433 protein-coding genes, 14 tRNA genes, 1 other RNA gene, 1 pseudogene and 2 riboswitches (2 of these 451 only partly in view) are annotated in these 449,266 nt (G+C 66.8%); of the genes and pseudogenes, 239 read left to right on the forward strand and 210 right to left on the reverse strand.

Going from position 1 to position 449,266, the window contains the following annotated elements:
• Positions 1-1,381 carry the 3' end of an FkbM family methyltransferase gene (locus tag WJ12_RS04035; protein WP_034187277.1) on the forward strand. 3,554 nt of this gene lie to the left of the window's left edge, so only the last 1,381 of its 4,935 coding nucleotides appear in the window; the start codon falls outside the window, past its left edge; it ends in the stop codon at positions 1,379-1,381.
• Positions 1,382-1,513: 132 nt separating this feature from the next.
• On the opposite strand, the gene WJ12_RS04040 is transcribed toward WJ12_RS04035, so the two are convergent.
• Positions 1,514-2,623: a sulfotransferase family protein gene (locus WJ12_RS04040; RefSeq protein WP_156444758.1), complete on the reverse strand. Its 1,110-nt coding sequence runs from the start codon at positions 2,621-2,623 to the stop codon at positions 1,514-1,516.
• A gap of 800 nt (positions 2,624-3,423) precedes the next feature.
• Between WJ12_RS04040 and WJ12_RS04045 the strand changes: the two genes are divergently transcribed.
• The 4 genes from WJ12_RS04045 to WJ12_RS04060 are packed head-to-tail and all read left to right on the forward strand — an operon-like array spanning position 3,424 to position 8,150.
• Positions 3,424-4,269: a glycosyltransferase gene (locus WJ12_RS04045; protein ID WP_059557217.1), complete on the forward strand. Its 846-nt coding sequence runs from the start codon at positions 3,424-3,426 to the stop codon at positions 4,267-4,269.
• Positions 4,266-5,231, forward strand: a complete 966-nt coding sequence (locus WJ12_RS04050) for a UDP-glucose 4-epimerase family protein (protein ID WP_059557215.1) — start codon at positions 4,266-4,268, stop codon at positions 5,229-5,231. Before WJ12_RS04045 ends, WJ12_RS04050 begins: the two co-directional genes overlap by 4 nt.
• Before the next feature lie 6 nt (positions 5,232-5,237).
• A complete protein-coding gene (locus WJ12_RS04055) occupies positions 5,238-6,254 on the forward strand; it encodes an MraY family glycosyltransferase (protein ID WP_059557214.1) in 1,017 nt (338 codons plus the stop codon).
• 12 nt (positions 6,255-6,266) lie between these two features.
• Positions 6,267-8,150, forward strand: a complete 1,884-nt coding sequence (locus WJ12_RS04060) for a polysaccharide biosynthesis protein (RefSeq protein WP_034187281.1) — start codon at positions 6,267-6,269, stop codon at positions 8,148-8,150.
• A gap of 95 nt (positions 8,151-8,245) precedes the next feature.
• On the opposite strand, the gene WJ12_RS04065 is transcribed toward WJ12_RS04060, so the two are convergent.
• From WJ12_RS04065 to WJ12_RS04085, 5 genes are read right to left on the reverse strand one after another with little or no spacing between them, the layout of a single operon-like run.
• Positions 8,246-9,352 (reverse strand): MraY family glycosyltransferase, encoded by a 1,107-nt coding sequence (locus tag WJ12_RS04065; RefSeq protein WP_034187282.1) that lies wholly within the window; start codon positions 9,350-9,352, stop codon positions 8,246-8,248.
• A gap of 27 nt (positions 9,353-9,379) precedes the next feature.
• A complete protein-coding gene (gene galE / locus WJ12_RS04070) occupies positions 9,380-10,402 on the reverse strand; it encodes a UDP-glucose 4-epimerase GalE (protein WP_034187283.1) in 1,023 nt (340 codons plus the stop codon).
• A gap of 15 nt (positions 10,403-10,417) precedes the next feature.
• The gene (locus tag WJ12_RS04075) at positions 10,418-11,554 is read right to left on the reverse strand and encodes a glycosyltransferase family 4 protein (RefSeq protein ID WP_059557211.1); all 1,137 of its coding nucleotides are present in this window, start codon (positions 11,552-11,554) and stop codon (positions 10,418-10,420) included.
• Between the two features lie 42 nt (positions 11,555-11,596).
• On the reverse strand, positions 11,597-12,421 hold the full coding sequence (locus WJ12_RS04080) for a glycosyltransferase (RefSeq protein ID WP_059557209.1): 825 nt from the start codon (positions 12,419-12,421) through the stop codon (positions 11,597-11,599).
• The gene (locus WJ12_RS04085; RefSeq protein ID WP_059557207.1) at positions 12,418-13,674 is read right to left on the reverse strand and encodes a lipopolysaccharide biosynthesis protein; all 1,257 of its coding nucleotides are present in this window, start codon (positions 13,672-13,674) and stop codon (positions 12,418-12,420) included. Before WJ12_RS04085 ends, WJ12_RS04080 begins: the two co-directional genes overlap by 4 nt.
• 255 nt (positions 13,675-13,929) lie before the next feature.
• Between WJ12_RS04085 and WJ12_RS04090 the strand changes: the two genes are divergently transcribed.
• From WJ12_RS04090 to waaA, 4 genes are all read left to right on the forward strand, one after another.
• Complete coding sequence (locus tag WJ12_RS04090) at positions 13,930-15,324, forward strand: phosphomannomutase/phosphoglucomutase (protein WP_049030306.1); 1,395 nt, start codon at positions 13,930-13,932, stop codon at positions 15,322-15,324.
• A 174-nt stretch (positions 15,325-15,498) separates the two neighbouring features.
• On the forward strand, positions 15,499-16,494 hold the full coding sequence (gene waaC, locus WJ12_RS04095) for a lipopolysaccharide heptosyltransferase I (protein ID WP_059557205.1): 996 nt from the start codon (positions 15,499-15,501) through the stop codon (positions 16,492-16,494).
• Between the two features lie 24 nt (positions 16,495-16,518).
• Entirely contained in the window at positions 16,519-17,403 is an 885-nt protein-coding gene (locus tag WJ12_RS04100; protein ID WP_069245546.1) for a Kdo hydroxylase family protein, read from the forward strand.
• A gap of 37 nt (positions 17,404-17,440) precedes the next feature.
• Entirely contained in the window at positions 17,441-18,799 is a 1,359-nt protein-coding gene (waaA, locus tag WJ12_RS04105) for a lipid IV(A) 3-deoxy-D-manno-octulosonic acid transferase (RefSeq protein ID WP_059557201.1), read from the forward strand.
• Positions 18,800-18,880: 81 nt separating this feature from the next.
• Here the strand turns inward: waaA and ureG are convergent, their stop codons facing one another.
• From ureG to hemN, 16 genes are all read right to left on the reverse strand, one after another.
• The gene (ureG, locus tag WJ12_RS04110; protein ID WP_059557199.1) at positions 18,881-19,528 is read right to left on the reverse strand and encodes an urease accessory protein UreG; all 648 of its coding nucleotides are present in this window, start codon (positions 19,526-19,528) and stop codon (positions 18,881-18,883) included.
• A gap of 16 nt (positions 19,529-19,544) precedes the next feature.
• Complete coding sequence (locus tag WJ12_RS04115; RefSeq protein WP_059557197.1) at positions 19,545-20,225, reverse strand: urease accessory protein UreF; 681 nt, start codon at positions 20,223-20,225, stop codon at positions 19,545-19,547.
• A complete protein-coding gene (ureE, locus tag WJ12_RS04120) occupies positions 20,212-20,811 on the reverse strand; it encodes an urease accessory protein UreE (RefSeq protein ID WP_069245547.1) in 600 nt (199 codons plus the stop codon). Before ureE ends, WJ12_RS04115 begins: the two co-directional genes overlap by 14 nt.
• A gap of 18 nt (positions 20,812-20,829) precedes the next feature.
• Positions 20,830-22,536 carry an urease subunit alpha gene (ureC, locus tag WJ12_RS04125; RefSeq protein ID WP_034187294.1) on the reverse strand — a complete coding sequence of 569 codons (1,707 nt, stop codon included), beginning with the start codon at positions 22,534-22,536 and terminating at the stop codon, positions 20,830-20,832.
• Positions 22,537-22,565: 29 nt separating this feature from the next.
• On the reverse strand, positions 22,566-22,871 hold the full coding sequence (locus tag WJ12_RS04130) for an urease subunit beta (protein WP_034187295.1): 306 nt from the start codon (positions 22,869-22,871) through the stop codon (positions 22,566-22,568).
• An 8-nt stretch (positions 22,872-22,879) separates the two neighbouring features.
• Positions 22,880-23,182, reverse strand: coding sequence for an urease subunit gamma (gene ureA / locus WJ12_RS04135; RefSeq protein WP_006406310.1), 303 nt, complete (start codon positions 23,180-23,182; stop codon positions 22,880-22,882).
• 236 nt (positions 23,183-23,418) lie between these two features.
• Complete coding sequence (locus tag WJ12_RS04140; protein ID WP_059557195.1) at positions 23,419-24,294, reverse strand: urease accessory protein UreD; 876 nt, start codon at positions 24,292-24,294, stop codon at positions 23,419-23,421.
• A gap of 155 nt (positions 24,295-24,449) precedes the next feature.
• Positions 24,450-25,142 carry an urea ABC transporter ATP-binding subunit UrtE gene (urtE, locus tag WJ12_RS04145; protein ID WP_059557193.1) on the reverse strand — a complete coding sequence of 231 codons (693 nt, stop codon included), beginning with the start codon at positions 25,140-25,142 and terminating at the stop codon, positions 24,450-24,452.
• 4 nt (positions 25,143-25,146) lie between these two features.
• Positions 25,147-26,001, reverse strand: coding sequence for an urea ABC transporter ATP-binding protein UrtD (gene urtD, locus WJ12_RS04150; RefSeq protein WP_059557191.1), 855 nt, complete (start codon positions 25,999-26,001; stop codon positions 25,147-25,149).
• Positions 25,998-27,185: an urea ABC transporter permease subunit UrtC gene (gene urtC, locus WJ12_RS04155; RefSeq protein ID WP_034187299.1), complete on the reverse strand. Its 1,188-nt coding sequence runs from the start codon at positions 27,183-27,185 to the stop codon at positions 25,998-26,000. The genes urtD and urtC overlap by 4 nt, the downstream gene beginning before the upstream one ends.
• Before the next feature lies 1 nt (position 27,186).
• The gene (gene urtB / locus WJ12_RS04160; RefSeq protein WP_034187300.1) at positions 27,187-28,806 is read right to left on the reverse strand and encodes an urea ABC transporter permease subunit UrtB; all 1,620 of its coding nucleotides are present in this window, start codon (positions 28,804-28,806) and stop codon (positions 27,187-27,189) included.
• Positions 28,807-28,919: 113 nt separating this feature from the next.
• Positions 28,920-30,227: an urea ABC transporter substrate-binding protein gene (gene urtA, locus WJ12_RS04165; RefSeq protein WP_049033581.1), complete on the reverse strand. Its 1,308-nt coding sequence runs from the start codon at positions 30,225-30,227 to the stop codon at positions 28,920-28,922.
• 367 nt (positions 30,228-30,594) lie between these two features.
• Positions 30,595-30,918: a rhodanese-like domain-containing protein gene (locus WJ12_RS04170; RefSeq protein ID WP_034187302.1), complete on the reverse strand. Its 324-nt coding sequence runs from the start codon at positions 30,916-30,918 to the stop codon at positions 30,595-30,597.
• A gap of 14 nt (positions 30,919-30,932) precedes the next feature.
• Entirely contained in the window at positions 30,933-31,589 is a 657-nt protein-coding gene (locus WJ12_RS04175; protein ID WP_034187303.1) for a protein-L-isoaspartate O-methyltransferase family protein, read from the reverse strand.
• Between the two features lie 104 nt (positions 31,590-31,693).
• Positions 31,694-31,951, reverse strand: a complete 258-nt coding sequence (locus tag WJ12_RS04180; RefSeq protein ID WP_059557189.1) for a hypothetical protein — start codon at positions 31,949-31,951, stop codon at positions 31,694-31,696.
• 72 nt (positions 31,952-32,023) lie between these two features.
• Complete coding sequence (gene hemN / locus WJ12_RS04185; RefSeq protein WP_059557188.1) at positions 32,024-33,415, reverse strand: oxygen-independent coproporphyrinogen III oxidase; 1,392 nt, start codon at positions 33,413-33,415, stop codon at positions 32,024-32,026.
• A 176-nt stretch (positions 33,416-33,591) separates the two neighbouring features.
• Between hemN and WJ12_RS04190 the strand changes: the two genes are divergently transcribed.
• The 3 genes from WJ12_RS04190 to WJ12_RS04200 all read left to right on the forward strand — a co-directional run bounded on the left by WJ12_RS04190 (position 33,592) and on the right by WJ12_RS04200 (position 35,400).
• Entirely contained in the window at positions 33,592-33,912 is a 321-nt protein-coding gene (locus WJ12_RS04190) for a zinc/iron-chelating domain-containing protein (RefSeq protein WP_059557361.1), read from the forward strand.
• The gene (locus tag WJ12_RS04195; protein ID WP_034187305.1) at positions 33,909-34,490 is read left to right on the forward strand and encodes a DUF1439 domain-containing protein; all 582 of its coding nucleotides are present in this window, start codon (positions 33,909-33,911) and stop codon (positions 34,488-34,490) included. Before WJ12_RS04190 ends, WJ12_RS04195 begins: the two co-directional genes overlap by 4 nt.
• A gap of 79 nt (positions 34,491-34,569) precedes the next feature.
• Positions 34,570-35,400: an undecaprenyl-diphosphate phosphatase gene (locus WJ12_RS04200; RefSeq protein WP_059557185.1), complete on the forward strand. Its 831-nt coding sequence runs from the start codon at positions 34,570-34,572 to the stop codon at positions 35,398-35,400.
• 89 nt (positions 35,401-35,489) lie between these two features.
• Here WJ12_RS04200 and trmB read toward each other — a convergent pair whose 3' ends face one another.
• Both trmB and WJ12_RS04210 read right to left on the reverse strand, forming a co-directional pair.
• Positions 35,490-36,257, reverse strand: a complete 768-nt coding sequence (gene trmB / locus WJ12_RS04205; RefSeq protein ID WP_059557183.1) for a tRNA (guanosine(46)-N7)-methyltransferase TrmB — start codon at positions 36,255-36,257, stop codon at positions 35,490-35,492.
• A gap of 134 nt (positions 36,258-36,391) precedes the next feature.
• A tRNA-Gly gene (locus WJ12_RS04210) sits at positions 36,392-36,466 on the reverse strand.
• 296 nt (positions 36,467-36,762) lie between these two features.
• Between WJ12_RS04210 and WJ12_RS04215 the strand changes: the two genes are divergently transcribed.
• Both WJ12_RS04215 and WJ12_RS04220 read left to right on the forward strand, forming a co-directional pair.
• The gene (locus WJ12_RS04215; RefSeq protein WP_034187308.1) at positions 36,763-37,107 is read left to right on the forward strand and encodes a cupin domain-containing protein; all 345 of its coding nucleotides are present in this window, start codon (positions 36,763-36,765) and stop codon (positions 37,105-37,107) included.
• Positions 37,108-37,448: 341 nt separating this feature from the next.
• Positions 37,449-38,615: a mandelate racemase/muconate lactonizing enzyme family protein gene (locus tag WJ12_RS04220; RefSeq protein ID WP_059557181.1), complete on the forward strand. Its 1,167-nt coding sequence runs from the start codon at positions 37,449-37,451 to the stop codon at positions 38,613-38,615.
• 3 nt (positions 38,616-38,618) lie between these two features.
• Here WJ12_RS04220 and WJ12_RS04225 read toward each other — a convergent pair whose 3' ends face one another.
• The 3 genes from WJ12_RS04225 to WJ12_RS04235 form a co-directional block, all read right to left on the reverse strand.
• On the reverse strand, positions 38,619-39,245 hold the full coding sequence (locus WJ12_RS04225) for a LysE/ArgO family amino acid transporter (RefSeq protein ID WP_034187310.1): 627 nt from the start codon (positions 39,243-39,245) through the stop codon (positions 38,619-38,621).
• 108 nt (positions 39,246-39,353) lie between these two features.
• The gene (locus tag WJ12_RS04230) at positions 39,354-39,695 is read right to left on the reverse strand and encodes a DMT family transporter (RefSeq protein WP_059557179.1); all 342 of its coding nucleotides are present in this window, start codon (positions 39,693-39,695) and stop codon (positions 39,354-39,356) included.
• Between the two features lie 122 nt (positions 39,696-39,817).
• Complete coding sequence (locus WJ12_RS04235) at positions 39,818-40,756, reverse strand: LysR substrate-binding domain-containing protein (RefSeq protein ID WP_034187311.1); 939 nt, start codon at positions 40,754-40,756, stop codon at positions 39,818-39,820.
• A gap of 170 nt (positions 40,757-40,926) precedes the next feature.
• Here WJ12_RS04235 and WJ12_RS04240 point away from each other — a divergent pair, with 170 nt between their 5' ends.
• From WJ12_RS04240 to scpB, 3 genes are all read left to right on the forward strand, one after another.
• The gene (locus tag WJ12_RS04240; RefSeq protein ID WP_059557177.1) at positions 40,927-42,249 is read left to right on the forward strand and encodes an MFS transporter; all 1,323 of its coding nucleotides are present in this window, start codon (positions 40,927-40,929) and stop codon (positions 42,247-42,249) included.
• A gap of 61 nt (positions 42,250-42,310) precedes the next feature.
• Positions 42,311-43,534 carry a CaiB/BaiF CoA transferase family protein gene (locus tag WJ12_RS04245; RefSeq protein ID WP_059557175.1) on the forward strand — a complete coding sequence of 408 codons (1,224 nt, stop codon included), beginning with the start codon at positions 42,311-42,313 and terminating at the stop codon, positions 43,532-43,534.
• A complete protein-coding gene (gene scpB, locus WJ12_RS04250; RefSeq protein ID WP_059557173.1) occupies positions 43,531-44,340 on the forward strand; it encodes a methylmalonyl-CoA decarboxylase in 810 nt (269 codons plus the stop codon). Before WJ12_RS04245 ends, scpB begins: the two co-directional genes overlap by 4 nt.
• 28 nt (positions 44,341-44,368) lie before the next feature.
• Here the strand turns inward: scpB and WJ12_RS04255 are convergent, their stop codons facing one another.
• From WJ12_RS04255 to WJ12_RS04265, 3 genes are all read right to left on the reverse strand, one after another.
• Positions 44,369-44,911 (reverse strand): chromate transporter, encoded by a 543-nt coding sequence (locus tag WJ12_RS04255; protein WP_059557171.1) that lies wholly within the window; start codon positions 44,909-44,911, stop codon positions 44,369-44,371.
• Positions 44,908-45,519 (reverse strand): chromate transporter, encoded by a 612-nt coding sequence (locus WJ12_RS04260; RefSeq protein ID WP_034187316.1) that lies wholly within the window; start codon positions 45,517-45,519, stop codon positions 44,908-44,910. The genes WJ12_RS04255 and WJ12_RS04260 overlap by 4 nt, the downstream gene beginning before the upstream one ends.
• Before the next feature lie 112 nt (positions 45,520-45,631).
• Complete coding sequence (locus tag WJ12_RS04265) at positions 45,632-46,387, reverse strand: DeoR/GlpR family DNA-binding transcription regulator (protein ID WP_034187317.1); 756 nt, start codon at positions 46,385-46,387, stop codon at positions 45,632-45,634.
• 81 nt (positions 46,388-46,468) lie between these two features.
• Between WJ12_RS04265 and WJ12_RS04270 the strand changes: the two genes are divergently transcribed.
• The 3 genes from WJ12_RS04270 to WJ12_RS04280 all read left to right on the forward strand — a co-directional run bounded on the left by WJ12_RS04270 (position 46,469) and on the right by WJ12_RS04280 (position 48,489).
• The gene (locus tag WJ12_RS04270) at positions 46,469-47,068 is read left to right on the forward strand and encodes an NUDIX domain-containing protein (RefSeq protein ID WP_034187318.1); all 600 of its coding nucleotides are present in this window, start codon (positions 46,469-46,471) and stop codon (positions 47,066-47,068) included.
• Positions 47,065-47,445: a TIR domain-containing protein gene (locus tag WJ12_RS04275; RefSeq protein WP_059557169.1), complete on the forward strand. Its 381-nt coding sequence runs from the start codon at positions 47,065-47,067 to the stop codon at positions 47,443-47,445. The genes WJ12_RS04270 and WJ12_RS04275 overlap by 4 nt, the downstream gene beginning before the upstream one ends.
• Positions 47,446-47,628: 183 nt before the next feature.
• Positions 47,629-48,489 carry an SIR2 family NAD-dependent protein deacylase gene (locus WJ12_RS04280; RefSeq protein WP_059557167.1) on the forward strand — a complete coding sequence of 287 codons (861 nt, stop codon included), beginning with the start codon at positions 47,629-47,631 and terminating at the stop codon, positions 48,487-48,489.
• 37 nt (positions 48,490-48,526) lie between these two features.
• Here WJ12_RS04280 and WJ12_RS04285 read toward each other — a convergent pair whose 3' ends face one another.
• Entirely contained in the window at positions 48,527-49,738 is a 1,212-nt protein-coding gene (locus tag WJ12_RS04285; protein ID WP_059557165.1) for a S53 family peptidase, read from the reverse strand.
• Between the two features lie 409 nt (positions 49,739-50,147).
• On the opposite strand from WJ12_RS04285, the gene crcB reads away from it, so the two are divergent.
• Positions 50,148-50,534, forward strand: coding sequence for a fluoride efflux transporter CrcB (crcB, locus tag WJ12_RS04290; RefSeq protein ID WP_069245548.1), 387 nt, complete (start codon positions 50,148-50,150; stop codon positions 50,532-50,534).
• Positions 50,535-50,557: 23 nt separating this feature from the next.
• Positions 50,558-50,908 carry a DUF190 domain-containing protein gene (locus tag WJ12_RS04295; RefSeq protein ID WP_034187323.1) on the forward strand — a complete coding sequence of 117 codons (351 nt, stop codon included), beginning with the start codon at positions 50,558-50,560 and terminating at the stop codon, positions 50,906-50,908.
• A gap of 12 nt (positions 50,909-50,920) precedes the next feature.
• Here the strand turns inward: WJ12_RS04295 and WJ12_RS04300 are convergent, their stop codons facing one another.
• The gene (locus WJ12_RS04300) at positions 50,921-51,484 is read right to left on the reverse strand and encodes a YggT family protein (RefSeq protein ID WP_006488584.1); all 564 of its coding nucleotides are present in this window, start codon (positions 51,482-51,484) and stop codon (positions 50,921-50,923) included.
• A gap of 75 nt (positions 51,485-51,559) precedes the next feature.
• Positions 51,560-52,489, reverse strand: coding sequence for a Rossmann-like and DUF2520 domain-containing protein (locus tag WJ12_RS04305; RefSeq protein WP_034187324.1), 930 nt, complete (start codon positions 52,487-52,489; stop codon positions 51,560-51,562).
• 515 nt (positions 52,490-53,004) lie between these two features.
• Here WJ12_RS04305 and WJ12_RS04310 point away from each other — a divergent pair.
• Positions 53,005-53,301 carry a hypothetical protein gene (locus WJ12_RS04310; protein WP_006488565.1) on the forward strand — a complete coding sequence of 99 codons (297 nt, stop codon included), beginning with the start codon at positions 53,005-53,007 and terminating at the stop codon, positions 53,299-53,301.
• Between the two features lie 117 nt (positions 53,302-53,418).
• On the opposite strand, the gene WJ12_RS04315 is transcribed toward WJ12_RS04310, so the two are convergent.
• Both WJ12_RS04315 and WJ12_RS04320 read right to left on the reverse strand, forming a co-directional pair.
• Positions 53,419-54,087, reverse strand: a complete 669-nt coding sequence (locus WJ12_RS04315; RefSeq protein WP_059557164.1) for a LysE family translocator — start codon at positions 54,085-54,087, stop codon at positions 53,419-53,421.
• A 58-nt stretch (positions 54,088-54,145) separates the two neighbouring features.
• Positions 54,146-55,702 carry a UbiD family decarboxylase gene (locus WJ12_RS04320; RefSeq protein WP_034187326.1) on the reverse strand — a complete coding sequence of 519 codons (1,557 nt, stop codon included), beginning with the start codon at positions 55,700-55,702 and terminating at the stop codon, positions 54,146-54,148.
• A gap of 597 nt (positions 55,703-56,299) precedes the next feature.
• On the opposite strand from WJ12_RS04320, the gene WJ12_RS04325 reads away from it, so the two are divergent.
• The gene (locus WJ12_RS04325; RefSeq protein ID WP_034187327.1) at positions 56,300-57,424 is read left to right on the forward strand and encodes a lytic transglycosylase domain-containing protein; all 1,125 of its coding nucleotides are present in this window, start codon (positions 56,300-56,302) and stop codon (positions 57,422-57,424) included.
• A gap of 107 nt (positions 57,425-57,531) precedes the next feature.
• Here WJ12_RS04325 and WJ12_RS04330 read toward each other — a convergent pair whose 3' ends face one another.
• The 5 genes from WJ12_RS04330 to WJ12_RS04350 all read right to left on the reverse strand — a co-directional run bounded on the left by WJ12_RS04330 (position 57,532) and on the right by WJ12_RS04350 (position 61,655).
• On the reverse strand, positions 57,532-58,728 hold the full coding sequence (locus tag WJ12_RS04330; protein WP_059557162.1) for a pyridoxal phosphate-dependent aminotransferase: 1,197 nt from the start codon (positions 58,726-58,728) through the stop codon (positions 57,532-57,534).
• Positions 58,729-58,798: 70 nt separating this feature from the next.
• Positions 58,799-59,236 carry a transcription antitermination factor NusB gene (gene nusB / locus WJ12_RS04335; RefSeq protein WP_034187329.1) on the reverse strand — a complete coding sequence of 146 codons (438 nt, stop codon included), beginning with the start codon at positions 59,234-59,236 and terminating at the stop codon, positions 58,799-58,801.
• Positions 59,233-59,748 carry a 6,7-dimethyl-8-ribityllumazine synthase gene (ribH, locus tag WJ12_RS04340; protein WP_006476661.1) on the reverse strand — a complete coding sequence of 172 codons (516 nt, stop codon included), beginning with the start codon at positions 59,746-59,748 and terminating at the stop codon, positions 59,233-59,235. Before ribH ends, nusB begins: the two co-directional genes overlap by 4 nt.
• A gap of 53 nt (positions 59,749-59,801) precedes the next feature.
• Positions 59,802-60,944: a bifunctional 3,4-dihydroxy-2-butanone-4-phosphate synthase/GTP cyclohydrolase II gene (gene ribBA / locus WJ12_RS04345; protein ID WP_059557160.1), complete on the reverse strand. Its 1,143-nt coding sequence runs from the start codon at positions 60,942-60,944 to the stop codon at positions 59,802-59,804.
• A 192-nt stretch (positions 60,945-61,136) separates the two neighbouring features.
• Positions 61,137-61,655 (reverse strand): DUF1993 domain-containing protein, encoded by a 519-nt coding sequence (locus WJ12_RS04350; RefSeq protein WP_034187331.1) that lies wholly within the window; start codon positions 61,653-61,655, stop codon positions 61,137-61,139.
• A 272-nt stretch (positions 61,656-61,927) separates the two neighbouring features.
• On the opposite strand from WJ12_RS04350, the gene WJ12_RS04355 reads away from it, so the two are divergent.
• Together WJ12_RS04355 and WJ12_RS04360 are read left to right on the forward strand one after the other, a co-directional pair.
• Positions 61,928-62,530: an O-methyltransferase gene (locus WJ12_RS04355; protein ID WP_049028247.1), complete on the forward strand. Its 603-nt coding sequence runs from the start codon at positions 61,928-61,930 to the stop codon at positions 62,528-62,530.
• A complete protein-coding gene (locus tag WJ12_RS04360) occupies positions 62,527-63,210 on the forward strand; it encodes a GntR family transcriptional regulator (RefSeq protein ID WP_059557158.1) in 684 nt (227 codons plus the stop codon). The genes WJ12_RS04355 and WJ12_RS04360 overlap by 4 nt, the downstream gene beginning before the upstream one ends.
• 337 nt (positions 63,211-63,547) lie before the next feature.
• Here the strand turns inward: WJ12_RS04360 and WJ12_RS04365 are convergent, their stop codons facing one another.
• Entirely contained in the window at positions 63,548-64,627 is a 1,080-nt protein-coding gene (locus tag WJ12_RS04365) for a hypothetical protein (RefSeq protein ID WP_059557156.1), read from the reverse strand.
• A gap of 47 nt (positions 64,628-64,674) precedes the next feature.
• The gene (locus tag WJ12_RS35755) at positions 64,675-65,244 is read right to left on the reverse strand and encodes a hypothetical protein (protein WP_156444757.1); all 570 of its coding nucleotides are present in this window, start codon (positions 65,242-65,244) and stop codon (positions 64,675-64,677) included.
• Between the two features lie 278 nt (positions 65,245-65,522).
• Between WJ12_RS35755 and WJ12_RS04370 the strand changes: the two genes are divergently transcribed.
• The gene (locus tag WJ12_RS04370) at positions 65,523-66,113 is read left to right on the forward strand and encodes a hypothetical protein (RefSeq protein WP_059557155.1); all 591 of its coding nucleotides are present in this window, start codon (positions 65,523-65,525) and stop codon (positions 66,111-66,113) included.
• Between the two features lie 325 nt (positions 66,114-66,438).
• Here the strand turns inward: WJ12_RS04370 and WJ12_RS36585 are convergent, their stop codons facing one another.
• The 3 genes from WJ12_RS36585 to WJ12_RS35770 all read right to left on the reverse strand — a co-directional run bounded on the left by WJ12_RS36585 (position 66,439) and on the right by WJ12_RS35770 (position 68,338).
• On the reverse strand, positions 66,439-66,681 hold the full coding sequence (locus WJ12_RS36585) for a hypothetical protein (protein WP_156810485.1): 243 nt from the start codon (positions 66,679-66,681) through the stop codon (positions 66,439-66,441).
• A gap of 278 nt (positions 66,682-66,959) precedes the next feature.
• Entirely contained in the window at positions 66,960-67,517 is a 558-nt protein-coding gene (locus WJ12_RS35765; protein ID WP_156444754.1) for an Nmad2 family putative nucleotide modification protein, read from the reverse strand.
• Positions 67,514-68,338, reverse strand: coding sequence for an Nmad3 family putative nucleotide modification protein (locus WJ12_RS35770; RefSeq protein WP_156810486.1), 825 nt, complete (start codon positions 68,336-68,338; stop codon positions 67,514-67,516). Before WJ12_RS35770 ends, WJ12_RS35765 begins: the two co-directional genes overlap by 4 nt.
• Before the next feature lie 322 nt (positions 68,339-68,660).
• Here WJ12_RS35770 and WJ12_RS35775 point away from each other — a divergent pair, with 322 nt between their 5' ends.
• Positions 68,661-68,834: a hypothetical protein gene (locus WJ12_RS35775; RefSeq protein ID WP_156444753.1), complete on the forward strand. Its 174-nt coding sequence runs from the start codon at positions 68,661-68,663 to the stop codon at positions 68,832-68,834.
• Between the two features lie 503 nt (positions 68,835-69,337).
• On the opposite strand, the gene WJ12_RS36590 is transcribed toward WJ12_RS35775, so the two are convergent.
• From WJ12_RS36590 to WJ12_RS04400, 6 genes are all read right to left on the reverse strand, one after another.
• Positions 69,338-70,177, reverse strand: a complete 840-nt coding sequence (locus WJ12_RS36590; RefSeq protein WP_059557153.1) for a hypothetical protein — start codon at positions 70,175-70,177, stop codon at positions 69,338-69,340.
• A 237-nt stretch (positions 70,178-70,414) separates the two neighbouring features.
• Positions 70,415-70,606 carry a hypothetical protein gene (locus WJ12_RS36715; RefSeq protein ID WP_059557359.1) on the reverse strand — a complete coding sequence of 64 codons (192 nt, stop codon included), beginning with the start codon at positions 70,604-70,606 and terminating at the stop codon, positions 70,415-70,417.
• Between the two features lie 292 nt (positions 70,607-70,898).
• Positions 70,899-71,534, reverse strand: a complete 636-nt coding sequence (locus tag WJ12_RS04385; RefSeq protein ID WP_059557152.1) for a riboflavin synthase — start codon at positions 71,532-71,534, stop codon at positions 70,899-70,901.
• 14 nt (positions 71,535-71,548) lie between these two features.
• Positions 71,549-72,670 carry a bifunctional diaminohydroxyphosphoribosylaminopyrimidine deaminase/5-amino-6-(5-phosphoribosylamino)uracil reductase RibD gene (ribD, locus tag WJ12_RS04390; RefSeq protein ID WP_059557151.1) on the reverse strand — a complete coding sequence of 374 codons (1,122 nt, stop codon included), beginning with the start codon at positions 72,668-72,670 and terminating at the stop codon, positions 71,549-71,551.
• Positions 72,671-72,685: 15 nt separating this feature from the next.
• A complete protein-coding gene (gene hemL, locus WJ12_RS04395; protein ID WP_059557150.1) occupies positions 72,686-73,969 on the reverse strand; it encodes a glutamate-1-semialdehyde 2,1-aminomutase in 1,284 nt (427 codons plus the stop codon).
• Positions 73,970-74,154: 185 nt separating this feature from the next.
• On the reverse strand, positions 74,155-74,595 hold the full coding sequence (locus WJ12_RS04400; protein ID WP_034187336.1) for a hypothetical protein: 441 nt from the start codon (positions 74,593-74,595) through the stop codon (positions 74,155-74,157).
• A gap of 202 nt (positions 74,596-74,797) precedes the next feature.
• On the opposite strand from WJ12_RS04400, the gene WJ12_RS04405 reads away from it, so the two are divergent.
• Positions 74,798-76,015: a Bcr/CflA family multidrug efflux MFS transporter gene (locus tag WJ12_RS04405; protein ID WP_034187337.1), complete on the forward strand. Its 1,218-nt coding sequence runs from the start codon at positions 74,798-74,800 to the stop codon at positions 76,013-76,015.
• Positions 76,016-76,044: 29 nt separating this feature from the next.
• Here WJ12_RS04405 and WJ12_RS04410 read toward each other — a convergent pair whose 3' ends face one another.
• The 5 genes from WJ12_RS04410 to zwf form a co-directional block, all read right to left on the reverse strand.
• Positions 76,045-76,506 carry a type VI secretion system amidase immunity protein Tai4 gene (locus WJ12_RS04410; RefSeq protein ID WP_082744666.1) on the reverse strand — a complete coding sequence of 154 codons (462 nt, stop codon included), beginning with the start codon at positions 76,504-76,506 and terminating at the stop codon, positions 76,045-76,047.
• Positions 76,503-77,006 (reverse strand): type VI secretion system amidase effector protein Tae4, encoded by a 504-nt coding sequence (locus WJ12_RS04415; protein ID WP_049034493.1) that lies wholly within the window; start codon positions 77,004-77,006, stop codon positions 76,503-76,505. The genes WJ12_RS04410 and WJ12_RS04415 overlap by 4 nt, the downstream gene beginning before the upstream one ends.
• A 331-nt stretch (positions 77,007-77,337) precedes the next feature.
• A complete protein-coding gene (locus WJ12_RS04420; RefSeq protein ID WP_069245549.1) occupies positions 77,338-79,266 on the reverse strand; it encodes a bifunctional transcriptional regulator/glucokinase in 1,929 nt (642 codons plus the stop codon).
• Positions 79,244-79,924 (reverse strand): 6-phosphogluconolactonase, encoded by a 681-nt coding sequence (gene pgl / locus WJ12_RS04425; RefSeq protein WP_034187341.1) that lies wholly within the window; start codon positions 79,922-79,924, stop codon positions 79,244-79,246. Before pgl ends, WJ12_RS04420 begins: the two co-directional genes overlap by 23 nt.
• Before the next feature lie 86 nt (positions 79,925-80,010).
• Entirely contained in the window at positions 80,011-81,480 is a 1,470-nt protein-coding gene (gene zwf, locus WJ12_RS04430) for a glucose-6-phosphate dehydrogenase (RefSeq protein WP_034187342.1), read from the reverse strand.
• 431 nt (positions 81,481-81,911) lie between these two features.
• Between zwf and WJ12_RS04435 the strand changes: the two genes are divergently transcribed.
• The 4 genes from WJ12_RS04435 (at position 81,912) to WJ12_RS04450 (ending at position 86,313) form a co-directional block, all read left to right on the forward strand.
• A complete protein-coding gene (locus WJ12_RS04435) occupies positions 81,912-83,159 on the forward strand; it encodes an ABC transporter substrate-binding protein (protein WP_034187343.1) in 1,248 nt (415 codons plus the stop codon).
• 137 nt (positions 83,160-83,296) lie between these two features.
• Positions 83,297-84,235 carry a carbohydrate ABC transporter permease gene (locus WJ12_RS04440; RefSeq protein ID WP_034187344.1) on the forward strand — a complete coding sequence of 313 codons (939 nt, stop codon included), beginning with the start codon at positions 83,297-83,299 and terminating at the stop codon, positions 84,233-84,235.
• Positions 84,225-85,082: a carbohydrate ABC transporter permease gene (locus WJ12_RS04445; protein WP_011544828.1), complete on the forward strand. Its 858-nt coding sequence runs from the start codon at positions 84,225-84,227 to the stop codon at positions 85,080-85,082. The genes WJ12_RS04440 and WJ12_RS04445 overlap by 11 nt, the downstream gene beginning before the upstream one ends.
• 112 nt (positions 85,083-85,194) lie before the next feature.
• Positions 85,195-86,313: an ABC transporter ATP-binding protein gene (locus tag WJ12_RS04450; protein ID WP_034187345.1), complete on the forward strand. Its 1,119-nt coding sequence runs from the start codon at positions 85,195-85,197 to the stop codon at positions 86,311-86,313.
• Positions 86,314-86,406: 93 nt separating this feature from the next.
• Here the strand turns inward: WJ12_RS04450 and WJ12_RS04455 are convergent, their stop codons facing one another.
• From WJ12_RS04455 to trxB, 3 genes are all read right to left on the reverse strand, one after another.
• A complete protein-coding gene (locus WJ12_RS04455; protein WP_049030589.1) occupies positions 86,407-87,057 on the reverse strand; it encodes a trimeric intracellular cation channel family protein in 651 nt (216 codons plus the stop codon).
• Complete coding sequence (locus tag WJ12_RS04460) at positions 87,017-87,796, reverse strand: Smr/MutS family protein (RefSeq protein WP_049030588.1); 780 nt, start codon at positions 87,794-87,796, stop codon at positions 87,017-87,019. Before WJ12_RS04460 ends, WJ12_RS04455 begins: the two co-directional genes overlap by 41 nt.
• A 135-nt stretch (positions 87,797-87,931) precedes the next feature.
• Positions 87,932-88,894 carry a thioredoxin-disulfide reductase gene (gene trxB, locus WJ12_RS04465; protein WP_034187347.1) on the reverse strand — a complete coding sequence of 321 codons (963 nt, stop codon included), beginning with the start codon at positions 88,892-88,894 and terminating at the stop codon, positions 87,932-87,934.
• Positions 88,895-89,290: 396 nt separating this feature from the next.
• On the opposite strand from trxB, the gene WJ12_RS04470 reads away from it, so the two are divergent.
• The 3 genes from WJ12_RS04470 (at position 89,291) to WJ12_RS04480 (ending at position 93,830) form a co-directional block, all read left to right on the forward strand.
• Complete coding sequence (locus WJ12_RS04470; protein ID WP_034187348.1) at positions 89,291-91,600, forward strand: DNA translocase FtsK; 2,310 nt, start codon at positions 89,291-89,293, stop codon at positions 91,598-91,600.
• A 46-nt stretch (positions 91,601-91,646) separates the two neighbouring features.
• On the forward strand, positions 91,647-92,336 hold the full coding sequence (gene lolA, locus WJ12_RS04475) for an outer membrane lipoprotein chaperone LolA (protein WP_059557148.1): 690 nt from the start codon (positions 91,647-91,649) through the stop codon (positions 92,334-92,336).
• Positions 92,337-92,519: 183 nt separating this feature from the next.
• Positions 92,520-93,830, forward strand: a complete 1,311-nt coding sequence (locus WJ12_RS04480; protein ID WP_034187350.1) for a replication-associated recombination protein A — start codon at positions 92,520-92,522, stop codon at positions 93,828-93,830.
• A 48-nt stretch (positions 93,831-93,878) separates the two neighbouring features.
• Here WJ12_RS04480 and WJ12_RS04485 read toward each other — a convergent pair whose 3' ends face one another.
• Entirely contained in the window at positions 93,879-94,148 is a 270-nt protein-coding gene (locus WJ12_RS04485; protein WP_034187351.1) for a DUF2164 domain-containing protein, read from the reverse strand.
• Positions 94,149-94,398: 250 nt separating this feature from the next.
• On the opposite strand from WJ12_RS04485, the gene serS reads away from it, so the two are divergent.
• Both serS and WJ12_RS04495 read left to right on the forward strand, forming a co-directional pair.
• On the forward strand, positions 94,399-95,700 hold the full coding sequence (gene serS, locus WJ12_RS04490) for a serine--tRNA ligase (protein ID WP_034187352.1): 1,302 nt from the start codon (positions 94,399-94,401) through the stop codon (positions 95,698-95,700).
• 117 nt (positions 95,701-95,817) lie between these two features.
• Positions 95,818-95,908: transfer RNA gene (locus tag WJ12_RS04495), tRNA-Ser, on the forward strand.
• Positions 95,909-96,003: 95 nt separating this feature from the next.
• Here the strand turns inward: WJ12_RS04495 and WJ12_RS04500 are convergent.
• Positions 96,004-97,164 (reverse strand): alkane 1-monooxygenase, encoded by a 1,161-nt coding sequence (locus tag WJ12_RS04500; RefSeq protein ID WP_059557147.1) that lies wholly within the window; start codon positions 97,162-97,164, stop codon positions 96,004-96,006.
• 545 nt (positions 97,165-97,709) lie between these two features.
• Between WJ12_RS04500 and WJ12_RS04505 the strand changes: the two genes are divergently transcribed.
• The 5 genes from WJ12_RS04505 (at position 97,710) to WJ12_RS04525 (ending at position 100,999) form a co-directional block, all read left to right on the forward strand.
• Positions 97,710-98,345, forward strand: coding sequence for a GNAT family N-acetyltransferase (locus WJ12_RS04505; RefSeq protein ID WP_226103946.1), 636 nt, complete (start codon positions 97,710-97,712; stop codon positions 98,343-98,345).
• A gap of 169 nt (positions 98,346-98,514) precedes the next feature.
• The gene (gene minC / locus WJ12_RS04510; protein WP_034187355.1) at positions 98,515-99,294 is read left to right on the forward strand and encodes a septum site-determining protein MinC; all 780 of its coding nucleotides are present in this window, start codon (positions 98,515-98,517) and stop codon (positions 99,292-99,294) included.
• A gap of 60 nt (positions 99,295-99,354) precedes the next feature.
• Positions 99,355-100,170, forward strand: coding sequence for a septum site-determining protein MinD (gene minD / locus WJ12_RS04515; RefSeq protein WP_006486674.1), 816 nt, complete (start codon positions 99,355-99,357; stop codon positions 100,168-100,170).
• Positions 100,171-100,182: 12 nt separating this feature from the next.
• Entirely contained in the window at positions 100,183-100,437 is a 255-nt protein-coding gene (minE, locus tag WJ12_RS04520; RefSeq protein WP_006486661.1) for a cell division topological specificity factor MinE, read from the forward strand.
• A 160-nt stretch (positions 100,438-100,597) separates the two neighbouring features.
• Complete coding sequence (locus WJ12_RS04525) at positions 100,598-100,999, forward strand: YXWGXW repeat-containing protein (RefSeq protein WP_034187356.1); 402 nt, start codon at positions 100,598-100,600, stop codon at positions 100,997-100,999.
• A gap of 116 nt (positions 101,000-101,115) precedes the next feature.
• Here WJ12_RS04525 and WJ12_RS04530 read toward each other — a convergent pair whose 3' ends face one another.
• Positions 101,116-102,666, reverse strand: coding sequence for a chloride channel protein (locus tag WJ12_RS04530; RefSeq protein WP_059557357.1), 1,551 nt, complete (start codon positions 102,664-102,666; stop codon positions 101,116-101,118).
• 170 nt (positions 102,667-102,836) lie between these two features.
• Here WJ12_RS04530 and waaC (WJ12_RS04535) point away from each other — a divergent pair, with 170 nt between their 5' ends.
• On the forward strand, positions 102,837-103,835 hold the full coding sequence (waaC, locus tag WJ12_RS04535) for a lipopolysaccharide heptosyltransferase I (RefSeq protein ID WP_059557144.1): 999 nt from the start codon (positions 102,837-102,839) through the stop codon (positions 103,833-103,835).
• Between the two features lie 20 nt (positions 103,836-103,855).
• On the opposite strand, the gene WJ12_RS04540 is transcribed toward waaC (WJ12_RS04535), so the two are convergent.
• The 9 genes from WJ12_RS04540 to rph form a co-directional block, all read right to left on the reverse strand.
• Entirely contained in the window at positions 103,856-104,035 is a 180-nt protein-coding gene (locus WJ12_RS04540; RefSeq protein WP_034187359.1) for a hypothetical protein, read from the reverse strand.
• A gap of 104 nt (positions 104,036-104,139) precedes the next feature.
• Positions 104,140-105,450, reverse strand: a complete 1,311-nt coding sequence (locus tag WJ12_RS04545) for an MFS transporter (RefSeq protein ID WP_059557142.1) — start codon at positions 105,448-105,450, stop codon at positions 104,140-104,142.
• Between the two features lie 311 nt (positions 105,451-105,761).
• Positions 105,762-106,253, reverse strand: coding sequence for an energy transducer TonB family protein (locus WJ12_RS04550; RefSeq protein WP_049034931.1), 492 nt, complete (start codon positions 106,251-106,253; stop codon positions 105,762-105,764).
• A gap of 283 nt (positions 106,254-106,536) precedes the next feature.
• Positions 106,537-106,830: a hypothetical protein gene (locus WJ12_RS04555; protein ID WP_034187362.1), complete on the reverse strand. Its 294-nt coding sequence runs from the start codon at positions 106,828-106,830 to the stop codon at positions 106,537-106,539.
• Positions 106,831-107,003: 173 nt separating this feature from the next.
• The gene (locus WJ12_RS04560) at positions 107,004-107,399 is read right to left on the reverse strand and encodes a hypothetical protein (protein WP_059557141.1); all 396 of its coding nucleotides are present in this window, start codon (positions 107,397-107,399) and stop codon (positions 107,004-107,006) included.
• A gap of 149 nt (positions 107,400-107,548) precedes the next feature.
• Positions 107,549-107,636 (reverse strand) — tRNA-Ser (locus tag WJ12_RS04565).
• Positions 107,637-107,680: 44 nt separating this feature from the next.
• Positions 107,681-108,895 (reverse strand): radical SAM family heme chaperone HemW, encoded by a 1,215-nt coding sequence (hemW, locus tag WJ12_RS04570; protein ID WP_034187382.1) that lies wholly within the window; start codon positions 108,893-108,895, stop codon positions 107,681-107,683.
• A 34-nt stretch (positions 108,896-108,929) separates the two neighbouring features.
• The gene (gene rdgB, locus WJ12_RS04575) at positions 108,930-109,574 is read right to left on the reverse strand and encodes an RdgB/HAM1 family non-canonical purine NTP pyrophosphatase (RefSeq protein WP_197423864.1); all 645 of its coding nucleotides are present in this window, start codon (positions 109,572-109,574) and stop codon (positions 108,930-108,932) included.
• Positions 109,549-110,289: a ribonuclease PH gene (gene rph, locus WJ12_RS04580; RefSeq protein WP_034187383.1), complete on the reverse strand. Its 741-nt coding sequence runs from the start codon at positions 110,287-110,289 to the stop codon at positions 109,549-109,551. The genes rdgB and rph overlap by 26 nt, the downstream gene beginning before the upstream one ends.
• Positions 110,290-110,462: 173 nt before the next feature.
• Here rph and WJ12_RS04585 point away from each other — a divergent pair, with 173 nt between their 5' ends.
• The 4 genes from WJ12_RS04585 to WJ12_RS04600 all read left to right on the forward strand — a co-directional run bounded on the left by WJ12_RS04585 (position 110,463) and on the right by WJ12_RS04600 (position 114,759).
• Complete coding sequence (locus WJ12_RS04585) at positions 110,463-111,386, forward strand: YicC/YloC family endoribonuclease (RefSeq protein WP_034187384.1); 924 nt, start codon at positions 110,463-110,465, stop codon at positions 111,384-111,386.
• A gap of 6 nt (positions 111,387-111,392) precedes the next feature.
• Positions 111,393-112,067 carry a guanylate kinase gene (gmk, locus tag WJ12_RS04590; protein WP_034187385.1) on the forward strand — a complete coding sequence of 225 codons (675 nt, stop codon included), beginning with the start codon at positions 111,393-111,395 and terminating at the stop codon, positions 112,065-112,067.
• 58 nt (positions 112,068-112,125) lie between these two features.
• Complete coding sequence (rpoZ, locus tag WJ12_RS04595) at positions 112,126-112,329, forward strand: DNA-directed RNA polymerase subunit omega (RefSeq protein WP_006025620.1); 204 nt, start codon at positions 112,126-112,128, stop codon at positions 112,327-112,329.
• Positions 112,330-112,392: 63 nt separating this feature from the next.
• Positions 112,393-114,759 carry a RelA/SpoT family protein gene (locus WJ12_RS04600; RefSeq protein ID WP_049032098.1) on the forward strand — a complete coding sequence of 789 codons (2,367 nt, stop codon included), beginning with the start codon at positions 112,393-112,395 and terminating at the stop codon, positions 114,757-114,759.
• Between the two features lie 152 nt (positions 114,760-114,911).
• Here WJ12_RS04600 and WJ12_RS04605 read toward each other — a convergent pair.
• From WJ12_RS04605 to WJ12_RS04615, 3 genes are all read right to left on the reverse strand, one after another.
• Positions 114,912-114,988 (reverse strand) — tRNA-Arg (locus tag WJ12_RS04605).
• Positions 114,989-115,049: 61 nt separating this feature from the next.
• Positions 115,050-115,126 (reverse strand) — tRNA-Arg (locus WJ12_RS04610).
• A gap of 66 nt (positions 115,127-115,192) precedes the next feature.
• Positions 115,193-115,269: transfer RNA gene (locus WJ12_RS04615), tRNA-Arg, on the reverse strand.
• Positions 115,270-115,397: 128 nt separating this feature from the next.
• Between WJ12_RS04615 and greB the strand changes: the two genes are divergently transcribed.
• On the forward strand, positions 115,398-115,961 hold the full coding sequence (gene greB, locus WJ12_RS04620) for a transcription elongation factor GreB (protein WP_034187387.1): 564 nt from the start codon (positions 115,398-115,400) through the stop codon (positions 115,959-115,961).
• Between the two features lie 82 nt (positions 115,962-116,043).
• Here greB and WJ12_RS04625 read toward each other — a convergent pair whose 3' ends face one another.
• Together WJ12_RS04625 and WJ12_RS04630 are read right to left on the reverse strand one after the other, a co-directional pair.
• The gene (locus tag WJ12_RS04625) at positions 116,044-117,189 is read right to left on the reverse strand and encodes a porin (RefSeq protein WP_059557140.1); all 1,146 of its coding nucleotides are present in this window, start codon (positions 117,187-117,189) and stop codon (positions 116,044-116,046) included.
• Between the two features lie 496 nt (positions 117,190-117,685).
• Positions 117,686-117,952 (reverse strand): hypothetical protein, encoded by a 267-nt coding sequence (locus WJ12_RS04630; RefSeq protein ID WP_034187389.1) that lies wholly within the window; start codon positions 117,950-117,952, stop codon positions 117,686-117,688.
• Positions 117,953-118,345: 393 nt separating this feature from the next.
• Between WJ12_RS04630 and WJ12_RS04635 the strand changes: the two genes are divergently transcribed.
• Together WJ12_RS04635 and WJ12_RS04640 are read left to right on the forward strand one after the other, a co-directional pair.
• The gene (locus WJ12_RS04635) at positions 118,346-118,549 is read left to right on the forward strand and encodes a cold-shock protein (RefSeq protein WP_006476615.1); all 204 of its coding nucleotides are present in this window, start codon (positions 118,346-118,348) and stop codon (positions 118,547-118,549) included.
• A 141-nt stretch (positions 118,550-118,690) separates the two neighbouring features.
• On the forward strand, positions 118,691-119,818 hold the full coding sequence (locus WJ12_RS04640; RefSeq protein ID WP_034187390.1) for an exonuclease domain-containing protein: 1,128 nt from the start codon (positions 118,691-118,693) through the stop codon (positions 119,816-119,818).
• 24 nt (positions 119,819-119,842) lie between these two features.
• Here WJ12_RS04640 and WJ12_RS04645 read toward each other — a convergent pair whose 3' ends face one another.
• Both WJ12_RS04645 and WJ12_RS36315 read right to left on the reverse strand, forming a co-directional pair.
• Positions 119,843-120,436 (reverse strand): chorismate mutase, encoded by a 594-nt coding sequence (locus tag WJ12_RS04645; protein ID WP_034187391.1) that lies wholly within the window; start codon positions 120,434-120,436, stop codon positions 119,843-119,845.
• 223 nt (positions 120,437-120,659) lie between these two features.
• Complete coding sequence (locus WJ12_RS36315; RefSeq protein WP_162484450.1) at positions 120,660-120,764, reverse strand: chorismate mutase; 105 nt, start codon at positions 120,762-120,764, stop codon at positions 120,660-120,662.
• A 240-nt stretch (positions 120,765-121,004) separates the two neighbouring features.
• Here WJ12_RS36315 and WJ12_RS04650 point away from each other — a divergent pair, with 240 nt between their 5' ends.
• The 3 genes and pseudogenes from WJ12_RS04650 to WJ12_RS04660 form a co-directional block, all read left to right on the forward strand.
• Positions 121,005-121,394: a DUF2946 domain-containing protein gene (locus WJ12_RS04650; RefSeq protein WP_034187392.1), complete on the forward strand. Its 390-nt coding sequence runs from the start codon at positions 121,005-121,007 to the stop codon at positions 121,392-121,394.
• Positions 121,395-121,518: 124 nt separating this feature from the next.
• Complete coding sequence (locus WJ12_RS04655) at positions 121,519-123,858, forward strand: TonB-dependent receptor (RefSeq protein WP_059557139.1); 2,340 nt, start codon at positions 121,519-121,521, stop codon at positions 123,856-123,858.
• 63 nt (positions 123,859-123,921) lie between these two features.
• Positions 123,922-124,181 (forward strand): annotated as a pseudogene (locus WJ12_RS04660) (TlpA family protein disulfide reductase); the annotation flags it as partial.
• Positions 124,182-124,260: 79 nt separating this feature from the next.
• On the opposite strand, the gene WJ12_RS04665 reads toward WJ12_RS04660, so the two are convergent.
• From WJ12_RS04665 to pepN, 7 genes are all read right to left on the reverse strand, one after another.
• The gene (locus WJ12_RS04665; protein WP_034187394.1) at positions 124,261-124,515 is read right to left on the reverse strand and encodes a GlsB/YeaQ/YmgE family stress response membrane protein; all 255 of its coding nucleotides are present in this window, start codon (positions 124,513-124,515) and stop codon (positions 124,261-124,263) included.
• A 236-nt stretch (positions 124,516-124,751) separates the two neighbouring features.
• The gene (locus WJ12_RS04670; RefSeq protein WP_034187395.1) at positions 124,752-124,973 is read right to left on the reverse strand and encodes a hypothetical protein; all 222 of its coding nucleotides are present in this window, start codon (positions 124,971-124,973) and stop codon (positions 124,752-124,754) included.
• Positions 124,970-126,709 carry an FAD-dependent oxidoreductase gene (locus WJ12_RS04675; RefSeq protein WP_059557138.1) on the reverse strand — a complete coding sequence of 580 codons (1,740 nt, stop codon included), beginning with the start codon at positions 126,707-126,709 and terminating at the stop codon, positions 124,970-124,972. The genes WJ12_RS04670 and WJ12_RS04675 overlap by 4 nt, the downstream gene beginning before the upstream one ends.
• Before the next feature lie 163 nt (positions 126,710-126,872).
• Entirely contained in the window at positions 126,873-127,682 is an 810-nt protein-coding gene (locus WJ12_RS04680) for a helix-turn-helix transcriptional regulator (RefSeq protein WP_049036565.1), read from the reverse strand.
• Positions 127,683-127,852: 170 nt separating this feature from the next.
• Positions 127,853-127,928 (reverse strand) — tRNA-Thr (locus WJ12_RS04685).
• A gap of 206 nt (positions 127,929-128,134) precedes the next feature.
• Complete coding sequence (locus WJ12_RS04690) at positions 128,135-129,148, reverse strand: class 1 fructose-bisphosphatase (RefSeq protein ID WP_006485729.1); 1,014 nt, start codon at positions 129,146-129,148, stop codon at positions 128,135-128,137.
• A 279-nt stretch (positions 129,149-129,427) separates the two neighbouring features.
• Positions 129,428-132,121, reverse strand: a complete 2,694-nt coding sequence (pepN, locus tag WJ12_RS04695) for an aminopeptidase N (RefSeq protein ID WP_059557137.1) — start codon at positions 132,119-132,121, stop codon at positions 129,428-129,430.
• Between the two features lie 187 nt (positions 132,122-132,308).
• On the opposite strand from pepN, the gene WJ12_RS04700 reads away from it, so the two are divergent.
• Entirely contained in the window at positions 132,309-133,007 is a 699-nt protein-coding gene (locus WJ12_RS04700; protein ID WP_049036562.1) for a DUF4136 domain-containing protein, read from the forward strand.
• Positions 133,008-133,059: 52 nt separating this feature from the next.
• On the opposite strand, the gene WJ12_RS04705 is transcribed toward WJ12_RS04700, so the two are convergent.
• From WJ12_RS04705 to WJ12_RS04740, 7 genes are all read right to left on the reverse strand, one after another.
• Positions 133,060-133,632 carry a TMEM165/GDT1 family protein gene (locus WJ12_RS04705; protein WP_034187400.1) on the reverse strand — a complete coding sequence of 191 codons (573 nt, stop codon included), beginning with the start codon at positions 133,630-133,632 and terminating at the stop codon, positions 133,060-133,062.
• A gap of 94 nt (positions 133,633-133,726) precedes the next feature.
• Positions 133,727-133,848, reverse strand: a riboswitch (yybP-ykoY riboswitch).
• 142 nt (positions 133,849-133,990) lie between these two features.
• Positions 133,991-135,310, reverse strand: coding sequence for a guanine deaminase (guaD, locus tag WJ12_RS04710; RefSeq protein WP_034187401.1), 1,320 nt, complete (start codon positions 135,308-135,310; stop codon positions 133,991-133,993).
• A gap of 371 nt (positions 135,311-135,681) precedes the next feature.
• A complete protein-coding gene (locus WJ12_RS04720; RefSeq protein WP_034187403.1) occupies positions 135,682-136,707 on the reverse strand; it encodes an adenosine deaminase in 1,026 nt (341 codons plus the stop codon).
• A gap of 18 nt (positions 136,708-136,725) precedes the next feature.
• On the reverse strand, positions 136,726-137,730 hold the full coding sequence (gene xdhC, locus WJ12_RS04725; protein ID WP_034187404.1) for a xanthine dehydrogenase accessory protein XdhC: 1,005 nt from the start codon (positions 137,728-137,730) through the stop codon (positions 136,726-136,728).
• Between the two features lie 601 nt (positions 137,731-138,331).
• Positions 138,332-138,844 carry a disulfide bond formation protein B gene (locus WJ12_RS04730; protein ID WP_059557135.1) on the reverse strand — a complete coding sequence of 171 codons (513 nt, stop codon included), beginning with the start codon at positions 138,842-138,844 and terminating at the stop codon, positions 138,332-138,334.
• A 137-nt stretch (positions 138,845-138,981) separates the two neighbouring features.
• Positions 138,982-140,358 (reverse strand): amidase, encoded by a 1,377-nt coding sequence (locus tag WJ12_RS04735; protein ID WP_034187406.1) that lies wholly within the window; start codon positions 140,356-140,358, stop codon positions 138,982-138,984.
• 7 nt (positions 140,359-140,365) lie between these two features.
• Positions 140,366-141,046 (reverse strand): GntR family transcriptional regulator, encoded by a 681-nt coding sequence (locus WJ12_RS04740; RefSeq protein ID WP_059557134.1) that lies wholly within the window; start codon positions 141,044-141,046, stop codon positions 140,366-140,368.
• Positions 141,047-141,326: 280 nt separating this feature from the next.
• Between WJ12_RS04740 and WJ12_RS04745 the strand changes: the two genes are divergently transcribed.
• Complete coding sequence (locus tag WJ12_RS04745; protein WP_059557132.1) at positions 141,327-142,511, forward strand: gamma-glutamyl-gamma-aminobutyrate hydrolase family protein; 1,185 nt, start codon at positions 141,327-141,329, stop codon at positions 142,509-142,511.
• A gap of 115 nt (positions 142,512-142,626) precedes the next feature.
• Positions 142,627-143,316, forward strand: coding sequence for a DUF2968 domain-containing protein (locus WJ12_RS04750; protein ID WP_059557130.1), 690 nt, complete (start codon positions 142,627-142,629; stop codon positions 143,314-143,316).
• A 91-nt stretch (positions 143,317-143,407) separates the two neighbouring features.
• Here WJ12_RS04750 and WJ12_RS04755 read toward each other — a convergent pair whose 3' ends face one another.
• Positions 143,408-144,349: a hypothetical protein gene (locus WJ12_RS04755; RefSeq protein ID WP_059557128.1), complete on the reverse strand. Its 942-nt coding sequence runs from the start codon at positions 144,347-144,349 to the stop codon at positions 143,408-143,410.
• A 316-nt stretch (positions 144,350-144,665) separates the two neighbouring features.
• Between WJ12_RS04755 and tcuC the strand changes: the two genes are divergently transcribed.
• Positions 144,666-145,961: an MFS transporter gene (gene tcuC, locus WJ12_RS04760; protein ID WP_034187411.1), complete on the forward strand. Its 1,296-nt coding sequence runs from the start codon at positions 144,666-144,668 to the stop codon at positions 145,959-145,961.
• A 93-nt stretch (positions 145,962-146,054) separates the two neighbouring features.
• Here the strand turns inward: tcuC and WJ12_RS04765 are convergent, their stop codons facing one another.
• Complete coding sequence (locus tag WJ12_RS04765; RefSeq protein ID WP_175029322.1) at positions 146,055-147,896, reverse strand: tetratricopeptide repeat protein; 1,842 nt, start codon at positions 147,894-147,896, stop codon at positions 146,055-146,057.
• A gap of 130 nt (positions 147,897-148,026) precedes the next feature.
• On the opposite strand from WJ12_RS04765, the gene WJ12_RS04770 reads away from it, so the two are divergent.
• Complete coding sequence (locus WJ12_RS04770) at positions 148,027-149,673, forward strand: FAD-dependent monooxygenase (protein ID WP_034187413.1); 1,647 nt, start codon at positions 148,027-148,029, stop codon at positions 149,671-149,673.
• An 8-nt stretch (positions 149,674-149,681) separates the two neighbouring features.
• Here WJ12_RS04770 and WJ12_RS04775 read toward each other — a convergent pair whose 3' ends face one another.
• The 4 genes from WJ12_RS04775 to WJ12_RS04790 are packed head-to-tail and all read right to left on the reverse strand — an operon-like array spanning position 149,682 to position 154,984.
• Positions 149,682-149,933: a formate dehydrogenase subunit delta gene (locus tag WJ12_RS04775; protein WP_034187414.1), complete on the reverse strand. Its 252-nt coding sequence runs from the start codon at positions 149,931-149,933 to the stop codon at positions 149,682-149,684.
• A 7-nt stretch (positions 149,934-149,940) separates the two neighbouring features.
• Positions 149,941-152,892 (reverse strand): formate dehydrogenase subunit alpha, encoded by a 2,952-nt coding sequence (gene fdhF / locus WJ12_RS04780; RefSeq protein ID WP_034187415.1) that lies wholly within the window; start codon positions 152,890-152,892, stop codon positions 149,941-149,943.
• Between the two features lie 17 nt (positions 152,893-152,909).
• Positions 152,910-154,487 (reverse strand): formate dehydrogenase beta subunit, encoded by a 1,578-nt coding sequence (locus WJ12_RS04785; protein ID WP_034187416.1) that lies wholly within the window; start codon positions 154,485-154,487, stop codon positions 152,910-152,912.
• Positions 154,484-154,984 carry an NAD(P)H-dependent oxidoreductase subunit E gene (locus WJ12_RS04790; RefSeq protein ID WP_034187417.1) on the reverse strand — a complete coding sequence of 167 codons (501 nt, stop codon included), beginning with the start codon at positions 154,982-154,984 and terminating at the stop codon, positions 154,484-154,486. Before WJ12_RS04790 ends, WJ12_RS04785 begins: the two co-directional genes overlap by 4 nt.
• Before the next feature lie 131 nt (positions 154,985-155,115).
• On the opposite strand from WJ12_RS04790, the gene WJ12_RS04795 reads away from it, so the two are divergent.
• From WJ12_RS04795 to WJ12_RS04805, 3 genes are all read left to right on the forward strand, one after another.
• The gene (locus WJ12_RS04795) at positions 155,116-156,222 is read left to right on the forward strand and encodes a substrate-binding domain-containing protein (protein WP_059557126.1); all 1,107 of its coding nucleotides are present in this window, start codon (positions 155,116-155,118) and stop codon (positions 156,220-156,222) included.
• Positions 156,223-156,323: 101 nt separating this feature from the next.
• Positions 156,324-156,593: a hypothetical protein gene (locus WJ12_RS04800; protein WP_049033188.1), complete on the forward strand. Its 270-nt coding sequence runs from the start codon at positions 156,324-156,326 to the stop codon at positions 156,591-156,593.
• A 361-nt stretch (positions 156,594-156,954) separates the two neighbouring features.
• Complete coding sequence (locus WJ12_RS04805) at positions 156,955-157,305, forward strand: DUF4148 domain-containing protein (RefSeq protein WP_034187420.1); 351 nt, start codon at positions 156,955-156,957, stop codon at positions 157,303-157,305.
• Between the two features lie 276 nt (positions 157,306-157,581).
• Here the strand turns inward: WJ12_RS04805 and ssrA are convergent.
• The 4 genes from ssrA to ompA all read right to left on the reverse strand — a co-directional run bounded on the left by ssrA (position 157,582) and on the right by ompA (position 160,217).
• Positions 157,582-157,951, reverse strand: a transfer-messenger RNA (tmRNA) gene (ssrA, locus tag WJ12_RS04810).
• A 17-nt stretch (positions 157,952-157,968) separates the two neighbouring features.
• Complete coding sequence (gene gph, locus WJ12_RS04815) at positions 157,969-158,682, reverse strand: phosphoglycolate phosphatase (protein WP_059557125.1); 714 nt, start codon at positions 158,680-158,682, stop codon at positions 157,969-157,971.
• Between the two features lie 13 nt (positions 158,683-158,695).
• Positions 158,696-159,394, reverse strand: a complete 699-nt coding sequence (gene ubiG / locus WJ12_RS04820; protein WP_034187422.1) for a bifunctional 2-polyprenyl-6-hydroxyphenol methylase/3-demethylubiquinol 3-O-methyltransferase UbiG — start codon at positions 159,392-159,394, stop codon at positions 158,696-158,698.
• 154 nt (positions 159,395-159,548) lie between these two features.
• A complete protein-coding gene (gene ompA, locus WJ12_RS04825) occupies positions 159,549-160,217 on the reverse strand; it encodes an outer membrane protein OmpA (protein WP_006476579.1) in 669 nt (222 codons plus the stop codon).
• A gap of 526 nt (positions 160,218-160,743) precedes the next feature.
• On the opposite strand from ompA, the gene gyrA reads away from it, so the two are divergent.
• The 16 genes from gyrA (at position 160,744) to cysM (ending at position 178,501) form a co-directional block, all read left to right on the forward strand.
• Positions 160,744-163,347 carry a DNA gyrase subunit A gene (gene gyrA / locus WJ12_RS04830; RefSeq protein WP_034187423.1) on the forward strand — a complete coding sequence of 868 codons (2,604 nt, stop codon included), beginning with the start codon at positions 160,744-160,746 and terminating at the stop codon, positions 163,345-163,347.
• A gap of 83 nt (positions 163,348-163,430) precedes the next feature.
• Positions 163,431-164,030 (forward strand): DUF2059 domain-containing protein, encoded by a 600-nt coding sequence (locus tag WJ12_RS04835; protein ID WP_034187466.1) that lies wholly within the window; start codon positions 163,431-163,433, stop codon positions 164,028-164,030.
• A 155-nt stretch (positions 164,031-164,185) separates the two neighbouring features.
• Positions 164,186-165,268, forward strand: coding sequence for a 3-phosphoserine/phosphohydroxythreonine transaminase (gene serC, locus WJ12_RS04840; RefSeq protein WP_034187424.1), 1,083 nt, complete (start codon positions 164,186-164,188; stop codon positions 165,266-165,268).
• 33 nt (positions 165,269-165,301) lie between these two features.
• Positions 165,302-166,384 carry a prephenate dehydratase gene (pheA, locus tag WJ12_RS04845; protein ID WP_034187425.1) on the forward strand — a complete coding sequence of 361 codons (1,083 nt, stop codon included), beginning with the start codon at positions 165,302-165,304 and terminating at the stop codon, positions 166,382-166,384.
• A 184-nt stretch (positions 166,385-166,568) separates the two neighbouring features.
• Positions 166,569-167,495, forward strand: coding sequence for a prephenate dehydrogenase/arogenate dehydrogenase family protein (locus WJ12_RS04850; protein WP_034187467.1), 927 nt, complete (start codon positions 166,569-166,571; stop codon positions 167,493-167,495).
• A gap of 13 nt (positions 167,496-167,508) precedes the next feature.
• On the forward strand, positions 167,509-168,813 hold the full coding sequence (aroA, locus tag WJ12_RS04855; protein ID WP_059557124.1) for a 3-phosphoshikimate 1-carboxyvinyltransferase: 1,305 nt from the start codon (positions 167,509-167,511) through the stop codon (positions 168,811-168,813).
• Between the two features lie 13 nt (positions 168,814-168,826).
• Positions 168,827-169,513 (forward strand): (d)CMP kinase, encoded by a 687-nt coding sequence (cmk, locus tag WJ12_RS04860; protein WP_048249628.1) that lies wholly within the window; start codon positions 168,827-168,829, stop codon positions 169,511-169,513.
• Between the two features lie 142 nt (positions 169,514-169,655).
• Positions 169,656-171,368 (forward strand): 30S ribosomal protein S1, encoded by a 1,713-nt coding sequence (gene rpsA, locus WJ12_RS04865; protein ID WP_034187468.1) that lies wholly within the window; start codon positions 169,656-169,658, stop codon positions 171,366-171,368.
• A 22-nt stretch (positions 171,369-171,390) separates the two neighbouring features.
• Positions 171,391-171,714, forward strand: a complete 324-nt coding sequence (locus WJ12_RS04870) for an integration host factor subunit beta (protein WP_034187427.1) — start codon at positions 171,391-171,393, stop codon at positions 171,712-171,714.
• A gap of 208 nt (positions 171,715-171,922) precedes the next feature.
• Positions 171,923-172,216 carry a lipopolysaccharide assembly protein LapA domain-containing protein gene (locus WJ12_RS04875; RefSeq protein ID WP_012328123.1) on the forward strand — a complete coding sequence of 98 codons (294 nt, stop codon included), beginning with the start codon at positions 171,923-171,925 and terminating at the stop codon, positions 172,214-172,216.
• Between the two features lie 53 nt (positions 172,217-172,269).
• Positions 172,270-173,442 carry a lipopolysaccharide assembly protein LapB gene (gene lapB / locus WJ12_RS04880; protein ID WP_059557123.1) on the forward strand — a complete coding sequence of 391 codons (1,173 nt, stop codon included), beginning with the start codon at positions 172,270-172,272 and terminating at the stop codon, positions 173,440-173,442.
• 90 nt (positions 173,443-173,532) lie between these two features.
• Positions 173,533-174,933, forward strand: coding sequence for a UDP-glucose dehydrogenase family protein (locus tag WJ12_RS04885; protein WP_034187429.1), 1,401 nt, complete (start codon positions 173,533-173,535; stop codon positions 174,931-174,933).
• Between the two features lie 7 nt (positions 174,934-174,940).
• A complete protein-coding gene (gene rfaE1, locus WJ12_RS04890) occupies positions 174,941-175,891 on the forward strand; it encodes a D-glycero-beta-D-manno-heptose-7-phosphate kinase (protein WP_051700958.1) in 951 nt (316 codons plus the stop codon).
• Positions 175,892-175,954: 63 nt separating this feature from the next.
• A complete protein-coding gene (rfaD, locus tag WJ12_RS04895) occupies positions 175,955-176,947 on the forward strand; it encodes an ADP-glyceromanno-heptose 6-epimerase (RefSeq protein ID WP_034187430.1) in 993 nt (330 codons plus the stop codon).
• A gap of 74 nt (positions 176,948-177,021) precedes the next feature.
• Positions 177,022-177,375: a ComEA family DNA-binding protein gene (locus tag WJ12_RS04900; RefSeq protein WP_034187431.1), complete on the forward strand. Its 354-nt coding sequence runs from the start codon at positions 177,022-177,024 to the stop codon at positions 177,373-177,375.
• Between the two features lie 223 nt (positions 177,376-177,598).
• Positions 177,599-178,501, forward strand: coding sequence for a cysteine synthase CysM (cysM, locus tag WJ12_RS04905; RefSeq protein ID WP_034187432.1), 903 nt, complete (start codon positions 177,599-177,601; stop codon positions 178,499-178,501).
• A gap of 79 nt (positions 178,502-178,580) precedes the next feature.
• Here the strand turns inward: cysM and mltB are convergent, their stop codons facing one another.
• Positions 178,581-179,930 (reverse strand): lytic murein transglycosylase B, encoded by a 1,350-nt coding sequence (mltB, locus tag WJ12_RS04910; RefSeq protein ID WP_080287788.1) that lies wholly within the window; start codon positions 179,928-179,930, stop codon positions 178,581-178,583.
• Between the two features lie 43 nt (positions 179,931-179,973).
• On the opposite strand from mltB, the gene WJ12_RS04915 reads away from it, so the two are divergent.
• Positions 179,974-180,897, forward strand: coding sequence for a histone deacetylase family protein (locus tag WJ12_RS04915; RefSeq protein WP_034187434.1), 924 nt, complete (start codon positions 179,974-179,976; stop codon positions 180,895-180,897).
• Positions 180,898-180,933: 36 nt separating this feature from the next.
• Here the strand turns inward: WJ12_RS04915 and WJ12_RS04920 are convergent, their stop codons facing one another.
• Positions 180,934-181,854, reverse strand: coding sequence for an alpha/beta hydrolase (locus tag WJ12_RS04920; protein ID WP_059557121.1), 921 nt, complete (start codon positions 181,852-181,854; stop codon positions 180,934-180,936).
• A 218-nt stretch (positions 181,855-182,072) separates the two neighbouring features.
• Between WJ12_RS04920 and WJ12_RS04925 the strand changes: the two genes are divergently transcribed.
• The 6 genes from WJ12_RS04925 to WJ12_RS04950 all read left to right on the forward strand — a co-directional run bounded on the left by WJ12_RS04925 (position 182,073) and on the right by WJ12_RS04950 (position 188,391).
• Positions 182,073-183,107, forward strand: coding sequence for a methionine ABC transporter ATP-binding protein (locus tag WJ12_RS04925; RefSeq protein WP_034187436.1), 1,035 nt, complete (start codon positions 182,073-182,075; stop codon positions 183,105-183,107).
• The gene (locus WJ12_RS04930) at positions 183,097-183,750 is read left to right on the forward strand and encodes a methionine ABC transporter permease (protein WP_006486982.1); all 654 of its coding nucleotides are present in this window, start codon (positions 183,097-183,099) and stop codon (positions 183,748-183,750) included. The genes WJ12_RS04925 and WJ12_RS04930 overlap by 11 nt, the downstream gene beginning before the upstream one ends.
• A gap of 28 nt (positions 183,751-183,778) precedes the next feature.
• Positions 183,779-184,573, forward strand: a complete 795-nt coding sequence (locus tag WJ12_RS04935; RefSeq protein ID WP_034187437.1) for a MetQ/NlpA family ABC transporter substrate-binding protein — start codon at positions 183,779-183,781, stop codon at positions 184,571-184,573.
• Positions 184,574-184,800: 227 nt separating this feature from the next.
• Entirely contained in the window at positions 184,801-185,550 is a 750-nt protein-coding gene (locus WJ12_RS04940; RefSeq protein WP_014897713.1) for an electron transfer flavoprotein subunit beta/FixA family protein, read from the forward strand.
• A 16-nt stretch (positions 185,551-185,566) separates the two neighbouring features.
• Positions 185,567-186,502, forward strand: coding sequence for an electron transfer flavoprotein subunit alpha/FixB family protein (locus tag WJ12_RS04945; protein ID WP_059557120.1), 936 nt, complete (start codon positions 185,567-185,569; stop codon positions 186,500-186,502).
• A 98-nt stretch (positions 186,503-186,600) separates the two neighbouring features.
• Positions 186,601-188,391 (forward strand): acyl-CoA dehydrogenase, encoded by a 1,791-nt coding sequence (locus WJ12_RS04950; protein WP_069245550.1) that lies wholly within the window; start codon positions 186,601-186,603, stop codon positions 188,389-188,391.
• Positions 188,392-188,488: 97 nt separating this feature from the next.
• Here WJ12_RS04950 and WJ12_RS04955 read toward each other — a convergent pair whose 3' ends face one another.
• Positions 188,489-189,775 (reverse strand): D-amino acid dehydrogenase, encoded by a 1,287-nt coding sequence (locus WJ12_RS04955; RefSeq protein WP_049034348.1) that lies wholly within the window; start codon positions 189,773-189,775, stop codon positions 188,489-188,491.
• A 145-nt stretch (positions 189,776-189,920) separates the two neighbouring features.
• On the opposite strand from WJ12_RS04955, the gene WJ12_RS04960 reads away from it, so the two are divergent.
• Together WJ12_RS04960 and WJ12_RS04965 are read left to right on the forward strand one after the other, a co-directional pair.
• The gene (locus tag WJ12_RS04960) at positions 189,921-190,409 is read left to right on the forward strand and encodes an Lrp/AsnC ligand binding domain-containing protein (protein WP_012492860.1); all 489 of its coding nucleotides are present in this window, start codon (positions 189,921-189,923) and stop codon (positions 190,407-190,409) included.
• Positions 190,410-190,511: 102 nt separating this feature from the next.
• A complete protein-coding gene (locus WJ12_RS04965; RefSeq protein ID WP_034186455.1) occupies positions 190,512-191,678 on the forward strand; it encodes a PA0069 family radical SAM protein in 1,167 nt (388 codons plus the stop codon).
• Between the two features lie 64 nt (positions 191,679-191,742).
• Here the strand turns inward: WJ12_RS04965 and WJ12_RS04970 are convergent, their stop codons facing one another.
• A complete protein-coding gene (locus WJ12_RS04970) occupies positions 191,743-192,210 on the reverse strand; it encodes an NINE protein (RefSeq protein ID WP_034186748.1) in 468 nt (155 codons plus the stop codon).
• Between the two features lie 109 nt (positions 192,211-192,319).
• Positions 192,320-193,459: a PQQ-dependent sugar dehydrogenase gene (locus WJ12_RS04975; protein ID WP_059560743.1), complete on the reverse strand. Its 1,140-nt coding sequence runs from the start codon at positions 193,457-193,459 to the stop codon at positions 192,320-192,322.
• A 151-nt stretch (positions 193,460-193,610) separates the two neighbouring features.
• Here WJ12_RS04975 and rpsP point away from each other — a divergent pair, with 151 nt between their 5' ends.
• The 6 genes from rpsP (at position 193,611) to WJ12_RS05005 (ending at position 197,740) form a co-directional block, all read left to right on the forward strand.
• Complete coding sequence (rpsP, locus tag WJ12_RS04980) at positions 193,611-193,865, forward strand: 30S ribosomal protein S16 (RefSeq protein ID WP_006476550.1); 255 nt, start codon at positions 193,611-193,613, stop codon at positions 193,863-193,865.
• A gap of 42 nt (positions 193,866-193,907) precedes the next feature.
• The gene (gene rimM, locus WJ12_RS04985) at positions 193,908-194,585 is read left to right on the forward strand and encodes a ribosome maturation factor RimM (RefSeq protein WP_034186457.1); all 678 of its coding nucleotides are present in this window, start codon (positions 193,908-193,910) and stop codon (positions 194,583-194,585) included.
• A 1-nt stretch (position 194,586) separates the two neighbouring features.
• The gene (trmD, locus tag WJ12_RS04990) at positions 194,587-195,381 is read left to right on the forward strand and encodes a tRNA (guanosine(37)-N1)-methyltransferase TrmD (RefSeq protein ID WP_034186458.1); all 795 of its coding nucleotides are present in this window, start codon (positions 194,587-194,589) and stop codon (positions 195,379-195,381) included.
• A gap of 133 nt (positions 195,382-195,514) precedes the next feature.
• Entirely contained in the window at positions 195,515-195,907 is a 393-nt protein-coding gene (gene rplS, locus WJ12_RS04995) for a 50S ribosomal protein L19 (RefSeq protein WP_006753174.1), read from the forward strand.
• Positions 195,908-195,994: 87 nt separating this feature from the next.
• Positions 195,995-196,681, forward strand: coding sequence for a CoA pyrophosphatase (locus WJ12_RS05000; protein ID WP_034186459.1), 687 nt, complete (start codon positions 195,995-195,997; stop codon positions 196,679-196,681).
• Between the two features lie 120 nt (positions 196,682-196,801).
• On the forward strand, positions 196,802-197,740 hold the full coding sequence (locus tag WJ12_RS05005; protein ID WP_034186460.1) for a CobD/CbiB family protein: 939 nt from the start codon (positions 196,802-196,804) through the stop codon (positions 197,738-197,740).
• Between the two features lie 63 nt (positions 197,741-197,803).
• Here the strand turns inward: WJ12_RS05005 and WJ12_RS05010 are convergent, their stop codons facing one another.
• From WJ12_RS05010 to WJ12_RS05020, 3 genes are all read right to left on the reverse strand, one after another.
• Complete coding sequence (locus WJ12_RS05010; protein WP_034186461.1) at positions 197,804-198,121, reverse strand: putative signal transducing protein; 318 nt, start codon at positions 198,119-198,121, stop codon at positions 197,804-197,806.
• Between the two features lie 61 nt (positions 198,122-198,182).
• Positions 198,183-199,124 (reverse strand): ribosome small subunit-dependent GTPase A, encoded by a 942-nt coding sequence (gene rsgA / locus WJ12_RS05015; protein WP_069245551.1) that lies wholly within the window; start codon positions 199,122-199,124, stop codon positions 198,183-198,185.
• Positions 199,121-200,380, reverse strand: a complete 1,260-nt coding sequence (locus WJ12_RS05020) for a M48 family metallopeptidase (RefSeq protein WP_034186463.1) — start codon at positions 200,378-200,380, stop codon at positions 199,121-199,123. The genes rsgA and WJ12_RS05020 overlap by 4 nt, the downstream gene beginning before the upstream one ends.
• Positions 200,381-200,497: 117 nt before the next feature.
• On the opposite strand from WJ12_RS05020, the gene orn reads away from it, so the two are divergent.
• Positions 200,498-201,118 (forward strand): oligoribonuclease, encoded by a 621-nt coding sequence (orn, locus tag WJ12_RS05025; RefSeq protein ID WP_049030222.1) that lies wholly within the window; start codon positions 200,498-200,500, stop codon positions 201,116-201,118.
• A gap of 16 nt (positions 201,119-201,134) precedes the next feature.
• Here orn and mog read toward each other — a convergent pair whose 3' ends face one another.
• Together mog and yjgA are read right to left on the reverse strand one after the other, a co-directional pair.
• Complete coding sequence (gene mog / locus WJ12_RS05030; RefSeq protein ID WP_069245731.1) at positions 201,135-201,752, reverse strand: molybdopterin adenylyltransferase; 618 nt, start codon at positions 201,750-201,752, stop codon at positions 201,135-201,137.
• Positions 201,736-202,338, reverse strand: coding sequence for a ribosome biogenesis factor YjgA (yjgA, locus tag WJ12_RS05035; RefSeq protein ID WP_272481919.1), 603 nt, complete (start codon positions 202,336-202,338; stop codon positions 201,736-201,738). The genes mog and yjgA overlap by 17 nt, the downstream gene beginning before the upstream one ends.
• 127 nt (positions 202,339-202,465) lie before the next feature.
• Here yjgA and pmbA point away from each other — a divergent pair, with 127 nt between their 5' ends.
• Positions 202,466-203,836 carry a metalloprotease PmbA gene (gene pmbA, locus WJ12_RS05040; protein ID WP_049028856.1) on the forward strand — a complete coding sequence of 457 codons (1,371 nt, stop codon included), beginning with the start codon at positions 202,466-202,468 and terminating at the stop codon, positions 203,834-203,836.
• A 96-nt stretch (positions 203,837-203,932) separates the two neighbouring features.
• On the opposite strand, the gene WJ12_RS05045 is transcribed toward pmbA, so the two are convergent.
• From WJ12_RS05045 to WJ12_RS34385, 3 genes are all read right to left on the reverse strand, one after another.
• Positions 203,933-204,433 carry a dihydrofolate reductase gene (locus WJ12_RS05045; protein ID WP_069245552.1) on the reverse strand — a complete coding sequence of 167 codons (501 nt, stop codon included), beginning with the start codon at positions 204,431-204,433 and terminating at the stop codon, positions 203,933-203,935.
• A 257-nt stretch (positions 204,434-204,690) separates the two neighbouring features.
• Entirely contained in the window at positions 204,691-204,984 is a 294-nt protein-coding gene (locus tag WJ12_RS05050; RefSeq protein WP_404823839.1) for a hypothetical protein, read from the reverse strand.
• 155 nt (positions 204,985-205,139) lie between these two features.
• Positions 205,140-205,541: a hypothetical protein gene (locus WJ12_RS34385; RefSeq protein ID WP_080287732.1), complete on the reverse strand. Its 402-nt coding sequence runs from the start codon at positions 205,539-205,541 to the stop codon at positions 205,140-205,142.
• Between WJ12_RS34385 and WJ12_RS05055 the strand changes: the two genes are divergently transcribed.
• Together WJ12_RS05055 and WJ12_RS05060 are read left to right on the forward strand one after the other, a co-directional pair.
• Positions 205,521-206,918 (forward strand): sigma-54 dependent transcriptional regulator, encoded by a 1,398-nt coding sequence (locus WJ12_RS05055; RefSeq protein WP_034186469.1) that lies wholly within the window; start codon positions 205,521-205,523, stop codon positions 206,916-206,918. The genes WJ12_RS34385 and WJ12_RS05055 overlap by 21 nt on opposite strands.
• A 41-nt stretch (positions 206,919-206,959) precedes the next feature.
• The gene (locus WJ12_RS05060; RefSeq protein WP_059560756.1) at positions 206,960-207,931 is read left to right on the forward strand and encodes a thymidylate synthase; all 972 of its coding nucleotides are present in this window, start codon (positions 206,960-206,962) and stop codon (positions 207,929-207,931) included.
• 88 nt (positions 207,932-208,019) lie between these two features.
• Here the strand turns inward: WJ12_RS05060 and WJ12_RS05065 are convergent, their stop codons facing one another.
• Complete coding sequence (locus WJ12_RS05065) at positions 208,020-210,611, reverse strand: DUF6600 domain-containing protein (RefSeq protein WP_231750653.1); 2,592 nt, start codon at positions 210,609-210,611, stop codon at positions 208,020-208,022.
• Positions 210,612-210,761: 150 nt separating this feature from the next.
• Positions 210,762-211,469 (reverse strand): ArsR/SmtB family transcription factor, encoded by a 708-nt coding sequence (locus WJ12_RS05070; RefSeq protein ID WP_034186470.1) that lies wholly within the window; start codon positions 211,467-211,469, stop codon positions 210,762-210,764.
• Positions 211,470-211,655: 186 nt separating this feature from the next.
• Here WJ12_RS05070 and WJ12_RS36325 point away from each other — a divergent pair, with 186 nt between their 5' ends.
• Entirely contained in the window at positions 211,656-211,796 is a 141-nt protein-coding gene (locus WJ12_RS36325; protein ID WP_167361865.1) for a hypothetical protein, read from the forward strand.
• 131 nt (positions 211,797-211,927) lie between these two features.
• A complete protein-coding gene (locus tag WJ12_RS05075; protein WP_027811985.1) occupies positions 211,928-212,440 on the forward strand; it encodes an acyl-CoA thioesterase in 513 nt (170 codons plus the stop codon).
• 46 nt (positions 212,441-212,486) lie between these two features.
• Here the strand turns inward: WJ12_RS05075 and fumC are convergent, their stop codons facing one another.
• From fumC to WJ12_RS05090, 3 genes are all read right to left on the reverse strand, one after another.
• A complete protein-coding gene (fumC, locus tag WJ12_RS05080) occupies positions 212,487-213,881 on the reverse strand; it encodes a class II fumarate hydratase (RefSeq protein ID WP_034186471.1) in 1,395 nt (464 codons plus the stop codon).
• 145 nt (positions 213,882-214,026) lie between these two features.
• Positions 214,027-215,415: a multidrug efflux MATE transporter NorM gene (gene norM, locus WJ12_RS05085; RefSeq protein WP_034186472.1), complete on the reverse strand. Its 1,389-nt coding sequence runs from the start codon at positions 215,413-215,415 to the stop codon at positions 214,027-214,029.
• A 137-nt stretch (positions 215,416-215,552) separates the two neighbouring features.
• On the reverse strand, positions 215,553-215,771 hold the full coding sequence (locus WJ12_RS05090; RefSeq protein ID WP_034186473.1) for an RNA-binding S4 domain-containing protein: 219 nt from the start codon (positions 215,769-215,771) through the stop codon (positions 215,553-215,555).
• Positions 215,772-216,040: 269 nt separating this feature from the next.
• Here WJ12_RS05090 and WJ12_RS05095 point away from each other — a divergent pair, with 269 nt between their 5' ends.
• Positions 216,041-216,442 (forward strand): hypothetical protein, encoded by a 402-nt coding sequence (locus tag WJ12_RS05095; RefSeq protein WP_034186474.1) that lies wholly within the window; start codon positions 216,041-216,043, stop codon positions 216,440-216,442.
• Positions 216,443-216,570: 128 nt separating this feature from the next.
• Here WJ12_RS05095 and WJ12_RS05100 read toward each other — a convergent pair whose 3' ends face one another.
• The 8 genes from WJ12_RS05100 to fdxA all read right to left on the reverse strand — a co-directional run bounded on the left by WJ12_RS05100 (position 216,571) and on the right by fdxA (position 220,918).
• On the reverse strand, positions 216,571-217,356 hold the full coding sequence (locus WJ12_RS05100) for a DUF4088 family protein (RefSeq protein ID WP_059560732.1): 786 nt from the start codon (positions 217,354-217,356) through the stop codon (positions 216,571-216,573).
• Between the two features lie 161 nt (positions 217,357-217,517).
• On the reverse strand, positions 217,518-217,856 hold the full coding sequence (locus tag WJ12_RS05105) for an AzlD domain-containing protein (RefSeq protein ID WP_034186476.1): 339 nt from the start codon (positions 217,854-217,856) through the stop codon (positions 217,518-217,520).
• Entirely contained in the window at positions 217,853-218,605 is a 753-nt protein-coding gene (locus WJ12_RS05110; protein ID WP_034186477.1) for an AzlC family ABC transporter permease, read from the reverse strand. Before WJ12_RS05110 ends, WJ12_RS05105 begins: the two co-directional genes overlap by 4 nt.
• An 87-nt stretch (positions 218,606-218,692) precedes the next feature.
• Entirely contained in the window at positions 218,693-219,592 is a 900-nt protein-coding gene (locus tag WJ12_RS05115; protein ID WP_059560729.1) for an AraC family transcriptional regulator, read from the reverse strand.
• A gap of 63 nt (positions 219,593-219,655) precedes the next feature.
• Positions 219,656-220,141 (reverse strand): CreA family protein, encoded by a 486-nt coding sequence (locus WJ12_RS05120; RefSeq protein ID WP_059560727.1) that lies wholly within the window; start codon positions 220,139-220,141, stop codon positions 219,656-219,658.
• A gap of 127 nt (positions 220,142-220,268) precedes the next feature.
• Positions 220,269-220,344: transfer RNA gene (locus tag WJ12_RS05125), tRNA-Asn, on the reverse strand.
• Between the two features lie 71 nt (positions 220,345-220,415).
• Positions 220,416-220,491 (reverse strand) — tRNA-Asn (locus WJ12_RS05130).
• 103 nt (positions 220,492-220,594) lie between these two features.
• Positions 220,595-220,918: a ferredoxin FdxA gene (gene fdxA / locus WJ12_RS05135; RefSeq protein ID WP_006753067.1), complete on the reverse strand. Its 324-nt coding sequence runs from the start codon at positions 220,916-220,918 to the stop codon at positions 220,595-220,597.
• 287 nt (positions 220,919-221,205) lie between these two features.
• On the opposite strand from fdxA, the gene pncB reads away from it, so the two are divergent.
• From pncB to WJ12_RS05160, 5 genes are all read left to right on the forward strand, one after another.
• Positions 221,206-222,405, forward strand: coding sequence for a nicotinate phosphoribosyltransferase (gene pncB / locus WJ12_RS05140; protein ID WP_034186480.1), 1,200 nt, complete (start codon positions 221,206-221,208; stop codon positions 222,403-222,405).
• An 88-nt stretch (positions 222,406-222,493) separates the two neighbouring features.
• A complete protein-coding gene (locus WJ12_RS05145) occupies positions 222,494-223,156 on the forward strand; it encodes a LutC/YkgG family protein (protein WP_059560724.1) in 663 nt (220 codons plus the stop codon).
• Between the two features lie 43 nt (positions 223,157-223,199).
• Positions 223,200-224,630: a sodium:proton antiporter gene (locus tag WJ12_RS05150; RefSeq protein ID WP_059560721.1), complete on the forward strand. Its 1,431-nt coding sequence runs from the start codon at positions 223,200-223,202 to the stop codon at positions 224,628-224,630.
• A gap of 81 nt (positions 224,631-224,711) precedes the next feature.
• Positions 224,712-225,701 carry a 2-hydroxyacid dehydrogenase gene (locus tag WJ12_RS05155; protein WP_034186752.1) on the forward strand — a complete coding sequence of 330 codons (990 nt, stop codon included), beginning with the start codon at positions 224,712-224,714 and terminating at the stop codon, positions 225,699-225,701.
• Complete coding sequence (locus WJ12_RS05160; RefSeq protein ID WP_049034188.1) at positions 225,698-227,176, forward strand: DNA recombination protein RmuC; 1,479 nt, start codon at positions 225,698-225,700, stop codon at positions 227,174-227,176. The genes WJ12_RS05155 and WJ12_RS05160 overlap by 4 nt, the downstream gene beginning before the upstream one ends.
• A 102-nt stretch (positions 227,177-227,278) precedes the next feature.
• Here the strand turns inward: WJ12_RS05160 and WJ12_RS05165 are convergent, their stop codons facing one another.
• The 6 genes from WJ12_RS05165 to WJ12_RS05190 all read right to left on the reverse strand — a co-directional run bounded on the left by WJ12_RS05165 (position 227,279) and on the right by WJ12_RS05190 (position 234,503).
• Positions 227,279-227,764, reverse strand: coding sequence for a GNAT family N-acetyltransferase (locus WJ12_RS05165; protein WP_034186484.1), 486 nt, complete (start codon positions 227,762-227,764; stop codon positions 227,279-227,281).
• Positions 227,761-228,036: a hypothetical protein gene (locus tag WJ12_RS05170; RefSeq protein ID WP_006476519.1), complete on the reverse strand. Its 276-nt coding sequence runs from the start codon at positions 228,034-228,036 to the stop codon at positions 227,761-227,763. The genes WJ12_RS05165 and WJ12_RS05170 overlap by 4 nt, the downstream gene beginning before the upstream one ends.
• A gap of 39 nt (positions 228,037-228,075) precedes the next feature.
• Positions 228,076-229,374 (reverse strand): molybdopterin molybdotransferase MoeA, encoded by a 1,299-nt coding sequence (gene moeA / locus WJ12_RS05175; protein ID WP_059560718.1) that lies wholly within the window; start codon positions 229,372-229,374, stop codon positions 228,076-228,078.
• Positions 229,375-229,488: 114 nt separating this feature from the next.
• Positions 229,489-230,106 (reverse strand): molybdenum cofactor guanylyltransferase MobA, encoded by a 618-nt coding sequence (gene mobA / locus WJ12_RS05180; RefSeq protein ID WP_059560716.1) that lies wholly within the window; start codon positions 230,104-230,106, stop codon positions 229,489-229,491.
• Positions 230,107-230,135: 29 nt separating this feature from the next.
• A complete protein-coding gene (gene moaA / locus WJ12_RS05185) occupies positions 230,136-231,248 on the reverse strand; it encodes a GTP 3',8-cyclase MoaA (RefSeq protein ID WP_069245553.1) in 1,113 nt (370 codons plus the stop codon).
• A 129-nt stretch (positions 231,249-231,377) separates the two neighbouring features.
• Positions 231,378-234,503, reverse strand: coding sequence for an Rne/Rng family ribonuclease (locus WJ12_RS05190; RefSeq protein WP_069245554.1), 3,126 nt, complete (start codon positions 234,501-234,503; stop codon positions 231,378-231,380).
• Positions 234,504-235,225: 722 nt separating this feature from the next.
• Between WJ12_RS05190 and WJ12_RS05195 the strand changes: the two genes are divergently transcribed.
• Genes WJ12_RS05195 through WJ12_RS05210 form a run of 4 tightly spaced genes read left to right on the forward strand, consistent with a single transcriptional unit; the run spans position 235,226 to position 238,298 of the window.
• Positions 235,226-236,230, forward strand: coding sequence for an RluA family pseudouridine synthase (locus tag WJ12_RS05195; protein WP_034186489.1), 1,005 nt, complete (start codon positions 235,226-235,228; stop codon positions 236,228-236,230).
• 5 nt (positions 236,231-236,235) lie between these two features.
• Positions 236,236-236,895 carry an HAD-IA family hydrolase gene (locus tag WJ12_RS05200; RefSeq protein WP_049030461.1) on the forward strand — a complete coding sequence of 220 codons (660 nt, stop codon included), beginning with the start codon at positions 236,236-236,238 and terminating at the stop codon, positions 236,893-236,895.
• On the forward strand, positions 236,892-237,293 hold the full coding sequence (locus tag WJ12_RS05205; RefSeq protein ID WP_049030459.1) for a Rieske (2Fe-2S) protein: 402 nt from the start codon (positions 236,892-236,894) through the stop codon (positions 237,291-237,293). The genes WJ12_RS05200 and WJ12_RS05205 overlap by 4 nt, the downstream gene beginning before the upstream one ends.
• Before the next feature lie 12 nt (positions 237,294-237,305).
• A complete protein-coding gene (locus tag WJ12_RS05210) occupies positions 237,306-238,298 on the forward strand; it encodes a S49 family peptidase (RefSeq protein WP_049030457.1) in 993 nt (330 codons plus the stop codon).
• Between the two features lie 61 nt (positions 238,299-238,359).
• Here WJ12_RS05210 and WJ12_RS05215 read toward each other — a convergent pair whose 3' ends face one another.
• Together WJ12_RS05215 and WJ12_RS05220 are read right to left on the reverse strand one after the other, a co-directional pair.
• Positions 238,360-239,082, reverse strand: a complete 723-nt coding sequence (locus WJ12_RS05215) for an SAM-dependent methyltransferase (protein WP_034186493.1) — start codon at positions 239,080-239,082, stop codon at positions 238,360-238,362.
• Positions 239,079-239,711: a Maf-like protein gene (locus tag WJ12_RS05220; RefSeq protein ID WP_034186494.1), complete on the reverse strand. Its 633-nt coding sequence runs from the start codon at positions 239,709-239,711 to the stop codon at positions 239,079-239,081. The genes WJ12_RS05215 and WJ12_RS05220 overlap by 4 nt, the downstream gene beginning before the upstream one ends.
• A 230-nt stretch (positions 239,712-239,941) precedes the next feature.
• Between WJ12_RS05220 and WJ12_RS05225 the strand changes: the two genes are divergently transcribed.
• From WJ12_RS05225 to nagZ, 22 genes are all read left to right on the forward strand, one after another.
• Entirely contained in the window at positions 239,942-240,577 is a 636-nt protein-coding gene (locus WJ12_RS05225) for a DUF177 domain-containing protein (protein WP_034186495.1), read from the forward strand.
• Between the two features lie 98 nt (positions 240,578-240,675).
• Entirely contained in the window at positions 240,676-240,855 is a 180-nt protein-coding gene (gene rpmF / locus WJ12_RS05230; protein ID WP_006051932.1) for a 50S ribosomal protein L32, read from the forward strand.
• A gap of 129 nt (positions 240,856-240,984) precedes the next feature.
• Positions 240,985-242,091, forward strand: a complete 1,107-nt coding sequence (gene plsX / locus WJ12_RS05235; RefSeq protein ID WP_034186496.1) for a phosphate acyltransferase PlsX — start codon at positions 240,985-240,987, stop codon at positions 242,089-242,091.
• Complete coding sequence (locus WJ12_RS05240; protein WP_034186497.1) at positions 242,092-243,081, forward strand: beta-ketoacyl-ACP synthase III; 990 nt, start codon at positions 242,092-242,094, stop codon at positions 243,079-243,081.
• An 83-nt stretch (positions 243,082-243,164) separates the two neighbouring features.
• Positions 243,165-244,097, forward strand: a complete 933-nt coding sequence (fabD, locus tag WJ12_RS05245; protein ID WP_034186498.1) for an ACP S-malonyltransferase — start codon at positions 243,165-243,167, stop codon at positions 244,095-244,097.
• Positions 244,098-244,133: 36 nt separating this feature from the next.
• Positions 244,134-244,883, forward strand: a complete 750-nt coding sequence (gene fabG, locus WJ12_RS05250) for a 3-oxoacyl-ACP reductase FabG (protein WP_034186499.1) — start codon at positions 244,134-244,136, stop codon at positions 244,881-244,883.
• Positions 244,884-245,027: 144 nt separating this feature from the next.
• The gene (acpP, locus tag WJ12_RS05255) at positions 245,028-245,267 is read left to right on the forward strand and encodes an acyl carrier protein (protein WP_004197638.1); all 240 of its coding nucleotides are present in this window, start codon (positions 245,028-245,030) and stop codon (positions 245,265-245,267) included.
• A 164-nt stretch (positions 245,268-245,431) separates the two neighbouring features.
• A complete protein-coding gene (gene fabF / locus WJ12_RS05260; protein ID WP_034186500.1) occupies positions 245,432-246,664 on the forward strand; it encodes a beta-ketoacyl-ACP synthase II in 1,233 nt (410 codons plus the stop codon).
• Positions 246,665-246,675: 11 nt separating this feature from the next.
• Positions 246,676-247,140 carry a hypothetical protein gene (locus WJ12_RS05265; RefSeq protein ID WP_069245555.1) on the forward strand — a complete coding sequence of 155 codons (465 nt, stop codon included), beginning with the start codon at positions 246,676-246,678 and terminating at the stop codon, positions 247,138-247,140.
• Positions 247,141-247,231: 91 nt separating this feature from the next.
• A complete protein-coding gene (gene rpoE, locus WJ12_RS05270) occupies positions 247,232-247,831 on the forward strand; it encodes an RNA polymerase sigma factor RpoE (protein ID WP_006490873.1) in 600 nt (199 codons plus the stop codon).
• An 86-nt stretch (positions 247,832-247,917) separates the two neighbouring features.
• A complete protein-coding gene (locus tag WJ12_RS05275; protein WP_034186502.1) occupies positions 247,918-248,535 on the forward strand; it encodes a sigma-E factor negative regulatory protein in 618 nt (205 codons plus the stop codon).
• 5 nt (positions 248,536-248,540) lie between these two features.
• Positions 248,541-249,593 (forward strand): MucB/RseB C-terminal domain-containing protein, encoded by a 1,053-nt coding sequence (locus WJ12_RS05280; protein WP_034186503.1) that lies wholly within the window; start codon positions 248,541-248,543, stop codon positions 249,591-249,593.
• 16 nt (positions 249,594-249,609) lie between these two features.
• Positions 249,610-251,109 (forward strand): DegQ family serine endoprotease, encoded by a 1,500-nt coding sequence (locus WJ12_RS05285; RefSeq protein WP_034186504.1) that lies wholly within the window; start codon positions 249,610-249,612, stop codon positions 251,107-251,109.
• A 7-nt stretch (positions 251,110-251,116) separates the two neighbouring features.
• Positions 251,117-251,353 carry a glutaredoxin family protein gene (locus WJ12_RS05290; RefSeq protein WP_034186505.1) on the forward strand — a complete coding sequence of 79 codons (237 nt, stop codon included), beginning with the start codon at positions 251,117-251,119 and terminating at the stop codon, positions 251,351-251,353.
• Positions 251,354-251,521: 168 nt separating this feature from the next.
• The gene (gene lepA, locus WJ12_RS05295; protein ID WP_034186506.1) at positions 251,522-253,315 is read left to right on the forward strand and encodes a translation elongation factor 4; all 1,794 of its coding nucleotides are present in this window, start codon (positions 251,522-251,524) and stop codon (positions 253,313-253,315) included.
• A 16-nt stretch (positions 253,316-253,331) separates the two neighbouring features.
• On the forward strand, positions 253,332-254,225 hold the full coding sequence (gene lepB, locus WJ12_RS05300; protein WP_034186507.1) for a signal peptidase I: 894 nt from the start codon (positions 253,332-253,334) through the stop codon (positions 254,223-254,225).
• Positions 254,226-254,378: 153 nt separating this feature from the next.
• Positions 254,379-255,569 (forward strand): ribonuclease III, encoded by a 1,191-nt coding sequence (rnc, locus tag WJ12_RS05305; protein WP_059560706.1) that lies wholly within the window; start codon positions 254,379-254,381, stop codon positions 255,567-255,569.
• Positions 255,570-255,629: 60 nt separating this feature from the next.
• Positions 255,630-256,529: a GTPase Era gene (gene era / locus WJ12_RS05310; protein ID WP_034186509.1), complete on the forward strand. Its 900-nt coding sequence runs from the start codon at positions 255,630-255,632 to the stop codon at positions 256,527-256,529.
• On the forward strand, positions 256,516-257,352 hold the full coding sequence (recO, locus tag WJ12_RS05315) for a DNA repair protein RecO (protein ID WP_034186510.1): 837 nt from the start codon (positions 256,516-256,518) through the stop codon (positions 257,350-257,352). Before era ends, recO begins: the two co-directional genes overlap by 14 nt.
• On the forward strand, positions 257,349-258,125 hold the full coding sequence (gene pdxJ / locus WJ12_RS05320; protein ID WP_034186511.1) for a pyridoxine 5'-phosphate synthase: 777 nt from the start codon (positions 257,349-257,351) through the stop codon (positions 258,123-258,125). The genes recO and pdxJ overlap by 4 nt, the downstream gene beginning before the upstream one ends.
• Positions 258,126-258,158: 33 nt before the next feature.
• Positions 258,159-258,593: a holo-ACP synthase gene (gene acpS / locus WJ12_RS05325; protein WP_034186512.1), complete on the forward strand. Its 435-nt coding sequence runs from the start codon at positions 258,159-258,161 to the stop codon at positions 258,591-258,593.
• Positions 258,594-258,609: 16 nt separating this feature from the next.
• Entirely contained in the window at positions 258,610-259,638 is a 1,029-nt protein-coding gene (gene nagZ / locus WJ12_RS05330; RefSeq protein WP_059560703.1) for a beta-N-acetylhexosaminidase, read from the forward strand.
• 162 nt (positions 259,639-259,800) lie between these two features.
• Here the strand turns inward: nagZ and WJ12_RS05335 are convergent, their stop codons facing one another.
• From WJ12_RS05335 to earP, 3 genes are all read right to left on the reverse strand, one after another.
• On the reverse strand, positions 259,801-261,186 hold the full coding sequence (locus WJ12_RS05335) for a sigma-54-dependent transcriptional regulator (RefSeq protein WP_059560702.1): 1,386 nt from the start codon (positions 261,184-261,186) through the stop codon (positions 259,801-259,803).
• 268 nt (positions 261,187-261,454) lie between these two features.
• Positions 261,455-262,012: an elongation factor P gene (efp, locus tag WJ12_RS05340; protein WP_034186515.1), complete on the reverse strand. Its 558-nt coding sequence runs from the start codon at positions 262,010-262,012 to the stop codon at positions 261,455-261,457.
• A gap of 126 nt (positions 262,013-262,138) precedes the next feature.
• Positions 262,139-263,332: an elongation factor P maturation arginine rhamnosyltransferase EarP gene (earP, locus tag WJ12_RS05345; protein ID WP_059560699.1), complete on the reverse strand. Its 1,194-nt coding sequence runs from the start codon at positions 263,330-263,332 to the stop codon at positions 262,139-262,141.
• Positions 263,333-263,408: 76 nt separating this feature from the next.
• Here earP and uvrC point away from each other — a divergent pair, with 76 nt between their 5' ends.
• From uvrC to WJ12_RS05385, 8 genes are all read left to right on the forward strand, one after another.
• Entirely contained in the window at positions 263,409-265,454 is a 2,046-nt protein-coding gene (gene uvrC, locus WJ12_RS05350; protein ID WP_034186517.1) for an excinuclease ABC subunit UvrC, read from the forward strand.
• A gap of 91 nt (positions 265,455-265,545) precedes the next feature.
• Positions 265,546-266,133, forward strand: a complete 588-nt coding sequence (pgsA, locus tag WJ12_RS05355) for a CDP-diacylglycerol--glycerol-3-phosphate 3-phosphatidyltransferase (protein WP_034186518.1) — start codon at positions 265,546-265,548, stop codon at positions 266,131-266,133.
• Between the two features lie 149 nt (positions 266,134-266,282).
• Positions 266,283-266,358: transfer RNA gene (locus WJ12_RS05360), tRNA-Gly, on the forward strand.
• A gap of 53 nt (positions 266,359-266,411) precedes the next feature.
• Positions 266,412-266,487 (forward strand) — tRNA-Gly (locus WJ12_RS05365).
• 51 nt (positions 266,488-266,538) lie between these two features.
• A tRNA-Gly gene (locus tag WJ12_RS05370) sits at positions 266,539-266,614 on the forward strand.
• A gap of 99 nt (positions 266,615-266,713) precedes the next feature.
• A tRNA-Cys gene (locus WJ12_RS05375) sits at positions 266,714-266,787 on the forward strand.
• Between the two features lie 171 nt (positions 266,788-266,958).
• Positions 266,959-268,158 carry a site-specific integrase gene (locus tag WJ12_RS05380; protein ID WP_069245556.1) on the forward strand — a complete coding sequence of 400 codons (1,200 nt, stop codon included), beginning with the start codon at positions 266,959-266,961 and terminating at the stop codon, positions 268,156-268,158.
• A gap of 21 nt (positions 268,159-268,179) precedes the next feature.
• On the forward strand, positions 268,180-269,067 hold the full coding sequence (locus tag WJ12_RS05385; RefSeq protein WP_156810487.1) for a hypothetical protein: 888 nt from the start codon (positions 268,180-268,182) through the stop codon (positions 269,065-269,067).
• A gap of 50 nt (positions 269,068-269,117) precedes the next feature.
• On the opposite strand, the gene WJ12_RS05390 is transcribed toward WJ12_RS05385, so the two are convergent.
• The 9 genes from WJ12_RS05390 to WJ12_RS05430 all read right to left on the reverse strand — a co-directional run bounded on the left by WJ12_RS05390 (position 269,118) and on the right by WJ12_RS05430 (position 274,052).
• Positions 269,118-269,459, reverse strand: coding sequence for a helix-turn-helix domain-containing protein (locus WJ12_RS05390; RefSeq protein WP_069245558.1), 342 nt, complete (start codon positions 269,457-269,459; stop codon positions 269,118-269,120).
• Complete coding sequence (locus WJ12_RS05395) at positions 269,456-269,716, reverse strand: hypothetical protein (RefSeq protein ID WP_069245559.1); 261 nt, start codon at positions 269,714-269,716, stop codon at positions 269,456-269,458. The genes WJ12_RS05390 and WJ12_RS05395 overlap by 4 nt, the downstream gene beginning before the upstream one ends.
• Positions 269,717-269,732: 16 nt before the next feature.
• Positions 269,733-270,194 carry a hypothetical protein gene (locus tag WJ12_RS05400; RefSeq protein ID WP_156810488.1) on the reverse strand — a complete coding sequence of 154 codons (462 nt, stop codon included), beginning with the start codon at positions 270,192-270,194 and terminating at the stop codon, positions 269,733-269,735.
• Complete coding sequence (locus WJ12_RS05405; RefSeq protein WP_236871754.1) at positions 270,191-270,667, reverse strand: hypothetical protein; 477 nt, start codon at positions 270,665-270,667, stop codon at positions 270,191-270,193. The genes WJ12_RS05400 and WJ12_RS05405 overlap by 4 nt, the downstream gene beginning before the upstream one ends.
• The gene (locus WJ12_RS05410) at positions 270,664-272,271 is read right to left on the reverse strand and encodes a ParB/RepB/Spo0J family partition protein (RefSeq protein ID WP_069245562.1); all 1,608 of its coding nucleotides are present in this window, start codon (positions 272,269-272,271) and stop codon (positions 270,664-270,666) included. The genes WJ12_RS05405 and WJ12_RS05410 overlap by 4 nt, the downstream gene beginning before the upstream one ends.
• Positions 272,271-272,645: a beta-hexosaminidase gene (locus WJ12_RS05415; protein ID WP_236871755.1), complete on the reverse strand. Its 375-nt coding sequence runs from the start codon at positions 272,643-272,645 to the stop codon at positions 272,271-272,273. The genes WJ12_RS05410 and WJ12_RS05415 overlap by 1 nt, the downstream gene beginning before the upstream one ends.
• 38 nt (positions 272,646-272,683) lie before the next feature.
• Positions 272,684-272,902, reverse strand: a complete 219-nt coding sequence (locus tag WJ12_RS05420) for a hypothetical protein (protein WP_069245563.1) — start codon at positions 272,900-272,902, stop codon at positions 272,684-272,686.
• Positions 272,903-273,031: 129 nt separating this feature from the next.
• Positions 273,032-273,496, reverse strand: coding sequence for a hypothetical protein (locus WJ12_RS35785; RefSeq protein WP_156810489.1), 465 nt, complete (start codon positions 273,494-273,496; stop codon positions 273,032-273,034).
• Positions 273,441-274,052, reverse strand: coding sequence for a helix-turn-helix domain-containing protein (locus WJ12_RS05430; RefSeq protein ID WP_236871756.1), 612 nt, complete (start codon positions 274,050-274,052; stop codon positions 273,441-273,443). The genes WJ12_RS35785 and WJ12_RS05430 overlap by 56 nt, the downstream gene beginning before the upstream one ends.
• Before the next feature lie 14 nt (positions 274,053-274,066).
• On the opposite strand from WJ12_RS05430, the gene WJ12_RS05435 reads away from it, so the two are divergent.
• The 35 genes from WJ12_RS05435 to WJ12_RS05600 all read left to right on the forward strand — a co-directional run bounded on the left by WJ12_RS05435 (position 274,067) and on the right by WJ12_RS05600 (position 303,205).
• A complete protein-coding gene (locus WJ12_RS05435; RefSeq protein ID WP_059456070.1) occupies positions 274,067-274,291 on the forward strand; it encodes a hypothetical protein in 225 nt (74 codons plus the stop codon).
• 86 nt (positions 274,292-274,377) lie between these two features.
• Positions 274,378-274,920, forward strand: coding sequence for a phage regulatory CII family protein (locus tag WJ12_RS05440; RefSeq protein WP_060044608.1), 543 nt, complete (start codon positions 274,378-274,380; stop codon positions 274,918-274,920).
• Positions 274,907-275,290 carry a hypothetical protein gene (locus tag WJ12_RS05445; RefSeq protein WP_069245733.1) on the forward strand — a complete coding sequence of 128 codons (384 nt, stop codon included), beginning with the start codon at positions 274,907-274,909 and terminating at the stop codon, positions 275,288-275,290. Before WJ12_RS05440 ends, WJ12_RS05445 begins: the two co-directional genes overlap by 14 nt.
• A 260-nt stretch (positions 275,291-275,550) precedes the next feature.
• Positions 275,551-278,058 carry a virulence-associated E family protein gene (locus WJ12_RS05450; protein WP_069245566.1) on the forward strand — a complete coding sequence of 836 codons (2,508 nt, stop codon included), beginning with the start codon at positions 275,551-275,553 and terminating at the stop codon, positions 278,056-278,058.
• A gap of 222 nt (positions 278,059-278,280) precedes the next feature.
• Positions 278,281-279,054 carry a hypothetical protein gene (locus WJ12_RS05455; RefSeq protein WP_069245567.1) on the forward strand — a complete coding sequence of 258 codons (774 nt, stop codon included), beginning with the start codon at positions 278,281-278,283 and terminating at the stop codon, positions 279,052-279,054.
• A gap of 247 nt (positions 279,055-279,301) precedes the next feature.
• The gene (locus WJ12_RS05460; protein WP_059554247.1) at positions 279,302-279,496 is read left to right on the forward strand and encodes a hypothetical protein; all 195 of its coding nucleotides are present in this window, start codon (positions 279,302-279,304) and stop codon (positions 279,494-279,496) included.
• A gap of 90 nt (positions 279,497-279,586) precedes the next feature.
• Positions 279,587-280,117 carry a hypothetical protein gene (locus WJ12_RS36595; protein WP_023475487.1) on the forward strand — a complete coding sequence of 177 codons (531 nt, stop codon included), beginning with the start codon at positions 279,587-279,589 and terminating at the stop codon, positions 280,115-280,117.
• Between the two features lie 67 nt (positions 280,118-280,184).
• A complete protein-coding gene (locus tag WJ12_RS05465; RefSeq protein WP_335645900.1) occupies positions 280,185-282,104 on the forward strand; it encodes a phage terminase large subunit family protein in 1,920 nt (639 codons plus the stop codon).
• Positions 282,105-282,117: 13 nt separating this feature from the next.
• A complete protein-coding gene (locus tag WJ12_RS05470; protein WP_006497114.1) occupies positions 282,118-282,324 on the forward strand; it encodes a phage head-tail joining protein in 207 nt (68 codons plus the stop codon).
• A complete protein-coding gene (locus WJ12_RS05475) occupies positions 282,321-283,814 on the forward strand; it encodes a phage portal protein (protein WP_069245569.1) in 1,494 nt (497 codons plus the stop codon). Before WJ12_RS05470 ends, WJ12_RS05475 begins: the two co-directional genes overlap by 4 nt.
• Positions 283,811-284,878, forward strand: a complete 1,068-nt coding sequence (locus WJ12_RS05480) for a head maturation protease, ClpP-related (RefSeq protein ID WP_069245570.1) — start codon at positions 283,811-283,813, stop codon at positions 284,876-284,878. The genes WJ12_RS05475 and WJ12_RS05480 overlap by 4 nt, the downstream gene beginning before the upstream one ends.
• 30 nt (positions 284,879-284,908) lie before the next feature.
• The gene (locus WJ12_RS05485; RefSeq protein WP_069245571.1) at positions 284,909-285,253 is read left to right on the forward strand and encodes a head decoration protein; all 345 of its coding nucleotides are present in this window, start codon (positions 284,909-284,911) and stop codon (positions 285,251-285,253) included.
• Positions 285,254-285,326: 73 nt separating this feature from the next.
• On the forward strand, positions 285,327-286,322 hold the full coding sequence (locus WJ12_RS05490; protein ID WP_069245572.1) for a major capsid protein: 996 nt from the start codon (positions 285,327-285,329) through the stop codon (positions 286,320-286,322).
• 1 nt (position 286,323) lies between these two features.
• Complete coding sequence (locus WJ12_RS05495; protein WP_069245573.1) at positions 286,324-286,611, forward strand: head-tail joining protein; 288 nt, start codon at positions 286,324-286,326, stop codon at positions 286,609-286,611.
• Positions 286,612-286,613: 2 nt separating this feature from the next.
• Entirely contained in the window at positions 286,614-287,144 is a 531-nt protein-coding gene (locus tag WJ12_RS05500; protein ID WP_069245574.1) for a phage tail protein, read from the forward strand.
• Complete coding sequence (locus WJ12_RS05505) at positions 287,134-287,658, forward strand: hypothetical protein (protein WP_069245575.1); 525 nt, start codon at positions 287,134-287,136, stop codon at positions 287,656-287,658. The genes WJ12_RS05500 and WJ12_RS05505 overlap by 11 nt, the downstream gene beginning before the upstream one ends.
• 3 nt (positions 287,659-287,661) lie before the next feature.
• Complete coding sequence (locus WJ12_RS05510; protein WP_069245576.1) at positions 287,662-288,342, forward strand: phage baseplate assembly protein V; 681 nt, start codon at positions 287,662-287,664, stop codon at positions 288,340-288,342.
• 108 nt (positions 288,343-288,450) lie between these two features.
• On the forward strand, positions 288,451-289,266 hold the full coding sequence (locus WJ12_RS05515) for a hypothetical protein (RefSeq protein WP_069245577.1): 816 nt from the start codon (positions 288,451-288,453) through the stop codon (positions 289,264-289,266).
• Positions 289,267-289,331: 65 nt separating this feature from the next.
• The gene (locus WJ12_RS05520; RefSeq protein ID WP_069245578.1) at positions 289,332-289,532 is read left to right on the forward strand and encodes a hypothetical protein; all 201 of its coding nucleotides are present in this window, start codon (positions 289,332-289,334) and stop codon (positions 289,530-289,532) included.
• Complete coding sequence (locus WJ12_RS05525; protein WP_069245579.1) at positions 289,532-289,867, forward strand: GPW/gp25 family protein; 336 nt, start codon at positions 289,532-289,534, stop codon at positions 289,865-289,867. Before WJ12_RS05520 ends, WJ12_RS05525 begins: the two co-directional genes overlap by 1 nt.
• A complete protein-coding gene (locus WJ12_RS05530; RefSeq protein ID WP_069245580.1) occupies positions 289,864-290,760 on the forward strand; it encodes a baseplate assembly protein in 897 nt (298 codons plus the stop codon). The genes WJ12_RS05525 and WJ12_RS05530 overlap by 4 nt, the downstream gene beginning before the upstream one ends.
• Positions 290,750-291,328 (forward strand): phage tail protein I, encoded by a 579-nt coding sequence (locus WJ12_RS05535; RefSeq protein ID WP_069245734.1) that lies wholly within the window; start codon positions 290,750-290,752, stop codon positions 291,326-291,328. Before WJ12_RS05530 ends, WJ12_RS05535 begins: the two co-directional genes overlap by 11 nt.
• Positions 291,316-293,304, forward strand: a complete 1,989-nt coding sequence (locus WJ12_RS05540; protein ID WP_069245581.1) for a phage tail protein — start codon at positions 291,316-291,318, stop codon at positions 293,302-293,304. Before WJ12_RS05535 ends, WJ12_RS05540 begins: the two co-directional genes overlap by 13 nt.
• A gap of 15 nt (positions 293,305-293,319) precedes the next feature.
• Positions 293,320-294,072, forward strand: a complete 753-nt coding sequence (locus WJ12_RS05545; protein WP_069245582.1) for a tail fiber assembly protein — start codon at positions 293,320-293,322, stop codon at positions 294,070-294,072.
• An 83-nt stretch (positions 294,073-294,155) separates the two neighbouring features.
• Positions 294,156-295,325, forward strand: a complete 1,170-nt coding sequence (locus tag WJ12_RS05550) for a phage tail sheath subtilisin-like domain-containing protein (RefSeq protein ID WP_069245583.1) — start codon at positions 294,156-294,158, stop codon at positions 295,323-295,325.
• Between the two features lie 10 nt (positions 295,326-295,335).
• The gene (locus WJ12_RS05555) at positions 295,336-295,839 is read left to right on the forward strand and encodes a phage major tail tube protein (protein WP_069245584.1); all 504 of its coding nucleotides are present in this window, start codon (positions 295,336-295,338) and stop codon (positions 295,837-295,839) included.
• Positions 295,840-295,935: 96 nt separating this feature from the next.
• Positions 295,936-296,238, forward strand: a complete 303-nt coding sequence (locus WJ12_RS05560) for a phage tail assembly protein (protein ID WP_069245585.1) — start codon at positions 295,936-295,938, stop codon at positions 296,236-296,238.
• A gap of 80 nt (positions 296,239-296,318) precedes the next feature.
• Entirely contained in the window at positions 296,319-298,769 is a 2,451-nt protein-coding gene (locus WJ12_RS05565; RefSeq protein WP_069245586.1) for a phage tail tape measure protein, read from the forward strand.
• A 10-nt stretch (positions 298,770-298,779) separates the two neighbouring features.
• Positions 298,780-299,658 (forward strand): phage tail protein, encoded by an 879-nt coding sequence (locus tag WJ12_RS05570; protein ID WP_069245587.1) that lies wholly within the window; start codon positions 298,780-298,782, stop codon positions 299,656-299,658.
• The gene (locus tag WJ12_RS05575) at positions 299,633-299,839 is read left to right on the forward strand and encodes a tail protein X (RefSeq protein ID WP_059463521.1); all 207 of its coding nucleotides are present in this window, start codon (positions 299,633-299,635) and stop codon (positions 299,837-299,839) included. The genes WJ12_RS05570 and WJ12_RS05575 overlap by 26 nt, the downstream gene beginning before the upstream one ends.
• Before the next feature lie 9 nt (positions 299,840-299,848).
• Positions 299,849-300,898 carry a phage late control D family protein gene (locus WJ12_RS05580; protein WP_069245588.1) on the forward strand — a complete coding sequence of 350 codons (1,050 nt, stop codon included), beginning with the start codon at positions 299,849-299,851 and terminating at the stop codon, positions 300,896-300,898.
• 75 nt (positions 300,899-300,973) lie between these two features.
• Positions 300,974-301,258, forward strand: a complete 285-nt coding sequence (locus WJ12_RS05585) for a phage holin family protein (RefSeq protein ID WP_069245589.1) — start codon at positions 300,974-300,976, stop codon at positions 301,256-301,258.
• Between the two features lie 2 nt (positions 301,259-301,260).
• A complete protein-coding gene (locus WJ12_RS05590) occupies positions 301,261-301,755 on the forward strand; it encodes a glycoside hydrolase family 24 protein (RefSeq protein WP_069245590.1) in 495 nt (164 codons plus the stop codon).
• Entirely contained in the window at positions 301,752-302,246 is a 495-nt protein-coding gene (locus WJ12_RS05595; protein ID WP_069245591.1) for a DUF2514 family protein, read from the forward strand. The genes WJ12_RS05590 and WJ12_RS05595 overlap by 4 nt, the downstream gene beginning before the upstream one ends.
• 170 nt (positions 302,247-302,416) lie before the next feature.
• Complete coding sequence (locus WJ12_RS05600; protein WP_069245592.1) at positions 302,417-303,205, forward strand: DNA adenine methylase; 789 nt, start codon at positions 302,417-302,419, stop codon at positions 303,203-303,205.
• Positions 303,206-303,244: 39 nt separating this feature from the next.
• Here the strand turns inward: WJ12_RS05600 and WJ12_RS05605 are convergent, their stop codons facing one another.
• From WJ12_RS05605 to WJ12_RS05620, 6 genes are all read right to left on the reverse strand, one after another.
• On the reverse strand, positions 303,245-303,955 hold the full coding sequence (locus WJ12_RS05605) for an immunity 52 family protein (RefSeq protein WP_069245593.1): 711 nt from the start codon (positions 303,953-303,955) through the stop codon (positions 303,245-303,247).
• A gap of 12 nt (positions 303,956-303,967) precedes the next feature.
• Positions 303,968-304,336: a restriction endonuclease fold toxin 5 domain-containing protein gene (locus WJ12_RS34400; protein ID WP_335645901.1), complete on the reverse strand. Its 369-nt coding sequence runs from the start codon at positions 304,334-304,336 to the stop codon at positions 303,968-303,970.
• A 121-nt stretch (positions 304,337-304,457) separates the two neighbouring features.
• Positions 304,458-304,934 (reverse strand): hypothetical protein, encoded by a 477-nt coding sequence (locus WJ12_RS36720; protein WP_236871757.1) that lies wholly within the window; start codon positions 304,932-304,934, stop codon positions 304,458-304,460.
• Complete coding sequence (locus WJ12_RS05610) at positions 304,927-305,430, reverse strand: DUF4123 domain-containing protein (protein WP_069245594.1); 504 nt, start codon at positions 305,428-305,430, stop codon at positions 304,927-304,929. The genes WJ12_RS36720 and WJ12_RS05610 overlap by 8 nt, the downstream gene beginning before the upstream one ends.
• Before the next feature lie 3 nt (positions 305,431-305,433).
• Complete coding sequence (locus tag WJ12_RS05615) at positions 305,434-305,847, reverse strand: PAAR domain-containing protein (protein ID WP_069245595.1); 414 nt, start codon at positions 305,845-305,847, stop codon at positions 305,434-305,436.
• A 90-nt stretch (positions 305,848-305,937) separates the two neighbouring features.
• A complete protein-coding gene (locus tag WJ12_RS05620) occupies positions 305,938-306,525 on the reverse strand; it encodes a hypothetical protein (RefSeq protein ID WP_107313950.1) in 588 nt (195 codons plus the stop codon).
• Between the two features lie 121 nt (positions 306,526-306,646).
• Between WJ12_RS05620 and WJ12_RS05625 the strand changes: the two genes are divergently transcribed.
• From WJ12_RS05625 to WJ12_RS35800, 5 genes are all read left to right on the forward strand, one after another.
• Positions 306,647-307,351, forward strand: a complete 705-nt coding sequence (locus WJ12_RS05625) for an SOS response-associated peptidase family protein (protein WP_069245597.1) — start codon at positions 306,647-306,649, stop codon at positions 307,349-307,351.
• Positions 307,352-307,528: 177 nt separating this feature from the next.
• Entirely contained in the window at positions 307,529-308,683 is a 1,155-nt protein-coding gene (locus WJ12_RS35790; RefSeq protein ID WP_156810490.1) for a hypothetical protein, read from the forward strand.
• Positions 308,667-309,617 carry a hypothetical protein gene (locus WJ12_RS35795; protein WP_156810491.1) on the forward strand — a complete coding sequence of 317 codons (951 nt, stop codon included), beginning with the start codon at positions 308,667-308,669 and terminating at the stop codon, positions 309,615-309,617. Before WJ12_RS35790 ends, WJ12_RS35795 begins: the two co-directional genes overlap by 17 nt.
• Positions 309,610-310,965: a DNA cytosine methyltransferase gene (gene dcm / locus WJ12_RS34410; protein WP_083262738.1), complete on the forward strand. Its 1,356-nt coding sequence runs from the start codon at positions 309,610-309,612 to the stop codon at positions 310,963-310,965. The genes WJ12_RS35795 and dcm overlap by 8 nt, the downstream gene beginning before the upstream one ends.
• A 115-nt stretch (positions 310,966-311,080) precedes the next feature.
• A tRNA-Ser gene (locus WJ12_RS35800) sits at positions 311,081-311,192 on the forward strand.
• A gap of 97 nt (positions 311,193-311,289) precedes the next feature.
• Here the strand turns inward: WJ12_RS35800 and WJ12_RS05640 are convergent.
• Together WJ12_RS05640 and WJ12_RS05645 are read right to left on the reverse strand one after the other, a co-directional pair.
• Entirely contained in the window at positions 311,290-311,838 is a 549-nt protein-coding gene (locus WJ12_RS05640; protein ID WP_034186519.1) for a GNAT family N-acetyltransferase, read from the reverse strand.
• A 47-nt stretch (positions 311,839-311,885) separates the two neighbouring features.
• Positions 311,886-312,509, reverse strand: coding sequence for a helix-turn-helix domain-containing protein (locus WJ12_RS05645; protein WP_059560696.1), 624 nt, complete (start codon positions 312,507-312,509; stop codon positions 311,886-311,888).
• Between the two features lie 148 nt (positions 312,510-312,657).
• On the opposite strand from WJ12_RS05645, the gene WJ12_RS05650 reads away from it, so the two are divergent.
• Both WJ12_RS05650 and map read left to right on the forward strand, forming a co-directional pair.
• On the forward strand, positions 312,658-312,894 hold the full coding sequence (locus tag WJ12_RS05650) for a ParD-like family protein (protein WP_034186521.1): 237 nt from the start codon (positions 312,658-312,660) through the stop codon (positions 312,892-312,894).
• Positions 312,894-313,700 (forward strand): type I methionyl aminopeptidase, encoded by an 807-nt coding sequence (gene map / locus WJ12_RS05655; RefSeq protein WP_034186522.1) that lies wholly within the window; start codon positions 312,894-312,896, stop codon positions 313,698-313,700. Before WJ12_RS05650 ends, map begins: the two co-directional genes overlap by 1 nt.
• 96 nt (positions 313,701-313,796) lie before the next feature.
• Here the strand turns inward: map and WJ12_RS05660 are convergent, their stop codons facing one another.
• Together WJ12_RS05660 and WJ12_RS05665 are read right to left on the reverse strand one after the other, a co-directional pair.
• Positions 313,797-314,300, reverse strand: coding sequence for a GAF domain-containing protein (locus tag WJ12_RS05660; RefSeq protein ID WP_034186523.1), 504 nt, complete (start codon positions 314,298-314,300; stop codon positions 313,797-313,799).
• Between the two features lie 79 nt (positions 314,301-314,379).
• On the reverse strand, positions 314,380-315,297 hold the full coding sequence (locus WJ12_RS05665) for a LysR family transcriptional regulator (RefSeq protein WP_059560694.1): 918 nt from the start codon (positions 315,295-315,297) through the stop codon (positions 314,380-314,382).
• Positions 315,298-315,408: 111 nt separating this feature from the next.
• Here WJ12_RS05665 and WJ12_RS05670 point away from each other — a divergent pair, with 111 nt between their 5' ends.
• Both WJ12_RS05670 and WJ12_RS05675 read left to right on the forward strand, forming a co-directional pair.
• Positions 315,409-316,281 (forward strand): pirin family protein, encoded by an 873-nt coding sequence (locus WJ12_RS05670; RefSeq protein ID WP_059560691.1) that lies wholly within the window; start codon positions 315,409-315,411, stop codon positions 316,279-316,281.
• A gap of 144 nt (positions 316,282-316,425) precedes the next feature.
• Complete coding sequence (locus tag WJ12_RS05675) at positions 316,426-316,911, forward strand: GNAT family N-acetyltransferase (RefSeq protein ID WP_034186526.1); 486 nt, start codon at positions 316,426-316,428, stop codon at positions 316,909-316,911.
• A 10-nt stretch (positions 316,912-316,921) separates the two neighbouring features.
• Here WJ12_RS05675 and WJ12_RS05680 read toward each other — a convergent pair whose 3' ends face one another.
• The 3 genes from WJ12_RS05680 to WJ12_RS05690 are packed head-to-tail and all read right to left on the reverse strand — an operon-like array spanning position 316,922 to position 318,892.
• On the reverse strand, positions 316,922-317,791 hold the full coding sequence (locus WJ12_RS05680; protein WP_034186527.1) for a cytochrome c oxidase assembly protein: 870 nt from the start codon (positions 317,789-317,791) through the stop codon (positions 316,922-316,924).
• 10 nt (positions 317,792-317,801) lie between these two features.
• Positions 317,802-318,248 (reverse strand): copper chaperone PCu(A)C, encoded by a 447-nt coding sequence (locus WJ12_RS05685; protein ID WP_034186528.1) that lies wholly within the window; start codon positions 318,246-318,248, stop codon positions 317,802-317,804.
• An 8-nt stretch (positions 318,249-318,256) separates the two neighbouring features.
• Positions 318,257-318,892 (reverse strand): SCO family protein, encoded by a 636-nt coding sequence (locus tag WJ12_RS05690; RefSeq protein ID WP_059560688.1) that lies wholly within the window; start codon positions 318,890-318,892, stop codon positions 318,257-318,259.
• A 282-nt stretch (positions 318,893-319,174) separates the two neighbouring features.
• Between WJ12_RS05690 and otsB the strand changes: the two genes are divergently transcribed.
• Complete coding sequence (gene otsB, locus WJ12_RS05695) at positions 319,175-319,927, forward strand: trehalose-phosphatase (RefSeq protein WP_034186530.1); 753 nt, start codon at positions 319,175-319,177, stop codon at positions 319,925-319,927.
• Entirely contained in the window at positions 319,924-321,312 is a 1,389-nt protein-coding gene (gene otsA / locus WJ12_RS05700; RefSeq protein ID WP_034186531.1) for an alpha,alpha-trehalose-phosphate synthase (UDP-forming), read from the forward strand. Before otsB ends, otsA begins: the two co-directional genes overlap by 4 nt.
• 77 nt (positions 321,313-321,389) lie before the next feature.
• Here the strand turns inward: otsA and WJ12_RS05705 are convergent, their stop codons facing one another.
• A complete protein-coding gene (locus WJ12_RS05705) occupies positions 321,390-323,222 on the reverse strand; it encodes an ABC transporter ATP-binding protein (RefSeq protein ID WP_034186532.1) in 1,833 nt (610 codons plus the stop codon).
• Between the two features lie 565 nt (positions 323,223-323,787).
• Between WJ12_RS05705 and WJ12_RS05710 the strand changes: the two genes are divergently transcribed.
• Both WJ12_RS05710 and WJ12_RS05715 read left to right on the forward strand, forming a co-directional pair.
• Positions 323,788-324,852: a glycosyltransferase family 4 protein gene (locus WJ12_RS05710; RefSeq protein WP_034186533.1), complete on the forward strand. Its 1,065-nt coding sequence runs from the start codon at positions 323,788-323,790 to the stop codon at positions 324,850-324,852.
• Between the two features lie 236 nt (positions 324,853-325,088).
• On the forward strand, positions 325,089-325,898 hold the full coding sequence (locus WJ12_RS05715) for a hypothetical protein (RefSeq protein WP_034186534.1): 810 nt from the start codon (positions 325,089-325,091) through the stop codon (positions 325,896-325,898).
• 56 nt (positions 325,899-325,954) lie between these two features.
• Here WJ12_RS05715 and gudD read toward each other — a convergent pair whose 3' ends face one another.
• Entirely contained in the window at positions 325,955-327,307 is a 1,353-nt protein-coding gene (gene gudD, locus WJ12_RS05720) for a glucarate dehydratase (protein WP_059560686.1), read from the reverse strand.
• A gap of 361 nt (positions 327,308-327,668) precedes the next feature.
• Here gudD and WJ12_RS05725 point away from each other — a divergent pair, with 361 nt between their 5' ends.
• The gene (locus WJ12_RS05725; RefSeq protein WP_059560683.1) at positions 327,669-328,418 is read left to right on the forward strand and encodes a FadR/GntR family transcriptional regulator; all 750 of its coding nucleotides are present in this window, start codon (positions 327,669-327,671) and stop codon (positions 328,416-328,418) included.
• A 137-nt stretch (positions 328,419-328,555) separates the two neighbouring features.
• Here WJ12_RS05725 and WJ12_RS05730 read toward each other — a convergent pair whose 3' ends face one another.
• From WJ12_RS05730 to pdxY, 3 genes are all read right to left on the reverse strand, one after another.
• Positions 328,556-329,704, reverse strand: a complete 1,149-nt coding sequence (locus WJ12_RS05730) for a branched-chain amino acid ABC transporter substrate-binding protein (RefSeq protein ID WP_034186537.1) — start codon at positions 329,702-329,704, stop codon at positions 328,556-328,558.
• 388 nt (positions 329,705-330,092) lie between these two features.
• Entirely contained in the window at positions 330,093-332,237 is a 2,145-nt protein-coding gene (locus WJ12_RS05735; RefSeq protein WP_059560680.1) for a phosphocholine-specific phospholipase C, read from the reverse strand.
• Between the two features lie 273 nt (positions 332,238-332,510).
• Positions 332,511-333,371 carry a pyridoxal kinase PdxY gene (gene pdxY, locus WJ12_RS05740; RefSeq protein WP_034186753.1) on the reverse strand — a complete coding sequence of 287 codons (861 nt, stop codon included), beginning with the start codon at positions 333,369-333,371 and terminating at the stop codon, positions 332,511-332,513.
• Between the two features lie 172 nt (positions 333,372-333,543).
• Here pdxY and WJ12_RS05745 point away from each other — a divergent pair, with 172 nt between their 5' ends.
• Positions 333,544-334,602 carry an alpha/beta fold hydrolase gene (locus tag WJ12_RS05745; protein ID WP_059560678.1) on the forward strand — a complete coding sequence of 353 codons (1,059 nt, stop codon included), beginning with the start codon at positions 333,544-333,546 and terminating at the stop codon, positions 334,600-334,602.
• A 19-nt stretch (positions 334,603-334,621) separates the two neighbouring features.
• Here WJ12_RS05745 and WJ12_RS05750 read toward each other — a convergent pair whose 3' ends face one another.
• On the reverse strand, positions 334,622-335,620 hold the full coding sequence (locus tag WJ12_RS05750) for an LLM class flavin-dependent oxidoreductase (protein ID WP_034186540.1): 999 nt from the start codon (positions 335,618-335,620) through the stop codon (positions 334,622-334,624).
• A 638-nt stretch (positions 335,621-336,258) separates the two neighbouring features.
• Between WJ12_RS05750 and hpnI the strand changes: the two genes are divergently transcribed.
• The 16 genes from hpnI (at position 336,259) to WJ12_RS05835 (ending at position 354,433) form a co-directional block, all read left to right on the forward strand.
• Positions 336,259-337,434, forward strand: a complete 1,176-nt coding sequence (hpnI, locus tag WJ12_RS05755; protein ID WP_034186541.1) for a bacteriohopanetetrol glucosamine biosynthesis glycosyltransferase HpnI — start codon at positions 336,259-336,261, stop codon at positions 337,432-337,434.
• 134 nt (positions 337,435-337,568) lie between these two features.
• Positions 337,569-339,011 (forward strand): hopanoid biosynthesis associated radical SAM protein HpnJ, encoded by a 1,443-nt coding sequence (hpnJ, locus tag WJ12_RS05760; protein WP_376698784.1) that lies wholly within the window; start codon positions 337,569-337,571, stop codon positions 339,009-339,011.
• A 3-nt stretch (positions 339,012-339,014) separates the two neighbouring features.
• Complete coding sequence (gene hpnK / locus WJ12_RS05765; RefSeq protein ID WP_059560675.1) at positions 339,015-339,899, forward strand: hopanoid biosynthesis-associated protein HpnK; 885 nt, start codon at positions 339,015-339,017, stop codon at positions 339,897-339,899.
• Positions 339,896-340,942, forward strand: a complete 1,047-nt coding sequence (locus WJ12_RS05770) for a lysylphosphatidylglycerol synthase domain-containing protein (RefSeq protein WP_059560673.1) — start codon at positions 339,896-339,898, stop codon at positions 340,940-340,942. The genes hpnK and WJ12_RS05770 overlap by 4 nt, the downstream gene beginning before the upstream one ends.
• Before the next feature lie 87 nt (positions 340,943-341,029).
• Positions 341,030-341,587: a lipoprotein gene (locus tag WJ12_RS05775; RefSeq protein ID WP_034186545.1), complete on the forward strand. Its 558-nt coding sequence runs from the start codon at positions 341,030-341,032 to the stop codon at positions 341,585-341,587.
• A 269-nt stretch (positions 341,588-341,856) separates the two neighbouring features.
• Positions 341,857-342,546 carry an ABC transporter permease gene (locus WJ12_RS05780; RefSeq protein WP_006488734.1) on the forward strand — a complete coding sequence of 230 codons (690 nt, stop codon included), beginning with the start codon at positions 341,857-341,859 and terminating at the stop codon, positions 342,544-342,546.
• On the forward strand, positions 342,543-343,256 hold the full coding sequence (locus WJ12_RS05785) for an ABC transporter permease (RefSeq protein WP_059560670.1): 714 nt from the start codon (positions 342,543-342,545) through the stop codon (positions 343,254-343,256). Before WJ12_RS05780 ends, WJ12_RS05785 begins: the two co-directional genes overlap by 4 nt.
• Before the next feature lie 20 nt (positions 343,257-343,276).
• Positions 343,277-344,071, forward strand: coding sequence for an ABC transporter ATP-binding protein (locus tag WJ12_RS05790; RefSeq protein ID WP_034186547.1), 795 nt, complete (start codon positions 343,277-343,279; stop codon positions 344,069-344,071).
• Between the two features lie 22 nt (positions 344,072-344,093).
• On the forward strand, positions 344,094-345,134 hold the full coding sequence (locus WJ12_RS05795; protein WP_059560667.1) for a GlxA family transcriptional regulator: 1,041 nt from the start codon (positions 344,094-344,096) through the stop codon (positions 345,132-345,134).
• Between the two features lie 1,006 nt (positions 345,135-346,140).
• Positions 346,141-347,373, forward strand: coding sequence for an aspartate aminotransferase family protein (locus WJ12_RS05800; RefSeq protein WP_034186549.1), 1,233 nt, complete (start codon positions 346,141-346,143; stop codon positions 347,371-347,373).
• Between the two features lie 31 nt (positions 347,374-347,404).
• Positions 347,405-348,457 (forward strand): arginine/ornithine succinyltransferase subunit alpha, encoded by a 1,053-nt coding sequence (gene aruF / locus WJ12_RS05805; RefSeq protein ID WP_034186550.1) that lies wholly within the window; start codon positions 347,405-347,407, stop codon positions 348,455-348,457.
• A complete protein-coding gene (gene astA, locus WJ12_RS05810; RefSeq protein WP_034186551.1) occupies positions 348,454-349,500 on the forward strand; it encodes an arginine N-succinyltransferase in 1,047 nt (348 codons plus the stop codon). The genes aruF and astA overlap by 4 nt, the downstream gene beginning before the upstream one ends.
• Before the next feature lie 7 nt (positions 349,501-349,507).
• On the forward strand, positions 349,508-350,971 hold the full coding sequence (astD, locus tag WJ12_RS05815) for a succinylglutamate-semialdehyde dehydrogenase (protein WP_069245600.1): 1,464 nt from the start codon (positions 349,508-349,510) through the stop codon (positions 350,969-350,971).
• 14 nt (positions 350,972-350,985) lie between these two features.
• Positions 350,986-352,326: an N-succinylarginine dihydrolase gene (gene astB / locus WJ12_RS05820; protein WP_059560664.1), complete on the forward strand. Its 1,341-nt coding sequence runs from the start codon at positions 350,986-350,988 to the stop codon at positions 352,324-352,326.
• Positions 352,327-352,333: 7 nt separating this feature from the next.
• Complete coding sequence (astE, locus tag WJ12_RS05825) at positions 352,334-353,362, forward strand: succinylglutamate desuccinylase (protein ID WP_175027844.1); 1,029 nt, start codon at positions 352,334-352,336, stop codon at positions 353,360-353,362.
• Positions 353,363-353,638: 276 nt separating this feature from the next.
• Positions 353,639-354,433: an ABC transporter substrate-binding protein gene (locus WJ12_RS05835; RefSeq protein ID WP_059560659.1), complete on the forward strand. Its 795-nt coding sequence runs from the start codon at positions 353,639-353,641 to the stop codon at positions 354,431-354,433.
• A gap of 90 nt (positions 354,434-354,523) precedes the next feature.
• Here WJ12_RS05835 and WJ12_RS05840 read toward each other — a convergent pair whose 3' ends face one another.
• Positions 354,524-356,014 carry an HDOD domain-containing protein gene (locus tag WJ12_RS05840; RefSeq protein WP_059560657.1) on the reverse strand — a complete coding sequence of 497 codons (1,491 nt, stop codon included), beginning with the start codon at positions 356,012-356,014 and terminating at the stop codon, positions 354,524-354,526.
• Between the two features lie 27 nt (positions 356,015-356,041).
• Positions 356,042-357,784, reverse strand: a complete 1,743-nt coding sequence (cdpA, locus tag WJ12_RS05845; protein ID WP_193791016.1) for a cyclic di-GMP phosphodiesterase CdpA — start codon at positions 357,782-357,784, stop codon at positions 356,042-356,044.
• A gap of 278 nt (positions 357,785-358,062) precedes the next feature.
• On the opposite strand from cdpA, the gene WJ12_RS05850 reads away from it, so the two are divergent.
• Positions 358,063-358,611: a peroxiredoxin gene (locus WJ12_RS05850; RefSeq protein ID WP_034186558.1), complete on the forward strand. Its 549-nt coding sequence runs from the start codon at positions 358,063-358,065 to the stop codon at positions 358,609-358,611.
• An 87-nt stretch (positions 358,612-358,698) separates the two neighbouring features.
• Here WJ12_RS05850 and WJ12_RS05855 read toward each other — a convergent pair whose 3' ends face one another.
• Positions 358,699-359,328: an NAD(P)H-binding protein gene (locus WJ12_RS05855; protein ID WP_034186559.1), complete on the reverse strand. Its 630-nt coding sequence runs from the start codon at positions 359,326-359,328 to the stop codon at positions 358,699-358,701.
• A 230-nt stretch (positions 359,329-359,558) separates the two neighbouring features.
• On the opposite strand from WJ12_RS05855, the gene WJ12_RS05860 reads away from it, so the two are divergent.
• Entirely contained in the window at positions 359,559-361,016 is a 1,458-nt protein-coding gene (locus WJ12_RS05860) for an NYN domain-containing protein (RefSeq protein WP_059560654.1), read from the forward strand.
• Positions 361,017-361,098: 82 nt separating this feature from the next.
• On the opposite strand, the gene WJ12_RS05865 is transcribed toward WJ12_RS05860, so the two are convergent.
• The 8 genes from WJ12_RS05865 to WJ12_RS05900 all read right to left on the reverse strand — a co-directional run bounded on the left by WJ12_RS05865 (position 361,099) and on the right by WJ12_RS05900 (position 375,041).
• Entirely contained in the window at positions 361,099-361,482 is a 384-nt protein-coding gene (locus WJ12_RS05865) for a VOC family protein (protein ID WP_059560651.1), read from the reverse strand.
• 159 nt (positions 361,483-361,641) lie between these two features.
• A complete protein-coding gene (locus WJ12_RS05870) occupies positions 361,642-364,950 on the reverse strand; it encodes an efflux RND transporter permease subunit (protein ID WP_034186562.1) in 3,309 nt (1,102 codons plus the stop codon).
• 3 nt (positions 364,951-364,953) lie between these two features.
• Positions 364,954-368,067, reverse strand: a complete 3,114-nt coding sequence (locus WJ12_RS05875; protein ID WP_034186563.1) for an MdtB/MuxB family multidrug efflux RND transporter permease subunit — start codon at positions 368,065-368,067, stop codon at positions 364,954-364,956.
• A 15-nt stretch (positions 368,068-368,082) separates the two neighbouring features.
• Entirely contained in the window at positions 368,083-369,453 is a 1,371-nt protein-coding gene (locus WJ12_RS05880; RefSeq protein ID WP_059560647.1) for an MdtA/MuxA family multidrug efflux RND transporter periplasmic adaptor subunit, read from the reverse strand.
• 257 nt (positions 369,454-369,710) lie between these two features.
• Positions 369,711-370,535, reverse strand: a complete 825-nt coding sequence (locus WJ12_RS05885; RefSeq protein ID WP_034186565.1) for an IclR family transcriptional regulator — start codon at positions 370,533-370,535, stop codon at positions 369,711-369,713.
• A gap of 602 nt (positions 370,536-371,137) precedes the next feature.
• Positions 371,138-373,099 (reverse strand): PhoX family protein, encoded by a 1,962-nt coding sequence (locus WJ12_RS05890; protein ID WP_059560645.1) that lies wholly within the window; start codon positions 373,097-373,099, stop codon positions 371,138-371,140.
• 159 nt (positions 373,100-373,258) lie between these two features.
• Positions 373,259-374,452 carry an ammonium transporter gene (locus tag WJ12_RS05895; RefSeq protein ID WP_059560642.1) on the reverse strand — a complete coding sequence of 398 codons (1,194 nt, stop codon included), beginning with the start codon at positions 374,450-374,452 and terminating at the stop codon, positions 373,259-373,261.
• Positions 374,453-374,705: 253 nt separating this feature from the next.
• Positions 374,706-375,041, reverse strand: a complete 336-nt coding sequence (locus tag WJ12_RS05900; protein WP_059560640.1) for a hypothetical protein — start codon at positions 375,039-375,041, stop codon at positions 374,706-374,708.
• A gap of 194 nt (positions 375,042-375,235) precedes the next feature.
• Here WJ12_RS05900 and WJ12_RS05905 point away from each other — a divergent pair, with 194 nt between their 5' ends.
• From WJ12_RS05905 to WJ12_RS05920, 4 genes are all read left to right on the forward strand, one after another.
• Positions 375,236-375,664, forward strand: a complete 429-nt coding sequence (locus tag WJ12_RS05905) for a hypothetical protein (protein ID WP_034186569.1) — start codon at positions 375,236-375,238, stop codon at positions 375,662-375,664.
• Between the two features lie 90 nt (positions 375,665-375,754).
• A complete protein-coding gene (locus WJ12_RS05910) occupies positions 375,755-376,207 on the forward strand; it encodes an Rrf2 family transcriptional regulator (protein ID WP_034186570.1) in 453 nt (150 codons plus the stop codon).
• Positions 376,208-376,339: 132 nt separating this feature from the next.
• A complete protein-coding gene (locus WJ12_RS05915; RefSeq protein WP_069245601.1) occupies positions 376,340-376,981 on the forward strand; it encodes an NAD(P)-dependent oxidoreductase in 642 nt (213 codons plus the stop codon).
• 234 nt (positions 376,982-377,215) lie between these two features.
• Positions 377,216-377,686, forward strand: a complete 471-nt coding sequence (locus WJ12_RS05920; RefSeq protein ID WP_006484401.1) for an Lrp/AsnC family transcriptional regulator — start codon at positions 377,216-377,218, stop codon at positions 377,684-377,686.
• Positions 377,687-377,745: 59 nt separating this feature from the next.
• Here the strand turns inward: WJ12_RS05920 and WJ12_RS05925 are convergent, their stop codons facing one another.
• The 3 genes from WJ12_RS05925 to WJ12_RS05935 are packed head-to-tail and all read right to left on the reverse strand — an operon-like array spanning position 377,746 to position 381,245.
• Positions 377,746-378,519 carry an ABC transporter ATP-binding protein gene (locus WJ12_RS05925; protein ID WP_069245602.1) on the reverse strand — a complete coding sequence of 258 codons (774 nt, stop codon included), beginning with the start codon at positions 378,517-378,519 and terminating at the stop codon, positions 377,746-377,748.
• Between the two features lie 4 nt (positions 378,520-378,523).
• On the reverse strand, positions 378,524-380,212 hold the full coding sequence (locus WJ12_RS05930; protein ID WP_059560632.1) for an ABC transporter permease: 1,689 nt from the start codon (positions 380,210-380,212) through the stop codon (positions 378,524-378,526).
• Complete coding sequence (locus WJ12_RS05935; RefSeq protein WP_059560629.1) at positions 380,202-381,245, reverse strand: Fe(3+) ABC transporter substrate-binding protein; 1,044 nt, start codon at positions 381,243-381,245, stop codon at positions 380,202-380,204. Before WJ12_RS05935 ends, WJ12_RS05930 begins: the two co-directional genes overlap by 11 nt.
• Positions 381,246-381,452: 207 nt before the next feature.
• Here WJ12_RS05935 and WJ12_RS35805 point away from each other — a divergent pair, with 207 nt between their 5' ends.
• A complete protein-coding gene (locus tag WJ12_RS35805) occupies positions 381,453-381,614 on the forward strand; it encodes a hypothetical protein (RefSeq protein WP_009688068.1) in 162 nt (53 codons plus the stop codon).
• A gap of 147 nt (positions 381,615-381,761) precedes the next feature.
• Here WJ12_RS35805 and WJ12_RS05940 read toward each other — a convergent pair whose 3' ends face one another.
• Together WJ12_RS05940 and WJ12_RS05945 are read right to left on the reverse strand one after the other, a co-directional pair.
• A complete protein-coding gene (locus WJ12_RS05940; protein WP_034186575.1) occupies positions 381,762-383,129 on the reverse strand; it encodes an amino acid permease in 1,368 nt (455 codons plus the stop codon).
• Positions 383,130-383,420: 291 nt separating this feature from the next.
• Positions 383,421-385,712 (reverse strand): FUSC family protein, encoded by a 2,292-nt coding sequence (locus WJ12_RS05945; RefSeq protein ID WP_059560627.1) that lies wholly within the window; start codon positions 385,710-385,712, stop codon positions 383,421-383,423.
• 180 nt (positions 385,713-385,892) lie between these two features.
• Here WJ12_RS05945 and recC point away from each other — a divergent pair, with 180 nt between their 5' ends.
• The 4 genes from recC to arfB are packed head-to-tail and all read left to right on the forward strand — an operon-like array spanning position 385,893 to position 395,645.
• Complete coding sequence (gene recC, locus WJ12_RS05950; RefSeq protein WP_059560624.1) at positions 385,893-389,231, forward strand: exodeoxyribonuclease V subunit gamma; 3,339 nt, start codon at positions 385,893-385,895, stop codon at positions 389,229-389,231.
• A complete protein-coding gene (gene recB, locus WJ12_RS05955; protein ID WP_059560621.1) occupies positions 389,228-392,932 on the forward strand; it encodes an exodeoxyribonuclease V subunit beta in 3,705 nt (1,234 codons plus the stop codon). Before recC ends, recB begins: the two co-directional genes overlap by 4 nt.
• A complete protein-coding gene (locus WJ12_RS05960) occupies positions 392,929-395,244 on the forward strand; it encodes an AAA family ATPase (protein ID WP_059560618.1) in 2,316 nt (771 codons plus the stop codon). The genes recB and WJ12_RS05960 overlap by 4 nt, the downstream gene beginning before the upstream one ends.
• Positions 395,241-395,645, forward strand: coding sequence for an alternative ribosome rescue aminoacyl-tRNA hydrolase ArfB (gene arfB / locus WJ12_RS05965; protein WP_034186580.1), 405 nt, complete (start codon positions 395,241-395,243; stop codon positions 395,643-395,645). The genes WJ12_RS05960 and arfB overlap by 4 nt, the downstream gene beginning before the upstream one ends.
• A gap of 27 nt (positions 395,646-395,672) precedes the next feature.
• Here arfB and WJ12_RS05970 read toward each other — a convergent pair whose 3' ends face one another.
• From WJ12_RS05970 to thiC, 5 genes are all read right to left on the reverse strand, one after another.
• On the reverse strand, positions 395,673-396,953 hold the full coding sequence (locus WJ12_RS05970) for a sensor domain-containing phosphodiesterase (RefSeq protein ID WP_049035318.1): 1,281 nt from the start codon (positions 396,951-396,953) through the stop codon (positions 395,673-395,675).
• Between the two features lie 424 nt (positions 396,954-397,377).
• A complete protein-coding gene (locus WJ12_RS05975) occupies positions 397,378-398,304 on the reverse strand; it encodes a DMT family transporter (protein ID WP_049035319.1) in 927 nt (308 codons plus the stop codon).
• Between the two features lie 141 nt (positions 398,305-398,445).
• Complete coding sequence (locus WJ12_RS05980) at positions 398,446-398,694, reverse strand: hypothetical protein (RefSeq protein WP_034186583.1); 249 nt, start codon at positions 398,692-398,694, stop codon at positions 398,446-398,448.
• A gap of 194 nt (positions 398,695-398,888) precedes the next feature.
• Positions 398,889-399,101, reverse strand: a complete 213-nt coding sequence (locus WJ12_RS05985; RefSeq protein WP_021162063.1) for a glycine zipper 2TM domain-containing protein — start codon at positions 399,099-399,101, stop codon at positions 398,889-398,891.
• A gap of 232 nt (positions 399,102-399,333) precedes the next feature.
• Entirely contained in the window at positions 399,334-401,250 is a 1,917-nt protein-coding gene (thiC, locus tag WJ12_RS05990; protein WP_059560616.1) for a phosphomethylpyrimidine synthase ThiC, read from the reverse strand.
• A gap of 126 nt (positions 401,251-401,376) precedes the next feature.
• Positions 401,377-401,493: riboswitch (TPP riboswitch) on the reverse strand.
• A gap of 270 nt (positions 401,494-401,763) precedes the next feature.
• On the opposite strand from thiC, the gene WJ12_RS05995 reads away from it, so the two are divergent.
• From WJ12_RS05995 to WJ12_RS06010, 4 genes are all read left to right on the forward strand, one after another.
• Complete coding sequence (locus WJ12_RS05995) at positions 401,764-402,036, forward strand: pentapeptide MXKDX repeat protein (protein WP_034186585.1); 273 nt, start codon at positions 401,764-401,766, stop codon at positions 402,034-402,036.
• A 71-nt stretch (positions 402,037-402,107) separates the two neighbouring features.
• Complete coding sequence (locus WJ12_RS06000; protein ID WP_034186586.1) at positions 402,108-402,740, forward strand: cytochrome b/b6 domain-containing protein; 633 nt, start codon at positions 402,108-402,110, stop codon at positions 402,738-402,740.
• A 29-nt stretch (positions 402,741-402,769) separates the two neighbouring features.
• Positions 402,770-403,558, forward strand: coding sequence for a molybdopterin-dependent oxidoreductase (locus tag WJ12_RS06005; protein ID WP_034186587.1), 789 nt, complete (start codon positions 402,770-402,772; stop codon positions 403,556-403,558).
• A 525-nt stretch (positions 403,559-404,083) separates the two neighbouring features.
• The gene (locus WJ12_RS06010; RefSeq protein ID WP_059560749.1) at positions 404,084-405,262 is read left to right on the forward strand and encodes an EamA family transporter; all 1,179 of its coding nucleotides are present in this window, start codon (positions 404,084-404,086) and stop codon (positions 405,260-405,262) included.
• A 21-nt stretch (positions 405,263-405,283) separates the two neighbouring features.
• Here the strand turns inward: WJ12_RS06010 and WJ12_RS06015 are convergent, their stop codons facing one another.
• The 10 genes from WJ12_RS06015 to WJ12_RS06060 all read right to left on the reverse strand — a co-directional run bounded on the left by WJ12_RS06015 (position 405,284) and on the right by WJ12_RS06060 (position 416,073).
• A complete protein-coding gene (locus tag WJ12_RS06015; protein ID WP_059560613.1) occupies positions 405,284-406,483 on the reverse strand; it encodes an MFS transporter in 1,200 nt (399 codons plus the stop codon).
• A 153-nt stretch (positions 406,484-406,636) separates the two neighbouring features.
• Positions 406,637-407,461, reverse strand: a complete 825-nt coding sequence (locus WJ12_RS06020) for a phosphodiesterase (protein ID WP_059560610.1) — start codon at positions 407,459-407,461, stop codon at positions 406,637-406,639.
• A gap of 86 nt (positions 407,462-407,547) precedes the next feature.
• Positions 407,548-408,579 carry an ABC transporter ATP-binding protein gene (locus WJ12_RS37170; protein WP_059560608.1) on the reverse strand — a complete coding sequence of 344 codons (1,032 nt, stop codon included), beginning with the start codon at positions 408,577-408,579 and terminating at the stop codon, positions 407,548-407,550.
• Between the two features lie 13 nt (positions 408,580-408,592).
• Complete coding sequence (locus tag WJ12_RS06030) at positions 408,593-409,489, reverse strand: ABC transporter permease (RefSeq protein WP_034186591.1); 897 nt, start codon at positions 409,487-409,489, stop codon at positions 408,593-408,595.
• Between the two features lie 10 nt (positions 409,490-409,499).
• Complete coding sequence (locus WJ12_RS06035; protein ID WP_034186592.1) at positions 409,500-410,324, reverse strand: ABC transporter permease; 825 nt, start codon at positions 410,322-410,324, stop codon at positions 409,500-409,502.
• Between the two features lie 17 nt (positions 410,325-410,341).
• The gene (locus WJ12_RS06040; RefSeq protein WP_059560605.1) at positions 410,342-411,370 is read right to left on the reverse strand and encodes an ABC transporter substrate-binding protein; all 1,029 of its coding nucleotides are present in this window, start codon (positions 411,368-411,370) and stop codon (positions 410,342-410,344) included.
• Between the two features lie 63 nt (positions 411,371-411,433).
• Positions 411,434-412,459, reverse strand: a complete 1,026-nt coding sequence (locus WJ12_RS06045) for a LacI family DNA-binding transcriptional regulator (protein ID WP_049033538.1) — start codon at positions 412,457-412,459, stop codon at positions 411,434-411,436.
• 880 nt (positions 412,460-413,339) lie between these two features.
• Positions 413,340-414,344: a quinone oxidoreductase family protein gene (locus tag WJ12_RS06050; RefSeq protein WP_059560602.1), complete on the reverse strand. Its 1,005-nt coding sequence runs from the start codon at positions 414,342-414,344 to the stop codon at positions 413,340-413,342.
• A gap of 102 nt (positions 414,345-414,446) precedes the next feature.
• Positions 414,447-414,875, reverse strand: a complete 429-nt coding sequence (locus WJ12_RS06055; RefSeq protein ID WP_049033532.1) for a DoxX family protein — start codon at positions 414,873-414,875, stop codon at positions 414,447-414,449.
• Positions 414,876-414,951: 76 nt separating this feature from the next.
• Complete coding sequence (locus tag WJ12_RS06060) at positions 414,952-416,073, reverse strand: alkene reductase (RefSeq protein ID WP_059560600.1); 1,122 nt, start codon at positions 416,071-416,073, stop codon at positions 414,952-414,954.
• A 157-nt stretch (positions 416,074-416,230) separates the two neighbouring features.
• Between WJ12_RS06060 and WJ12_RS06065 the strand changes: the two genes are divergently transcribed.
• The 7 genes from WJ12_RS06065 to WJ12_RS06095 all read left to right on the forward strand — a co-directional run bounded on the left by WJ12_RS06065 (position 416,231) and on the right by WJ12_RS06095 (position 424,292).
• A complete protein-coding gene (locus WJ12_RS06065) occupies positions 416,231-417,130 on the forward strand; it encodes a LysR family transcriptional regulator (RefSeq protein ID WP_059560597.1) in 900 nt (299 codons plus the stop codon).
• A 195-nt stretch (positions 417,131-417,325) separates the two neighbouring features.
• Positions 417,326-417,952: a flavin reductase family protein gene (locus tag WJ12_RS06070; protein ID WP_034186599.1), complete on the forward strand. Its 627-nt coding sequence runs from the start codon at positions 417,326-417,328 to the stop codon at positions 417,950-417,952.
• Between the two features lie 401 nt (positions 417,953-418,353).
• The gene (locus WJ12_RS06075; RefSeq protein ID WP_034186600.1) at positions 418,354-419,586 is read left to right on the forward strand and encodes a 3-methyl-2-oxobutanoate dehydrogenase (2-methylpropanoyl-transferring) subunit alpha; all 1,233 of its coding nucleotides are present in this window, start codon (positions 418,354-418,356) and stop codon (positions 419,584-419,586) included.
• Positions 419,587-419,588: 2 nt separating this feature from the next.
• A complete protein-coding gene (locus WJ12_RS06080; protein WP_034186601.1) occupies positions 419,589-420,629 on the forward strand; it encodes an alpha-ketoacid dehydrogenase subunit beta in 1,041 nt (346 codons plus the stop codon).
• Position 420,630: 1 nt separating this feature from the next.
• Positions 420,631-421,935, forward strand: coding sequence for a dihydrolipoamide acetyltransferase family protein (locus WJ12_RS06085; RefSeq protein WP_059560595.1), 1,305 nt, complete (start codon positions 420,631-420,633; stop codon positions 421,933-421,935).
• A gap of 5 nt (positions 421,936-421,940) precedes the next feature.
• A complete protein-coding gene (gene lpdA, locus WJ12_RS06090; protein ID WP_034186603.1) occupies positions 421,941-423,332 on the forward strand; it encodes a dihydrolipoyl dehydrogenase in 1,392 nt (463 codons plus the stop codon).
• 330 nt (positions 423,333-423,662) lie between these two features.
• The gene (locus WJ12_RS06095) at positions 423,663-424,292 is read left to right on the forward strand and encodes an NAD(P)H-binding protein (protein ID WP_059560592.1); all 630 of its coding nucleotides are present in this window, start codon (positions 423,663-423,665) and stop codon (positions 424,290-424,292) included.
• A gap of 28 nt (positions 424,293-424,320) precedes the next feature.
• Here the strand turns inward: WJ12_RS06095 and WJ12_RS06100 are convergent, their stop codons facing one another.
• Positions 424,321-425,238, reverse strand: coding sequence for a LysR family transcriptional regulator (locus tag WJ12_RS06100; protein WP_059560589.1), 918 nt, complete (start codon positions 425,236-425,238; stop codon positions 424,321-424,323).
• Positions 425,239-425,366: 128 nt separating this feature from the next.
• Between WJ12_RS06100 and speB the strand changes: the two genes are divergently transcribed.
• From speB to WJ12_RS06125, 5 genes are all read left to right on the forward strand, one after another.
• Complete coding sequence (gene speB / locus WJ12_RS06105) at positions 425,367-426,335, forward strand: agmatinase (RefSeq protein WP_069245603.1); 969 nt, start codon at positions 425,367-425,369, stop codon at positions 426,333-426,335.
• Complete coding sequence (locus WJ12_RS06110) at positions 426,328-426,792, forward strand: GNAT family N-acetyltransferase (protein WP_059560584.1); 465 nt, start codon at positions 426,328-426,330, stop codon at positions 426,790-426,792. The genes speB and WJ12_RS06110 overlap by 8 nt, the downstream gene beginning before the upstream one ends.
• A gap of 130 nt (positions 426,793-426,922) precedes the next feature.
• Positions 426,923-427,600, forward strand: coding sequence for an SOS response-associated peptidase family protein (locus WJ12_RS06115; RefSeq protein WP_059560581.1), 678 nt, complete (start codon positions 426,923-426,925; stop codon positions 427,598-427,600).
• 303 nt (positions 427,601-427,903) lie between these two features.
• Positions 427,904-429,334: a purine-cytosine permease family protein gene (locus WJ12_RS06120; RefSeq protein ID WP_069245604.1), complete on the forward strand. Its 1,431-nt coding sequence runs from the start codon at positions 427,904-427,906 to the stop codon at positions 429,332-429,334.
• Between the two features lie 158 nt (positions 429,335-429,492).
• The gene (locus WJ12_RS06125; RefSeq protein ID WP_059560579.1) at positions 429,493-430,563 is read left to right on the forward strand and encodes a porin; all 1,071 of its coding nucleotides are present in this window, start codon (positions 429,493-429,495) and stop codon (positions 430,561-430,563) included.
• 58 nt (positions 430,564-430,621) lie between these two features.
• Here WJ12_RS06125 and WJ12_RS06130 read toward each other — a convergent pair whose 3' ends face one another.
• Positions 430,622-431,578 carry a LysR family transcriptional regulator gene (locus WJ12_RS06130; protein WP_034186611.1) on the reverse strand — a complete coding sequence of 319 codons (957 nt, stop codon included), beginning with the start codon at positions 431,576-431,578 and terminating at the stop codon, positions 430,622-430,624.
• Positions 431,579-431,768: 190 nt separating this feature from the next.
• On the opposite strand from WJ12_RS06130, the gene WJ12_RS06135 reads away from it, so the two are divergent.
• The 4 genes from WJ12_RS06135 to WJ12_RS06150 all read left to right on the forward strand — a co-directional run bounded on the left by WJ12_RS06135 (position 431,769) and on the right by WJ12_RS06150 (position 435,835).
• A complete protein-coding gene (locus WJ12_RS06135; protein WP_034186612.1) occupies positions 431,769-433,079 on the forward strand; it encodes an MFS transporter in 1,311 nt (436 codons plus the stop codon).
• 31 nt (positions 433,080-433,110) lie between these two features.
• Positions 433,111-434,382 (forward strand): Zn-dependent hydrolase, encoded by a 1,272-nt coding sequence (locus tag WJ12_RS06140; protein WP_059560576.1) that lies wholly within the window; start codon positions 433,111-433,113, stop codon positions 434,380-434,382.
• A 25-nt stretch (positions 434,383-434,407) separates the two neighbouring features.
• The gene (locus WJ12_RS06145) at positions 434,408-435,430 is read left to right on the forward strand and encodes a histone deacetylase family protein (RefSeq protein WP_059560573.1); all 1,023 of its coding nucleotides are present in this window, start codon (positions 434,408-434,410) and stop codon (positions 435,428-435,430) included.
• Between the two features lie 117 nt (positions 435,431-435,547).
• Entirely contained in the window at positions 435,548-435,835 is a 288-nt protein-coding gene (locus tag WJ12_RS06150) for a hypothetical protein (protein ID WP_141727440.1), read from the forward strand.
• 19 nt (positions 435,836-435,854) lie between these two features.
• Here the strand turns inward: WJ12_RS06150 and WJ12_RS06155 are convergent, their stop codons facing one another.
• From WJ12_RS06155 to WJ12_RS06180, 6 genes are all read right to left on the reverse strand, one after another.
• On the reverse strand, positions 435,855-436,817 hold the full coding sequence (locus WJ12_RS06155) for a Csu type fimbrial protein (RefSeq protein ID WP_059560568.1): 963 nt from the start codon (positions 436,815-436,817) through the stop codon (positions 435,855-435,857).
• Positions 436,814-439,198: a fimbria/pilus outer membrane usher protein gene (locus tag WJ12_RS06160; protein WP_059560565.1), complete on the reverse strand. Its 2,385-nt coding sequence runs from the start codon at positions 439,196-439,198 to the stop codon at positions 436,814-436,816. Before WJ12_RS06160 ends, WJ12_RS06155 begins: the two co-directional genes overlap by 4 nt.
• 7 nt (positions 439,199-439,205) lie before the next feature.
• A complete protein-coding gene (locus tag WJ12_RS06165) occupies positions 439,206-439,925 on the reverse strand; it encodes a fimbrial biogenesis chaperone (RefSeq protein ID WP_049034610.1) in 720 nt (239 codons plus the stop codon).
• Between the two features lie 15 nt (positions 439,926-439,940).
• Entirely contained in the window at positions 439,941-440,438 is a 498-nt protein-coding gene (locus WJ12_RS06170; protein ID WP_049034614.1) for a Csu type fimbrial protein, read from the reverse strand.
• A 565-nt stretch (positions 440,439-441,003) separates the two neighbouring features.
• Positions 441,004-442,203, reverse strand: a complete 1,200-nt coding sequence (locus WJ12_RS06175; RefSeq protein ID WP_059560562.1) for an MFS transporter — start codon at positions 442,201-442,203, stop codon at positions 441,004-441,006.
• Between the two features lie 753 nt (positions 442,204-442,956).
• Positions 442,957-443,868, reverse strand: coding sequence for a LysR family transcriptional regulator (locus tag WJ12_RS06180; protein WP_059560560.1), 912 nt, complete (start codon positions 443,866-443,868; stop codon positions 442,957-442,959).
• Between the two features lie 161 nt (positions 443,869-444,029).
• Between WJ12_RS06180 and WJ12_RS06185 the strand changes: the two genes are divergently transcribed.
• Positions 444,030-444,950, forward strand: coding sequence for a pyridoxal-phosphate dependent enzyme (locus WJ12_RS06185; RefSeq protein ID WP_059560556.1), 921 nt, complete (start codon positions 444,030-444,032; stop codon positions 444,948-444,950).
• 129 nt (positions 444,951-445,079) lie between these two features.
• On the opposite strand, the gene WJ12_RS06190 is transcribed toward WJ12_RS06185, so the two are convergent.
• Positions 445,080-446,198, reverse strand: coding sequence for a DUF2242 domain-containing protein (locus WJ12_RS06190; protein WP_059560746.1), 1,119 nt, complete (start codon positions 446,196-446,198; stop codon positions 445,080-445,082).
• A gap of 115 nt (positions 446,199-446,313) precedes the next feature.
• Entirely contained in the window at positions 446,314-447,207 is an 894-nt protein-coding gene (locus WJ12_RS06195) for a LysR family transcriptional regulator (protein ID WP_034186623.1), read from the reverse strand.
• A 108-nt stretch (positions 447,208-447,315) separates the two neighbouring features.
• Between WJ12_RS06195 and WJ12_RS06200 the strand changes: the two genes are divergently transcribed.
• Both WJ12_RS06200 and WJ12_RS06205 read left to right on the forward strand, forming a co-directional pair.
• A complete protein-coding gene (locus WJ12_RS06200) occupies positions 447,316-448,071 on the forward strand; it encodes a TerC family protein (protein WP_034186624.1) in 756 nt (251 codons plus the stop codon).
• A 90-nt stretch (positions 448,072-448,161) separates the two neighbouring features.
• Positions 448,162-448,464 carry a TFIIB-type zinc ribbon-containing protein gene (locus WJ12_RS06205; protein ID WP_034186625.1) on the forward strand — a complete coding sequence of 101 codons (303 nt, stop codon included), beginning with the start codon at positions 448,162-448,164 and terminating at the stop codon, positions 448,462-448,464.
• A gap of 123 nt (positions 448,465-448,587) precedes the next feature.
• Here WJ12_RS06205 and WJ12_RS06210 read toward each other — a convergent pair whose 3' ends face one another.
• A complete protein-coding gene (locus WJ12_RS06210; RefSeq protein ID WP_059560553.1) occupies positions 448,588-448,998 on the reverse strand; it encodes an Hsp20/alpha crystallin family protein in 411 nt (136 codons plus the stop codon).
• Positions 448,999-449,014: 16 nt separating this feature from the next.
• Positions 449,015-449,266, reverse strand: partial view of an Hsp20/alpha crystallin family protein gene (locus WJ12_RS06215; RefSeq protein WP_069245605.1) — the 3' portion only. It continues 189 nt past the right edge of the window; 252 of the gene's 441 nt are visible here — the last part of the coding sequence; the start codon falls outside the window, past its right edge — the gene reads right to left on this strand; its stop codon occupies positions 449,015-449,017.

A 449,266-nucleotide genomic window follows, 5' to 3' on the forward strand; every position in this document is an offset into this window, starting at 1 on the left:
GTTTGCCGCAACATACAGGGTCCACGACTCGTGGGTGGTGCCGGAGACCTGGCCGATCGACTTGTCGCCTGCCGAGCAGATTCGAACGGCATACAACGCCCGTGAAGACTGGCGCGATCGTTTTCCCGCAGTGCTGCGTGACGCGGCCGATGCGCGAGCACTGATCGAATGGCTGCGAACGGACGAAGCCGCATTGCCGCACGACGTTCGCTCATGGTGCGAATCGCAGGAAGTCGATGCGGTGGCCGCTTCGCTGGCGAAGCCCGGCGTCAACGTGATCGCACACTTCTGCTATCCGTCGGGTCTGCGCGTCTCGGCGGAAGCATTGGTGAAGGGGATGCGCGAGGTCGAGATGCAGACGTCGTTGCGCGATCTTCGTACCGATCAGAGGGATGATCCGCATCACGTCGATTTTTCCGGTACGGAAGATTTCGACATCACGATCATTCACACGCAGCCGGAGCCGTTTTTCGACGATGCATACGGGCGATCCGATTTGCTCGAGCGCGCGCAACGAACCTACCGGATCGCATACTGGTATTGGGAATTCGATTCGATACCGGACAGCTGGCTCGATCAAGCCGCGCGCATCGATGAAGTCTGGACTGCGACCGAGTTTGTCGCCAAGGGGTTGCGCGAACGGTTGACCATACCGGTGAGGACGATTTTCCCGGGGGTGCAACTTGGCCAGTATCAGCGCCGGGATCGATCGTACTTCGGACTGAACGACGGCGAATATACGTTCCTCTTTACGTTCCACATGATGAGCGTCATGGAGCGCAAGAATCCGATGGGGTTGATTCGTGCATTCAGCAAGGCGTTCGGGCCGGACGATCCGGTCTGTCTGGTGCTGAAGACTTCGTTCGGCGATCGTCATCCGGCCCAGATCAAGGAATTGCGGCTTGCGGCCGAGATGTCGGGGGTGAAGATCAAGATCATCGACCAAGTGTATTCACCGGACGAAGTGCTGTCGCTCATGGATGCGTGCGACGCGTATGTGTCTCTGCACCGAAGCGAGGGATTGGGGCTTACGATGGCGGAAGCCATGCTGATGGGAAAACCCGTCATTGCGACGAACTACTCGGGCAACGTGGACTTCATGGACGACAGCAACAGTCTTCTCGTTCCCTACGATCTGGTGAAACTGGGGCGACCGATTCCTCCGTACGATGCGAATCTCCACTGGGCGGAGCCGTCGGTCGATGAGGCAGCGAAAGCGATGCGCAAGGTGTTCGAGAATCAGGAATGGGCGCGTGAGCTCGGCGCCCGTGCCCGCGAAAGCGCGCTCGTCAATCTGTCTCTGACAACGGCTGGTCACCATGCGACGGATCGAATCAATGAAATCCTCGGTGCAATGCCCGGGCAGTCCGGTAACCGGTAACGAGTGCGGTATGGCGTTGGCCTCGGTTGAGTGTCGACGCCATCACCCGATCCGAAGTCGCGCGGCGGCACTGCCGTGAGGCAGCGTGTCCGGCAGTGCCGCCGGATTCGGTCGCCGCTTGCAAGCGCGCCGTCAGTGTCTTGTCAGTCGTTGCTTGACGGCGCGCAACGGCGCCGTGATCCGCCAACTCGTCGACGACAACATTTCTGCGTTCAATTCACGCATGCTGACCACGTCCGATTCCAGCGCAGCGACCGCCGATCGGGTTGCGGACAGTTCGGTTTCGGCTTCATCCAGCCGGTTGTATGCGTCGGTACGATCGACGTTTGCCATGCGCAGCTCGTCGGACAATACATCCCGCTCGTGTTCCGATACGCGGACTGACTCGTTGAGCGAAGCGACCGATTCATTAAGGGATGCGACCGCCGCGTTCAGCGTCTTCGAATGGCAATCGAGTTCCCATTCGTATTTCAACAGCGGCGAGACGTCGGTGAGGTAGCGGCGCGCGCGCTCGACCGCCTGGTCGAGCATCGCGTTATCGGACGGAAGTCTGTTCCGGATGGTCTCGTCGAGCGCGGAGAACAGTTCCCGGACTTGCCGGGGAGATGAGCGAAGCGAGTCTAGATCCTGACGGGTAAATCTCGTATGGCGAAGACCGCCGTCGACGAACTCTTTCTCGAATGAATCGATTGCGGATTCGATCAAAGGCAGTCCCAACTCGGACGAGATGCGAGCCAGTTCCTGGCGTGGGGCGTCCAGCAACGTGTCGTAACCGATCAGCGTACGCGGGTGACTCGCAGTCATTTCGAGTGCGGAAACCGTGTAGGCAAGCCAGAGGATGTGTGATTTTTCTTCGGCGAAATTGTCGCGTTTCGATAATGAGCGTGCGACGCTGATCGGATTGCGAACGGCGATTGCGTAGACCACGCGAGACGGCAGGGCGGAGAAGATTGGTTGCCAGAACTGCGGCAGCCGGGCAATTCTCGGGTCCTTCAGTGCAAAGATCTTGCCGTCGCATTTGGTGCGCAAGACGCGCGATGCATTGGCCCGGAGTTGGTCCATGCGGTGCTCGTCGATCGAGCTCAAGTCGATCGAAGCCATGGTGTCCCAATCGAATCCTGCTTCGTGCAGGATTTCGATATTGACTTGATTGATATCCAGGTCCTCGAAAAACCCCTTGTCGTTATTGCCTGCGGCGGGAGGCATGAGTCTTTCGCCAAGGTCGGCGCCGATCGTTTCCATCGCGCGCGTGAGGACACTCGTCCCGCTACGATGCATGCCTAGGACAACGATCAGTGTGGGAGGTATTGCCGGCGGAGTGGGGAAAGTGTCGGGCATGACAAAAATGCACTCTTTGATACGTGGAGAGCATCAATTCGATCGTTCATCGCTTCGTCGGTCGCTTCGATTGCGAAGCGGCCGACGGCCAATGGTGCAAATAGCATCGTGAAACGCGATACCGCTGCGCTACACGGCGGGGCAACGCGGCACGAACTGCATGGAATCGGAAGTGATGCGTCGATACTGCATTCTAAGCAGTCCAAACAGGAAGAGGGTGATTCGGATCGTTTCATTTGGCTGTCTGGCGTTACCGTGTATTACCGTCCCGAGCCGACGTTCGCATCAGGTGTTGCCGTGTTGTTCTGTTTCAGTGCAATGGACGGATGTGGGGTGGAGCATTGTGCGGATGTCGAGTCACGGTCGGCGTGCAGGCAATGATGCCGCTAGACGGTACGTGCGTTCGCGAGCGGGTTCTCACTTTGGATGAGACACAACGTGCGCGGTATCACGTCGCGGATTGGGACGTCACTTGCTCTGCTAGACGGCATGTGTCGCATGATGCCCACCGACGGCATCGAATGGTGTGCGAGAGTAAAGGGTCAGCTTTTTCCGGCGACAACGACCATGCTGACGTTAGAATTGCACTGTCGGCACCGTGAAAAGCACGGCATGTTTGCCGGCCGGTCGGGCGAGGCCGCAACCTGCCCCTGCCGGACTTTCTAACCTGCGCTTCATCTGGCAAGCGCGTAGCCGAACTACGGATGAATGTAACAAGCCTGCAACCCCGTGATGCCGAAGGATTGTCGGTTTCCATCGTCGTTTATCAGCCTGACATTGCTCAGCTTGGGCAGACGCTGACCAGTCTGGGCGTAGCGTGCGCGCGTTTGTGTGCGGGCGCATCGGCCTATCCGGTCGATCTGTTTCTCGTCGATAACGGCGGGCTGGGCGACGTGGCCGCATTGATTGACGAGCTCGGTACGCAAGGCATCACAACCCGGATCCTGTCGGGCCACGGCAACGTCGGCTACGGACGGGGGCACAATCTCGCGATCGAATCGTCGACACGCCCGTTTCACCTGATCTTGAATCCCGACATCGATCTCGACGTAAACGCGCTTGTTGCCGCTCGTGCGTTTCTCGATTCGCGTCCCGACGCCGGTGCGCTCACGCCGTGGATCGGTGACGATGCGGGCGGCCAGCAGTATCTCTGCCGCCGTTACCCCGCGGTTCTCGATCTGCTTGTGCGGGGCTTTCTGCCGGTCCGGTTCCGGGCGCATTTTGCGAGGCGCCTTTCCCGCTACGAAATGCGCGATGTCATCAACGGCCAGGACGTCGTCTGGGATCCGCCGATCGTCAGCGGCTGCTTCATGCTGTTCCGCACTGAAGTCCTGAAGAAACTTGGTGGCTTCGATCCGCGCTACTTCCTGTACTTCGAGGACTACGACCTGAGCCTGCGCACGCACGAGGTCGCCCGCGTCGCGTATGTCCCGTCGGTGCGCGTGATTCATCACGGCGGTGGCGCATCCCGCAAAGGCTTCGCACACATCCGCATGTTCGCCGCATCGGCATTCAAGTTCTACAACCGCTTCGGCTGGAGGCTCTGGTGAGCCATCTCGTCGTCACCGGCGCGAACGGCTTCGTCGGCCGCGCGGTCTGCCGCCGCGCGCTGGAGGCCGGGCACTCGGTTACCGCCCTGGTGCGGCGTCCGGGCGGCTGCATCGACGGCGTGCGCGAGTGGGTGCACGACACCGCCGATTTCGATGCGCTGGCTGAAGCGTGGCCCGCCGATCTGGCCGCCGATTGCGTGATCCATCTCGCCGCGCGCGTGCACGTGATGCGCGACGAGTCGCCCGATCCCGACGCCGCGTTCGATGCCACCAATGTTGCCGGTACGCTGCGTCTCGCCGAGGCGGCGCGCCATCACGGCGTGCGCCGCATCGTGTTCGCGAGCAGCATCAAGGCGGTTGGGGAGGGCGACGGCGGGGTGCCGCTGTCCGAGGCTTCCAAACCCGATCCGCAGGATGCATACGGCCGTTCGAAACTGCGGGCGGAGCGGCAGCTCGCGCAGTTCGGCGCGTCGGCGGGGCTCGACATCGTCGTCGTTCGTCCGCCGCTCGTCTACGGCCCGGCGGTACGCGCCAACTTCCTGCGGATGATGGATGCGGTCGCACGCGGGATGCCGTTGCCGCTCGGCGCGGTTTCGGCGCGCCGCAGCATCGTCTACGTCGACAACCTCGCCGAGGCGCTGCTGCGTTGCGCAATCGACCCGCGCGCGGCCGGCGAATGCTTTCACGTTGCCGACGACGATGCGCCGTCGGTCGCGAGCCTGCTGCGTCTCGTCGGCGACGCGCTCGGCAAGCCGGTCCGGCTGATCGCGGTGCCGCCGGCGCTGTTGCGTGTGCTCGGAAAGCTGACCGGCCGCAGTGCGGCGATCGACCGCCTGACCGGCAGCCTGCAGCTCGACACGGGCCGGATCAAGCGCGTGCTGGGCTGGCATCCGCCCTATACGACCCGCCAGGGCCTCGAAGCGACCGCCGCATGGTATCGTTCGCGCGATACACGAAAATAAGACCACATGCTTCTCGCGAACCCCACCTGGCTCACCACGGCCGCGGTGGCCCTGGCCGCCGCATTCGCTTCGACGACGATTCTCCGCGTGCTGCTCGCCACCGGACTGGCCTGGCGCCTGGCGACCGACATTCCAAACGACCGTTCGCTTCATACGCTGCCCACCCCGCGCGTGGGCGGATGGGGCATCGTGCCGGTTTGTGTCGTTGCGCTGCTGGCGCTGGCACCGCGACTCTGGCTGATCGCCATCGCCGCTGCGGGCCTGGCCGCGATGTCGCAGATCGACGACCGGCGCGGGCTGCCGGCCCGCGTGCGGTTCTCGGCGCACCTCGCGGCCGTCGTCGCGCTGCTCGTCGTGTTCCCGGCCGATGCGCCCTGGTGGCTGCTCGCCGGTGTGGGTTTCGCGATGGTATGGCTGACGAACCTGTACAACTTCATGGACGGCGCCGACGGCCTCGCGGGCGGCATGGCGCTGTTCGGCTTCGGCGGATACGCGGCCGCGGCGCTCGGCGGCGCGAATACGTCGCCCGATCTGGTCGTGGCAGGCGCGGCGATCGCAGGCGCGGCGCTGGGCTTTCTTCTGCTCAATTTCCACCCGGCCAGGCTGTTCCTCGGCGACGCCGGCTCGATTCCGCTTGGGTTCCTGGCCGGTGCGTTGGGCTACTGGGGCTGGCGGACCGATGTCTGGCCGATCTGGTTTCCGGCGATGGTGTTCGCGCCCTTTATTGCCGATGCATCTGTAACACTTTTGAGACGCCTGTTACGCGGAGAAAAGTTCTGGCAGGCGCACCGCGAGCATTATTATCAAAGGATGGTCCGATCGGGCGTGAGTCATGGCCGGACCGCCCTTTATTGGTACCTCATCATGCTCGCGGGCATAATTGTCGCCGTGTGGGCAAAGGGCCGCCCCGAACTGCAGCAATGGCTGTCGTTCCTCGCGTGGTATGGCGTCCTGGCATGTTTCGGATGGTTGATCGACATGCGTTGGCGCCGGTTTCAGTCGGCCGCCAAAAACAACTATTGAGGTTTCCCGCCGATGTTTCGATCCAGAGCGTCGTGGCTGTCGCTGAGTGCTTTCCTGTTCGACCTGACGGCGGTTGCCGCCGCATGGTTGTTCGCCTATCTCGTTCGTTTCAACGGCAGCGTTCCGCATGATTTCCTGAGCGGTGCGCTGATGGCGTTGACCTGGGCTCTTCCCGTCTACGCGCTGATGTTCCACGGATTCGGTCTGTATCGCGGGCTGTGGGTGTTCGCGAGCCTGCCCGACCTGATGCGCATCGCAAAGGCGGTGGCCGGCGGCGGCGTGATCGTGATGATCGGCGCCGTGATGTTTCAGCCGCAGCCGATCATTCCGCGCTCGGTGCTGCTCGTGTCGCCGCTGATGCTGTTCCTGGCGATGGGCGGCGCCCGCGCGCTCTACCGCGCGACGAAAGAGTACTACCTGTACGGCGGCCTCGTCGGCAAGGGCAAGCCGGTGCTGGTGCTCGGCGCCGGCACGGCCGGCGCGAGTCTCGCGCGCGAACTGTCGCGTTCCGGCGAATGGCGCCTCGTCGGCCTGCTCGACGACGACGTCACGAAGCAGGGCCGCGAAATCTACGGCTACAAGGTGCTGGGCTCGTTCAACGACCTCAAGCACTGGACCGATGCGATGAAGGTCGAGTACGCGATCATCGCGATTCCGTCAGCGTCGGTCGAGACCCAGCGTCGCGTGGCGACGCTGTGCGTGCGGGCCGGCGTGAAGGCGATGGTGCTGCCGTCGCTGACTGCGCTGATGCCGGGGCAGGGCTTCCTGTCGCAGGTACGGAACATCGATCTCGAGGACCTGCTCGGCCGCGATGCCGTGACGATCGACACGCCGCACGTCGAGGCGCTGCTGCGCGGCCGCGTCGTGATGGTGACGGGCGCCGGCGGTTCGATCGGCTCCGAGCTGTGCCGGCAGATCCTGCGCTTCGCGCCGGCGCAACTGGTTGCATTCGACCTGTCCGAATACGCGATGTACCGGCTCACCGAGGAACTGCGCGAACGGTTCCCCGACCTGCCCGTCCTGCCGATCATCGGCGATGCGAAGGATTCGCTGCTGCTGGACCAGGTGATGTCGCGCCATGCGCCGCACATCGTGTTCCATGCGGCCGCCTACAAGCACGTGCCGCTGATGGAAGAGCACAACGCTTGGCAGGCGCTGCGCAACAACGTGCTCGGCACGTATCGCGTGGCCCGCGCGGCGATTCGTCACGACGTGCGCCACTTCGTGCTGATCTCGACCGACAAGGCCGTTAATCCGACCAACGTGATGGGCGCGAGCAAGCGTCTCGCCGAAATGGCGTGCCAGGCATTGCAGCAGACGAGCGCGCGCACGCAGTTCGAGACGGTGCGCTTCGGCAACGTGCTCGGCAGCGCCGGCAGCGTGATTCCGAAGTTCCAGCAGCAGATCGCGAAGGGCGGTCCGGTCACGGTCACGCACCCGGAGATCACGCGCTTCTTCATGACGATCCCGGAGGCGTCGCAGCTCGTGCTGCAGGCGTCGAGCATGGGGCATGGCGGCGAGATCTTCATTCTCGACATGGGCGAGCCGGTGAAGATCGTCGATCTCGCGTGCGACCTGATCCGCCTGTACGGGTTCTCGGAAGAACAGATCCGGATCGAGTTCACGGGGCTGCGGCCCGGCGAGAAGCTCTACGAGGAGCTGCTCGCGGACGACGAGGCGACGACGCGCACGCCGCACCCGAAACTGCGGATCGCGCGGGCGCGCGAAGTACCGGACAATTTGCTCGACGAGCTGCTGCCGTGGCTGATGCAGCACCGCGTGCTGTCCGACGACGAAGTGCGGCGCGACCTGCGGCGCTGGGTGCCGGAATACCAGACGGCCGTTGCCCCGACCTTGCAGAGCGTACCGTCGGTGCGCGCCGCGTCGAACAAGTGACGCGGCGGCGCGAAGCCCGAACGGGGCTCGGCGATGCATGAAAAAAGCGCCCCGCGGGGCGCTTTTTCTTTGTCCGGAAGCCGATGCAACGACGTTCAGTGGCTGCGCCGGTGCTTGCGTACCACCATCCACCGCGGCGCGCGAAACCGCACGATGCTGAGATAAAGCCACACGTAGGTCAGTGCGAACAGCACGACGAACACGAACAGGTGCAGCGTGTGTCGCCAGAACAGCGTCGCGGGAATCACCGCGACGAGGCACAGCAGCCACAGATACGGCGACGTGAGCGAATTCCGCCGCGTCAGGTCGTGCGCGTGCTTCGTCCCGACGGCCCAGCGCATCAGCCGCTTGTACACGAGCATGTGCAGATGCACGCCGTCTGGAATCCCCGGCGACATCCCGCGGATGAACTTCTTCCGGTAGATCGAGAAACAGGTCTCGAAGATCGGGTACATGAACAGCAGCACCGGATACCACGCGGACACCTCGCGGTTGCGCATCACGAGCATGATCGCGAGTTCGGCGAGCATGAAGCCGATGAAATACGCGCCGCCGTCGCCGAGGAAGATCAGCCCGGCAGGAAAATTCCACAGGAAGAAGCCGAGCACCGCGCCCATCATGATGATCGACGCGGACATCACGACCGGGTCGTTCACATGGAACGCGACGTACGCAAGCGACGCGAACATCATGAAGCTGACCATCGACGCGAGGCCGTTGAAGCCGTCGATGATGTTGATCGCGTTCGCGAGCGCCGCGACCGCGAGCACCGTGATGAACGCCGAGATGGCCACGTAGCCGAGCAGGAAGTCGAGCGGCGGCACGCTGATGCGCTTGACCGCGATGCCCAGCAGCCAGAACGCCAGCGCGGCCGCGCCCATCGTGCAGAGCAGCCGCGCGCGCGGCGACACGCGTTTGGTCAGATCCTCGACGAGGCCGGACAGGAACGCCGGCAGCCCGCAGGCCGCGATGCCGAGAATGCTGCCCGCGATCGTCGGATAGCGCCGCGACAGGATCAGCGCGGCCACGACGACCCCGGCGAGGATCCCGATGCCCCCCACTCGCGGCACGGGCCGCACGTGGAATTTCTGCACGCCGGCCAGATCGCTGTCGATCGAGAATTTCTCGTGAAGGTGCGCGTAGCGCACGATGAACAGCGTGACGAGCAGGGAGACGATGAAGCCGGATGCGAAGCTGAGCATGGGATCGCTCGGAAAATGGACAGCGGATTATACAAAACCGCGCGGGTTCCCCTCCTGCCATCGCCAGTGGTCGGCACACATGTCCTCGATCCCGAGCGTCGCGCGCCAGCCGATGATGTCGGCCGCGGCCTGCGGATTCGCGTAGCACTCGGCGATGTCGCCCGGGCGGCGCGCGACGAGTTCGTACGGCACCGGGCGGCCCGATGCCTTCTCGAACGCACGCACGACTTCCAGCACGCTGTAGCCCTGGCCGGTGCCGAGGTTCACGACAAAGCTCGCGTCGCGCTTCGCGAGCGCGTCGAGCGCGGCGATGTGTCCTTTCGCGAGATCGACGACGTGGATGTAGTCGCGCACGCCGGTGCCGTCCGGCGTCGCATAGTCGGAGCCGAACACGCGCAGCTTTTCCAGCTTGCCGACCGCGACCTGCGCGACATACGGCATCAGGTTGTTCGGGATGCCGGCCGGATCCTCGCCGATCAGCCCGCTTGCGTGCGCACCGACCGGGTTGAAGTAGCGCAGCGTCGCGATGCGCCACGAAGGATCGGACACCTCGAGATCGCGCAGGATCTGCTCGGCGATCAGCTTCGACTGGCCGTACGGGTTCGTCGCCGACAGCGGGAACGATTCGTCGATCGGCGAGCGCTCGGGCACGCCGTACACGGTAGCGGACGAGCTGAACACGAACTGCCTGACGTTGCGCTCGCGCATGACCTTGAGCACCGCCAGCAGCCCGCCGATGTTGTTCTGGTAGTACTCGAGCGGTTTCGCGACCGATTCGCCGACGGCCTTGAGCGCCGCGAAATGGATCGTGCCGGTGATCGGGTGCGCGTCGAACACCTTCGCGAGCGCGGCTTCGTCGCACACGTCGACCTGATGGAACGCGGGCGTCTTGCCGGTAATCCGCTCGATGCGGCGCACGGACTCGGCCTTGCTGTTGACGAGGTTGTCGACGATCACGACATCGTAGCCGTTGTCGAGCAGCTCGACGGCCGTGTGCGAGCCGATATAGCCCGCGCCGCCGGTAACGAGGATGGTGCCTTTAGCGGTCATTGCTGATGCGCTCCTTCAGAGAGTGATGCCGGTCAACGAACGAATGGTCTGCCGGTAGCGTTCGACGACCTGCTGCTCGTCGAATTCCGCCGTGACTTTCCGCCGGCCGCGCGCGCCCATCGCGTCGCGCCCGGCCGTTCCGAGTTCGATCATGCGGAGCAGTTGCTCCGCGAGGCTTGCGCTGTCGCGCATGCGGCACAGGAAGCCGGTTTCGCCGTCGGCGACGACGTCGCGGCAGCCCGGCACGTCGGTCGCGACGATCGGGCGGCCCATCGCCGATGCTTCCATCAGCGTGCGCGGCACGCCTTCGCGGTACGACGGCAGCACGACGCAGTCGGCCGCCGCGATATGCGGGCGGACATCGTGCGCCTCGCCGAGATATTCGACGATGCCTTCGCCGACCCATGCGTCGACGTCCGCGCGCCCGATTGCGCTCGGATTGTCGACGCCGAGCGGCCCGAGCAGCTGGAAGCGCGCGTTCGGGAAGCGGCCGCGCACGATGCGCGCGGCTTCCACGTATTCGCGCACGCCCTTGTCCCACAGCAGCCGGCCGATCAGGATGAAGACGGGCGCGTCGCCGGCGGGCAGCGGCACGGGCGCGAACTGCTCGAGATCGACGCCTTCGCCGTGCAGCAGCCGCGCGCGCTCGGGATGCACGAGCAACTGCTCGTCGGTGAAGGTCGCGAGGTCGTCGCGGTTCAGGAACCACACTTCACGCGGGAAGCGGAACGCGAACCGGTACAGGCGCTTCGCGACGCTCGCCGCGCGGCTTTTCTGGATGAAGACGTAGCCGAGCCCGGTCGTCACCGCGATCGACGGCACGCGCGCGAGCCACGCGGCGACCGACCCGTAGATGTTCGGCTTGATCGTGTAATGGAACACGAGATCGGGCTTGAGCGCGCGGTAGTGGCGCACCAGCGTCGCGAGCGTGCCGAGATCCTCGCGCGGGCTCGTGCCTTTCGACGCGACCGCGAGCTTCACGTAGCGGCAGCCCATCTGCTCGAGCAACGGCACCGTACGGTCGTGCGGCGCGATCACGACGACCTCGGCGCCGCGCGCGACGAGCGCACGGATCAGCCCGTGGCGATACGTGTAGATCGCCCAGGCCGTGTTGCAGACGAGCGCGATGCGCAGCGGGGAAGTGGCGGACATGAAAAAAGAAAAAAATAAAGCGTCGTAAATGCCGGATCGGCGTCAGGCGGACGGCCGCGCGGCGAACAGCGTCTGCTTGATCCGCTGCAACGTCCGGTACGGCGTCACGAAATGCAGCAGGTTCTTGGCGAGGCCGGCCCAGTCGTACGGGTTCAGCGCGTTGAAATGGCTCAGCAGCAGCGTGAGCGTCGACACCAGCTGGCGCCGGCGCTTGGTCGCACTGATCCCGCCCTCGTTCAGTTCGTAATACAGGCCGAGTTCCGGCAGGTTCGCGCAATCGTAGCGTTGCATTAACCGTAAAAAAAGATCGAGATCCTCGGCCGCGCGGTATTTCTCGCGATAGTTGCCCACTTCCCGCACGGCGTCGATGCGCAGCATCACCGAAGGATGCACGAGCGGCGAGCGCAGGAAGCGCGTGCGGCGCAGCGTGCGCGGATCGGCGGGCGGCGTCAGCATGAAACGCGGTTCGCCGGCGCGCGACACGACCTGCGTCCACATGCCGACGCAGGCCACGTTCGGGTGGGCGCCGAGATACGCACGCTGCTTCGCGAGGCGCTGCGGCACGGCCAGGTCGCCCGCGTCGATGCGGGCCGCATAGCGGAAGCCGCGCGCCGCGAGCGCGTCGATGCCGGCCGCGAGCGCGCGCTCGATGCCGCCGTTCCGCGGCATGCGCAGCACCTCGATCGCGAGGCCCGGCAGGTCGGGCGCGACGATCGGCGGCGTGCTGCCGTCGTCGACGACCAGCACGTGTACGGGCGCATCCTCGCGAAACGATGCAAGGGTCCGGACGACGTCGTCGTGCCCGTTGTAGGCCGGCATCAGCACGGCCACGTCGTCGAGCGGGGGCGGGCAATCAGGGGACGTCATGTTCGCAGCTTGAAACGGATGTAATAAAAGTTGACGGCGGCCGCGGCCAGGTAGCCGGCCGCCAGCCCGACGAGCGCGCCGTACAGGCCGAGCCGCGGGATCGCGAACAGGTTGACGACCGCGGCGATCGCCAGCGCGAGCAGCCATTTCGACAGCAACACGAATTTTGCTTGATATTTGAGAACGATAAGATTGCCTATCGCCTCGATGCCGGCCGGCACGGACAGCCAGACGGCCCAGCGGAAGATGTCGACCGATGCCTCGTAGCCGTGGCCGAACACCTTGCCGACGATCAGCGGGGCGGCCGCGTCGAGCACGAGCGCGCCGGCCGTCATCAGGCCGGCCGTCATCGCGATCAGGCGGACGATGTTGCGGCGCAGCCGCGCGACGTCCTGCACGCGGTAGACGAACGCGGGCGCGATGGTCTGCGCGAGCATCAGCGCGAGCGTGATCCAGTTTTCGTTGAGCTGCTGCGCGGCCGAATAGCGGCCGAGATCGGCGAACGACACGTGACGCTCGAGCATCAGGCGGTCGAGTTTCAGGAACAGGTACATGCAGATCAGGCCGAGCCAGAACACGGTGCCGGCCGTCGCAAAGTGCCTGAACAGCGGTTTATCGAACGTCCAGCCGAGCGCGCCGCCGTTACGATGCCGGTAGTACAGCAGCAGCGCGAAGCCGATCGCGGCGGCCTCGAGCGCCCACAGCCACGCGAAGCGGGCGGGGCCGGCGGCCGCGCGGACCAGCAGCCACACGAGCAGCGCCTTCGCGAGCGCCGTGACCATGCTGGTGACGAGCTGCGGCTTGCTGTAGGTCATGCTTTGCAGCCACGCGTTGATCACGCCGACGAACGGTTCGCGGAACACCATCGTGACGGCGAGACCCGTGAGCATCGCACCGACCAGCGGGTCGAACGCGCCCGCGGCGATCGCGATCCAGGTCGCGACGAGCGCGGCGACCGAGACGCCGATGCGCAGCGCGAACGCGCTGCCGAGCACCGCGCCGAGCTGGGCGGGCGGGCGCTGGACGATGGTCGGGACGAGGATTTCCGCGCCGCACACCCAGGTGAGCGGCGCGAGTACCAGGAGAAGCGTATTCGCATACTGCCATTTGCCGAACACATCTGGCCCGAAATAACGGGCCAGCAGGCCGCTGATCGCGATCGCGACGCCGATCTGCGTGAGCCGTTCGAGCCCCAGCCAGACGAGGTTCGTGACGGCTTTCGCGACGTCCGGGTTGCCGAAGCGCTTCAGCATGCGACGCGGCGGCGCGCGTGCGGGGCGGCCGGCAGGGCGCCCGAAGGCTGCGGATTGGCGGCGGCGGGACGGCTAGGCATTAAAATGGGCGGTATGCGCGTCATCGAAACCCGCGATTATAAGTGGGATCGCGACCGCTCCAGCCGTTCCGTTCCTTGTTTTGCGGGGCCGCATGTATCATGCGCGGCACCGGCGAGAGGCGGCCAGCCAAGCCAGACAATTTTCCATGCACGCAACTGAGAGAGAAGAGAATCGATGATCTCCCAATCCATCTTCAAGGCATATGACATCCGTGGCGTGGTCGGCAAGACACTCGACGTCGATACGGCGCGCGGGATCGGCCGCGCATTCGGCAGCGAAGTGCGTGCGCAGGGCGGCGACGCGGTCGTCGTCGCGCGCGACGGCCGCCTGTCCGGGCCGGAGCTCGTCGGCGCGCTCGCCGATGGCCTGCGTGCGGCCGGTGTCGATGTCGTCGACGTCGGCATGGTGCCGACGCCGGTCGGCTATTTCGCGGCAAACGTGCCGCTGGCGCTGAAGGGCGGCGAGCGCCGCGTCGATTCGTGCATCGTCGTCACGGGCAGCCACAACCCGCCCGACTACAACGGTTTCAAGATGGTGCTGCGCGGCGCCGCGATCTACGGCGAGCAGATCCAGGCGTTGTACCGCCGCATCGTCGACGAGCGCTTCGAGACGGGCAGCGGCACGTATGAGGAAGTCGACGTCGCCGATCAGTACATCGCGCGCATCGTCGGCGACGTGAAGCTCGCGCGGCCGCTGAAGCTGGTCGTCGACGCCGGCAACGGCGTCGCGGGCCCGCTCGCGACGCGCCTGTTCAAGGCGCTCGGCTGCGAACTCGTCGAACGTTTCACCGACATCGACGGCACGTTCCCGAACCACCACCCCGATCCCGCGCACCCGGAAAACCTGCAGGACGTGATCCAGGCGCTGAAGGACACCGATGCCGAACTCGGCTTCGCGTTCGACGGCGACGGCGACCGCCTGGGCGTCGTCACGAAGGACGGCCAGATCATCTATCCGGACCGCCAGCTGATGCTGTTCGCGGAAGAAGTGCTGTCGCGCAACCCGGGCGCGCAGATCATCTACGACGTGAAGTGCACGCGTCACCTCGCGCAGTGGATCAAGTCGAAGGGCGGCGAGCCGCTGATGTGGAAGACGGGCCACTCGCTCGTGAAGGCGAAGCTGCGCGAGACGGGGGCGCCGCTCGCCGGCGAAATGAGCGGCCACGTGTTCTTCAAGGATCGCTGGTACGGCTTCGACGACGGCCTCTACACGGGCGCGCGCCTGCTTGAGATCGTCGCGAAGACGGCCGACCCAAGCGCGCTGCTCAATGCGCTGCCGGACGCGATGAGCACGCCCGAACTGCAGCTCTGGCTCGACGAAGGCGAGAACTTCAGCCTGATCGACAAGCTGCAGAAAGAGGCGAAGTTCGACGGCGCCGAGGAAGTCGTGACGATCGACGGCCTGCGCGTCGAGTACCCGGACGGCTTCGGTCTCGCGCGTTCGTCGAACACGACGCCGGTCGTCGTGATGCGCTTCGAAGCCGAGACGCAGGAAGGGCTCAAGCGGATCCAGGAAGACTTCCGCCGTGTGCTGACGGCCGCGAAGCCGGACGTCAAGCTGCCGTTCTGAGCGCCGGCGGCCTGCGGGCCGCCCGCGGTGCCGCGGCAGCTTCGTCGGCCGCGATTCTCCCGAAAAGCGGCGCACGCCACGGGCGTGCGCCGCTTTTTGTCTGTCCGCCCCGCCGGGCGAGATAAAATCCCCCCTTTATGCCTGTCGCCGGCTGCCAGCCGGCGTTTTTTCAGCGTGCAAAAGATCCTGATCGTGCGCGTGTCGTCGCTGGGCGACGTCGTGCACAACATGCCGGTGATCGCCGATATCCGGCGCCGCCACCCCGACGCGCAGATCGACTGGCTCGTCGAGGAAAGCTTCGTCGACCTCGTGCGGCTCGTCGACGGCGTGCGCAACGTGCTGCCGTTCTCGCTGCGCCGCTGGCGCAAGAAGCCGTTCTCGGGCGCCACGTGGCGCGAGATCCGCACATTCCGCAAGCGTCTCGCGGCCGAGCAGTACGATCTCGTGATCGACTGCCAGGGCCTCATCAAGACGGCCTGGGTCGCGAGCTGGGCGCGCGGCCCGCTGGTCGGGCTCGGCAACCGCACCGATGGCGCCGGCTACGAATGGCCGGTGCGCTTCTTCTATGCGAAGCGCGTGCCGATCGCGCCGCGTACGCACGTCGTCGAGCGGTCGCGGCAACTCGTCGCGGCCGCGCTGAACGACCCCGCGCCGACGCCGGCCGATCCGGTCGACTTCGGTCTCGACACGCGCGCGGCGGCGCTCGCGGTGGCCGCGCTCGGCCTGAACCTGCCGGTGCCGTACGTGGTGTTCGTCCATGCGACGTCGCGTGCCGACAAGCAGTGGCCGGACGCCGCGTGGATCGAGCTCGGCCAGGCGCTCGTGCGGCGCGGCGCGTCGCTCGTGCTGCCGTGGGGCAACGACGCGGAACGCGCGACCAGCGAGCGGCTCGCGAAGGAATTCGGCGATGCTGCGATCGTGCCGCCGAAACTGTCGCTGCCGGCCGTGGTCGGTCTGATCGACGGCGCGGCCGCGACCGTCGGGGTTGATACAGGTCTGGTTCACATCGCGGCCGCGCTGAAGCGTCCGACGGTCGAACTGTACAATTTCGCGACGGCCTGGCGGACCGGCGGCTACTGGTCGCCGAACGTCGTCAATCTCGGCACGGCGGGGCAGCCCCCGTCGATCGCGCAGGTGAAGTCGGCGCTCGCGGGCTTCGGTCTCCTGTAACGCTGTCCCACACGCGAACCGATCATGAGCGAATCCCAGATCATCGAAGTCCCGTCCGCCGACTGGAGCGGGCACAACCTGTCGGCGCCGCGCGAGCAGCTGCTGGCCGCGGTCGAGGAAGGCAAGGTGCTGTATTTCCCGCACCTGCGCTTCGCGATCGAAGGCGGCGAGGAAGCGCTGCTCGATCCGGCGCTCGCCGATCCGAAACGCAAGAACATCAGCCTCGCGCCGAACGGCGGCACGCTCGCCGGCGTGCTCGGCGACAGCGTCACGCAGTCGGCCGTGCGCGCGCTCGTCGCGCGCTTCCAGCAGCAGGCCGGCACGCTCGTCGACGGCCTCTTTCCGGAATACCGCGGCAAGCTGCGCGTCGCGCCGACCAGCCTGCGGCTGATGCAGGTCGAGACGCGCCAGACGTCGTGGCGCAAGGACGACAGCCGGCTGCACGTCGACGCGTTCCCGTCGCGGCCGAACTACGGCGAGCGCATCCTGCGCGTGTTCACGAACGTGAACCCGGCCGGCGTGCCGCGCGTCTGGCGCGTCGGCGAGCCGTTCGAGGACGTCGCGAAGCGCTTCCTGCCGTCGATCAGGCCGCAACTGCCGGGCGCCACGTGGCTGCTGAACCTGCTGCACGTGACGAAGTCGCCGCGCAGCGCATACGACCACCTGATGCTGAACCTGCACGACAGCATGAAGGCCGATCTCGACTACCAGAAGACGAGCCCGCAGGAGACGATGCCGTTTCCGCCGGGTTGCGTGTGGATATGTTTCTCCGATCAGACTTCGCACGCTGTGATGTCCGGCCAGTTCATGCTCGAACAGACGTTCTTCCTGCCGGTCGACGCGATGGTCCGCCGCGAATGCGCGCCGCTCGGCATTCTCGAACGCCTGACGGGCAGGGCGCTGGTTTGAGCGCGCACCTGCTTCGACGCAACACGAGGGCCGCCGCATGCTGAGGGTGATCTATCGCGCGCTGTGGTGGCTCGTCGCGCCGGCCGCGGTCATCCGGCTCTACGTGCGCTCGCGCAAGGAGCGCGGTTATCGCGAGCATATCGGCGAACGCTTCGGTCACGTTGCGGGCCGCTTGCGCGACGACCGCGCGCCGCTGATCTGGGTACATGCGGTGTCGGTCGGCGAGACGCGTGCCGCGCAGCCGTTGATCGACGCGCTGATGCATGCGCGCCCCGATGCGCGCATCCTGCTCACGCACATGACGCCGAGCGGCCGCGCGACCGGCGAACAGATCTTCGGCGATCGCGTGCTGCGCTGCTACCTGCCGTACGACATGCCGGGCGCGGTGCGGCGCTTCCTGCGCGCGTGGCGGCCGACGCTCGGCCTCGTGATGGAAACCGAGGTGTGGCCGACGCTGATCGACGAGTGCCGCCGCGCGGACGTGCCGCTCGTGCTGACCAATGCGCGGATGTCCGCGCGTTCGTTCCGGCGCGCGGCGAAGTTCGGCGCGGCGACGCGCGATGTGTTCGGCGGCTTCTCGCGCGTGCTCGCGCAGAGTCCGGCCGACGCGGAGCGGCTGACGTCGCTCGGCGCGCGCAACGTGACGGTGCTCGGCAACCTGAAGTTCGACATGACGACGCCGCCGGAACTGGCGGCACGCGGCCATGCCTGGCGCGATGCGATCGGCGCGCGGCCCGTGTGGGTCGCCGCGAGCACGCGCGAGAACGAAGAGGAACTGGTGCTGCAGGCGTTCGCGGAAATGCGTACGCCCGACGCGCTGCTGGTGCTCGTGCCGCGTCATCCGCAGCGTTTCGCCGAGGTCGAGGCGCTCGTCGCGCGCAGCGGGCTCAAATGTGTACGGCGTTCCGTCTGGGCGGCGGACGCGGCCGCGCTCGCGGCCGGCCGGCCGGCTGCCGAACCGCTGCCGGGCGACGTGACGGTCCTGCTCGGCGATTCGATGGGCGAACTCGGCGCGTATTACGCGGCCGCCGATATCGCGTTCATCGGCGGCAGCCTGCTGCCGCTCGGCGGCCAGAACCTGATCGAAGCGTGCGCGGTGGGCGTGCCGGTGCTGATCGGGCCGCACGTGTTCAACTTCACGCAGGCGACCGCCGACGCGGTCGCGGCCGGTGCGGCGATGCAGGTCGCGGATCCGCTCGATCTCGCGCACGTGCTCGATGCGCTGTTCGCCGACAAGGCGCGGCGCGTCGCGATGGGCGCGGCCGGCGCGGCTTTCGCGTCGCGTCACCGCGGCGCGACGGCGCGTACGGTCGACGTGCTCGCGGCGCTGCTGCCGCCTGCCGAGCGCGGCGCACGCACGCCGCAGGACGCGCCGGGCACGTCGGACGACGAATAGAACGAGTGGGACGAATCGACGAAGGGCGGCGCAAGGCCGCCCCGGTGCGCGTGGCGGCGTCGAGTGTCGCCGCGACGTTGCTCAGACCGTCAGCAAACCCCTCTTCTCGATGAACGCGATCACGTCCGCGACGCCTTCGAGCGCCTTCAGGTTCGTCATCACATAAGGCCGTTCGCCGCGCATCTTCCGCGTGTCGGACGCCATCACGTCGAGGTTCGCGCCGACCAGCGGCGCGAGGTCGGTCTTGTTGATCACGAGCAGGTCGGACTTCGTGATGCCGGGGCCGCCCTTGCGCGGAATCTTCTCGCCGCCCGCGACGTCGATCACGTAGATCGTCAGGTCGGACAGTTCGGGGCTGAAGGTTGCCGCGAGGTTGTCGCCGCCCGATTCGATGAACACGATGTCGGCGTCGGGAAAGCGCGCCAGCATCCGGTCGACGGCCTCGAGGTTGATCGACGCATCTTCGCGGATCGCCGTATGCGGGCAGCCGCCCGTCTCGACGCCCATGATGCGCTCCTCGGGCAGTGCGCCGGCCACCGTCAGCAGCCGCTGGTCTTCCTTCGTGTAGATGTCGTTGGTGATCGCGACGAGGTCGTAGCGCTCGCGCATCGCCTTGCACAGCATTTCGAGCAGCGTGGTCTTGCCGGAGCCGACGGGGCCGCCGATGCCGACGCGCAGCGGCGGCAGTTTCTTCGTGCGGCGGGCGGAGGAGGGAGCAGGTGCGTTCATGGTCTGGCGAGGGGGTTCAGGAGCGGAACAACCGCGAGTACTGGGTCTCGTGCCGCGCGGACAGGATGCCGAGCTGCGGCGCGAACGTGTTGATGGCGTCGGGCGGCGTCGCGAGCGCCCGGCGCACGGCCGCGTCGATCGCGCCGCGCAGCGCGACGATGATGCGTTGTCCGGCGAGCTGGCCGAGCGGCACGGCCTTCAGCGCGGCGGACGTCTGGTTCTCGACCCAGCCGAATGCGTATGCGGCGAGCGTCGCGTCGGCGCTGGCGTCGTGCGTGGCGGCTGCGTAGGCGAACGCGGTCGGCAGCGCGACCGGCGACAGCGACGCGAGCGTCGCGCGGCGCGCGGCATCGCCCCATTCGAGCGATGCGCACAGCTGCGCGAGCGACCAGCCCATCTGTTCGGTTTCGCGGCGCAGTTCCGCCGATTCGCGGCTCGCGACGAACCACGCGTTTTCGGCGGCGAGCGCGCGCGTGTCGTGCGCCTGCCAGCGCGCGAGCTGGTGCGCGAGGAACGGCAACTCGCCGTGCGCGAGCACGTCGGTCAGGCCGCTGGCGATCCAGTCGCGCGCGGAATCGGCGTCGCGGATCAGGTTTGCGTCGAGTGCCGCTTCGAGGCCCTGCGAATAGCTGTACGCGCCGATCGGCAGCGCCGGCGACGCGAGGTGCAGCAGCGCGACGAGTTCAGTGGTGGTCATGGCCGTGGCCGTGCGTGCATCCGGGACCATGCTGATGATCGTGATCGTGATCGTGATCGTCCGAGTGCCCGTGATGTTCGCCGAATACCTGCTGCGCGAGCGCGTAATCCTCGGCGAACGTCGCGTCGTGCCCGTGCTTGTGGCCGCCGCCGTACGCGCCGGCTTCCGGCTGGAACGGCACCTGCGTCTCCTCGACCTGCGTGCCGAGCCGGCGCAGCATGTCGGCGAGCACCGGGTCGGCTTCGAGCTTCAGGTAGCCGTCGCCGATCTCGACCGGCGTGTGGCGGTTGCCGAGGTGATACGCGGCGCGCATCAGCGTGAGCGGATCGGCCGCGCGCACGAGCAGCACGGTCTCGGGGGCGGCGGCGATGCGCACGAGCGCGCCGTCGTCGGCGACGAGCACGTCGCCGTCGCGCAGCACCGTGCCGCGCGGCAGCAGGACCGCGACGTCCTCGCCGGTGTCGAGCGTCGCCGCGAGGCGGCTCTTGCAGCGGGCGTCATAGGCGAGCGTGAGCGTCGGTGCGCGCGCGACGAGCGACGCGGCGAGTTTCACGTTCGGGGCAATGCGTTTGTCGAGGGTGCGCATGAAACGGAAAACCGGCAATCAGAACAGGAAATAGCGTTGGGCCATCGGCAGCACCGTTGCCGGCTCGCAGGTCAGCAACTGGCCGTCGGCGATCACGTCGTAGGTTTCGGGATCGACGCTGATCGACGGGCGCCACGCGTTGTGGATCATGTCGGCCTTCGTCACGTTGCGGCAGTTGCGCACGGGTACGATCCGCTTCGCGAGGCCGTAGCGTTCCGCGATGCCCGCGTCGGCCGCCATCTGCGACACGAAGGTCAGCGACGTGCGCGCGAGCGCCCCGCCGCGCGTCGCGAACATCTCGCGGTAGTGGACCGGCTGCGGCGTCGGGATCGACGCGTTCGGGTCACCCATCTGCGCCATCGCGATCATCCCGCCTTTCAGGATCATCGACGGCTTGATCCCGAAGAACGCCGGTTCCCACAGCACGAGGTCGGCCCACTTGCCGGGCTCGATCGAGCCGACTTCGTGCGCGATGCCGTGCGTGAGCGCCGGGTTGATCGTGTACTTCGCGACGTAGCGCTTCGCGCGGAAGTTGTCGTTGCGCGCGCCGTCTTCCGGCAGCGCGCCGCGCTGCACCTTCATCTTGTGCGCGGTCTGCCACGTGCGGATGATCACTTCGCCGACGCGGCCCATCGCCTGCGAATCGGACGACAGCATCGACAGCGCGCCGAGATCGTGCAGGATGTCCTCGGCCGCGATCGTCTCGCGGCGGATCCGCGATTCGGCGAACGCGAGATCCTCGGCGATCGACGGATCGAGGTGATGGCACACCATCAGCATGTCGAGATGTTCGTCGAGCGTGTTGATCGTGTACGGGCGCGTCGGGTTGGTCGACGACGGCAGCACGTTCGACTCGCCGCACACCTTCAGGATGTCGGGCGCGTGGCCGCCGCCCGCGCCTTCGGTGTGGTACGTGTGGATCGTGCGGCCCTTGAACGCGGCGACCGTCGATTCGACGAAGCCGCCTTCGTTCAGCGTATCGGTATGGATCGCGACCTGCGTGTCGGTGTCGTCGGCGACCGACAGGCAGTTGTCGATCGCGGCGGGCGTCGTGCCCCAGTCTTCATGCAGCTTGAGCCCGATCGCGCCGGCCGCGATCTGCTCGACGAGCGGCTCCGGCAGGCTGGCATTGCCCTTGCCGAGGAAGCCGAGGTTGATCGGCCAGCCGTCGGCGGCCTGCAGCATCCGCTCCATGTGCCACGGGCCCGGCGTGCAGGTCGTCGCGTTGGTGCCGGTGGCCGGCCCCGTGCCGCCGCCGAGCATCGTCGTGACGCCCGATGCGAGCGCCTCGTCGATCTGCTGCGGGCTGATGAAGTGGATGTGCGTGTCGATGCCGCCGGCCGTCACGATCAGCCCTTCGCCGGCGATCACTTCGGTCGCCGCGCCGATCGCGATCGTCACGCCCGGCTGAATGTCGGGGTTGCCGGCCTTGCCGATCGCGGCGATGCGGCCGTGCTTGATCGCGATGTCGGCCTTCACGATGCCCCAGTGATCGAGGATCACCGCGTTCGTGATGACCGTGTCGGGCACGTCGGCGGCCACGCGCTGCGACTGGCCCATCCCGTCGCGGATCACCTTCCCGCCGCCGAACTTCACTTCCTCGCCGTAGGTCGTGAAGTCGCGTTCGATCTCGATCAGCAGTTCGGTGTCGGCGAGCCGGACGCGGTCGCCCGTCGTCGGCCCGAACATTTCCGCGTACGCGCGGCGGCTCAAGCGTAGTGTCATGTTGCTGTTCCTGAAGAGCGGGGCGCGGCTTACAGCGGCCCCATCACCTTGCCTTGAAAACCGTAGACGGCGCGCGCGCCCGCGAGCGCGACGAGCTCGACGGTGCGCGTCTGGCCCGGCTCGAAGCGCACGGCCGTGCCGGCCGCGATGTTGAGCCGGAAGCCGCGCGCGGCCGCGCGGTCGAACGACAATGCGTCGTTGACTTCGAAGAAGTGGTAATGCGAGCCGACCTGCACCGGGCGGTCGCCGGTGTTCGCGACGACGAGCGTCAGCGTCGCGCGGCCCGCGTTCAGTTCGTGTTCGCCATCGTCGGTGAGGATTTCGCCGGGGATCATGCGGGGCCTCACGGAATCGGGTGATGGACGGTCACGAGCTTCGTGCCGTCGGGGAAGGTCGCCTCGACCTGGATGTCGGGAATCATCTCCGGCACGCCGTCCATCACGTCGTCGCGCGTGAGCAGCGTCGTGCCGTAATGCATCACTTCGGCCACCGTCTTGCCGTCGCGTGCGGCTTCCATCAGCGCGGCGGTGATGAAGGCGACCGCCTCCGGATAGTTGAGCTTCAGGCCGCGCGCGCGACGGCGCTCGGCCAGCAGCGCTGCCGTGAAGATCAGCAGCTTGTCCTTCTCGCGGGGAGTCAGTTTCATGAAGGCAAACGTTCAGGAAAGCGTAATTTTTATCGGTGTACAGGCGACCAGGCGGACGCGCGAGTCATCGTAGCACCGCGCTGTTTTGCGTGCGTCGTGTATCGACTATGTAAGGAGCAAGGCGCGTGCCATGCCTGTCGCATGGTGCGCGATGCGCGTTCGTGGTGCGTCGTGCATGACGAACGTGCAGTGTCCGAGGCGGCCTTGCGCCGAAACGGTGCGCGGCGCGGCCGCGCTCAGGTTTGCCAGAGGCGCAGCGGCCGTGCGTCGACGCCGTGCACGATCGGTCGCAAGTGCAGCCAGCAGTCGGTGAAGTGGCGCTGCAGCGCTTCCATCGAGGTCGACAGCGCGCGCACGAGCACGACCCCGGGCGTCACGCAGGTGACGCCCGCACGCAGCGTGTCGTCGAACGGCATCCGGGCGGCGAGCGATTCGGCCAGCGCGGCGTCGCATGCAGCGCCGACCGCCCACAGCGTGCCGTATGCGGGAAAGCCGGCGAGGCCCTGCAGCGCGCCGCGCAGCGGATCGTGCGCGTCGAGCAGCGCGCGTTCGGTCCAAAGCGGCCGGCCGTCGGCATCGACGAGCGCCGAGGTCGACGCGATGCGTCCCGCCGCCCAGGTTTCGCCGGCCGCCTGCCGGCCGAGCTGTGTCGCGTCCCAGCCGATCGCACTGGCACCCGCGCCGAGCGTCACCGTGAAATCGAGCGCTGCGTGCGCCGCGTCGAAGAACAGGTTGTTCTGGGGCAGCCAGTCGAGCTTCGCGTCCCGGCCGACCGTGATGCCGATGCGCTGCGTCGCGTCGAGGCCGTTCGACTTGTACCACTTGGTCGCGCCCGGCGTCGTCAGCACCGCGTGCGTGCCGTCGCCGAGCGCGATGTCGATGTCGAGCCGGTCGCCGCCCGCGACGCCGCCCGGCGGGTGGACGATCACCGCGTGGCAGATCGCGTCGCCTTCCGGGTACAGCGGCCGCTGCACGCGCAGCGGGCCGTCGTGCAACCGGTGCGCGAGCGTCGTGCGCGCACCGTGCCGCTCGAAACCGAGTTCGAGGCGGCCGCGCCACGACTTGGCGACGGCGGGGCGGGACAGCGGGGCGTGCGAATCGGAGGCGGACATCGGCGGCAAACGGGAACGGGAAACGAAGGAAACGGGCGCGAGGAACGTGGATGCTACCGGAACAATAATGCAGTTGCCGCGTTCGGTGGAAGCGCCGCGTGCCGCGGCCCGGCTAGCCAGCCGTTCTCGCCGCGGTGCCTACGCCGTGCCGCGCATCACACCGCGATCAGTTCGCGCACGCCGTTCGCCGCCATGTCGCGCGCATCGCCGCCCGCGACGATCTCGCCGCGGCTCATCACCCAGTAGCGGTCCGCGATCGATTGCGCGAAATCGTAATACTGTTCGACGAGCAGCACCGTCATCCTCGATTCGTCGACGAGCTGGCGTAGCGTGCGGCCGATGTCCTGGATGATCGACGGCTGGATGCCTTCGGTCGGCTCGTCGAGGATCAGCAGCTGCGGCTCGCTCATCAGCGCGCGGCCGATCGCGAGCTGCTGCTGCTGGCCGCCCGACAGGTCGCCGCCGCGCCGCGCGCGCATGTCCTTCAGCACGGGGAACAGGTCGTAGATGCGGTCCGGCACTTTCGACGGCGCCTTGCGGCTGGCCGCGCCGACGAGCAGGTTTTCCTCGACGGTGAGCCGCGGAAAGATGTCGCGGCCCTGCGGCACGTACGCGAGCCCGGCCGCGACGCGCGCATACGGCGGCAGCGCGCCGAGCGCCGTGCCGCGCCACGACACGCTGCCGCTCTTCGCGGCGACGACGCCCATCAGGCAGCGCAGCAGCGTGCTCTTGCCGACGCCGTTGCGGCCGAGCAGCACGGTGAGCTTGCCGTCGTCGGCGGCGAGATTCACGTCGCGCAGGATATGGCTGCCGCCGTAGTACTGGTTCAGTGCTTCGATCTTCAGCATCGCATCATCGTCCGAGGTATGACTCGATCACGGCGTCGTCGCGCTTGACCTGGTCGAGCGTGCCTTGCGCGAGCACCGCGCCTTCGGCCATCACCGTCACGCGGCCCGTGTCGCCCGCGAGCGCCGCGACGAATTCCATGTCGTGCTCGACGACCATCATCGAGCAGGTGCCGCGCAGCGTGTTCAGCAGCTCGGCGAGCTCCATCGTCTCGTGGTCGGTCATTCCGGCCGCCGGCTCGTCGAGCAGCAGCAGGGCAGGGCGCTGCATCAGCAGCATGCCGATCTCGAGCCGCTGCTTCTGGCCGTGCGACAGCTCGCCGGCGGCGCGGTAGGCGTGACTTTCGAGGCCGATCAGCGCGAGCGTCTCCTCGATCCTGGCTTGCGCCGAGCGGTCGAGCCGCGCGCGCAGCGAGGCGAGCCAGCCCTTGTCGGTCTGCATCGCGAGCTCGAGGTTTTCCCACACCGGATGCTGTTCGAACACGGTCGGCTTCTGGAACTTGCGGCCGATGCCCGCGCGCGCGATCTCGGGCTCGCTCATCCGCGAAAGGTCGAGCGTCTGGCCGAGAAACACGCTGCCGGCATCGGGGCGCGTCTTGCCGGTGACGACATCCATCATCGTCGTCTTGCCCGCGCCGTTCGGGCCGATCACGCAGCGCAGCTCGCCCGCGTCGATCGCGAGCGACAGCTTCTTCAGCGCACGAAAGCCGTCGAAGCTCACCTCGATATCCTCGAGATAAAGGATCGTGCCGTGCGACGTGTCGATGCCTTGCGGCACGACGCGGCCCATCGACGCGGCGCCGCTGACGGCGAGCAATTCGTCCTCGGGCGGCGTGAACTGGTACAGGGCCGTTCCGTTCATGCGCGTTTCCCCTTCGCGAGCAAGGTTTCGACGAGGCCCATGATGCCGCGCGGCAGCAGCAGCGGCACGAGCACGAAGATCAGGCCGAGGAAGAACAGCCAGTATTCGGCGAAGTACGCGGTAAACAGGCTCTTCGCGCCGTTCACCGCGAATGCGCCGACGATCGGCCCGATCAGCGTGCCGCGCCCGCCCACCGCGACCCAGATCGCCATCTCGATCGAGTTGCCGGGCGACATCTCGCCGGGGTTGATGATGCCGACCTGCGGCACGTACAGCGCGCCGGCGATCCCGCACAGCACGGCCGACACGGTCCACACGAACAGCTTGTACGCGAGCGGGCTGTAGCCGAGGAACATCAGCCGCGTCTCGCCGTCGCGCACGGCCGTGACGACGCGCCCGAGCTTGCTCGTGACGATCGCGCGCGCGGCGATGAACGCCAGCACCAGCGTCGCGAACGTCAGCAGCAACAGCACCGTGCGCGTGCCGGGCGACGTGATCGCGAAGCCCGCGATGCGCTTGAAGTCGGTGAAGCCGTTGTTGCCGCCGAAGCCCGTCTCGTTGCGATAGAACAGCAGCATCGCGGCGAACGTCAGCGCCTGCGTGATGATCGACAGGTACACGCCCTTCACGCGCGAGCGGAACGTGAAGAAGCCGAACACCCAGGCGAGCACGGCCGGCACGAGCACCACGAGCGCGAGCGCCCACGCGAGATGCTGCGTGCCGCTCCAGTACCACGGCAACTGGTGCCAGTCGAGAAACACCATGAAGTCCGGCAGGTCGCTGCCGTACTTGCCGTCGCGACCGATCTCGCGCATCAGGTACATGCCGATCGCATAGCCGCCGAGCGCGAAGAACAGCCCGTGGCCGAGGCTCAGGATGCCGCAGTAACCCCACACGAGATCGAGCGCGAGCGCGGCGATCGCATAGCACATCAGCTTGCCGGCGAGCGTCATCGCGTACGCGGACAGATGGAACGCGCTCGCTTCGGGCGCGACGAGCGCGGCGAGCGGCACGCCGATGCCGATCGCGACGCACAGCGCGACGAGCGCGAGCCATGCGCGGCGCGACAAGAGCGCGGGGCGCGGCGGCAGGCCGAGCGCGAAGCCGTCGGCCGCCCGTCCGGCGGCGGCGGGCGTCGGTGCGCCGGCGACCGGGTTCGACAGCGAATCGCTGATGGAAGTCACGTCAAGCCTCCGCGCTGCGGCCCTTCGGGGCGAACATGCCCTGCGGGCGTTTCTGGATGAACAGCACGATCATCACGAGGACCGCGATCTTCGCGAGCACGGCGCCCCAGAACGGCTCGATCGCCTTGCTCGCGAGGCCGAGCCCGAAGCCGCCGAGCACGGTGCCGGCGATCTGCCCGACGCCGCCGAGCACGACGGCCATGAACGAATCGATGATGTAGTTCTGGCCGAGGTCGGGGCCCACGTTGCCGATCTGCGACAGCGCGCAGCCGCCGAGGCCCGCGATGCCCGCACCGAAGGCGAACGCATAGGCGTCGACGCGTGCGGTCTTCACGCCGACGCACGCGGCCATCCGGCGGTTCTGCGTGACCGCGCGCACGAACAGGCCGAGCCGCGTCTTCGTCAGCACGGCCCACGCGACGAACACCACCGCGAGCGCGAATGCGAGGATCGCGAGGCGGTTGTACGGCAGGATCAGGTTCTGCATCACCGTCACGCCGCCGCTCATCCACGATGGATTCACGACCTGCACGTTCTGCGCGCCGAACAGCATGCGCGTCGCCTGGATCAGGATCAGGCTCACGCCGAACGTCGCGAGCAGCGTTTCGAGCGGGCGGCCGTACAGGTGCCGCAGCACGAGCCGCTCCAGCACGATGCCGACGAGCGCGGCCGCGACGAACGACGCGGGCACGGCGACGAGCGGATACCAGTCGAACGCGCCGGGCGCGTAGCGCTGAACCAGCGTCTGCACGACATAGGTTGCGTACGCACCGATCATCAGGAACTCGCCGTGCGCCATGTTGATCACGCCGATCAGCCCGTACGTGATCGCGAGGCCGAGCGCGGCGAGCAGCAGCACGCTGCCGAGCGACAGGCCCGCGAACAGCGTGCCGACGATCTCGCCGCGGCGCTGCAGCGAGTGCAATGCGTCGAGCCCTTGCTGCGCGGCGTCGCGCACGCGGGCGTCGGGTTCCGTGTAGCTGCCGTCGGCATTCTTCGCGACGAGCGGGCGGAGCTGTTCGATCATGTCGAGATCGCGGCGCGCGGCCACCACCTGCACGGCTTCGAGGCGCTTCGCCGGATCGGCGTCGTGCAGCGCGGAGATCGCCCACAGCGCGTCGAGGCGGCGCTTCAGTGCGGGATCGGTTTCCTTCGCGCGGGCACGGTCGATCATCGGCTTGAGCGCCGGATCGGGCGATTTCAGCAGCGCATCGATCGCGTCGCGTCGCGCGGCGACGTCGGGCGATGCGAGCGCGAGGCCCGACAGCGCGCCCGCGATCTTCGTGCGCAGCAGGTTGTTCAGCATCACGGGCTGCGCATCGCCGGCCGGCGTCGCGGCCTGCGTGAGCGCATCGTGCGCGGTGTCGCCGGTCTGGATCAGCAGGCGGCCGTCGCCGGTCGCGAGCGCGTCGCCGCTCGACAGTGCGTTGAGTACCGTAACCGCGCGCGGATCCGTGTCGGCGGCGAGGCGCTCGATCGCGGCCGTCTTCGCGTCGAAGTCGTCGCCGGCGAGCGCGGCGGTATCGGCCGCCGTCAGCGCGAACGCGGCGCGCGGCAGCATGCCCGCGAGGGCGGCGCACGCGACGATCGCGACGGCGGCTCGGCGAAAGCGTGTAGGCATCGGGAGATCCTGTCGGCGTAGGGAGGCGGATTCACGCACCGATGGGCCGGCCGGCGCATCGGTGCATGCGTGCGAGCGGGGCAGCGCGTCGGTGTGCGTGCCCCTGCATCGCGTCAGGCCAGCGCCGTGCGCTGCCGGCGCAGGAACGCCGGGATCGAGCTGACGACGTCGGGCTTGCCCTGGTTGCCGGCGATGAACGGGCTCCACGGCTGCGCGCGCACCGCCGTCTTCGTCTTCCACACGACGTTGAACTGCCCGTCGCCGCGGATCTCGCCGATCATCACCGGCTTGTGCAGGTGATGGTTGCCGTCCATCGTGAGCGTGAAGCCGGACGGCGCGGCAACCGTTTGGCCGATCATCGCGACGCGCACCTTGTCGACGTCGGTACTCTTCGCCTTCTCGACCGCCTGCTTCCACATGTGGATGCCGACGTAGGTCGCCTCCATCGGGTCGTTGGTCACGCGCTTCGCGCCGCCCGGCAGGTTGTTCGCCTTCACCCAGGCGGCGAACTGGTCCTTGAATTTCGTGTTGGTCGGGTTCTTGACCGACATGAAGTAGTTCCATGCGGCGAGATGGCCGACGAGCGGTTTCGTGTCGATCCCGCGCAGCTCTTCCTCGCCGACCGAGAACGCGACGACCGGCACGTCGGTCGCCTTGATGCCCTGGTTGCCGAGTTCCTTGTAGAACGGCACGTTCGAGTCGCCGTTGATCGTCGAGATCACGGTCGTCTTCCCGCCCTGCGAGAAGTTCTTGATGTTCGCGACGATGGTCTGGTAGTCGCTGTGGCCGAACGGCGTGTAGACCTCCTGAATATCGGCGTCCTTCACGCCTTTCGATTTCAGGAATGCGCGCAGGATCTTGTTGGTCGTGCGCGGATACACATAGTCGGTGCCGAGCAGGAAGAAGCGTTTCGCACCGCCGCCCTCCGCGCTCATCAGGTACTCGACGGCCGGAATCGCCTGTTGGTTCGGCGCGGCGCCCGTGTAGAACACGTTGCGCGACATTTCCTCGCCTTCATACTGCACCGGATAGTAGAGCAGCCCGTTCAGTTCCTCGAACACCGGCAGCACGGACTTGCGCGACACCGACGTCCAGCAGCCGAATACGCACGCGACCTTGTCCTGCGTGAGCAGCTGGCGCGCCTTCTCGGCGAACAGCGGCCAGTTCGACGCGGGATCGACCACCACCGGTTCGACCTTGCGGCCCATCACGCCGCCGCTCTTGTTGATGTCGGCGATCGTCATCAGCGCGGTGTCCTTCAGCGACGTCTCCGAGATCGCCATCGTGCCCGACAGCGAATGCAGGATGCCGACCTTGATCGGACCGGTGCCGGCATCGGCCGCGTGCGCGAACGGGCTCTTGCCCGCCAGCGCGAGCGCGCCGGCCATCGAACCGAACTTCAACAGACTGCGACGTTTCATCGGTATCCCCTTGTCGTGTTGGTTGTGCGTGCGCCGTGGCGGCGCCGGCCTTCCTGTAACGCAAGGCATGTGCCAGTCGCACGGATGCACGCCGGGCGTGCCTGTGCGGGGCGTTACCGGGCGTCGGGATGGTGCGGATGATGCGTCGCGCAGCAGGCGCGGTCCGTTGCGGTGCAGGCGCGTGGGCGCAAATGGTGCACGGTCGGCCGGGGCGCGGTGCCTTTGCCCGCCGGCGGCGCATGTGGAAGGGAACGAAGCGGAGCGGAAAACAGAAACGGGCACGCGATGCGTGCCCGTTCGGCGGATCAGTGCGGCCGGCGGCAGTGGGCCGGCCGGCGGGGCGGCGCATGATGCGCCGCCGGACAGGTCAGTAACGCGGCACGGACGGATCGACGTCGCGCGACCACGCGTCGATCCCGCCTTGCAGGTTGTACAGCTTCGTGAAGCCGCGCGATTCGAGGAACATCGCGACCTGCGCGCTGCGCATCCCGTGATGGCACACGCAGACGATTTCCGCTTCGTCGTCGAGCTCCTCGCTGCGCGCGGGGATCTGCTGCATCGGGATCGACACGCTGCCGGCGATCTGCGCGGTCGCGATTTCCCACGGCTCGCGCACGTCGAGCACGACCGGCGCGGGGCGTGCCGAATCGCCGAGCCATTCCGCGAGCATCGCGGGCGTCAGGATCTGCATGGAGGCTCCGCCGCTCAGAACTTGAAGCGCGACGGCTCGATCGCGTTGACGAGGTGGTTGATGTACGTTTCGAACACGTCGGCGACACGATACTGCTTGTCGTCGATGCGCGTGATGATCTGTGCCTTCATCACCGGACGGCCGCCGACGAATGCCGACAGGCGGCCGCCGATCTTCAGCTGCTCGAGCATTTCCTGCGGCACGACCGGCAGGCCGCCCGCGACGCAGATCACGTCGTACGGCGCCTTGGCCGCCCAGCCGCGCGAACCGTCGCCGAGCACGACTTCCGCGTTGGTCACGCCGTCGTTGCGCAGGTTGTCTTCCGCGAATTTCGCGATCGCCGGATCGATTTCGACGGCCGTCACGTGCTGCGCGCGATGCGCGAACAGCGCGGCCAGGTAACCGGAGCCCGCACCGATCACAAGCACGTTTTCGTGTTTCTTGACGGTCAGCTCCTGCAGCACGCGCGCCTCGACGCGCGGGAACAGCATCTTGCTGGTGCCGCCGGGCAGCGGCAGTTCGAGGTCGGCGAACGCGAGATCGCGGTATTCGGCCGGAACGTAGTTTTCACGCTTGACGATCGACAGCAGGCCCAGGACGTCCAGATCCAGCACGTCCCACGGACGGATCTGCTGTTCGATCATGTTGAAACGCGCGTTTTCGATATTCATGGTGTGGTCACGCAGCCTGGTCGGCCATCAGCGGGGATAGAGAAACTTCGTGATTGTACCAAACGGGGCGGCCGCGAAGCCTTCAGGCGGCCTGCAACAGACCTTTACCCCTTGCTCTTCTTGATCTGCGCCTCGAATGCGAGGTCGAGCTTGCTCGCCTTGCGCGGCTTTTTGGGGCCGAATTCGTCGACGAACTTGACGAACTCGTCGAGCGGCAGCGGCTCGCAGCGCTTTTCGGCGGTGCCGCTGGAACGGTCGACGAGATAGAACAGGCCGCCCGCCATCGCGACGGCCGCGAATTGCGGGTTGCCGGAGCGGGTCTTCAGGCGTTCGACCGCGTGGGTCGCTTTGGTGGTGCGCATCGTGCGGGTTCTGGCGGAGCGTAAGCCCCACACTGTATCAAACCGGCCGCCCGCGTGCGGCCGGCGCGGGTGTCAAACGGTGCGCGAGTAGTGCTGCCGCGGCATCTGGCCCAGGTATGCGTCGAACGCCATCGCGATATTGCGCACGACCATCCGGCCGGCCGGATGGATCGTCAGGCGGTCGCGCGCGATCGTCAGCAGCCCGTCGCGCTCGAACGGGCGCAGCGCGTCGAGTTCGCGCGCGAAATGATCGGTGAAGCGGATGCCGTGCGCGGCCTCGACATGCGAGAACGGCAGCGCGAGGTTGCACATCAGTTGCGTGATCACGTCGCGGCGCAGCCGGTCGTCGGGCGTGAGCCGCACGCCGCGCGCGATCGGCAGCCGGCCCGCGTCGAGCGCGGCGCCGTACGCAGGCAGGTCCTTCGCGTTTTGCGCGTAGACGTCGCCGACCTTGCCGATCGACGACACGCCGAAGCCGACGAGATCGGTATCGGCACGCGTGCTGTAGCCCTGGAAATTGCGCTGCAGCGTGCCGTTGCGCTGCGCGCGCACGAGTTCGTCCGACGGCCGCGCGAAGTGGTCCATCCCGATGTACACGTAGCCGGCCGACGTCAGCATGTCGATCGCGAGGCCGAGCAGCGCGATGCGCGCTTCCGGCGGCGGCAGCGCCGCGTCGTCGATCTGCCGCTGCATCTTGAACAGGTGCGGCATGTGCGCGTAGCCGAACACCGACAGGCGATCGGGCGCGAGCTCGATGATCGTCTCCAGCGTGCGCGCGAACACGGCGACGGTCTGGTGCGGCAGCCCGTAGATCAGGTCGACGCTCACCGAATGAAAGCCCGTCGCGCGCGCGGCGGCGAGCAGGTCGGCCGTCATCGCGCGCGGCTGGACGCGGTTGATTGCCTGCTGGACGGCCGGGTCGAAATCCTGCACGCCGAGGCTCAGCCGGTTGAAGCCGATCGTGCGCAGGTGCACGAGCGTCGCGGGCGTGACCGTGCGCGGGTCGATCTCGATCGAGAACTCGGCATCGGCGTCCGGCGCGAGCGCGAAGTGCTCGCGGGTGGCCGCCATCAGTTCGGCCGTTTCGTCGTCGGACAGGAAGGTCGGCGTGCCGCCGCCCCAGTGCAGCTGCGTGACGGGGCGGGACGGATCGAACAGCGCGGCCTGCAGCGCCATCTCGCGCTTGAGCTGGTCGAGATACGGGCGGGCGCGGCGGTGGTTGTTGGTCGCGATCTTGTTGCAGCCGCAGTAGAAGCACGCGGTGTTGCAGAACGGGATGTGGACGTACAGCGACAGCTCGCTCGACGACGCGCCGGGGTCGCTGGCCGCGCGTACGTAGTCGGCCGGGTCGAAATCGTCGCGGAACTGCAGCGCGGTGGGGTACGACGTATAGCGCGGCCCGTTCGCGCCGTATTTCGCGAGCAAATCGGGACGGAACATTGTGTCGGCAGAACCAGAACTCATGACGGTCTCGCGCTTTTTAGATGCTTTCGAGTATATAAACACGCGATTCGGCTGCATTGTGTAATAACGTCGCAGCCGACGATGGCACAATGCGGGGTGGGGCAACCGGGCACCGCGTCCGGTTGCCGCGCCGTTTTCGTTGTCTGTCGTGTCGAGAGAGCCGAGTGTCCGTCGAATTGCCTGTCCGCCCGGCGCCCGCCGACGTCCCGCCGCCGCATGCGTGCCGCGAGGGCTGCGGCGCGTGCTGCATCGCGCCGTCGATTTCCAGCCCGATCCCGGGCATGCCCGGTGGCAAGCCGGCCGGCGTGCGCTGCGTGCAGCTCGGCGACGACCTGCGCTGCATGATCTTCGGCCGGCCCGAGCGGCCCGCGTGCTGTTCCGGGCTGCAGCCGTCCGCCGACATGTGCGGCGCGTCGCGCGACGACGCGCTCGCGTGGCTCACGCGCCTCGAGGCCGCGACGCGGCCGTCGGCGCCTACAGGAGACCGTTCAGCATGACCGTACCTCGCGCGCCCGGCCGGCGCCGTTTCCTTGCCGCCTCCCTCGGCGCCGTCGGCGTATGCGTATCGCTCGCCGCGTGCGCGTCGACGTTCCCGTTCATCCCCGATCACTACACGTTCTCGCGCGGCGACGTGCAGAAAGCCGTCGGGCGCAAGTTCCCGTACCAGAAGACGGTTGCGCAGGTCGTCGACGTGTCGCTCGCGAACCCGAACGTCAACCTGCTGCCGGACCAGAACCGCGTCGCGGTGCAGCTCGACGCGCATTTCGCGAGCCCGTTCCTGCGCGCGCCCGTCAGCGGCAAGTTCACCGTGTCGGGGCAGCTCGCGTACGACGCGCCGAGCCGCTCGGTCGTGCTGAAGGCACCGGCCGTCGACAGCCTCGTGCTCGACGGCGACGCGCAGATGTACGCGCAGCAGGTCGGGGCGGCCGCCGGCCTGCTCGCGACGCAGTTGCTGACCAATTACCCGATCTACACGTTCAAGCCCGAGCAACTGCAATTTGCCGGGGTGAACTACGAACCCGGTACAATTACGATCCTTACAAACGGCATACGCGTGGCGATCGTCGAAAAGTGACGACGGACCGCGCGCGGCCGGGCGGGCCGCGCGTGGAAGAGTGGCCCTTTCTTTCGACCTTTTCGGAGTTGGGCCACGGATGGACTGGATCCTGATCTGCAAGGCATTGATCCTCGGCGTCGTCGAGGGGCTGACGGAATTCCTGCCGGTGTCGAGCACCGGCCACCTGATCGTCGCGGGCAGCTTCCTGAATTTCAACGATTCGCACGCGAAGACGTTCGACGTCGTGATCCAGTTCGGCGCGATTCTCGCGGTCTGCTGGGAATACCGGCAGCGGATCGCATCCATCGTGACCGGGCTGCCGAGCCGGCCCGACGCGCGGCGCTTCACGCTGAACGTCGTGATCGCGACGATTCCCGCGATCGCGCTCGGCCTCCTGTTCGAGAAGAAGATCAAGGCCGTGCTGTTTTCGCCGGTGCCCGTCGCGTTCGCACTCGTCGTGGGCGGCGCGATCATCCTGTGGGCCGAGGCGCGGCAGCGCGAACGCAGCGAGCCGCCGCGCGTGATGTCGGTCGATGCGCTGACGCCGCTCGATGCGTTCAAGGTCGGCATCGCGCAATGCTTCGCGCTGGTGCCCGGCATGTCGCGCTCGGGCTCGACGATCATCGGCGGGATGCTGTTCGGCCTCGACCGGCGCGTGGCCACCGAGTTCTCGTTCTTCCTCGCGATTCCGATCATCTTCGGCGCGACGCTCTACGAAACCGTCAAGGACTGGCAGGCGTTCACCGTCGATTCGCTCGGCCTGTTCGCGCTCGGGCTCGTCGCGGCGTTCGTCAGCGCGTTCGTGTGCGTGCGCTGGCTGCTGCGTTATGTCGCGACGCACGATTTCACGGTGTTCGCGTGGTACCGGATCGCGTTCGGGTTGTTCGTGCTGCTGGTCGGTTACAGCGGCTGGCTGAACTGGGCGTGAGGCGCGCGCCGGAATCCGGCGTGCGGGCATGAAAAAACGGCCCGATCGGCAATGCCGGTCGGGCCGTTTTTTCTGGGCGGAGCGGGGGCTTAACCGGCGCGCTTGCGGAACACCAGGTCCCACACGCCGTGGCCGAGCCGCAGCCCGCGCCGTTCGAACTTCGTCACCGGGCGGTAGTCGGGGCGCGGTGCGTAGTCGGCGGCCGTGTTCTCGAGCGTCGGCTCCGCGCCGAGTACTTCCAGCATCTGCTCCGCGTAGTTCTGCCAGTCGGTCGCGCAGTGAATGTAGGCGCCGGGCTTCAGGCGCGACGCGAGATGCGCGACGAGCGGCGGCTGGATCAGCCGGCGCTTGTGGTGGCGCGCCTTGTGCCACGGATCGGGAAAGAAGATGTGCACGCCGTCGAGGCTTTCCGGCGCGATCATGTGCTCGAGCACTTCGACCGCGTCGTGCTGGATGATGCGGATGTTCGGCAGATCCTGCTCGCCGATCAGCTTCAGCAGCGCGCCGACGCCCGGCTCATGGACTTCGACGCCGAGGAAGTCGTCGCCCGGGCGGTGCGCGGCGATTTCCGCGGTCGACGCGCCCATCCCGAAACCGATCTCGAGGATGCGCGGCGCGTTGCGGCCGAAGATCGCGTTCCAGTCGGGCAGTTCCGGCGCATACGGGACGACGAAGCGCGGGCCGAACTCGTCGAGCGCGCGGCGCTGGCCGGTCGACACGCGGCCGGCGCGCGTCACGAAGCTGCGGATGCGGCGGCGGTGCAGCGGATTGACGTCGTCGGCGCCTTCGGCGGCTTCGTCGGAAATGGCGTCGTCGTGCGGCGGCAGGCCGGCTTCGTTCGGATCGTCGTGCATCATCGGTGACAGAGAAAGGCTCGGTTGCGGGCGAGGGCCCGTTGTGCGCGGCAGTGCGCCGGGCGATCCGGCACATGGTACAAAAAAGCCGCCTTCGACGAGGCGGCTTTTGCGCAGGCTGCGATGCAGCCGAAAACTGGAGCGGGCGATGGGAATCGAACCCACGTCATCAGCTTGGGAAGCTGAGGTAATGGCCATTATACGACGCCCGCAGAACGCGTAATTCTACAAGGTTTAGCGACGACGTGGCAAGTGAGGTTGTTTGGGCGGCTGGCAAACGACTTTGTGTACCGTGATGGACACCTATCTCGATGCACCGTCCACGCGGCAGATCGGCCATTACGTGAGGCGGTTCCGTGGCACCCAGACCGGACGAAACCCGCCGGCGGCGTGCCTCTACCAGCCGATGTCGAAAATGGACGAGTCGGTGTCGGACGCATACAAGCCCGGGCAAGGCTTTCGAACTAACGTGACAGGTCTCTTACACGATCGTCAGTCTGGAGCCGACATGTCCGATTTCATCACCGTTCTGCGCAAAACCTGCCCGACGCCTGTCCTTGATGCGACCAAGTGGAAGCGCATCGGCGGCGATCCGCACACCGTGAACCTCAACGCGTACGTCTCGAAAGACGGCAGCAAGATCATGGGCACCTGGATCTGCACGCCGGGCAAGTTCGAGGTGAACTACGAGAAGTGGGAGTACTGCCACTTCCTCGATGGGTACTGCATCATCACGCCGGAAGGGGAGGAGTCGGTGCACCTGAAGGCCGGCGACGTGTTCGTGATCGAACCCGGCATGAAAGGGACGTGGGAAGTGGTGGAGACGGTGCGCAAGTACTTCGTCTTCGCCTGAGCGGGCGGTCGATTCGACCCGGCCCACGCATACCGTCATCGCCCTGCATCCTCGCGGCTCACCAAGCCGCGAGGAGCAAACGAGGACTCCGGCTCAATCAATGAATGCCTATCCGGTCCGGAAATAGCGCGCCGAGCGTGGCAAAAGGCTCGGCGCACTCTGCTATTCGGCTGCAACCCGTGACGAATGCGACGCGCGGTTGTCCGGCGATAACGCGACGACGGTCGCCGCCGGTCCTGCACGCTGTCACGCAAACCCCTAAGATGCAGCGATCCGCCCATCGATTCCGCTGCAGCGCATGAACCATCCGCCTGCGCCGGACGCCTCTCCGGAGCCCGACCATGCGCATCACCGCCATCCACGAGCGCGCGATTCCCGTGTCGCGTTATGCCGATCCCGCGATTCCGTCCGGTGGCCTGACGACGAGCGCCGTCGCGGTCGTGACCGACGTCGTGCGCGACGGCCGCCCGGTGACGGGCTACGGCTACGCATCGATCGGCCGCTTCGCGCAGGGCGGTTTGATCCGCGAACGGTTCGCGCCGCGCCTGCTGGCCGCCGCCGATACCCTCGCCGACGATACCGGCACGAACCTCGACCCGTTCCGTGCATGGCGCGCGATGATGGCCGGCGAAAAGCCCGGCGGCCACGGCGAACGTTGCGTCGCGGTCGGCACGCTCGACATGGCGATCTGGGACGCCGCCGCGAAAATTGCCGACCTGCCGCTCAGTCGTTTTCTCGCCGACCGGCTCGAACGCACGGCGGCAACCCGCGTGCGCGTGTATGCCGGCGGCGGCTACCGCTATCCGCATGACGACCTCGCGCGCCTGTCGGACGAGATGCGTCGTTTCGCCGATCTCGGCTACACGCATGCGAAGATCAAGATCGGCGGCGCGGATCTCGACCAGGATCGACGCCGCATCGAAGTCGCCGCCGCGCACCTCGCGGACAGTTCGCATCTCGCGGTCGACGCGATGAATACGTATGACGCCACGACGGTCGGCGCGGCCGCCGAGATGCTCGCACCGTTCGATCTCTGGTGGTTCGAGGACGTGTGCGACCCGCTCGACCTGCCGCTTCAGGCGGACCTCGCCGCACGATACGCCCCGCCGATCGCGGCCGGCGAAGCGCTGTTCTCGCTCGCGGAAGCGAAGCTGCTCGAGCGCTATGGCGGTTTGCGCCGCGATCGCGACGTGCTCGTGTTCGATCCCGTGCACGGCTACGGGCTGCCGGGCTATCTGCAGATAGTCGATCACTTCGTGTCGCGCGGCTGGCGGCGCGATGCGTTCTGGCCGCACGGCGGCCATCTGTTCTCGCTGCACGTCGTCGCGGCGCTCGGTCTCGGCGGCGCGGAAGTCAGCCCGTTCGCGTTCCATCCGTTCAGCGGATTGGCCGACGGCGAAACCGTCGACGCCGGATACGTACGCGTGCCGCAGGCGCCCGGTATCGGTTTCGAACTGCATGCCAACGCGCACGATACATTCCGCGCGATCCCGGTATCCGGTCGCTGAAACCTAAAGCGCATCGATCGCGAACCGAATCGCGAAGCCGAGCATCATCACCGCGACGAAACCGTCGAGCACACGCCACGCGAGCGTGCGAGCGAACCAGGCACGGCACGCGCGTGCGCCATAGGCGAGCATCAGGAACCACACGAGCGAAGCCGTCATCGCACCGATCGCGAACGGCGCGCGTGCGGACGGCGCATGACTCACGATCACGGTGCCGAGCAGCAGCACGGTATCGATCCACGCATACGGATTGAGCAGCGAAACGGCGGCGGTGGCGAGCACCGTGCTCGACCGCGTGGGTTCGGTGGCCGAGCGTGGACCCGTGACGTGTTCCGGCTGTCGTCGCCGGATCGCCGAGCGCAACGCGAGCAGGCCGTAACCGGCCAGATACGCGATGCCGGCCCACAGCGCGGCCGACACGACGCCGGGATGGCGCGACAGCAACGAAGACAACCCGCGCGCGCCGAGCGCGATCAGCAACGCGTCGCTGCCTGCGCAGACGAGGGCGATGGAGAGCAGGTGAGGGCTCGAGAGCGAGCGCTTGATGACGAAGGCGTCCTTGGGGCCGACCGACGTGAACAGGCCGGCGCCAAGCAGCAGGCCTTCGAGGAAGGCAGAGGTGTCGAGCACGAGCGGGCCGACAACCTCTTAAGCTGAACCGGTGATGGTTACGATGTGAGCAACGTTAAGGGGGGCCGGGGGGCGTTGTCAATGCCGCGCCGGGCGCCTGCGCGTCGATCACCGCGCCGCTGCATCGCCGAGGTTGAGCGCGACGAGCGTGCAGACGGTCAGCGCGAGGCCGGCGAGCTTCAGCGACGACACCCACTCGTCGACGCAGACGATGCCGATCACGGCGGTGGCCGCGGTGCTGGCGGCGGCCCAGCTCGCGTACGCGAGCCCCAGTTCGAGCCGCTTCGTCGCGAGCGCCATCAGCCATACGGCGCAGGCATAGCAGGCGATCGTGAGCGCAGACGGCAGCGGGCGGGAAAAAACGGCCGAAAATTTCAGGCCGACGGAGCCGAGCACTTCGGCGAGAACACTGACGCCCAGCAGAAGCCAGGCAGACTGGAACGGGGACACGAACGGCCTCCTTCCCCCGACGCTTATATCGGGCGGCAAGGAGAAGCGGAGGTGTCAGCGGTCCCCCCATGAAAGGAGCTTGGTACGTGCGGTGGGGCCGCACTAAGCAAGCGCGGCACGGGTCACGTGCGATCGCTGCGATCGTTATTGCCGGCCGCCCACTCCGGCCGCTGCCCGAGCGTGTCGAACAGCCGGACGATCTCGCCCTTGACCTTCTGCACCGCGTTGCTGACGAGCGCCGTATCGTGCCAGCACAGCGACAGGTCGCGCGCGAACAGCCGGTGCGCGACCGTCGACAGCTTGAGCTTGCGTTCCTCGATCTCGACGTGCGCGGCCGTCCACGGCAGGATCGTCACGCCGAGCTGCGCCATCACGGCCGCGAACAGCAGCCCGGTCGAACTCGCCTCGAAGCTGATCTCGTACGACAGCCCGGCCTCGCGCATTGCCCAGTCGACGCGGTTGCGGATCGTGTTCGGCGCGCTCGGCAGCACGAGCGGCATTCGCGCGATCGCGTCGAGCGGCACCGGATCGTCCGGCACCTGGAATTCGGGCCACGTGATCAGGTACAGCGTCTCCGTCAGCAGCCGGTGGACCGCGATGCCGCGCGTATCGACCGCATCGACGACGATCGCGAGATCGAGCCGCGCGCGTTCGAGCAGCGTGTCGAGATCGGCGCTCGGTGCCTCGATCAGCTCCAGCATGATGCCCGGGTAGCGGTCGCGCACCGCGCGGGCGAGCGGAATGGCCAGCACGCGCGCGGTGCTCGACGGCATGCCGACCGTCACGCGGCCCTGCGGCGTGTCGGCGTCGCGGCGCAGCAGCTCGCGCGTGCCGTCGGCCTGGCGCAGCAGGTCGAGCGCGTGCTGGTACAGCGTGCGGCCGGCGGCGGTCGGCGCGACACCGCGCACGCTTCGCTCGAGCAGCTGCATCCCGAGATCCTGTTCGAGATTGCGCATCTGCTGGCTCACCGCCGGCTGTGCGACGTGCAGCGCCTCGCTCGCATGCGTGACGTTGCCGCATTCGACGACCTTCACGAAATAGCGCAACTGTCTCAAGTCCATCGCCGCCGTCTCCCGGTTCGAGTCATAAGCCAATCCGATCGAGCAAGATGAATATCATATTTTTCCGCGATCGATCGGGTTTCTATACTCGTCTCACAAAAGAGCCCGACTGCCGGCCATTCCGGACCGGACGCGGCGAACGTGCCGGCCCTGCCGGCAAGGAGACGAAGATGTTCAAGGCGATCGACGCGCCGACGGCCGGCGCGAAGCCGCGGCGCACGCCGCTCACGCGCGAGCAGGTGAAGGGCTTCTGGGCCGTCTACGCGGGCTGGGTGCTCGACGGCGTGGATTCGGTGATCTACGCGCTCGTGCTGATTCCCGCGCTGACCGAACTGCTGCCGGCGTCCGGCATCGCGGCGACGCCCGCGAATCTGGGGATGTACGGGTCGATCCTGTTCGCGCTGTTCCTGATCGGCTGGGGGCTGTCGTTCGTCTGGGGGCCGCTCGCCGACCGCTTCGGACGCGTGCGCACGCTCGCCGCGAGCATCCTGATCTACTCGGTGTTCACCGGCGCGGCCGCGTTCGTGCACGACGTATGGGCGCTGGCCGCGTGCCGGCTGATCGCCGGGATCGGCGTCGGCGGCGAGTGGGCGCTCGCGGGCACCTACGTGGCCGAGAGCTGGCCGGAAGACCGCCGCAAGATGGGCGCCGGTTACCTGCAGACGGGCTACTACTTCGGCTTCTTCATCGCCGCCTGCCTGAACTACACGATCGGCGCGACCTACGGCTGGCGCGCGATGTTCCTGTGCGGTCTGGCGCCCGCGCTGCTCGCGGTGTTCACGGTGATGCGCGTGAAGGAGCCCGGGCAGTGGCGTCGGCACGACGCGCGCGACGGCGACGTGGCCGACGCGCGGCGCGCGCACCCGCTGCGCGAGATCTTCGCGCCGGCGTTCCTGCGCCGCACGCTGACGAGCGCGAGCCTCGTCGGCGTCGCGATCGTCGGGCTGTGGGCCGGTTCCGTCTACGAGGCGAGCGCGGTCAGCACGCTGGCGGCGCGCGCGGGCATCGATCACGTCGGCGCGCTGCGGCTCGCGTCCGTCGGTGCGGCGATCCTGTCGTGCGCGACGATCGCCGGCTGCCTGGTCGCACCGTGGCTGTCGGAGCGGCTCGGCCGACGCACCGCGCTCGGCGTGTATTTCGCGGGAATGGCGGCCTCGATCGTGTTCGCGTTCGGCTGGGCGTTCTACCAGCCGAACGGGCTGGCGGCGTTCATGGCGTCGCTCGCGTTCCTCGGTTTCTTCGGCGGCAATTTCGCGATCTTCTCGTTGTGGCTGCCCGAGCAGTACCCGACGCGCGTGCGCGCCACCGCGTTCGCGTTCAACGCGTCGGTCGGCCGCTTCATCGGCGCGGGCGTGAACTTCCTGCTCGGCGCCGCGATTCACGGCTACGGGTCGCTCGGCGTGCCCGTCGCGTGGACGGCGGCCGCGTTCGGACTCGGCATCCTGATCCTGCCGTTCGCGGTCGAAACGCGGCATCAGACGCTGCCCGAATGAGCGCTACACGCGCGTCGTTCGCTTCCACGCCACACCCAGTCATCAATATCAGGAGTCCGGAATGCAGGCATTGAAGGGAATCAAGGTCGTCGATCTGAGTCGCGCGCTGTCGGGGCCGTTCTGCTCGATGGTGCTCGCCGATCTCGGCGCCGACGTGATCAAGGTCGAGTCGGGGCCGCACGGCGACATGAGCCGCGCATGGGGGCCGTTCGATCGCGGCGTGAGCACGTACTACCTGTCCTGCAACCGCAACAAGCGCGGTATCTGCGTGGACTTCCGGCAGCCGGCGGGCCTCGACGTCGTGCGGCGGCTGATCGCGCAGGCCGACGTCGTGATCGAGAATTTCAAGGCCGGCACGATGGATGCGATGGGGCTCGGCTACGCGGCGCTGAGCGCGCATGATCCGCGGCTCGTGATGGGCAGCGTCACCGCGTTCGGCCCGCGCGGCCCGCTGCGCGACTGGCCGGGCTTCGACCAGATCGCGCAGGGTTATGCCGGGCTGATGAGCCTCACCGGGTTCGCGGACGGCGAACCGACCCGCACGGGTACCGCGATCGGCGATCTCAGCTCGGGAATGTGGGTCGCGACCGGCGTGATGGCTGCACTGTTCGAGCGCGAGCGCACCGGTCGCGGCCAGCATGTCGGCACGTCGCTGCTCGAAAGCCTCGTTGCGCTGCTGAGCGTGCACGGGCAACGCTACCTGAGTCTCGGCGACGTGCCGCGCCGCACCGGCAATGCGCATGCGGTGATCGCGCCGTACGGCGTGTTCGAGACCGCCGACGGGCCGCTCAACCTCGCGCCGATCACGACCGACATGTGGCTGCGGCTGTGCCAGTTGCTGGAGCTGCCCGAGCTGTCGGACGATCCGCGCTTCGCGACCAACGATGCACGCGTCGCGCATCGCGACGAACTCAAGGTGTTGCTCGAAAGCCGGCTGCGCACGCGCGGCAAGCGCGAATGGACGCGGCGTTTCGTCGAAGCCGGGTTGCCGGCCGGGCCGATCAACACGCTCGACGAAGTGTTCGACGATCCGCAGCTCGCGCATTGCGGGCTGGTCGAGCCGGTTGCGCATCCGACGCTCGGCACGCTGCGCCAGGTCGTCACGCCGCTCGGCGGGATGGGCGACGACCTGCCCGCGCCGCGCACGCGCCACGCGCCGCCGCTGCTCGGCGAGCATACGGTCGACGTGCTGCGCGAAGCGGGCTACGGCGACGACGCGATCGACCAACTGCTGGCCGGGCGTGCGATCTTCCAGGCGGAAGCCGTGGCGGAGGCCGTGCAATGACCGCCATGACGAAACACGACAGCGCGTCGACCGTGACGGTCGACATGGTCGGCGAGCGGATCGCGCGCGTGCGGTTCGCGAATCCGGCGCGGCGGCATGCGCTCGACGCACCGTTGCTCGATGCGCTGGTCGCGCACCTCGATGCGCTGGCCGGGCATCGTCCGCCGCCCGTCGTGATCCTGTCGAACGACGGCAGCGGCGACGTGTGGAGCGCGGGGCACGACCTGCGCGAACTGGCGGACGATCGCGATCCGCTCGCCTACGGCAAGCCGCTCGAACGCGCGCTGCGGCGCGTGCGGACCTATCCGGGCGCGGTGGTCGCGGCGGTCGCCGGGTCGGCGTGGGGCGGGGCCGTCGATCTCGTGATGAGCTGCGACCTCGTCGTCGCGGCGCGCGACGCGCGTTTCGCGATGACGCCGGCGAACCTCGGCCTGCCGTACTCGACGAGCGGCCTGCTGCGTTTTTACGACAACCTGCCGATTCACGTGCTGAAGGAAATGTTCTTCTGCGCGCAGCCGCTCGATGCGGCGCGCGCCGCGCATCACGGGCTCGTGAACCGGCTGGCCGAAGCCGGTGGCGTCGACGACGCGGCGCTCGACGTCGCGCGCACGATTGCCGCGAAGGCGCCGCTTGCCGTGCATGCGGTGAAGGAGCAGTTGCGCGTGCTGCAGGACGCGCGGCCGCTGCCTGCCGACGCATTCGAACGGATTGCCGAGTTGCGCCGGCAAGCGTGCGAAGGCGCCGACTTCGACGAAGGGTTGCGTGCGTTTGGCGAGCACCGAGCGCCGCGGTTTCGCGGCGTCTAGGCGGGTTCGGTCGCGCTGCGGCGGTGCGCTACATGCCGCCGAGCGCGTGCACGCCGACGAGCAGCAACGCGCCGAGCGCGATCAGCAGCAGGGCGTGAATGCGCGTGTAGATCACGCACAGCGTTGACGCCACCGCGATCGCGCGCGCGGCCCAGCCGCCGTCGAGCGCCTGCAGCAGCACCCAGACCGATGCGAGGATCATGCCGGCCGCGATCGGGCGCAGGCCGGCTTCGAGCGCGATCTGCCAGCGCTTGCCCTGGTGCCGCCGCCACAGATGCGCGACGCCGTAGATCAGGAACGCGGTCGGGCCGAACAGCGCAAGCGTCGCGATCACCGCGCCCCAGAAGCCCGCGACCTGCCAGCCGATCAGCGTCGCCAGCAGCGAGCCGGGGCCCGGCGCCATCCGTGCGATCGCGAAGTCGTTCACGAATTGCGTGGCGGTCATCCAGTGATGCACGTCGACGACCTGCCGCTGGATGTCGGCGATGATCGCCTGGCCGCCGCCGATCGTCGCGATCGACAACGGCGCGAATACGCCGAACAGGGCCGCATAACGGGGCGACACGGTCATCGCGTATCGTTCCCGGCCGGTGCCGCGGCCGCGCGGCGGTATTCGAGCGCGACGCTCAGCGTGCCGCCGATCAGCACGGTCCACACGAGCGGCCAGTGCAGCACCGCAACCGACACGAACGTGAGCGCCGTTACCGCGAACGGCAGTGCGCGACGCGGCAGCCGCCGCACGGCGGTGACGGCCATCGAGATCGACAGTCCGATCGCCGCGGCTGCGGCGCCCGCGAGCGCGACATGCGTGAGCGGGAAGCGCGTGAGGGTCGAGAACGCGACGCCGAACAGCACGATCAGCACGGCCGGCGGCGCGATGATGCCGGTGAAGCCGGCCACCGCGCCGCGCCATCCGGCGAGGCGGTAGCCGATCCAGATCGCGAGGTTCTTCACGTTGACACCCGGCAACGCCTGCGACAGCGCGAGGCCGTTGAGGAACGCCTCTTCGTCGAGCCAGCGCCGCTCGTGGACGAAGTCGCGCATCATCCGCCCGCTCAGTCCGCCGCCGAAGCTGGTCAGGCCGATCTGCGTGAACGCGACGAACAGCGCGAGGAGGCCGGGCGGCGGTGCGGCGCCTGCGGGCGGCGCCGGGGAAGTCGTGGCGGTGGACGGGGGCATCGGGCGGGTAGCGCGTGGCGATCGGACGATCGCCCATGTTACAAGCGGCGCCTGTCAGCAGGCTGACATGGGCCCGGCGCCGGTGCGACGGCATCCGCAACGATCCGACGCGCTACGCGCGCACGACCGTCACGCCAGCCGCCTCGATCGGTTTCGTCAGCGCGGTGTCGGTTTCCTGTTCGACGACGACCGTCTGCGCCAGCGTGATCTCGCCGATCACGAACTGCGACGCCGCGCGCAGTTTCGACTGCGACGCGAGCACGACGGTCTCGGCCGCGCGTTCCGCCAGCGCGCGCTTGATCGCCGCTTCCTCGAAATCGCCGGTGCTCAGCCCCGCGACCGGATGGACGCCCGTGACGCCCATGAAGTACAGGTCCGCGTGGACGCGTGCGATGCCTTCCATCGCCGCCGCGCCGACCGCGACGATCGAATGCTTGTAGAGCCGGCCGCCGATCAGGATCACGTCGATCGACGGATGCGCGGCCAGCGCGACCGCGACGCTCGGGCTGTGCGTGACGATCGTCGCGCGCAGGTCGGCCGGCAACTGGCCGACGAGCAGCGCGGAGGTCGTGCCGCCGTCGATGATCGCGACCTGGCCCGGCGCGATCATCTCCGCGGCCCGCCGCGCGATGCGCCGCTTTTCCGCCGTCTCGAGCGCCTCGCGCTGCGCGAACGGCGCGACGGCCGGCGACGCCGGCAGCGCGCCGCCATGCACGCGCTGCAGCAGGCCTTCGGCCGCGAGCTCGCGCAGGTCGCGGCGCACCGTGTCTTCGGACACGCCGAATTGCGCGCTCAGCTCGACGGCCAGCACCTGGCCGTCGCGCGCGAGCGCATCGAGGATCGCCTTCTTGCGTTGGGTCGTCAGCATCGTGTTTGCACGAAAATTCTTGGAATTGCACGAAACTGCACGTTACCATGGGCGCCGTCCTTTGTCGAACGGGAGGCTGCAATGGCTGCAACGCATGACCGGGTGCGCATCGTCGATACGACGGTGCTGTCCGATGACTGGTATGTGCTCAGGAAGGTGACCTTCGATTTCCGGCGCCGCGACGGAACGTGGCAGCGCCTGAGCCGCGAGACCTACGATCGCGGCAACGGCGCGACGATCCTGCTGCGCCATGCCGGCACGGGCGACGTGCTGCTGACGCGGCAGTTCCGGATGCCGGCGTTCGTGAGCGGCCACGACGGCATGCTGCTCGAAGCGGCGGCCGGCCTGCTCGACGATGAAACACCCGAAGCGCGCATCCGCGCGGAGGCCGAGGAGGAGACCGGCTATCGCGTGCGCGGCGTGCGCAAGGTGTTCGAGGCGTTCATGAGCCCCGGCTCCGTGACGGAGAAGCTGCATTTCTTCGTCGGCGAATACGATGCGTCGCTGCGCACCGGCGACGGCGGCGGCGTCGCGGAGGAGGGCGAGGATCTCGAAGTCGTCGAGATGCCGCTGCAGGCGGCGCTGGACGCGGTCGAGCGCGGCGAGATCGTCGACGCGAAGACGATCATGCTGCTGCAGTACGTCGCGCTGCGGGAAACCGCCGGCGCGCGCGCCGCATGACGCCGCGGCTCGTGCTGGTCGCCGGCCCCTACCGCAGCGGCACCGACGGCGACCCCGCGCGCATCGCCGCGAACCTGCACCGGCTGGAGACGGCGGCGCTCGCCGTGTATCGCCGCGGGCATGTGCCGATGATCGGCGAGTGGGTATCGCTGCCGCTCGCGGTCGCGGCCGGGTCGCGGCAGGTCGGCGACGCGATCAGCGAGACGTTCCTGTATCCGGCCGCGCACCGGCTGTTGCGACGTTGCGATGCGGTGCTGCGGATCGACGGCGCATCGCGCGGAGCGGACATGGATGTCGGCCTTGCACGGCAGCTCGGCAAGCCGGTCTATTTCTCGGCCGACGCGATTCCGGTCGCGCAGGACGATTCGGATCGCTGAGCGGGCAGCGCGGCGCCGGGCCGACGGTTCGCGGGCGGCCTCGCCGTAGCGGCTGCTGTCCGCATGGGGGCGGCCGGACGAGCGTGGCATCGCGCCGCTGTATCGCGCTGGCGTCGCGACGCTCGAACGGGCGTATGATCGCGTCGCCACCCGCGCAACGTTCGACGTTACCGCCTCCCCATCATGCCGTTCTCCGATTCCGTTGATTCCGCCGCCGCGCAACTGCCCGCCGATCACGTCGCCGCCGCCGTCGATGCGCTCGCACGCGCCGACGCGTTGCTCGTGACGGCCGGCGCGGGTATCGGCGTCGATTCGGGGCTGCCCGATTTTCGTGGCACGGACGGCTTCTGGCGCGCATATCCGGCGCTGCGTCACGCGCGTCTCGAATTCCACGAGATCGCGTCGCCGCACGCATTTCGCGCGCGTGCGCCGCTCGCGTGGGGATTCTATGGGCACCGTCTCGCGCTCTATCGCGCGACGGTGCCGCATGCGGGCTTCGCGATCCTGCGCCGCTGGATCGACGCGATGCCGAACGGCGGCTTCGTGCTGACGAGCAACGTCGACGGCCAGTTCCAGAAAGCCGGCTTCGATCCGGCGCGCATCGTCGAGATTCACGGGTCTATTCACGCGATGCAGTGCCTGCGGCCGTGCACGGACGATACGTGGGAGGCGGCGCCGTTCGTGCCGGATGTCGACGAGGCGACATGCCGCCTGATCGGCGACATGCCGGGCTGTCCGCATTGCGGCGGCCTCGCGCGGCCGAACATCCTGATGTTCGGCGATACCGGCTGGCTCGGTGCGCGCTACGACGCGCAGGAACGCGCGCTGGAAGACTGGATCGCGCAGGCCGGGCGCGTCGCCGTGGTCGAGATCGGCGCGGGCACCGCGATTCCGACCGTGCGGCTGCTGAGCGAACGGCTCGGTGCGGACGTGATCCGCATCAACGCGCGCGAAGCGCAGGCGCGCCGTTCCGACGTGATCGGGCTGGAAGGCGGTGCGCTTGCGACGTTGACCACGCTCGATCGCGCGTGGCGCGGCGGCTGAGCACCTCGCCACGGGCCGAGCGGCGCCGATCGCGCCGTTACGGCCGGGCGACGAGCGCCTGCACGAGGGCCGGCGCGACGGGCGAACCGAGGCCGGTGACGTAGTCGTAGCCGCCGGCCGCGCTGCAGACGCTGCCGCAAGTGCCGTTGGACCCGGTCGTCACGTCGTGAAAGGCGCTGCCGTACGCGTTCTTGCCGACCGTATAAAGCGCATCGTAGGTGCCGCTCAACGACCGCTTGCCGGCCGCGGCGCGCAGCGAATTCGCGATCGCGACGAGCGCCGACCATTGCGGCGCGCCCGCGCTCGTGCCGCCGACCTGGAACCAGCCGGCCTGCCCCTGATAGGCGACCGAGTCGTACACCGCGAAGCCGCTGGACGGATTCGCGTCGTAGCTGACGTCGGGCACGCCGCGCTTGCCGGCCACCGGAATCGGCCATGCCGTCTGGCCGGCCGGCTCGGCCTCGGTGGTGCTCACGCCGCCGCCGCTGCCGCTCCACGCCGCTTCGCCGACGTAGTTGCCGGCGCTGTCGGACGACAGCGTCGTGCCACCGACCGACACCACGTACGGCGACGCGGCCGGGTATTCGGTCCCGGTGCCGCTGTCGCCGGACGACGCGACGAACGTGACGCCCGCGACGCTGAAGTGGCCGTCGAAGCCGGTCTCGCTGCTGAACTCGTTGCCGCCGAAACTCATCGATACGACCGACGCTCCGCGCTTGACGGCCACGTCGACCGCGGCCAGGAGGTCGCTGAAGCTGGCCGACGCGGCCTCGACGAGCATGATCTTCGCCTTCGGCGCGATCGCATGCACCCATTCGACGTCGAGCGAGATCTCGAGCGCCCAGCCCGAATCGGTCTTCGGCCGTGCGCCATGCGCGTACACCTTGGTGAAACAGCCGTTCGACGACGTGCAGGCCGGCAGCGAGAACGCGTTGCTGAACACGCCGAGGTCCGACTCGATCTTCGGATCGTCGTATGCGTCGACGATCGCGACGACCATCCCGTCGCCCTGGTTCGCGATCGAGTCGAACCCGTATGCGTGCCGCGTGAGCGCGGGCGTGAGGCCCGCGATCGTGGCCGTGCTCGCGCGCTGCTTCGTGTGGAACGGCGGCCGCGCGAATCCTTTCGGCGCGCGGTTGCCTTCGACGTAGGACTGCGGCCCGTTGCCGTCGGCGAGCACGCCGCCCGATGCGAGCAGCGACGCGCACAGCGCCGGAATCAACATGGATGACAGGCGGATCTTGTTCATTTCTCGAGTCTCCATGTCGATGGAGTGGCGTGGCGAAACAATTTTACGAAATCGACGGAATCAATTGAATCGAATATCGGCCGGATGCGGGAATGCCTGATGAGGGTAAATCCGTGGAATGCCCGTATAAGCAGACGTTTGCCGGGTCGACGGGGGAAATGAATTGTCTTTTTGTCTTTTAAAAATCCGATAAATAATCATCGTATTAAAACGAATTTGTCATGACGGATTGAATTGTTCGGAAATATCGATTACGTCGCGCTGGCGAAAATAACGGAAGGCCTCGAACAGCCGCGACACGATCGGGCGCGTACCGGCTCGCCTGCCGGCATTGCCGCCGTCGCGCGATTCCGCATACAGTTCAGCGTGGGCCGTGTCCGCCGCGCGGCGTCGTCAGTGAGGAGTGGCCTTGTCCTATTCGATCGTCGCGATCTTCGTCGGCGCCGGGCTCGGCGCGCTGCTGCGCTGGTTCCTGAGCCTCGCGCTCAACGCACTCTTTCCGGCCGTGCCGCTCGGCACGCTCGCGTCGAACCTGATCGGCGGCTACGTGATCGGCGTGGCCGCCGTCGTGTTCACGGCGCGCGTCGGGCTGCCGCCCGAGTGGCGGCTGTTCGTGATCACGGGTTTCCTCGGCGGCCTCACGACGTTCTCGACCTATTCGGTCGAAGTGATGACGCATGCGCTCGAGGGCGAATTCGGATGGGCATTGGCGGTGGCTGCCCTACACTTGACTGGATCGTTCGCGCTGACGGCGCTCGGCATGTGGACCGCGCGCGCGTGGCTTGCGGCGGCCTGAGCCGGCCGCCATCGGAGGGTGCGATGGACCGCGTCTTCTTGCGCTTTTACGTGCACGAGCAGCACCGGCTGCACTGGAAACCGCTGTGGGAATGGCTGCTGGAGGAGGCGAACCGGATGGGCGTCGCGGGCGGGTCCGCGTTTCGCGCGATGGCCGGCTTCGGCCAGCATCGCGTGCTGCACGAGGACCGCTTCTTCGAACTGCAAGGTTCGCTCGCGATCGAGGTCGAATTCATCGTCACCGAGGACGAGGCGCAGCGGTTGCTCGAGCGGCTGTCGCACGAGAAAGTACGCGTGTGCTACGCGATGATGCCGGCGCGCTTCGGCGTGATCGACACGCTCGGCGCACCGCCGGCGCAGGGGCCGGCGGCGTAGGGTGGCGTCGACTCAGATACCGAACATCGTCAGCGACACGGCGGCGCGCGTGACGATCATCAGCAGCACCTGCACGATCACGAACAACAGGATCGGCGACAGGTCGATGCCGCCGAGGTTCGGGATCACGCGGCGCAGCGGGTTCAGGAACGGCGCGGTGAGCTGGTAGAGGATCGGCATCGCCGGCGAGCGCGGGTTGAGCCACGACAGCAGCGCCATCAGGATCGTCATCCAGATCACGAGATTGAGCGCCCACTTCACGACGGTGAGCAGCGCGACCACGACGAGCGTCGCGATCACCGCGGCCGGATCGAAGCCGGCCATCACGACCATCAGCACGACGTAGACGAGCGCGGTGAGCAGCGCGGCGACGACGCTGGCCCAGTCGATGCCGCGCACGCCGGCGATCACGCGGCGCAGCGGCAGCACGAGCCAGTTGGTCGCCTGCAGCACGGCCTGCGTGACGGGGTTGTACGGCGGCACGCGGACGGCCTGCATCCAGACGCGCAGGATCAGCGCGGCGCCGAACAGCGTGAAGACGGTATTGAGCAGAAAACGGGCGATCTCGCCGAACATCGTTGGCATCCTTTTTATACAGTCAGTAGCGTGCGGCCGCCAACGCCGGTTGGCGGCGCATCGGCCGACACCTTATCACGCCTCGTCGCGCGACGGGGAGGGGGGCGCGGCCGTGCGCGCGAGCGACGTTTCGACGGCTTCGGCCAGCGCCGGCAGCGACGCCGGCGGGGCGGCACGCTTCGCCGCGAGCGCGACCGCGCGGCGCGTCAGCAGCGCATACAGCGCCGCGTGATCGCCGCCGCGCGCCTCGAGCAGCGCGAGCTGGCGTTCGACGATACCCGTATCGCCGCGCGACACCGGGCCGGCCAGCGCGTTGGCGAGCCCCTTGTCGCGGGCGGTCTCGATCGTGCCGGCGAGCATCGGCAGCAGCGCGCGCAGCGCGGCATCCTCGTCGAAGCCGAGGCCGCGCCACAGCTCGACCGCTTCCGACAGCCCGCACAGCGCGAAGCTCGCCGCGTAGTGCGCGGCCGCGTGGTAGAGCATCCGGCCGCCGGCCGGAATCGACAGCGGATGGCAGCCGAGTGCGGCAGCAAGCCGCAGCAGCGTCGCATGCAGCGCGCCGTCGGCTTCGATCGTGACCGAGCAGCCGTCGATGCGCGCGAGGTCGGCATCGGTGCCGCCGAACAGGTAGAGCGGATGAAAGCCGCCGGTGGCCACGCCTTGCTGCTTCGCCGGATCGAGCAGCGCAACCGCCGACGCGCCGCTGCAGTGGACGACTGCCTGGCCGGCGGCGCGCGACGCGTCGAAGCGCAGCGCCGCGGCGGTCGGTGCGAGATGGTCGTCGGGCACCGTCACGAAGATCAGGTCGGCGGCATCGGCAACCTGCTGCGGCGTATCGACTGCCCGGCACCCGTCGATGCGCGCGGCGAGGTCGGCCGCCGACGCGGGCGTGCGGCTCGCGATCGCGACGACGGGGAAGCCGGCTTGCGCGAAGCGCTGCGCGACGCAGCGCGCGAGGCGGCCGGCACCGATGAAGCCGAGGCGGGGGATGTCGGGAAGCGGCATGGCGGCGGACGTAAGCAAAAACGAAGCAACCGCCAGTATCGCAGGAATGTCGGTGGCGCTGCGCAAGGGCGGCTGCCGTGCCATGGCAGGTATTCATGACCGGTGTGCGGCCCGGTCTCCCTGCGTACCGATGCCCGGCGTCACGGCCGAATGACGACCGGAGAATCCGACCCCGAAACATGGCGCGTGCCCGCGTCGCTTGAAATGTCGGCATCTTGTCTCAAATTTGTAATCGTTCATTACGTGCGTGTACCCGCTGCGCGTGCCGTATCCGGTAAGACTGACCGGCCCGTGTGTCGCGCCCCGAGTTGTCGGACGGAATCGCGCGTTCCGCAAGGGTCGCCGCCCGCTCAGGACGCCATGCCGCAGGGCATCTCCCGCTGCGTGCAATTGCAATTTGCAACAAATGCGCGATACGCGAGGGGCGGGTTTTCGCTACATTGCTTCCATGCGACGTGCATGCCCGCCGTTGCCGACAGGAGCGCACAAAATACCGCTCCAGCAGGAGAATCGAAGTGAAAAAGCTCATTCCGTTCATCGCCGCCGCCGCGCTGGGCCTGGGTGCCGCAAGCGCCGCGCAGGCCCACGTGTCGATCGGGGTCGGCATCGGTATCCCGGTCGCGCCTGCGTACCCCGTTTATGCACCGCCGCCGCCCGTGTACTACGCGCCGCCGCCTCCGCCCGTCTATTACGCGCCTGCACCGGCCTACTATGCGCCGCCGCCCGCCGTGGTCGTCGGCGGCTACTACGGTCGCCCGTACTGGCGTCACGGGTACGGCGGCTGGGGCCACCACGGCTACTGGCGTCGCTGATTCGTCCCGCGCGGCCTGACCGCGCGTGGCAAAACGGCGCAGCGTCCCGCCAGGGGCGCTGCGCCGTTTTTCTTTGCGGCGGCCGCTTGACGGGCGGCCCGTGCGGGCCGTCGTCGCCTACACCGCGTGCACGATCAGGTCGCGGTAGCCGCCGACGATCACGCTGTACGAGAAATACGCGAACAGCAGCGCCGACGCGATATGGCACGCGCGCATCAGCCCGGCGCCCGCGCGCTTGCGGCCCTGGCTCGCGAGCGTGCACATGAAGAGCGTCCACGCGAGGCCGCCGAGGAAGAAGCCCGACAGGAACACCGACGCGGTGGCCGGCGTGGTCGCGCCGGCCTTTGCGATCAGTGCGCCGCCGACCGCCGCGAACCACAGGATCGCGCTCGGCGACGACATCGCGAGCAGCATCCCGCGCAGGAAGCTGCGCCGCGCGCTCGCCCGCGGCTGCGGGGCGTCGTCCGCGTCGTCGTCGGCCGCACTGGCCGGCGCCAGTGCTTCGCGCGCCATCTTCCACGTGAGAAACAGCAGGATCGCGCCGCCACCGATCCACACGATCCAGCGCACGGGCTCGAACTGCAGCAGCACGGCCATTCCCGCGAGCGCGAGCGCCGCATAGACGAGATCGCCGACGCACGAGCCGAGGCCGAGCCAGAAACCCGGCCGGAAGCCGTGCGACAGCGTCAGCGACAGCATCGCGACGTTCACGAGGCCGATGTCGAGACAGAGCGACAGCGACAGGAAGAAACCGTCGGACAGCATGGAGGCGGGTGGAAAACTCATCTTTGTCGTTCTTGTGGCGATGGCGAGGCACGGGCCGGCGCGCGCCGGCCGCATGGCGTCAGAGGCCGATCTCCTGCCAGAGCCGGTCGACGCGCGCCTTCACGGCCGCGTCCATCTCGATCGGGCGGCCCCATTCGCGATTCGTCTCGCCGGGCCACTTGTTGGTCGCGTCGAGCCCCATCTTCGAGCCGAGACCGGCCACCGGCGACGCGAAGTCGAGATAGTCGATCGGCGTGCTGTCGACCATCACCGTGTCGCGCACGGGGTCGACGCGCGTCGTGATCGCCCAGATCACTTCCTTCCAGTCGCGGATGTTCACGTCCTCGTCGACGACCACGATGAACTTCGTATACATGAACTGCCGCAGGAAGCTCCACACGCCGAACATCACGCGCTTCGCGTGGCCCGCGTAGCTCTTCTTCATCTGGACGATGGCCATCCGGTAGCTGCAGCCTTCGGGCGGCAGGTAGAAGTCGGTGATCTCGGAGAACTGCTTCTGCAGCAGCGGCACGAACACTTCGTTGAGCGCGACGCCGAGCACGGCGGGCTCGTCGGGCGGCTTGCCCGTGTAGGTCGAGTGGTAGATCGCGTCGCGGCGCATCGTGATGCGCTCGACGGTGAACACCGGGAACCACTCCTGCTCGTTGTAATAGCCGGTGTGATCGCCGTACGGGCCTTCGAGCGCGTGCTCGTACGCGGCCGACGCGTTGCCGGCCGGGCGCGGCGGTGCGCCGGCAGGCGCGGGCGCAGGGGCGCCTTCCTGCGGATGGATGAAGCCTTCGAGCACGATTTCCGCGCGCGCGGGCACCTGCAGCGTGTCGACGCCGGGCGTCAGGCACTTCGCGAGCTCCGTGCGGCTGCCGCGCAGCAGGCCGGCGAACTGGTACTCGGACAGCGAATCGGGCACGGGCGTCACCGCGCCGAGCGTCGTGGCCGGATCGGCGCCGAGCACGACCGCGACCGGGTACGGCTTGCCGGGGTTCCGCAGCGCGAACTCGCGGAAGTCGAGTGCGCCGCCGCGATGGGCGAGCCAGCGCATGATCAGCTTGTTGCGGCCGATCAGCTGCTGGCGGTAGATGCCGAGATTCTGGCGCGACTTGTTCGGCCCGCGCGTGACCGTCAGGCCCCACGTGACGAGCGGCCCCGCATCGCCGGGCCAGCAGGTCTGGATCGGCAGCTTGTTCAGGTCGACGTCGTTGCCTTCCCAGACGATCTCCTGGCACGGCGGCGACGATACCGACTTCGGCGCCATGTCCCACACGGCCTTCGCGAGCGACAGCAGCTTGCCGGCATCCTTCAGGCTCTTCGGCGGATCGGGTTCCTTCAGCGCGGAGAGCAGGCGCCCGAGATCGCGCAGCGAATCGAGCGCGGCGTCGTCGCCCGCATCGACGCCCATCCCGAGCGCGACGCGGCGCGGCGTGCCGAACAGGTTGCCGAGCACGGGAAACGCATGGCCGGTCGGTGCGTTGAACAGCAGCGCCGGGCCGCCGGCGCGCAGCACGCGGTCGCACAGCTCGGTCATTTCGAGTACGGGCGACACGGGTTGCGTGACGCGCCGCAGTTCGCCGAGCGCCTCGAGGCGCTGGATGAAATCGCGTAAGTCTTTGTATTTCATGAAGAAGGTCCGGGCCGCCCGCATGACGGGCGGCGATGGGCGGGCGTAGCGGCCGGCTGCGGCCCCGAATCGACCGACGATTTTACCCCGCGCCGCCGCGCGGCCGCCCGGCAGAGAAAAAAGTCGATCGCGCGCAAACCCCCTACGGCACGGGATTTGCGATCTGAAGGCCCGTCTCAAATTACTTTTTGTTATAGATTTGAGTTTTTATAGTGTTGACGATCTATAAAACCCTGCTAGAATCCGCTCACATTGGCTGCAGGGTAAAAGGCTTCGAGCCGCCAATCACCGATCTTTGACGCAGCGCGTCACCGTCCGCCGAATCCTGCACGGCGTATCCGACGGCCTTAGTCGTAGTCCCAGCCAGCGCTACCAGACGCTGGTTTTTTGCGTGGGTGCCACCGCGTATGCCCGCCTCGCCCATTGTGCGAAGGTGCCGGCCCTCTTACACCGTGGCCTCGAACGGTACTTATACCGTTTCCCCGATGCCTGCACGTCCCAACCAAGGCGTGCGGCGTCGTGATTCCGCGGCGCGTTTTCTGTCTCGCCATCGAGCTGAGCGAGCCGCACGAGTCATGTTCATGGGAGATGATCTGAATGAACGCTTGGTTATCGTGGCGTCCCAATGAGCAGCATGCGCAGATCGTGCGCAACATGCTGCGTCGCGGGACGCGTGTCAGTCACCATCTATTCAGCGTTGTCGGCTGTTTCGCTGTCGCGGTTGCGCTTGCACTGTGGCTGCTGCCAACCGTCCGCGGCACGCTCGCCGCGAAGCTGATGCCGGTCGTATCCGCGGCCGTGCAGGCCGGGCCCGCCCGTTTGCTGTCCGGCCATCCGCTGCCGAACTTCGCGCCTGCCGGCGCGCAGCCGCAGCAGGAAGATGCGCCTGAAGCGGACGCGCTCGCGGTCGGCCTCGACGTCGCACCGGAAGCCGCCGCACCGGGCGCCCAGGCCGATGCATCCGATCCGGCCCGCAACGGCCCGTCGCCGGTCGCGCTGGCCAAGCTGATTCCCGCCCAGCGGGTTGCTGCCGATGCGCGCGACGATCGTGCGCTGGCGTCGAACCGCGAACAGGCGCTCGTCGCGACCTACCTGTCGCGCCGTTACCGCGTCGCGCAGGAGCCGCTCGGCCAGCTCGTCAAGGCGGCGTTCCAGACCGGCCGCGACGTCGGCCTCGATCCGCTGCTGCTGCTGTCCGTGATGGCGATCGAGTCGGGCTTCAACCCGTATGCCGAAAGCGGCGTCGGCGCGAAGGGCCTGATGCAGGTCATGTCGAAGGTCCATTCCGACAAGTTCGAATATTTCGGCGGCACCGATACGGCGCTGCAGCCGCTCGCGAACCTGCAGGTCGGCGCGCTCGTGCTGAAGGACTGCATCGCACGCGGCGGCTCGCTCGCGAACGGCTTGCGCATGTACAACGGTTCGACGAACCCCGACGACAACGGCTACGGTTCGAAGGTGATGGCCGAGCGCGGCCGCCTGCGCGACGTCGCGCGCGGCCGCAGCGTGCCGATCAATGCACCGCAGGCACCGGCCCAGCCGGCGAAGCCGATCGTCACGGCCGCCGTGACGGCGGCGGCAGGCGGCGCAAAGCGCGTGCACGCGACGCTCGACAGCGCGACGTCGGTGAAGGCCGCGCCGAAGGAAGCGTCGCCGCAGGACGACGCGAGCGTCGACACCGCGAAGCAGTCGCACGGCGATCATTCGGAGCTCGGCGCGTAACGTCACGCGTTTCGCGCGGTTCCGGCCGGCAGGCCATGAAAAAGGCACCCGATCCGGGTGCCTTTTCTTTTTGCGGCGGGTGAAACGCCCGTGTGCGGGCCGCGGCGTCAGTGCTGTCCGAACAGCGTCGCGAGCCGATCGACCGCCTCTTCGAGCCGCGGGTAGGCCGTCGCATACGACAGGCGGATATAGTCGCGCGGCGCATGGACGCCGAAGTCCATGCCGGGAACCAGCACGACGCCGGCGTCGTGCAGCATCGCCTGCGTGAGTGCGGCGCTGTCGCCGGCTGCCGGATGGGCGACGCCGCCGCAATGCGCGTACACGTAGAACGCACCGTCGGGCATCACGGGGACCGTGAAGCCGAGCCGTTCGAGCGCCGGCACGATGAAATCGCGGCGGCGCTTGAATTCGAGGCGGCGCGCTTCATAAAGGTCGAGCGTGGCCGGTTCGAAGCACGCGAGCGCTGCATGCTGCGCGAGCGCGGACGGGCAGATGAACAGGTTCTGCGACAGCTTCTCGAAGGTGCCGACCAGTGCGGGCGGCACGACGAGCCAGCCGAGCCGCCAGCCCGTCATGCTGAAATACTTCGAGAAGCTGTTCACGGTGATCACGTCGTCGCCGAACGACAGTGCCGACACGGGCGCCGCGTCGTAGCTGAGCCCCTGGTAGATCTCGTCGACGATCGTGAAACCGCCGCGGGCGCGCACGGCCTCGACGATCCGCTTCAGTTCGTCCGGTTCGAGCGACGTGCCGGTCGGGTTCGACGGCGACGCGAGCAGCACACCGCGGGTGCGGTCGCCCCAGCGCGTGCGGACATCGTTCTCGGTGAGCTGGAAGCGCGCGTCCGGGCCGCTCGGCACGAGCACCGCGCGGCCTTCGGCCGCCGCGACGAAATGCCGGTTGCAGGGATACGACGGGTCGGGCATCAGCACTTCGTCGTCACGGCCCACGAGTGCGAGGCACGCGAGCAGCAGCGCGGCCGATGCGCCGGCCGTCACGACGATCCGCTCCGGGCTGATCGCGAGGCCGTACGCGCGCGCATAGTGGGCGGCGATCGCCTCGCGCAGCGGCGCAATGCCGAGCGCGCTCGTGTACTGCGTGACCCCGCGGCGCAGCGCGGCCGCGGCCGCTTCGACGACGGGCTCCGGCGCGGTGAAATCGGGCTCGCCGATGCCCATGTGGATAACATCGCGTCCAAGGGACTCGAGCCGCTGTGCCTCCTTCATCAGTTCCATCACATGGAAGGGCTGGATCGCGTCGACGCGTGCGGCGAGCGTGACGAGCGAATCGGCGGTGGTATTCATCGGCGGGCAGGGCGGAGGGGAGAAAGAATGAAAAACGGGCGCTTGCGCGCCCGTGAACAGACCGACGGTGTCAGCCGTTGCGGCGTGCCTGCGTTTCTGCAGGGCGCAGCTTCGCGGCGAGCTTGTCGAGCACGCCGTTCACGTACTTGTAGCCGTCGGAGCCGCCGAACGTCTTCGCGAGTTCGACCGCTTCGTTGATGATCACGCGGTACGGTGTTTCGACGTGGTGCGTGAGCTCGAACGTCGCGATCAGCAGCACCGCGCGTTCGACCGGCGAAAGCTGGTCGATCGGACGGTCCAGCGACGGCGTCAGCGCGTCGACGAGCGTGGCGTGCTCGCGGATCACGCCGTGCAGGATCGCGTCGAGCAGCTCCTTGTCAGCCTTGTCGTAACCGAGCGCGCCGCGCAGTTGCGCGTCGATCTCGCCGGAGGACGCGTTCGACAGCAGCCACTGGTAGAGGCCTTGCGTCGCCAGCTCGCGCGATTGTCGGCGGGCGCTCTTCTTCATGCGCGCTCCTCTTCGTCGTCTTCGTCTTCCTCTTCGTCCTCGTCGTCGCCGAGCTGGTCGAGGGCCATCGTCAGGTTGGCCATCTCGACGGCGACGCGTGCGGCGTCACGACCCTTTTCGGTCATGCGCGCGACGGCCTGCTCGTCGTTTTCGGTCGTCAGGACCGCGTTCGCGATCGGCAGGTTGAAGTCGAGGCCGATGCGGGTGATGCCCGCGCCGCTCTCGTTCGACACGAGTTCGAAGTGGTAGGTCTCGCCGCGGATCACCGCGCCGAGCGCGATCAGCGCGTCGAACTGGCCGCTTTCGGCGAGCTTCTGCAGCGCGAGCGGGATTTCCAGCGCGCCGGGCACCGACACGAGCAGCACGTCTTCACCGGTGACGCCGAGGCGTTCCAGTTCCTCGACGCATGCGTCGGCGAGGCCGTTGCACACCGGCTCGTTGAAGCGCGATTGCACGATGCCGATACGCAGGCCGTCGCCTTCGAGATTCGGTTGGTATTGTCCGATTTCCATGATCTTGTCCGTGGTGTGGATGAACGGTTATAGGGCGAAAGCGCCGTGGCGGGTTACGCGTTGGACGCCGGGCAGGACTTGGCTTCGCCGCCGGGCATCGGAATGAAGCCCGTGACTTCGAGGCCGTAGCCGGACATGCTGCCCAGCTTGCGCGGATTCGACAGCACCTGCATCTTGCCGACGCCGACATCGCGCAGGATCTGCGCGCCGATGCCGAACGTCTTGAAATCGACCGGCCGGCGCTTGAGCGCGGCCGCCTTTTCTTCCTCGTCGAACGCCTTGAAGACGTCGATCAGGTGTTCCTTGGTGTCGCCGCAGTTGAGCAGCACGATCACGCCGAGGTCGCGTTCCGCGATGTCGCGCATGGCGGCGTCGAGCGTCCACGAGTGCGTCGACACGCCCGTCTCGAGCAGGTCGAGCACCGACAGCGGCTCGTGCACGCGCACCGGCGTATCGACGTCGGGCGACGGCGTGCCGCGTACCAGCGCGATGTGCGGCGAGCCGCTCGGCTGGTCGCGGTACAGCACCGTGCGGAACGTGCCGTGCGCGGTCTGCATCGTGCGCTCGGCGATCCGCTCGATGATCGATTCCGTGCGGCTGCGGTGCTGGATCAGGTCGGCGATCGTGCCGATCTTCAGGTTGTGTTCCTTCGCGAACTCGATCAGGTCCGGCAGGCGCGCCATCGTGCCGTCGTCCTTGATGATCTCGCAGATCACCGCGGCCGGCGTGAGGCCCGCGAGCGCGGTGAAGTCGCAGCCGGCCTCGGTGTGGCCCGCACGCACGAGCACGCCGCCCGGCTGCGCCATGATCGGGAACACGTGGCCCGGCTGCACGATGTGCTCGGGGCGCACATCGTGCGCGACCGCCGTGGCGATCGTGTGCGCACGGTCGGCGGCCGAGATGCCGGTCGTCACGCCTTCGGCCGCTTCGATGCTGACCGTGAACGCGGTGCCGTACTGCGTGCCGTTGCGGTAGGTCATCAGTGGCAGGTGCAGCTGCTTGCAGCGTTCCTGCGTCAACGTCAGACAAACCAGGCCGCGGCCGTACCTGGCCATGAAGTTGATCGCTTCCGGCGTGACGAATTCGGCGGCGATCACGAGGTCGCCCTCGTTTTCGCGGTCTTCTTCGTCGACCAGGATCACCATCCGGCCGGCTTTCAGCTCGGCGATGATGTCGAGCGTGGAGGCGAGCGTCATAAGGGGGCGAGAAAGAGGAAAGTGCGTATTTTACGCCAGCCGGACGGCGTTTCGGCTGGCATGGGCCGCGCGCGTCGGGCAAGGGCCCCGGAACGTGTCGCGGGCGGCCTGCGCGGCGGGCCCGGCGGGCCGCCGCGCGTGACCGACGCGCGGGTGCGGACGGTGGCGGGCCGGGCGGATCCCGGCCGCGCGTCACGCGTGCTGGTCGCGTCCGCCGAGGTAGTCGAGCTTGCCGAGCTCGACGCCGCTGTGGCGCAGGATGTCGTAGGCGGTCGTCACGTGGAAGAAGAAATTGGGCAGCACGAAGCTCAGCAGGTACGACTGGCCGGTGAACTCGATCGGGCCGACGCGCATCTTCAGCACGATCTGGCGCGTCTCGCTGCCGTCGATCTGCGCGGCGTCGAAGCCTTTCAGGTAGTCGATCGTCTTCTGGATGCGCGCGTGCAGTTCGTCGAAGGTCTGCTCGACGTCGGGAAAGCTCGGGATCTCGGTGCCGGCGAGCCGTGCGGCGCAGCCCTTCGCCGTATCGGTCGCGATATAGACCTGGCGGACGAGCGGCAGCATGTCCGGGTAGAGGCGTGCGCCGGTGAACACCGACGGATCGATCTGCTTCTCGGCCGCGTGCGCCTGCGCCTTGCCGAGGATGTGCTGCAGGTTGGTCAGGCCGCGGATCAGGACGGGCAGCGAGGCCTGGTACATCGAGATGGACATGGGAACGACTCCTGTGGGAAGAGGGGCGGCCGGTGTACGGCGCGTCGTGCGTGGCGGCGTTGAAACCGCTGTCGACGCATCTTAGCGCGACGGCACGGCCCGTGCGCGTCGTTGGCCGTTAGGCCGGGAGTCCTCAGACCGAATGGCCGCCGGTCCCGCTGGCGCGGTTTCAGGCACGCCCGAATCGCGGCCCTCGCGGGTATCGCGCCGCGATCCGGAAATTGTCGTATCATGAAACACGAAACACGAAATATGAAGCAACGGAGACCTGCATGATCGAACTCGACAGTGCCGCGTCGGCCGTCCTTGCCCGGCTGGCGTCCTTCGGCCAGGAAAACGACGCGCGGATGGCCGACCGCAGCCGCAAGATGCTCAACCTCGAACTGCCTACGGCCGAGCTGCTGTACCTGCTCGTCACCGGCGCGCGGCGCCGGCGCATGCTCGAAATCGGCACGTCCAACGGCTACAGCGCGATCTGGCTCGCGCATGCGCTGCGCGAAACGGACGGGCAGCCGCTCGTCACCGTCGAGTGTTCACCGGAGAAGGCCGGGCAGGCGAGGGCCAACCTGCGCGCGGCGTCGCTGCAGGACTGGGCGCAGGTGATCGAAGGCGAGGCGACGCAGGTCTGCGCGGCCGTGACGGGCCCGTTCGATTGCGTATTCTTCGATGCCGACCGCGTGAGCGCGCCGCGTCAACTGGCGCACCTGTTGCCGAAGCTGACGGCCGATGCGCTGCTCGTCGCCGACAACGCACTGTCCCATCCGGATGAAATCGCCGCTTATCTCGCCGCGGTCGACGCGACGCGCGAGTTCGACACGACGATCGTGCCGGTCGGCAAGGGGCTCCACATCGCACGTCGCCGGCGGCCGGCATGACGCGCGCCGCACTCGAGCGCACGACCCTGGGGCGCGACGCCTACGGGGCGATCCGGGAGATGCTGGTCGACGAAGCGCGCTTCGCGGCGGGCGAAAAGATCAGCATCGAAGCGCTGTCGCGCGATCTCGGCATCAGCCGCTCGCCCGTGTGGGCGGCGGTCTCGCGTCTGGAGGCCGAGGGGCTGCTGCAGGTCGTGCCGCGCCAGGGCGTGTTCGTGATCGCGTTCGACCGCGCGCGGGTCGTGGCCATCTTCGAGGCGCGAGAAGCGCTAGAAGGCATGGCCGCGCGCCTGGCGGCGCAGCGCATGACACCCGACGAGCGCGCAGTGCTGGACGAAGCGCTGGTGCGGCAGGCCCGCGCGGTCGACCGCCGCGACGGCGGCGCATACCGCGTCGCCAACCTCGATTTCCACCACGGGCTGCTCGCCGCCGCGCGCAATACGACGATCGAGACGTCGCTCAGGGCGCTGTACGCGCAGGTGCAGACGATGTGTGCGGGCGGTGCGAGCCCGATGGGCGACTGGGAGCGGCTGGGCGGGAACGTCGCCGAACACCGGCAGGTGTTCGACATGATCGCGAAGCGCGATGCGGATGGCGCCGAGCGCGCGGCACGGGCGCATGTCCGGCAACTGCTCGACACGATTCTGGTGCGGGCGGGCGGAGGCGGCGCGGATACCTGAGCGCCGGCGGATGAGGGCCGGGCAGGATGTTGAAAAACGGCGACCGCCGATAGCCGGATGTCGGGCCGTCAGCCGCCGCTTCGACGGTGGCCGCTGCGATCAGTCCTGATGCGCGCCCTGCGACGATGACAGCATCCGCTCGACATAGCGCGCGATTATGTTGAGTCTGGCCGGAGATGCTTGTCCCGCATAGCTGTGACGTCACGCGACGGCCAGTATACCGTCGGAAATACCGTCGCGCTGCGATGCCTGTAGCGAGCCGACAGTGGACGATAGCAGATGACTCCCTTATCGCGCCGGAAATATCGTCCGAAGCCCGCGCTGATTTCGGTAATTGTCAGCGACCTCGGAAATAGGCTTCCTCGGCAATAACAATTTCGCGTTCTATTGCCGGTTTATCAAAGGTGGGCATTCCAAACGTATAGCTGGGTTCCACAAGTTTGTTGTCTTGTGGAAGGCCAAGATGGCGATGGTCCCAAAGAATTGGCTGCTCAGGATGATCTTGGGCTTCGTCGATCCTGCGAACGTTTTTGCCCTCGGGATTCAAAATCATATACGCATAGTCATCCTTGCCGACTCGGTACAGGCGGATGATCACAGTGAATCCGGTGTCGACTCGAATGCCGGAAAGCGTCCTGCGCTGTTCGTTCAGGCGGATCTTTGTACATCCAAGCGACTCCAGCGCAGAATGCGCCCATTCCACCAGCTTCGGATCGGTCCGTCGATCGATCTCGCGAATGATGAAGGGGGACTGGAAGTCGAGCTTCTCGGCGAGATAGTCGATTAGGAACTGTTCGCTTCCTTCTTCCTTGTGCCTTTCACATAGAAAGAACATGACGGACATACTCGATGCATTGGTGCCCAACGTAGTCGTCATGAGAGCACGTCGCTTTTCATCGCAAAGCAGACATCGGTCGCCACTGTCAAAAAAATGGGTCTCGCGCACGTTGGTGCTAGCATGCCGTCCGTTTGCAAACGACTCGACGGCGCTGGACTCTTTCGTAGAGCGCAGGTGCTTGTAGTGTTCAATGCGATTGGCTGCCCCGGCGGTTTCTGCCAAGGCTTCAAACTGGGCCACTGACTCTATGAATGTGGGTGAAATACCTGCGCGAATCACGTTCGCCAACGCCTCTACGCTCGTCGTCGTCCGGTAGACCCGACTGACTGGTCTCAGGTTGTCCGATCTAGCTACTGCGAAGAAGCTGATGATCCCGGCTTCATCCTTCGAAACGCAATAGTCTCCTCTCTCGCCGTAGAAGGCCATGAGCACTTCTGGCGTGCTGATGGCGATATCGAGGAACCGGCAATCGCTCGCCAGATTGGGAGATACCGTAGCGATAAACGCCTCAATCTCTTCAAAGCGAAAACCTTCTTCCAGCAAATCGGAGATAAGAGATAGCGGATCAGATTTGTGCATCGTCGAGGCTCACTGCACGTTATGTTTATTCGCGCACCTTTCGAGGTTCAACGAGCACGACCGGTTTTAATAGCGTGATAATGCCAAGACGCGTCTTCAAGATACCAGCGCATGGCGTAGCAACTCACCAACAGCCAAGTCCAAGCGAGTGCGATTGCCCAGCCTGAGGCATGAGCGTGATGTGTACGTTCCAACCACAACGCTAGACCGACAACTACCACCGAGTACAAACACACGAGGGCAAAATAAAGAGATGCGACCAGCTCGATATAAGGCGCGATTTTACGCCGGACTGTATCCCATTCCGGGCCAAAGCCTTTGAGTTTCAGCTTGCTGAGACCTCGGCACAAGACTTTCCAAAGCGGCGGAATCATCTGTTGACCCAGTCGGTACAACTGGCGAATCGGCTTTGAGACTGCCGCGTATGCAGCAGCCCCAGCCGTCAGAAGGACCAGCATATGCATCATGGGGGCGTAGACGGTACCGTCAAGGTAGTCGGCCGCAAACTTCAGGATAGGTAGAGAGTTCATCTGCGCGTCTTCAGGGACAGGATCATATGCCAGGCCGGCGGTGAGGTGCCCCGGTGCTTGAGCGACCCGAAGCCCTGAGAAAGTCATCGGCAATCTTCGGACCTTTCTTGAGGCTACCGTCGAAAATTCCGTCACATAGCAATGAGCGCCGTGAGACGTCAGTAGACGACGTGCGTAGCGAGGTCGATATAGCGTCGGCAGGCACCATCACGCCCCTGCATGGTGATGTTTGACGGCTTTTGGGGCTTTCTTCAGCCGCGACCTTGGCATCGCTTTCGAGTTCGCCACTGCGGCGCAAAGTGGTGCTCGCTATTTCAGATTTTTGAGGGTAAATTTCGGGGTAATTCAACGGAAAAGGAGAGTTGATGTCCCCTATTTACCTTACAGATAGTGCAGGCAAAAGGACGCACATTGTCATGACGATAGAAGAGTTTGAGCAAAACTACGTGCCAGTCGGAACGGCGAGTGCAACGAGCGCGGCACCGGCAGTCGAATCACTGCTCAGCGCGGACGGGCGTTTCGTCACGTTGCCGCACGGCGGACCTGACGCGAAGATCGACCTGCACCGTCTCGGCGACGCGTTGTGTCGGCGCGGCACCACGCTGACGGTGCTGCCGGTCGGAAAAGATGGCGAGCCGCAGAAGCTGCTGCCGATCGCGAAAAAGACGCAAAAACTGGACGACTTCACGGGCGGCCCGGCAAACGGTCTCGATGCGATACTGCGCCGATGCTTCCTCCCGGAGGGTTCGCCGTATCAGAACACGATGCAAGCTACCAACGCCGTTGTCGATGCGCTCGTGGAAACGGGTCTGTTTTCGCGCACCGTGCAGTCAATGCCTGGTTTTTATCGCCCTGTGCAGTGCTTGGCGATAAACGAGCGAGAGCTAGTCGAGTTCGTGGAAAGGCTCGGTCCGTTGGAAGATCCGATTCCTCTGGAACGCTTCTTGGTGCCTTAATATTTAGATGTACACCGAAGCAACTCAAACAGGCATGGTCCGGTAACGGGCCGTGCCTGTTTTCTATTTATCGTGGTCCTTTGTACGGATATGAAGTATCTCGATGACGCGCAACGATCCTTGGGCCGCAGGGCAAAACTAGAAGATGTCCGGACAGTGCATTTGCGCGGCTACATCGAACACCTGCGATTGCAGCGTCAGTTGAAGGAGACTACGATCAAACGTCGGCTACCGTCAGAAATGCCGTCTTTTCAAAGTGTTTGCGACGAGACGTCGGTAGACGGCCGAGAGCGAAGGCAAATTGCGGCCGATTTTATTGCAATGACTAGAATTGGATCAATCGATCCGGTACGAGGTCGACTAATCCGTAGTCGAGCACCTTGATTTCACCAGATGTGGCGCGTCCGAAGTTCTCTGACTTTTTGTCGTTCAGCCAGTTCGGGAATGCGTGACCGGTGAGTTCATCCCGCGTGACAGGGGTAAGTCGTTCCATGACAAGAAACTTCCCGGACCAGCTCCACGAAATGACCTGTGCGAAGTACTTCTTCTCTGAAGCGGACTTGTACATCACAATCTCGGACCAGTTCGAGAAGTTTCCGGGTCTGTTTGCGACCTTTAGTACCTTGTCGTGATGATCCGGGATTTCGTACACATCTCTGTTCGACCCACGTGCGATTCTTTGCAAGCATTGTTGCCAAAGAGCCTCGAAGTATGGATCGGGCGCGTTAGGTGGTGGTATTTGGATTGTCATGCCGCCGATTTTACCAAGCACATGCAGGGCGTTACGTAGCGACGAACCGGTAGCGGAAATATCGGACGCTTGGCCATGTTGGGATTTCTGTTCTTCTAGCAGCGCTTTCGAGGCAACGGTGTGCGCGGGCGGCCATGAATCCCCGGCTTGTTGACCATATGTACCCATTCTTTGAGCTGTAAGATCGTCTTTTCGGTTGAACGTTTCGTGGTTTGTCCGACGAAGTAGTGTGCTAGATCGGCGATTTCCCCTCTTGCAGGAATGCCGGTGCCGCCCCAGTACCAGAACGGCTCAAAGATCAGCGCATTCTTGCCGCCCCTGTCGCGAGCACGACTTTTCTCGTCTTCGTGATAGTCCTTGCGCAGCGGGACTAATTCTTCTCCCGTCGCATTAGACCTTGCACGATAGATGGCATCTCTTCGGCCGCGGAACCGCTTCTCGTATTCGCCCAGTGGCAGCACCTCGGAGATTTGCCCTACGTATGCGACTCGCCCGATTCCATAATGCTTGGGGGCAAACGCAATAACCCAGTCCCCCGGAATCGCGTGTTTGCGAATCATGGGTTTGCAGCACGAGAGGGTCAGCAGGTTGTTGTCGACGCATGGAGCCATTCCGGCATCGGTAGCGAGAACGTACCGCCAGATCCGGTTCACAATGCGGCCTCCATCAATATAGAAGTCAGCCAGTCGCCTATGCTGGATGAATCGGTCGGGTGGGCCACAAACTCTTGACCTCGTGCGGCAGTCTGAAGCGTACCGTCTGCGCTCCAGCGATTAGAAGGGTTGTATGTCATGCCGCATCCCCCTTTGCCGGGATGAAGCCAGTCTGGCACGGTCCAAACGGATGGTAATGAGCTCGTCGCCGACAGACGATGGCCATGTTTAAGGGTGCCCCAACCCTTGAGAGGCAATTGCCTCGCGCCAAGCTTCAGTCGATCGGCTGCGAGATAGAGCACGTTGGGAGATTTCCAACCGGGCCGGACGTGAGGGTGCACTTCCAACCATGGGTGTTGCTCTATTGCGCGGCTTCCGTCTGCTCCTAGATCTAATACGCTTCCAACCTGGAGCCACCCCCAAATGCGGTGTTCTGGCCGACCGATGAATTTCCAACGGCCGTCATGTTCGACCGGTCGAAATAGGCCCCAGAAGATAAATAAATCTCCGGCACCTACGTTCTGTTTCGCTAAATGCCCTTGAGCGGAGGACACCTGTCCGAGTGCACCGCGCCAACCAGCGATACGCGGCAAGGACTCTGAGGCAACGTCGGGATCGAGATGGCACCAGCTCTCCGCAGTTAGACGGCCACGAGTGAGATCGGTGACGAGATCGCCGTAGGGGCCGTTCAAGTCCCCATAGCGGGTACGAGAGGGCATTTTTGTCGGTATGGGGAGTGATAACGGGCGGCCATCGACAATCGGGCTTGGGCAACCACCGGCGGTTCCATCAAACCCCTTTCGGCTGAAGATGATCTTCAAGACGATTCCCCGTAGATACCGATTTTTTCATTGTCTGCTTGTGGTATCAGGGTATCCGAACACGGTGTTTTTCGCGAGCCTGACCAAAGTTATTTGGCCGTTGAGGGGGTGATTTGGCCCTGATAAAATGACGATACGACCGAAAAACCGGCCAACAACCGGTTTTTGGCTCGCCGCTCGCGTCGCAGCGCATGCCTGAGCAAATCCGCCGGAGTTTTTGCCGGATTTCGCTTCGAATTTCTCTCCCTGATCCACTCAAAAGTCCGATGCCGCCAGGCAGGCGTTGCTGCGCGCTTCTTTTTCGCGTTTTTACGGAGCCTCCATGCCTGCCATCACAATTCCAACCACAGTCGAGAGCACACCGACGAGCTTCACGCCGGCGTTCCCGATACCGTTCAACTTCGGCCCCGAACGCCATGCGCCGCTCATGAGCCGCGCAGAGCGTCGTCGGATGGAGCGCGAGGCCCGCAAGGTGGTCAAGAAAAGAAACCGCTGAGCGGGGGCGGGAGTGCTGGGTAAGCTACCGAGACAGTCATACGCATATCGGCACGGTCCGGAAGGGCGGCTCGGGCCGGTCACTGTCTGACGGCGATCGGCAGTGCGCGACCCGTTGCTATTGGTCGAGCAGTTGGAGGTCCAACCGCAGAAATCGGATATCGAGCGGTCACTAGACACGTCCAATCACGGCCAACAAATCGTCCGGCCGACAGGCAACCGTGATCCGTCCACTGCAAGCCTCTAGCCGGTCGCACATGACACCGCCGCTGCGAATGTCAGCTTATTGCGGAGGCGAGCGCGGTCTAGCGACCCGTTTGTCCCTTCCTGCTGAGGCCCGTGCGAACGTCTCCATTTCGGTCGCCTGCGTCTTCCCGCCCGGCGCCTGCTCCTGCTGTGGACGTAGTACGCGTGGTAGCGAATAGATCCGGGTCCGACGAAAGGCGGATTCACCGGATTTTCAAGGGTTGCTTAAAAAAGAACTGGCAGCTAGCCCTTGTCGGCCTATTGGGAGGGGGCTCGACCGATCCCAAGCTTCGTGAGCTCGGCCTCGAGCCACGCTTGATCGCAATCGGGTCCCGTCTCGATCGAAAGGATGCCGCCTTCAGCGATGGCCGCCCGGAAATCGAACTGCATTTGCAGGCTGAGCGGCAGCTCCATGATCTGGCCGCCGAAGGCCAGCTTGCCCATCCCGATTGCGCTCAGCGAGACGCGCAGCTCATGCTCGGCGCGAAAGCGCTCCGCCTTCAGATACGTATAGAGGATGGGGTTGGGTAGCTGCTCGGCATTGAGTCGGTGCAGATCGTGCTCGACATAGTCGACGATGCCGTAATTGATCGAGAAGATTTGCCGGCAGGGCACATCGCCCCACACCAGCCGGGCTGTGCCTGGAGCGATCTGCGCGTTGAGGTGCTGACGCAGCCAAGCACAGTCGAAGACGACGGCAACGCGGCCGTGCTCTCCGCCTGCACCGTAGTTCTGCCAGAGATGTTCGTCATTCTCGAGCGCGAAACAGCAGGCATAGGTTCGCGCGCGACACTGGTCGTAATAATGCGCAACGGTGAATTCTGGTGCCTTCTCGAAACCAATGGCCGCATTGGTGGCCCGATCGGCGGGTAGCTGCACTCCATCCTGGAGGTCGGCCCCGTCGAAGTCGCGGTAGCTGTCGACGCGGTTGAAGTGAAGGTAAGAGCCGGTGATCGAACTGATCAGATGCTCGGCGCGCATGACCTTGAAGAGCCGCTGGCCGGCCGCCGGCTGCTGTAGCAGGTGGGCGTGCGGCTCGATGACTCCCTCTGGGGCAGGTATGGCCTCGAATTTCTTGCTCGGTTCGTCCTGGTCCATTTGATGAGGCAGGCTGAAAACGTATTCGTCTTGAGTATAACGAATCTGGCGCAGTAAAGATCCGGCCTCCAACGTGGTCGGCTCATGCTGCTCAACGCTCGAAGGTCTGTTGGCAATTGCGGAGCTGCCGTTCGAGCGTCCGCGCCGTAAGGCGGCGAGCGTCGGAAGCTGGCGCGTCCGATCAGATGGGCGTCCCACCGTTCCGCAACCCGATATGTCCGAAAAAGAGGTGTTCGTTCAGAGAACCCGGAGATTTCGGATTCGTCCGATGGTCGGCGAGCGTTGGAGGATGAGATTGGTGATGTACTCGGGGAGTAGCGCTCGGGGGATGTTGGAAGGCGCGTCCCGTACGAGCTGCGAGGGGACCTGGACGATAAATGCGTCGGGCTCGCTCTTCAGGCTGTGTTCGTAACTGACTCGGTAGTCCATGGTCTTGAGCAAGGCCGAGGGGGATTGTTGGTACGAGTCGCCCGCTCAGGTTCAGAAACAGGCGAGAGACTGTACGAAAACGGTCTCGAGTGGTCGTTGCCGATCAACGCCGATCCCAATGCTGGCGCGGCAGGCAGCCGTTTTCAGTGTGCCGCAGAGGCCAAATCTCGGGGGGATGACTGTATACGAACCGCAGAAATCGGCCGTATACCGTCAGAAATATCGTCACCAAATCATGGCTGTAGCGGGTTTTAGCGAGTCGATGGTAGACGGTCGACTTGAAAAAACTGAATCATTTCAACGGTTTAGTGCCGTCCTGAGACGCACTGAGCATCCGCTCGACATAGCGCGCGATCATGTCGACTTCGAGGTTCACCTTGTCGCCGGCCTTCACATGGCGCAGCGTCGTGACCTCGACCGTATGCGGAATCAGGTTGATCGAGAACTCGCAGCCGTCCGCGCGATCGTCGATCGTGTTGACGGTCAGGCTCACGCCGTTGACCGTGATCGACCCCTTGTACGCGAGATAGCGGCCGAGCTCGCGCGGCGCGACGATGCGCAGTTCGTGCGATTCGCCGACCGGCGCGAAGCGCGACACGGTGCCGAGGCCGTCGACGTGGCCCGACACGATGTGCCCGCCGAGGCGGTCGTGCGCACGCAGCGCCTTCTCGAGGTTCACTTCGCCGGGCTGGGCGAGTCCGACCGTGCGGTTCAGGCTTTCGCGCGACACGTCGACGTCGAACGCGGTGTCGGTCTTCTCGATCACCGTCATGCAGGCACCCTGGATCGCGATGCTGTCGCCGAGCGCGACATCGGCGAGATCGAGCCCGCCGGCCTGCACGGTCAGGCGCACGCCGGCGTCGGCGGACGTGCCGAGCGGACGGATCGATTCGATGCGGCCGACGGCCGCGACAATTCCGGTGAACATCGTGACGGTTTCGTTCAGTGACGCGTGTCGGGCGGCGCGACACGCGCGAGGATCCGCAGGTCGTCGCCGATCCGCTCGACGCCGTGGAACGACAGTCGCGTGCGCGCATCGAGATGCGCCGGCGCGGCGAGGTCGAACATGCCGGCCGCGTCGGTGCCCAGCAGGCTCGGTGCGAGATAGACGAGCAATTCGTCGACGCACTGTTCGCGCAGCAGCGAGCCGTTCAGCTTGTGGCCGGCCTCGACATGCAATTCGTTGACGCCGCGCGCGCCGAGCGCCGCCAGCATCGCCGGCAGGTCGACCTTGCCGTGCGCGTTCGCGAGCGGCACGATTTCGGCGCCGCGCGACTTCAGCACGTTCGCGCGCATTTCGCCGCCGGCGTCGAGCCGTCCGCAGAAGATCAGCAGCGGGGCGCCCTCGAGCAGCCGCGCGTCGAGCGGCAGGTCGAGGCGGCTGTCCACGAGGATGCGTTGCGGCTGGCGCGGCGTGTCGATGCCGCGCACGGTCAGCAGCGGATTGTCCTCGCGCACGGTGCCGATGCCGGTCAGGATCGCGCAGGCGCGCGCACGCCAGGCGTGCCCGTCGAGGCGCGCGGCCTCGCCGGTGATCCACTGGCTTTCGCCGGACGGCAGCGCGGTGCGGCCGTCGAGCGACGCGGCGGCCTTCATCCGCACCCACGGGCGGCAGCGCGTCATCCGCGACACGAAACCGATGTTCAGCTCGCCGGCTTCATGCGCGAGCAATCCGCAGCGCACGTCGATGCCCGCGTCGCGCAGCATGCCGAGGCCGCGCCCCGACACCTGCGGGTTCGGGTCTTCCATCGCGGCGACGACCTTCGCGACGCGCGCCTCGATCAGCGCGTTCGCGCACGGCGGCGTGCGGCCGAAATGGCTGCACGGTTCGAGCGTCACGTAGACGGTCGAACCCGCGACGTCGTATCCGCGTGCGCGTGCATCCTTCAGCGCCTGCACTTCCGCGTGATCCTGGCCGGCCGGCTGCGTGAAGCCTTCGCCGATCACGTCGCCGTCCTTGACGATCACGCAGCCGACGCGCGGGTTCGGCGCCGTCGTATACATGCCGCGCGCGGCGAGCGCGAGCGCGCGCTGCATGTGGGCGAAATCGATATCCGAGAACATGCGCGCGGCCCCGGGTCAGGCAGCGAGTGCCGCGAACGCACGGCGCGCGGCCGCGAGCGTCGCGTCGATCACCGCGTCGTCGTGCGTGCTCGACACGAAGCCGGCCTCGTAGGCCGACGGCGCGAAGTACACGCCCTCGTCGAGCATCAGGTGGAAGAAGCGGTTGAAGCGCTCGGTGTCGCTCTTCGTGACTTCCGCGAAGCTCGTCGGCACGCGCTCCGCGAAGTAGAGGCCGAACATCGCGCCGATCGAGTCGGCCGCGAACGGCACGCCGGCCGCGCGCGCTTCCGCCGCGAGGCCGTCGGCGAGCCGCTTCGTCTGCGCGGTGAGCGCGTCGTAGAAGCCCGGCGCCTGGATCAGCTGCAGCGTCTTCAGGCCCGCGGCGACCGCGATCGGGTTGCCCGACAGCGTGCCGGCCTGGTAGACGCCGCCGAGCGGCGCGAGGTGAGCCATGATGTCGCGGCGGCCGCCGAACGCGGCGGCCGGCATCCCGCCGCCGATCACCTTGCCGAGGCAGGTGAGGTCGGCCATGATCCCGTAGTACGCCTGCGCGCCGCCGAGCGCGACGCGGAAACCGCACATCACCTCGTCGAAGATCAGCACGGCGCCGTGCTTCGTGCACAGCGCGCGCAGCGCGGTCAGGAATTCGGGCGTGCCGCGCACCAGGTTCATGTTGCCCGCGACGGGCTCGACGATCACCGCGGCGATCTCGTCGCCGAACGCGCCGAAGGCTTCCTCGAGCGCGGCGACGTTGTTGTATTCGAGGACGGTCGTGTGCTTCGCGATGTCGGCGGGCACGCCGGCCGACGTCGGGTTGCCGAACGTCAGCAGGCCCGAGCCGGCCTTGACCAGCAGGCTGTCCGCGTGGCCGTGGTAGCAGCCCTCGAACTTGACGATGCGGCTGCGGCCCGTGAAGCCGCGTGCGAGACGCAGCGCGCTCATCGTGGCCTCGGTGCCGCTCGACACCATCCGCACCTGCTCGATCGACGGCACGAGCTTGCAGATTTCCTCGGCGATCTCGATCTCGGCTTCGGTCGGCGCGCCGAACGAGAAGCCGTCGGCGAGCACGTTCTGCACGGCCGACAGCACTTCCGGATGGACGTGGCCGACGATCATCGGGCCCCACGAGCCGATGTAGTCGATGTACTGCTTGCCGTCGGCATCCCAGAAATACGGGCCTTGCGCGCGCGCGACGAAGCGCGGCGTGCCGCCGACCGAACGGAAGGCGCGCACCGGCGAGTTGACGCCGCCGGGAATGGTCTTCTGGGCGCGTTCGAAGAGGATCTGATTGTTGGACATGAGCGAAACCTGCGAGAGAAGGGCGCGGGGGCCTGTGCACGGGCCGCGGCGCCTGGGCGGAACGATCGTCTGATTGTACCGGAGACGCGCGCGGCAGGCCCGCCGGCGCTTGTGCGGCCTTTCGGCGCGCGGGGGCCGGCCTGGGCCGGAAACGGGGGCCCGATTCGGTCCGGCACCCGCCCCGGCTAGCGCTTGCCGGTCAGTTCGGCCCAGCGTTTCTCGAGCGGACCTTCGACCATCGGCTTGATCGACGTGCCGGACGACTGCGCGTCCCAGGTCTGCACCGAATACGGGTGGACGCGCAGCGCGTCGCGCGCGATCACGACGTCCTGGTGTGCATCGACCAGCCAGTCGTAGACGAAGTCGATGCACAGCCGGTAGCCGCGCTTCGTCGACGAATCGGGCACCTCGTACGGCGCGCGCGTCACGTAGCCGGAGCCGAACACGCCCTTCGGCTCCTTCGCGACGCGGTGCAGGAACACGCGGTCGCCCGGCAGGATGCCGCGTGCGAAGCCGCAGCCCCACACATCATGCACGGCCTCGCCGGCCTTCACGCGCGCGGCGACGTCGGGCAGCTCGGGCCACGGCCATTTCTTGGGGCTCCAGATCAGCAGGAAAGCGGTCATCGGTTCGGTCGGGCATTCAAATGATCGGACGAGAGCGGCAAGCTTAATCGAATCCGCTTGCGCGCCCGCCATCGTACGCGGCCGGAGGCGCGCAAAAAAGTTGCGCGTACAATCATGGGCCTGAACGCGCCATCCGTGGCGCGGCCTCCCGTCTTCACCGCCACGCGCGCCGCGATGCGCGCGGGCTCCATTCCGGATACCCATGTCTCACGTCGTCCGGCGCCGGCCCGATGCCCGGCTGATCCTGTTGCTCGGTGCGCTCGCCGCCTGCGGTCCGATCGCCACCGACATGTACCTGCCGAGCCTGCCGTCGATCGCCGACGGCTTTTCCGTCAGCGCCGGCGCCGCGCAGCGCACGCTGACGAGCTTCATGGCCGGCTTCTCGGTCGGCATGCTGCTGTACGGTCCGCTGTCCGATACGTGGGGGCGCCGTCCCGTGCTGCTCGGCGGCATCGCGCTGTTCACGCTCGCGAGCATCGGCTGTTTCGTGTCGGGCTCGATCGACATGCTGATCGTCGTGCGCTTCCTGCAGGCGCTCGGTGCCGGCGCCGCGTCGGTGCTCGCGCGGGCGATCGCCCGCGATGCGCACGAGCCGAGCGATGCGGCGAAGGTGCTGTCGATGGTCGCGATCGTCACCGCGGTCGGGCCGCTGCTCGCGCCGCTGATCGGCGGCCAGATCCTGCGTTTTTCCGGCTGGCGCGGCGTGTTCGTGGTGCTGGCCGTGTTCGGCGCGGTATGCGCGGCGACCGCCTACCTGCGCGTGCCCGAAACCTGGCCGAAGGAGCGGCGCAAGAGCACGGCCGTGCTCGCGTCGTTCGCGTCGTACGGGCGCATCCTGTCCGACCCGGTCGCGTGGGGGCACATGCTGTGCGGCGGGATGGCGTTCGCGGCGATGTTCTCGTACATTACCGCGACGCCGTTCGTGTACATCGAGTATTTCCACGTATCGCCGCAACACTACGGGCTGCTGTTCGGCCTGAACGTCGTCGGGATCATGATCGGCAACTTCGCGAACACGCGCCTCGTCGGCCGCATCGGCTCGCTGCGCATCATCGCGGCCGCGTCGCTCGTGAGCGCCGTCGCGTCGCTCGCGGTCGCGCTCGTCGCGCTGACCGGGTGGGGCGGGCTGTGGTCGATCGTCGTGTGCCTGTTCTTCGTGGTCGGCGTGGTCGGGATCCTGTCCGCGAACTGCACGACCGACCTGATGCACCGCTATCCGCACAACGCGGGCGCGTCGGCGGCGGTGTTCGGCGCGATGCAGCTCGCGCTTGGCGCGCTCGCGAGCGTCGCGATCGGCGCACTCGCGGACGGCACGCCGTTCGCGATGGGCGTGACGATCGGCGTGTCGGGCGTGCTGTGCTTCGTCGGGCGTTATCTGGTGCTGCGTTGGCACGGTCGGGCCGTGCCGGCCGGGGCGTGAGCTGCGGGTTCAAATTTCCCGCCTCGGCATCACTTGGAGCGGTCCGACGAGCGATTGTCGAGTCGATAGCTGCGCTTCGGGTTGGTCACGAATCGTTTGACCTGAGCATCGAGCTCCTGACTGTGGTACAGATCCAGGCATTTCAGAAAATCGAACCTGACGCCTTTGATTTCGGATTCGACGATCGGGTTGTGATAGTCGCGAGCAAGAAAACGATTGACCAGCGATTTGCCCGCGTCGGGGTTCCGTTGGAGATCGAAGTCGGTCCAGTCCATTAATGCACTGGCGCTGCTTCCCGAGTCCATCGCAGCGGACGGTTCATTCCGATAAGCGGTCGCGATGCATTCGGCGAGCACCATGTCCTTGTAGTTCTGTGCGTAGGTTCGGGTGCCGGCTTGCGGCGACGACGTTGCATCGGTTGCATGACCCGATTGCGCCGCTAACGTCAGTACCCCGAACATCACACACCGGAGCAGCGGATTTTGTCTCATGGCAGACTCCAGAAGTGTGCACGATCGGTGTGGTAGTTGGCTCCCGGCTCGTTGAAATAGCACTGGTCGTAACAGGTGAGTCCATTGAAAAGGGTCGCATGTCCCGCGGCATTCGACCAGCCTGAAACCTCGAAGAGAATGATCCCCTGCTTGTCCGTCAGGGCGTTGTCTTTCCGGGAAGGCGGGAATTGGATCACGTCTGCTTTGCCCCATCGCTGCTCGAGAAAGCGGATGAGATGCTTGACGCGATAGAAATACCAGCGCTTGTCCGCACCAGACACGGTTTGCCCTGGAATATAAGGTATCGGCATGCCGGCTTGGCCGAGAATATAGCTCAGTCGCACGGCGCACGTGTTATCCCAACGTAGCTTTGGGTCTCTGCTGTTGATATTGACGGCCACGTTGCCACCGATGGTCAAGGCAACTTTCTCCGCGGAATTTATCGGCGCATAAATGCGCATTGCAGCTGCCCATGCAGCTGAAAAGCGTGGTCTAGGCATCTCCCTCTCCGCAAACTGGATGAACGTGATGCTGTCGATGCCAAGCCGGATTCGTTGAGAGACGCACCATTTCTGGCATCGGACCGGGATGGCGGCATCACGCGGAGTGAAGGAAGTTACCGAGCCTGGACAACTGCTGACAATTGGACTCGTTCGAAAATGGGCGTGTGTCCGAACGTATGACGTCACGCACCGCCATCGGGAGAAGGTTTATCGACGATGGCCGGGCCGCTGTCGTTCGGGGCGGTGCCGCTCATGCAAAACACCCCGAACGCCGGGCCTGAAACCAGCGTTCGGGGTGTCGTGGATCGACGGCGTTTTCGCCGAAGCGTCAGTCCCGCGCGACGTCCTTCGCCGCCGGCGACGCGCCGTGGCTCAGCCAGTCGAGCACGTCGGCCGTTTCGTCGTCGCTCGCGCGCGCCTTCGCCTGCGCGACGGCGTCGGGCAGCTCGCCGTTCGTCGACGCGCGACGGATCGCGACGCCGACCGCGAGAATGTCGATCATCAGCAGATGCAGGATCCGCGAGATCATCGACAGCTGCGACTCGCGCATCTCGATGTGGTCGGTTTCGAGCGCGACGGTCGCGCGCTTCGCGAGCGGCGTGTTGCTCGACGTGATCGCGATCACCTTCGCGCCGGCCTGCATCGCGACGTCGAGCACGCGCAGCAGCTCGGGCGCGCGGCCGGACTTCGACACCGCGACGATCACGTCGCCCTTGCCGAGCAGCGCGGCCGATGCGGCCTGCATGTACAGGTCGCCGTACGCAATCGTCGGAATGCCGAAGCGGAAGAACTTGTAGTGCGCGTCCTGCGCGACGATGTTCGAGTTGCCGAGCCCGTAGAACTCGATGCGCCGCGCGCCGTTCAGGATCTCGATCGCGTTCTCGACGTGCTCGAAATTCAGGTGCTCGCGCAACTGCAGGATCGCGGACACCGTGTTGTCGAGCACCTTCGCGCCGAAGTCGGTGGCCGTATCGCCGAGATGCACCTGGCTGTGGCTCATCGGGATCGTGCCGGTGAGGCCGGTCGCGAGCTTCAGCTTGAAGTCCGACAGCCCCTGGCAGCCGAGCGAGCGGCAGAAGCGGATCACGGTCGGCTGGCTCACGTCGGCCTTGCGCGCGATGTCGACGATCGGATCGTTGATGATCGAGCGCGGATGGTTCAGCGCGAGATCGGCCACGCGGCGCTCGGCCGGCGTCAGCGCGTCGCGCATCTGGCGGATCCGCTCGAACACGGCCGACGACGCGCCGCCCGAGCGGTTCGACAGCTGCTCGGCGAGAATCGCCGACACGCCGAGGAACGCCGGGTATTCGGCGGTGATCAGGTAGGTCGGGATGTTCTGCAGATAGTGCGTGAAGCGGCCCTTCGCCTCGAAGCGCGCGCGGAACGACGAGCGTGTGAACAGCTCGCCGAGCTTCAGCGCGACGCCGCCGCCGATGTACACGCCGCCGAGCGCGCCGAGCGTCAGCGCGACGCTGCCCGCGAACGCGCCGAGAATCCCGCAGAAGCATTCGACCGTCTCGAGCGCGAGGGCGTCGCCCGCATGCGCGCGCTCGACGATCTCGACCGTGTCGACGCTCGCGGCGACGCGCTTCTTGTCGCGCGCGGCGAGCGCGCGATAGATGATCTCCATGCCGGGGCCGGCGCACACGCGTTCGAACGACACGTGCGGAAACTTCTTGCGCGCGTACTGCAGCACCAGGTCCTCGCGCTCGTCCTGCGGCGCGAACGACGCGTGGCCGCCCTCGCTGCCGAGCGCGATCCAGCGGTCGTCGGCCGGAATCAGGCCCGACACGCCGAGCCCGGTACCGGGCCCGAGCAGCCCGATCACGCTGTTCTGGCGGCGCGCGCCGCCGCCGACCTGCACGCGCTGCGCATCGGTCAGGCCCGGCAGCGCCATCGCGAGCGCGGTGAAGTCGTTGACGACGAGCAGCGTGTCGAAGCCGAGCGCGCGGCGCGTCGCCTCGATCGAGAAGCTCCAGTCGTGATTGGTCATCGTGACCTGGTCGCCGTCGACCGGGTTCGCGATCGCGATCGCCGCGTGGTTCACGCGGCTGATCTTCACGTCCTTCAGATACTTGCGGATCGCGTCGGTGATCGTCGGGTAATCGGCGCCGGGATAGACGCGGATCTGCGTGATTTCGCCCGGGCCGATTTCCAGCGCGAAGCGCGCGTTGGTGCCGCCGACGTCCGCGAGCAGGCGCGGACCGTCGGCATGCTGACCCGCGACGACCACCTTACTTTGCGCACCAGTAGACATCGAGCTGGGTCCCCTTGTCGTTGGCCAGTTGGGAAATCGCGTTCTTCTGCAGCGACGCGGCGGCGGCGTCGAGCACGGCGCGCTTGCGCTCGCCCGCGATCAGCAGGAACAGGCGCTCGACGCGCTTGAGCGCATCGAGCGAATAGCTCACGCGCGCATGCGGGGCGGCGCCGGGATGCACGGCGACGAAACGCTCGGGCGTCGTGATCGCGTGGTCCCATTCGGGCGCGTCGGCGAAGATCGACGCGGTGTGGCCGTCCTCGCCCATGCCGAGCACGGCGACGGTCGGTACGCGGTAGTCGGCGTTCGCGTTCAGCGCGGCGACGTGCGCGTCGAGCGCGCTGCGCGTGTCGACGAGCGGCAGGAAGCGGGCAGGGGCGGCCGCGTGCTGCAGCAGCGTGTCGCGCACGAGCTGCGCGTTGCTGGCCGCGTCGTCCTCCGGCACCCAGCGGTCGTCGACCAGCGTGACGTCGACGCCGGCCCAGTCGAGCGCCGCGTGCGACAGCGTGTGCAGGAACGGGCGCGGGCTCGTGCCGCCGGACACCGCGAGCGTCGGGCGCGCGGCGCCGGCGAGCGCCGCGCGCAGCGCATCGCCGACGGCGCGCGCGAGCGCTTCGCTTTGCGCTTCCTGGGTGTCGAAAGCGTGGATCTCGATCACATCTCCTCCGGACTGCTTTGTCTGTTCAAATCGTACGAATCGTGGGGCACGTTGCCGGGCACGATCGTGCCCGGCAACGGTTTGCATCAGTTCTCTTCTTCGAGCCAGCAGGTGTCGTGCTGCGCGAGCATCGCGCTCGACGCGGCCGGCCCCCACGTACCCGCCGCGTACGGCTTCGGCGGCTTCAGGGAGCGTGCCCATTCGTTCAGGATAGGCTCGACCCAGCGCCATGCGGCCTCCTGTTCGTCGCGCCGCACGAACAGGGCGAGCCGGCCGTTGATCACGTCGAGCAGCAGGCGCTGGTACGCCTCCATCTGCCCTTCCTTGAAGAACTGGTCGAACGCGAGGTCGAGGTGCACGCTCGCGAGGTTCATCCCTTCGCCGGGCTGCTTCGCGAGGCAGTACAGGCGGATCGTCTCGTTCGGCTGCAGCCGGATCACGAGGCGGTTCGAGCCGGGACGCAGCGCGGTCGGGCCCAGCGCCGAGTGCGGCACCGGGCGGAAGTTGACGACGATCTCCGCGACGCGGTCGGCCAGACGCTTGCCGGTGCGCAGGAAGAACGGCACGCCGGCCCAGCGCCAGTTCTCGATCTCGACCTTCAGCGCGACGAAGGTTTCGGTCTGGCTGTCGGGCTTCACGCCCGGCTCGGTCGCGTAGGCCGGCACCTGCGCGCCCTTGATCACGCCCGCATGATACTGGCCGCGCACGGCCACCTTGCCGATGTCGCGCGGATCGACCGGCTTGAGCGCGCGCAGCACGCGCAGCTTCTCGTCGCGCACCGAGTCGGAATCCATCGAATGCGGCGGCTCCATCGCGACGATCGACAGCAGCTGCAGCAGGTGGTTCTGCACCATGTCGCGCAGCGCGCCGGTATTGTCGTAGAAATCGCCGCGCGCCTCGACGCCGAGCTCCTCGGCGATCGTGATCTGGATGCTCTCGACCCATTCGCGGCGCCACAGCGGCTCGAACAGCGCATTGCCGAAACGCAGCGCGAGCAGGTTCTGCACCGGCTCCTTGCCGAGGTAGTGGTCGATCCGGTAGATCTGGCCTTCCGCGAAGATCTCGCCGACCGCGTCGTTGATCGCGTTCGACGATTTCAGGTCGTAGCCGAGCGGTTTCTCGAGCACGATGCGTGCGCCTTCGTTCAGGCCGACCGACGCGAGCGCCTTGCAGATCGGCACGAACAGCGACGGGCCCGTCGCGAGATAGAACACGCGGATGCCCGGCAGCGACGAGATCGCGTCGCGCAGCACGACGTAGTCTTCCGCGCGGCCGAGGTCGAGCTTCACGTATTCGATGCGGTCGAGGAAGGACTTCCATGCGGCTTCGTCGAGCGCGTTGCCGGCGGCCTTTGCCGCATGCGGCTTCACGTGCGTATCGACCCATTCGAGATAGGCCGCCCGATCCGATTCGTGTCGCGCCACGGCCACGATCCGGCCGCTCTCCGCGAGCATGTTCGCGCGGTGCGCTTCGAACAGCGCGGGCAGGATCTTGCGCATCGACAGATCGCCGGTGCCGCCGAAAAGGACGAAGGTAAAGCTGGAATCGGTATGCATGTGTCTCCGCCGTGTTGGGGGTGCTGGGAAGCGATCCGTAGTGCGATAAAAATATTTTTGACACTGAATTGTAGTTTAACTACAATCCGCCGCAAGGGGTAGCACCTGGGTGAAGAAAAAAAGATGTGCGGTCGATGAACTGCGCGAGCTTCGCCTTCGGGAGCGCCTTGTGCCGAATGTTATCGGACATTGGCGGCGCGCATCGTCCGCGCGCCGTCGGCCCCGGGCTCGCGTCGCATCATCGCGGCGGGCCAGAAACACAAAGAGGAGACACGCCGTTGAATCTCGATTCACGCTTTCTGTAAGAGCCCGGCCGGTCATCGGCCCGTACGCTGCATGCGTCCCGCGGCTCGATTTCCCCGTCGTTTATCAAGAAGCCGGTTCCCGGTCAGGGAACCTCACGAGTTGATTCAGTCTGGAGGAGATAAGTAATGAAAGTTCGCTCGATCATGGGCGCGCTCTGCGCCGCGGGTCTGATGGCTGGCGCCGTGGCGGCGCAGGCAGCCGAGAATGTAACCGTGCTGCACTGGTGGACCTCGGGCGGCGAGTCGAAGGCCGTCGGCGTGCTGAAGGACGACTTGCAGAAGCAGGGCTACGTGTGGAAGGACTTCGCGGTCGCGGGCGGCGCCGGCGCCGCGGCGATGACCGCGCTGAAGACCAAGGTGATCAGCGGCGACGCACCGTCGGCCGCGCAGATCAAGGGCCCGCTGATCCAGGACTGGGCCGACCAGGGCGTGCTCGTCAACATCGATTCCGCCGCCGGCGACTGGAAGCAGAACCTGCCGCCGGAAATCGACAAGATCATCAAGTACAAGGGCCATACCGTCGCCGCGCCGTTCTCGGTGCACCGCGTGAACTGGCTGTACATCAACAAGGCCGCGCTCGACAAGGTCGGCGCGAAGGTGCCGACCACCTGGCCCGAATTCTTCGCGGTGGCCGACAAGCTGAAGGCCGCGGGCATCCAGCCGGTCGCGATGGGCGGCCAGCCGTGGCAGGACCTGACGCTGTGGGAAGACGTCGTGCTGTCGCAGGGCCCGGCGTTCTACAAGAAGGCGCTGGTCGACCTCGACCAGGCGACGCTGACGTCGCCGCAGATGCTGTCCGTGTTCGACACGGTGCGCAAGATCCAGGGCTACTTCGACACGGGCCGTAACGGCCGCGACTGGAACCTCGCGACCGCGATGGTCATCAACGGCAAGGCCGGCATGCAGTTCATGGGCGACTGGGCGAAGGGCGAGTTCGAGAACGCCGGCAAGAAGGCGGGCAAGGACTACATCTGCGCGGCGGTGCCGGGTACGGCGAACGCGTACACGTTCAACGTCGATTCGTTCGTGTTCTTCCAGCAGAAGGGCGAGAAGAACGCCACGCCGGGCCAGCTCGCGCTCGCGAAGACGATCATGACGCCGGACTTCCAGGAGCAGTTCAGCCTGCTGAAGGGCTCGGTGCCGGTGCGCCTCGGCGTGAAGATGGACAAGTTCGACGACTGCGCGAAGAAGTCGTACGCCGACGAGCAGACCGCGATCAAGTCGGGCGGCTTCGTGCCGTCGCTCGCGCACGGCATGGCGCAAAGCGACGCGACCGCCGGCGCGATCACCGACGTCGTCACGAAGTTCATGAACTCGCAGCAGGATTCGAAGAGCGCGGTCGCCGCGCTCGCGAAGGCCGCGAAGGTCAAGTAACGCGCGACAGGCGCCCGGCCGGAAACGCTTCGTCGGCCGGGCGTTTTTGCAAGTGCAGCAAACGGGCTCGCCCGCGGGCCCGTGCCGTACCGGCGCCGGCCCGGCCTGCGTCGCCCTCGTTCCAGGAGTCGAATCAAGTGGCTGCCCCTCTTAGCGGAAACGGATCCGGCGCTGCCGCCGCGCGGCGTACGTCGCCGATGTCGGCCTTCGCCGATCGCTGGATTCCGAAGCTCGTGCTTGCGCCGAGCGTCGCGATCGCCGTGGTGTTCATCTACGGCTTCATCCTGATTACCGGCTATCTGTCGCTGACCCGCTCGCGGCTGTTGCCGAACTACGAATTCGACGGCTTCGGCCGTTACTCGGACCTGTTCCAGAACGACGTGTGGTGGACCTCCGCCGCGAACCTCGGCTGGTTCGGGATTCCGTTCATCGCGATCTGCGTCGCGCTCGGGCTGTTCCTCGCGATCCTGCTCGACCAGCGCATCCGCAACGAAGGCGCGCTGCGCGCGATCTTCCTGTACCCGATGGCGCTGTCGTTCATCGTCACCGGCACCGCGTGGCAGTGGATCCTGAACCCGGGCCTCGGCCTCGAGAAGGTGATGCACGACTGGGGCTGGACGAGCTTCTCGTTCGGCTGGCTCGACGATCCGGACAAGGCGATCTTCTGCGTGGTGATCGCGGCCGTGTGGCAGTCGACCGGCTTCGTGATGGCGCTGTTCCTGGCGGGGCTGCGCGGCGTCGACAGCGAGATCTTCAAGGCCGCGCAGGTGGACGGCGCGACGCTGCCGACCATCTACCGCAAGATCGTGATCCCGAGCATGCGCCCGGTGTTCTTCTCGGTGCTGCTGATCCTCTGCCACATCACGATCAAGACCTTCGACCTCGTCGTCGCGCTGACGGCGGGCGGGCCGGGCACGTCGTCGTCGCTGCCGGCCATGTTCATGTACACGTTTTCGTTCAACCGCGGCCAGCTCGGGCTCGGCGCGGCGTCCTCGGTGATGATGCTCGCGACCGTGGTCGCGGTGCTGGTGCCGCTGATGTATATGGAATCGAGGAGCACCCGCAATGCAGCCTAAGATGACGATCAGCCGGGCAGTGATCTATGCGGCACTGATCCTGTTCGCGCTGTATTTCCTGTTCCCGATCTACGTGATGCTGTCGACGTCGTTCAAGGATCTCGACCAGCTACGCACCGGCAACCTGCTGACGCCGCCCACCACGTGGACGGTCGACCCGTGGGTGAAGGCGTGGAGCGGCGCGTGCACCGGCGTGCGCTGCGACGGCATGAAGCCGTTCTTCCTGAACTCGCTGCAGATGGTGATTCCGGCCGTGCTGATCTCGTCGCTGATCGGCGCGTTCAACGGCTACGTGCTCACGCACTGGCGCTTTCGCGGCGCGGACGCGCTGTTCACGATGATGCTGGTCGGCTGCTTCATCCCGTTCCAGGTGATCCTGCTGCCGATGGCGCGCCTGCAGGGGATGCTCGGTCTTGCCAACACGATTCCGGGCCTGGTGTTCGTGCACGTCGTGTACGGGATCGCGTTCACGACGATGTTCTTCCGCAACTTCTACGTGAGCGTGCCGGCCGAGCTCGTGAAGGCCGCGCGCATCGACGGCGCGGGCTTCTTCACGATCTTCACGAAGATCCTCCTGCCGGTGTCGCTGCCGATCTTCATGGTGTGCCTGATCTGGCAGTTCACGCAGATCTGGAACGACTTCCTGTTCGGGATCGTGTTCTCCGGCGTCGATTCGATGCCGATCACGGTGGCGCTGAACAACCTCGTCAACACGTCGACGGGCGTGAAGGAATACAACGTCGACATGGCCGGCGCGATCATCGCCGCGCTGCCGACGCTGCTCGTCTACATCGTCGCCGGCCGCTATTTCGTGCGCGGGCTGACGGCGGGCGCGGTGAAGGGGTAAGCGCGGCTTTTTCCGATACGACGAACCGGCCGCGCACGACGCGCGGCGCATCGAAACGAACCCGACGCGGCGCCCGAGGGCGCCGCGCGAGACGAGACAGAGGATTCACAGCATGGCAAGCCTTTCCATCCGTGACGTGTACAAGACCTACCCGAACGGGGTGCCGGTCCTGAAGGGTGTCGACATCGAGATCGAGGACGGTCAGTTCCTGATCCTGGTCGGCGGGTCGGGCTGCGGGAAGTCGACGCTGCTCAACATGATCGCCGGGCTCGAGACCGTCACGAGCGGCGAGATCTGCATCGACGGCAAGGTCGTCAACGACCTGTCGCCGAAGGATCGCGACATCGCGATGGTGTTCCAGTCGTACGCGCTGTATCCGTCGATGACGGTGCGCGAGAACATCTCGTTCGGCCTGAACATCCGCAAGGTGCCGAAGAGCGAGCAGCAGCAGATCGTCGACCGCGTGTCGCAGATGCTGCAGATCCAGCACCTGCTCGACCGCAAGCCGGGCCAGCTGTCGGGCGGCCAGCGCCAGCGCGTCGCGATGGGCCGCGCGCTCGCGCGCGATCCGTCGCTGTTCCTGTTCGACGAGCCGCTGTCGAACCTCGACGCGAAGCTGCGCATCGAGATGCGCGCGGAAATCAAGCTGCTGCACCAGCGCCTCGGCACGACGATCGTCTACGTGACGCACGACCAGATCGAGGCGATGACGCTCGGCGACCGGATCGCGGTGATGAAGGACGGCGTGGTCCAGCAGTTCGGCGCGCCGCAGGAGATCTACGATTCGCCGTCGAACCTGTTCGTCGCCGGCTTCATCGGCGCGCCGCCGATGAACTTCATCAACGGCAAGCTGGTCGAGCAGGGCAGCGGGATCGCGCTCGAGATCGACACGGGCCTCGCGCGCAGCGCGCTGAACCTGCCGTTCGATGCGAAGCGGATGAACGGCCACGTCGGCCGCGAGGTGATCCTCGGCCTGCGTCCGGAGCGCATCACCGACGCGCGCAACGCGCACCACGGCGAGGCGTCGACGCTGCAGCCGATCGACGTGCGCGTCGACGTGACCGAGCCGACCGGGCCGGACACGCACGTGTTCGCGCAGGTGAACGGCAAGCGGATCGTGAGCCGCGTGCATCCGGCCGCGAACCCGCAGCCGGGGCAGACGCAGTCGCTGCTGTTCGACGTGTCGAAGGCCGTGCTGTTCGATCCGGCGTCGGAAGAGCGGATCGCGTGACGCGGCGGCAGTGCCGCGCGAAAGGGAAAGGGGCCGTGTCGAACGGCCCCTTTTGTCTGGACGATGCGGCCGACGCGGCCGCGGGCGGCGCGATCAGTGCGGCAGCCGCACGTCGAACTTGAACGTCGCGAGCCGCGCGACGAGGATGAAGCCGGTCGCGAGCAGCACGCTGTACACCGAGTCGAACTGCAGCCACACGAGCAGCAGGTAGAACCAGCAGCCGACGAACGCGCAGGTCGCGTACGGCCGCGAATCGCGCAGGATCAGCGGGATGTCGTTGCACAGCACGTCGCGCACGATCCCGCCGACCACACCGGTGATCACGCCCATCATCACCGCGATGAAGCGCGGCATCTCGGCGTCGAGCGCGATCGCCGTGCCCGAGATGCTGAAGATGCCGAGCCCGATCGCGTCGGCGATCAGCAGCAGCCGTTCGGCCGACAGTCGCGACAGCATCCGCAGCACGAACGGCGCGAACAGCGCGAGCACGAAGATCGCGATCACGTAGTCGTCGTGCACGACCCAGTAGAACGGCCGGCGCTCGAGCAGGATGTCGCGCAGCGTGCCGCCGCCGAACGCGGTCGCGAGCGCGACGACGAACGTGCCGACCGAGTCGAGGCGGTTCTTGCGCGCCTCGATGAAGCCCGAAATCGCGAAGGCCAGCGTGGCGATCGCCTCCAGTACCGCGATCGCGAGCGTCAGCCTAGGATGCGGCACGCGGCCCCCGCTCGGCCGGCGCCGCATGCGGCTGCAGCAGCACGAGCACCGCGCCTGCGCCGCCGTCGTTGCCGCGTGCCTCGCAGAACGCGATCACTTCTTCCTTCTGCACGAGCCACGCACGCACCTTGCCCTTCAGCACGGGTTCCTTGCCGATCGAGCCGAGCCCCTTGCCGTGGATCACGCGCAGGCAGCGCAGCCCCTTCTTGCCGGCTTCGCGGATGAATTCGGCGAGCGCGTCGCGCGCCTCGTCGCGCCGCATCCCGTGCAGGTCGATCTGCGCCTGCACGATCCACGCGCCGCTTCTCAGCTTGCGCACGACGTCGCGGCTGATGCCGGGGCGGTGGTAATACAGCGAGTCGTCGCTGTCGAGCAGCGTCTCGGGATCGAATTCGTCGGACAGTGTCGCGTTCAGCACGGCTTCCTCGTCGCGCTGCGTCTGCTTCGGCACCGGGTCGGGCGGCGTGCGGCCCGACGACGCGCGCGGCGGCGCGTTCAGCGGCCGGATCGCGCCGATTTCGTTGCGGAACAGGTTCGCGTCGGCTTCCGCCTTGCGCTCGGCCTTCGCGGTTTCGACGCGCGCGCGTTCGCGGCGATCGGCTTCGCCTTGCAGCGACTGGCGCAATGCGCCGAGGCCCGCGAGGCCCTGGCCGCGCAGCGCGGCCGGATCGGGCGCGGGCGGCGGGGCGGCCGGCGCGGGGTTCGCGGGACGGGCAGCGATCTTCCGCTTCGCGGGATCGCTCGGATGGGGCTGGTTCTTCGCCATGATTCGGTAACAGGGCAGGCGCGTTCGGGCGCGCGGGCAAAAAAAAGCCGCTGCACGGCGGCAGCGGCTTTCCGGTCGGGCCCGCTTCGCGGCAGCGGACGCCATTGTAGCGCCCGGCGCGGCAAGGCTCGCGGCTTACTTCTTGTCGTGCAGGCTTTCGAGGTAACGCTGCGCGTCGAGCGCGGCCATGCAGCCCGTGCCCGCGCTCGTGATCGCCTGGCGATACACGTTGTCCTGCACGTCGCCCGCGGCGAACACGCCGGGGACGCTCGTCGACGTCGCGTTGCCGTGCAGGCCGCTCTTCGTCAGGATGTAGCCGTCCTTCATCTCGAGCTGACCCTGGAACAGGTCGGTGTTCGGCTTGTGGCCGATCGCGACGAACACGCCCTGCACGGCGAGGTCTTCCGTCGCGCCGGTCTTCACGTTCTTGATGCGCAGGCCCGTGACGCCCGAATCCTCGCCCGTCACTTCGTCGAGCACGTGATCCCACTTGATGTCGACGACGCCTTCCTTCTGCTTTTCCAGCAGACGGTCGATCAGGATCGGCTCCGCGCGGAACTTGTCGCGGCGGTGGATCACGGTCACCTTCTTCGCGATACCCGTCAGGTAGAGCGCTTCCTCGACGGCCGTGTTGCCGCCGCCGATCACCGCGACTTCCTGGCCGCGATAGAAGAAGCCGTCGCAGGTCGCGCAGGCCGACACGCCCTTGCCCATGAACGATTCCTCGGACGGCAAGCCGAGATACTGGGCGGACGCGCCGGTCGCGATGATCAGCGAGTCGCACGTGTATTCGCCCGAGTCGCCGATCAGGCGGATCGGCTGCTCGTGCAGCTTCGCGGTGTGGATGTGGTCGAAGACGATTTCGGTGTTGAAGCGCTCGGCGTGCTCGAGGAAGCGCGCCATCAGCTCCGGACCCTGCACGCCTTTCGCGTCGGCCGGCCAGTTTTCGACGTCGGTCGTGGTCATCAGCTGGCCGCCCTGTGCGATGCCGGTGATCAGCACCGGGGACAGGTTGGCGCGAGCCGCGTAGACGGCGGCCGTGTAGCCGGCGGGGCCGGAACCGAGAATCAGGACTTTGGCGTGTTTGGGCGTGGACATGTGCGAATCCGTAAAAGGCGGCCGCGGCGGGCGGGGTAGGGCTCGCCGTACGATCCGGGTTGACCGGGATGCCGTCATAGATGGGTATCAGACGCGCATTATAAAGGCCCCGTTGCTGCGTTGCCGAACGAGAGTTTCAATCGCCGCGATAGCGTGTCGGGGCGGCCCGGCGGTGCCGGCACGGCGGCAACGGGCGTCCGGCGGGCCCGAGGCGGCCGGTTGCCGCACGCTTGGGGCTGGCACGCCCGCCCCGCCCCAAGCGTGCGCGGGCGGCCGCTTCGGCATCCCGTCCCCGTTATGTAACCGTCATTTACACTTGGCGGCACGGTGCAGCGTTTACAATAAGCGGGATCGAACGACAGGCGGGCGCACGGCCCGTCCTCTTTATACGGATTCATGGCAAAAGCTCCTTATTCCGCCCAGGCACAGGCGTTGCCGCACCGGATGTCGAAGCTCCTCACGGAGATCCGCTGGATTCTCCAGGTCGCGCTCTGCGCCTTTCTGGTGATGGCCCTGCTGAGCTACAGCCGGCGCGATCCGAGCTGGACGCACGCCGCCCAGGTCGATCACATCTCGAACTGGGCCGGCCGCGTCGGCGCGTGGACGGCCGACATCATCCTGCTGCTGTTCGGCCTGTCCGCCTACTGGCTGATCGTGCCGCTCGGGCGGCGCATTGCCGTCAACTACCGCCGCATCACGCGCCACGAGGCGATTCCCGACGAACCCGAGCGGCCGATCGGCTGGCTCACCGAAATCTTTGCGTTCGTGCTGGTCGTGCTCGCGTGCGACGGCATCGAGGCGCTGCGCATGTGGTCGCTGAAGGTGCAGTTGCCGCGCGCGCCGGGCGGTGTCGTCGGCGAAGCCGTCGCGGGTGCGATGTCGCACGCGTTCGGCTTCACCGGCGGCACGCTGCTGCTGCTGATCGCGCTGGCGATCGGCCTGTCGCTGTATTTCCGCTTCTCGTGGCTGTCGGTCGCCGAGCGCGTCGGCGGCGCGATCCTGTCCGCCGTCAACGTCGCGAAGCTGCGCCGCGAGGCCGAACGCGACCGCAAGCTCGGCGAGGCCGCGGCCGTGCGCCGCGAGGGCAAGGTCGAAGAGGAGCGCGTGCGCATCGAGGATCACGAGCCGGTGACGATCGTGCCGCCGGTCGTCACGCCGGCGAAGTCCGAGCGCGTCGAGCGCGAGCGCCAGGTGCCGCTGTTCACCGACCTGCCGGGCGACTCGACGCTGCCGCCGGTGTCGCTGCTCGATCCCGCGCCGAAGACGCAGGAAGCGATTTCCGCCGATACGCTCGAATTCACGTCGCGCCTGATCGAGAAGAAGCTGAAGGATTTCGGCGTCGAGGCGAGCGTCGTCGCCGCGTATCCGGGCCCGGTCGTCACGCGCTACGAGATCGAGCCGGCCACCGGCGTGAAGGGCAGCCAGATCGTCAATCTCGCGAAGGATCTCGCGCGCTCGCTGTCGCTCGTGTCGATCCGCGTCGTCGAGACGATTCCCGGCAAGAACTACATGGCGCTCGAGCTGCCGAACCAGCGCCGCCAGACCGTTCACCTGTCCGAGATCATCGGTTCCGAGGTGTATGCGGCCGCCCCGTCGGCGCTGACGCTGAGCCTCGGCAAGGACATCGGCGGCAAGCCGGTGTGCGCGGATCTCGCGAAGATGCCGCACCTGCTGGTGGCCGGCACGACGGGTTCGGGCAAGTCGGTCGGGATCAACGCGATGATCCTGTCGCTGCTGTACAAGGCCACCGCCGAGCAGGTGCGCCTGATCCTGATCGATCCGAAGATGCTCGAAATGAGCGTCTACGAAGGCATTCCGCACCTGCTGTGCCCGGTCGTCACCGACATGCGCCAGGCCGGCCACGCGCTGAACTGGACGGTCGCGGAGATGGAGCGCCGCTACAAGCTGATGAGCAAGCTCGGCGTGCGCAACCTCGCCGGCTACAACAACAAGATCGACGAGGCGGCGAAGCGCGAGGAGAAGCTCCCGAATCCGTTCAGCCTGACGCCCGAGGATCCCGAACCGCTCGGCCGCCTGCCGAACATCGTCGTCGTGATCGACGAGCTGGCCGACCTGATGATGGTGGTCGGCAAGAAGGTCGAGGAACTGATCGCGCGGATCGCGCAGAAGGCGCGCGCGGCCGGCATCCACCTGATCCTCGCGACGCAGCGTCCGTCCGTCGACGTGATCACGGGCCTGATCAAGGCGAACGTGCCGACGCGGATCGCGTTCCAGGTGTCGTCGAAGATCGACTCGCGCACGATTCTCGACCAGATGGGCGCCGAATCGCTGCTCGGGATGGGCGACATGCTGTACCTGCCGCCCGGCAGCGGGCTGCCGGTGCGCGTGCACGGCGCGTTCGTCGCCGACGACGAAGTGCATCGCGTCGTCGAGAAGCTCAAGGAGCAGGGCGAGCCGAACTACGTCGAGGGCCTGCTCGAAGGCGGCACCGCCGACGGCGACGAGGGTTCGGCCGGCGCGGGAACCGGCGAAGGCGGCGGCGAGTCTGATCCGCTGTACGACCAGGCGGTCGAGATCGTCATCAAGAACCGCCGCGCGTCGATCTCGCTCGTGCAGCGTCATCTGCGGATCGGCTACAACCGCGCGGCTCGCCTGCTCGAGCAGATGGAACAATCGGGGCTCGTGTCGGCGATGTCGTCGAGCGGCAACCGCGAAATTCTTGTGCCGGCGCGCGACGCGGAATGAGTCCGCGGCGCCCGCCGCGCCGGCCACCCACGGAGAAAACCGCAATATGCAGCAACTTTCGTTCGCAATGTCCCTTCGTTCGACGCGGCGCTGGCTCGGCGCGGCGCTTGCCGGCGCATCGCTGATGCTCGCGGCGACGCACGCGTTCGCGGGCGGCACCGAGCAACTGAAGGCCTTCGTGTCGCAGGTGCGTTCGGCGAAAGGCGATTTCACGCAGCAGATCGTCAAGGCGCCGGCCAAGGGCGCGAGCGCCGCGCAGGCCGTGCCGAAGCCCACCGACAATTCGAGCGGCACGTTCGTGTTCGCGCGGCCGGGCAAGTTCATCTGGACGTACCAGAAGCCGTACCAGCAGGTGCTGCAGGCCGACGGCGACAAGCTGTACGTGTTCGACCGCGACCTGAACCAGGTCACCGAGCGCAAGCTGAACGGCGCGCTGGGCGCGAGCCCTGCCGCGATCCTGTTCGGCAGCAACGATCTCGACAAGAACTACACGCTGCGCGATGCCGGCGAGAAGGGCGGCATCGAGTGGCTCGAGATGCTGCCGAAGGCGCAGGACACGCAGTTCCAGCGGATCGGCATCGGTTTCCGGAACGGCACGCTCGCCGCGATGGAACTGCACGACGTGTTCGGCAACGTCACGCTGCTGACGTTTACGAACATCCAGACGAACCCGCCGCTGAAGGGCGATACGTTCAAGTTCGTGGTGCCGAAGGGCGCAGACGTGATCACCGGCTGACCGGCGCCGCGCGCCGCGTTTTCGCAACGGGCCCGCCGGCGACGGCGGGCCCGTGTCGTTTCCGCCTGCGGGCATCGGGCATCGGGAGTGGGCACCGGGCGCGGCGGCGCCGTCGCGCGGCTGTCATAATGTCGGGTCCGGCGGCCGGTTCGGCCGCCATCGTTTGATGTGGAGCGAGGGTTCATGTCCGACCTGTTTCAAGTCGAGCCGCGCCGCCCGCTCGCCGAGGCGCTGCGGCCGAAGACGCTCGCCGAGGTGATCGGCCAGACGCATTTGCTGGGCGAAGGCAAGCCGCTGCGGCTCGCGTTCGAATCGGGCAAGCCGCATTCGATGATCCTGTGGGGGCCGCCCGGCGTCGGCAAGACGACGCTCGCGCGCCTCACCGCGCTCGCGTTCGACTGCGAGTTCATCGCGCTGTCGGCCGTGCTCGGCGGCGTGAAGGACATCCGCGAGTCGATGGAGCAGGCGAAGGACACGCTGAACCGCACCGGCCGCCATACGATCCTGTTCGTCGACGAGATCCACCGCTTCAACAAGGGGCAGCAGGATGCGCTGCTGCCGTTCGTCGAGTCGGGTCTCGTGACCTTCATCGGCGCGACCACCGAGAACCCGAGCTTCGAGGTCAACTCGGCATTGCTGTCGCGTGCGCAGGTGTACGTGCTGAAGTCGCTGAACGACGACGAGATGCGGCAGTTGCTGAAGCGCGCGCAGGAAATCGCGCTCGACGGCCTCGCGTTCGACGACAAGGCGATCGATACGCTGGTCGGTTATGCGGACGGCGATGCGCGCCGCTTCCTGAACCTGCTCGAACAGGCGCAGACGGCGGCGACGTCGGCTGGTGTCGCGACGATCGACGCCGATTTCGTCAGCAGCGCGATGACGCTGAACGCACGGCGCTTCGACAAGGGCGGCGACAACTTCTACGACCAGATCTCGGCGCTGCACAAGTCGGTGCGCGGGTCGAGCCCGGACGGCGCGTTGTACTGGTTCTGCCGGATGATCGACGGCGGCGCCGACCCGAAGTATCTCGCGCGACGCATCGTGCGGATGGCATGGGAAGACATCGGGCTCGCCGATCCGCGCGCGCTGCAGGTGGCGAACGACGCGGCCGAAACCTACGAGCGGCTCGGCTCGCCGGAAGGCGAACTCGCGCTCGGGCAGGCGGTGATCTATCTCGCGTGCGCGGCGAAGAGCAACGCCGGCTACAACGCGTTCAACCAGGCGATGGCGTTCGTGAAGCAGGACAAGTCGCGCGAGGTGCCCGTGCATCTGCGCAACGCGCCGACCAAGCTGATGAAGGAACTCGGCTACGGCCACGCGTACCGTTACGCGCACGACGAGCCGAATGCGTATGCGGCCGGCGAGACCTACCTGCCGGACGGGATGCGCGAGCCGCGCTGGTACCAGCCGGTGCCGCGCGGGCTCGAATCGAAGATCGCCGACAAGCTCGCGTGGCTGCGCGAACTCGACCGCGAGGCCGGCAAGAAGGACTGACCGCGCGTTGCGCGGGCCGGTTCGGCCGCCGCCGCCGCCGCCGTTGCGTCAGCGCTTGCGGCCCGGCTGCTGTTTCTTCCAGTATTCGAACGGCTCCTCGTGGCATTCGATGTCGAGCTCGGCGACGCGCGCGTGCAGGCGTTCCTGCGCATCGGCGATCGCGAGGTTGTAGATCGCCGGTGCGATTTCCTCGACGAAGAAGTGCAGCAGCGCGCCGGCCTGGATGTTGCCGATCGGCTCGTCCATGTTTTCCGTGAAATAGCGTTGCAGCGACGCGATTGCGCGGTCGCGGACATCCTTGTCGAGTTCGATGGTCATCGGGTCCCCTGGGGTGCGGTGAGGCGAAGCCGGGTGCTTCGCCCGATCGGTTGCCGTCCGCCGGCGCCGCGGTTTTGCGATCCGCAACGGTCGGGCATACCGCGATTCGCCGGCCGCCGGCCTACGGGGCGGCAAGGCCATGTTGCCATGGCCGCCGCCCGTTTGGCGCATTGTCCGTTCGGCCGGTGCCGTGGCGGCCGCGCGGTGCGTTAGAATTCCCGTCTTACACAACGATTTTCCAAGTCCTCCCATGCTCGACATCCAGTTGCTGCGCAAAGACCTCGACGGCGTCGCGAAGCGCCTCGCCGATCGCGGCTACACCCTCGACGTCGCCGCGTTTTCCGCACTCGAAGCGGAACGCCGCGCGATCCAGACCCACACCGAAGAGCTCCAGGCGCGCCGCAACAGCCTGTCGAAGCAGATCGGCGCGATGAAGGGGAAGGGCGAGGACACGTCGGCCGTGATGGCCGAGGTCGGCGGGATCGGCGACGACATGAAGGCGTCGGAAGCCAGGCTCGGCGACATCCAGGCGCGCCTGTCCGACCTGATGCTGGGCATGCCGAACGTCGCGCACGAAAGCGTGCCGGTCGGCAAGGACGAAGCCGATAACGTCGAGGTGCGCCGCTGGGGCGCGCCGCGCCAGTTCGATTTCGAGGTGAAGGATCACGTCGATGTCGGCACGCCGCTCGGCCTCGATTTCGAGACGGGCGCGAAGCTCGCCGGCGCGCGCTTCACGATGCTGCGCGGTCCGATCGCGCGCCTGCACCGCGCGCTCGCGCAGTTCATGATCGACACGCACACGCAGCAGCACGGTTATACCGAGACGTACACGCCGTACATCGTGAACCCGGAGATCCTCTACGGCACGGGCCAGCTGCCGAAGTTCGCGGACGACATGTTCCGCGTCGAGAAGGGCGGCGCCGAGAACACGGTCACGCAATACCTGATCTCCACGTCGGAGATCTCGCTGACGAACACCGTGCGCGAGTCGATCGTCGACGCGTCCGCGCTGCCGATCAAGCTGACCGCGCATTCGCCGTGCTTCCGCTCGGAAGCCGGTTCGTACGGCCGCGACACGCGCGGGATGATCCGCCAGCACCAGTTCGACAAGGTCGAGATGGTGCAGGTCGTCGCGCCGGAAACGTCGTACGCGGCGCTCGACGAGATGGTCGGCCACGCGGAAGCGATCCTGCAGAAACTCGGCCTGCCGTACCGTGTGATCACGCTGTGCACGGGCGACATGGGCTTTTCGGCCGCGAAGACGTTCGACCTCGAAGTGTGGCTGCCCGCGCAGAACACCTATCGCGAGATCTCGAGCTGCTCGAACACCGAGGCGTTCCAGGCGCGCCGGATGCAGGCGCGTTTCCGCAACGCGCAGGGCAAGCCGGAGCTCGTGCATACGCTGAACGGTTCGGGTCTCGCCGTCGGCCGCACGCTCGTCGCGGTACTGGAGAACTACCAGAACGCGGACGGTTCGGTCACGGTACCGGACGTGCTGCGTCCGTACATGGGCGGCATGGCGCGCATCGACGCGCCGGCACAGGCGTCGTAACGCAGGCCTGCGAAGCCCTCGCAAAAAATTTTGCACAAAGGGCTTGTCAGCCAAGAAGAGATCGTTTTATAATCTTTTCTTTCGCGGAAATGACCAAACGCGAAATGCAGTAAGGAAGGAGAGGTGGCAGAGTGGTCGAATGTACCTGACTCGAAATCAGGCGTACGGTTTCCCCGTACCGTGGGTTCGAATCCCACCCTCTCCGCCAAAATACGAAGCCCCTTGATCCGAAAGGATCAAGGGGTTTTTCGTTTTGGGTCCGCGGCCATGCAATGACGGCCGCGGCGCCGTCCCCGGCCGATATCACGCCGCGGCCGGATACTGCGCCAGCACCCGGTCGCGGATCGACGGCTTGATGTTCGATCGCGCCATGTCGCCGCCGTAGTGCGCGACGACGCGCGGATTCATCACGCGATACCAGAGCGGCGGCACGTACGCGAACAGGATCATCGTCGCGTAGCCGGCCGGCAGTTGCGGCGAATCGTCGAAGTGGCGCAGCGCCTGGTACGAGCGCGTCGGGTTCGCGTGATGGTCGGCGTGCCGCTGCAACTGGTACAGGAACAGGTTGGTCACGACGTGATTGCTGTTCCACGAATGCTGCGGCGTGCAGCGTTCGTAGCGGCCGCTCGGCAGCTTGCGGCGGCCGAGCCCGTAGTGCTCGACGTAGTTCACGACTTCGAGCAGCGAGGCGCCGTAGACGGCCTGGATCACGAGGAACGGGATCACGACCTTGCCGGCCATCGCGATCGCGATGCCCCACACGACGACCGTCATCGCCCACGCGTGCAGCACCTCGTTGCGCCAGGTCCACGGCGACCGCCCGAGCCGTTCGAGGCGCGCCTTCTCGAGCCGCCATGCCGAGCGGATGCTGCCGGTCACGGTGCGCGGCAGGAATGCCCAGAACGACTCTCCGTAGCGCGCGCTCGCCGGATCCTCGGCCGTCGCGACGCGCACGTGGTGGCCGCGGTTGTGCTCGACATAGAAGTGGCCGTACGCGACCGGCGCGAGCGTGATCTTCGCGAGCCAGCGTTCGAAGCGGTCGGTCTTGTGCCCGAGCTCGTGCGCGGTATTGATCGAGATGCCCGTCGCGGCGCCGAGCGACAGCGCGAAGCCGACGTAGTCGTACCACGCGAGCGCGTGCGTGCCGACGATCCGTACGCACATGAAGAACGCGACGTATTCGACGCAAGTCGCCAGATAGACGATGAACCGGTAATAGCGCTCGCGTTCGAGGTGCGGCACGACGGCCTCGGGCGGGTTGTCGCGATCGTCGCCGATCAGCGTGTCGAGGACCGGAATCACGCCGAACGCGAACAGCGGGCCGAACCACCAGAACACGTGAAGGCCCGTCGACAGCGCGAGCTGCGCGGCGAGGATCGGCAGCGTGATCGTCAGTGCGCCCAGCAGCCACAGGTAACGCTTGCCATCCGACCAGCTCGCGGCCGATCCGTCGGTCATTGCCATTGTCTCCCTCCAGTCAGCGGGCCCGATGGGCGGCCGCATGCACGGTTGTTCGAATCCTCGTCGGCCCGCGACACGCGCGGCGCCACCGGATCGTTGCCCGGTTCTGCCTGTTATACGACCCGTGCGCGCGCTTGCCAAACACCGGCGCTAGGCGTGCGACTCCAAACGGAGGGCCGCGCGCGAGTCGCGCCCGAAAGGGCCGGCACGCGCTGATTGAAACATCCGGTGGAGACCGGATCGGCCGACGCATCCCGCGCGCTGGTCAGACGAATCGGGAGGTGTGGCGTGCGCGCACATCGATCCTGCTTGCCTGCAACAAATGTTGCGTCGCAATAAACGAAGGGACGCGGGCCAGGTCGGAACACGTTTTGGGTTGCTCGTATTACGCAACATTACGATGGCGAGCATGACGGGCGGTGCACTTCGAAACGCGACTGCCGCGCATTGCAAGGCGAACCGGGCGAGACGTCGAGCGGCGAAGCGTCGACGGTTGTCCGTCGATGCGCATCGGCATGCCGATGCTGCACCTGCACACCGGTCGGCTCATGTCGCCGCGGGTGACACCTGTTGCCTTTCGATCCGCGCCGTCATTTGAAAATAACGATTTGACTCATGCCCCGCTTTCGGTTGAAGCTAATAGCTTGCTGTCCGAAGGGGGCTGTGCCTGCATGAGTTCGACCTTGACCGTTCGTCGTATCGTTGCCGACCAGGGCGGCGTGTATCGCGAACTCCGCGCCGCATCGCTGCGTGAGCCCTATGCGCCGGGCGAAGCGCCGGAGGCCGAATTGCTGACTGTCGAAACGGACGCGGCGTCGGCGATTGCCGCGCTGCGCGCCGTGTCCGACGAGTCGACGACTTTCCTGCTGTACACCGAAGGCCATCCGGCCGGCATGATCGGCGCGTATTTCGACAACACGCCCGATCGGCGCGCGTTCGTCAGCGAACTGTGGGTCGCGCATGCGGTGCGCCACCTGCGCGGCGGCGTGCTGCTGCTGGAGACGGCTACCGCCTGGCTCGCCGAGCGCGGCGCGAGCGAAGTCTATGCATGGATCGCCGATGCGAACCGCAACGCGATCCGTTTTTACGAGCGCGCGGGTTTCGGCAACACCGGTGAACATGCGCCGGTCGCGCGGATGCCGGGCGCGATGAAATCGCTGTTCGTGTCGCAGGTGAAGCACTGACGCCCCGTCGAAACGCGGGCCGCGCGGCGCGATGAGGGCTCCGCCGTCCGCTTGCCTGTCACCCTGCCGGTCGCTTGCCCGCCCGGGCCGCCGCCACCCCGAGTCCCAAAAATAATGGCCGCACGCGTGGACGCCTGTAAAATACGCAAAAAATTTTTGCAGAGTGTCCATGTCGCTTAAAAAATCGCCATTCTTCGAGCTGCGCAGCGGATCGGTCGATACGTTGCTGTTCACCGTGAAGACGACCGATCTCGATGCGTTGCGTGCCGAACTGGTCAAGCGCTTCGAAGCGACTCCCGAGTTTTTCGCCGACGATGTCGTCGCGATCGACGTCCGCCGCCTGGCTGACGGCGAACGCGTCGCGCTCGCGGACATCCGGCAGATGCTGAACGACGTGCGGATGCGCCCGGTGGGCGTGGTCGCACTGGCCACGCAGGCTTGGGCGGGGGAAGCCGGCCTGCCGCTGCTCGAGGCGCGCGATCGCCGCGTGCCGGCCGCCAAGCCGGCCGAGGGCGCGGAACCGTCGCCGATCGCCGAGGCCGTCGTCGCCGCGGCCGCCGCGGCGACGCCCGAACCGGCGTCGGAGCAGGCGCCGGCATCGAATCAGCCGGGCGGCCAGACGCTCGTGATCGACCGGCCGTTGCGTTCGGGGCAGCAGATTTACGCGAAAGGAGACCTCGTGGTGCTCGCGCCGGTCAGTCACGGCGCGGAGATCATCGCGGAAGGCAATATCCACATCTACGCGCCGTTGCGCGGCCGCGCACTCGCGGGCGTGCACGGCAATCACGACGCGCGCATTTTCTGCACGTGTCTCGAACCGGAACTGATTTCGATCGCGGGTATCTATCGAACAACCGAGAACCCGCTGCCCGCCGACGTACTGGGCAAATCGGTGCAGATCCGGCTCGAAGAGGAAAAACTGATGATCGAACCGCTGCGCCTGACGTAAATTCACGCGGCACGCTCCGGATCGATCGGCTCTCATTGACGAACACAGGGTATTGGGTAAATGGCAAAAATCATCGTGGTGACCTCGGGCAAGGGCGGCGTGGGCAAGACGACGACGAGCGCGAGCTTTGCGTCCGGTCTCGCGCTGCGCGGCCACAAGACGGCCGTGATCGACTTCGACGTCGGCCTGCGCAACCTCGATCTCATCATGGGCTGCGAGCGGCGCGTCGTGTATGACCTCGTGAACGTGATCCAGGGCGAAGCGAACCTGAACCAGGCGCTGATCAAGGACAAGAAGTGCGAGAACCTGTTCATCCTGCCGGCGTCGCAGACGCGCGACAAGGATGCGCTGACGCGCGACGGCGTCGAGAAGGTGCTGAACGACCTCGTCGCGATGGATTTCGAATACATCGTCTGCGATTCGCCGGCCGGTATCGAGGCCGGCGCGCTGCACGCGATGTACTTCGCGGACGAGGCGCTGATCGTCACGAACCCGGAAGTGTCGTCGGTGCGCGACTCCGACCGCATTCTGGGCATCCTGTCGTCGAAGACGAAGCGCGCGACCGAAGGCAAGGAGCCGATCAAGGAACACCTGCTGATCACGCGCTACAGCCCGAAGCGCGTGAGCGAAGGCGAGATGCTGTCGCTCGAGGACATCAGCGAGATCCTGCGCATCAAGCTGATCGGCGTGGTGCCCGAGTCGGAAGCCGTGCTGCACGCGTCGAACCAGGGTCTGCCGGCCGTGCATATCGACGGCACCGACGTCGCCGAAGCGTACAAGGACGTCGTCTCTCGCTTCCTCGGCGAGGACAAGCCGCTGCGCTTCACCGACTACCAGAAGCCGGGCCTGCTGCAGCGCCTCTTCGGCAGCAAGTAACGGAGGCCGCCCATGTCCATCCTTTCGTTTCTCCTCGGCGAGAAGAAGAAGTCCGCATCGGTCGCGAAGGAGCGCTTGCAGCTCATCATCGCGCACGAGCGGGTCGGCGGCCGGCCGCCGGCCGATTACCTGCCGGCGCTGCAGAAGGAACTCGTCGCCGTCATCTCGAAGTACGTCCATATTTCGAACGATGACATCCGCGTGAGCCTCGAGCGCCAGGACGACCTCGAAGTCCTCGAAGTGAAGATCGAGATCCCGCAAGCCTGACGCTTGCCGGTGTCCCTCCGCACGGCGGCCCCCGCCGTCGTGCGCGTCTTACGCCCTGTTGCACTTTCGGGCACGCCGTAACACGGCGCCTGTCGGCCGTAACCGCCCCTCCCGCATTGAACGAATACGCTCGCGTTATTTGTTCAACCAGGAGGTTGTGATGGCTGTCTCATCTGTTCAACGTCGTATCGTTTCGCTCGCGCTGTTTGCCGCGGGCCTGTCAGCCGTCGTCGCGCCGTTTGCCGCGCAGGCGGACGAGATTCTCGTCGGCACACCCGTGATCGCGCCGCAGGGCCGTGTGGTCGTCGCCGAGCCGGTTGCCGTGCGCACCGAGGAGATCGTCGTCGTTGCGCCGAATGCGCCGCCGCCCGTGCGCTACGAGGTCGTGCCGACCGCGCGCGTGGGCTACGTGTGGGAGCGCGGGCACTGGCACTGGGACCATGGCCGCTACGTGTGGATCGGCGGCCACTGGGAAGCCGAGCGCGTCGGCATGCAATGGGTGCCGGGCCACTGGGACCAGCGCGGTCCGAACTGGTTCTGGACCCGTGGCCACTGGGCGTGACGGAGGCGCGTGATGAAAAGAACCGTCATCGCCGTCGCGCTCGTCGCGATCACGCTGGCCGGGTGCGTCGTCGTGCCGGCGCGGCCTGTCTACTACCGGCCCGCACCGGTCGTGATCTACTGAGCGTCGCGCGGGCCCGGCTGCGCGGGGCCACTCGCGCCGGGCGCGGCCGGTTCGGTGCCATCCGGAGCCGGCGCGTGCGCCGTGGGGGCGCCCGGCGTCGCAGCGACAGCCTCGTCGCCGTCTTCGTCGCGCAACGTGTCGAGCGGATCGGCGGGCGCGGCAGCGGCGTCCTGCGGCTCGGTCACGCCGGTCGCAGCCGCCGTGCTCGCTGTCGATGCCGCGGTGGGTGCGGTGGCCGCCGCGGGCGGCGCGAGATAACGCTGCGCGAGCGTTTCGTAGAGCGGCGGCGCGAAAAAGCGCGAGACCCGGCTCGACACCAGCGCGGTCGCCATCAGCGAAATCACGAGCGCATGGCCGTTGATCATTTCCATCACGATCACGAACGACGTGATCGGCGACTGCGTGACGGCCGCCAGATAGCCGACCATCGCGAGCGCGATCAGCATCGGCAGGCTCATGTTGTTGAACACGACGTGCAGCAGGTTGCCGAACCCGGCGCCGATCGACAGCGACGGCGCGAAGATCCCGCCCGGGATGCCCGGCAGGTACGACGCGACCATCGAGATCATCTTCAGGAACGGATAGAACACGGACAGGTGCTGGCTGCCGTCGAGCAGGCCGCGCGCCTCGGCGTAGCCGCTGCCGAAGGTCGTGCCGCCCGACACCAGGCCGACGACGGCGATCGCGAAGCCGCACAGCGCGGCGAACGTGATCGGCCGCTCGCGATACAGGCCCAGCAGCCGCGCGGGCAGCCAGCGCCCCGTGTTCAGCAGCAGCCAGCAGAACAAGCCGCCGGCGATGCCCGTGACGATCGCGGTGACCAGCACCGCGACCGCCAGCAGCTTCGGAAAGTGGAGGCCCGTGTCGATCGTGCCGAAGTACGTGTAGTTGCCGTTCAGGCCGAGCGCGACGACGCCGGCGAGGATGATCGCGGTGATCAGCACGCCGCTGGCGCGCGCGGAGAAGCTGCGCGTCAGCTCCTCGATCGCGAACACGATCCCGGCGAGCGGCGTATTGAACGCGGCCGACAGCCCGGCCGCCGCGCCGGCCAGCACGAGCTGACGTTCGATCTGCGCGTTCGAGCGCGGGTAGAAGCGCCGCAGGTTGAACATCAGCGCCGCGCCGACCTGCACGGTCGGCCCCTCGCGGCCGATCGTGAAGCCGCCCAGGATGCCCAGGAACGAAATCAGCACCTTGCCGAACAGGATGCGCAGCGTCAGCAGCCGGGCGCCGAACGCGCTCGGGCGCGCATGCAGCGTCGCGATCACCTGCGGGATGCCGCTGCCTTCGGCGCCACGGAAGAACCGGCGCGTGAGCCATACCGACGCGGCGGCGATCGCGGGCGTCAACAGCAGCGGCAACCATGCGGCGTGCTCGCGCATCGCGCGGAAGGACTCGTAGCCCCAGTCGATCAGCCGCGCGTAAAGTACGGCTGCCAGCCCGACGACGATCGCGCCGAGCCAGAAGACGCCGTACTGGCGCCAGATTCGCAGCGAGCGGCGGGTGAGGGCGGGAAACAGGGCGGGAAGCGCGGGGCGTGGCATCGGCGGGGCCATCAGGCAAAGGATCGATTATAGAAAGAACCGGGGCCGCGCAGTCGGGTGACAATGTTTTGCAAGGTTGTAGCATTTCGTTGCAAATGTAATCAGGAAGTAATGTCCGCGACGGGCATCCGTCGTTAGCATCCCCAAATGGCTGGCTCTTCCCCGCAAACGTGAAACGCATCCTCATCGTGAAAGTGACGTCGCTCGGCGACGTCGTCCAGACGCTCCCTGTCGTCGCGGACCTGCATCGTGCCTTTCCCGGCGTGGCGGTCGACTGGGCCGTGGACGAATCGTGTGCCGAGGTCGTGCGCTGGCATCCGGGCGTGAGTGCCGTGCTGTGCGCGCCGCTGCGTCGCTTCAAGAAGCTGCGGAACGTCGGCGACCTGAAGGCGATCTCGGCGTCGATCGGCGCGTTGCGCGCGCATCGCTACGATGCGGTCATCGATCTGCACGGGGTCTACAAGAGCGCGATCATCTCGGCGCTGGCACGCGCCGCGCGCCGTGTCGGCTACCAGACGCAGGATCTCGGCGAAGCGGGCGCGCGCTTCGCGTATTCGCATCGTTTCGGCCCGCGGCCGGATTGCGACGCGTGGCACGGGATGCGCGTGAGCGCCGGCGAGGCGCTCGGCTACCGGCCCGAAGGCATCGCGTCATACGGCATCGTTCCGCCGCAGGACGCGAACCTGCCGCCGGCCGTGACCGACGGCGGACCGTTCATGCTGCTGTTCCATGCGACGTCGAATCCCGACAAGAAATGGCCGGCCGACCATTGGGCCGCGCTGGCCACGCAGATGATGGCGAGTGGTGTGCGGGTGCTGTTGCCGTGGGGATCGAGCGCCGAGCGTGACGATGCGCAGGACATCGCCGCGCGCGCGCCGGGCGCGATTGTGTTACCGGCGATGACGGTGCGCGAACTTGGTGCGGCGCTCGGCCGGGCCGCGCTGGTGGTGGGGGTCGATACGGGGTTCGTCCATATGGCGCATGCGCTGCGGCGGCCGACCGTGATGATTTTCGTCGCGACGTCGCGCCACCATTGCGGGATCGGCGGTGCGCCGAACGCGTTGTCGATCGGCGAGCCCGGCGCGATGCCGTCCGTCGACGAGGCGCTGGATGCGATCGATTCGGTCGCCCCTGCCTATGGCGCGCAGCGCGCGCGACTGACCGCCTGAAGGCCGGGCCGCCGGCCGGTTCAGGCCAGCAGCGCCTCGACCGTGATGACGGCGGCGACAGCCGCCAGATTCGCCAGCAGCGCCTCGAACACGAGGCCGCGCCACGTCTTCGGCCGGAACCGCAGCGCCAGCAGCAGCGCGCCACCCAGCGCGAGTGCGAGGATCAGGACGAGATCGGCATTGCCGAGGCGGATGGTCATGGCGGCGGCTCCTTTCGGGGCGGGATCCCTGGGCGCGCAACGGCGCGCCCAGGATCGAGTATAGGCAGCGCCTGCCGCCGCGCAACCCGGGTCGCCCCGGAGGCTCAGACGAGCGATGCGTCGCGCGTTTCGCGCATCAGCAGCACGCCGATCAGGCTGATCGCCGCCGCGATCGACACGTAGCCGCCGACCCACGACAGCCCGCCGCGCGCCGCCAGCAGCTGCGCGATATATGGCGCGATCGACGCGCCGAGGATCCCGCCGAGGTTGTATGCCACGCCCGCGCCCGTATAGCGGACGTTGGTCGGGAACAGCTCCGGCAGCAGCGCGCCCATCGGTGCGAACGTCACGCCCATCAGGAACAGTTCGATCGTCAGGAACAGCGCGACGAGCGGCATCGAGCCGCTGCCGAGCAGCGGCTCCATCGCGAAACCCGACAGCAGCGCGGCGATCGCACCGGCGATCAGCACCGGCTTGCGGCCAAAGCGGTCCGACGCCCAGGCGGACAGCGGCGTCGCGAGCCCCATGAACACGACGGCAAGGCACAGCAGCCCAAGGAAGCTCTGGCGCGGAATATGCAACGCCGTCACGCCGTACGACAGCGAGAACACCGTCGAGATATAGAACAGCGTATAGCAGACAACCATCGCGAGCGCGCCGAGCAGCGTCGGCTGCCAGTGTTGCGTGACGAGCGTCGCGACCGGCACGCGCACGCGTTCGTTGCGCTCGAGCGCGGCCTGGAACGCGGGCGTCTCGGTGATCTTCAGCCGCACGTACAGGCCGAGCGCGACGAGCACCGCGCTGACGAGGAACGGAATGCGCCAGCCCCAGCTGCGGAACTGTTCGTCGGACAGCGACAGCGCGAGCGCGAAGAACAGGCCGTTCGACATCAGGAAGCCGACCGACGGCCCGAGTTGCGGGAACATCCCGAACCAGCCGCGCTTGCCCCGCGGCGCGTGCTCGGTCGCGAGCAGCGCCGCGCCGCCCCATTCGCCGCCGAGGCCGATGCCCTGGCCGAAGCGCAGCACGCACAGCAGCACCGGCGCGAGCGTGCCGATCGCGTCGTAGCCGGGCACGAAGCCGATCGCGGTGGTCGACACGCCCATCACGAGCAACGACGCGACGAGCGTCGACTTGCGGCCGATGCGGTCGCCGAAGTGCCCGAACAGGAACGAGCCGATCGGGCGGGCAATGAACGCGATGCCGAACGTGACGAACGCGGACAGCGCCTGTGCGGTCGCGGAACCATGCGGGAAGAATACGGGGCCGATGACGAGCGCGGCGGCCGTTGCGTACACATAGAAATCGTAGAACTCGATCGCGGTGCCGATGAAGCTCGCGAACACGATGCGCCGGTGGCTGACGGCGCCGGCCGAACCGGTTGCGTGAGCAACGGTCGGGGGGGATGCGGACATGGATGTCTCCGTTTTGTCGTTGGGGCGGTCGGCCGGGGGGGCGGCCGGACAGGCGGGCGCCTGCCGGGTGCGGCCGAGCGGATGATGCGGGTGCTGCGGATGACGCGAGGGCGGCGTGGACGCGCGCCGTGACGCGGACGTCACCCGCCGGTCGACGATGGAGACGGGTAGGTCGCCGCCGCCCGGTGCCGGCGTGGTCGGCTCGCGTGCCGGGTGGAGCGCGCGAACGCGCGCGCGGCGTGATGGCCGCGCGGGTGCGGAAAATTATAGCCAGCGCCGCCGCAGGCCGGCAATCGCGCGGCGGCGGCGCGTCAGTCGATCGATTGCGCCTGCGCGGACGCCGTGCTTTGCAGCTGGAAGTGGCCGTCGTCGTTGAAGAGCCAGCCTTCCATCAGTTCGAGCCGGCCGTTGCCGTCGAGCAGCCGCGACGGCGGCGCCGGCAGCGGCGTCGAGCGGCGCAGCGATGCGAGGGCGAGCGCTTCGGCCTCGCTGTCGCCGTTGCTGCGATAGACGGACGCGTTGACGAGACGGCCACTGCCGTCGACGGTGAAGGACACGACGACGAGCGATCGGAGCATCGCCTGCGGCGTGCCGCGCAGCATGCCGGACGGATTGCGCTCGGCGACGCGGTGCGCGACTTCGACGCGATACTGGTCGAGGTTGCCGCTGCGGACGATCGACGGAATCGTCAGCACCGAGTGTAGCGACGAAGGTGGCGTGATCGTGCACGCGGCAAGCAGGGCGGCGACGGCCAGCGCGGCAACACGCAGCCGGGCGACGCGCGGACGGAGAGGGGGGCGCATGAGGTGACGGCCGGAAGGGACTATAAAAAAATGATAGGCGTCCCGGCGCGAGACGATATGGGGAGAAACGCATAGCGCGCGAGGCCGGACACTGCGTTCGCCGATGATGACGGCCGGGCGGTCGCATCGCGCATCGCGATGTAACGCGACGCGTGGCGGCTGCGTGCGTGGCGCAAGGTTGAAAGGCACGGCACGCCGCGATCGTCCGTCCGGGCATGACGGCCCGCCGGTGCGCACCGCGGCCAGCCGGCCGCGCGATCGCCCGCGAGGCCTTTCACCGGGTTCAGAAGCCGTGCGTGACGAGCGACAGTACCGACAGGTCGGGGTGCGTGCCGTCGATGATGCTCTTGCCGATGTGCACGGCTTCATGGACGGCCTCGTCGACGGTCGCGAAGCTTTCCTCGCCATCCGCGTGAAACGCCACGGCATGGCCGGGCAGCGCGGGGTTCGCGCCCGGATGGCACACGTAGCCGGTGTAGGTATGGCGCGTGTCGCTGCCGGGCGCGGCGGCCGGCACGACATGGATCTCGAAGCCTTCGTAATCGACGGGTTGCGTCGCGCTCGACAGTTCGGTCATGGCGATCTCCGTGTGCCGCGCGCAGGGGTGGCGCGTGCGGCATCGAGTACGCGGCGGCGGTCGTGTCGCCGTGTTGAACGAATTCTAGGTGATCGCGGGGCGGGCCGGGAGGCTTCCGGCGCGGCATTCGGGCACGTTCCGTCCCGATTGGAAGCGGCGCGTGCGAGGCTGCGTCATGGCTTGCAGCGCGCATCCTTGCGCTGCACGACGATGATCACCGGGTATTTCTGGCCGTGGTCGAGTTCCACGCGCGCGACGACGGTGAGCGTCGCCGGATCGGAATCGTCGTACACGCTGACTTGTTCGTTGCGCAGGTAGGTGACGCCGGTGCAATTGGACGTGCGTCCGTCGTCCGACACCTTGCACTGAAGATCGTTGTCCTTCAGGTAGTTGTACGGTGCCGGGCTCGCGAGGTATTCGCTCAGGCCGCGCGGCGAACCGCCGACGCCGCTGACGGTTGCGATCGCGCACGATGTCTGCGCGCCGCTGCCGGACGCGGTGTCGGCGGCCGCATGCGTGCTGACGGCGGCCAGCATGGCGACGAGCGACGAGACGATGAGGGGCTTCATGAAGTGGGTTTCCCGTTTCGCGAATCGGAGCGCGGGATTGTAACGGCATCCGGCGCGACGCGTCGGAACGTGAGGAGCACGCACGCACGGGCAAACCGCCAAACAAAAACCCCGTCATTCGATGAATGGACGGGGTTGGGCGAACTTCCTGGCGGAAGCGGTGAGATTCGAACTCACGGACAGTTTCCCGTCGCCGGTTTTCAAGACCGGTGCCTTAAACCGCTCGGCCACGCTTCCACACGAGGCGGCATTGTAACCGAAATGCCGCCGCGTTCATCCCGTCAATCGTCACGCAGGAACAATTCCTGCAGGTCGTTGAGAAAACGCTGGCCGAGCGGTGTCGGCGCGATCTGCGCGAAATCGCGCGCGATCAGCCCGCGTCGCTCCGCTTCCTGCAGCGCCGGCTCGATCGTGCTCATCGGCAGGCCCGTGCGCTCCGCGAAACTGTGCACGGGGAAACCCTCGACGAGCCGCAGCGTGTTCAGCATGAACTCGAACGGCAGGTCGCGGGCGCCGACTTCGCGCTCTTCCTGCACGGCCGTGCCGGCCTTCGCCTGCTCGATGAAGGTCGCCGGATGCTTGTAGCGCGCCTGCCGCAGGATCCGGTTCGGGAACGACAGCTTCGTGTGCGCGCCCGCGCCGATCCCGAGGTAGTCGCCGAAGCGCCAGTAGTTCAGGTTGTGCTTGCACTGATGATTCGGCTTCGCATACGCGGACACCTCATAGCGTCCGTAGCCGGCCTCGGCCGTGCGTGCGTGGATCCACTCCTGCATGTCGGCCGACGCGTCGTCGTCGGGGACGACGGGCGGGAACTTCGCGAACAGCGTGTTCGGCTCGAGCGTCAGGTGATACAGCGACAGATGCGGCGGCGCGAACGACAGCGCGGTCTCGATGTCGGTGCGGCATTCGTCGAGCGTCTGGTTCGGCAGCGCGAACATCAGGTCGAGGTTGAAGTTGTCGAAGTTCTTCGCGGCGATCTCGACGGCCGCGCGCGCCTGCGCGGTATCGTGAATCCGGCCGAGCGCCTTCAGGTGCGTTTCGTTGAAGCTCTGGATGCCGACCGACAGGCGGTTCACGCCGCTCGCGCGGAACTGCGCGAACTTCGCGGCTTCGAACGTGCCCGGATTCGCCTCGAGCGTGATCTCGGCATCGGCGTCGAGCGGCAGCAGCGCGCGCACGTCGGACAGCATCCGGTCGAGGCCGGCCGCCGACAGCAGGCTCGGCGTGCCGCCGCCGATGAACACGGTATGCACCTGCCGCCCCCACACGAGCGGCAGTGCCTGCTCGAGATCGGCACGCAGTGCATCGAGGTACTCGGTTTCCGGGAATCGTTCGCCTTTCCATTCGTGCGAGTTGAAATCGCAATACGGGCACTTGCGCACGCACCACGGGAAATGCACGTACAGCGCGAGCGGCGGCAGCGACGTGAGCCGCACCTGGCCGGGCGACGTGAAGGTCGCGACGACGCGCGCGCCGGTTTGCGCGGCCTGGCTCATGCAACCCCCTGCGGCGAACGGGTAACGGGCATGCTCATGCTTCCTCCGCGAGCCGCGCCAGCAGCGCCTTCAGCGCCAGCGCGCGATGGCTGTGCGTGTTCTTCACGGCCGGATCGAGTTCCGCGGCCGTCGCGCCGAGCGCCGGCAGGTAGAAATACGGGTCGTAGCCGAATCCGTGCTCGCCGCGCGGCGTATCGACGATCTCGCCGGCCCAGCGCCCTTCGGCGAACAGCGGCTCGGGATCGTTCGCGTGGCGCACGAGCGCGAGCACGCAGCAATAGTATGCGCGCCGGTCGTCGACCCCGCGCAGCTGCTCGACGAGATACGCGTTGTTCGCCGCGTCGCCCTTGTCGCGGCCCGCACGCTGCGCGTAACGTGCCGAATAGACGCCCGGCGCACCGCGCAGCACGCGCACGCACAGGCCCGAATCGTCGGCGATCGCCGGCAGCCCGGTGAGCCGCGACGCGTGACGCGCCTTCGTCAGCGCATTCTCGATGAACGTGCCGAACGGCTCTTCCGCTTCGGGCACGGCGAGATCGCCCTGCGGGACGATCTCGATGCCGACCGTCGCGAACAGCGCGGTGAATTCGCGCAGCTTGCCCGGGTTGTTCGACGCGAGGACGATGCGCGACAGCGGCGCGAGGGTGCGATCGTCAGGCATGGCCGGCGCCCAGGACATCCTTCTGCAGCTGCACGAGCTCGGCGATGCCGCCCTGCGCGAGGTCGAGCAGCGCATTCATCTCGGCGCGCGAGAACGGCACGCCCTCGGCCGTGCCCTGGACTTCGACGAAACCGCCGGCACCCGTCATCACGACGTTCATGTCGGTGTCGCACTGCGAATCTTCCGCGTAGTCCAGGTCGAGCACCGGCGCGCCTTCGTATACGCCGACCGAGATCGCGGCGACGTGGTCGGTGATCGGCGAGCGCGCGAGCTTGCCGGCCGCGATCAGCGTCGACACGGCATCGTGCGCGGCGACGAAGGCGCCGGTGATGCTCGCGGTGCGCGTGCCGCCGTCGGCCTGGATCACGTCGCAGTCGATGTGGATCGTGCGCGGGCCGAGCGCCTCGAGATCGAACACCGCGCGCAGCGCGCGGCCGATCAGGCGCTGAATTTCCTGCGTGCGGCCGGTCTGCTTGCCGCGCGCGGCTTCACGGTCGCTGCGCGTGTGCGTCGCGCGCGGCAGCATCCCGTATTCGGCGGTCAGCCAGCCTTGCCCGCGCTCGCGCAGGAACTCGGGCACGCGTTCGGAGACGCTCGCGGTGCAGAGCACCTTGGTGTCGCCGAATTCGACCAGCACCGAGCCTTCGGCGTGTTTCGTGTAGTGGCGCGTGAGGGCGACCTTGCGCAGTGCGTCGGCGCGGCGGCCGCTCGGGCGGGAAACGGAAGACGTCATGGGGAAATCGCGGAAGGAGAGGAAACCCCGATTTTAGCGCCGAACGGCGGGCTTGCCCGGCGGGGTGGTCCGCAAAAATGGGATAATGCGCGCTTCCCGCCCCGCGTTTTCCGATGCGCCGGGCGCCTCGACACATCCCCGCCCGCGAGGGCACCCAGACGGCGAGACGAACCATGATCTACAGCATGACGGGCTACGCGAGCGCGACGCGCGAACTCGCGACGGCCACCGGCAACGGCGGCACCAGCGTGTCGGTCGAACTGCGCACCGTGAACTCGCGCTTCCTCGACCTCAATTTCCGGATGCCGGACGACGTGCGCGCGTGCGAGCCCGCGCTGCGCGAAATGCTGATGAACAAGCTGTCGCGCGGCAAGGTCGACGTGCGCATCAACCTGCAGCGCGGCGAACAGAGCATCGGCGCGGGCGCGCTGAACCAGTCGGCGCTCGGCCAGCTTGCCGATCTCGAGCGTGCGGTGCTCGATTCGTTCCCGGGCGTCGGCCGCCTGCGCGCGGGCGAGATCCTGCGCTGGCCGGGCGTGCTCGCCGAAAGCGGCGTGTCGGCGGAAGCGATCCGCGACGCGGTGCTCGCGTGCGGCAAGGAAGCGATCGGCGAGCTCGTCGTCGTGCGTTCGCGCGAAGGCGCGCAACTGGCGACGATGCTGCTGTCGAACGTCACCGAGATGGAAGCGATCGTCGCGCGCATCACGCCGCTCGTGCCGGAGCTGATCGCCAAGCATCAGCAGAAGATCGTCGAGCGCCTGCAGGAAGCGCTCGGCCTCGCGGCGCCCGAAGGCGGCGCGACGATCGTCACGCGCGAGGAAGCCGCGGAACGCATCCGTCAGGAAGTGACGATGTACGGGATCCGGATCGACATCGCGGAAGAGCTGTCGCGGCTTACCGCGCACCTGAACGAAACGCGTCATGTGATCGAGAAGGGCGGCCGTGTCGGCAAGCGCCTCGACTTCATGATGCAGGAACTGAATCGCGAAGCGAACACGCTCGGCTCGAAGGCGGCGGCGAAGGAACTGGCCGACGCGTCGATGGCGCTCAAGCTGTTGATCGAGCAGATGCGCGAGCAAGTGCAAAACCTGGAGTAACGCAACATGATCCACCCCACTCACGACACGCATACGCTTCACGCGGGTGTCTACCCCGGCAACCTGTTCATGGTCATTGCGCCGTCGGGCGCCGGCAAGTCGACGCTCGTGAATGCGCTGCTGTCGAAGGACCGCGACATCTGCCTGTCGATCTCGTACACGACGCGCAAGCCGCGCCCGAACGAACAGGACGGCCAGCATTACCACTTCACGACCGTCGAGGATTTCCGCGCGCGTCACGCGGCGCATGAATTCCTCGAGAGCGCGGAAGTGCACGGCAACTATTACGGCACGTCGCGCGTCTGGATCGAAGAGCAGATGAAGAGCGGCCACGACGTGCTGCTCGAGATCGACTGGCAGGGCGCGTTGCAGGTGAAGAAGCAGTTCCGCAACGCGGTCGGCATCTTCATCCTGCCGCCGTCGCTCGATGCGCTCGAGGAGCGGCTGAAGAAGCGCGGCCAGGACGAACCGAACGTGATCACGCGGCGCCTGCTGGCTGCCGGCAGCGAGATCGCGCACGCGTCGGAAGCGGAATACGTGGTGATCAACGAGAATTTCGAGCGTGCGCTCGCGGAGCTCGAATGCATCGTCGCCGCGACGCGCCTGCGCTTTGCTTCGCAGTACGCGCGACACACGGAGCTGTTCATCGAGCTCGGCATCCATCTGCCCCACGCGGAATGACGCGGGGGACGAGGGACATAAGGTAGAATAAGGACTATATTCAGAAGGAATTACCAACATGGCTCGCATTACCGTCGAAGACTGCCTGAAGCAAATCCCGAACCGCTTCGAACTGGCGCTCGCCGCCACCTACCGCGCGCGGCAGCTCGCGCAAGGCCATACGCCGAAGATCGAAAGCCGCGACAAGCCGACCGTCGTCGCGCTGCGCGAAATCGCTGCCGGCCAGGTCGGCGTCGAGATGCTGAAGAAGGTGCCGGTGTAACGCGCATCCGGCCCGTTCCAGCCATGTAATCCACGCGCGCAACGACTCGACCTGGAGGCGAATATGAGCACCACCCCATCGTCCGCCTCCGCGGATTCGACCACCGAAGCCACGGCCCAGTCGCCTGCGCGCCAGTACATCGACGCGGTCCTCGAACAGTCCTTCCGGCATCTGTTCGGGCCGACCGCCACTCCGGAGCAGCCGCGCAAGCACGGTGTCGTTTCGATCGCGAAACTGACCACCGTGCTGGCCGAGTATCTCGCCCCGGACGAAATCAAAGAGGTCAAGGCGGCGTTCCACTTCAGCGACGAAGCCCACCTCGGTCAATATCGCCAGAGCGGCGAGCCCTACATCACCCATCCCGTCGCCGTCGCGGAAATCTGCGCCGGCTGGAAGCTCGACGCGCAGGCCGTGATGGCCGCGCTGCTGCACGACGTGATGGAAGACCAGGGCGTGACCAAGAACGAGCTGGCCGAGCGGTTCGGTCCGAAGGTCGCCGAGCTGGTCGACGGCCTGTCGAAGCTCGACAAGATGGAATTCCGCAGCCGCGAGGAAGCGCAGGCGGAAAACTTCCGCAAGATGCTGCTCGCGATGGCGCGCGACGTGCGCGTCATTCTCGTCAAGCTCGCCGATCGCCTGCACAACATGCGCACGCTCGGCGCGGTGCCGATGGAAAAGCGCCGCCGCGTCGCGCGCGAAACGCTCGACATCTACGCGCCGATTGCCCATCGGCTCGGGTTGAACAACACGTATCGCGAGCTGCAGGACATGAGCTTCGCGAACTTCAACCCGCATCGCTACGCGACGCTCGAGAAGGCCGTGAAGGCCGCGCGCGGCAACCGCCGCGAAGTGATCAGCAAGATCCTCGAGGCCGCGCAGCGCGCGATGGCCGACGCGAAGATCGACGCCGAGATCACCGGCCGCGAGAAAACCATCTACAGCGTCTACCGCAAGATGCGCGACAAGCAGCTGTCGTTCTCGCAGGTGCTCGACGTGTACGGTTTCCGCGTGGTCGTCGACAGTCCGCTCGACTGCTACACGTGCATCGGCGCATTGCATGCGCTGTACAAGCCCGTGCCCGGCAAGTTCAAGGACTACATCGCGATCCCGAAGATCAACGGCTATCAGTCGCTGCACACGACGCTCGTCGGCCCGTTCGGCGCGCCGATCGAGTTTCAGGTGCGCACGCGCAAGATGCACGAGATCGCCGAGGCCGGGGTCGCCGCGCACTGGCTGTACAAGAACGGCAGCGCCGATCTCAGCGACGTGCAGAAGCGCGCGCACCAGTGGCTGAAGTCGCTGCTCGACATCCAGAGCGAAGCCGGCGATTCGAGCGAATTCCTCGAGCACGTGAAGATCGACCTGTTCCCCGACGCGGTCTACGTGTTCACGCCGAAGTCGAAGATCATGGCGCTGCCGCGCGGCGCGACGGCACTCGATTTCGCGTATTCGATCCACAGCGATCTCGGCAACCAGTGCGTGGCCGTGAAGATCAACAACGAGCTGCTGCCGCTGCGCACCGAGCTGAAGAGCGGCGACATCGTCGAGGTGATCACCGCGCCGTATTCGAAGCCGAATCCCGCGTGGCTCGGTTTCGTGCGTACCGGCAAGGCGCGTTCGGCGATTCGCCACTACCTGAAGACGATGCGCCTGAACGAGTCCGTCCAGCTGGGCGAGCGGCTCGTCGACCAGAGCCTGAAGGGTTATGGTCTTGCGCTGGCCGACGTCGCGCCGGAAGTGTGGGAGAAGCTCGTGCAGTGGACGGGCAACAAGAGCCGTCAGGAAATTTTCGCGGATATCGGCCTGGGCCGCCGCGTCGCCGCGGTGATGGCCAAGCGCATCGAGGTGCTGATGAGCGGCCGCGACGCGGACGACGATCTGCCGAAGTCCGAGCGGCATGCCGCGCACCATGCGCCGCCGGTCGTGATCACCGGCACCGAAGGGATGTCGGTGCAGTTGTCGGCCTGCTGCCGGCCGATTCCGGGCGACGCGATCATGGGTTACATCGGCATCGGCCTGGGGATGGCGATTCATACGACAGATTGCCGTGTCGCGCAGCGTATCCATCGCCGCGATCCGGGCCGCTGGATCGATGTCGAATGGGCGCCGCAGCCGGGCCGCCTGTTCGATGTCGCGGTGAAGGCGCTCGTGAAGAACACGAAGGGCATCTTCGCGCGTGTTGCGGCGGACATCACGTCGGCCGACGCGAACATCGTGCACATCGCGATGGACGAGGATCTGACGCACGAATCGACGGTGCTGCGCTTCGTGATCCAGGTCAGCGACCGTGTGCACCTCGCGAACGTGATGCGGCGCGTGCGCACCAATCCGGACGTGATGCGGATCATGCGCGAGCGTTCGACCGACGACGGAGCGCATGCGCGCCACGACGGCGGCATGCGCATCGAGCGGGAGCGGCAGGATTACTGACGCGCTCGGTGTGCGGGCGATCGATCGACGGACGGCGGCCAATGGCCGCCGTTTTCATGTCGGCAGCGGTATGAACCTGCGGCAACGCGCGCGAGGGAAGAGGGGCGGCGGAAAAGAAAAAAGGGCTTTCCCGAAGGAAAGCCCTTTTAAGGTGGCGCGGCTGGCAGGATTCGAACCCACGACCCCTTGGTTCGTAGCCAAGTACTCTATCCAACTGAGCTACAGCCGCACGCAAAACGGTACTGCTTCAACTGTCGGAACCTTCTGCGATGGGAAGGCCCCCAAAAAAGTGGCGCGGCTGGCAGGATTCGAACCCACGACCCCTTGGTTCGTAGCCAAGTACTCTATCCAACTGAGCTACAGCCGCACGCAAAACAAAACTTCTACTGCTTCGAACTGAAAGGGCCTTCGGTTGGGAAGGCCCTCGAAAAAGTGGCGCGGCTGGCAGGATTCGAACCCACGACCCCTTGGTTCGTAGCCAAGTACTCTATCCAACTGAGCTACAGCCGCACGCAGAAGCGAAATTATAGCAGGGTTGTATAAAAAGGGAAGCCTTATTCGCGAATTAGGCGGCATGGCCTTCGCGGCGGCCCTTCGTGTACCCTTGGAGCATCAGTCATCCACGTTGAACCCGCATCATGAACAAGGCGTTTGTCAAAGAGTCGGACGGTGACGACGACGATCTCGACCAGGCTCAACCCGCGATTCCGGCGGGGGCGAAGAACTACATCACGCCGGCCGGCCACAAGCGGCTGAGGGACGAGCTGCTGAACCTGATCGACGTCGAGCGCCCCGAGGTCGTGCGGCTCGTGTCGTGGGCCGCGTCGAACGGCGACCGGTCGGAGAACGGCGACTACATCTACGGCAAGCGGCGGCTGCGCGAGATCGATCGCCGCATTCGCTTCCTGACGAAGCGGCTCGACCTCGCCGAAGTCGTCGACGCGAGCCGGCAGGAGAATGTCGACCAGGTGTTCTTCGGCGCAACGGTCGATTACGAGACGCCGGATGGCGTGGATCACACGATCACGATCGTCGGGATCGACGAGGTCGATCTCGACCATGGCTGCGTCAGCTGGATCTCGCCGGTCGCACGTGCGCTGATCAAGGCGAAGATCGGCGATACCGTCACGCTGATGACGCCGGCCGGCCCGCAGCCGATCGACATACTCGACGTCCGCTATCCGGCGCAGGGCACCGCCTGAGCCACGGCCCGCGCGCACGGCGCGGCAACGAAAAAGCGCCCCGGCGGGGCGCTTCGTCATCCGGCTTGCGGGCGGGTTTCGCTCAGAAGCGGTGGCGCATGCCGGCCGTGACCGCGATCTGCTTGTTGGTCGAGGAGGCGGCGCCGAGCCCGTTGATGTTGGCACCGAGGTCGAGGCCGTCGTTGTTGACCTTCTGGAACTCACCCTGCAGATAGACGTCGGTGCGCTTCGACAGCGCATAGTCGGCCTGCAGGTTGAACTGGTGCCAGGTCGGCTTGTCGCCGGCCAGGCGGCCCTGCGTGTACGTGTACGAGCCGGCGAGCGACAGGGCCGGCGTCAACGCGTAACGGCCGTTGACTTCATAGTTGCTGAAGCGCGCGGTGCCGCCGAGGCCCGTGATGCCGCCGGACACGCCGGATTGCCCCGCGCTGATCGCGCGAATGCCGGTCAGGCGCGTCTGCGTGAACACGAAGCCGACCGTGGCGGGGCCGAAGCCGTAATTCAGGCCGGCCCCCCAGGTGCGCTGCACGCGCGACGCGAAGGTCCAGTCGCCGGTCACCGCGCCCGGATCGGATGCGGCCTGCGCGAGCGCGTTCACGTCGCTGTTCAGCTGCAAGTAGGCCGCGGCGAAGTTGAACCCCAGGTAGCTGTACGACACGCCGCCGCTATACGCGCGATTGTTCGCGAACGCCGTCGAGTTCGAGAACCCGTACAACGCGCCGAACTTGAGGCCGCCGTAGTTCGCGCTCTGGTACTTGACCGAATTGTTGATCCGGAACGAATTGTTCAGGTTGTCGTTGTCGAACGGGTGCGCGAACTGCGTGCCGCCATATTGCGTGCCGGTCAGCGACAGCGGCCCAAGGTAGTCGACGACGCTGTCGTATTGCCGGCCCAGTGTCAGCGAACCGTAGCTGTCGTTCGCGAGGCCGACGAACGCTTGCCGGCCGAACTCGCGTCCGTTCTGCTTCAGCGCGCCGTTGTTGATGCCGAAACCGTTTTCCAGTGTGAAGATCGCCTTCAGGCCGCCGCCGAGATCCTCGGTGCCGCGCAAGCCCCACCGGCTGCCGTTGACCGAGCCGCTCGTTTCCTGCCAGGCGCTGTGACCGCCCTGATTGTTCGTATAGGTGATGCCTGCGTCGATCAGGCCGTATAGCGTCACGCTGCTTTGTGCGTGTGCGGCGGTAACGAATACACCCGACAACGCGGTGACGATCAGGATTTTTTTCATGGATCTGTCTCCAAACAGGATGATGTCGATCGAACCTGCTGCCGGACCGGGCTGATGTGCGTGACGCTGTGACCGGCAGAGCGGCGGTGCGCTTGTCAGAAAGCCATCTGCAGTGTACGGAGTGCGTGAAGCGGGGGAGGGTGACGCTTTAAGCAATAATGTATTTTGGAATCCGCAAAGATCGTGGGATGCGCGTAAACGGTTGCACATCAAGGGTTTGCGGCGGTGCAGCGAAGAAAAATGGCGTTCAGGACTCCGTAACGGGCGTTGCGCGATCGCGACACCCGGTCAGCGGCCGGCGAGGGAGGCCGTAGCGCGATTATTGACACATCGGCAATAGAGGTTTGTGTGGAGCATGGCTAATGAAAGGTTGTTCTCTCGCTATACTGCGATCTCTGCTTTCCGAAGCAGACTTTTTCGTTGACGGAAAAGATCTCCAAACCTTTGTCGGCGCGACTTCCCAGTCGCGCTTTTTTTTGCCCCGCCGGTCCGTGCGCTACTGCGCGTACGAGCGCCGCTTGCGCTTGGGCGCAGGCGCGGCTTCCTCGGCATCGGTCGGCGGCGGTGTATAGGTCCAGTCTTCCATCACGTAGTGACGGGCATCCAGTGGCGAGGCGAGCAGGTTCTGCCAGTGGTCGCCGTGCCAGGTCGTATCGAATTCGGTGTCGCACGGCGCTTCGCGCGCGGACTCGGCCAGGGCGCGGGACTTGCGGCGTACGCGTCCGAGCCGGCTCGCGAAGCGCTTGATTCCGTCCAGCCACATGACCCTCTCCTTCCTGTCGGCGTGGTGTCAGCATCTCAACGTCCCCGGATTTTCGCAACCCGGAAAAAACCCGAGGGATTTACCGAGCTGATTTGTCCCCGGTAGGAATTTCATCGTCGGGATTATCGTCGATCCGTTCCCGGTAATATTGACAGGTTTTTGATGCGAATCAATTAATCAAAGGCGGTGGTGTACCGATTCCAGTGGTATTAGCGCTTTTTCGATAAAACTAACGTCAAAAATCTTCTTGACGCGCCCGGATTGTCCAATTTATAAAGTCAGCACTCCGTCCTCGGGCGGCGTGCTGGTGCAGGTGCTGGCGCAATGTTTCGGGATTTCGGGAAACGGCTATAAAAATAGCTTTTTTGATCTAATCGAGTGGGGAACGAAGACATGGATACCGGTATCGTGAAATGGTTTAACGATGCTAAAGGTTTTGGTTTTATTACGTCGGACAATGGTGGTGAAGATTTGTTTGCGCACTTTTCCGAAATCCGGATGGACGGCTTCAAGACGCTGAAGGAAAACCAGCGTGTTTCGTTCGACGTCAAAGTCGGGCCGAAAGGCAAGCAGGCAGCGAATATCCAGGCGGTCTGACGCGCCACGCATTGCCGATCACGTCCGGCCCCCGCATCGCGGGGGCTTTTTGTTTTCCGGGGACGAATCGCTTCGGTCCGCGCTGGCCGTGGCCATGCTTGCCGGTGCATACTCACGGAAGCATCGTTTTCCTGTCTTTTCATGTCTGATTCTCGTCCGTCCGATCCCGCCAGCGAACAACCGCTCGTCTTCGTCGACCTCGAAACCACCGGCGGCTCGCCCGCCGAGCACCGCATCACCGAAATCGGCGTGGTCGAAATCGGTCCGCTTGGCGTGTCGACGTGGACGAGCCTCGTCAATCCCGAGCAGGCGATTCCGCCGTTCATCCAGCAACTGACGGGCATTTCGGATGCGATGGTGCGCGACGCGCCGTCGTTCGCGTCGCTCGCGCCGGCGCTGTTCGAGCGGCTCGACGGCAAGCTGTTCGTCGCGCACAACGCGAGTTTCGATCGCGGTTTCCTGCGCGCCGAATTCGAGCGCGCCGGCTTGGCGTTCAATCCCGATGTGCTGTGTACGGTCCGGCTGTCGCGCGCGCTGTTCCCGCGCGAATCGCGGCACGGGCTCGACGCGTTGATCGAGCGGCACGGTCTCGTTCCGGCTGCGCGCCACCGCGCGCTGGCGGATGCCGATCTGCTGTGGCAGTTCTGGCGCCAGTTGCACGACATCGTGCCGCTCGAGCGGTTGCGCGACCAGATCGCGCGCACGACGCGCCACTTCCGCCTGGGCGGCGATCTGACCGAGGCGTGGCTCGACACCGCGCCTGCCGGCTGCGGCGCCTATGCGTTGTTCGGGGAGGGCGACGCGCCGCTGTATGTGGGCCGAAGCGTGAGGGTGCGGCAGCGGCTGCGCGCGCTGCTGACCGGCGAGCGCCGTTCGTCGAAGGAGATGCGGCTGGCCCAGCAGGTGCGGCGCGTCGAATGGCGCGAGACCGGCAACGAACTGGGCGCGATGCTGGCGGAAGCGCAATGGATCGCCCAACTGCGGCCGTCGTACAACCGGCGCCCCGCGGCCGATGGCGTGCGTGGCGGCAATGCGCACTGGCCGTTCGACGGCGCCGTTGCGTTCGAGGCGAACGGCGAGCGCCGCCTGTTGCATGTGATCGACGGCTGGCGCTACCTCGGCACGGCCGAATCGCTCGATGCGGCCGCGCGGCTCGCCGCCGAGGCGGCGGACGGCACGTTCGAACCCTTTACCCATCGCCTGCTGCAGACGCATCTCGCGCGCGGGCTGCAACTGATTCCGCTCGCCGCGCTCACGCCGGCAGGTTGAGGGGGGCGCGCGGCGCCGGCCGCGTCAGCCGATCGCGCTGGCGCCGCCGGCCGAGCAGACGTGCGACAGCGCGGTGTCGAGTGCCTGTGTCTGCTTCGAATCGTAGCGCGTCAGCGTTTTCCAGTTCGTGATGCTGCGCGCGAGGCGTGCCTGGCAATCAGGCGCATTGCGCAGCGGCGCGACCTGCGCGAGGCCCGCGAGCATTTTCTGCGTCAGCTGGTCGAGCGCCGGGCGCGTGCTGGTCGCGAGGTCGGGCGGTGTGCCCTCGGGCGGCCGCGTCGTGCGCCAGGTCGCGAACAGTGCGTTCTGCACGTCCTTGCTCGCGGTGATCTGGTCCTCGAAGAACGTCCGTGCGAATGCCGGATCGACGCCGGCTTGCGTCGCGCGCTTTTCGACCGACGCAAGCAGGGCTGCTTCGCGCGGCGGGTCCTCGATCGCCTTCTGATTCGCCCACTTCCACCGCGCGACCGGTTCGGCGAGCGCGAGGCGTTGCGACGCGAGTGCGACGAGGTTGGTGAGCGCGGTGTCGTCGCCGTCGGCGCGGGCAATGTGAGGCGACGAAAAGAGGGCGACACCGAGCGCGGCGACAGCGACGCTGGCACGAATGGCTTGCTTCATCGGAATGATCGGAGGAGCCGGGCGGACCGGAGGTGGAAAACCAGAAGGATAGACGAAGACAGTCGCGCGGCGTAGCGACGCGACAGAAGAATCAGCAGGCGAGCTGATCCGGCACCGTCTGGCTGTTGCGGCCCGGGTGCGAGGCGAATGGCGCGCGATGCGCAGTGATGAACCGCACGATAGCGATGATCGACACGTGGCGGTTACAGAACCGGACAGGCGTTCACTTCGGCGAGTACAGCTTGTGCTGCTCGTCGAAGAATGCCCGCACGTGCTCGGGCAATTCGGCGAGGAATTCCACGCCGACGGGTTCCGGATCCGGGCTCATCACTTGCTCGGGCGGTGGCATGCGAGTGGGTCTTTCGTCCATGGTCATTTCTCCAGCAGGTTCGATGATTATCAACCTCGTGCTTGGATTTATGCCAGTGGCGAATCGTTAGATTTTGTCTCTGTTGTATTAACGGCACATGCGCTGCGGCGCGAGGTGTGATGGCCGCTATTGCCTCCTGCGCATTCAGCAACAATCGGGTCGCTTGTTATACTTGCGCGCACTTTTTCCTGGACCGCGATGAGACGAACGACGCGATGGATCGGCCTCGTATGGCTGGCGCTGGTACTGAACGTACTGTCGCCCGTCGTCGGCTACGCGCGTCTTGCGTCGAGCGGTTCGGGCGCGCTCACGCTCGAGTTGTGCAGTGCAGCGGGCGCGCGCCAGGTCGTACTCGCCCAAGCGGGCGACGACCGCGACACGTCGTCGTTCGACCATGCCGGCGTGCCGCACTGCGTGTACTGCCCGGGCTTCGCGGCGAATCTCGCGCTCGGCACGCGCCTGCCCGACATGCCGGGCTTCGTGCGGACGTTCGCGTATCGCGTGGCCGCGCCGGCCGTTCCCGATTTTCCCCGCAAGCGCATTCGTCTCGCGCAGCCGCGGGCCCCGCCTGAAAACGTCCCGATCTGATTGATGTCGTGCGCGCCCCGGCGGCGCGCGTGCCGTCCGCGGCCCGGTCCGCGCGCCGCGTCGTGCGTGCGCGGCGCGCGCGTGTGCCCGGCGGTGCCCGATCACGTTTTCAGGAATTCACTTCATGTCGTTTACCCACGTCGCGCGGTTGCCGCGCGGCCGGCTCGCGCTCGCATGCGCGGCCGCTTTTGCGTGGCCCGCCGCGCACGCCGCATCGCCGGTCGATGCGCCCGCCGATTCTTCCCCCGGTGGCGTCGAGCGCCCGGCCAGCGCCGCCGTGCCGCCGGCACCGGCCGGCGACACGCTGACCGCCGTCAACGTGACCGCCCAGCGGCAGCCGGTCGATCCGGATACGCCGGCCGTCGTCACGTCGATCACGCGCGAGCAGATCGAGTCGCATACCAACGTCACCACCGAGGACGCGCTGAAGTACGCGCCGAACCTGATGGTCCGCAAGCGCTATATCGGCGACCGCAACAGCGTGTTCGCGGGCCGCGACTTCAACGAACTGCAGAGCGCACGCGGGCTCGTGTACGCGGACGGCGTGCTGCTTTCGAACCTGCTCGGGTCGAGTTATGCGTACCCGCCGCGCTGGTCGCTGATTCCGCCTGACGACATCGCACGCGTCGACGTGCTCTACGGCCCCTTTTCCGCGCTGTATCCCGGCAACGCGATCGGCTCGACGGTGCTGCTCACGACGCGGCGCCCGGACAAGCTCGAGGCATCGCTGTCGACGCAATTCTTCACGCAGCGCTATCACGACGGCTACGGATTCGCGGACAGCTTCGGCGGCAATCATCAGACCGCGCGGATCGCCGACCGCGTCGGCCGGTTCTGGTTCGCGCTGTCGCTCGACCGGCTCGAGAACAACGGTCAGCCGATGCAGTATGCGAGTCCCAATTCGGCCTACACCCCGAAGCTGGGCGTCGCCGTACCCGTCACGGGTGCCGCGACCGACATCGGGCCGAACGGCAAGCCGCGGACGATCGTCGGCGCGCAGACGATCGAGCGGACCGAGCAGCTCAACGAGACGGTCCGGATGGGCTACGCGTTAACCGACCGCGTCGATGCGACGCTCACGCTCGGGCATTGGGAGAACCATTACCGGCAGCACGGCGAAACCTTCCTGCGCGACGCGGCCGGCAACCCGGTCTACGGCGGCAACGTGTCGATCGGCGGGCGGAACATGACCGTCGCGCCGAACGCGTTCGCGCCGCAACGCGGCGACCAGGAGAACTGGCTGTACGCGCTGGGCCTGAACGGCCGGCTCGATTCGGGCTGGCGGCTGTCGGGCGTCGTGTCCGCGTACGACGTGTCGCGCGACGTGCTGCGCGCGGCCTCGACCGTGCAGGGCGGGGCGGGCACGCTGTTCCAGGGCGACGGCACCGGCTGGCGCACGCTCGACCTGAAGGCCGAGGCGCCGGCAGTGAAGGGCCACACGTTCACGTTCGGTTACCACTACGACAACTACTTCCTGCGCAACGTCACGTACAACACGGCCGACTGGCTGGCCGGGCCGACCACGTCGCTCGCGAGCGTCTATCGCGGCGACACGCGCACGCAGGCGCTGTTCGGGCAGGATGCGTGGCGCTTCGCGCCGGGCTGGCTCGCGACGCTCGGGTTGCGCTACGAGCGCTGGGATGCTTACGGCGGCGCGCTCGGCAACGCGGGCGGCACGCTCGGTTATGCGGATCGCGGCGCGAACGCGCTGTCGCCGAAGGTTGCGCTGCAATGGGACGCGACGGACGTGTGGCGCTTCCGGCTGTCGTTCGCGACCGGCACGCGGTTCCCGACCGTCGGCGAGCTGTTCCAGGGCACGATCTCGAACAATGCGATCGTCAACAACAACCCGAACCTGCGGCCGGAAAAGGCGATCGACTGGGACTTCACGGCCGAGCGCGACGTCGGTGTCGGCGTCGTGCGCGCGAGCGTGTTCCAGAGCGACCTGCGCGATTCGATCTACAGCCAGACGACCGTGTCGGGCGCGACGACCGTCACCAACGTCTCGAACGTCGACCGCGTGCGCGTACGCGGCATCGAGCTCGCGTTCAGCGGCGAAAACGTCGGGCTGAGGGGGCTCGCGATCGACGCGAACGTATCGGCCAGCAATGCGCAGATCCTCGCCGATGCCGCGAATCCTGCCTACGTCGGCTCGCGCTTCCCGCGCATTCCGCGCATGCGCGCGAACCTGCTGGCGTCCTATCGCTTCGACGAGCACTGGCTCGCGAGCGTCGGCGTGCGCTACTCGGGCCGCCAGTTCAACACGCTCGACAACAGCGATGTGAATCCGGACGTGTACGGCGGCACGAGCTCGTTTACGGTCGTCGACCTGAAGGCGCGCTATCGCCTCGATCGTCACTGGACCGCATCGCTCGGCATCGACAACCTGACGGATCGCCGCTACTACGTGTTCCATCCGTATCCGGGCCGTACCTTCTACGGAGAACTGAAATGGTCGCTGTGAAGTCGTTCGCGGCGTTGTCTCCGGCGGGTGCGACGTGTTCCATTCGCGCATCGGGTCGCGTGACAGCGCCTTCATCCGGACGGGTAGCTCGCGATGGTCGTGATGGATGCGTACGACGACAACGGTGCGGCGCTCGCGTAAGCGCTCGCGCGATATGCGCACGCGGAACCGGTGCCCGAGCGTTTGCGCGCGGCACTGGATGCGGGATGGCGGGGGACATGCCGCGCACCGTGTGGATCGGGCGCGATCGTGCACGCGAAGCGCGCAGCGGGGTGTTGACGACCGACGTGCTCGACGGCGAGTTGCAGCACGCGAAGCGGTGATCGAACGGGCGGCGCGCGGCAAACGGGCCGCGCGCCGGCCTGATGCGAAAACGCGCCCGAAGGCGCGTGGAGAGAAGCGTCAGGCCGCTCGTTTGAATAGCCGGATCACGAACAGCAGGATCACCGCACCGACGACCGCGACGATCACCGAGCCGATGAAGCCGCTGCCGACGCTGATGCCGAGTACTCCGGCGAGCCAGCCGCCGATCACCGCGCCGACGATCCCGACGATGATGTCGACGATCAGTCCGAAGCCGCCGCCTTTCACGAGCAGCCCGGCAAGCCAGCCGGCGATCGCGCCGATGATGAGCCACATAATCAAGCCATGAGTCATGGTGGTCCTCTCCTTGGGTTGAGTCGAAATGACCGGGCAACGGCTGTCGTGTGCCGCAAGCTGGATGAAAGCGGCATGCGACCCGCCGCGCCGCCCACGCAATGTAACGCGATAGACGGGTCAGGATCGTTAAGTAATGTTATGCACCCTTAAGCGGATTTTCCAGCGGAATTCGTCTGGCTGCGATGCATCATGAAATGAATATGTAAGAAATGGGTGGGGACGGACCTGGCCGGTCAGGCGTCCCGCTGTCCGCGTGCCGCCACCGGAACGTTTGCATCGGGCAGCCCTTCGCCAGCATCGGCGATCAGTCGTGCGACGATCGCGGGATCGGCTATCGTCTCAATCGACAGGAGTGCGAAGCGGGCGAGAAAAAGCGGTGCGTCGGTTTCACCGATCCGCGTCATCGTGCGGCACAGGTCGGTGTAGAGCGTGTCGCGTTCGATATCCGTGATCATGCGGTCTCCTGAAGGTCGGTCTCGGTTGACGTGGGCGGGTGGAGCGCGCGTTCGAGCGCGGCGGCGAGATCGTCGGCGCGCGCGTCGTGCCAGCGGCCGAGTACGTGCCCGTCCGGTCGCACGAGATAGACGGTGCCGTCGCGTGCGCCGTACAGGTCGAACAGCCGGCCGTCGTCGTCATGGCCGGCGCAGGCCGGGTGTCGCGGCCCCGCCTGGCGTGCGAGCGTGACGAGCGTGAACGGCACGTGCGCATCCTGCACGCGCCGCTCGAGATCGGCGAGCGACGGATCGGGCACGCCATCGCGCGTGAAGCAGAACGCGGTGAAGCGCGGCGCGACGAGATCGGTCAGGTGGCCGCTGCGCGTGCCGCCGCCGAGTGGCGCGTACAGCGTCAGCGGACATTCGACGAGTACCGTGCCGGGCGCCGGGCCGGCCGCGAACGTGTCGCGCTCGGTGGCATTCAGCGGCGACTTCGCATACGCGATAGCCGATGTCTGGCGCGGGTTGATCAGCGAACGCAGTGCCGGATGCCGGCGCGCGAGCGTCAGCACGGCCTTGCGCATCAGTTCGAAGGCAAACGACGGCGGCGCCATGAACTCGGTGCTCTTCGTGCCGTAACGCAGGTTCTCGTGCGTCGCGAACACGCGTTCGTCCGAGTAGCTGTCGAGCAGTGCGTCCGACGCGATGCCGCGCAGCACGTACGCGAGTTTCCACGCGAGGTTGTCGGCATCGTCGATGCCCGAATTCGCGCCGCGCACGCCGAAGATCGGCACGAGGTGCGCGGCGTCGCCGCAGAACAGCACGCGGTCGTGCCGGTAGCGTTCGAGCGTCAGTGCGTTCGCCTTGTAGATCGTGATCCAGATCGGCGACCATGGGCCGCGCTCGCCCATCATGTCGAGCAGGTTCTGCACGCGGGGGATCACGTGCTCGGGCTTCACGGCCGCGTCGGCATCCTCGTCGTCGCGCAACTGGTAGTCGATCCGCCACACGTTGTCGGGCTGCTTGTGGACGAGCACCGTCGAGCCCGGGTTCGACGACGGATCGAAGTACGCGAGGCGCTCGGTCGGCCGGTTGCTGTCGAGCGCGATGTCGACGATCACATAGCGGCCCTCGTAGCGCGTGCCGCGGAGCGACAGACCGAGCGCGTCGCGCATCGTGCTGCGTCCGCCGTCGCATGCGACGACCCAGTCGGCGTCGAGCGCGTAGCCGCCGAGCGGCGTGTCGACGTCCAGGCGTACGCCGTCCGGTTGTCGCGTGACGCCGGTGACCTTCGTCTGCCAGCGGATCTCGATGAAATCGGCGCGGCGTCGCGCGGCGTCCAGCAGGAACTGCTCGATGTGATACTGCGCGAGGTTCACCATCGGCGGCAGCTTCTGGTTCTCGTCCTGCGGCATCGTGAAGTGCAGCACTTCGTCGTCGCGATGGAAACTGCGTCCGCCGGTCCATGGCAGCCCGGTGCGCAGGAAATCGTCGAGCGCGCCGAGCCGTTCGATGATCTCGAGGCTGCGGCGCGAAATGCAGATCGCGCGGCTGCCGTGACAGACCGAATCGTCGGCTTCGATCAACACGCTGCGAATGCCGTGATTCGCGAGGCCGAGCGCGACGGCGAGGCCCACGGGGCCGCCGCCGACGATCGCGACGCGATGCCGGTGCGTATCGATGCCGTCGACGCAGTCCGGCAGATGCGCGGAATGGCGCGCGGCGACGAACGGATAGGGTTTGAACGCGATGGTCATCGTTGGCTTCCACGATGGTCTGACTCGACGTGCGCGCATCGGCGATGCGATGGGCAACGGGTCGATGCAGTATGGAAGCCGGGCGTGTCGCCGTTGTCCCCATTTCGGGTACGGCGGGCCCGGCAGGCGTGGCCGCGCTACGTTCGTCGCGAACCGAAACGGGTCAGGGCTGCATGCACAGCGCAAACAGTTCGCGCTGGCTCGAAATGCCGAGGCGCCGATACGCGCGCTTCTGATAGGTGACGACGCTCGATGCCTTCACGCCGATCGTCTCGCCGATCTCGCGCGCGGTCTGGCCTTCGAGCATGCCGCGCAGCACGTCGAGTTCGCGCTTGGACAGTTCGGGGCACGCATGGCGCAATCGCGCGAGCATCCGTTGCGGGATGCCGACCTGCGTCGCGCCGGCGAGTGCGTAGTGATGCTTCGCCGCCTGCGCGATCAGCGGCGCGAGCGTTTCGATCGCCGCGATCTCGCGCGGCTGGAACGCGCCGCTGCGATGGGCGCGGTACAGGTTGATCGACAGCCACGTCGCATCGTCGGGCTGCACCAGCAGCGCCAGCCGGTCGGATACGTCGGGGCCGCGATAGCATGCCGCGCGATACGCTTCGTGAGCGATCTCGTCGCCCGCTTGCTGATGCAGCAGCAGGTCGTGGCGGTGCGTGCCGCGATGGGCGGCCGATACGATCGGCTGGTTGCCGTCGAGTGCGTAGAAGTGCCGTGCGTAGGTGTCGGCGACGTCGCGCAGGTAGCGGCCGCCGCGATGATCGGCAACCGACATCGTGCGCGGGCGATTGCCGAATTCGTACGCGAAGATCGTGCATTGCGTGATCGACAGCGCAGCGTCGAACAGCTTCAGGACTTCGGCTGCGAACGCGTTCGCCTCGTGGCCGCCGATCGCGGCGACGAGACGCGTCGCGCGGGAGATATCCAGCTGCGCGTTGAGAGTCGGTCGCTCGAGACGCCAGGTGCGCATGAGGCGGGGAAGAGGGCGGAGTGGTCCGGCGATTGTAATCGGCGGCACGCGGTGCGTGAGTCGGGGGATGCCCGCAAGCGGGGCGGATACGGATACCGGATGGGCGCACGATTTCGGCGCCGGAAAAGAGAAAAGGCCTGACAAGCGATGCTTGTCAGGCCTTTATGTCTTGGTGCCGGAGATAGGAGTCGAACCTACGACCTTCGCATTACGAATGCGCTGCTCTACCAACTGAGCTACACCGGCAGCAGAGAAATGAAATTATATGGTCAAATCCGAGATCTTGGCAATAGGTTTTGCGAACTTTTTTTCAGCTTGCTGCTGCTGTTTCGCGAAACCCTCGATCCGGCGGACTGCCCGCTTTCACTTCACTGTGATGCGGCCGGTCAGGGCCACATCAAGAGGCGAGATTGTACTTGCGCATCACGCCTCCGTCCAGTGCTGCAGTGCAATTATTTTGCTTCGTCGTGATAGCCGGTGACGCGCTCGACTTCGTTCTTCGAGCCGAGGAACACGGGCACGCGCTGGTGCAGGCCCGTCGGCTGCACTTCCATGATGCGCTGCGTGCCGGTCGTCGCGGCGCCGCCCGCCTGTTCGACGATGAACGACATCGGGTTCGCTTCGTACATCAGGCGCAGCTTGCCCGGACGATCGGGCGTGCGCTTGTCCGCCGGGTACATGAAGATGCCGCCGCGGTTCAGGATCCGGTGCACGTCGGCAACCATCGAGGCGATCCAGCGCATGTTGAAGTTGTCGCCGCGCGGGCCGTCCTTGCCGGCGTTCAGTTCGTCGACGTAGCGCTTGACCGGGTCGTACCAGTGGCGCGCGTTCGACGCGTTGATCGCGTATTCGCGCGTGTCGGCCGGGATCTGCATGTTGCTTTGCGTGAGCACCCACGAGCCGACTTCGCGGTCGAGCGTGAAGCAGTTCACGCCGTTGCCGGTCGTCAGCACGAACACCGTCTGCGGGCCGTAGACGGCGTAGCCGGCCGCAACCTGCTGCGTGCCGGGTTGCAGGAACGATTCTTCGGTCGCCTGCTTGCCGTCCGGGCAGCGCAGCACCGAGAAGATCGTGCCGATCGACACGTTCACGTCGATGTTCGACGAGCCGTCGAGCGGATCGAACACGAGCAGGTATTCGCCGCGCGGGTAGTTCGCCGGGATCGGGAAGAACGTTTCCATTTCTTCCGATGCCATCGCGGCGAGATTGCCGCCCCACTCGTTTGCGTCGAGCAGGATTTCGTTCGACAGGATGTCGAGCTTTTTCTGCACCTCGCCCTGGACGTTCTCGCTGCCGGCGGTGCCGAGCGCTTCACCGAGCGCGCCCTTCGACACGTTGTAGCTGATCGCCTTGCACGCACGTGCGACGACTTCGATCAGCAGGCGCAGGTCGGCGGGAAGGTTGTTGGTCTCACGTTGCTGTTCGATCAGGAACTTCGACAGCGTGGTGCGGCGGGCAATGGACATGACAGACTCCGAAAGGCCAAAGAATCCTTGAATGGCCGCAATTTTACCTGTCACGCTTCCCGCGCCGCCGGCTTTTTTCGTCCGGTTACATCGCCGGGCGGCCGAGCCGGCCCGGTTTCCGGCGGCGGAGGGGTGCGCGGTGCGTACCGGCGCGGCGGCAGGCCGAGCGGTCAGACCCCGTCATTCGGCTCGGTGCCGGCCGCGCCCGTGCAATAAAAAAGCCGGCGCCGCATCGGGCGGCGCCGGCTTCATCGCGCGAATGCGGGGCGGGCGACGGCGTCAGGCGAGCGCCTTCTCGACGATCTCGCGCACGTCGCGCGACTTCGCGCCGGCCGCGACCTGCTCGAGCGCGCCGCGCATGCGGTCGCGCAGCGCCGGCGTGAAGCGGCGCCACAGTTCGAGCGAACGCGCGAGGCGTGCGGCGACCTGCGGATTGATCGCGTCGAGCGCGAGCACCTGTTCGGCCCAGAACGCGTAGCCCGAACCGTCCGCCGCGTGGAATTGCGCGGGGTTGGCTGCACAGAAGCTGAAGATCAGCGAGCGTGCGCGGTTCGGATTCTTCAGGTTGAACGCCGGATGCGCGAGCAGCTTGCGCACTTTCGCGAGCGTCGGCTGCGCGGCCGTGCCGCGTTGCGCCGCCTGCATCGCGAACCACTTGTCGATCACGAGTGCTTCCTTCTCGAAACGGCGGTAGAAGTCGTCGAGCGCGCGATCGGCCGGCTCGTTCGCGCCCGCGGCGGCGGCGGACAGCAGCGCGCCGAGGGCGGCCGCGCGATCGGTCATGTTGTTCGCCGCGTCGTACTGCGCGGTCGCGAGGCGCACCGCATCGGCCGGATCCTCGAGTTCGGCGAGATACGCGAGCGCGAGGTTCTTCAGCGCGCGGCGGCCGGAGGCCTCCGGCGTCGGCTCGTAGGCGCCCGGCGTCTGGTGCTGCTCGTACGCGGCGAGCCATTCGGCGCGCAGCGCGGTCGCGAGCCGGCGGCGCACGAACAGGCGTGCGCGATGCACGGCGGCCGGATCGGCCTCGGCCATCTGGTCGGCGAGGTAGGTTTCCGACGGCAGCGTCAGCGCGAGTTCGCGGAACGCCGGCGACAGCGTCGCGTCGGTCAGCACGCGCCGGAACGCGGCAATGAAGTTCTCGCCGAGCGTGAGCGGTTCGTTCGCGGCCGCCCGCGCGGCGAGCGTCAGCAGCGCGCGCGTCGCGAGGCGCTGGCCGGCCTCCCAGCGGTTGAACGGATCGCTGTCGTGCGCGAGCAGGAATGCGAGATCGTCGTCGCTGTAGTCGTACTCGACGATCACCGGCGACGAGAAGTTGCGCAGCAGCGACGGCAGCGGCGCTTCCGGCACGTCGACGAACGTGAAGGTCTGCTCGGTGTCGGTGAAGTCGAGCACGCGCGTCGTGCCCGAAGCGGCCGTTTCACCGTCCAGGCGCAGCGGCAGGTCGCGGCCGTCGCGGCCGATCAGGCCGATCGCGAACGGAATCAGGAGCGGCCCCTGCTGCGTTTCGCGCGCGGCCGGCGACGCGTCGCCGTAGCCCTGCGCGAGCGTGACCGTGTAACGGCGCGCGGCCGCGTCGTACGCGGTGCGCACCGACACGCGCGGCGTGCCGGCCTGGCTGTACCAGCGCTCGAACTGCGCGAGGTCGCGCCCGTTAGCGTCGGCCATCGCGTGACGGAAGTCGTCGCAGGTCACCGCGTGGCCGTCGTGGCGCTTGAAGTACAGGTCCATCCCCTTGCGGAAGCCGTCGCGGCCGAACAGCGTCTGGTACATCCGCACGACTTCCGAGCCTTTCTCGTAGACCGTCATCGTGTAGAAGTTGTTGATCTCGACGTAGCTTTCCGGGCGCACCGGGTGTGCCATCGGGCCGGCATCCTCGGCGAACTGCAGCTGGCGCAGCACGCGCACGTCCTCGATGCGCTTGACCGCGCGGGCCGCCGATTCGATGTCGTCGCCCGCGGCCATGTCGGCCGAGAATTCCTGGTCGCGGAACACCGTCAGGCCTTCCTTCAGGCTCAACTGGAACCAGTCGCGGCAGGTCACGCGATTGCCGGTCCAGTTGTGGAAGTACTCGTGGCCGACCACCGATTCGATGTTCGCGAAATCGGTGTCGGTCGCGGTCTCGGGGTTCGCCAGCACGTACTTCGTGTTGAAGATGTTGAGCCCCTTGTTTTCCATCGCCCCCATGTTGAAGTCGCCGACCGCGACGATCATGAAGCGGTCGAGATCGAGCTCGAGGCCGAAGCGTCTTTCGTCCCAGCGGATCGAGTGGATCAGCGAATCCATCGCGTGACGCGTCTTGTCGAGATCGGCCGGCTCGACCCACACCTGCAGCAGCTTTTCCTTGCCGGAGCCGGTCGTGATCTTTTCCTCGATCGCGACGAGCTTGCCGGCGACCAGCGCGAACAGGTAGCTCGGCTTGCGGAACGGGTCTTCCCATTTCGCGAAGTGGCGGCCGTCGGGCAGGTCGCCCGAATCGACGAGGTTGCCGTTCGACAGCAGCACCGGGTACGCGGTCTTGTCGGCGCGCAGCGTGACGATGTACGACGCCATCACGTCGGGGCGGTCGAGGAAGTAGGTGATGCGGCGAAAGCCTTCCGCCTCGCACTGCGTGAAGAAATTGCCGCTCGACACGTAGAGGCCCGACAGCGTCGTATTCTGGTCGGGGGCGCACGCGCTTTCGAGCGTCAACTCGAACGCGTCGGGCACGTTCTCGACCGTCAGCCCGTGCTCGTGCGCGCGCACGGCGCCATGCGGCGCGCCGTCCAGCGACGCGCCGACGAATTCGAGCGCTTCGCCCATCAACTCCAGGTGCGGCGCGGGCGCGGCGTCCGGATTGCGGCGCACGCGCATCGTGTTCCTGACGATCGTGCGGGCCGGCGCGAGATCGAATTCGAGCGCGACGGAATCGATGAGGAATGCCGGCGGCGTGTAGTCGGCGCGGCGGATCACGGTGGAGGAGGCGTTGTCGGACATGGTCGTCGAGATCGGTGGGGTGGGGAACGGGCCCGTTACGCGGGCCGGGCGAACCGGGCCATTGTACAAAGGCTTGCGGCCGCGTGCCGGGCGAACTTTTTACCGCTTTCGACAGTCCGCGTATTATCGGCATCCCGTTGCGGTTCGCGCGGTGCGACGAACGGGTGACGGATCGACGAGGATCAACATGAAACGCGAATGGATTTTTCGCGGTGCGGGCTGGGCGGCGGCGCTGTGCGTGGCGCTGCTGACGGGCTGCACCAGCTATGTGACGACCCAGGTCACGGCCTTCTCCGACTGGAGCGGCAGCGACGCGACACGCACCTATGCGTTCACGCGCACCGAGGCGCAGAAGAACAGCATCGAGCAGTCGACCTACGAGCCGATCGTCGCCAACGAACTGTCCGCGTATGCGTTCCGGCAGGTGCCGCCGGCGCAGGCGCGTTATCTCGTCGGGCTGACCTATGCGGTGGGCAGCGATCTCGTGACGGTGCCGCAGCCGGTCTACTACGACCCGTGGTTTGCGCCCGGGCCGTACTGGCGGCGCGGGCCGTGGGGCCCGTGGGGGCCCTGGGGGCCGATGCCGGCCGGCTATGTCGCGCAGACGTACCAGGTGTTCGACTACACGCTCGGGATCCGCATCACCGAGCGCGCGACGGGCAAGGAGGTGTACAACGTGTCCGCGCGCACGACCGGCGACAACGGCACGCTGCTGTATGCGATGCCGTTCCTCGCGCGCAGCGCGCTCGCCGATTTCCCGCTGTCGAACGGCGCGGTCCGCTCGGTCCGGTTGCCGGTCGACAAGCGCGGCGGGCCGGCGACGCCGGCCGCCAACGAGCGCGCGGTGCCGGCTGCGCCGGCTTCGGGCGCGGCCGTCGCGAAGTAACGCGGTGCCCATCCCGGCGCGGCTACCCGGCCGCGCCGGTCATCCTGTTCCGTCAGACGCCGACACCCAGCAGCGCGAGCGCGCCGAGCACGACGAACAGCACGGCCGCGATCCCGTGCACGAGCCGGGTTGGCAGGCGGTGCGCGAAGCGGTCGCCGAGCAGGATCGCCGGCACGTTCGCGAGCATCATCCCGAACGTCGTGCCGGCCACGACGCCGATGTAGTCCTGGAAGCGCGCCGCCAGCGCGACGGTCGCGATCTGCGTCTTGTCGCCCATTTCCGCGAGGAAGAATGCGACGAGCGTCGCGCCGAACACGCCGAGCCGCGAGCGGGTGGCGTTGGCTTCGTCGGCGTCGAGCTTGTCGGGCACGAGAATCCACAATCCCATCGCGATGAACGAGAACGCGAGCGCCCAGCGCATGATCGATGGCGTGACGAGCGCGCCGAGCCATTCGCCGAGTGCGCCCGCGAAACCGTGGTTCACGAGCGTCGCGACGAGCACGCCGAGAATGATCGGCATCGGCTTGCGATAGCGCGCGGCCAGGACGAGGGAAAGCAGTTGGGTCTTGTCGCCGATTTCAGCGAGGGCGACGGCGCCGGTGGAGATCAGGAAGGCTTGGGACACGTATGGGGTTCCACGGGCCGATGTTGTGCGTGCGAGCGACGATCCACGGCGCGCCGGGCCCTGATGCGGCGCACTGTGAACCATCGGTCTCGCCAGGCCAGCGTGGCTGCATCCGCCATGGCCGAACGGCCAAGTCTGTTGACGGACGCCTCCGTCACGATGCGCGCCGGGGGCGCGGGACATCGAGCGGAGCGGCTACTCCCCAATGAGCGGCGAATTCTAGCACGACGCATTGCGTGCGGGAAGGCGGCCGGCCGGGCGTGGGAGCCCGGTCGGCGAGGGCGCGCCTGGCTGCCCGGCCGGTACGGCCGCGATCGGGCCGTGCCGGCCGGGGCTGCGTACCGGCGCGGCGTTACCGTTACGCGGCGGCCGGCCGGCGCGCGGCGCCGCGTTCGTGGACGAGCTCGCCGGCCGCGTAGGTGCGGTACACCGCGCGGTCGTCGCCGAGCAGCGCGAACGCGAACAGCAGTTCCTCGAGCGAATCCGCGCGTTTGGTGCGGCGCGCGAGCAGCGGCGTGGCCTGCGGATCGAGCACGACGAAGTCGGCCTCGGTGCGCGGCTTGAGCGTGCCGACCGTGTCGGCGAGATCGAGCGCCTGCGCGGCGCCGGCCGTCGCGAGCCAGAACATCCGCGTCGCGGTCAGGTGGTGGCCCGACAGCCGCGCGACCTTGTGGGCCTCGTTCATCGTCTGCAGCATCGAGAACGACGTGCCGCCGCCGACGTCGGTCGCGAGCGTGACGGGTACGTCGTATTCGCCGGCCTTGTCGAAGTCGAACAGCCCGCTGCCGAGGAAGAAGTTCGACGTCGGGCAGTGCGCGACGACCGTGCGCGTCTCGGCCATCCGGCGGCGGTCCTCGTCGTCGAGGTGGATGCAGTGGCCGTACACCGCGCGCGGGCGCAGCAGCCCGTAGCGGTCGTAGATGTCGAGATAACTGCGGTGGCCGGGGAACAGCTCGGCCACCCATTTCACCTCGTCGACGTTTTCCGCGACGTGGCTTTGCACGAAGATGTCCGGATGGCGGCGCGCGAGTTCGCCGCACGCCTCGAGCTGCGCCTCGGTCGACGTCGGCGCGAAGCGCGGCGTGAGCGCGTACATCTGGCGGCCCTTGCCGTGCCAGCGGTCGATCAGCTCGGCGCTGTCGTCGTATCCCGACTGCGCGGTGTCGCGCAGGAACTCGGGGCAGTTGCGGTCCATCAGCACCTTGCCCGCGATCATCCGCAGGTCGCGCGCGTCGCTCGCCGCGAACAGCGCATCGGCCGACTGCTTGTGCACCGTGCAGTAGACGAGCGCGCTCGTCGTGCCGCACGCGAGCAACTCGTCGACGAAGAAATCGGCGACTTCGCGCGCATGCTCGGGATCGCCGAACTGGCGCTCGGTCGGGAACGTGTACTTGTCGAGCCACGGCAGCAGGCCGGGCGCCGGCGACGCGATCATGTCCGTCTGCGGGTAGTGGATGTGCGTGTCGATGAAGCCGGGCACGATCAGCTTGTCGCGCAGGTCGTGGACGACCGCGTCGCGCGCGAGCGTTGCCGCGAGTGGCGCATACGGGCCCGCCGCGACGACCTTGCCGTCCGCGACGATCAGGAGGCCGTCGGTCTCGTGGTTCGCGGCCTGGCTCGATTGCGCCGGGTCGCCGTTGAAGGTCAGCAGCTGGGAACGGAAAGCGGTTTGCGTCATGACGAATGGTCCTGCATCAAGGTAAGGCGAACAGAAGAAAACGATCGGCGCCGCACGGGGGCGGCCGGGTGCTTCGCGAGCGGCGGCGGCACGCTGCGTGCGGCACGACCGGAGGCGATTGCGCGGGCGAACGTGGCGGCCGAAGCCGCCAGCCGGTGGTCGCCGGCGATCCTCGCGGCCCTCGCGCTCGCGACCGATGCGGCGGCGAACGCAACGGCGCATCGCGACGGCGGGCAACGGCGCACGACGCCGGACGGCGCCGTCGCCGCGCGCGCACGCCCGCGCCCGGCCCGGCGCAAGGCCGAACCGGCGGGCGCGAAGCGGATGCCGTTGCCGTGTCTCATCTGTCTAGCGTTCCTCGATGCGGGCCGTCACGCGGCCTGCCAGTACGCGTCGAGGCGCGCGTACAGTGCGTCGCGCTGCGCCGGTTCGATGAACGACGCCTCGAAGCCGTTGCGGATCACCGCATGGACTTCGGCATCCGTGAGCTGCAGCCCTTCGGCCGTCGCGAAGTAGTTTTCGTTGACGTAGCCGCCGAAATAGGCGGGATCGTCGGAGTTGATCGTCACCGCGACGCCGCGATCGAGCAGCGCCTTCAGCGTGTGCTTCGTCATGTCGTCGAACACGCACAGCTTCAGGTTCGACAGCGGGCAGACGGTCAGCGCGGTGCGCGTTTTCGCGAGGCGCTCGACGAGCGCCGCGTCTTCGATGCTGCGCACGCCGTGGTCGATCCGGTCGACCTTCAGCACGTCGAGCGCTTCGTGGATGTAGGCGGGCGGGCCTTCCTCGCCCGCATGCGCGACGAGCTTCAGCCCGAGCGCACGCGCCTTCTCGAACACGCGCGCGAACTTGGCCGGCGGATGGCCGAGCTCGGACGAATCGAGGCCCACGCCGATCAGCCGGTGGCGATAGCGCTCGAACAGCGGCAACGCGGATTCGAACGTCGCGAGCGCGTCCTCTTCGGACAGGTGGCGCAGGAAGCACAGGATCAGCCTGCTCGACAGCCCGCGCCGTTCGGCATCGGCGAGTGCGCGCTCGATGCCCGCGACGACCGTCTCGATCGGCACGCCGCGCTCGGTGTGCGTCTGCGGATCGAAGAACAGTTCGGTATGGACGACGTGGTCGGCGAGCGCGCGTTCGCAGTACGCGGCCGTCATGTCGTAGAAATCCTGCTCGGTCAGCAGCACGCTCGCGCCGGCGTAATAGATGTCGAGGAACGACTGCAGGTCGGTGAACGCGTACGCGGCGCGCAGCGCGTCGATCGAGTCGTACGCGAGCTTCACGCCGTTGCGCTGCGCGAGCGCGAAAATCAGTTCGGGCTCGAGCGAGCCTTCGATGTGGATGTGCAGCTCCGCTTTCGGCGCGCGGGCAATCTTGTCCTTGAATGTCGGGGTCATGGCGTCGTTCTTGGTCGGTCAGTAGGTAGGGGAAGCCTGCGCGGACGCATTCGCCTCGACGGCCTGCAGCAATTGCGCGGCCACCGAGATCGCGATCACTTCGGGCGCCTTGTCGATGATGCCTTCGACGCCGATCGGGCAGCGCATCCGCGCGACCTGGGCCGGGTCGATGCCGATCGCCGCGAGGCGATGATCGAACTGTACGCGTTTCGCCTGCGAGCCGGTCATCCCGAAGTACGCATAGTCGCCGCGCCGCAGGATGCGTTCGGCCAGCACGAAATCGAGTGCATGGTCGTGCGTCATCACGACGAAGTAGGACTGCGGCGGCGCGGCGTCGACCGCGTCGGCCGGGGCAGCGGCCGCTTCGATCGCGAGGTTGCCGATGCCGGCGAGCGCGTCGGCCGGCGGGAACACCGCAGCGGGCCCGTCGATCCAGCGCACGTGGCACGGCAGCGTCGCCAGCACCTTCACGAGCGCGGTGCCGATGTGCCCGGCGCCGAACAGCACGACGGGGAACGCAAACGGCGCGATCGTCTCGGTCATCAGCGACACGCCGCCGGTTTCCCACAGCAGGCAGTCGGCCCGCGCGGCTTCCGATTCGGGCTCGCTCAACAGCGGCGCGCCCGGCGAGGGGCCGAATGATACGCTACGCACGGTCGCGGCGCCGGCCGCGACGCGCTTCGCGAGCGACATGATCCAGCCGAGATCGCCGACGTCGAGCCGCTCGAACGCGAGCACCACGGCGCCGCCGCAGCACTGGCCGAGACTCGGGCCGAGCGCGAGCCGTTCGAGCCGGCGCGCGTGCGGCACGTGCGCGCCATCCTTCAGCAGGTGTCGCGCGATCTCGATCGCCTTCCATTCCAGATGACCGCCGCCGATCGTATGGCGCGCCGTGTCGCGCGTGACGAGCATCTTGGTGCCGGCCTCGCGCGGCGCGGAGCCGTCGGTATGCGCGACCGTCACGAGCACGGCCGCTTCGCCGTGCGCGAGCAGTTGCTGCAGATCGCCGAGCCAGGCTTCCATCAGCACACCCCGTTCGGAACGACGCGGCACGACACGCGGCGCGGGCCGGCGGGCGTGGCGATGACGGATGGGAGCAGGGCCGGCCGGCCGCACGGCTGATGCGGGACGACGGCAGCGCGCCGACGCTGCGCGCGAACGGCGCCGCCGGACACGCGGACGCCATGAGGGTGACGGATGCGGATGGTTTGCGTTGTCATGAGGAATCCAGTCGACATTGCGGATCGGGCGCGCGTTACGCAGGGGTGGTGAGACCGCCTGGCCTCGCGCACGTAGATCGCCATCCAGTCCCGAAGATAGCATCGCCGCGCGGCGCGAACATGGCCGGGCAGTGATCCGGGCTATCAGGAGGCGATCATGTCGATCATAGGCCCGCCGCGCGGGATCGGGGCGCCGATGCGTGCGCATCGGGCCGAAACGCACGCGTGACGGGGCGGGGGCGCGTCGGTTGCGCGACGCGCGTTCGCCCGGCGATCCGGGCGGCGGCGGGGTAGGGGTTTACGCGCGGCCGGCCGGACAGGGCGGGCGGAAGCGGCGGTTCGCGTCGCCGGCGTGCGGCCCGATCGGCCGGGCCGCACTTGCCGGCGGCCGCAACAGCGGCCGGTCAGCGGGCGAGCTTGCGGCGATGACGCCAGAGGCTCGCGACAACCGCGACCAGGATCACGGCGAAGCCGATCAGCGCCCAGCCGGGCAGCAGGATGCCGAGGATCGGCGGGTAGACGGTCTCGCACAGCCCGGCGACCTTGAACATGCCGGGGAACCACTGCGCGGGCGGCAGGCTGTCGACGATCGGCTGCAGCGTGTCGAAGCCGCAGCTGAAGCCCGGATTCATCTGGATCGACAGGTGCCGCGCGGCCGTGCCGACACCGCCGGCCGCGGCGATCGCGATCAGCAGCTCGAGCACCCAGATGCCGCGCCAGTTGCGGATCCCGGCGGCCAGGAACGCGAAGATCCCGATCGCGCAGAAGAAGTAGCGCTGGATGATGCACAGCGGGCACGGATCTTCGTTCTTCACGTACTGCAGGTACAGCGCGCCGGCCAGCAGGGCGATGCACGCCCATCCGAGCAGCATCAGCAGGCGGCGTTCACGGCGTAGCGCAAGCGTGTAGTCGTTCATGTCGGCGGGGTTCCTCGTCGGTCGGTCCGGAAAACAATCGCGCGATTTTAGCGCGAACGGTCTGGCACGAAACTGACAGCGCGCGTGCGGCAACCTGCCGCACCGCGCGCATCGCCCGCCGGCGATCGGCGATGCGGTCAGCGGATCGTGTTCAGCACGGCCTCGACCGCCTGGCCGATCGCGAGCAGCGCGTCGTCGCGATGCGGCGCCGCCGCGAGCATCAGGCCGACCGGCGCCGCGTCGCGCGGATGGCACGGCAGCGACAGTCCGCACGCATCGAGGAAGTTGAACGCGCTCGGGTTGCGCAGGATCAGCGCATTGGTGCGCGTGAACGCATCGTCGTCCGTTTCGAGGTCGGCGATGCGCGGCGGCACGACCGGCACCGTCGGCGCGACGAGCGCATCGAAGCGCGCCCAGACCGTGTGCGCGGCTTCGTCGAGCATCGCGGCGCGCGCGGCGAGCAGGTCGAGATAGTCGGCCGCGCTCGCGGGTTCGCCCTTCAGGATCCGCGTCAGCACGCGCGGGTCGTACTGGTCGCGATGCCGGGCGAGCAGCGGCCGATGCCAGGCGTACGCCTCGATCGGCGAGAAGCCGAAGCGGTTGATCTCCGGCAGCCGGTCGAGCGCGGCGAAGCGCACGTCGGTGACGATCGCGCCGGCGGCTTCGAGATGCTTGAGCGCGGTGTCGAGCGCGGCCGCGACGTCGGCGTCGACGCCATCCGTCACGTAGTTCGTCAGCACGCCGAGCCGCACGCCTTCGAGCGGCCTGGCGGCCGGCACGTGCGGCTCGAGGCCCGCGAGCATCCGGTCGACGAGGGCGCAGCACGCGACCGTCAGGCCGATCGGGCCGAACGAGTCGAGCGTCGTTGACAGCGGCACGCCGCCTTGCGTCGGGATCCGGCTCGCGGTCGGCTTGAAGCCCGTCAGCCCGCACAGCGCGGCCGGAATGCGGATCGAGCCGCCCGTGTCGGTGCCGAGCGCGACGGCGGCCATCCCGTCGGCGACGGACGCGGCCGCGCCCGACGACGAACCGCCGGAAATCCGCGCATCGCCCGGCACGTCGCGATGGTACGGCGAGCGCGGATTGCCGAAGTGCGGATTCAGCCCGAGCCCCGAGAATGCGAATTCGCTCATGTTGGTGCGGCCGACCAGCACCGCGCCCGCACGCTTGAGCCGCGCGACGGCGACTGCATCGGTGCGCGCGGCCGGCGCGCCGTCGAGCACGCGCGAACCCGCGCGCGTCACCTGGCCCGCGACGTCGAACAGGTCCTTCACCGACACCGGGATGCCCGCGAGCGGCGACAGCACGGTGCCCGCGGCGCGCAGCCGGTCGTGCGCGTCGGCGGCCGCGCGCGCGTTGTCGGCGTCGACTTCGGTGAAGACGACGGCGCCCTGGCCCGACGGATCGGCGATCCGGTCGAGCGCGGTATCGACGAGCGCGCGACTCGTGGTGCGGCCGGCCGCGAGGTCGGCGGCGAGCTGGGCGAGCGGGGGGAACGGCGTGAACGTGGTCATGAGCGGCTCAGGGGCGAAGATGTTGAAGAAGGGTGGAGCGAAACGAATCGATATGGCGCTCGACGGCGTCGCGCGCGCCGGCGGCGTCGCGGGCGGACAGCCGGTCGAACAACGCGCGGTGTTCGTGCTGGACGTCGGCGAGATGATGCGGTTCGGACAGCGTGACGAACCAGAAGCGCAGCGAGCGCTCGTGCAGCGCGCGCAGGATCTCGGCGAGGACCGCGTTGCGCGCGGCCGCGGCGATCGCCTGGTGAAACGCGCGGTCGAGTTCCATCATCCCCTCCACGTCATGCGTGTCGACGCAGGCCCGTCCGTCGTCGAGCAGCGCGGCCAGGCGCGCGAGATCGTCCGGCGTCGCGTGGCGCGCGGCGAGTTCGGCGCAGTGCGCTTCATTGATGCGCCGCACGTCGATCACCGCGACGATGTCGTCGAGCGACAGCGGCTGCACCATCAAGCCCTTGCGCGGCATCACCGACAGCAGCCCCTCGAGCACGAGCCGATGCACGGCCTGGTGCACCGGCGTGCGGCCGATCCCCGTGCGCGCGACGAGGTCGGCTTCGTTGAGCGCGGCGCCCGGCTTCAGGCGCATCGTGATGATGTCGCGCTGGATCAGCGCATACGCACGGTCGGCGAGGCTGGCCGCCGGCGCGGCGAACCGGTCGCGGGTGACGTCGGTCAGGGTATTCATGCGAGGAGCGGCGCGGCGGCCGGGCGGGGCGCGATCATGGCGCGGGCGATCGGGAGGCGTGGACGATGTCTGGATATTATTGTGATATATCACTGATGTCCAGTGCGGGCGACGAGACGCCGTCGGTGCGGGCGCGCGGCCGGGGGACACGCCCCGGCGCCGCCGGCAACCACTTGCAACAATGGCGACAGGATGTTGCAGGTTTGCCGCGCGATCGTGCACTGAAGCATAATGAATCCTCGTCTATCCATACGCGTGAGCGACGTACCAGACCATCGTCATGAGCGAACACACGCCTTCCCCGGCCGGTCTGCCCGGCACCTCTTCCGCTTCCTCCGATTCCCTCCGTCCCGAGCCGGCGAAAACGCCCGATGCGCCGGCCGCGCAAGCCGCCGCGCAGAACGTCGCGCAGAACGTCGCCGTGGACGGCGCGTCGCCGGTCACAACCGCGTCCGAGCCCGGTGCGCCCGGCGCCCCCGATGGCGCGGTCGCACCGCCGAAGCCGGGTGCGCCGCCTCCCGGCTTCGGTGCGCCGCCGGATTTCGAAACGTCGCGGCCGCCGCCCGCGAGCGCGCAGAATGCGCCGCCGGCCTACCTGAAGCAGAGCGATACGCCATGGTCGGTGTTCGGCCGGATCGTCGCGGCGCGGGCGCGCCGGCTGTTCGATCGCGCCGGCCAGCGCATCACGCAACGCACGCTGCGCATCGGCGTGTCGGCGCGGATCTTCCATCCGGAACCGGGTGCGAAAGGGCTGCGCGGCAAGACGCTGCAGTATCTCGAGGAATCGATCGCCCACTGGGTGATGTCGCGCGACGTGCTCGTGTTCATGATTCCGACCGTCGGCCACCAGGGGATGATCCACCCGAGCAACATCCGTCTGCGCGACTACGCGAAGCATCTCGACGGCCTGCTGCTGCAAGGCGGGGCCGACGTGTCGCCGCAAACCTACGCGGCCTCGGATGTGCGCCCCGAATGGCCGGGCGATCGCGTGCGCGACATGTACGAACTCGAGCTGCTGCATGAATTCGTCGAGTCCGGCAAACCCGTCCTCGGCGTGTGCCGCGGCTGCCAGCTGATCAACGTCGCGTTCGGCGGCTCGCTGTACCAGGACATCGCCACCGATGTGCCGACCGCGAATGCGCACGTGAGCGAGCATTACGACCAGCATCGTCACGCGATCCGCTTCCCGGACACGTCGACGCTGGCGAGCATGTTCCCCGGGCGCAGCGAAGCGATCGTCAACTCGATCCACCACCAGGCGATCCGCGATCTTGGCCGCGACCTGAACATCGAGGCCGTGTCGGCCGGCGACGGGATCATCGAGGGCATCCGCCATCGTCGTTCGCCGTTCGTCGTTGGCGTGCAATGGCACCCCGAGTTCCATCGTGCGGGCGGCGCGGAGTTGCTCGACTGCACGCCGCTGCTCGATGCATTCCTGCGCGCGGCGCGTGAAACGCGTCTGTAGCCAGCCGTATTTCCGGCGTTGTCCGAAGGCCGGCCGCTTCCCGATAAATTCGAGATGCGGCCGTTTCTTTTTGAACGATAATCGCGAGTTCCGATTCGTTCGCCGGAGTCCGACGTTGGCTTTCCGAAATATTTCCCCTGCACGATGCGCTGCGTGGATCGTTGCGCTGGCTGCCTGCGCGCACGCGGGTGCGGCCTGGTCGGCCGACGCGACCGCACCCGTCGCCGGAACGCGCCCGGCAGTCACGAGCCTGAGCGGTGCCGAGGCGCCGGCGCCGGCCGCGACGGACGCAACCGCGCAAGGCAACGTCGCCGAGCTGACGCGGATGCTGCACGACGGCCGGATCGTCGAAATGCGCACGACGTACAACGGCAGCTACGGCGCGAGCCTGATGTTCGATCCGCGCGAGATGACGTACTACGTCGCGCTGTTCCAGGACAAGAATCTGTGGCGCGTGATCCGGTCGCAGGAAAAGAACCGCGCGGAGATGGTCTACGCAAACTTCGTCCAGCAGACCGTGCAACTCGCCGATATCGAGATCCGCCGTACCGAACTGCAGGCGCAGAAAGCCTTTCTCGAACGCGTGATCGCGCTGCAGGCGAACCGCGCGCAGCAGTTGCAGGCGGACCTGAGCGTCGCGCGCAGCCAGCAGGCCGAAGTCGCGCAGCGCCAGAAGTCGGCGCAGGAACAGACGCAGGCGCTGCAGGTCGAGAAGCGTGCCGCGCAGATGCAGTTGCGCGATCTGCAGGAGCAGGTGCGGCAACTCGAGAAGCAGACCGAATCGGGGCTGCCCGCGCACAAGTAACGGTTCGTCGGACGCACGGCGAAAACGACCGAAACCCGGCGAAGCGATCTTCGCCGGGTTTTTTGTTGGGCGGGCCCGGGATGGGGCGTCGTCAGTGTGCGAACGCGTCGGGCGTATCGGTCAGTCGGCGGTGGGACAGCCGGGACGTCCAGTCGAACCCGGCGGCGGGGGCGTGCATGGCACGCTCAGGCTGGGTGATGCGCAGCGCGTTTGCCGTCGCGATGAGCGTGAGCGGATCGTCCGGCGTGGCGCCGGCTTCGCGTGTGTCCGTTGCATGTGGTGGCGGGGCGAGCCGATCGCGTGTTTGGGCGCGCGGTGGTTCGGTGCCGGATGGACGGCGCGCCGCCACATGCGCGGTGCCTGGTGTTCGGGCCGACGCCGCTGCCATGCGCGAGCCGGCGGTTCGATGCGGGGACGCCGGTGGTGGCGTCGCAGCGCGCTGGACACCGGAGCTTGCCTGCGGTTGAAGCGGCGCCGGGCGACGCGTATCGCGATGCGCGGCCGATCGCGGCGCCGCAGTTTTCGCCGTTGGCGCTGCTGCCGTGTGCCGCGGTGAAGTGTGCGCCGGCGTGTCCGGCTGAACCGGCGCGACCCGTACGGTACCGGTCGAAAACGTTGCATGGTCGCGCGCACCGTCGGTCGCTTGAAGCGCGTATGCAGGCCCGAAACCCGTGAACGGTTCATGCGCGGCGATCAGCCAGCCGATGATGCCGAACGCGCCGATGCTCCAGCAGGTTGCGTATATCGCGCGCCGGTCCCGGCGGTTGCCTGAAGGACGCGGGACGCGCCGGCCGGCGACGACGGGCGCGGCAAGCGAACCGGCCGCCGTCGTCGGCTGCCAGCGGCACTCGCGGTGCGGCCGGTCGACGTCGATGCAGGACGTCGTCAGCGTCGCGAGGCAGTTCTTGCTGGGCCGTGCACCGGGTGCGCCGCGAAACTTCCAATCGCGGCCGAACGGCGGCACGTGGTCGAGCGGGGCGACGCGAGGGCGGGCGAGCGCGCCTTCGACGGGGACAAGAGGCGAGTGGGTCATGAGGGCGGCGCGGACATGTCGTCGCAAATCGTGACATTGTGGTCAGCCGGCGAAGGCCGGTCGATCAGATCAATCTGATTCTTTTGCCCGTTTCAGGGCGACTCGTACGAGGCGAATGCCACGAAGGCAACGACAGCGGCGCTCCAAGGCAAATGTCGGCTTCGCGTGGCATCATTCGCGAACCATGCCGGTGCAAGCGTCGTTGTGCGATGCGCCACCGGCGGGCAGCGATGCCCGTGCGCGCCGGCCCGGCGCGGCGCGTATCGCCGGGTCCATGCGGCGCGCATTCGCGCCATCCGAGCTGAGCGAGAAAAACATGTCCACAGCGTCACACGCCATCGCGCAGGAATCGAAAGTCCGCACCGTGTTCCGGGTCGTCAGCGGCAACTTCCTGGAAATGTACGACTTCATGGTCTACGGGTACTACGCGTCGGCCATTGCGAAAACCTATTTCCCGAGCGGCAACGCATTCGCGTCGTTGATGCTGTCGCTGTCGGTGTTCGGCGCCGGCTTCCTGATGCGGCCGGTCGGCGCGATCGTGCTCGGCGCATACATCGACCATCACGGCCGCCGCAAGGGGCTGATCCTGACGCTCGGGTTGATGGCGATCGGCACGCTCGCGGTGGCCGCGATACCGGGCTATGCGACGATCGGCGTGCTCGCGCCGGTGCTCGTGCTGCTCGGCCGGCTGCTGCAGGGTTTCTCGGCCGGCGTCGAACTCGGCGGCGTGTCGGTGTACCTTTCGGAGATCGCGACGAAGGGCCACAAGGGGTTCTATACGTCGTGGCAGTCGGGCAGCCAGCAGGTGGCGGTGGTGTTCGCCGCGCTCGTCGGCGTGCTGCTGAATCGCGTACTGCCTGCCGAGGAGATGACCGCGTGGGGCTGGCGCATCCCGTTCCTGATCGGCTGCCTGATCGTGCCGTTCCTGTTCCTGATCCGCCGTTCGCTGAAGGAGACCGACGAATTCCTCGCGAAACGTCATCGCCCGACGATGGGCGAGATCATGCGCTCGATGCTCGATAACTGGGGCGTCGTGATCGCCGGCATGGGGATGGTGATCATGACGACGGTGTCGTTCTACATGATCACCGCGTATACGCCGACCTTCGGCAAGGAAGTGCTGCACCTGTCGTCGCTCGACGCGCTGGTCGTGACCGTCTGCGTCGGTGTTTCGAACCTCGTGTGGCTGCCGCTGTCCGGCGCGCTGTCCGACCGTGTCGGCCGCCGCCCCGTGCTGATCGCGTTCACCGTGCTGACGCTGCTGACGGCTTACCCGGCCGTGCTGTGGCTCGTCGGCGATCCGTCGTTCCTGAGGCTGCTCGCGGTCGAGCTGTGGCTGTCGTTCCTGTACGGGTCGTACAACGGCGCGATGGTCGTCGCGCTGACCGAAGTGATGCCGGCCGACGTGCGCACGGCCGGCTTCTCGCTCGCCTACAGCCTGGCGACGACGATCGGGGGCTTCACGCCCGCGATCTCGACGCTGCTGATCCACCAGACCGGCAACAAGGCGGCGCCGGGACTGTGGCTGAGCGTGGCGGCCATCTGCGGGCTGATCGCGACGCTCGTGCTGTATCGCACGTCCGAAGCGCGCAACCAGTACAAGGCGGCCTGACGGGCACCATTCCGTCGCGCACGTCGCGCGGCACGGGCCGCGTGGATCGCATTGAAAAAGGGAGCGCACCGCGCTCCCTTTTTTCGTCTGCGTTCAGGCGTCGCGTCGCAACTGGCCGGCAACCGTGGCCGCGACGTCGAGCCATTCGCCCGGCGCGGGCTGGCGGGCGATCCGGGCCTGCGGATACCACGGGCAGTCGTCGCCGGTGAACCAGCGCCAGTCGGGCGCGAACGGCAGCATGACCCACAGCGGCTTGCCGAGGGCGCCCGCGAGGTGCGCGACGGCCGTGTCGATCGTGACGACGCCGTCGAGCCGCTCGATCAGCGCAGCCGTGTCGGCGAAGTCGTTCAACCGGCCGTCGAAGCGATGCACGCGCGGATGCGCGTCGACGCGCGCGCGTTCGTCGTCGTCGAGCGCGGGTTGCAGCACGATCCAGTCGATGTCCGGCAGCGCGAGCAGCGGCGCGAGCGCATCGAACGGCATCGAGCGGTTTTCCTGCGCCTGCCGGCGCCCCGACCAGGCAAGCCCGAACTTGCGCTTCGACTGCCCGCCGAGCGAGCCGCGAAAGCGCCGACGGGCACTGTCGGGCGCATCGAGGTAGCGCGAGCCGCCGACGATGTCGTCCGGCTGCAGCCCGAGCAGGAACGGCAGGCTCATCAGCGTGCAGGCAACATCCGCCGCGGGCGGCCTGGCGGCACCCGGTGCGACGAGCGTCACGCGCCAGCGCGACGCGGCCGGCGCCAGCAGCGGCACGAGTTCCGGCTGAACTTCGAGCACGAGGTGCGCGCAGCGTGCGCGGGCAAGCGGCACGAAGCGGACGAACTGCAGCGTGTCGCCGAACCCCTGTTCCGCACGGATCAGCAGCGTGCGTGACGCAATCGGCTCGCCTTGCCAGCGCGGCAGCGTGCCGAGCGACGTCGCGCCGGGTGTCTCGTGGCGCGCTTCGTAGGCCGGCAGCCCGCGCGTGAAGTCGCCGAGCGTCAGCAGCGTGACCGCGCGGTGCAGCCGCGCGAGCGTGAGATCGGGCGCGACGCGCAGTGCCTGGTCGAACGCGCGCAGTGCCATCTCGTATGCGCGGAGCGCGTGATGCGCGTTGCCGAGGTTCAGCCACGCGAGGCCGAACGACGGATCGAGACCGACCGCGCGCTCGTAGTAGGGCAGTGCGTCGCGGTGGCGCCCCTGGGCGCACAGGGCGTTCGCGAGCCCGAACAGCGCGAGCGGAAACGGCGGGTGCAGCGCGAGCGCCGCTTCGAACGCGGCGGCCGCCTCCGCATGCCGGCCGACCGCGTCGAACGTGTTGCCGAGATTGAAATGCGCGGCGACGAAGCGCGGCTGCGCGGCGATCGCGGCCTGGAAGTGCGTGATCGCGTCGTCGGCGCGGCCCATCGCGTTCAGCGCCATCGCGAGGTTGTTGTGCGCGCCCGCATGCCCGGGCCGCAGTTCGAGCGCGCGACCGAACGCGGCGAGCGCATCGTCATGGCGGCCGAGCGCGTTCAGCGCGTTGCCGAGATTGTTGTGGATCGATGCGTCGTCGGGCGTGAGCCGCAGCGCGCGGCCGAACGCATCGATCGCGTCGTCGTGCCGCTGCAGCGCCGCATACGCATTGCCGAGGTTGTAGTGCGCGAGCGGAAATTCGGGCGCGAGCGTCAGCGCGTTGCGAAAGCGGTCGATCGCTTCGTCGAGCCGGCCGAGCGCCTTCAGCGCGTTGCCGAGATTGAGCTGCAGCGCGGCATCGTCCGGGCGCAGCGCGACCGCGCGGCCGACGAGGTCGGCCGCTTCGGCATGCTGGCCCTGCTGGTGCCGCAGCACCCCGAACAGGTGCAGCGCGTCGGCGTTGGCGGGGTCGGAGGCGAGCGCGTTGCGATAACCGTGCTCGGCCTCGGCGAGGCGGCCTGCGCGGTGTGCGGCGTACGCCCGGTCGAATGCGGAATCCATGACGCGAAAACTGACGGAAAGCGCGTATTTTCCCACACCGCGCGGGGGTGCCGCCGGTCGGCCGGTCGGCATATGGCCCCGTCACGCGGAGCGGCGTAGACTGGCAGGGTCGCGTGTCATCGAGGTTCTCATGGCTGACACACTGTCCGATATCCCGCCCGTGCTGATCGTCGGCGCGGGGCCGACCGGTCTCGCCGCGGCGATGAGCCTCGCGCGGGCCCGCGTGCCGGTGCGCATCATCGATCGTCTCGCGGCGCCCGCGCCGTATTCGCGCGCGATCGGCATCCAGGCGCGCACGCTCGAGCTGCTGGAGCAGCATCGCGCGGTCGAACCGTTTCTCGCGCTCGGTCATCGCGCGCATGCGGCCGCGCTGCATGCCGACGGCCGCGAGATCGCGCGGCTCGATTTCGATCCGCTGCAAACGCGCTATCCGTATCTGCTGTTTCTCGATCAGAGCATCACCGAGCGCCTGCTGGCCGAACACCTGGCGCAGCTCGGCGTGACGGTCGAGCGCGGCGCGACGCTGACCGCGTGCGACGCGGGCGGCACGTCGCTCGACGTGTCGATCCGCCACGCGGACGGCCGCGACGAGTCGTTCGCGCCGTCGTACCTGATCGCGGCGGACGGCGCGCACAGCACGGTCAGGCATCTGCTCGGCCTGGGCTTTGCCGGGCAGGCGTTTGAACAGACGTTCCTGCTTGCCGATTTCGCGGCGATCCCCGACTGGCCGGACGAAGAGATCCACCTGTTCACGTCGTCCGACGGCATGGCCGGCCTGTTTCCGATGGGCGACGGCCGTTACCGGCTCGTGGCCGACCGTCCGCCCGGCAGCGACGCGTCGTCCGATGCGCCGACGCCGACGCTCGCGGAGTGCGACGCGATCGTGCGTCGCCGTGCCGGCGTGTCGATCTCCCCGAGCGATCTCGCGTGGTCGTCCTATTTTCACCTGCATAGCCGGATGGTCGACCGGTTGCGTCACGGCCGCGTCTTTTTCGCGGGCGACGCCGCGCACGTCCACAGCCCTGCCGGCGCGCAGGGCATGAACACCGGCATCCAGGAAGCATTCAATCTCGGCTGGAAGCTCGCGCGCGTGCTGGGCGCCGGCACGCCCGAGCGGCTGCTCGACACGTACCACGCGGAGCGCCATCCGATCGAGCGCGACGTGTTGCGGCAGACCGGATTCGTCACGCAGATGGTCGAAGCCGAGCGCGGCGCGATGCGGCTGCTGCGCGATCATGTCGTACCGCTGCTGGCGTCGTTCGGGCCGATGCGCGACGCGGTGCGGCGCACGGTCAGCGAGCTCGGCGTGCAGTACCGGAAAAGTCCGCTCACGCTCGAGCGCGTGCTCGACGGCGGCCCGCGCGCGGGCGAGCGGGCACCCGATGCACTCGTGCATGTGCTCGACGGGCCGCTCGGCCGCGCACCGGGGACGGCGCGGTTATACGATCTTCATGATCCGGCGAGCTTCACGCTGGTGCTGCTGGAAGAACCGGCGGATGCCGATACCGGCGAGGTGCCGCCGATGCCGGCCGACGCGCGGGCGCTCGTGCAGGGGCTCGAACGGATCATGCCGGAAGCGGTGCGCGCGTGGCGCGTCACCGATGCCGCAGGCGATGGCGCCGCCGGCCTGGCGCGGGAATATGGCCGCTCGCGGCCGTCGTTCTACCTGTTGCGGCCCGACGGTTATGTCGCCGTGCGCGGGCGCACGGCAACCGACGCGAACGCGCTGCTGCGCCACTGCGAAACCTGGTTCGCGGGCATGACGCAGTCCGCGTAGCGGCGCGGTCAGACGCTCGCGGCGGCGGGCACCAGCGAGGCCCGATGCGCGGCGACCGCGTCGCGCACGATCGGTGCCGCGCGTTGCGCGCCTTCGCTCGACGGATCGTCGAGCGCGGCGAGCAACGCGCGGCGCATCCGCGGTTCCCAGAAGCGCCGGAGATGGTCGGCGATGCCGGCCAGCGCTTCGTCGCGATCGGGCATCGATTCGAAGAATGCGCCGATCTGGTTGGCCATGTCGATCAGGTGTCCTTGATCCATCGCTGCCTCACTTGCCTGTCGTCACGGTGTCGGGCGTGGCCGCGCGGCGCTCGAGCAGGTCGATCTGCTCCGCGTTGAAACGCGCATACGCACGCTGCCAGTCGGACGGTTGCGCGACCGGCAGCACCTGCACGGCCGTCACCTTGTATTCGGGGCAGTTCGTCGCCCAGTCGGAACTGTCGGTCGTGATCACGTTCGCGCCCGATTCCGGGAAGTGGAACGTCGTGTATACGACGCCCGGCTGCATGCGCTCCGTCACGAGCGCGCGCAGCACCGTCTGCCCGGCGCGCGATTCGATGCCGACCCAGTCGTCGGTCCGGATCCCGCGATCCTGGGCGTCGTGCGGATGGATCTCGAGGCGGTCCTCTTCGTGCCACCGGACGTTTTCGGTCCGGCGCGTCTGCGCGCCGACGTTGTATTGCGACAGGATGCGGCCCGTCGTCAGGATCAGCGGATAGCGCTGCGTGACCTTCTCCGGTGTCGGAATGAACTTGGTGATCACGAACCGGCCCTTGCCGCGCACGAATGCGTCGATGTGCATGGTCGGCGTGCCGTCCGGCGCGTGCTCGTTGCACGGCCACTGGATGCTGCCGAGCGCGTCGAGCTTCTCGTACGACACGCCCGAGAAGGTCGGCGTGAGCCGCGCGATCTCGTCCATGATTTCCGACGGATGCGTGTAGTGCATGTCGTAGCCGAGCGCCTGCGACAGCAGCAGCGTCACTTCCCAGTCCGCGTAGCCCGCGAGCGGCGGCATCACCTTGCGCACGCGCGAGATGCGGCGCTCGGCGTTCGTGAACGTGCCGTCCTTCTCGAGGAACGTCGAACCCGGCAGCAGCACGTGCGCATATTTCGCGGTCTCGTTCAGGAAGATGTCCTGCACGACGATGCATTCCATCGCCGACAGCGCGGCCGCCACGTGCTGCGTGTTCGGGTCCGACTGGACGATGTCCTCGCCCTGGCAGTAGAGCCCCTTGAAGCTGCCGTCGAGCGCCGCGTCGAACATGTTCGGGATGCGCAGCCCCGGTTCCGGTTGCAGCGTGGCCGACCACGCCTGCTCGAACTGCGCGCGCACGACCGCGTCGCTGATGTGCCGGTAGCCGGGCAGTTCGTGCGGGAACGAGCCCATGTCGCACGAACCCTGCACGTTGTTCTGGCCGCGCAGCGGATTGACGCCGACGCCCTCGCGGCCGATGTTGCCGGTCGCCATCGCGAGGTTCGCGATGCCCATCACCGTCGTCGAGCCTTGCGCGTGTTCGGTGACGCCCAGCCCGTAATAGATCGCCGCGTTGCCGCCCGTCGCATAGAGGCGCGCGGCTTCGCGCACGCGTTCGGCCGGCACGCCCGTCACGTCGGCGGTCGCCTCCGGCGAATTCTCGTCGCGCGACACGAATTCGCGCCATTGCTCGAATGCGCGGGTATCGCAGCGTTCGGCGACGAAGGCGTCGGCGACGAGCCCCTCCGTGACGATCACGTGCGCGAGCGCGTTGACGATCGCGACGTTGGTGCCGGGGCGCAGTTGCAGGTGGTGCGTGGCCTTCACGTGCGGGCCGTCGACGACGTCGATGCGGCGCGGGTCGATCACGATCAGCTTCGCGCCTTCGCGCACGCGGCGCTTCATCCGCGAGCCGAACACCGGGTGGCCGTCGGTCGGGTTCGCGCCCATCACGACGATCACGTCGGCCTGGCCGACCGAGGCGAACGTCTGCGTGCCGGCCGATTCGCCGAGCGTCGTCTTGAGACCATAGCCGGTCGGCGAATGGCACACGCGCGCGCAGGTATCGACGTTGTTGTTGCCGAACGCGGCACGCACGAGCTTCTGCACGAGATAGGTTTCCTCGTTCGTGCAGCGCGACGAGGTGATGCCGCCGATCGAGTCACGGCCGTACTTCTGCTGCAGCTTGCGGAATTGCGTAGCCGCATACGTGAGGGCTTCGTCCCAGCTCACTTCGCGCCACGGGTCGGTGATCTTCTCGCGGATCATCGGCTTCGTGATGCGGTCCTTGTGCGTCGCGTAGCCCCAGGCGAAACGTCCCTTCACGCACGCGTGGCCTTCGTTGGCGAGGCCGTTCTTGTGCGGCGTCATGCGCACGACCTGCGTGCCCTTCATCTCGGCCTTGAACGAGCAGCCGACACCGCAGTACGCGCAGGTCGTGACGACCGAGTGTTCGGCCTGCCCGAGCTGCACGACGGATTTTTCCTGCAGCGTGGCCGTCGGGCATGCGGCGACGCACGCGCCGCACGACACGCATTCCGATGCCATGAACGATTCGCTTTCGCCCGCGGCGACACGCGATTCGAAACCGCGCGCGGCGATCGTCAGGGCGAACGTGCCCTGCGTTTCCTCGCATGCGCGGACGCAGCGGTTGCAGACGATGCACTTCGACGGGTCGTACGTGAAATACGGATTCGATTCGTCCTTGCGGTCCTTCAGGTGATTCGCGCCGTCGAAGCCGTAGCGCACTTCGCGCAGCCCGACCACGCCCGCCATGTCCTGCAATTCGCAGTCGCCGTTGGCGGGGCAGGTGAGGCAGTCGAGCGGATGGTCGGAGATGTACAGCTCCATCACGTTGCGACGCAGCGACTGCAGCCGGTCCGACTGCGTGCGCACCTTCATGCCGGCTTCGGCGGGTGTCGTGCACGACGCCGGATAACCGCGCCGGCCTTCGATCTCGACGAGACACAGCCGGCACGAGCCGAACGGCTCGAGCGAATCGGTTGCGCAGAGCTTCGGGACGTTGACGCCGGCCTCGATCGCCGCGCGCATCACCGATGTGCCGGCCGGCACCGTCACCGGCTGGCCGTCGATTTCGAGCGTGACGTCGGTGTCGGCATGCCGTTGCGGCGTGCCGTAGTCGGTATCGTCGAACGGATCGCGGGCACGCGCCTGAGCGGCGCTCTTGCACGCGCATTGGCCCGAGCCGCAGCCGCCTTGGCGGACGTTGTTCGTGTCGAGGGACATGCAGGGCTCCTTCTGGGTCAGGCCGCGGCCTTGACCGGACCCGCTGCGGCATCCTTGCCGGCAGCGAGCCCGAAATCTTCGGGGAAATGGTCGAGCGCGGACAGCACCGGGTACGGCGTCATGCCGCCCATCGCGCACAGCGAGCCGGCCAGCATCGTGTCGCACAGGTCGCGCAGCAGCGTGACCTGACGCTCCGACGTGTCGCCGTCGCGGATGCGTGCGATCGTCTCGACACCGCGCGTCGAGCCGATCCGGCACGGCGTGCACTTGCCGCACGATTCGATCGCGCAGAACTTCATCGCGTATTCGGCCAGTTCGGCGAGGTTCGAGGTGTCGTCGTGCAGCACGATGCCGCCGTGACCGACGACCGCGCCGATCGCCGCATACGCCTCGTAGTCGAGCGGCACGTCCCACTGATGGTCGGGCAGGTAGGTGCCGAGCGGGCCGCCGACTTGCGCGGCGCGAGCGGGCCGGCCGCTGGCCGTGCCGCCGCCGAAGTCGAACAGCAGTTCGCGCAGCGTGACGCCGAACGCGAGTTCGACGAGGCCGCCTTGACGGATATTGCCCGCCAGCTGGAACGGCAGCGTGCCGCGCGAGCGGCCCATCCCGTAGTCGCGGTAGAACGCCGCGCCGCGCGCGAAAATCACCGGCGCCGTCGCGAGCGTGATCACGTTGTTGATGACGGTCGGCTGGCCGAACAGGCCCGCGAGCGCCGGCAGCGGCGGCTTCGCGCGCACGACGCCGCGCTTGCCCTCGAGCGATTCGAGCAGCGCGGTTTCCTCGCCGCACACGTACGAGCCCGCGCCTTTCGCGACGTGCAGCTCGAACGCGTGCGCGGAGCCGAGCACGTGCTCGCCGAGCCAGCCGGCTTCGCGCGCGCGGACGATCGCGGCTTCGAGTGTCGCGATCGCGTGCGGGTATTCGCTGCGCACGTAGATGTAGCCGACCGTCGCGCCCGTCGCGATGCCCGCGATGATCATCCCTTCGATCAGGCAGTACGGATCGCACTCCATGATCAGGCGGTCGGAGAACGTGCCCGAATCGCCTTCGTCCGCGTTGCAGACGATGTATTTCTGCGCGGCGTGCGCGTGCCGCACGGTGCGCCACTTGATGCCGGCCGGGAACGCCGCGCCGCCGCGGCCGCGCAGCCCCGATTCGATCAGCGTCTCGCAGGCGGCGTCGCCGTCGAGCGACAGTGCGTTCTTCAGGCCGGCGAGTCCTTCGTACCGCAGGTAGTCGTCGATCGACAGCGGGTCGGTCAGGCCGATCCGCGCGAACGTGAGGCGCTGCTGGCGCGCGAGATAGGGCAGTGCGTCGACGAGGCCGACGCTGCTCGGGTGCGTGCCGCCCTCGAGCCAGTGGGCGTCGAACAGCGCGGGCACGTCGGTGGCCGACAGGTTTGCATAGCCGACGCGGCCCGCGGCCGTGCCGATCTCGACGAGCGGCTCGAGCCACAGCAGCCCGCGCGAGCCGTTGCGGACCAGTTCGATCGCGACGCCGCGCCGTTCGGCCTCCGCGACGATCGCGGCGGCGAGCGCGTCCGCGCCGAGCGCCAGCGCGGACGAATCGCGCGGAACGTAGATGCGGGTCGTCATGCGGCCTCCTGCGAGTGGGCGACCGCGTCGGCGAGCAACGCGTCGAATTTCTCCGGCGTGACCTTCGCGTGCAGCACGCCGTTGACCGTCAGCGACGGCGACTGCGCACACAATCCGAGGCAGTACACCGATTCGAGCGCGACGGCGTCCGGCGCGCGCGCAGCGGCGGCATCGCCGTGTGCCGCGTCGAACCGGCAGCCCGTGCGCGCCTCCGCATGGGCGGCGAGCGTTTCGCCACCCATGCTGCGGCACGCTTCGGCGCGGCACATCTGGATCGTCACGCGCGCGGGCGGCGCGGTGCGGAAGTGATGGTAGTAAGTCAGTACGCCGTGGACTTCCGCACGCGACAGGTTGAGTGCCTTGGCGAGCGGTGCGACGCAACCCGACGGCACGTAGCCCGCGTCGTCCTGGATCGCGTGCAGGATCGCGACGAGCGACCGGCCGGCGCGCGCATGACGCTCGACGAGCGCGTCGGGCGCAGGGGAATTCGGGGACATCGGTTATGCTCCTCCAAAATCTCATATGCGCTTGCAGTTCATATAGTGCGCATCTCGACTTCGTTCTGATTGATTTTTATCAACCATAAGCGGAACATTCCGCGGTCGCAATAGGAAATCGGAGTGCATAATTGATTCGGATCGAATGCGACGCGTATCTGACCGTACGCGACACGGAAGGCCGGTCGGCCAGCCTGTCGGACGTCGCACCGTTGCTCGAACTCGTGGCCGACACGGGCAGCATTGCGCAGGCGGCACAGGCCAAGGGGCTGTCGTACCGGCACGCGTGGGGCATGCTCCGCGCGCTGGAAGCGTGCATCGGCGGCGAGTTGATCGAAACGGCACGCGGCAAGGGCTCGACGCTGTCGGCGCTCGGGCAGGCGGTCGTCGATGCGCAGCGCCTCGCGCGCAGCCGGCTCGACGGGAATTTGCGCACGCTGGCGGCCGAAGTGGCGAGCGACCTGAACCGGCGGCTCGCGCAGCGCGACGGCGCCGTGCGCATCCATGCGTCGCACGGCTACGCGGTCGCGACGCTCGTCTCCGCGCTCGTCGATGCGCAGGCGGCCGTCGACATCAAGTATCGCGAGAGCATCGAGGCCGTACAGGCGCTCTCGCGCGGCGAATGCGACCTGGCGGGCTTCCATCTGCCGCGCGGCGCGTTCCGCGCGCAGTGCGCGCAGATCTACCGGCCGTGGCTCGACGACACGCGCCACGTGCTGATCCACCTGACGCGCCGTCAACAAGGGCTGTTCGTGCCGCGTGGCAACCCGAAGCAGGTCCGCGGTCTCGCGGATCTCGCGCGCAACGACATCCGCTTCGTCAACCGGCAGCCGGGGTCGGGCACGCGCATGTTGCTGGACCTCGCGCTGCGTGCGATCGGCATCGATCCGGAGCGCGTCGACGGCTATGCATCGGCCGAGCTCACGCATTCGGCGATCGCGGCATTCGTCGCGAGCGGGATGGCCGATCTCGGCTTCGGCGTCGAGCCGGCCGCGCATCATTTCGGGCTCGACTTCATCCCGGTCGTCGACGAGGACTATTACTTCGCATGCGAACGTGCGCGGCTCGACGCCCGGCCGCTCGCCGGCGTACTGGCGCTGCTGCGCGACGCACGTTTCGTCGAGCGCGTCGAGCATCTGGACGGCTACGATCCGGCCGCGTGCGGCACGCTGACGGGCATCGCGGCCGGGCTGGCCGGCGACGACAGCGCGCAGGCGCGGCACGGCAATTCCCGGTAACGGGGACGCGATCGGGTCGCGCTGCAACAGCGGGGGATTTGCGCTACGCTTGGCGCTTGATCAACGTTCCAACAAGCACGCCGTTCAGGCGTCATTCCGCCATGAAATTTTCCGTTCCCCACGCCGCGGCAGCGTTGACCGCGGGGCTGCTGGTCGTCGTTTCGCCGTTTGCGTCCGCGCAGAATTCCCCGGGTGTGCCGGGCGGCATCCTGAGCGAACAGTTTCGTTTGAACGAGCATCCGCAGATGCCGTTCGCGGCGTCGGCGCCATCGCAGAAATACCAGGGCGGCAAGAAGTCGGCGTTGCGCCGCAAGGGCGACCTGGGTGACCCGAACGGCTGCAACCTGAAGTGCCCGATGGATACCCAGTAATGCGCTGACCGGCGCGTTTGTGCCCGGGGTGAGGCGCCGTGCTTTCGTACGACTGCCCATCATCTGACCGCGGGTGGACGAGCGTCGATTCCGGGCCTGATGGTGGTCGAGCCCCGCAAAGCGTTACCGCTTTGCGGGGCTCGTGCTTTTCGACGGGCCCGCATCCAACGGGGTGCCGGGCGGAGCTGCCGTACGCACGTCTGGCCGTCCCGCTCATTGATCTAGGGTTAACCCGTAATTCAGGAAGGATGTCTTCCAGAAACCTGCCTTATTCTTAAGCATCTGCCTACATAAACTTCGGTTTGTCAGCGATGAACAAGGTGTTCACCGCGAACACAGACAAATCTGGAGGTAGGTCATCATGAAGTCGCTCGTTCAAGCCGTCGTCGTTGCTGCTGCGCTCGTTGCCCCGGTCGTGTCGTTCGCCCAGTCGGGCTCGACGATCACCCGCGCGCAGGTTCGTGCCGAACTGGTCCAGCTCCAGCAGGCCGGTTACAACTCCGCCCGCGGCGAAGATCCGCATTATCCGGAAGCGATCCAGGCCGCGACGGCCCGGGTTGCAGAGCAGCAGCGTGCGCTGGCGCAAGCGCAAGGCGCCGACGTCAGCGGCTACGGCGCACAGGCGCAGGGCGCATCGGCATCGGGTTCGCGTGCGATGGGCGTGCGTCCCGCCAGCGCTGAAGAAATGAAGTCGCTGTATCGCGGCAGCTGAGCCGCGCGTCGCCCGGCGCGAACCGGTCGCGACAACGCGTCGTGGCCGGGGCCGCGGTAGCCGGGCTGGCCGCCGTCAGGCGCAGCGAGTGACTGCGCGGGGGCGGCCGACCATCCGTCACCTCCTGCCGCCGGAGTACCGGCGGCATTCCGCCCGGCCGCCCGTCCGTCAGTGGCTGGGCGCTTTTTCGGCAGGAGAGGGAGGCATGCGTTTCGCCGGCAACAAAAAACCCCGCAGACTTGCGTCATGCGGGGTTCGTGCGACGAGCGCGGAATTTGGTGGAGGCGGCGGGAATCGAACCCGCGTCCAGAAGCGCTCCACGACTAGTTCTACATGTTTAGTCCAGTCTTTTGATTTAACCGCAGCGACGCGGACGAACACGCTGCACTACGGCGATTCGCTAGATTTTCGACCCTGGCGTCGCGACGCCGACAGGGCTTAACTGACGTAAATGACCTCTGGCGGTATTGCTACCGGTCTTGCGACACTAGCCCGTCAGTGAACTAGGCAGAGGACGGCGGCCCTTAGGCTGCCAGTGCGAACGTATCGTCGTTTGCAGTTACGATTTTCCCATTGATTAACGAGGTGACGGGTCCTCGACATGCCCTAGCCGCTTCACAACCCCTGTCGAAACCAGGTCGCCCCCGCGGATAAGATCAATCATTATAGCCCAACATCGCGCAGCAGTTCGCGCAGTTCCTGCGTCGTATCGACGAGATGCTGCGCCTGCCAGTCGGTCGGTGCGACCCCGTCGCCGCAATAGCCGTACGCGGCCGCGACCGTCGCCATGCCGGCCGCGCTGCCGGCCTGAATGTCGCGCAGGTCGTCGCCGACGTAGACGATGCGCGCGGGCGCGAGCGTCAACTGGTCGGCCGCGTGCAGCAGCGGGGCCGGGTGCGGCTTCGGGTGCGGCGTTGTGTCGCCCCCGACGATGCAAGCGGCGCGCGGTGCGAGACCGAGCAGGTCGACGAGTGGCGCCGTGAGCCGCATCGCCTTGTTCGTGACGATCCCCCAGCGCACGCCGCGCGCATCGAGTTCGTCGAGCACGTCGCCGATGCCGGGGAACAGCACCGTATGCACGCAGAGATCCGTCGCGTAGTTGGCCAGGAACTCGTCGCGCATCGCTTCGTAGCCGGGCGTGTGCGGATCGATGCCGAACGCGCCGCCGAGCAGGCCGCGCGCGCCGGCCGAGGCCAGCGGCCGCAACACGTCGAGCGACGTTTCGGGCAGGCCGCGCTCGCGTTGCATCTTGTTGACGGCCGCCGCGAGATCGGGCGCCGTGTCGGCGAGCGTGCCGTCGAGGTCGAACAGCACGGCATCGCAGTGCAGCAGGCGCGGTTCGTCGGCTGCCCGCGCGGTCGAAAGGGGAGTCGTCATGCCGGTCGGAAGGTCACGCGCCGCGGCGGCACGCGATGAGGTAGTTGATGTCGGTGTCGTTCGACAGCGCGAAGCGCTTGCCGATCGGGTGATACGTGATGCCCTTGATCTCCACGATGTGCAGATCGGTCGCGCGCACGAAGCCCGCCAGTTCCGACGGACGGATGAAACGCGCGTAGTCGTGCGTGCCCTTCGGCAGCATCTGCGCGATGTACTCCGCGCCGATCACCGCGAACAGGTAGGACTTCAGGTTGCGGTTCAGCGTCGAGAAGAACACCCAGCCGCCCGGCTTCACGAGCGTCGCGCATGCGGCGACGATATCGCCGGGCGACGGCACGTGCTCGAGCATTTCCATGCACGTGACGACGTCGTAGGTGCCCGGTTCGCGCGCGGCGATCGCTTCGGCGGCGATCGCCTCGTAGTCGACCATGATGCCGCTTTCGAGGCTGTGGAGGTCGGCGACGCCAAGCGCTTCGGTCGACAGGTCGATGCCCTTCACCTGGGCGCCGAGTCCGGCCATCGATTCGGACAGGATGCCGCCGCCGCAGCCGATGTCGAGCGCGCGTTTGCCGGCCAGGTGCGCGTGCGCATCGATCCAGCCGAGCCGGACCGGGTTCAGGTCGTGCAGCGGCTTGAATTCGGCATTCGGATCCCACCACCGGTGGGCGAGGTCGCTGAATTTCTGGAGTTCGTGCGGATCGGCGTTGGTCATGTCGGCAAACGGGCTACAGGAGGAGGGCGGTGCTGCGGTTCGTCAGACCCGAGTATATAAGAAGCAGGCGAGCGGCGAAGCGACGAGCGCCCGGACGGGCATCAATGAAAAAGCCCCGCCGGAGCGGGGCTTTGAAGCAGTCGAAAACCGCGGCTTAGTTTGCCGGAACGGTCGTCTTCTGCACTTGCTGCGTACCAACCACTTCGACTTCCACGCGGCGGTCCGGTGCGAGGCAGGCGATGAGCTGCTTGCGGTTCTTCTGGTTGCAGCCAGTCGTAACCGGGTTGCGCTTGCCCTTGCCTTCCGTGTAGATCTTGTTGGCCGGCACACCCTTGCTGACCAGGTACGACTTCACGGCTTGCGCACGGCGCAGCGACAGACGGTCGTTGTACTTGTCCGAACCGATGCGGTCCGTGTAGCCCGTTGCAACGACGACTTCCGTGTTCATGCCTTCGATCTTCGAAGCCAATTCGTCCAGCTTTTGCTTGCCCAGCGGCTTGAGCGTTGCCTTGTCGAAGTCGAACAGTGCGTCGGCTTGATACGTGATCTTCTGGCTCGTGATGGCCGGAGCGACCGGAGCGACCGGCGGCTGCGGTGCCTGGGCGACCAGTGCGCCATCGCACTTCGCGTTGGCGGTGGCCGGCGTCCAGAACGCATCGCGCCAGCAGAGCTCGTTCGTGCCGTTCATCCACACCCATTCGCCCGTGCCGTTCACCCAGTTGTCATTGACGGCTTGACGCGACGCCGGCACCGACTGTGCCGAAGCGGATGCAGCCATAACTGCGGTAGCTGCAATGAACGCGAGCTTTGAAAGTTTATTCATATTTCTCCTCTCGAAATTGAGATTACCGCAGGTTTACTGCGAGCCTGTTGACGGTGACAAGTCATACATTGCTCGAAGTATAACATTGGTGCGGCACAAAAAACGCGGCACCGCTCTGTGTAGACTTCGAGCAGCGTCTAACTTTCAGTGCGTTGGCATTTTGCCATATCGTTCCCTTCCTACGAAAAAAAATCCTCCCCACCCTAAGATCGCTTCAACTTTGTGGTGCATGCGCAACACCGCCCTGCCGCAACTTTTAGAGATTGTCAAGAGTGTGTCGGCGAAATTGCGCGAATGTGTGCTGTTGTTTACATGTGCGCGCGAAACACGCGTGACGGGATGGCCTGCGACGTCGCGTCGCGTGCGATGTCGGTCGAATCGCCGCTGCCGCGATTTTTGCTATTTATATATAGAGGGGTCGCGAATTGGCGGCTGATGGGCGCATGTTAGAATCTCGCGTTGCGTTGCGCATGCAGCGCCCACGCGAAAGGCGTTCGCCGTCTTCGCTCCGAAACGATACGGATACATGGATCAATTCGCCAAAGAGACCCTGCCCACCTCCCTAGAGGAGGAAATGCGCCGTTCGTATCTCGATTACGCGATGAGCGTGATCGTCGGACGTGCCCTCCCGGATGTCCGCGATGGCCTGAAGCCCGTGCACCGGCGCGTGTTGTTCGCGATGCACGAACTGAACAACGACTGGAACCGTGCGTACAAGAAGTCGGCGCGTATCGTCGGCGACGTGATCGGTAAGTACCACCCTCACGGCGATACCGCGGTCTACGACACGATCGTGCGGATGGCGCAGGACTTCTCGCTGCGCTACATGCTGATCGACGGGCAAGGCAACTTCGGCTCGATCGACGGCGACAATGCCGCGGCGATGCGTTACACCGAAATTCGCATGGCGAAGATCGGTCACGAGCTGCTCGCCGACATCGACAAGGAAACGGTCGATTTCGAGCCGAACTACGACGGCAACGAAACCCAGCCGTCCGTCCTGCCGGCGCGCATCCCGAACCTGCTGATCAACGGCTCGTCGGGCATCGCGGTCGGCATGGCGACCAACATCCCGCCGCACAACCTGAACGAAGTCGTCGACGCGTGTCAGCACCTGCTGGGCAACCCCGAAGCGACGATCGACGAACTGATCGAGATCATCCCGGCGCCGGACTTCCCGACGGCCGGCATCATCTACGGCGTCGCCGGCGTGCGCGACGGCTACCGCACCGGGCGCGGGCGCGTCGTGATGCGCGCGGCCACCCACTTCGAGGAAATCGACCGCGGCCAGCGGATGGCGATCATCGTCGACGAGCTGCCGTACCAGGTGAACAAGCGCTCGCTGCTCGAGCGGATCGCCGAGCTCGTCAACGAGAAGAAGCTGGAAGGCATCTCCGACATCCGCGACGAGTCCGACAAGAGCGGCATGCGCGTCGTGATCGAGCTCAAGCGCGGTGAAGTGCCGGAAGTGGTGCTGAACAACCTGTACAAGGCGACGCAGCTCCAGGACACGTTCGGCATGAACATGGTCGCGCTCGTCGACGGCCAGCCGAAGCTGCTGAACCTGAAGGAAATCCTGCAGTGCTTCCTGTCGCACCGACGCGAAGTGCTGACGCGCCGCACGATCTACGAACTGCGCAAGGCCCGCGAACGCGGCCACGTGCTCGAGGGTCTCGCGGTCGCGCTCGCGAACATCGACGAGTTCATCGCGATCATCAAGGCCGCGCCGACGCCGCCGATCGCGAAGCAGGAGCTGATGGCGAAGCCGTGGGATTCGTCGCTCGTGCGCGAGATGCTGACCCGTGCCGAAGCCGAGAACGCGTCGGCGGGCGGCCGTTCCGCGTATCGTCCGGAAGGCCTGAACCCGGCGTTCGGCATGCAGGGCGACGGGTTGTACCGCCTGTCCGACACGCAGGCCCAGGAAATCCTGCAGATGCGTCTGCAGCGCCTGACCGGCCTCGAGCAGGACAAGATCATCGGCGAGTACCGCGAAGTGATGGCGCAGATCGCCGACCTGCTGGACATCCTCGCGCGCCCCGAGCGGATCACGACGATGATCGGCGAGGAGCTGACTTCGGTGAAGGCCGAATTCGGCGACGCGCGCCGCTCGAGGATCGAGCTGAACGCGACCGAGCTGAACACCGAGGATCTGATCACGCCGCAGGACATGGTCGTCACGATGTCGCATGCGGGCTACGTGAAGTCGCAGCCGCTGTCCGAGTACCGCGCGCAGAAGCGCGGCGGCCGCGGCAAGCAGGCGACGCAGATGAAGGAAGACGACTGGATCGAGACGCTGTTCATCGCGAACACGCACGACTACATCCTGTGCTTCTCGAACCGCGGCCGCGTGTACTGGGTCAAGGTCTACGAAGTGCCGCAGGGCTCGCGCAACTCGCGCGGCCGCCCGATCGTCAACATGTTCCCGCTGCAGGAAGGCGAGAAGATCAACGTCGTGCTGCCGGTCAAGGAGTTCTCGGCCGACAAGTTCATCTTCATGGCGACGTCGCTCGGCACCGTGAAGAAGACGCCGCTCGAGGCATTCAGCCGTCCGATGAAGAAGGGCATCATCGCGGTCGGCCTCGACGATGGCGACTACCTGATCGGTGCGTCGATCACCGACGGCGCGCACGACGTGATGCTGTTCTCCGACGCCGGCAAGGCCGTGCGCTTCGACGAGAACGACGTGCGTCCGATGGGGCGCGAGGCGCGCGGCGTGCGCGGCATGCAGCTCGAGGACGGGCAGCAGGTCATCGCGATGCTGGTTGCCGGCAGCGAGGAGCAGACCGTGCTCACCGCGACCGAGAACGGCTACGGCAAGCGCACGCCGATCACCGAATACACGCGTCACGGCCGCGGCACGAAGGGTATGATCGCGATCCAGACGTCGGAGCGTAACGGCAAGGTCGTCGCGGCGACGCTCGTCGACGCCGAAGATCAGATCATGCTGATCACGACGGCGGGCGTGTTGATTCGCACCCGCGTTTCCGAGATTCGCGAGATGGGACGGGCCACGCAAGGTGTTACACTCATCAGTCTCGATGAAGGTACCAAGCTCTCCGGCCTGCAGCAGATCGCGGAGGCAGAAGAGGGCGATGGCGAGGCCGACGAGGCGTCGGACGGCGAAGCCTGAAGAACGGATGAGACTCTGACCGCCGCGGGCGCGAAGCGCTGCGGCCGGCGAGCAACCATTCATATTTCCAAAAGGGAGTGATGATGCAAAAGCAATTCAAGCAACTGGTCCTGCTGGCCGCACTGGTGCCGACGTTCGCGATGGCGCAAGCGCTGTCGAATTCCGCACCGGCGCCCGCCGCGGCAGCTGCGCCGATCGACGCTGACAAGAAGGCGGCGATCAAGGATCTGCTCGACGCGATCGACGCGCCGAAGCTCGTGTCGGCAATCGGCAACAGCGCCGAAATGCAGGCCAAGCAACTCGTGCCGGCGATCCTGTCGGACGCGCTGTCGGAAAACAAGACGCTGAACGACAAGCAGAAGCAGGCTGCCGTTCCGACGCTGCAGAAGAACGCCGTGCCGAAGCTGGTCGACGGCGCGGGCAAGGTGTTCGGTACGCAGCAGTTCCAGAGCGACGCGATGTCGGCTCAGTACGACGCGTACGCGAAGTACTACAGCACGTCGGAGATCAAGGATCTGACGACGTTCTACAAGAGCCCGACGGGCCGCAAGTTCATCCAGGTGCAGGATCAGGTCGGTCGCGACGTGGTCAACGGCCTGATGCAGAAGTACATGCCGCAAGCGATCCAGGCAACGCGTACGCAGGCTGACAAGGAAGTCGCAGCAGTCAAGCCGGGCAAGTAAAGCCGTCCGGGCACGCCCCCGGCCGTTCGGCCGGGTTTGGCGGGAGCCTGACGACAGTGCGATAATGGCCGTTTGCGCGCGAGCGCAAACGGCCATTTCTTTTCTGGCGCGGTCTGCCGGCGGCGAGCCGGTCGCGTCCCTCCGAGGTTTTCACGATGCGCGTCTTTAATTTCTCCGCCGGCCCTGCGGCGATGCCCGAGGAAGTGCTGCGGCAAGCGGCCGACGAAATGCTCGACTGGCACGGCAGCGGCATGAGCGTGATGGAGATGAGCCATCGCGGCAAGGAGTTCATGTCGATCCACGAGGCCGCGCTGACCGACCTGCGCGACCTGCTCGGCGTGCCGGCCAGCCACCGGATCCTGTTCCTGCAGGGGGGCGGCATCGCGGAAAACGCGATCGTGCCGATGAACCTGCTCGGCTCGCGCAAGACGGCCGACTTCGTCGTGACGGGGTCGTGGTCGCAGAAGTCGTTCAATGAGGCGAAGAAGTTCTGCACGCCGCATCTCGCCGCAACCGGCAAGACGGAAGACGGCTTCACGCGTGCGCCCGCACGCGCCGAATGGCAGCTGTCGGACGATCCGGCCTACGTGCATCTGTGCACCAACGAGACGATCGACGGCGTCGAGACGTTCGAGATTCCCGATCTCGGCGACGTGCCGCTGGTCGCGGACGTCTCGTCGCACATCCTGTCGCGCCCGATGGACGTCGCGAAATACGGCGTGCTGTTCGGCGGCGCGCAGAAGAACATCGGGATGGCCGGCGTGACGGTCGTGATCGTGCGCGAGGATCTGCTCGATCGCGCGCTGTCGATCTGCCCGTCCGCGTTCGAGTGGAAGACCGTCGCCGCGAACAACTCGCTGTACAACACGCCGCCCACCTACGCGATCTACATCGCGGGCCTCGTGTTCCAGTGGCTGAAGCGGCAGGGCGGCCTCGAGGCGATCGAGGCCCGCAACATCGAAAAGGCGAAGCTGCTCTACGACACGATCGATGCGAGCAGCTTCTATCTGAACAAGGTCGAGCCGGCAGCGCGTTCGCGGATGAACGTGCCGTTTTTCCTGGCCGACGAAACGCGCAATGAAGACTTCCTCGCCGGCGCAAAGGCGCGCGGGCTGCTGCAGCTGAAGGGCCACAAGTCCGTCGGCGGCATGCGGGCGTCGATCTACAACGCGGTGCCGCTCGAGGGCGTGAAAGCGCTCGTCGAGTACATGAAGGACTTCGAGCAGCGCGGCGCCTGACGGCGGCGCTGCTCAAACAGCACGGCAAAACGCATGGACGACGAACTGAATTCCCGCCTGAAACCGCTGCGCGATCGCATCGACGCGATCGACGCGCAGCTGATCGCGCTCCTGAACCAGCGCGCCGCGGTGGCGCTGGAGGTGGGCGAGGTCAAGAAGCATTTCAACGCGCCGGTGTTCCGGCCGGAGCGCGAGCTGCAGGTGATCGCACGGCTGCAGGACATGAGCGCGGGGCCGCTCGCGAGCGAGCACATCAGCGCCATCTGGCGCGAGATCATGGCCGCGAGCCGCGCGCTCGAGCAGACGATCCACGTCGCATTCCTCGGGCCGGTCGGCACGTACAGCGAACAGGCGATGCTCGAGTATTTCGGCCAGTCGATCGAAGGGCTGCCGTGCCCGTCGATCGACGAGGTGTTCCGCTCGGTCGAGGCCGGTGCGTCCGCGTTCGGCATCGCGCCGGTCGAGAATTCGACCGAAGGGGCCGTATCGCGCACGCTCGACCTGCTGCTGCAGACGCAACTGCTGATCAGCGGCGAGCTGGCGCTGCCGATCCACCACAACCTGCTGACGCAAAGCGGCACGCTCGACGGCGTGAAGCGTGTCTGCGCGCATGCGCAGGCGCTCGCGCAATGCCAGCAGTGGCTCGCGGCGAACGCGCCGCAGCTCGAGCGGCAGGCGGTGGCGAGCAATGCCGAGGCCGCCCGCCTCGCGGCGGCCGATCCGACCGTCGCCGCGATCGCGGGCGACCGCGCGGCCGCGCACTACGGCCTGCAGATCGCGTTCTCGCTGATCCAGGACGATCCGCACAACCGCACGCGTTTCGTGATCATCGGCAAGCAGCCGGCCGGGCAAAGCGGTCACGACCAGACGTCGCTGATCGTGTCGGTGAAGAACGAGCCGGGCGCCGTGTTCAAGCTGCTCGAGCCGCTCGCGCGGCACGGCGTGTCGATGACGCGTTTCGAGTCGCGTCCGGCGCGCGTCGGCACCTGGGAGTACTACTTCTACATCGACATCGAAGGGCACCGCGACGATGCGGCGGTGGCGGCCGCGCTTGCGGAACTCGGCCGGAAGGCCGCGTTCCTGAAGATACTCGGTTCGTATCCGCGCGCACGCTGACGCGCTGGTGCGCCGCCCGCTCGCGCGGGCGTGGCGGCCAGGCGGGCAGGGCAGGCCGTTCGGCGCTGCCGAAGGCGGGTTCGGGCGGCATCCGGCGCTGGTTGCGCCGGGTGCGGGCCCGTGGCCCGGAATCTGGAATTCCGCGTGCGGGGCGTCGTTCCGCGCGCGTAACTTGGCTCTTCTCGTGTCAGGCTTTGCATTCAACAAACTGGTCATCTTCGGCGTCGGCCTGATCGGCGGCTCGCTGGCGCGCGCGTTGCGCGAGCGCGCGCCGGGCGGTGCGGGCGAGGTCGTCGGCGTGGGCCGTTCGCGTCGCTCGGTCGAGCGCGCGCTGACGCTCGGCGTGATCGATCGCGCGGCGGCACTCGACGACGATGCGCAGTTGCGCGACGCGCTCGCCGGCGCCGATCTCGTGCTGCTGGCGGCACCGGTCGCCCAGACGGGCCCGTTGCTCGCGCGCATCGCGCCGTGGCTCGACGATGCGACGATCGTCACCGATGCCGGCAGCACCAAGTCCGACGTCGTCGCGGCCGCGCGCGCGGCGCTCGGCGCGCGGATCGCGCAGTTCGTGCCGGGGCATCCGATCGCCGGCCGCGAATCGAGCGGCGTCGAAGCCGCGTTGCCGGACCTGTACGTCGGCCGCAACGTCGTGCTGTGCCCGCTGCCGGAGAACGCGCCCGAGTCGGTCGCGCGGATCGACGCGATGTGGCGCGCGAGCGGCGCCGACGTGCGCACGATGAGCACCGAGCAGCACGATCGCGTGTTCGCGTCGATCAGCCATCTGCCGCACGTGCTGTCGTTCGCGCTCGTCGAGCAGATTCTCGGCGAGGCCGACGCGGAACTGAAATTCTCGTACGCGGCGGGCGGCTTCCGCGATTTCACGCGCATCGCGGCGTCGAGCCCGGAGATGTGGCGCGACGTCTGCGTCGCGAACCGCGCGGCGCTGCTCGACGAACTCGACGGCTACACGCGTGTGCTCGCGCGGCTGCGCGCGGCGATCGACGCCGGCGACGGCGCGGCGCTCGAAGCCGTGTTCACGCGCTCGCGCGCCGCACGCAAGGCATGGCAGGAGCGCGGCGGCGCGCCCGCTGCCGAACCGGTCAAGAAATAACAGGACGATTCCCATGGACTATCTCGATCTCGGCCCGTACTCCAGCGCGTCGGGCACCGTGCGCCTGCCCGGCTCGAAAAGCATCTCGAACCGCGTGCTGCTGCTTGCGGCGCTGGCCGAAGGCGAAACGACGATTACCAACCTGCTCGACTCCGACGACACGCGCGTGATGCTCGACGCGCTCGACAAGCTCGGCGTGAAGCTCGCGCGCGACGGCGACACCTGTGTCGTCACGGGCACGCGCGGCGCCTTCACCGCGAAGACGGCCGACCTGTTCCTCGGCAACGCGGGCACGGCCGTGCGGCCGCTGACCGCGGCGCTCGCGGTGAATGGCGGCGACTATCGCGTGCACGGCGTGCCGCGCATGCACGAGCGGCCGATCGGCGATCTCGTCGACGGCCTGCGCCAGATCGGCGCGCAGATCGACTACGAGCTGAACGAAGGCTACCCGCCGTTGCGGATCAAGCCCGCGACGATCTCGGTCGATGCGCCGATCCGCGTGCGCGGCGACGTGTCGAGCCAGTTCCTCACGGCGCTCCTGATGACGCTGCCGCTCGTGAAGGCGAAGGACGGCCGGACCGTCGTCGAGGTCGACGGCGAGCTGATCTCGAAGCCGTACATCGACATCACGATCCGGCTGATGGAGCGCTTCGGCGTGACCGTCGAGCGCGACGGCTGGCAGCGTTTCGTCGTGCCGGCCGGCGTCCGCTACCGCTCGCCGGGGCGGATCATGGTCGAGGGCGACGCGTCGTCCGCATCGTACTTCCTCGCGGCCGGCGCGCTCGGCGGCGGCCCGCTGCGCGTCGAGGGCGTGGGGCGCGCGAGCATCCAGGGCGACGTCGGCTTCGCGAACGCGCTGATGCAGATGGGCGCGAACGTGACGATGGGCGACGACTGGATCGACGTGCGCGGCATCGGCCACGACCACGGCAAGCTCGAACCGATCGACATGGACTTCAACCTGATTCCCGATGCGGCGATGACCATCGCGGTCGCGGCGCTGTTCGCGAACGGCACGAGCACGCTGCGCAACATCGCGAGCTGGCGCGTGAAGGAGACCGACCGCATCGCCGCGATGGCGACCGAGTTGCGCAAGGTCGGCGCGATCGTCGAGGAAGGCCCCGATTATCTCGTCGTCACGCCGCCGGAAAAGCTCACGCCGAACGCGGCGATCGATACGTACGACGATCACCGGATGGCGATGTGCTTCTCGCTCGTCAGCCTGGGCGGCGTGCCGGTGCGGATCAACGACCCGAAGTGCGTCGGCAAGACGTTCCCCGACTATTTCGACCGCTTCGCCGCGCTCGCCAAAGCCTGACCCGACTGTACCGATGAAATCGACCCGACCCTTTCACCCGACTCCCGTCATCACGATCGACGGCCCGACCGCCTCCGGCAAGGGCACCGTTGCCGCGCTCGTCGCCGCGCACCTTGGCTTCCACCTGCTCGACAGCGGCGCGCTGTACCGGCTCGCCGCGCTCGCGAGCGTGCGCTACGGCATCGCGGCGGAGGACATCGACGCGCTGGTGAAGCTGATCGACGATCTCCACATCACCTTTCGTGAAGGCTGTGCGCAGCTCGACGGCGTCGACGTGTCGAACGACATCCGCGCCGAAGCGGTCGGCAACCGCGCGTCGGCCATTGCCGTGCACGGGCCCGTGCGCACCGCGCTCGTCGCGCGCCAGCGCGCGTTCCGCAAGACGCCGGGCCTCGTCGCGGACGGGCGCGACATGGGGACGGTGATCTTCCCGGATGCCGTGCTGAAGGTGTTCCTGACGGCCAGCGCGGAGGCTCGCGCGACCAGACGGCATAAGCAATTGATGCAAAAAGGTTTTTCTGCTAATATAGATGACTTGCTCCGGGATCTTCGTGAACGTGACGCGCGCGACAGCAATCGCGCGGCCGCGCCGCTGAAGCCTGCGGCAGATGCCAGGCTGCTCGATACGTCGGCGCTGTCGGTCGATGAAGCCGTCGATCAAGTGCTGCAGTGGTACCGGGCGCTCGGCCAGCCCGCCTGAGAAGGCGGGCAGCGGTAGGTGTTCCGCGTCGCAAGCGCGGAGCGTGTTTCGAACCCTTAACCCCGTGTGGTCATCGATCTGGCCCTTTCAGCCTGCCATTCCGGCCGGCGTGGCACAGCGATCCATGCACAATCAGATTTTTATGTCCGACCTGCAAACCTCCACCCCGAATACCGAATCCTTTGCGGCTCTGTTCGAAGAGTCGCTGACCCGCCAAGACATGCGCGCCGGCGAAGTGATTTCCGCCGAAGTCGTGCGCGTCGACCACAACTTCGTGGTCGTCAATGCAGGCCTGAAGTCCGAGGCTTACATTCCGATCGAGGAATTCCTGAACGATCAGGGCGAGGTTGAGGTGCAGTCGGGCGATTTCGTGTCCGTCGCGATCGACGCACTCGAAAACGGCTACGGCGACACGATCCTGTCGCGCGACAAGGCAAAGCGCCTTGCATCGTGGCTGTCGCTGGAAAAGGCACTCGACAACAACGAACTCGTCACCGGCACGATCACCGGCAAGGTGAAGGGCGGCATGACCGTGATGGTCAACGGCATCCGCGCGTTCCTGCCGGGTTCGCTGGTCGACACGCGTCCGGTCAAGGACACGACCCCGTACGAAGGCAAGACGCTCGAGTTCCGCGTGATCAAGCTCGATCGCAAGCGTAACAACGTCGTGCTGTCGCGTCGTGCCGTGATCGAAGCAACGCAAGGCGAAGAGCGCGCGAAGCTGCTCGAGACGCTGAAGGAAGGCGCGATCGTCAACGGCGTGGTCAAGAACATCACCGACTACGGCGCGTTCGTGGACCTCGGCGGCATCGACGGCCTGCTGCACATCACCGACATCGCATGGCGTCGCGTGCGTCACCCGAGCGAAGTCCTGTCGGTTGGCCAGGAAGTCACCGCGAAGATCCTCAAGTTCGACCAAGAGAAGAACCGCGTCTCGCTGGGCATCAAGCAACTGGGCGACGATCCGTGGGAAGGCATCTCGCGCCGTTACCCGTCGGGCACGCGCCTGTTCGGCAAGGTCACGAACATCACCGACTACGGCGCATTCGTCGAAGTGGAATCGGGCATCGAAGGCCTCGTCCACGTGTCGGAAATGGACTGGACCAACAAGAACGTTGCGCCGTCGAAGGTTGTCCAGCTGGGCGACGAAGTCGAAGTCATGGTCCTCGAGATCGACGAAGACCGTCGTCGTATCAGCCTCGGCATGAAGCAGTGCAAGCCGAATCCGTGGGATGACTTCAGCCGCAACTTCAAGAAGGGCGACAAGATCACGGGCGCAATCAAGTCGATCACCGACTTCGGCGTGTTCATCGGTCTGCCGGGCGGCATCGACGGCCTGGTCCACCTGTCGGACCTGTCGTGGAGCGAAGCCGGCGAAGAAGCCGTTCGCAAGTACAAGAAGGGCGACGAAGTCGAAGCCATCGTGCTCGGTATCGACGTCGAGAAGGAGCGTATTTCGCTCGGCATCAAGCAACTCGAAGGCGACCCGTTCAGCAACTACGTTGCAATGAACGACAAGGGCTCGATCGTCGACGGCGTCGTGAAGACGGTCGATGCGAAGGGTGCGGTCATCACGCTGACGGGCGACATCGAAGGCTACCTGCGTGCGTCGGAAATCTCGCAGGATCGCGTCGAAGATGCACGCAACGTGCTGAAGGAAGGCGACAAGGTCAACGCGATGGTGATCAACATCGATCGCAAGTCGCGCGGCATCAACCTGTCGATCAAGGCAAAGGATTCGGCTGAGCAACAGGAAGCGATCCGCGGCCTGCAGTCGGACACGAGCGCTGCCGCGACCGGTACGACCAACCTCGGCGCGCTGCTGAAGGCGAAGCTCGACGGCCAGAACCAGTAAGCCTCACGAGGTCTGCTGAAGTATGACCAAATCCGAGTTGGTCGCGCAGCTGGCATTGCGATTTCCGCAACTTGTCCTCAAGGATGCGGATTTCGCGGTGAAAACGATGCTCGATGCGATGTCCGATGCCCTGGCGAAAGGGCATCGCATCGAAATTCGGGGTTTCGGCAGCTTCGGCCTCAACCGTCGCCCGGCGCGCGTCGGACGCAACCCGAAGTCGGGGGAGAAAGTGCAGGTGCCCGAGAAGTTCGTGCCGCACTTCAAGCCTGGCAAGGAATTGCGCGAACGCGTCGACGGCCGCGCCGGTGAACCGCTGAAGGCTGACGATCCGGACGACGAGCGTTGAACGTCGTTTGGTGTGCCCGGAACCCGTCCGGCGAAGGCTGAAAAGAAAAGCGCCCCTTGGGGCGCTTTTTTCATTTCCGGCGGCAGCGATGCAACGGCCGGCGCAGGATGTGCGCAGTCGCGGAAACGCTTCCTTTACAATACGGGTCGATTCGGTGCGACGAAGGGGAGTCGCGCGCCGCAGCAAACCTCAACAAAGAGAGGGCTTCATGAAGTTTATCGTCTGGCTGATCCGGGTATTGGTGTTCGTCCTGCTGCTGGTGCTCGCGCTGGCCAATACGCAAACCGCGACGCTGAATTTCGTTGCCGGCTACGCATGGCAAGCGCCGCTGATCCTGATCGGCCTGGCGTTTTTCGCCGTGGGGCTGCTGGCGGGCCTGCTGTCCGCGCTGCCTTCGATCTTCCGCCTGCGTCTCGAGAACGGGCGCCTGAAGCGCGATCTGCGCGCGGCGCGTGAAACGCCCGCCGTCATCGATCAGCCGCCGATGCCGCCCGTCATTTAACACGGACGCCGCGCGATCATCGCGCGGTTTTCGTCTCTGCTTCGATATTTCGCATGGATCTGGATTTCTGGTGGTTGCTCGCGATTCCGGTCGCGTTCGCGCTCGGGTGGGCGGCGTCACGCTATGACTTGAAGAATCTCCTGTCGGAGAGCGCCAACCTGCCGCGCTCGTATTTCCGCGGCCTGAATTTTCTGTTGAACGAACAACCCGACAAGGCGATCGACGCATTCATCGAGGTCGCCAAGCTCGATCCCGAGACGGTCGAGCTGCACTTCGCGCTCGGCAACCTGTTTCGCCGCCGCGGCGAGACCGACCGCGCGATCCGCGTGCACCAGAACCTGCTGAGCCGCACGGACCTGCCGGTCAACGAGCGTGACCACGCGTTGTACGAGCTCGGCCAGGATTTCCTGAAGGCCGGCCTGCTCGATCGCGCCGAGGAGGCGTTCCACAAGCTCGCCGACGGCGACTATGCGCTCGGCGCGCAGCGGGCGCTGCTGACGATCTACGAGATCGAGAAGGACTGGAACAAGTCGATCGATACCGCGAAGCGCATCGAATCGATGAGCGACAAACCGCTCGGCGTCGAAATTGCGCAGTTCCACTGCGAACTCGCGCAGGAAGCGCTGCAGCGCAAGAATGCGGCCGCGGCAGCCGAACAGTTGCGCCTGGCGCTGACCGTGAACCCGCAGAACGTGCGTGCGACGATCCTGTCGGGCGACGCGGCGGAGGCGGCAGGTGACCACACCGCCGCGATCGGGCACTGGAAGCGTGTCGAAGCGCAGAACCCCGCGTATCTGCCGCTCGTCGCCGACAAGCTGATGAAGGCGTATGTCGCGCTCGGCAAGAACGGGGAAGGCGCCGAGCTGCTGATGGGGTATGTCGACCGCTATCCGTCGAACGACCTGCTCGACATCGCGTACCAGCATATCGCCGGGTTGCGCGGCCAGGAAGCGGCGCACACGCTGGCGCGCCTGCAGATGGAGAAGTCGCCGAACCTGTCGGGGATGCTGCACCTGCTCGATGCGCAGATCGCGGCGGCCGACGAACCGCGCCGTAAGGAACTTGAAATGATGCGTGCGCTGATCAAGCAGCGCACGAAAAATCTGCCACGGTATACGTGCCAGAATTGCGGTTTCCGGGCACGGCTTTTCTACTGGCAGTGCCCCGGATGCAGCGGCTGGGAAACCTATGCGCCGCGCCGCGTCGAACCTGCGATGCCGGGCTGATCCCGGCACGCGGAGCCAACGCGCTGCGGTTGCCGCCGGGCTGGCCCCGGCGGCCAAGTTAGTCAATTACCGGGAAGTACCGGAACATCTATGAAAATCACCATCATCGGCACCGGCTATGTCGGCCTCGTCACGGGCGCCTGCCTCGCGGAGATCGGTCACGACGTCTTCTGTCTCGACGTCGATCCGCGCAAGATCGACATCCTGAACAACGGCGGCATGCCGATTCACGAACCGGGGCTGCTGGACATCATCGCGCGCAACCGCGCGGCGGGGCGCCTGCGCTTCTCGACCGACATCGAGGCGAGCGTCGCGCACGGCGAGATCCAGTTCATCGCGGTCGGCACGCCGCCCGACGAGGACGGCTCGGCCGACCTGCAGTACGTGCTCGAGGCCGCACGCAACATCGGCCGCTACATGACGGGCTTCAAGGTGATCGTCGACAAGTCGACGGTACCGGTCGGCACCGCGCAGCGCGTGCGCGGCGTGGTCGACGAGGCGCTTGCCGCACGCGGGCTCGCGGGCAGCGTCGCGCATCGCTTCTCGGTCGTGTCGAATCCGGAGTTCCTCAAGGAAGGCGCCGCGGTCGAGGACTTCATGCGTCCGGACCGGATCATCATCGGCGTCGACGACGACGAGACCGGCACGATCGCGCGCGAGAAGATGAAGAAGCTCTATGCGCCGTTCAACCGCAACCACGAGCGCACGATCTACATGGACGTGCGCTCGGCCGAATTCGCGAAGTATGCGGCGAACGCGATGCTCGCGACGCGCATCTCGTTCATGAACGAGATGTCGAATCTCGCCGACAAGGTCGGTGCCGACATCGAGGCCGTGCGCCGCGGGATCGGCTCCGATCCGCGCATCGGCTATCACTTCCTGTACGCCGGCGTCGGCTACGGCGGCTCGTGTTTCCCGAAGGACGTCCAGGCGCTGATTCGCACCGCCGGCGAGAACGGCCAGCCGCTGCGCATCCTGGAAGCCGTCGAGGCCGCCAACCATGCGCAGAAGGACGTGCTGATCGGCAAGATCGAGCAACGCTTCGGCGCCGACCTGACGGGCCGCGAGTTCGCGGTGTGGGGCCTCGCGTTCAAGCCGAACACCGACGACATGCGCGAGGCGCCGAGCCGGCGTCTGATCGCCGCGCTGCTCGAGCGCGGTGCGACCGTGCGCGCGTACGATCCGGTCGCGATCGACGAAGCGCGGCGCGTGTTCGAGCTCGATTTCGGCCACGATGCCGATGCGCTGGCGCGGCTGCATCTCGTCGACACGCAGGATATCGCCGTGACGGGCGCGGATGCCCTCGTGATCGTGACCGAATGGAAGGAATTCCGGAGCCCCGATTTCACGCGCCTGAAGGCCGAACTGAAGGCGCCGGTCATCTTCGACGGCCGCAACCTGTACGAGCCGGACGCGATGGCCGAGCTGGGCATCGACTACTATGCGATCGGCCGTCCGTATGTCGATCCGCAGTCGTCCTCCCGCGGCTGACCACACGATGAATACTCTTCACGAAATCGTATCGGTGCCGCGCGCGCAGCTCGCGCGCTCGCGCGTGCTCGTCGTCGGCGACGTGATGCTCGACCGTTACTGGTTCGGCAACGTCGATCGCATTTCGCCTGAAGCACCGGTGCCGGTCGTGCACGTGCAGCGTCAGGAGGAGCGGCTCGGCGGCGCGGCCAACGTCGCGCGCAATGCCGTGACGCTCGGCGGCCAGGCGGGATTGCTGTGCGTCGTCGGGTGCGACGAGCCCGGCGAGCGGATCGTCGAACTGCTCGCCGGCAGCGGCGTGACGCCGCATCTCGAGCGCGACCCGGCGCTGCCGACCACGATCAAGCTGCGCGTGCTTGCGCGCCAGCAGCAACTGCTGCGCGTCGACTTCGAGGCGATGCCGACGCACGAGGTGCTGCTCGCGGGGCTCGCGCGCTTCGACGCGCTGCTGCCGCAGCACGACGTCGTGCTGATGTCGGATTACGCGAAAGGCGGCCTGACGCACGTCACGACGATGATCGAGAAGGCGCGTGCGGCCGGCAAGGCCGTCCTCGTCGACCCGAAGGGCGACGACTGGGCGCGCTATCGCGGCGCGTCGCTGATCACGCCGAACCGCGCGGAGCTGCGTGAAGTGGTCGGCCAGTGGAAGTCGGAAGACGACCTGCGCGCGCGCGTCGCGAACCTGCGCGCGGAGCTCGACATCGATGCGCTGCTGCTCACGCGCTCGGAAGAGGGGATGACGCTTTTTTCCGCGACCGGCGAACTGCACGCACCGGCGCTCGCGCGCGAGGTGTTCGACGTGTCGGGCGCGGGGGACACCGTGATCGCGACGGTCGCGACGATGCTCGGCGCCGGCGTGCCGCTGGTCGACGCGGTCGTGCTCGCGAATCGCGCGGCAGGCATCGTGGTCGGCAAGCTCGGCACGGCCACGGTGGACTACGACGAACTGTTTCACTGAGCGCATTCGGCGGCGCGACGAGCGCGTCGCACGAGTGGCTCGCACTTTTCAGGCAGGACGATCATGACCCTCATCGTCACCGGCGCGGCCGGTTTTATCGGCGCGAACATCGTCAAGGCGCTCAACGAGCGCGGCGAATCGCGCATCATCGCGGTCGACAACCTGACGCGCGCGGACAAGTTCCGCAATCTCGTCGATTGCGAGATCGACGATTATCTCGACAAGACGGAATTCGTCGAGCGCTTCGCGCGCGGCGATTTCGGCAAGGTGCGCGCGGTGTTCCACGAAGGCGCCTGTTCGGACACGATGGAAACCGACGGCCGCTACATGATGGACAACAACTTCCGCTACAGCCGCGCGGTGCTCGATACCTGTCTCGCGCACGGCACGCAGTTCCTGTACGCGTCGTCGGCCGCGATCTACGGCGGCTCGACGCGTTTCGTCGAGGAGCGCGACGTCGAGGCGCCGCTGAACGTGTACGGCTATTCGAAGTTCCTGTTCGATCAGGTGATCCGCCGCGTGCTGCCGAGCGCGAAGAGCCAGATCGCGGGCTTTCGTTATTTCAACGTGTACGGCCCGCGCGAGACGCACAAGGGGCGCATGGCGTCGGTCGCGTTCCACAACTTCAACCAGTTCCGCGCGGAAGGCAAGGTGAAGCTGTTCGGCGAGTACAACGGTTATGCGCCGGGCGAGCAGACGCGTGACTTCGTGTCGGTCGAGGACGTGACGAAGGTGAACCTGTTCTTCTTCGACCACCCGGAGAAATCGGGCATCTTCAACCTCGGCACGGGCCGGGCGCAGCCGTTCAACGATATCGCGTCGACGGTCGTGAACACGCTGCGCGCGCTCGACAACCAGCCGCCGCTGACGCTCGCGCAGCAGGTCGAGCAGGGGCTGATCGAATACGTGCCGTTCCCCGATGCGCTGCGCGGCAAGTACCAGTGCTTCACGCAGGCCGACCAGACGAAACTGCGCGCAGCCGGCTACGACGCGCCGTTCCTGACCGTGCAGGAAGGCGTCGACCGCTACGTCCGTTGGCTATCCGGCCAGGTTTAAACGCAGGCGTTGCGTCGCTAGACTGGGTCTCACGGTCGGCAGCCGCCGGCCGTTTTTCTTCGGAGATCCAGCACATGATCAGGAAATGGTTTGCCGCAGCGGTCATGCTCGGCGCAGTCGCGTCGGCCTGGGCGGCCGTCGATGTCAATACCGCGAGCGAGGATGCGCTCGTCGGCATCAAGGGCATCGGTCCGGCGCGGGCGAAGGCGATCGTCGATGAACGCGGCACGCGCGGTCCGTTCAGGAATGCGGAAGATCTCACCGCGCGCGTGAAAGGCATGGGCGGGCATATCGTCGAGCGGCTTCAGCAGGAAGGGCTGACGATCGGCGCGGCGGGCGCAGCCGGCGCGGCCGCGGCGCCGCCCGCCGCGGGCAAGCCTGCGGCGGCCAAGCCTGCCGCCGCGCCCGCCCGCACCGCACAGAAGTAACGCATCGCGCGCGACCGACAACGAGCTCCTTCAGCCGCCGTCGTCATGACGGCTTCCCGCGGCATGCCGCGGGTTTTTTGCGTGGGGGAGCGCGTGTGATACGGGGGGCGATCACGTGTCGCGCGGCATGCGTATTCCATCGTCGTAATGGGGGTTGCCGGCGCGAGCGGCGGTGCTGGTTTACAATCGATCGATTGATCGGCCTCGCACTGACGGTATATCCATGGCTTACAAAACTATCGAAGACACGATCGGCAATACGCCGCTCGTGCAACTGGTCCGCTTGCCGGACGACGAGATTCGCGCGCGCAACAACGTGGTGCTCGCGAAGCTGGAAGGCAACAACCCGGCCGGTTCCGTGAAGGATCGCCCGGCGCTGTCGATGATCAGCAAGGCCGAGGCACGCGGGCGCATCAAGCCGGGCGATACGCTGATCGAGGCGACCAGCGGCAACACGGGTATCGCGCTCGCGATGGCCGCCGCGATCCGCGGCTACAAGATGGTGCTGATCATGCCGGAGGACCTGTCGGTCGAGCGCCGCCAGAGCATGGCCGCCTACGGTGCCGAAATCATCCTGACACCGGTGAAGGGCGGGATGGAGCTGGCGCGCGATCTCGCGGACGAGATGCAGCGCGAAGGCAAGGGCGTGATCCTCGACCAGTTCGCGAACCCCGACAATCCCGTTGCGCACTACGAAGCGACGGGGCCGGAGATCTGGCGCGATACCGAAGGGCGCATCACGCACTTCGTGTCGGCCATGGGCACGACGGGCACGATCATGGGCACGTCGCGCTATCTGAAGGAACAGAACCCGGCGATCGAGATCATCGGCGCGCAGCCGGAAGACGGTTCTCGCATTCCGGGCATCCGCAAGTGGCCGGAAGCGTACCTGCCGACGATCTTCGATCGCAGCCGCGTCGACCGTGTCGAGAGCGTGAGCCAGGCCGCGTCGGAAACGATGACGCGCCGGCTGGCGGCGGTCGAAGGCATCTTCGCGGGCATTTCGTCGGGCGGCGCGTGCGAAGTCGCGATGCGCATCGCGCGTCAGGTCGAGAACGCGACGATCGTGTTCATCGTCTGCGATCGTGGCGACCGCTATCTGTCCACGGGCGTGTTTCCCGCCTGAACACGGGTTGGCGTGCGCCGCGCGCCAGCCATGTAAAAAGCGCCGCTCGTGCGGCGCTTTTTCTTTGGGCGGGCAGATCTTACTGCGACTGCGCGTCGTCGTCGGCGGCGGCCGGCTTCAGCGCGCCGCTCGCTTCCATCTGCGCCTTCACGGCTTCGCCGAGCTGGTACACGGTGAGCGCGTAGAAGAAGCTGCGGTTGTAGCGCGTCAGCACGTAGAAATTCTTGAGCCCGAGCATGTACTCGGTCGCGCGCCCCGGCGACGGCAGGTCGACCACGGTCACCGGCGTGCCGGCTTCGGTCGTGATGTTGACCGTCGGCTCGTTCAGCGTCATGCCCGCGCGCGTCAGTTGCGACAGCGCCCAGTGCGGCTCGGGCTGGCCGTCGGCGGCGGCCTGCGCAATGCCCAGGCTGCCCGTATCGGGCGTGATCTGCCAGACCACCGGCCGGTCGGTTTCCCAGCCGTGCTGCTTCAGGTAGTTCGCGACGCTGCCGATCGCATCGACAGGACTGCTGCGCAGATCGACGTGGCCCGTGCCGTCGAAGTCGACCGCATACTCGCGGATGCTGCTCGGCAGGAACTGCGGGATCCCGATCGCGCCCGTGTACGAGCCGAGCACGGTGGTCGGGTCGAGCTGGTTGTCGCGGGTCCAGACCAGGAAGTCCTCGAGGTTCTTGCGGAACGTTGCCTGGCGGCTGTCGCGATTCGGCGTGTCCGGATAATCGAACGTGAGCGTCGTCAGCGCGTCGAGCACGCGGAAATTGCCCATGTAGCGGCCATAGATCGTCTCGACGCCGATGATGCCGACGATCACCTCGGGCGGCACGCCGAACTGCTCGGACGCGCGCTGCAGCGTCGCCTGGTTCGCCTTCCAGAACTTCACGCCCGCGTTGATGCGGATCGGCTCGATGAAGCGCGAGCGATAGACGCGCCAGTTCTTGACCGTCGGCGACGGGGCCGGCTTCACGAGCTTGACGGCCGTCGCCGAGTAGCTGATGCGCGAGAACAGCGCATGCAGGCTCGCGGAGTCGAAGCCGTTGCGGCTCACCATCTCGTCGATGAAGGCGTCGACCTTGGCGTTGTTCGCATAACGCTGCGGAACAATTTCCTCCTCGAAGGTCTGGCCTTGCGGCAACGGCTGCTGCGGCTGGGCCTGGGCGACGAGCTTGCCGGCGGGCTTCGCCGGCTGCGTCTGCGCGCCGGCAGGCGCGGTGCCGAGGGCCGCGACGACAGCGGCGGCGACGAGCGGGACGCGGACACGGGACAGCGCGGAGAGGAGGGCGGCAGGCTTGCTGGAATTCATGTCGAAGCGGGCGGACAGGGCGATTGTGTTCGGCGCAGTATACCCGACGGATCCGGCGCGCCGGGGCGTGGCGGGCCCCCGTTGTGGTAAGTTAGCGGCGAATTCGCGGCAGACGATGGACATCATTGATGGAGACCTGCGGCGCACCGAGCGTCGTGGATGACAGCTTATGGCAACCGCTTTCTATACGCACCCCGACTGCATGCTGCACGAGATGGGGGAATGGCATCCGGAGTGCCCGGCCCGCCTGTCGGCGATCCAGGATCAACTGATCGCGAGCCGCATCGACGATCTGATCGTGCACGAAACCGCGCCGTTCGCGAGCGAGGTCGCGCTGGGTCGTGTGCATACGCAGGCGCACATCGATTACATCCGGAGCATGACGCCGGTCGACGGCTACGTCGAGATCGATCCCGATACGCTGATGAATCGCGACACGTGGCGCGCGGCGCTGCGCGCGGCCGGCGCCGCGATCGCGGCGACCGACGCGGTGATCGAAGGCCGCTATGCGAATGCGTTCTGCGGCGTGCGCCCGCCCGGCCACCACGCGGAGCCCGCCCGTGCGATGGGCTTCTGCTTCTTCAACAACGTCGCGATCGCCGCGCGGCATGCGCTCGACGTACACGGTCTCGAGCGTGTCGCGATCGTCGATTTCGACGTGCACCACGGCAACGGCACCGAGGCGGCGTTCGCGAACGACGAGCGCGTGCTGATGTGCAGCTTCTTTCAGCATCCGCTGTATCCGTTCTCCGGCGTCGATCACCAGGCGCCGAACATGGTCAACCTGCCGATGCCCGCGCGCAGCAACGGCATGGCGATCCGCGAAGCCGTCGACATGTTCTGGCTGCCGCGCCTCGACGCATTCAAGCCGCAGATGCTGTTCGTGTCGGCCGGCTTCGACGCGCACCGCGAGGACGACATCGGCAGCCTCGGCCTCGTCGAGGCCGATTTCGAATGGCTGACCGCGCAGATCGTCGACGTGGCGCGCCGGCATGCGCAGGGCCGCATCGTGAGTTGCCTCGAAGGCGGCTACAACCTGTCCGCGCTCGGGCGCAGCGTCGTCGCGCATCTGCGCGTGCTGGCCGGCATCTGATTCCCGACGCCTGACGGGCAGGACGTGCGGGCGCGCTCAGCGTGCCGGCACGCGCGCGTGAATCCACGCGATCAGCGCGTCGATCACGCGGTCGCGATCGAGATCGTTCATCGTTTCGTGGAAACCGCCTTCGTATAGCGTCAGCGTACGATCGGGCGAGCCGACGCGTGCGCCGAAGGCGCGGCTGCCGTCGGGTTCGGTCAGCTTGTCCTCGGTGCCGTGATAGACGAGTACCGGCACGCGCAGCGCGCCGCGGCCGCTTTCGATACGCGCCATCGCGTCGAGAATCTCCGCGCCGGTGCGCGCGGGCACCGCGCCGTGATGCACGAGCGGATCGGCGCGATTGGCCGCGACGACGGCCGGGTCGCGCGACAGCAGCGCCGCATCGATCCTGATCGCCGGGAAGGTCGGCCAGACGCGACTGATGACGCGGCTCACCACGAGCATCCAGCGCGGCACGTCGCGCCCCGGCGCGAGCGCCGGGCTCGACAGCACGAGGCCCGTCAGCACATGGCCGCGGGCCGGCGCACGCTCGATCGCGTAGAGCGCCGCGACCGCGCCGCCCATGCTGTGTCCCATCAGGAACAGCGGCGCATTGCCGCGGGCGGCTTCGGCGACCAGCGCATCCGCATCGTTCAGGTATCCGTCGAAACGGTCGACCCACGCGCGCTGGCCGGGCGACTGGCCGTGCCCGCGCAGATCGATCGCGTGCACGTCGATGCCGGCCGCGTTCAGCCGGCCGGCGAGCGCGGCGTAGCGACCCGCGTGTTCGGCGAGGCCGTGCACGAGCGCGATCGTCGCGCGCGGCGGTGCCGTGCCGTCGCCGGCCGGCCAGCGGTACGACGCCAGTTCGAGCCCGTCCGCGGTACGCAGCCGGCCCATTGTCGGTGCGGGTGGCGACGCGGGCGCGGCGCCGGCGATGGCGGGTGCGGCAGCCGGCGTGGTGGTAGCGGTCATCTGGCGTGTCCCCTGTTGGTTGGCATGGGTGTTCCGGATCATAGTCGCGGCCTTCGCGCGGCGGGCCAGCGGCGCCCCTCTAATTTCGTGTAGTTATGAAAAGATCGAAATCGATTATTAAGTGGAATGAGGGGTTTGCGGTAAAATCGCCGGCTATTCCAGATGCATCGGCGGCCGACTGGCGGGCCAACTCGCCGGCCGGCCGCCGTTTTGTTTACATGATCGAATTACGCAATCTTTCGCAGCGTTTTCCCGGGCCGAGCGGCTGGGTCGAGGCGTTGCGCAACGTCAACCTGACGATCCCGCAGGGCGAGGTGTTCGGCATCATCGGCCGAAGCGGCGCCGGCAAGAGCACGCTCGTGCGCACCATCAACCTGCTCACGCGGCCGACCGAAGGCAGCGTCGTCGTCGGCGGGCGCGATCTCATGCTGCTGCCGGCGGGCGCGCTGCGCGAGGCGCGCCGCGAGATCGGCATGATCTTCCAGCACTTCAACCTGCTGTCGTCGCGCACGGTGTTCGACAACGTCGCGCTGCCGCTCGAGCTGGCCGGTGCGAGCCGTGCCGAGATCGAGGCCGCCGTGCTGCCGCTGCTCGACCTCGTCGGGCTGTCCGCGCAGAAGGACCGCTACCCGTCGCAGATCAGCGGCGGGCAGAAGCAGCGCGTCGGCATTGCCCGCGCGCTCGCGAGCCAGCCGAAGGTGCTGCTGTCGGACGAAGCGACGTCCGCGCTCGATCCCGAAACCACGCGTTCGATCCTCGATCTGCTGAAGCGCATCAACCGCGAGCTCGGCCTGACGATCGTGCTGATCACGCACCAGATGGAAGTGATCAAGCAGGTATGCGATCGCGTCGCGGTGCTCGATGCCGGGCGCGTGGTCGAGGAGGGCCGCGTGATCGACGTGTTCCTGCAGCCGCATCATGAGGTGACGCGCGCGCTGATCGGCGACGTGATCGCGCAGGAACTCCCGCCCGCGCTGAAGGCACGCGTGGCCGAGCGGCTGAAGACGGGCAGCGGGCACCTGCTGCGGCTCGCGTTCACGGGCTCGGGGGTTGACCAGCCGATCCTGTCGGAGACGATCCGCCGGTACGAACTCGATTTCAACATCCTGCACGGCCAGATCGACGAGATCCAGGGGCAGGCATTCGGTTCGCTCGCGGTGCTCGCGGGCGGCGAGCCGGGCAAGGTCGGGCAGGCGCTCGCGTTCCTGCGCGAGCAAGGTGTGGTGGTAGAGGAGCTTTCGTATGTTGAGTGAGATGTTCGATATGTTCGTGCAGTCGTTCTGGGAGACGCTGATCATGGTCGGCATCTCCGGAGCGGTCGGCGCGCTCGTCGGCCTGCCGCTCGGCGTGCTGCTCTACCTGACCGATCGCCAGGGCGTGCTGCAGAACCTCGCGGTGAACCGCGTGCTCGGCGGCATCGTGAATGCCGTCCGCTCGACGCCGTTCATCATCCTGCTGGTCGCGGTGATTCCGTTCACGCGTCTCGTCACGGGTTCGTCGATCGGCACGGCCGCGGCGGTCGTGCCGCTGACGCTCGCGGCCGCGCCGTTCATCGCGCGTCTCGTCGAGACGGCGTTGCGCGAAGTCGACCGCGGGCTGATCGAGGCCGCGCAATCGATGGGCGCGACCACGTCGCAGATCGTCTTCAAGGTGCTGTTGCCCGAATCGCTGCCGGGCGTCGTCGCGGGCCTGACGATCACGTTCGTGTCGCTGGTCGGTTACTCGGCGATGGCGGGCGCCATCGGCGGCGGCGGGCTCGGCGATCTCGGGATCCGCTACGGGTACCAGCGCTATCTGCCGGAAGTGATGTGGACGGTCGTCGCGATCCTGATCGTGTTCGTGCAGATCGTCCAGTCGTTCGGCGACTGGCTCGTGCGCCGGCTGAGCCACAAATAAGATCAAACCGGTCCGTAAGGGGGACACGATGCAACGACGTTTCATGCTGAAGTTCGCGGCGGCACTGGGTGCGGCCGCACTGTTCGCGGGCGCGCACGCGCAGGCCGAAACCATCAAGGTGGGCGTGACGGGCGGACCGCACGCGCAGATCATGGAAGTGGTGAAGAAGGTCGCGGCGAAGAGCGGCCTCGATATCCGTATCGTCGAATTCTCCGATTACGTGCAGCCGAACGCCGCGCTCGCGTCGGGCGACCTCGACGCGAACAGCTACCAGCACGATCCGTATCTGCAGGCGCAGGTGAAGGATCGCGGCTACAAGCTGATCAAGGTCGCGGATACCGTGACGTTTCCGATGGGCATCTATTCGAAGCGCGTGAAATCGCTGGCCGAACTGAAGCCGGGCGCGCGCGTCGCGGTGCCGAACGACCCGACCAACGGCGGCCGCGCGCTGCTGTTGCTGCAGAAGCAGGGGCTGCTGAAGCTGCGCGCGGATGCGGGGCTGAAGGCGACGCCGCTCGACATCGTCGACAATCCGCGCAAGCTGAAGATCGTCGAGCTCGATGCGGCGCAGATTCCGCGCTCGCTCGGCGACGTCGACGCGGCCGCGATCAACACCAACTACGCGATGGAAGCGGGGTTGAAACCGAATCAGGATGCGATCGCGATCGAGGGCCCGAACGGCCCTTACGCAAACATTCTCGCGATTCGCGACGCCGACCGGAACAAGCCGTGGGTCGCGAAACTGATCGCGGCCTATCATTCGGCCGACGTGAAGCAATTCATCGAGGGCAAGTTCGGCGGGGCGGTCATCGCCGCCTGGTGACGGGCGGAGGACGGACGCCCGGCGGGATTAGAGTCGATGATCGAAAACCCGGGCTTTGCGTCCGGGTTTTTTCTCTTTTAAAATAGAACGACCGTTCGCTATCATTGGCGCGTCGCCAAGAAGCGGTATCCTCGACAGCCACGATGGATGGGTCCGCTTGGCCGCGCAGTCATGAGGCCTCGCTATAGAATGGCCTCTGGTCGTATTCGTAACTTTGGAGCGTGTGCATGAAAATCCTGGTGCCAGTGAAAAGAGTGGTCGATTACAACGTGAAGGTCCGCGTGAAGTCGGACAACACGGGCGTCGACATCGCGAACGTGAAGATGTCGATGAATCCGTTCGACGAAATCGCCGTTGAAGAAGCCGTGCGCCTGAAGGAAGCGGGCGTCGCGACCGAAGTGATCGCGGTGTCGGTGGGCGTGACGCAAGCGCAGGAAACGCTGCGCACGGCGCTGGCGATCGGCGCGGATCGCGCGATCCTCGTCGAATCGAACGACAGCGTCGAGCCGCTGGCCGTCGCGAAGATCCTGAAGGCGCTGGTCGACAAGGAGCAGCCGCAGCTGGTGATCCTCGGCAAGCAGGCGATCGACGACGATTCGAACCAGACGGGCCAGATGCTGGCCGCGCTGGCCGGCCTGCCGCAAGCGACGTTCGCGTCGAAGGTCACGATCGCGGACGGCAAGGCAACGGTTGCACGCGAAGTCGACGGCGGCGCGGAAACGCTGTCGCTGACGCTGCCGGCGGTCGTGACGACCGACCTGCGCCTGAACGAGCCACGTTACGTGACGCTGCCGAACATCATGAAGGCGAAGAAGAAGCCGCTGGAAACCGTGAAGCCGGAAGACCTCGGTGTGGACGTCGCGCCGCGTCTGAAGACGCTGAAGGTGGTCGAGCCGCCGAAGCGCGCGGCCGGCGTGAAGGTGCCGGACGTGAAGACGCTGGTCGAGAAGCTGAAGACCGAAGCCAAGGTGCTGTAAGAGGGAGCGGAAAGAAATGACGATTCTGGTGATTGCAGAACACGACAACGCGTCGATCAAGGCCGCGACGCTGAACACGGTGGCGGCGGCAGCGAAGATCGGCGGTGACATCCACGTGCTGGTCGCGGGCCACAATGCACAAGCAGCGGCCGACGCGGCAGCGAAGATCGCAGGCGTGTCCAAGGTGCTGCTGGCCGACGCGCCGCAACTGGCCGAAGGCCTGGCGGAAAACGTCGAGGCAACCGCGCTGAACATCGCGAAGGACTACTCGCACATCCTCGCGCCGGCCACCGCGTACGGCAAGAACATCGCGCCGCGTATCGCCGCGAAGCTGGACGTCGCGCAGATCTCCGACATCACGGCGGTCGACAGTGCCGACACGTTCGAGCGCCCGATCTACGCAGGCAACGCGATCGCGACGGTGCAGTCGAGCGACCCGATCAAGGTCATCACGGTGCGTGCGACGGGTTTCGATCCGGTGGCAGCGGAAGGCGGCAGCGCAGCGGTCGAGAAGATCGAAGCGGCGGCGGATGCCGGCAAGTCGCAGTTCGTGAGCCGTGAAGTGACGAAGCTGGACCGTCCGGAGCTGACGTCGGCGAGCATCATCGTGTCGGGCGGGCGCGGTCTGGGCAGCGGCGAGAACTACACGAAGGTGCTGGAGCCGCTGGCCGACAAGCTGTCGGCGGCACTGGGCGCATCGCGCGCGGCAGTCGACGCCGGCTACGTGCCGAACGACTACCAGGTCGGCCAGACCGGCAAGATCGTCGCCCCGCAGCTGTACATCGCGGTCGGCATCTCGGGTGCGATCCAGCATCTGGCCGGCATGAAGGATTCGAAGGTGATCGTCGCGATCAACAAGGATCCGGAAGCGCCGATCTTCAGCGTGGCCGACTACGGCCTCGTCGGCGATCTGTTCTCGCTGGTGCCGGAGCTCGTGAGCGAGCTCGGCTGACGCGGCGTGACGCTTCAGCGTTAAGCACACGGGAAAAGGGGCGCGCCGAGCGCCCCTTTTTTTACGCCATTGACAAAAGAGAGAAGAGGAGACGCGCCATGAGTTATGTCGCCCCCGTCAAGGACATGCTGTTCGTGCTGAAGGAACTCGCGGGCATCGACGCCGTCGCGCAGTTGCCGGGCTTCGAGGATGCCGGTTACGACACGGCGCAGGCCGTGCTCGAGGAGTCCGCGAAGTTCTGCGGCGAGGTGCTGGCGCCGCTGAACGTCGAGGGCGACCGCCACCCGAGCAGCTGGAAGGACGGTGTGGTGAGCGCGACGCCGGGCTTCGGCGACGCGTTTCGCCAGTTCGTCGAAGGCGGCTGGCAGGGGCTGCAGCATCCGGCCGAGTACGATGGCCAGGGGCTGCCGAAGCTGATCGCGACGCCGTGCATCGAGATGCTGAACGCCGCGAACCTGTCGTTCGCGCTGTGTCCGCTGCTCACCGACGGCGCGATCGAGGCGCTGCTGACGGCCGGCACCGACGAGCAGAAGCAGCGCTACGTGCCGAAGCTGATTTCCGGCGAATGGACTGGCACGATGAACCTGACCGAGCCGCAGGCGGGCTCCGACCTCGCGCTGGTGCGCTCGCGCGCCGAGCCGCAGGGCGACGGCACGTACAAGGTGTTCGGCACGAAGATCTTCATCACGTGGGGCGAGCACGACATGGCGGACAACATCGTCCACCTGGTGCTGGCGCGCACGCCGAACGCGCCGGAAGGCGTGAAGGGCATCTCGCTGTTCATCGTGCCGAAGTTCATGGTCAACGCGGACGGGTCGCTGGGCGCGCGCAACGACGTGCACTGCGTGTCGATCGAGCACAAGCTCGGGATCAAGGCGAGCCCGACGGCGGTGCTGCAGTACGGCGATCACGGTGGGGCGATCGGTTACCTCGTGGGCGAGGAGAACCGCGGCCTCGAATACATGTTCATCATGATGAACGCGGCGCGCTTCGGCGTCGGGATGCAGGGGATCGGCGTGGCGGACCGCGCATACCAGAAGGCGGCGGCATTCGCGAAGGAGCGCGTGCAGAGCCGCCCGGTGGACGGCTCGGCCAGGCAGTCGGTGACGATCATCCATCACCCGGACGTGCGGCGGATGCTCGGCACGATGCGCGCGCTGACCGAAGGCGCGCGGGCGCTGGCGTACGTGGCGGCGTCGCACAGCGACATGGCCCACCGCCATGCGGACGAGGCGACGCGGGCGCGTCATCAGGCGATCTACGAGTATCTGGTGCCGGTGGTGAAGGGCTGGAGCACGGAGATGGTGAACGACGTGGCGAGCCTGGGCGTGCAGGTGCACGGCGGGATGGGCTTCATCGAGGAGACGGGCGCGGCGCAGTACTACCGCGATGCGCGGATCCTGGCGATCTACGAAGGGACGACGGCGATCCAGGCGAACGACCTGGTGGGCCGCAAGACGATGCGCGACGGGGGCGCGGTGGCGAAGGGGCTGCTCGCGGAGATCGACGCCACGGTGGCGGCGCTGGGCAAGCTGGACGGTGCGGCGGCCGCGTCGATGAAGGTACGGCTGGAGAAAGGTGCCCGCGCGCTGGCATCGGCGGTGGATTACGTGGTGGCGAACGTGAAGCAGGACCCGAACGCGGTGTTCGCGGGGAGCGTGCCGTACCTGAAGCTGGCGGGCGTGGTGCTGTGCGGGTGGCAGATGGCGCGCGCGCTGGTGGCGGCGCAGGCGAACCGCGCGAGCGACCCGGCGTTCTTCGATGCGAAGATCGCGATCGCGCAATGTTATGCGGAGCATATTCTCGTGCAGGCCGGTGCGCTCGAGGCGTCGATCGTCGGCGCGAAGGGCAACGAGAGCGTGCTCGCGTTGACGGAAGACCAGTTCTGACCGCGAGCAACGCCGTCGACGCAACGAAAAAGGCGCCCGAGGGCGCCTTTCCTTTTCCTTTTGCCGCCGGCCGGCCCGTGTTGCGGGCCGTCGCGGCTCAGGCGTAGGCCGGGCGCGTCTGGCCGGCCACGTCCTTCAGGTAGCGATGCACCGACAGGTCGTCGGCCTGGATCGCGGGCATCTTGCCCGAGATCAGGTCGGCGAGCAGTTGGCCCGAGCCGCACGACATCGTCCAGCCGAGCGTGCCGTGGCCGGTGTTCAGGAACAGGTTCGACACCGGCGTGCGGCCGACGATCGGCGTGCCGTCCGGCGTCATCGGGCGCAGGCCCGTCCAGAACGTGGCCTTCGACGTGTCGCCGCCGCCCGGGAACAGGTCGTTGACGCACATCTCGAGCGTTTCGCGGCGCGCGGCGCGCAGCTTCTTGTCGAAGCCGACGATTTCCGCCATGCCGCCGACACGGATGCGCTGGTCGAAACGCGTGATCGCGATCTTGTAGGTTTCGTCGAGCACGGTCGACACCGGAGCGGCCGCTTCGTTGACGATCGGCGCGGTGATCGAATAGCCCTTCAGCGGATAGACCGGGATCTTCATCAGGTTCGAGATGAAGTTCGTCGAGTACGAGCCGAGCGCGACGACGTATGCGTCCGCGCGCACCGTCTCGCTGCCGCACTGCACGCCGGCGATCTTGCCGCCCGCGATCGCGAGCGCATCGATCGGCGTGTTGTAGCGGAACTTGACGCCGAGCGATTCGGCGAGCGCGGCCAGGCGCGTCGTGAACAGCTGGCAATCGCCCGTTTCGTCGCCCGGCAGGCGCAGGCCGCCCGTCAGCTTGTGCGAGACGGCGGCAAGCGCCGGTTCGGCATTCTTCAGTTCGGCCGGCGACAGCAGTTCGAACGGCACGTTCGCTTCCCGCAGCACCGCGATGTCCTTCGCCGCGCCGTCGAGTTGCTGCTGCGTGCGGAACAGTTGCAGCGTGCCGCCCGTGCGGCCTTCGTACTCGATGCCCGTATCGGCGCGCAGCGCCTGCAGGCAGTCGCGGCTGTATTCGGCGAGGCGGACCATGCGGCCCTTGTTGACCGCATAGCGCTCGGCCGTGCAGTTGCGCAGCATCTGGTACATCCACTGGAGCTGGAAGCGCGTGCCGTCGAGGCGGATCGCGAGCGGCGCATGCTTTTCGAACATCCACTTGACGGCTTTTAGCGGCACGCCGGGCGCGGCCCACGGTGCGGCATAACCGGGCGAGATCTGGCCTGCGTTCGCGAAGCTCGTCTCGAGCGCCGGGCCGGCTTCCCGGTCGATCACGGTGACTTCATGGCCGGCGCGTGCAAGGTAATACGCGCTTGCCACGCCCACTACACCACTGCCCAGAATGACGACTCGCATAGCTGCTCCAGATGGAAGGGACCAGATCGAGGCCGGGCGCGTGTGCGGCTCCGTGTAACCTCTAGCTGATCTAGTTTTTTGCGCTATGGTATTGTCGAATGTGTAGGTTTTGTTATCGTATTTTTCAGGTTTTCAGCATAAACAAATGAGAACGCAACGTCAGCCCGTACGCTCGCTCGACAAGCTCGATCGGCGCATCCTGAAACTGCTCCAGGACGACGGCCGGATGGCGATGAAAGACCTCGCGGAACAGGTCGGACTGACCGTCACGCCGTGCATCGAGCGCGTGCGTCGCATGGAGCGCGACGGCGTGATCACCGGCTATCACGCGCGGGTCGACCCGGGTCAGCTGGGGGCCGCGCTGCTGGTGTTCGTCGAGATCACGCTTGGCCACAAGGGCGGCAACATGTTCGAGCAATTCCGCCGGGAAGTGATGAAGATCGACGAGGTGCTCGAATGCCATCTGGTTTCCGGCGATTTCGACTACCTGATCAAGGCGCGGATCGGCGAGATGGCCGACTACCGGAAGCTGCTCGGCGACATCCTGCTGCAACTGCCGGGCGCGGTGCAGTCGAAGAGCTATGTCGTGATGGAGGAAATCAAGGAAACGCTGACGATTGCCGTCGGCGAGTGACGCGTCGGCAGCCTGTTGTCGAGCCCCTTATCCCGTGCTTGGCATGCTGCGCCCAATACTGTATAAATGTACAGTATTGGGCGCAGGCGAAGGGGTGGGCATATGGACGATCGGTCCGACAACGAATTTCCGGTAGCGCCGCCCGTGCCCCGCAAGGGGCGCGGTGCGGTCGACAACCTGCAGGGGCGGTATGAAATCGCGCAGCGCGAAGCGGTCGACGACGGCTGGACGCACGAGTCGGACGATGCCGACTTCCCCGCGCCGCTGCGCACGCAGGTGTTCGAGGAGCGTGCGAAAAGCATCCTGACGCACAACCAGTCGCCTGATATTCCGTTCAGCGTATCGCTCAACCCGTATCGCGGCTGCGAGCACGGTTGCATCTACTGCTTCGCGCGGCCGACGCACAGCTATCTCGGCCTGTCGCCGGGGCTCGATTTCGAAAGCCGCATCTACGCGAAGGTCAACGCGGCCGAGCTGCTCGAGCGCGAGATTTCGCGCAAGCGCTACGTGCCGGAGCCGATCGCGCTCGGCGTCAACACCGACGCGTACCAGCCGGTCGAGCGCGACCTGCGCATCACGCGCAGCGTGATCCAGGTGATGCACGATCGCGGGTTGCCGTTCGCGGCGATCACGAAATCGTCGCTGATCGAGCGCGATCTCGACCTGCTCGCACCGATGGCCGAGCGCGGGCAGGTGATGGCGGCGGTCACGATCACGACACTCGATGCCGATCTCGCTCGTACGCTCGAGCCCCGCGCGGCCACGCCGGCGCGACGGCTGCGCACGATCCGCGCGCTGCGCGACGCGGGCGTGCCGGTCGGCGTGAGCATTGCGCCGGTGATTCCGTTCGTGACCGAGCCCGACATGGAGCGCGTGCTCGAAGCGTGCGCGGAAGCCGGCGCGACGCACGCAAGCTACATCATCCTGCGGCTGCCGTGGGAGGTCGCGCCGCTGTTCAAGAACTGGCTCGCCGCGCATTTCCCCGACCGCGCGGAACGCGTGATGAACCGCGTGCGCGACATGCGCGGCGGCAAGGACTACGACGCGGATTTCTCGAAGCGGATGAAGGGCGAGGGGATCTGGGCGGACCTGTTGCGGCAGCGCTTTCGCCAGGCCGTCAAGCGGCTCGGGTTGAACGAGCGCACGAACGGCATTCTCGATCTGTCGCAGTTCCGCGGTGCGCCGGCCGCGGTCGCGCCGGTGCCGCGTGTTGCCGGACGTTCGGCCGGTGCGAAGCCACGCGACGACATGCAGTTGAATCTGTTCTGATACGCGAGCAAGGCCGCCGCGTGCCGGCACCGGGCGAGGGCCCTCGGCGCCGCGTCCGTCGTGCTTACTGCGAAATCTGCTTCGCGGCTTCGACCTGCGATTCGAAATACGTCTGGAACGACAGCGCGAGTGCGGTCATCAGCAGGAACGCGCCGATCAGCAGCGAGAAGATCACGACGAAGATCACGGTCCAGCCCGACTTGCTGTGCTTGCCGGTGTCCGCGTTGAATTGCGCATCCCATTTTTCGTCAGGGCGCAGCCCGTAGACGAGTGCGGCGAGGAATGCCGCCAGCAGCGAGATCGCGCCGGGTATCGCGAGCCACCAGCCGAGGCCGGCAGTGCGTTGGGTCGCCGCAAGCAAAAGGAAGCCCGGGATGCCGACGATCGTCGCAAGCAGGTGCGCCCAGCCGTACACGTCGCGCAAGCCATACAGATAGAAGCGGTGCGCGCCGAGCGAACCGAACAGGAACGCGAGGGCGGCAGTGAGCGTCTTGGAGCGGAAGCGGCGGGACGGTGCGGTGCTGCTGGACATGGATGGCGGCGGATGGTCGTTGGCATGGGCGGTCGGCGGGCCGGCGCGGGCGCGCGGCCCGGCACGCATTCTACGATGCCCGGTCGGGCCCGGTCACCCCTTGCCTGCGTCAAGGTGCCGCATAGGTCACGCGGTAGATGGCGCCGGCGTAATCGTCGCTGACGAGCAGCGAGCCGTCCGGCAGCGGCAGCACGTCGGCCGGGCGTCCCCATACCGTGCCGTCGGGGCGCAGCCAGCCCGTGACGAACGGCATCTGCTGCGCGTGGTTGCCGTCCGCCGACACGATCACGCGCATCACGCGGTAGCCGACCTTCGTGCTGCGGTTCCACGACCCGTGTTCGGCGATGAACACGTTATTGCGATACGACGCCGGAAACATCGGCCCGGTATAGAAGCGCATGCCGAGCGCGGCGACATGCGCGCCGAGTTTCAGGACGGGCGGCGCGTAGCGGCGGCACACGCCGGCGCTGCCGAATTCGGGGTCGGGCGTATCGCCGCCATGGCAATAAGGAAAGCCGAAGTCGAGCCCGGCGCGCGGGGCGCGATTCAGCTTGTCATCGGGTACGTCGTCGCCCATCAGGTCGCGCCCGTTGTCGGTAAACCACAGCTCGCCCGAATCGGGATGCCATGCGAAGCCGACCGTATTGCGTACGCCGCGCGCGACCACCTCGCGTTCGCTGCCGTCCGCCTTCATGCGCGCGATGATCGCGTAGCGGCTGCGATCGGCGAGGCAGGCATTGCACGGTGCGCCGGTCGGCACGTACAGCTTGCCGTCGGGGCCGAACGCGATGAATTTCCAGCCGTGATGATGTTCCGTCGGTAGCGCATCGGTCACGACGACGGGAGCGGGCGGTCGGGCGAGCCGATCGTCGACATGATCGACGCGCAGGATCCGCGATACGGCGGATATATAGAGGGCGCCATCGCGGTAGGCGACGCCGACGGGCATGTCGAGCCCGGAGGCGATCACGTAGTGCGCGGTGATCCGGCCCTCGGGCATCGCGAACGCGTGCACGCGGCCTTCGCGTGTGCCGACATACAGGATGCCGCGGGGCGACCAGGCCATTTCGCGCGCGGCCGGTACCGTGTCGGTCAGGATTTCCACGTGGAAGCCGGGCGGGACGACGAGTTCACTCACCGGCAACGGCGCGGCAAACGCCGGTGCGGACGCGAGGCTGGCAAGGCCGGCGAGCAGCGCCGTGAAACGGTTCTGCGCGCGGCGCGTCGAGGCAGCGGGAAGGGGCGGCATGACGGCGGGAAACGTCCTGGACACGACGATTGTATGCCCGCCCGACAGGCCGCCCGCGGAATTTTGCGCGTAAGTGTTTGTTGTACCTCTGGTTTCCGGCTATAATCGCGTGTTTCAGTAGTTTCGAACCCGGTTTTCCGAAGGACATCATATGGTTATCATCCGTCTGGCTCGTGGCGGCTCGAAGAAGCGCCCGTTCTACAACATCGTCGCTACCGATTCGCGCAACCGTCGTGACGGCCGCTTCATCGAGCGCGTCGGCTTCTACAACCCGGTCGCCACGAAGGGCGAATCGCTGCGTATCGCTCAGGATCGCCTGACGTACTGGCAAGGCGTTGGCGCGCAACTGTCGCCGACCGTCCAGCGTCTCGTGAAGGAAGCGCAAAAGGCGCAACCGGCTGCCTAACATGGCACGGTGTGCCGGTCGTGCCGGCTGTGAGGTGCATTGATGGCGGGTCACGATTCCGGTAATGCAAGGCGCGGGCGTGCGTCATTCGGCGCGTTCGTCCGCAAGCCGGTCGAGCGCGACGCTGTCGCGAGCGCCGGTGAGGCTGCCGAGCAAGGCGGTCTCGAAGCGACGCAAGCCTGGCCCGACGACGCAGTCGAGGTCGGGGCGGTAGTCGACGCCTACGGCCTGAAGGGCTGGGTCAAGGTGGCGACGCATGCCGACGCCGGTCGCGGCGGCGATGCATTGCTCAACGCGCGTCGCTGGTGGCTGGAGCGCGGTGCGGAGCGGCTTTCGGTCCGCATCATGCAGTCGAAGACGCACAGCGACACCGTCGTTGCGCAACCCGCGGGCGTCAGCGACCGCGATGCCGCACTCGCGATGCGCGGCTTTCGCGTGTTCGTGCGCCGGGAAGATTTCCCGGCACTGGCCGCGGACGAATTCTATTGGGTCGACCTGATCGGTCTCGATGTCGTCAACGAGCAATCGGTGGCGCTCGGGAAGGTGAGCGGGATGATCGACAACGGCGTGCATTCGATCATGCGTGTCGAGTATCCGGCGACCGGCAAAGACGGTCAGCCGACCACCGACGAACGGTTGATCCCGTTTGTCGGCGTATACGTCAAAACGGTGGATCAGGCGGCGCGTCGGATCGTCGTCGACTGGGAAGCCGATTACTGAAATGAACCAGGTAACCGAGAGCGCGGTGCAGTTCGACGTCGTCACGCTCTTTCCCGAGATGTTCCGTGCACTGACCGACTGGGGCATCACCAGCCGGGCCGTCAAGCAGGGGCGCTTCGGGCTGCGCACCTGGAACCCGCGTGATTTCACGACGGACAACTACCGCACGGTCGATGATCGTCCGTACGGCGGCGGTCCGGGCATGGTGATGCTGGCGAAGCCGCTCGAAGCCGCCATTGACGCCGCGAAAGCGGCGCAGGCGGAGCAGGGCATCGCGAGCACGCGTGTCGTGATGATGTCGCCGCAGGGCGCGCCGCTCACGCATGAGCGTGCCGTGCGGATGGCGCAGGAGCCCGGTGTCGTCGTGCTGTGCGGCCGCTACGAAGCGATCGACCAGCGTCTGCTCGACCGGTGCGTCGACGAGGAAATCAGCCTCGGCGATTTCGTCCTGTCGGGCGGCGAACTGCCGGCGATGGCGATGATGGATGCCGTCGTGCGGCTGCTGCCCGGCGTGCTGAACGATTCGTTGTCGGCCGTGCAGGACAGTTTCGCCGACGGCCTGCTCGATTGCCCGCACTACACGCGCCCCGAGGAATACCATGGCGTGCGCGTGCCGGACGTGCTGCTCGGCGGGCATCATGCCGAGATCGAGCGGTGGCGGCGGCAGGAAGCATTGCGGAATACGTGGCGGAAGCGGCCGGACCTGATCGTCCGGGCGCGCCGCGAGAAGTTGCTGAGCCGGGCCGACGAGGCGTGGCTTGCGAACCTCGCACGCGAAGCGAAGGACGCCTCCTGAGGCGGCTGCGCGAGCGGGAATTGGCGGTGCCGTGCATGCGTGTGCGGTGCCTGATGTGAATCCATCCTCTATCGGGGCCAGGCCTGGAAGCAGGCGGGTACCAACGCCGACACGATGGCATAAGGAGTCAGTAATGAATCTGATCGCAAAACTTGAGCAGGAAGAGATCGAGCGCGCGCTCGCCGGCAAGACGATCCCCGAATTCGCCCCGGGCGACACGGTGATCGTGAACGTGAACGTGGTTGAAGGTAACCGCAAGCGCGTTCAGGCTTACGAAGGCGTCGTGATCGCGATTCGCAACCGTGGTCTGAACTCGAACTTCATCGTCCGCAAGATCTCGTCGGGCGAAGGCGTCGAGCGTACGTTCCAGACGTACTCGCCGCTGCTGGCAAGCATCGTCGTGAAGCGTCGCGGCGATGTGCGTCGTGCGAAGCTGTACTACCTGCGCGAGCGTTCGGGCAAGTCGGCTCGTATCAAGGAAAAGCTGGTGTCGAAGGATCGCGCCGCAGCAGCTTCCCAAGAGTAAGAGCTGTAAGGAAAAAGCACCCACCCGGGTGCTTTTTTCATTCTGGCGCGACAATATGCTCGATACGACACGAACCCGAGAGCCCCATTGAATCGCCGCCCCATCATCGATCCCGAAGTCCTGCCGGTCGAAGGCACCGGTGCCGGCCTGCCTGTCATCGATCCCCCGCTGATGACGCCGTCCGGCTTGCGCGAACGTTTCGCGCGTACGCTCGACTGGAGCGTCGAGCCCGGCGAGGCGAGGCTGCAGGAGGGCGTCGATCCGCGCAGCGCGGCCGTCCTCATGCCGCTCGTCGTCCGCGAGTCGGGCCTGACCGTGCTGTTGACCCAGCGTGCCGACCACCTGAACGACCACGCCGGGCAGATCAGCTTCCCCGGCGGCCGTCGCGAGACGTTCGATCGCGATGCAACGGCCACCGCGTTGCGCGAGGCGAAGGAAGAGATCGGGCTGGCCGCCGAACGGGTCGAGATCCTCGGTGCGCTACCCGACTACCTGACCGGCACGGGCTTCTGCGTGACGCCGGTGGTCGGCCTCGTGCATCCGCCGTTCACGGTGCAGGCCGATACGTTCGAAGTCGCCGAGATTTTCGAAGTGCCGCTCGCGTTCGTGATGAATCCCGCGAACCATCAGGTCCGCGTGTTCCGCTGGGAAGGCGGCGAGCGTCGTTTTTTTGCGATGCCCTATCCGAATGGCGAACCGGGCGGGCATTACTTCATCTGGGGCGCAACTGCCGGCATGTTTCGCAATCTCTACCGCTTCTTGGCCGCCGGCTAGGCGCATGCACCGGCCGGCGCGCGCGGCCGGCCGCCGGGCGACCGCGCCGGCAGCCATGCGGGGCTGGCGCTGTGCTATCGTTATGCAAAAAATGACATAACTCCGAAGACGGCGCCACGCATGACTTTCTTTTCGGTTCTCCTCGCCCTCATCATCGAACAGGTCCGCGCGTTATCACCGAGCAATCCGGTGTTTGCGCTGTTCCAGTTTCATGCGGAAACCGTTGCGCATGGCCTCGACGCCGGCAAGCAGAAGCACGGCATCCTCGCCTGGCTCGCGGTCGTGCTGCCGTGGGTGCTGATCGTCGCGCTGATCTATTTCCTGCTGTACAAGGTGAGCTTCGTGCTCGCGTTCCTGTGGAACGTCGTCGTCGTGTATTTCACGCTCGGCTTCCGCCAGTTCAGCCACTACTTCACCGACATCCACCTCGCGCTCAACAACGACGACGTGCCGCGTGCGCGCGAAATCCTCCGTGAGTGGACGGGCATCGACACGGTCGACATGCCGGTCGGCGAAATCGTCCGCCATACGCTGATTCATGCAGTTGTCGCGTCGCATCGCCACGTGTTCGGCGTGTTCTTCTGGTATGTGCTGCCGATCGGCCCGGCCGGCGCCGTGCTGTACCGGATTTCCGAATACCTCGCGCGCAGCTGGTCGACGCCGGGCGACGACCGCACGGCCGCGTTCTCGACGTTCGCGCAGCGCGCGTTTTTCGTGATCGACTGGATTCCCGCGCGATTGACCGCGCTCGGCTTCGCGATCGTCGGCAATTTCGAGGATGCGATCTACGCGTGGCGCAATCACACGCGCCAGTGGCCCGACCCGAACGACGGCGTGCTGCTCGCCGCCGGCAGCGGGGCGCTCGGCGCGCGTCTCGCGGGGCCGCTCGCGGAGCCGTCGAGCCTCGATGCGCTGGCGGTCGGCGACAGCGGTCCGTTGACGGTCGGAGACGATTGCACGCCGCGGACGCTGCAATCGGCGGTCGGCCTCGTCTGGCGTGCGGTGATCCTGTGGATGATCCTGCTGCTGATGCTGACGCTCGCCGTCTGGGTGTCGTGACGTCGCACGGCGGGATCCGATGAAAGAACAAGGCCGGCTCGATGCCGGCCTTGTCGCTGTGGGTCAGTCGTCGCGCGGATCGCGCACGGCGCCGCATTGCCAGCACGCGGTGAACTGGGCCTCGAGCGCTTCGCCGCACTGCCGGCAAAACCAGGGCGCGGCGCCGGCCGACGGGCCGTGCGAGGCGGCATCGAGGAGCCGGCGCGCGAGGGCGCCGTCGCGTTCGTCGTCGAGCCACAGCTCGGGCGTGCACGCATCGGCCGGCAGGCCGCCGAGCGCGCCAGTCGCGTAGCAGTTATGCAGCTCGCAACCGACGCCGGCCACCTGAAGCACGTTGGCCCAATGTTGCGCGGTCGCGAGATCGGGTGCCTTGAAACGCATCGCGGCTCCTGTCGATGAAGGCCGGCCCGGGCGTGCCGGCCGGCCCCGCGCGCGCTCGCGCTCAGCGGACGATCTGGCTCGCCTCGTGCACGAGCTGGGCGTACAGCGCATGCCGCGACGGCGCGATACGGCCGTCGGCGACGGCTTCGAGAATCGCGCAGCCGGGCTCGTGCAGATGATGACAATTATAGAAACGGCAATCCGCGAGCAGCGGCCGGAACTCCGGAAACGCGCGCTCGAGGCGGCCTTCCGTCAGGTGGTAGAGGCCGAATTCCTGGAAACCCGGCGAATCGATCAGTGCACCGCCGCCTTCCAGCGGGTAGAGGCGCGTGAACGTCGTCGTGTGGCGGCCGCTGTTGAGCGCGGCCGAGATCTCGCGCGTCGCGGCTTCGGCATCGGGGACGAGCAGGTTCACGAGCGTCGACTTGCCCATCCCGGACTGGCCGAGCAGGATCGTCGAGTGCCCGGCGAGATGCGGCATCAACTGCGCGCGCGCGTCGTCGGGCGAGCCCTTCACCGACAGCTCGAGCACGTCGTAGCCGAGCGCGCGGTACGGCGCGAGGCGCTCGCGTGCGACCGGCAGCGCGGCCTCGACGTCGATCTTGTTCAGCACGACCAGCGGCTTCAGCTCGTTCGCCTCGGCCGCGATCAACGCGCGGCCGAGCAGGTCCTCGCTGAAATAGGGCTCGGTCGCGAGCACGATCAGCAACTGGTCGAGGTTGGCCGCGAACAGCTTCGACTTGAACTGGTCGGAGCGGTACAGCAGATTGCGCCGTTCGCCGATCTCGACGATCACGCCCTGGTCGGCCGATGCGAGTTCGTACACGACGCGGTCGCCGACCGCGATGTCGCTCTTCTTGCCGCGCGGGAAGCACTGCAGCATCGGGCCGCCGTCGTCGGGTGCGACGATGTAGTGGCGCCCGTGCGCGGCGATCACGCGGCCTTCGACCCGTTGCGCGTTCGACGAGCGCGGGGCCGGCTTGCGGGACGTCGGGCGGCTCATGCGTGTTGCAGCAGGCGGTCGATCCGCTGCGACGCAGGCGGATGCGAGTAGTAGAAGGCCGTGTAGACGGGGTCGGGCGTCAGCGTCGACGCGTTGTCCTCGTAGAGCTTCACGAGCGCGCTGACGAGATCCTGCGCGTCGGTCTGGCTGGCCGCGAACGCGTCGGCCTCGAATTCGTGCTTGCGCGACGTAAGGCTGCTGAACGGCGTCGCGAAGAACAGGAATACCGGAATCGCGAGGAAGAACAGCACGAGCGCGGCGCCCGCGTTGCTGGTGTCGAGCGACGGCGTGACGCCGAGCCCGGTGTAGAACCACGTGCGTTGCGCGAGCCAGCCGAGCAGCGCGAGCAGCACGAGGCTCAGCACGAACGACACGAGCATCCGCTTCATCACGTGGCGGCGCTTGAAATGGCCGAGCTCGTGCGCGAGCACGGCCTCGATTTCCTGGCCGGACAGGCGCGCGAGCAGCGTATCGAAGAACACGATCCGCTTCGATGCGCCGAAGCCCGTGAAGTACGCATTGCCGTGCGCGGAGCGGCGGCTGCCGTCCATCACGAACAGCCCCTTCGCCGCAAAACCGCAGCGCTTCATCAGCGACTCGATGCGCGTGCGCAGTGCGTCGTCCTTCAACGGCTCGAACTTGTTGAAGATCGGCGCGATGAAGGTCGGGTAGATCAGCAGCACGAGCATCTGGAACGCGACCCAGACGATCCAGGTCCACAGCCACCACAGGCTGCCGGCCTGGTTCATCAGCCACAACACGACGAACAGCAGCGGCAGGCCGAGCGCGGCGCCGAGCAGCGCGTTTTTCAGCATGTCGGTGAAGAACAGCCGTTTCGTCATGCGGTTGAAGCCGAACCGTTGCTCGACCCCGAACTGCCGGTAGTACTCGAACGGGACGTCGATCACGCTCGTGATCACGAGCACCGCGGCGACGAGCGCGACCTGCTGCCCGTAGCCGCGGCCGAGCCAGCCGGTCAGCAGCGTATCGAGCGCGCCGACGCCGCCGAGCAGCGTGAGGCCGACCAGCACGGCCGCGCTGACGACGATCTCGAGCATCGTCAGCCGGGTGCGCTCGACCGTATAGTCGGCCGCGCGCTGGTGGGCGGTCAGCGGGATGGTCGCGCTGAACTGCGCGGGCACGCCGTTGCGGTGCGCCGCGACGAAGCGGATCTGCCGCGACGCGAGCCACAGCTTGGTGACGACCATCGCGAGTACGGCGATCGCGAACAGCAGGGTGAATGAAAAGGGTGACATCGAAGGCGCCAAAGGGTTCTATGCGAGAATTATATGTTCTTGCGGGCCGGCCCCGCTGATGCGATGCCGGCCGCCCGGGCGGCGCCGCGCGCCGTCCGCCATTTTCCAGGATGACTCATGACCGATACCGCCGCTTCCGCCAGCCAGCCCGCGCTCGTGCGCAACGAGTTGAACCTCGTCTGGCTCGACATGGAGATGACGGGCCTCGACCCGGATAACGACCGCATCATCGAGATCGCGGTCGTCGTGACCAATTCCACGCTCGACATCGCGGTCGAAGGCCCCGTGTTCGCGATCCACCAGAGCGACGAGACGCTCGCGAAGATGGACGACTGGAACAAGTCGACGCACGGGCGCTCGGGCCTGATCGACCGCGTGCGCGCGTCGACCGTGACCGAGGCGGAAGCCGCCGCGCAGTTGCAGGCGTTCCTTGCGCAGTACGTGTCGCCCGGCAAGTCGCCGATGTGCGGCAACTCGATCTGCCAGGACCGCCGTTTCATGGCGCGCTGGATGCCGGAATTCGAGCGGTTCTTCCACTACCGCAATCTCGACGTCAGCACGCTCAAGGAGCTGTGCCGCCGCTGGCAGCCCGCGATCTACAAGGGTTTCCAGAAGCGTGCGATGCATACGGCGCTCGCGGACATCCACGAGTCGATCGACGAGCTGAAGTACTACCGCGAGCATTTCCTGATTCCGGCCGCATCGGCGCCGGCAGGCGAATCCGCGCCGGCCGCCTGAGCGGGCCGGCGCGCGGTCAGCGCGGCGCCCGCTGCGCGCTTTTCGGCCGGAACGCCGCGACCACCGCGGCGTCGGTCTCGACGTACGGGCCGCCGATCAGGTCGATGCAGTAGGGCACCGCGGCGAAGATGCCGGGCACGGTCGACTTGCCGTCGGCATCGCGCAGCCCTTCGAGCGTTTCCCGGATCGACTTCGGCTGGCCCGGCAGGTTGATGATCAGCGCCGCATGGTCGGCCGTCTCGCGGATCACCGCGACCTGCCGCGACAGGATCGCGGTCGGCACGAAATTCAGGCTGATCTGCCGCATCTGTTCGCCGAATCCCGGCATTTCCTTCGTCGCCACGGCCAGCGTGGCCTCGGGCGTCACGTCACGGCGTGCGGGGCCCGTGCCGCCGGTCGTCAGCACGAGGTCGCACCCCGCGACGTCGACGAGCTCGGCGAGCGTGGCGGAAATCGTCGGCGCATCGTCCTGGATCAGGCGCGTTTCGGCGCGCCACGGCGACGTGAGCGCGGCGCCGAGCCATTCCTGCAGCGCCGGAATGCCTTTGTCCTCGTAGACGCCCGTGCTCGCGCGGTCGCTGATCGACACGAGGCCGACGACGAGTTCGTCCGGGTGGTTACGCTTCGTCGTCATGGTCGTCTTCGGTGTCGTCCGGCGCATCGTCACCCGCGTCGGGCGAGCCGCTCGCGGTCTTGATCCACTGGAACAGCTCGCGGAAATAGCGCGGCGGCTTGCCTTGCTGCGCTTCCTTGCGCGCGTTGCGGATCAGCGTGCGGCCTTCCTGGATATCGGCTTCCGGGTGCTGGCGCAGGAATTCGGTCAGCGCGTCGTCGCTGGCGAGCAACTGGTCGCGCGTGCGTTCGATCCAGTGCAGGCGGGCCGTCGCGGCCTTGTTCACGCCGCGTTGCGCGTCGAGTGCGGTGCGCAGTGCGGCCGTTTCGTCGTCGGTCAGCGAGCGCATCACGCGGCCGACGTACTGGAGCTGGCGGCGCTTGCCTTCGTGATCGGTGATCCGGCGTGCCTCGCGAACGGCGTCCGCGAGGTTTTCGGGCATCGGCATGCGCTTCAGTGCGTCTTTCGGCAGGTCGACGAGCGCCTGGCCGAGCACCTGCAACTCGTGCATCTCGCGCTTCAACTGGGATTTGCTGGGGCGATCGTAGCCGTTGTCGTCGTCTTCGACGGCATGCTCGATCGGCTGGATTCGGGTTTTGCGTGTCATGGGCGGCATTGTATCGCGGCGCGGACACCCCAAGCTTGTCTGTGTCCGGCCCCGGACCTTGCTATGATCGCGGGATACGCAACATTTTGACCATGCGGGCGCCCGCCCGCCACCGGATACCAAGACGATGGCAGCCAATCTCGACGTACAAGCGCGCTATTTCCCGCACACGCAGGACCAGCTCAAGGAAATCGCGTCGGACATCCTTCGCCATGCGAAGGCGCTCGGCGCGTCGGACGCCGCGACCGAAATCTCCGAAGGCGACGGCCTGTCGGTATCGGTGCGCCGCGGCGAAGTCGAAACGATCGAGCACAACCGCGACAAGATGGTCGGCGTGACGGTGTTCATCGGCAAGAAGCGCGGCAACGCGAGCACGTCCGATTTCTCGCCGGCCGCGATCAAGGATACCGTCGCCGCCGCGTACAACATCGCGCGCTTCACGGCCGAGGACGAGGCAGCCGGCCTCGCCGAGGCCGAACTGCTCGAAACCGACCCGCGCGATCTCGATCTCTACCACCCGTGGGCGCTGACGGCCGACGACGCCGTCGAACTGGCCCGCCGCGCGGAAGACGCCGCCTTCGCGGTCAGCCCGCAGATCCGCAATTCGGAAGGCGCGAGCGTGTCGGCGCAGCATTCGCAGTTCGTGCTCGCGACGTCGCGCGGCTTCCTGTCCGGCTACCCGTACTCGCGCCACTACATCGCCTGCGCGCCGATCGCGGGCAGCGGCCGTCACATGCAGCGCGACGACTGGTATTCGTCGAAGCGCAGCGCGATCGATCTCGCGGCGCCCGAGGCGGTCGGCCGCTACGCGGCCGAGCGTGCGCTCGCGCGGATGGGCGCGCGCCGCCTGGACACCCGCAAGGTGCCCGTGCTGTTCGAGGCGCCGCTCGCGGCCGGCCTGCTCGGCGCATTCGTGCAGGCCGTGAGCGGCGGCGCGCTGTACCGCAAGACGTCGTTCCTCGTCGACAGCCTCGGCAAGCCGGTGTTCGCGCCGCACATTCAGGTCGTCGAGGATCCGCACGTGCCGCGCGCGATGGGCAGCGCGCCGTTCGACGAGGAAGGCGTGCGCACGCGCGCGCGCAGCGTCGTGAAGGACGGTGTCGTCGAGGGCTACTTCCTGTCGACCTATTCGGCACGCAAGCTCGGCACGCAGACCACCGGTAACGCGGGCGGGTCGCACAACCTCGCGCTGCGCAGCTCGAACACGCAGGCGGGCGACGACTTCGAAGCCATGTTGAAGAAGCTCGGCACGGGCCTGCTGCTGACCGAGCTGATGGGGCAGGGCGTGAACTACGTGACGGGCGACTATTCGCGCGGCGCGGCGGGTTTCTGGGTGGAAAACGGCGTGATCCAGTATCCGGTCGAGGAAATCACCGTCGCGAGCACGCTGCAGGAAATGTTCCGGCACATCGTCGCGATCGGTGCCGATTCGATCGTGCGCGGTACGAAGGAAACGGGCTCGGTGCTGATCGAGCAGATGACGATCGCGGGGCAGTAAGCGAGGCGCGGCGTCAGCCGCCCGCCCTCCAGCGAAAAAGCCCGACCGGCGGCAAGCCGGTCGGGCTTTTTTGATCGCGTGCGGCCGCGTACCGCGTCAGCCGCGCTTGCGTTCGTAGACCACGAACGCATAACCGAACGTGTTCGGCGCGGCAGCCTGGTGCGCATCGCGCGACACTTCCTGCCAATGTGCGGGATCGGGCGCGGAGAACGACGCGTCGCCGTCGAAGTCGGCGTCGATCTCGGTGACGACCAGCTTGTCGGCGAGCGTGAGCCCTTCCGCGTAGAGTTGCGCGCCGCCGATCAGGAATGCCTCGGGTACGCCGTCGCGCGCGGCGAGCGCCAGCGCATCGGCGAGCGACGTGACCGTGTCGCAACCGTCGAAACGGCGCGCCGCATCGCGCGTGACGACGATGTTGCGGCGGCCCGGCAGCGGCCGGCCGATCGATTCGTGGGTCTTGCGGCCCATCACGATCGGCGCGCCCATCGTCGTGCGCTTGAAGAACGCGAGATCCTCGGGAAGTTTCCAGGGCAACTGGTTGTCGCGGCCGATGATGCCGTTGCGGGCACGCGCGACGATCAGGGTCAACGTCGTCATGAAGGTCGGGGAAGAGGAAAACCGGAATGGCGCCGATTCTACCGGAACGGCGGCACGCATCGCCTTTCGCGTGCTGCGCGCCGCGACGCTCGATGCATGGCGTCGCGGCGACGGACCGAATAAAAAGAGTGCCCGCCGGGGGACGGAGCACAAAACCTTGCCGTGTCGCGGGAACGGCGATACCGGCGCGGATCGGTGTCGGCCGGCTCGAATCGTCAAATCAATACGGAATCCTCATTGAGTGGGGCGACGCAGGCTCACTGACGCTTGTTGCCTTGAACGTTGCCTTCCATCGCGTGCTGCACGTCACCGGGTTGCGATACCGGAAGCGGCATCGGCAGTGGGGGCGGTGGCGGGATCTCGTCCCACAGCGTGACGGTTGCCTTGCCGGTCGGCAGCGGTTGCGGTGCGGACACGGTCACGATGCCGAAGCCGCTGCCGTGCCGCAGGCTCGGCGCATTTTCGGCCGGCAGCATGGCGCGATCCGGTTTTGCGATGTCATCCGCGCGGGCCGGCGCAGGCGGGCCGGCGGCCGAGAGCGCGAGCGCCATCGGCACGAAAGAAAGTAAAAGATGTTTGCGCATGGCCGCTGTCTCCGATCGTTTACGGATTCAGCGAAATGCATGCCACCGTGCCGGGACCGTTGTCGCTACGGCGATTCGCGCTCAAGCGTTGCGAATTGTGGCCGAAAACGCCTGAAAATGTTTCAGGCCTGAAACGAGGGGGCTCGGGAATACTGCGGATTCAATCGATTCGCTTCAAGGATGAAAATCGGCCCGTGTGTTGATGAACGAACACCTTGCTGCGCATGCGCTATGTGCAGATGATTGACCTGCATCGACCTCCTGTGCGATTGGGCCGTATCGCCGTCGGCGCCGAAATCCGTTTGTCGTATTTGGTGCCTATAACTAAGCTGTCTTGACCAAAAATAACTGGACGCGAGATAAGCGCCATCATGCGAGGCTTTGTCGTTGCCGAGCATCGGCATGGCGAATCGAGCCGCCTCTGGCTGACCCGATTCGATCCTTTTCGCACGAACTCTGACGTGCGCGGCAATCGTTAGACGGTTGATGAACGGGGTGAGGATATGGGAGCCGATCAGCGGCACGTGATCTACTATTCGCGCGAACCGAACGACGCGTTGCGCGGCCATTTCGACGAGTGCGGCTGGCGCGTCGATCTCGCGGAGACCGTACGCGACGTCCGGCGTGTCGTGCAGCATGGCGTGGCAACCGCCGGCCTGCTCGACTTTTCGCCGGGCTTCAAGCCCTCGGACCTGCGCGAACTCGAATCCTGCCTGAGCATCCAGCACATCGGCTGGATCGCCGCGACGCGTCGCGGCCAGTTGCAGGATGCCACGCTGCGCCACCTCATTCGCGACTACTGCTTCGATTATGTGACGATGCCGTACGAGACGTCGCGAATCGTCGAGACCGTCGGTCATGCGCACGGCATGGTCGCGCTGACCGATCCCGTTGCGCCGCCGGTCGGCGCCGGGCGCAGCGAAGGCGAGATGGTCGGCACCTGCGATGCGATGCTCGGGCTCTTCAGGACGATTCGCCGCGTCGCGGCGACCGATGCGCCGGTGTTCATCTCCGGCGAATCGGGTACCGGCAAGGAACTGACGGCGGTCGCGATTCACGAGCGTTCGTCGCGCGCGCAGGCACCGTTCATCGCGATCAATTGCGGCGCGATTCCGTCGACGCTGCTGCAGGCCGAACTGTTCGGCTATGAGCGCGGCGCATTCACCGGGGCGAACCAGCGCAAGATCGGCCGCGTCGAGGCCGCCAACGGCGGCACGCTGTTTCTCGACGAGATCGGCGATCTGCCGCTGGAAAGCCAGGCAAGCCTGTTGCGCTTCCTGCAGGAAGGCAAGATCGAGCGGCTCGGCGCGCACGTGTCGGTGCCCGTCGATGTGCGCGTGATCTGCGCGACGCACGTGGACATGGACGCCGCGTTGCGCGAAGGGCGGTTCCGCGAGGACCTGTTCCATCGCCTGTGCGTGCTGAAGATCGAGGAGCCGCCGCTGCGCGCGCGCGGCAAGGACATCGAGGTGCTCGCGCGCCACATGCTCGAGCGTTTCAAGGGCGATGCGCATCGCCGCCTGCGCGGTTTCTCTCCGGACGCGGTCGCGTCGCTGTACGGCTATTCGTGGCCGGGCAACGTGCGCGAGCTGATCAATCGCGTGCGCCGCGCGATCGTGATGTCGGAGGGCCGGATGATCACCGCGGCCGATCTCGAGTTGAACGATTTCGCGACGCTCGCGCCCGTGTCGCTGCTGGAGGCGCGGGAAGCGGCCGAACGGCAGGCGATCGAGCAGGCGCTGCTGCGCCACCGCGGCCGTTTCGCGGATGCCGCGCGTGAACTCGGCGTGTCGCGCGTCACGCTCTACCGGCTGATGTGCGCGCACGGCATGCGCGATCGCGGCGACACGCTGGCAGGGTTTTCGGCGCCGTTGCCGGAGCTTCCTCACCACGCTTGCTAAAATTGGCGGGTACGGCCGCCCTCGCGGCCGAAGGAACCCGCATGAAACAGTATCTCGACCTCGTTCGTACCATTCTCGATACCGGCACCTGGCAGGAGAACCGCACGGGGATCCGCACCATCAGCATGCCGGGCGCGATGCTCCGCTTCGACCTGCAGCAAGGCTTTCCGGCCGTGACGACCAAGAAGCTCGCGTTCAAGTCGGCGATCGGCGAACTGGTCGGCTTCCTGCGCGCGTCGCGCAGCGCGGCCGAGTTCCGCGCGCTCGGCTGCAAGGTGTGGGACGCGAACGCGAACGAGAACGCGCAGTGGCTCGCGAATCCGTACCGTCAGGGCGTCGACGATCTCGGCGACGTGTACGGCGTGCAATGGCGCCAGTGGCCGGGCTACAAGGTGCTCGACGCGGGCGCCGACGCGCAGATCGCCGACGCGACGCGCCGGGGCTTCCGGATCGTCACGCGTTTCGACGAAGACGGCGCGCCGAAGGTGCTGCTGTACAAGGCGATCGACCAGTTGCGCCAGTGCCTGGACACGATCATGGAGAATCCGGCCGACCGCCGCATTCTGTTTCACGCGTGGAATCCGGCCGTGCTCGACCAGATCGCGCTGCCCGCGTGCCACCTGCTGTACCAGTTCCTGCCGAACGCGACGAAGCGCGAGATCTCGCTGTGCCTGTACATCCGCAGCAACGACGTCGGCCTCGGCACGCCGTTCAACCTGACGGAAGGGGCCGCGCTGCTGTCGCTCGTCGGCCGCCTGACGGGCTACACGCCGCGCTGGTTCACGTATTTCATCGGTGACGCGCACATCTACGAGAACCAGCTCGACATGCTGCAGCGACAGCTCACGCGCGAGCCTTACGAAAGCCCGCGGCTCGAGATTGCCGAGCGCGTGCCCGACTACGCGAATACGGGCGTTTATGCGCCCGAATGGCTCGAGCAGGTCGAGCCGTCCGATTTCTCGCTGGTCGGTTACCGCCACCATGAGCCGCTGACTGCGCCGATGGCGGTCTGAGCGCGCGGTTTCATCGATCCGCGCCCTGCAGAAAGAAGGCCCGACCGGCTGAGACCGGTCGGGCTTTTTTGTTTCACGTTTGCGGCACTTACTGGCGATGCCGCTCGTCGTGCCCGCCTGGCGGCGGGCTGCTCGGGCGCGGCGCCTCGACGTGCGGTGCCGGTTGCGGCCGCGGTTCCATGCGGGGAGCGGGCATCGACGGGCGCGGTTCCATGCGGGGTGCCGGCTGCGGTCGCGGCTCCATTCGAGGTGCGGGCTGCGGTCGCGGCTCCATGCGCGGCGCCTGCGGTTGCGGGCGCGGCATGTCGTGTACGGCTGGCGCCGGCGGACGGTACTCGTTCACGCGCGGCGGTGCGACTTCGCGGTGCGGCGCCGGTTGCGCGAATTCGGGGCGGGGTTGCGGCGTGGGGGCGGCCCGTTCCGGTTGCGCTTGCCCGTGCTGGGCCGGTGTCGGGAAATCGGGGCGCGGACGCGGCTGCGGAATCTGCGCCGTGTTGTCGACCCTCGGTTGCGGCAACGCGCGCGGCGCGTCGTTCCGGCCGCCGGGCTGCGTGCCCTGCGGTGTCGGTATGCCCTCCGGATGCGGCACCGCCGCACTGCGCACGGGCGGCAGTGCATTCTGGCCTGCCGCGTGAAGGGCGCTCGGCGGGGCGGGGCGCTGGCGTTCCATCGGCGTGTGCGGCTGCATCCACGCCGGCGACGGCGCCTCTGGTGCGTGCGTGTTGCCGATGCCCGACGGCGTGTTGCTTGCGATCGGCGGGTGCGGGACGCCGTTGCCGGGCCCGAAGGCCTGATGCGGCGTCGCGTTGCCGGGCGCCTGCGGCATGCCGCCGTTGGCGAAATGCGGCCCATTGGGGATTTCGCCGTTCGCCGGCCGTCCGGCATTCGGCACGCCCGGCAATGGCGCACCGGGCGCACCCGGCCGTCCGGTTTGCACGGCAGGCGGCTGGCCTTCGCGCGGCGCGCGTGACGGCTGCACGACGGGGCCGTGCGGATTCACGAGCTGCACGTTGTGCATCGCCCACGCGCCGCCGCTCGGATTACCCGGCACGCGGACCGGGCGGGCCCTGTAATCGGCCGGCACGCTCGTCTTCACGACCGGCGCGCCGGCGCCCGGCACGCGCCCGCCTTGCTGCGCGAGATGCGCGGCTGCCTGGTCTCGATAGGCGGCGGGCACCGCGGGATTGCGCGTCGCGACGTAGGGGTGCTGCGCGATCGCCGCCGGCGGACGGTAGCCGGCATTGCGCAGCCCGCCGGTAAAGCTCTGGCGCACCGGCGCGATGCCGGGTGTGCCCGGCGTGACGTGCGCATTGCGCCATTGCCGCGGATCGACGTGTTGCGAGAAGTGCGCGACCGGCTGGCCATGCACGAACGCGGCGGCCGGCACGGCCGTGATCGCGTGCGGCGCACGGAAGTTCACGTACGTCTTGTTGATGTTGGTGATATTGGTGATGTTCGTCACGTTCACGGTCTTGTTCACGTTGACGTTGTTCACCACGATATTGCGATTCACGCGGTCGTAGTAGTGCGGGCTCCAGCCGCCCCAGCGCGGGTGCCACGGCTCGCCCGGGCCGAGCGCGAACCATGCGCAGCCGGCCGCGGCGACGCCGCCGACCGTGAGCGCGACGCTCCAGTCGGGACCGCCGCCCCCGCCCACGAACGCGACGAGCGCCGGCGCGTAGACCGGCGGCTGGCTGACGACCATCGGGCCGGGCACCCAGGCCCAGCTGTCGTCCACGTACGCCCAGCGGCCGTAGTGGTACGGCGCGAAGCCCCACGGTGCGTCGTCGACCCACGTCCAGCCCCACGGCGCCTGCCAGATCCAGTGGCCGTCGTGATACGGCGCCCAGTCGGCCGGCGTGTCGTTCGGCACCCAGACCGAGCCGTAATTCGGGGTTTCGCGCCACGTGCCGTTCGCGTCGAGATCCTGATAGCCGGGAATGTCGCGGGACACATAGCGGGCCGACACCGAGCGCTCCTCGGCCGCGTCGCGGCTGGCGGCCCACTGGTCGAGCGGGTCGGGGCCCGGCGCCGCCGATTGCTGTGCGACCTGCAGGTCGGTGCCGGTGAACACGACCTGCTGCCCGGGCGACAGCGGGTACTGCCCGTTGCTGCCGTAGACGGTCGCGCTGCCGCTGCGCATCGTGACGGTCGTGCTCGCGCCGTTCGGCGCGACATCGACGCGATAGTCGCCGGGGCCCGTGATGCCGAGCGCGAGGTTCGGGGTGTCGATTTCGTACGATCCGCCGCGGGGCAGATCGCGCACATGCGTCGATACGGTGCCGAGGCCGACCTTCAATTGCGTCGTCGTGTCGTCGAGATTCAGGATCGACAGGCTCGTCGAATCGCCGAGCCGCACCGCGGTCGAGCCGATATGCAGTTCCGAGCGTGCGCCGGCGTCGTTCCAGAGCTGGTCGCCGGTCGTCAGCGGCCGGTTCACGGCCGCATACGACCACGTATCGGTGCCGGCCGGTTCGGTCGTCACGGCACCCGACAGGTAGTTGAGCCGCGCGACGCGGCCGGGCGGGTCGCCGCCCGGTTGCCGTGCCGCGGCCGAATACGGCGGCGCGCCGGCCGATTGCGCGAAGGCGGGCGGCAGGGCCGCAAGCGCGGCGAACGCGAGCAGCGTATAGCGGGCGGTTCGCTTGAGCGTGAACAGGGGGGCCATGGTGAGCGTCATCGTCGTTATCGCGGCGCGTCGATTCGTGCCGTTGAGTTCACAATATCCGCTCGGCCTGTTTCAATGCTCGGTGTTTTGTAAGTCGGATGGCACGCGGTGTAACAAAACCTGTCTGTCGCGTGCGGCTGTCGTGCAGCCGCAATGCGGGCGTCAAGCGGACGTAAGCCACGCGTCGAAAACCTGCTGGCCGGGCACGGTGACGCGCAGCACCCGCGGCCGTGCGGAACGTTCGATCCAGCCGTGCGCACAGAAGCTTTCGAGCAGCGCCGCGCCGAGCGCGCCACCCAGATGCGAGCGCCGCTCGCTCCAGTCGAGGCAGCCGCATGCGAAGCGGCGCCGGCGCGTGCGCTGCTGCGCGACGTCGATGCCCCATTGCCCGAGGGCCTGCGTGCCGAGCTCGGTGGCTTCGATCGCGTCGCCGTCCGCGAGCAGCCAGCCGCGCGCGGTGAGCCCGTCGAAAATGCGCACCGCAAGTTCGCCGGCCATGTGGTCGTAGCAGGTGCGCGCGTAGCGCAGTTCGGCCGGTACCGTGCGCGACGGCGCCGGTACCGGGCGGTGCGGCGCAGCCGCGCGGGCGACGTTCGCGAGCGCCTCGAGCGACGCCGCGATGTCGGCCGACGCGATGCGGTAGTAGCGGTGCCGGCCGCGCACGTCGAGCGCGAGCAGGCCGCCTTCGGTCAGCCGCGCGAGGTGCGCGCTTGCCGCGGACGGCGACAGCCCCGCGATCATCGTCAATTCACCGGCCGGCCGCGCGCTGCCGTCCATCAGCACCCACAGCATCGCGGCGCGGCCGGGGTCGGCGATCAGTGCGCCGATGCGGCTCAGGCCCGGAAAGTGGTGGTCGTCTTGATCGGTCATCGTCGTCTCTCGTCAAGCGGGATGAGGGGCAGTGTAGTGGGTGTGCGCATTCGATGTTTCGTATCCGGATGAAATGTCGGACGCGGCGGCGCCGTCCCGCGGCAGCCTGGCTGCGGCCCGTTGCGGCGCGCGTAGAATGGGCCGGACGCGGCGGCAGCGGGCCGCCGCATGTGACACGATGCAACGATGAAGACGATTTTCTGCATGTTGGCCGCCGCGCTCGTCTGCGCGGCCTGTGCGCAGGGCGGCGCCGGCGCCGCCGGCGGGCAGGGCGGCAGTATCGAGATGTACGGGACGATCGACCAGGGCGTCACGGTGCGCCGCTGACCGGCGGCGCTGCGCGCGCGGGGCGGGCGGTGCCGGCGCGGCCGCGCCACGCGGGGCTGGCCGCGACGCATTGCCGCACTGCAACGTATAATGGCCCGATTACAGCGCCCCTGCCGCCTGGAGCCAGAACGATGCCCCAACCGTCCCCCGTGCCGGCCGCCCTCGACCGTACCGAAACCGTATTCCGCTTCCTCGCCGAGCCTTCGTCCGTGAACTTCGGCGGCAAGGTGCACGGCGGCGCGTTGATGAAGTGGATCGACGAGGTCGCGTATGCGTGCGCGGCCGTCTGGTCGAGCCGCTATTGCGTGACGGTCAGTGTCGGCAACATCCGATTCCAGCGTCCGATCCTGGTCGGCAACCTGGTCGAGCTGAAGGCGCGCGTCGTGGCGACGGGCCGCACCAGCATGCACATCCATGTGTCCGTGCACGCGGGGGACCCGAAGGGCGGCGTGCTGCGCCAGACGACCGACTGCCTCGTCGTGTTCGTCGCGGTCGACGAGAACGGCAACCCGGTGCCGGTGCCGCCGTTCGTGCCCGAGACCGACGAGCAGAAGGTACTCGCGAAATATGCGGCCGACGTACGGGCCGCGCTCGACAAGATCGTCGAGATGAAACCGGAAGAAGTCGCGAAGGGCACGGTCTGACCGCAGCGGGCGCCGCGCTCGACGCGCCGCGCCCGTCGTCCTGCCCCTAGCGCGTCCCGATCATCTGCTCGGGGCGCACCCACGCATCGAATTCCGCCTCGGTCAGGTAGCCGAGCGCCAGCGCGGCCGCCTTCAGCGTCGTGCCTTCCTTGTGCGCCTTCTTCGCGATCTGCGCGGACTTGTCGTAGCCGATGTGCGGATTGAGCGCCGTCACGAGCATCAGCGACTCGTTCAGCAGCAGGTCGATCCGCGCGCGGTTCGGTTCGATGCCCACCGCGCAGTGGTCGTTGAAGCTCTGCGCGCCGTCGGCGAGCAGCCGCACCGACTGCAGCACGTTGTGCGCGATCATCGGCCGGAACACGTTCAGCTCGAAATTGCCGCTTGCGCCACCGACGTTGACCGCGACGTCATTGCCGAACACCTGGCAGCACAGCATCGTCACGGCTTCCGACTGCGTCGGGTTCACCTTGCCCGGCATGATCGAGCTGCCCGGCTCGTTTTCCGGAATCGACAATTCTCCGAGCCCGCAGCGCGGCCCGCTCGCGAGCCAGCGCACGTCGTTCGCGATCTTCATCAGGCCCGCCGCGACCGTTTTCAGCGCGCCGTGCGCGAAGACCAGCGCATCGGCGGCCGCCATCACCTCGAACTTGCTCGGCGCCGTCACGAACGGCAGCTTCGCGAGCCGGCCGATCTCGTCGGCGACGCGCACCGCGAACTCCGGATGCGCGTTCAGCCCGGTGCCGACCGCGGTGCCGCCGAGCGCGAGCTCGTACAGGTGCGGCAGCGCCGATTCGACGTGACGGATGCCCTGGTCGAGCTGCGCGACGTAGCCGGAAAACTCCTGGCCGAGCGTGAGCGGCGTCGCGTCCTGCAGGTGGGTGCGGCCGATCTTCACGATGTCGGCGAACGCCTTCGACTTCGCGTCGAGCGTCGCGCGCAGCGTGCGCAGCGCCGGCAGCAGATGATTGACGATCGCGTACGCGGCCGCGATGTGCATCGCGGTCGGGAACACGTCGTTCGACGACTGGCCGCGATTCACGTCGTCGTTCGGATGGACCTTGCGCGCTTCGCCGCGCTCGCCGCCCAGCAGCTCGCTCGCGCGATTCGCGATCACCTCGTTGAGGTTCATGTTGGTCTGCGTGCCGGAGCCCGTCTGCCACACCGCGAGCGGGAATTCGCGCGGATGCTTGCCGGCGATGATCTCGTCGGCCGCGTCGATGATCGCGCGCGCCTTGTCGTCGGCGAGCACGCCGAGCGACTGGTTCACGGCCGCCGCGGCGCGCTTGACGATCGCCAGCGCGTGGATCAGCTCGGGCGACTGCTTCTCGGTCGAGATCCGGAAATTCTGCAGCGAGCGCTCGGTTTGCGCGCCCCAAAGTCGGTCGGCCGGCACGGCGATTTCGCCGAACGTGTCGCGTTCCATCCGAACTGCTTCGTTCATGATGCACTCCTCCTGGAAAGGGGAAAGGCCGCGCGTCGTCGCGCGGCATCAGGCGTATCGTGAGGCAGTCGCGCCGCTCGCGCGGCGTCTCGAGGTGTTCAGCCGACAAGCATAGCGCCGGTCGCGATTTCGCGTCGTGTCGCGCTCAGTGCCGCGTCGCGACGAGCGACGCGGTTTTCAAATGAAAGCGCCATGCCATCAGCGCGGCGACGCTCGCGAGGCCGGCGGCGAGCCCCCACCACAGGCCGCGTGCGCCGAGGCCCGCGTGGAACGCGAACCAGTAGCCGGTCGGGAAGCCGATGCCCCAGTAGCCGAAGGTCGCCGCGAGCATCGGGATGCGCGTGTCCTTCAGGCCGCGCAGCGCGCCCGACGCGACGGTCTGCATGCCGTCGACGATCTGGAACACCGCGGCGATGCCGAGCAGCGAGGCGGCGAGCGACACCGTGGCCGCGTTGGCCGGGTCGTCGAGATTCAGGTACAGGCCGACGATCGTATGCGGCGCGACGATCATCACGACGCCCGACAGCGACATGAACGCGACGCCGAGCGCGAGTGCGACGAAGCCCGCGTGCCGCGCGGCGACGGGCGAACCCGCGCCGACCCAGTAGCCGACGCGCACGTTGGCGGCCTGGCCGATCGCGAGCGGCACCATGAACGACACCGACGCGACGTTCAGCGCGATCTGGTGCGCGGCAAGCGACGTCGCGCCCAGCACGCCGACCGTGAGGCCGGTGGCGAGGAACAGCGTCGATTCGACCCCGTACGTGATCGCGACGGGCCAGCCGATGCCGATCAGTTCGCCCATCGTGGGCAGCTTCGGGCGCGACGCGGTCACGAAATGGCGGAAGCGCCGCCGGCCGTGCAGCAGCCAGATCAGGGCGAGCGCGGTGAGCCAGATCGTGATCGTCGTCGCGACGGCCGAGCCGAGAAAACCGAGGCGCGGCAGCCCGAACGCGCCGTGGATCAGCCCGTAGTTCAGCACGCCGTTGACGCCGACGCCGCCGATCGACACCCACAGCAGCCGCCGCGCGGCACCGATCGCCGGCAGGAATGCCCGCATCAGCCCGACGCCGATCAGGCTGCCGAGCGCCGCGTAGCGCAGGATGCCCGTGTATTCGCCGACGTGATGCGCGAGCAGCGGCGGCTCGTGGAACATCAGCAGGATCGGTTCGGACAGCGACAGCGCAACGATCGCCGGGATCGCGAGCAGCACCGACAGCGCGAAGCCCGTCCAGTAGATGTGCGGCACGCGGTCCTCGGCCTGCGCGCCGCGCGCGTGCGCGACGCTCACGCTGACCGACGACAGCACGCCCTGCAAGATCGTGACGATGACGAAGAAGAAGTTCGCGCCGAGCCCGCCCGCCGCGAGCGAATCGGGGCCGAGCGAACCGAGCAGCACCGTGTCGGTGACGCTCATCGCCATCTGGGAAAGTTGCGCGATCGCGAGTGGCGCGGCGAGGCGCGCGGTATCGGCGGCGTGACTGGATAGCGACGGCGGCGCGGCGGCCGTCCGCGTAAGACCGGAATGCGACATGGAATGGGCGCTCGCGCGGGTGCGGGCCCGCGCTGTATGTATTTATTTTGAGAGACGGCTAGCTTACGGCTTTATTCGTACGGTGTCGAACGCGTGCGCCGATGGCCATGTCGCGGACAGGGGGAACGCCGCGGGTGCTAGGCCTCGCGCACCGCGATGCGCGTGTCGCCGAGCAGCACGACCTGGCCCGCGCGGATCTTGCAGGTCTTGCGCAGCTCGACCGCGCCGTCGACTTTGACCGCGCCGGACGCGACGATCACTTTCGCGCTCCCGCCGCTGTCCGCGAGGCCGGTGATCTTGAGAAGGTTGTGCAGCTCGACGTATTCGCCGGTCAGCGTGAAATCCAGGTTGGGCATGACGAAGGAGGTGCGCAAGGCGCGGGAGGAAACGCTCCGCATCATACGGCACCGCGGGCCGACGCGCGAGCGCGGGCCGCCACGGCTCGCAGTTGTTAAGGACTGTGAGCGATTCGTCAGCAAATGAAACGGTGGGTAACAGTCTGAGAGATTCGAGAACCGGCCGGGCGCGCCGCGGGTCTTTTGTCGTACCTGCTGCGTGTTGCGGTGGGGATGCGACGGACCGCATCGCAGCGGTCCGGGCTCACAACTTCTCGAGGAGAATTGCCATGTCCAAGATTCGTACGATGCTGATCGGTGCCGCGCTGACGGCGTTCGCCACTTCGGCCGCATTTGCCCAGACGGGGACGGCGGCGCAGGGTGCAGCCGGTGCCGGCGTGCAGGCACAGACGCCGGCCGCAGGTGTCGGCGCAGGCGTACAGGGCAGCGCCGGCGCGAACGCGTCGGGCAACGCGGTCGGCGGCGCAACCGATGCGGTCGGCGCGGCAGCCGACGGCGCGAAGGATACCGCGTCGTCGGCCGTCCATTCGGCCAAGAAGCACACGAAGCATGCCGCGAAGTCGGCCAAGGGCCATGTCGGCGCCGCCAAGGCGAAAGCCGGCGAAGCGACCGAAGGCGGCGCGTCGGTCGGCGCGCAAGGCGGTGCATCGGCCCAGGGCGCCACGCAGTAAGCGACGCCCGGCGCCGCGCGACGCTCGCCCCCTGGGCGTCGCGCCGGCAGCGGTCCGACGGCCCGGTTCGCCTCATGCGAGCCGGGCCGTTTTCATGGGTTCATGCTGTCAGCGGGATGGGTGCGCGGTCATGGCCGGCGCTGTCCTTGCCCTTGTCCCGGTTGTCCCTGCGACGGTCGCACGGCGGCCGGCGTGAACACGCCGCGCAGCCACGCGGCGAGCCGTGCGAAGACGTCGTACGGTTCCTCGACGAAGATCTCCGGCTTCAGCAGCCGCAGGTACTCCATGATCTGCTGCGCTTCCTGCTTCTGGAACGAGCCGTGCGCAAGGCCCAGCCGCAGCAGCCCGCGCAGTTCGCCGAGCTTGTCGCGCGCGGTGCTGCCGACGCTCATCTCGCACGCGAGCTTGGCCTCGTAGATGCGCTGGCGCAACGATTCGGCGAGCCGCCACGCAGGCGTCTGCATCAGCTCCTCGAGCGCCTGGATGTCCTGCGCCGCGCCCTTGATCTGCGACGCGAGCGGGTCGATCAGCGACGGGTCGCCCTGCGCTTCGGCGACGATCGCCTTCGCCCAGTCGCGGCACGCTTTCGCGAGTTCGTCGGGGGTCCATTCGGAGCGCGACGCGAAGCCGAAGCCGAATTCGCCGGCCTGTCGCATCAGGATCGCGACGACGTCCGGAAACTCCTTGTCGAGCGTGCGCTTGGCCCATGCGTACTGGCCGCCCTGCAGCATCCGCTGCACCGCGTGTTCGGTCAGCGGCACCATGTTGTCGAGCAGCTTGGCGCGCAGGAAATCCTCGAACGACGGTGTCGCGAACTGCGGGTCGAGTTTCAGCGACACGCGGACGAACGCGTCGTAGTCCTTGCGCAGGGACTCGAGCGTGTCGTCCTTGAGGGAAAGGGTGATCTGGCCCATGAATCGTCTCGATGGCGGCCCGCGCAAGCCGACGGCCGGCACGGCGCACCGGGGCGGGCGCAGCGTCGACTGACCGGTGCGCGCCGAGGCCGGTGGCGGGTCTTCATCCCCTATATCGGCGCGCCGGGCGGAAACTTGAGCGTGCGCGGTAGAGCGTCCGCTCAGGCGGGCAGCCAGTGCGGGATCACGACCCCTTGCCAGAAGAAGAACGCCGCGAGCCCCGCGGCGATCGTCACGAGCGGGCGGCGGGTTGCCGCCGACACGAGCACGGCGGCGAGCGCGCCGACGAGCTGCGGATTGCGCCAGGTCAGCTCGGCCGGGCCGCCGTGCGGCGAGACGGTCATCGGCACGATGATCGCCGTCAGCACGGTCACGGGCACGAAGCCGAGCGCGGTCCGCACGAGCGGCGGGAAGGTCAGCCGCTCGCCGAACAGGAACAGCGTCGAGCGGATCGCGTAGGTGATGACGGCCATTCCGAGGATCAGCAGCGCGTAGCTCACGATGTCGCCTCCGTGCGCGAGCCGGTGCGCCTGCGTTCGTGCAGCAACGTGAGCGTGACGCCGATCGCGACGCCGGCGGCGACCGCGCCGAGCAGCCCGAGCTTGTACGGCCAGCCCTGCCAGAAGCAGGCGAGCGTGCCGGCCGTCGCGGCCGCCGCGAAATAGCGCAACGTGCCGAGCTGCGGGACCACGATCGCGATGAAGGTCGCCGCCATCGCGAAATCGAGGCCGAGCGACTGCAGGCCCGGGAACGCCGCGCCGAAGCCGATGCCCGCGAGCGTCCAGACCTGCCAGTTCAGGTACATCGCAAGCCCGGAGCCGAAAAAGTAGTGGGGGCCAACCGTGCCGGGCGCGAAGTGCCGGTAGTGCGCATGGGCGACCGCGAACACCTCGTCGGTCATCAACGCGCCGAGCGTGGCGCGCCAGCGCAGCGGCAGGTGTGCGACGTAGGGCGCGAGCGTCGCGCTGTACAGCAGGTGGCGCAGGTTCACGATCAGCGTGGTCGCGAGCACGACGACGAAGCTCGCGCTGCCCGCGATCAGGCCGAGCGCGATGAATTGCGCGGAGCCCGCGAACACGGCGAGCGACATCAGTGCGCCGTGCCATGCGGCGAGCGGGCCGCCGCCGACGAGCGTGCCGAAAATCACGCCGAACGGTGCTGCGCCGATCATCATCGGAATCGTGTCGCGCGCGCCGTCGAGCCATTCGTTGAGCGGGCGGCGAGGGGGCGAGGCGGGTGTCGGGTTCAAAGGGGCTCCTCCATGAACGGGAGGATAGCGGGCCGGTGGCGGGCCGGCTTGTATGTTCTTGCGCTCGCGAATGCGTGGGCGGCCGCGTCAGCTCGCCTGCCAGCGCCCGGGCGGAACCCCGAACATCCGTTTGAAGTGTCGCGTGAAGTGGCTCTGGTCGACGAAGCCGCTGGCCGCCGCGACGTCGGCGACGGGCACGCCCGCGCGCAGCGGCGCCAGCGCGCGCTGCAGCCGCAACTGGTTGCGCCACGCATGCGGCGGCATGCCGGTGGTGCGCGTGAACAGGCGTGCCGCGTGGAACGGCGACAGGCCGGCTGCCTGCGCGACGTCATCGAGCGTCACCGTGCACATGAGATCGGCCGCGAGCCGCTCGCGCATCGCGTCGACGCGCGGTTCGTCGGCCGCGAGCGGCGCCGGTCGCGGCCGCGCGTCGGCATGGCGCACGATCAGCGTCGACAGTGCGTCGAGCATCGCCGTTTCGGCGGCGAGCGGATCGTAGATGCGCGGTGCGTCGGCTGCCGGATCGCCGGCCGGCTGCCCGTGCGCATGCGACGACAGCGCGCGCTCGCTGCCGGCTTCCATCATCCGGTGCGCGAGCGTGAGCCGGGCGGCGAGATCGGCGTCGCGAATCACGTCGGAGGCAAACCACGGCGCATCCTGCGGGCGGCCGGCGATCGCGCTCGCGAGTCCGCGGACGAATTCGACCGGCAGGTAGCTGACGCGATAGCACCAGCCTTCGTCGGTTGCGCGCGAACCCGTATGCACTTCACCGGGATTGATCACGGGCACGGTGCCCGTTTCGGCGACATAGCCGTTGCCGCGATAGGTGAAGCGTTCCGCGCCCTCGAGAATCACGGGGATCGTGTACGCGTCGTGCCAGTGCGGCGCGAACGCGTGGTCGCGATAGGTCGCCGTGAGGAGATCCGCGTCCGGCAGCAGCGGCGTGCGCCAGTAGCGTGCGGCGTCGGGAAGGCGGGTGGCGGACATGATCGGGCGCGGGAGCGGTCGGACACGACAGTGTATCGCTCGCGCGCCCGGCCGGTGTGCGCGTTACTTGACCGGAATCGTCGTGCCGGCCGGCATCGGCACCGCGGTGATGGCATTCTTCGGGCTGCCGCTGACGATCCGGTCGCTGTAGGTCAGGTAGACGATCGTGTTGCGCTTCTGGTCGACCACGCGCACGACGTGCAGCGTCTTGAAGATGAACGACATGCGTTCGCTGAACACGTCGGTCTGCTGCTTGAGCGGCTCCTTGAAGCTGATCGGCCCGACCTGCCGGCAGGCGATCGACGCCTCGCTCGGATCCTCGGCCACGCCGAGCGTGCCCTTGATCCCGCCGGTGCGGGCGCGCGATACGTAGCAGGTCACGCCGTTCACGACCGGATCGTCATACGCTTCGACGACCACGCGGTCGGAGCCCGTGACGCGGAAATGGGTGTTGACGCTGCCGACTTCCTCCGCGTGCGCGAGCGGTGCCGCGGCGAAGGCGGAGAACAGGAGGGCGAACGGGGCGGAGCGCAGGAGACGATGCTTCATCGACGGAACCGGATGCGAATGCGGGACAGAGACTCTAGCATGCGCGCGACGGGGCGATGAACGGCGGAAACGCGGAAGGGTGGCCGGAAAAACAAAAGGCCCGTCGAATGACGGGCCTTTCATTGTTTGGCTCCCCGACCTGGGCTCGAACCAGGGACCTACGGATTAACAGTCCGGCGCTCTACCGACTGAGCTATCGGGGAATAAATCGGTACATCTGCGTGCGTTGTTTCCAACAAAAAACCCGTCCACTTTCAACGGGCCTTCGTGTTTTTGGCTCCCCGACCTGGGCTCGAACCAGGGACCTACGGATTAACAGTCCGGCGCTCTACCGACTGAGCTATCGGGGAACAAACAACAACAGCAGAGAAACGAGATTGTATGGAGTGGTCGCTAACCTGTCAATACCTTCGGGCCGCGATCTACAAAAAAATTTCTGCGGCCGCCGCGCGATCAGCGCTCGAGCAGGTGCAGCTTCTCCTGCACGTCCTTCCACTCGTCCGCGTCGGCCGGTGCCGGCTTGGTCTTGGTGATCGACGGCCAGTTCTTGGCCAGCTCGGCGTTCAGCTCGGTGAACTGCTGCTGGTCGCCCGGAACGTCTTCTTCGGCATAGATCGCATTGGTCGGGCACTCGGCGACGCACACGGCGCAGTCGATGCACTCGTCCGGATCGATGGCGAGAAAGTTGGGACCTTCACGGAAGCAATCCACCGGGCACACATCCACGCAATCCGTGTATTTGCACTTGATGCAGCCTTCGGTCACAACGTGAGTCATTAAAACGCTCCTGCTTGGCGGTATATATGGGGTGGCGTTTGCGCCAAAAGCGGCATTGTAACTGAAGCGCCAAACCCGCATCGCGTGGTCGGCTATCCGGCTTATATCGTTTCGTGATTAGTTTATGGGGTGCGCAACGCAGGCGCGTGCGCGGCGCGCCTGCGCGACGGGAGCAGGGCCGCGGGCGGTTTCCCGATGGTCGGTCCCGCATTCGGGTAACATGGCCGCCTGACCGGGCGGCGCGCGGTGCGCAGGTGCCCTGTCTCGATATTGGCGGTGCCGTCACCATGATCATCACTTCGCTGCTCGACACGGATCTCTACAAGTTCACGATGATGCAGGTCGTCCTGCATCACTTTCCGGCTGCAAACGTCGAGTACCGCTTCCGGTGCCGCACGCCCGGCGTCGACCTCGTGCCGTACATCGACGAGATCCGCGACGAGGTGCGCGGCCTGTGCGCGCTGCGCTTTTCCGACGTCGAACTCGACTACCTGCGGCGGATGCGCTTCATCAAGAGCGATTTCGTCGACTTCCTCGCGCTGTTCCACCTGAACGAGAAATACATCTCGATCACGCCGTCGCCGAAGGGCAACGGCGAGATCGACATCGTGATCGAGGGGCCGTGGCTGCACACGATCCTGTTCGAGATCCCGGTGCTCGCGATCGTCAACGAAGTCTATTTCCGCAACACCCAGCGCGAGCCGGACTATCGCGAGGGCCGCGAGCGGCTGCGCGAGAAGATCAAGCTGCTCGGCGCGGAACCCGAGTTCGCCGACTGCAAGATCGCCGACTACGGCACGCGCCGGCGTTTCTCGAAGGTCTGGCACGAGGAAGTCGCGCTCACGCTGCGCGACGGGCTCGGCCCGCAGTTCGCGGGCACGAGCAACGTGCTGTACGCGATGAAGCACGACATCACGCCGCTCGGCACGATGGCGCACGAGTACCTGCAGGCATGCCAGGCGCTCGGCCCGCGGCTGCGCGATTCGCAGATCTACGGTTTCGAGATGTGGGCGAAGGAATATCGCGGCGACCTCGGGATCGCGCTGTCGGACGTCTACGGGATGGATGCGTTCCTGAATGACTTCGACATGTACTTCTGCAAGCTGTTCGACGGCGCGCGCCACGACTCGGGCGATCCGTTCGAATGGGGCGAGCGCATGCTGCGCCACTACGAGGCGAACCGCTGCGACCCGCGCACCAAGGTGCTCGTGTTCTCCGACGCGCTCGACATCCCGAAGGTCATGCAGTTGTACGAACGGTTCCGCGGGCGCTGCAAGCTCGCGTTCGGCGTCGGCACGAACCTCACCAACGATCTCGGCTACGTGCCGCTGCAGATCGTGATCAAGATGGTGCGCTGCAACGGCCAGCCGGTCGCGAAGCTGTCGGACTCGCCGGGCAAGAGCATGTGCGACGACAAGGCGTATCTCGCGTACCTGCGCCAGGTGTTCGGCATCGCGCAGCCGGTCGAGGAAGACGCGTCGAAGTGAGCGCCGGCCGTTCGGCCGAAGGTGCGTGGCGGCAGGGGCGGCCGGTATAATCGGACGGTATTGCACGCCAACGTCACGAGGACCGTTCATGGACACTTCCGCTGCCCGTCGCCAGATCCTCGCGCGCATCCGCGCGGCGCAGGGGCGCGCGGCCGAACCCGACGCAGCGGAGCGCGACGGCGTCGCCGACTATCTCGCGCGTCATCCGCCGGGCCCGCGCCCGCCGGCGCCGGCCGACCTCGTCGCCGCCTTCGTCGACGAAGCCGCGCGCCTGTCGACCACGGTCGACGAAGTCGCGACGCTGGCCGACGCGCCTGCCGCCGCCGCCCGCTATCTTTCCGCTCACGGGCTGCCGGCGCAGGCCGTCGCGTGGCGCACGCTGGCCGATCTCGACTGGGCCGGCGCCGGCCTGTCGGTCGAGTGCCGCAAGCCGCGCGACGGCGATCTCGTCGGCCTTACCGGCTGCTTTTGCGCGACCGCCGAAACGGGTTCGCTGGTGCTGCTGTCCGGCCCCGACACCTATGCATCGGCCGGCCTGCTGCCGGAAACGCACATCGCGCTCGTACCGGCTTCGCGGATCGTCGCCGGGCATGAGGACGCGTTCGCGCTGATTCGCGCGGAGCGCGGCGAATTGCCGCGCGCGGTCAACTTCGTGTCGGGCCCGTCGCGCACGGGCGACATCGAGCAGACCATCGTCCTGGGCGCGCACGGCCCGTATCGCGTGCATGTGATCGTCGTACGCGGCGCATGACGCGCCCGCTGCATCCGCTACCACTCGAACAAGGAAGTTCTGCATGAAACGACATGCCGCTTGGGCAGGCATGGCGTCGGGAATCGCGCTTGGCGCGGCGCCCGCGCTTGCATCGGCCGCCACGCTCGACGGTGCCGCACTGTCCGCACTCTGGGGCATCCCGTTCGCCGGGATCCTGCTGTCGATCGCACTGTTCCCGCTCGTCGCGCCGGTGTTCTGGCATCACCACTTCGGCAAGATCGCGGCCGGCTGGGCGGTCGTGTTCCTGGTCCCGTTCGCGGTCGCGTTCGGCGCGGGCACCGCGTTCGGCACGCTCGTGCATGCGCTGCTCGAGGAATACATTCCGTTCATCGTGCTGCTCACCGCGCTCTATACGGTCGCGGGCGGCATCTGCGTGAACGGCAACCTGCACGGCTCGCCGAAGCTGAACACCGCGATCCTCGCGCTCGGCACGCTGCTCGCGAGCGTGATGGGCACGACGGGCGCCGCGATGCTGCTGATCCGGCCGCTCCTGCGCGCGAACGACAACCGCAAGCACGTCGTGCACGTCGTGATCTTCTTCATCTTCCTCGTCGCGAATGCGGGCGGCTCGCTGTCGCCGCTCGGCGATCCGCCGCTGTTCCTCGGCTTCCTGAACGGCGTGAGCTTCTTCTGGACGACGACCCATCTCGCGCTGCCGATGCTGTTCATCTGCGTCGTGCTGCTGACGCTGTTCTTCGCGCTCGATACGTACTTCTACCGGAAGGGCGGCGAGGAGCGGCCGGCCGCACTCGACCCGACGCCCGACGGCGCCGCACTGTCGATCGACGGCAAGATCAACTTCGTGCTGCTCGCGGCCGTGATCGCGCTCGTGCTGATGAGCGGCGTGTGGAAACCGGGCATCGCGTTCGACGTGTGGGGCACGCACGTCGCGCTGCAGAATCTCGTGCGCGATGTCGCGCTCGTGCTGGTGACGCTCGCGTCGCTCGCGCTCACCCCGCGTTCCGCGCGCGAGGGCAACGCATTCAACTGGGCGCCGATCGAGGAAGTCGCGAAGCTGTTTGCCGGGATCTTCGTGACGATCGCGCCGGTCATCGTGATCCTGCGCGCGGGCTCGGACGGCGCGTTCGCACAGATCGTCCATCTCGTCACGGGGCCGGACGGCAAGCCGATCGACGCGATGTACTTCTGGGCGACGGGCATCCTGTCGTCGTTCCTCGACAACGCGCCGACGTATCTCGTGTTCTTCAACCTCGCGGGCGGCGATGCGCAGGCGCTGATGACGACGGGCGCATCGACGCTCGCGGCGATTTCCGCGGGTGCGGTGTTCATGGGCGCGAACAGTTATATCGGCAACGCGCCGAACTTCATGGTGAAGGCGATCGCGGAGTCGCGCGGCGTGAAGATGCCGAGCTTCTTCGCGTACCTCGGCTGGGCACTCGTGATTCTGGTCCCGGTGTTCCTGCTGACGTCGCTGATTTTCTTCCCGGCGTAACCTGACGACTTTCAACCCAGCGCGGGTGGTCCCGGCGGCGCGGCGCGCGCCGCGACCGGCTCGCGGCATACGGAGATGGCGATGCAGAAGATCCTGGTCGCGCGTCCGATCTTTCCGGACGTGATCGAACGGCTCAAGCAGTATTTCGACGTCGACTGGAACGACGGCGACGCGCTCGCGCCCGATGCGCTCGCCGCGCGTCTGGCCGACAAGGACGGCGCGCTGACGGCCGGCGACCCGGTCGGCGCGGCGACGCTCGCGGCAGCCCCGCGCCTGCGCGTCGTGGCGAACATGGCGGTCGGCTACAACAACTTCGACATGGCCGCGTTCAACGCGGCGAACGTGCTCGGCACCAATACGCCCGACGTACTGAACGAGTCGACCGCCGATTTCGGCTGGGCGCTGATGATGGCCGCCGCGCGCCGGATCGCCGAATCCGAGCACTGGTTGCGCGCCGGTCACTGGCGGAAGTGGGCGTACGACGGTTTTCTCGGCTCCGACATCTACGGCTCGACGCTCGGCGTCATCGGGATGGGCCGCATCGGCCAGGCGCTCGCGCGCCGCGCGCGCGGCTTCGGGATGCAGGTGATCTATCACAATCGTTCGCGAGTCGCGCCCGAGATCGAGGCCGAACTGAACGCCGAGTACGTGTCGAAGGATGCGCTGCTCGCACGCGCCGATCACGTCGTGCTCGTGCTGCCGTACACGAAGGAGAACCATCATACGATCGGTGCGGCCGAGCTCGCGAAGATGAAGCCCACCGCGACGCTGACCAACATCGCGCGCGGCGGGATCGTCGACGACGCGGCGCTGGCTGCCGCGCTGCGTGACGGGACGATCGCCGCGGCCGGCCTCGACGTGTACGAGGGCGAGCCGACCGTGCATCCGGCGCTGCTCGAGGTGCCGAACGTCGTGCTGACGCCGCATATCGCGAGCGCGACCGAACAGACGCGCCGCGCGATGGCGAACCTCGCCGCCGACAACCTGATCGCCGCACTGGGCGAGGGGCCGCGCGCCGGTCAGCCGCCGAATCCGATCAACCCTGACGTGATCGGGAAGCCGCGCGCATGACGATGACGTTGTTGCTTGCGGCGGTCGTCGTGCTGGCCGTCGCGCTCGCGGTGGCGATCGTCGCGCTCGTGCGCGGCGGCGGCCGTCACGACGACGCGGCCGTACTCGGCGACCAGATCGAGGACGCCGCGCACGCGCAGGCGCGCGCGGTCGAGCGGCTCGAACGCGAATTGCGCGGGGAGATCGTCGAGAGTGCGCGCGGCTCGCGCACCGAGCTGGCCGGCAGTTTCGCGCAGCTTCAGCAGACGCTCGCCGCGCAGCTGACGAGCGTGGCGACCGTACAGAACAACCAGATCGAGGGTTTCGCGCAGCAGCTCGGCAAGCTCGTCGCCGGCAATGCGCAGCAATTCGACGCGATGCGCGAGAGCGTGCAGCGCCAGGCGCAGCAGGCGCGCGAAGAGCAGACGGGCGCGCTCCGGCTGTTCGGCGACACGTTGAACCGGCAACTCACGCAACTGACCGAGGCGAACGACCGCCGGATCGGCGAGGTGCGCGCGACGCTCGAACAACGGCTGAAGGAAATCGAGACCAACAACGCGGCGAAACTCGAGGAGATGCGCCGTACCGTCGACGAGAAACTGCATGCGACGCTCGAGCAGCGGCTCGGCGAATCGTTCAAGCTCGTGTCGGACCGGCTCGAACAGGTCCATCGCGGGCTCGGCGAAATGCAGACGCTCGCGGCCGGCGTCGGCGACCTGAAGAAGGTGCTGACCAACGTGAAGACGCGCGGCACCTGGGGCGAAGTGCAGCTCGAGGCGTTGCTCGAACAGATGCTGACGCCCGACCAGTACGCGAAGAACGTCGCAACGGTGCCGAAGAGCACCGAGCGCGTCGAATTCGCGATCCGGTTGCCGGGGCGCGACGCCGGTACGCGCGATGCGCCGCCCGTGTGGCTGCCGATCGATGCGAAATTCCCGCGCGAAGACTACGAGCGGCTGATCGATGCGCAGGAGCGCGCCGACGTGGTGGCCGTCGAGGAGGCGGCCCGTGCGCTCGAGACGCGCGTGCGGCTGGAAGCGCGCACGATCGCCGAGAAATACGTCGCGCCGCCGCACACGACCGATTTCGCGCTCCTGTTTTTGCCGACGGAAGGGCTTTACGCGGAGATTCTGCGCCGCCCCGGACTGACCGACCTGCTGCAGCGCGACTATCGCGTGACGATTGCCGGGCCGACGACGCTCACCGCGCTGCTCAACAGCCTGCAGATGGGGTTCCGCACGCTCGCGATCGAGCAGCGCTCGAGCGAGGTGTGGCAGGTGCTCGGCGCGGTCAAGACGGAATTCGGCAAGTTCGGCGACGTGCTCGCGCGCACGAAGTCGCAGCTCGAAACGGTCACGCGTTCGATCGAGGCGGCCGAGCAGCGCACGCGCGTGATGAGTCGCAAGCTGAAGCAGGTCGAGGCGCTGCCGGGCGATACGGCGGCCGGGCTGCTCGGTGCGGAAGGTGCTGACGGCGCCGATGCGGACGACGCATGACGTGAGTCGCCCACAGCAAGCGGGACGAAAAAACGGGCGCCGAGGCGCCCGTTTTCCGTTGAAGCAGTTTCTGAAGCGACCACCGGCGCGTCCGGCCCGCGCTCATTGTCCGGCGAGTGTACCCAGCGCGTCGCCCGTGACGCGGACGATGCGCCATTCGGGCAGCACGGTCGCGCCCATTTTCTCGTAGAAATCGATCGCGGGCTGGTTCCAGTCGAGGACCGACCATTCGAAGCGAGCGCAACGGCGCTCGACGGCCAGGGCCGCGAGATGACGCAGCATCGCGGTGCCGAGGCCCGTGCCGCGCTGCGACGGCTGCACGTACAGATCCTCGAGGTAGAGGCCGCGACGGCCGAGGAACGTCGAATAGTTGTGGAAGAACAGTGCATACGCGACGATCGCACCGTCGTGCTCGGCCACCCGCGCTTCGGCGGCGGGGTGTTCGCCGAACAACGCATCGGCGAGATCGGCCTCGGTCGCGACGAACAGATCCGTGAGCTTTTCGAACGCGGCCAGTTCGCGCATCAGCGCGAGGATCGCGCCGACGTCGCGTGTTTCGGCCGCGCGGATCAGCGGCGTGCCGCTCACGCTTCCTCCGGCGGATCGGACAGCACGATCTCGATGCCGCCGAAGCGCGACGCGACCCAGTTGTACGCGTGGCAGGCGATCCACAGCAGCACGAAGCCGAGAATGGCGTTCAGCAGCAGTGCGCTCAGGATCGTGCTCAGTTCGACCATCCCGTAGCGGATGTACGCGACGAGAATGCCGAGCAGCACGATCGGCACGCTGAACGTCAGATACACGAGGATCAGCGCCTTTGCGGTCTGCCCCGCGGCGATCGACGAGATTTGTTTCTTCATGTGCGGATTGCCCCCGTAGAAATATACCGATAGTGGAATTCAGATCAGGCCGTCGAGCGGCAGGATGTCGACCGGGGTGCCCGCGTCGACTGCCGCGGTATCGTGGCCCAGGACGATGAAACAGTTGGCGGCCGCGAGGCCGCTCAACGAGGCGGAACTCTGCGAGCCGGCCGGCGTGACGTGCCAGCGGCCGTCGGCGGAGCGTGTCGCGATGCCGCGCAGGTATTCGGTGCGGCCGGGGCGCTTCTTCAATGCCTGCGTGCTGAGCGCCGGGTACGTCGCCGGCGGCGGCGTCCGCGCGCCGGCCAGCGTCAGCAGCGCCGGGCGCACGATCGCGTAGAACGTCACGGCCGACGCGACCGGATTGCCGGGCAGCCCGAAGAAGAGCGCGTGACCGGTGCCGCCGGCCGCACGCGCGAGCGTGCCGCAGGCGAGCGGCCGGCCGGGCCGCAGCGCGAGGCTCGCGAACGTCACGTCGCCGAGTTTTGCCATCACGTCACGCGTGAAGTCGGCTTCCCCGACCGAGACGCCGCCCGACGTGATCACCGCGTCGGCCTGCGCGTCGATGGCGTCGCGCAACGCGGCTTCGAGCGCGGCCGGGTCGTCGCGGACGATCCCGAGATCGAGCGCGTCGACATGCAGCCTTTCCAGCATCGCGATCAGCATGCCGCGATTGCTGTCGTACAGCGCGCCGCGGGCGAGCGGTTCACCGGGTTCGCGCAGCTCGTCACCGGTCGAGAACACGGCGACGCGCACGCGGCGGCGCACCGTGACGTCGGTGACGCCGAACGAGGCGAGCAGGCCGAGATCCGACGGGCGCAGAATGCGGCCCGCGGCGAGCGCACAGGCGCCGCGCGCGAGATCCTCGCCGGCCTTGCGGCAGTTCGCGCCGCGCGAGACTTCGTGCGCGCCGAAACGGATCGTGTCGCCGTCGACGCGCACGCGTTCCTGCGGAATCACCGTGTCGCATCCGGCCGGCATCGGCGCGCCCGTCATGATGCGCACGCACGAGCCGGTTGCCACGGCGCCATCGAACGGATGACCCGCGAACGCGGTGCCGGCGACCGTCATCGCGATGTCGCCCTGCGGCGTCGCGGGCGCGCCGGCGCTGCCGTCGAATGCGTAGCCGTCCATCGCCGAGTTGTCGTACGCGGGAATGTCGAACGGTGCGTTCACGTCAGCCGCGAGCACGCGGTCGAGCGCATCACGCAGCATCACCGTGTCGCACGCGTCGACCGGCGCCGCGAAACGGCACGCGAGTGCCTGTGCGTCGGCGAGCGACAGCGGGGCATCGGAATCGGGTGCGGCTCGGGAGGCGGGCGAGGATTGCGTGATCATCAGTCGGACTGCGCCGCAAGGCGTATCGGGTTCGTGGCCGGTGGCGCGAGGAGGGTGCCTGGGCGCGAGTGTCGCGTGCGGCGGGCACCGGGCGGGAGCGGCACGGACGCGCCGTCAGCGACGGGCCAGCGCGGCGAGATCCTGCCAGGAATTGGCATTGTAAAACGCACGCTCGTCGCGAAACTCGACTTCGACCGTCTTGTGGCGTGCGTACCACGCACGCACCTTGCGGTCGCCGGCCGCGAGCCGGGCGGCCAGATCGTCGGCCAGCGACGTGCGCAGCAGCGCGAACGTCGGCTGCGGCGAGCGCGCCTGCTGCGCATCGACGGTCACGGCCATCGCGATGTCGGCCTGTTGCGCGTCGAGCGCCGCGTGCAGCCGCGCGACGAGGTCGGCGGGCAGGTAGGGCGTATCGCACGGCGAGCACGCGACGAGCGGCGCGCGCGCCACCCGCATGCCGGCGAGCAGGCCCGCGAGCGGGCCGGGGAAGTCGGTTGTGTCGTCCGCGACGATGCGCGCGCCGAACGGCGCGCCGAGCTCGGCATAGCGATCGGCGTGGCGATTCGCGCTGATCAGCGTCTCGTCGACCTGCGGCGACAGCCGGCGCAGCACGTGCAGCGCGAGCGGCGTGCCGTCGAGCAACTGCAGGCCCTTGTCGACGCCGTCCATGCGCGTGGCGCGCCCGCCTGCGAGCAGCAGGCCGGCGATCGAGGGGGAGGCGGAAGCGGGCATCGCGCGAAAGCGGAACGGGGCGGCGTGCGTCAGCCGCCGATATACGACATTTCGACACGCTTGCCGATGCCGTCGGGCATGGCCTCGGCCGATGCGCTGCCACGCAGCTGCGAATAGCGATCGGTGCGGGCCTGCCAGATGCGGGCGATCGCGGTCGCGATCTCGGCGTCGGTCGCGCCGCCGCGCACGAGCGCGCGCAGGTCGTGACCCGTCGACGCGAACAGGCACAGGTACAGCTTGCCTTCGGTCGACAGCCGCGCGCGCGTGCAGTCGCCGCAAAAGGCCTGGGTGACGCTCGAGATCACGCCGATCTCGCCGCTGCCGTCCGCATAACCCCAGCGTTGCGCGGTTTCGGCCGCCGTGTGCGCGTCGAGCGGCACCAGCGGGAAATGTTCGGCGATCCGCGCGACGACGTCGGCCGACGGCAGCACCTCGGTCATGTTCCAGCCGTTCGACGTGCCGACGTCCATGTATTCGATGAAGCGCAGGACCACGCCGGTGCCGCGGAAACGCTCGGCCATCGGCAGGATCTCGCTGTCGTTGGTGCCGCGCTTCACCACCATGTTGACCTTGACCGGCGCGAGGCCGGCCGCCTGCGCGGCGAAGATGCCGTCGAGCACGTCGGCACTCGCGAACTCGGCATCGTTCATGCGCTTGAACAGCGCGTCGTCGAGCGCGTCGAGGCTGACCGTCACGCGTGTGAGCCCGGCGTCCTTCAGCGCACGCGCCTTGCGCGCGAGCAGCGAGCCGTTGGTGGTCAGCGTCAGGTCGAGCGGGCGGCCGGCGTGCGTCGTCAGGCGCGCGAGGCGCTCGATCAGGAATTCGAGATTCTTGCGCAGCAGCGGCTCGCCGCCCGTGATGCGGATCTTCTCGACGCCGTGTGCGACAAAGAGTCGCGCCACGCGCTCGATCTCCTCGTGCGTGAGCAGGGCGCTGTGCGGCAGGAACGGGTAGTCCTTGTCGAAGACCGCGCGCGGCATGCAGTACACGCAACGGAAGTTGCAGCGGTCCGTCACCGAAATGCGCAGGTCGCGCAGCGGCCTGGCGAGCGTGTCGGCCAGCGTGCCGTCGGGGGCATGCGCGACGCCGGAGACGTCCGGCATCCCGCTGACGTCGGCGAGGGGAATGATGCGTCGGGACATGTTGAAAGAAGTGCGAACCAGACCTCCATTTTAGCCGCAAGCGGCCGGCGGGTCCGGTGGGCGGAAACCCGCAGCGCGGACATGAAAAAGCCCGCCGGAGGCGGGCTTTTCCTGGTCGGGCGATGCGACTTAGTGATGCGTCGTTTCGACCTGCTGCATCGGGGCCGTATCGGCCGGCGGCAGCACCTTGCGTTCGCGCGGCACGCGGGCCGGGCGCGGGAGCCGCGACGCGGCTTCCTGCGCGGCAGCGAGCTTGCCGGCGTCCGTGTTCACCCAGACGAGGCCGGCTTGCTCCAGCACGGCATCCAGGCTCGCCGAAGCGGGCGCGGTTGCCGGTTGCGCGGGAGCGGCTGCCGGCGCCGGTGCGGCGGCGACCTCGACCGGCGCAACGGCGACCGGTGCCGGTTCGACTGCCACCGGAGCGGCTTCGATCGCTACGGCCGGCGCGGCTTGCTCGACGGGCGCCGGCTGCGGCGCCTCGACAGCGACCGGGGCCGCGGCCGGGACTGCCGGCACTTCGAACGCGTCGGTCGGCGAAACCGCGACCGGAGCCGGACCGGCTTCGGCGACGACGGCCGGTGCAACCGGCGCCGGTTCCGCGACCTGCACGGCGACGGCCGGCTCGACCGGAGCCGCTTCGACGGGTGCCGGCGCCGGGGTTTCGACAGCGGCCGGAGCAGCATGCTGCTCGACGACTGCTTCCACGACGACCGCGCTTGCCACGGCTGCGACGACTGCCGGCGCGGCCGTGTGGGCCGGTTCGACAGCGGCCGGTGCCGCCGGCGTCACGGCTTGCACGGCGCCTTCGCCATCCGCGCCTTGCTCGGCCTGGTCGACGACCGTGCCGTCTTCTTCGCGCTCACGACGACCGCCGCGGCGGCCGCGACGGCGACGACGGCGCTCTTCGCCGTCGCGCGCGACGGCTTCCGCATCGGCTGCCAGATCGGCGCCGGGCAGGGCCTCCGCAACGGCCTTGTCGTCTTCCGGTTCCGGGTGGTTTTCACCGCGGTTGACGGTCTCGAGCGTAGCCGCATGCTGGGTCGGCTTGCGGCGCTCGCCGCGCTCGCGACGCTCGCCGCGTTCCTGGCGCTCGCCGCGGCCGGTTGCCTCGACGGCGTCCGGCTGCTCGGCACGCTCGCGCGGTTCGCGGTTCTCGCGCGGTTCGCGCGGCTCACGGCTTTCACGCGGCTCGCGGCCTTCGCGCGGGCCACGGCCCTCGCGACCTTCGCGGCCCTCACGACCTTCGCGACCTTCACGCAGCTCACGGCCCTCGCGCGGCTCACGGCCTTCACGCGGTTCGCGCACTTCCTTGCCTTCGCGTTCCTGGCGTTGCGGCTGGCCACGGCCTGCCGCTGCCTGATCGCGGCCGCCTTGCGCCTGCTGCGCGCCGCCGCGGCGGTTGCGATTGCGATCGCCGCCGCGCTGCTCGGTCTTTTCGGTCCGCTCGCGGGCCGGACGGGCCGCCTGCTCCTTCGCCGGTGCCGGAGCAACCGGCGCGGGCGCCGGTGCCGGCGCCACGCCGAACAGGCCCTTCAGCCAGCCGATGAAGCCGCCGCTTGCCGCGGCGACAGGGGCAACCGGGGCGGGCGCGGCCACCGGTTCGACCGGGCGCTGCGGCGCCGGGCTCGGGGCCGGACGCTCGGGCGTGATGCCCTTGACCGCGGCTTCCTGCTTCGGCTTTACTTCCGCGGCGCGCTTGCTGTAGCCGGTTTCCGACTCGAGTTCGCGGGCGGCTTCCTCGGCCATCTTCCACGACGCGCGCGGATCGTCGAGGCGCGCATCGTCGTGACGCAGGCGCTCGAGCTTGTAGTGCGGCGTATCGAGGTGCTTGTTCGGGATCAGCACGATGCCGACCTTGAAGCGCGACTCGATCTTGTTGATTTCCTGACGCTTTTCGTTGAGCAGGAAGGCGGTCACCTCGACCGGCACCTGGCAGTGGATCGCCGCGGTGTTTTCCTTCATCGCTTCTTCCTGAATGATCCGCAGGACCTGCAGCGCGGACGATTCGGTATCGCGGATGTGGCCGGTGCCGTTACAGCGCGGGCAGGTCACGTGGCTGCCTTCCGACAGGGCCGGACGCAGGCGCTGGCGCGACAGCTCCATCAGGCCGAAGCGGGAGATCTTGCCCATCTGCACGCGCGCCCGGTCGTGCTTGAGCGCATCTTTCAGGCGCTGCTCGACTTCACGCTGGCTCTTCGCCGATTCCATGTCGATGAAATCGATCACGATCAGGCCGCCGAGGTCACGCAGGCGCAGCTGGCGGGCGACTTCGTCGGCCGCTTCGAGGTTCGTGCGGGTCGCCGTTTCCTCGATGTCCGCGCCCTTGGTCGCGCGCGCCGAGTTCACGTCGATCGCGACGAGCGCTTCGGTGTGGTCGATCACGATCGCGCCGCCCGACGGCAGCGGCACCGTGCGCGAGTACGCGGTTTCGATCTGGTGCTCGATCTGGAAGCGCGAGAACAGCGGCACGTCGTCGTGGTAGCGCTTCACCTTCGACACGTTGTCCGGCATCACGATATCCATGAACGCACGGGCCTGATCGTGGATCTCGGTCGTGTCGATCAGGATTTCGCCGATATCGGGCTGGAAATAGTCCCGGATCGCGCGGATCACGAGGCTCGATTCCAGATAGATCAGCATCGGCTGGCCGGCATTGCCGCTTTGCGACGCCGCTTCGATCGCGCGCCACAGCTGCAGCAGGTAGTTCAGGTCCCACTGCAGTTCCTCGGCGCTGCGGCCGATGCCCGCGGTACGGGCGATCATGCTCATGCCGTCCGGGATCTGCAGTTGCGCCATCGTTTCGCGCAGTTCCTGGCGCTCGTCGCCCTCGATCCGGCGCGACACGCCGCCGCCGCGCGGATTGTTCGGCATTAGCACGAGGTAACGGCCGGCGAGCGAGATGAAGGTGGTGAGGGCGGCGCCCTTGTTGCCACGCTCTTCCTTCTCGACCTGGACGATCAGCTCCTGGCCTTCGCGCAGGGCATCCTGGATGCGCGCGGAGCGCATGTCGATGCCTTCCTTGAAGTACTGGCGGGCGACTTCCTTGAACGGCAGGAAGCCGTGGCGGTCTTCGCCGTAGTTGACGAAGCACGCCTCGAGCGAAGGCTCGATACGGGTGATGACACCTTTGTAGATATTGCCTTTGCGCTGTTCGCGCCCGGCTGTCTCGATGTCGATGTCGATGAGCTTTTGCCCATCGACGATGGCGACGCGCAGCTCCTCCTGCTGCGTCGCATTGAACAGCATGCGTTTCATGAACGGCTCCAGGCGGCTCCGCTGCCGGCGCCTCGCGGTTGTCAGTCGCGAGGGCGGGAACGACGGCAGGCCGCACCTTGTTGTGTTGTCACGAGCACGCTGGAGCGGGAACGATGGCGGGGAGAATTGCCTGAAGAGGCGCTTGGGCCCGAAAGACGGAGCCGGCGGCCATAGGGCACCTGCGAATACGGCTTCAAAGCACGGCGTTCACACACCGCACGCTGCAAAAGCGCGCTAAGCCTGAGTCCGGGCATTGCCACGGGCGCGCACAATGCGTCGCGCGCGCCGACGGGCGGCAGATGCTGCGGCTTGGGCCGCAGCGGGGAGTATCGAATCCAGCCCGACTTTCCCGCTTGGGGTGTACTTCCCTGGTTTGACGTCGCCAAGTCCCGCACGCTTCGCGGGACCAAATCGGGCGCAACGCCGTAATTTTCGCAACCGGCAGCCTGCGGACGCACTTCGCGCCGTCGGGCTGCCGATCAAATTCTTTTCAACCAACTTTCCGTTACCGCGGCGCCTTGCCGACCGAATCCGCCTGTGGGCGCGATCCTTGCCGACGGGCGGCGCCGTGCGTGCAACTTGCTGCATCTCTTTGATTAGGGGTGAGCAGCGGACCCCCGGCGCAAGTAAAATAACGGTTTGCGCTTGCGCCTTGCCCGATTCAGCCGGGGCCGGCCGGTCAGGCCACCCACAACGTCAGGCTGGGCAAAATTATATTCAGTATGAATGAGTTAGGCAAAATATCCCAGAATTCGGTCGCAAGCGGCCAGGTATCGATGATCGAGATCGACGAAAACTCGGCCGGTCAGCGTATCGACAACTTCCTGTTGCGCGTCTGTAAAGGCGTGCCGAAAAGCCATATTTACCGGATCCTCCGCAGCGGCGAAGTGCGCGTGAACAAGGGCCGGATCGATGCGCAGTACCGCCTGGCGCTGGGCGACATCGTCCGCGTGCCGCCCGTACGGGTGGCGGCAGCCGACCTGGCGCGCGCCGACACGCCGGTCGTGCCGCCCGCGAATTTCGACGTGCTGTACGAGGACGACGCGATGCTCGTCATCGACAAGCCGGCCGGCGTCGCCGTGCACGGCGGCAGCGGCGTCGCGTTCGGCGTGATCGAGCAGATGCGCCAGGCGCGCCCGCGCGCGAAATTCCTCGAACTCGTGCACCGGCTCGACCGCGAGACGTCCGGGATCCTGATGCTCGCGAAAAAGCGCACGGCGCTGGTCGGCCTGCACGAACAGATCCGCGAGAACCGGATGGACAAGCGTTACTTCGCGTGCGCGCACGGCGAATGGCAGCCCGACTGGGGCCGCCGCCGCGCGGTCAAGGCGCCGCTGTTCAAGTATTCGACCCCGGAAGGGGAGCGCCGCGTGCGCGTGCAGGACGACGGGCTGGCGTCGCATACGGTGTTCAACCTCGTCGACCGCTGGTCCGACTATGTGCTCGTCGAGGCGGAACTCAAAACGGGTCGGACCCATCAGATCCGCGTGCACCTCGCGCATCTCGGCCTGCCGATCGCCGGCGACGCCAAGTATGGCGATTTCGCACTGAACAAGGCGCTGGCGCGCGCGAACGCGCAACCGTCACTGAAGCGGATGTTCCTGCATGCGCACCGGCTGCGGCTTGCGCATCCGCTGACCGGCGAGGCGCTGCAGTTCGACGCGCCGCTGCCGGACGAATGCCGGCGCTTCCTCGATCAACTCAGCGCACTGCGCGATACCGCCTGAACCGCATGGCTCGACAGCAATTTGACCTGATCGTCTTCGACTGGGACGGCACGCTGATGGATTCGACTGCGCACATCGCGCACAGCATCCAGGCCGCGTGCCGCGATCTCGGCCTGCCCACGCCGTCCGACGAGGCGTCGCGCTACGTGATCGGCCTCGGCCTGCGCGACGCGCTGCAGATTACCGCTCCGACCCTCGATCCGTCCGAGTACGCGAGGCTCGCCGAGCGCTACCGCTATCACTATCTGCTCGACGACCAGCGCATCGAGCTGTTCGCCGGCGTGCGCGAACTGCTCGCCGAGCTGCGCGACACGGGCTACCTGCTCGCGGTGGCGACCGGCAAGGGGCGGGTGGGGCTGAACCGCGTGCTCGACCAGTCGAAGCTGACGAGCCTGTTCGACGCGACGCGCTGCGCGGACGAGACGTTCTCGAAACCGCACCCGGCGATGCTGCACGAATTGTCGCGGGAATTGGGGCAGGATCTGGCGCGCACCGTGATGATCGGCGATACGACGCACGACCTGCAGATGGCCGCGAGCGCCGGGGCGGCCGGTGTCGGTGTCGCGTATGGCGCGCATACGGCCGATGCGCTGGCGGCGCTCGCGCCTCGCTTCGTCGCGCCCGATGTCGGTGCGCTGGCCGAATGGCTGAGGGAGCACGCATGAGCGCGGCGCCGGACGCCGTGCGCGTGTGCGCATCGGATGCGCTGGCCGACGGCGGCGCCGGCGTGCGCGTCGACGCGACGCTGCGCGGCGAGCAGGCCGTCGTGTTCTTCGTGCGCTACGACGGCCGCGCGTACGGCTACCTGAACCGCTGCGCGCATGTGCCGATGGAGCTCGACTGGGCCGAAGGGCAGTTCTTCGAGTCGTCGGGCCTTTACCTGATGTGCGCGACGCACGGCGCGATCTATGCGCCGGATACCGGCAAGTGTGTCGGCGGCCCGTGCCGCGGCGGCCGCTTGCGCCCGGTCGAGGTCGACGAACGGGACACGCCCGACGGCCGTGCGGTATTCTGGGTGCCGGATGCCGACCTGCATCCCGCCACTTCCGCCACGACCGACTGACGACACCACTGCATGGCCGACCAACCGAATTCCCCGGAATCCTCCTCCCGTCCCGACAGCCGTGAACCGAACTGGGAGCGCGCGGCGCTCGAACGGATCGCGCTCGCGGCCGTCAAGGAGCAGCGCGCGGCGCGGCGCTGGAAAATCTTCTTCCGCTTCGCGTTCCTCGGCGTGTTCGTGCTGCTTGCGTTCGCGCTGATCGATTTCTCGAGCGATTCGAAGTTCTCGTCGAGCGGGCGGCACACGGCGCTCGTGACGATCGACGGCGAGATCGCGGCCGGCGTCAACGCGAACGCCGAGGACATCAACACGGCGCTCGACGCCGCGTTCGACGACGACGGCACGGTCGGTGTCGTGCTGCGGATCAACAGCCCGGGCGGCAGCCCCGTGCAGGCCGGGATGGTCTACGACGAGATCCGGCGGCTGCGCGCGAAGCATCCGGACAAGCCGCTGTACGTCGTCGTGACCGACATGTGCGCATCGGGCGGCTATTACATCGCGGCCGCGGCCGACAAGATCTTCGTCGACAAGGCGAGCATCGTTGGGTCGATCGGCGTGCTGATGGACGGTTTCGGCTTCACCGGGCTGATGGGCAAGCTCGGCGTCGAGCGCCGCCTGCATACGTCGGGTGAAAACAAGGGCTTCTACGATCCGTTCTCGCCGGAGACGCCGAAGATGGACGCGCACGCGCAGGCGCTGCTCGACCAGGTGCACGCGCAGTTCATCAAGGCCGTGAAGGATGGCCGCGGCAAGCGGCTGCACGAGACACCCGACCTGTTCTCGGGGCTGTTCTGGACGGGCGAGAAGAGCGTCGAGCTCGGGCTCGCCGACGGCTACGGCACCACCGACACGGTCGCGCGCGACGTGCTGAAGGCGCCGGACCTCGTCGATTACACGGTGAAGGAAAGCCTGACGAACCGCGTCGCGCGCAAGTTCGGCGCGGCCGTCGGCGGCGCCGCGATGAAGGCGCTGACGGCCGGCGGCGCGTCGGTCAGCCTGCGCTGACCGGCTGGCGGCGGGCCGCGACGGCCCGCCTTCGTGCCACCGGCTTGTGCCGGCTGACGCATCAGTTCGCGAGCAGCAGGAAGATGGCGGGACGCTTGTGCAGATTCGGCGCGGGCGCCTTTTTCCAGTCGGTCACGGTGCGGCTCGCGATCGTTTCGGTCGCGAGGGTCAGGTCGGCCGCGACGCAAATCTGCGTCGACGGCGCGCAGGTCGCGATCAGCGTGTCGAGCATCGCGTGATTCCGGTACGGCGTTTCGATGAAGATTTGCGTCTGGCGCGCCTTGCGCGACAGTTGCTCGAGTTCGCGCAGCCGTTTCGCGCGCGCGGCCGCATCGACCGGCAGGTAGCCGTTGAATGCGAAGCTCTGGCCGTTCAGGCCCGACGCCATCAAGGCGAGCAGGATCGAACTCGGCCCGACGAGCGGCACGACCTTCACGCCGCGCTCGTGCGCGCGGCGCACCAGCAGCGCGCCGGGATCGGCGACGGCCGGGCAACCGGCTTCCGACACGAGGCCGGCGTCCGCGCCGGCCAGGATCGGCGCGAGCAGCCGGTCGATGGCGCCGGCCGGCGTATTGACGTTCAGCTCGCTGATCTCGATTTCCTGGATCGGGCGGGTCGTGCCGATCTTCTTCAGAAACGCGCGCGTCGTTTTCGCGTTCTCGCCGATGTAATAGCCGAGCGTGCCGGCGCGCGCCTGGACGGCGGCGGGCAGCACGGCGGCAAGCATCGATTCGTCGCCTTCGCCGAGCGTGTTCGGGACGAGGTAAAGCGTGCCGGCGGTCATGCGCGGTCTCCACGGGTGGTTGCAAACAGCGGGTAGTCGGCGGCGCGCAGCATCCGCGTGAGCGCGATCAGCGGCAGGCCGACCAGCGCGGTCGGGTCGTCTGAGTCGATCGCGTCGAGCAGCGCGATGCCGAGCCCTTCGGATTTCGCGCTGCCGGCGACGTCGTACGGGGTTTCCGCGCGCAGGTACGCGTCGAGTTCGGCTTCGGGCAGCGAGCGGAAGCGTACGTGCGTGACGACGTCCTCGACCTGCGCTTCGCCCGTGCGGCTGTCGTACAGGCACAGCGCGCTGTGGAATTCGACCGCGCGGCCCTGCATCGACACGAGCTGCGCGAGCGCGCGCTCGTGCGTGCCGGGCTTGCCGATCTGAAGGCCGTCGAAGGTCGCGACCTGGTCCGACCCGATCACGAGCACGCCATCGGGTGCGTCGATCGTCGCGGCGACGGCGCGCGCTTTCGCGCCGGCGAGGCGCAGTGCGGTCGCGGCCGGGGTTTCGCCGTCGAGCGGGGTCTCGTCGAGGTCGGGCGACACGACGTCGAACGGCACGCCGAGGCGCTCGAGGAGCGCGCGGCGGTAGCGGGAACTGGAGGCGAGAATCAGCCGCGGCGGGCGGCAAACGGTATCCGGCATGGTCGGTTGGATCGGTGAGTCTTCAGGTGTGGCGCGGCGTTGCGCGGACGCAAGCTTAAGTGATTGACCGCAAAAGGTAAAACAGGTATGCTTTCCCGCTTTTCGTCGGCAGGCTTCCGCAGTGGTGGCGCCTGCCGGGTCTTCGGAAGTAAAGTACGTCATCCGCGGATGAGCCGTACGCGAGCGGTACCAAGCCGGATCCGCAAGTCAGCCTGTAGGCGGGAGCGCACATGAACACTTCTTCTGGCAAACCTGCGGCGGCGCTCGATCCGCGCGCGGTCGACTTGTTCGAGTTCGCCCGCAGCGGGCGGCAGGCAGCCGGTGCGGTGCATCTCTCGCAACTGCCGCGCATGTTAAACGAAGTGCCGGCGGACGCGCCAGATCGCGACACGGTCTTCACATGGCAGGCGGAAGGGTTCACGCAGAAAGAGCTGCAGGACGACGGCGCCGACGGTCAGCAGCCGTACCTGCGCCTCGCGGTGCATGGCCATGCGTGGCTCACGTGCCAGCGCTGCATGACGCCGTACGACCAGACGTTCGACGTCGACATGACGTACCGGATCGTCGCGACCGAAGAAGAAGCTGAAGAATTTCCGCTCGACGACGATGAAGCCGATGTGATCGTGGGCTCACGCCAGTTCGATCTCGTCGACTTGATCGAAGAGGAATTGCTGCTTTCGTTGCCGCTCGTGCCCAAGCACGAGGTTTGCCCGGCAGTTCACGAAAGCCTCGTGTCGGGTGCGAGCGGTCCCGCGGAAGAGTCGGACGAAGAGTCCGACGAAGCCGGGGACGAAGGCAAACGGCCGAATCCGTTCGCAGCGCTGGAAGCGTTGAAGAAGGGCGGTGACGGCAACAAGAAACACTAAGCAGTTGTGGCGCGGGAAGGCGTAAGGGCTTTGGGCCAGGGTAGTTAAGCGCCGGATCGGGCTGTGTTAGAATCCGGAAAATTATTTAGGAGTTAGTCATGGCAGTCCAGCAAAACAAGAAGTCGCCGTCGAAGCGCGGCATGCATCGTTCGCACGATTTCCTGACGGCAGCGCCGCTGGCAGTCGAGCCGAGCACGGGTGAAGTGCACCTGCGTCACCACGTCAGCCCGAACGGCTACTACCGCGGCAAGAAAGTCGTCAAGACGAAGAACGACTAAGCGTCAAGTCACGCGTTGCGCGCTACGTTTGCCGTTCGCGTGACAACTGGTTCGCTTGACACTTTCCTGGCGCAACAAAAAGGCGGCATTCTACTGCCGCTTTTTTGTGCCTGAAATTCGTCGCATTCCATGACCGTAAAGCTCACAATCGATTGCATGGGAGGCGACCACGGCCCGTCCGTGACCGTTCCCGCGGCAGTCAAGTTCGTCCGCGCGCATCCCGATGCGCACCTGATGCTCGTCGGCATCGAAAGCGCGATCCGCGCTCAGCTGAAGAAGCTGAAAGCCCTCGACGATCCCGCGCTGACCATCGTTCCCGCCACCGAAGTCGTGGCGATGGACGACCCTGTCGAAGTGGCGCTGCGCAAGAAGAAGGATTCTTCGATGCGTGTCGCGCTCAATCACGTCAAGGATGGCGCGGCGCAGGCCTGCATCTCCGCCGGCAATACCGGCGCGCTGATGGCCGTTTCCCGTTACGTACTCAAGACGCTGCCCGGCATCGAGCGGCCCGCGATCGCGTTCGCGCTGCCGAACCCGACCGGCTACACGATGATGCTGGACCTCGGCGCGAACGTCGACTGCGAACCGCAGCACCTGCTGCAGTTCGCGGAGATGGGGCACGCGCTCGTGGCGGCGCTCGAAGGCAAGGAGCGTCCGACGATCGGCCTGCTGAACATCGGCGAGGAGGTCATCAAGGGCAACGAGACGATCAAGCGCGCGGGCGAGCTGTTGCGCGCCAGCACGCTCAATTTCCGCGGCAACGTGGAAGGCAACGACATCTACAAGGGCACCGTCGACGTGATCGTGTGCGACGGCTTCGTCGGCAACGTCGCGCTGAAGACGTCGGAAGGACTCGCGCAGATGCTGTCCGACATCATCCGCGAGGAGTTCGGCCGTTCGCTGATGTCGAAGCTGATGGCGCTGCTCGCGCTGCCGGTGCTGATGCGTTTCAAGAAGCGCGTCGACCACCGCCAGTACAACGGCGCGGCGTTGCTGGGGCTGAAGAGCCTCGTGATCAAGAGCCACGGTTCGGCCGACGCCTACGCGTTTGAGTGGGCGATCAAACGCGGGTATGATGCCGTCAAAAACGGCGTGCTGGAGCGCCTCGCGCGCGCGATGGCGGATAATTCAGTGTCGCTCGGCGATGGCGAACACGACGCGGGCGGCGCGGGCCAGGCAAGCCCGGCCGCAGGCCAACACGCCGAACCTTCCGCTGCGCAATCCTCTAAAGCATAAATGGCCCAATCGACTCTCTATTCCCGCGTGCTCGGCACGGGCAGCTACCTGCCGCCCGACCGCGTCACGAACCAGCAGTTGACCGATCGTCTTGCGAAGGAAGGCATCGAGACGAGCGATGAATGGATCGTTGCGCGCACGGGCATCCATGCGCGCCATTTCGCCGCGCCCGACGTCACGACGAGCGATCTCGCGCTCGAGGCGTCGCGCCGTGCGATCGAGGCGGCCGGTGTCGATCCGCAGTCGATCGACCTGATCATCGTCGCGACTTCGACCCCCGATTTCGTGTTCCCGAGCACCGCGTGCCTGTTGCAGAACAAGCTCGGCATCAAGAACGGCGGCGCAGCGTTCGACGTGCAGGCCGTGTGCTCGGGCTTTGCGTACGCGATGGCAACGGCCGACAGCTTCATCCGCAGCGGCCAGCACCGTACGGCGCTCGTGGTCGGCGCGGAGACGTTCTCGCGCATTCTCGACTTCAAGGACCGCACGACCTGCGTGCTGTTCGGCGACGGCGCGGGCGCGGTGATCCTGTCCGCATCGGAGGAGCCGGGCGTGCTGGGCAGCGCGCTGCATGCCGACGGCAGCTATTCGCACATCCTCTGCACGCCGGGCAACGTCAACCGCGGCGTGATCGAGGGCAGCGCGTTCCTGTACATGGACGGGCAGGCCGTGTTCAAGCTCGCGGTCAACGTGCTCGAAAAGGTCGCGATCGAGGCGCTCGCCAAGGCGAATCTCGCGCCCGAACAGATCGACTGGCTGATTCCGCACCAGGCCAACATCCGCATCATGACCAGCACCTGCCGCAAGCTCGGCCTGCCGCAGGAGCGCATGGTCGTGACGGTCGACCAGCACGGCAACACGTCGGCCGCGTCGATCCCGCTGGCGCTCGACACCGCGGTGCGCGACGGCCGCATCCAGCGTGGCCAGCACGTGCTGATCGAAGGCGTCGGCGGCGGCTTCACCTGGGGCGCGTCGGTCTTCCGCTTCTGATCCGCGGCGCGCGACCGCTGCGCGCGGATCCCACCGGCGCGCCGTTCGTGCGCGCCGTCCGAATCGATTCAATTGGGGACGATATGAAATTTGCATTCGTTTTTCCGGGGCAGGGCTCGCAGGCGATCGGCATGCTCAACGCATTCGCCGATCTGGCCGTCGTGCGCGAGACGCTTCAGGAAGCGTCCGATGCACTCAATCAGGATCTCGGCAAGCTGATCGCCGAAGGCCCGGCCGAAGAGCTGAACCTGACCACCAATACACAGCCGGTGATGCTGACCGCCGCTTACGCGTGCTACCGCGCGTGGCAGCAGGCAGGCGGCCCGGCGCCGTCGATCGTCGCCGGCCACAGCCTCGGCGAGTACACGGCGCTCGTCGCCGCGGGTGCGCTGGCGTTCAAGGACGCGGTGCCGCTCGTGCGCTTCCGTGCGCAGGCGATGCAGACGGCCGTGCCGGTCGGCCAGGGCGGCATGGCCGCGATCCTGGGCCTTGACGACGACACCGTGCGCGCGGTGTGCGCCGAAGCCGCGGAAGCGGGTGTCGTCGAAGCGGTGAACTTCAATGCGCCCGCGCAGGTCGTGATCGCGGGCAGCAAGGCCGCGGTCGAAAAGGCGTGCGAGATCGCGAAGGCGAAGGGCGCGAAGCGCGCGCTGCCGCTGCCGGTGTCGGCGCCGTTCCATTCGTCGCTGCTCAAGCCGGCGTCGGACCAGTTGCGCGACTACCTCGCGAACGTCGACGTGAAGGCGCCGCAGATTCCGGTCGTCAACAACATCGACGTGGCCGTGATCAGCGATCCGGCCGCGATCAAGGACGCGCTGGTGCGCCAGGCCGCGGGCCCGGTGCGCTGGGTCGAGTGCGTGCGGCACATCGCCGGCACCGGCGTCACGCACGTGATCGAATGCGGTCCGGGCAAGGTGCTCGCCGGCCTGACGAAGCGCATCGACGGTAACCTGACCGGTGCGTCGGTGTTCGATCCGGCATCGCTCGACGAAGCCCTCAAGCTGGTGACCGCCTGACGCGGCGCCTTTTTTCAAGAAACGGATATTCGATTCATGGAAAAGACTCTCGATAAACAGGTCGCGATCGTGACCGGCGCGTCGCGCGGCATCGGCCGTTCGATCGCGCTCGAACTGGCGCGCCTGGGCGCGACGGTGATCGGCACGGCGACGAGCGAATCGGGCGCCGCCGCGATCAGCGCGGCATTCGCCGAGGCGGGTGTCACGGGCCGCGGCGCGGTGCTGAACGTCAACGACGCAGCGGCCGCCGAGGCGCTGATCGATGCGACCGTGAAGGAATTCGGCGCGCTGAACGTGCTCGTCAACAACGCGGGCATCACGCAGGACCAGCTCGCGATGCGGATGAAGGACGAGGACTGGGACGCGGTGATCGACACCAACCTGAAATCGGTGTTCCGCCTGTCGCGCGCGGTGCTGCGCCCGATGATGAAGGCGCGCGGCGGCCGGATCATCAACATCACGTCGGTGGTCGGTTCGGCCGGCAACCCGGGTCAGGTCAACTACGCGGCCGCGAAGGCCGGCGTGGCGGGCATGACGCGTGCGCTCGCGCGCGAGATCGGCAGCCGCGGCATCACCGTGAACTGCGTCGCGCCGGGCTTCATCGATACCGACATGACGAAGACGCTGCCGGAAGAACAGCAGGCCGCGCTCAAGACCCAGATTCCGCTCGGCCGCCTCGGCAGCCCGGAGGACATCGCCCATGCCGTCGCGTTCCTCGCATCGCCGCAGGCCGGTTATATCACCGGCACGACGCTGCACGTGAACGGCGGCATGTACATGTCGTAACGGTTTTCGTTTACCATCCGCGCCGTATCCCGATTTTCAGGCGGATAGGCGCTTGATCGACCATCAAGCCAACGCGCGTTTTGGCGTCAGCAAACCTGATAAAATGCGCGCACTTGTAAATCTGAACTTTCCCTCGGAGGGGTAATGGACAACATCGAACAACGTGTCAAGAAGATCGTCGCTGAGCAACTGGGCGTCGCGGAAGCCGAGATCAAGAACGAAGCTTCGTTCGTGAACGACCTGGGCGCCGACTCGCTCGACACGGTCGAACTGGTGATGGCTCTGGAAGACGAGTTCGGCATGGAAATCCCGGACGAAGAAGCAGAGAAGATCACGACCGTTCAGCAAGCGATCGACTACGCTCGCGCAAACGTCAAGGCGTAAGCGCCTTTCGCGCTTGTCCGCCACGTCGCCGCGATCTTCGCGATTGACGCGCCATCCTGCCGGCTTCGCGCCGGACGGACTAACAGCCACAGGGCTCGCAGGGCTGGTTCCTGTGGCCACTGTGGCTTTTGTTTTTGTCATCCAATAATGGAAAAGAGGTTACCGTGAGCCGCCGTCGTGTTGTTGTTACAGGCCTGGGGCTGATTTCGCCTGTTGGCAATAATGTTGCCGACGGCTGGGCCAATCTCGTCGCCGGCAAGTCCGGTATCGCCACCGTCACGAAGTTCGATGCGTCGAACCTCGCCTGCCATTTCGCGGGCGAAGTGAAGGGTTTCAGCGCCGAGGAGTACATTCCGGCGAAGGAAGCCCGGAACATGGATACGTTCATCCATTACGGCATCGCCGCCGGCGTCCAGGCCATCCGGGACAGCGGGCTGGAAGTGAACGAAGCCAACGCGGAACGCATCGGCGTGCTGGTCGGTTCCGGCATCGGCGGCCTGCCGATGATCGAAGACACGCACCAGACCTACGTCGATCGCGGCGCACGCCGGATTTCGCCGTTCTTCGTGCCGGGTTCGATCATCAACATGATCTCGGGCCACCTGAGCATCATGTTCGGCCTGAAGGGCCCGAACCTCGCGGCCGTGACGGCCTGCACGACCGGCCTGCACAGCATCGGCCTCGCCGCGCGCCTGATCCAGGCCGGCGACGCCGACGTGATGGTCGCGGGCGGTGCCGAATCGACGGTGTCGCCGCTCGGCATCGGCGGTTTCGCGGCGGCGCGTGCGCTGTCGACCCGCAACGACGATCCGGCCAGCGCCTCGCGTCCGTGGGACAAGGACCGCGACGGCTTCGTGCTGGGCGAGGGTGCCGGCGTGATGGTGCTCGAGGAGTACGAGGCGGCGAAGGCGCGCGGCGCGAAGATCTATGCGGAAGTCTCGGGCTTCGGCATGACGGGCGACGCGTACCACATGACCGCGCCGAACATGGACGGCCCGCGCCGCTGCATGGTCGCGGCACTGCGCGACGCCGGCATGAACGCGGACGAGGTCCAGTACCTGAACGCGCACGGCACGTCGACGCCGCTGGGCGACAAGAACGAGTCCGACGCGGTGAAGGCGGCCTTCGGCGAGCATGCGTACAAGCTCGTCGTGAACTCGACGAAGTCGATGACGGGCCACCTGCTGGGCGGCGCGGGCGGCCTCGAATCGGTGTTCACGGTGCTGGCGCTGCACAACAACGTGTCGCCGCCGACCATCAATATCTTCAACCAGGACCCCGAGTGCGATCTCGATTACTGCGCGAACACCGCGCGGGACATGAAGATCGACGTCGCCGTGAAGAACAACTTCGGCTTCGGCGGGACCAACGGCACGCTGGTGTTCAAGCGCGTCTGACGCTGAATCGCTTGACGAGTCCATTCGACATGCCGGCCGGGCGCCCGCAGCGCTTTGCGTTGCGGGCCTCGGCTGTCTCGTATCTCGTGCTGGCCGTGTTCGTCGCATCGGCTGCCGCGTCGGCCTATCTGTTCTGGGCGCCGCGCGCGGGCGCCGCCGCCGGCGCATGCGTGTCGGCCGCGACGGCCGCGCTGCTGGCCGTGTGCGCGGCGCGGGCCGGTGCGCGCCGGCTGCCGGCCGAGTTGCGGATCGATGCATTCGGGGAGATTGCGGCGTTTGGCCGCACCGGGCGGCTGCTGGCCCGTGGCCGCGTGACCGGCCATGCGCACTGGAGCAGCCTGCTGCTGGTGCTGTCGGTCGGGCAGGGTGCCCGGCGGGCCCGGCCGCTGCTGATTCCGGCCGATGCGCTCGACGCGGCATCGTTCAGCGCGCTGTCCGTGCTGGCGAGAACCGCGGGCGCGGCGGGGCGGGCATGACCGCGGCACGGTTACCGACCGTAACCAGCGGCCGGCGCCGGAACGCTACAATAGCGCTCCGCGTTGCATCCCTAGTTAACGGATTTGTCAGGTGAGTGAAAAAGAAATCGATCAGGCTCTGGTCGAGCGCGTACAGAAGGGCGACAAGGCGGCGTTCGAACTCCTGGTCTCCAAATACCACCGCAAGATCATTCGGCTGATCTCGCGCCTCGTGCGGGATCCCGCCGAGGTCGAGGATGTGGCCCAGGACGCGTTCATCAAGGCGTATCGTGCGCTGCCGCAATTTCGCGGCGAATCGGCGTTCTATACGTGGTTGTACCGGATTGCCGTCAATACGGCCAAGAACTACCTTGCGACGCAAGGCCGCCGGGCACCGACCTCGACCGAGGCCGATGCAGAGGAAGCGGAAACTTTCTCCGACGCAGACCAACTAAGGGATATCAACACGCCTGAGTCGATGTTGATGAGCAAGCAGATTGCCGAGACGGTCAACGCTGCAATGGCTCTGCTGCCCGAGGAACTGCGCCAGGCAATCACGCTGCGCGAGATCGAGGGCCTGAGCTACGAAGAGATCGCGGAAATGATGGGCTGTCCGATCGGGACGGTCCGGTCGCGGATCTTCCGCGCGCGCGAAGCAATCGCTGCCAAGTTGCGTCCGCTGCTCGATACGCCCGAAGGCAAGCGCTGGTAAGCGCGATGGGCGTAACGACGCGGGTCGGGGTCTAGTTACGGATAGAGTCGTGAAGTCACGACGGGGTGTGCAAGATGGGGAGCATCATGGGGTCGGTCAATACGCAATCGCAAGCGTGCTCGCGCGGCGAGCGCCTTTCCGCGCTGGTCGACGGCGAAATGTTCGATGGCCCGGACCACGGGCAGTTTCTGGCTGAGCTCGACCGCGCGGATCGCGCTGCGTGGGCCCATTACCACCTGATCGGCGATGCGCTGCGCTCGGACGAGCTCGCGCTGTCGCCCGCCGTGAGCGTCGCGTTCACCGCGCGCATGTCGGCTGCGCTCGACAGCGAGCCGCACCTGCTCGCGCCGGCGGCGGCGCCGGTCGCACGCAAGCTGCTGTCGCTGCGCCGGCGTGTCGTGCCCGCGTTCGCGGTCGCGGCCGCGGCAGCCACGCTGACGTGGATCGTCGTCCCGCAGATGCAGACGGCCGGTGCCCCGGGCGCCGTCCAGGTCGCATCGGCCGGTGCGCAGCAAGGCGGCAACCTGCAGCGCGTGACGGTTGCGCAGGCATCGGCCCAGCCGGGCCTGCAGGACGTCAACATCATTCGCGACGCGAGCCTCGACCAATATCTTGAAGCGCACCAGCAATTCGCGCAGCAGCCCGTCGTCACGGGTTCGATGCCGCTGATCCGCGCAGCCGTGACCACCACGCCAGGCCAATAAACCCGATGCGGACATTGCAGTTGAATCACGCCATCTCCGGGTGGAAGCGGCTGCCGGCCCTCCTGCTTTGCGCAGCCGCCCTGTTGTCCGTTCAATCCCTTCCTGCCAGCGCCCAGCAACCGGACGATCCCGTCGCGACCCGCAAGGGCGCCGCGGACTGGCTCGACCGCGTCCAGCAGGCGGCGCAGCAGCAGAGTTACGAAGGCACGTTCGTCTACCAGCGCGGCGGGTATGTCCAGTCGTCGCGCATCGCGCACGTCGCGTCCCGCGACGGCGAGTTCGAGCGAATCGAGACGCTCGACGGCAAGCCGCGCAAGCTGCTGCGGCATAACGACGAGCTCTACACGTTCGTGCCCGAGCGCAAGCTGTGCGTGGTCGAGCGCCGCCAGACGCGCGACTCGTTTCCCGCGCTGCTCGGCGCGAGCGGCGAGCACGTGATGTCGGTCTACGACGCGAAGTCGCTCGGCAAGGACCGCGTGGCCGGGATCGACGCGCAGGTCGTCGAGCTCGTGCCGAAGGATGCGTACCGTTTCACGTACAAGCTGTGGGCCGACGCGCGCACCGGGCTGCTGCTGCGTTCGCAGACGCTCGATGCGAACGATCACGTGCTCGAACAGATTGCGTTCTCCCAGTTGCAAACGGGGGGCGCGAACGGCGACAAGGCCGCGATCGCGGCTGGCATGCGCAACCTGAGCGGCTGGACGGTCGTGCGCCCGCCGGTCGCGACGGTCGACATGGAAGCGCAGGGCTGGCAGCTCGCACCGAGCGTTGCCGGCTTCCAGAAGATTCGTGAAGTGCGCCGGCCGATGGCCGCGCGCGATGCAGGCGACCCGCCGATCGCGGTCGATCAGGCCGTCTTCACCGACGGTCTCGCGACGATCTCGGTGTTCATCGAGCCGGCCGAAAAGAATACGCGCAAGGAAGGCGCGGGCAGCACCGGTGCGACGCACGTTCTCGTGAAGCGCCGCGGCGACTACTGGATCACCGTGCTCGGCGAAGTGCCGCCGGCCACGTTGCAGCAGTTCGCGTCTGCCATAGAATACAAGGCTTCCAAGTAACGCTACGGCTTCCGACATGATGAAACTCACGCTGCGCAAATGGCTCGCGGCGGCGGCGTTGTCTGCCTGCCTGCCGCTCGTGCCGCATACCGCATTCGCCGTGACGGCTCCCGCTGCCAGCCTGCCCGACTTCGCCGACCTGGTCGAAAAGGTCGGGCCGGCCGTCGTGAACATCCGGACCACCGCCAACGTGCCGACCAACAGCGGCCCGCGCGGGATGCTCCCGCCGGGCTTCGACAACGGCGACATGTCGGAATTCTTCCGGCGCTTCTTCGGCATTCCGCTGCCGCAGGCGCCCGGCAACGGCGGCGGCAACGGCAGCAACCCGAAGAGCGCGCCGGCGCCGGACAATCCGCCCGACACCGAGCAGAACCGTGGCGTGGGCTCGGGCTTCATCGTGTCGGCCGACGGTTACGTGATGACCAATGCGCACGTCGTCGACGATGCGGACACCATCTACGTGACGCTGACCGACAAGCGCGAATTCAAGGCGAAGCTGATCGGCGTGGACGACCGCACGGACGTCGCGGTCGTGAAGATCCAGGCGTCGAACCTGCCGGTCGTCGCGATCGGCGATTCGAACAAGGTGCGCGTCGGCGAGTGGGTCGTCGCGATCGGTTCGCCGTTCGGCCTCGACAACACGGTGACGGCCGGCATCGTCAGCTCGAAGAGCCGCAACACGGGCGACTATCTGCCGTTCATCCAGACCGACGTCGCCGTGAACCCCGGCAACTCGGGCGGCCCGCTGATCAACATGCAGGGCGAGGTGATCGGCATCAATTCGCAGATCTACAGCCGTACCGGCGGCTTCATGGGCATCTCGTTCGCGATTCCGATCGACGAGGCGATGCGCGTGGCCGACCAGCTGAAGGCGACCGGCAAGGTCACGCGCGGCCGGATCGCGGTGGCGATCGGCGAGGTGACGAAGGACGTGGCCGATTCGATCGGGCTGCCGAAGGCCGAAGGCGCGCTCGTCAGCAGCGTCGAGCCGGGCGGCCCGGCCGACAAGGCGGGCATCCAGCCGGGCGACATTATCCTGAAGTTCAACGGCCGTTCGGTCGATACGGCGTCGGACCTGCCGCGCATGGTCGGCGACACCAAGCCCGGCACGAAGGCGACGGTCAGCGTGTGGCGCAAGGGTCAGGCACGCGATCTGCCGATCACGATCGCGGAGACGCCGGCCGAGTCGACGGCGAAGGCCGAACAGCGCAAGAACGCGCCGCAGAAGCCGCGCCAGACCAATTCGCTCGGTCTGACGGTGAGCGACCTGACGGCCGACCAGATGAAGGCGCTGAAGCTGAAGAACGGCGTGCAGATCGACGGCGTCGACGGCCCGGCTGCCCGTGCGGGCCTGCAGCGCGGCGACATCGTGCTGCGCGTCGGCGACACCGACATCACGAACGCGAAGCAGTTCGCCGACGTGACGGCGCAGCTCGATCCGCAGAAGGCGGTCGCGGTGCTCGTGCGGCGTGGCGACAACACGCAGTTCGTGCCCGTGCGGCCGCGCCAGAAGTAACGCGCCGATGTTCACGCTCTACGGCCGCGGCTGGTGCCACCTGTGCGACGACATGCGCGACGCACTGGCGCCGGTGGCGGCCGAATTCGGCGTCGCGGTCGACTACGTCGACATCGATACCGATGCGGCGCTGGTTGCCCGTTACGACGAGGACGTGCCCGTGTTGCTGCTGGACGGCGCGGAAGTGTGCCGCCACCGGTTCGACGACACGCGGGTGCGCGACGCGCTGGCGGCCCGGCGCTGAGTTCCGGCCGCGTCCGGCGGGTGCCCGCGGCGGGCCGCGGTGCGGGCGGGCGTCCGAAATACCGCCCGTCGAAAGCCTTTTCAGCTAAAATAAGCTGTTTTTTCACCGACTTACACAAGGCGTGCTCCGCAGTCGTCGAGCGCGCCTTTTTCGCTTGATCGGCACTGAATGGATCATATTCGCAATTTCTCGATCATCGCGCACATCGACCATGGCAAGTCGACGCTCGCGGATCGCATCATCCAGGTATGCGGCGGTCTCGCCGACCGTGAAATGGAAGCGCAGGTGCTCGACTCGATGGATATCGAGCGCGAGCGCGGCATCACGATCAAGGCGCAGACGGCGGCATTGTCCTATCGCGCGCGCGACGGCAAGGTCTACAACCTGAACCTGATCGACACGCCGGGGCACGTCGACTTCTCGTACGAAGTCAGCCGTTCGCTGTCCGCCTGCGAAGGCGCGCTGCTGGTCGTCGATGCCAGCCAGGGCGTCGAGGCGCAGACGGTCGCGAACTGCTACACGGCGATCGAGCTCGGCGTCGAGGTCGTGCCGGTGCTGAACAAGATCGACCTGCCGGCCGCGAACCCCGAGAACGCGATCGAGGAGATCGAGGACGTGATCGGCATCGACGCGACCGACGCGACGCGCTGCAGCGCGAAGACGGGGCTCGGCGTCGAAGACGTGCTCGAGTCGCTGATCGCGAAGGTGCCGCCGCCGAAGGGCGATCCGGCCGCGCCGCTGCAGGCGCTCATCATCGATTCGTGGTTCGACAACTACGTCGGCGTCGTGATGCTCGTACGTATCGTCAACGGCACGCTGCGCCCGAAGGAAAAGATCAAGATGATGGCGACCGGCGCGCAGTATCCGGTCGAGCACGTCGGTGTGTTTACGCCGAAGTCGCGCAATCTCGACTCGCTGTCGGCAGGGCAGGTGGGCTTCATCATCGCCGGCATCAAGGAGCTGACGGCCGCGAAGGTCGGCGATACCGTCACGCACGCGGCCAAGGCTGCTGCCGAGCCGCTGCCGGGCTTCAAGGAAGTGAAGCCGCAGGTGTTCGCGGGGCTGTATCCGGTCGAGGCGAACCAGTACGACGCGCTGCGCGAGTCGCTCGAGAAGCTGAAGCTGAACGATGCGTCGCTGCAGTACGAGCCGGAAGTGTCGCAGGCACTCGGGTTCGGTTTCCGCTGCGGCTTCCTCGGGCTGCTGCACATGGAAATCGTGCAGGAGCGGCTCGAGCGCGAGTTCGACATGGATCTCATCACGACCGCACCGACGGTCGTCTACGAGGTCGTGCAGAGCGACGGTTCGACGATCATGGTCGAGAACCCGGCGAAGATGCCGGAGCCCGGCCGCATCGCCGAAGTCCGCGAGCCGATCGTCACCGTGAACCTGTACATGCCGCAGGACTACGTCGGCTCCGTGATCACGCTGTGCGAGCAGAAGCGCGGCTCGCAGATCAACATGCAGTATCACGGCCGCCAGGTGCAGCTCACGTACGAGATCCCGATGGCCGAGATCGTGCTCGACTTCTTCGATCGCCTGAAGTCGGTGTCGCGCGGCTATGCGTCGATGGACTACGAGTTCAAGGAATACCGTTCGTCGGACGTCGTGAAGGTCGACATGCTGATCAACGGCGACAAGGTCGATGCGCTGTCGATCATCGTGCACCGGTCGCAGTCGCAATACCGCGGCCGCGAGGTGGCCGCGAAGATGCGCGAGATCATCCCGCGCCAGATGTACGACGTGGCGATCCAGGCAGCGATCGGCGCGCACATCGTCGCCCGCGAGAACATCAAGGCGCTGCGCAAGAACGTGCTCGCGAAGTGCTACGGCGGCGACATCACGCGGAAGAAGAAACTGCTCGAGAAGCAGAAAGAAGGCAAGAAACGGATGAAGCAGGTGGGTTCGGTCGAGATCCCGCAGGAAGCGTTCCTTGCGATCTTGCGCGTCGAAGACAAATAACAGGACTGATCCTTTTATGAATTTTGCGCTGATTCTTTTTGTGCTCGTCATCGTGACGGGCGTAGCGTGGGTGCTGGACAAACTGGTGTTCCTGCCGCGGCGACGCAAGGCGGCCGACTCGGCGATCGAGGAGTTCGATCGCCAGCAGTCGCGCATCGACAAGCGCTTCGCGGATGAAAACGCGGTGCAAACGCGTTCGAAGCTGCGCGACGAGAAGCTGCGCCAGCCGTGGTGGCTCGAGTACACCGCGAGCTTCTTTCCGGTGATCCTGGCGGTGTTCGTCGTGCGCTCGTTCGTCGTCGAGCCGTTCAAGATTCCGTCGGGCTCGATGGTGCCGACGCTGCTCGTCGGCGATTTCATCCTCGTCAACAAGTTCGAATACGGGCTGCGCCTGCCGGTCACGAACACGAAGATCACGCAGGGCAGCCCGCTGTCGCGCGGCGATGTCGTCGTGTTCCGTTATCCGAAGGACGAGTCGGTCGACTACATCAAGCGCGTGATCGGCCTGCCGGGCGACACGGTCGCCTACCAGGACAAGCAGCTGACGATCAACGGCCAGCCGGTGCCCGAAACGCCGCTGCCGGATTTCTTCGACGACGAGCGCCAGAATTACGCGAAGCAGTTCGAGGAAACGATCGGCAACAAGAAGAACGCGATCCTCAACAACCCGGCCGTGCCGCCGTTCGTGATGGGCGCCTACGACTATCCGTATCGCGACAACTGCACGTACAACAGCCGCGGCGTGATCTGCAAGGTGCCGCCCGGTCACTACTTCATGATGGGCGACAACCGCGACAACAGTGCGGACAGTCGCTACTGGGGTTTCGTGCCGGACCAGAACATCGTCGGCCGCGCGTTCTTCATCTGGATGAACTTCAGCGACCTGAAGCGCATCGGCTCCTTCAACTGATCGCAGTCGACTCGCACGCAATACGCGACGCACGGGCCGCGTCGCGTATTGCCGAACTACTTTAAGAACCGGCGGTAACACCGCCTCGTCACGCCTTTTCGTCTCCGGCCGTGCCGTTTCGGCCCGACCGGCGCCCGCGTTATACTCCTGCACATGCCCCTATCCCAGTTGGAAAGCCGGCTGCGCTACGAATTTCGCAATGCGGAATTGTTGCGCCAGGCTTTGACCCATCGCAGTCACAGTGCCACGCACAACGAACGGCTCGAGTTTCTCGGCGACTCCGTTCTGAATTGCGCGGTGGCCGCCCTTTTGTTCCAGCGTTTCAGCAAGCTGGACGAAGGCGACCTGTCGCGCGTACGCGCCAACCTCGTCAAGCAGCAGTCGCTGTACGAAATTGCTCAGGCCCTGAATATCTCGGACGGCCTGCGGCTGGGCGAGGGCGAACTGCGCAGCGGCGGGTTCCGTCGCCCGTCGATCCTCGCGGACGCGTTCGAAGCCATCATCGGGGCCGTGTTCCTCGATGGCGGCTTCGAAGCCGCCCAAGGGGTCATCAAGCGCCTCTACATCCCGATTCTCGACCACATCGATCCGCGCACGCTCGGCAAGGACGCGAAGACGCTGCTGCAGGAGTACCTGCAGGGGCACAAGATCGCACTGCCGACCTACACGGTCGTCGCGACGCATGGTGCGGCGCACAATCAGCAGTTCGAGGTCGAATGCACGGTGCCGAAGCTGGACGTGAAGGTATCGGGCTCCGGCGCGAGCCGGCGCGCGGCCGAGCAGGCCGCCGCGAAGAAGGCGCTCGACGAAGTGATGGCGGCCGCGCCGATGCTGGCCACGAAGCCGAAGCGCTCGAAAAACGCGCGCGGCTCGAAGCATGTGGAACCCGAAATCGTGCCGGGCGTGAAGGGCGTGCAGGAAGCGCTCGACCTGCGCTCGCCGGAGCGGAAGGAGCGGGCGGCTGCCCGCGAGGCCAGGGCGGCCGCCGGTGCGGTGCCCGCGGCGGCTGCGACCGGTGCCGAGCCGGCCGTCGCGCCGATGGCCGCGATTCGCGCGGCGCATGTCGAGACGGCTGCCGACAAGGGTGAGCGGGCGGCGAAGCCGGCGGCCGACAAGGTGGCCGATAAACCCGCCGACCGCCCCGACAAGGCGGCGGACAAGCCCGCGGACGCCGCGCCGCGTGCCGCCGATCCGGCCGCATCGTCCGCCGACAAGCCTTCCGCCGGTTCCGACCCCGCTGCACGCACGCGTGCGCGCGACGCTGCCGCACCGGACGCCGAGACGCCGCCGGGCGGCGCGAGCCTCGCCGCCGCGCAGGCGCGCGTGGCCGATGCCGACCACTGAATTGCCCAGCGATCGTGCCGCGCGCCGCGCGGCCGTTTCCGAACCTGCCTCCCAAACGATATGAACACTCCCGCTCCTACCGGCTTCCGTTGCGGCATGATCGCGATCGTGGGCCGCCCGAACGTCGGCAAGTCGACGTTGATGAACGCACTCGTCGGCCAGAAGATCAGCATCACGTCGCGCAAGGCGCAGACGACCCGCCATCGCATCACCGGCATCAACACGTTCGATGACGCGCAATTCGTGTTCGTCGACACGCCGGGTTTCCAGACCCGTCACAGCACCGCGCTGAACCGATCGCTGAACCGCGCGGTCACGTCGACGCTGACGTCGGTCGACGTGATCCTGTTCGTGATCGAGGCCGGTCGCTTCGGGCCCGACGACCAGAAGGTGCTCGACCTGATTCCGCCCGGCATGCCGACGCTGCTGATCACGAACAAGATCGACCGTGTCGCCGACAAGGCCACGCTGTATCCGTTCATGCAGAAGATGAACACGCTGCGCGAATTCGCCGAGCTCGTGCCGCTGTCGGCGCAGCAGCCGGAAGACATCAAGCGCCTGCTCGAGACGATCAAGCCGTACCTGCCGGAAGGCGCCCCGATCTACGGCGAGGACGAGCTGACCGACCGCAGCTCGCGCTTCCTCGCGGCCGAAATCCTGCGCGAAAAGGTGTTCCGCTGGACCGGCGACGAGCTGCCGTACACGAGCACCGTCGTGATCGACAAGTTCGAGGAGGAAGGGCGGCTGAAGCGCATCTTCGCGACGATCCTCGTCGAACGCGATTCGCACAAGGCGATGGTGATCGGCAAGAAGGGCGAGAAGCTCAAGCAGATCAGCACCGAGGCGCGGATGGACATGGAGAAGCTGTTCGACGGCCCCGTGTACCTCGAGACCTTCGTGAAGGTGAGGAGCGGCTGGGCCGACAACGAGGCCGGACTGCGCGCCTATGGGTACGAATGACGCGCTGACGTCGACTGAAGACGCGGTGACGGCCGGCGCGAACGACGCGCCGCTGCCGGCTCCGCCCGAACCGCCGCGCAAGGCGCGGCGCGCGACGTCTCGCACGTCCGATTTCCGCGTCGCCGAGCAGCCGGCGTTCGTGCTGCACAGCTATCCGTATCGCGAAACCAGCCTGATCGTCGATGTGCTGACGCGCGATCACGGCCGGCTTGCGCTCGTCGCGAAGGGCGCGAAACGCCCGCACTCCGCGCTGCGCGGCGTGCTGCAGACCTTCCAGCCGCTGCTGCTGTCCTGGTCCGGCAAATCCGAGGTGCGCACGCTGACGGGGGCCGAGTGGGTCGGCGGCATGCTGCCGCTCGGCGGCGACGGGCTGCTGTGCGGTTTCTACGCGAACGAGCTGCTCGTGAAATTCTGCGCGCGCGAGGATCCGCAGCCGCCGCTGTTCAATCATTATGTGCTGACGCTCACGCGCCTCGCGCACGGCGAACCCGCGGTGCAGGTGCTGCGTTCGTTCGAGCGCGTGCTGTTGAAGGAGACCGGTTACGCGATGGCGCTGAACCGCACGGTCGCGCGCCGCGCGGTCGAGCCCGATCGCCGCTACGTGTTCGATCCCGAGCGCGGCGTGCGCAACGCGGACGACGACGTGCCGTCGCACTGGCCGGTCATCACCGGACAGACGTTGCTCGACATGGAGCAGGACGATTACCATCGAGCCCAGACGGTCGCGCAAAGCAAGACGCTGATGCGCTTCCTGCTGAACACCTATCTCGGCGGTACGCCGCTTGCCACGCGTCAGATCCTGATCGACCTGCAAAACCTATGAGCTTCTTCCTGACAACGCCCACCGCCATCGACCTCGGCGTGAACATCGACCACGTCGCGACGCTGCGCAATGCGCGCGGCACGGCCTATCCCGATCCGATCCGCGCGGCGCTCGCCGCCGAAGAGGCCGGTGCGGACGCGATCACGCTGCATCTGCGCGAGGATCGCCGCCACATCGTCGACGCCGACGTGCGCAAGCTGCGCCCGCTGCTGAAGACGCGCATGAACCTCGAATGCGCGGTGACGGCCGAGATGCTCGACATCGCGTGCGAAGTGCGTCCGCACGACGCGTGCCTCGTGCCGGAAAAGCGCGAGGAACTGACGACCGAGGGCGGTCTCGATGTCGCCGGCCACTTCGAAGCCGTGCGCGCGGCCTGCAAGCAACTGGCCGACGTCGGCGTGCGCGTGTCGCTGTTCATCGACCCGGACGAGACGCAGATCCGCGCCGCGCACGAAGCGGGCGCGCCGGTGATCGAACTGCACACGGGCCGCTACGCCGAGGCGCACGACGAAGCCGAACAGCAGCGCGAGTACGAACGCATCGTCGCGGGCGTGCAGGCCGGTGCGCAACTGGGCCTGAAGGTCAATGCGGGGCACGGGCTGCATTACACGAACGTGCAGCAGATCGCCGCGATCGACGGCATCGTCGAGCTGAACATCGGTCACGCGATCGTCGCGCATGCGATCTTCGCGGGCTGGGACAACGCGGTGCGCGAGATGAAGGCGATCATGGTTGCCGCCCGCGTCGCCGCGCTGCACGGTGGCGCGCGTTGAAGATGAAATACCGCCGCGTGCGCGCGTACTGACATGGCGATCTACGGCATCGGTACCGACATCGCCCAGGTAAGCCGCGTCGCGGCCGTGCTCGAACGCACGGGCGGCCGGTTTGCCGAGAAGGTGCTGGGCCCCGACGAACTGCGTGTGTTCCATGCGCGCCGCGCGCGCTCCGAGGCGCGCGGCATCGCGTTTCTCGCGACGCGCTTCTCCGCGAAGGAAGCGTTCTCGAAGGCGATCGGGCTCGGCATGCACTGGCCGATGACGTGGCGCGCACTGCAGACGCTCAACCATCCGAGCGGCGAGCCGTACGTGGTCGCGTCGGGCGAGCTGGCCGACTGGCTGGCCGCGCGCGGCATCACGGCGCGCGTGACGGTCAGCGACGAGCGCGACTACGCAGTGTCGTTCGTGATCGCCGAAACGGACGCCGCGCCTGCTCCTGCACCTGTTTCCCGAACCTCCTCCTGACGGACTTCCCGATTCGATGAAAACGACTCCCGGCCCGGTCATGCTCGACGTCGTCGGCACGGCCCTGTCGCGCGACGATGCACGGCGTCTTGCGCATCCGAATACCGGCGGCGTGATCCTGTTCGCGCGGCACTTCCAGAACCGCGCGCAGCTGATCGCGCTGACCGACTCGATCCGCGCGGTGCGCGAAGACATCCTGATCGCCGTCGATCACGAAGGCGGGCGCGTGCAGCGGTTCCGCACCGACGGCTTCACGGTGCTGCCCGCGATGCGCCGCCTCGGCGAGCTGTGGGATCGCGACGTGCTGCTCGCGACGAAGGTGGCGACCGCCGTCGGCTACATCCTGGCCGCCGAACTGCGTGCGTGCGGGATCGACATGAGCTTCACGCCCGTGCTCGACCTCGACCACGGGCATTCGAAGGTGATCGGCGACCGCGCGTTCCATCGCGACGCGCGCGTCGTCACGCTGCTCGCGAAGAGCCTGAACCACGGGCTGTCGCTCGCCGGGATGGCGAACTGCGGCAAGCATTTCCCCGGGCACGGTTTCGCGGAAGCCGATTCGCACGTCGCGCTGCCGACCGACGACCGCACGCTCGACGCGATCCTCAAGCAGGACGTTGCGCCGTACGACTGGCTCGGCCTATCGCTGTCGGCCGTGATTCCCGCGCACGTGATCTATACGCAGGTCGACAAGCGGCCGGCCGGATTCTCGCGCGTCTGGCTGCAGGACATCCTGCGCGGCAAGCTCGGCTTCACGGGCGCGATCTTCAGCGACGACCTGTCGATGGAGGCCGCGCGCGAAGGCGGCACGCTCACGCAGGCGGCCGATGCCGCGCTCGCCGCCGGTTGCGACATGGTGCTCGTCTGCAACCAGCCGGAGGCGGCCGAGGTCGTGCTGAACGAGCTGAAGGCACGGGCGTCGGCCGAGTCGGTGCGGCGCATCAAGCGGATGCGCGCGCGCGGCAAGGCGCTCAAGTGGGACAAGCTGGTCGCGCAGCCCGAGTATCTGCAGGCGCAGGCGCTGCTGAAAAGCGCACTGGCGTAAACGGGCGCGGTTCGGGTCCTTTCGCTCGCCGAAACAAAAAGCCGCGCAATTGCGCGGCTTTTTCATGGGGTGCGGCAAGGGGCAAACCGGGCAGTCGGTACGGCGGGCTTTTGCGCAACTAACGGTCAGGTCCGGCCAGTGCCCGTATTCACGATCGCCCGCTCAGTTCACCTTCATCCGCTGCAGCTTGTTGTACAGCGTCTTCGGGCTGATGCCGAGCAGCGTGGCCGCACGATGGCGGGTGCCGCCGACCGCGTCGAGCGTCGCGCGGATCAGCAGGTCCTCGACGTCGGACAGCGGCGTGCCGACCTTGATCTGCACGCTGCTGCCGTTCAGCGCGGCGCCGGAGGAGAAGCTCGGCTCGCCGGCGCGCAGCGTCTCGATGAAATCGCCCGACGCGTCGTACGCGAAGCGCACGCGTTCCTGCAGTTCGCGCACGTTGCCCGGCCATTCGTAGGACAGGCATTCGCGCACGAAGCCCGGCGCCGCGCGCTTGTCGGTCGTGCTGCGCCCGGTCGCGCGCGCCTCGCGGTTCAGTTCGTCGATCTGCGCGTCCGCGATCGCGAGTGCGTCGCCGTCGCGCTCGCGCAGCGGCGGCATCGTGATCGACGCCGCATCGAGGCGCAACCACAGATCCTCGCGCAGCGTGCCGTTCGCGACCGCTTCGCGTGCCGGGCGGCGCGTGGTCGCGATCAGCCGGAAATCGCTCGTGATCGAGCTCGTGCCGCCGATCCGCATGAAGTTCTGCGAATCGAGCGCATGCAGCAGCGCTTCCTGCAGCACGAGCGGCAGCGCGGTGATCTCGTCGAGGAACAGCGTGCCGCCGCCGGCCTGTTCGAACAGGCCCGATTCGCGGCGCTCGGCGCCGTCGAACGCGCCGCGCTCATGGCCGAACAGCACGCTGTCGAGCGACGCGCCATGGCGGCCGGCCTGCGCGATCGTCCGGCAGTCGAACGACACGAACGGCCCCTTGCGGCGCCGGCTCAGGTCGTGCAGCGTGCGCGCGGCCAGCTTCTTGCCGGTGCCGGCCTCGCCCGAGAACAGCACGGCCGTTTCGGTGCGCGCGTTGTGCTCGATCATGTCGTACACGTGCTGCATCGCATCGCTGCAGCCGACCAGCGCGCCGAAGCGGCCGAGCCGGCGCAGCGACGCACGCAGCGACTGCACTTCGTCGATCAGTTCGTACGGGCGCGGGATCCGCGCGAGCAGGCTGCGCAGGCGCGGAATGTTGATCGGCTTCAGCAGGTAGTCCCAGATGCCGTGACGCAGGCCCTCGATGGCGCTCTCGACCGTCGCGTTGCCCGTGAGCACGATGACGGGCAACGAGCCGTTCGGCTGTTGCTGCGGCAGGTGCTGGAGCAGGTCGAACCCGCTGCCGTCCGGCAGGTTCAGGTCGACGAGGACGACATCGGGGATCGAGCGGCCCAGCGCCGTGCGGGCTTCGGCGAGCGACGTGGCCGTGTCGACCGAGAAGCCGTCTGCGGCGAGCAGCGCGGTGAGGCCGGAGAGACTGTTGGGATCGTCTTCGACAATCAGGGCGTGTGGCATGGTGGACGCGAGTCGAGTCAAGAGAGGCGGGCTGTCGGCCATCGGGGCCGCAGCCGCATGTCAGATTAAAAACTGATTTTATGCCCCGCCGAACCCGTCACGCGCATTATTTCTCCGGCGCTATAAAACAGTTACCGATGATACAAATTGAATATCTTTACCGGTGGATTTTGTGTTCCTTATGCCCTTGGCTGGTGCCCGCTGTTGGCGCTAGACAAACAAAAAGCGCCCCGAAGGGCGCTTTGTTCGATGCGGGTATCGCTGACGATTACGCGCGGCTGCGGTATTCGTTCGTACGCGTATCGATTTCGATCTTGTCGCCGGTATTGCAGAACAGCGGCACTTGCAGTTCGAAGCCCGTTGCGAGCTTGGCGTTCTTCAGCACCTTGCCCGACGACGTGTCGCCCTTGACTGCCGGCTCCGTGTAGGTGATCTCGCGAACGAGGATCGTCGGCAGTTCGACCGAGATCGCCTTCTCGTTGTAGAACACGACTTCGCACGCCATGCCGTCTTCGAGGTAGTTCAGCGCTTCGCCCATCATTTCGGCTTCGACTTCGAACTGGTTGTAGTCGGCGTCCATGAACACGTACATCGGGTCGGCGAAGTACGAGTACGTCACTTCCTTGCGGTCGAGCACGACGACGTCGAACTTGTCGTCGGCCTTGTAGACCGATTCCTGGCCTGCGTTCGTCAGCAGGTTCTTCATCTTCATCTTGACGACGGCGGCGTTACGGCCCGACTTGTTGTATTCCGTCTTGGAGATGACCCATGCGTCGCTGCCGATCTGCACGACGTTGCCTACGCGGAGTTCCTGTGCGGTCTTCATAAAAACTGTCCTGATCCAATCAAATAAATAGGTGCCTGAGCGTTGCGCAACGGCTGACGGCGCAAGCGGTGCGTTCCGGTGGACGCCAAAAGCGAGCGCTTGCCTGGTCAGCCGTCGGATAACCGCTTATTTTAACTGAGATTTTGCGTATTCCGCCAGCTTTCCGGCGAGATCGCCGACCGCCGCGAGCGCGTCGGCCCAGCGGGCCGCATTGGCGTCCAGTGCGGCACGGTGTTGCCAGAAATCGGCCCAGTCGGGCGTGCCGGCGCCGTTCCATGCATGCCAGAACCGCTCGAGCGCGGCGCGCGGCGCATCGGCGAGGCCCGCCGACAGGTGCGCGAGCGCGGCGTCGAGCTTCGGCAGGTGCACGTCGTCGGCCTGCGGGTAGATGTGCCACACGAACGGCTTGCGCGCCCATTGCGCGCGGACGAACGAATCCTCGCCGCGCACGAAATTGAGGTCGGCCGCCCACAGCAGCGGATCGTAGTCGGCCTGCGGGACGAATGCGAGCCCGTGGGCGACCAGGTTGCCGGCGCGTGCATGGGCGCCCGCCGCGAACGACTCGACCCCGAAAAAGCGCGCGACGGCCGGCGACAGGCGGCCGGCCGGCACGAGCGCGACGACCGGCGACGGGCCGTCGCGCCATTGGGCGAGCAGTGCGTCGACGGCCGGATTTTCGTACGTGAACAGACTGACGACCGTCGTGCCGGGCGCCGGCGGCGCGCCGCCGGTCGCGCGCCGCCACCATGCGGCGCGGGCCGCGGCGTCGGCATCGAAGGCCGTCCGGCGCGCGTCGAGGTCGTGCTCCTTCGGCACGCCGCCGGTGCCGGCCGACAGGCCGGGGAAGAAGAACGTCTTCAGCAGCGGGTAGCGTGGATGCGGCGACGGCCGCAAATGGAAATCGGCGACCCAGTCCTCGGCGCTCAGGTATTCGAGGTTGATCCACACGGGGCGGCGCTCGCGGCGTGCCATCGCCGCGAGATACGCGCCGGGCAGCTCGCACGCGAACGCCTCGATCACGACATCGGCGATCTCCAGTGCGTCGCCGACTTCCGCATGCCAGTGCTCGATCGCGATCGCGTCGATCGTCTGCCGTCCGGCGTCGGGATCGACGCTCGGCAGCAGGCGCGCGAAGGTGCGCAGGTCGTCGACGAACAGCCGGACCTGCCAGCCGTGCTCATGCGCGAGCTGGTGCGCGACGCGCCAGCACACGCCGATGTCGCCGAAATTGTCGATCACCGTGCAGAAGAGGTCGCAGGCGATCGGTTCGCCCGGCGCGAGCGTCGCGGCGGGGTGTGGGGCAGCGGTGGTGCGTGGCATCGAAGCGGGCCGGTGAATGCTCTAAACTGGCGATTCTAATAGACCCGTTCCGCGTTACAAGGCGCCCGGATCACGCATGACAGCCCCAGAAGCCTCCGATATCCCGTTCGAACCGAAGAAGATCCTTGCGCAGTTGCCGCACATGCCCGGCGTCTATCGTTATTACGACACGGCGGGCGCCGTGCTTTACGTCGGCAAGGCGCGCGACCTGAAGAAGCGCGTATCGAGCTATTTCACGAAGACCCAGCTGTCGCCGCGCATCGCGATGATGGTCACGCGCATCGCGCGCATCGAGACGACCGTCACGCGCTCGGAAGCCGAGGCGCTGCTGCTCGAGAACAACCTGATCAAGGCACTCGCGCCGCGCTACAACATCCTGTTTCGCGACGACAAGTCGTATCCGTACCTGAAGCTCACCGCACATCGGTTTCCGCGGATGGCCTACTACCGCGGGTCGGTCGACAAGCAGAACCAGTATTTCGGGCCGTTCCCGAGCGCGTGGGCCGTGCGCGAGAGCATCCAGATCCTGCAGCGCGTGTTCCAGTTGCGGACCTGCGAGGATTCGGTGTTCAACAACCGCACGCGGCCGTGCCTGCTGCACCAGATCGGGCGCTGCACGGCGCCGTGCGTCGGCGCGATCTCCAGCGAGGATTACGCGGTCGACGTGTCGAACGCCGCGCGGTTCCTGCTCGGCCGGCAGTCCGAAGTGATGAAGGAACTCGAGCAGAAGATGCATGCGTTCGCGGCCGAGCTGAAATTCGAGCAGGCGGCGGCCGTGCGCAACCAGATGAGCTCGCTCGCGACGGTGCTGCACCAGCAGGCGATCGAGGTCGGCGGCGACAGCGACGTCGACATCCTCGCCGTCGTCGCGCAAGGCGGGCGTGTGTGCGTGAATCTCGCGATGGTGCGCGGCGGCCGGCATCTCGGCGACAAGGCGTATTTCCCGACGCACGTCGAAAGCGCGCTGACGCTCGCCGAAGGTGGTCTTGGCGACGAGGCCGAGTCGTCGGAAGCGGCCGACACAACCGGCGCGACCGCCGCCGCGGTGCCCGACCAGCCCGCGGAAGAAGCCGGCAGCGTGCGCGGCGGCGCGGCGGCGGCATCGGTCGAGGCGGAGGTGCTCGATGCGTTCATCGCGCAGCACTATCTCGGCAACCGCGTGCCGCCGGTGCTTGTCGTCAGCCACGCGCCCGCGAGCCGCGACCTGCTCGAGCTGCTGTCCGAACAGGCCGGCCACAAGGTGTCGCTGGTGCGGCAGCCGCAGGGGCAGCGGCGCGCGTGGCTGTCGATGGCCGAACAGAATGCGCAGATCGCGCTGATGCGGCTGCTGTCCGAGCAGGGCTCGCAGCAGGCGCGTACGCGCTCGCTGGCGGAAACGCTCGGTTACGACATCGACGATCTCGCGACGCTGCGGATCGAATGCTTCGACATCAGCCACACGATGGGCGAGGCCACGCAGGCGTCGTGCGTCGTCTACCATCATCACAAGATGCAGTCGGGCGAGTACCGCCGCTACAACATCACGGGCATTACGCCGGGCGACGATTACGCGGCGATGCGGCAGGTGCTCACGCGCCGCTACGAGAAGATGGTCGAGCAGGCCGCGCAGGCGGCCGCGGTGGATGAAGCGGCCGGCATCGACGGCGAATCGACGCGCCAGGCCGAGGCGTCGAGCCTGCTGCCGAACATCGTGCTGATCGACGGCGGCAAGGGTCAGGTCGAAATCGCGCGCCAGGTGTTCACCGAGCTGGGGCTCGACACGTCCATGCTGGTCGGCGTCGCGAAGGGCGAGGGGCGCAAGGTCGGCCTCGAGACGCTCGTGTTCGCGGACGGCCGCACGCCGCTCGAACTCGGCAAGGAGAGTGCCGCGCTGATGCTCGTCGCGCAGATCCGCGACGAGGCGCACCGCTTCGCGATCACCGGCATGCGGGCGAAGCGGGCGAAGGCGCGCCAGACGTCGCGGCTCGAGGAACTCGAGGGCGTTGGCGCGAAACGCCGGCAGCGGCTGCTCGCGCGGTTCGGCGGATTGCGCGGCGTGGTGGCCGCGAGCGTCGAGGAACTCGCGAGCGTCGAGGGCATCTCGCACGCGCTCGCCGAACAGATCTACAAGCAGCTTCACTGACGCGCCCGTGCGGCCGGGCTGCCTCGCCAGCGTTCTTGTGGCAGGCCGGTCGACACGGCACAATTGCGAATCCTTTACTGTCCCGCATGCCATGCCGTTCAATTTCCCGATTTTCCTGACGTGGGTACGGATCGTGCTGATTCCGCTCGTCGTCGGCGTGTTCTACCTGCCGGACACGGTGATGGGCGGCGCGCACCGCAATCTCGCGGCGGCGGCGATCTTCATCCTCGCGGCGCTGACCGACTGGTTCGACGGTTATCTCGCACGCAAGTGGAACCAGACCTCGTCGTTCGGCGCCTTTCTCGATCCGGTGGCGGACAAGCTGATGGTGACGGCCGCGTTGCTGATCCTCGTGCAGATTTCGCGGGTCGATGCGGCGATCGCGCTGGTGATCGTCGGCCGCGAGATCGCGATCTCGGCGCTGCGCGAGTGGATGGCGCAGATCGGCGCATCGAAGAGCGTCGCGGTGAACCAGCTCGGCAAGTTCAAGACCGCATGCCAGATGGTCGCGATCCCGATGCTGCTGTTCTACGGGCCGCTGCCGCTCGGCGTCGTGACGATCGACACGCGCGTGTGGGGTGAGTGGCTGATGTATCTCGCGGCGGTGCTGACGATCTGGTCGATGCTTTACTACATGAAGCTCGCGTGGCCGCAGATCCGTGAGCGCGGCGGTGCGTGAAACGTGCGTCTCGCGTTCGGTCGAGGCGGTTTTTGTAAAAAGGGCTGGAAAAGCCCTTGACACACGAATGTGCCTTCGACATAATCTCGCTTCTCCGCTGCACGACGAAGTAAGCGTGTGACGGGGAAGCAGCAGTAGCGTAGCAATACGCGGGAGTAGCTCAGTTGGTAGAGCGCAACCTTGCCAAGGTTGAGGTCGCGAGTTCGAGACTCGTCTCCCGCTCCAGATTTTTTCTGGCAGCGCGTTGGTTGGCGAAGCGCTGCAGATGCAGGACCCATGCGGGAGTAGCTCAGTTGGTAGAGCGCAACCTTGCCAAGGTTGAGGTCGCGAGTTCGAGACTCGTCTCCCGCTCCAGATTTTTCTGGCAGCGTGTTGGTCGGCGAAGCGCTGCAGGTGCAGGACAATGCGGGAGTAGCTCAGTTGGTAGAGCGCAACCTTGCCAAGGTTGAGGTCGCGAGTTCGAGACTCGTCTCCCGCTCCAAGTAATGGGGAAGCCAAGCTTCCCTTTTTATTTGATGGACTTCCGGTCCTCGAATAGAAATCTGTCGCTTGCCTCACGGCATCCGGACAGTCCGCTTTTGGCGCGATAGCAAAGCGGTTATGCAGCGGCCTGCAAAGCCGTTTAGGCCGGTTCGACTCCGGCTCGCGCCTCCAAGTAGAACGAGATAAAGCCCTGATTCGTCAGGGCTTTTCTTTTTTCTACATCGCTTTCATTCTTGTAATAGAGTTGCCTAGAGTGGTAAAAAGTCGCCTGTAACCAACTAAAAACCGACGCCAACCACCCGTCAATCGGCTAATTGGCAATCGAGGCGAGTTCATCTAGGCATGGCGAACAAACGACTGCGGCCGTCCGGCACGTGGGAATACACGATCAAACGGGCGAAGCTGCTACCAAAGCCACTTTCCCTGACCTTTGACACTGAGGAAGAAGGCGACGCGTACGTCGCCCGATTGGAGCAGCTGCTGGACGCCGGCATCGTGCCGGACGAAGTGGTCGAGCAACGCGAAGCGATCGCGACAACAGGGGACGCCATTCGAGCGTACCTGCGCCGCGTATCGGTCCCTGATTCCGACGTCCAGGTGCTCAATGCGCTCCTCGGACGAGCGGCCATCAAAGCAAAGTCGCTTGCGACTCTCGATTACCAGTGGGTCGAGCAGTGGGTGACCGCCATGAAGCGACACGACCACCTTTCGCCGTCAACGATCCGGCACTACGTCGGTGCGTTGGCTCGCTGCTTCGATTGGGTGGTGAGATCGGGCACGCCGATGTTGGCGACTAACCCTCTCCGCCTGCTCCCGAAGCGATACGCAACCTACACTGATGAAGATCGGGTCGCGGTCGAGGCGCAGGATGTCGACGCGAAAGAGGACGTACACCGGGATCGGCGGCCGAGCGAGGCGGAGCAGGCCGAGATTCGACGACTGATGGCCGGCGGGAAGCCAAACGGCCGCGAGCGTGCGTTCGATCTCCCGTACCGGCCGGCGCTGGTGTTCCTTTTCGAGCTTGGCATCGAGTCCGCCATGCGGATGCGGGAAATGTACACGCTGGAGGTCGACCAGTTTGATGTTGCTCGGCGGACGGTGTCCCTTGAGAAGACGAAGAACGGCAGCAAGCGCTCGGTGCCGCTCACGACGATCGCGATAGCCGCGTACGAGCGGTACATCGTCGCCGTGAATGGCGGCGATCCAGAGATGAACGGTTTCACCTTCGACTCCGGCCGCTTGTTCCCGTGGGTTGGCGAAATGGAGGCGTCGATGCGGGCCGAGGGCGTGCAACTGCTCAAGCGCAAGGTGCTCGCCCGTGTCTCGTCCCGGCTATCGGCGCAGTTTGGGCGGATCTTCGACGCGGCGGGCTGTTCGGATCTCGTGTTCCATGACCTGCGGCATGAGGCAACGTCGCGGCTGTACGAGCGGACGACATTGAGTGACGTTCAGATCGCGAAGATCACCGGGCACACGAATCCCAAGGTATTGATGCGCTACGCCAACCTGCGGGGGAGTGATCTGGCTATGCGCCTTTGGTAAAGTGGTCGCGCGATTTGCAAAATGGCGCCCGTCGCGCCATTCAAACAGGATTCGGCGAATCAATCAGGGACAACAATGACCGTCGTTGCGCTTTGGCACTCTGTAGCCCACAAGGCGTTGTGTTGCATTGCTGACACTCGCTTATCGAGATTGACTGGAAGCACCACGACCGACAATGGACCGAAGATTTTTCAGGTGCCGGTCACACTTAATGTGCAATTGCCGGACCAGCTGGAGTATGAAGTGCGCGCTCGCCAAAGCTTCGGGTTCGCGTTTTCAGGCTCAGCGTTAGCCGCTGTGAACACGTATTCGCTGGCGGTTGCCTGCACGCAAAATCTGCGTGGGGTGCAGGATTCGCCGCCCGCCGTGTCGGTGGAAGAGGTCGCGCGGCTCTTCCGTAGTATCGCCGACCACTACATTCGCGACATGTCTTCCCGACTTGGCACTGGCGAACTGATCTCCCAGTTCTTTTTCGATGGGTTTGTGTTTGGGTTCTGCCCCGTAGTTGGCGATTTCAAGGCATTCATGACGAGAGCTGGCTTCGTAGACGGTGCGTTTCTCGTAGACATCACGGAGCGATCGGTTCTCCCTGGCAACGCATGCGTCATGGGATCTGGAACGGACGAATTTCTTCGCATCGCCGGTGATAGGCAGCGCGAAGGGAAGAACGACAGTCCGATTGCGATTCTTAAGGAAATGCTACGGATTCAGACAGTGCGAAGTGTCGGGGGGCATGTGCAGATTGGTGTAGACGACACGAATGGATTCCGAATACTTCCCGTCGTGAGTCAGGTCGGCGATCCAGAGGAGTGGTCGACAACATTTCTTGGGTGGGATGCAACGGCAGCTGGTCCGATAGGCGGTTACGGAATTGGATACCGAGGCTTTGGTTTCGAAGGCATCGAATGAGACTGACAGGTAGCAGCTAGGCGTTGTGCCGAGCTGCTGATCGCTCCGTGCTATGCGGCAACACCGATAGCGGCGTCCGCGAGGTCGGGCAAGCGTGGCAATGGCCGCGCCTTTCTACCGGGCCGTCGTGGATCAGTCGAGGAAAGTTGCTTTCGGATCGCCTTGTCGACGCGCGCGTCAGTTGCAGGTGACCCGCACCGGATCTGTTCGATCCTCTTCTGCGTTTGCACCTGTACCTGTTCGCGCAGGTAGGCCACGACGTCGTCCTCCAGAAAGACCCATGCGCGGCCGATCTTGGCACCAAGGATATCGCCACGATGGACGATGTCGAGCAGCGTCGTGCGATCGATCTTCAGGAATTCAGCGCATTCGATCAGGTCAAGCGTCCTCACTCGGTACCTCCCGGCGCTGCGGTGATGCGGTCACGCCATTGTTCCAATCGCTCAATGTAATCCGCATGCGTAGGGTGATCTGCGATGGCCAGCCAGCATTCGTGGCTGCTGAAAGCGCCGCCGCTGATTGCATGCGCGCTCAACCGCTCGGCACTGATCTGCGCGGCGAGATCGGTGAGTGCGGTGACGAGGTGGTCAACGGTGTCTGCCTGCAGTTCGAGACGAAACTGGACTGCGCGCTTCGGAGGCGTTGTCATCGGCTAACGCTCCCCATTATCGAATTGCGCTGACGATACGATCGAGCTTGCCGTCGATCTCCAAGGTCGCCAATGCTTGCATTGCGGTTGCCATGCGTTCGAGGACGGTGGCATAACGTTCAAGGCGGTCAATGTCGGCCGTTTTCAGGAGACGTTGCATCGTGTCGCCGAGTTCGTTTGCCGACTTCCGAACGCTCCCCGCCGCTTTTTTCGTCGACTCAGAGACTTGCTTTTCGGCCTCGATCATGCGGGACAGCGAGCGTTCGAAGAGGGCGATTGCATCTTGCGTGGTGGATTCAGCCTTCGCGAAATCGGCGTTCATGTCTTTGAGTCGTCGTTGAAAGTAGTGAGAATCGGCGTTGATGTAATTCGCAACCATCGTCAGCGTATCGAGGTTGCTAAAAAGAGGGCCTTTGCTGTCTTGCCTGATTGGCTTAAGTCCGTACACTTCGGCCGGATTGTTCCGTGATGGGATCATTTCAATTCGAATCCTTGGTTCTTTGAATCTGCCTCACGTTGCAGCAGTGCACGGCCAAGCTGCATCAGGCCGGTTTCCAGCGTGATGCCGGCGGTTGCTGCCCAGGTGCGTGCGTCCTGAGCCGCCTTGTGGCGAGCGAACGATCCGATCTCGTCGGCCATCAGGTCCAGTAGCTCGACGTCGGCCGCGTGCGAGATATCGACAATCAACGCGCGGATCTCGATGCGCAGAGCGTCGAGCCGCGCGAGCGTGCCTTGGCGGGTATCCGCCAAGGCTTCGTTCATCTGGACTGGTTTGCGCCGCGCGAGCGGCGCTTCGTCTTTCTGGATCGTTTTTACGGGCGTCAGCCCGTCGTTGTCCGATTGCATCGAAGTGCCGTTGACGCTCGCCAGTGCGATAGCCGGGCGCTTCTTCGCGTGTTCCCGCTTTCGCGGCAGCGGACGTGGGGTAGAAAGAGCCGGGCGCGGGTTCAATTTGCGGCTCCGGTCGGGAACGGCCACGCGGACGCAGGCCCAAGAGCGAGCTTCGCCTTGTAAGTCGGGAATGCGGCGTCGAGCAGCGCCCGATTCGACGCGATCCGTTGCTTGTGCCCGATGGCCGTCAGCACATCCGACAAATCGGGGCGTTCACCCTTCGCGGTGGCAGCGGAGAATTCGGCCGTCATGTCAGGATCAGGCATGCCGACGATCTCGTGCGCCCATTCGAGAATGCGCTTGAATGACGCTTGCTCGGCCTTGGTTCGCCCGTGGACCGGCGATTTGATCGTCTCGATGAGCCGCGCTGCGCCGGAACGAATCGCTTGAACGCGCGTCCATACCGCGCGCGTCTGGTGCGATACCTTCAGCGGGTCGCTGGCGAAGCTGGTGCCGGTGTTGTATTCGATGGAGTAAATCCATGCGCCGGGTGCGGGTTGTGCGACGCGAATGTATGCGAGCGGACCCTTGATTCTTCCGGTTCGCTCAGGTCCGCATACTGTATCGACTGGCTCACAGCCGCCGTTTGCATCCGGCTCGGATACCGGCCAGACCTTTGCGGGCGAGGGGCAGCCGAGTAGATCGGCGAGCGGCATCAGCGCTGCATGAACTGCTTCGATCGTCGGCTTTGCCAGTCGGCCGAAGTTCTTGTCATGGAGTACAGCTTGCAGGGCCTGCAAGAGCTGCTTCGACTGCTTCTCGCCGATCTTGGCGGGAGCGCTTTGGGGCGACGCCGCCTGCATGGGCGCCTGCGCCTCGATCGTGGGTTCCGCGGTCGTAGACGCGGCGAGCGGTGCTGTGTCGCCGCCAGCGTCGGTGTCGCTGACGGCGGCTGTGTGCTCGGGCGACGGCTCCGGGTCCGGATGCGTATCGAGCAGGGGCACTGCTTCGAGGTACTTCTTCGTAACCTTCGTCTTGCCGGCTTCGGCGGCTTTGGCGATCCCGACGACGATGCGTTCGAGCGCTTTGTCGCCGCCGTGCTGGCGGATTTGTTCGATCGCCAGTGTGCCTGTACATTGGCCGTTCCGCACGAGCTGATGCAGTTCAGCCGGTGCCCGTTCAAGCAGGCCGACGTCGCGGATCGTTTGATCGGTGACATTCAAGCGCTTGCAGATGGCCGCAAGCGTCATGCCGTGAATGTCGCGTAGCTCTGCGACCGCAGCAGCCAGATCCAGCGGCGACGACGGCTTGCCGTTGTTGCTTAGATAGCCGTCGATCACCATTTCGGCGCGGTTGACCGTCTTGGCGTCACGGACGACGACCGGGATCTTGCCTATGTCCTTGCCAGCCTCGATTGCTTTGCCGGCCGCGAGGTAGCGGTGCTGCCCCTTGTACACATACAGCAGATCCTTGCCTTCGACCTTTCGCGCGTAGCAATGGAGCGGCGAACCTTTGTCGTACCCGTTCTCCATCATCAGTGCGGTGAGGTGCGTCACCCATTCGGGGTCAACCGGTCGGATGTTGTCGGACGGGTCGTAGTGAAGTTGTTCGTACGGGACCATCCAAAGGTCCGCCGAAGTTGCGCCGGCCGCTGCGGCTGCTGCCTTGATGTTGCCGGTCGGGATCGGCGCTGTGAGGTCGAGCTGTTGCGTGCGGCCGTCCATTACGCGACCTCCTGCGTCGCCGCCGTCCGCGTCTTGCTACGCGTCTTCGCTTTATCGATCGCACTCGACGCCTCGACACCCGCTGCGCGCTTGGCGTCGCGCAGGCGCTTGATTGCGTCGGCGCAGTTGCCTTCGTCCGGAATTGATATCTGCCGGCGGGCGATCTCTGTACCGTCGAGGATCAAATATTCCGTATGTACGCTGTCCGGGAGCGGGCGGCGTCCGACTACGTACTTCCCGATCAGAATCGGGGTCGACGGACGGCGAGCGTTTCGGTCGTATCGCGTGATGGTGCGAAGCGAGAGGGTATCTCGACGTTCGACATCGAAGAGGGGTTCGGCTTTGATTTTGATGCGCGGCATGGTGGTCTCCATGACGCCGGGGTTGCTTGCCCCGGCAGGGTCGGGGCGGTTCAGACTGTGACTTGGTAAGCGGTCGTCGGGACGACGACCGGATCGTCTTGGAACACGTTCACCGCAACGAACAAGAGGGCGGCAACGACCGTCCAGCGGAAGATCGGCGACTTCTCAAAGTTGCTTTGGCGGGCGGGTTCGGATGGGGTGATGCGGGGTGCCTGCTCGTCGCGGAGCCAGTCCTGACGGGCTTCCGCGTTCAGATCATTGGGTTTCATGGTGGGATCTCCGGTTGAGCGTCGGGCGACGCGACAGTCGAAGTATCCCCGTTAGGATATTTGTATGTCAATCCCCATCGGGATATTTATGCCTGAGAATACCCCGCAGGGGATGGCGGGGCGATGGGGTTATTGGCGTGAGGCGCGGGTGCGGCTGCTAAAGGGGGCGAGTAGCTGGCCCGCAAGTACGGTGGCGCAATCGAGCCACGGTATCTCGTTGACGTACGCGAAGGCGAGTAGCGCAACGGCTGCCATTAAGCCGATTACAGCATATCCGCGCTGCCGGCCGCCGGGCTTTGGCTTTCCCTTTGTGTGGTGGCGAATTCGGGCCGACAGGTGTCCCAGGCCGTCGAGCATGTCGTCGGCGAGATCGGCTTCGATTCCTTTGGCGGAGATGCTGATCGTTCCGTCGGCCTGCATGGTCACGCAGGCGATTGCAACGATCGACTCTTCGGCGTGCCGGGCTAGCTGGTTGCGAAGATGTTCGCGAATTGCGCGGTGCCGAAGATTGAGGTCGTGATTCGAAAGGTGGTAGACGTTATCGGCGCTGCTTTCTGGTCTCTCGGAATGCTGTTTCGCGGCGTGGTTTCTCATTGCTCACCGTTTCATTTGATAATGGACGTTGAGCAGCCACACCGGCGCGGCGTCTAGATTCGCTTGTCGCCGGGACTTCTTCTGAGATGCTGAGGGAGCCGTCGTCTTCAACGTGAACGGCTTCCGTCTGGCTCAAAACGAACTCGATGTAGCTCTCGATCTTGGCTTTCTCGGAGGGCGGTAGCGCGGCCACAAGCGATCGATTGAAGCGCAGCAATTCCTGCTCGACTTCGTCATCCATGAGGAGCGATCCGGGTGGCACGCCGATAGCCTCGGCGATCGCTTCAATAACGAAGAGCTGGGTGTCGACTTCACCCTTAAGTACGCGGGCAATACTGCTCTGAGCCACGCCAGCGGCTTTGCCGAGCTGCACTTGCGTGCGGATGTTTTCGTTCGCCTCCATGTGCCGGCGAATGTTCCGCGCCAAGATTTTCCGAAGCGGCATCTTATTCATGGCTGCATATTGCCGCGAAAGAGCAATCCCTTGCGAGATATTGGCCGGGCGGCAGGCGTTGAGTGAATATCCCGAATGGGATATTATTGGGACGGTCATCATCCAAGGATCGTCCGATGCGGAACAACAAAGAACCGATGCTCGCAACCGTGCTGCGCAACCTTGACGCAGCCAAAGGCGCGTGGCCGGAAATTTCCCGCCAATGCGGCATCCCTTACCAAACGCTGACAAAGATCGCTCTGCGCATCCATCGTGATCCGCGCGTGTCGACCGTCCAGGCGCTCTACGACCACTTCGCCGATCACCCGGTCTCGCGGGCGGCACAACCTGCGGTGCATTGATTTCGTCCGTTTATCCATTGGCCGAATCGTAATCGTGGCTCGTGCGCCGCGACAGGATGAAAGCCACTCTCTACCAATCTCCCGCTATGACCTGCCGATACGACAGTACCGAATGGCTGGACGTGCTTTATACGTCCGTTCGCAACACGCCCGGCGGTGTCGCCGACGCGGCGAACCACCTCACGATCAGGCGCGGTAAGAACATCACGCCGGAATCGCTTCGCCTTCGCTTGCGTGGTGTCGGCGACAGTCGCTTGTCGATGGAAATGTTCGAGCTGCTGATCGAGTGGATGCAGGAAAAGGCAGAGGGGGAGGCGTACGCGCTCGACGCGCTGCATGCGTTGAACGCGCGCTTCGGGCTGGTTGCCGAACACGTCGACGACCATGCCGCTGACGACGTCAGCGAACCCGGCACGCTGCGCCTTGTTTCGACGGCGCTGCACCTGCAGGCGCATGTTGGCCTCGTCGCCGACGACGTGACGCGTGCGCTGGCTGATCAGCGGATCGACGACCAACACGCCGAGAAGATCATCGCGACCGGCCGCAAGGGCCAGCGCCTGTTCCAGCGTTTGATTCACGCTGCTCGCAACCTTGCCGCACGTCGCCGTCGTCGTCATGGAGCGGTTTAAGTCCGGCATGGGGTGCTGTCGTCCTGACCGTGAGCATATCGGCCTCTGCTGCTCGCCCGAGCAGCAATTGGCATGCGCTGTCACGACGCTCGCATCCCGATTCGAGTATGCCCCCGCCGAAGCGGGGCGCTTGCTGTCCGAATTGATCGCCACGTTCCCCGATCGCCTCGCTCCGATTCTTGCGGAAGCGAACGCAGCCGGGCATGTGCGCTTGTTCATCGAGCGAGCTGCGCGCGCATGCGCCGCGCTCGCGACCAAGGCGGAACGTCACGCGTTTCGCGACCAGCTTACCGATCGTCTCTGCGAGCTGGACCTTGCCGCGTTCGACGATCTCATGTCGGCGGAATGGCGTCGACTGCGCGGCAAATAACAGGAGACACACGTGAACGTGAACGGAATCAGTAGCGCATTGCGACGTGGCGCAATGCAGTACAGCCGCTCGTCGAGCGGACGGCAGTGCTATGCGGCGGGGCGGGCCGCATGGCGAAGCTTTTCTCACAAGGTCGAGCGTGACCGCCGCCTCGTCGAGCTGGAGACAGCTCGGCGTGCGAGTTAGCAGCGAACCATTCAACGAATTGTGATCTGGCCGCGACATGCGGCCAAAGTAACTTTGATCGAGGGAATTTTTGTATGGCGACACTGGACCAGATCATTCAGCAATTGCGTGCTGCGGGGCATCCTGACCTGCCCGTCGGGCATCCGATCGCGGACGGCAAACATCACCGGTACGGGCCGCGCAAGAAATACTGGTATCAGCTTCGCGAGGTTGTCAGCAAGGGCGCGGTAATCGGCTATGGCGGCACATTCGGCCATTTCTCGGGCGACGATCCGGGCACCGAGCGATTCGAATGGAGCGGCGCACCGATGAGCGAGGAAGTGCTCGCGGAGACGCGTCGCCGACAGGAAGCCGCCGACCGTGAGCAGGCCGAGCGTGATGCGCGTCAGGCGAAGCTCGCCGCGAACCGCGCGCGAGATCAGTGGAGCCGCGCGGCAGAGCATGGCGAGTCGGCCTATCTTGAACGCAAGCGCATCACGGCCGAAGGCGTGCGTTTCGACGCGGACGGCACGATGTTCGTACCGATGTATCAGTACGGCGACGATGCTCGGCTCGTTGGCCTGCAGAAGATCACTCCGGACGGCGCGAAGCGTTTCAACAAAGGCATGGAAAAGAAGGGCGCGTCGTATCTGCTTGGCGAGGTCGGTGCAGACGACCAGATCGTGCTCGTCGCCGAAGGCTACGCGACCGCGCGCTCGATCCGCATGGCGATCGACGAGGCGTTCGCAGTGAACGTCTGCTTCGACGCGGGCGGCATCCTCCCGGCCGTGCGCTACCTCCGTGCCACGTATCCGGATGTGCACGTGCTGGTCTGCGCCGACGACGACTGGAAGATTGAACAGCGCGTGCGCGACTGGCTCGCCGACGAGTTCGCTTTCCGGGGTGAACTGGTGTTTGGTGCCGAGCCGGTGCGGATCGAGGCGAAGAATACGTGGTACATGGTCGCCGTGTCACGCCGTCGTGACGACAATGGCGTGCCGTATGTCGAGGTGAGCTACGGAAACGACGTGATGCCCCTGCGCCGCAAGCGCTTCGAGAACACGGGCCTGAAGCGTGCGTACGAGGCGGCAGCGACGGTCGCCGACGTGAGCGTCGTGTATCCGGCATTCGCCAATCGCGGCGAGCGCAAGCTGACCGATTTCAACGACTTGCACGTCGAAGAAGGCATCGACCCTGTCGAGGCGCAAGTGCAGGCTGCAATCTTGCGCGTCATCGCGCCAGCAAACGAAGAGATCCGGCCGGCGACGGTCGCCGTGTCGATCGCGGACGCCACACCGACGAAACCGGCCGCGACGTCCGCTGCCGCGAAACAGCCGGAATGGGATGGCCGTGAGGCAGAGAACGGCGCACACACGTGGGAGCAGGATCTGGCGCGATCGGACAAGGGCACGCTGCTGCCGACGCTCGGCAATGTGCACATGATCCTGTCGAATCACAAAGCGTGGCAGGGCGTCATCGAGCAGGACGACTTCGGCGGCCGCGTGATGAAGCGCAAAGCGCCGCCGTTCCCGCAGGGTGTGATTGGCGAGTGGACCGACATGGACGATCAGCGCTGCGCGCTTTGGTTGTCGCAGCGCTACGGCCTCTCTGTGCGCACCGATATCGTGATGAACGCGGTTTTGTTGGTGGCGGACGCGACGCACTTCCATGACGTGCGCGAATACCTCGAACGGCTCAAATGGGACGGCGTGCCGCGTGTGCGCACGATGCCGTCGACATACCTGCGCGTGGCCGACAGCGAGTATGTGCAGCTCGCGTTCATGAAATGGATGATCGCGGCCGTCGCGCGCGTGATGGAGCCGGGCTGCAAGGTCGACAACGTCCTGATCCTCGAAGGCAAGCAGGGGCATCGCAAATCGACGGCGCTGAAGGTGCTTGCCGGCGCTCCGTGGTTCACCGATACGCCGATCCAGATCGGCAACAAAGACACGTACGCGGTGCTGGCCGGCAAGTGGGTGATTGAGCTGGCCGAGCTGGACTCGTTGAACAAGGCCGACTCGTCGGCGGTGAAGAGCTTCTTTGCGACGGCCGTCGACCGGTTCCGCAACTTCTACGGCAAGCGGGCGACCGACGTCCCGCGTCAGTGCGTGTTCGCCGGCTCGGTCAACTTCGACACGTACCTGAAGGACGAATCGGGCAACCGGCGTTACTGGCCGCTGCGTGTCGGCGGGCTGGTCGACATCGACGGCATTGTGGCCGTTCGCGAACAGCTCTGGGCGGAAGCCGTGCACCTGTATCGGTCGGGCGTCGTGTGGCACGTAGAAGAGCATGAGCGCCCGCTGTTCGAAATCGAGCAAGCGGAGCGTTACGAAGGCGACGTGTACGAGGACAAGATCGCCAAGGCCCTGGAATTCGTTTCGCGCACGACGATGGAAGAGATCCTCGCGGACATCCTGAAGCTCGACACTTCGAAGTGGACGCTCGCGGAGCAGCGCCGCATCGGCAAGGCGTTGAAGTCGCTCGGGTGGGTGCGCAAGCGCGAGTCGACCGGGTCGCGTGGCTGGTACTACGTGAAGGAAGAGCAAGAGCCGGAAGTGGAGCGCGAACTGGTCGCGGCGGGCGATGACGACAGTCCGCTGTGATCGCGTGGCGCGCTGTGCCTGCACGGCAAGCGCGCCACTTGCCCCGCCTTGGCGCGCTGTGGACGTCCCATGTCCCAATGTCCCAAGGCGCGGTCTCGGGCGCGGGTGCGGGGGCGCGACATGCGCGACGTGAGCGGCGCATGTCGCGCATGTCGCAGGCGCGCACCCCTGCAAGCCTTTTCCCTTGGGACATTGAGACATTAGGACGAATAGGAGATAGCCATGATCGATTTGAAAGAGCGGGTGGGCGTTGCGATGAGCGTTCGCGGTCAGTTCACCGACCCGATTGCCGATCCTAAAGTTACTTTGGGCGCGCTCGCCTTTGCGAACGATCTCGGGAGCTTGCTGGCCCGAATCAAGGCCGGGCCGATGCCGCCGCCTGCGATGGTTCGACGTGCAACGTTGCTGTTGGCGCAGATGATCCGGACGTCGGGCCGATTCAAGCGTGCACGGTTCACGGGCCTGTCGCGCGACGAGCGCCGCGATCAACGTGCGGGGCACGCTGTCGAGCGTTCGAAGGTCGACATCGTCGAGCGGTTCGCGCTGCGCTTGCTGGATGAGTGGGTGAACGATCAGTGCGTCGAGTGCGAGGGGCGTGGTGTCGTGCGTCGCGCGCGTGCTGTCACGACATCAACGCATGCATGTGATGTATGTGGAGGTAGTGGAAAGGTGTGTGTATCGGAGGAGCGTATCCCGTTTTTCGAAGGGCGTAACGGGCCGCTGGTCTTTCGGGAATACGAATCATGCGACGAGTGTGGCGGGATGGGGCGGATCGCTGCGTCGCCGGTTTCGGATGCGAAGGGCAGGCACATCTGCCCCGACTGTTCCGGTTCCGGCAAGCGGCAGATCGACGACGCTGGCAGGGCGCACGCGCTCGGCGTATCGCTCGACGAGTATCGGAAGAACTGGTCGTGGCGCTTTCACGACATGCTCGCGCTGTTGGATACGGTGGATGGATCGGTGTACGACACATTGCGTCGACAATTGCGAGGATGAAACGTATTCCATTTCAAGAGCGGATCGCTTAAACTCTGCACATCCTTTACCGCGTCACTGGATAAATGAGCGACCGCATACTCGTGTCGCAACCTTCGCCCGACAGGCGTACTGAATCGCGGGAGCGCCGCGACCAACAACGATAACTGTCTGTCGGGATCTGTTGGGAGGGCGTTCGCCCTTACGAAATGAATATCGAAGCCCTGAGTGCGAAAGCCCTCAGGGCTTTTTGCATTGGGGCGCTGAAATGCGAATCGAGTCGACGAGCGCCGGGCCGAGCGAGGTCTGGTCGACGTGGGATGAAGATCGAAGCATGGGGCGCGTTACCGCGCGGTGCTTCGTGTTTGACGACGCGATGGACCGTGTCGTGTGGGCGATGGACCGAGCAGGCGACGGCGTGACCGCCGATGTCGCGATCGGTGCGGGTCTGCCTATTTTTTGAGCAGGCGGGGACCCTCTGGGCATCGCCACACGCGGGGGCTCGCACCCGCGTTTTTTCTCTACTGGCGAGTCTCCATAGGGGGTCATATTCATGCCGACTCAGCAGCAGATCGCTGACCATCTCGACCTTGACCAGTCGGCCGTTTCGCGGTTCGTCGACAAGGTCCAGCTCGATTACCGTGTGGCGTCGATCGACGAGATCCGCGTCGCGTACATCCGGCATTTGCGCGAGGTCGCGGCCGGGCGGTCGAGCGGTACGGGCATTGATCTCGTCGCCGAGCGGGCGAAGACCGAGATCGTCGATCGCGAGATCAAGCTGCTGACGCTGGCAGAGAAGAAGGGGCAGCTCGTCAACGCGGCGCAGCTCGAACAGGCGTACGGCCTGATGGTCGGCGCATTTCAAACGGAGCTGCTGTCGCTGTCCGACAAGTTGGTGCAGGAGCTGCGCACGCTATACGGCGTCGAGGTGGACGTCGAATGGTTGAACGAGCATATATATGGATGCCTTGAGCAGCTTTCTGAATACGACCCAGACAGTCCACGCGGTGATTCGCCGGATCGCGACGATGCTGCGTCCGCCGGAGCGGATTGGGACGACGGATTGGGCACGCAAACATCGTAGATTGAGCGCGAAGGGATCGGCCAGCCCCGGCCGGTATAACCCGAACATCACGCCATGGGTGTTCGGCATGCACGAAGCGCTGGACGATCCGACCGTGCAGAAGATCGTGTGCATGAAGTCGGCGCAGGTTGCGTGGACAGATGGCGTGCTGCTGAACTACATCGGCAAGCGGATCGACGTTGATCCGTGCCCGATGATCGTCATGTTCCCGAAAGAGAAAACGGCGAAGAAGTTCAACCTGGAGAAGTTCGAGCCGATGGTCGAGGTGACGCCTCGCCTCTCGGCGAAACTGCCGGTTCACGCGGCCCGCGACAAAAACAACTTGTGGGACCACAAGACGTTCGCACGCGGCTTCCTGAAGTTCATCACGTCGAACGCGCCGGACGAAGTGAAGTCGACGCCGGCCCCGGTCGTTGCGGTCGAGGAGCCCGACGACGCGAATACGAACGTTCGCGAGCAGGGCGATTCGATCACGCTGCTGGAGGAACGGAACAAGAGCTACTCGGCCCGGCGACGCAAGATGATCTTGGGCGGCACGCCGACGATCGACGGCCTGTCGCGCATCCAGCAGGCTTACGCGGCTTCGGATCAGCGCGTGTATCTGGTGCCGTGCCCCGATTGTGACGAGGAGCATGAGCTGGCGTGGGAAAACGTCACGTGGAGCGAGGGCGCCGACGTCGTACATGAGGTCTACGGCCGCGCACAACCGGAGACGGCCCGTTACACCTGCCCGCATTGCGGCTCGTTGTGGGACGACGCGACGCGCATTCGCGCGGTCCGTCGCGGGCGATGGGTTGCGACGGCACCGTTTCACGGTGTTGCCGGCTTCCGCATCAACGAGCTGGTGTCGCCGTTCCCCGGCTCGAACATGGCGGAGCTGGTCAAGAAGTGGCTGACGGCCGACAAGGCGCTGCGCGAGGGCGACGATACGAAGATGCGTTCGTTCGTGAACAACTCGCAGGGCCGGGCGTACAAGTACAAGACCGATCTGCCCGAGCTGGACGTGCTCGCGCAACGTGCGCTGCCATATGCGGAGCTGACGGTGCCGCTCGGAGGTCTGGTGTTGACGCTCGGCGTCGACGTGCAGCACGACCGGCTCGCGATCGTCCTGCGTGCATGGGGACGCGGCGAGGAAAGCTGGCTCGTCGCGTGGGGCGAAATTTACGGCAACGTGACGGAGCAGCAGCAAGACCCGATGACAGGCGGGGTATGGGGCGCGTTGACGATGCTGCTGTCGCACGCATACCGGCATGAGAACGGCTGGATGCTGCGTGTACGTGCAACGTCGATCGACTCATCGGACGGTGCGACGTCGGATGCGGTTTACAAGTATGTGCGTGCGGCGCAGCACGCGGGTTACAACGTCATGGCGGTCAAGGGCAGCAGCAACGTCGACGCGGAGATCTTCAGCGTGCCAAAGGCTTCGATCGATTCGACGCGCAACAACAGCAAGGCCGCGAAGTACGGGCTGCGGCCATACATGGTCGGCGTGAGCCGCGCGAAGGATCTCATCCTCGAAAACCGACTGAAGCTCGAAGGCGACGGGCCGGGCCGCATGCACTGGTATAGCGGCGTTCGTAGCGACTACCTCTCGCAGCTCACGGCGGAGGTCAAGGTGCCGGGGCCGCGTGGCGGTAAGCGCGTGTGGAAGAAGATCAGCCCGCGCAACGAGGCACTGGACTGCGAAGGGTACGCGCTGCACGCAGCCCGCAGCGTGAAGGTGCACCTGATGACCGAGGCGCATTGGCAGGTCGAGCAGCATCGTGCATCGCAGGTCTCCCTGTTCGATGCGGTTCCGGTGCTGGAGGCATTGCCGGCGGCGCTGCCGACCGAGGTGCCGCCCGATCCGCCGGACGTGCCCGAGATTATCGAGACGCCGCGGCCGTCGCCGCAGGTAGCAAAACCCACCGAAACCCCGCCCCCGAGCGGGGTTTCGCGCATTCAGGGGCGTCGTGTTGGTCGCTCGACGTACCTGAAGCGGCGCTAAACGAGGGAATGGCATGGCATACACAAAACAGGATCTGCAGAACATCCAGTCTGCAATCGCGAAGGGCGAGCTGGAAGTCCAGTATGCCGACCGGCGCGTGAAATATCGCTCGATCGGCGAGCTGCGTGAAGCCCGCACCGAGATCATTCGCGACCTGAACGGCGCAGCCGGGCGTTCGTCGATCGTCCGGATTCGTCACGCCGGCAAGGGGGTGCGATGAAGACGGGCTTTCCGTCACTCGCGCGGCGCGGATTCGTGGTGCCCACGCGGTTGAAGGCAGCGGCATACGAGTCGGCGAGCACGACGGGAGCACGGGCGAAGTCGTGGCGGGCGTCGAGCGCGGGACCGAATACGGCGGCGGTGCAAAACCTGCCGCTGCTGCGGTCGCGCGCACGCGACGCGATACGCAACGATCCGTGGGCGAAAACGGCGATCGCACGGCTCGTGTCGAACACGATCGGCAACGGCATCCAAGCGCACCCGCAGCATCCGAACGAAGCCGTGCGCAAGATGCAAAAGCAACTTTGGGAGGATAGCTGCGAGGAAATCGACGCGGACGATCTGTTCGACATGGCGGGCGTGCAGACACTTGCCGCACGGGCGTTTTTCAGTGACGGCGAGGTATTGGTGCGTCGCCAGTTCCGCAGTCCCAGCGAAGGCTTGGCGGTCCCGATCCAGATCCGGCTTCTCGAAGGCGATCTGCTGCCGATGGAGAAGAACGAGACCGTGCAGGGCGGTGGCGAGATCGTCAACGGCGTCGAGTTCAATGCGGACGGTCGACGCGTTGCGTATCACCTGCTGCAGCGTCATCCCGGCGAGTACGGACGTGCGTCGACGGCCAACATGCAGACGGTTCGCGTGCCGGCCGACGAGATCGCGCACGTGCTCCTCGCATTGCGGCCCGGCCAGGTGCGAGGTGTTCCCGAACTGTCGACCGTGCTGCTGCGGCTCAAGTCGCTGGACAACTTCGACGACGCCGTGTTGTTCCGGCAGGAGGTCAGCAACCTCTTTGCCGGATTCATCACGAAGCCGCCCGCCGAGCCGGGCCTGATGGGTGATCCAGTCACGGGCGCGGCGATGGAGTACGACGTCGACGGCTTCTCGCCGGTCGTATCACTCGAACCGGGGAGCATGCAGGAGCTGGCTCCCGGCGAAGACGTCAAGTTTGCGGAACCGCCGGGCGCGGGGACCGACTACGGCCCGTTCATGCGTCAGCAACTGATGGCCGCTGCGGCGTCGGTCGGCATGCCGTACGAGGTCATGACGGGCGATCTGCGCGACGTGAGCGATCGCGTGCTGCGGGTGATCTTGAACGAATTCCGGCGGTCGATCGAGCAGATCCAGTGGAACGTGTTCATTCATCAGTTTTGCCGGAAGGTCTGGCGCTGGTGGGTCGATGCCTGCGCACTATCAGGCGCGATGCCGATGGCGGATTACTACCGACGCCGTCGCGACTATCTGCGGGTCCGGTGGGTGCCGCAGGGCTGGCCGTATATCCATCCGGTGCAGGACGTCACGGCGAAGCGGATGGAGATCCGCTCCGGGCTGGCGAGCCGGACAGGAGCGGTGCTGTCGCGTGGTGATGATCCTGAGCAGGTCGATCAGGAGAACGCGGACGATCTCGCGCGCGAGCGCCGGCTCGGAATTCGATATGACACGCTCGATCCGGTCGACGGGGCGAGCGATCTTTCTAGTGGGGATGGCGAATGAAAGGGAAGAAGCGGTGGTGGGACATCCGTGCGCAGGCGAATGCGGCGGGCGGGAACGAGGTCGAGATCCGGATCTACGGCGACATTGGATTTTGGGGCACCGACGCCGAACTGTTTGCGACGAAGCTGGACGAGGTGGCGGCGACAGCGACGTCGATCGTCCTCGCGATCAACTCGATGGGCGGCGACGTCTTCGATGCGTTCGCGATCTACAACGCGGTGCGTCGGCATAGCGGCAAGGTGACGGGGCGCGTCGACGGTGTTGCCGCATCGGCTGCGTCGCTGATCCTGATGGCATGCGACACGATCGAGATGCCGTCGAATGCGCGGCTGATGATCCACAACCCGAATACGGTCGCGGCCGGCGAGGCGGAGGATCTGCGCAAGCTCGCCGATCTGCTGGACAGCACGTCGGACAGCATGTTGGCGGCTTACGTCGAGCGCAGCGGCCGAACCGCAGAGGAAGTCCGCGCGATCATGGATGCCGAGACCTGGCTCACGGCCGCTCAGGCGAAGGAGCAAGGTTTCTGCGACGCGATTGTCGATCCGATCCGGATCGAGGCGTATGCGGGCGCGGCCCGGCTCGCCGCACGCTATGCGGCGGTGCCGGCCGAAATCCGCGCTGTGCTGGAGGACGACGGCGAGGTAACGCCCGACCCGACGCCTCGTCCGGTGCCGACGCCCACACCTGCGCCGGGGCCGGACGTGTCGGTGCTCGCCGCGCATGTGTACGCCGCGTGCCGCGACGCGCGCATCGAGCACTGCGCCGAAGGCATCGTGCTGGCGACCGGCCTGCGGGATCGCGCGAGCGTCGACGCTGCGATCCGCAACGCGCAGGACATCGCCGGTATCTGTCTGGCCGCGAGCCTGACCGAGCTGACGGCCGGCTTTGTCTCGGACGGCCTGTCGCCGGATCAGGTGCGTGCGCGGCTGTTCGAGCGCATGACGGCCTCGCAGAAGCCGATCAACCATCGTGCTGCCCCGGCTGCGTCGCAAGACGCGCCCGTGGTCGCGAATGCGCCGCGTGCGGCGTCCATCTACGCGGCTCGCAAGAGCGGCAAGTAACTTTGACGTAACCCGAGGAGGGGAATACTCATGTCGAATGTGAAGCAACAAGGGGTGCTGCCGGCCGAATTTCTCGTGTCGGAGGGGAATGGGCAGATCTCACGCGAGCGGATCGTCGTGAAGGCAGGTCCGGCGCTGTCGGCCGGGCAGGTGCTCGGCGTGACCAGTACCGGCGAATACGCGCCGTACGACAACGCCGCGAACGACGGTTCCGAAGTCGCCGCAGCGGTGCTCTACGCGCCGCTGGCGGCGTCCGAAGCGTCGCGTCCGGCGACGGGGATCGTCCGGCTCGCCGAAGTCGCGGGCGGCCTGCTCACGGGACTCGATGCAGCCGGTCGCGGGGATCTCGCCGAGCGACACGTGATCGTTCGCTGATCGCATCACACGCCATTCAAGGCCACGCCGACCGCGTGGCCTTTTTTGTATCCATTTTCATGTCGGAGGTTGTATGGCGGATATCGCCCTGTTTCAAGACGACGCGTTTTCGCTGTCGTCCCTGAGTGCTGCGATCAACGAGCAGCCGTATGTTCCCGGCCGGATCGGTACGCTCGGGCTCTTCGAAGAGGACGGCATCACCACGACTACGATCCAGATCGAGCGCGACGGCGACACGCTGTCGCTCGTCGCGTCTGGCCAGCGCGGTGCACCGGCCGCTGTTGTCGCAGGCAGCAAGCGCAGCATGATCCCGTTCAACACGGTGCATCTGCCGCAGCGTGCGGTGATCATGGCCGACGAAATCGCGAATCTGCGTGCGTTCGGTTCCGAAACGGAGCTGGAGGCGCTCCAGACCGTCGTGAATCGGCGACTCGCGAAGATGCGTAAGCAGCTCGATGCAACGCACGAATTCCACCGCATCGGCGCAATCAAGGGCGCAGTGCTCGACGCGGACGGCAAGACGGTGTTGATCGACCTGCTGAAATACTTCGGTATCGAGCAGACGGTCATTCCGTTCGAGCTGTCGACCGCGACCACCGAGATTCGCCAGAAGTGCGTTGAGGTGCAGGACGCGATTGAAGATTCGCTCGGCGCGATGACGTACACGGGCGTGCGCGTGCTCTGCGGGCGCGAGTTCTGGAACAAGCTGATCGTCGCGAAGTCGGTGAAGGAGACGTATCTCGCGTCCGTGATGGCCGCGCAGCTGCGTGGCGACGCGCGCGACGCGTTCGACTTCGGCGGTTGCACATTCGAGCGTTATCGCGGTCGCGTCGGCGATGTCGGGTATGTCGCGGACGACGAAGCGCATGCGGTGCCGGAGGGCGTGTCCGATCTGTTCATCACGCGTTTCGCGCCGGCCGATTACGTCGAGGCGGTGAACACGACAGGGATTCCGTACTACGCGAAGCAGGAACTGATGCCCTTCGGCAAGGGCGTCGAGATCGAGGCGCAGTCGAACCCGATCCACCTGTGCACGCGCCCGAAGGCGTTGGTCAAGCTGAAGGCGTGACATGGCGTTCCGGGATCTGATGGCCGACGTCGACACGGCCGTAAAGCGAGACCTGTCCGACGAGGTCAAGATCGACGGCAAACCTCTGGAGGGCATGTTCAAGGCGCCTTGGCTCGGCCCGGATCTCGGAACGCAACGCACGCAGCTCGTTGCGCCGATCCTCGACATCACGGACGACGATGCGGCCCGTGTGCGCGAAGGCAGCATCGTCGAAGCGGGGGGCGAGCGGTTCCGCGTTTTGGAGATCCGCCCGACCGGCACGGGTTGGACGATCCTGATTCTGAGGTGACGATGGATCTGCTGAAGGTCGAGATCGACGTAAGGGGCGCGCTCGAAGCGCTCGTGGGCCTGCCGCCTGCATCAATGCAGGCGGCTTGGCGTCGAACGCTGCGCAAGACGGGCGCATGGATTCGCAGCCAGACAGCGAAAGAGGTCAGCGGCGCGACGGGCATCCAGCAGAAGCTGCTGCGGCAGCGGATGTACTTCTTCATGCGGTCGCTCGATACGGGCAAGGTGTGGCTCGGGCTGAATCCGATCGAGGCGCATCGGCTCGGCGCGGTACGGCGGACGAAGAAGGGGATGCGCGCCGGTAAATCGCTGTTCGAGGGCGCGTGGCGCAAGACCAAGGCGCAGCCGGACGGCGCAATCTACCGACGCACCGGGAAGGCGCGGACGCCGTTCGAGGTGGTGACGGTCGAGTGGGCACAGACGGGAGATCCGGCATTTCGACGGGCTGCACGTGCGTGCGAGGCGCGGCTGATGACGGTCTTGCGGCAAGAGGTCAACTATGAACTACAGAAGGCGGTGAACCGTGCTCGATAACCTGAAGCAACTGTACGACGGCATCGAGGCCGGCCTGCGCGCGCGCTTGCCGGATCTCGAACGTATCCATGCGTACCCGAAGATCGGCAAGTCGATCGACACGCCGTTCGTCGCGATCGAGCTGGCGGAGCTGGAGCCGGGCCACGATGACGGTACGGGCCGCGTGCCTCTGATCGCGCGCATGCAGGCCCGCGTCATCGTTGACCCGCTGGTGGAGGATGCCGAGGTCCAGGTGCGCGAGCTGTCCGCTCGTGTGCTGCAAACGGTGCACGGGGCGACGTGGGGATTGCCCATGACGCCCGGCAAACAGGTCGGGTCGGCCGGTGAAGATCCTTTCCGGCCGGAGCTGGATACGTATCTCGTTTGGCTTGTCGAGTGGGTGCACGAATTCGACCTGGGTGATGCGTACGAGCCGCCGACGAAGGGACGCGCGGTGATGTGGGGTGTCGATCCGGAGACGGGGCGGGGGTACGAAGACCATTACTGGAATCCGGCGGAACAGCGAGCGGGGTGACGTGTGAGCGACTTCGAGCTTGGCGAGATGGATCGCCGTATGGCGTGCCTGACGCAATCCGCGGTCGTGGAGGCGATCACGTACGACCCACCGCGCGTGAAAGTCCGTGTCGGCGATTGGGTAAGCGACTGGCTCAAATGGCAGGCTGCTGCTGCCGGCAAGGTTCGGCATTGGCGTCCGCCATCCGTCGACGAAGAGGTCGCCCTGTGGGCACCGTCCGGCGATCTCGCGGGGGCGTTTGTCGCGCCCGGTTACTACACGGAGCAGCACGGCGGGTCCGGTCGGTCGAGCCCTGACGAGACGGCGACTGACTTCCCGGACGGTGCATTCGAGCAGTACAACCATGCGAGCCATGAATACGTGCTGTCGGTGCCGGCCGGTGGTCGGATCGTGTTCCGCATCGGCGGCACGGAGTTCGAGCTGAAGGCGGATGGCGCGACGCTGCGTAGCGCGAAGCTGTTGGCAGATGTTCCGGACTCCACGTTCACAGGGAACACGACGACCGAACAACTGCTGACGTTCAACGGCGGGATGCAGGGCAAACCGGGCGACGGGCGCGGTGTCGCGATGAAGGTCGCGGGCGGTGCCGAATTCACCGACGATGTTGTCGCGGCTGGTAAATCGGTCAGCCGGCACAGTCACCGGGAACAGGGTGACGGCGAATTGGTAAGTAAGCCAATTTAAAACCACGCTGACAGATCTGTCAGGTGCTCGCACACGATGAAGTGATGTAGCTTTTCTTCTCAGCATTTCGCTGCTTTGGAAACAATATTCGCGGAACGGGGTGTTTGCATGAGCACGGTTGAGTTGCACCAAAAATCAGAGAAAACGGACGGGAAACAGCCCGTGGAACGACGCGAGAATGATCTCGGAAAGCCGCCCGAACGGAAGTCCGTGCTCGATTGGCCGTGGCCGGTGATCGTATCGATCGTAGGTTTGGTGTCGCTGGGTGTGGCGTATTCATTGGGCGATGCTTACTACAACGCGTACCTAGCAAAATTTTCGATTGAGCCCACTGCGTTCCCAATCGATAAGGCGCGGCATCTTGTCCTGTCGTTGTACGGTGCTCTAAACACTATCGCAAACGTACAGGCGTGGCTTACCGGGCATACGGTTCATGTCTTGAAACTTGTGGCGCTTATTCTGCTCGGCGTTGCTGTCTGGGTCTTAATTGAAAAGGGCCTGCTTTGGGCGGTTGAGCGCGCAAGCAGGCGGGCAGACGGGTCGACGAGGTCTATCAAGCTTTGGCCGATCGCTGTCAGATTCTTCACTATCGTGTTTTGGATTTGGACGACTGTTGGGATTGGCTCGATTCTCGGGATGTCCGTTCCTACAGTGATGGCAATTCCATCCCTAATCGGCGAGTTTGCTGGCAATGGCGTCGCGAGTGATCAGATGCGAGATTATGATCGGGGATGCTGGGTGTCTGAAGCGAGATGTCAGATGGTAGTCAAAGGTGGAAAGGAAGTTGCGCGCGGTTACATCGTCGCGCAATCAGCGACGCACATTGCACTGTACTACGAAGGTAATACGGTACAAATGCCTCTCGATGGCTCAGAAATCAGGACAGTCGAAAGACCGAATTTCGACCACGCTATGCCTCGTTGAGCCGGCCTGCTTTGTCAGTAACTTTGCCCCGCCCCGAGCGGGGTTTTTCATTTCTAGAGGGCGATATGGCGAAAGACGCACAGCTGGAGAGGGCGGTGGCACCCGTGACATTCGTCGATACGGAATTCCGCAGCCGCGTGATCGTGTTTCCGGACGGCTCGCACGTTGCTGTGCTGGCCGGCAAAACGGAAGTGACGGAGCCCGAGCACATCGCGTATCTCGAATCGCGCGAGTGCTTCAAACGCGTCCCGACAAAGGCGCAGTGATGGTCGCGCTGGTCGGTATGTGTCGCCGCACGGGCCGACTGATCGGCGGACTCGATCATCTGGTGCAGAGCATCGCGGACATTCTGAGCACGCGCAAGGGAACCCGCCGCGAGCGGCCCGATTACGGCTCGGATCTCCCTGCGATGGTCGACCTGCCCGTCACGCGTGGATGGATCTCGGCGGCACAGGCCGAAGCCGCGCGTGCAATCGGACGGTGGGAGCCGCGTATTGCGCTGGATAGCGTGAAGGCGGTGTCTGTTGTGGACGGCAAAGTAACTTTTCGAATCGCCGGGCAGTACAACGGCGACGACGTTGTATTCGAGGTGACGATATGACAGTGATCGATCTAACGACGCTTGATCCGCCGGATCTCGTCGAAACGCTCGACTTCGAGGAGGTGTATCAGCGCAAGCTGGAGCACTTCAAGCGCATCTATCCGGATTGGACGGCAGCGCTCGAATCCGATCCGGTCGTGAAGCTGCTGGAGCTGGCCGCATACGAGGAAATTCGGTTTCGGGCACGTGTCAACGATGCCGGTCGTGCCGTGCTGCTGGCCTATGCAACGGGAGCCGATCTCGAACACCTTGCGGCGCTCTGGAACCTGAAGAAAGAGATTGTCGATCCCGGCGATCCGGAAGCGCACCCGCCGATCCCGGTCACTTACGAGCGCGACGAGCGGCTGCGGTTGCGCACGCAGATGGGGATCGAGCGCGCGTCGACGGCCGGGCCGTCCGGGTCGTATCGATCGCTCGCGATGGACGCGTCGGCCGACGTTGCCGACGTGCGCGTCGATCGCCCCGAGCCGGGCGTGGTCCGTGTGGTCGTGAAGTCGTATTCGAACGGTGGGATCGCGAGCGCTGCGTTGCTCGACACGGTGCAACGTGCGCTTTCGCCCGAGGACCGCCGGCCGCTGAACGACACATTGCTCGTTATGCCAGCGCGACCCGTCAATTACGCGATTGTGGCCGACGTCTATGTTGGACGCGGGCCTGATCCGGGTGTTGTGCTGACTGCGCGGCGGCAAGACCTTGATATCGCCGTCGCTGCGGGAGAGGGATTGCGGGTTGGTATGCCGCGCTCGGCCATCACGGGCGCATTGCATCCAAAGGATTCGGGCGTCGTACGCGTCGACCTGAAGTTGCCGGCCGCTGATGTGGTGTGCGCAATCGACGAGTTCGCACGGTGCACGTCGATCGTGCTCAATCCGAAGGTGAATGATGACGATTGAACCGCTGCTGCCGACAAATCAGACGAGTCTTGAGGCGGCGCTCGCACAGGTAATGCGACCGAGTGTCGACCCCGACGTGATCCGCACACTCTGGGATGCGGATCGCTGTCCCGCCGCATTTCTGCCTTGGCTGGCATGGTCGCTTGCGGTCGACGGCTGGGAGCTGGCCGAATCAGAAGACGCACGATGGGCGCTGATCAAGTCGTCGTTGGCGATCTACCAGAAGAAGGGCACGCCATGGGCGATTCGCCAGATCGTCCGGCGGCTCGGATTCGGCGAAGTCGATATTCAAGAGGGGCGACAGATCAAGCGCCGTGATGGCGCGGTGACGCGTGATGGCAGGTATTTGCACGGCGGTTCGACTGCATGGGCCGAATACATCGTGAAGCTGCGACAACCGGTGACGCGCGATCAGGGCGAGAACCTGAAGCGGGCAATCGAGCGTTACGCGCCGGCTCGGAGCCGGCTCGCGTGGCTCGACTTTTCTGAGGTCGCGATTCGACACAACGGTGTCGCGACGCGCAATGGTCAATTTACGCGAGGGGTGATCGGGACATGGCCAATCTGAAAGAAGAAAGTAGGTGGGAGGACGGGGTCTATCAATTCGAAACATCGGACCCTGTGCAAGGTGGTCCGAACGGGATCGACAACGTGCCGACAAAGCAACTTGCGAATCGGACGCGGCACCTCAAAGATCGGGCTGATGCCAATGACAAGCGGGTCGACGCGATCGGTAAGCAGGTCGATTCGCTCGGCACCGACAAGCTGCCGATTGCTGGCGGCACGATGAAGGGTGTGTTGAAGGCGAAGCAGGGTGCGATCATGCCGAACAACGCCAACAACGCCGGCTACGGGTTCGACACCGATCCGGATACAGGCATGTTCTCGCCTGCCGATGGACACCTTCAGCTCGGCTCGAATGGCGTGCCGTACGTCGTGTTGCTCGGCAACAACCTGACACTCGGGCCGCCGGGACTCATCACGTTTGCCACCGGTGGAGTTGAACGCGGTCGATTTACCCCCGAGGGCCGATTGCTGCTCGGGACGACATCGGATAACGGTCGGGCCGGTCTGCAAGTAGGGTATCGCGCGACGTTTTCCAATGGTGTCAGCGTCACCGGTCTGGAGTCGGAAGCGGCCGGGCACTTTCGTGCGGTTCTCGGCCAGTACGGTGTGATGTTCCGCCATGACGACATGTCAGCGTACTGGCTGCAAACGAAGAAGGGCGATGCATGGGGAACGTGGAATACGTACCGGCCGTTTGCGTGGTCGCTCGATAGCGGTTACGTCACGATCGACGGGACCGGGATGGGTACGAAGATCGGGGGGCAGTTGACAGTCGGCCCAGGTGCGGGCGAGGGGCAGATTCGAGTCGGTGCGGCGGACGGGTACTTCTATGGAAATGCCACGTCGGTGGGCTGGTGGGGCGGTAATGCGGGGTCGTTCCAGTTCTACGCGGCTGACGGTTCTTTCCGCATCAACGGAAAGCCGGTCTGGCATTCCGGAAACCTGACACCGTTCGATCTGAATGTTGGTGGAACCTCGAAGGCGTCACTCTCATTTGCTCCGGGTGCGCGGATCGTTCTGTCGGAAGGTACGCCGCAGAATCCGTCGCTGACGTTCGACAAGGACGGGGCACCGGATACGGGTCTATACCACATCGCTGATGGTGCGTTTGGCATCACGTGCAATGGGGTTGTGATTGCGCGATTTGCGGGAGACAAGGGCACGATCTTCGATATGCCGGTTCAGGTTCCCACACCGCCCGCTGGAGACAGGTCGACCCGTGCCGCATCGACGGCTTTCGTTGTTGATGCGATCGCGTCTGCATCCATCGGTCAGATCATCTTCGAGGCACGTACTGCTGCCCGTGCGGGCTGCCTCGTCCTGAACGGCACGGAGTTGAAGCGGGCTGACTATCCGGCATTGTGGGCGTACGCCCAAGGCAGCGGCGCATTGGTTGAAGAGAAGGATTGGGCGAACGGCAATTTCGGATCGTTTTCGAATGGCGACGGGGCTACAACGTTCCGTATTCCGGAGTTTCGCGGCGAAGGCATCCGATGTGCCGATCTCGGGCGCGGTGCCGATGCCGGCCGGCGCGTCGGTACGTGGCAGGACAGCCAAAACCGCTCGCACGCGCATGGCGCGTCGGCGGCTGCGGTTGGGGATCACGCGCATAACGCGTGGACTGATTCTCAGGGGTGGCACGGACACCATGGGTGGACGGGCGGTGCAGGTGGACACAATCACAACAACGGAATCTACAGTCGCCTGCTTCGACCGCCCTATAACGGTTCGATCACAGGCTCGGACACGGCGGGTAGCGGGGCTGAACAGGCGGTTGGCAACGGCGATTCTGGAGATATTGCTTGGGTGGGAGATCACGCACACGTATTCGACACCGATGGCGCAGGCGCGCACGGCCACAACGTTGGCATTGGTGGTGCGGGGGCGCACTCGCACGCGATTACCGTAGCGGCCGACGGCGGTGCAGAGGCGCGCATGCGCAATATCGCCGTGCTCGCCATGATCCGCGCATTTTAATCACTGAGGTAGAGCATGCTTTGCAATCAATACGACAGTCTGACGGGCCAGTACATCGTGAGCTTTCTCGCCGATGTTGATCCGATGAATCCCACGCGATATTTGGTTCCCGCCTTTTGCACGCTCAAACCACTGCCCGAGCGTGAGCCGCTCACGTGGCCATTCTGGCGTAAAGACAAGTGGGAAATGCTGCCTGATTATCGGGGTGTGCGGCTCTATCGGACGGAATCCGGTGCGGCGGCCGAGATCACTGTCGCGGGCATCACGCCGGAAGACGCGGGCCTGACCGAAATCCCGCGTCCGTCCGATGCACATGTGTGGCGTGACGGGGCGTGGACGATCGACGAGCAGATCGTCGCGGACAAGGCGCGTGAGGCGGCGATGAATGACTTCTTCGCACGGCTGGAGAAAGCGCGTCGACAGAATCTCGGCAAGGCGGACGCGCGGGTGACCGGGCGCTTGTCCGATCTCGACGAAGCGACCTTCGACGCATGGACCGACTATCAGGTTGCGTTGGTGAATGTCGTCGAGTCGCCGACGTTCCCGGCCGAGATCGCGTGGCCGGATGAACCCGATCCGAATGCCATTCTCGCGAAGGTGGAAGCCGAGCGGGCGGCGAAAGCGGCTCGCGAAGCCGAAGAGGCTGCGCAGCGTGAGGCTGAGGCGAAGCAGGCCGAAGCAGATCGCGCTGCAGTAGAGGCTGCGACGCCGACTCATGTCGACGAAGCTGAACCGTTGCCCGAGTCGGGCGAGACCGCCAAAAAGTAACTTTGCCGACGCCACTCGTCCGGGTGGTGTCGTTTCGTTTCAAGCCGCTCCGATGAGCGGCTTTTTTGTTTCCGGAGATCTGCATGGCAGCGACTTCCTTTTTCCACGGCATCACGACGACGATCGTCGACAGCGGCCCGCGTACGATCGCGGTGCCGTCGTCGTCGGTCGTTGGTATGACCGACACGTACACGCCCGGTCCTGATCTGGCGCAGCCGAACGTCCCCGTGCAACTGACCAGCTACGGCGAAGCGGTACGCGCGTTCGGAGAGAACAGCGCGATCGCGCGTGCGGCCCGCGCAATCTACGCGCAGAGCAGCGCGGTTGTGATCGCGGTTGGCGTGCCGGCAACGGCGGACGCGGCGCAGCTCACGTCGGCAGTCATCGGCGGTGTATCGGCCGGCGGTGCCCGCACTGGGATGCAGGCACTGCTCGACGCGAAGTCGCGTTTCAACGCACAACCGCGTTTGTTGATCGCACCTGGGCATACGTCCAAGCAGCCGGTCGCGACGGCGGCCGACTCGCTCGCCGGCAAGCTGCGCGCGATGGCCGTGATCGATGGCCCGAACGTCGACGACGAGGCCGCAATCGCGTACGCGAAGAATTTCGGCAGCAAGCGGCTGTACATGGTCGATCCCGGCGCGAAGGCATGGGACAACGCGTCGAACGGCGAGATCGCGCTGCCGGCGTCGACGTACGCGGCGGGGCTCTTCTGTCAGACCGACGCGAAGATCGGTTTCTGGGCGTCGCCGTCGAACAAGGAGATCGTCGAGATCACGGGCACAGGCCGGCCGATCGAATACCTCGACGGCGACGAGACGTGTCGCGCGAACCTGCTCAACAACGCGAACATCACGACGATCATTCGCGACGGCGGCTATCGCCTCTGGGGGAACCGCACGCTGTCGGCCGATCCGAAGTGGAAGTTCGTCACGCGCGTGCGCACGCTCGACATCGTCATGGATGCCGTGCAGGCCGGTCACAAGTGGGCAGTCGATCGCGGCATCACGGCGACGTACGTCAGCGACGTGACCGAAGGGCTGCAGGCGTTCATGCGCGATCTGAAGCGTCAGGGCGCGGTGATCAACTTCGAGGTCTATCCGGACCCGCTGCTGAACACGGCGAGCCAGCTCGAAGACGGCAAGGTGTACTGGAACATCCGATTCACGGACGTGCCGCCGGCCGAAAACCCGATTTTCCGCTTCGAGGTCACGAACCAGTGGCTGACCGAAGTGCTGGATAACCAGATCTAAGGGAGGAACGATGATTCCGGAAACTCTGTACAACTGCACCGCGCACGTCGACGGCCGCGGATACGCAGGTCGCGCAACGAGCGTGACGCCGCCGAAGCTGAAAATCAAGACGGACGACTTCCGCGCGGGCGGGATGGATGCGACGATCAAGGTCGATCAGGGAATGGAAGCGCTCGACGCATCGTTCTCGATGTCGACGATGGAATACGAAGTGCTGCGCTTCTTCGGGCTGGTCGATCAGGGCGCATTCAACGCTGTTTTTCGTGCGGTCTTCATGGACCGTAGCGGCAAGACGAAGAGCGTCGCCGCGTATATGCGCGGGATGTTGCATGAAATCGATCCAGGCGACTGGAAGCCGGGCGACAAGTACGAGGCGAAATTCTCGGTGTCGTGCGACTACTACAAACTGGAGATCGCCGGTGCGATCGTGCACGAGATCGATGTCTTTGCGTGCAAGCGCGTGATCAACGGCGTCGATCAGCTCGCCGAAGTTCGTAAGGGTCTCGGCATGTAATTGCCACGTCGACGTCGCTCGACTGACACGCAGTAAAGCTACTTTGTTCAATCAATGGCGAGCCGATGGCTCGCCATTTTCATTTCAGGAGTCGCAATGGAAAAGGTCACGGTCCCGCTCATTTATCCGATCAAACTCAATGGCGTCGAATGCGACAAATTCACGATGCGCCGGCCGAAGGTGCGCGACATGCGCAGCGCGCAGAAGCTCGCGCCGAACGATGCCGAGCAACAGGAGCTGATCTTGTTCGCCAATCTCGCCGACGTCTCGCCCGACGACATCGAAGACATGGACATGGCCGATTACGAGCGCGTGCAGGACGCCTACTACTCCTTTCGATCCGTACGCAAGGATGGACCGAAAGACGCTCAAGGCGCTGGCAAATCGGCTGGTGCGTGAATACGGCATGTCGCCGACGTCGATCGACGAGATGACGGTCGACGACATGCTCTGGTGGTTGACGGATTGAGGGGGCCGGGATGGCGAAAGACTTAGCGCTTGGGATCGTGATCGGCGGGGCCGTCTCGGCGACGTTCGGGAAGGCGATCACTGACACGTCGTCGAAGATCGACGCGATGAAGAAGCGGGCGAACGACTCGCGGCTCTGGCAGCGCCAGATCGGCGAGACGATGCGCCTGCAGGACGAGTTTCGCCGGTTGCATCTGGCGGGAGACAGCGCGGCGGATGGCATCCGTCGCAAGCTCGAAAGCAATCTGAAATCGCTACGGGACGCCGGCATTGAGGTCTCCCGGCTCGATCGCGCGTATGCGCAACTTGGCCGCACGGCTCGGGGGCTGGATCTGCAGGCGTCCGGCCATGCGCGGCTGGCAGCGGGGCAAGAGGCCGGGCGAGGCGTGATCGGGGACGCGATGAAGCTAACGGCGGCCGTCGCGGTGCCTGCGACGATCTCGGCCAACTATCAGGCGATCATTCGCGACATCGCGATCAAGGCCGGCATAGCGCGCACGCAGGAAGAGACGGCGATGGGCGTGCGTATTCGGCGCGACGCTGGAGCGAACGGTATCGGTCGCAACGAGCTGGCCGACGCCGTGAACCAGATGGTTGCGGGCGGTATGGATCTCGGGAAGGCGCTCAACTTCGCGCCGCTGGTCGCGAAATTCGCGATCGGCCAAGGGGCGACGACGGTCGAGACCGCGAAGATGATCCAAGCGCTGCAGCAAAACGCAGAGATCGTCGACCCGCGCCAGATGTCGAAGGCGCTCGAAGCGATCGCTTATCTGGGCAAGGAAGGGTCGTTCGAGTCCGTCGACATGGCGCGGTGGTTCCCGGTGCTGCTGGCCGAGATGAAGAAGATCGGCATCACCGGACAGGACTCGGTGACGCAGCTCGGGGCAATGCTCCAGGTGCAGATGAAGACGGCCGGCAGTTCCGACGAGGCGGCGAACAACCTGAAAAACTGGTTCTCGAAGATCGGCTCGGGTGAGACCGAACGCAACTATGCGAAGGCCGGCGTCGACTATCAGGCAAAGATGCGCGAGGCGATCGGCAAGGGCTGGTCGACGCTGGAGGCGTCATTCGTTCTCGCCCGCGCGTACATCGAGCGTGTCGATCCGGCCAAGGCGAAGCAGCTCGCGGCAGCGGCGAAGCAGTTCAATTCGGAAATGGACCCGGCCAAGCGTCAGGCGCAGATGGCCGCGTTTGCCGACACGATGAAAACCGGAGACCTGTTCAATGACATGCAGGTCAAGGCGGCGCTGACAGCTTACATGCAGAACGCCGAGTTGTATTCGAACCTGAAGCGTAACGCGCAGCAGGCGAGCGGCGAGATCCAGAAGGATCTAGAGGACCGTCGCGAGACGTCCAAACAGGTTTGGAGCGAGGTCGGGCAGCAATGGGACGACGCGATGCGCAGCATCGGCGACGCGCTGCGTCCGATCACGGATCGCGTTGGCGAGGCCGCGAAGGGGGCCGGGAGCGGTATCCAGTCCGCAGCGGATAGCGCTCCGAAGGCGACGGCTGCGGTCGTCGGCATTGCCGGCACGGTTCTCGCGGTGCGCGGAGCAAAGGCACTTTGGGGCATTGGGCGCGGGTTGTTCGATATCGCACGCGGCACGCTGCTGGCGCGTGGTGGTGGTCGAGGGGCCGCAGGGAGGACGGGGGCAGCCGGTGGGGCGGTCGGGCGTGCGTTGGATGCGCTCGGCGGGGCGGCCGGTGCCGCTGGTGGCGTGCAGCGCGTGTTTGTCGTGAACATGCCGGGCGGTGGCTTCGATGGTGGCGGGCTTGGCGACCTTGGGGGTAGTGGTGGGCGAGCCGCGCGTCGAGCTGCGCGTCGGGCGGCGGCTCGGGCGGGGCGAATCGGGAGGATCGGGCGGATCGTCAACGCGGGACGTGCCTTATTCGGTCGGGTTGCGCCGTGGGCAGGGAAGCTGGCCGTGGCGGGGACCGTGCTGAAGTTCGGCCTTGCGGCTCGCGAAGCGTACGCCGTCGCGTCGAGCACCGATACGAACGATCGGAAGGCGACACGGTTCGCTGGCATCGCCGGCAGTCTCGCGGGTGGCGTGATCGGCGCGAAGGTCGGGGCGACGATCGGGGCGCTCGGTGGTCCGATCGGATCGGCCGTCGTCGGTGTGCTCGGCGGGGCACTCGGGACGTTTGTGGGCGACAAGGCATTGAGCGCCATCGCGAGCAAGTTTCTGGGCCGGAAGCCTGACGAGACGCCCGCGAACGCCGAGGCGGCAGCCAAGGCGGCGAAGGCCGCCGAGACTCCTGCGGCAAATTCCCGCTTCGGGCCGCGTATCGATCAGCAGAACACGTTTGCGCCGGTCTTCAACGTGAAGATCGAAGCAAGCGATACCGAGATGGCGAACAAGTTTCTTGCGCAGATCAGTCCGCAGTTGACGCGGATGATGGAGGAGCAGCAGCGCAAGGCGAACAGTCGAACGGCAATGTTCGACTCGCCGCATATGTGAGGGAGGTGCTATGGACGTGATTCGACAGATCACGGGGGCGGCGACGCAGGCAGGCATTGCAACGGAGCGCGTGCGGCAGATGGTCCGCATCTTCGATCGGAACCGCGCGGCCAGCATGGCGACGGTCGACGTGTTGCAGCGTCTCGCGACCGGCAATCTCAGCAGCGCGGCCGAGCTGCTGACGGGTGCGACGAGTGCCCTGTCGGTGGCGTCGGACTTGTTTCCGCAAGTCGGCGCAGTCGTGCGCAGTTTCAATGCGACGCAGGCGTCGATCGGCTCGATTCTGAAGGCCGTCGACGGATCGAATTTCCCCCTTGTGCGGGCTGCCGCTGACAGCGTGAAGTCGGCGCTTGGCGGGGCGTGGAACCAGTTCAACGCAGCGGTGGGTCTGAAGGACTCGGCGGTGATGGACCTGATCAAGTCGACGGGCGTCGGATCGATGCTGTCCGGGCTGGTCGACGGTGCGTCGTCGAGCACGCCGCACCTGATGACGATGACGACGGATGCCGGCGACGCGTTCCACTTCAACCTGTCGACGGCTGCTCACGACAAGCTGCGACGGGCGACGCGGTATCGCGTCGCGTCTCAGGAGCGCCTGAATCGTCAGGATGCGCTGCAACCGGTCAGCGAAGGGGGCGAGACGATCACGCTGTCGGGCGTCGTGTTCCCGTCACTCGGTGCCGGAACGAAGCAGATCAGCCGACTGCGTGCGATCGGTGGCCGGATGAAGCCCGTGCAGCTCACGACGGGCGACGGCGAAGTGCTCGGCCGCTGGCTGTTGCAGGCGATCGAAGAGGAACAGGACGCGCTGCTCGCGGACGGCATGCCGCGCAAGCAAACTTTCTCGGTGGAGTTCGGCCGCTATGGCGAAGACTTTAAGAACGTCTGACGGCGACGTGCTCGACACGCTCTGCTATCGGTACTACGGGACGCTGCAGGGCACGGTCGAGGCCGTCTACGACGCGAATCCGGGGCTGGCGAATCGACCGCAGCCGTTTCCGTCTGGCGTCGAGATCGTGATGCCGGATCTCGATGCGCCGCGTGTCGAATCGGTCCAGCTTTGGACATAGCGAGGGGCGATGGAAGCGATTTTTCAGGTTGTCGCGAACGGCTCGGACGTGACGAAGGTGATTCAGGACCGCGTGCTGGAGATCCGGGCGATCGATAAACCCGGTCTGGACGCAGACGAGTGCACGATCACGCTCGACGACCGTGACGGCCGCATCGAGTTTCCGCCGAAGGGCGCGACGCTGAAGGTGTCGATCGGATGGGAGGGGCAGGGGCTGTCGATGCTCGGCGAGTATGCCGTCGACGAGGTCGGCGTGCGCGGGCCGCCGGCCAGCGTCGTGATCCGGGGCAAGCCGGCCAACATGCGCGCGACTTCGAAAACGCAGCGATACGGGAGCTGGACGAACGCGAAGCTGGCCGACATCGTCGGCGACGTCGCGCGTCGCAATAAGTGGTCGGCCGCGTGCGACGTCGACGTCGTCGTGCCGCGTATCGACCAGTTCGGCGAAAGCGATCTGCACTTCATCACGCGCGTGGCTCGCCAGTACGGTGCGACGGCGACGGTCAAGGCCGGCAAGCTGATCGTGCTGCCTCGGGGCGCTGGCAAGAGCGCGAGCGGCAAGCCACTGCCGATCGTGACGCTCATGCCCGGCGATCTGCTCGACTACGACATCAACTTTCCGGACCGCGCGAGCTTTGCGGCCGTTCGCACGAAGGTGCACGATCGCAAGACGGGGAAGAAGATCGATCTGACGATCCCGAATCCGGACGCCCCGCCAGGTGCGTCCGCGGTGCATACCGAGCGCCATGCGTTTGCCAGCCCGGAAGCGGCGAAGGCCGGGGCGACGTCGCGAATGGCGACGCTCAACCGGCACACGTCGACGAGCCGGCTGACGATGCGCGGCCGCGCAGATCTGTCGGCCGAGAAGACGATTGCGCTGCAGGGATTCAAGAAGGGCGTGGACGGCGAGTTTCTGATCGAGTCGGTCGAACACACGTTTGCGTCACGCGGGTGGATCACGGTCGTCACATTGAATGGGGGGAACAAGGGGAAAGCGAAGGTCGGACACGGGAAGAAGAAGGGCAAGAAGATCGATCTGGTGGTGCCGGCGCCGAAGTAACGCCGCGCACTGTTATTCGAAGGCCGCTCACGGGAAACCGGAGCGGCCTTTCTTTTTATCGGGCAAGGGGAACCGATGCAAGACCATGAAAAGACGATTCTGGAGCTGATCATCATGGGCGGTTTGATTGGCATCGCGAAGGTGTTGGTGGGGAATGAGCATTTGACGGTTCGGCTCGTTGCCGGTCGTGCCGTGTTGGGGTCGGCGACGTCGATGGTGGCCGGGCTTGCGTTGCTGCAGATCCCGGACCTGCCGCCGATCACGCTGCTCGGCCTCGGGAGCGCACTCGGCATTGTCGGGTCGCAGTACCTCGAAGTGCTGCTGCGTCGGCATGCGAAGCGTCTGTTTGGGGAGAAGTAACGATGGCACAAATCAGTGTTGCCGCCGCAGGCGGAAAGAACCGTGTGGCGTTTCTCGATGCGATTGCGGTCAGCGAGATTGGATCGGCGCTGCTGGCGAAGACGGACGACGGATACAACGTGCTGGTCGGGTCGACAGCGTCGCGTCCGCTGCTGTTCTCCAGCTACGCGTCGCATCCGAACGTGCTCAACCGGCAGATCCGGGTGCCGTCGACGGCGGCTGGCCGTTACCAGATCCTCACGCGCTGGTGGCGGATCTATCAGGTGCAGATGAAGCTGCCCGACTTCGGGCCGGTGTCGCAGGACCGGTATGCGCTGCAGCAGCTGCGCGAGCACGGTGCATTGCCGTTGATCGACGCTGGGCGGTTTCGCGAAGCCGTCGCGAAGGTGTCGAACGTGTGGGCCAGTCTGCCGGGGGCCGGATACGGCCAGCATGAGAACGACATCGAGCATTTGCTGGCCGCGTATCGCGCGGCCGGCGGGGAGGTGGTCGCATGACTTGGATCGACCCGCGTATCTGGCTGCTCGTCGTTGCCGGCGTCGTCGCCGGCTCGGCCTGCGGGTATTTCAAGGGGCATCGTGACGCCGACCAGTCCGCGAAGGTTGCGGATCAGGCGAGGCGGATCGACGACCTGACGAACGAACGTAACGAGTTTCGCCGCCGGTTGGCGGTACAAGAGGGGATCGCAACCGATGCTGCGAAGAAACGTGATCAGGCGGTCGCTGATGCGGCTGCTGCCGATGGTGCTGCTGTCGGCCTGCGCAAGCAGGTCGCTGCACTCGTTGCCGACATCCGGCGTGCCGGCGCTTCGACCGGAAGCACGACAGCCGGCGACGCCCTCGATCTGCTTGCCGACGTGTTCGGCCGGGCTGACGAGCGCGCGGGAGAGCTGGCGAAGATCGCTGACGAGCGAGGCATCGCCGGCCAGCAGTGTGAGCGCAGTTACGACGCGTTGATCGGCGACGCACAAAGCAATCTGCCGCAGTAGCGCGCCTATCGAGGCCGGATGGCCTCGAATGAAACAGGGCGACCGGGGAACGTGCTGGAACACGTCTCCCGGTCGCCTTTCCACTGTCTACGCCAGTGAATCAGCCAAGGCCCTGCTACCTACCGGTAGGCGGGCCGGATTCTACACCAAGTTTAAAAACGGCTTTCACAATGGCAAATCCCATCATTCCGTGGATCGGCGGCAAGCGCCGTCTTGCAGACCATCTCATCCCGCGTTTCCCGGCGCACGATTGCTATGTCGAAGTGTTCGCAGGCGGGGCCGCACTGTACTTTCTCCGACCGCCGGCCAAGGTCGAGGTCGTAAACGACGTGAACGGCGAACTGATCAATCTGTATCGCGTCGTGCAGCATCACCTGGAGGAGTTCGTGCGCCAGTTCAAGTGGGCGTTGACGAGCCGGCAGGTGTTCGAGTGGCTGAAGCAGACGATCCCGGAAACCCTCACCGATATCCAGCGTGCGGCCCGGTTCTATTACCTGCAGAAAAGTTGCTTTGGGGCGAAGCTGGAAGGGCAGACGTTCGGGACAGCGACAACGACACCGCCGGGTCTGAACCTGTTGCGTATTGAGGAGGAACTGTCTGCAGCCCACCTGCGGCTTGCGAACACGTTCATTGAGCGGCTGGATTGGGCTGCGTGCATCGATCGCTATGATCGCCCGCATACGCTGTTCTACTTGGACCCACCGTATTACGAGACGGAAGGGTATGGCGTGACGTTTCCCTTCGGCGAGTACGAGAAGATGGCGCAACGCCTGCGATCGATCAAAGGTCGCGCGATCGTGAGTCTCAACGATCATCCCGACATTCGACGCGTGTTCGACGGATTTCACATCGAGACCGTGCCGATTCAATACACGGTCGGCGGTGGGAGGGGCGTCGAACGAAACGAGCTGATCATTTTCAGTTGGGATGATGCGGCGCAGCCTGTAGGGTTGTTCTAACCGAGGATGCCGGCGCAACGGGTCGCGCCGGCATTGCAATTACAGATCTGCAAAGGCGGGCAAGAGATCTTGATCGACGAGCCGGACCTCGATGCGATTTGCCGTCTCGATGTGCTCGGGATTCTGCATCGAGAACGGAGCATCGATTGTGCTGACGATGATTGTGCCAATCTGGGCCTTGCCGGCCTCCGGGACAGGAACAATCTCGCGGGCCTCAGGAACCTGCTGCTGTGTTATGACGGTTGGCAGGTAAAGCATCCAACCGACTCCGGGTTTGTCGTCGAAAACTTGCTTTGCCACGTAGCTCCGCGGGGAGACCGTGACGTAGGCCGGGTCGAACGCTGTAACGATGGAGCGTACGATTCTAAGCACCGAATCGAGATTGCCGAGGACTGCTGCGTCCAACATCGATAGCTCAAACGAGTTATAAGTGCCTGCCTCATTGAGATGGCATGCGAGGGTCGCGCCACGCGCGTCGCCTTCGTTGCCGTCCCATAACGCTACATATGTTGTCGTTGGGTCTGCCGCGAACTTGTGCTTCAGTACGGCTTGGATTGCTGTTGATGGTGCCCCGTCTTCGAACGCGGGATAGAGCAGCGCTTCGTCGCGGCTTTTCCCGCGTGCGTACCAGCGACTAAACTTTGGGTCGATCTGGGCCAGCTCGGTCGTCACGACATGAATGCGTGATAGTGCCTGCTCGAAGTTCATCGGATCGAGCGTTGCGTCCTTGAATTGAAGCCTGAAGTCCATATTCGTCTCGGATTACGGTTGCACGACCGACTGTACTCGGTAGGTGGTCAGGTAGGGAAGCATGAACTCCCGAGTATCAGCTTCTTCGAAATACCATTTCAGGCGAGCAGGAGGGTTTGCGTTCACCTTTTTCGCTTGCCGGATCAAGGCATTCTGAAGGTCTTCGTGACCGTCGAACCATTCACGCGGCTGAAGTTCGCCGTGTTCGTCGCGCTCGAAAAACTTCGCATAAAGTGACTTTGCTTCTTGTAGTAGGCACTCGGCAGGCAAGAATCCGTCGAAATCAGTTCCGAGCCACACCCATTCCTCGCTCCACCCTTCCTCAACGCTATACGGCCGCCCCGTGACGCGGCCTTGGTAGCTTCGAGCATGTGCGGACATGTGATAGTTTCTACGGAGGGGCTGCCCAGATTCTTCCGGCGGGCACTTTTTGCACTTTTCTCCGGTGCGCGGCACAGCCTTGGCGTCCGTCTTGGCCTTGCTCTCATCCTTCGGCGTATCGCTAGACAGGCTCGCCGTCCCCGCCAGTCCCAGGCCGCCCAATAAGGCGACGCCAGCTCGCGCTAATACCGGCCCAAGCTCCGCCGCTGCTGCTTCGATTATCGGTACCGCGAACCCCGCCATCTGTTGATCTCCTGTCGTATTCTGGATGTTCGATGCGCCATTTCATGACGCGGAAGTAGTCGTGAAAGCGTTCGTCGGGCGATCGTCCGGGACGAGTGAGCCATGTACGTGTCGCCGGCTTCGTGTAGAAACTCGGGGAGTACGCTTCGATGTGAAGAAACGCTTCGACGTTCTCGTCGGCGTGGATGCCGAGCTGTCGCGCGGCAATGTATGCGCTCCAGAGCCGCGCCGGCAGTGTGCTGTCGTCGGCAAGCTTCGGATCAGCTTTGACGAGATCCAGTCTCACCCGCTCGACATATCCGCGCGCGTCGATCTCGGCAAGGCCGGCGACCTGTTCGCTTGTCAGTTCAAGCATGCGGGTGTACTCCCTTCAGTTTTCCATTCACTTCGACGAGCCAGTTGAATGTCGCGACGAAGAACTGCATGCGCTGTGAGAATTCCATCAGCGACGCCATGTCGGCCATGATGCGAGCGTCGTAGAAACGAAGTAGGGCCGTGCTTCCGTCCGGCAAGCGTACGTCGAGGCGGCTGCGCAGCTCGTTAGCGAGTGATTCGATCGGATAGGCGCTGATCAGCCACGACACGCCTGTGGAACTGGCGGCCATTGTGGAGAGAGTGCGTCGGACATCGCCGGCCGCGCCGTCGTACGCAAAAAGCCAAGGTCCAGCATCAGCGAGTGACGCGTCCTGCGTCCCGTCGAACACAGCGATGGCCGACTGAGATCGCCGTGGGGCCGACCCATTCGCCGCGTTCGCGTAAAGCAGGCCGTCGACGAGTGCATAGAGATGCACCTGCATGGTCAACTGCTGTTGCCGCCTGAAGAAGAAGGCTTCGATCGAGTTTTCGGTCATGTGCTACCCGCGCGCGATCATCGTCGCGGCGTTCTCGGCCGCTGCTTTGAGACATTCGAGACAGAGCGTCGACGAGGGAGCGAGCGCTGCGGCAGTCGCTGCGACGGCCGCACTTGCGCCGCCAGTCGTTGCATTGCCAGATCCGACGTCGTCGAACGTCGCCGACGATTGCGACGCGATCAAGGTCGCTCCGCACGCGGTTTTCATGCCCTCGACAGCGGTTTCTCGTCCGTCGAACGTGTGCGAGTATTGCCGCCCTGTCGGCAGGATAGGAAAGACGCCTTTGCACTGCGGGCAAAGTACCTTGTGGCCGACGCCGGCAATAGGCTTTCCGTCAATGGTTGCGGTCGCGCTGCCCTCCAGCACGCGGCCGCCATGCGTCGTCGTATCGCCGACGCAAATCATGGCTCGGGCCATATGTTCTCTCGTAGGTGTGGTTTTCGTATGAATTTACCATTTCCGGGAGAATGGCTGACTGTTGGCTAACTCGCAGGCGGTCAACTATTGTCAATCGAAGCGAGCGCCGTCAATCATGCGGCGGAGCTGGTCGAGTGCGAACGAGTCGGGATAGCCGTTCTTCTTCAATTCCAACTCGGCAGCGCAGACCATTTTCGCCATGAGCCGCAGCGTCCGGCGGACGTGCACGACTTCCAGCACGAAGCGCTGTTCGACCGTGAGCGAGCGATTTTTCTTGTAGGGGATCGCGCTCCACGCGTCGCGAAGCTCCTCCCATGTCAAGCGTTGGAACTCAGGCAGTTTCGTTGCCTTGTCGGAGCCGGGATCGGGTTCGCCGGGGACGTCGTGAAGCCTGCATTTCATGGCTTCGCGAGCGCGCCACTCGTCAGAGAACGGAGCAACCGATGCGCGCGGATTGCCCATGCGTCCGGCCCGCACGATCTCTTTGTCGATCTTGTTTGATAGGCGGCGCAGGGGGGCTGCGTATTGCAGCTCGTCGGCACGATCGAGGTACGCGATCATTCTCGTGGCGTCGCCGGTCAGGGTGCCCATCTCACGCAGCGTAATTCGCAGGTGCAGCACTTCGAGAATCAGTCGATGGACGTCGGCATACGTGCATGTGCGCCACCATTGCGACATAGCGTCAAACTGAGGAGGGTCGAATGGGGGCAAGATCATGATGCGAGCAAAGCACTGTATGGATATACAGTTTATCGCGGAGTAAGATGAGGCCGTCAAGTCTCAAAAATAGGGGCGGGCTGTGTGCACCAATTACGTTGCGCCGGGCGAAGATCCAGGTCTGAGCGAACTGAAGATTGACAGCTTCCGTGACCTGTACCGATGGACGCCGTGGAAGCCGGAGATCTACCAAGACTACGACGCCCCGATCGTCGGATATGTCGGCGGGCAGTTCAAGCCGCTGATCGCGGGCTTCGGCTTCGTGCCGCGCGCGGTACAGAAGGAGCGGATTGAAGCGGCAAAGGCGGCCGGCAAGAAGCCGGATATCATGCGCACGCTGATGAACGTGCGTGATGACAACGTGGGGAAGTCGCGGCTATTTGCACCAACGTGGCGAGCCGGCGGCCGCTGCCTCATCCCGGCCAAGTACGTTGTCGAGCCATCGTATCCGGACGCGTATCAAGACAACGATGGCAAATGGGTGCTCGGGCGATGCGTGTGGCAACGCATCGGCGTGATCGATCGCCCGACGATGTGCGTCGCCGGTATCTGGCAAACGCTGCATCGCCCGGACGGCACCGACATTCATGCGATGGCGATGCTAACCGTCAACGCCGACGGCCACCCGCTGATGTCGCGCATGCACAAACCGGCCGACGAAAAACGATCGGTCGTGATCCTGCGACCTGACGACTGGGAAGAGTGGTTGACGACGTCGAACGTCGAGGCTGCACGCGCGATGCTTCAGCTCTACCGGGCCGAAGAGATGGTTGCAGAACCAAAGTGACTTGCTGGTGCGGACTCGAGACGGACAGGAGAGACCCGCCTCAGTCGGCGAAGTCGTTGCCGGAGTGGCTGGCCGGCGGCCGGCCATTGGGCAGTCGAGTACGCTTTTTGAGCTGCGATGGGTATGTTATGCTGTCGCGCGAGTAGCACGAGACTCTTTTGTAAACAACGAGTTACCGTGCGTGGAAATATTTTAAAGGGACTACATATGCCGGCGGCTCCGCGGATCGAGTATGCAAAGGTCGATGATCTTTATCTAGATCCGACTAATCCGCGTTTAGGTCGTCGAGTTGCATCCGACAAGTTGTCGCAGGATAAAGTCCTGGACGCGATGAAGGATTGGACGCTTGACGAACTCGCGACCTCTTTTTTGGAAAGCGGATTTTGGCCACAAGAAGCGCTGATAGTTGTAAAAGAGAAGCTGTATGGTTCTGATCACTTGGTTGTAGTTGAAGGGAATCGACGCTTAGCTGCGCTTAAATTGTTGAAGCAGGCTGCAGATGGGGCACCTATTTCATCCAAGTGGCGTGAGTTGATTGGATCTCGGCGTGTTGAGAACGGTTTCTTCGATGACATTCCTTATATCGAAGTGGGCGACCGGAAGGATGTTTCTGCCTATCTCGGTTTTCGCCACGTCACTGGTATCAAGGAGTGGAAGCCGGCAGAGAAGGCTCAGTATATTGCGAAATTGATCGAAGACGAAAATCTTTCTTACGATGACGTACGTAGGAAGATTGGTAGTAAAACACCTACCGTTCGGCAGCATTATATTTCTTATCGCCTGCTGCTTCAGATGGATGAGCACGAGGATGTTGATGTTGATCGTGTAGAAGAGAAGTTTAGCGTGTTGTACCTGTCGCTTCGAACCGCCGGCGCGCAAAAATACTTGGATATCAATATTCAAGCGTCTCCAGACGAGGCTAAATATCCTGTTCCGCAGGAGCATTTGCAGAATCTCGCGAATTTCGCCAAATGGTTATTTGGTGATAGTAGAAGTGAGCCACTGTTTACTGATTCCCGCTATGTCGATTCGTTCGGAAAAATTCTAGAGAGCGATGAGGCCGTGGAATATCTTGAGCGCACGGAAAAGCCTCGATTTGAGCTCGCATATAGAAAGGCGGGGTTGGGTGAGGAGAATGTGCTCGAATATGTTGCTCTCGCTTCCGATAATGTGCAACTTGCGCTTCAGGATGCGCATATACATCGTAAATCGGAGCGTGTGCAAAAAGCAGTTAAAAGACTTTCGGCTGACGTGTTGCAGTTGGTGAGCATTTTTCCGGCAATCGAAGAAGAACTGAAAAAGGATTTGTGCGACGATGCTGGGACTGCCTGAGAGTGGGATTAGCGCATCCGCCAAGAAGCATAATTCGAATCTTGGAATTGTATGCGATTGGATTGAATCGAGCGTTGTCTTTTCGGATGACAGTCTTTCCAAGGCCGATATTGTTGACGTGCTTCTGGAAAATGAAATTTACCAATCGCAGGATTTTGCGCTTGAATTTATTGATAGCGTTTGGAGTATTCTGCGAGCTCGGGTAAACGCTTTGAATGCTGGCGGTGCGTTGCAACTGCGCCTAACGGCGGACAGAATTGAGCGGCGCGGCGAGTGGCGGGATTTTCCCGCCTACGCTTTTTGCTTGGCTTTGTCCTGTGGGAGTTATGTGTATCCAAGGTGGGCTCGTGACTATGGATACGATTCGAGCGTGCAAGGGAGTTTGTTTGAGCGCGTGGCGCATCACTCGTTAGTTAACATGTTGCCAGGATGGCGAATCCAGCGTGTGGGGTGGGCTCCGGATAACCCGGTCAGGCTGTACGAGATTATCGACGATATCGTCAGTTCATTAAACGAGGTTGCTGGCTCGGAAATCGATGTTTATGTTGATAGTCACGCAAATGAATTAGGTCTGGATTTGCTGGCGGCGTATTCGTTCGGTGACGAAAATTCTTCGTCCCCACTTTTGATGGTTCAGTGTGCTAGTGGAAAGGATTGGCAAAGGAAGAGGCATACTCCTGATTTAACTGTATGGAATAAGATAATTAACTTCAACTCTCCACCGGTTAAAGGATTCGTGATTCCTTATTCGTTTACGGATAAGCAGGAGTTTAGAAAAGAGGCCACGAAAGTGAATGGCGTGTTTCTGGATCGATATAGGTTGCTCAACCCGGGTAGAGCAGCGGAGCATGTGTGGGATGTTCCAGATCTCAACGCAGATTTAGTGGAGTGGGTGGGGCCGCGAATTGCGGCTTTGCCGCCATTGGATGCTTAAGCGCGAGGCGAATTTGAGATTTATAGATTTATTCGCTGGACTCGGCGGTTTCCATCTTGCGGCGACCTCAGTGGGCGGGGAGTGTGTGTTTGCATCTGAGCTTCAAGACGACCTCCGCAGCCTATACCAGCGCAATTTCGGGGTGCCGGCGGCTGGAGACATTCAGAAGGTACCTCTCGAATCCATTCCTGGCCACGATCTTCTGTGTGCCGGATTCCCTTGTCAGCCATTTTCGAAAGCGGGTCGCCAGAACGGATGGAAGGACGCGGTTCGTGGGACTGTTTTTTTTCGGGTTGTTGAAATTCTTGAGCAGCATCGCCCGGAATTTGTTGTGTTGGAAAATGTTGCGCATTTCGTAAATCACGACGATGGTAATACCTATCAACGTGTTATAGAGGCACTTCACGCGCTAGGTTATGATGTGGACAGCCATAAGCTCTCGCCGCATCACTTTGGTGTGCCCCAAATTCGAGAGCGGATGTATTTGGTTGGTCGGTTGCGAACTGCGGGCGGGCTTGCCGGGTTTTCTTGGCCGGTACCTATTGATGCAACGCTTGATATTGGTACGGTTTTGGACTCGAATCCATCCGATGCCAAACCGTTGCCGGGCTACGTGGTCGAATGTCTGAACGTTTGGCAGGAATTTTTGGAGAGATTTCCCAAGAATTCCAAATTGCCGTCTTTCCCAATATGGGCGGATGAATTTGGTGCGAATTACCCATACTCACGAGACACACTTCGGCAGTTTTCGATTGGCGAACTTTCAAAATTCCGTGGGTCATTTGGTAGAAGGTTGAAAGGAAGTTCAAAGGAAGAGTTGCTGCAAGGTGTGCCGAGTTACGCTCGCGGAAAGAAAGGCGTGTTCCCAGATTGGAAGCAACGGTTTATTTGGCAAAATCGAGAACTGTATAGGGAGCATAAGGGTTGGATAGATGGATGGTTACCGCGTCTCTTGGCGTTTCCGCACTCGCTTCAGAAGCTTGAATGGAATTGCCAAGGAGAGGAGCGCGATATATGGCGCTACATCATTCAATTCAGGGCGTCGGGCGTGCGTGTAAAAAGGAGAACAACTTCGCCATCGTTGGTTGCGATGACGACTACGCAGGTTCCGATTGTTGCATGGGAGCGCAGATATATGACCGTTCGCGAATGTGCTCGTCTGCAATCTATGGACGAGTTGACAGCGCTGCCCGATGCCAACGGTCGGGCGTTCAAGGCATTGGGTAACGCCATAAACGTCAAGGTGGCAGCGGCAGTGATTCGAAATTTGATTGCTTGCCGTACGGGTGCACGAAGTATTGGGGGTGATCCGGCAAATCCTGTAGAGGAATTACCTGCGCTGGTGTAGTGGTTGCGGTGTGAAGCTGAATATGGTCCCCGCGATTCGTACTCAGCACAGTTTCACAGTCGACGAGAGCGCTCGACGAGCAAGTTCGTCTGTTACAGGTTATTGGAAATTTGCAGGCGCTGAGTCGGCAATTGCGAGCGGTCAAATCCCATAATTCATTGATTTTTATCGATATGTGACGGCCTGCAAAGCCGTTTAGGCCGGTTCGACTCCGGCTCGCGCCTCCAGGTAGAACGAGAAAAAGCCCCGCTTCGGCGGGGCTTTTCTTTTTTCTGCATCGTTTGCCGGCCGCCGTACGGGATGCATGCGACGGCCTCCGCGCAATCAGCCATCCACCGGCTGCGCGGGCGTATCGAGCTTCAACTGATAGAACGCCGCGTCGAGCCAGCGGCCGAACTTGAATCCCGCCTCCGTGATCGTGCCCGAGTGCACGAATCCCAGTTTCGTATGCAGTGCGATGCTTCCGGCATTGGTCGCGTCGATGCAGCCGACCAGCACGTGCACCTGCGCGTCGCGCGCACGACGGACGACTTCGCGCAGCAGCAGTTCGCCGAGCCCGCGACCGCGCTGGTCGCTGCGCACGTAGACGCTGTGTTCCACCGTGTACTTGAACGCAGGGAACGCACGGAACGTGCCCCAGCTCGCGAAGCCGAGCAGCGTGCCCGATGCGTCGACGGCGCCGACGACCGGAAACCCGCCCGCGCGTTTCGTCGCGAACCACGTGACCATCGCTTCCGGCGGGCGCGGCCGGTAGTCGTACAGCGCGGTCGAATTCGCGATCGCGTCGTTCAGGATCTCGAGGATGGCCGCTGCGTGCTCGGCCTCGCTGCAATCGATCAGGCGCACGTCGTCGTGCTGTTTCGGGGAATTCATACGGGTTCCTGGTGGGGTTGAACGGGGGCGTACACCCCACGCATGCGTTACGCGTTCCGCGCGCCGGCCGCGCCGGACGCATCGCAGATCACGACGACATAGCGCGCGGGACGCGGCGACGGATTGCTGAAGATCAGCGGCTGGTCGAGGCGCAGGGCCAGGCAGTCGCCTTCGTGAAGCGCGTGCAGCGCATCGCCGAGCGTGACGTCGACGCGGCCGCTGATGACCCACACCTGCTGATGCAGCACGCGCTCGCGTCCGCCGCTGTCGTACGCGACGCGCGCGCCGGGCGGGAAATCGACCTCGACGAGCTGGATCGGCGACGGCCAGCCGGCCGGGGAGAGATTGCGCCGCACGTAGCCGGACGCCGGATCGCGCCACTCGGCCTGCTGCGCGCGCCGGGCCAGCGGCTGCGCGGGCGCGTCGTCCCGGTCGCCGCCGAACAATCCGGCCAGCGAGATGCCGAGACCGGCCGCGAGCTTGTCGAGCACGACGGCCGTCGGGCTGGCCGACGCGCGTTCGATGAGCGAGATCATCGAACGGCTGACGCCGGAACGCGCGGCCAGCGCATCGAGCGTGTAGCCTCGAACGGTGCGCAGTTCGCGCACGCGCCGTGCGATGCGCTCGTTGATGCCGCTGTCGTCGGCCGCGGTGACCGTGGATTCTTTCATGATGGATTGATTTTCCAGCAAACTGGAATTTGATGTCAACGGCATTTGCCGCAGCCGACAGAGAGGGGAACGGGATTCGGGCAGCTTGCCCGGCGGGCGTGCGCAGCGTAATATACGAAATAGCTACGTTTCGTTTAATTGGGGATATATGGGCATCATCAAGATTTCCGAGCACATGCATGAACGGCTGCGCTCGACGAGCACGGCGCTGAGCCGTTCGATCAATGCGCAGGCCGAACATTGGTTGCGCGTCGGAATGCTGGCGGAACTCAACCCGGCGCTGTCCTACGGCGACATCTGCAAGATGTTGATCGAGGCCGAGGCGCGGGGCGGCGACGTGGGGCCGGCGGAACCGGTCGCGTCGCAGATCGAGCAGGTGGCGTAATGGCGAGGCGAGAAATCCCGATCCGCGGGGCCGCGGAAATCGCGAAGTCGCGCGAAGCCGCGAAGCTCGCGTCGCAGGTGCTGACGATGATCACCGAGCACGTGAAGCCGGGCGTGACCACCGACGAGCTCGACGCACGCTGCCGCGAATACATCGTCGACGAACTCGGCGCGATTCCCGCGAACATCGGTTATCACGGTTATCCGAAGACGCTGTGCACGTCGGTCAACCATGTGGTCTGTCACGGCATTCCGACCTCGCGGCCGATGCGCGACGGCGACATCGTGAACCTCGACATTGCGGTGATCAAGGACGGCTGGTTCGGCGATACGAGCCGCATGTATTTCGTCGGCGAGCCGAACGAGCTGGCGCGGCGCCTCGTCGCGGCCACCTACGAGGCGATGCACGCGGGCATCCGCGCGGTGCGTCCGGGCGCGACGCTCGGCGACGTCGGTTACGCGATCCAGCAGGTCGCGCATCGCGAAGGGTTCAGCGTCGTGCGCGAGTATTGCGGGCACGGTATCGGCGATGTCTATCACGACGAGCCGCAGGTGCTGCATTACGGCCGCCCCGGCACCGGCGTGCCGCTGCGGCCGGGGATGATCTTCACGATCGAGCCGATGCTCAACGCGGGCAAGCGCGACACGCGCGTGTTGGCCGACGGCTGGACGGTCGTCACGAAGGACCATTCGTTGTCCGCGCAATGGGAGCACATGGTCGTGGTGACGGAAACGGGCTTCGAGGTGCTGACCGAGGACGCGAAGCCGCAGGCGTTCGCGGCGCTGTCGGGCACGCACGCGGCGTGACGCCGGCCGTGCGCCGCGTATGACGAGGCGCGGCACTGCAATGAGACGGGCCCTTTCGCGGGGCCCGTTCCGTTTGCGGCGACCGGCCGGCGCGGCTCAGCCGCGCGCCTTCTGCCACGCGTGTTCGACGAACACGCGGCACAGCGCTTCCATGCCCTTGCGATCTTCGTCGTCGAAGCGCGCGGCGACCGGGCTGTCGACGTCCCACACGCCGATCAGCGTGCCGTCGCCGGCCACCAGCGGGACGACGATTTCCGATTCCGAGGCCGCGTCACACGCGATATGGCCGGGAAACTCATGCACGTCGCGCACGACCTGCGTCTCGCGCGTCTGCGCGGCGGTGCCGCACACGCCCTTGCCGAGCGCGATGCGCACGCACGCGGGCTTGCCCTGGAACGGGCCGACGACGAGTTCGGTCCCGTCGAAGAAGTAGAAGCCGGCCCAGTTGAGACGATCGAGCGCGTGATAGACGAGCGCGGAGAAATTCGCCGCGTTGGCCGTCAGGTCGCGTTCGGACTCGACGAGCGCGCGTGCCTGCTCGACGAGCGTCGCGTATTGATCGGCCTTGGAGGCGTTGGGGTCGTTGGACAGCGTGAACATGGCGGGAAAGCGATAAGGGTTGTGAAAAGACGCGTGGCGCGTACCGCAGTCTACGGCACGCACGTGCGGTCTGCAGCGCTCAGTCGGGCTCGAGTTCGGCAAACCGCTCGGCAAGGAAGTCGAGTAGCGCGCGCACCGCGGGCAGCAGCCCGCGGCGCGACGCGAACACCGCGTGCACGATCTCGCGGCGCGGCGCCCAGTCCGGCAGCACGGTGACCAGTTCGCCGCGCGCGACTTCGTCGCGGACCATCATCGTCGGCAACTGCACGACCCCGACCCCCGCGACGGCCGCCGCGCGCAGCGCGAGCATGCCGCCCGTCACGAGGCGCGGCTGGTGATGGATTTCCGCGTGCGCGCCGTCGGGCCCGCGCAGCCGCCACACGTGGGTGGACTGCGGCACGCCGTGGTCGAGGCTCGGCAGGCGGGCGAGATCGGCGGGAACGGCCGGCGCGCCGCACTCGCGCAGCAGCGCGGGGCTCGCGACGAGGCACTGGCCGCGCTCCGCCAGCACGCGCAGCGCGAGATCGCTGTCTTCGAGCGGCGGCGGGCGCACGCGAATCGCGACGTCGATTCCTTCGCCGACCACGTCGACGCGACGGTTGGTTGCTTCCAGATGAATTTCGACGCGTGGACACGCGGCCATGAACGCGGCAATCATCGTCCCGACCAGCGAATCGAGCAGCACGACCGGGCAGCTGACCCGCACGATGCCGCGCGGCTCCTCGTGCAGCAGCGCGATCGCCTCGTCGGCCGCGTCGGCCTCGACGAGCATCGCGCGGCAATGCGCGTAGTACGTCTGGCCGACGTCGGTGACCGTGAAGCGGCGCGTCGAACGCTGGATCAGCCGCATCCCGAGCCGTGCCTCGAGCAGCGCGACGCGGCGGCTCAGTTTCGATTTCGGCATGTCCAGCGCACGCCCGGCCGGCGCGAAGCCGCCGTGTTCGACGACCTGCACGAAGTAGTAGAGATCGTTCAGATCCCGTGCTTTATCGTTCATGAAATAGAACGCTGAGTGCGATTTCGGCAGTCTACCGGATCGATCGTTCCACCTCTATATTGCTACCCATGGATGCGAAACACGTGTTTCGCCGCAATTTGGAGAAGGGCCATGAAGAAGATCCAGGGTGTGTACAGTGCGCCGCGCGGACATTGGGTCGGCGACGGTTTCCCGGTGCGTTCGATGTTCAGCTACCAGTCCCACGGCGCGCACCTGAGCCCGTTCCTGCTGCTCGACTACGCCGGCCCCGCGACGTTCGAGCCGGGCTCGGTTTCGGCGCCGCGCGGGGTCGACCAGCATCCGCACCGCGGGTTCGAAACGGTGACGATCGTCTATGACGGCGAAGTCGCGCACCGCGATTCGACCGGCGCGGGCGGCACGATCGGCCCGGGCGACGTGCAGTGGATGACGGCCGCGAGCGGGATCCTGCACGAGGAATTCCACTCGGAGGCGTTCACGAAGCGGGGCGGCCCGCTCGAGATGGTGCAGCTGTGGGTGAACCTGCCCGCCGCCGACAAGATGGGCGCGCCCGGCTATCAGACGCTGCTGAACGCGGACATTCCCGTGGTCGAGCTGCCGGACGGCGCCGGGCGTGCGCGGATCATCGCCGGCGAACTCGACGGGCGGCGCGGCCCGGCCCGCACGCACACGCCGATCGACGTGTGGGACGTGCGGCTCGTGGCCGGCGGCCACGCGCGGTTCCCGATCGCCGAAGGGCGCACGCTCGCGGTGGTCGTGCTGAGCGGCACCGTGCAGGTGAACGGCGAGACGGTCGCGCGCGAAGCGCAGTTCGTGCAACTCGGCCGTGACGGCAGCGACGTCGAGATCGAAGCGAACGGCGACGCGAAGCTGCTGATCCTGAGCGGCGAGCCGATCGACGAGCCGGTCGTCGGCTACGGTCCGTTCGTGATGAACTCGCAAGCGGAGATTCGTACCGCGATCGAGGACTTCAACGGCGGCCGCTTCGGCCAGATGCCGGCATGACAGTCGTGACGGCATGACGGACAGGCCCCGCGCAATGCGGGGCCTTTTTTTCGCGAGCGGGCAGGCGGTCGTGCGCGACAGGCGCTTCGAGGCATAATCGACGGTTGTCGCGCGCCGGCCGGCGCGCCCGAATCAGGACCGTACATGAACGCATCCGCCGCATCCCCGAGCGCTGCCGATCTCGACTGGCGCTGGAAATCCTTCGACGCGCTGACGGCGCGCGAAGTCTATTCGATCCTCGAGGCGCGCAGCGCCGTGTTCGTCGTCGAGCAGAACTGCGTGTATCGCGATATCGACGATGCGGACCAGGCCGCATGGCACCTCGCCGCGTTCGATCCGGCCGGCCGCCTGGCCGGCTATCTGCGCGTGCTGCTGCCCGATGCGCAGCATACCGACGTGCGTATCGGCCGCGTGCTGACGACCGCCGCGTTTCGTGGTGCGGGCCTCGGCAACGGGCTGCTGTCGCGCGCGCTCGAGCACATCCGCGCGCAATGGCCGGATACGCCGGTGAGCCTGCACGCGCAGGCTCACTTGCAGCGTTTCTACGGGGCGTTCGGCTTCACGCCGAGTTCGGACGTGCATGACGAGGACGGCATCCCGCACGTGTGGATGAGCAGCGCGCGCGCATGACGCGCGGCGGTCAGTGCACGGCGCGGGGCACCGGCGGCTTGTCCGCGTGCCGCGCCGCGCGTTCGCCGATCAGGCGGCCGCGCGCGGAGAGCCGCAGCCAGTGCCGCAGCGCGATCAGCGCACCGATCACGCTCATCATCGAGCCGGGAATCCACAGCAGCAGTCCGCCGATCTGCTGATCGCGCAGCGGGCTCAGCCACGTGAAGGCACGGCCGCAGATCGAGTAGATCGGATACAACTCGTGCGGCGTGAAGAAGATCAGCGCGCCGAGCGCGATCTGCGGCGGGATCGCCGCGACGACGATCAGGATCCGGCGCCCCGGCGACAGCCGCGCGGGCGGCGCGGGCCGCGGATCGACGACGAGCCACCAGAACAGCAGCCCGTCGATCACCATGCTCCAGTTCATCACGCGATAGAGCCGCCAGTCGAGCATCGCGATGAAGTGGATCGGCGAGAGCAGCCAGAAATAGATCAGCCCGACGAACAGCACGACCGCGACGACCGGATGGAACACCACGTCGAGCGTGGCCCGGACGGGCGCCCATGCGAGCGCGGGGCGCACGAAGCGCTGTCGCCAGCGGAACGGGATGCCCGCGCGGATCGCCGCGCCCGGATACGACAGCGCGATGAAGAACGGCCCGAGGTGGTGCAGCACGAGATGCTGCGCGCGATGCATGAAGAACTCGTGCTCGAAGAAATAGTCGAGCCGCGTATGCAGCGCGATGTAGAGCGCCGTCAGCCCGAACCAGAACGAGAACTGCCGCAGCGGCGACACCTTCGCCTTCTTCACGCCGCGCGCGAACAGCACGGCCGCCGTCAGCACCGCGATGACGACCGTCGGCGACGGCTCCCACGGGTCGAGCCAGTACAGGAGGTTCATTGCGCGCGGATCACTTCGCCTGGGCCGGCGACTTCACGGCAAACGGTGCGTCGACCGTTTCGCCGTCGGAGAATTTCAGGCGCAGGTGCACGGTGTCGCCCGGCTTGATCGCGTGCTTCGGTTCCTCGAGCATGAAGTGATAGCCGCCCGGTGCGATGTCGACCTTGCCGCGCGCGGGGATCGTCAGCTTGTCGACCATTTCCATCTTCTGCGTCGAGCCGTTCGACACGGTCTGGTGCAGCATGGCCATCCCGTAGTCGGGGCTGTCGACGTCGACGAGATCGACCGGCTTGTCGCTCGTGTTCACGAGCGTCACGTAGCCGCCCGCGGGCAGCTTGTTCGGCAGCCAGCGCACCCACGCGCCCTGCGCGGTGATCGCGCCGGCGGCATAGGCCTGGGCGCCGGTGCACAGCGCGGCGAGGAGGGCGAACGTCTTGAGGGTCGTCTTCGTGTTCATGGCGGAATTCAGGTCGTGGAGGCGGTGTCGATGATCCGGCGCACATCGGCGGCGATGGCGTCGGGCGAATCGCGATCGGTCGCGAGCAGGCGCGCGCGGCCGGTTGCGTCGAAGATGTAGACGGCCGAGCTGTGCGTGACTTCGTAGCCGCCGGACGGATCGCGTTTTTCCATCTGGTACGCGACGCGATAGCGTTTCGCGAGCGATTCGATCTGGCCGTCGGTGCCGGTCAGGCCGCGCGCGTGCGCGGCGTCGAACGCGGCGACGTACGACTGCATCATCTGCGGCGTGTCGCGCGCGGGATCGACCGATACGAACAGGATGCGCACGTCGTTGGCCCGCGGGCCGAGCTTGCCGAGCACTTCCATCAGCCGCGCCATCGTTTCGGGGCAGACATCGGGGCAGTGCGTGTAACCGAAGTAGACGAGCGCGACGTGGCCGCGGAACGCATCGGCGTCAACGGGACGGCCGTCACCGCCCGTCAGCGTGAACGACAGGTCGGGCAGGTGGCCGGTGACGTTGGTCAGGTTCCAGCGCGGCTCGTCGTGCGTGCACGCGGCGAGCGTCACGGCGGCGGCGAGGGCCGCGGCCGTGCGGATGAGGCGGGGGAGGCGCCACGGCGGCGCGGGACGGGCAGACGACATCCTGGGGCTCGATCGGTCGGAAAAGTGGCCGGCCGGCGGTGATGCCAGGCGTCGCGCGGCAGACGGTTGCGACTGTAGCGCAATTCGCGCGCCCGCGTCCTTTCGAAACCCGTACGGGGCGAGCGAGCGGGGCAATATGTCGCAGTTGACGCAAGCGGCGGCGCGCGGCAGGCGACGTACCGGTTTCGCCCATCTCGGTGCGCAGGCGCGGTAAGATGCGCACAATTCCATTCGCGCAGCGGCGGCCCGTGGTTGCCGGCCGACCCTCAGACTATCGAATCGATGCAATCCGTTCCGGCTTCCCTGTCCCTGACCGATACCGCGTTCTTCTTCGACTTCGACGGCACGCTCGTCGAACTCGCGCCCACCCCCGACAGCATCCACGTTCCGCCGTCGCTGCTGACGCTGCTGGACGCGTTGCGCCGCCGCTCGCACGGGGCGGTCGCGATCGTGTCGGGGCGCGGCATCGACAACCTCGACACGTTCCTGCAGATGCCCGGCCTGCCGATCGCGGGCCTGCACGGGGCGGAGCGCCGCGATGCGAACGGCGACACGCAGCGCATCGGCTTCAACGACGAACGCCTGTTGCGCATCGAGCGCGAGCTTGCGGGTGTCGTCGACCGTCATCCGGGCATGCTGCTCGAAATCAAGGGCGCGGCCGTCGCGCTGCACTTTCGCAATGCGCCCGAGCGCGAGGCGGTCGCGCGCGAAGCGGCCGAGCGTCTCGTGGCCGACTATGCCGATGCATACGTGCTGCAGCCCGGCAAGATGGTGTTCGAGATCAAGCCGAAGGGCGTCGACAAGGGGCGTGCGCTGGCGGCGTTCCTCGACGAACCGCCGTTCGCGGGGCGCATGCCGCTGTTCGCGGGCGACGACCTGACCGACGAGAAGGGCTTCGCGGTGGTCAACGCGCGCGGCGGCCTGTCGATCAAGGTCGGCGCGGGCGAGACCTCGGCCCGCGCGCGGCTCGATTCGGTCGACGCGCTGCATGAGCAGATCGCGCGCTGGCTCGGCACGGGGCAGCCGCACGCATGAGCCGGCTCATCATCGTTTCAAACCGCGTCGCACCGATTTCGGAAGGCGAACCGGCGGCGGGCGGCCTGGCGATCGGCGTCTATGACGCGCTGAAGGAGACGGGCGGCATGTGGTTCGGCTGGAGCGGCGAGGTCGTCGCATCCGGCGCGCCGCAGCCGCAGATCCGCATCGAGGAGCGCGGGCCCGTGACGTTCGCGACCGTCGGGCTGTCGCGCCGCGATTACGACCAGTACTACCGGGGTTTCTCGAACGCCACGTTGTGGCCCGCGTTTCATTACCGTGCGGACCTGATCCAGTACGACCGCCACGAATTCGACGGCTATCGTCGCGTCAACGTGTGGCTCGCGCAGCAGCTCGTGCCGCTGCTGCAGGACGACGACGTGATCTGGGTGCACGACTATCACCTGATTCCGTTCGCGCGCGCGCTGCGCGAGGCCGGCGTGAAGAACCGGATCGGCTTCTTCCTGCATATCCCGTTTCCGGCCGCGCAGGTGCTCGTCAACGTGCCGCCGCATCGCGAACTCGTCGAGTCGCTGTGCGCGTTCGACCTGCTCGGCTTCCAGACCGAACCCGACTTGCGCGCGTTCTGCGACTACGTCGAGTTCGAGGCGGGGGGCGACGTCGAGCGCGACGGGCACAACACCGTGCGCGTGCGCGCGTTCGGCCAGACGCTGCGTGCGGCTGCCTATCCGATCGGCGTCTATCCGGACGAGATCGCGTCGCTCGCGCAGGCGGGCGAACACGGCAAGGCCGTGCGCACGCTCGCGACGTCGCTGCGCGGGCGGCAGCTGATCATGAGCGTCGACCGGCTCGATTATTCGAAGGGGCTCGTCGAGCGCTTCCGGGCATTCGAGAAGCTGCTCGAGCACCAGGCGTCGATCCGCAACCGCGTGTCGTTCCTGCAGATCGCGCCGTCGACGCGTGCGGACCTGCGCGCGTACCAGGATATCCGGCTGCAGCTCGAAGCGGAGTCGGGGCGCATCAACGGGCGCTACGCGGAGCTCGACTGGGCACCGATCCTCTACATTCACCGCCAGTACGACCGGCAGGTGCTGGCCGCGCTGTACCGGCTCGCGCGCGTGGGCTTCGTGACGCCGCTGCGCGACGGGATGAATCTGGTCGCGAAGGAATACGTGTCCGCACAGAATCCGGACGATCCGGGCGTGCTCGTGCTGTCGCGTTTCGCGGGCGCCGCGCGCGAGCTGACGGGCGCGCTGATCGTCAATCCGATCGACATCGACGGGATGGCCGATGCGCTGTCGCAGGCGCTGACGATGCCGCTCGCCGAGCGGCGCGCACGCTATACGGACATGATCGCGCAGCTGCGCGAGAACAACGTGTCGGTGTGGCGCGACAACTTCCTGCGCGACCTGCAGCACGCCTGACCGGCCGTTTCCGCGCCAATGAAAAAAGCCGCGGTGCGTGATGCACCGCGGCTTTTTTGTCGGCTGGCGGGGGCGCGTCAGGCCACGCGCTCGCCGGTCGGCGTGTTGCCGTCGTGCGCCGGGTGATGGCGGCCGTGCTGTTTCGCGAGCAGGTCGCGGTACAGGCCGGGGCGATTGCGCAGCACCTCGGGCGGGCCGTCGTCGATCACCTTGCCGTTGTTCATCACGATGATCCGGTCGAAGTTGCGCAGCGTCGACAGGCGGTGCGCGATCGCGATCACCGTGCGGCCGACCATCAGGCGGTCGAGCGCGCTCTGGATCGCTTCCTCGGACGCGCTGTCGAGCGCCGACGTCGCTTCGTCGAGCAGCAGGATCGGCGCGTTCTTCAGGATCGCGCGCGCGATCGCGATGCGCTGGCGCTGGCCGCCCGACAGCTTGACGCCGCGGTCGCCGACGATCGTGTCATAGCCTTCCGGCATCGCCTCGATGAACTCCGCGCAACGCGCGTCGCGCGCGGCGGCGAGCACTTCGTCGCGGGTCGCGTCGGGGCGGCCGTACGCGATGTTGTCGTAGATCGTCCGGTGCAGCAGCGAGATGTCCTGCGGCACGAGCGCGATCGCATGGCGCAGGCTGTCCTGCGTGATCGCCTTCACGTCCTGGCCGTCGACCTTCACGACGCCGTCCTGCGTGTCGTAGAAGCGCTGCAGCAGCGCGAGCACGGTCGACTTGCCGGCGCCCGACTTGCCGATCAGGCCGACGCGCTGGCCCGGTTCGATATGGAGATCGAAGTGGTCGAGGATCGCGCGGCGGTGCGGATACGCGAACGTCACGCGCTCGAAGTCGACGCGGCCGCCCGTGGCCGCCAGCGGCTGCGCGTCGGAGCGGTCGGGCATCCCGTGCGGTTCGAGCAGCGTCTTCACGGCCTCGGACAAGCGCGCGACGTGCTGCGTGACGTCGACGAGCGCGACCGCGAGGTCGCGCGTGCCGTGCAGGATCGTGAAGCCGAGCGAACTGACGAGCACGATGTCGCCCGACGTCGCGCGGCCCTGGTCCCACAGCCACAGCGCCCAGCCGAGCAGGCCGGCGGACAGCATCGCGGTGATCACCGCGTGCAGCAGGCGCAGCTTTTCGAGATAGAGCAGGCTTTGCTGGCGCGCGTCCATCTCGGCCTTGACCGTCGCGCCGAAGCGCTTCTGCTCGCGCAGCGTCATCCCGAACGCGCGCACGAGGCCCATGTTGCCGATCACGTCGACGAGTTCGCCGTCGACCGCCGCGGCCTTCGCCGCGAACGCATGGTGACGGGCCGAGCCGCGGCCGGCGAGCTTGAACAGGATGATGGACAGCACGGCCGAACAGCCGAGCAGGCCGGCGGCCATCAGCGGATTGACGACGATGATCATCAGGATCGCGCCCATCACCGCGATGCACGGCGGCAGCACGTTCCACGCCATCGTGTTCTCGGACGTATACACCGCGTTCGACGTGGCCGTGATGCGGCTCGCGAGCGTGCCCGGCTGCTTCTCCGAGTAATACGTCGGCGAATGGCCGATCAGGTACTGGAACAGGTCGCGCCGCAGGTCGCCGGTCACGGCGACGAACGTGTGCGCGGCGACCCAGCCGCCGACGCGCCACAGCAGGTTGTCGGCCGCGATCAGCCCGACGAGCAGCGCGAACGCGCTCCACAGCGGACCCGGGTGATGGCGCCCGGTCGCGAGCACGTCGATCAGGTGCTTGATCGCATATTGCGAACCGAGCGCGCAGCCGACGGCGGCCAGCACGCTGAAGAGCACGATGAGGTGCGCGACGGGGTGGAGGCGGATGTAGCGGAACAGGAACGCGATCGGCCGGTGCGCGTAGCTCGACAGCTTCGCGTTGTGGGCGTTGCGCTGGGCAGGGGTGAGAGATTCCAAAATATGCGTGCGGTGATTCGGTGATTGAGCGTGGCGGCTGGATCGCATGCCGGCGTTCGCCCGGACTGAATAATCCGGCATTGTAAACAAGGCCGTGCGTCGCGCTGCGCGAATCTTGCCTTGGCCAGGGGCTCGCGGTCGATTTTGAGATAAAATCCGGCATCCCGTCCTGCCTCGTGTGCCGGAATCACGCTGCCGGCAGCCACGGGTGACGAGGATCGCCAAAGGGCCTTCCACTCTAGAACGGACACCCGAGTCCGCGGGTTGCAAAGTGTTGCGCCTTTGTAACAAAGTAAAGTGTTTGAAATGTTGTGCGCCGTATCGGGATTAACCCTAGATAATCGGCTCCGGGTTCGATTCCAGGTTTTTTTACGAACCCCTGTCAACGGGTCTTCGTTTCAAACGTTCTATGCCTGTCGCGTCGCCGACGCTCCTTGAGCAGCGCGGGTTCGACGCCCCCGGCAGGCTGATTCGTCCGATGGTTCGGATGAAAAGCATCCAGCCCGGACCGCCGGCAGGTTGCCGACCCATACCTGGTTTTTAGCCGATTTTTTAGGAGTTACGCATGCGAATCGCCCAAATCGCTCCGTTGCATGAAGCGGTACCCCCGAAACTGTACGGTGGTACCGAGCGAGTGGTGTCCTACCTCACCGAAGCACTCGTCGAGATGGGGCATGACGTCACGCTCTTCGCGAGCGGCGATTCGCAAACCTCCGCGAAGCTCGAAGCGTGCTGGCCGCAGGCGCTGCGCCTCGACCCGACGATCCGCGACGTGATGGCCCCGCACATGCTGCTCCTCGAGCAGGTGCGCCGCCGTGCGGAAGAGTTCGACGTCCTGCACTGCCACATCGACTACTACCCGTTCTCGCTGTTCTCGCGCCAGCCGGTCCCGCATCTGACGACGATGCACGGCCGTCTCGACCTGCCGGAACTGCAGCCGATCTTCAATGCATTCAGCGACGTGCCGGTCGTGTCGATCTCCGACAACCAGCGCATCCCGCTGCCGCAGGCGAACTGGCTGTCGACCGTCTACCACGGCCTGCCGGAAAACCTGCTGACGCCGATCCCGAACGTGAAGCCGAGCTACCTCGCGTTCCTGGGCCGCATCTCGCCGGAGAAGCGCGTCGACACGGCAATCCGCATCGCCGAGCAGGCCGGCCTGCCGATCAAGATCGCCGCGAAGCTCGACAAGGCCGATCGCGCGTACTACGAAGAGAAGATCAAGCCGCTGTTCGCGCTGCCGCACGTCGAGTACATCGGCGAAATCAGCGAAGCCGAGAAGACCGAATTCCTCGGCAATGCACATGCGCTGCTGTTCCCGATCGACTGGCCGGAGCCTTTCGGCCTGGTGATGATCGAGGCGATGGCATGCGGCACGCCGGTGATCGCGTTCAAGCGCGGCTCGGTGCCGGAAGTGATCGACAACGGCGTGTCGGGCTTCGTCGTCGAAGACGAACTGTCGGCCGTCGCGGCGCTCAAGCGCCTCGATACGCTGCCGCGCGAGAAGGTTCGCGCCGCGTTCGAAGCACGTTTCTCGTCGAAGGTGATGGCGCAGAATTACGTGAAGGGCTACGAGGAACTGCTGCGCCAGAAGCGCCGCACGGTGCTCCGCGAAGTCAACGCAAGCTGATCGCGGGCCGCCGCCGCGCTGCGGCGCGCGGCCGTCATCGACGCCCCGTCCGGGTTTCCGGCGGGGCGTTGTCACATCCGCGGCGCGGATGTGTTGTATTCTCGCCGCGCCCGGCGCCGCGAACGCCCCCCGAAGCGCCCCGGCACGCCATCCGGCCGTCTGTCCAGACGGTAATGTCCCTATAATGGCCGTGCCGTGAAATCCGGCCCTGTACGAATATCAAGAGGAGAGCAGTCTTGGCGAGAACGAAAACCACGCGCGCAGCGCCGGCCCCCGGCGCCGGTGTGATCTTCGCGTTGCGCGCGATCGGTCTCGTGCTGCTCGCGCGCTGGCTGTTCTCGATGTCCCAGATGGGCTATCGCTCGTCGCTGTCCGCGATGGTGTCGTCGCCGTGGGCGTTCGTCTACCTCGTGCTGATCTTCCTGCTGCTTGCGCTGCCGGGCGCCGTCGCGCGCGCCGAGCGGCCGTTCCATCCGCTGCCGCAGTGGCTGCGTCAGGCGCTGCGCGTCTTCGCGCTGATCGGTTTCCTGTTTGCCGTCTGGTCGATCGGCGCGTTCACGTGGGCGGCCGGCTGGCGCCGTGCGCTGCATGCGGTGACGGCGACCAACGGCTGGCTCGTCGCCGCGCCGGCGCTTTACGCGGCCATCGTCTGGATCTGCCGCCCGCGGCCGCTGTGGCGCACCAACGTGGCCGCCCGCCGCTTCGCGGTCGGCCGGTATGCGATTTCACTCGACGTGCTGACGCGTACCGCGATCGTCTGGATGGAAAGCCGCAAGGTCGGCCAGTACGACGCGCGCGAGCTGTCGGTGCGCTGGCCGGGCCGCAAGGCTGCCGCGCCGGGCGAGCAGGGCGCGGCGGACGGGCAGCCGGCAGTCGTGCCGCCGCGTCGCGGCAGCCTGTTCAATCGGCCCAAGGTCGAACTGCTGTGGGATTCGCCGGCGGCCGTCGGCCACAACAGGCAGATCGTGATGCGCGCGCCGCTCGCGACCGAAGGCGACCGCGTCGCGGTGCTCGCGCTCGACGCGGCGCTCAAGCAGATCGTCTGACAGGGCGGGGACGGCACGGGCAACCGGGCGATCCGGGCGCCCGGTTCGTTCCGCGTTCAGCGCACGAGGCAGGGGCGCTTGTTGTTGAACGTCCACCCCGGAATCAGGTACTGCATGGCCGCCGCATCGTCGCGAGCGCCGAGGCCGTGCTGCTTGTACAGCTCGTGCGCGAGCGCGACCGCATCCATGTCGATGTCGATGCCCAGGCCCGGCCGCTTCGGCACCTCCACCAGCCCGTTCTCGATCTTCAGCGGCTCGCGCGTCAGCCGCTCGCCGTCCTGCCAGATCCAGTGCGTGTCGATCGCGGTGACCTGGCCCGGCGCGGCGGCCGCGACGTGCGTGAACATCGCGAGCGACACGTCGAAGTGGTTGTTCGAATGCGAGCCCCACGTGAGACCCCAGTCGCGGCACATCTGCGCGACGCGCACCGAACCCTGCATCGTCCAGAAGTGCGGGTCGGCGAGCGGGATGTCGACGGCCTGCAGCTGCACCGCGTGGCCCATCTGCCGCCAGTCGGTCGCGATCATGTTGGTCGCCGTCGGCAGCCCCGTCGCGCGGCGGAATTCGGCCATCACCTCGCGGCCCGAGTAACCGTTCTCCGCGCCGCACGGATCTTCCGCATACGCGAGCACGTGATGCCGATCGCGGCACAGCCGCACGGCTTCGTCGAGCGACCAGGCGCCGTTCGGGTCGAGCGTCACGCGCGCGTCGGGGAAGCGTTCGGCGAGCGCCGTCACGGCCTCGATCTCGCTCGCGCCTTCGAACACGCCGCCCTTCAGCTTGAAGTCGTTGAAGCCGTAGCGCGCATGCGCGGCCTCGGCGAGCCGCACGACGGCCTCGGGCGTCAGCGCGGCTTCGTCGCGCACGCGCGTCCAGTCGTCGGTCGCGCCGCTGCCGTCGCGATAGGCGAGCGCGGTTTTCGTGCGGTCGCCGATGTAGAACAGGTAGCCGAGCATTTCGACACGGTCGCGCTGCTGGCCTTCGCCGAGCAGCGCGGCGACCGGCACGCCGAGATGCTGGCCGAGCAGGTCGAGCAGCGCGGCCTCGAGCGCGGTGACCGCGTGGATCGTCGTGCGCAGGTCGAAGGTCTGCAGCCCGCGGCCGCTTGCATCGCGATCGGCGAAGGTGCGCCGCACGTCGTTGAGCACCGCGTGGTAGTTGCCGACCGGCTGGCCGACGACGAGCGCGCGCGCATCGTCGAGCGTGCGGCGGATGCTTTCGCCGCCCGGCACCTCGCCGACGCCGGTTCGGCCCGCGCTGTCCTTCAGGATCACGAGGTTGCGGGTGAAGAACGGACCATGCGCGCCGCTCAGGTTGAGCAGCATGCTGTCGTGGCCGGCGACCGGAATCGCTTGCAGGTCGACGATGCGCGGCGTGTCGTGGGAAGGCGAGGCAGTGACGGCGTTCATGGGCGGCGATGGCAGAAGAGTAGGCAATGCCGTGCGGCAAAAGCTTTGCCGCGCGCGGCGGGAGGTGCGATCATTCGACAACCGACGTGCGCGGCGCGCAAGGCCCGCATGTCGACAGCAACCCGGAACGGGGGTGGGAGCGACAACGAGACCAGCGGAGCGCGGAACGCGAATGCTGGCCGATCGTCAGGCACGAGACCAGGCGGCGCTGAAGTGCCGGCCCTGAGTCGACAGGAGATCCGTGCACCGATCATCAGTCGTCGGATGACTTGTGACGCAGTATAATGAATCATCGGCTTTCGCTCAAACCCCGCGTAAACCCTCGGCTCACATTACGATCATTCAAAAAGGAACCGGCCTCATGTCCGTGCCCACGCTTCCCGCAGCGCCGCGCCGTCGCGCACGCAGCCTCGCACAAGATGTCGTCGACGCGCTGACCGCGCAGATCGAAAACGGCACGCTGCGTCCCGGCGACAAGCTGCCGACCGAAACCGAAGTCATGGCGGCGCAGGGCGTGAGCCGCACGGTCGTGCGCGAGGCGATCTCGCGGATGCAGGCGAGCGGCCTGATCGAGACGCGCCACGGCATCGGCAGCTTCGTGCTGGAGCCGTCGCGCCGCCAGACGCTCGGCATCGATCCCGCGACGATCACGACACTGCGCGACGTGCTCGCGGTGCTGGAACTGCGCATCAGCCTCGAGAGCGAGTGCGCGAGCCTGGCCGCGCAACGCGCGAACGATGCCGACCTCGCCGCGCTGCGGCGCGCGCTCGACGCAATCGCGACGGGCGCGGGCGGCGGCCGCGATACCGCGCAGCTCGACTTCCAGTTTCACCTGCAGATCGCGCAATCGACCGGCAACCGCTATTTCGTCGACATCATGACGCAGCTCGGCACCTCGATCATCCCGCGCACACGCGTGAATTCGGCGCGCTTCGCCGGCGACGACCTCGAGCGCTACGTCGGCCGGCTGAACCACGAGCACGAGGACATCTACGAGGCGATCGCGCGCCACGACCCCGAAGCCGCGCGCGCCGCGATGCGCACGCACCTCACGAACAGCCGCGAGCGGCTGCGCCGCGCGCACGAGGCGGCCGAGGCCGAAGCCGGCTGACCGTCGCGTCACGGGGCCCGCGTTGGCGTGGGCCCGGTCGAATCGCTTCAACATCAGTCGTCATACAAGATCGATGCGACGGCATCGATCCGCCCGGCCTGGCGGCGGGTTCGCCGCCAGGCCGCCTGCATGACCGATCAGCCTCCCTTCGTCACGATCGTCTTCCACGCGCCGCTCTTCACCTGGTAGAGCGTCGACATCCCGCTCTTCAGCGAACCGTCGTTCGCGAACGAGATGCGGCCGGTGACGCCTTCGAAGTCGATCTTCTTCAGCGCCGGGCGATAGACCTTCGGGTCGGTCGAGCCGGCCGCCTGCATCGCCTTGATCGCGGCCCACGCCGCGTCATAGCCGAACTGCGCATACGACAGCACGTCGACGCCGAAGCGCTTCTTGAAGCGCTGTTCGAAATCCTTCCCCTGCGGCAGCTCGTCGAGCGGCTGGCCGTATTCCCACGCCATCGCCCCTTCGGCGGCCGGACCGGCGATCTTGATGAACTCGTTGTCCTTCACGCCGCCGCCGCCGACGAACTGCGCGTTCAGCCCGAGCTGGCGCATCTGCTTGATGAAGTTCGCGGCGAGCGAATCGAGGCCGCCGAAGAAGATCAGGTCGGGGTTCTTGCCTTTCAGGCTCGTGATCTGCGCGCGGAAGTCGACGGCCTGGTTGCTGGTGAACTCGCGGCCGATGATGTTCCCGCCGGCGGCCTTCACGGCCTTCTCGAACTCGTCGGCCTCGCCCTGGCCGAACGCGGTGCGGTCGTCGATGATCGCGATGCGCTTCGCCTTTGTCACGTCGACCGCGTACTTGCCCGCGTTGCCGGCGTTCTGGCCGTCGGTCGCGATCACCATGAACATGTTCGCGAGTCCGCGCGACGTGAGTGTCGGGTTGGTCGCGGCCGGGTCGATCACCGGGATGCCGGCCTTGTCGTAGACGACCGATGCCGGAATCGTCGTCCCCGAGTTGAAGTGACCGACCACGACCGACACGTTCTGGTCGACGAGCGCCTGCGCGGCCTGCACGCCGATGCGCGGGTCGGCCTGGTCGTCCTGCACGACGAGATTGAAGTGAGCCGGCTTGCCGGCGATCTGAACCTTCTGCGCGGCGGCATCGTCGAGCGCGAGCTGCACGCCGTTCTGCAGATCCTTGCCGTAGCCGGCGTTCACACCCGTGAGCGGTGCGGCGAAGCCGACCTTCACGTCGGTTGCGTCGGCAGCCTGGGCGGCCTGTTGCGAGAGGAGGGCCAGCGCGGATGCAATCGACACCGACAGCAGGGAATGACGGAATTTCATGTTGTTCCTCTTGTTCGACACCAGCGAGTGGGTACCGCGCGCGTCCGGGCGAGCCGGGCGCGTGCGACGGGCGGGCGGTTCGACCGCTTCTCGGAATCGGGCGGGGAGGTCGGCATCGCGATCTTCGGAACACGCCCCCGTCAGGCTCGGTGAAGAGCCCCGATTGTCTCGATATATAGGTCGCCGATATGCGCGGGTCTTGGCAATTTGCTGCGCATTCGATGCGGATTTGCGCATAGCTTCCGCGCGGGCAGGACCGGCCGGTATCGGGAGTTTCCCGTTGCGGACGGAAGGGGCGAAGAGGAGGGCAGGAGGAGGGGGCGAGACAAGGGCGCGAGACAAGGGCGCGGCACGGCCCGCCGGGGGCCGTGCCGCGCAAGCGATGCCGTCAGTCGGACAGCGCGTCCGATGCGGCCTCGGTGTCGTCGTGCGACGCGTGCGTGCGGATCAGCGGATCGCTGGTGCTCGGGCGGCCCGTTTCGACGTGGCCCGCGAAGCGGCGCAGGAAGCCGAGCAGCCGGCCGTCGCTGACGGTCAGGTCGTACCAGCCGTGGCTGCCGCGCAGATCCCAGTAGTCGTCGACGTGCGCGCCGGGCGCGAGGTCGAACGTGCGCGGGCGGCCATGACCATAGGCGTTCGTGACCTTGAGCCGCACGGCCTTGTGGCCGCGGTTCATCAGGCGCAGCGTGATGTTGCCGTTCGCGACGTCATAGCCGTAGATCACCTCGGGGTTCACGTTCGCGCTGCCCACGCCGGTCGCGAACGGGCCGCGGAAATGGCAGTAGAAGCCGTTCGGGCCGTACACGTCGAGGTCGTACAGGCCGAGCGATGCCGCCGCGCTCCACGTGTCGGCGACGCGTTTGCCGGCTTCGACCGTGTACGCCCACGGGCCGTCCAGGCGGTTGCGCGACTGGACCTGGAACGCGGCGCCCGCGCGGCCGGTGTTCGCGAAGGTCAGCCGGAACTGGCCGTTGACGGATTCGACGCGGCCGTGCACGAACAGCTCGTACGGCAGCGCGCGCGCCGGACGCAGCCCGGCCTCCTGCTTCGGCAGCTTCTGCAGCACCGGCGGCACCGGGATGTAGTCGGGATGGCGGTTGCGGTCGGGCGGCGCGTAGCCGCTCGTGTCGGGCAGCGTCGGCCAGCCGGCATCGGATGTCGCGAAGTCGAACGCGGCGGTCAGGTCGCCGCATACCGTACGGCGCCACGGCGACACGTTGGCGGCCGTGACCGGATATTGCGCGCCGAACCGTGCCTCGATGAATTGCAGCAGCGACGTGTGATCGAAGGTCTGCGAGCAGACCCAGCCGCCCTTGGTCCACGGCGACACGACGAGCATCGGCACGCGCGGCCCGAGCCCGTAAGGGCCGGCCATGTGCGACGCGTCGCCGGCGAATGCCTCGTTGGTCGTCGCGACCGTCGACAGCCCGTTGTCGCGCGACTGCGGCGCGAACGGCGGCGGCACGTGGTCGAAGAAGCCGTCGTTTTCGTCGTACGTGATGAACAGCGCGGTCTTGCTCCACACGTCGGGATTCGACACGAGCGCCTTCAGCACCTGCTCGATGTACCACGCGCCGTAGTTCGCGGGCCAGTTCGGGTGCTCGGAATACGCTTCCGGCGCGCAGATCCACGACACCTGCGGCAGCGTGCCGTTCTTCACGTCCTGCTGCAGCACGTCGAACAGCGTGCCGCCCGCGCTGATGTTGGTGCCGGTGCGCGCCTTGTCGTACAGCGGCGTGCCGGGCAGCGCGGTGCGGTACTGGTTGAAGTAGAGCAGCGCGTTGTCGCCGTAGTTGCCGATGTACGGGTTCTGCGTCCAACCCCACGAGCCGTTCGCGTCGAGGCCCGTGCCGACGTCCTGGTAGATCTTCCACGACACGCCGGCCTGTTCGAGCACTTCCGGATAGGTCGTCCAGCCGTAGCCCTTTTCCTCGTTGCCGAGCACCGGGCCGCCGCCCGTGCCGTCGTTGCCGACGTAGCCCGTCCACATGTAGTAGCGGTTCGGGTCGGTCGAGCTCGGAATCGCGCAGTGGTAGGCATCGCAGATCGTGAACGCATCGGCGAGCTGGTAGTGGAACGGGATGTCGTCGCGCTTCAGGTACGCCATCGTCGTGGTGCCCTTGTTCGGCACCCACTGGTCGTAGCGGCCCTTGTTCCATGCGGCGTGCATGTCCTGCCAGCCGTGCGGCAGGTCCTGCAGGAACTGCAGGCCGAGCTTGTCGGCGCCCGGATGGAACGGCAGCAGTTCGGCCGGACCGACCGGCTGGTGGAACACCGACTTGCCGTTCGCGAGACGTAGCGGGCGCGGGTCGCCAAAACCGCGGACACCGCGCATCGTGCCGAAGTAATGGTCGAACGAACGGTTCTCCTGCATCAGGATCACGATGTGTTCGATGTCGCGGATCGTGCCGGTGCGGCGGTTCGCGGGAATCGCGAGCGCATCGCGGATCACGGGCGGAAACAGGTTCAGCGCGGCGGCGCCGGCAGTGCCGGCGGCGACGCGCAGGAAGTCACGACGGTTCGATCGGGTCATGGTCGTTATCGTGCGTTAAAGGGGGAAGCCGATTGGCGGGACCTGCTGGAAGGGCGCGCTCCGGGGCGCAGGATGCGGCTGCGCGGGTTCGTGCCGCCGCGAGCATAGCGAGAAATCGGTGTCATTCATGTGAAGTCCGGAAACGTTTGCAGGTGCGGTGAAACGACGGCGAAGCAGCATCGGGACGCGGGGCGCCCGCGGTCGTGGCGCGGCAGGGGAAGCGGGCAAGCGGCGCAGGCGGCTCGCCGGTGAAGCGGAGCGGAGGGCGATGCGTCAGGCGTCGGTCACCCACGCGCCGAACCATTCGCTCGGGCGGGCGATCTCGTCCTGCGCGGCGACGAGTTCGAGTTCGTAGCGGCGCGCATCGTAGGTCGCCTTCACGACCGCATGCACGGCCGCGAGCGTGTGCTCGAACGCGGCGCGCACGGAGTCGCCACGCAGCCGGCGCGCGACGAAGATCGCGCTGGTCAGGTCGCCGACGCCGACCGGATGGCGCGGAAACGCGTACAGCGGGCGCTGGCCGATCCACGCTTCGGTTTCGGTGACGGCGAGCATGTTGAAACGGTCGGCCGGACTGTTACGGTCGTGCAGGTGCTTGACGAGGATGATCCGCGGGCCGCGGCGGATCAGCGCGCGGCACGCGTCGACGGCTTCGGCGACGGTTTCGATGCGCCGCCCGGCGAGCTTCTGCAGTTCGGTGTGATTCGGCGACATGCCGTCCGCGAGCGCCGGCACCTCCTGCACGATGAACTCCTCGACGCCGGGCTCGGGCCGGATGCCGCCCGTCTGGCCCATCGCGGGATCGCAGAAGTACCACGCGTCCGGATTCATCGCCTTCACCGAGCGCACGATCTCGACGGCCGCGCGTGCCTGCGGCGGCGACCCGAGGAAGCCGGACAGCACGGCGTCGCAGCGCTTGAGCGCGCCGATCGCGGCGATGCCGTCGACGAGCTGTTCCATCTTCGCGGCATCGATCGCGCTGCCGGCCCAATGGCCGTACTGCATGTGATTCGACAACTGGACGGTGTTGAGCGGCCAGACGTTGACGCCGAGGCGCTGCATCGGGAACACGGCCGCACTGTTGCCGGCATGTCCGTAGATGACGTGCGACTGAATGCTGAGGACGTTTTTCATGGGAATCGCCTGCACGCGTTTCAGGGTCACGTCACACGATACCCGAGTTCGTCGCACGCGCGGAAGTCGCGTGGCCCCGGAGTGTTGCGCGCCGTCGTCACGCGAGCGCGTAGAATCGCGGGGCGCGCGGCGGCCCGGCTGCCCGCGCGCGTCTCCAATCTCCGTGATCGCCATGCTTTCGATTTGCAAGATGTTGTCTGTTGCGCGCGCCGCCGTGCTCGGCGCGGCCGCCGTCGTGTGCGCCATGCCTGCGGCGGCCGTTGCCGCACCATCCGCGGGCAACGACGGGCCCGTGTACGGCCCGCGCCTGGAAGGGTTCACGTATCCGGCGCCCGTGCACCTGTATACGTTCGTGTCGCAGCGCGAAACCCTCGAGATGGCGTTTCTCGATGTCCAGCCCGCCCACCCGAACGGTCGCACCGTCGTGCTGCTGCACGGGAAGAACTTCTGCGCGGCCACCTGGGAGGACACGATCGGCGTGTTGAGCCGTGCCGGCTACCGCGTGATCGCGCCGGACCAGATCGGCTTCTGCAAGTCGTCGAAGCCCGAGCGCTATCAGTATACGTTCCAGCAACTCGCGCGCAACACGCATGCGCTGCTCGAATCGGTGGGCGTGAAGTTGGCGACGATCGTCGGTCATTCGACCGGCGGGATGCTCGCGATCCGCTATGCGCTGATGTATCCGAAGGCGACCGACCAGCTCGTGCTCGTGAACCCGATCGGCCTCGAGGACTGGAAGGCGCTCGGCGTGCCGCCGCTGTCGGTCGACTACTGGTATGCGCGCGAGCAGAAGACGACGGCCGACGGCATCCGCCGCTACGAGCAGGGCACGTACTACGCGGGCAAGTGGTCGCCGTCGTACGAGCGCTGGGTGCAGATGCTGGCCGGCATGTATCGCGGCGCCGGCCGCGATGCGGTCGCGTGGAATTCCGCGCTGATCTACGACATGATCCTCACGCAGCCGGTGGTCTATGAACTCGGCGCGATCCGCGTGCCGACGCTGCTGATGATCGGCGACAAGGACACGACCGCGATCGGCAAGGACGTCGCGCCGCCCGACGTGCATGCGAAGCTCGGCCGCTATCCGGAACTCGCGAAGCGCACGCAGGCCGCGATCCCCGGCGCGCAGCTCGTCGAATTCCCGGCGCTCGGGCACGCGCCGCAGATCCAGGATCCGGACGCGTTCCACAAGGCGCTGCTCGACGGGCTGGAGGCCGTGCACCCGCAGTGACGCGGGGGCAGGGGCGCCGTCAGCGCGCCTCGTTCGCGAGCTCGTCGCGAATCTGCGCGGTCAGTTCGAACGAGCGCAGCCGCGCGGCGTGATCGTAGATCTGCGCGGTGACGATCAGCTCGTCGGCGCCGGTTTGCGCGATACGATCGCGCAGCTTGTCGCGCACCGTGTCGCGCGAGCCGACCGCCGCGAACGACAGCGAATGCGCGACGGTCGCGAGCTCGAGCTCGTTTGCCTCGAGCACGTCGACGGGCGGCGGCAGCTTGCCCGGCGTGCCGCGCCGCAGGTTGATGAACTGCTGCTGCAGCGACGTGAACAGGCGCCGTGCCTCGTCGTCGGTCTCCGCCGCGAACACGTTGACGCCGACCATCGCGTGCGGCTTCGGCCACGCGGCCGACGGCCGGTACTGCGCGCGATAGATCTCGAGCGCACGCATCAGGTAGTCCGGCGCGAAGTGAGATGCGAATGCGAACGGCAGCCCGAGCATCGCGGCGAGCTGTGCACTGAACAGACTCGAACCGAGCAGCCATACCGGCACGTCGAGCCCCGCGCCGGGCACCGCGCGCACGCGCTGGCCGGGCACCGGCTCCGCGAAGTAGCGCTGCAGCTCGGCGACGTCGTCCGGAAACGAGTCGGCGCTGCCGATCAGGTCGCGGCGCAGCGCGCGCGACGTGGTCTGGTCGGTGCCGGGCGCGCGGCCGAGGCCGAGGTCGATGCGCCCCGGATACAGCGAGGCGAGCGTGCCGAACTGCTCGGCGATCACGAGCGGCGCGTGATTCGGCAGCATGATGCCGCCCGAGCCGACCCGGATCGTTCGCGTGGCGCCCGCGACGTGGCCGATCACGACCGCGGTGGCCGCGCTCGCGATGCCCGGCATGTTGTGATGCTCGGCCAGCCAGTAGCGCTGGTAGCCCCAGCGCTCCGCATGCTGCGCGAGATCGACGGTGTTGCGGAACGCCTGCGAGGCGTCGGTGCCGGCCGGAATGGGGGCGAGATCGAGTACGGAAAACGGTGTCATCGGGTGGCCTTCGAATGAGGGGCGCGGTGATGCGCTTATGCAACAAATGCCAAGGATTTTGCCAAAGGGTTCCGGAACGTGCTGGCGGCGCGCCGATACCCATGCGCCTTACAGGGGTGCAGGGGCGTCGTTCTTGATCGTTGCAGAAATCAACCTAATCGCCGATTAATTACCAATCTTTACGGCGATTGGCGGTGAATCCGCATCGACGTACAAATTTGCACGAAACGTCTGATTTTCAAGACTGCAATACGCCTGCAAAGTGCTTACGCTAACGTGAACGTGGCTGTACCGATAAGGTTCGTCGTCCGCTCAGCTTTGCCGGAATTGCACTAGTCCGTTTCTCGTCGTGCCACGCGCGGGGGGCTGCGGACTGCTAAAATCCGGCGCCTGCCCATGTTGTGCCGATGGTAGCCATTCGAGTCTTCCCGCATCCCCTTCCGGGCATTGCGCGGAGAGATGCCACGCGAAACCGGGCATGGCCGCACCCGAACAACGGGGCGCGCCTCCCCCATTACAGACGCTGCTGGAACAAGGAGTCGGGTCGTGCCCGCGTTCGTCGTCGCCGGAATACCGCATCACGCTCAATCGCGCTCAAGCGTTCTCCATGGCGTTCAGGCTGCCGGGAGGCGTTGCGCATGACGCCAACCGCAACACTGCTCGACTGGCTCCTGATCGCCTTCACGCTGGCCGCGGCCGGCTATGCGCTCGTCGCGGCCTTCGCGCCGCGGCCGCGCACGCCGCGCACCGCCGCGCGCGACGGTTTCGAGCCGGTCAGCGTGCTCAAGCCGCTGTGCGGCGCGGAGCCGCACCTGTACGAAAACCTCGCGACGTTCTGCGAGCAGCGCCACCCGCGTCATGAGGTGCTGTTCGGGGTCGCGTCGCCGGCCGATCCGGCGATTGCCGTCGTCGAGCGGCTGCGCGCCGACTATCCCGAGTGCGACATCACGCTGGTGGTCGACGCGCGCGTGCACGGCAAGAACCTGAAGGTCAGCAACCTGATCAATCTCGCCGCGCGCGCGAAATACGACCGCATCGTGATCGCCGACAGCGACATCGCGGTACAGCCCGACTATCTGGAGCGCGTGACGGCGCCGCTCGCCGACGTGTCGGTCGGGGTCGTCACGTGTCTGTATCATGCGCGCAGCGTCGGCGGCTTCTGGACGCGGATCGGCGCACAGTTCGTCGACGCGTGGTTCGCGCCGTCGGTGCGGATCACGCACCTCGGCCGCTCGAGCCGCTTCGGCTTCGGCGCGACGCTCGCGCTGACGCGCGACACGCTCGACCGGATCGGCGGCTTGTTCGCGCTGAAGGACGAGCTGGCCGACGATTTCTGGCTGGCGGAATTGCCGAGGCGCCTCGGGCGGCGCACAGTACTGTCGGAGGTCGAGGTCGCGACCGACGTGATCGAGCCGTCGTTCGGGCCGTTGTGGCACCGCGAAACGCGCTGGCTGCGCACGATCCGTTCGCTGAACCCGGCCGGCTTCGCGTTCCTGTTCATTACGTTTACGGTGCCGTGGCTCGCGATCGGCGCGGCGCTCGCGCTGCGCCTCGACGGCACCTTCGCCGGCACGCTGGCGGGCGGCGCAGCCGTGGTCGGCGCATTCGGGCGGCTCGTGCTGCACGCGCGCGGCGAAGAGGGCTGGCGCGCGTTCTGGCGCGACCTGCCGCTTGTCGCGGTGCGCGACACGCTGCTCGCGCTCGAATGGCTCGCGGCCGTGTTCGGCACGCACGTCGTGTGGCGCGGCGCAAGGATGACGGTCGTCGGCGGCGAACGCGCGACGGCGGCGGTGGAAGCAGTGGACGGCCATTAGGACCGTCGATCGAACCCGGCCCGAGGGCCGAGACGCGCTGCACGGCGACGCCGCGCGGCGCGACATGACAGAGAGGCGGGCGCCGGCACGGCGGCCCGCGGTTTTTTGACTGAATCGTTGCAACGAAACGAACTATGCAGGCTACCGGAGCATTCATGAAAACGCTGTTCTTGCAGGCCCCTTCGTATGACGGCTTCGACGGCGGAGCCGGCTCGCGCTATCAGGCGAAGCGCGAAATCCGTTCCTTCTGGTATCCGACCTGGCTCGCGCAGCCGGCCGCGCTCGTGCCGGGCAGCCGTGTCGTCGATGCGCCGGCCGACGGCCTGTCGGTCGAGGAAACGCTGAAGATCGCCAACGACTACGACCTCGTGATCATTCACACGAGCACGCCGTCGTTCCCGACCGACGCGATGTTCGCGCAGGATCTCAAGAAGATGAAGCCGTCGATGCTGGTCGGCATGGTGGGCGCGAAGGTGATGGTCGATCCGCACAACTCGCTCACGGCGAGCGACGCAATCGACTTCGTGTGCCGCGAGGAATTCGACTACACGTGCAAGGAGCTCGCCGAAGGCAAGCCGTTCCCCGAGATCAAGGGCCTGAGCTGGCGCGCGAAGGACGGCTCGATCGAGCACAACGAAGCGCGTCCGATCCTCGAGAACATGGACGAGCTGCCGTTCGTCGCGCCCGTCTACAAGCGCGACCTGAAGATCGACAACTACTTCATCGGCTACCTGAACTATCCGTACGTGTCGATCTACACGGGCCGCGGCTGCAAGTCGCGCTGCACGTTCTGCCTGTGGCCGCAGACGGTCAGCGGCCATCGCTACCGCACGCGCTCGGTCGAGAACGTGCTCGCGGAAGCGAAGTGGATCCGCGACAACATGCCGGAAGTGAAGGAACTGATGTTCGACGACGACACCTTCACCGACGACCTGCCGCGCGCCGAAGCCATCGCCATCGGCCTGGGCAAGCTCGGCATCACGTGGTCGTGCAACGCGAAGGCCAACGTGCCGTACAAGACGCTGAAGGTCATGAAGGAAAACGGCCTGCGCCTGCTGCTGGTCGGCTTCGAATCCGGCGACGACCAGATCCTCGTGAACATCAAGAAGGGCGTGCGCACCGATTTCGCGCGCCGCTTCAGCGCGGACTGCAAGAAGCTCGGCATCAAGATCCACGGCACCTTCATCCTCGGCCTGCCGGGCGAGACGCAGGAAACCATCAAGAAGACGATCGAGTACGCGAAGGAAATCAATCCGCACACGATCCAGGTCTCGCTCGCCGCGCCGTATCCGGGCACGACGCTCTACAAGCAGGCCGTCGAAAACGGCTGGATGGAAGAGAACAAGACGATCAACCTGGTGAGCAAGGAAGGCGTGCAGCTCGCGGCGATCGGCTACGCGCACCTGTCGCGCGACGAGATCTATCACCACCTCGAGCAGTTCTATCGCGAGTTCTATTTCCGCCCGTCGAAGATCTGGGAGATCGTGCGCGAGATGCTGACGAGCTGGGACATGATGAAGCGCCGCCTGCGCGAAGGCGTCGAGTTCTTCCGCTTCCTGCGCGCGCACGAGGCGTAATCCGTGGCGACGCAGCGGGCGGCGCGGGCGCTGATCTTCACCGCGGACGATTTCGGGCTGCACCCGCGCGTCAACGCGGCGGTCGAGCGCGCGCATCGCGACGGCGTGCTGAATGCCGCGAGCCTGATGGTCGGTGCGCCCGCGGCGCGGGACGCGATCGAACGCGCGCGGCGGCTGCCGTCGCTCGCGGTCGGCCTCCACCTGGTGCTCGCGGACGGGCCGGCCACGCTGCCCGCGCATGACATTCCCGCGCTCGTCGGGCCCAACGGGCGGTTCGGCGACGCGATGGCGAAGGACGGCTGTCGCTTTTTCTTCCTGCCGCACGTTCGCGCGCAACTGCGCCGCGAGATCCGTGCGCAGTTCGACGCGTTCGCGGCGAGCGGCCTGCCGCTCGATCACGTGAACGCGCACAAGCATTTCCACCTGCATCCGACCGTGCTGTCGATGATCATCGAGATCGGCCGCGACTACGGGTTGCGCGCGGTGCGGTTGCCGTACGAGACGAGCGCGCCCGCGCTGCTCAAGCCGTGGATCGCGCTCGTGCGCGCGCGGCTCGACCGCGCCGGGCTCGCGCACAACGACTACGTGGTCGGGATCGCGCAGACGGGCGCGATGGACGAGGCCGTGCTGCTCGACGCGCTCGCGACGCTGCCGCCGGGCGTCGGCGAGATCTACTGCCATCCGGCCGAGGCCGGCGACGGCCCGATCACGCCGACGATGGCCGGCTACCGTCCGGTCGACGAACTCGACGCGCTGCTGTCGCCGCGCGTGGCGGCCGCGCTGAAGGCGGCGGGCGTCGCGACCGGCGGCTTTGCCGACGTCTTCGGCCAGCCCGCGGCACGTCGCGGCGCGCAGGCGGCGCGCGCACCGGGAGCGCAGCCGTCATGAGCAAGTGGATCAAGTGGCTCGGCTGGCCGATCGGCATCAGCATCCTGCTCGCGCTGGGGCTGCACGAAGGCGTCGGCGACGTGTCGCAGATGCTCGCGCGCGCCGGCTATGCGCTGCTGTGGCTCGTGCCGTTCCATGGGCTGCCGCTGCTGCTCGATGCGTACGCGTGGCACCTGCTGCTCGACCGGCGCAGTTCGCTGCCGTTCCTGTGGTGGATCGCGACCGTGCGCGAGGCCGTGAACCGGCTGCTGCCGGTGGTCGGGATCGGCGGCGAGATCGTCGGCATCCGGCTCGCGCGCTGGCAGGTGCCCGATGCGAGCCGTGTCACCGCATCGGTGATCGTCGAAGTGCTCGTGACGATCGTCGTCCAGTATGCCTTCGCGGCGCTCGGCCTCGTGCTGCTGCTCGCGACGACCGACAACATGGGCGGCGGCACGATCGGTCTCGCGCTGCTGCTGACGCTGCCGTTGCCGGTGCTCGGCGTCGTGCTGATGCGGCGCGGCGGCGTCTTCCACGCGATCGAGCGTTTCGCGGGGCGCCTGCTCGGCGATTCGCACCGGCTGCTGCAGGGCGTCGACGGGCGCCGGCTCGACGCCGACATCGACGCGCTGATGTCGCGCACGGGCCTGCTGTTCAGCGCATTCTTCTGGCAACTGGCCGGCTACGTGCTTGGCGCGCTCGAGATCTACTGGGCGCTCGCGCTGCTCGGCCATCCAGTGTCGATCGGCGGCGCGATCGCGATCGAGGCGATGACGCAGGCCGTGCGGCATGCGGCGTTCATGGTGCCGGGCGGGCTCGGCGTGCAAGAGGCGACCGTCGTGCTGCTCGCGCAGATGTTCGGCGTCGACCGCGAGACGGCGCTGTCGCTCGCGGTGGTCAAGCGCGGCCGCGAGGTGCTGTTCGGCTGCCTGGCGCTCGGCTCGTGGCAGCTTGCCGAGCTCGTGCGTACGCGCCGCCGCATCGGTGCGCCGCCGGCCGCGCCGCGCGCGGCGCAGGCGGGCCGCGTGACCGACGCCGAGACGGAAACCGAAACGACGCATTGAACAGGAGACGGGCCGCGCGCCCGTCTCGCGCTTTTGGCGTTGCACGGGTATCCTTGCCGCGTGTTTTCTCGACGCGCATTTCTTCCGATGATTTTCCGATTCCGGCTGCTTCCCGTGACGATGCTGGCCGCCGCGCTGGCGCTGACCGGCTGCGACGACAAGCAAGGCGACCTCGACGTGCAACGTATCAGGGACTTCTTCAACGCGATCAAGCCCGCGCCGCTGCTGCTCAAGGGGCTGAAGGTCGGCGAATCGACCGAGGCCGACGTGCGCGGCACGATGGGCAAGCCCGAGATCGTGCGCGAGTTCACCGACGGCTCGAAGCGCTACGAATATCCGCGCGGCCCGATGGGCAACCAGACCTGGTTCGTCGATCTCGATGCGAACGGGCGCTACGCGGGCGCGACGCAGGTGCTGACCGCCGAGAATTTCGCGAAGGTGCGCCCGGGGATGAACGAGGACGAGGTACGGCGCCTGCTCGGCAAGCCCGGCGACATCGCGCAGTATCCGCTGAAGCCCGAGACGGTCTGGAGCTGGCGCTGGCTCGAGGACGGCGTCAACACCGACGCGTTCTTCAACGTCCATTTCGGCCCGGACGGGCTGGTCTATACGACTTCGCGCTCCGACATCCTGAAGGGACGGTAAGCGCGGTCGTCTGCGGCGCTATATCGAAAAAGCGACCGGAAAATTGCAAAAAGTCCGCTTCCCTGCGTGTCATCCGACTGTCAGGAAGCGGCTTTTTTCCTTTTGAAACAGCGAAGTAGACATCGGTCGCAAATGATGGGGCGGGTTGCTGCGATGCAGCAATCGCGCGCCAGGTGATTTGAGACAATCAATTTCGCTTGCGACTATCCGCGTCAGCCCGGCGCGGGACAGGCGACGCGTCGGCATCCATTCCAACTCTGGAGACGCGCGTGTTCCTTTACGGCTTTGGTCCTGTTCTCTGGGCCGGCACCGTGCAGACCATCGAGCTGTCGGTGCTGTCGCTTGCCACTGCGGTGGCGCTGGGGCTGATCGGCGCGGTGGCGAAGCTGTCGCACAACCGGGTGCTGCGAGCGATCGCGACCGGTTATACGACGCTGATCCGCTCGGTGCCCGATCTTGTGCTGATGCTGCTGTTGTTCTACAGCATCCAGATCTGGCTGAACCAGTTCACCGACCTCGTCGGCTGGAACCAGATCGACATCGACCCGTTCGTGGCCGGCGTGCTGACGCTCGGCTTCATCTACGGCGCGTATTTCACCGAGACCTTCCGCGGTGCGTTCCTGTCGGTGCCGCGCGGCCAGCTCGAGGCCGGCGCGGCTTACGGGATGAGCGGCGCGCGCGTGTTCGCGCGGATCATGTTTCCGCAGATGATGCGCTTCGCGCTGCCGGGCATCGGCAACAACTGGCAGGTGCTCGTGAAGGCAACCGCGCTGGTGTCGATCATCGGCCTCGCGGACGTCGTGAAGGCCGCGCAGGACGCCGGCAAGAGCACGTTCAACATGTTCTTCTTCATCCTCGTCGCGGCGCTGATCTATCTCGCGATCACGACCGTTTCCAATCTCGTGCTGATCCAGCTCGAGAAGCGATATTCCATGGGCGTGCGGCACGCAGAACTATGATCGAGATCCTCCAGGAATTCGGCAAGGCGTTCCTTTTCTGGGACGGCCAGCGCTTCTCCGGCCTCGCGGTGACGTTGTGGCTGCTCGTTGCGTCGATCTCGCTCGGCTTCGTGTGCGCGGTGCCGCTCGCGGTCGCGCGCGTGTCGAAGAAGAAGTGGGTGTCGATGCCCGTGCGGTTCTACACGTACGTGTTTCGCGGCACGCCGCTCTACGTGCAGCTGCTGCTGATGTACACGGGCATGTACAGCCTCGAGTTCGTGCGGTCGCACTCGCTGCTCGATGCGTTCTTCCGCAGCGGCTTCAATTGCGCGATTCTCGCGTTCGCGCTGAATACCTGCGCGTACACGACCGAGATTTTCGCCGGCGCGATCCGTGCGATTCCGCACGGCGAGGTCGAGGCGGCGCGCGCGTACGGGATGTCGCCGTTCACGATGTATCGCCGCGTGATCCTGCCGTCGGCGCTGCGCCGTGCGCTGCCGCTGTACAGCAACGAGGTGATCCTGATGCTGCACGCGACGACCGTGGCGTTCACGGCGACCGTGCCGGACATCCTGAAGGTCGCGCGTGACGCGAATTCCGCGACCTACATGGCGTTCCAGTCGTTCGGAATCGCCGCGCTGATCTATCTTGCGGTATCGTTCGCACTCGTCGCGGCGTTTCGCCGGGCGGAGCGCCACTGGCTCGCGTATCTCGCGGCCGCCCGTCATTGATTCACTTCGAGGAGAGCCAGTTGGCCGAGATCACTCAAACGCACGGTGCCACCAAGCTTGCGGCGCTCGACATCCACAAGCGCTATGGCGACAACGAAGTGCTCAAGGGCGTGTCGCTGAACGCGAAGGCCGGTGACGTCATCAGCATCATCGGCGCGAGCGGCTCGGGCAAGAGCACGTTCCTGCGCTGCATCAACTTCCTCGAGCGGCCGAATGCGGGGCAGATCGTCGTCGACGGCGAGGCCGTCCGCACGAAGGCCGACCGCGCCGGCGCGCTCGAAGTTGCCGATCACAAGCAGCTGCAGCGTATCCGCACGAAGCTCGCGATGGTGTTCCAGCACTTCAACCTGTGGGCGCACATGAACGTGCTCGAGAACGTGATGGAGGCACCCGTGCACGTGCTCGGCATTTCCAAGAAGGAAGCCGAGGATCGTGCGCGCGAGTACCTGGAGAAGGTCGGCCTGCCGCCGCGCGTCGAGAAGCAGTATCCGTCGCATCTGTCCGGCGGCCAGCAGCAGCGCGTCGCGATCGCGCGTGCGCTCGCGATGCATCCGGACGTGATGCTGTTCGACGAGCCGACGTCGGCGCTCGACCCGGAGCTGGTGGGCGAAGTGCTGAAGGTGATGCAGAAGCTGGCCGAGGAAGGCCGCACGATGATCGTCGTCACGCACGAGATGGGTTTCGCGCGCAACGTGTCGAATCATGTGATGTTTCTGCATCAGGGGCGGACCGAGGAAGAGGGCGATCCGAAGGAGGTGCTGGTGCGCCCGCAGAGCGAGCGGCTCAAGCAGTTCCTGTCGGGCAGCCTCAAGTAACGCGACGGGGCAGGTTTCAGCCGTGGTACCGGTGTCTCGTCCCGCAGGCGCCACCCGCACGACGCAGGTGGTGATCGTTGCATTGCCGCCCGTGTCGATGTCGGGCGTGGGTCCGATCGTCGATGCGTTGAATCTGGCGAACGAGATCGACGGGCGGCTGCTGTACCGCTGGCAGGTGTGTTCGTGGGACGGGCGGCCCGTGCCGCTCGCGGGCGGGGCGCAGTGGCATGCCGATGCGGCGTTCAACGATGCGATCGCATGCGACTGGCTGATCGTCGTGACCGAGCGGTTTCAGCAGTTTGCCGATTACCGGCTGTTTCTCGCGAGTCTCGCGCGGGTCGGGCAGCGGACGCCGGTCGTGACCGGCATTCACCACGGCGTGTGGTGGCTCGCGATGGCCGGGCAGCTTTCCGGGTATCGCGTGAGCGTGAACTGGGAGACGTATCAGCAGTTCGCCGAGCAGTTCGAGCGGTCGATCGTCACGCAGCAGATTTTCGAGATCGATCGCGATCGGGCGACCTGTGCCGGCGGGCAGGCGACCGTCGATTTCATGCTGGCCATGATTGGCCGGGAACACGGGCCCGAGCTGGGCGAGCGGATTGCCGATGCGCTCGGCGCCGGGACCTTGCGCAGCGGCGAGGAGCGGCAGCGGATTCCCTTCGTCACCGCGCCCGGTGAGCGGCATCCTCGGTTGAATGACGCGTTGCTGCTGATGGAGGCCAATGTCGAGGATCCGCTGACGACCGACGAGATCGCCGAGCTGGTCGGCGTGTCGCGCCGACAGTTGGAGCGGCTCTTTCGACAGTATCTCGGGGCGATGCCCTCCAAGTATTACCTCAATCTCCGATTGCTCAAGGCCAGGACGCAGTTGCAGCGGACCAGCAAGTCGGTCGTGCAGGTTAGTCTCGCCTGTGGGTTTTCTTCTGCTGCGCACTTTTCTAATGCGTATCGCGAAAGGTTCGGGGTCACGCCTCGGGAGGATCGGCGCGCGTGGCTCGAGAAGCAGACAGGTGGGGGGAGTGAGCCGCGGGCGGGGGCGCTCGTGGAGTGGGGGAAGGATTGATTTTTTTGGTTTTTTTGGGGGCGGTTCGCTCGCGTTTTGACGTGAATTGCCTGTGATCGTAATGGTCTATTAGCGTCGCCCCTGCGCGGGGCGGCGGTTACTTTTCTTTGTCTTGCCAAAGAAAAGTAACCAAAAGAAAGGCGCTGTGAGAACGCAAGACTTCCCGGTGCCATGGTCAGCAAAGTGGCCCTCGCCTAAGTGTCCGCGCCAGCAAGGAACCCGGAGTGGTTCGAGCAATGGTTCTGACATCACTCATCCCCCAGCGGAGCGGTATACCGCCCGCCAGCTCCATCCTCGCTTCGCTCGGCTGCAAGGTGCTTCTGGTCGTGCGGTGCGCACGTTTGCTTATCCAGGAGCCGTTGCCTGCCAGGCATCTCCGACGATTCACATCGATCGTGCAATTACGCCGCCTGCAAATCGATCATTGCTCGCGGCGTATTGCTGTACCCCATTTTTCCTGGCCGGGGCAGCGAATCAGGTGTTCACCGAAAATGACGTCTTGCCCAGACGAGTGAGGGCGATTGCTGATCGATGGCGATGCTGGAGGGGTGTACCTGTCGGCCGAGCGAAGCGAGGGCGGAGCTGGCGGGCGGTATACCGCTCCGCTGGGGGATGAGTGATGTCAGAACCATTGCTCGAACCACTCCGGGTTCCTTGCTGGCGCGGACACTTAGGCGAGGGCCACTTTGCTGACCATGGCACCGGGAAGTCTTGCGTTCTCAAGCGCCTTTCTTTTGGTTACTTTTCTTTGGCAAGACAAAGAAAAGTAACCGCCGCCCCGCGCAGGGGCGACGCTAATAGACCGTTACGATCACAGGCAATTCACGTCAAAACGCGAGCGAACCGCCCAAAACCCCCAAAAAAACCACCCCCCACCCCCAGAAGGCAAAATAAAAGCACACTATCCGCTTCCGATAGAACCCGTCGCAAATCCGCAAGACGCTTGCGTCACCCTTACCTAAACTTGATCCTGTTGAACCCTCTTACGAAACCGAAAGGAACGACCATGACGACCTCGACCGTGACCCGCCAGACATTCGACGAAGTGATGGTGCCGGTATTTTCCCCCGCCCCGTTCGTGCCGGATCGCGCAGAGGGCTCCCGCGTGTGGGACACGGCAGGCCGTGAATACATCGATTTCGCGTGCGGCATCGCGGTCACGTCGCTGGGCCACGGCCACCCGGAACTGCTGAAGGTCCTGGACGAACAAAGCCGCAAGCTCTGGCACATCGGCAACGGCTACACAAACGAGCCGGTGCTGCGCCTCGCGAAGCGTCTCGAATCGCTGACCTTCGCCGACCGCGCGTTCTTCGCGAACTCGGGCGCGGAAGCAAATGAAGCCGCATTGAAGCTCGCACGCCGCGTCGCGTTCGACCGCCACGGCGCCGATAAAGCGGAAATCATCTCGTTCGTGCAGTCGTTCCACGGCCGCACGTTCTTCACGGTCAGCGTCGGCGGCCAGCCGAAGTACTCGGAAGGCTTCGGCCCCGTGCCGGCCGGCATCACGCACCTGCCGTACAACGACATCGAAGCCGCGAAGGCCGCGATCGGCCCGCAAACCTGCGCCGTGATCGTCGAGCCCGTGCAAGGCGAAGGCGGCGTGATCCCGGCCGATCCGGCCTTCCTGAAGGCGCTGCGCGAAGCGTGCGATGCGCACGGCGCGCTGCTGATTTTCGACGAAGTGCAAACGGGCGTCGGCCGCACGGGCCAGTTCTACGCGTACATGGACACGGGCGTCACGCCGGACATCCTGACGACCGCGAAGGCGCTCGGCAACGGCTTCCCGATCGGCGCGATGCTGACGACGAACGAACTGGCCGCGCACTTCAAGGTCGGCGTGCACGGCACGACGTACGGCGGCAACCCGCTCGCCTCGGCGATCGCCGACAAGGTCGTCGAGCTGATCGGCGATCCGGCACTGCTCGAAGGCGTGCGCGAACGCAGCGTGCGCCTGAAGGGCGCGCTCGAACGCATCAACGCACGCTTCGGCATCTTCAAGGACGTGCGCGGCAAGGGCCTGCTGGTCGGCGCCGAACTCACCGCCGCGTTCGACGGCCGCGCGAAGGACTTCGTCACCGCCGCCGCCGAGAACGGCCTGATCATGCTGATCGCCGGCCCGAACGTGCTGCGCTTCGTCCCGTCGCTGGTGATCCCGTTCGACCTGCTCGACGAAGGCGTGAAGCGCTTCGAGAAGGCGGTCGAACAGGTGCTCGCCGCACAGGAAGCCACCGCGCGCTGATCGGCGCCCCCCATCGCAGACAGGAACGACGATGCTATTTGTTCGCCCCGGCAAACTCACGGATCTCGATGCGCTGGCGCACATGGCGCGCACCGCGCAGCCGGTCCTGCACTCGCTGCCGCACGACCGCGCGGCGCTCGAAGCGCGCGTGGCGCTCTCCGAGGATTCGTTTCGCGCGGACGTCGATTTCGCCGGCGAGGAGTTCTACCTCTTCGTGCTCGAGGAATCGTCGACCGGCAAGCTGCTCGGCACGGCGAGCATCGTGGCCGCGGCCGGCTACTCGGAACCGTTCTACGCGTTCCGCAACGACGCACTGATCCACGCGTCGCGCGAGCTGCACGTGAACCGCAAGATCCACGCGCTCACGATGTCGCACGAGCTGACCGGCAAGAGCCGGCTCGCGGGCTTCTACGTCGATCCGTCGCTGCGCGGCGATGCGGCCGCGCACCTGATCTCGCGCGCGCGGATGATGTACATCGCCGCGAACCGCCGGCGCTTCACGCCGGAAGTGTTCACGCTGCTGCTCGGCGTGAGCGACGGCAACGGCGCATCGCCGTTCTGGGAAGCGGTGGGGCGCAAGTTCTTCGGCCGCGATTTCACCGACGTCGACATCGCGTCGGGCGGCCGCAGCCGCACGTTCATCGCGGAAGTGATGCCGGCCTATCCGCTCTACGTGCCGCTGCTGCCGGAAGCCGCGCAGCGCGTGCTCGGCGAGCCGAACGAAACGGCCTTGCTCGCATACGACATCCATCTCGAGGAAGGCTTCGAGCCCGACCGCTTCGTCGACATCTTCGACGCGGGCCCGGTGCTGACCGCGCAGGTCGACCGCACCGCGTGCGTGAAGCACGGCTCGGAGCGCGTCGTGCGCGAGGCCGCGCACCAGCAGGGCGATGTCGCGTACCTGGTGTCGACGGGCAGCGGCGAATCGTTCCGCTGCGTGCTGGCCGACCTGCCGGGCGACACGGCCGAGGCACCGCTGGCCGGCGACGTGCGTGCGGCGCTCGATGTGAAGGATGGCGATGTCGTGCGCTGCGTGCCGCTGCACCGCCGCGACGATGAAGATTTGAAGGGAGACGCAGCATGATCGTCGTTCGGGTCGTACAAACGGGCGACGTCGACGCGCTCGTGTCGCTCGCGAAGGAAACCGGGCCGGGCCTGACCACGTTCAAGCCCGACCGCGACGCGCTCGCCGCGCGTATCGCGCGCGCGCGCCGCACGCTGGACGGGCAGGCCGCGCCGGGCGAGGCCGGTTACTTCTTCGTGATGGAAGAATCGAAGACGGGCGACATCGCGGGCGTGTGCGGGATCGAAACGCAGGTCGGCCTCGAGCAGCCGTTCTACAACTATCGCGTGAGCACCGTCGTGCACGCGAGCCAGGAGCTCGGCGTGTGGACGCGGATGTCCGCGCTGAACATCTCGCACGACCTGACGGGCTACGCGGAAGTGTGCTCGCTGTTCCTGAGCCCGCGCTATCGCACCGGCGGCGTCGGCGGCCTGCTGTCGCGCTCGCGCTTCATGTTCATCGCGCAGTTCCGCGAGCGCTTCCCGGAACGCCTCTGCGCGGAACTGCGCGGCCACTTCGACGAGGACGGCACGTCGCCGTTCTGGCGCGCAGTCGGTTCGCACTTCTACCAGATCGATTTCAACGCAGCCGATTACCTCAGCTCGCACGGCCGCAAGTCGTTCCTCGCGGAACTGATGCCGCGCTACCCGGTGTACGTCGACCTGCTGCCGCAGGACGCGCAGGACGCGGTCGGCCTCACGCACCGCGACACGCTGCCGGCCCGCAAGATGCTCGAAGCGGAAGGGCTGCGTTACCAGAATCACGTCGACATCTTCGACGCGGGCCCCGTGCTCGAATGCCACATCAACGACCTGCGCACGGTGCGCGAGAGCGTCGTCGTGCCGGTCGCGATCGGCGTGCCCGATACGGGCGAGGACGCGCAGGGCGGCCATCCGCCGAGGTCGCTGGTGTCGAATACGTCGCTCGGCGATTTCCGCGTCGGCGTCGCGCCGGGCGTCGTGGCGAACGGCTCGTTCGTGCTGTCGGCCGACGATGCCGCCGCGCTCGACGTGAAGGCCGGCGATCCGGTCCGCGTGCTGCCGCTCAAAGTCAAACAGGGATAAACGAATCATGACGGAACTCTTCATCGACGGCGCCTGGGTCGCGGGCTCGGGCCCCGTGTTCGCTTCGCGCAACCCGGGCACCGACGAGATCGCATGGCAGGGCGAAAGCGCGTCGGCGGCCGACGTCGACCGTGCGGTCGCGAGCGCGCGCCGTGCATTCGCCGGCTGGTCGGCGCTCGACTTCGAATCGCGTTGCGCGATCGTCAAGCGTTTCGCCGCGTTGCTCAACGAACGCAAGGAAGCGATCGCGACCGCGATCGGCCGCGAGACGGGCAAGCCGCTGTGGGAAGCACGCACCGAAGTCGCGTCGATGGCCGCGAAGGTCGGCATCTCGATTCAGGCCTACCAGGAACGCACCGGCGAGAAACGCCAGGACATGGCCGACGGCGTCGCGGTGCTGCGCCACCGTCCGCACGGCGTCGTCGCGGTGTTCGGTCCGTACAATTTCCCCGGCCACTTGCCGAACGGCCATATCGTGCCCGCGCTGATCGCGGGCAATGCGGTCGTGTTCAAGCCGTCGGAACTCGCGCCGGGCGTCGCGCGCGCGACGGTCGAAGTGTGGAAGGAGGCCGGGTTGCCGGCCGGCGTGCTGAACCTCGTGCAGGGCGAGAAGGACACCGGCATCGCACTCGCGAACCATCGGCAGATCGACGGACTGTTCTTCACGGGCAGCTCCGATACGGGCACGCTGCTGCACAAGCAGTTCGGCGGCCGTCCGGAGATCGTGCTCGCGCTCGAAATGGGCGGCAACAATCCGCTCGTGATCGGCGAAGTCGAGGACATCGACGCGGCCGTGCATCACACGATCCAGTCGGCGTTCCTGTCGGCCGGCCAGCGCTGCACGTGCGCGCGCCGCATCTTCGTGCCGCAGGGCGCGTTCGGCGACCGCTTCCTCGCGCGCTTCGCGGACGTCACGTCGAAGATCACGGCCGACGTGTTCGATGCCGATCCGCAGCCGTTCATGGGCGCGGTGATCTCGGCACGCGCGGCCGCGAAGCTGGTCGATGCCCAGTCGCGCCTGATCGAGCAGGGCGCGAAACCGGTCATCGTGATGACGCAGCGCGATCCGCGCCTCGGCTTCGTGAACGCGGCGATCGTCGACGTGACGGGCGTGGCCAACCTGCCCGACGAGGAACATTTCGGCCCGCTCGCGCAGATCGTCCGCTACGCGACGTTCGACGAAGCGATCGAGCGCGCGAACGACACGGCGTTCGGCCTGTCCGCCGGCCTGCTGGCCGACGACGAGAAGGCATGGGAACACTTCCGCCGCACGATCCGCGCCGGCATCGTCAACTGGAACCGGCCGACCAACGGTGCGTCGTCCGCCGCGCCGTTCGGCGGCACGGGCCGCTCGGGCAACCATCGCCCGAGCGCGTACTACGCAGCCGACTACTGCGCGTATCCGATGGCGTCGGTGGAAAGCACGCAACTGACCTTGCCCGCGAGCCTGTCGCCGGGCCTGCATTTCTGATCGAGGGAGCGACGATGAACGCACAAGAAGCCAATTTCGACGGGCTCGTCGGCCCGACCCACAACTACGCCGGGCTGTCGTTCGGCAACGTGGCGTCCCTCAACAACGAGAAGTCGGTCGCGAACCCGAAGGCCGCTGCGAAGCAGGGGCTGCGCAAGATGAAGCAGCTCGCCGATCTCGGTTTCGCACAGGGCGTGCTGCCGCCGCAGGAGCGGCCGTCGCTGCGCCTGTTGCGCGAGCTCGGCTTCTCGGGCAAGGACGCGGACGTGATCGCGAAGGCCGCGAAGCAGGCGCCGGAACTGCTCGCCGCGGCGAGCTCGGCGTCGGCGATGTGGACCGCGAACGCGGCCACGGTCAGCCCGTCGGCCGACACGAGCGACGGCCGCGTGCACTTCACGCCGGCGAACCTGTGCAGCAAGCTGCATCGCGCGATCGAGCACGAAGCGACGCGCCGCACGCTGTCGACGCTGTTCGCCGATCCCGCGCACTTCGCGGTGCACGAAGCGCTGACGGGCACGCCGGCGCTCGGCGACGAAGGCGCGGCGAACCATACGCGCTTCTGCGCTGAATACGGCAAGCCGGGCATCGAATTCTTCGTGTACGGCCGCGCGGAATACCGCCGCGGGCCGGAACCGAAGCGCTTCCCGGCACGGCAGACCTTCGAGGCGAGCCGCGCGGTCGCGCATCGCCACGGGCTCGCCGAGGAAGCGACGGTCTACGCGCAGCAGGATCCGGACGTGATCGACGCGGGCGTGTTCCATAACGACGTGATCTCGGTCGGCAACCGCGACACGCTGTTCACGCACGAGCGCGCGTTCGTCAACAAGCAGGCGATCTACGACACGCTGACCGCCGCGCTCGACGCACGCGGCGCGCGCCTGAACGTGATCGAGGTGCCGGAAGCGGCCGTGAGCGTGAACGACGCGGTGACGTCGTACCTGTTCAACAGCCAGCTGCTGTCGCGCGCGGACGGCTCGCAGGTGCTCGTCGTGCCGCAGGAATGTCGCGAGAACGCCAACGTCGCGGCCTATCTCGACCACCTCGCGGCCGGCAACGGCCCGATTCACGACGTGCTCGTGTTCGACCTGCGCGAAAGCATGAAGAACGGCGGCGGCCCCGCATGCCTGCGCCTGCGCGTCGTGCTGAACGACGCGGAGCGCGCGGCGGTCACGTCGAACGTGTGGATCAACGACACGCTGTTCGCGTCGCTCGACGCATGGATCGACAAGCACTACCGCGATCGCCTCGCACCGGCAGATCTCGCCGATCCGGCGCTGCTCGACGAATCGCGCACGGCGCTCGACGAACTCACGCAGATCCTGCGCGTCGGTTCGCTGTATGACTTCCAGCGCTGAGGCACGGATGCCGGCCGCCGCGCTGCTCGACGACTTTCTCGCGTTCACGCTGGCCGGCAGCGTGCCGGCCGAGCAGGGCGGTACCTGCGCGGGCGGTGCGGTGCGCTGGCAATGGCCCGGCGACGGGCTGCTCGTGCTCGAACCGGTCGCGGCGAACGAGGCAACACGCGCGAGCGTGCTCGTATCGGCGGGCGTGCACGGCGACGAGACGGCGCCGATCGAGCTGCTGTCGATGCTGGTGCGCGATCTCGCGTCGGGCGCGCTGCCGCTCGCGTGCCGGCTGCTCGTCGTGCTCGGCAACGTGCCGGCGATGCGCGCGGGCGAGCGTTATCTCGACGACGACCTGAACCGCCTGTTCAGCGGCCGTCACACGCAGGTGCCCGCGAGCCGCGAAGCGCCACGCGCCGCGCAGCTCGAAGCGGCCGCGGCCGCGTTCTTCGCGGCCGCGCCGGCGGGCAGCGCGCGCTGGCACATCGACATGCACACGGCGATCCGCGCGTCGGTGTTCGAGCAGTTCGCGCTGCTGCCGCATACGGGCACGCCGCCGACGCGCACGATGGTCGAATGGCTGGGCGACGCGCGCATCGCGGCCGTGCTGCTGCACACCGCGAAGGGCAACACGTATTCGCATTTCACGGCCGAGCATTGCGGCGCGCTCGCCTGCACGCTCGAACTCGGCAAGGTGCGGCCGTTCGGCCAGAACGACCTGACGCGCTTCGCGCCGGCCGACCGCGCGGTGCGCAAGCTGGTGTCGGGCCGGCCGACGGATGCCGACGCGGCGCTGCCGCGCGTCTTCACGGTGATCGACCAGATCACGAAGCAGAGTGACGCGCTCGAGCTGTTCGTCGCGGCCGACGTCGCGAACTTCACCGCGTTCGCGCGCGGCACGGTGCTCGCGCAGGACGGCGACTACCGCTACACGGTGACGCACGACGAGGAGCGGATCGTGTTTCCGAACCCGACCGTGAAGCCGGGGCTGCGTGCGGGCCTGCTCGTCGTCGACACGACGCGCGAGACGATCGCGGCATTGGTCTGACCGATCGGCGGCCGCGCCGACGCGCGGCCCGCCTTGCGTATTTGCGACATCGTCTTGCAAGTTCGATGGCCGGCGCGGCCGGTGTCGTATGCGCACCGCAGCATCGCGCATCGGCAGCCGCTTTGCCATGCCGGGCCGCGCGGATTGGTACAATCGCGGCCTTGCGGCTGTTGCGCCGCATCACGGCGCGGCAGCCGCATTGTCGTAGTCATCCGACCCTGCAATGATGGCTGCGTCCGTAGTTCCGGAACATTCGAGTATCGAGGAGAGCACCTGATGAAGTTGGATTGGCGTAAAGTGGCCGCGCATGCGGTGGTGGCGGCATCGGCGGCGGCGGCAGGCAGCGCGTTTGCCGCGGATCTGAAGGAGATCCGGTTCGGCGTCGAGGCCTCGTACGCACCGTTCGAATACAAGACGCCCGACGGCAAGCTGACCGGCTTCGACATCGACATCGGCAACGCGGTGTGCGCGAAGCTGAAGACGAAGTGCGTGTGGGTCGAGAACGACTTCGACGGCCTGATCCCCGCGCTGCAGGCGCGCAAGTTCGATGCGATCAACTCGGACATGACGATCACCGACCAGCGCAAGCACGCGATCGCGTTCACCGACCCGATCTATACGATTCCGAACCAGCTGATCGCGAAGCAGGGCAGCGGCCTGCTGCCGACCCCGCAGTCGCTGAAGGGCAAGCGCGTCGGCGTGCTGCAGGGCACGATCCAGGAAGCGTACGCGAAGAAGAAGTGGGCGCCGGTCGGCGTTGAAGTCGTGCCGTACCAGACGCAGGACCTGGCCTACGCCGACCTGAAGTCGGGCCGTCTCGACGCGACGTTCCAGGATTCGGAAGCCGGCTCGAAGGGCTTCCTGACGAAGCCGCAAGGCCAGGGCTTCGCGTTCGCGGGCGGCACCGTCAGCGACGCCGAGATCCTCGGCTCGGGCGTCGGCTTCGGCCTGCGCAAGAACGACGCGGCGCTGAAGACCGCACTCGATCAGGCGCTGAAGGACCTGAAGGCCGACGGCACGATCGACAACCTCGCGAAGAAGTACTTCAGCGTGCCCGTGACGCTCAAGTAAGCGCTTCGTTCGAACGCACGATGCAAAAAACCGGCCGCCAATGCGGCCGGTTTGCTTTTGGGAACCGGAAACCGCGCGGGCGGCCGGCCGTCAGCCGTGCTGCGCGGGGAAGAACCGCCCCAGTTCGTGCGCGAGCTCGTTGAGGATGCTCATTTCCTGTTGCGAGATCTTGCGTGCGGGCTGCGCGCCGGCCCAGTCGCCATACAGCAGCGCGACCGTCGCCGCATCGACCCGCACCGGCAGCAGCACGAACGCGCGCGTGTCGTCGAACACGTCGAGATACCACGCGGGCAGGCGCTTGAGCATCTTCGGTTCCTGCGCCTGCTCGATGAAGATGCCGACCGAATTGGTGATCGCGAGATGGAATACGTCCGGCTCGAAGCGCTCGTGAAAGCGCAGCCGGTAGAGCGCCGCGTCGACGCCGGGACCGAAACCCAGGCGCGCGGCGAACGTGCCGTCGTCGTGGCGCACGAACATGACGGTGCGCGTGAACGCGAGGCTCGCGAGCAGGCTTTCCGACGCCAGCGCGAGCACCGGCGTCAGTACGTGCTCGGACGGCAGCGCGCGCAGGTCGGCGAGGCCGGCTTCGAGACAGGCTTCGGGCTCGGCCTGCGCACGCGCAATCGCATCGGCGTTCGCGCGCAACTCGACGATCTCGCGCATCACGGTGTCGCTCGCTTCCTCGTGCGCGAGCCGGTCGGCGATCTCGACGAGCGCGTCGGGTTCCGTATCGAGCGCCGGCGCATAGTGCTGCGCGAGCGCCGCGATGTGCGCGTCGCGCTGCGGACCATCGGGCATCGCGAGCGCACTCGCGACGTCGGCCGAGCAGCGGCTCACCGCCCGCAGCCAGTTCACGCGTTCGATCATGTCCTCGTCGGCCGCGAGTTCGCGGCCGAACGCGTCGACGCGGTTCACGTGGTGGTGGTGGTCGGCGATGCCGTCGCGGATCATGTCGGGCAGCCGCCAGCGTGCCGCCGCCTCGAGCCCGATCTCGTCGAAACCGACGCCGAGCACCTCGACGCAGGCGGCCGCTTCGTCGACGTGCATCTCGGCCGCGCGGCGGCGGATCTTGTCCCATTCGCTGTCGAGATAGCAGACCACGAGCAGCTTGCCGACCTGGCGCATCAGCGTGCAGACGACGGCTTCCTCGCCCGCGCGCAGGTCGGCGCGCTCGGTGAGCTTGCGCGCGACGCAGCCGGACAGCAGCGCGCGGTTCAGCTCGAGCTTCGCGTCGATTCGCCGCGGCGTGCTGTGGTGGAAATGGTCGACGAGCTTCAGCCCGACGACCAGATGGCCGACGGCGTCCATGCCGAGCACCATCAGCGCGCGCGTCACGGTCGTGATGTTGCCGCCGAACGCCATGTACATCGCGGAGTTCGCGAGCCGCAGCACTTTCTGCGTGAGCGCGAAGTCCGACAGCACGACGCGCACGAGTGCGGTGAAGTCGAGGTCGTCGTTCTTCATCGCGGCCATCGTCGCGCGCAGCGATTCCGACAGCAGCGGGAAATCGCCCCGTTCGCTCATCCGGGCCCACAGCTTGTCCAGCAAAGCGGTGCGGGGCAGGTGTTCGGTGATTGACATACGGATCTGTCCGGTTCGCCGCGCGCGTCAGGCGGCGGCGTGCAGGTGCAGCTGCTGCGCCTCGAAGCGCCGCGCGAGCTCCTCGGACGGCAGCGCCTGGCAGACGAGCCAGCCCTGGATGTGATTGCAGCCCATCTCCGTCAGCAGTGCGCGCTGCGCCTCGGTCTCGACGCCTTCGGCGACGAGCTCGAGATCGAGCGTCTGCGCGAGGCCGACCACCGCCGACACGATCGCACGGTCGTTGCGCGACGTCAGCAGGTTCTCGACGAAACTGCGGTCGATCTTCAGCTTCGCGAGCGGGAAGCGCTGCAGGTACGCGAGGCTCGAATAGCCGGTGCCGAAATCGTCGATCGCGAAGCGGATGCCGAGATCGGTCAGCTCCTCGAGCAGCACTTTCGCATGCGCGGGATCGTGCATCAGCAGGCTTTCGGTGATTTCGAGCACGATGCGGCGCGGATCGATGCCCGTCAGCGCGATCGCCTCGCGCACGCTCTGCGTGAAGCGCGGGTCGCGGAACTGCTGCGGCGACACGTTGACCGCCACGTACTGCAGCGCAAGCCCCTGGCTGTCCCATGCGACGAGCTGCATGCACGCGGCCTTGAGCACCCAGTTGCCGAGGTAGTTGATCAGGCCGATCGATTCGGCGAGCGGAATGAAGGTCGCCGGCGGCACGAGGCCGTGTACCGGATGGCGCCAGCGGATCAGCGCCTCGACGCCGACCACCGCGCCCGACTGGCTGTGCGTGATCGGCTGGAAGTGGAGCGAGAACTCGCCGTTGCGCACGCCGTCGTACAGATCGGCCTCGAGCTTCAGCCGTTCGGCGTCGGCCGGATCGTCGACCGGCGCATGGAACGCAAGCGCGTTGCCGCCCGATGCCTTCGCCTGCGCGAGCGCATGGTCGGCGCGGCGCAGCAGCGGGCTGTGATGCTGCGCGCGATGCGGCGCGGCACGTTCGTCGGGGTAGAGCGCGATGCCGATGCTCGCGGACAGGTGCACGGTCTGCCCCTGGTACACGTAGGGCTCGCGCACCGCGGCCTGCAGCCGGCGCGCGAGCGCGTCGGCGGCGTGGCTCGCCTGCGAGCGGTCCGAGGCGCCGAGCACGATCGCGAACTTGTCGCTCGCGACGCGCGCGAGCCGCTCGTTCGGCGTGACGAGCGCCTTCAGCCGCTGCGCGGTCTCGCGCAGCAGCGTGTCGCCCGCGTCGTAGCCGAGCGCGCGGTTGATCCGCTGGTAGTCGTCGAGGTCGAGCAGCAGCAGCGCCGCGCAGGTGCCGTCCTCGTCGGCGGTCTGCTGCGCACGCATCAGCGCCGGCACGAGCGCGGACAGGTTGTCGAGCCCCGTCATCGGGTCATGGTGCATTTCATACGTCAGCTTCGCCTCGAGCGCGCGCCACGACGACACGTCGAATGCCGCGATCGCGAAACCGTCGACGCCGTGATGGCGGCTCTTGAACGCACGGACCTCGACGTCCAGCGGGTAGGTGAGCGACTTGACGATGCACATCGTCGCCTTCTCGACCTGGCCGGAACGCGCGGCGCGCGCAAGCAGGCCTTCGAGCGCCGAGGTATCCTGTTCGGCGATCAGGTCGCGCAGCGTCAGCGTGTGCAGGTAGTCGCGGTGGTAGCCGATGAAGCGCAGGCTCGCGTCGGACACGTACAGAAAGCGCAGCTCGCGGTCGACATGGGCGAGGAAATCCACCGTGCCGACCGTCTGTTCCAGCCAGTTGCGCACGGAGTCGTCGCGGCGCGGCGCGCCGGCGCGCGCCGGCATCAGCGCGCCGCCCGACCAGGCGAAGCGGCGCAGCGTATGCAAGGCGCTGCGCCAGGAGCCCTTGCGTGACGTCTGTTTCCTGTTGGCTTCCATGTTTCTCGCTGACGTGAAGGGCTGGAACTGGTTGTCCGCAAGGAATAACGGCAGATTGTGCGGAATCTTTAACGGGCCGGCCGCGGATGGCGCAGCCGCCGGCCCGGATCGCATCCCGGATGTTCGACAGGCGAACGCCGGCGTGGCCTGTATCGAGGCTGACTTTATAAGAAATGAGGACGCAGATGAAGCGAAAACTGTTGCTGGGCGCCGTGGCGGCGCTGGTGGCCGGCCATGCGCTGATGGCGCAGGCGGAATTGAAGCCGGGCGCCGCGGCGCCGGATTTCACGACGCAGGCGTCGCTGGGCGGCAAGACTTACACGTACTCGCTCGCCGGCGCGCTGAAGCAGGGGCCGGTCGTGCTGTATTTCTACCCGGCGGCGTTCACGAAGGGCTGCACGATCGAGGCGCATGCGTTTGCCGATGCGGTCGACCGTTACAAGGCTTACGGCGCGACGGTGATCGGCGTATCGGCCGACAATATCGACACGCTGACGAAATTCTCGGTGAGCGAGTGCCGCAGCAAGTTCCCGGTCGCGGCCGATCCGGACGCGAAGATCATCCGGGAATACGATGCGAAGCTGCCGGCGCTCGACCGCGCGAACCGCGTGTCCTACGTGATCTCGCCGGAAGGGAAGGTGCTCTACGAATACACGAGCCTGTCGCCCGACAAGCACGTCGAGAACACGCTCGCCGCCGTGAAGGCGTGGGCCGACGCGCATCCGAAGCCGTAAGCGGCCGCGCCTGGCACGAAAACGGCCCGCCGTGCGGGCCGTGGGCACGACAACACGCGCCGCCGGGCGGCGGCGCGCAGCGGGCCGTCACGCGCGCAAGGCCTGCTCGATCGGCACGCTGCCGCCGACGAAGCCGACGATCTTGCGCGAGATGCCGAGCTTGATCGCCTCGATCGCGGCCCATGCGACGTCCTGGCGCGACACGGGCGGCGCGGGGTCGAGCCAGGCGTCGGTCAGCGCGATCTTGCCGACGCCCGGATCGTCGGTGAGCGGGCCCGGGCGCAGGATCACGTAGTCGACACCCGACGCGATCACGCGGTCGTCGCCCTCGCGCTTCATCTGCGAATAATGGCGCAGCGCGTCCGGCGCCTGTTCGGGCCGGTACGCCGAAAGCGAGCTGATCACGACGAGCTTCTGCGCGTTGAAGGCGAGCGTGTATTCGGCCGCGCGGGCCACCGCGTCGCGGTCGACCTGTTCCTCTTCGGCCGCGCCCTCCGATTCGGCCGAGCCGGCCGCGTAGATCACGTGCGTGATGCCCTGGAACGCGTGCGAGAAATCGTTCGTCAGATCGGCCTCGACGACCCGTGCGCCCGCCAGCGCATAGCCGTGCCGGCGCACGAGCGCCGTGACCTCGAACTCCGGCTGCTTGAGCAGCAGATCCGCGCAGGCCTGGCCCGTCCGGCCGGTCGCACCAATCAGCAGTACCTTCGTCGTCATGAAACCGCTCCTTGCTCGATGCGTCTTCCGTCCAGATAGGGACGGACGACCGATAACTCAAGTGTAATGTCGATTTGCCCCGCCGGCGGGCGCGTATTAAGGGGCGTACCGGCGTCGGGCGTTCATTCGTTCACACGGATGCGGGAATGACGCGCCGACCGGCTATCATGTGCGCGATGGTTTTTTCGCCGTTACGCGTATAACGCGCCGGCCCACCGGTTGGAGTACACATGGCATTACCCCTGGACAACGTCAGCATGGCCGTGTTCTGCGACTTCGAGAACGTCGCGCTCGGCGTGCGCGACGCGAAGTACGAGAAATTCGACATCAAGCCCGTGCTGGAGCGCCTGCTGCTGAAAGGCAGCATCGTCGTGAAGAAGGCCTATTGCGACTGGGATCGCTACAAGGGCTTCAAGGCGTCGATGCACGAGGCGAGCTTCGAGCTGATCGAGATTCCGCACGTGCGCCAGTCGGGCAAGAATTCGGCCGACATCCGGCTCGTCGTCGATGCGCTCGATCTCTGCTACACGAAGTCGCACGTCGATACGTTCGTGATCATCAGCGGCGATTCCGACTTCTCGCCGCTCGTGTCGAAGCTGCGCGAGAACGCGAAGAAGGTGATCGGCGTCGGCGTGAAGAAATCGACGTCGGACCTGCTGGTCGCGAACTGCGACGAATTCATCTTCTACGACGATCTGGTGCGCGAGCAGCAGCGCACGCTCGCGAAGCGCGAACAGCAGCAGCGTGCCGGCAACGGCGGCGCGAGGCGGCCTGACGAGCCGGCCTCGCGCAAGCACGACATGGATGCCCGCAAGGCCGAGGCGATCGCGCTGGCGGTCGAGACGTTCGATGCGCTCGCGTCGGAGCGCGACGACGTCGGCAAGATCTGGGCGTCGGTGCTCAAGAGCGCGATCAAGCGCCGCAAGCCGGATTTCAACGAGTCGTACTACGGGTTCCGCGCGTTCGGCAACCTGCTCGACGAAGCGCAGGCGCGCGGCCTGCTGGAAGTGGGGCGCGACGACAAGTCGGGCGCGTTCGTGTCGCGGGCCCGCCAGCCGGCGGCCATGGAGCATGTCGCGGCGGGCGGGGACGGCAGCGCGCACGGCGGCGCCCACCACCACGGTGCGCGCGCGGCCGAACCGGCGCGGGCCGGGCGCAATGCGCAACGTCGCGGGCAGCGGGCCGAAGCGGTGGCGCACGAAAGCGAGCAGGCCGAAGCGGAAGCGGCGGACGTCGCCGAGTTCGTCGAGGCTGGGTCGGTGACGCCACCGGCTGAAGCGGCGGAGGCGGTCGACGCACCGGGCGAGGCGAAGGACGGCCGCAAGCGTGCGCGCAAGAGCGCGGCGAAGAAGACGGGCGCGAAGAAGGGTGCCGCCGCGAAGGGCGCCGGCCATCATGCGGCCGGGAAGACCGACGACGCCCACGGTGAGGCGAAGCACGGCGGCGACCAGCACGCGCACGGCAGGCATGCCGACGACGCGGAGCAGGGCGACGAACGGCATGCCGCCGTGACGCGTGCCGAGCCGGCGGCCGGCGATGCCGGCGGCGACGGGACTGCCGCCCAGCCGTCGCATGAGGCGGCGCCGCTCGAAGCGCATGCCGACGCACCGGCCGCTGCCAAGAAAAAGCCGGCCCGCAAGGCGGCACCGCGCGCACGTCGTCCGCGCAAGACGACGGCGGCCGAGTAACGGCAGGCGTCCGGGTGCCGTCCGAAGCGGGACGGCATCCGCGCCGAACGATACCGGCCGGCGCAATGCCGGCGCGGCTGCGCTAGCCGTTCAGCACATACGGACGCGTCATCACTTCGAGGAAGTGGCCGTCCGGGTCGTCGAAGTACACGCCGCGCCCGCCGTTGTGGCGGTAGATGTCGTCGGGTTGCCGCTTCGCGGGATCGGCCCAGTGCGCGAGCCCGCGCGCGCGGATGCGCGCCAGCACGCGATCGAAGCCGGCTTCGTCGAGCAGGAACGCATAGTGCTGCGACCTGATTTCCCCCGCCTGTTCGTAGAAATCGAGCGACACGCCGTTGTCGAGCGCGACGACCCGCATCGCGCCGAACGGCGTCAGCGGCGGCAATTCCAGGAGTTCGGTCAGGAAGCGGCTCGACGCATGCTTGTCGCTGCACCAGACGATCGTGTGATTGAGCTGGACGTTCATGGCGGGTTCCGGCGAAGGGCTCGCGGTAGGCATGGACTCACGATAGCCGATCGCCGCCCGGGTTCAAGGGCAAAAAAACGGCCGCCTGCCTGAATTGCCCCCAGGAGTTGGACACCACTCCAACCCTTGGGGTCGGCTCAGTCGGGCCGCCGCTTCCCGTCATTCGCCGGCCACCGCCGGCCCGCCCGAATTGCCGCGGCGATTGCGGCGTTTCTCTCCCCACACGCGGAACCGGTCCATGTACAGGTAGACGACCGGCGTCGTATAGAGCGTCAGCACCTGCGACACGATCAGGCCGCCGGCGATCGCGATCCCGAGCGGCGCGCGCAGCTCGGCGCCGTCGCCGCTGCCGAACGCGAGCGGCAGTGCGCCGAGGAGCGCGGCCATCGTCGTCATCATGATCGGGCGGAAGCGCAGCAGGCACGCCTCGTGGATCGCGTCGAACGACGACTTCTTGTTGTTGCGCGTCTGGTCGATCGCGAAGTCGACCATCATGATCGCGTTCTTCTTCACGATGCCGATCAGCAGGATCACGCCGATCAGCGCGATGATGCTGAACTCGGTCTTGAACAGCAGCAGCGCGAGCAGCGCGCCGACGCCGGCCGACGGCAGCGTCGACAGGATCGTGATCGGGTGGATGTAGCTCTCGTACAGGATCCCGAGCACGATGTAGACGGCCAGCAGCGCGGCGAGGATCAGGATCGGCTGGTCGTTCATCGACTGCTGGAACGCCTGCGCGGTGCCCTGGAAACTGCCGACGATCGTCGGCGGGACGCCGACCTGCGCCATGGTCTGGTAGATCACCTGGGTCGCCTGCGACAGCGACACGCCCGGCGGCAGGTTGAACGAGATCGTCGTCGCGACGAACAACCCCTGGTGGTTGACCGACAGCGGCGTCGTGCTCGGCCCGAACGTCGCGATCGCCGACAGCGGGATCATCGTCGACTTCGACGTCGACACCGACGCACCCGACGACGCGCTCGACTTGCCGCTCGCGGCGATCGAGTTGAGCGCCTGGTTGCGCGCGGAATCGGACGCGATCGCCGCGGCGCTCTGCGTGGCCGTCCCGGCGCTCGACGTGCCGGCCGACGTCGCGACATAGGTGCCGGCGGCCGCGTTGGTGGTCTGCGAGCCGTTCGCGCTGCCGCCCGACGTGCTGATCCACACCTGGTTCAGCATCTCCGGGCTTTGCCAGTATTTCGGCGCGACTTCCATCACGACGTGGTACTGGTTCAGCGGGTTGTAGATCGTCGAGACCTGGCGCTGGCCGAACGCGTCGTACAGCGTGTTGTCGATCTGCGCGGGCTTGATGCCGAAGCGCGCGGCCGTCGCGCGGTCGATCGTCACCATCGCCTCGAGACCGCCTTGCTGCTGGTCGGAGTTCACGTCGGTCAGCTCGGGGCGCTTCTGCAGCGCCTCGGTCAGGATCGGCCCCCACTTGTACAGGTCGGCGCTCGAATCGCCGAGCAGCGTGAACTGGTACTGCGCGTTGCTCTGCCGGCCGCCGACGCGGATATCCTGCGCGGCCTGCAGGAACGTGCGCGCACCCGCGACGTCCGCCAGCGGCGGGCGCAGCTGCTGGATCACCTGGTCGGCCGACAGCTTGCGCTCGGAGCGATCCTTCAGCGTGACGAACATGAAGCCCGAGTTGGTCTGCGTGCCGCCGGTGAACCCCGCGACGCTCTTCACGTTCGGGTTGCCCTGCACGATCCGCATCATCTCGGAGAACTTCAGCTTCATCGCCTGGAACGAGGTCGACTGGTCGGCCTGGATGCCGCCGATCATCAGGCCGGTGTCCTGCTGCGGGAAGAAGCCCTTCGGCACGACGATGTACAGGTACACGTTCAGCCCGATCGTCGCGAACAGCGTCAGCAGGATCAGCAGCGGCCGGCGCAGCGCCCACGACAGCGAGCGCTCGTAGCCGCGCTGCATGCGCGAGAAGCCGCGCTCGAGGAAGCGCCCGAAGCGGCCTTCGTTTTGCGGGTCGTGCGACTCGGGCAGCAGGCGCGCGCACATCATCGGCGTGACGGTGAGCGACACCGCGAGCGACACGGCGATCGCGAGCGACAGCGTCAGCGCGAATTCGCGGAACAGCCGCCCGACGATGCCGCCCATCAGCAGGATCGGCAGGAACACCGCGACGAGCGAGATGCTCATCGACAGCACCGTGAAGCCGACCTCGCGCGCACCGTCGAACGCGGCCTGCATCCGCGACTTGCCGTTCTCGATGTGCCGCGAGATGTTCTCGAGCACGACGATCGCATCGTCGACGACGAAGCCGGTCGCGACGATCAGCGCCATCAGCGACAGGTTGTCGATCGAGAAGCCGAGCAGGTACATCGCGCCGAACGTGCCGACGATCGAGATCGGCACCGCGACGCTCGGGATCAGCGTCGCGCGCCAGTTGCGCAGGAACAGGAACACGACCATCACGACGAGGCTGACCGCGATCAGCAGCGTGTGCTCGGTGTCCTTCAGCGACGCGCGGATGGTGGTCGAGCGGTCGAGCACCGGCGTGACCGTGATGTCGGCCGGCAGCGACGCGGTGAGTTGCGGCAGCGCCGCGCGCACGCGGTCGATCGTATCGATGATGTTCGCGCCGGGCGAGCGGTAGAGGATCACGAGCACCGCGCGCTTGCCGTTCGACAGGCCGAGGTTGCGCAGGTCCTCGACCGAATCGACGACGTCCGACAGGTCGGACAGCCTGACGGCCGAGCCGTTGCGGTAGGCGACGACGAGGTCGCGGTATTGCGACGCCTGGGAGGCCTGGTCGTTCGTATAGAGCTGGTAGTGCTGCGGGCCGAACTCGATCGCGCCCTTCGGCGCGTTGGCGTTCGCGGACGCCAGCGCCGCGCGCACGTCCTCGAGGCCGATCCCGTAGTGGAACAGCGCCTGCGGTTCGAGCTCGACGCGCACGGCCGGGTTCGCGGAGCCGCTCACCGAGACCTGGCCGATCCCGTCGATCTGCGACAGCGACTGCTGCAGCACCGTCGATGCGGCGTCGTACAGCTTCGCGGGCGACGACGTTTCCGACGTCAGCGACACGATCATGATCGGCGAATCGGCCGGGTTGACCTTGCGGTAGGTCGGGTTGCTCTTCAGCGCGGCGGGCAGGTCGGCGCGCGCCGCGTTGATCGCGGCCTGCACGTCGCGCGCGGCGCCGTCGATGTCGCGGTTCAGGCCGAACTGCAGGATGATCCGCGCGTTGCCGACCGTGCTCGTCGACGTCATTTCGGAGACGTCGGCGATCGAGCCGAGGTGCCGCTCGAGCGGGCTCGTCACGCTGGTCGCAACCGTTTCCGGGCTCGCGCCCGGCAGCGACGCCTGCACCGAGATCGTCGGGAAGTCGACCTGCGGCAGCGGCGACACCGGCAGCTTGATGAACGCGAACAGGCCCGCGAGCGCGACGCCGAGCGCGAGCAGCGTCGTCGCGACGGGGCGGGTGATGAAGGGGCGCGACAGGTTCATGGCTTACGCATCCGTGCGCTTGCCGGCGTCGGGGCCGTGGCGTTCGAACCAGCCGCGCACGCGGCGCGCGAGCGAGTCGAAGCCGAGGTAGATCACGGGCGTCGTAAACAGCGTCAGCACCTGCGACACGATCAGGCCGCCGGCGATCGCGATCCCGAGCGGCTGGCGCAGCTCGGAGCCGGCGCCGGAGCCGACGATCAGCGGCACCGCGCCGAGCAGCGCGGCGAGCGTCGTCATCAGGATCGGCCGGAAGCGCAGCAGGCACGCCTGGTAGATCGCCTCGCGCGGCGGCTTGCCTTCGACACGTTCGGCCTCGAGCGCGAAGTCGATCATCATGATCGCGTTCTTCTTCACGATACCGATCAGCAGCACGATGCCGATGATGCCGATGATGTCCAGATCGTGCCCGGTGATCATCAGCGCGAGCAGCGCGCCGACGCCGGCCGACGGCAGCGTCGACAGGATCGTGATCGGGTGGATGTAGCTTTCGTACAGCACGCCGAGCACGATGTACATCGTGACGACCGCCGCGAGGATCAGGAACAGCTGGTTCGACAGCGACGCCTGGAACGCGAGCGCCGCGCCCTGGAAGCGCGTCTGGAACGACGCGGGCAGGCTGATGTCCTTCTCGGCGGCCTCGATCGCCTTGACGGCCTCGCCGAGCGACGCGCCCGGCGCGAGGTTGAACGAGATCGTCGTCGACGGGAACTGCGACAGGTGCGCGACCAGCAGCGGCGACGGCCGCTCGTGGAACGACGCGATCGACGACAGCGGCACCTGGCCGCCGCCGGCCGACGGCAGGTAGATGTCGTTCAGCGATTGCGCGTAGTGCTGCTCCTTCGGCTCCGACTCGAGAATCACGCGGTACTGGTTCGACTGCGTGAAGATGGTCGACACGATGCGCTGGCCGAACGCGTCGTACAGCGCGTTGTCGACGGTCGCCGGCGTGATGCCGAAACGCGCGGCGCTCGGGCGGTCGATCTCGATGTAGACCGACTGGCCGTTGCTCTGCAGGTCGGTCGCGACATCGGCGAGCGACGGCTCCTGCTGCAGCCGCGCGACGAGCTTCGGCACCCAGGTCGCGAATTCTTCCGCGTTCGGGCTCGTCAGCATGAACTGGTACTGCGTCGGGCTGACGGTCGAATCGATCGTCAGGTCCTGCACCGACTGCATGAACAGCGAGATGCCGGTGATGTTCGCCACGCGGTGCTGCAGGTCGCGGATGATCTGCGCGGCCGTTTTGGAGCGGTCGTCGCGCGCCTTCAGGTTGATCAGCATCCGGCCGCTGTTCAGCGTGATGTTGCTGCCGTCGACGCCGATGAACGACGTGAGGCTGTCGACGTTCGGGTCCTTCAGGATCTCGGCCGCGAGCGCCTGCTGGCGTTCGGCCATCGCGCCGTACGAGATCGACTGCGGCGCCTGCGTGATCGCCTGGATCACGCCGGTGTCCTGCGCGGGGAAGAAGCCCTTCGGCACGTAGATGTAGAGCAGGGCGGTCAGCCCGAGCGTCAGCAGCGCGACGACCAGCGTCGAGCGCTGGCGGTTCAGCACCCATTCGAGCGCGACCGCGTAGCGCGCGATCACCCAGTCGATCGTGCGGTGCACGCGCGCCTCGAAGCGGTGGCTTTCCGGCGGCGGCGAATGACGCAGCAGCTTCGCGCACATCATCGGCACGAGCGTGAGCGACACGATCGCCGAGATCACGATCGTCACCGCGAGCGTGATCGCGAACTCGTGGAACAGGCGCCCGACCACGTCGCCCATGAACAGCAGCGGGATCAGCACCGCGATCAGCGACACCGTCAGCGAGATGATCGTGAAGCCGATCTGCCTCGAGCCCTTCAGCGCGGCCTCGAGCCCCGACTCGCCTTCCTCGACGTAGCGCGCGATGTTCTCGATCATCACGATCGCGTCGTCGACGACGAAGCCGGTCGCGATGGTGAGCGCCATCAGCGACAGGTTGTTCAGCGAGAAGCCGGCCATGTACATCACCGCGAGCGTGCCGATCAGCGACAACGGCACGGACAGGCTCGGGATGATCGTCGCGTAGATGTTCGCGAGGAACAGGTACATCACCAGCACGACGAGCGCGACCGCGAGCAGCAGCTCGAACTGCACGTCGCGCACGGCCGCGCGGATCATCGTCGTGCGATCGGTGACGATCTCCACGTCGAGCGCGGCCGGCAGCGTCTCCTGCAGCTTCGGCAATTGCGCCTTGATCGCGTCGACCGTCTGGATCACGTTCGCGCCCGGCTGGCGCTGCACGTTCAGGATGATCGCGGGATCCGAATTCACCCACGCGCCGAGCTTGGTGTTCTCCGAGCCGGCGACGACCGTCGCGACGTCGGTCAGCATCACCGGGCGGCCGTTCTTGTACGCGACGACCGCGCTGTTGTACTGGTCGGCGCTCGTCAGCTGGTCGTTCGCGTTGATCGTGTAGGCGCGCGTCGGGCCGTCGAAGTTGCCCTTCGGCGTGTTGACGTTCAGGTTCGAGATCGTCGTGCGCAGGTCGTCGAGGTTCATCCCGTACTGCGCGAGCGCGGTCGGGTTCGCCTGGATCCGCACGGCCGGGCGGTTGCCGCCCGACAGGCTGACGAGGCCGACGCCCGCGATCTGCGAGATCTTCATCGCGAGGCGCGTGTCGGCCAGGTCCTGCACCTGCGTGAGCGGCAGCGTCTTCGACTTGACGGCGAGCGTGATCACCGGCGCATCGGCCGGGTTGACCTTCGCGTAGATCGGCGGGGCCGGGAGGTCGGACGGCAGCAGGTTGCCGGCCGCGTTGATCGCGGCCTGCACTTCCTGTTCGGCGATGTCGAGCGGCAGGTCGAGCGAGAACTGCAGCGTGATCACCGACGCACCGGCCGAGCTTTGCGACGACATCTGGTTCAGCGACGGCATCTGCCCGAACTGGCGCTCGAGCGGCGCGGTGACCGACGAGGTCATCACTTCCGGGCTCGCGCCGGGGTAGAAGGTCTGGACCTGGATCGTCGGGTAGTCGACTTCGGGCAGCGCGGCGAGCGGCAGGAACCGCAGCGCGACGAGACCGGCCAGCATGATCGCCGCCATCAGGAGGGCGGTGCCGACCGGCCGGAGAATGAAGAGGCGGGAAGGATTCATCGAGCGGCCCGCGCGTTATTGGGCCGCTGCCTGCGACGCACCGTGCTTGTGTCCGCCGTGATGGCCGGCGGCGCCCGACGCAGCCGAGGCACCCGACGCTGCGCGGGCGCCGCGCGTGCCCGACGCGCCTTTCGGCTTGTCGGCCGGAATCGAGATCTTCGAGCCTTCGCGCAGGCGGTCGGAGCCGTCGGTCACCACGCGCTCGCCGAGCGCGACGCCGCTGACGATGCTCGTGCGTTCGCCGTCGACCGGGCCGATCGTGACCTTGCGCACGGTTACCGTGTTGTCGGGTTTCACGACGTAGACGAACTGGCCGATCGAACCCGTCAGCACCGCGGACGTCGGCACGATCGTCGCGTTGCGCAGCACGTCGACGAGCAGCCGCGTGTTCACGAACTGATTCGGGAACAGCATGCCTTCCTTGTTATCGAAGTTCGCGCGCAGCTTGACCGTGCCGGTGCTCGTGTCGATCTGGTTGTCGAGCGTGGCGAGCGACCCCGTCTCGAGCGGCACCGTGTTGTTGCGGTTGTAGGCGGTGACCGACAGTTTCTGGCCCGCGTTCACCTGCTTGAGGATCTGCGGCAGGTTGTCTTCCGACGTCGTGAAGATCACGCTCATCGGCTGCAGTTGCGTGATCACGACGATGCCGTTGGTGTCGCCCGGCGTCACGTAGTTGCCCGGGTCGACCTGGCGCAGGCCGACGCGGCCCGATACCGGCGCCGTGATGCGCGCATACGTGAGGTTCAGCTTCGCGGAATCGATCGCGGCCTGGTCGGTCTTCACCGCGCCTTCGTACTGCTTGACGAGCGACGCCTGCGTATCGACGGTTTGCGACGCGATCGAATCCTGCGACAGCAGCGTCTGGTAGCGCTTCAGGTCGAGGCGCGCCGTCGCGAGCAGCGCCGAGTCGCGTGCGAACGTGCCTTCGGCGTTCTCGAGCGCCACCTGGTACGGGCGCGGGTCGACCTGCGCGAGCACGTCGCCCTTCTTGACGATCTGGCCTTCCTGGAACGACACCGACTGCAGGTAGCCCGACAGTTGCGTCTTGACCGTCACGTTCGCGAGCGGCGTGACGGTGCCGAGCGCGGACAGCACGATCGGCATCTCGCCTTGCGTCGCGGTCGCGACCTGCACGGGCTGCGGAACGTTCGCCATTGCAGCGGGGCCGCCGCGGCCGCGATGGCCGCCTGCGCCGCCGCCGGCGCTTGCGCCCGCGGTTTGTGCCGCGCTGCCGGCCGCCGGCGTGCGGTTCCACGGATGCCACCACAGCAGGCCGCCGATGATGACGACCGCGAGCGTTCCGATCATCAGCGTGCGGCGCGGGCGTCGCGCGGCGGGGGACGCAGGGTCTTTCGAAGGGGGCGTGGGCTTTTGTTCGTTATCCATCGTGATCTGTCAGGAAGACGGCGCGGCGTGCCGGAAATCGGACTGCTGGGCTGCGCGTGGGCGAGCGGGTGACGGGACGGGGCGGCCCGGCTCGGTCCGGGGCCCCCGTCGACCCGCGCGGGGAAAAGAGCGGTGCGCGCCGAGAGTGCGGCGCGACGATGGGCATGATCCTACGTCCCGTCCCCGTTACAGTCCAGTCGTCTATCTTTCAACGGGTTACGGTCGTTACAGAACGCGACGGAACGGTGACGGAACGATTACACGCCGACGCGCCGGGCCGGCGCGCCGCCGATCTCGCGGGTGATTTTCGCGATGCACTCCTGCAGCGCGGGCACGACATGTTCCTGCAGCCATTCGGGCGGACACTGGTGCGACGCGCCGCCGCAATTCACCGAATAGCGCTGGCCCGACGGGCCGACGAAACCGGCCGCGACGGCATTCAGGCCTTCGCGCCATTCGCCGATCGCGATCGCGTGGCCGTCGCGCATCGCGTCGTCGAGCGCGGGGGTCAGGCGCGCCGACACGTGCGGCCAGTCGTCGCCCGCCGTGGTGCGCAGCGACTCGAGCAGCAGGCGGCGCTCGTCGTCCTCGAGCGCGGCGAGATACGCGCGGCCGACCGCCGTGCGCGCGATGTCCATCCGCGAGCCGATTTCGAGGCGCGTGACGAGCACGGCCGAGCGCGGCCGGATCACGTCGATCGCGACCATGTCGAGCCGGTCGCGCACCGCGAGGTGCACGGACAGCGACGTGCGTTCGGCCAGCTCGATCATGAACGGCCGCGAGCGCGCGCGGATGTCGAAGTTGCGCAGGAAGCCGTGGCTCAGCTCGAGCACCGACGCGGTGAGCACGAAGCGCTCGCTGTCGGGCAACTGGAACAGGAAGCCGGCGCTGACGAGCGTCGCGGTGATGCGCGAGACGGTCGGCTTCGGGATGCCGGTCAATTCGGTCAGTTCGCGGTTGCTGACGGGGGCGTCGGCAGCCGCGATGCGGCGCAGCACGGCGAGGCCGCGGGCGAGGGCGGTGATCTCGTCGGGCGACGATTCACGGTCCCGCGACGCGGGAGAGGTTACAGTTGTCGACACGAGGGATTCTCTCTAATTCCGAAACTCGATTTCAATTTTGTTGGTATTGTAGGACTATTGTCAAAGGATGCATGTTCCGCGGGCGAACCGGTCATTGGATGAAATTTTACGGGTTCACCCTTGGTTTATTAGGAAAACGCTCAAATGAGCGTTGCCAGAAAGTGCATGAACCGGTGCAAATACCGCTTGACTTGTCGGGCGGAAACGGAAAGAATGTCTCACGTTTTCGAAACATCGTTTCAAGAGTTTAACCGGCAACGATGTTTCGCGCAGTCTCTCAGGTTCTAGCACGGCCCTCGGAATGGCTAGAACTTTTTTAGCGCCACGGTCTCCGTGGCGCTTTTTTTTGCCCGTCATTTTGACTGTCCGCCCGGGCACGTCAGGCCCGTATTATCCCCCGATCGATGGAAACGCCCGTCCGAGCCCGTTCGGCGCGCGCTGGCGCACGCCATGCACACGATTCGCACGCGCAAAAAAAAGCGCGATGCCCGCACTGGGCATCGCGCACAAAACGGCGTGGAGCGCCGACGAATGAACGGTGATGAAGAAGGGGAGTCCCGGTTAGGGACGCCTGGCCAGCGAGCCCCCCTCGTGTGACCCGGTCAGGCCTTCGCGAGCTTGATGCCGGTCTGCTCGGCCGTCAGGTAACCGACGCTGGCGCCGAAGCGGTCCTTGAAGTTCGCGCGCACGAGCGGATCGAGCGTCGGCTTGACCTTGTCGTGCAGCGGCGATTCCCAGTCGCCCGCGTGCTGGAAGTTGCTCATGATGTAGGTCCAGCCGTTGATCTCGTCGACCGCGTGCAGGCCCGTCGACTCCGCGCCGGCCGGGCACGACAGCACGCGCGAGAGCGACTTCGTGTCGACGTTGTACGCCCACAGGAAGTTGTTCACGTGCATACCCGAGTCTTCGCCGATGAACAGCGTGCGCAGCTTTTCGGAGAACTTCAGGTTGTCCGGGTTCGCGATCTTGTCCGGGTTCGCGAGGTTGCCGAGCCCGTCGGCCGCGGCGAGATCCTCGCCGACGAGCGCGGCCGGCGCGCCCATGTCGACCGGCACCCATTCGCTGTCGATCGCGCCGCCCGTCGTGTCGCGCTGGCCGGCCTTCAGGTTCAGCGCGTAGACGGCGCCCGCGGCGATCTTCTTGTCGACCGCGACGTCGCGCGACACCGCATTGCCCTTGACCATCGACGTTTCGATCCGCGACATCGCCGTATAGACGATCTTGTCCTTCGCGTTCACGGTCGTGCCTTCGAGCTTGGTGAAGCCCATGCTGCCGCCGAGCAGCGCCGCGTAGCGGTGCGTCTCGAGGAACGCGGCCGCTTTTTCCATCCCCGGCTTCACGCGCATCCAGTTGAACTTGCCGCCGAAGTGGATCTTCGTGTAGCTCGCGTCGTTCGGGTCGGCGGTCACCAGGTCCATGATGTCCGACGCCTTCAGCGTGTTCGCGAGCGCTTCGATCTCGCTGCTCGTCGCGTGGCCGATCCTGATCCACGTGAGCGTCGCGGTGCCGGCGCCGGCCGACGACGTCTGCGTCCATTTCGCGACGTACAGCGTGCCGGCCGACAGGTCGGCCGCCTTGTCGGCGACGAACATGAACAGGCCGCCGTTGGTGGCGTCGTCACCCATCATCACGGTGCGCTGGTCCGGCATCACCTGGATCAGCTCGTGCGAGATGCGGCCGAGGCAGTAGTGCTTCTTCACGCTGCCCGTGCCGTCCGGGTTCACGGTGATCTCGGGGAGGTGGCCGTAGTGGTATGGGTTCGCCTTCGTCTCGTCGCCGAACGTGTTCTTGCTGAACGCCTTGAACTGCGCGTCGGTGGCAGCCTTCGTCGCGTCCGGCTCGTATTCCTCGCTCGACAGGTGCGTGCCCCACGGCGACAGGCTCGCGCCGCAGGTGATCCACAGCCCGTGCGCCTTCGACGTGTCGACGTTGTGGTACTTCACGACCTTCAGCGCGCCGGTGGCCGGATCCTGGTCGAGCGAGAGCACCGCGATCGGCGACGGCAGCTGGCCGTACTGCGATGCGCTCGCCTGGTCGCGCGTCGTGTATTCGAACTGCACGACCGCGAACACCGTGTTGCCCTTCACGCCGGGCACGTTCGCGTTCTTCAGCGTCAGCAGCGAGCTGCCGTCCGGGCAGTCGGAATAGAACTGGCGCTCCTTGCCGGCGACCGAGCGATCGATGATCGGCTGGTTGTTGATGTCGTAGTAGCCGCCCGCGAGCGTCGTGCCGCCCTTGCCGTCCGGCACCATGTCGCCCGTCACGAAGAACGGCCGGTACGCGAGCTTGAAGTTGCGCGACGAACCGTCCGAGAACGACACCGACAGCGTCGAGCCGACCGTCGTCGTGGCCATCGCGGCCGCATTGTCGAGCGTGGGGGCGGCCATCGCCGAGAACGTCGCCGACGTATAGGCAGCGGCGACCGGGGCCGGCGTCGACGCGGGATCGTCGCCGCCGCAACCCGTCAGCAGGGCCGGCAGCGCGAGGCCGGAAAGGGGAAGCATCGGCGCGCCGGCGAGGATCTTCAGGGCCTGACGACGGGAAGCATTGGGCAACGCGGGCATGTGGAGTCCAGTTTCGGTTGTTGGAAGAATGGCCTTCGCGAAGCAGGCGGTCGGCAAGCTTCGCGAAGGCTGATTGAAAACTGGACGGAAGTGTAAGGACGCTAGATGAAAGTTTTTTGAATTGAAACCGTAATGGTGTGCCTGGCGTCCTTCGATGGATCAATCGCGCTCGGGCGTTGCCGTGATGCGATGGATCGACAGGTCGGCGCCGTCGAACTCGGCTTCGCGATCGAGGCGCAGCCCGACGGTCGCTTTCAGCGCGCCATAGACGAGCGCGCCGCCCGCGCTTGCGATCACGATGCCGCCGAGCGTGCCGACGAGCTGCGACAGGAACGACACGCCGCCGAGGCCGCCAAGCGCAGGCAGGCCGAACACGCCCGCCGCGAGGCCGCCGAGCGCGCCGCACATGCCGTGCAGCGGCCACACGCCGAGCACGTCGTCGATGCGCCACTTGTTCTGCACGCAAGTGAACATCGCGACGAACAGCGCACCGGCGGCCGCGCCCGTGACGAGCGCGCCGATCGGATGCATCACGTCGGAGCCCGCGCATACGGCGACGAGGCCCGCGAGCGGCCCGTTGTACGTGAAGCCCGGGTCGTTGCGGCCGGCCATCCACGCGGCGAGCGTGCCGCCGACCATCGCCATCAGCGAGTTCACGGCGACGAGGCCGCTGATCTTGTCGAGCGTCTGCGCGCTCATCACGTTGAAGCCGAACCAGCCGACCGCGAGCACCCATGCGCCGAGCGCGAGGAACGGGATGTTCGACGGCGGGTGCGCGGCGATCCGGCCATCCTTCGCGTAGCGGCCGTGACGCGCGCCGAGCAGCAGCACGGCTGGCAGCGCGACCCAGCCGCCGAACGCATGCACGACGACCGAGCCGGCGAAATCGTGGAACGGCGCACCGAACGCGTGCGTGAGCCACGCCTGCACGCCGAAGCGCTCGTTCCACGCCATCCCTTCGAAGAACGGATAGATGAAGCCGACGATGATCAGCGTCGCGACGAGCTGCGGATTGAACTTCGCGCGCTCGGCGATGCCGCCGGACACGATCGCGGGAATGGCCGCCGCGAAGGTCAGCAGGAAGAAGAAGCGCACGAGCGCATAGCCGCTGTGCTGCGACAGCGTGCCGATGTCGTCGAAGAACTCGACACCGTATGCGATCGTGTAGCCGATGAAGAAATACGCGAGCGTCGACACCGAGAAGTCGACCAGGATCTTCACGAGCGCGTTGACCTGGTTCTTCTTGCGGACCGTGCCGAGTTCGAGAAATGCGAAGCCCGCGTGCATCGCGAGCACCATGACGGCGCCGATCAACAGGAACAGTGTATCGACGCCGGATTTCAGACCATCCATGCCGTGGCTTCCTTGCGCAAAAAACGGGCAAGGAACGCAAATATCGAGCCAACTTGGTGAACGGCTGCGTGGAATTGGTGCCTCGATACCGCGTGGTGCGGCATTCCGGTGAATCGTGCACGGGTGACGGAGCGGGCGACGACGATTGGTGACCGCACGATTTGCACGTGCGTGGTGCGGTGCGTGCTGAACTGGTGCGTGCGGCGGGCGAGGCGATGCGATGTGGTGCGCCGTGGCGCACCGATCTGGCGCGTCAGTGACGGGCGAACAGCGTGGGCGGCCGGCGCAGCCGCCACGCGCATGCCGACCAGTAGGCGGCGACGGTCGACAGCCCGAGCGCGGCGAACACGAGGGCCGCGAAGCCGGCGAGCGACTGGCCGTCGCCGTCGGCGCCGAGGATGCCTTCCGCGATGATCAGCGCGGCCGTCCAGAAACCGATCACGGCCTGCGTGAGCAGGCGCGCGGATGCGACGCGGCGCGGGCGCCCGGATTCGGCCAGGCGGGGCGCCGACGGCGCGCGCAGGCACAGGAACAGGGTGGCGGCGAGCAGCGTGGCCAGAACGATGAACCAGTCGACGAGAAAAGCCATAAGAAAAAAGGGACACGTACGAAGCGGATTGAGGCGTGCCCACTTTAGTGGCGTAGCGCCTGCGATTGAATCAGACGAATCCGAAATTGAAAGGCATTTTTAATGGCTGGTCGTCATTTGGCCTGTTCCACAGGCGGTATCATCGACACCGGTCCAACCACAAGGCCGTGCGACGCACGGCCGGAGATTTGCTGATGAACATGAAGACATCGCGGGCGCGTCGCGTGCCCGGGTCCGTACTGGCGGCGGTGGCCGCCGGTGCGCTGCTGTTGCTCGCGGGCTGCGAGAAGTCCGGCGCGCCGGCCACGCAAGCCGATACGGCCGCCAGCGCGGCCGCCGATGCCGCGAACAACGCGGCCAAGGCGCTCGACCAGGTCGCGAGCACCGTCAACCAGCAGATCAACGCCGCGAAGGCCGGCATCGCTTCGGCGGCGTCGGCCGTGCCGCCGCTGTCCGCGAGCGGTCTCGCGTCGGCCGCGCAGGCGCAGATCGACGCGGCCGCTTCCGCGGTCGTCGCGCATGCGGCCTCCGAAGCCGGTGCGAAGATCGCGGAAGCCGGCAAGAAGCTGCAGCAGTGGAGCCAGCAGAACGCGTCGGGCGCCAAGCCCGCGAGCGGGGAATGACGCGGGCTTGCACGATCCACGAAATGTAATTATCATGATTACATATGTCGCCGGTCGCGGTTCGGGCCGGTGTCGCCGAGTGAGTGAGGAATGAATACCAGCAGCCGGTTCGCGTTTGCCGTCCACGTGCTCGCCTTGCTGTCGATGCAGGAAGGGGTGCCGCTGTCGTCGGACATCATCGCGGGCAGCGTGAATACGAATCCGGCGCTGATTCGCCGGTTGCTGTCGATGCTGGCAGCCGCGGGGCTGACCACGTCGCAGCTCGGCGCGGGCGGCGGCGCGTTGCTGGCGCGCGAGCCCGGCGAGATCACGCTGCTCGACGTGTATCGCGCGGTCGACGACGCGCAACTGTTCGCGCTGCATCGCGAGGCACCGAATCCCGCGTGCCTCGTCGGGCGGCACATCCAGGTCGCGCTGACCGGCTATATCGGCGATGCGCAGCGCGCGATGGAGGCATCGCTCGCCACGCGCACGCTCGTCGACGTCACGGCCGACATGCTGGATCTCGAGCGGCGCACGCAACAGGCGGCAGCCGGCAGGTAGCCGGCGGCAGGCAGGGCAGGAAGCCGGACGGCGCGCAGGTGCGGGTGTCCGGTGCAACGGGGGCTTCGCCCCGTTTTTTTCGATCTTATCTGTAATTAACTGTGTTACATATTTTCTGACTGGAGAATCGCCATGACGCAACGTTCGTTGAAAATCGCGCTGTTCGGCGCCACCGGCATGATCGGCTCGCGCATCGCGGCGGAAGCCGTACGACGCGGCCACCGCGTGACCGCGCTGTCGCGCCATCCGGGCACGGCCGGCGACGGCATCACCGCGCAGGCGGCCGACCTGTTCGACGCGGCCAGCATCGCGGCCGCGCTGCCGGGGCATGACGTGGTCGCGAGCGCGTACGGTCCGAAGCAGGACGATGCGGCGAAGGTCGTCGGGGCCGCGCAGGCGCTGGTCGCCGGCACGCGCCAGGCCGGCCTGAAGCGGCTCGTCGTGGTCGGCGGCGCCGGTTCGCTCGAAGTCGCGCCGGGCAAGCAGCTGGTCGACAGCGAAGGTTTCCCTGACGCGTACAAGGCGGTCGCGCTGGCCCATCGCGACGCGTTCGACTACCTGAAGACGGTCACCGATCTCGACTGGACCTTCCTGGCGCCGGCCGCGCTGATCGCGCCGGGCGAGCGCACGGGCACGTTCCGCACGGGCGCCGGCAAGCTGATCGTGGACGCGCAGGGCAATAGCAAGATCTCGGCGGAAGACTACGCGGTCGCGTTCGTCGATGCGCTCGAGCAGGACAGCTTCGTGTGCGAGATCGCGACGGTCGCGTATTGAGCGGCGTGACGACCGGCGGCGTGTGAGCGCCGGCCGGGGCGTGGCGTACAAGCCGCGGCGCGTAACAAGGTCGGGCGATGCCATCCTCACGGGCGGCGTCGCCTGTTTCGTTTGGCGTGGCGAGCACGTGGCGGATCGGTATTTATACCGGTCGACGCGGCGAAGCCGTTTTCATACTGTTCCCCGTTGTGCAGGATGAATAGAATAAATTTCTATCTACGAGGGACTGGAGAAATGGACGCCATCGATCGCAAGCTGCTGGAACTGCTGCAGGCCGATGCCACATTGCCGATCGCGGAACTGGCGCAGCGCGTGAACCTGTCGCAGACGCCATGCTGGAAGCGCGTGCAGCGGCTCAAGGAGACCGGCGCGATTCGTGCGCAGGTTGCGCTGTGCGATCCGCGCAAGCTCGGCGTCGGCACGACCGTGTTCGTCGCGATCCGCACGAACCAGCACACCGAGGAATGGGCGCAGCGTTTCACGCAGGCCGTGCGCGACATGCCGGAAGTGGTCGAGGTCTACCGGATGAGCGGCGAGACCGATTACCTGCTGCGCGTCGTGGTGGCCGGCATCGACGACTACGATCGGGTCTACAAGCAACTGATTCGCACGGTGCCGCTGTTCGACGTCAGCTCGTCGTTCGCGATGGAGCAGATCAAGTATTCGACCGCGCTGCCTGTGCGCGATCTCGCGGAGCCGGCGTAGCGCGTCGAGGACGCGGCACGGAGGCTGACGGTGTCGCGCGACGCGGCCGCGGCACGGCGTCAGCGGCCGCGTGCCAGTGCGCGTGCGCGTTCGTCGGCGAGCGCGTCGCGGCGCACGAAATCCGCGACGAATGCGCTCGCTGGATGATGGTGCAGCGCGTACGGCGTGTCCCATTGCGCGAGCCGGCCGTCCTTCATCACGCCGATCCGGTCGGCGATCGCGAACGCTTCGGCCTGGTTGTGCGTGACGAGGATCGCGGTGTGGCCCGTGCGTTTCAGGATGTCGCGCAGCTCGAACGCGAGCCGCTCGCGCGTATCGACGTCGAGATTCGAGAATGGCTCGTCGAGCAGCAGCAGCTCCGGGGACGGCGCGAGCGCGCGGGCGAGCGCGACGCGTTGCTGCTGGCCGCCCGACAACTCGTGCGGATAGGCGCCGCCGGAATCGGCGAGGCCGACGAGTTCGAGCATTTCGGCGACACGCAGGCGCCGTTCGATCTTCGGCATGCGCCGCAAACCGAAGGCGACGTTGTCGGCCGCGCTGAGGTGCGGGAACAGCGCATAGTCCTGGAACATCATGCCGATGCGCCGCCGCTCCGGCGGCACCTCGAACGACGATGCCGCGACGGGCCTGCCGTCCAGCATGATGCGCCCCATGCGAACGGGCTCGAAGCCGGCGATCGCGCGCAGCACGGTCGTCTTGCCGCAGCCCGACGCGCCGAGCAGGCAGCCGATGTCGCCGCGCGGCAGCGCGAGGCTCAGCCCGTCGACCACCGTGCGGCGGCCGTGCGGCGTGTCGTAGGCGATGCAAAGGTCATCGAGTTCAAGCAGGTTCACGGGTTCAGGCTCCGATCTTGTGGCGGGTGCGGGCGAGCAGGATCACGGGCACGAGCCCGGCCAGCACGATCGCGAGCGCGGCGACCGCGCCTTCTTCGTAGGTGCCGCGTGCGGCTTCCGCATACAGCCAGGTCGCGAGCGTGTCGAAATTCAGCGGACGCAGCAGCAGCGTGGCCGGCAATTCCTTCATCGCGTCGACGAACACCAGCAGCGCGCTTGTCGTGAGCGCGGGCCGCAGCAGCGGCAGGTGGACGCGGCGCAGCGTGCCGCCGGCCGTCTCGCCGAGCGAGCGCGCCGCCTGTTCGAGCGACGGCGGAATGCGCGCGAGACCGGCCTCGATGCTGCCGGCCGGGATCGCCAGAAAGCGCACCGCATAGGCGATCACGAGCGCGGTGACCGAACCCATCAGCAGCAGCCCGTCGCGGCCGAGCGCCGCGCCGAACAGCCGGTCGGCTGCCGCGAACGGAATCAGCAGGCCGATCGCGAGCACGGTGCCCGGTACCGCATAGCCGAGGCTCGCGATCCGCGCGCACAGGCGGGCAGGGCCCGCGCGGGCGCTGTCGCGTTGCGCGCGCGCGGCCCACGCGACGACGAGCCCGCAGGCGAGCGTCGCGGCGGTGGCCGCGGTGGCGATCGTCAGCGTGTTCGTGAGCCCCGTCAGCAGTTGCGCGGACACGCCGCCGACGAGATGCAGCCGCTTGCCGGTCTCCACCGCGAGGTACGCGGCCGGTGCGCCGAAACCGAGCAGCACGGGCAGCCAGCCGAACACGGCGGCGCCGAGCGCGGCCGCGCCGGTGAGGCGGCGCGGCGCGATCGGCCGCATGCGCCGGCCATGCGCGTAGCGCTGGCGGCGGCGCCCATGACGTTCGAGCACGATCATGCCGACGACGATCGCGAGCATCGCCAGCGCGATCTGCGCGGCACCGGCGAGGTCGGAGCGCGTGATCCACGTCGTGTAGACCGACACGGTCAGCGTCTGCACGCCGAGAAATTCCGACGCGCCGATGTCGTTCAGCGTTTCGAGCAGCGCGAGGCTCACGCCGACCGCGATCGCGGGCCGCGCGAGCGGCACGACGACGCGCCAGAACGTCGCGACGCGTCCCGCGCCGAGCGTGCGCGCGGCCTCGAGCAGGCTCGCGGACTGCGTGACGAACATCGCGCGCGTGCTCAGGTACACATACGGATACAGCACGAAGCCGAGCACGAAGATCGCGCCGGGCAGCGAGCGCAGGTCCGGCAGGCGGAACTGGCGCGGGCTGTCGAAGCCGAGCAGCCAGCGGATCGCGCCCTGGACGGGGCCGATCGGATGCAGCAGGTCGAGATACGCGAATGCGACGATGTAGGTCGGCACCGCGAGCGGCAGCAGCAGCGCCCACGTCAGCATCCGGCGACCGGGAAAATCGTACGCGGTGACGAGCCACGCGCAGCCGGTGCCGACGATCGACACGATCGCGCCGACACCCGCGAGCAGCAGCAGCGTATTGACGAGCGCCTGCGGCAGCACGAATTCGGCGAGATGACGCCAGTGCGCGAGATCGGCGTCGAACGCGGCGGCCACGAGCACCGCGAGCGGCGCCGCGACCGCCGCGGCGACCGCCAGCGCCGCGAGCAGCCACAGGCTGCCCGCGCGCGGGCGCAGACGCAGCCGGGATGGCGCGCGGTACGCGCCGGACGATGCGGCGTCAGTTGTCAAAGCCGACCTTGTCGACGAGCTGGCTCGCCTGCTTGCGATGCTTCGCGATGTCCGCCAGCGGCAGCGGGTCGACCTTCAGCGCGCCGAAACTCGCGATCACCGGATCGAGCTTCACGTTCGCGCGTACCGGGTATTCGTAGTTCGCTTGCGCGTACAGCGCCTGCGCTTCCGGCGACACGAGGTATTCGAGCAGCTTCACCGCGTTGGCCTTGTGCGGCGCGTGCTTTGCGACCGTCGCGCCGCTGATGTTCACGTGCGTGCCGCCGCTCTTCGCGTTCGCGAACGTCGGGCGTACGACCTTGATCGCGTCGCCCCACTTGCGCGCGTCGCTGCCGGCTTCCGCGTTCTTCATGTGGCCGACGTAGTACGCGTTCGCGAGGCCGACGTCGCAGATGCCGCCGAGGATGTCGCGCGCGACGTCGCGGTCGCCGCCCGTCGCCTTGCGCGCGAGGTTCGCCTTCACGCCGCGCAGCCATTTCTCGGTCGCGGCCTCGCCGTCGTGCGCGATCATCGCCGCGACGAGCGCCGTGTTGTACGGATGCTGGCCCGAGCGGATGCAGACCTTGCCCTTCCATTTCGGATCGGCGAGATCCTCGTAGCGGAATGCGTCGACCTTCAGGTCCTTCTCGACGTACAGCACACGGTCGCGCAGCGACAGCGCGTACCAGTCGCCGTTCGTGCCGCGCAGGTTCGCGGGAATCGCGTCGTCGAGCGCCTTCGAGCGTACTGGCTGCGTGACGCCACCGTCGACCAGGTCGAGCAGGTTGCCGACGTCGACCGTCATCAGCACGTCGGCCGGCGACTGCGCGCCTTCCGCCTTCACGCGCTCGAGCAGGCCGTCCTTCACGAACACCGTGTTGACCTTGACGCCGCTCTGCTTCGTGAAGGCATCGATGAGCGGCTGGATCAGCTTGGGTTCGCGGGTGGTGTACAGGCTCACTTCCTCGGCCGCCTGGGCAAGCGGCGCGAAGGCGGCCGCGGCCAGGGCGAGGGCGCCGGCGAGCGGCAGCAGGCGGGTGCGCGGATTCGACATGGTGACTCCGGTGGGACGGGTGGACGAAGGAAATATTACAAAATGAAAGATTCTGGATTCTAAATCGAAATGGGAACGATTACCAACTGAAAGCGTGCGGAAAGCAGCGGGGGATGGGCGTAACGGCGATCGGAAACGGGACGTCGCAGCGCGGGCGCAAGCGCGTAGAATGCGCGCTTCGATGAATTTGACGGAGACGCACCGAACATGAACGATCAGCGCAAGAAGAACCCTGTTCGCAACGTGAGCATCCTGATCGTCGTGGCCGTGCTCCTCGTGATCGGGACGATCCTGTACAACGCGATTTCGCAGAAGCGGGCGTACGACGAGGCCCATCCGGCCGAGGCCGCGAGCGCGGCATCGCACTGACGTGCCGGTACGCGGCCCGGCCGGGCCGCGCACGCGGGGCATGCGAAGGGGCGCAATCCGCGGCTTCCGGCGCGACGGGCGCCGCGCGGGGCCTTGACGGCAGCGGGCGCCGAACGAGGCGCGCCGCGCATTCGGGTCAGCCGTGCGTCAACGTGACGCAGGGGCGAATTTCGGGCGGATCCGTGCGTAGAACACGGCCGCGAGCAGCGCGAGCCATGCCGCGCCGACATACAGCGCGACACGCGTATCCTCGAACCAGCCGAGCATCACGATCACGAAACCCATGAACGCGATCGTCAGCGCCGGCGCGGCCGGCCACAGCGGCACCTTGAACTTCAGCGCGGCGACTTCCGCGCTCGACAGGCGGCGGCGCATCGCGACCTGCGACAGCAGGATCATCAGCCAGACCCATACGGTCGCGAACGTCGCGATCGCGGCGACCACCAGGAACACGTCCTTCGGCATCAGGTAGTTGAGCAGCACGCCGACGAGCAGCGCGCCGGCCATCACGAGCACCGTGACCCACGGCACGCCGTGCCGCGACGTCGTCATCAGCACGCGCGGTGCCTGGCCCTGTCGCGCCATCCCGAACATCATGCGGCCCGCGCCGAAGATGTCGCTGTTGATCGCCGAGATCGCCGCGCTGATCACGACCAGGTTGAGGATCGTGGCAGCCGACTTCACGCCGAGCGCCGAGAAGATCTGCACGAACGGGCTACCGTCGCTGCCGACGCCTGTCCACGGGCTGATCGACATCAGCACGACCATGGTCAGCACGTAGAACAGCAGGATGCGCGCGGGCACCGCGTTGATCGCGCGCGGAATCACGCGTTCCGGATCCTTCGCCTCGCCGGCGCTCATCCCGATCACCTCGATCCCGCCGTACGCGAAGATCACGACCGACAGCGACGCGACCAGCCCGCCGATGCCGTTCGGCAGGAAGCCGCCATGGTTCCACAGGTTCGCGAACGTCGGCACGTCGGCCGAATGGCCGAAGTGCATGCCGGACAGCAGGATCGCGACGCCGCCGCCGATCATCGCGACGATCGCGCCGACCTTGATGATCGACAGCCAGAATTCGAGCTCGCCGAACACCTTCACGTGGCACAGGTTCAGCCCGCAGATGATCGCGACGACGCCGAGCACCCAGATCCATTGCGGGACATCCGGAAACCAGAAGCCCATGTAGATGCCGAACGCGGTGATGTCGGCGATCGCGACGATCACCATTTCGAGCGTGTAGGTCCAGCCGGTGACGAAACCCGCGAACGGGCCGAGGTTCTCGGTCGCGTAATGGCCGAACGAGCCGGCGACGGGTTCGCGCACGGCCATCTCGCCGAGCGCGCGCATCACCATGTAGACGGCCGCGCCGCCCAGGATGTACGCCAGGATCACGGCCGGGCCCGCGAGCTGGATCGCGGACGCCGAGCCGTAGAACAGGCCCGTGCCGATCGCCGAGCCGAGCGCGAGAAAGCGGATGTGCCGCGCGCTCAGGTGGCGCTGCAAGTTTTTCATCGAGTCTCCGATATCGTTATGCGACGGACCGGGCGAGCGGGGCCGGTCCGATTGGCTCAAGTTGTCTATACAACTTGAATGTGAACGAATGATAACAAGCCGGGCCGGGTGACCGGAATCGGGTATTCCCTGACTGGCGCGGCGAGCGGGAAGGGGCGTGGGGCGGTCGCGCGACGGATGCGCGGGCCGCGTGGAGCGGGCGGGTCATGCTTCGGGGATCGCTGAGTCGGGGCGCGCCGGTGGCCGACGCGCGGCGTGCGCGGGCCGGCCCGCCGGCGCGGGTGGTCGGGGTCAGGCGGGCAGGCGGATCACGCTCGCATCCTTGCGGATCAGCAGCGACGACGCAAGCATCTGCTTGCATTGGTGGGCAAGCACTTTCAGGTCGTGCGTGAGCTCGGCGCCGACCGCATCGGATTTCTCCGCGGACACGACCATCGCGTCGAGATCGCGCGTGATCTGCTTCGACGCTTCGAGCTGGTCGGCGGGCGGCGGCTCGCCGGCCTCGGCCTTCTCGAGATTGTCGAGCACGGCGGCGAGGCCGCGATGCAGCGCATCGTCGTGCTCGATGCTGCCGTCGGCCGAGCACGCGTTGCGGATCAGCGGCGCGGCGGCCGTGATCTGCGCGCCGAGCACGTGCGTCTGCACGAGCAGGTCGTTCAGTTCGGGCACGAAACGCTGATGCGCCTTCGGCTCGATCATCATCCGCTGGAACGCCTGCCCGAGGTTCGCGAACGCGATGTGCACGTCCTTGCGCGCCAGGCGGTAGCGGTAGTCGTCGTCGAGGCTCGTGGCCGGCGTTTCGACCGCCGCGGCGACGACCGGCACGACGGCGGCGCCGTCGGCGGCGGGCACGGGCGGCGACGACGCGCCACGCCCGGCGCGCCACACGGCCTCGAAATACTTGCGGGTCGCGGTGAGCATGTCGGCGACCTGCTTGCCCATCAGCCGGTATTCCCAGTACGGGAACAGCCGGCTCGCGGCGATCGCGATCATGCAGCCGACCACCGTGTCGATCGCGCGCTCGCCGATGATCCGCATGCTGCCCGGTGCGAGCAGGTGAAACATCAGCAATACGTACGACGACGTGAACACGACGCTTGCCGCGTAATTGAACAGCAGCAGGCTGTAGCTCATCACCATCGACCCGAACATGATCGCGATCAGCAGGTGCGGCTCCTTCACCGTGTAGATCAGCGCGATGCTCGCCGCGCAGCCGATCAGCGTGCCGATGATCCGCTGCGCGTTGCGCTGCTTGGTCAGCGAGTAGCCGGGCTTCAGGATGATGATGGTCGTCATCACGATCCAGTACGCGTTCGTGAGCGGCAGCAGCCGGCCGATCCAGAAGCCGACCGCCACCGCGATCGTCACGCGCAGCGCGTGGCGAAAGCTCGGCGAGCGCATGTTCAGGTTCGAGAAGATCAGCAGCGGCGACATCCGGCGGCGCTGCAGGAAGCGCGTGAGCGCCTTGTCGATCTTCAGTTCGGTTTGCTGCGGATCGGCGTGGCCCGACAGGTTGCGGCGCATCCGGTCGATCAGGCGCGTCGCGCTCCAGATGCGCCGGAACGTCGCGAGCACGGCCGCGTACGCTTCCGCGTTGGTGGCCGCGAAGTTCTTCTTGCGCATCAGCTCGATCTCGTACTCGATCGCGCGCAGCTCGGCCTTCACGCTGATCCGCGAATGCGGCGCGCGGTTCTCGAGCACCGCGAGGCCAATCTCCTCGAGATCGGCGGCCGCCTTGCGGATCAGGTCGCGGTAGAAAATGATCAGATCCGAGCCGCCGAACGTGTTGCGCACCAGCGGGTAGTCGGTGTGGGCGCCGACGAACAGCTCGTGCAGGTCGACGCTGTTGATGAACAGGTTGTACATCGTCGTGCGGCCGGGATCGAGCTTGCCGCGCCGCAGCTTCGGCAGGTTGCGCAGCACGATGTCGCGCGCGGTTTCCTGCGTTTCGACCGCGGTGATCTGCCGCGCGACCAGGTTGCGGTAGCATTCGTCGAGATCGGCGTCGAGATCGTAGAACTGTGCGCGCGCCAGCAGGTAGTCGGCACAGGCGAACAGGCTCTCGGCCAGCGCTTGCTGCTCGATCCGGCGCGCCTGCCATCGCGACACGAGCGTGGCCCAGTACGTGTACCAGAGGCCGCCCGCGAGAATCCAGCCGGCGTTGATGAACGCCTGCAGCGGCGTGAACTTCTCCTCGAGCGTCATCACCATCATGAACAGCGTCGCGAAGCTGATTTGGGGCCAGCGGTTGCCGTAGACGACGATCAGCGACAGCACGAACGTGAGCGGCACGATCGTGAGCCACAGCGCGAAGATGTTCGGTGTCGCGAGGCCGGTGGCGAGCGCCGCGAGGAAGCCGATCACGCTGCACGCGAGCATTTCGTTGTGCTTGTACTTGAGCGGACCCGGCATGTCGACGACGCAGGCGCCGAGCGCGCCCGTCGAGATCGTGAAGCCGAGTTCGCGGTTGTGAAACACGATCAGGCACAGCACGGCCGGCAGCGAGACGCCGACCGCGATCCGCAGGCCGCCGAAAAAGTACTGGCTGTAGAAAAACTTTCTGATTTCGACCGAATAGCGCATCGATGGGCTGAATGGCAGACGAAGACGCCGGGGCGGCGTATTGACTGGCGACGAGTCTATCGTATTTCGCGGTCCGCAAAACCTGGCTTTCCGGCAGAGGTTCGCGGCGGCGGTCCATTTGCTATCCTTGGTGATCCTGTTCGCCCGGCCCGGCCGGGGCGAGGTTCCGACGCCCGCTTCATGCTCCATCTCTTCTATTCGAACCGTCACGAGACGCTGGCCGACGCGCTGCTCGAGGATCTGGCCGCGTTCCCGGCCCGCAACGGCCCGTGGGCGCCGCAACAGGTCATCGTGCCGAGCGCGGCGCTGCGCCGTCGTCTCGAGCTCGACATCGCCGCACGCAACGGCGTGTGCGCGAACGTCGAGTTCACGTATCTCGCGCAGTGGCTGTGGGCGCAGATCGGCCGCGTGATGGAGGTGCCCAAGCGTTCGCCGTTCGCGCCCGACCGTCTCGTGTGGCGCTGCTACCGGCTGCTCGCGCAGGCGGCCGGCGGCGCGCCATGGCTCGCCTCGCCACGGCTGGCCGCGTACCTGTCCGCCTCCGACGATGCGATGCGCTACGAGCTCGCGCACCGCGTCGCGGCCGTGCTCGATCATTACCTGACCTATCGCCCCGAATGGCTGGCCGCCTGGCAGGCCGGCGAATCCGTGCTCGCGGGCGACGCCGCGCCGCGCGGGATCAGCGACGCCGCACGCGACGACGAGCGCTGGCAGGCCGCGCTGTGGCGCGCGCTGCTCGCCGAGCTGAGCGACAGCGGCACGCCGCCCGCGCACCGTTTCCTCGTCGAGGCGCGCCATCTCGATGCTGAAACGGTCGCGCGCGCGGACTGGCCGGAATCGGTCAGCGTGTTCGCGCTGCCGACGATGCCGCCGCTGCACGTCGCGTTGCTGCGCGAGCTGTCGCGCTGGATCGACGTGCGCGTCTATGCGCTGAACCCGTGCCGCGAATTCTGGTTCGACATCGTCACGGCCGCGCACGCCGAGACGCTCGATGCGGCCGGGCGGCTCGACTATCAGGAAGTCGGCCATCCGCTGCTCGCCGAGTGGGGCCGGCAGACGCAGGCGCAGCTGCACATGCTGCACGAGCTGACTGAAAGCGCCGCGTCGGGCGATGCCTCGCGCTTCGTCGAGAATCCCGCGCCCACGTGGCTCGCACGCGTGCAGAACGCGATCCTCGAGCTGCGGCCGGAGGCCGAAACCGGCGACACGCCGGCCGAGCGCGGCATCGAGGTGCACGTGTGCCACAGCCTCGCGCGCCAGCTCGAGGTGCTGCACGACCGCCTGCTCGCGTGGTTCGACGCCGATGCGAGCCTGCAGCCGTCCGACGTGCTGGTCGCGGTGGCCGACCTCGCGGCGGCCGGGCCGCTGATCGATGCGGTGTTCGGCACGGCCGGCGCCGGCGGCGCGCGCGTGCCTTACCGGATCACCGGCCTGCCGCCGTCGCAGGCGAACCCGGTCGCCCGCGTGCTGCTCGACTGGCTCACGTTGCCGGAACGGCAGGTCGGCGCGCCGGAGTTGGTCGAATGGCTGCGCGTCGATGCGGTGGCCGCGCGATACGACATCGACGCGGCCGCGCTCGAGACGGTGCAGACCTGGCTCGCGGCCGCCGGCGCGCGGCGCGGGCTGTCGCCGCTCGTCAGCGGCGACGCGGCCGTGCCCGCGCCGCGCCATACGTTCTCCGATGCGCTCGCGCGGCTTTTTCTCGGCTATGCGATGCCGGAAGGCGCGGCGCCGATCGGCGCGTGGCTGCCGATCGAGGCGGCCACGGGCAGCGAGGCCGAACTGCTCGGCCGGCTGGCGCGCTTTACCGACGATCTCGACGGCTTCGCGCGTCGCCTGGCCGAATCGCACACGCCGAGCGGCTGGAGCGAACTGTTCGCCGATACGCTCGCGCGCTTCTTCGATTCGGGCGCCGCATATGCGGACGCGCTGGCCGGCGTGCGCGATGCGCTCGACGCGATGCTGGCCGCGATGACGGAAGGGGCGCCCGACGAAGCGTTGCCGGCCGCGGTCGTCCGCGCGGGGCTGGCCGCGGCGCTCGACGATCCGGCGCGCGGCGGGGTGCCGTGGGGCGGCGTCACGTTCTCGTCTCTGACGAGCCTGCGCGGGCTGCCGTATCGCGTCGTCTGTCTGCTCGGGATGGACGACGGCGTGCTGCCGAGCCTCGCGCGCGCGGACGAATTCGACCTGATGGCCGTGTTGCCGAAGCTCGGCGACCGGCAGCGCCGCGACGACGAGCGCAACCTGTTTCTCGACCTGCTGCTGGCCGCGCGCGACCGGCTGCTGATCGCCTATACGGGCCGCAGCATCCGCGACAACGCGCCGTTGCCGCCCGCGGCGCTCGTCGACGAACTGCTCGATCATCTGGCGATCGTCACGGCCGGGCCCGACGCCGCGCCGGACGCCGTCGATGCCGCGCGGCGCGCGTTCATCGTCGAGCATCCGCTGCAACCGTTCGCGGCCGCGTATTTCCAGCCCGGCAGCGCGCTCGTGTCCTACGACGCCGAGCGGGCGACGCTCGCGTCGCTGCTCGCCGCCGAAGCGTCGCGCGACGGCCCGCGCGAATTGCCGTTCTTCGCGCAGCCGCTGCCGGCCGAACCGGTCGAGCCCGTCGCGTTCAGCGAATTCGAACGCTTCTGGCGCCATCCGGCGCGCGCGTTGCTGCGCGGCCGGCTCGGCATCGTGCTTGCCGACGCGCAGGCCGAACTGCTCGATACGGAACCGTTCTCGCTCGACTTCGCCGGCAGTGATGCGCTCGCCGAGCGCGTGTTGCCGCTGTTGATCGAATCGGACGAGGGCACGGTGCATGACCACGCGCTGCGCATTGCCGATGCGAGCCCCGAACTGCCGGGCGGCGCGACGGGCACGGTGTGGCGTGATCAGGCGCTCGGCTCGATGACGCAGCTTGCGTCGAGCGTGCGCCGCGCGCTGGCCGACGGCATCGAGCGGCGGCCGTTCTCGCTCACGGTCGTGCCGGCATGGCCCGATACGGAGCAGGCGTTGTTCGGCACGGACGACGCGATGCTGTCGGCCGACGCGGTGAGCGCGCCGCTCGAATTGCAGGGCACGCTGAACCGGTTGACGCCGGCCGGGCAGATCATCTATCGCTACGCACGACCGAGCGCGCGCGACTATCTGTCCGCATGGCTCGCGCATCTCGTGTACTGCGCGGTCGAGCCCGGCGGGCCGCGCCGCACGCTGTGGTTCGGCAGCGGCGGCGCGTTCGAGCTGACGCCCGTCGCGGCGCCGCTGGAACGGCTCGCGCCGCTTGCCGCGCTGTTCCGCGCGGGGCGGCGGATGCCGCTGCGGTTCTTTCCGCGCAGCGCATGGGCGCGGGTGTCCGACGGCGAGGCCAAGGCCGCGAGCGTGTGGATCAACGAACGTGTCGTGAGCGAAGCGGACGATCCGGCGATCGCGATCGCATGGCGCGGTGCGCACCCGTCGCTCGACGAGCCGTTCGGCACATTGGCGCGGCTCGTGTTCGAGCCGCTGATCGAGCATCTGAAGGAGGTTGCATGAGCGCCGTGTCGCAGCCGCAGCAGGCGCTCGAACTCGACGTGTTCGCGTGCCCGCTCGACGGCGTCAACCAGATCGAGGCATCGGCCGGCACCGGCAAGACCTGGAACATCTGCGCGCTGTACGTGCGCCTGCTGCTCGAGAAGGATCTCGGCGCGGACGAAATCCTCGTCGTGACCTTCACGAAGGCGGCGACGGCCGAGCTGCACGAGCGGGTTCGCAGCCGGCTCGCGCAGCTTGCGCACGCGCTCGATACGGGCGACGACGGCGGGGACCCGTTCATCTCGCGCCTGCTCGAGACCACGCTCGGCGCAGACGGCGTGCTCGATTCCGAGACGGCCGCGAAGCGCATCCGGCGCGCGCTGCGCGCGTTCGACCAGGCCGCGATCCATACGATTCACGCGTTCTGCCAGCGTGCGTTGCAGGAAGCGCCGTTCGCCGCCGCGATGCCGTTCGCGTTCGACATGGAGGCCGACGATGCGTCGCTGCGCTTCGAACTCGCGGCGGATTTCTGGCGCACGCGCGTCGAACCGGCGGCCGCGCGCTGGCCGGGTTTCGCGACCTGGCTCGTCGAATCGGGCGCCGGCCCGGCCGCGCTCGATGCGCAGCTCGCGCGCCGGCTGAAGAAGCCGCTCGCCGCGCTGCGCTGGGACGGCGTGACCGAGCCGGACGAGTCGGCCGAGGCCGCCGCGGCCGAATGCTTCGCCGAGGCGGCGCGGCTGTGGGCGGCCGAGCGCGAGACGATCGACGCGTTGCTGCGCGCGGCGCAGCCCGCGCTCAACCAGCGCTCGCACAAGCCCGATGCGGTCGCCGATGCGCTGGCCGCCTGGACGGCGCATTTCGCGCAGGGCGACGCGACGGCCGCGCTGCCGAAAGCCGCGCTGAAGCTCACGCAATCCGCGCTGACGAAGGCGACGAAGAAAGGCGGCGTGACACCCGAGCACGCGTTCTTCGACGTCGCCGATGCGCTCGAAGCCGCGGTGGCCGCCGCCGAGGCCACGCAGCGCGCGCGCTGGCTCGCGCTGATCGCCGACTGGCTCGACGTGGCGCCGGGCGAGCTGGCCGAGCGCAAGCGCACGCGGCGCGTCGTGTCGTTCGACGATCTGCTGGCGAACCTGTACCACGCGCTGCGTGCGCATCCGTGGCTCGCCGAGACGTTGCGCGCACGCTATCCGGCCGCGCTGATCGACGAGTTCCAGGATACCGACCCGCTGCAGTTCGCGATCTTCGACCGGATCTTCGCGCCGGGCGGCCCGCTGTTCCTGGTCGGCGATCCGAAGCAGGCGATCTACAGCTTCCGCGCGGCCGATCTGCATACCTATCTGGCGGCGCGCGCACGGGCGAGCGCGTGCTACACGCTCGCGGTCAACCAGCGTTCGACGCCCGCGATCGTCGACGCATGCAACCGCTTCTTCATGTCGAATCCGCGCGCGTTCGTGCTCGACGGGCTCGACTATTACGCGGTGCGTGCCGGCACGCGCGTGCGCGCGCCGTTCGTCGACGAAACCGATCCGGGCCCGTCCGGCGACTTCCGGGTCTGGGCATTGCCGGGCGGGGAAGGCACGTTGCTCAAGCGCGATGCGCAGGCACAGGCCGCGCAGGCGTGTGCCGCCGAGATCGCGCGGCTGATGCGCGGCGCGCGCGAAGGGCAAGTGCGGCTCGGCGACACGCCGCTGTCGCCGGGCGACATCGCGGTGCTCGTGCAGACGCACCGGCAGGGCAGTCTCGTGAAACGCGTGCTCGCCACCTGGGGCATCGGCAGCGTCGAGCTGGCGCAGGCGTCGGTGTTCTCGACCGGCGACGCCGAGCAGCTCGAACGCGTGCTGGCGGCGATCGATGCGCCGGGCGACCTGCGGCGCCTGCGCGCGGCGCTCGCATCCGACTGGTTCGGCCTCGATGCCGGTGCGCTGTGGCGGATGGAGCAGGGCGACGGCGATGCGTCGAGCGGCGCGTCCGACAGCACCGACGCGATGAGCTGGGTCGAGCGCTTCTCGCGCTATCGGCTGGTGTGGCGCGAACGCGGTTTCGCGGTGATGTGGCGCACGTTCACGCGCGAGCTGCGGATCGCCGAACGGCTGATGGCCGGTGCGGACGGCGAGCGTCGTGTGACCGACATCAACCATCTGGCCGAACTGACGCAGGCGCGCGCCTCCGCGCAGCCGGGCATCGCGCCGACGCTGCGCTGGCTCGCCGCGCAACGGCTCGACGGCGGCGGCGAGGAAGCGCAGCTGCGGCTCGAATCCGATCGCAACCTCGTGCAGATCGTGACGGTGCACAAGTCGAAGGGGCTTGAATACGCAATCGTGTTCTGTCCGTTCCTGAACGACGGCGGATTGCGCGAACCGCCTGCGTCCGCGTTGCCCGATGCGCGCGAGTATCACGACGAAGCGGGCGACGCCGTGCTGCATTACGGATGCGACGACGAGGCGGCCGCGCACGCGGCGCGGCAGGCGTTGCGCGAGCAGGCCGCGGAACGCGCGCGGCTCGTCTACGTGGCGCTCACGCGTGCGGTCTATCGTTGTTATGTCGTTGCCGGGCCGTACCTGTCGTCGCGCTCGACGCGCGAAGCGCGGCGCAGCGTGCTCAACTGGCTCGTCGCCGGCGCCGGCCAGTCGTTCGATGCGTGGCTCGACGAACCGCCCGACGAGGCTGCGCTCGAGGCGGCGTGGCGCGCGCTCGCGGGCGGCCCCGTGAGCGTCGCGCCGCTGCCCGTGCCCGCGCGCCGCGAGCGTCTCGCGGCGGGGCACGACGCCTCGCAGGCGCTCGCGGCGCGCCACGCGACGCGTGTGCTGCGCGACGCGTGGCGGATGGCGAGCTTCAGCTCGCTGACCGCGTCGATGGCGCGCGAGGAGGCGGGCGTCGCGGCCGTGCCCGACGACGAACTGCGGCCCGATCACGATGCGCTTGCCGAGGTGACGCCGGACGGCGAATGGCACTTCTCGGAGCCGGCCGCGGCGGAACCGCCGGACGACGACATCCTCGTGTTCCCGCGCGGGGCCGCGGCCGGCGAATGCCTGCACCGCCTGTTCGAACTCAGCCGCTTCACGGAGCCCGAGTCGTGGCACGCGGCCGCGCTCGGCGCGCTGCATGACCGGCCGGTCGAGGCGGAGCCCGAGCTCGCTACCCGGCTGCCGGCGATGATGGCGCAGCTGGTCGACGATGTCGTGCACACCGAGCTCGTGCCGGGCATGCGGCTCGCCGATCTCGATCCGGCGAAGCGGCTCGACGAAATGGGGTTCCTGTTCCCGGCGCCGTCGCTCGACCTGGCGGCGCTGCGCCGCTTGCTGGTCGCGCACGGCTATCCGGACGTCGCACTGGAGGCGGGCACGCTCGCCGGTTTCATCAAGGGTTTCATCGACATGATCGTCGAACACGACGGCCGCTTCTGGATCGTCGACTGGAAGTCGAACCATCTCGGCACGACGCCGGATGCCTACGGCCCGCGCGCGCTCGACGTCGCGATGGCCGATCACGCGTATCACCTGCAGGCGCTGCTCTACACGGTCGCGCTGCATCGCTACCTGCGCGGACGGCTGCCCGACTACGACTACGATACGCACATCGCGGGCTACCTGTACCTGTTCGTGCGCGGCGTGCGGCCCGGCTGGCGCAGCGGCGGCGAGCCGTCCGGCGTGCATGCCCGCCGGCCCGCGCGTGCGCTCGTCGAGGCCCTCGACCGCATGATGGAAGGGAGGCGCGCATGAACGCGTCGGACGACACGCTCGAATTCACCGGCGGCCTCGTCGCGCGGCTGCCCGAGCCGGCCGATTTCGGCATCGCGCTTGCGGAAGGCTTCGCGCGTCGCATCGGCGATCTCGCGCGGCGCGCCGGCGCGCCGTCGGCCGCGGCACGCTGGGCGGCGCGCGCCGCGTTCGCGACGAGCCGCGCGACGGCCGGCGGCCACGTGTGCGTCGCGCTCGGCGCACTCGCGCAGCGCTACGAAACCCCGCTCGACGAGGTGCGCGCCGCGCTTGCCGCGAGCGGCGTGGTCGCGTTCGGCACGCTGGCGCGCGGCGACGAGCGGCCGCTGATCGTCGACCGGCACGATCACCTGTACCTGTCGCGCTATTTCGATTACGAACGGCGGCTTGCCGATGCGCTCGTCGCACAGGCCGGGGTTGCCGGTCCGGACGAAGGCCTGTCGCCCGACCGGCTGCGCGACAGTCTCGCGCGCTATTTCGGGCCGGCCAACGGCGAAGTCGACTGGCAGCGCGTGGCGGCGATCGTCGCGCTGACGGGCCGCGTGACGATCGTCAGCGGCGGCCCCGGCACGGGCAAGACGACGACGGTCGTCGGCGTGCTGGCCTGCCTGCTCGACGCGCACCCGGGGCTGCGCATCGCGCTGGCCGCACCGACCGGCAAGGCCGCGCAGCGGATGCAGGAAGCGCTGCATGCACGGGCCGGCGACCTGCCGCCCGAACTCGCGGCACGCCTGCCCGACACGTCGTATACGCTGCACCGGCTGCTGGGCGGCGGCGGGGCGGCCGGCTTCCGCCATCATCGCGACAATCCGTTGCCGTACGACCTGATCGTCGTCGACGAGGCGTCGATGATCGACGTCGCGCTCGCCGCGCATCTGCTCGACGCGCTTGCGCCGGGCGCACGGCTCGTGCTGCTCGGCGACAAGGATCAACTGGCCGCGGTCGAAGCGGGGGCCGTGTTCGCCGAGTTGAGCGCGCGGCCCGCCTTTACGGCCGCGGCGCGCACGCGCATCGCACAGGCGCTCGGTATCGACGAGGCGACGTTCGTCGCGGCGTTGCCGGTGCCGGACGAAGCCGCAATCGCCACCGCGGCGGGCGTGCCGGCCGCACGTCCGGCTTCCGTTTCGGCGCAGGCGTTGCCTTCGGCATCGGCTTCCGTTTCCCGCAAACCGGCGTCGCGGCAGAAGGCCGATCCGCGACAGGCATCGCTCTTCGACGACGAACCGCAGGATGACGAGGTTTCGTCGGCCGAGATCGTATCGCCACCGCCGGTAGTCCCGGCGCCGGCCGATGTCGGCGGCACCGTTACCGCGGGGGAGACACCCGCATGGATCGAAGTCGACGAACTCGCATGGCTCGATGCCGTCGAGCTGCCGCCGTTCGACGCGGGCGACGCGGCGCTCGCATCGGTGACGGCAGCGACCTCCGCATCGACCGGCGAAGTCGACGCCGCAGCCGCCGTCGCGCGCGCGCCGGCGCCGCTCGCGGACTGCGTCGTCTGGCTCGAACGCAACTACCGTTTCGGTCTCGATTCACCGATCGGGCGGCTGTCGGTCGCGATCCGCGGCGGCGACGTGCAGGCCGCACTGGATGCGCTGCCCGCCGACGATACGGCCGCCGCGTCGTTCCACGACGATGCGGGCGATACGCTTGCATCGTCGACGGTCGAGCGGCTCGCACGGCGGTTCGGCGCTTACCTCGACGCGTTGCGCGCCGCGCTGGACGCGCCGGTGCCCGATCCGCTGCCGCTGTTCGATGCGCTTAACCGGTTCCGGATCCTGTGCGCGACCCGCAACGGCTCGCGCGGCGCGGAGCACGTCAACGCGCTGGTGGCCGCGCACGTGCGGCACGCGGCGCGCGTGCCGCTCGCGGTCGGCGCGCACTGGTTCACCGGGCGGCCGATCATGGTGACGCGCAACGACTACGCGCTCGGGCTGTTCAACGGCGACATCGGCATCGCGTTGCCCGATGCGCACGGCGTGCTGCGCGTGTGGTTCCGGCGCGCGGACGGCACCGCGCGTGCGGTGTCGCCGGCCGCGCTGCCGCCGCACGAGACGGCGTTCGCGCTGACCGTCCACAAATCGCAGGGCTCGGAATTCGACGAAGCCGCGCTCGTGCTGCCGGCCTCGTTCAGCCGGGTGCTCACGCGCGAGCTGGTCTATACGGCCGTCACGCGTGCGCGCACGCGGGTGCAGGTGATCGGGCCGCGGCGCGTGCTGGCGCAGGCGGTCGCAACACGCACGCAGCGCGATTCGGGGCTCGCGGCGCGCGTCGACGAAGCGCTCGCGCGACACCGCACGGAGGTTTCGCGATGATGATCCGCTATACGCTCGATCCGGCCGAGGTCGAATGGACGGCCGTGCGCGCACAGGGCGCGGGCGGGCAGAACGTGAACAAGGTGTCGAGTGCGATTCACCTGCGCTTCGACATCCGTGCGTCGTCGCTGCCGCCGGTGATCAAGGAGCGGCTTCTCGCGCTGTCCGACCAGCGCATCACGCGCGACGGCATCGTCGTGATCAAGTCGCAGGAATACCGCACGCAGGAGAAGAACCGCGAGGCCGCGCTGGCGCGACTCGATTCGCTGATCTCCAGCGTCGCGTTTACGCCGCGCGCACGCGTGGCGACGCGGCCGACGCGTGCGTCGAAGGAGCGGCGGCTCGAACACAAGTCGCGCCGCAGCGTGGTGAAGTCCGGAAGAGGGAAGGTGATCGACTGACGAATGAACGGCCGGCGGCGCGCGCGGCTAGCGCATCACCGTTCCCGCGCTGTCGAGCACGAAGTCGACGCAGAACACGACGAGCCGGCTCCGTGCGCGGATCGCGACGGCGGCCGTGTAGCAGTCGCGGCCTTCCGTCAGCGAGAAATGCGGGCCCATCAGCGCGACGCGTCCGGGTGCGGCGATCGCGCGCTGGAAGTACGGGCGCCGCGACCAGTTGCTGTGGGTTTCCGGGAACAGCGGCGCGAGGCGGGCGGCGACTGCCTGACCGTCGTCGGGCCGCGCGGTGATCGACGGCAGGAACTGCTCGCCGATCTCGTCGGTGACGAACACGCGGCGCGCGGCCGGCACCGTGAACACGCGTTGGGCGGCATCCTGCAGATTGCCGCTGGCGGAAAAGGCGGCCGCACCGCCCAGCACGAGTCGTTCGATCGCATCGAAGCCCGGCTGCTCGGCGATGACCGGCGGGCGCCGGCGTGCGATGAAGCGCTGCCACGCGGCGTCGAGCATCGCGGGCGCGGCCGCGCTCGCATGCGCGATCGACGCATCGGGCTGGCCGAACTGGAAACCCTGCACGAAATCGATATCGGCCTCCATCAGCGTCTGCAGCGCGTCGTCGCTTTCGACGCCTTCGGCCAGCACCATCGCGCCGGCCTGGTGCAGCATCGACACGAGGTGATGCATGATGCGGCGATCGTCGGCCGACCCGGTCGCGCGTTCGACGAGCGAGCGGTCGAGCTTGACGATGTCGGGCCGTGCGCGCCAGACGCGGTCGAAATTCGAGAATCCGGTGCCGAAATCGTCGATCGCGATCAGGAAATCGCGATGCTGGATCATGTCGATCGTGCGGGCGAGCGCGGCTTCGTCGCGCGCCGGTTGCTCGACGACCTCCAGCACGATGCGGTTCGGCGGCAACCCGAAATGCCGGCACAGCGCCTCGACGAACTCGCGCTGCACGAGGCCCGTATCGAGTACGCGCGGCGTCACGTTCAGGAACAGCCAGCCGTCGCCGATTCCCTGCGCGACGAAGTTGGCCGTGTGCAGGCAGCGCGCGAGCCGGTCGAGCAGCAGCGCGTCGGCGTCGGCACGCGTCTTGTCGAAGAGGGCGGTGGGCGAGAGCAGCGTGCCGTCCGCGTCGACGACGCGCAGCAGCGCTTCGTAGCCGACGACGCGCTTGTGCGTGATCGACAACACGGGCTGGAACACGCTGCGCAGCGTCGTGGTGCGAAAGGTGGCGACCCAGCCGCCGGGCGTCGGCGTCAGGCGTTCGAGCAGGGAGTCGAGCGACAGGTCGCGGGCGGGCTTCATGTCAACGGTGCCCGGGGGCGTACGGTGGGGCGGGAGCGGGCCGCCACGCCGATGCGGTCGCACGCGCAGGCGGACGCGAAAGAACGTGGTACATCGAGGCCGCCTCGTGCGGATAAGTGTTTCGAGTGTACCGGGATTGCAGCGGCGCGCGTATCAGGGTAACTCCAGACGCAAACGGTACACGGCCCGGCCATGGTAACGGCGCGGGGGTGCCGGGTGCCGTTCGCGTGCGTGCCGCGCATGACCGTCACGCAGCGGCGGGCGCTGCCGGCGCACATGACAACCCGACCGCATGGCGAATGGTAAAGGGCGGGGGGACGAAAAATCCCGGCGGCGGAGACAGGCGCGAACGAGATCCGCCGTCGGATGAATGCGGGTGCGCGGTGCCGCCATCCGCGATGCGTTGGCGCCCGCGCCCGGATCCTCAGGCCGCTTCGCCGCCGCGCGGCCGGATGCCGGGAATCCGCTTGATCACGCCGGTCGCGAGCGCGGTGCCGACGAGTACGATCGCGCAGCCTTCGATCATGACGGCCGACACGTGTTCGCCCAGGAACAGCGCGCCCCACAGCAGCCCGAACACCGGGATCACGAACGTCACGGTAATCGCGCGGGCGGGGCCGACATGCGCGATCAGATAGAAGAAGATGAAATACGCGATGCCGGTGCACGCGATGCCGAGGGCGAGTACCGCGCCCCAGGCGTGGGCGCTGACCGGCGCCGCCGGCCAGGTGGCGATCGCGAACGGCAGCAGGAGGAGGGTCGAGCCGATCATGCTGCCGGCCGCGTTGACGAGCGGATCGACGCCACCGAGCGTGCGCTTCGTGTAATTGGCCGCGATGCCGTACAGCAGCGTCGCGCCGAGCGCCGCGGCGGCAGCGAGCGCGGTCGCGCTGGCGCCCGTGTCGCCGTGCGCGTTCGCGATCTGGTTCCACACGAGCGTGAGGACCCCGGCAAAGCCGATCACGAGGCCGAGCGCACGCGGCAACGACAGCTTGTCCTTCAGCCACAGGTACGCGACGAGCGCGCCCCACAGTGGCGTCGTCGCATTGATCACCGACGTGAGCCCGGCCGACAGCGTCAGCTCGGCGAACGCGAACAGGCAGAACGGGATGCCCGAGTTCAGTGCGCCGACGACGAACAACGGCCACGCATGGCGGCGCAATCGCGCACCGAGGTCGGCGGGTTTGAAGCGCGTCAGCGCGAAGCCGGTGAGAAACAGCGCGCCGATGCCCACGCGCAACGCCATCAGCGGCGCGACGCCGAGATCGATCACGCCGATCCGGATGAACAGGAACGACGCGCCCCACAGGGCAGCGAGCACGGTCAGCAGGAAGGCGTTCTTGGGTGACATCGATCGTGAGGGCGGGGACGGGATGCGATGAATCTTACACCGCGTTACCGCGCCGTCGTTTCACGATTCGATGAAACGACAAGAAACGGGAATATCGCCGGTCGAGGGGGCAGGGGGCCACCCGTCGGCGGCCGTGCCCGGTCAGTGATGGCGCCAGCCGCCGCGTCCGCCGAAGCCGAAATTGAGCGACAGCGCCGGTCCCCAATAGCCGCCCCAGGCAGGCGCATAGGCCGGCGCCGGATAGTAGTAGGCGGGGCCGGGATCGACGTACACGGGCGCCGGCTGCACCGGCGCGGCCGTGTAATAGCCGCCGGGATAGTAGCCGTACGGGTAGTAGCAGCCGGCGAGCGTCGTGCAGGCGAGCGCCGCCGCGACGAGGGTCCTGTTCATGATGTCTCTCCGGCGGAGCCGGCAATCGGCAGATGCTTAAGCTTAGGCCGCGCGCCGATGACACGGTGTGCAAAACGGTAACCGATCATTTCCGGGCGGCTGCCGCGCCTATTGCGGCGCCGCATGCGAAAACGGCGCTTCCGCATCGCGGAAACGCCGTCTGGACGAAGGTTGCGCCGGGTCCGGCCGGCGGCTTACTTGCCGACCTGGTTACCGATGATGCCGCCGGCTGCCGCACCGCCGAGCGTCGACAGCGCGCTGCCGCCGATCGCCGCGCCGGCGACGCCGCCGACACCCGCGCCGATTGCCGTGTCGCGCTGACGTCGTGACATCGAATCGCAGGCCGACAGGCTGGCCACCGTCGCGACGAGAAGCGCGCATACCCCAAAACGCCGAATCGAGTTCATGATCGTTGTCCTTGTGGTAGTGAGCGGAGGTCGCGCGACCGGCTGGCGGCCGCGCATGACCCCAATCTACGCGCCGCTTGGCGGTGCTGCTGTAAGGACTTGTTAAGGCTTGCGCGGTTTCGTAATCAATTGTTTCCCGTGCCGCCGCAGGCACGCGACGTGCGCAAAAAAGCCCGCTCGAAAGCGGGCTTCATGCATCGCGATGCGACCCGGCGCGGATCGCTGCTTGCGCTTACTGACGGTGATAGATCTCGGCGCCGGTCTTGACGAACTCGACCGCCTTCACTTCCATCCCTTTCTTCAGCGCCTCGGTTTCCGACACGCCCTGCTGTGCCGCGAACTCGCGCACGTCCTGCGTGATCTTCATCGAGCAGAAGTGCGGGCCGCACATCGAGCAGAAGTGCGCGACCTTCGCCGAATCCTTCGGCAGCGTTTCGTCGTGGAATTCGCGCGCCTTGTCCGGATCGAGACCGATGTTGAACTGATCTTCCCAGCGGAACTCGAAGCGTGCCTTCGACAGCGCGTTGTCGCGCACCTGCGCGCCCGGGTGACCCTTGGCGAGGTCGGCGGCGTGCGCGGCGAGCTTGTACGTGATGATGCCTTCCTTCACGTCGTCCTTGTTCGGCAGGCCGAGGTGTTCCTTCGGCGTCACGTAGCAGAGCATCGCGGTGCCGAACCAGCCGATCATCGCCGCGCCGATGCCCGACGTGATGTGGTCGTAGCCCGGTGCGATGTCGGTCGTCAGCGGCCCGAGCGTGTAGAACGGCGCTTCCTTGCACCAGTCGAGCTGGAGATCCATGTTCTCCTTGATCAGCTGCATCGGCACGTGGCCGGGGCCTTCGATCATCACCTGCACGTCGTGCTTCCACGCGATCTGCGTGAGCTCGCCGAGCGTCTTCAGCTCGCCGAGCTGCGCTTCGTCGTTCGCGTCGTAGATCGAGCCGGGACGCAGGCCGTCGCCGAGCGAGAAGCTCACGTCGTACGCCTTCATGATCTCGCAGATCTCTTCGAAGTGTTCGTACAGGAAGCTTTCCTTGTGATGCGCGAGGCACCACTTCGCCATGATCGAGCCGCCGCGCGACACGATGCCCGTCATCCGGTTCGCGGTGAGCGGCACGTACTGCAGGCGCACGCCGGCGTGGATCGTGAAGTAGTCGACGCCTTGCTCGGCCTGCTCGATCAGCGTGTCGCGGAAGATTTCCCAGGTCAGGTCCTCGGCCTTGCCGTTGACCTTCTCGAGCGCCTGGTAGATCGGCACCGTGCCGATCGGCACCGGGCTGTTGCGGATGATCCACTCGCGCGTTTCATGGATGTGCTTGCCGGTCGACAGGTCCATCACCGTGTCGCCGCCCCAGCGGATCGCCCACGTCATCTTGTCGACTTCCTCGCCGATCGACGACGTGACGGCCGAGTTGCCGATGTTCGCGTTGATCTTCACGAGGAAGTTGCGGCCGATGATCATCGGCTCGGATTCCGGGTGGTTGATGTTCGCGGGGATGATCGCGCGGCCGCGTGCGACTTCGTCGCGCACGAATTCCGGCGTGATCTCGGCCAGCGCATTCGCGCCGAATGCCTGGCCCGGGTGCTGGCGGCCCATCATCGCGGCGAGCTTCGCGCCGTTCGGGCCGCTCGACTTCAGGCTCTCGATGTATTCGGCGCGGCGCTGGTTCTCGCGGATCGCGATGTACTCCATTTCCGGCGTGATGATGCCCTGGCGCGCGTAGTGCATCTGCGTGACGTTCTTGCCGGCCTGGGCGCGACGCGGGTTGCGGTGCAGGCCGGGGAAACGCAGGTCGGCCGTGGCCGGATCGGCCGCGCGCTCGAGGCCGTACTGGCTCGACAGGCCGGAGAGCACGTCGGTGTCGCCGCGTGCCTCGATCCAGCGTTGGCGCAGCGCGGGCAGGCCCGCACGGATGTCGATCTTCGCGTCCGGATCGGTGTAGGGGCCCGACGTGTCGTACACGTAGATCGGCGGATTCTTTTCGCCGCCGAAGCCGGTCGGCGTGTCGGCCTGCGTGATTTCGCGCATCGGCACGCGGATGTCGGGCTGCGAGCCGGTGACGTAGACCTTGCGCGAATTCGGCAGCGGCGCGACGGCAGCCGCGTCGACGTGGGCGTCGGCGGACAGAAACTTCGGATTGGCGTTCATTCGATCTCCTGTGTCGGCCCGAGTCGGCGCTTCGGCGCTTACTCGGGCCCCATGCAAAGCAATTGTGGGGCGCGAGCTAAGCAGGAGACGAGATTCGTGAGGCGGCGGGTTTCGTCAGAGGGATGGCGGCGAAATCCGTACGCTTCCCTGCGCTGGCATTATCCAGATCAGGTTCAAAGGGTATTTCTCACCCGCAATGCCGGTTGTTTGACCGGGCGCATTGCAGGACCCCCGCGTTAGCAAGGGCACACGATACACCGGCTTGGCGGCGGTTTCAACCGGGAGCGGAGCGGATGCCGCCGGGCGATCGCTTGATCGCCGCGGCCGGACCGGGCGGGATGCGCCGCAGCAATCGCGGCCGCCGGACGGCTTCCCGGTGGGGCCGCCCAGGGCCGAGCGGTGCAGCATTCGCGTCTTCATTTTCGGCGTCTAGAATTTTTTTTGACATCGCTGTCATTTCCGGCGGTGTGCTCCGTCTATTCGGCTCCTAAACCCATGTAGTGGAGAGATGTCATGAAAAACGTATTCCTGGTTGCCTGTGTCGCCGCGCTTGCCACGATCGCAACGGGCGCATATGCGCAGAACGATGCGATGTCGAAGGACGGCATGTCGATGTCGAAGGACGCGATGGGCCACGACGCGATGGCCAAGGACGGCGCGATGAAGAAGGACGGCATGAAGAAGGACGGCATGAAGCACGACGCGATGAAGAAGGACGCGATGGGCCACGACGCGATGTCCAAGGGCGACGCGATGAAGAAGGACGCCATGAGCCCGTCGAACTGACGAATGCACGGGGCGCGACCGGCAGCACGCATCGCGTCCCGCCCCGACGCCTCAATCCGGGAGTCTTCATCATGCAAACGGTTCCTGTCACGGATCGCACGAGCACGCCGCCGCCCGCGCCCACGATTCATCCGCCGTGGGTGCGCGTGAGCCACTGGCTCAACGCGCTCGCGGCGATCCTGATGGCGCTGTCGGGCTGGCGCATCTACGACGCGTCGCCGATCTATCCGTCATTCACGTTCGCGCACGGCATCACGCTCGGCGGCTGGCTCGGCGGCGCGCTGCAATGGCATTTCGCGGCGATGTGGCTGCTGGTCGCCAACGGGCTGTTCTACCTCGCGATGTCGATCGCGACGGGGCGCTTCGCGCGCAAGCTGCTGCCCGTCACGCCGGCATCCGTATGGCGCGACATCCGCGCCGCGCTCGGCGGGCGGCTCGCGCATGACGACCTGAGCGTCTACAACGCGGTGCAGCGTGCCGCGTACCTGACCGCGATCGTCGATCTCGTCGTGCTGGTGCTGTCGGGGCTCACGATCTGGAAGTCCGTCCAGTTTCCGCTGCTGCGCGAACTGTTCGGCGGCTACGACAACGCGCGCGTCGTGCATTTCTGGGCGATGTCGCTGCTGGTCGCCTTCTTTGTCGTCCATGTCGCGATGGCGCTGCTGGTGCCGCGCTCGCTGCTCGCGATGCTGCGCGGCCGCTGACCTGCCCACCGCGGGCGAAGGAAATCATCATGTCGGAATCCGAAAAAAGCCGCGACGAGCCGCGCTGGACGCTCGACCGCAAGTCGCTCGAACTCGACGTGCGCCGCGAGCTCGAGATGCCGTCGCGGCGGCTCTTCAACCGGCGCGTCCTGACGCTCGGCGGCCTCGCGATGCTGACCGGCTGCACGTTGCAGGACGACGCGTCGGTCAACACGTTTCTCGAGAAAGTGTCGCGCATGAACGATCGCGTGCAGGCTTGGCTGTTCAACCCCGACCGGCTCGCGCCGACCTACACCGAGGCCGACATCACGCGTCCGTTCCCATTCAACGCGTACTACGGGATCGACGAAGTGCGGCACGTCGATGCGTCGACGTATCGCCTCGTGCTGTCCGGCCGCGTGACGGGCAAGCGCGTGTGGACGCTCGACGAGCTGCGCGCGCTGCCGCATGCGGAACAGATCACGCGGCACATCTGCGTCGAAGGGTGGAGTGCGATCGGCCGCTGGGGCGGCACGCCGTTCGGCGCGTTCCTCGCGCGCGCCGGCGCCGACACGCGGGCGAAATACGTCGGCTTCAAGTGCGCGGACGATTATTACGAAAGCATCGACATGCCGACCGCGCTGCATCCGCAGACGCTGCTCGCGCTCGAGTACGACGGCCGCCAGTTGCCGCCGGAGTACGGCTTCCCGATGAAGCTGCGGATGCCGACCAAGCTCGGTTACAAGAATCCGAAGCACATCATGGAAATCTTCGTGACCGATACGTTCCCGGGCGGCTACTGGGTCGATCAGGGCTACAACTGGTTCGGCGGATCGTGAGCGGCGCGCGGGGCGCGCGCGTCCGGCACGCGGATTCGCGCACCTGAAGATCGACAGGCGGGCCGACCGCAGCGGCCCTGTTCGCGAACGCGTCGAGCCGACCCGTCGTCCGTCACGACCGGCGCGACGGACGGACCGGCGCGCACGGCGGGCCGTTTGGCCGACGCCGGATTCGACGGCCCCGGATTGCGCGGGTGCGCGCGCGTTCCGCTCATCCGGCCCCGGATTTCATCCGCGTGCGGGCCGAAAAATGTCGCGCCGAAACGTCAGTCTTTATGCTTTCAGACAGGTCTGACGATGCTTTCGAATCCTTGATGCCATAATGCCGAGCGTGTGCAGCCGAAGCGGGTGCGCACGTTTTTTTTGTCCCTCTGCCGCCGCTCGCCGGTTCTCTTTCGTCGCCGTTCGCACTGCCATGTCGTTCCGCACGTTCGCTCTGCCTTTCCGGTCCCGCCAGGACCGTTTGCCGGCATGGCCGGCGTCTTTCAGCGGGGCACGCGGCGTGACGTGCGGGCGGGCTGCACGATGACGCCGCTCGACCGCCTGCTCGATTTCCTCGCGCGCTTTTCGTTCCGGATCCGCCTGCCGCAAAGCCGCGGCGGCCGGGTCGCGCTGGCGCTCGTGTTCATCTATTTCGTCTGGGGTTCGACCTACAGCGGCCTGCATTTCGCGCTGCAGTCGTTCCCGCCGCTGCTGCTGTCGGGGCTGCGCAACCTGCTCGGCGGGATCGGCCTGTTCATCTTCGCGCTGCGACGCAAGCCCGAATGGCCGACGCTGCTCGAAATTCGCAACGCGGGGATCGTCGGCACGATGCTCGTCGCGCTGTCGTCCGGCACGATCGCGCTGGGGATCAGCTCGGTCAGCAGCGGCTCGGCCGCGGTGATGGTGGCGACCGTGCCGCTGTTCGCGACGGTGATCGCGGCGGTGGCCGGGCGGCCCGTGACGAAGGGCGAGTGGGCGGCCGTCGCGCTCGGGATGGTCGGTATCGTCGTGCTGAACTCGGGTGGCGCGGCGGCCCGGAATTCGGCACTGGGCACGATCTGCGTGCTGGCCGGCGCGCTGTTCTGGGCGGGCGGCGCGCACCTCGCGACGCGGCTCAGGCTGCCGTCGGACCTGTTCCTGTCGACGTCGCTGCAGATCGGCCTCGGCGGCCTGATTTCGACGCTCGTCGCCTGGCTGATCGGCGAACGCATCGAACAGGTGATGGTGGGGCCGGTGTTCGCGTTCCTGTACCTGATGGTGTTCTGCACGATGGCCGCGTATGTCGCATACGGCTATCTGATCCGCCATACGAGCCCGATCATCGCGAGCAGCTGCATGTACGTGAACCCGATCGTCGCGGTCGCGCTCGGTGCGCTGCTGCTCGGCGAGCCGGTGACGATGGCGACCGTGGTCGCGACCGTCGCGATCCTCGGCAGTGTCGCGCTGTCGTTCGTGTTCGATCCGGCGCGTCGGCCGGCGGCACGGGCGGCGGCCGACGGTTCGGCGGCCGTGGCGGCCGAGCACGCGCCCGCGGCGGCGGCCGATGCCGCCCCCGAGCAGATCGCGATTCCCGAAGCGGCGCCGATCCTCGCGCCTTCCGCCGTTCCGCTCGCGGTGCCGGCGCCGGCTGCCGTGATGGATCCCGCCGCGGTGATCGACCCGGCACCGGCGTTCGCGCCGCCGCCCGTCGACGAACCGGCCGTGCCGCGCGCCGACGCGTGACGCCGCCGTGGCCGGCCGCGCTCAGCCGTGCCGGCCGCCGCGATGGTGGGACCAGCCCGCGAGCGCGGCGAACAGCAGCCCTGTCGCGCACATGCCGGTCCAGCCGAACGCATGCCATGCGGCAACCCCGGCCGACGAGCCGAGCGCGCCGCCGATGAAGTAACACACCATGTACACCGTGTTCACGCGGCTGCGCGCGTCGGGCTTCAGCGCGTAGATGCGCGACTGGTTGGAGATCTGCGCGGCCTGTACGCCGACATCCAGCACGATCACGCCGATCACGAGTCCGGCGAGGCTCGAACCCGACACCGCAAAAATCACGAATGACAACGCCAACAGCGCGATCGCGAGCGAGATGATCGCGCGCGGGCCGCGCGTGTCCGCGAAGCGGCCGGCGTACGGCGCCGCGAGCGCGCCGGCCGCCCCGACGATCCCGAACAGGCCGGCAGCCTGCGGGCCGAGATGGAACGGCGCGCCGGCGAGCAGCAACGTCAGCACGGGCCAGAACGCGCTGAACGCCGCGAACAGCGCGGCACCCGTCAGCGACGCCTCGCGCAGCCCGCGCAGTTCGACGGCCAGATGCCACATCGAGCCGAGCAGCTTGCCGTACGACAGCGTCGACGTCGGCGAACTGCGCGGCAGCCGCATCACGATCACGGCGGCGAGCACGACGAGTGCCGCGACCGACGCGGCGAACACCGCGCGCCAGCCGAAATACTCGGCGACGAAACCGGCGGCCGTGCGCGCGAGCAGGATGCCGAGCAGCAGGCCGCTCATCACGGTGCCGACTGCATGCCCGCGTTCGGCGGGCGGCGCGATTTCGGCGGCGAACGGCACGGCCTGCTGCGCGATGGTCGCGAGGACGCCGATCGCGAGGCTCGCGGCGGCGAGTACGGCCAGCGACGGCGCGGTGGCCGCCACGATCAGCGCGACCGACAGGCCGGCGATCTGCATCAGGATCAGCCCGCGGCGGTCGAACCGGTCGCCGAGCGGCGCGAGCAGGAACATGCCGGCGGCATAACCGAGCTGCGTCGCGGTCGGCACCGCGCCGATCCATGACGCGCCGTCGGGAAAAGTCGAGCGGAAGCTGTCGAGCAGCGGCTGGTTGTAGTAGATGTTCGCGACCGATACGCCCGCGATCGTCGCGAGCAGCAACAGCAGGCTGCGCGAGTAGTGGGGCGAGGCGGTGTCGGTCGGACGGTCGGTGGAGGCGGTGGACATGGCTGCGCGGACGAAGTTGGACGGCGTGGCAAGCGTCGGGTGCACAGGCGGGCCGAGCGCCGGTCGAGGCTGCCGATCATACCGGAGCGACGCGAATCCTGCCGGGCAGGCGACGAACCGGCCGCCGCCCGCCGTCGTGCGTGCCGCAAGCCGTCAGTCGACCAGTTCGCCCGTCGGTTCGTAGAACGGATACGGGCCGGCGCCTTCGTCGACGTACACGTGATGCGACGTCATCCCCGTATCGGGCGCATAACGATGGACCGCGAACGCCGGCGGTTCGAGCCGGAACGCGGACGGCGCGTCGGCCCGCAGGTCGAACGCCACCTGATGCGCGGGCGACGGCACCGCCGCCGCGAGCGTGCCGCCGAAGCGCGTGAACATCGTGCGGTGCACGTGGCCGCACAGCACCCGCTCGACGTTCGGATGACCGCGCAGCAGCGCGTCGAGTTTCGCGGCAGCGGCCGGCGCGAGGCGCAGCTTGTCCATATGGCCGATGCCCGCCACGAACGGCGGGTGATGCAGCGCGACGATCACCGGCCGGTCGCGTGCGGCGTCGAGCTGCGCGGCGAGCCACGCGAGCCGTGCGTCGCACAGATCGCCGTGACTCGCGCCGGGCACCTGCGAATCGAGCGCGAGCACGCGCACCGCGCCGACGTCGAGCGCGTACTGCACGAATGCGCCGTCCTGCAATTCGGCGCGCGCGGCAAACGCACGGCGCAGCCCGGCGCGGTCGTCGTGGTTGCCGATCATCAGGTAGTACGGAATCTCGAGCGCCGCGAGCAGCCCGCGCAGGTTGCCGTACTCTTCGTCGTGGCCGAAGTCGGTCAGGTCGCCGGTGACGAGCACGGCGTCGGGACGCGGCTCGAGCGCGTTCAGCTTCGCGATGCAGCGCGCAAGCGCGGCCGCCGTGTCGACGCGCCGGTACGCGAGCTGGCCCGGACGCTTGATGTGGAGATCGCTGATTTGAGCAAGCAGCATCGTCGTTCCTCGGAATCGTCTGTTTGTTGTCGCGGCGCTGTCGTGCGCCGCGGTGGGGGCTGCGGGAATGATGCCCGAACGACGGGTCACGCGCCGAGCGCGATCAGGCCTTCCGGTGCGATCGTGAGGCCGACCGCCGTGCCGCGTGCGAGCGCGATGCGGCCCGGCACGTCGATCACGAGCGCATCGGGTGCCGCGTGTTCGATCGTGAGCCGCGTGCGCTCGCCGAGGAACGCGCACGCGCCGACCGCGCCGCGCAGCGGCGCATGCGCGGGATCGGCGAGCTGCGCGTCCTCCGGGCGGAAGAACCATTCGTCGGCGGCGTGCGGCGTCGCGATCGCGCCGCCCGTCGTCACCAGCGCGCCGTCGCGCCATTGCCCGGCGAGCCGGTTCAGCGTGCCGATGAACTGTGCGACGGTGCGGTTCGCCGGGTGGTAGTAAATGTCGCGCGGCGTGCCGATCTGCTCGATGCGGCCCGCGCCCATCACGACGATCCGGTCGCCGAGTTCCATCGCCTCGGCCTGGTCGTGCGTCACGTAGACGGTCGTCACGCCGAGCTCGCGCAGCAGCGTGTTCATCTCGCGGCGCAGCACGTCGCGCAGTTTCGCGTCGAGCGCGGTCAGCGGTTCGTCGAGCAGCAGCACGCGCGGCCGCACCGCGAGCGCGCGGGCCAGCGCGACGCGCTGGCGCTGGCCGCCCGACAGCTGGTCGACCGGCTTGTCCGCATGCGCGTCGAGCCGCATCATCGCGAGCAGTTCGTCGACGCGTTCACGCAGCGCGCGCGGCTCGGTCTTGCGGATCTTCAGCCCGTAGCCGACGTTGCCGCGCACCGTCAGGTTCGGAAACAGCGCATAGTTCTGGAACACCATGCCGACCTGCCGGCGCTCGATCGGCAGCGCGGTGACGTCGTCGTTGCCGAACGCGATCGTGCCGCCGGCGTCCGGCGTGTCGAGGCCCGCGATCAGGCGCAGCGTGGTCGTCTTGCCGCAGCCTGACGGCCCGAGCAGCACGAGTGTCTCGCCCGCGCCGATCGACAGGTCGAGCGGTTCGAGTACGCGCGTGCCGCGGAACGTCTTCGCGCAACGGGTCAGGGTGATGGGAGTGGAATCGAGTTTCATATCAGCGAAAAATTCAGCGCGGGCGCTGCTTGAGCGCACGCGTGCCGGACGGATCGACGCCGAGCCACTGCATCGCGACGAGGAGCGGCAGCGTCATCAGCAGGAACAGGATCGTGTACGCGCTGCCGACTTCGAGGCGCAGCGACGCATAGGTATCGGCGAGCCCGACCGGCAGTGTCTTGGTGTCGGGCGTGTGCAGCATCCACGTGAGGTTGAATTCGCCGATCGACAGCGTGAGCACCGCGAGCGCGCCCGCGACGATGCCGGGGCGCAGGTTCGGCAGCACGATCGTGACGAAGCGCGTGACGAACGACGCGCCGAGGCTCGCCGCGCCTTCCTCGAGCGTGCGCAGGTCGGCGCCGGCCGCGACGGCGGCCACCGCGCGCACCATGAACGGCAGCGTGAACACGACGTGGCCGACGACGATGAACCACAGGCTCATCCGGAACGCGGTGAAGCCGCCGTACACGACCAGCAGCGCGAGTGCCGACGCGAGCCCGGGCAGCGCGACCGGCAGCACGAGCGCCTCCTCGATCGCGCGTGCGACGCGGCTCTTGCTGCGCGCGAGCGCATAGCCGGCCGGCACGCCGGCGACGAGCACGATCGCGAGCGTCGCGAACGCGACTTCGAGCGACAGCGCGACCGAGCCGTGATACTGCTGCCACACCTGTTCGAGCCAGCGCAGCGTGAGGCCGCTCGACAGGCCGCGGAAATAGTTGACGGTCAGGCCCGCGAGCACGGACATCACGACGGGCACGATCAGGAACGCGCACAGCAGCAGCGTGACGCCCCATTGCAGCGCGGCGATCGCGCGCGCGCCCGTGACGTGCGGCGCGCGCCGCGCGACGCCGTTCGCCTGCGCGGGAGCGGGCGCCGGTGACGGCGCGGAGGAGCTGGAAAGCGATTGCATGCGGGAATCCTCAGGCCGCGGCGGCGGCGGTGTGGCCGGTGAAACGGCGCGCGAGCGCGAGCACGGCCCAGGTGACGATGCCGAGCACGATCGACAGGCCGGCCGCCGTCGCGATGTTCGCGTTCAGCGTGAACTCGGTATAGATCGTCATCGGCAGCACGTTCAGGTCGGTGGCGAGCGTGAAGGCGGTGCCGAAGGCGCCCATCGCGGTCGCGAAGCAGATCGCGCCGGCCGCGATCAGCCCGGGCGCGAGCGCGGGCAGCACGATGTCGACGAAGATGCGCCACGGCGACGCGCCGAGCGAACGCGCGGCTTCCTCGAGCGACGCATCGAGCTTCGACGCGGCCGCGATCACGGTGACGATCACGCGCGGAATCGAGAAGTACAGGTAGCCGACGAACAGGCCCGCGACCGAGTACGCGAATACCCATTTGTCGCCGGTGAGCTTTGCCGACAGCATGCCGATCAGCCCCTGGCGGCCGGCGAGCATGATCACCATGAAGCCGACGACGACGCCCGGGAACGCGAGCGGAAACGTGAGCAGCGCGAGCAGCACGCGCTTGCCGGCGAACTCGCGGCGCGCGAGCAGGAGGCCCGAGATCGTCGACAGCGCGAGCGTCGCGAGCGTGACGCCCGCGGACAGCGCGACCGTCTCGCCGAGGCTCTTCATGTAACGTGCATTGCCGAGCAGCGCCGCGTAGTGCGACAGGAACGCGCCGTCGGCGGATACCTGCACGAGCGCCGCCATCGGCAGCAGCCAGAACGCGGCGAACACCGCCAGCGCCGGCGCGACGAGCGCGACGCGCCAGCGCAGCGGAAAAGTCAGGTCGAGCATCGATTGTGTCCTGCCGCTTACTGCATCACCTGCAGGTACTGCTGGCCGAACGCCTGCTGGCCGGCCGCCATCTTGCCGAAGTCGACCGATTTCGCGCGTGCGTACTCGCTCGCCGGCAGGAACTTCGCGGCGACGTCGGCGCCGAGCGCCTGCGCGCGTACCGGGCGCAGGTAGGCGTTGGCCCACAGCTTCTGGCCTTCGTCCGACAGCACGAAGTCGAGCACTTTCCTGCCGTTCGCGTCGTGCGGCGCACCCTTCACGAGGCTCATCACGTACGGCACGGCGATCGTGCCTTCCTTCGGAATCACGAACTCGACGTTCGCGCTGTCCTTGTACTTCGCACGATACGCATCGAAGTCGTAGTCGAGCAGGATCGGAATCTCGCCGGACAGCACGCGTGCATACGCAGTCTGTTTCGGCACGATCGGCGCGTTCGCCTTCAGCTTGCGGAACCAGTCGAGGGCCGGCTTGAAGTTGTCGAGGCTGCCGCCCAACGCCTGGTTGACGGCGACCGCGCCGGCATAACCGACGAAGGCGCTCGACGGATCGAGATAACCGACCATGCCCTTGTATTCGGGTTTCAGCAGATCGGCCCACGAACGCGGCACCGGCTTGCCGTCGAGCGCGTCCTTGTTCACGAAGAAGCCGAGCGTGCCCGAGTGGATCGCGAACCAGTAGCCTTGCGGATCCTTCAGGTTCGCGGGAATGTCGTTCCAGTGCGCGGGCTTGTACGGCGCGATCACGCCCTTGTCCTTCGCCTGGAAGGCCGACGACACGCCGAGGTAGACGACGTCGGCGACCGGGCTCTTCTGTTCGGCGATCAGCTGCGCGATCGACTGGCCCGAATTCTTGTTGTCGAACGGCACGCGGATGCCGGTCTTCTGCTTGATCGCCGCGATCTGCGCGGCCCAGTCGGCCCATTCCGGCGGGCAGTTGTAGCAGATCGCCGTTTCGTCGGCGTGGGCGGCGGGCGCGCCGGCGACGAGCGCGGCAAGGGCAAGCGGCGCGGCAAGCGCGCGCAGCAGCGAGGTCAGGCGAAAGGACACGGTGGGTCTCCGGGCGAGTGGGTGGTGCGCTGGGGTGGTGGGGTTGTCGGGGGCGGCCTGCGTTCAGGCCTGGCGCCGTTGCAGATCGATGGACGGCGGTGCGACCGTCGCGCCGTCGCGCACCGCATGCGGCAGGATCAGCGACGTGCGCTCGAGCGTCGTGCCGCCGATGCATTCGACGAGACGCCGCCACGCGTGACGGCCGATGTCGCGGTTCGGCGTCGCCACGCTCGCGAGCGGCGGCGCGAGCAGTTCGCCGATCGCGATCCCGTCGAAGCCGAGTACCGACAGGTCGTCGGGAATCGAGAAGCCGGCGCGGCGCAGGCCGCGCATCACGACCATCGCGAGCAGGTCGTTGCTGCAGAAGAGGGCGGTCGGGCGTGTGGCGTGCGCGGTGAGATGCGCGAGCACGGCTTCGGGCAGCTCGGGTGCGTTGAAGTCAACCTCGACCGGCGGCAGCGTGGCCATGCCACTTTCCTGGAGGGCCTGCGCATAGCCGAGATGACGCTGGCGCGCGCGATCCGACGCGGCGAGCGAACCGGCCAGCATCAGCACGCGGCGGTGGCCGCGCGCGATCAGCAGCCGCACGCCGTCGTAGGCGGCACGGCGGTTGTCGACCGACACCGACGGGCGGCGTTGCGTATCGTTGTGCATCAGCACGTAGTGCGGGCCGTCGCGGTCGAGCATGTCGAGCAGCGGGTGCGTGTCCGCGTCGGCGACGGTGAGGATCAGCCCTTCGACGCGCTGCTCGCGCAGCGTCTCGATCGCATGGCGTTCGCGCGCGGCGTCGTACTCGGTCGTCATCACGATCAGCTTGAAGCCGGCCGCGGTCGCGAGCGCGTCGATGCCTTGCAGGCAGTCGGCGAAAACGGGGTTCGACAGCGTCGGCACGACGACGCCGACGAGTCGCGTGCGTTCGCCGCGCAGTTGCCGGCCGAGCGGGCTCGGGCGGAACTGCAGCGTATCGATCGCGGTGCGGATCGTCTGCAGCGTGGCGGGGCTGACGGTATGCGGGGCGTTGATCGCACGCGAGACGGTGGCGATCGAGAAGCCCGCGAGGGCAGCGACGTCCTTGATGGTCGAGGTCATGAAATAACGCGATGTAAACGTTTTCGGCGAGGGAATTATCGAAAACGTTTGTGACTTCGCGATGACGCACGCGACGCTTGTTTCGCAAAAAAGCACGATACAAACGTCAGACGGTTGGGGCCGTCGGACGACGCGGGCTTGATTGTAGCGGGGAGGGCGCGGCGCGCGACGAAACCGGCGGCCCTGTCGTAGCGACGGCGAGCGGGCGGGAGTGCATCCGCGCGACGGCGGCCGGTGTCGCGATGCGGTGCGGCAGAATAAGGGAACGCATGCGCAAGCAATGGTAGAATCGCGTCCGCCCTCTTGCCGGGGTGATGAAATTGGTAAACATAGCGGACTTAAACGATTGAGTGCCCGGCCGGAAACGGTCGGTGCAGAACCCTTCAAATTCGGCGAAACCCCTGATGCGCGCATCGAGGCAACGCCGAGCCAAGCCTCGCGGCATCCGCGAGGAAGGTGTAGAGACTAGACGGGGGGCGCCTAAGGCGCACGGGCAGCGGTCACGCCCGCGCGCGACGGTGAAGGCATAGTCCAGCGCACGAACGGCTTCGCTTACGCGACGCCGGCTTTGAAAGAAGCAGTGTGACGAAAATCCGCCGCCTTAACTGGCTTGCCGGTTCGAGTCCGGTCCCCGGCACCACGATCGCTTCGATGCGTTTCGATGAAGGTCTGAAAAAACCCGCGAGAATTGAAGCGCTCGCGGGTTTTTTGTTTGTGCGGCCTGGCCATTCGTCGGAGGCCGCGGTGTCGGGGACGGATGTTGCCGCTGGTGAAGCGTTGGCAGATCCCCGGCCATCCGAGACCTGCCCGTTCGCATGGCTCGTTTCTGATGATGCGAGCGCGATATCCCGGCACAGGTCGGCCGCGGTGCATCACCTACTCATTCGACGCGCAATATCAGCTTGCCGGTCGTTTGACCGCTTTCGAGTGCCCGATGCGCGTCGGCGATCGCGTCGAATCCATAGCTGCCGCCGATCAGCGGTTTCAGCTTGCCGGTTGCCAGCAAGCCGAACAGTTCAACGAGGGCCCTGTGCACGACGTCGTTGGTGAGGAACGCATGAAGCGCGAAGCCGGACAGCGAACGGCAGCCGAAGATCAGTATATTCATCAGGGTTTCGTCGACCGTGAGCAACTGGCCGCTGGCCGCGCCATAGCTGACGAAGCGGCCGTATGTCGCGAGGCCGGATGCAAGCGTGCGGGCCACCGTTCCGCCAATCGAATCGAACACGACGTCGGGTCCGGTGCCGCCGAGCGCCGTGCGCAACCCGTCGGCCCAGTCGCCGTCGCGATAGCTGATGGCTTGATCTGCGCCGAGCGCGCGTACTGCCCGCAACTTGTCCGTTGAACCCGCGAGGCCCACGATCGAGCGTGCTCCGTCGAGTTTCGCCAGCTGGATCAGCAGTGAACCGACGCCGCCGGCTGCGGCGGTGATCGCGACCGTGCGTGCGGCCACGGGCGTCTCGCGCAGCAGCACGCGGGCCACCAGCCCCTGCAGCATCACGGCGACCGCGTCGTCGTCGGAGACTTCGTCGGGAATCGCGGTAATCAGCGCGGCGCCGAGCGTCACGTATTCGGCGTAGCCCCCGGTCGCGCGCATCGCGCCGAACAGCGGCGCCGCGACGCGCGCGCCGATCTGGATATTCCGGACATCCGCGCCCACGGCAGCGACGGTGCCGACGACTTCCGAGCCCGGCACTGCCGGCAGCGTCAGCGCCGGACCCGGATAGGTGCCGGCGCGTTGCAGCGTTTCCGCGAAGTTCAGTCCGACACGCGTGACCCGCACGAGAACCTCGTCGGCGGCAGGCGTCGGACGCTCGATCACGACCGGACGGAGGACGGAAGGATCGCCGACACGGTCGATCTGGATGGCATGCATGCTGCTCATGAAAAAATCTCGCTTGCAAAGGGGGGCTCGCCCCCGGGGATGAATGAAGCGCGGGCCGGCTCCGGCCGCGCAGTGGAGGCGTGTTGCCCGATGCCCGGCGGATCAGTCCGGTTGAGCGCGATCGAACGCGACACGACCGGCTCCGTTCAGGACGAGTGCGAGCAGACCGCCTGCCATCGACAGGTTCATCATGAAGAACGTCTGCTGAGTCTGGTCGCCGCCGCCGTGGAAGATCGCCGCGGCGATGATCGAGAAGATCGCGAGTCCGAGCGCCGCGAGCCGTGTCATGAAGCCCGTGATCAGCGCCAGGCCGCCGGCGACCTCGACGACGATCACGAGCGGAAGCAGCGCGCCCGATACGCCCATGTGCTCCATGTATAGCCGGGTGCCCGCATAGTTGAAGACCTTGCTGATCCCCGCGCCGAGATAGACGCCGGCGATGAGAAGCCGTACGAGCACGGAGAGCAGGATGTTGACGACGGGCGTTTGCACGGCCGTCCGGTAGAGTGTGCGATTGATCGAATTAATCATATGGAATCCGTAATTATTGGGTGGATGGATCGCTGATCCTGGCGGGTGATCTTTGTGCTGTCGAGCGGCTTTCCGCTTATGCGTCGAGCGCCGGATAGTCGGTATAGCCGGCCTCGCCGCCGCCGTAAGCGGTGGACATGTCGGCCTGCGCGAGCGGGCGATCGTGTCGAATGCGCGTCACCAGATCGGGGTTCGCGATGAACGGGTAACCGAACGACACGAGATCGGCACTGCCCTCGTCCAGTGCCTGTTGCGCACGCGCTTTCGTGTAGCCGCCGTTAGCGACGTAGAGTCCACCGAAGGCACGGCGCAATGCGCGATAGTCGAATGGCGGCGCCTGATCGGCCGCCACCTGGGGAATGCCTTCGACGACATGCAGGTAGGCCGCGAGACCGGTGAGCCGGTCGGCGAACCGGTCAAACAGCGCCTGCGGGTGGCTGTCCGCGATGCCGCCGAAATACGGCGTGACCGGAGAAATGCGGACGCCCACGCGACCGGGACCCACGACATGCCCGACCGCGCGCACGACGTCGAGCGGCAGCCGGATACGCTTGTCGATCGTGCCGCCGTACGGGTCCGTGCGCCGGTTCGTACCGTCGCGCAGGAACTGGTCGAGCAGATAGCCGTTTCCCGCGTGAATTTCGACACCATCGAAGCCTGCCTGCAACGCGGCATGTGCCGCTTGCGCGTATTGCTCGACGATGCGGGGAATTTCGTGCGTGTCGAGCACGCGTGGCACGGGATGCGGTTGCGGGCCGCTCGGCGTGAATGCCTGGCCGTCCGGTCGAATGGCCGACGGCGCGACGGGTAGTGCGCCGTCGGGCTGCAGATCCGGGTGGCCGATGCGCCCGACGTGCGCGAGCTGGACAAAGATGCGGCCGCCTTCGCGATGCACGGCATCGGTCACCCGCTTCCAGCCGGCGATCTGCGCATCGCTGTAAATCCCCGGCGTGGACGGATAACCCTTGCCCTGCCGGGAGATCTGCGTGCCTTCCGTAACGATCAGGCCGGCGGACGCGCGCTGGGCGTAGTAGACGGCATTGATCGCGCCGGGCGCATCGCCGGCGCCGGCGCGGCTGCGCGTCATCGGTGCCATCACGATGCGGTTCCCGAGCGTGACCGGGCCGAGCTCGAGTGGGTCGAACAACGTGGGGCCGGCCGTTTCCGAACGGCGGGGAAGGGAGCTGTCGAGCGTCATGATTCGATTTTCCTGTGGTGTTCACGAGGGCGCCGAGGCGCGATCCGGGATGTCCGGCATGCGCGCTTCGAACGCTGCTGAGCAGGAATTTAGGAGAAGGCTGTAATCTAAACAATCGTCTAAAATGGATCGTTAAAATCCATTTTCTTGATGGATCATGGAGCGAAGCCCCAATCTGGATCAATTGCGCGCGTTCATCGCGGTTGTCGAAGCCGGCAGTTTTTCCGGCGCGGCCCGGCGGCTCGAGCGCGCCCAATCCGTCGTCAGTTACGCGATCGCCAATCTCGAGTCGTTGCTCGGCGTGCCGCTGTTCGAACGTGGCAAGCGGCGGCCGACGTTGACGGCGGCCGGTGAAATCGTCCTGGCCGACGCCCGGCGGCTCGACATGCTGGCAGGCCAGTTGCTGGCCAAAACCGCCGGGTTGCGCGGAGGCGTGGAAGCAGAACTGTCGCTGGCGGTGGACGTGATGTTTCCACTGGCGAGACTCGTCGATGGGTTGGGCGCGTTCGCCGACGAATTTCCGACGGTCGCGCTCAACCTCACCATCGAAGCGCTCGGTGGGGTGATGAAGCTGGTGGTCGACGGCGGATGCGCCCTCGGCATCAGCGGGCCTGCGCAAAACTGGCCTGATGCCATCGATGCAACGTCCATGGGCTCGATCGAGCTGGTCACGGTCGCTGCGCCCACGCATCCGCTCGCGCAGCGCCGCGGGCGTGTTGCTCTGTCCGAGGCGCGCGAATATACGCAACTCGTGTTGACGGACCGCAGCAAACTGACCGAAGGGCAGTCGTTCGGCGTTTATGCGACCCGCACATGGAAGACTGCGGACCTCGGCGCCAAGCATCGCTTGTTGCTCGAGGGGCTCGGCTGGGGCTCGATGCCGATGCATTTGGTCGACGATGACTTGCGACAAGGCCGGCTGGCCGTCGTGCGGTTGTCGGATCGCGAGGTGTTTCGATACGGCCTGTCGTTGATCAGGCGGGCCGATCGTGCGTGCGGACCCGCGACGCAGTGGCTGATCGACCATCTGACGCGTCCCGGCGAACCGGACGCCTGAAGCGCGGCGCCGCGCACCGGCACAACGCGGGCACCGGGACACGCGAAGCCTTCATTGGCGTTGCCGCTGCGCTGCGGCAAAAACGGCGTCATGTGATACTGGCGACGCCCGTCGTACCGGACGCGTGGGTCGCCATCGGCACACGCGTCCCGCCGACCGCCTCCAACATCGTTTGCGTCACGCAAAAACATCGTCATGACCGACTCGACCCATCACTATTACGAACCGTCGCAAGGCCACGGCCTGCCGCACGATCCGTTGAACGCGATCGTGGGCCCGCGCCCGATCGGCTGGATCTCTTCTCGCGGCAGCGACGGCACACTCAACCTCGCGCCATACAGCTTCTTCAACGCGTTCAACTATCGCCCGCCGATCATCGGCTTTTCGAGTACCGGCGCCAAGGACAGCCTGCGCAACGTGCAGGAGACGGGCGAGTTCGTGTGGAACCTCGCGACGCGCGAGCTCGCCGAGCGGATGAACCAGACCTGCGCCGCCGTGCCGTACGACGTGAACGAGTTCGAACTCGGCGGCTTGACCGCGGTGCCGTCGCGCCTCGTCAACGTGCCGCGCGTCGCGGAAAGCGGCGTCAACTTCGAATGCAAGGTGACCGACGTGATTCGCCTGCGCGACCATCACGGTGTCGAAACGCCGGCAACGCTCGTGCTGGGCGAAGTCATCGCCGTCCATATCCGCCACGACCTGCTGAAGGACGGCATCTTCGACACGTTTGGCGCCGGCATCATTCTTCGTGCGGGCGGTCCGTCGGCCTACGTGCACGTAAAGCCCGACAGTCGCTTCGACATTTTCCGTCCCGACGCGTGATCGATCGCGCCGGCGCAAGCCGGCGACCGGGCGCCGAAGCGCCCGAACCTGAAAGGACCCCGCGCAGCGCAACGATGTCGCGGGGTCTTTTGCTTCGTACCCTCGCATGAGAGGGACGGGCCGATTCGTCCGCCCCCGATGCCCGATCGCGGCCGGCCCGGCGGTCTTGCACTGCAGCAACCACATCCTTCGCCGGTTCCGCCCGCCCCACGCGCGCCGTGGACCTCTGCCATGGCAAATCTGCTCACGACGAACGAGCGGCTTGGACATCGACGCCCGGCGCCGCAAGGCATAGATTTCCAAGGTTGAAGCGCTTATCCGCGCGTCAACCCGCGCGCAGGCCGGCAACCGGCCGCGCGTTCCCAACAGCGTGAGACACAATCGAGCGTGGAGACGACACGATGAGCCTGTCAGAGCCATTGCGTCTGCATGTGCCGGAGCCCACCGGGCGTCCGGGCTGCAAGACGGATTTTTCCTATCTGCATCTATCGCCGGCCGGCGCGGTCCGCCGCCCGCCGATCGACGTGGCCGCGGCGGACACCGCCAATCTCGCCCGCAGCCTCGTGCGCGTGCTCGACGACAGCGGCCAGGCCGTCGGCCCGTGGGCGCCGGAGCTCGACGACGCGCGGCTGATCGCCGGGCTGCGCGCGATGCTCAAGACCCGCATTTTCGACGCGCGCATGATGATCGCGCAGCGCCAGAAGAAAATCTCCTTCTACATGTTGAGCCTCGGCGAGGAGGCGATCGGCACCGCGCACGCGATGGCGCTGCGCGACGGCGACATGTGCTTCCCGACCTACCGGCAGCAGAGCATCCTGATCGCGCGCGACGTGCCGCTCGAACGGATGATCTGCCAGCTGATGTCGAACGAAGGCGACCCGCTGAAGGGCCGCCAGCTTCCGGTGATGTATTCCGATCGCGAAGCGGGCTTCTTCTCCATTTCCGGCAACCTCGCGACGCAGTTCATCCAGGCGGTCGGCTGGGCGATGGCGTCGGCAATCAAGGGCGACACGAAGATCGCGTCCGCGTGGATCGGCGACGGCGCGACGGCCGAAGCCGACTTCCATACCGCGCTCACGTTCGCGCACGTGTACCGCGCGCCGGTCGTGTTGAACGTCGTCAACAACCAGTGGGCGATCTCGACGTTCCAGGCGATCGCGGGCGGCGAAGGCACGACCTTCGCGGGGCGCGGCGTCGGCTGCGGGATCGCGTCGCTGCGGGTCGACGGCAACGACTTCCTCGCGATCTACGCGGCGTCGAGCTGGGCCGCCGAACGCGCGCGCCGCAATCTCGGCCCGACGCTGATCGAGTGGGTGACCTACCGCGCGGGCGCGCATTCGACGTCGGACGATCCGACCAAGTACCGGCCGAGCGACGACTGGTCCCATTTCCCGCTCGGCGACCCGATCGAGCGTTTCAAGCGTCACCTGATCGCGAAGGGCATCTGGTCGGACAGCGCACACGAGGCGCTGACGGCCGAACTCGAGGCCGAGGTGATTGCCGCTCAGAAGGAAGCGGAGCAATACGGGACGCTGGCCGACGACCGGATTCCGTCGCCGGCCTCGATGTTCGACGACGTGTACAAGGAGCTGCCCGCGCACCTGCGCCGTCAGCGCCAGGAACTGGGAGCATGATCATGGCGCAACATGAGACAGACACGGCGACGCAGCCGATGACGATGATCCAGGCGCTGCGCTCCGCGATGGACGTGATGCTCGGCCGCGACAGCGACGTGGTCGTGTTCGGGCAGGACGTCGGTTATTTCGGCGGGGTGTTCCGCTGTACCGAAGGACTGCAGAACAAATACGGCAAGTCGCGCGTGTTCGATGCACCGATCTCCGAAGGCGGGATCGTCGGCGCGGCGGTCGGAATGGGCGCGTACGGGCTGCGCCCGGTGTGCGAGATCCAGTTCGCCGACTATTTCTACCCGGCGTCGGACCAGATCGTGTCGGAAGGCGCGCGGCTGCGCTATCGCTCGGCCGGCCAGTTCACCGCGCCGATGACGATCCGGATGCCGTGCGGCGGCGGCATCTACGGCGGCCAGACGCACAGCCAGAGCCCGGAGGCGATGTTCACGCAGGTGTGCGGGCTGCGCACGGTGATGCCGTCGAATCCGTACGACGCGAAAGGGCTGCTGATCGCGTCGATCGAAAACGACGATCCGGTGATCTTCCTCGAGCCGAAGCGGCTGTACAACGGGCCGTTCGACGGCCATCACGAACGGCCGGTCACGTCGTGGCTCAAGCATCCGGCGAGCGCGGTGCCCGAGGGTTATTACACGGTGCCGCTCGACACGGCCGCCATCGCGCGGCCCGGCAGCGACGTGACGGTGCTGACGTACGGCACGACCGTGCATGTATCGCTCGCCGCCGCCGAGGAGACGGGCATCGACGCGGAGGTGATCGACCTGCGCACGCTGTGGCCGCTTGATCTCGACACGATCGTCGCGTCGGTCCGCAAGACCGGGCGCTGCGTCGTGGTGCACGAGGCGACGCGCACCTGCGGCTTCGGCGCGGAACTCGTTTCGCTGGTTCAGGAACACTGCTTCTACCATCTCGAAGCGCCGGTCGAGCGCACGACGGGCTGGGATACGCCGTATCCGCATGCGCAGGAATGGGCGTACTTTCCGGGGCCGGCCCGGGTCGGTGAAGCGTTGCGACGCGTGATGGAGGCGTGAAATGGGGATTCATGTCATCAAGATGCCGGATATCGGCGAAGGGATCGCCGAGGTCGAGCTGGTGGCCTGGCATGTGGCAGTCGGGCAGACGATCAAGGAAGACCAGCCGCTCGCCGACGTGATGACCGACAAGGCGGCGGTCGAGATTCCGTCGCCGGTGACGGGCAAGGTGATCGAACTGGGCGGCCGGATCGGCGAGATGATGGCGGTCGGCAGCGAGCTGATTCGACTCGAAGTCGAAGGCGACGGTAACCTGAAGGCCGGCGCACCGGTGCGGGAAACAAAGGTAGCAACCGCACCGGTCGCGGCGGCGCCGGCGAAGCCGGCGGTCGACGTGCCGGCCGAGCCGCCTGCACGGCCGACGGCGAGCGACGCTCCGGCGCGGCCGCGTCGTGACGCACCGGCGGCGCAGCCGCGCGCGGCGCTCGCGCCGGGCGAACGGCCGCTCGCGTCGCCGGCCGTGCGTCAGCGCGCGTGGGACATGGGCATCGAGCTGCGCTATGTGCGCGGCACCGGTGAAGCCGGGCGGATCCTGCACGCGGACCTCGATGCGTATGCGGGCGGCGGCGCGGCGCGGCCGGTGCACGCGCACGGCTACGACGAACGCAACGACGAGACCGAGGTGCCGGTGATCGGCTTGCGCCGCGCGATCGCGCGCAAGATGCAGGAAGCGAAACGCCGCATCCCGCACTTCAGCTACGTCGAGGAAATCGACGTCACCGAGCTCGAGTCGTTGCGCACGGAACTGAACCGACGCTACGGCGACACGCGCGGCAAGCTCACGCCGCTGCCGCTGCTGATCCGCGCGATGGTGATCGCGCTGCGCGATTTCCCGCAGATCAACGCGCGTTTCGACGACGAAGCAGGCGTCGTCACGCGTTACGGCGCGGTGCACATGGGGGTCGCGACGCAGACGGACGGCGGGCTCACGGTGCCCGTGCTGCGCCATGCCGAAGCGCGCGACGTGTGGTCGATCTCGGCGGAAATCGCGCGGCTCGCCGATGCCGTGCGCGCGAACCGCGCGCAGCGCGACGAGTTGAGCGGGTCGACGATCACGATTTCGAGCCTCGGCGCGCTCGGCGGCATTGTGTCGACCCCGGTGATCAATCACCCGGAAGTCGGCATCGTCGGCGTGAACCGGATCGTCGAGCGGCCGATGATCCGCGACGGGGCGGTCGTCGCGCGCAAGATGATGAACCTGTCGTCGTCGTTCGATCATCGCGTCGTCGACGGCGCGGATGCGGCCGAATTCATCCAGGCCGTGCGCGCGGTGCTCGAACGCCCGGCACTGCTGTTCGTGGAGTGAGCGCGATGAAGAACGAACACACCACACTGCTCGTCGTCGGCGGCGGCCCGGGCGGCTACGTCGCCGCGATCCGCGCCGGCCAGCTCGGCATTCCGACCGTGCTGGTCGAGCGCGACCGGCTCGGCGGTACGTGCCTGAACATCGGCTGCATTCCGTCGAAGGCGCTGATCCACGTGGCCGATGCGTTCGAACAGGCGTGCGGCCAGGCGGGCGAAGGCGCGCTCGGGATCCGCGTGCGCACGCCCGAGCTCGACATCGCGAAAAGCGTCGCGTGGAAGGACGGCATCGTCGACCGGCTGACGCGCGGCGTCGGCGCGCTGCTCAAGAAAAACGGCGTGCGCGTGCTGCACGGCGACGCCCACGTGATCGACGGCAAGACCGTCGACGTCGTCACCGGCAATCATTCGGTGCGGATCGGTTGCGAACACCTGTTGCTCGCGACGGGTTCCGAGCCGGTCGAGCTGCCGACGATGCCGTTCGGCGGGCACGTCGTGTCGTCGACCGAGGCGCTGTCGCCCGCGACGTTGCCGAAGCGGCTGGTCGTCGTCGGCGCCGGGTACATCGGGCTCGAACTCGGGACCGTCTATCGCAAGCTCGGTGTCGACGTCAGCGTCGTCGAGGCGGCCGAGCGCGTGCTGCCTGCATACGATGCGGAACTCGGGCGGCCGGTTGCCGATTCACTCGCACGGCTCGGCGTCCGGCTGTGGCTTGGCCACCAGGTGCTCGGGCTGGCGGAGCACGGCGCGGTGCGCGTGCAGGCCGCCGACGGCGCCGAGCAGACGCTGCCGGCCGATCGCGTGCTGGTGGCCGTCGGCCGCCGGCCGCGCGTCGACGGATTCGGGCTGGAGACGCTGCAGCTCGATCGCAACGGCCGCGCGCTGCGGATCGACGACACGTGCCGGACGTCGATGCGCAACGTATGGGCGATCGGCGACGTCGCGGGCGAGCCGATGCTCGCGCATCGCGCGATGGCGCAAGGCGAGATGGTGGCCGAGCTGATTGCCGGCCGGCGCCGCCAGTTCGTGCCGGCGTCGATTCCGGCCGTGTGCTTCACCGATCCCGAGATCGTGACGGCCGGCTGGTCGCCGGACGATGCGCATGCGGCCGGCGTCGATTGCGTGAGCGCATCGTTCCCGTTCGCGGCGAACGGGCGCGCGATGACGCTGCAGGCGACCGACGGCTTCGTGCGCGTCGTCGCGCGACGCGACAATCACCTGATCGTCGGCTGGCAGGCCGTCGGACGCGGCGTGTCGGAACTGGCCGCGGCGTTCTCGCAGTCGCTGGAGATGGGCGCGCGGCTGGAGGATATCGGCGGCACGATCCATGCGCATCCGACGCTGGGTGAGGCGCTGCAGGAGGCCGCATTGCGCGCGCTCGGGCACGCGTTGCATGTCTGATAGGCGGGCCGCCTGAAACGGAACCGCCGGTGTGCCATGCGGGCATCGGCGGTTCGTGCTTTTTCACGCTTGCGTCGTGTGCATCCAGTCGGTATGCGGAATGCATCGATGCCGGCTTCCGCGCCGGCGCTGATCGCCGAAGGCCGGCTGTCGATCGGGCCGGCGTCGGCCGCGTCGTGGCGCGCGACAGGACAGGGAAGACGCCCGGTCGGTAATTTTTGGAGACAACGGACGGGTTGTGCGCGAGCGGCCGGCCGGGGATCATGTCGATAGCCGGAAACCGGGCCGCATCGGGCCCGCCAACGCAGGCTTCACACGGAAGAACCGGACATGAAACTGCTGCTCGTCGGCGCGACCGGACTCGTCGGGCGCCACGTCCTCGAAGTCGCGCTTGCCGATTCGCGGGTCGATCAGGTCATCGTCCTCGCGCGCCGGCCGCTGTCCCCGCATCCGAAGATGCGCGCGCTGGAGGTCGATTTCGACCAGTTGCCCGACACGGCCGACTGGTGGCAGGCCGATGCGGTCATTTGCACGCTCGGCACGACGATGCGGGCCGCCGGCTCGCAGGCGGCCTTCCGGCGCGTCGATCACGATTATCCGCTGGCCGTCGCGCGGCACGCGCACCGGCACGGCACGCCGACCTACGTGCTGAATTCCGCACTCGGCGCGGATGCCGCGTCGCGCATCTTCTACAACCACGTGAAGGGCGAGGTCGAGCAGGCGCTGGCCGGCGTCGGCTTTGCGTCGCTCACCTATGTGCGGCCGGGCCTGATCGGCGGCAGTCGTGACGAATTCAGGTTCGGCGAGCGGCTGTTCGTGTTCGCGTTGAACGCGGTCGGGCCGGTGCTGCCGGCGAAGTGGCGCGTGAATCCGGCGTCGCGGATCGCGCGTGCGCTGGTCGATGCCGCGATCGACGCGCGGCCGGGCGTGCACGTCGTCGCATCGGACCGGCTCGTCTGACGCGCGGCGGGCTGCCTCGCGTAGCCGGTTACCGGCCCGACCAGTCATCGAGCCCGCCGAACTGCTCGGCGAGCGCCGCGGTGAACGCGTCCATCGCGTCGCTGCCGTCGCGGTTTCGCGGCGTCGCGAGCTGGAATTCGACCGTGTGGCTCAGCTTGCTGGCAAGCAGCCGGCGCATCTTCCCGGCAGCGATCCACGGCGCCGCGACGTGGTCGGGCAGGAACCCGACATGCGCGCCGGACAGGATGAAGATCACGTCGGCGTCGACGTTTTCGGAGAACGCGGTCGGCTGTGCGTTGCGCAGCGCCGCACCCGACGTGTTCGTCTTGTAGAGCCGCGCGACGTTGCTCGCGCGCGCGATGTCGCTCGCCGACACGCTTTTTTTCGCAAACAGCGGATGGCGTGCGCCGCAATGCAGCGACTGATGTTCGACGAACAGCGGCGCGTAGTGCAGGCCGGCCTGATGGCCGGAAAAATAGCCGATCGCGAGCTGCAGTTCGCCTTTCAGCAGCCTGCGCTCCAGTTCGTCGGGCGGAACCGCGAGCATCTCGATCAGCACGTCCGGCGCCTGTTCGCGAAAACGGCCGACGGCCGCCGCGATCGATTCGACGATGTCCGGCGCGAGCCGTTCGGACAAACCCACGCGCAGCTCGCCGAGCAACGTGCCCGACACGTGCTGCGTGTCGCGCGTGAACACGTCCATCGCCTGCAGGAGCCGCCGCGTCGACTGCAGCACGCGCTCGCCTTTCGGCGTCAGCCGGAAGCCGCGCTTGCCGCGATCGCACAGCCGGAACCCGAGGCGCGTCTCGAGCTTGGCCATCTGCGTGCTGATGGTCGAAGGCGCCATGCCGAGCGTGCCCTGCGCGGCGCTGAAGCCGCCGCACTCGGCGATCGTCAGGAACAGCCGCAGCAACTGCAAATCCATGTCTCGGAGCCGGGTCAGCATGGCAATACATCGCATTTCGTGAAGTCGGCTTATGTTAGTTCATATTTTTCGTTGGATGCCGTGGCGGCAGAATCGGGCACGAGGTCGCCAGCCGCGCGGCCGTGTCCCCTTCAGACAGGAATCCGACGATGAGCCAGAACGATTTCGCGTTTACGCGCGACAGCCTCCACGGCACCCAGGCCGAACCGACGTTTGCGGGCGCGACGAGCTTCATGCGGCGGCGTTTCAGCCGCGATCTCGACGGCGTCGATCTCGCGATCACCGGCGTGCCGTTCGACGCCGCCGCGTCGCACCGGCCCGGCACGCGCTTCGGCCCGCGCGGGTTGCGGATCGCGTCGACGGGCCTCGCGTGGGAGCGGCCATGGCCGTGGTCGTTCGATCCGTTCGACGTGCTGGCCGCGGTCGACTACGGCGATTGCGCGTTCGATCTCGGGCAGCCGGAATCGGTGCCGGGTGCGATCGAACGGCATGCCGATGCGATCCTCGCGCGCGGCTGCGCGATGCTGACGCTCGGCGGCGATCACTTCATCACGTATCCGCTGCTGAAGGCGCATGCGAAGGTGCACGGCCCGCTGTCGCTCGTGCATTTCGATGCGCACACCGACACCTGGCCCGACCGCGACGTGAAGCGCATCGATCACGGGACGATGTTCTATCACGCGGCGCAGGAAGGGTGGGTCGTGCCCGCGCGATCGGCGCAGATCGGCATCCGGACCACCAACGACGAGCCGATGGGATTCGACATCCAGGATGCGCGCCGCGTGCATGCGTCGACGCCGGCCGCGGTCGCCGCGCGGATTCGCGAGCGGGTCGGCGATCATCCGGTGTACCTGACGTTCGACATCGACTGTCTCGACCCGGCGTTCGCGCCGGGCACCGGTACGCCGGTGTCGGGCGGATTGTCGAGCCACCAGGCGTTCGAGATCCTGCGTCACCTCGACGGCATCAACCTGGTCGGCATGGACGTGGTCGAGGTGTCGCCGCCGTATGATCATGCTGAAATCACGTCGCTGGCTGGCGCGACGATCGCGCTGGAACTGATCTGCCTGTATGCGTCGCGCCGGCGGCACACCAAGGAAACATCGATCGATGGATGACCTCATCTGGCGCAAGGCCGTGCCCGGCGACGCGGCCGCGTGCATCGCACTGCGCGGCAAGACACGCGAGAACGCGTTCACCGAAACGCAGTTGCGCAACCTCGGCATCACCGTCGAAAGCTGGGGCGACGGGATCCGGGACGGCCGGTTCGCGGGCCATGTCTGCTGCACGGACGGGCGCATGGTCGGCTACTGCTTCGGCGCTACCGCTTCGGGCGAGATCGTCGTGCTCGCGATCCTGCCCGAGTACGAAGGGGCGGGGATCGGCAAGCGGCTGCTGCGGCGCGTGATCGACGATTTCGCGGCGAACGGCTTCACGTCGCTGTTTCTCGGCTGCTCGACCGATCCCGCGTCGCGCTCGCACGGCTTCTATCGACATCTCGGCTGGACGCCGACCGGCAGGCTCGATGAAGCCGGCGATGAAATCCTGACGCTTCAGGTGAGGCAGGGCGCCTGACCGCATGCGCTGTCCGGATCTCGATACTCCGGCGATCCGTAAAACTGTTTCGTCATACCAAGCAATAACGCCATTGCCGCATGCGCGCTGATCTACGATGGAAGCATTGCCTCCATGGTCGGCACGAACCGTGTGCACTCACTACCGCGCTCCCGGCGAAGACCCCGGCATCAGCGAACTGAAGATCGGCATCGGCGATCTGTATCGCCGCGACCCGTGGGCACCCGACGTGTATCCCGACTACGCGGCGCCCGTCGCATGCGCCGACGGCGACGGCCTTGCGGTCGTGGCGGCCGTGTTCGGCTTCTGGCCGAAGTTCATGCAGCCCGAGCGGCTCGACGAGCACGGCCGGAAAAGAAGGAAGCTCGATACGGTGAATGCGCGCACGGAAACGGTCGGCGCATCGCGTCTCTACGGGAACGCCTGGCGCAACGGCCAGCGCTGCCTGATTCCGGTGCGCTGGATCTGCGAGCCGTGTTACGAGACCGGCCGCAACGTGTGGCACCGGATCGGCGTCGACGGCTGGCAGCCGTATTGCGCCGCCGGTCTGTGGCGTCGCCATGAAGACAGCGGCGGACGCGTCCGCATCGGCATGACGATGCTCACCGTGAACGCCGACGATCATCCGCTGTTCGCGCGAATGCATCGGCCCGCCGACGAGAAGCGCGGTGTCGTGATCCTGCGCAGCGAGGATTACGACGAGTGGCTGCACACGCGCGACATCGAAGCGGCGCGGCGCATGCTGAACCTGTTCCCCGCAGGCGGCATGACGGCCGAGCCCGATCCGGCACCGCCGGCCGGCGCCTGACCTTTCATTTTTCCGACGTCCGGCTTGCGGCGAAATTGCCCGACCCCGCACCGATTGTTCGGACGATTTTGAAAATCGGTCGATACCGGGTAATCACCGATATCTCACAAGTTGTATATACAAGATCATCCGCTGGCAATGTCGGCACACATCGTGCCGCTTGCGCGCCAGCGTGCAGACCATGCGTGCGTGGCGCATGCCGGCGATCCACGGCGCCCCGCATCCGCAGAGCCGAAAGGGCGGCTCGCTGCATCCTGTCCCGTTCAAACCATGTGTGGTCCTGAGTATTGGGGAGATTGACCCGTGTCAACGAATTCGAGTGGAAAGGCCGGCGGACTGATCGAGGTCCGCTCGATCGACTTCATTCCCGACGCCGAGCGCCACGGCGGGCTGCTGAGCCAGTTCACGCTGTGGCTGTCGGCGAACATGCAGATCACGGCCATCGTCACGGGCGCGCTCGCGGTCGTGCTCGGCGGCGACGTGTTCTGGTCGCTGGTCGCGCTGCTGCTCGGCCAGCTCGTCGGCGGCGCCGTGATGGCGCTGCACGGCGCGCAGGGGCCGCAGCTCGGGCTGCCGCAGATGATCTCGAGCCGCGTGCAGTTCGGCGTGTACGGCGCGATGATCCCGATCGTGCTCGTGTGCCTGATGTATATCGGCTTTTCCGCGAGCGGCTCGGTGCTGGCCGGGCAGGCCGTCGCGCAGTTGCTGCACGTCGATGACGCCGCCGGCATCCTGCTGTTCGCGGCCGTGATCGTCGTGCTGACCGTATTCGGCTACCGCGCGATCCACTTCGTCGGCCGGATCGCGAGCGTGGTCGGCATCGTCGCGTTCGTCTACATGTTCGCGCAGCTGTTCGCGAACCACGACGTCGGCGCGCTGCTCGCGAACCGTCATTTCTCGCTCGCGAGCTTCCTGCTGTCGATGTCGCTGTCCGCGTCGTGGCAGATCGCGTTCGGCCCGTACGTTGCCGATTACTCGCGCTACCTGCCGCGCTCGACGTCGTCGGTCGCGACGTTCCTCGCGGTCGGCCTCGGCTCGGTGATCGGCGCGCAGGCGGCGATGGTGTTCGGCGTCTTCGCGGCCGCGCTGGCCGGCAGCCAGTTCGCGCATCACGAAGTGTCGTATATCGTCGGCCTCGGCTCGACGGGTGCCGTGGCGGCGCTGCTGTACTTCAGCATCGCGTTCGGCAAGGTGACGGTGACGGCGCTCAACGCGTACGGCAGCTTCATGTCGATGGCGACGATCGTCAGCGGCTTCCGCGGCAAGGGCGCGGTGTCGTCGAAGAGCCGCCTCGTGTACATCGTCGGGATGATCTGCGTGTCGACGCTGATCGCGCTCGCCGGCCGTCATTCGTTCCTGAAGGAATTCACCGCGTTCATCCTGTTTCTGCTCGCGTTCTTCACGCCGTGGAGCGCGATCAACCTCGTCGACTACTACTGCTTCACGCGCTCGCGCTACGACGTGCCGGCGCTGTCCGATCCGGACGGCCGCTACGGACGCTGGAACGGGATGGCCATCATGATCTACGTGGTCGGTATCCTCGTGCAACTGCCGTTCATGTCGACGCACATCTACACGGGGCCGCTCGTCGATGCGCTCGGCGGCACCGACATCTCGTGGATTCTCGGGCTGATCGTGCCGGCCGTGCTGTATTACATCGGCGCGCGCGCATCGCGTCGCAGCATTCCCGAGCGCCTGATCCTGCCGCTCGAACGCGGCGAAGTTCACCACTGACGGCGCATCCCGCGCATCGGGCCGGCTCGTTGCCGGCCTGAGCGTCGAGCCGGGTGCGGTCCGCGCCGGGCCTACCCGATCGATTCCCATTCCCGCGATACCGGTGCCGCGTGACTGTCGCGCCCGGTGTCGTTTCCTTCTCTGTCTATTTAAATAGTATGACTAAATATATTGAAGCGCACGGCAGCGATTGCCGGGCGCGGACGGTGCACGCCGGTCTTCGCGCGACGGTCACGGTCGCATGCCTCGCCGCATCGGGCACCGTGCTCGCGCAGGACGGCGTCACGTTGTACGGCGTGATCGACGAGTTCGCGCAGTACGTGAATACGGGCAACGGCTATACGGCGGCGATCAACTCGGGTGGCCAGTGGAGCAGCCGGTTCGGCTTGAAGGGCGGCGAGGATATCGGCGGCGGGCAGAAGATCGAGTTCGCGCTGGAAAACGGCTTCAATCCGAACGACGGTTCGCTGGCGAGTGCCGGCAGCATGTTCAACCGGCAGGCGTGGGTCGGCGTCGCGGGGGCGTGGGGGAAGCTGCGCGCGGGCCGGCAGAATTCGCCGCTGTTCAACGACCAGGGCGGGCAGGACGCGTTCGGCGGCGTCACGCAGGCATCCGGCATGGACAATCTGACCGTGTTCGCGTTCCGCACCAGCAACACGCTGTCGTACCAGAGTCCGGAGATCGCGGGCTTCCGGGGCGGGCTGTATTTCGGCTTCGGCGACGCGGGCGGCGTGCGCTCGGCCGGTTCCAGCCAGCAGTTCGACCTGACCTACGAACACGGGCCGTTCGGCGCGTTCGTCGCGGGCCAGTGGCTGAAGAACGCGACGGCGACCACGACCGATCGCACGATCATGGCCGGCGCCTCGTACGAGATCGGCAAGGCAACCGTGTACGGCGGTTTCTCCGCGGTGAAGTGGGCCGACCTCGGGATCGATTCGCGCGTGTACGGGCTGTCGGTCAAATACCAGTTCAACCCGGCGAACTATGTCGCGCTCGGCTACGCGTACCTGCATGACCAGTCGTCGCAGGGCAACAATGCGGACCAGCTGGGGCTGATGTACGAGTACGACCTGTCGAAGCGCACGAGCTTCTACGGCGCGCTGTCGTACCTGCGCAACCGCAACCAGGCCGGCTACACGCTGGCCGGCGCGGCGAACCCCGGCCTGCCGCTCGCCTACCCGGGCGCGAATGCGCGCGGCGTGCAACTCGGCATCGTGCATCGTTTCTGATGCGTGCGACGCGCCGGGCCGCCTGCGCCCGGCGTGTTCTCCGCGCGCAGGCGCACCGTCACTTCCCCAGCCGCTCCGCGAGCGAATAGCGCTGCATGCAGCGCTCCATCGCGTCGAGAAACGCCTGCTCGGCCGCGTTCATCTTGCGGTCGCGATGCCACAGCAGGAACACGTCGACATCGACGAGCCCGTCATCGGGCGGCAGCCGCCACAGCCGCTGCTGCGCGATGTCGTCGCGCACGATGTGCTCGGGTAGGCAGCCGATCCCGTAACCCGCGAAGATCAGCCGCCGCACTTCCTCGAGGCTCGGCGACGATGCCACGATGCGCCCCGTGAAGCCCTTCTGGTCGCGGAACACGGTGAGCGGCGACAGGCTGTCGCCGATCTGGTCGCTCGTGAACGACACGAAATTCTCCGCGAGCAGATCGTCCATCCGCAGTTGCGTCTGCCCGAACAGCCGGTGATGGCGGCCGCAGTAGATCGCATAACGCTGGCGCAGGAAACAGCGCATCTCCAGCTTGTCGTGCGGCGTGCGGCACAGGCCGAGCCCGGCCGTGGCCGTCTTCTGCAGCAGCGACGACAGGATGTCCGACGAGCGCATCACCTCGATCTGCAGGTCGATGCGCGGATACGCGCGATGGAATTCCGCGAGGAATTCGTCGTAGACGGGCGACTCGATGCGGCTCACCGTCAGCAGCCGGATCGAGCCGGTCAGGTCGGCCGTGCTGTCGTCGATTTCGGTTTCGAGGCGCGAGATGCCGCCGTAGATGTCGCTTGCGATCCGGTACACGGCCTCGCCGGCCGGCGTCGCCGCGAAATGCGCGCCGCGCCGCTCGATCAGCCGGCGCTCGAGCGTCTCCTCGAGCCGCCGCAGCGCCTGGCTCACGGCCGGCTGCGTCACGTGCAGGCGCGCGGCCGCGCGGCTCACGCTGCGCTCCTGCATGATCACCAGATAGGTGCGCAACAGGTTCCAGTCGAGGCGGTCGTTCAGGAACGGGGCAAGGTCGGGGCGCATCGGGTCTCCGGGCGAGGCGTCGGGTAGACATTAGTTGAATTTATACAGCGAATAATAACTTGAAATTTGACTAATGATTTGCGGTCGCCGATAAAGGAGGGGCGCCGCAGCGTGCGGCGCGAGGCCGCGCGAGACGGCTGTCACCACGATATTGCGCGTCGCCCCGCAGCGGCGTGCGTCAGGAGCCCGCATGACCCAGTCCCTTCCTTCCGCGCGCCAGCCGGGGCGTGCCGCGACGGCCGCGTTCATCGGCACGATGATCGAGTGGTACGACTTCTACATCTACGCGACCGCCGCCGCGCTCGTGTTCGGCGAGCTCTATTTTCCGTCGCACGACCGCTTCGTCAGCACGATGGCGTCGTTCGCGACGTTCGCGGTCGGCTTCTTCGCGCGGCCGCTCGGCGGCGTGATCTTCGGCCACCTCGGCGACCGCATTGGCCGCAAGAAGGCGCTGATGACGACGCTGATGATGATGGGCGTCGCGACCGTGTGCGTCGGGCTGCTGCCCGATTATTCGACGGTCGGCATGCTCGCGCCGGTGCTGCTCGTCGCGCTGCGCGTGGTGCAGGGCATCGCGGTCGGCGGCGAATGGGGCGGTGCGGTGCTGATGGCGGGCGAGCATGCGCCGCAGGGGCGCCGCACGTTCTTCGCGTCGTTCGCGCAGCTCGGCAGCCCGGCCGGGCTGATCCTGTCGCTGGTCGCGTTCCGGGCGGTCACGTCGATGGACAAGGCCGACTTCCTCGCGTGGGGCTGGCGCCTGCCGTTTCTCGCGAGTTCGGTGCTGCTCGTGGTCGGCATCCTGATCCGGCTCGGCGTGAACGAATCGCCGGAATTCGCGCGGGTGAAGGAAACCAACCGCACGGTGAAGCTGCCGGTCGCCGAAGTGTTTCGCTCCGCGTCGGGGCTGGTGCTGCTCTGCATCGGCGCGAACACGATCGGCATCGCGGGCGTCTATTTCACGAACACGTTCATGATCGCGTACACGACCCAGTACGTCGGCGTATCGCGCTCGCTGATCCTCGACAGCCTGTTCGCGGTCGCGATCATCCAGTTCGTCGCGCAGCCGGTCGCCGCCTGGACCGCCGAGCGGATCGGCGGCGCGCGCTTCCTGAAGCTCGCCGCGCTGCTCGCGATGCTGTCGCCGTATCCGATGTTCATGCTCGTGCAGGGCGGCACGTCCGCGTCGCTGATCGCAGGCATCGCGCTCGCGGTCGTCTGCATGGCCGGCTTCTATTCGGTGATCGCGGGTTTCGTCAGCGACGTTTTCCCCGCGCACGTGCGCTATTCGGCGATCTCGCTCGCGTACCAGATCTGCGGCGCGATTGCCGGCGGCCTGACGCCGCTCGTGGGCACCTGGCTCGCGCATCGCTTCGCCGGCCAGTGGTGGCCGCTCGCGGTGTTCTACACGGGTCTCGCCGGCATTTCGCTGCTCTGCATCGTGGCGCTCGACGCGCGCCGTGCGGCCCGGCCGGCTGCCGCCGAAGCGCTCGGTTCGCACTGACCCTCAACGTACGAATTCATCCGGAGTGCACATGAAAGACCTGCTGGAAATCGACGGCGCCCGCTTGTGGCGGAGCCTGGCCGACATGGCGCGCGTCGGCGCGACGCCGCGCGGCGGCGTGCGGCGCCTCGCGCTGACCGAGGATGACCGGCGCGGGCGCGACCTGTTCGCGCAATGGTGCCGCGACGCGGGGATGGCGGTGCGCGTCGATGCGGTCGGCAACCTGTTCGCCCGGCGCGACGGCGCCGACGCGCAAGCCGCGCCCGTGCTGATCGGCAGCCATCTCGACACGCAGCCGGAAGGCGGTCGTTTCGACGGCGTCTACGGCGTGCTCGCCGGGCTCGAACTCGTGCGCACGCTGAACGACGCCGGCATCGCGACCGACAAGCCGCTCGAAATCGTGTCCTGGACCAACGAGGAAGGCGCGCGCTTCGCGCCGGCGATGCTCGGCTCGGCCGTGTTTACGGGCGCGCTGCCGCTTGACGACGCGCTCGCGAAGCAGGACGCCGACGGCGTCACGCTCGGCGCGGCGCTCGACGCGTGCGGTTATCGCGGCACGCGCGCGGCGGGCGGCGCGGTCGATGCGTATTTCGAGGCCCATATCGAACAGGGGCCCGTACTCGAGGCCAACGGCACGACGATCGGCGTCGTCACGGGCGGCCAGGCGATTCGCTGGCTCGACGTGACGGTGACGGGCGTGGCCGCGCATGCGGGCACGACACCGATGCCGTATCGCAAGGATGCGTATTTCGCGAGCGCGCAGATCGCGCTCGAACTCGAGCGGATCGTCGCCGGGTACGCGCCGCGCGGGCTCGCGACGATCGGGCAGGCCGGCATCCGCAACGCGTCGCGCAACACGATTGCCGGCGACCTGACGTTCACGGTCGACCTGCGTCATCACGACGATGCCGAAGTCGACGCGATGGAGCGCGACCTGCGCGATGCGTGTGCACGCATCGCCGCCGCCCGCGGCGTGCAGATCGCGATCGACACCTGCTGGCGCAGCCCGGCGACGCCGTTCGACCGCGATTGCGTCGAGCTGGTCGCGCAGGCGGCGGCTGCATTCGGCTATACGAACGAGCGGATCGTCAGCGGCGCCGGCCACGACGCGATCCTGCTCGCGCGCCGCGTCCCGACCGCGATGGTGTTCATTCCGTGCGTCGACGGCCTGTCGCACAACGAAGCCGAGGACGCATTGCCCGACGACGTGACGCGCGGCACGAACGTGCTGCTCCATGCGGTGCTGGCGCGCGCGGGCATCGCGGCGCCGGTCGAAGCGGAGGCGGCCGCGCGCGTGGCGTGACGCGGCGATTCGACGAGGACGAACGATGAAAACCTATTTCCATCCCGAACAACTGCTGCATCATCCGCGCAGCTACCTGTCGCGCGGCCGGATGCGCGAACCGCAGGAAGTGCCCGAACGCGCGGCGCGGCTCGTCGCGGCCGTGCGCGCGCTCGACTTCGACGTGCGCGAGCCGGCCGACCGCGGCACCGCGCCGATCGCGGCCGTGCACGACATGAACTACCTGCGCTTTCTCGAAGAGGCGCACCGCGACTGGCAGCGGATGCCCGACGACTGGGGCGACGAAGTGATGTCGAACGTGTTCGTGCGCGACCCGAACCCGTTGCGCGGCGTGCTCGCGAAAGCCGCGCGCTACCTCGCCGACGGCAGTTGCCCGGTCGGTGCGAACACGTGGCGCGCCGCGTACTGGTCCGCGCAGGACGCGCTCGCGGCCGCGGCCGACGTCAACGACGGCGCGCGCGAGGCCTACGCGCTGTGCCGCCCGCCGGGCCATCACGCGCGCCGCGATGCGGCCGGCGGCTTCTGTTACCTGAACAATGCGGCGATCGCCGCGCAAACGCTGCTGTGCCGCCATCGCCGTGTCGCGATCCTCGACACCGACATGCATCACGGGCAGGGCGTGCAGGAGATCTTCTACGGCCGCGACGATGTGCTGTACGTGTCGATCCACGGCGATCCGACCAACTTCTACCCGGTCGTCGCGGGTTACGAGGAAGAGACGGGCGCGGGCGCCGGCGCCGGCTTCAACCTCAACCTGCCGATGCCGCACGGTGCGCCGGAATCGGTATTCTTCGAGCGGCTCGACGACGCGTTGCGCGCCCTCGCGCGATTCCAGCCCGACGCGCTCGTGCTCGCGCTCGGCTTCGACATCTACCAGGACGACCCGCAATCGCAGGTTGCCGTCACGACCGACGGGTTCGGGCGGCTCGGCGGCGCGATCGGCGCGCTCGGGTTGCCGACGGTGATCGTGCAGGAGGGCGGCTATCACCTCGACAGCCTCGACGCGAACGCCCGTGCGTTCTTCGGCGGGTTCGGCGAGGCGCGCTGACGCGGACGCCGGCGCGCCGTGGGGAGGGGCCGGATCATCGGCATGCGCTCAAGTTTTCGGCTTGCGCGCCGTCAATTCGCGCATACGCTGGATCAATGCATGAAGGAGAGCCGAACGATGAGCGCAACCGGCCGAATCAAGTATGCGGTGCTCGCGCTGGCGGGCGTGGCGGCGCTCGCGCGTGCCGCGGAGCCATCGATCCCGTTGAGGGTCAGCCTGACGATTCCCGAAACCTGCACGATCGCGCCGGCCGTGCAACCGGGCGTGGACGCGGACATGCCGAGCGTCAGTTGCGCGCACGGCACGCCGTTCCAGGTGAGCCACGTGAGCGTGGCCGGCGCGCGGCCGACGCCGCCGCGCAGCGTCGGCGCGGGCGCGCCGGCCGCGTGGACCGTGATGTTCTGAGCGCCGCGCCGCCAGCCCGCTAGAAGCTGATCGTCGCGGTGATCGTGTCGCTGTAGTTGCCGGGCGCGGGAGTGGTCTGCGCGGGCACCGCGCCGTACACGGTGACGGCCTGCGACGTGCCGGTGCCGACGCCCGTGACGGTCGCGCTTCCGCCCGTGTCGTCGCCCCAGGTGACCGAGTGCGCGGCATCCGTGTACAGCCCGTAGTTGATCGCGCCGCCGCCGCCGCTGCGCTGCATCTGGCGCGCCGTCACATTGCCGCTGCCGCCGCCGTTCAGCGCGATTTTCCACGCGTCGCCGTTCGTGCATTGCGCGGTGATCGAACCGGTCGCCGCGAGCGCGCCCGACAGCACGCTCGCCGTGCCGAAGTTCACGTTGGTCGCGCTGATGTTGCAGTCGTTGATCACGTTCGCGGTTGCGCTGAACGGAAAGGTGCCGTTCGATGCCGTCAGCGACGCGCAGGTCGGCGCACCGAGCAGATAGAACCCCGCGTTGATCGATGTCGTGTTGCCGCCGAACGTCTGCGAGTAGGTCGTCGTGCTGTTGCCGGTGGTCGGCACGGTCGGCTGGTTCGCGGTGATCTGCCCGTAAACCGTGACCGTGGCGCTCGCGCTCGTGCCGAGCGCGGGTTTGACGAGCGTGACCGACGCGGGCGTCGTCCCGGAGTAGACGGAGCCCCACGCGACGGAGTGCGCGGCATCGAGATAGAGGTCGTACTGCATCGCGTTGGTGCCGTTCACGAGGCTGCGCGGGCTCGTGCCGCCGAGATTCAGGCACACGAGCACGTTCGGCGTCAGCGTGACGGCCGACCACGTGCAGGTGACGCTGACGGTGCCGGTCGCGGCGACCGACGCGCGCGTGATCGGGCTGACCGAACCGAAGCTGACCGTCGACGCGGTGGCCGTGCACGTTTCCGCGTGCGCGCGGCTCGACGCGCCGCACCACGCGACGAACGCGACGACGAGCAGCAGCACGGCCCTCATGGCGCCGCCCTGCAGACGAGCGGCCCGACGGTCGGCAGCGTGCCGTTGCCGGGCGCGGTGAACGCGAATGCCGCGACGCAACGCCGCGTGCCGTCATCGATCACGAGATGGTTGTCCGCCTTCAGCCCGTCGATGAACGTGAGCCCGTCGTAGCCGACGATCGTGTCCGCGCCGCTTTCGGCATGATGCACGCGCGCGCCGGCCGGCAGCGGCTTGCCGGCGGCATCGTGCAGGATCACCGACGCCGCGCGATAGCGCGACACGCCGAAATGCGCGATCACGCCCGATCGCGCCTGCGGCACGACCGTCATCGACGTGCGGGCGATCCGCGCGTCGGCCGGCAGCTTCATCGAATCGATCGCGACCTGGTTGTTCTGGTACGCGTTCAGGTCGGGCACGAGCAGATGCCCGGCACGATCGGTCGTGCCGATCACGCGGTTCTCGTGCAGCACCGGGATGCCGGCGACGCCGTCGGTCGACACCAGCGCGAAGCCGTCGTCGATGCGGCGCGACATCTGCAGGCTGCTGTCCATCAACACGAGCGCGCCGCTGACGTCGAGCGATGCGCCCGTCTGGCGGTCGATGCCCTGCGCGGCCGCGATGACTTCGCCCGCGCGGCCGAGATAGCGCACCTGCGCCTGCCGGTAGGGCACGGCGCCCGCGCCGCCGGTCTGCACGCCCCAGCCCCAGCCGCCGTCGTAGTCGGGCGGACGGCTCGCGTCGACCGTGTAGTTCGACTGGCCGCGCTGGCGGCCGACGGTCGCGTTGATCGACGTATTGCGGCCGAGCCCGATGTTCAGCGACACGAATGCGCCGTTCGCGCCCTGCTGCGCGAAATCGCGGTAGGCGCTTACGCTCATCGACGCGAGATCGCCGAAGCTCAGCGTGTACGACACGGTGCCGATCCGCGCGCTCGGGCCTTGCGGCAGCCGGAAGCCGATATAGCTGAGCGACAGCGTCTGGCGGTGCATGAACGGCAGCGCGAGTGTCGCCTGGTCGGTCGCCGACGGCACCGGCGAGCCGTCGCGCGATGCGAGGTCGCCGTAGCGGCCGAACGCGCGGATCGTCTGCGCGTTGATCGAGAAGCGCGGCTCGATCAGCTGGTAGCCGACGCTCACCTGCGTGCCGGAAAAGCGGCCGGCGCTGCCCGCGATCGCGCCGTTCAACACACCCGCATAACCGAGCCGCATCAGCGCGCCGACGCCGGCATTGAGCACGCCGCCGGTCGCTTCCGCATGACCCTCGACGGTCAGCGCGTCGCCGAGGCCGCGCCGCAGCGAGCCGCTGACGGCCGGCCGCGCGTCGTAGTCGAACGACTGCAGCGCGTAGTTGCGGCGCAGGAAGCCGGCCTCGAACGAATAGCTCGACAACCCGGCCGACAACATGCGCGTATCGACGTAGAGCGGCACCGACGTCGCGACCGTGCGCCCGAGCGCGTCGCGCGTGATGACGGTCGCCTGGCCGGCGCCGGTGATGCCCGGCACGTCGTGGATGATGAACGGGCCGCTCGGCACGTTGCCGGTGTATTGCCGCACGTTGTTGATGTACAGGTCGACTGCCGACGGCACCGCGGCCGAGCCCGCGAGCGACGGAATCGGAAACGTCACGAGGTCGGGCCGCAGCGCGAAATTGCTGCGCCACTGGACGCCGCCGAGACGGACCGAACGGGTCCACGCGAGCGATCCGGAAATCGCGTCGCCGATCTGTGTCGTGCTCGGCCGCGCCGGGTCCGAATGGCTCCAGTACGTATCGAAGCGCGTGTAGCGCCGCTGGCCGTTGTAGAAGGACGCGGTGCCGGTGTGGTTGAACACGCCGTTCGGATCGAAGTAGCGCACGTCGGTGTAGAGCGAGAACTGCCGGTCGCCGATCGTCTGCGCGTATGCCTCGTAATTGATCGCGAGCCCGCGCGATGCGGTGGCCGCTTGCGTGGGCGGCAGCGCGCGGCTGTCGACCGCGTACGGGCGGCGCAGTGCGTCGGCCATCTCCAGATCGACGCTCTGGCGTGCCGCGTCGTAGCGGTAACGCAGGCCGGCAATCGTGTCGAGTTCGACCGTCGCCGCGTCGGCGATGCCGAGGCGGTCGGTCGCGAAGCCGATCGTGCGCAGGTCGGCGCCGCTCGCCGACAGTCGGCCGTCGCGTTCGCGGAAGTGCGCGAGCAGCGCCGTATTTTCGCCGTTGACGCTGACTTCGAGGATCACGTCGTGCGTGCGGTCGGTCATCACGAGCGCCGCGGGTTCGTCCGCGCGGGCGCCGCCAAGCACGAGCAGGCGGCCCGCCACGACGGCCGCGAGCACGATGCGGCGGGTGCGTCGCGACGTTCCGCGTCCGTTGGCCGGGCGTGCGCCGGCGCGTGGCGCAGGGGAAGAGGCCGGGCGGCGCACCGGCGGTCTAGCCCGGCGGCTCCACCGCGACGACCGCGCTGGCCGGCTGCGAATTGACGGCCGCCCGCACCGTGACCTTGCCGCCGGGCACGAGACCCGCCGGCAGCGGCGCGCTCCACTGGCCGGTGCGGCCCGCCAGCGCGTAGCCGAGCAGCCCGCGCGTGAGCGGGTACGCACGACCGTCGCCGTTGACGAGTTCGACCGACGCCAGTTGCGCGCGGCGCGTGCCGACGTTGCGCACGCGCAGCACCCAGCCTTCGTTGCCGCGCGCGAGCGTCCAGTCGAGTTGCGGCGCGCCGGGGGCTGCCGGTTCGACGAACACCGGAATCGAATAGCGCAGCCGGATCGAGACACCGTTGGTCGGCGCCTCGCCCGGGGGCGGAAGCTCGTCGATCAGCAGCCGGTAGCACTGTTCGACGCCGGAAGGCGCGCGCGAGGCGCGCACGACGCGGATCAACTGCTCGGACTGCGTGCCGACCTCGATCAGCGGCGGGCTCGCGACGAGATCCTGGGTGGGCGTCAGCGTGTCCTGGCCGTCGGCCTGGTCCCAGCGGAATACGCGTACCTGTCCGTACACGGGCCGCTCGCCGGGATTGCGCAGCGTGATGCCGGTGGCCGTGTCGTCGGTGCCGAATTCGATCGTGACGGGGGAAATCTGCAGCGACGCGGCGTGCGCGGCGCCGGCCGCGCACAGCAGCGCGGCGAGCGTTCGACGTATTGCGAGCATGCGAAACGGCGCCGGTCAGAAGTAGACGGTTGCGGTGACGGTCGTCTGATAGGTGTCCGGCTTCGGCGTCGCCTGCGCGGGCACCTGACCGTAGACGGTCAGCGCCTGCGCGGCGCCCGTGCCGGTGCCGGCCACGGTGTTGGTGCCCTGCGTGTTGCCCCAGATCGTCGTGCGCCCGGCGTCCTGGTACAACTGGAAGCCGACGGTCGTCGTCGTATTGCCGGTCGACGTGCCGGCCATCAGGCGGCTCGCGACGCTCGATCCGGTGACCGAACCGGCGTCGAGGCCGACGTTGTACGGCGTCGTGTTGGTACAGGTGACGCTGACGGTCGTCTGCTGGTTGATCGCGGTCGCCAGCACGCCGTTGGTCCCGAAGGCCAGCGGGTTCGCGGCGATCGTGCAGTTCGGCTGCAGGGTCAGCGTGACGTTGAAGGTGGCGGTCGCGGTGCCGTTCGTATAGACGGCCGCGTCGGCGGTGGGTGTCGAAAGGCCGATTGACAGCGCGAGCGACAACGTCGTGGAAGCGATGGCGACTTTCACTCTGATCCCTCATCGGTCGATTTTTCATTGGATTTATGCCGCGCTTCGCACGCCGCAGCACGGTAAATGCTGATACGAATCGATGAGTCTTTCAATCTTAAATTTGGGGTTGTTGTATTTCGTGACGAATGAATGGGTTATTTATTGAATAAATCGGGGAAATATTACGGATTTGGATTTAATTGCCGGATTCCACGCGAAATATTTTGCTGCGACGCGGAAAAGAATGCCTGTCGGGGTGGGGTGCGGCACGATTTTCCGATTGGTTCGGTAAATCGAAGCGGCGAATTCGAATTGGATAATTCATGCGCGCGGTGAAATTGAACGAGCGGCAATGAATCGGTTGGGCGATGTCAGGTATTTAACCGGTTCGTGAATCGATCCGGTCGAAATGATGTCGGGAGACGGATATTCCGGATTTTTCCCGGGTGAAGAGAAAACGGGAATCCGGACGGCGGACGGGAAATGAAAACGGCCGCATTGCGCGGCCGTAGGTGTCCTTGCCGAACCGGGCGGCAGCCCGGGCGAGCCGCGCGTGTCAGTTCGCGGCGGCCGGCGCGCGGCGCTGCGCGATCTGCAGCAGGACGAGTGCGAGTCCGGCTGCGGCGATCAGGCCGCCGACGAGCGGCACCGCCGCGTAGCCGAACCCGGCCGAAATTGCCGCGCCGCCGGCCGCGGCGCCCACCGCATTGCCGAGGTTGAACGCGCCGATGTTGACGGCCGACGCGAGGCCCGGCGCTTCGTGGGCCGCGCGCATCACGCGCATCTGCAGCGGCGGCACGACCGCGAACGTGGCGACGCCCCACACGAGCAGCGTGACGGCCGCGCCGGCATGCGTGCTGGCGAGCAGCGGGAACGCCGCCATCGTCGCGATCAGCAGCAGCAGGAAGCCGATCAGCGTGCCGTCGAGCGAGCGGTCGGCCAGGCGGCCGCCCGCGATGTTGCCGATCGAGAAGCCGACGCCGATCAGCACGAGCATCGCGGTCACGAAGCCGGGCGTCGCGCCGGTCAGGTGTTCGAGCGTCGGTGCGACATACGTGTAGAGCGTGAACATCGCGCCGGCGCCGAGCACCGTCGTGGCGAGCGCACCGAGCACGACCGGGCGCGTCAGCACCGAGAGTTCGGCCCGCAGATCGGGCATCTTGCCGGCCTCGCCCTTCGGCAGCGCGGCGAACAGGCCGGCGATCGCGATCAGGCCGAGGCCCGCGGTCGCCGCGAACGACATGCGCCAGCCGATGATCTGGCCGAGCCAGGTCGCGGCGGGCACGCCGCCCACGTTCGCGATCGTGAGGCCCATGAACATCGTCGCGACGGCGCTTGCCTGCTTGTCGCGCGGCACGAGGCTGGCCGCGACCACCGAGCCGAGCCCGAAGAACGCGCCGTGGTTGAGGCTCGTCACGAGGCGGGCGAGCAGCAGCGTCGTGTAATCCGGCGCGACGGCCGACAGCAGGTTGCCGATCGTGAAGATCGACATCAGCGCGATCAGCGCCGAGCGGCGCGACCAGCGGGCGAGCAGCAGCGTCATCAGCGGCGCGCCGACCATCACGCCGATCGCATACGCGCTGATCAGCATGCCGGCCTGCGGAATCGACACGTGCACGCCGTCGGCGATCACGGGCAGCAGGCCCATCGGCGAGAACTCGGTCGTGCCGATGCCGAACGCGCCGGCGGCGAGCGCCAGCAGCGGCAGCGCGGCGCTGCCGCCGGGGCGGGAAGGAGAGGAAGTCGTGGTGTTCACGCGATGGGCTCCTGTATTCGTGGGTGACGGCACGGGGCCGTTGCGGACAGGGCGAAGTGTGCCTGGATTATTTTTGCGGAAAAAGCCGGATTGGAACGAAATTATCTTGATTCCATGTCAACAATACGGAGCGCGCGCGGTGTGCCCGCCAGGCCGTGGGCGTTGCGCCGGCGAGGCAGGCGAACGACGGTGTCGGTGGTGAAAGGTATGGGTAAGGTGGAAATCGGATTGTCCTGCCGCGCGCCGCGATTCGGTGACGGTTTGCGGCGGACGGGCGGGCCGTCCGGCATCGCATGCCGCACGTTGCCCGGCAACCGTGCGGTGACGGGCGGCGGGGCAGCCAGGGCCCGTCGACCGGGCGCCTTCCATCCCGTGAAACAGACCTCGCGCCACGGCTGGAAACCCTTTACAGGCAAGGCGCAAGCGAAAAAAGCCCCGACCACAGGGGGACCGTGGCCGGGGCGAAAACGCATCCTCTCTTTGGCACGAGGGTTGGATGCGGGCGCAGTATATTTCGGGCCATGACAATTCGAAGCGGCGTTAAACGGCGGTTTTTGGTGCCAATTTAAAAATTCCGGCGCCGCGGCGTGGATTGTCGGGGTTTTGAAAGATTTTTCGCTGGCACGGCCATCTTGTTTAGCGCGATGAGGCCGCCAAAACGGCGAATCAGCAGAGGGGGGCGTCGCGCGTCGGCTGGCGTGCGGATCGCCTTGCCTGACCGGATGCCGGGCTGGCCCGGCGCCCGGTGCAGGGTCAACCCGCTTCGTCGGCCGCGTCGCGCACGGCCGCGAGAAACCGCGCGACGATCGGCGAGGGCGCCGCCGCCGCGCCATCGAACACGAATTCGATGTCGAAGCGGCTCGCGAGCTCGTCGAGCGCGACGAGCCTGACCGTGTGCGGGCAGGTCGGCGACGCGCTTTCCGGCACGAACGCGCATCCCATTCCGGCCGCGACGAGGCCGATCAGCGTCGGGATGTCGCTGCCGACCTGCGCGATGCGCGGCGTGAAGCCGGCCTGCTGGCACTGCGCCATCAGGAACCGGTGGTGCGCGGCCGAGCGCTGCGCGTCGAACCAGACGAACGGTTCGTCCGCGACGTCGGCCAGCGTGCGCGGCGCATTGAAGCGGCCGCCCGGCGGCGCGGGCATCGCGAGCACGAAGCGGTCGCTCAGCAGCCGCACGCCCGACAGGTGCGGCGCCTCGTCGCGGCGCCACGCCATGATCCCGGCGTCGAGCTGGCCGCGCATCAGCGCGCTCGCCTGTTCGGCCGACAGCATCGGCGCGATCGACAGCTGCACGTCCGGGCACGCGTCGCGAAACGCCTTGAGCACCTTCGCGACGATCGGCAGCGGCAGGCAGTTCGGCAGCGCGCCGAGCCGCAGTTCGCCGAGCTGGCCGGCCGCGCTGCGCAACGCGCGTTCGCGGCTGTCCTGCACCGTTGCGAGCAGGCCGGTCGCATCCTTCAGGAAGCTCGCGCCGGCCGCGGTGAGCGTGACGCCCGTCGCGCGTCGGATCAGCAACGGCGTGCCGATCGCGTCCTCGAGCTCGCGGATCTGCCGCGACAGCGCGGGCTGGACGATGCCGGCCGCGCGGGCGCCTGCCATCACGCTGCCGGCCTGGGCGACAGCCACGAAATAGCGCAGGTGACGCAGTTCGATCTGGCGCATGCGATGTTCGTCCGGGTTCGTCGATATACCTGTGGAGCATAGCAAATACCATTCGATGGTATTGGAAAGCATGGCAGGCCTGCCGTACGATGACCGTCATGGGCGCACGCGCTGGCTCGCGAGTCGCGTGCGCTTCCTCCGTCTCCACTGAGCCTTGTCCGATGCCGCTTCATATCCCGACTCCTTATATCCGCTCGCAAATCGCGTCCCGCCGGCTCGGCCGGACGATCCGGCTGAAGCTCGACGCGCTGCAGCCATCGGGCTCGTTCAAGCTGCGCGGCATCGGCGCCGTCTGCGAAGCGCGGCACGCGGCCGGCGCGCGGCGATTCGTGTCGTCGTCGGGCGGTAACGCGGGCATCGCGGTCGCGTATTGCGGCCGCGTGCTCGGCGTGCCGGTACGCGTCGTCGTGCCGGAAAGCGCCTCGGCGCGCGCGCGTGAGCTGATTCGTGTCGAAGGCGCCGAGGTGGTCGTGCATGGCGCGAGCTGGGCCGAGGCAAACGCGTTTGCGCAATCGGCGCTCGGCGAGCACGATGCGTTCGTCCATCCGTTCGACGATCCCGTGCTGTGGCAGGGGCACGCGACGATGATCGACGAGATGGCGGCCGCCGGGCCGAAGCCCGGTGCGGTGGTGCTCGCGGTCGGCGGGGGCGGCCTGCTGTGCGGCGTGCTCGAAGGGCTCGCGCGCAACGGCTGGCACGACGTGCCGGTCGTCGCGGCCGAAACGGAAGGCGCCGACTGCTATGCGCGCTCGGTCGCGCAGGGGCGTCCGGTCGAACTCGCGGCAATCGCGAGCATCGCGACGTCGCTCGGCGCGAAGCGGCCATGCGATGCGGCAGTCGAATGGGCGACGCGGCACGCGATCCATCCCGTCGTCGTGTCCGATGCGGACGCGGTGGCCGCGTCGCTGCGGTTCGTCGACGAACACCGGATCGTCGTCGAACCCGCATGCGGCGCCGCGCTGGCTGCGCTCGAGCGGCCGGTGCCGGTGCTTGCGTCGGCGTCGGACATCGCGGTGATCGTCTGCGGCGGCGTGACGGCGTCCGTCGAGCAGCTGCAGACGCTGCGCGCGACGTTGCGGTAAGGCGGGCGCGCCGCAGGCAGGGCGCTCACGCCGCCCGATGGCGGAAACTGCTGCGGTGAATAACGCGGAAGGCGGGCGTATCGTCGTGCCGAGCCGTATGCAGCCGGGCGCGACGACACGGCGGCCCGGTCAGTTCGCGGCCGGTGCGCTCGCGCCGGACGGCGCGGACGATGCGACAGGGTTGGCGGTGGCGGGCGCCGGCGATGCGCTCGACGGCGCGGATGCCGATGCGGGGGCGGATGCCGCGGACGCAGGTGCAGGTGCAGGGGCAGGCGCGGGCACGGTCGACGCCGGCTTGCCAGCGGCCGGTGCCGGAACGGCGGGCGTCGACGCCGCGGCGGCAGGCGCGGCCGCCGGGCTGGCAGCCGATGCAGGCGTGGCAGCCGACGCGGCAGCGGAAGCCGGCGCAGGCACGGAACCGGCGGAAGCCGCAGCCGGTGCGGCAACCGGCTGCGAACCCGACGCCGCTCCCGGCGCGGCGGCACGCACCGCGGCCGGCACGGCGACGGCCGACGCCGCGGCAGGCACGGCATGCGCACCCGACTCGGGTGCGACACCCGGCACCGACAGCGGCACCGGCGCCGCGGGCGGCGTCGGCACGACCGGCGTCGTCATCTTCAGCGGTTCGCCCTGCGGCGTCGGCGCGGGTTCCGGCAGCGGCGTGACGGGTTCCTTCTCGGCGGCCTTCACGGTCGCGCGATCGCGGCGCGCCGGGTCGATCTTCAGGAAATGGTCGACGAGATTGAAGAAGCGCTCATAGAACACGCCGGCCGGAATCGTCTCGCTCGCGGTCTTGACGAGCGCGTCGTCGCTCGACCCGATCGGCAGCGACAGCGAGCCGAACACGCTCAAGCCCACGCTGGCCGACGTATTCGACTTCTTCAGCGTGTACCGGTCCTGCACGGCGTTCACGTACGCGATGCTCGACGTGCCGTCGGCGTTCGCATCCGCGCACACGACGTGAAATTCGATCACGACGTGCATGTCGTTGCTCGGCTGGAAATTCTTGCTGCCGTCGACCGCATCGTTGCGCGACGACGACACCACATAACCCTGGCTCAGCAGCGCGCGCCGCGCGGCCTCGCAGGCCGCGTCGGATTTCGAGTGGAACGTATGCGCATACGGGCTGCTGGTCGCGTCGAACTGTTCCTGCTGGTAGATCGGCTTGGGCGGCGACGAGCACGCAGCCAGCACGGTCGCGGCCGCGAGTGCGCACGAAACGGAAAACAGGCGAAATCGGTTGTGCATGGCGTCTTTCAGAAGGCTTGGCGAGCGGCCGCGCAACGGCGGTGCCTGGATGAGGCGTGCGGCAATCTCGTAAGGCCGGGGCGCCATTATAGTTTCGTTTGATGTCGCGCTCGCTTCAGTCGGCCGGCGCGACGCGCACCGCGGCCAGCAATTGCGACGTCAGCGGATGATGTTCGCCGCGCCGCGAGCGGATCGCGTGGATCTCCTCGGTCACGTCGCCCGCCCGCCCGAGCCGCCGCAACCCGCTCAGCAGCGACGCATCGTTCGCGCCGAGTTCGCTGAGCGGAAACACGCCGAGGCCGCGCGCCGCGAACACGGCCATCAGCGCGCTGTCCTCGAATTCCCCGGTCACGCGCGGCACGATCCGCTCGCCTTCCAGCCACCGGTCGAGGCGCGCGCGCAGCGCCGAATGCGCGGTCGGCAGCAGCACGGGCAGGTCGGCCAGGCACTGCGGAAAGCGCTGCCGCGCGGCCGGCGTGACGAGCGCCGCGGGCCCGTACCAGTCGACCGGCGATGCGACGAGCCGCTCGCTCGTCACGCGCAGGTTCGACCCCGACGGCGCGCCCTGGCCGGCCAGCACGAGATCGAGGTGATGCAGCGCGAGCTCCGCGAGCAGCGCATCGTGCTCGCCCTCGTGGCACAGCAGCCGCAACGTCGGCGTGTCGAGCACCGGCGCGAGGATCGCGTGCGCGGCGAGCTTCGAAATGCCGTCCGCGAGCCCGACCGCGAGCCGCACGGTCGGCTGGCTGGCCGCCGCGCGCACTTCGTCGGGAATCAGCCGCCCCATCTCGAAGATGACTTCGGCGCGCGCAAACGCGGCCTGTCCCGCGTCGGTCATCGTGACGCCGCGCCCGGCCGGGCGCAGCAATTGGTGCCCGAGCGATTTCTCGAGCTCGCGCACCTGCGCGCTGATCGTCTGCACGGCCATGTCGAGCCGGCCGGCCGCGCGCGCGAAGCCGCCTTCCTTCACGACGACCCAGAAATAGTACAGATGTCGAAAATTGAGCATCGGATCGATATATCGAAAAAACCGAACTTAAGTTCAGATTTTCGCTGATTTTTTCGAAGTACGGGGCGGCATATCATCGGGCTTTCCACTTTCCAATCGGCCCATTTCATGGACTACCTGCTGACGCTTGCCGCCGACCCCGCCGTCTGGGCCGCGCTCCTGACGCTCGTCGTGATGGAAGTCGTGCTCGGCATCGACAACCTGATCTTCATCTCGATCCTCAGCAACAAGCTGCCCGAGGCGCAGCGCGCCCGCACGCAGCGCCTCGGCATCGCACTCGCGCTGGTGATGCGCCTGGCGCTGCTCGGCAGCGTCGCGTGGATCGCGAGCCTGACCGAACCCGTGTTCACGCTGTTCGACCATGCGTTCTCGTGGCGCGACATGATCCTGCTGTCGGGCGGCCTGTTCCTCGTGTGGAAGGCGACCACCGAGATCCATCACCACGTGTCGCACGACGGCGGCGGCGAGGGCGGGGCGGGCGGCGCGGCCGGGCTGACGGTGTGGGCCGCCATCGGCCAGATCGTGATGCTCGACATCGTGTTCTCGATCGACAGCATCGTGACGGCGATCGGCATGACCGAGCACATCCCGATCATGTTCGTCGCGGTGATCGTCGCCGTGACCGTGATGCTGTTCGCCGCGCAGCCGCTCGCACGCTTCATCGACCGCAACCCGACCATCGTGATGCTGGCGCTGTCGTTCCTGGTCGTGATCGGCATGACGCTGATCGCCGAAGGTTTCGGTTCGCACGTGCCGAAGGGGTACATCTACGCGGCGATGGCGTTCTCGGCGTTCGTCGAGGGCATGAACATGCTGGCGCGGCGCGCGAAGGCGAAGCGCGCGGCGCAAGTCGATGGCGACTGAGTCGCCGCGCGTGACGCCGGCTGCCGCGGCTGCCGGCGCGCGCGCTGCATACGGAATCCGGACGAGATTCGCACGGAAAGGAGAAACGCGATGAAATGCCCTGTCTGCAAGACGCCCGACCTGCTGATGGCCGAGCGCCAGTCGATCGAGATCGACTACTGTCCGACGTGCCGCGGCGTATGGCTCGACCGCGGCGAGCTCGACAAGCTGATCGCCCGCGAAACCGGCGACGCGCCGGCTCGCCGCGCCGATCCGCCGGCACAGCACGCCGCATCGGCGCAGCACGGTCGCGACGATGGCTGGGGGCGCGACGGCCGCTCGCGCGACGAGCGTTACCGGCACGACGGCCAGCGTCGCAAGAAGTCGGTGTTCGACCTGTTCGATTTCGATTGAATCCGGATCCGGCGTGCCTGCACGCACGCCGGGCCGCCGATCAACAAAGAAGCCCCGCCCGGCATCGCGCCGGGCGGGGCTTCTTTCATGCGTGCCGCGACACGTCGCGACTCACGCCGACGCTTACGCGTGGCCGGCCGTCACGTCGATACGGCGCGGGCGCGTTTCCTCGCGGCGCGGAATCGTCAGCGTCAGCACGCCGTCGCGCAGGTTCGCGTCGATCCGCGACGTGTCGAGGTCGGGACTCAGCACGAACGAGCGCGCATAGCGGGTCGCGCGCACTTCCGCGTGCCGCACGCGCAGGTCGGCCGGCGTGTCGATGTGCGTGTCCGCTTCGATCGTCAGCGTGTTGTCGTGCACCTTCACGTCGAGGTTCTCGCGCGGCACGCCGGGAAGATCGGCCCGCAGCGTGACGCCGCGAGGGGTCTCGACGATGTCGACGTTCGGCGTGATCGCGGGTCGACGCGCGGCCTCGGCGGCGGCAGGATGAACGGGTTTCGTTTGGCGTTCGGCCTGGGTCGGGTTCGTATACATGTCGGTATCCTGAAGATTACTGAACGGTGATCGCACGCGGCTTCGAGGCTTCGCGCCGGCCGACGCGAATCAGCAGGCAGCCGTTTTCGTAGCGCGCGGTGACCTGGTCGGGATCCGCGTCGCGCGGCAGCTCGACGACGCGGCGGAAGGCGCCGTGAAAACGCTCCTGCGCGTAGGTCCGCACGTCTTCGCCTTCGATGCCCGGCGCCGGCTTGCGCTCGCCGCTGACGGTCAGCAGGTCCTTGTCGATCGATACGTCGAAGTCGCC

The organism is Burkholderia seminalis (assembly GCF_001718535.1).
GTDB lineage: Bacteria > Pseudomonadota > Gammaproteobacteria > Burkholderiales > Burkholderiaceae > Burkholderia > Burkholderia seminalis.

Bases quoted from the DNA above. Each gene is read 5' to 3' on its own strand.
- WJ12_RS04040 (WP_156444758.1), bottom strand. From the start codon at position 2,623: ATGGAAACGATCGGCGCCGACCTTGGCGAAAGACTCATGCCTCCCGCC.
- WJ12_RS04045 (WP_059557217.1), top strand. From the start codon at position 3,424: ATGAATGTAACAAGCCTGCAACCCCGTGATGCCGAAGGATTGTCGGTT.
- WJ12_RS04055 (WP_059557214.1), top strand. From the start codon at position 5,238: ATGCTTCTCGCGAACCCCACCTGGCTCACCACGGCCGCGGTGGCCCTG.
- WJ12_RS04060 (WP_034187281.1), top strand. From the start codon at position 6,267: ATGTTTCGATCCAGAGCGTCGTGGCTGTCGCTGAGTGCTTTCCTGTTC.
- WJ12_RS04065 (WP_034187282.1), bottom strand. From the start codon at position 9,352: ATGCTCAGCTTCGCATCCGGCTTCATCGTCTCCCTGCTCGTCACGCTG.
- galE (WP_034187283.1), bottom strand. From the start codon at position 10,402: ATGACCGCTAAAGGCACCATCCTCGTTACCGGCGGCGCGGGCTATATC.
- WJ12_RS04075 (WP_059557211.1), bottom strand. From the start codon at position 11,554: ATGTCCGCCACTTCCCCGCTGCGCATCGCGCTCGTCTGCAACACGGCC.
- WJ12_RS04080 (WP_059557209.1), bottom strand. From the start codon at position 12,421: ATGACGTCCCCTGATTGCCCGCCCCCGCTCGACGACGTGGCCGTGCTG.
- WJ12_RS04085 (WP_059557207.1), bottom strand. From the start codon at position 13,674: ATGCTGAAGCGCTTCGGCAACCCGGACGTCGCGAAAGCCGTCACGAAC.
- WJ12_RS04090 (WP_049030306.1), top strand. From the start codon at position 13,930: ATGATCTCCCAATCCATCTTCAAGGCATATGACATCCGTGGCGTGGTC.
- WJ12_RS04100 (WP_069245546.1), top strand. From the start codon at position 16,519: ATGAGCGAATCCCAGATCATCGAAGTCCCGTCCGCCGACTGGAGCGGG.
- waaA (WP_059557201.1), top strand. From the start codon at position 17,441: ATGCTGAGGGTGATCTATCGCGCGCTGTGGTGGCTCGTCGCGCCGGCC.
- ureG (WP_059557199.1), bottom strand. From the start codon at position 19,528: ATGAACGCACCTGCTCCCTCCTCCGCCCGCCGCACGAAGAAACTGCCG.
- WJ12_RS04115 (WP_059557197.1), bottom strand. From the start codon at position 20,225: ATGACCACCACTGAACTCGTCGCGCTGCTGCACCTCGCGTCGCCGGCG.
- ureE (WP_069245547.1), bottom strand. From the start codon at position 20,811: ATGCGCACCCTCGACAAACGCATTGCCCCGAACGTGAAACTCGCCGCG.
- ureC (WP_034187294.1), bottom strand. From the start codon at position 22,536: ATGACACTACGCTTGAGCCGCCGCGCGTACGCGGAAATGTTCGGGCCG.
- WJ12_RS04130 (WP_034187295.1), bottom strand. From the start codon at position 22,871: ATGATCCCCGGCGAAATCCTCACCGACGATGGCGAACACGAACTGAAC.
- ureA (WP_006406310.1), bottom strand. From the start codon at position 23,182: ATGAAACTGACTCCCCGCGAGAAGGACAAGCTGCTGATCTTCACGGCA.
- WJ12_RS04140 (WP_059557195.1), bottom strand. From the start codon at position 24,294: ATGTCCGCCTCCGATTCGCACGCCCCGCTGTCCCGCCCCGCCGTCGCC.
- urtE (WP_059557193.1), bottom strand. From the start codon at position 25,142: ATGCTGAAGATCGAAGCACTGAACCAGTACTACGGCGGCAGCCATATC.
- urtD (WP_059557191.1), bottom strand. From the start codon at position 26,001: ATGAACGGAACGGCCCTGTACCAGTTCACGCCGCCCGAGGACGAATTG.
- urtB (WP_034187300.1), bottom strand. From the start codon at position 28,806: ATGCCTACACGCTTTCGCCGAGCCGCCGTCGCGATCGTCGCGTGCGCC.
- urtA (WP_049033581.1), bottom strand. From the start codon at position 30,227: ATGAAACGTCGCAGTCTGTTGAAGTTCGGTTCGATGGCCGGCGCGCTC.
- WJ12_RS04170 (WP_034187302.1), bottom strand. From the start codon at position 30,918: ATGCAGATCCTGACGCCCGCGATGCTCGCGGAATGGCTCGGCGATTCG.
- WJ12_RS04175 (WP_034187303.1), bottom strand. From the start codon at position 31,589: ATGAATATCGAAAACGCGCGTTTCAACATGATCGAACAGCAGATCCGT.
- WJ12_RS04180 (WP_059557189.1), bottom strand. From the start codon at position 31,951: ATGCGCACCACCAAAGCGACCCACGCGGTCGAACGCCTGAAGACCCGC.
- hemN (WP_059557188.1), bottom strand. From the start codon at position 33,415: ATGAGTTCTGGTTCTGCCGACACAATGTTCCGTCCCGATTTGCTCGCG.
- WJ12_RS04195 (WP_034187305.1), top strand. From the start codon at position 33,909: ATGACCGTACCTCGCGCGCCCGGCCGGCGCCGTTTCCTTGCCGCCTCC.
- WJ12_RS04200 (WP_059557185.1), top strand. From the start codon at position 34,570: ATGGACTGGATCCTGATCTGCAAGGCATTGATCCTCGGCGTCGTCGAG.
- trmB (WP_059557183.1), bottom strand. From the start codon at position 36,257: ATGATGCACGACGATCCGAACGAAGCCGGCCTGCCGCCGCACGACGAC.
- WJ12_RS04215 (WP_034187308.1), top strand. From the start codon at position 36,763: ATGTCCGATTTCATCACCGTTCTGCGCAAAACCTGCCCGACGCCTGTC.
- WJ12_RS04220 (WP_059557181.1), top strand. From the start codon at position 37,449: ATGCGCATCACCGCCATCCACGAGCGCGCGATTCCCGTGTCGCGTTAT.
- WJ12_RS04235 (WP_034187311.1), bottom strand. From the start codon at position 40,756: ATGGACTTGAGACAGTTGCGCTATTTCGTGAAGGTCGTCGAATGCGGC.
- WJ12_RS04240 (WP_059557177.1), top strand. From the start codon at position 40,927: ATGTTCAAGGCGATCGACGCGCCGACGGCCGGCGCGAAGCCGCGGCGC.
- WJ12_RS04245 (WP_059557175.1), top strand. From the start codon at position 42,311: ATGCAGGCATTGAAGGGAATCAAGGTCGTCGATCTGAGTCGCGCGCTG.
- scpB (WP_059557173.1), top strand. From the start codon at position 43,531: ATGACCGCCATGACGAAACACGACAGCGCGTCGACCGTGACGGTCGAC.
- WJ12_RS04255 (WP_059557171.1), bottom strand. From the start codon at position 44,911: ATGACCGTGTCGCCCCGTTATGCGGCCCTGTTCGGCGTATTCGCGCCG.
- WJ12_RS04260 (WP_034187316.1), bottom strand. From the start codon at position 45,519: ATGCCCCCGTCCACCGCCACGACTTCCCCGGCGCCGCCCGCAGGCGCC.
- WJ12_RS04265 (WP_034187317.1), bottom strand. From the start codon at position 46,387: ATGCTGACGACCCAACGCAAGAAGGCGATCCTCGATGCGCTCGCGCGC.
- WJ12_RS04270 (WP_034187318.1), top strand. From the start codon at position 46,469: ATGGCTGCAACGCATGACCGGGTGCGCATCGTCGATACGACGGTGCTG.
- WJ12_RS04275 (WP_059557169.1), top strand. From the start codon at position 47,065: ATGACGCCGCGGCTCGTGCTGGTCGCCGGCCCCTACCGCAGCGGCACC.
- WJ12_RS04280 (WP_059557167.1), top strand. From the start codon at position 47,629: ATGCCGTTCTCCGATTCCGTTGATTCCGCCGCCGCGCAACTGCCCGCC.
- WJ12_RS04285 (WP_059557165.1), bottom strand. From the start codon at position 49,738: ATGAACAAGATCCGCCTGTCATCCATGTTGATTCCGGCGCTGTGCGCG.
- WJ12_RS04295 (WP_034187323.1), top strand. From the start codon at position 50,558: ATGGACCGCGTCTTCTTGCGCTTTTACGTGCACGAGCAGCACCGGCTG.
- WJ12_RS04300 (WP_006488584.1), bottom strand. From the start codon at position 51,484: ATGTTCGGCGAGATCGCCCGTTTTCTGCTCAATACCGTCTTCACGCTG.
- WJ12_RS04305 (WP_034187324.1), bottom strand. From the start codon at position 52,489: ATGCCGCTTCCCGACATCCCCCGCCTCGGCTTCATCGGTGCCGGCCGC.
- WJ12_RS04315 (WP_059557164.1), bottom strand. From the start codon at position 54,087: ATGAGTTTTCCACCCGCCTCCATGCTGTCCGACGGTTTCTTCCTGTCG.
- WJ12_RS04320 (WP_034187326.1), bottom strand. From the start codon at position 55,702: ATGAAATACAAAGACTTACGCGATTTCATCCAGCGCCTCGAGGCGCTC.
- WJ12_RS04325 (WP_034187327.1), top strand. From the start codon at position 56,300: ATGAACGCTTGGTTATCGTGGCGTCCCAATGAGCAGCATGCGCAGATC.
- WJ12_RS04330 (WP_059557162.1), bottom strand. From the start codon at position 58,728: ATGAATACCACCGCCGATTCGCTCGTCACGCTCGCCGCACGCGTCGAC.
- nusB (WP_034187329.1), bottom strand. From the start codon at position 59,236: ATGAAGAAGAGCGCCCGCCGACAATCGCGCGAGCTGGCGACGCAAGGC.
- ribH (WP_006476661.1), bottom strand. From the start codon at position 59,748: ATGGAAATCGGACAATACCAACCGAATCTCGAAGGCGACGGCCTGCGT.
- ribBA (WP_059557160.1), bottom strand. From the start codon at position 60,944: ATGACGCTCGCCTCCACGCTCGACATCATCGCCGAGCTGAAAGCCGGC.
- WJ12_RS04350 (WP_034187331.1), bottom strand. From the start codon at position 61,655: ATGTCCATCTCGATGTACCAGGCCTCGCTGCCCGTCCTGATCCGCGGC.
- WJ12_RS04355 (WP_049028247.1), top strand. From the start codon at position 61,928: ATGATCGAACTCGACAGTGCCGCGTCGGCCGTCCTTGCCCGGCTGGCG.
- WJ12_RS04360 (WP_059557158.1), top strand. From the start codon at position 62,527: ATGACGCGCGCCGCACTCGAGCGCACGACCCTGGGGCGCGACGCCTAC.
- WJ12_RS04365 (WP_059557156.1), bottom strand. From the start codon at position 64,627: ATGCACAAATCTGATCCGCTATCTCTTATCTCCGATTTGCTGGAAGAA.
- WJ12_RS35755 (WP_156444757.1), bottom strand. From the start codon at position 65,244: ATGACTTTCTCAGGGCTTCGGGTCGCTCAAGCACCGGGGCACCTCACC.
- WJ12_RS04370 (WP_059557155.1), top strand. From the start codon at position 65,523: ATGTCCCCTATTTACCTTACAGATAGTGCAGGCAAAAGGACGCACATT.
- WJ12_RS36585 (WP_156810485.1), bottom strand. From the start codon at position 66,681: ATGTACAAGTCCGCTTCAGAGAAGAAGTACTTCGCACAGGTCATTTCG.
- WJ12_RS35775 (WP_156444753.1), top strand. From the start codon at position 68,661: ATGCCTGCCATCACAATTCCAACCACAGTCGAGAGCACACCGACGAGC.
- WJ12_RS36590 (WP_059557153.1), bottom strand. From the start codon at position 70,177: ATGGACCAGGACGAACCGAGCAAGAAATTCGAGGCCATACCTGCCCCA.
- WJ12_RS36715 (WP_059557359.1), bottom strand. From the start codon at position 70,606: ATGGACTACCGAGTCAGTTACGAACACAGCCTGAAGAGCGAGCCCGAC.
- WJ12_RS04385 (WP_059557152.1), bottom strand. From the start codon at position 71,534: ATGTTCACCGGAATTGTCGCGGCCGTCGGCCGCATCGAATCGATCCGT.
- ribD (WP_059557151.1), bottom strand. From the start codon at position 72,670: ATGTTCTCGGATATCGATTTCGCCCACATGCAGCGCGCGCTCGCGCTC.
- hemL (WP_059557150.1), bottom strand. From the start codon at position 73,969: ATGTCCAACAATCAGATCCTCTTCGAACGCGCCCAGAAGACCATTCCC.
- WJ12_RS04400 (WP_034187336.1), bottom strand. From the start codon at position 74,595: ATGACCGCTTTCCTGCTGATCTGGAGCCCCAAGAAATGGCCGTGGCCC.
- WJ12_RS04405 (WP_034187337.1), top strand. From the start codon at position 74,798: ATGTCTCACGTCGTCCGGCGCCGGCCCGATGCCCGGCTGATCCTGTTG.
- WJ12_RS04410 (WP_082744666.1), bottom strand. From the start codon at position 76,506: ATGAGACAAAATCCGCTGCTCCGGTGTGTGATGTTCGGGGTACTGACG.
- WJ12_RS04415 (WP_049034493.1), bottom strand. From the start codon at position 77,006: ATGCCTAGACCACGCTTTTCAGCTGCATGGGCAGCTGCAATGCGCATT.
- WJ12_RS04420 (WP_069245549.1), bottom strand. From the start codon at position 79,266: ATGTCTACTGGTGCGCAAAGTAAGGTGGTCGTCGCGGGTCAGCATGCC.
- zwf (WP_034187342.1), bottom strand. From the start codon at position 81,480: ATGCATACCGATTCCAGCTTTACCTTCGTCCTTTTCGGCGGCACCGGC.
- WJ12_RS04435 (WP_034187343.1), top strand. From the start codon at position 81,912: ATGAAAGTTCGCTCGATCATGGGCGCGCTCTGCGCCGCGGGTCTGATG.
- WJ12_RS04445 (WP_011544828.1), top strand. From the start codon at position 84,225: ATGCAGCCTAAGATGACGATCAGCCGGGCAGTGATCTATGCGGCACTG.
- WJ12_RS04450 (WP_034187345.1), top strand. From the start codon at position 85,195: ATGGCAAGCCTTTCCATCCGTGACGTGTACAAGACCTACCCGAACGGG.
- WJ12_RS04455 (WP_049030589.1), bottom strand. From the start codon at position 87,057: ATGCGGCGCCGGCCGAGCGGGGGCCGCGTGCCGCATCCTAGGCTGACG.
- WJ12_RS04460 (WP_049030588.1), bottom strand. From the start codon at position 87,796: ATGGCGAAGAACCAGCCCCATCCGAGCGATCCCGCGAAGCGGAAGATC.
- trxB (WP_034187347.1), bottom strand. From the start codon at position 88,894: ATGTCCACGCCCAAACACGCCAAAGTCCTGATTCTCGGTTCCGGCCCC.
- WJ12_RS04470 (WP_034187348.1), top strand. From the start codon at position 89,291: ATGGCAAAAGCTCCTTATTCCGCCCAGGCACAGGCGTTGCCGCACCGG.
- lolA (WP_059557148.1), top strand. From the start codon at position 91,647: ATGCAGCAACTTTCGTTCGCAATGTCCCTTCGTTCGACGCGGCGCTGG.
- WJ12_RS04480 (WP_034187350.1), top strand. From the start codon at position 92,520: ATGTCCGACCTGTTTCAAGTCGAGCCGCGCCGCCCGCTCGCCGAGGCG.
- WJ12_RS04485 (WP_034187351.1), bottom strand. From the start codon at position 94,148: ATGACCATCGAACTCGACAAGGATGTCCGCGACCGCGCAATCGCGTCG.
- serS (WP_034187352.1), top strand. From the start codon at position 94,399: ATGCTCGACATCCAGTTGCTGCGCAAAGACCTCGACGGCGTCGCGAAG.
- WJ12_RS04500 (WP_059557147.1), bottom strand. From the start codon at position 97,164: ATGGCAATGACCGACGGATCGGCCGCGAGCTGGTCGGATGGCAAGCGT.
- WJ12_RS04505 (WP_226103946.1), top strand. From the start codon at position 97,710: ATGTCGCCGCGGGTGACACCTGTTGCCTTTCGATCCGCGCCGTCATTT.
- minC (WP_034187355.1), top strand. From the start codon at position 98,515: ATGTCGCTTAAAAAATCGCCATTCTTCGAGCTGCGCAGCGGATCGGTC.
- minD (WP_006486674.1), top strand. From the start codon at position 99,355: ATGGCAAAAATCATCGTGGTGACCTCGGGCAAGGGCGGCGTGGGCAAG.
- minE (WP_006486661.1), top strand. From the start codon at position 100,183: ATGTCCATCCTTTCGTTTCTCCTCGGCGAGAAGAAGAAGTCCGCATCG.
- WJ12_RS04525 (WP_034187356.1), top strand. From the start codon at position 100,598: ATGGCTGTCTCATCTGTTCAACGTCGTATCGTTTCGCTCGCGCTGTTT.
- WJ12_RS04530 (WP_059557357.1), bottom strand. From the start codon at position 102,666: ATGCCACGCCCCGCGCTTCCCGCCCTGTTTCCCGCCCTCACCCGCCGC.
- WJ12_RS04540 (WP_034187359.1), bottom strand. From the start codon at position 104,035: ATGACCATCCGCCTCGGCAATGCCGATCTCGTCCTGATCCTCGCACTC.
- WJ12_RS04545 (WP_059557142.1), bottom strand. From the start codon at position 105,450: ATGTCCGCATCCCCCCCGACCGTTGCTCACGCAACCGGTTCGGCCGGC.
- WJ12_RS04550 (WP_049034931.1), bottom strand. From the start codon at position 106,253: ATGCGCCCCCCTCTCCGTCCGCGCGTCGCCCGGCTGCGTGTTGCCGCG.
- WJ12_RS04555 (WP_034187362.1), bottom strand. From the start codon at position 106,830: ATGACCGAACTGTCGAGCGCGACGCAACCCGTCGATTACGAAGGCTTC.
- WJ12_RS04560 (WP_059557141.1), bottom strand. From the start codon at position 107,399: ATGAAGCCCCTCATCGTCTCGTCGCTCGTCGCCATGCTGGCCGCCGTC.
- hemW (WP_034187382.1), bottom strand. From the start codon at position 108,895: ATGAGCCAGGCCGCGCAAACCGGCGCGCGCGTCGTCGCGACCTTCACG.
- rdgB (WP_197423864.1), bottom strand. From the start codon at position 109,574: ATGTCCTGGGCGCCGGCCATGCCTGACGATCGCACCCTCGCGCCGCTG.
- rph (WP_034187383.1), bottom strand. From the start codon at position 110,289: ATGACGTCTTCCGTTTCCCGCCCGAGCGGCCGCCGCGCCGACGCACTG.
- WJ12_RS04585 (WP_034187384.1), top strand. From the start codon at position 110,463: ATGATCTACAGCATGACGGGCTACGCGAGCGCGACGCGCGAACTCGCG.
- gmk (WP_034187385.1), top strand. From the start codon at position 111,393: ATGATCCACCCCACTCACGACACGCATACGCTTCACGCGGGTGTCTAC.
- rpoZ (WP_006025620.1), top strand. From the start codon at position 112,126: ATGGCTCGCATTACCGTCGAAGACTGCCTGAAGCAAATCCCGAACCGC.
- WJ12_RS04600 (WP_049032098.1), top strand. From the start codon at position 112,393: ATGAGCACCACCCCATCGTCCGCCTCCGCGGATTCGACCACCGAAGCC.
- greB (WP_034187387.1), top strand. From the start codon at position 115,398: ATGAACAAGGCGTTTGTCAAAGAGTCGGACGGTGACGACGACGATCTC.
- WJ12_RS04625 (WP_059557140.1), bottom strand. From the start codon at position 117,189: ATGAAAAAAATCCTGATCGTCACCGCGTTGTCGGGTGTATTCGTTACC.
- WJ12_RS04630 (WP_034187389.1), bottom strand. From the start codon at position 117,952: ATGTGGCTGGACGGAATCAAGCGCTTCGCGAGCCGGCTCGGACGCGTA.
- WJ12_RS04635 (WP_006476615.1), top strand. From the start codon at position 118,346: ATGGATACCGGTATCGTGAAATGGTTTAACGATGCTAAAGGTTTTGGT.
- WJ12_RS04640 (WP_034187390.1), top strand. From the start codon at position 118,691: ATGTCTGATTCTCGTCCGTCCGATCCCGCCAGCGAACAACCGCTCGTC.
- WJ12_RS04645 (WP_034187391.1), bottom strand. From the start codon at position 120,436: ATGAAGCAAGCCATTCGTGCCAGCGTCGCTGTCGCCGCGCTCGGTGTC.
- WJ12_RS36315 (WP_162484450.1), bottom strand. From the start codon at position 120,764: ATGAGCCCGGATCCGGAACCCGTCGGCGTGGAATTCCTCGCCGAATTG.
- WJ12_RS04650 (WP_034187392.1), top strand. From the start codon at position 121,005: ATGAGACGAACGACGCGATGGATCGGCCTCGTATGGCTGGCGCTGGTA.
- WJ12_RS04655 (WP_059557139.1), top strand. From the start codon at position 121,519: ATGTCGTTTACCCACGTCGCGCGGTTGCCGCGCGGCCGGCTCGCGCTC.
- WJ12_RS04665 (WP_034187394.1), bottom strand. From the start codon at position 124,515: ATGACTCATGGCTTGATTATGTGGCTCATCATCGGCGCGATCGCCGGC.
- WJ12_RS04670 (WP_034187395.1), bottom strand. From the start codon at position 124,973: ATGATCACGGATATCGAACGCGACACGCTCTACACCGACCTGTGCCGC.
- WJ12_RS04675 (WP_059557138.1), bottom strand. From the start codon at position 126,709: ATGACCATCGCGTTCAAACCCTATCCGTTCGTCGCCGCGCGCCATTCC.
- WJ12_RS04680 (WP_049036565.1), bottom strand. From the start codon at position 127,682: ATGCGCACCTGGCGTCTCGAGCGACCGACTCTCAACGCGCAGCTGGAT.
- WJ12_RS04690 (WP_006485729.1), bottom strand. From the start codon at position 129,148: ATGTCCATTGCCCGCCGCACCACGCTGTCGAAGTTCCTGATCGAACAG.
- pepN (WP_059557137.1), bottom strand. From the start codon at position 132,121: ATGTCCGACAACGCCTCCTCCACCGTGATCCGCCGCGCCGACTACACG.
- WJ12_RS04700 (WP_049036562.1), top strand. From the start codon at position 132,309: ATGAAACGCGAATGGATTTTTCGCGGTGCGGGCTGGGCGGCGGCGCTG.
- guaD (WP_034187401.1), bottom strand. From the start codon at position 135,310: ATGACGCAAACCGCTTTCCGTTCCCAGCTGCTGACCTTCAACGGCGAC.
- WJ12_RS04720 (WP_034187403.1), bottom strand. From the start codon at position 136,707: ATGACCCCGACATTCAAGGACAAGATTGCCCGCGCGCCGAAAGCGGAG.
- xdhC (WP_034187404.1), bottom strand. From the start codon at position 137,730: ATGGAAGCCTGGCTCGGCGATCTGCAGCAACTGCTCGCGCACGGCGAA.
- WJ12_RS04730 (WP_059557135.1), bottom strand. From the start codon at position 138,844: ATGAACGACTACACGCTTGCGCTACGCCGTGAACGCCGCCTGCTGATG.
- WJ12_RS04735 (WP_034187406.1), bottom strand. From the start codon at position 140,358: ATGACCACGTTCACGCCGTTCCCCCCGCTCGCCCAGCTCGCCGCCGAC.
- WJ12_RS04740 (WP_059557134.1), bottom strand. From the start codon at position 141,046: ATGAATACCCTGACCGACGTCACCCGCGACCGGTTCGCCGCGCCGGCG.
- WJ12_RS04745 (WP_059557132.1), top strand. From the start codon at position 141,327: ATGAGCGAACACACGCCTTCCCCGGCCGGTCTGCCCGGCACCTCTTCC.
- WJ12_RS04755 (WP_059557128.1), bottom strand. From the start codon at position 144,349: ATGACCCACTCGCCTCTTGTCCCCGTCGAAGGCGCGCTCGCCCGCCCT.
- tcuC (WP_034187411.1), top strand. From the start codon at position 144,666: ATGTCCACAGCGTCACACGCCATCGCGCAGGAATCGAAAGTCCGCACC.
- WJ12_RS04765 (WP_175029322.1), bottom strand. From the start codon at position 147,896: ATGGATTCCGCATTCGACCGGGCGTACGCCGCACACCGCGCAGGCCGC.
- WJ12_RS04770 (WP_034187413.1), top strand. From the start codon at position 148,027: ATGGCTGACACACTGTCCGATATCCCGCCCGTGCTGATCGTCGGCGCG.
- WJ12_RS04775 (WP_034187414.1), bottom strand. From the start codon at position 149,933: ATGGATCAAGGACACCTGATCGACATGGCCAACCAGATCGGCGCATTC.
- fdhF (WP_034187415.1), bottom strand. From the start codon at position 152,892: ATGTCCCTCGACACGAACAACGTCCGCCAAGGCGGCTGCGGCTCGGGC.
- WJ12_RS04785 (WP_034187416.1), bottom strand. From the start codon at position 154,487: ATGACGACCCGCATCTACGTTCCGCGCGATTCGTCCGCGCTGGCGCTC.
- WJ12_RS04790 (WP_034187417.1), bottom strand. From the start codon at position 154,984: ATGTCCCCGAATTCCCCTGCGCCCGACGCGCTCGTCGAGCGTCATGCG.
- WJ12_RS04800 (WP_049033188.1), top strand. From the start codon at position 156,324: ATGAAATTTTCCGTTCCCCACGCCGCGGCAGCGTTGACCGCGGGGCTG.
- WJ12_RS04805 (WP_034187420.1), top strand. From the start codon at position 156,955: ATGAAGTCGCTCGTTCAAGCCGTCGTCGTTGCTGCTGCGCTCGTTGCC.
- gph (WP_059557125.1), bottom strand. From the start codon at position 158,682: ATGACGACTCCCCTTTCGACCGCGCGGGCAGCCGACGAACCGCGCCTG.
- ubiG (WP_034187422.1), bottom strand. From the start codon at position 159,394: ATGACCAACGCCGATCCGCACGAACTCCAGAAATTCAGCGACCTCGCC.
- ompA (WP_006476579.1), bottom strand. From the start codon at position 160,217: ATGAATAAACTTTCAAAGCTCGCGTTCATTGCAGCTACCGCAGTTATG.
- gyrA (WP_034187423.1), top strand. From the start codon at position 160,744: ATGGATCAATTCGCCAAAGAGACCCTGCCCACCTCCCTAGAGGAGGAA.
- WJ12_RS04835 (WP_034187466.1), top strand. From the start codon at position 163,431: ATGCAAAAGCAATTCAAGCAACTGGTCCTGCTGGCCGCACTGGTGCCG.
- serC (WP_034187424.1), top strand. From the start codon at position 164,186: ATGCGCGTCTTTAATTTCTCCGCCGGCCCTGCGGCGATGCCCGAGGAA.
- pheA (WP_034187425.1), top strand. From the start codon at position 165,302: ATGGACGACGAACTGAATTCCCGCCTGAAACCGCTGCGCGATCGCATC.
- aroA (WP_059557124.1), top strand. From the start codon at position 167,509: ATGGACTATCTCGATCTCGGCCCGTACTCCAGCGCGTCGGGCACCGTG.
- cmk (WP_048249628.1), top strand. From the start codon at position 168,827: ATGAAATCGACCCGACCCTTTCACCCGACTCCCGTCATCACGATCGAC.
- rpsA (WP_034187468.1), top strand. From the start codon at position 169,656: ATGTCCGACCTGCAAACCTCCACCCCGAATACCGAATCCTTTGCGGCT.
- WJ12_RS04870 (WP_034187427.1), top strand. From the start codon at position 171,391: ATGACCAAATCCGAGTTGGTCGCGCAGCTGGCATTGCGATTTCCGCAA.
- WJ12_RS04875 (WP_012328123.1), top strand. From the start codon at position 171,923: ATGAAGTTTATCGTCTGGCTGATCCGGGTATTGGTGTTCGTCCTGCTG.
- lapB (WP_059557123.1), top strand. From the start codon at position 172,270: ATGGATCTGGATTTCTGGTGGTTGCTCGCGATTCCGGTCGCGTTCGCG.
- WJ12_RS04885 (WP_034187429.1), top strand. From the start codon at position 173,533: ATGAAAATCACCATCATCGGCACCGGCTATGTCGGCCTCGTCACGGGC.
- rfaE1 (WP_051700958.1), top strand. From the start codon at position 174,941: ATGAATACTCTTCACGAAATCGTATCGGTGCCGCGCGCGCAGCTCGCG.
- rfaD (WP_034187430.1), top strand. From the start codon at position 175,955: ATGACCCTCATCGTCACCGGCGCGGCCGGTTTTATCGGCGCGAACATC.
- WJ12_RS04900 (WP_034187431.1), top strand. From the start codon at position 177,022: ATGATCAGGAAATGGTTTGCCGCAGCGGTCATGCTCGGCGCAGTCGCG.
- cysM (WP_034187432.1), top strand. From the start codon at position 177,599: ATGGCTTACAAAACTATCGAAGACACGATCGGCAATACGCCGCTCGTG.
- mltB (WP_080287788.1), bottom strand. From the start codon at position 179,930: ATGATGTCCATCGTCTGCCGCGAATTCGCCGCTAACTTACCACAACGG.
- WJ12_RS04915 (WP_034187434.1), top strand. From the start codon at position 179,974: ATGGCAACCGCTTTCTATACGCACCCCGACTGCATGCTGCACGAGATG.
- WJ12_RS04920 (WP_059557121.1), bottom strand. From the start codon at position 181,854: ATGACCGCTACCACCACGCCGGCTGCCGCACCCGCCATCGCCGGCGCC.
- WJ12_RS04925 (WP_034187436.1), top strand. From the start codon at position 182,073: ATGATCGAATTACGCAATCTTTCGCAGCGTTTTCCCGGGCCGAGCGGC.
- WJ12_RS04930 (WP_006486982.1), top strand. From the start codon at position 183,097: ATGTTGAGTGAGATGTTCGATATGTTCGTGCAGTCGTTCTGGGAGACG.
- WJ12_RS04935 (WP_034187437.1), top strand. From the start codon at position 183,779: ATGCAACGACGTTTCATGCTGAAGTTCGCGGCGGCACTGGGTGCGGCC.
- WJ12_RS04940 (WP_014897713.1), top strand. From the start codon at position 184,801: ATGAAAATCCTGGTGCCAGTGAAAAGAGTGGTCGATTACAACGTGAAG.
- WJ12_RS04945 (WP_059557120.1), top strand. From the start codon at position 185,567: ATGACGATTCTGGTGATTGCAGAACACGACAACGCGTCGATCAAGGCC.
- WJ12_RS04950 (WP_069245550.1), top strand. From the start codon at position 186,601: ATGAGTTATGTCGCCCCCGTCAAGGACATGCTGTTCGTGCTGAAGGAA.
- WJ12_RS04955 (WP_049034348.1), bottom strand. From the start codon at position 189,775: ATGCGAGTCGTCATTCTGGGCAGTGGTGTAGTGGGCGTGGCAAGCGCG.
- WJ12_RS04960 (WP_012492860.1), top strand. From the start codon at position 189,921: ATGAGAACGCAACGTCAGCCCGTACGCTCGCTCGACAAGCTCGATCGG.
- WJ12_RS04965 (WP_034186455.1), top strand. From the start codon at position 190,512: ATGGACGATCGGTCCGACAACGAATTTCCGGTAGCGCCGCCCGTGCCC.
- WJ12_RS04970 (WP_034186748.1), bottom strand. From the start codon at position 192,210: ATGTCCAGCAGCACCGCACCGTCCCGCCGCTTCCGCTCCAAGACGCTC.
- WJ12_RS04975 (WP_059560743.1), bottom strand. From the start codon at position 193,459: ATGCCGCCCCTTCCCGCTGCCTCGACGCGCCGCGCGCAGAACCGTTTC.
- rpsP (WP_006476550.1), top strand. From the start codon at position 193,611: ATGGTTATCATCCGTCTGGCTCGTGGCGGCTCGAAGAAGCGCCCGTTC.
- rimM (WP_034186457.1), top strand. From the start codon at position 193,908: ATGGCGGGTCACGATTCCGGTAATGCAAGGCGCGGGCGTGCGTCATTC.
- trmD (WP_034186458.1), top strand. From the start codon at position 194,587: ATGAACCAGGTAACCGAGAGCGCGGTGCAGTTCGACGTCGTCACGCTC.
- rplS (WP_006753174.1), top strand. From the start codon at position 195,515: ATGAATCTGATCGCAAAACTTGAGCAGGAAGAGATCGAGCGCGCGCTC.
- WJ12_RS05005 (WP_034186460.1), top strand. From the start codon at position 196,802: ATGACTTTCTTTTCGGTTCTCCTCGCCCTCATCATCGAACAGGTCCGC.
- WJ12_RS05010 (WP_034186461.1), bottom strand. From the start codon at position 198,121: ATGCGTTTCAAGGCACCCGATCTCGCGACCGCGCAACATTGGGCCAAC.
- rsgA (WP_069245551.1), bottom strand. From the start codon at position 199,124: ATGAGCCGCCCGACGTCCCGCAAGCCGGCCCCGCGCTCGTCGAACGCG.
- WJ12_RS05020 (WP_034186463.1), bottom strand. From the start codon at position 200,380: ATGTCACCCTTTTCATTCACCCTGCTGTTCGCGATCGCCGTACTCGCG.
- orn (WP_049030222.1), top strand. From the start codon at position 200,498: ATGACCGATACCGCCGCTTCCGCCAGCCAGCCCGCGCTCGTGCGCAAC.
- mog (WP_069245731.1), bottom strand. From the start codon at position 201,752: ATGACGACGAAGCGTAACCACCCGGACGAACTCGTCGTCGGCCTCGTG.
- yjgA (WP_272481919.1), bottom strand. From the start codon at position 202,338: ATGACACGCAAAACCCGAATCCAGCCGATCGAGCATGCCGTCGAAGAC.
- pmbA (WP_049028856.1), top strand. From the start codon at position 202,466: ATGGCAGCCAATCTCGACGTACAAGCGCGCTATTTCCCGCACACGCAG.
- WJ12_RS05045 (WP_069245552.1), bottom strand. From the start codon at position 204,433: ATGACGACGTTGACCCTGATCGTCGCGCGTGCCCGCAACGGCATCATC.
- WJ12_RS05050 (WP_404823839.1), bottom strand. From the start codon at position 204,984: ATGGCGCTCGCGCTCTCGGCCGCCGGCCCGCCTGCGCCGGCCCGCGCG.
- WJ12_RS05055 (WP_034186469.1), top strand. From the start codon at position 205,521: ATGGGAGCCGATCAGCGGCACGTGATCTACTATTCGCGCGAACCGAAC.
- WJ12_RS05060 (WP_059560756.1), top strand. From the start codon at position 206,960: ATGAAACAGTATCTCGACCTCGTTCGTACCATTCTCGATACCGGCACC.
- WJ12_RS05065 (WP_231750653.1), bottom strand. From the start codon at position 210,611: ATGACGCTCACCATGGCCCCCCTGTTCACGCTCAAGCGAACCGCCCGC.
- WJ12_RS05070 (WP_034186470.1), bottom strand. From the start codon at position 211,469: ATGACCGATCAAGACGACCACCACTTTCCGGGCCTGAGCCGCATCGGC.
- WJ12_RS36325 (WP_167361865.1), top strand. From the start codon at position 211,656: ATGAAGACGATTTTCTGCATGTTGGCCGCCGCGCTCGTCTGCGCGGCC.
- WJ12_RS05075 (WP_027811985.1), top strand. From the start codon at position 211,928: ATGCCCCAACCGTCCCCCGTGCCGGCCGCCCTCGACCGTACCGAAACC.
- fumC (WP_034186471.1), bottom strand. From the start codon at position 213,881: ATGAACGAAGCAGTTCGGATGGAACGCGACACGTTCGGCGAAATCGCC.
- norM (WP_034186472.1), bottom strand. From the start codon at position 215,415: ATGTCGCATTCCGGTCTTACGCGGACGGCCGCCGCGCCGCCGTCGCTA.
- WJ12_RS05090 (WP_034186473.1), bottom strand. From the start codon at position 215,771: ATGCCCAACCTGGATTTCACGCTGACCGGCGAATACGTCGAGCTGCAC.
- WJ12_RS05095 (WP_034186474.1), top strand. From the start codon at position 216,041: ATGTCCAAGATTCGTACGATGCTGATCGGTGCCGCGCTGACGGCGTTC.
- WJ12_RS05100 (WP_059560732.1), bottom strand. From the start codon at position 217,356: ATGGGCCAGATCACCCTTTCCCTCAAGGACGACACGCTCGAGTCCCTG.
- WJ12_RS05115 (WP_059560729.1), bottom strand. From the start codon at position 219,592: ATGTCCGCCACCCGCCTTCCCGACGCCGCACGCTACTGGCGCACGCCG.
- WJ12_RS05120 (WP_059560727.1), bottom strand. From the start codon at position 220,141: ATGAAGCATCGTCTCCTGCGCTCCGCCCCGTTCGCCCTCCTGTTCTCC.
- fdxA (WP_006753067.1), bottom strand. From the start codon at position 220,918: ATGACTCACGTTGTGACCGAAGGCTGCATCAAGTGCAAATACACGGAT.
- pncB (WP_034186480.1), top strand. From the start codon at position 221,206: ATGATCATCACTTCGCTGCTCGACACGGATCTCTACAAGTTCACGATG.
- WJ12_RS05145 (WP_059560724.1), top strand. From the start codon at position 222,494: ATGGACACTTCCGCTGCCCGTCGCCAGATCCTCGCGCGCATCCGCGCG.
- WJ12_RS05150 (WP_059560721.1), top strand. From the start codon at position 223,200: ATGAAACGACATGCCGCTTGGGCAGGCATGGCGTCGGGAATCGCGCTT.
- WJ12_RS05155 (WP_034186752.1), top strand. From the start codon at position 224,712: ATGCAGAAGATCCTGGTCGCGCGTCCGATCTTTCCGGACGTGATCGAA.
- WJ12_RS05160 (WP_049034188.1), top strand. From the start codon at position 225,698: ATGACGATGACGTTGTTGCTTGCGGCGGTCGTCGTGCTGGCCGTCGCG.
- WJ12_RS05170 (WP_006476519.1), bottom strand. From the start codon at position 228,036: ATGAAGAAACAAATCTCGTCGATCGCCGCGGGGCAGACCGCAAAGGCG.
- moeA (WP_059560718.1), bottom strand. From the start codon at position 229,374: ATGATCACGCAATCCTCGCCCGCCTCCCGAGCCGCACCCGATTCCGAT.
- mobA (WP_059560716.1), bottom strand. From the start codon at position 230,106: ATGCCCGCTTCCGCCTCCCCCTCGATCGCCGGCCTGCTGCTCGCAGGC.
- moaA (WP_069245553.1), bottom strand. From the start codon at position 231,248: ATGTCCCGACGCATCATTCCCCTCGCCGACGTCAGCGGGATGCCGGAC.
- WJ12_RS05190 (WP_069245554.1), bottom strand. From the start codon at position 234,503: ATGAAACGCATGCTGTTCAATGCGACGCAGCAGGAGGAGCTGCGCGTC.
- WJ12_RS05195 (WP_034186489.1), top strand. From the start codon at position 235,226: ATGAATGAGTTAGGCAAAATATCCCAGAATTCGGTCGCAAGCGGCCAG.
- WJ12_RS05200 (WP_049030461.1), top strand. From the start codon at position 236,236: ATGGCTCGACAGCAATTTGACCTGATCGTCTTCGACTGGGACGGCACG.
- WJ12_RS05205 (WP_049030459.1), top strand. From the start codon at position 236,892: ATGAGCGCGGCGCCGGACGCCGTGCGCGTGTGCGCATCGGATGCGCTG.
- WJ12_RS05210 (WP_049030457.1), top strand. From the start codon at position 237,306: ATGGCCGACCAACCGAATTCCCCGGAATCCTCCTCCCGTCCCGACAGC.
- WJ12_RS05215 (WP_034186493.1), bottom strand. From the start codon at position 239,082: ATGACCGCCGGCACGCTTTACCTCGTCCCGAACACGCTCGGCGAAGGC.
- WJ12_RS05220 (WP_034186494.1), bottom strand. From the start codon at position 239,711: ATGCCGGATACCGTTTGCCGCCCGCCGCGGCTGATTCTCGCCTCCAGT.
- WJ12_RS05225 (WP_034186495.1), top strand. From the start codon at position 239,942: ATGAACACTTCTTCTGGCAAACCTGCGGCGGCGCTCGATCCGCGCGCG.
- rpmF (WP_006051932.1), top strand. From the start codon at position 240,676: ATGGCAGTCCAGCAAAACAAGAAGTCGCCGTCGAAGCGCGGCATGCAT.
- plsX (WP_034186496.1), top strand. From the start codon at position 240,985: ATGACCGTAAAGCTCACAATCGATTGCATGGGAGGCGACCACGGCCCG.
- WJ12_RS05240 (WP_034186497.1), top strand. From the start codon at position 242,092: ATGGCCCAATCGACTCTCTATTCCCGCGTGCTCGGCACGGGCAGCTAC.
- fabD (WP_034186498.1), top strand. From the start codon at position 243,165: ATGAAATTTGCATTCGTTTTTCCGGGGCAGGGCTCGCAGGCGATCGGC.
- fabG (WP_034186499.1), top strand. From the start codon at position 244,134: ATGGAAAAGACTCTCGATAAACAGGTCGCGATCGTGACCGGCGCGTCG.
- acpP (WP_004197638.1), top strand. From the start codon at position 245,028: ATGGACAACATCGAACAACGTGTCAAGAAGATCGTCGCTGAGCAACTG.
- WJ12_RS05275 (WP_034186502.1), top strand. From the start codon at position 247,918: ATGGGGTCGGTCAATACGCAATCGCAAGCGTGCTCGCGCGGCGAGCGC.
- WJ12_RS05280 (WP_034186503.1), top strand. From the start codon at position 248,541: ATGCGGACATTGCAGTTGAATCACGCCATCTCCGGGTGGAAGCGGCTG.
- WJ12_RS05285 (WP_034186504.1), top strand. From the start codon at position 249,610: ATGATGAAACTCACGCTGCGCAAATGGCTCGCGGCGGCGGCGTTGTCT.
- WJ12_RS05290 (WP_034186505.1), top strand. From the start codon at position 251,117: ATGTTCACGCTCTACGGCCGCGGCTGGTGCCACCTGTGCGACGACATG.
- lepA (WP_034186506.1), top strand. From the start codon at position 251,522: ATGGATCATATTCGCAATTTCTCGATCATCGCGCACATCGACCATGGC.
- lepB (WP_034186507.1), top strand. From the start codon at position 253,332: ATGAATTTTGCGCTGATTCTTTTTGTGCTCGTCATCGTGACGGGCGTA.
- rnc (WP_059560706.1), top strand. From the start codon at position 254,379: ATGCCCCTATCCCAGTTGGAAAGCCGGCTGCGCTACGAATTTCGCAAT.
- era (WP_034186509.1), top strand. From the start codon at position 255,630: ATGAACACTCCCGCTCCTACCGGCTTCCGTTGCGGCATGATCGCGATC.
- recO (WP_034186510.1), top strand. From the start codon at position 256,516: ATGGGTACGAATGACGCGCTGACGTCGACTGAAGACGCGGTGACGGCC.
- pdxJ (WP_034186511.1), top strand. From the start codon at position 257,349: ATGAGCTTCTTCCTGACAACGCCCACCGCCATCGACCTCGGCGTGAAC.
- acpS (WP_034186512.1), top strand. From the start codon at position 258,159: ATGGCGATCTACGGCATCGGTACCGACATCGCCCAGGTAAGCCGCGTC.
- nagZ (WP_059560703.1), top strand. From the start codon at position 258,610: ATGAAAACGACTCCCGGCCCGGTCATGCTCGACGTCGTCGGCACGGCC.
- WJ12_RS05335 (WP_059560702.1), bottom strand. From the start codon at position 261,186: ATGCCACACGCCCTGATTGTCGAAGACGATCCCAACAGTCTCTCCGGC.
- efp (WP_034186515.1), bottom strand. From the start codon at position 262,012: ATGAAGACCGCACAGGAACTCCGCGTAGGCAACGTCGTGCAGATCGGC.
- earP (WP_059560699.1), bottom strand. From the start codon at position 263,332: ATGCCACGCACCACCGCTGCCCCACACCCCGCCGCGACGCTCGCGCCG.
- uvrC (WP_034186517.1), top strand. From the start codon at position 263,409: ATGACAGCCCCAGAAGCCTCCGATATCCCGTTCGAACCGAAGAAGATC.
- pgsA (WP_034186518.1), top strand. From the start codon at position 265,546: ATGCCGTTCAATTTCCCGATTTTCCTGACGTGGGTACGGATCGTGCTG.
- WJ12_RS05380 (WP_069245556.1), top strand. From the start codon at position 266,959: ATGGCGAACAAACGACTGCGGCCGTCCGGCACGTGGGAATACACGATC.
- WJ12_RS05385 (WP_156810487.1), top strand. From the start codon at position 268,180: ATGGCGCCCGTCGCGCCATTCAAACAGGATTCGGCGAATCAATCAGGG.
- WJ12_RS05395 (WP_069245559.1), bottom strand. From the start codon at position 269,716: ATGACAACGCCTCCGAAGCGCGCAGTCCAGTTTCGTCTCGAACTGCAG.
- WJ12_RS05400 (WP_156810488.1), bottom strand. From the start codon at position 270,194: ATGATCCCATCACGGAACAATCCGGCCGAAGTGTACGGACTTAAGCCA.
- WJ12_RS05410 (WP_069245562.1), bottom strand. From the start codon at position 272,271: ATGGACGGCCGCACGCAACAGCTCGACCTCACAGCGCCGATCCCGACC.
- WJ12_RS05415 (WP_236871755.1), bottom strand. From the start codon at position 272,645: ATGGAGACCACCATGCCGCGCATCAAAATCAAAGCCGAACCCCTCTTC.
- WJ12_RS05420 (WP_069245563.1), bottom strand. From the start codon at position 272,902: ATGAAACCCAATGATCTGAACGCGGAAGCCCGTCAGGACTGGCTCCGC.
- WJ12_RS35785 (WP_156810489.1), bottom strand. From the start codon at position 273,496: ATGAGAAACCACGCCGCGAAACAGCATTCCGAGAGACCAGAAAGCAGC.
- WJ12_RS05430 (WP_236871756.1), bottom strand. From the start codon at position 274,052: ATGATGACCGTCCCAATAATATCCCATTCGGGATATTCACTCAACGCC.
- WJ12_RS05435 (WP_059456070.1), top strand. From the start codon at position 274,067: ATGCGGAACAACAAAGAACCGATGCTCGCAACCGTGCTGCGCAACCTT.
- WJ12_RS05440 (WP_060044608.1), top strand. From the start codon at position 274,378: ATGACCTGCCGATACGACAGTACCGAATGGCTGGACGTGCTTTATACG.
- WJ12_RS05445 (WP_069245733.1), top strand. From the start codon at position 274,907: ATGGAGCGGTTTAAGTCCGGCATGGGGTGCTGTCGTCCTGACCGTGAG.
- WJ12_RS05450 (WP_069245566.1), top strand. From the start codon at position 275,551: ATGGCGACACTGGACCAGATCATTCAGCAATTGCGTGCTGCGGGGCAT.
- WJ12_RS05455 (WP_069245567.1), top strand. From the start codon at position 278,281: ATGATCGATTTGAAAGAGCGGGTGGGCGTTGCGATGAGCGTTCGCGGT.
- WJ12_RS05460 (WP_059554247.1), top strand. From the start codon at position 279,302: ATGCGAATCGAGTCGACGAGCGCCGGGCCGAGCGAGGTCTGGTCGACG.
- WJ12_RS36595 (WP_023475487.1), top strand. From the start codon at position 279,587: ATGCCGACTCAGCAGCAGATCGCTGACCATCTCGACCTTGACCAGTCG.
- WJ12_RS05465 (WP_335645900.1), top strand. From the start codon at position 280,185: ATGCACGAAGCGCTGGACGATCCGACCGTGCAGAAGATCGTGTGCATG.
- WJ12_RS05470 (WP_006497114.1), top strand. From the start codon at position 282,118: ATGGCATACACAAAACAGGATCTGCAGAACATCCAGTCTGCAATCGCG.
- WJ12_RS05475 (WP_069245569.1), top strand. From the start codon at position 282,321: ATGAAGACGGGCTTTCCGTCACTCGCGCGGCGCGGATTCGTGGTGCCC.
- WJ12_RS05480 (WP_069245570.1), top strand. From the start codon at position 283,811: ATGAAAGGGAAGAAGCGGTGGTGGGACATCCGTGCGCAGGCGAATGCG.
- WJ12_RS05485 (WP_069245571.1), top strand. From the start codon at position 284,909: ATGTCGAATGTGAAGCAACAAGGGGTGCTGCCGGCCGAATTTCTCGTG.
- WJ12_RS05490 (WP_069245572.1), top strand. From the start codon at position 285,327: ATGGCGGATATCGCCCTGTTTCAAGACGACGCGTTTTCGCTGTCGTCC.
- WJ12_RS05495 (WP_069245573.1), top strand. From the start codon at position 286,324: ATGGCGTTCCGGGATCTGATGGCCGACGTCGACACGGCCGTAAAGCGA.
- WJ12_RS05500 (WP_069245574.1), top strand. From the start codon at position 286,614: ATGGATCTGCTGAAGGTCGAGATCGACGTAAGGGGCGCGCTCGAAGCG.
- WJ12_RS05515 (WP_069245577.1), top strand. From the start codon at position 288,451: ATGAGCACGGTTGAGTTGCACCAAAAATCAGAGAAAACGGACGGGAAA.
- WJ12_RS05520 (WP_069245578.1), top strand. From the start codon at position 289,332: ATGGCGAAAGACGCACAGCTGGAGAGGGCGGTGGCACCCGTGACATTC.
- WJ12_RS05525 (WP_069245579.1), top strand. From the start codon at position 289,532: ATGGTCGCGCTGGTCGGTATGTGTCGCCGCACGGGCCGACTGATCGGC.
- WJ12_RS05530 (WP_069245580.1), top strand. From the start codon at position 289,864: ATGACAGTGATCGATCTAACGACGCTTGATCCGCCGGATCTCGTCGAA.
- WJ12_RS05535 (WP_069245734.1), top strand. From the start codon at position 290,750: ATGACGATTGAACCGCTGCTGCCGACAAATCAGACGAGTCTTGAGGCG.
- WJ12_RS05540 (WP_069245581.1), top strand. From the start codon at position 291,316: ATGGCCAATCTGAAAGAAGAAAGTAGGTGGGAGGACGGGGTCTATCAA.
- WJ12_RS05545 (WP_069245582.1), top strand. From the start codon at position 293,320: ATGCTTTGCAATCAATACGACAGTCTGACGGGCCAGTACATCGTGAGC.
- WJ12_RS05550 (WP_069245583.1), top strand. From the start codon at position 294,156: ATGGCAGCGACTTCCTTTTTCCACGGCATCACGACGACGATCGTCGAC.
- WJ12_RS05555 (WP_069245584.1), top strand. From the start codon at position 295,336: ATGATTCCGGAAACTCTGTACAACTGCACCGCGCACGTCGACGGCCGC.
- WJ12_RS05560 (WP_069245585.1), top strand. From the start codon at position 295,936: ATGGAAAAGGTCACGGTCCCGCTCATTTATCCGATCAAACTCAATGGC.
- WJ12_RS05565 (WP_069245586.1), top strand. From the start codon at position 296,319: ATGGCGAAAGACTTAGCGCTTGGGATCGTGATCGGCGGGGCCGTCTCG.
- WJ12_RS05570 (WP_069245587.1), top strand. From the start codon at position 298,780: ATGGACGTGATTCGACAGATCACGGGGGCGGCGACGCAGGCAGGCATT.
- WJ12_RS05575 (WP_059463521.1), top strand. From the start codon at position 299,633: ATGGCGAAGACTTTAAGAACGTCTGACGGCGACGTGCTCGACACGCTC.
- WJ12_RS05580 (WP_069245588.1), top strand. From the start codon at position 299,849: ATGGAAGCGATTTTTCAGGTTGTCGCGAACGGCTCGGACGTGACGAAG.
- WJ12_RS05585 (WP_069245589.1), top strand. From the start codon at position 300,974: ATGCAAGACCATGAAAAGACGATTCTGGAGCTGATCATCATGGGCGGT.
- WJ12_RS05590 (WP_069245590.1), top strand. From the start codon at position 301,261: ATGGCACAAATCAGTGTTGCCGCCGCAGGCGGAAAGAACCGTGTGGCG.
- WJ12_RS05595 (WP_069245591.1), top strand. From the start codon at position 301,752: ATGACTTGGATCGACCCGCGTATCTGGCTGCTCGTCGTTGCCGGCGTC.
- WJ12_RS05600 (WP_069245592.1), top strand. From the start codon at position 302,417: ATGGCAAATCCCATCATTCCGTGGATCGGCGGCAAGCGCCGTCTTGCA.
- WJ12_RS05605 (WP_069245593.1), bottom strand. From the start codon at position 303,955: ATGGACTTCAGGCTTCAATTCAAGGACGCAACGCTCGATCCGATGAAC.
- WJ12_RS34400 (WP_335645901.1), bottom strand. From the start codon at position 304,336: ATGTCCGCACATGCTCGAAGCTACCAAGGCCGCGTCACGGGGCGGCCG.
- WJ12_RS36720 (WP_236871757.1), bottom strand. From the start codon at position 304,934: ATGCTTGAACTGACAAGCGAACAGGTCGCCGGCCTTGCCGAGATCGAC.
- WJ12_RS05610 (WP_069245594.1), bottom strand. From the start codon at position 305,430: ATGACCGAAAACTCGATCGAAGCCTTCTTCTTCAGGCGGCAACAGCAG.
- WJ12_RS05615 (WP_069245595.1), bottom strand. From the start codon at position 305,847: ATGGCCCGAGCCATGATTTGCGTCGGCGATACGACGACGCATGGCGGC.
- WJ12_RS05620 (WP_107313950.1), bottom strand. From the start codon at position 306,525: ATGTCGCAATGGTGGCGCACATGCACGTATGCCGACGTCCATCGACTG.
- WJ12_RS35795 (WP_156810491.1), top strand. From the start codon at position 308,667: ATGCTGGGACTGCCTGAGAGTGGGATTAGCGCATCCGCCAAGAAGCAT.
- dcm (WP_083262738.1), top strand. From the start codon at position 309,610: ATGCTTAAGCGCGAGGCGAATTTGAGATTTATAGATTTATTCGCTGGA.
- WJ12_RS05640 (WP_034186519.1), bottom strand. From the start codon at position 311,838: ATGAATTCCCCGAAACAGCACGACGACGTGCGCCTGATCGATTGCAGC.
- WJ12_RS05645 (WP_059560696.1), bottom strand. From the start codon at position 312,509: ATGAAAGAATCCACGGTCACCGCGGCCGACGACAGCGGCATCAACGAG.
- WJ12_RS05650 (WP_034186521.1), top strand. From the start codon at position 312,658: ATGGGCATCATCAAGATTTCCGAGCACATGCATGAACGGCTGCGCTCG.
- map (WP_034186522.1), top strand. From the start codon at position 312,894: ATGGCGAGGCGAGAAATCCCGATCCGCGGGGCCGCGGAAATCGCGAAG.
- WJ12_RS05660 (WP_034186523.1), bottom strand. From the start codon at position 314,300: ATGTTCACGCTGTCCAACGACCCCAACGCCTCCAAGGCCGATCAATAC.
- WJ12_RS05665 (WP_059560694.1), bottom strand. From the start codon at position 315,297: ATGAACGATAAAGCACGGGATCTGAACGATCTCTACTACTTCGTGCAG.
- WJ12_RS05670 (WP_059560691.1), top strand. From the start codon at position 315,409: ATGAAGAAGATCCAGGGTGTGTACAGTGCGCCGCGCGGACATTGGGTC.
- WJ12_RS05675 (WP_034186526.1), top strand. From the start codon at position 316,426: ATGAACGCATCCGCCGCATCCCCGAGCGCTGCCGATCTCGACTGGCGC.
- WJ12_RS05680 (WP_034186527.1), bottom strand. From the start codon at position 317,791: ATGAACCTCCTGTACTGGCTCGACCCGTGGGAGCCGTCGCCGACGGTC.
- WJ12_RS05685 (WP_034186528.1), bottom strand. From the start codon at position 318,248: ATGAACACGAAGACGACCCTCAAGACGTTCGCCCTCCTCGCCGCGCTG.
- WJ12_RS05690 (WP_059560688.1), bottom strand. From the start codon at position 318,892: ATGTCGTCTGCCCGTCCCGCGCCGCCGTGGCGCCTCCCCCGCCTCATC.
- otsB (WP_034186530.1), top strand. From the start codon at position 319,175: ATGCAATCCGTTCCGGCTTCCCTGTCCCTGACCGATACCGCGTTCTTC.
- otsA (WP_034186531.1), top strand. From the start codon at position 319,924: ATGAGCCGGCTCATCATCGTTTCAAACCGCGTCGCACCGATTTCGGAA.
- WJ12_RS05710 (WP_034186533.1), top strand. From the start codon at position 323,788: ATGCGAATCGCCCAAATCGCTCCGTTGCATGAAGCGGTACCCCCGAAA.
- gudD (WP_059560686.1), bottom strand. From the start codon at position 327,307: ATGAACGCCGTCACTGCCTCGCCTTCCCACGACACGCCGCGCATCGTC.
- WJ12_RS05725 (WP_059560683.1), top strand. From the start codon at position 327,669: ATGTCCGTGCCCACGCTTCCCGCAGCGCCGCGCCGTCGCGCACGCAGC.
- WJ12_RS05730 (WP_034186537.1), bottom strand. From the start codon at position 329,704: ATGAAATTCCGTCATTCCCTGCTGTCGGTGTCGATTGCATCCGCGCTG.
- WJ12_RS05735 (WP_059560680.1), bottom strand. From the start codon at position 332,237: ATGACCCGATCGAACCGTCGTGACTTCCTGCGCGTCGCCGCCGGCACT.
- pdxY (WP_034186753.1), bottom strand. From the start codon at position 333,371: ATGAAAAACGTCCTCAGCATTCAGTCGCACGTCATCTACGGACATGCC.
- WJ12_RS05745 (WP_059560678.1), top strand. From the start codon at position 333,544: ATGCTTTCGATTTGCAAGATGTTGTCTGTTGCGCGCGCCGCCGTGCTC.
- WJ12_RS05750 (WP_034186540.1), bottom strand. From the start codon at position 335,620: ATGACACCGTTTTCCGTACTCGATCTCGCCCCCATTCCGGCCGGCACC.
- hpnI (WP_034186541.1), top strand. From the start codon at position 336,259: ATGACGCCAACCGCAACACTGCTCGACTGGCTCCTGATCGCCTTCACG.
- hpnJ (WP_376698784.1), top strand. From the start codon at position 337,569: ATGCAGGCTACCGGAGCATTCATGAAAACGCTGTTCTTGCAGGCCCCT.
- WJ12_RS05770 (WP_059560673.1), top strand. From the start codon at position 339,896: ATGAGCAAGTGGATCAAGTGGCTCGGCTGGCCGATCGGCATCAGCATC.
- WJ12_RS05775 (WP_034186545.1), top strand. From the start codon at position 341,030: ATGATTTTCCGATTCCGGCTGCTTCCCGTGACGATGCTGGCCGCCGCG.
- WJ12_RS05785 (WP_059560670.1), top strand. From the start codon at position 342,543: ATGATCGAGATCCTCCAGGAATTCGGCAAGGCGTTCCTTTTCTGGGAC.
- WJ12_RS05800 (WP_034186549.1), top strand. From the start codon at position 346,141: ATGACGACCTCGACCGTGACCCGCCAGACATTCGACGAAGTGATGGTG.
- aruF (WP_034186550.1), top strand. From the start codon at position 347,405: ATGCTATTTGTTCGCCCCGGCAAACTCACGGATCTCGATGCGCTGGCG.
- astA (WP_034186551.1), top strand. From the start codon at position 348,454: ATGATCGTCGTTCGGGTCGTACAAACGGGCGACGTCGACGCGCTCGTG.
- astD (WP_069245600.1), top strand. From the start codon at position 349,508: ATGACGGAACTCTTCATCGACGGCGCCTGGGTCGCGGGCTCGGGCCCC.
- astB (WP_059560664.1), top strand. From the start codon at position 350,986: ATGAACGCACAAGAAGCCAATTTCGACGGGCTCGTCGGCCCGACCCAC.
- astE (WP_175027844.1), top strand. From the start codon at position 352,334: ATGCCGGCCGCCGCGCTGCTCGACGACTTTCTCGCGTTCACGCTGGCC.
- WJ12_RS05835 (WP_059560659.1), top strand. From the start codon at position 353,639: ATGAAGTTGGATTGGCGTAAAGTGGCCGCGCATGCGGTGGTGGCGGCA.
- WJ12_RS05840 (WP_059560657.1), bottom strand. From the start codon at position 356,014: ATGTCAATCACCGAACACCTGCCCCGCACCGCTTTGCTGGACAAGCTG.
- cdpA (WP_193791016.1), bottom strand. From the start codon at position 357,784: ATGCCGGCGCGCGCCGGCGCGCCGCGCCGCGACGACTCCGTGCGCAAC.
- WJ12_RS05850 (WP_034186558.1), top strand. From the start codon at position 358,063: ATGAAGCGAAAACTGTTGCTGGGCGCCGTGGCGGCGCTGGTGGCCGGC.
- WJ12_RS05855 (WP_034186559.1), bottom strand. From the start codon at position 359,328: ATGACGACGAAGGTACTGCTGATTGGTGCGACCGGCCGGACGGGCCAG.
- WJ12_RS05860 (WP_059560654.1), top strand. From the start codon at position 359,559: ATGGCATTACCCCTGGACAACGTCAGCATGGCCGTGTTCTGCGACTTC.
- WJ12_RS05865 (WP_059560651.1), bottom strand. From the start codon at position 361,482: ATGAACGTCCAGCTCAATCACACGATCGTCTGGTGCAGCGACAAGCAT.
- WJ12_RS05870 (WP_034186562.1), bottom strand. From the start codon at position 364,950: ATGAACCTGTCGCGCCCCTTCATCACCCGCCCCGTCGCGACGACGCTG.
- WJ12_RS05875 (WP_034186563.1), bottom strand. From the start codon at position 368,067: ATGAATCCTTCCCGCCTCTTCATTCTCCGGCCGGTCGGCACCGCCCTC.
- WJ12_RS05880 (WP_059560647.1), bottom strand. From the start codon at position 369,453: ATGGATAACGAACAAAAGCCCACGCCCCCTTCGAAAGACCCTGCGTCC.
- WJ12_RS05890 (WP_059560645.1), bottom strand. From the start codon at position 373,099: ATGCCCGCGTTGCCCAATGCTTCCCGTCGTCAGGCCCTGAAGATCCTC.
- WJ12_RS05895 (WP_059560642.1), bottom strand. From the start codon at position 374,452: ATGGATGGTCTGAAATCCGGCGTCGATACACTGTTCCTGTTGATCGGC.
- WJ12_RS05900 (WP_059560640.1), bottom strand. From the start codon at position 375,041: ATGGCTTTTCTCGTCGACTGGTTCATCGTTCTGGCCACGCTGCTCGCC.
- WJ12_RS05905 (WP_034186569.1), top strand. From the start codon at position 375,236: ATGAACATGAAGACATCGCGGGCGCGTCGCGTGCCCGGGTCCGTACTG.
- WJ12_RS05910 (WP_034186570.1), top strand. From the start codon at position 375,755: ATGAATACCAGCAGCCGGTTCGCGTTTGCCGTCCACGTGCTCGCCTTG.
- WJ12_RS05915 (WP_069245601.1), top strand. From the start codon at position 376,340: ATGACGCAACGTTCGTTGAAAATCGCGCTGTTCGGCGCCACCGGCATG.
- WJ12_RS05920 (WP_006484401.1), top strand. From the start codon at position 377,216: ATGGACGCCATCGATCGCAAGCTGCTGGAACTGCTGCAGGCCGATGCC.
- WJ12_RS05935 (WP_059560629.1), bottom strand. From the start codon at position 381,245: ATGTCGAATCCGCGCACCCGCCTGCTGCCGCTCGCCGGCGCCCTCGCC.
- WJ12_RS35805 (WP_009688068.1), top strand. From the start codon at position 381,453: ATGAACGATCAGCGCAAGAAGAACCCTGTTCGCAACGTGAGCATCCTG.
- WJ12_RS05940 (WP_034186575.1), bottom strand. From the start codon at position 383,129: ATGAAAAACTTGCAGCGCCACCTGAGCGCGCGGCACATCCGCTTTCTC.
- WJ12_RS05945 (WP_059560627.1), bottom strand. From the start codon at position 385,712: ATGCGCTATTCGGTCGAAATCAGAAAGTTTTTCTACAGCCAGTACTTT.
- recC (WP_059560624.1), top strand. From the start codon at position 385,893: ATGCTCCATCTCTTCTATTCGAACCGTCACGAGACGCTGGCCGACGCG.
- recB (WP_059560621.1), top strand. From the start codon at position 389,228: ATGAGCGCCGTGTCGCAGCCGCAGCAGGCGCTCGAACTCGACGTGTTC.
- WJ12_RS05960 (WP_059560618.1), top strand. From the start codon at position 392,929: ATGAACGCGTCGGACGACACGCTCGAATTCACCGGCGGCCTCGTCGCG.
- arfB (WP_034186580.1), top strand. From the start codon at position 395,241: ATGATGATCCGCTATACGCTCGATCCGGCCGAGGTCGAATGGACGGCC.
- WJ12_RS05970 (WP_049035318.1), bottom strand. From the start codon at position 396,953: ATGAAGCCCGCCCGCGACCTGTCGCTCGACTCCCTGCTCGAACGCCTG.
- WJ12_RS05975 (WP_049035319.1), bottom strand. From the start codon at position 398,304: ATGTCACCCAAGAACGCCTTCCTGCTGACCGTGCTCGCTGCCCTGTGG.
- WJ12_RS05980 (WP_034186583.1), bottom strand. From the start codon at position 398,694: ATGAACAGGACCCTCGTCGCGGCGGCGCTCGCCTGCACGACGCTCGCC.
- WJ12_RS05985 (WP_021162063.1), bottom strand. From the start codon at position 399,101: ATGAACTCGATTCGGCGTTTTGGGGTATGCGCGCTTCTCGTCGCGACG.
- thiC (WP_059560616.1), bottom strand. From the start codon at position 401,250: ATGAACGCCAATCCGAAGTTTCTGTCCGCCGACGCCCACGTCGACGCG.
- WJ12_RS05995 (WP_034186585.1), top strand. From the start codon at position 401,764: ATGAAAAACGTATTCCTGGTTGCCTGTGTCGCCGCGCTTGCCACGATC.
- WJ12_RS06000 (WP_034186586.1), top strand. From the start codon at position 402,108: ATGCAAACGGTTCCTGTCACGGATCGCACGAGCACGCCGCCGCCCGCG.
- WJ12_RS06005 (WP_034186587.1), top strand. From the start codon at position 402,770: ATGTCGGAATCCGAAAAAAGCCGCGACGAGCCGCGCTGGACGCTCGAC.
- WJ12_RS06010 (WP_059560749.1), top strand. From the start codon at position 404,084: ATGACGCCGCTCGACCGCCTGCTCGATTTCCTCGCGCGCTTTTCGTTC.
- WJ12_RS06015 (WP_059560613.1), bottom strand. From the start codon at position 406,483: ATGTCCACCGCCTCCACCGACCGTCCGACCGACACCGCCTCGCCCCAC.
- WJ12_RS06020 (WP_059560610.1), bottom strand. From the start codon at position 407,461: ATGCTGCTTGCTCAAATCAGCGATCTCCACATCAAGCGTCCGGGCCAG.
- WJ12_RS37170 (WP_059560608.1), bottom strand. From the start codon at position 408,579: ATGAAACTCGATTCCACTCCCATCACCCTGACCCGTTGCGCGAAGACG.
- WJ12_RS06030 (WP_034186591.1), bottom strand. From the start codon at position 409,489: ATGCAATCGCTTTCCAGCTCCTCCGCGCCGTCACCGGCGCCCGCTCCC.
- WJ12_RS06035 (WP_034186592.1), bottom strand. From the start codon at position 410,324: ATGCTCGACCTGACTTTTCCGCTGCGCTGGCGCGTCGCGCTCGTCGCG.
- WJ12_RS06045 (WP_049033538.1), bottom strand. From the start codon at position 412,459: ATGACCTCGACCATCAAGGACGTCGCTGCCCTCGCGGGCTTCTCGATC.
- WJ12_RS06050 (WP_059560602.1), bottom strand. From the start codon at position 414,344: ATGAGCAGCATGCATGCCATCCAGATCGACCGTGTCGGCGATCCTTCC.
- WJ12_RS06055 (WP_049033532.1), bottom strand. From the start codon at position 414,875: ATGATTAATTCGATCAATCGCACACTCTACCGGACGGCCGTGCAAACG.
- WJ12_RS06060 (WP_059560600.1), bottom strand. From the start codon at position 416,073: ATGACGCTCGACAGCTCCCTTCCCCGCCGTTCGGAAACGGCCGGCCCC.
- WJ12_RS06065 (WP_059560597.1), top strand. From the start codon at position 416,231: ATGGAGCGAAGCCCCAATCTGGATCAATTGCGCGCGTTCATCGCGGTT.
- WJ12_RS06070 (WP_034186599.1), top strand. From the start codon at position 417,326: ATGACCGACTCGACCCATCACTATTACGAACCGTCGCAAGGCCACGGC.
- WJ12_RS06075 (WP_034186600.1), top strand. From the start codon at position 418,354: ATGAGCCTGTCAGAGCCATTGCGTCTGCATGTGCCGGAGCCCACCGGG.
- WJ12_RS06080 (WP_034186601.1), top strand. From the start codon at position 419,589: ATGGCGCAACATGAGACAGACACGGCGACGCAGCCGATGACGATGATC.
- WJ12_RS06085 (WP_059560595.1), top strand. From the start codon at position 420,631: ATGGGGATTCATGTCATCAAGATGCCGGATATCGGCGAAGGGATCGCC.
- lpdA (WP_034186603.1), top strand. From the start codon at position 421,941: ATGAAGAACGAACACACCACACTGCTCGTCGTCGGCGGCGGCCCGGGC.
- WJ12_RS06095 (WP_059560592.1), top strand. From the start codon at position 423,663: ATGAAACTGCTGCTCGTCGGCGCGACCGGACTCGTCGGGCGCCACGTC.
- WJ12_RS06100 (WP_059560589.1), bottom strand. From the start codon at position 425,238: ATGCTGACCCGGCTCCGAGACATGGATTTGCAGTTGCTGCGGCTGTTC.
- speB (WP_069245603.1), top strand. From the start codon at position 425,367: ATGAGCCAGAACGATTTCGCGTTTACGCGCGACAGCCTCCACGGCACC.
- WJ12_RS06110 (WP_059560584.1), top strand. From the start codon at position 426,328: ATGGATGACCTCATCTGGCGCAAGGCCGTGCCCGGCGACGCGGCCGCG.
- WJ12_RS06125 (WP_059560579.1), top strand. From the start codon at position 429,493: ATGACTAAATATATTGAAGCGCACGGCAGCGATTGCCGGGCGCGGACG.
- WJ12_RS06130 (WP_034186611.1), bottom strand. From the start codon at position 431,578: ATGCGCCCCGACCTTGCCCCGTTCCTGAACGACCGCCTCGACTGGAAC.
- WJ12_RS06135 (WP_034186612.1), top strand. From the start codon at position 431,769: ATGACCCAGTCCCTTCCTTCCGCGCGCCAGCCGGGGCGTGCCGCGACG.
- WJ12_RS06140 (WP_059560576.1), top strand. From the start codon at position 433,111: ATGAAAGACCTGCTGGAAATCGACGGCGCCCGCTTGTGGCGGAGCCTG.
- WJ12_RS06145 (WP_059560573.1), top strand. From the start codon at position 434,408: ATGAAAACCTATTTCCATCCCGAACAACTGCTGCATCATCCGCGCAGC.
- WJ12_RS06150 (WP_141727440.1), top strand. From the start codon at position 435,548: ATGAGCGCAACCGGCCGAATCAAGTATGCGGTGCTCGCGCTGGCGGGC.
- WJ12_RS06155 (WP_059560568.1), bottom strand. From the start codon at position 436,817: ATGAGGGCCGTGCTGCTGCTCGTCGTCGCGTTCGTCGCGTGGTGCGGC.
- WJ12_RS06165 (WP_049034610.1), bottom strand. From the start codon at position 439,925: ATGCTCGCAATACGTCGAACGCTCGCCGCGCTGCTGTGCGCGGCCGGC.
- WJ12_RS06180 (WP_059560560.1), bottom strand. From the start codon at position 443,868: ATGCGCCAGATCGAACTGCGTCACCTGCGCTATTTCGTGGCTGTCGCC.
- WJ12_RS06185 (WP_059560556.1), top strand. From the start codon at position 444,030: ATGCCGCTTCATATCCCGACTCCTTATATCCGCTCGCAAATCGCGTCC.
- WJ12_RS06190 (WP_059560746.1), bottom strand. From the start codon at position 446,198: ATGCACAACCGATTTCGCCTGTTTTCCGTTTCGTGCGCACTCGCGGCC.
- WJ12_RS06195 (WP_034186623.1), bottom strand. From the start codon at position 447,207: ATGCTCAATTTTCGACATCTGTACTATTTCTGGGTCGTCGTGAAGGAA.
- WJ12_RS06200 (WP_034186624.1), top strand. From the start codon at position 447,316: ATGGACTACCTGCTGACGCTTGCCGCCGACCCCGCCGTCTGGGCCGCG.
- WJ12_RS06205 (WP_034186625.1), top strand. From the start codon at position 448,162: ATGAAATGCCCTGTCTGCAAGACGCCCGACCTGCTGATGGCCGAGCGC.
- WJ12_RS06210 (WP_059560553.1), bottom strand. From the start codon at position 448,998: ATGTATACGAACCCGACCCAGGCCGAACGCCAAACGAAACCCGTTCAT.